This is a genomic window from Rhizobium sp. BK650, from assembly GCF_014195325.1.
Classification (GTDB): Bacteria; Pseudomonadota; Alphaproteobacteria; order Rhizobiales; family Rhizobiaceae; genus Rhizobium.
Genome location: NZ_JACIBK010000005.1, coordinates 56,641 through 419,145, shown reverse-complemented (window position 1 = coordinate 419,145; position 362,505 = coordinate 56,641). Strand labels below are relative to the sequence as shown.

Below are 362,505 nucleotides of genomic sequence, written 5' to 3'. Positions count from 1 at the left end.
GGACATGCACGAGCTGACCGCACCAAGGATGCCACGGATATAAAAGCTCGCGAACCTCCGTCCCGTGGGTGTTCTGCCGTCGTGTTGTATAACGAAATCCATCCCCATTCCGCGCTCAAGATGGCTTCCCCTCGGCAGTTCATCAGGGCTAAATCAATCTAGCCGACCTGTCCGGTGAAACGGGGAGCACTCCAGTTCGGCATCGTAACGCGACAGGGCATTGCCGGCGTCGGAATGCTGATCGCGTTGGTCGACGACGATGATCACGATCTAATCCCGCCGCTTGCGCGGTCCGCGCTTCTTCCGCTGATCGGGCAGTTGCGGGAGGTGCACGAGAAGGTCAGCGAGCTGGATCGCCAAATTCATGCTTGGCATCGCTCGAACGAACTGAGCCGCCGCCTTGAGACGATCCCTGGAATTGGCCCGATCACTGCCAGCGCAATTGCCGCGACGGTGACCGACGCGTCGCTCTTCAAATCCGGCCGACAATTGGCGGCATGGATAGGCCTGGTGCCGCGGCAGAACTCATCGGGTGGCAAGGACCGCCTCGGAAGGATCAGCAAACAAGGCGATCCCTATCTCCGCCGGCTTCTCGTTGTGGGTGCGCACGCGGTGCTTCGTTTCAGCGGCAAAGCTAAAGTTGCACCGACGCGTTGGGGCGCCGAACTTCTGGTGAAGAAGCCGTACAACGTCGTCGCTGTTGCTTTGGCCAACAAGATAGCGCGGATCGTCTGGGCGCTGATGACGACGGGCAGGCGCTTTGAGGCGACCGCCGCCCGTTGAATGCTCACAGAGAATGCAGAAATTGGTGAGGTGCTGATGGCGTGATGGCGAACGGTCGAGCCGGGATCGGACAAACCCGATCAGTGGGTGCCGCTTGAAAGCGCGTTGACCTGTCTGGGATCCGATCAGCGGACTACATCAGGGCCAGCGGCATGAACGCGCCGCAATCAAAGGCCGTATACATGCCTGCACCCGACCAATCTGCCGGAAACACCAAACTGCCCCTTGCCACGCGGAGGCCGTCCATACATGCCACTGAGAATTGCCTCCAGATTGGATTAGAGTCCGGCCTATCAAAGGACGGACCCATGAAGAAGCAGAGATTTACGGAAGAGCAGATTATTGCGGTGCTGAAGGAGCAGGAGGCTGGTGCGAAGGCCGCGAAGGCGCTTGAGGATGAGAATGCCAAGCTGAAGAAGCTTCTGGACTGCAGAGCGAACACCGCCAAAGCGCTGCGCATGCTTCTGGATACGATCACCGCCCTGCAGTCTGCCAACGACCACGCGTTGGATTCTTGACCAAAGAGTCGGCTGGGACCGGCTGCTTCGAATGAAGCCTGAGCTCGAGTCGATGGTCGGCGACAACGAGGCATCGCAGTTCATCGTAGCAGCCGAGCAATATGCGACCGTCCACAAATACGTCGAACACGTGCAGCAGTTTCCGCTCAGCTCAAGGACTTGGAGCGCCGGCTCGGCTTTGATCTGGTACGTCGACACAACGGCCGTATCGCGCTGACCGGCGCTGGCGCGATTTACAATCAGGAGCCTGCGGGCGTAGTGGAAAAAGCGCGCGCGTGAGAGCAGCGTGCGCTCGAAGCTGGCAAGGAAGGAATTCGGATAATCCAAGACGTCTTAGCCCTTGGCTTCCAACGCGGGCTTTTCAAAAGAAGACGCGATCAGCTCGTCCAGAAATTCGAGGTCTGCCGCCAATCGCCGCTCACTGTGCTTGAGAGCCCAGACCTGCATCCCGCTGACGCATTGCATAGCGTCGCTGGCTATCTTCCGGCGCTGCTCAAGCAATTGCGCGGTCGCCTGGCTGTCGATCTTATCAACCGCCGTCGTGTCGATCTGAGGCCATTACTGACCGAGACATTTCCGCTGGAAGATGCCGTCCTTGCTTTTGAGGCGGCGGGGGACTGGAGCCGGTCGATGAAGCTTCAACTCGCCTTCTGACAGGGTGGTGAGCGGGAACTATACCGAAGCAGAGGTCGAAGCGGCGATCGCGTGCTTCGTCCATCGCTCACGCGATCAATCGTGACGAATATGCGGGCAAGAAGTCGACCGAGCGAATGGAGAAGGTGGCAACGATCAGCGCCCCACCTGCTCTGCCCGCCTTTTTTGATAGCCCTTGCTGCCGTCGAGGAGCGTGCGCGTATAGGGATGCTCGACGCCCCCGCTGAGCAAGGCCTCTCTCGTGGCGATCTCCACGAAGGTGCCGCCCTGCATGACGGCGACACGATTGCAGAGGTGGGCGATGACCGACATATCGTGGCTGACGAGAATATAGGTCAGCTTTTCCCGTTCACGCAAATCCTTGAGAAGATTGAGAACTTCGGCCTGAACGGAAACGTCGAGTGCGGATGTCGGTTCATCGAGCAGAAGCACTTGCGGCTTCAGGATTAGCGCACGCGCGATTGCGACACGCTGGCGCTGACCGCCTGAAAGCTGATGCGGAAAGCGATGGTAGAATGAGGCGGGCAGGCCGACGTCACGCAGGGCGTGTTCCACGCGCTCCCGGCGCTGGTCAATGGCGTGGATCTCCAGGGGTTCGAGCAGTGTGCGACCGATTGTATGGCGAGGATGAAGCGAGCCGAAAGGATCTTGGAACACCATCTGCTGCTTGGCAAGCTGCGATTTCGAGCGCCTGGCTGCGATCGCCTCGCCATCGATCGAAAGAGAGCCATCCCATGTCTTGATCCTGCCCGCGAGCGCACCAAGAACAGTGGATTTGCCGCAGCCGCTTTCGCCGACAAGGCCGAAGGTCTCGCCCGGAGCGACGTCGAAAGAGACATCCTTGACCACCTGATTGGCGGAATTTCCGCTGCCGAAGGAAACAGCGAGATTTTTGACTGAAATCATCGTGCTCATGCCTCTGCCCAGCTTGGGTCACGTCTCAGAACCTCAAGGCGATCCCGAGGATGGTCGAGGCTCGGCAACGCCTGAAGGAGACCGCGCGTATAGGGATGCGTGGCTTCCCCGAGTTTTGCGGCTTCGAGCTCTTCGACGATGCGTCCGGCATACATGATGATGACCCGATCGCAGAAACTTTTGACCAGGTTGAGGTCGTGCGAAATGAAGACCATGCCGATGTTGCGCTCGGTGATCAGATCGTCGAGGATCGATAGCACCTGCTGGCGCACGGTCACGTCGAGCGCCGAAGTTGGCTCGTCGGCGATGATCAGCGAGGGCGATGAAATCAGCATCATCGATATCATGATGCGCTGTCCCATCCCTCCAGAGACTTCATGCGGATAAAGGTCGAAAACGCGCTGCGGATCGCGAATGTTGACTCTCTCCAGCATGGCGAGCGTGCGCTCACGTGCCTGACGGCGACCGGCCCGCTCATGCAGGATCGCCGTTTCGGCGATCTGTTCGCCGACCGTCATCACGGGGTTCAGCGAATATTTCGGGTCCTGCAGGATCATCGAAATGCGCCGCCCGCGGATGGTGCGCATATCGGCCTCGCTGGTCCGCAAAAGATCGACATCCTCGAAGCGCATTTCGTCGGCGACGACCTTCGCGGTCGTCGGTTGCAGCCGCATGATGGCGCGTCCGGTCGTACTCTTTCCTGAGCCGGATTCGCCGATAATGCCGACTTTCTCGCGCCCGACGGCGAAGGAGACATTCTTCACGGCCGTGACGACGCCCGAAAGGCTCGGGAACTGGACCGACATGTTCTTGACCGAAAGGATTGGCTGGGATTGATCAGGCATTTCGGGGATCCATGATGTCGCGCAGGCCGTCGCCCAGGAGATTGAAGGCAAGGCTGACCACGAGAATTGCGATACCGGGTACCGTCGTCAGCCACCAGGCGTCGAGCAGATATTGCCGGCCGGAAGCTGCCATCGCGCCCCATTCGGGCATTGGCGGTTGAGCGCCGAGGCCGAGGAAGCCGAGGCCGGCGGCCGTGAGGATGACGCTCGACATGTTGAGGGTCAGGCGAATGATGATCGAAGGGGCACAGAGCGGCACGATGTGATGGAGCAGGATGCGGCTCATACCGGCGCCTTGCAGCTCGGCGGCGACGACAAAGTCGGCGGCGCGAAATGTCAGCGTCTCGGCGCGGGCGAGTCGGGCGATGGGCGGCCAGACGGTCAGCGCAATGGCGATGACGGCATTTTCGATGCCCGGCCCCAGGGCTGCAGAAAAGGCCAATGCCAGAACAAGGCTCGGGAAGGACAGGAAGATATCGGTGATCCGCATCAGCACGACATCGATCCAGCCGCCGAGATAGCCGGCAGTCGCACCGATTACAAAGCCGATCGGCGCAACGATGATGGTCACCAGAATGCTGATATAGAGCGTTGTGCGTGCGCCATAGACGAGACGCGAATAGACGTCGCGGCCGAACTCGTCGGTTCCGAACCAGTTGGTCCCCGACGGCGGTCTCAGCGCCGTCGTCAGATCCTGGGCAATAGGGTCGTGATTGGCAAGGAGCGGCGCGAAGGCAGCGACGAGCACCAGCGCGAGCACGACCAGAAAGCCGGCAAAAGCCAGCGGATTGGCAAGCAGGTTCAGCCACAGGACATAGGCCTTGTGGAAACGCGCCTGCCGGGTCGAGGAAAATTCCTCGTTGATCAGCCAATTGTGGAGATCGTTGAAATAGCGTGTCGCCATGATGTCACCGGGTACGCGGATCGAGGAAGCGGTAGGCAATATCGGACAGCAGATTAATGACGATCGAGATGATGCCGATCAGAAGGACGCTGCCGAGGATCGCATTCATGTCCGCGAAGAAGAGGGCTGAGGTCAGATATTGCCCGAGGCCGGGCCAGGCAAACACGGTCTCGATGAGGACCGTGCCATCCAGCAGGCCACAATAGGCGAGGGCAACGATGGTCAAAAGCTGCACCCGGATGTTGCGGAAGGCATGACGCCAGACGATGGCGCGCTGATCGAGACCCTTTGCCTTCGCCGTCAGCACATATTCTTGCCGAAGCTGTTCCAGCATGAAGCTGCGGCTCATGCGGCTGAGATAGGCCATGGCCGCGTAACCGAGGATCAGGGCAGGGGCTGTGATATGCAGCAAGGCATCCCGGAAAACCTCCCATTCGCCGGCAATGATCGCATCGACAAGGATGGAGTTGGTCGGCCCTTCGACCAGTCCTTCATTATAGACGTCTAGTCGGCCGGCGCCGGGGATGAGCTCGAACTTGGCGTAAAACACCAGGATGACGATGGTGCCGAGCCAGAAAATCGGCGTTGAATGCCCAAGCAGCCCGACGACACGCGCGAGATGATCGACCCATGTTCCCTTGCGAACGGCAGAGATGATGCCGAGCGGAATGCCGAGGCCAGCACCAACGATCGTTGCCAGTGTGGCAAGCTCCAGTGTCGCCGGGAAAACCCGGGCAAGGTCACTTGCCACGGCGTTCTTGGTCACATGGGACTGGCCGAAATTCAGGTGAGCGACATTGCCGAGATAGGTTGCGAACTGGACATAGAGCGGCTCGTCCAGCCCCATCTCCTTGTGGACGCGCTCGTAGGTCGCCTGGTCGGCCTGGTCGCCGATGACAGCAATGACCGGATCGGCCGGGACCATGCGGCCGACGACGAAGGTGATGATCAGCAGGCCGAGCAACGTCGTCAGGATGACGCTGAAGGATGTTGCCACCTTCTTCACCGCATCGAGCACGGCTACTCCGCCGCCCGATGCGGCCCCGGATGTTTGTGAGATGCTCACGTCATTCTCCCTTGGAGGAGGTCATTCGCCCTTGGAAACCGTGTCCCAGCGCGTCAGCCATGTTGAATGGCCGATATAGCCCTTTACTTCCTTGCGAACCGCCTTTGCGTCGGTGCGCAGGAAGGAGGTGATCAGCGGCGAGGAGGATTCCAGATAGGCTTTGTTGATCTTCGCGTAGAGATCGGCTCGCGTCTGCTGGTCGGTCTCGTGAGCCGCCGCAGTCACCATATCCTGAATGTCCTTTGGCACATCCCAGGCGGTGCGCCAGGCATTGAGGCCGGTCAACTTCGCATCGTCGGAATTGTTGGCGTTGGTCGCATAGGACTGGAGGATCGCGTGAGGATCCGGCAGGCGTTCGCCCGAGCGCGCCGAAAAGATCTCGAATTCGCGCGTGCGGAACTTGCCGATATGGTCGCCGCCCTGAAGATCGAGCTTGATGCCGGCCTTGGCGGCGTTGGCCTGCAGCGACTGTGCAACTTCATATTCCGGGGTGACCGGCGTTGCGTAATAGACCTTCGAGAAGCCATTCGGATAGCCGGCTTCGGTCAGCAGCTGTTTGGCCTTTTCAATGTCGAGCTTATAGGGGTTGACCTCGCTTGCACCCGGCAGGCCGGCCGGAATGATGGTCTGCTGCTTGATGCCGTAATATTTCATGACGGTGTTGGTGAGGCCGTCATAGTCGATCAGGTATCGGAAGGCTTCACGAACCTTGGGATTGGACAGAATCTCGTCCTTCTGGTTCAGGGCGAGATAATAGAAGCCGAAACCCGGCGTCTTCTGGATATCGGCCTTACCGCCCGCTTCGATCGCCGCAAGGTCGGTGGAGGAAAGACGCGTCGCGACATCGACGTCGCCAGCCTCGAGCTGCAGGCGCTGACCGGAGGATTCCGGCATGTGGCGCAGAACGACGCGGCGCATCTTCGGGGTGCCTCGCCAGTAATTCTTGTTGGCATCGGCAATCAGCAGGTCGTTGACGCGCCAGGTGCGCAACGCATAGGGGCCGGAGCCGGCATCGTTGGTCTGTAGGAATTCGCGGCCCATGTCACCGCCCTTGTCATGTTCGGCAAGGAGCTTGCTGTCCAAGATCGAAGTCGAGAAGCTCGCCAGCGAATAGAGGATGAGGTTCGGGTTCCAGATTTCGGGCGTCTGCAGCACTATGGTTGTGTCGTCGCCTGCCTTGATTAGCTCATCGACATTCTTGTCAGTAAAGCCCCACTGGCGAAGGTCGACGGAGGGTGCCAGGCCGAGCTTGACGAGGCGACGCAGCGACCACTCGACATCCGTTGCGGTCAGCGCATTGCCGGAGTGGAACTTGATGCCAGAGCGGATCTTGAAGGTGAAAGTCTTGCCGTCGGGCGAAACGGTCCAGCTTTCCGCGACGCCCGGCACTGGCTTGGTGATGCCGTCGGCCGGCAAAACGATCAAGCGCTCATACAGGTTTGCGACGATCTCGGCCGCTTCCAATTGATTGATTTCATTCGGATCCAAACCGCGCATCGACGACATGTTCGTCGCGATAATCAACTGATCCTTCGGGGTGGCAGCATGTGCGGCAAGCGGCGTCATCAGGCTTACAGCAACCAGTGCCGAAGAGATCAGGAGCCCGCGTCTACGGATAGTCATTTCCATTCCTCCCTAAGCGTATCTGCGATCGTGCCGGATCAATTTTTCATATCGACATCGATCTGAAATCTGGTATATCAGATCTCATAAAACAGTTTTGCCGTCAACGGGGGAATTTTCGACCGATGCAAAATAAGAAGGAGAGCGGCGCAGACGACCGCATCGAAAGGATCGATCCCCGGTTTCTTACGACCCTTCGTGATCACGTTCACAAGACGCTGAGAGCGGCTATCCTGTCAGGTCGTTTTCGCGCCGACGAACGCGTCAACGAGCGCCAGCTAGCCGAACAACTTGGTGTCAGCACCACTCCGATTAAAGAGGCGCTCCGGCAACTCGAGACCGAAGGGCTTGTCGAGACCTTGCCGCGCCGTGGCGTGCTCATTCGCTTCAATGCCGGATGGGCTGAGGAAATGATTCTCGCACGCGCTGCGCTGGAATCGATGATTGCCCATCTTGCCGCCAAGCGGATCACTGGGGATGAGGCATCAAAGCTTGGTGAAACGCTTGCATTGATGAATGCCGCCACGGAAAACGGCGGTGCGGACGACCTCATTGCGCTGAATGAGACCTTTCACGAGCGGATCCATGTCGCGTCGCGCTGTCAGTATCTTTCGCGGATGATCGAGCGCCAGCAATTCTACGACGCGAGCATTCGCCGCGTCATTCATTCCGACGACAAGGAGCGCAGCAAGGCTCTCGCCGAGCACACTGCCATCGCCGCCGCCATCGTCTCAAACGACAGCGACAGGGCCGAGCGGGTGATGCGCGATCACGTCGTCCGCTCCGGCGAAACCTACCTCAACATCGTATTCAGAAAGAAAGAGGATATCTGACGTGACCGTGGGAATGGACAAGATTCGTAAGGCCCTGACAGGCATCTCCGGGGTTCCGGTGACGCCCTACAAGGCGGATGGCAGCATCGATCTCGCCAAGCTCTCCGCATTGATCGCGCACCTTGCCAGCGCCCGTGTTCACAATCTGATGGCTGCCGGCAATACGGGCGAATTCTTCACCCTGACGATGGACGAGGTAAAAGCGGTCCATGCCGCCACAATCAAGGCTGCGGATGGTAAGGCTCTTGTCAGCGCGGCCGTCGGACGTTCGCTGGCGGAAGCCAAGGCGCTCGCGCGCCACGCGATTGCCGAGGGCACCGACGCGATTATGGGACACCACCCGATGGACCCCTTTGCGGGGCCGAGCTACCAGGCGAAATATTTCCTCGAACTTGCCGAAGCGTCCACTGTCCCCGTTATCGCCTATGTCCGCAACGACACGTTTTCGGTCGCCGATTTCCGCAAACTTGCGCTGCATCCAAATATCGCCGGCATCAAGTTTGCTTCCGGAAACCTGATGCTGCTTGCCGAGGTCATCCGCTCCACTAAGGATGCGCCGGCAATCTGGGTCTGCGGTCTCGCCGAAGGCTGGGCGCCGGCTTTTTACGCCATGGGAGCTCGGGGCTTTACCTCTGGCCTCGTAAATGTCTTTCCCGAGCGCTCGCATGCCGTTCACCAGGCGCTGGAAGCCGGCGACTACACTGCAGCGCGCGCGCTGATCGATGATATCGCCGGCTTCGAGGCGCTTCGCACCAAATATCTCAACGGCGCCAATGTCACTGTCGTCAAGGAGGCGCTTGGGATACTCGGAACCGATGTGGGTCCGGTGCGTCTGCCCGGCGTCGAAAGCCTGACGGAGGCGGAGCGCTCCGAACTACGCGCCATCGTCGACAATGTCAGCGCCAAGACGCGCGCCGCCTGAGGAAGAATGTCATGCATATCACCGGCTTTAAAACCTACATGCAACGTGTCGACGACCGTCCGCGCCTGCTTTTGAAAATCGAGACGAGTGAGGGCATCTCTGGTTGGGGCGAATGCTACAATCATGGACCCGATTGGGCGCTGCCGCCGCTTTTCGACTATCTCTTCCACCAAATCGCCGGCGAAGATCCGCGCCGCGTGGAATTCCTCGTGCTCAAGCTCAATCAGCAGTGCCGTTTCCCGCCTGGCGCGCTCGGGCTTGCAGCGATTTCCGCGATCGACCACGCTCTCTGGGATATTGCCGGCAAGGCTGCGGGCCTGCCGGTCTACATGCTCCTTGGCGGCAATGTTCGCGATCGCGTGCGCGTCTATTGCGGTGTCTACACTGCACCCGATCCGCAGGCTGCACAGGATGAGACTCTGAAGCTCAACGAACTATACGGCTACACGGCCTTCAAGCTTAGCCCCTATCGCCGCGACCTTCACGCGGGCCGTTGGGGTGAACTTGTGAAGGAAACCGGTGATTGGTTTGCCAGCATCCGCGAGATCACCCCCTCGCATTTCGAATTCGCTTTCGATGCGCATGCAAAGATCTTCGAGCCCTATCAGGCCGCCCAGCTTGCTGCTGCCATCGCACCCAATGATCCGTTCTTCTACGAGGAGCCGATTCGTCCGGAGCATATCCCGGCCTGGGCGGAGCTGAAGTCGAAGGTTACGGTTCCCCTGGCGACAGGGGAATCGCTCTATAACCGCTTCGAATTCCTGTCACTCCTGTCGGCCCGCGGCGCCGATATCATTCAGCCCGATATCTGCGTCGTCGGCGGGGTCTCGGAAATGCGCCGGATCGCGGCAATCGCAGAAGCGCATTGTGTAACGGTCGCGCCGCACAATCCGATGGGCCCGCTGGCGACGGCCGTCAACATCCATTTTTGCGCGGCGCAGCCGAACTTCAAGGTCCTTGAGTTCAAGCCGCACATTCACGCACCCTGGGCTGCCGATCCCTATACGCCAGTCGATGGCTATATGGAGTTGCGGCCAGACCGACCGGGCTGGGGTCTCGAAATCGATGAGAAGGCGCTGCAGACGGAGGACTACATTCACTGGGAGCGGAAAGTCACCAGCAAACCGGATGGATCGACAGCCTATCCCTGACTGTCCAAGGTTTATAAGCCCGGTCCTAAAGATGATGTCCACAGAGGGCTTCCCGATAGCTCGCACCTTCAGGCGATACTCGGATAATGAGGCATGCGACACAAGCAAATCCAGGTTAAGATTATCCTGAGCTTCAGCTATGCGATATGAATACCAGATCGCCGATTGGCTGCCGCCAAGCGTGAATATGTGAGTTCATGCCGAACCGTTGCAGGGGCAGCTTTCAGCCCTTCAGGCCGATGATCTTGGCACAAACCTACCCGGCAGATGAACCATTTCGGCTTCACGCTTGCCGGTTATCATTGCGACCACGATGTCAACTATCTCCTCTTTAGGCTGCTCATAGCTGGTCAAGCCACATGCGGCGGCACTGCCCAAGTGGCATGCCGCTATACGGCCGAGGCAAAATTGCGGCGATCCGTTAAAAGCCGAGGCAGACGAAGTCGTTCTCGGCTTCGCCTTTGCTACTTGTTGCGGCAAGCACGCCAGTCCGCGTAACGCTGCTCGTATTCATCCTTCGTACGCGGATAGAGACCGATGATCTGCTCGCCGCTCTTTACCTGTTCAAGAACAAACTCTTCGTAGCTCTCCATTTCGGAGCATTCGTCCGCGAGCTCGTCGGCGAGATGGGCCGGAATCACCATGACGCCGTCTCGATCACCTACGAGGACGTCCCCGGGAAACACCGCAACGTCGCCGCAGGAAATCGGGACATTGATGTCGAGCGCTTCGTGAAGCGTCAAATTCGTAGGCGCGGAGGGCTTGGCGTAGTAGGCTGGCATGTCCAAAGCCCCGATCCCTTCTGCATCACGGAAGCCGCCATCTGACACGACTCCCGCCGCTCCGCGCAGCGCAAGTCTCGTAATAAGAATGGAACCGGCCGTCGCCGCTCGAGCGTCCTTGCGCGCGTCCATAACAAGCACATGACCCGCCGGGCACGTTTCAATCGCTACCCGTTGCGGGTGATTGGCGTTGCGGAAAACGGTAATCGGATTGCGATCCTCGCGGGCAGGAATATATCGCAGCGTGAATGCCTGGCCCACCATGGTTTCGGCTTTCGGCGAGACTGGCACCACATCCTGGATGAACTGGTTCCGGAGCCCGCGTTTGTAGAGTGCGGTGGCGATGGACGCCGTCGAGATCTTCTTGAACTTCGCGCGAGTAGCGTCTGAGAGTACATAGTCGGTCATGGTCGCCTCAAAAGATGTCTGGTTCGCCCGCCGCGCGGCCGAAATCGGTTTGGAGGAAATCGAAATCGCAGCCCTTGTCGGCCTGCGTCACATGGCGAGAGAACATCCAGCCCCAGCCTCGCTGGAACCTTGGCTCGGGCGCTTGCCAGGCCGATCTACGGCGTGAAAGCTCCTCTTCGTCGACAAGCATGTCGAGGCTGCGGTTCGGCAGGTCAAGACGAACGATGTCCCCTGTCTTCAACAGCGCCAGCGGACCGCCGACGAAGCTCTCGGGCGAGACGTGGAGGACGCAAGCGCCGTAAGAGGTGCCGGACATGCGGGCGTCGGAGATACGAAGCATGTCGCGGTGACCCTGCTTGATCAGCGCTTTCGGAATCGGCAGCATGCCCCATTCCGGGAAGCCGGGGCCGCCCTGCGGGCCTGCATTGCGCAACACCAGCACATGGTCGGGCGTGACATCGAGATTTTCGTCGTCGATAGCCTTTTTCATCTCGGGATAGCTGTCGAATACCAGAGCGGGTCCCTGATGGATATGATACTTCGTGTTGCAAGCCGCCGGCTTGATGACGGCGCCGTCCGGGCAAAGATTGCCACGAAGAACGGCAAGCGAGCCTTCATGGTAGACGGGGTTGTTCAAAGGGCGGATGACGTCGTCGTTGAAGACTTGTGCGCCTTCCAGATTGTCGCCCATCGTCTTTCCGGTCACCGTGAGTGCCGAGAGGTCAAGACGGTCGTCCAACTGCTTCATCAAGGCGCGCAGACCTCCTGCATAGAAGAAGTCCTCCATCAGGTAGTCCTTGCCAGAAGGGCGTACGTTCGCGATAAGCGGCGTCACGCGCCCCAGTTCGTCGAGATGATCGAGTGTCAGGTCGACGCCCGCGCGCCGCGCCATGGCGATGAGGTGCACGACGGCATTTGTCGAGCAGCCGGTGGCCATCGCCACGATCGCGGCGTTCCGGCAAGACGCTTCCGTGACTATCTTGTCCGGCGTGAGATCTTCCCAGACCATTTCCACGATTCGGCGGCCACAAGAGGCGGACATACGCTGATGGTTCGCGTCGACGGCGGGGATGGAGGAAGCGCCGGGCAGGGTGAGACCCATCGCGTCGGCGATGGCTGTCATCGTGCTGGCCGTCCCCATCGTCATGCATGTTCCTGCGGAGCGGGCAATGCCACCCTGGATGCCGAGCCACTCGTCATCGGAAATGTTGCCGGCGCGACGTTCGTCCCAGTATTTCCAAGCGTCGGAACCGGAGCCCAGGATCCTGCCGGCATAATTGCCGCGCAGCATGGGCCCAGCGGGCAGGTAGATCATTGGGACGCCCGCGGAGAGTGCGCCCATGACCAAGCCGGGCGTGGTCTTGTCGCAGCCTCCCATCAGGACGACCCCGTCGAGGGGATGGGAGCGGATCATTTCCTCCGCCTCCATCGCCAGCATGTTCCGATAGAGCATCGAGGTCGGCTTGGTAAAGCTCTCGTCGACGGACAGAGAGGGCATTTCGACAGCGAAGCCACCAGCCTGCCCGACACCGCGCTTGACGTCTTGAACCCGTTCCTTGAAGTGGGAGTGGCAGGAGTTCAATTCTGACCATGTGTTTAGGACGCCGATGATCGGCTTGTCGCGGAAGTCTTCCTCCGCGTAACCAAGCTGCATAAGGCGGGAACGGTGGCCGAAGCTTCGCAAATCGTCCGGCGAGAACCATCGCGCGGATCGCAATTCATCAGGTGTCTTCTTCGTCATGTGCTCATTCCAAAGGTCGTGCTTGCTGAGCATGCGCCGCGAAACCACGCATGCGTTCGGAGGTGTCATGGCCCGCCGCCGGCGGGGCCGCGATTATTCCTTCATTCCCCACTTCTGGATCGTGTGGCGCTCGAGCGTCTGGAAGACGAGGTTTTCAACGATGAGACCAATCACGATGACAGTCAGCAGGCCGGCGAAAACCGCGGGAATGTCGAGGAGGTTGCGGTTCTCGAAGATAAACCAGCCGAGGCCCCCCTGTCCGGAAGAGACGCCGAACACCAGTTCGGCGGCGATCAGTGTTCGCCAGGCGAACGCCCAACCGATTTTCAGGCCGGTTAGAATAGAAGGGAAGGCAGCAGGGATTAGGATTCGGGTCACGTACGAGAAGCCGGTGAGCCCGTAATTCGCGCCCACCATACGCAGTGTGCGGGATACGCCGAGGAAACCAGAATGCGTATTCAGGGCCACGGCCCAGAGCACAGAGTGGATAAGTACGAATACCAGGCTCGACGCGCCGAGGCCGAACCAGATCAGAGCCAGCGGCAGCAGCGAGATAGCCGGAAGCGGGTTGAACATAGCCGTCATCGTCTCGAGAAAATCGGTGCCGATGCGGGTGTTGATTGCGAGAACAGTGAGAATGGCTGCGAGTACCGTACCTGCGCCATAGCCCATCAGCAGGATCTTCAACGTCGTCCAGATGCGCGACGGCAGCGTGCCGTCCGCGAACCGATCGACCAGCGTGTGAAAAGTGTCGGTCAGCGTCGGAAAGAGAAGGGGATTGTCGAGGTGAACGGCGTATGCCTGCCATAGTACCGCCAGCACGATGATGATCAGAGCCTTTCGCAACGCTCCGATTCCCCAGAAGACCTCGAAAGGCGAGAGCTTCTGTTCGACAGCAGCGATGTTGCCATGCGGGACGCCGACGCCAGCATTGCCCTCGGCGAGTACGATGTGCGGCTTGGTCATGTCTTTATTCCCGGTGTCCTGGCTCTGAAAAGAGCAGATTGTGGATTTCCTTCTCCAGCGCGGCGGCGCTGCCATCTTCGGTGGATGCTGCATCGGCGTTGATGACCTCGGCCTTGACGCGCCCCGGGTGCGGGGAGAGGAGAAGAATGCGGTTGGAAATCTTAATCGCCTCAGCGATCGAGTGAGTGACGAAGATCACCGTGAACTTGGTGTCCTCCCAAAGCTGGAGAAGTTCGTCCTGCATCTGACGGCGAGTGAGGGCGTCGAGCGCCGCAAACGGTTCGTCCATCAGCAGGATGTCCGGCTGCATCGCCATGCCGCGGGCGATCGCCACGCGCTGTTTCATGCCGCCGGAGAGGGTGTGCGGGAAGCTGTCGAGCGCGCGGGTGAGCTTGACCTTCTCGATATACGACCTGGCGATCTCTTCCGCTTCTTTCTGCGAAAGCTTCCGCGCCGCAAGCAGGGGGAACATCACGTTCTGGAGAACCGTCTTCCACGGCATCAACTGGTCAAACTCCTGGAAGACCATCATCCGGTCCGGGCCAGGCTTGCTTACCTGCCTACCATTGATCGTAATCGTTCCCGCCGCTGGCTTCATGTAGCCGCCTACGGCCTTGAGAAGCGTGGACTTGCCGCATCCCGACGGTCCGAGCAGGACGAAACGGTCGGACTGACAGACATCGAAGCTGACGGCTTCCGTTGCCGTTACCAGAAGGCTCGGCGTCTTGTATCTTAAGGTGACCTTGTCAACGCTGAGAAGCGGCTGCCGCGCTGCTGTTTCGACGAGGCTTGGCCCGGCCGTGACGGTCGCTTGTAGCATGGGAAAATCCTTATGTCCTTGCGCGGGGCATCAGCGCGACAAGCGCGCCAATGCGTCCCAGCGCCTTAGTTGCCGTTCAGATCAGCCGACTCCGGAAGATAGTAATCCGTCCAGGCGGCGGGCATCGTCTTAAGCGTTCCGATCTTGTGCAGATGGGTTGCGAACTTCATGGTGCCTTGCGGGTCGATGCGATAGTCGTCGATGAAGCCGGGCTCATTGAGGATCGACATCAGATCATCGATCGAGGTTTTGTCCCCCGATACCTTCTTATAGGATTCGAGCGCAGCCTTTGGATCTGCCTTGATGGATTCGATGGCCTTCTTGGTCGCTTCACGGACTGCCTTTACGAGTGTCGGGTTCTTTTCAGCGAACTGTGTCGTCGTGAAGAACGTAGCCTGTGTAAGGCCGCCGCCAAGGATCTCCCGGGAGTCGGTTACGCGGTGAACGCCCTTTTGCTTTAATTCGATGTATTGGAAGGGCGGCGCGGAGAAGTGGTTCTTCACTTCGTGGTTGGGGTTTGCAATCGCAGCGAGCGCGTCGGGATGGCCAAGCTGCACCGTGTTGGTGTCGAATTTCTTGACTTGATTGTCGCCGTATTTTGCGGCCGCGGCGATCTGCAGCAGGATGGCCTGCGTCGAGACTCCGACCGTCGGGACCGCGATCTTGTCTTGGGGGGTGATGTCGTCGAGCGATTTGATGCGAGGATCGTTCGAAACCATGATGACGGGTTGGGCGGAGCTTGTGATAATTCCCTTCACTTTTCCTTTGGTGCGATCCCAAAGAAGCAGCAGATTGCCAGTCCCGGTGTTGACGATGTCGACATTGCCAGCGAGCAGCGCATCGGTCTGGGCGCCGCCACCGCTGAACGTGCGCCATTCGACGGTAACGCCCTTGACGCCGAGAGCATCGGCCTCCTTCTCGATGAGCTCCTGTGTCTCCATGACGTGGCTCGCGAGATAAAGAATTCCAGGCTGCCTGGTGATCGAAATCGAAGTCTTTTCCTGCGCGGCAGCAGGAAGCGCCATCCCTACAACGGCAGCAATCGCGGCAAGACCGCGAGCGAGCTTGAACATGACTGTCCTCCCAACTTGATGAGTTCGAATCCGCGCCTCCTTGCGCGGTCGATGGCTATTAGTACACTAAAACATCAGTGCATCAACAAAAAATATGCGCTATGTAATATGCAGATTGAATCGGAGACGGGTGTATGGCGACGAAAACGGGATTCCTCTTGCTCGACCGATCGAGGCAAGTTGCGGTGCAAGTGCATGAAATTCTTAAGGAGAGGATTCTTACCGTCGCGCTCGAACCGGGAACCGTCCTCTCCCGCGCGTCTCTAATGGAAGAATTTGGGGTGAGCCAGACGCCAGTGCGAGACGCTCTCCTTCGACTACAGGAGGATGGTCTTGTCGACATCTTTCCCCAGTACGCAACGCGTGTTTCCCGCATCGACGTCGACCACGCCCGACAGGCTCAGTTTCTTCGGCTTTCCGTCGAAGTCGAGGCCGTTCGGCGGTTGTCGAGGAGTTCTCCTAAGGAAACCGCTGATGCGATGGATCACGTGCTGCGGCAGCAGCAGGCGGTCGCCGATCCCTCGACCTACGACAAGTTCGACGCTCTGGATCGAGAATTTCATCGGGTGCTCTACGAGCGGAGCGGAAACACTCTTCTATGGAGGGTCATCCGGCAGCAGAGTGTCCATCTCGACCGGCTGCGCCGCCTGAATCTTCCAATGGAAGGTAAGATCCAATCACTTCTGCAGGAACATCGCGCGATCGTCGATGCGATCCGAGAAGGAGACGAGGAGGCCGCTGTGTTGGCTCTTCGTAGCCATTTGTCGGGAACGCTTTCGATCATCGACACAATCCGCGCCAAGTTTCCAACGTATATGTATGACTTAGCAAATGCGGAGATACCTGTAAGCGTCCGGACTGCCTAGATACGGCTTTACCATATAAAGAAAAGGTTGAGACAATCCCTCAGAAAGACAAGTCGAGCAGGTAAGTTCCATAAATTTGATTTACGCCACACACTGAAAATAGCGGGGACAACCGTTCCATTCCCACCAAGGCGATCGTTTAGAGGCAACTCGATCATGGTCAGCAGTGCGAGTGCTCAGTGAGCGATCCTACAGACACGTCAAGCCGATGACCTCGGCACGAGCCGCCCCTGCACGACAACCATTTCGGCGTCGCGCTTGCCCGTTATCATTGCGACCACGATGTCAACCATCTCCCCGGTGGGTTGCTGATAGCTGGTCAGACCATAGGCCGGAACGCCGCCGAGCTCGATATTGTCAAAGCCGACAACAGCGAAATCTTCTGGAACCCGAAGTCCGAATTCACTTCTGGCAACATCCATCGCTCCAAGTGCCAAAATGTCGTTCTCACACATCAATACGTCGATACGCGAGCCCTGCGAGTTTTCACTTAAATAACTCCGCGTTGCCTCTGCGCCTGCCTGGACGCTATATCTTGCCGCGCTCAGTTCCACGATGTTTTCGATGCCCTTCTGTCGCCAGAAACTGGCAAAGTGACGACGCCTGCCTAGTGCTGTCGAAAGAGTCCTCGCTCCCGTCATGAATCCTGGGCGGCGGTACCCTTTATCGAATAAATAGTCGACGATTTCGCGCAGAGCGAGTTCAGTGTCGCTGGCTATTGCAGGGACGCCGGGGATTTGGCTGTCTCTGGCAAGGACAAACGTCGGAGAGAGGCCCGGACCTAGCCGCCGATCACTCAATGTTTCCTCGCGAAATGTTCGGCATTAGTGCCAGCGCGTTTCTATTCGGCGACACATTGGGGCTGATGTTCGCAGGCGTAGGTCTCGTTCTCGCCGGGCTTGGGCTGGCGGCGGCTGGAAAGCGAACTAGCTCGTAGCCGGTTTGAGGTTCGACCTCTTTGAACTCCCCCGCTCGGTTACTCCCCGAGCGATTTGGCCCGCCTTTGGCGGGTCTTTTTTGCAGTGCAGCTCGGACCTCTTTTGGTCAGTAGAAACGCGTCCGACGAACGCTGACCCAAGGTGCGCTCTAATCGGGCCTCGACGTGGCCGATATGTGCAGCTGAAGATTGCGGAGGCGCTGCAAAGCAGGGCGATCGAGCGTGAGGTGACCATAAGTCACAACGGATCATATTCATGCTTATGCTCACCTCCGCATAACCACGAGTTCTCCCCCGTAGGTGGCTCACTCAGCCGCCGATGCCCTCCGGGCTGCCGCGCGGTTCTAGATCTTGGTAAAGGAAAAGGCATTGATAGGCAGGCTTGTCTGCCCATCAATGGCAAGATCGGCCAGGATTTCGCCGACGACGCTTGTGAACTTGAAGCCATGGCCGGAGCAGGGCGAAGCGACAACAATGTTCTTTTCGCCTGGTACATGGTCGAGAAGAAAGTCCTCGCTCGGCAGCATCGTATAGCGGCAGGTCGTTTCCTTCATGCGAAGACCGGCCGCAGCCGGAACACGCTTCCTGATGAACCTATCAAGCAAGTCCCGGTCGGCATCGTTGACGGGTGGGTTTGGCTTGTTAGGATCGATCGGCTCGCGGAAGTGTGCGTGTTTGCCGATCTTCACGCCATCGATGCCGATGGCTGGGAAGCCGAAATAAGAGCCCTCCGCACCCTCGTCCCGCAAAAAGCAAGGCATGCGCTGCGGCTGCGTCGCAAAATCATCCTGCGGCTGATACCAGGCAACCACCTGACGGATTGGCACCGCCGCCTGCTTCAGTTGGGGTATCAGTTCGGCAATCCACGATCCGGTCGCCACAATGATTTTCCCGGCCCGATACCGCCCGGTTTCAGAGATGATCGTCACGCCGGCATCATCGGGCTCGATTGCGGTCACCTTCTCGCCGAAATGGAGGACTGCGCCGCCTCCGACAGCGAGCCTCAGGTAGCCCAGCACAGCCGCCTCGGGACGAAGATAGCCGCCCTGTGGGTCAAACAGCGCCATCTCATGATCGTCGAGCTGGAAGGCCGGAAAGCGGCATGACATCTCTTCCTTATCCAGCGCTTCGCAGGCTAGTCCGTGGAGTTCCGAGGAAGCGCGCGTACCGGCAACGATCTTGCTGTCCGGTGCGCCGATCTGTAACACGCCTGTTATCGTCAGGATTTCGGTGCGCAGGCGTTCCTCCAATGACCTCCAGTTCTGATAGGCGCGCTTGAGCAGCGGCACATAGCACGGGTCTTCGAAATAGCCGAGACGGATGAGGCGGCTGTCACCATGCGAAGAGCCTAACGCATGGGCCGGGAAATATGCATCGAACCCAATCGCCTTTACACCGCGTTCTGCGAGAAAGGCGAGGGCGGCACTGCCCATGGCACCTAGGCCGATAACGGCGACGTCGAAGCTGGCGTTCACGAAGTCTCCTCAGGGAATTGCCGGCGCAGTTGCCTCGCGGACAAGCCCGCGCAGGGCCTCGATGTCACGCGAAAGAGGCCGATTATCAGCATAGGCTGGTACAATGGCGCGCACCGCTTTATAGACCGCATCCGTCCCCGCTGCTCTCGACGCAGTGCCGGCAAGGAATTCGTGTGCCTGTGCAGCCGCCATCAATTCGATCGCCAGTATGTACTCTGCATTGTCGATCAGCGCGAGAAGCTTGTTGGCGGCGGCCGTCGGATGCGCCAAAAAATCCTCCTGAAGGCCAGATGTTATGCCGCCATCAGTGGAGGCCGGTGCTGCAAGCCGCCGGTTCTCGTTGACAAGGGCTGCTGCCGTATACTGCGCGATCATGAGGCCGGAATTGCTGCCGGCGTCGCTTGCAAGGAACGGCGGCAGGCCGCTCACTAGCGGATTGACGAGGCGGTCCATGCGCCGCTCGCTGATGGCGGAAATCTGTGCGAGCGCGCTAGCAAGGCCATCGGCGGCCTGTGCCAGTGCAGGGGCTACGGCATGTGCCTCGGAGGACACGATCGGCTTTTCAGGCGTGCCCGATACGGCGGGATTGTCGGTGACTGAGGCAAGTTCCTGATCGACGACCAGAGCCGAGCCATCGAAAACATCGCGCGCGGCGCCATGGGCATGCGGGATTGAGCGCAGGCTCAGCGCATCCTGTGTCCGTTTGCCGAGCGCAGCTGATATCAGCCCGCTACCGGCGAGCCGAGCGCGCAGGGACGCGCCGACATCGGCGATGCCCTTTGAGGGGCGCAGCGCCAGAACCGCCGCGTCGAAGGCCGCCACCTGGCAACCGGCAGCTTCTAGCGTGAGCGCCGCGATCGCATCGGCCCAATCGAGCAGGCGTTCGGCGCGGGAAAGCGCAATGCTTGCAAGTCCGGTCGCGCAGGCCGTGCCGTTGACGAGGCTCAAGCCCTCCTTGGCGCCAAGCACCAGCGGTTCGAGGCCGATCGCGGCAAGCGCATCCCGGCCGCTCATATGGCTGCCGTTGACGCTGGCGCTACCTTCGCCGATCAGCACCAGCGCGTTGTGGGCGTTATGGGTGAGGTAGCCCGCCGAACCCTTGGAGGGAACATCGGGAATGCAGTTCCTTTCGAGGAAAGCGAGAAGATGGCGGACGAGTTCGGGGCGCACGCCGGAGTGGCCATGGGCAAAATTGGCGATCTGCGCGGCGATGATTGCACGCACCTCGCGTGGCGCCAGCAATTCACCGACGCCAACGGCATGACTGAGGATGATGTTGCGCGACAGCCGGCTTTGAGAGGCTCTATCGACCACTGTATCTGACAGCGCACCGACGCCGGTATTGATGCCATAGGCCCTGACACCAGTCTCGACAATCCGTTCGACGATGCGGCTTGCATTGCTAATGCGGTTCCAAGCTGTCTGCGAAAGCGCAAGGGTTTCTCCCTCGGCCACGCGAGCGATGTCGCGCCAGCCGGCAACCCGATCGATGGTAATGGTCATTGGCCGCTTCCGAAATGACCGATGAACTGGCGGAAAGCCGGCGAGGCGCCGCCACCGAACATCTCGTCCGGCGTACCGCTGCTTTCGACCAGCCCTTCACGCATGAAGACGACGCGGTTGGACACGTTTCGGGCAAAGCTCATTTCGTGGGTGACGACGAGCATCGTCATGCCCTCTTCGGCAAGTCTGCGCATAACCCGCAGTACTTCGCCGACCAGTTCCGGATCGAGCGCTGAGGTCGGTTCGTCGAACAGCATCACCTTCGGCTTCATGGCGAGCGCGCGGGCAATTGCTGCGCGTTGCTGCTGGCCGCCGGAAAGATGCGCGGGATAGGCGTGGCGCTTGTCGGCAATGCCGACCTTTTCGAGCAGTGCTTCGGCTTCGGCAATGCATTCGGCCCGCGGCCGCTTCAAGACATGGACCGGTCCTTCGATGACGTTCTGCAGGATCGTCATATGGGACCATAGATTAAAGGACTGGAAGACCATGCCGAGTTCGGAGCGGATGTGATCGACCTGCTTCTGGCTGGCCGGCCTTGTCTTGCCATTCTTGTGGATCATCTCGATATGTTCGCCATCGACCCAGATTTCACCGTCGCTTGCGACCTCCAGCAGATTGATGCAGCGCAGGAAGGTGGATTTGCCGGAGCCGGAGGCGCCGAGCAGCGAGATCACGTCGCCATCCTCGGCATCGAGCGATATGCCGCGCAGCACCTCATGGGTGCCGAAGCTCTTTCTGATATTGCGGACCGAAAGTCGGGTTACGCCGGGCATGGAAGCTCCAATCACGTTCAGTCGGGTTCAGGCCTTCAGCGCCGGGGGAATGGCGCGGCGATGTAGGGACAGCGAATGTTCCAAAAGGGACATGGCCTGAAGGATGATGAAATTCAACACGAGATAAATAATGGCGGCACAGAGGAAGACCTCCATGGTGCGGTAAGTCTGTGAGATCAGCCGCTGCGCCACACCCGTCACTTCCCAGACCGTTACGAGGCTGGCGAGCGCGGTCGACTTCATCATCAGCACGATCTCGGTCGAATAGGCCGGTAGCGCGTGCCGGAAGGCGATCGGCGCCAGGATGCGACGTACCATCAGAAAGCCTGACATGCCGATGGCGCGCGCTGCCTCGATTTCTTTCGGCGAGACGGCGCGAATGCCGCCGCGGAAGATCTCGGCAGAATAGCCGGCAGTGCAGAGGGCCAGCGAAAGGATCGCGCAGACCATCGGCTCGCGCAGGAAAGGCCAGAGGAAGGAGTAGCGGATGAAGCCGAACTGGCCGAGGCCATAGAAGATCAGGAACATCTGGATCAAGAGCGGCGAACCACGAAAGACGAATATATACCCCTTGGCAAAGCCTGACAGGATCGGATTGCCGCTGACGCGCATGGTGACGATGACAAGCGCAAGAAGTCCGCCGAAGAGGATCGATAGGAAGAACAGGATCAGCGTCGTCGGCACGGCTTTTAAGAGCGTGACCATGGTGCTGGAGAGGAAGGCGATATCCATGTGATCCCTCCTATGCCTGGCCCATGGCCGAAGCCGGCATGCTGCGATTGGCCTTGCGCTCGGCGCCATTAAAGACCCGGTCCGACAGGCTGGTGAGGATCAAATAGAGCGCGCCGCCGACGATAAAGAAGAGGAAATATTGCCGGGTCGAACCGGCGGCGACCTGGCTCGATCGCATCAGCTCGGCAAGGCCGGTAACCGAAATCAGCGCCGAATCCTTGAGGCTCAGCTGCCAGACGTTGCCGAGACCGGGAATGGCAAGGCGGAGAACCTGCGGGATGACAATGCGGCGGAACCTGAGACCGCGATGCATGCCGATTGCCGAGGCGGCCTCAAGCTCGCCCTTTGAAATGGCGAGATAGGCGCCACGGTAGACTTCCGCCTGATAGGCGCCGGAAATGATGCCGACGGCGAGCGCGCCGGCGGCAAAGGACGGCAGGCCGAGGAAACCCTCATAGCCCATCGATCGGCCGATCGCGGTTACCGCCGAAGAGCCGCCGAAATAGATGAGGTAGATGATCAGCAGCTCCGGCACGCCTCGGAAAACCGTGGTATAGATATGGCCGACCGTGGTGAGCACGATATTGCCTGATAGCTTCGCGGCCGCGATGACCGCACCGAGAACGGCGCCGATCGCCAGGGCTGTCGCCGTGACGCAGAGTGTCAGCAGGGCACCGACGAGGAGGAACGCTCCCCATCCGGTTGAACCGAAACCAATGAGTTCGAGTGTCGCCATGGGCCTTCCCAGCGCTGCCTTCGTCGTCATGACGGGCGGTCAGAATAGCACGTGGTCTCCGGTCAGAAAGCGGAGACCACGGAACGCGGCTTTGTGTCGAAAGCTTAGTTCTGCGGGCTGACGTCGACCTTGAACCACTTCATGGAGAGGTTCTTAACGGTGCCGTCGGCAAGTGCAGATTTGATCGCCTCGCTGAGCTTGTCGCGCAGGTCCGTATCGGCCTTGCGGATACCGAGGCCTTCACCTTCGCCCCAGATCGAGCCGACGATTTCAGGGCCGGTGAAGGCGAGCGTGTCATTGGCGGATGCAAAGGCGTTGGCGAAATATACGGCATCGTCGAAGCCGAGGTCGATGCGACCGTTCTGCAGGTCGAGGTCGCGGTCAGCACCGGTCTTATATTCGCGGATCTCGGCGATGCTGCCGAAGTTGTCGTAGACGAACTTGGCATAGACGGTTGCGGCCTGAATGCCGATCGTCTTGCCCTTGAAAGCCTCCTTCAGCGCCTCGATTTCCTTCACGCCGGTCTGTCCGGGCGTCATCTTGATGGTCGCGCCGGTGCCGGCCGCATTGGCAAGCGGGCTGTCCTTGGCGGTAGCGAAGGCGGCCGGTGTCGCGGCATAGGGGACGGTGAAGTCGATGACCTGCTTGCGCTCGTCAGTGATCGACAGCGCATCCATGATGACGTCGAACTTGCCGGCGTTCAGCGCCGGGATCATGCCGTCCCAGTCTGAGGCGACCAGCGTGCACTCAATCTTGGCACGTTCGCAGAGAACCTTGGCGAGTTCCGGTTCAAAGCCGCCGAGCGTGCCGTCGGCATTGGTGAGGTTCCAGGGAGCATAGGCGCCTTCGAGTGTGATGGTCGCCTTCGTCCAGTCTTTGGCAGAGGCCGGGCCCGCAAAGACGGCAGCCGTCATCGCGCAGGAAAGAAGAAATGTGCTGAGCTTCATGAATGTGATCTCCTCTGAGATTGGACAGACCTTGCGGCATGAGTGCCGATCTTCGCCGGCTTGCCCGCCCTGATCTGTTCTATTTTTAGATCGGCAGGTTGTATATGGTACCATATGAGATATTTTGTGATATGCAAGAAGAAAGTCGATTTGGAAGGCAGATTCCATTCGTGCAAAGGGAATAGGCAATGAAGCGTCCCAGCGAGATGAAGCGCGAACTGGCGGAGAACGACGGCGCGCCCCTCTATGCCGGCGTCAAGCAGGTCATTCTCGACCGGATCCGCAGCGGGGAATGGCCCCCGCGTCATCGCGTCCCCTCCGAAAACGAACTGGTGGTGGAGCTCGGCGTTTCCAAGATGACCGCCAACCGGGCGCTGCGGGAGCTGGCAAACGAAGGCGAGCTCGTGCGCATCCAGGGCGTTGGTTCCTTCGTAGCGGAACGCAAGGGCTATTCTGCGCTCTTCGAGGTGCGCAATATCGCAGACGAGATTGCCGAGCGTGGCCATACACATGAGGCGACAGTCATCGTTCTGGCCGAGGAGACGGCCTCTCCGGAGGTTGCCGACGCGCTTGAGCTCGACATTGGCGCGCCGGCCTTCCATTCGCTGATCGTCCACAGCGAGAACGGCGTGCCTGTGCAGATCGAGGACCGCTTCGTCAATCCGGGGGTGGTGCCCGATTATCTGGCGCAGGATTTTTCGACGCTGACGCCCAATGCCTACTTGACGGCCGCCGCCCCGCTCAGCGCATCTGAGCATATCGTCGAGGCGGTGGTGCCGCGCGCCTGGGAATGCAAGCTGCTGACAATTCTGCAGAATGAACCATGCCTTGCTATCCGCAGACGCACCTGGTCGGCCCGCCAGGTGGTTTCGACTGCCCGTCTCGTCTATCCCGGACACCGCTACCGACTGGAAACGCGCAGCGGCAAGATGTTCGAGGACTAGTCCGGTTGTATATGGAACACGCCCCGAAAAGCGCTTTCCCTGGCCCATTGGACGATCCTACGCCTTCTTGATCGAGATGGCGTAGCAGAGCGCCTGGCCGGAAAGATCGAGCCTGCCGCCATCGTTCTCTTCAAGCAGTATTGCATCGCCGGCGTCGAGTTCAATGCTTGCCGCACCTGTTCGTGCCGCCAGAGCTCCGTTGGCGCAAAAGAGCAGGAAAAACCCTTCCGCAAACGTCAGGCTCTTCTCACCATCGATGAAATGCCGCACGACTGCGTGCCACACGGCGCCCCGCCTGGCCATCACGTTCAGGTCGGTGATTGTGCCATCCGGCAGCGTTGCCGCGACGGCGATATCGGCGGCAAAGGCGAGGGGTTCGCTCTCCTGCGTCAGAAGCACCGGCTCACGCCCTTCGATGAAGAGCCGCATACCCTTGCCTTCCAGGATCGACAGCGTGCGATCGATCCCTGGAAAGATGGAGAAGGGCCCGTCGCAGGCAACGGTTGCCGTACTGACCCGCCAATCGAAATCGTCAAGGCCGGCGCCATCGGGGGAAATGGCGATTTCCACCGTTTCGCCGCCGCCGTTCTTCCACGGCATGCGCTTGTGATCGGCAGCACGCAGGACCCGCATCGTTCAGTTTCCGAGGATGCCGGGCAGGCGCAGGCCCTTTTCCTTGGCGCAGTCGATGGCGATGTCATAGCCGGCATCGGCGTGGCGCATGACACCGGTCGCCGGATCGTTCCAGAGAACATTTCCGAGGCGGCGGGCCGCGTCATCAGTGCCGTCGGCGCAGATGACCATGCCCGAATGCTGCGAAAAGCCCATGCCGACGCCGCCGCCATGATGCAGCGACACCCAGGTGGCGCCCGAGGCGGTGTTCAGAAGAGCGTTCAAGAGCGGCCAGTCGGACACGGCATCCGAGCCGTCCTTCATTGCTTCGGTCTCGCGGTTCGGCGAAGCGACGGAACCGGAATCGAGGTGGTCGCGACCAATGACGATAGGCGCCTTGAGTTCGCCGTTCCTGACCATCTCGTTGAAGGCAAGGCCGAGCTTGTGGCGGTCGCCGAGACCAACCCAGCAGATGCGCGCTGGCAGGCCCTGGAAGGCGATGCGCTCCTTGGCCATGTCGAGCCAGTTGTGCAGGTGCTTGTTGTCGGGCAGCAGCTCCTTCACCTTGGCGTCGGTCTTGTAGATATCCTCCGGATCGCCTGACAGTGCCGCCCAGCGGAACGGGCCGATGCCGCGGCAGAAGAGCGGACGGATATAGGCCGGCACGAAACCCGGGAAGGCGAAGGCGTTTTCCAAGCCTTCGTCCTTGGCGACCTGGCGGATATTGTTGCCATAGTCGAGTGTGGGAACGCCGGCATCCCAGAAGGCGACCATGGCTTCGACATGCGCCTTCATCGAGGCGCGGGCGGCCGCTTCAACGGCCTTCGGATCGGTTTCACGCTTGGCCTTGGCTTCGGCGACGCTCCAGCCGACCGGCAGATAGCCGTTGCGCGGGTCATGCGCCGAGGTCTGGTCGGTGACGATGTCCGGGCGCGGTCCGCCGGCCTTCATGCGGGCCACCAGGTCCGGGAAGATTTCGGCGGCATTGCCAACCAGGCCGACGGACTTTGCTTCGCCAGCCTTGGTCCAGCGCGAAATCTTTTCCAGCGCTTCGTCCAGCGTGTGAGCCTTTTCGTCGACATAGCGGGTACGCAGGCGAAAATCGATGCGGGTTTCGTCGCATTCGACGGCGAGGCAGCAGGCGCCGGCCATCACGGCGGCGAGCGGCTGGGCGCCGCCCATTCCGCCAAGACCACCGGTCAGGATCCATCTGCCCCTGAGGTCGCCATTATAGTGCTGGCGCCCAGCCTCGACGAAGGTTTCGTAGGTGCCTTGGACGATGCCCTGCGTGCCGATATAGATCCACGAGCCGGCCGTCATCTGGCCGTACATGGCAAGGCCCTTCTTGTCGAGCTCGTTGAAATGATCCCAGGTCGCCCAGTGCGGCACAAGGTTGGAATTGGCAATCAGCACACGCGGGGCATCCTTGTGAGTGCGAAACACGCCGACCGGCTTGCCGGACTGTACCAGTAGCGTTTCGTCGTCGTTCAGCGTCTTCAGCGTGGCAGCGATGCGGTCGAAATCATCCCAGGTGCGTGCGGCGCGGCCGATGCCGCCATAGACGACGAGCTCATGCGGGTTTTCGGCGACATCGGGGTCGAGATTGTTCATGAGCATGCGCAGTGGCGCTTCGGTCATCCAGCTCTTGGCGTTCAGCTCTGGCCCGCGGGGGGCACGGATTTCGCGGATATTGTGGCGCGGATTTACGGTCATGGTGATGTTCCCTTTTTTAGCGTTTCAGACCAAGCGCGATCTCTTCGATCCGCGTCAGAATGGACTTTAGGTGAATGCGCAGGTTATCGGCTTTCTCGCCGTCATAAGCGAAGGGCGGCGCTTCGCTTGCAAGGTGTGTGGATTGGGCGAGCTCCATCTGGATGGCATGGACACCGGTTGCCGGCTTGCCGTAATGGCGCGTCGTCCAGCCGCCCTTGAAGCGACCGTTTAGGATGCTGTCGTAGCCCGCTGCAGCCGATGCGACGGCGATGGCCGCGTGCTCGATGGCCGGATCGCAAGTCTTGCCCATATCCGTGCCGATATTGAAATCCGGCAATTTGCCCTCGAAGAGGAAAGGAATGTGGGAGCGGATGGAGTGGCAGTCGTAAAGAACGGCGATGCCATGAATGGATTTGACCCGTTCGATCTCGGCCGCCAGAGCGGCATGATAAGGCGCATGAAAATCGCGCAGCCTGACGGCGATATCGGCCTCGATCGGCGCTGCCCCATCCTTCCAGATCGCCTTGCCGTCGAAATCGGTCTCCGGGATCAACCCGGTCGTGTTCTGGCCGGGATAGAGGCTGGTGCCGGAAGGGTCCCTGTTGGCATCGATCACATAGCGATGGAAGGTTGCGCGCACCGTCGTCGGATTGCCGAGCAACCCGTCATAGAGCCGGTGGATGTGCCAGTCGGTATCGGCAAGCAGCCGGCCGTTGTCGTTCAGGCGCTCCCAGATATCGGAAGGGACTTCGGTGCCGGTATGCGGAAAGCCGAGGATGACGGGGGAAGTGCCTTGCTTGACCTCGAAAACGGACATGTCAGGCCTCCAGAGCCGGCAGAATGCCGCTTGAAACGGATGCGTTGAGCGCGCCGCTGGCAATGAGCACTGTGGCCGCCTTCAGGTCGTTCGCCATGTAGCGATCCTCTTCGAGCGACGGTACGACAGCGCGGATGGCGGCGATCGCCTTCTTGAGCTCGGGGCTGGTCGCGAGCGGGGCGCGAAGCTCCACCCCTTGCGCGGCTGTCAGCGCCTCGATGGCGATGATCGCAAAGAGATTTTCGGTCATCGGCAAAAGCCGGCGCGCGCCGTGGCAGGCCATGGAGACATGGTCTTCCTGATTGGCCGATGTCGGCGTCGAATCGACGGAGGCCGGATGCGACATCTGCTTGTTCTCGCTCATCAGTGCGGCAGAGGTAACCTCGGCGATCATCAGGCCGGAATTCAGGCCCGGCTTCTTGGCAAGGAAGGCCGGCAGGCCGTAGGAAAGGGCGGGATCGACGAGCAGCGCGATACGGCGCTGGGCGATCGCGCCGATTTCGCAGACGGCAAGGGCAATCTGATCGGCGGCAAAGGCTACAGGCTCGGCGTGGAAATTGCCGCCTGAGACGACGGAATTGTCCGACAGCACCAGCGGATTGTCGGTCACGGCATTGGCTTCGATCTCCAGCGTGCGGGCAACCGAGCGCAACAGATCGAGGCAGGCGCCGTCGACCTGCGGCTGGCAGCGGATGCAATAGGGATCCTGAACACGCTCGTCACCCTCGATATGGCTCTGGCGGATCGGCGAGTTTTCGAGAAGGGCGCGTAAGGCTGCTGCCGTATCGATCTGGCCGCGGTGGCCGCGCAGCGTGTGGATATCCGGATGGAATGGCGCCGACGAGCCCATGGCCGCGTCGGTGGACATGGCGCCGGTAACCAGCGCCGATTGCGCCGCCCGGTGGGCGCGGAACAGGCCGGCGAGCGCGAGCGCCGTCGACGTCTGCGTGCCATTTATGAGCGCCAGCCCTTCCTTGGCTGCGAGCACGACGGGCTGCAGTCCAGCCCTTAGAAGTGCGGTTGCGCCATGCAGCCTTTCGCCGCTGAAGAAGGCTTCGCCATGGCCCATCATCACGGCCGTCATATGGGCAAGCGGCGCGAGATCGCCAGAAGCGCCGACCGAGCCTTTTTCCGGAATGACCGGGATGACACCGCGCGCCATCATTGCCTCGATCAGCCGCACCAGCTCCAGACGCACGCCGGAGGCGCCGCGGCCAAGCGAAACGAGCTTCAGCGCCATGATCAGGCGCACGACATTTTCCGGCAGCGGTTCGCCGACGCCGCAGCAATGCGACAGGATCAGATTGCGCTGCAGGGTTGCCACATCGGCATTGTCGATCTTGATCGAGGCGAGCTTGCCGAAGCCGGTGTTGATGCCGTAGACCGGCGCATTGCCGGCGGCGATCTCGGCGATGCGGTTGGCCGCCTTGACGATGCCAGCGTCGAAGGACGGGTCGAGCTTAGCCGGAACGCCCGTCCAATAGATGGTTGCAAGGTCCTGAAGCGAAACGGAACCTGGATGGAGGGTGATGGTCATCGGTCGATCCTCTGGCCCTTAAAAACATGTGCATGAAGTGGGTTGAAGCCGATGCGGTAAACCAGCTCGGCAGGGCTCTCGATGTCCCAGATCGCCAGATCGGCCGACTTACCGGCTTCGATCGTGCCGGTTTCTTCAAGCAGGCCGAGGGCGCGGGCGCCTTCGCGGGTAGCACCAGCGATGCATTCTTCCACCGTCAGCCTGAACAGTGTCGCCGCCATGTTCATGGTGAGCAGCAGAGAGGTGAGCGGTGACGTGCCGGGATTGCAGTCGGTGGCAACAGCGATATGGACACCCGCCTGCCGCAGGGCCTCGACCGGCGGCTTCTGCTTTTCGTTGATCGCGTAGAAGGCACCCGGAAGCAGGACGGCAACCGTGCCGGACACCGCCATTGCCCGCGCACCATCTTCGTCCAGATATTCCAGATGGTCCGCCGAAAGGGCGCCGTAGGAGGCGGCGAGTTTCGCGCCGCCAAGATTGGAGAGCTGCTCGGCATGGAGCTTGACGGGAATCCGGAGCGAACGGGCCTTGTCGAAGACGCGTGCAATATCATCGAGCGAGAAGGCAATGCCTTCGCAGAAACCGTCGACGGCATCGATGAGGCCTTCGGCACGTGCCCGCTCAAGCCCCGGCAGGACGACATCGGAAATGTAATCGTAGTTGCGTCCCTTGTATTCGACGGGTGTCGCATGGGCGCCGAGATAGGAGGTGATGACCCGCACCGGCCGGTGATCTGCGAGGGCGCGGGCGACGCGCAGCATCTTCAGCTCGGCCTCGATATTGAGCCCGTAGCCGGACTTGATCTCGATCGTGGTGACGCCTTCCGAGATCAGCGTGTCGAGCCGCGGCAGCGCGGCTTCGATGAGACCTTCGACGGTGAGTGCGTTGGTCGCCTTCACGGAGGAGACGATGCCGCCGCCGGCACGTGCAATCTCTTCATAGGTCGCGCCTTTAAGCCGCATCTCGAATTCCCGGGCGCGGTTGCCGCCATAGACGATATGCGTGTGGCAATCGACGAGGCCGGGCGTGACCCAGCGACCTTCGAGATCGGTAATCTCGGCCGCCTCGATCAGCCAGGACGGCAGCTCGCCTTCCGGCCCGGCAAAAAGAATGCGCCCGCCTTCGTAAACGACGGCGCCTTTTTCGATGATGCCAAGGCCCGGCAGATCCTCCCGCAGGCTCGCCAGGCGCGCGTTGCGCCAAAGCGAGCGGGCGCTGGAACTGTGGCCCGATCCGGAAAATTTGTCCCCACTCATCAGCTTTACGCCTTTCCTTATGGCGGAATATGTATATACATAATCGAAAGCGTGACAAGTGGAAATTTATGGCCTTTCGCATAAAGACAAGCGGACAGGGTCAACTATGAAACGGGAGAGCGATCATGACGAGACTTCATGCAGCGACGGCTTTGCTGGCCGAAGGCTGGCGCAAAAATGTGCGCCTGACGCTTGCAGATGGGCGAATTGCTGCGATCGAGACTGATGTCGTGCCTGCTGCCGGAGACGAGCGCCATGCCGTTCTTTTGCCGGCGATGCCGAACCTTCATAGTCACGCCTTTCAGCGGGCAATGGCGGGGCTTGCCGAAGTCCGCGGCCCGGCCAATGACAGCTTTTGGAGCTGGCGCACCGTCATGTACAAGTTCGCACTTTCGATGACGCCTGACCACGTCGAGGCGGTGGCAGCCAAGCTCTATATGGAAATGCTGGAAGCCGGCTTTTGCCGCGTCGGCGAATTCCACTATCTGCATCACGACAAGGACGGCAGCCCCTATGCCAATATCGCCGAAATGGCGGAACGCATCGGCGCTGCAAGTGCGGAGGCCGGTATAGGATTGACGCTGCTGCCGGTGCTCTACGCCCATTCCGGCTTCGGCGGAGCCGCTCCCATCGAGGGACAGCGCCGCTTCATCAATTCCGCCGATGATTTTGTGCGGCTGATGGATGGCTGCCGGCAAGTCACGGGCAGGCTTGCGGGTGCAGAGATCGGCGTCGCGCCACACAGCTTGCGCGCCGTCACACCGGACGAACTCGCCGTTGCCATTCGGCTTGCCGGCGAGGGTCCGATCCACATTCACGTCGCCGAACAGGTCAAGGAGGTCGAGGATTGCATCGCCTGGTCCGGCGCAAGACCTGTCCAGTGGCTGCTCGATCATGCGCCGGTCGATCAGCGCTGGTGCCTCATCCACGCGACCCATATGAGCGAGGACGAAACGCGGCGGATGGCAAAAAGCGGCGCCATTGCCGGCCTCTGCCCGATCACCGAAGCCAATCTCGGCGATGGCACTTTCTCTGCGCCCCTGTTCCTGTCGGAAGGCGGGCGCTTTGGCATCGGCTCGGATTCCAATATTCTGATTTCCGTTGCCGAGGAGCTTCGCCAACTCGAATATTCCGAGCGACTGGCGCTGCGTGCCCGCAATGTCGTCGCCACCGCCGGCGGCTCCACCGGGCGGGCCCTCTTCGAGCACGCGCTTACCGGCGGCGGTGCGGCATTGAAGTCGCCTTCAGGCCTTGTGGCGGGCAACTATGCCGACATCATATCGCTCGATATCAGTGCCGTTTCCTACCTTTCCGAGGACAGGCTCATCGATCATTGGATCTTTGCCGGTGGCGTGGCGGTCGACAGCCTCTGGGCGCTCGGCCGCAAGCAGGTCGAAAATGGCCGCCACCTGCGGCGCGACCTGATTGACCGCCGGTTTGGGACTGCCATGAACGAGCTCCTGGCGGCATGACAATCTTTCCCCGGCGCTTCCAAGGCGTTAGAGCGGAAGAAGAGCTGGAGCGCGACGATGAATGAACCCAAGGAAACGACCTTACACCAGCGTATCCTCGGCGATATCGAGGGCCGTATCGTCTCGGGCGAATGGCCGCCCGGCTATCGAATCCCGTTCGAGGTAGAGCTGACGAAACAATACGATTGCTCCCGCATGACGGTGAACAAGGCGCTGACCCAGCTGGTGAAGGCGGGACTCATCGAGCGGCGGAAGAAATCCGGCAGCTTCGTCATTCAACCGCAGGCACAATCCGCGGTGCTCGAGATCCACGATATCAAGGCCGAGGTGCAGTCCCTCAATCTCGCCTATTCCTACAAGGTCGCAAAGCGTGTCCGGAGAAAAGCGCAGGCGCAGGATCGGCAGATGCTGGAGCTGCAGCAGAATTCCAACCTGATCGAAATCATCTGCACCCATTATGCCGGATCGCAGCCCTTCTGCCTGGAGAAGCGTCTGATCAATCTCCAGACCGTCCCCGAGGCTGCCGATCAGGGCTTCGAGGACACGGCGCCCGGCCCGTGGCTCTTAAGCCAAGTTCCCTGGAGTGCGGCCGAGCACAAGATCTTCGCAATCGGCGTCGACGAGGAGGAGGGCGCCATGCTTTCCATCCCCGAGACGACCGCATGCCTCGTCGTCGAACGACGCACCTGGAACAAATCCGGCCCCGTCACCCATGTGCGCTTCGTCTATCCTGGCAATCGCCATGCGCTCTATGCTCGCTTCACACCGGAAGCGGTGAAATAATTGATTTCTCGATAAAAAGCGCCCGTCACCTCGACCGGACGACTATTATTGCCGCCGCACTGGGTCGACGCTTTCCTTAGAAAGCGATTTTCCCGCCGTCAACATCCCTCAAACAGGGTATTGCCAAGGTCGGCGCTTACGATCAGGCGGTAGGAATTAAGCGGTTCCCGGCCAGCGCAAGCGTCTAAGCCTCCTGCGCTTGCGGGATGAGCGGCGGCACCTGGATGACAATAGGCTTGCTTGCACCGGATTCGATGAGTTCGAACACTTTCGTCAGCATGCCCGGCACATCCTGACGCACCATCTCGATGCCGTTGCCGAGCAGGGTGACGAAGGGGTCCCAGTCGAAACAACCGAGCACCAGGCTGCGATCGTCCAGGTGGCCGGAGCGGCGGATCCAGCGCATGACGCCCTCAAGGGAGATCGTCGAATTGACGAACATGCCTTTCGGCAGGGCATTGCCATCAAGGGCGCGCTCGTCCAGTGCCTTCTCGGCCTTTTCCGGCGCATAACCGCAGGCCAGGATATTCTCCTCGTAAACGGCAACGCCGAGATCGGCATGCGCCTCACGAAATCCCCTTATACGTTCGGCCGTGTTGTGGTCGCTGCCACGCCCGCCGATGAAGAGCAAGGGCTCCATTTTCCCGAGCCTCTGCTCGCTGTTTTTGAGGATGCGGCGCGTCAACTCGCGGGCGCCGGCAAAATTGTCCGAGATGACCGAGGGGGCAAGCGTGCCGGGCAGGTCGAGATTGAGGCTGCGCACGCCGGCTGCCGCACACATTTCGGTGATTCGGTCGGGATCGGTGGCACCCGTCGCGATCAGGCATTCGACCTGATAGGAAAGCATGGTGCGCGCCGCCTCGACCTCGAGCTGCGGATCACGGCGCGTGCAGGTGATGATCGGGAAGAGACCGCGCGCCCGGGCCATGTCTTCGAATGTTTCGACGATCGAGCCGAAATAGCGGTTGTCGTATTTCGGCACGATCATGCCGATAATGTGGGACTTTTCGCGCCTGAGCAGGCTTGCCTGCATGTTCAGCGCATACCCCTGCTCCTCGGCGATCCGTATGATCTTTTCGGCAAGCTGGGCACTGATCCGACGCTTCTTCCAGTTGCCGTTGAGCACGGCGCTGACAGCACTTGCCGACGTGCCGGCCAGCTCCGCCAGGTCGTAAATCGTCGTCCGCTTCGCCTGCTTCACCTGAGTCAAAATGGCCCTCTCCGTTTGGGCTAACTTGACATCAAACGGCAGAAGTGGCAATTGTTGCTTCATCGATTGAGCAGGCATGCGCAATCGATGATACAGTCCGGCTCGTAATGCCGGTGCAGGGAGGTATTTCTAAGAAGCTGCGGGAAGGCCGTGCTTTTTGCAGGGGCGTTTTGCGCGTCGCTTTTGTGGCGGCGAAGGCGGCGGCGAGCGGGCAAACCGTGGTGACTACCAGCAATGCCTGGGCCTGTCATTCGATCACACCAAGGAGGAGAAAATGAATTATCGCAATTTGCTTATGGCCTCAGCGACCGTTTTCATGGGTCTTGCTGGTGCAGTTTCGGCTCAGGAAGCTGCGACTGTCGCTTTCCTGATGCCCGATCAGGCATCCACCCGTTATGAGCAGCACGACTTCCCCGGCTTCAAGGCCGAGATGGAAAAGCTGTGCCCGAAGTGCACCGTCGTCTACCAAAACGCCAATGCCGATGCGTCTCTGCAGCAGCAGCAGTTCAACTCGGTAATCGCCCAGGGCGCCAAGATCGTCGTCCTCGACCCCGTCGATTCCGCTGCTGCGGCTGGCCTCGTCGAGATCGCTCAGTCACAGGACGTCAAGGTCATTGCGTATGACCGCCCGATCCCGGACAAGCCGGCGGATTACTACGTTTCCTTCGACAATGAAGGCATCGGCTATGCGATTGCCAAGTCGCTCGTCGAGCACCTGAAGGCTTCAGGCGTTGCCGATGGAGCGGGCGTGCTCGAAATCAATGGCTCGCCGACCGATGCGGCAGCCGGCCTGATCCGCGACGGCATCCATCGCGGCCTCAAGGAATCTACCTATAAGACGCTTGCTGAATTCGACACGCCGGAATGGGCGCCGCCGAAGGCACAGGAATGGGCTGCCGGCCAGATCACCCGCTTCGGCGCCGACATCAAGGGTGTCGTTGCCGCCAATGACGGTACGGCCGGTGGCGCGATTGCCGCCTTCAAGGCCGCCGGCGTCAAGCCGGTTCCGCCGGTCACCGGCAATGACGCGACTATCGCAGCCCTCCAGCTGATCATCTCCGGCGACCAGTACAACACGATCTCCAAACCATCCGAAATCGTCGCGGCAGCCGCTGCCAATGTTGCGGTCAAGATGATCAAGGGTGAAAAGCCGGAAGCCAAGACGACGCTCTACAATACACCGTCGCAGCTCTTCATCCCCGCCGTTGTGACGGCGGAGAACATCAAGGCCGAAATCTTCGACAAGAAGATCCAGACGCCCGAGCAGATCTGCACCGGCGAATATGCCGAAGGCTGCAAGAAGCTTGGCATCACCAACTAACCGCGCTTGAGTAAGCTCCGGCTGCGCCCGTTGCAGCCGGATGCCACTATGGCAAGAAGGACTGCCCCCAATGAGCAGGGATGTGAAGGATATGCCGCAGAAGGGTCAAACGATCCTCCGGTTGAGCAATATTTACAAGAATTTCGGTGCGGTGTCGGCACTGAGCGATATCGAGCTCGACGTGAAGGCCGGCGAGGTCGTGGCACTGGTCGGTGATAACGGTGCCGGCAAGTCGACGCTGATCAAGATCCTGGCGGGCGTGCATCAACCCTCGTCCGGAACGATCGAATTTTGCGGCCAGAACGTGACGCTCGACAGTCCCGGCAAGGCCCTGGAACTCGGTATTGCCACTGTCTTCCAGGATCTCGCGCTCTGCGAAAATCTCGATGTCGTCGCCAACCTTTTCCTCGGCCATGAACTTTCTCCCTGGAGCCTCGATGAGGTCGCCATGGAAGTCCGCGCCTGGACCCTTTTGAGAGAGCTTGCCGCCCGCATCCCCTCGGTACGCGAGCCGATCGCCTCGCTTTCGGGTGGCCAGCGGCAGACGGTCGCCATTGCACGCTCGCTGCTGCTCGATCCGAAGATCATCATGCTCGACGAGCCGACCGCGGCTCTCGGCGTCGCCCAGACCGCGGAAGTGCTGAACCTCATAGAGCGGGTGCGCGAACGCGGCCTCGGCGTCATCATCATCAGCCACAATATGGAAGACGTGCGTGCGGTGGCCGACCGCATCGTCGTGCTGCGCCTCGGGCGCAACAACGGTGTCTTCACGCCCGATTCATCCAACCAGGAACTCGTTGCCGCAATTACCGGCGCTACTGAAAACGCGGTCTCCCGGCGGATCGAGCGCAAGACGGGCGCTGCCCACGAAACCAGCGGGAGGCCTGCATGAGCCAGAAGATGTCAGAGACTATCCGCCAGCCGGCCGCGCTTGACCGCAGCGACGAACGGGTGCGCCACGACGACAATGTTACAGGCATGGTCAAGGCCTTCTTCGACCGCGTCCGCTCGGGCGATCTCGGCATGCTGCCGGTTTTCGTCGGCCTAATCGTCATTTCGACGGTCTTTTCGCTGCTCAACCCGGTGTTCCTGGCGCCCAATAACCTCGTCAACCTGCTGTTCGACTGCGCCACTGTTGGCGTCATCTCGCTCGGTATCGTCTGCGTACTGATGCTCGGCGAGATCGATCTATCGGTCGGCTCGATGAGTGGGCTTTCCTCCGCCATTCTCGGCGTGCTCTGGGTCAATATGGGCTGGCCGATCCCGCTGGCGATCCTGGTTGCAATCGTTGCCGGCATTGTCGTCGGCTCGCTCTACGCGGTGCTTTATAACAGGCTCGGCATGCCAAGCTTCGTCGCCACGCTTGCCGGCCTGCTCGCGCTCCTCGGCATGCAGCTCTATATCCTTGGACCGACAGGGAGCATCAATCTACCCTATGCCTCGCCGCTCGTCCGCTTCGGCCAGATCCTCGTCATGCCCGACTGGCTATCCTATCTGCTGGCACTGCTGCCGGGTATCACCCTTGTCGTCAATGAAATGCGCAAGCGCCGCCAGCGCCAGGCGTCCAATCTCTCGTCGCCTCCCGTTGGTGCGCTGGCGATCAAAGCAATCGTGCTGACAGCAGCTCTCGAATTTGCCGTCTATTATCTCAATCTCGGCCGCGGCGTGCCGTGGATGTTCGGTCTCTTCGTCGCCATTGCTATTATCCTGAATTATGGGCTGACCCGTACCAAATGGGGACGCTCGATGTTTGCCGTCGGCGGCAATCGCGAAGCAGCGCGGCGCGCCGGCATCAATGTGCGCCGCATCTACCTCAGCGCCTTCGTGCTCTGCTCGACGCTTGCCACGATCGGCGGCATTCTGTCCGCCTCGCGGCTCGCCTCCTCCAGCCAGCAGGCCGGCACCGGCGACGTAAACCTCAACGCCATTGCGGCGGCGGTTATCGGCGGCACCAGCCTGTTCGGCGGCCGTGGCAGCGCCTATTCGGCCCTGCTTGGTATCATCGTCATCCAGGCGATTTCCAACGGGCTGACGCTTCTCAACCTCAGTTCGTCGCTTCGCTACATGATCACAGGCGCTGTTCTCGCGATCGCCGTCATCGTCGATTCACTTGCCCGCCGATCCCGTGTCAGTCACGGCCGCGCCTGATGACACATTCTCAAGGAGTATTTGCATGACTGACCTCATGAAGGGCAAGGTTGCCGCCATCACCGGTGCGGCATCGGGAATCGGCCTTGAATGCGCCCGCACACTCCATGCCGAGGGCGCAACGGTCGTGCTCGTCGATCGTGCCAAGGACAAGCTTGAGGCGCTCTGCAGGGAGATCGGCGAGGGCGCTCTGCCGCTCGTCGTCGATCTTCTCGACGGTCCTCAGGTCTCCGGCATGCTGCCGCGCATTTTAGAATTGGCCGGCCGTCTCGACATTTTCCACGCCAATGCCGGTGCCTATATCGGCGGCCCCATCGCCGAAGGCGATCCTGATGCCTGGGACCGCATGCTCAACCTTAACATCAACGCCGCCTTCCGCTCGGTCCATGCAGTGCTGCCGCACATGATCGCGCAGAAGTTCGGCGACATTCTCTTCACGAGTTCGATTGCAGGCGTCGTGCCGGTCGTCTGGGAGCCGATCTATACGGCCTCGAAATTCGCCGTTCAGGCCTTCGTCCACTCCACCCGACGCCAGGTCGCCCAGCATGGCGTTCGGGTCGGCGCCGTGCTGCCGGGACCGGTCGTCACCGCTCTGCTCGACGATTGGCCGAAGGCCAAGATGGAAGAGGCGCTCGCCAATGGCAGCTTAATGCAGCCGAAGGAGGTCGCCGATGCCGTGCTCTTCATGCTGTCGCGGCCGCGCAATGTGACGGTCCGCGATCTGGTCATCCTGCCCAACAGCGTCGACCTCTGAGATTGGCAGCAAAGCGCGTAGCGGTTTGCTGCAATTGCGTGAAAACAAAGAGATGGGGCTTGCCTGTCATTTGAAGAAAACGGACATGCTCTAGAACCTGAAACTGCCGATTTGAATCGAGAGATCATGAGCGACACTTCACACACGCCATCAGCGGGTGCCAAGCATGTCATCGGCGTCGATGTCGGCACCGGCAGCGCCCGCGCCGGCCTGTTCGACCTTGATGGCCGGATGCTTGTATCCGCCAAGCGGGATATCACGCTGTTTCACGAGCCGGGCGCCATTGTCGAGCAGTCGAGCAACGAGATCTGGACTGCTGTCTGCGCAGCTGTTCGTGAGGTCGTTCACGAAAGCGGCATCGATCCCGCATCCGTAGCGGGTCTCGGTTTCGACGCCACCTGCTCGCTCGTCGTGCTCGGCGAGGGCGGCAAGCCGCTTGCCGTCGGCCCGTCCGAAGATCCCAACCGCAATATCATCGTCTGGATGGACCACCGTGCCGTCCCCCAGGCAGAACGCATCAATGCGCTTGGTCACGACGTGCTGCACTATGTCGGCGGTCGCATCTCGCCCGAGATGGAAACGCCGAAGCTGCTCTGGCTGAAGGAGAACCGCCCGCAGGTTTTCCAAGCCGCCTGGCAATTCTTCGATTTGGCTGATTTCCTGACCTGGCGGGCGACGGGCGATCTGTCGCGTTCCACCTGCACGGTCACCTGCAAATGGACCTACCTTGCCCATGAGAAGCGCTGGGACGCATCATACTTCCATCAGATCGGTCTTGGCCTACTCGCCGACGACGGCTTTGCGCGCATCGGCCAGGCGATCGTCGAGCCGGGGTTTGCGCTTGGCCAGGGGCTGACGGCGGTTGCGGCAGAGGAACTTGGGCTCGTTGAGGGAACCGCCGTCGCTGCCGGCCTGATCGATGCCCATGCAGGCGGGCTCGGAACCGTCGGCATCGGGTCGGGCCCCCAGGCCAATCTCGGCTACGTCTTCGGCACCTCGTCCTGCACCATGACCTCGACGCTAGAGCCGGCCTTTGTGCCCGGTGTCTGGGGTCCCTATTATTCGGCGATGGTGCCAGGCATGTGGCTGAATGAGGGCGGCCAGAGCGCGGCAGGCGCCGCCATCGACCAGTTGCTGTCCTTCCATCCGGCCGCCGGTGAGGCCAGTGAGCTGTCTAACGCCAATGGCGTTCCACTGCCGGTCTTGCTCGCCGACATGGCAGCACAGAAGGCTGGCCACGCTTCAGAAGCTGTCAAGTTCGTTGCCGGCCTGCATGTGGTTCCAGAATTTCTCGGCAATCGCGCGCCCTTTGCCGATCCGCATGCCCGCGCCGTTATCGCCGGGCTTGATATGGAACGGGATCTCGACAGTCTGGTCTGGCTTTATGTCGCCGGCCTGTGCGGTATCGGATATGGCCTGAGACAAATCATCGACGCGCAAGCCGATGCCGGTGTTATCGTCGACAATGTCGTCATCAGCGGCGGTGCCGGCCAGCACCATTTCGTGCGCCAGATCCTTGCCGATGCGAGCGGAAAGCCAGTGGTCGCGACGACGGCCGAAGAGCCGGTCCTGCTGGGCGCTGCCATCCTGGGCGCTGTTGCCGGTGGGCTGTTTGCCGATGTGCGTGCGGCAATGACGAAACTCTCGACCGCCGCGGAGACTTATCCGCCGACGCAAGGCATGGTCGCCGATCTTCATGCGAAGCGTTATGAAGGTTTCAAGCAACTCCAGACGCTGGCGAGGACATTGCGGCAGGCCTGACGAGCGCATGATCCTGAAGGGCTTTCTTTACCATCTGATGGGATGGCACACGGTCACGATCTCGGTGTGCGGTATGTAGCGATATTCGACAATCATATCGCTGCAATCGAGGCGCCGGTGCTCGACGTAATGGGCCCGAATGACGGGCCTTGAACGATGCTTGACGACCGGCGGCCGCTGATAACCTTGTATCATGTCGGCAGACATGGCCGGGACCACGAGACCCGGCGTTGTTGCCAGGCATAGGAGCGATATCAACAAGGCGCGCATTGAGCCTCCCTCTGTTGCGAAAGAGCGGGCGTGGTCTGCACATCCGCTCGAAAAGGTTCAGTGCTTGGTCAGCTTTGCTTCTTCCGCCGCGGCGAGAAAATCTGCCCTGGCCGTTTCCATGCTCACGCGTCCCTCGACCGCACCTTTGCAGGCATTGCTTGCCTTGACGAATTTGGCTCCCGTTCGCTGCGGCCACATGTCGTGGAGATAGATAAGCGCGTCGAACGGGCCCGTAACGATTCGGGACCCCGCGTGACCGAATACGATTTCGACGGGTTCGTTCCATTGCGTGTTGGGCATTTTTTGCTCCTCCTGTCCCGGGCGCCACAACGTCGCAGATGAGAAATTTGTTCCCGCCCTTCGAGCCATTGGTTGGCGGCGGCGTTTACCGAGCTCGTGCCAGATTGCAGTCGCTCGGACAGGCAGGCTCTTCACAGATTTCGGGGCCCATCCAGGTTAGTAAATCTGTTTTTATGATACAAAACATATTACTTGATTTAAAAAAATTCCAAGCTTAGCTTCTGCAAAAATCAAATTCAATAAACGAGGAACATCCATGCAGGCTAAGGCGACCCTGAACAGGGAATTTACGATTTCGAACGTTGACAAGCGTGTTTACGGCTCCTTCCTGGAGCATATGGGTCGCGCCGTATACACTGGTATCTACGAGCCGGGTCATGAAAACGCTGATAAGGACGGGTTCCGTAGCGACGTTCTTGATATGGTGCGCGATCTCGATATGCCGATCGTGCGTTATCCCGGCGGCAATTTCGTCTCAGCCTACCATTGGGAAGATGGCATCGGGCCGCGAGAACAGCGCCCGACGCGCCTTGACCTCGCCTGGCGCACGCGTGAGACCAACCAGATGGGCGTCAACGAATTCGCCGATTGGTCGAAGCTCGCCAAGACTGAGATGATGCTGGCCATGAACCTCGGTTCGCGCGGCTTGAACGACGCCCGTAATTTCCTCGAATATTGTAATCATCCGGGTGGCACCTATTGGAGCGACCTGCGCGCCAAGCACGGATACAAGGACCCGCACAATGTCCGCATCTGGTGCCTTGGCAATGAGATGGACGGCCCCTGGCAGGTCGGCCATAAGACCGCGACGGAATATGGTCTGCTTGCCAATGAAGTCAGCAAGGCCTTCAAATATTTCGACAAGACGCTCGAAACCGTGGTCTGCGGCTCGTCGAACGATAAGATGAAGACCTATCCCGAATGGGAAGCGCAGGTTCTCGACGCGAGCTACGACAGCGTCGACTACATCTCGCTGCACAAGTATTTCGGCAATGAAGAAAACGATACGCTGAACTACTATGCCAAGGCGATAGAGCTCGATCGCTATATCGTCACGATCGGTGGCGTCATCGACTATATCAAGGCGAAGAAGCGCTCCAAGCGCGACGTGAAAATCTGCTTCGACGAATGGAACGTCTGGTACCACGACCGCAAGGAAGACGATCAGCGCTACAAGAACTGGGATTGGCCGGAAGCCCCACCGCTGCTCGAAGAGCTCTACAATCTCGAGGATGCGATCTTCGTCGCCTCGCTCATCAACGTTTTCATCCGCCGCTCCGACCGCGTCAAGATCGCCTGCATGGCGCAGCTCGTCAACGTCATCGCCCCGATCCTGACCAAGGCGGGTGGTCCGGCCTGGCGCCAGTCGATCTACTACCCGCTGCAGTTCGCCTCGAAATACGGGCGCGGCACTGCGCTGGCGGTATCCTCGTCCGGTCCGACCTATGATTGCGAGGTAGCTCAGGACGTTCCCTATCTCGATCTCTCGGCCGTGCTGCACGACGACGGCAAGAGCATGGCGCTCTTTGCAATCAACCGCAGCCTCGACGAGGCGATCGACCTCGACATCGCCCTGCAGGGCTTCAAGGGCGCGAAGGTCGTCCAGCATCACACGATGGTGGGCGACGATCTCAAGGCCCGCAACTCTGTCGAGGATCAGAACCGCATCGTGCCGAAGGCAGGGTCCGGCCTGCAGGTCACCGACGAGGGCAGGCTCACCGGGTCGCTGCCAGCGAAATCCTATCATTTCATCCTGCTCTCCGTAGCCGCGGCGTGAGCTGATTGCCATCGGGGCAGCGGAGGAGGCTGCCCCGTCTGAAGTGCCAATCGGGAGGATATATGTCTGGGATCAAACTGACTGACGTCAGGAAGTCGTTCGGCTCTTTCGCTGTCATTCACGGCGTCGATATCGAGATCAAGCAGGGCGAGTTTGCCGTTTTCGTCGGCCCTTCCGGCTGCGGAAAATCGACGCTGCTGAGAATGATTGCCGGGCTCGAGGAAACGAGCGGCGGGCAGATCAGGATTGAGAATGAGGATGTGACCCATCGGGAGGCATCGAAGCGCGGCGTCGCCATGGTCTTCCAGTCCTATGCCCTTTATCCACATCTTTCGGTTTTCGAGAATATGGCCTTCAGCCTGTCGATCGCCAAACGGCCGAAGGCGGAGATTCAGGAGAAGGTGAAGGCGGCTGCCGATATCCTGCGTCTGACCGACTATCTCCAACATAAGCCGAGCCAGCTCTCCGGCGGCCAACGCCAACGCGTGGCGATCGGCCGCGCCATCGTGCGTGAGCCGCGGGTTTTCCTGTTCGACGAGCCGCTCTCCAACCTTGACGCGGAACTGCGCGTGAAGATGCGCATGGAAATTGCCCGCCTGCACCGGCAGATCGGGGCGACGATGATCTATGTCACCCATGATCAGGTCGAGGCGATGACGCTCGCCGACAAGATCGTCGTCTTGAAGGAAGGCGTTGTCCAGCAGGTCGGCGCACCGCTGGAACTCTACCGCAATCCGCAGAACATGTTTGTCGCCGGCTTTATCGGTTCGCCGGGGATGAATTTCCTCAAAGGCAAGGTCGTGGCTTCCGGCCAGGGATCGGCACGCATCGAGCTCGATGATGCGCCGGGTCAGGCTTTCGAGCTGCCGACGCGCGCGCCCGTCGCTGAGGGCGCGGCCATCAATGTCGGCGTGCGGCCCGAGCATATCGGGCTTGGCGCGGATAGCGCAGGCCTGATGCTGCCTGTCACGGCCGAGTTTACCGAAGAGCTCGGCGGCACCGGATATCTTCACGTACTGACGGCAACCAATGCGGAGATGACCGTCGAGTGCCGCGAAAGCAGGCCTCAGCCGAAGGAGAAGATCAGCCTCTCGCTGAGAGTGCCTGAAATGCTGGCTTTCGATGCCGAAGGCAGAAGGCTCAGTTGATTGAACGGTGTCCGGAGCGTCCGGAGACCGAAAGAAATGCAGGAGACGTGATCGCGCGCCTTAGGAGGAGGTTCGCGACACGAGATGCCCCGCTCCGCGGGGTGAGCTTAACCCAATGCTTTAGAGGAGGAACAAACGTGAGAAAGCTCTTAAAACTTGCCGTTTCGGCGGCAATCGCATTGCTGCCATCGGCAGCCGCATTCGCCCAGACGGACATTACCTGGTGGGACTTCTTAGGCGGCGGCGACGGTGTGCGGATGAAGGCGCTCATCAAGGAATTCAACGACACGCATCCCGACATCAAGATCAATGCGACGACGCTGGAATGGGGCGTGCCTTTTTATACCAAGGTGCAGACGTCCGCCGCCGTCGGCCAGCAGCCTGACATCATGACCTATCACATGTCGCGCTATCCGCTGGCTGTTCCAACCGGCATCCTGCGGCCCTTTACGGATGAGGAACTGGCATCTGCCGGCATCAAAAAGGAAAACTATGTCGATTCCGCCTGGAAGCAGGCGACCTTTGACAACAAGGTCTACGGCATTCCTTTCGACGTCCATTCGATCGTCCTCTATTACAACAAGACCATCCTGAAGGAAGCCGGGCTGCTCGGCGATGACGGTTTGCCAAAAGGTCTTGACGGTCTCGATAATTTCAATGCCGCGCTCGACAAGATCAAGGCGACGGGCAAGGTCGAATATCCGTTGTCGCTGCACACGGACGAAGGCGGCTCCATGTGGCGTGTCTTCTACACGCTGCTGTCTCAGCAGGGCGCCAAGTTCATCGACGGTGACCAGATCCTGCCCGGCGATGCCGGCGTAAAGGCGCTGAAGACCATGGCGAACTGGGTTTCCTCCGGCTACTCGCCGAAGCTGATCTCCTATCAGGCCTCGATCGCGCTTTTTACCTCAGGCAAGGCTGCGATGCACATCAATGGTGTCTGGGAAGTGCCGACGATGGTCGATCTCGCCAAGAAGGGAGATCTTGGCTTTGAATGGGGTGCTATCGAAATCCCGAACCTTATGGGAACGCAGGCCACGTGGGCGGACTCGCATTCCTTCGCTGTTCCAAACAGCGAGAGTAAGCCGATCACGCCCGAAAAGCTGAAGGCCGTGCTGCAGGTCATCGCCTGGATGAACGAGCACTCGATCTCCTGGGCAAGTGCGGGCCACATCCCTGCCTATAAGCCGGTGACGGACAGCAAGGAATTCAAGGAAATGCAGCCGAACGCCACCTATGCGAAGCTCGCCAATACGGCCGTCTTCGACCCGGTCTCCAAGCTCGCAGGCGTCGCCGGGCCGATCTACGAGGCAACCCAGAACTTCGTGGTTCCCGCACTCAATGGCCAGCTCGATCCGGAAGATGCGATCGACCAGATGCGCGAAGAGCTGGAAAACCAGAAGTAAGGAGATGCTGGCCGGAGCGCACCTCCGGCCAGCCCTTCGCCCAGGGAGATGATCTGTGGTCAATACTGAAAAGCGACGCAAGACGCTGACGGCGATCGCCATGATCGCGCCGTTCCTGATCGCCTATGCGATCGTCTTTGCCTATCCGGTCTACAAGATGTTCGCCTTGAGCTTTACCGACGCCCCGCTCGTCGGTGAAGGCCAATGGGTGGGCTTCGACAATTACGTGAAACTCTTTCACCAAAAGCTTTTCTATACCTCGGTCTGGAATACCGGCTATTTCGTCGTGCTGACTGTCATCCCGAACACGCTGATCGGCCTCGGACTGGCGCTGATGGTCGTGCGCCTGAAAGGCTGGATGCAGAGCCTTGTGCTCGTGCTTTTCTTCATCCCCTATATTCTTCCGGTGTCGGTTGTCACCCAGATCTGGAAATGGGTTCTCGACCAGCAGTTCGGCATTGCCCAGTTCATCATCGAAGCCTTCACCGGCGCGCGCATCAGCGTCTTCCGCGACCCTATCTGGGCCATGCCGATGGTGGCGCTCGTGACGGTCTGGTGGACCAACGGCTTCAATCTGCTGCTCTTCATTGCCGGATTGCGCAATATTCCCCATGACTATTACGAGGCGGCCATGCTCGATGGCGCAACGCGCTGGCAATGTTTCAAGCGCATCACCTGGCCGCTGATCTGGCCGGTAACCGCACTGGTGCTGACACTGCAATTGATCCTGCAGCTCAAGATCTTTGATCAGGTCTATCTGTTGACGGAAGGCGGGCCGTTCAATTCCACCTACGTGCTCCTGCAACTCGTCTATCGCGAGGCTTTCCGATCGAACCATGGCGGCCTCGGCTCGGCGGTCGCTGTTATCCTGTTCCTGATTATCGTCGTCGTTTCGGTGCTGCAATATCAGCTGTTGCGTGTGAGGGAGCGCTGAAATGCCCGGCAAGACAATCGGCAACGCGCTGCTTCTGATCCTCACACTGGTAATCGCCTGCACCTGGGCCTTCCCGATCTATTGGGCGATCGTCACATCCATTAAGCCGGAACAGGATGTCGTCAACAAGGCGACCCTCATCCCCGACGTGCTTAACTTCTCGGCCTACTATTACGCGCTCTTCGAGACGAAGCTCTCGACCTGGTACCTGAACTCGATCGTCACCTCGATAACGGTGACCGTCGTCGTCATTCTGATCAGCGTCATGTGCGCCTATGCGCTGTCGCAGATCGTTTTCCCAGGCCGCAGGCTTCTCTACGGCATCATCCTGGCGAGCTTCATGATACCCTCCCAGGCACTGGTGATTTCGCAATTCGTGTTGATGTATAAGCTCAACCTCATCAATACCTGGGGCGGCATCATCCTGCCGCAGCTGATCGTTCCTGTGGTCGTCATCGTCTACAAGCAGTTCTTTGATTCCGTGCCGAAGGAGCTGCGCGAGGCCGCCAAGCTCGATGGCTGTGGCGAGTTCCAGATTCTCTTCAAACTTTACCTGCCATTGAATTGGGGGATTACCACCGCGCTCGCGATCATCACCTACATAATGGCCTGGAACGCCTTCCTCTGGCCTTTCCTCGTCACCAACTCCGACGACATGATGACGATCACCGTCGGCATTACCCAGACCAGAGATGCGTTCGGCGTCAGATATGCGCGCGACATGGCGGTCGCCATTCTTGCGGCGATGCCGGTCGCACTCGCCTACCTCATGTTCCAGAAACGCGTGACGCAGGCCTTGATGCTGTCATCAGGCATCAAGGGATAATGATGAGAGATTGGGGTCCGGGCCGAGGTGAGAAGGCCCCAGCCGGTCCGCGAAAATTCTCCCGAAGCGCGGACCGGCGCCTACAAAAAGGGCGGCGACATCGGATATGACGCCGTGATATCAGCTGAAACCAACCAGAAAGACTGGAGAGCCAGTATCAAGGCATGGAGATGAAACTTCTAACCGTCGATCCGATGCGGGACGTTGATGTCGTCCAGGCTCTCGGGTCTCCGACGCGTATCGAAATCCTCAATCTGTTGCGCCAGAAAGGGCCGCTGAATGTCAACGACATCGCGGCGCAGATGCGTTTGCCGCAATCGACGACCGCAACCAACCTGAAGTCACTCGAGCAGGCAGGCCTCATCCAGACCCAGACGATGAAGGCGACCAAGGGAAATCAGAAAGTCTGCTCCAGCATCTATGACGAGATCCTGATCCGCTTCGATACGAACGGCACCAAGGCGAGCGAGGACGTCGTCACCGTCAGCATGCCGATCGGTCTGTTCACGGAATTCGACGTTGATGCGCCCTGCGGCCTCTGCTCGGTCAACAACGTTATCGGCATGCTGGATGTACAGGAGGTTTTCCTCGATCCGCAGCGTATGCAGGCAGCGCTTCTTTGGTTCACCCGCGGTTATGTCGAATATAAATTCCCGAACAACGCCAAGGTGTCGGGCAAGAAGATCCGCAAGGTGGAGTTTTCCGCCGAACTGAGTTCCGAAACCCCTGCGACGAACGCCAACTGGCCCTCCGACATTTCCATCTGGGTCAACGGTATCAAGGCGGGGCATTGGACCTCGCCCGGTGATTACGGCGACCGCCGCGGCATGTATTCGCCCTCCTGGTGGAAGCTGTCGGGCTCGCAATATGGCAAGCTCAAAACGTGGACGATCGACGAGACCGGCACCTGGATCGATGGCGCCATGGTCTCGACCCAGACCATCGCCTCGCTCGGTATCGCCGACCATCATTCGATCCGCTTCCGCATAGGCATCGATGAGAAGGCGGACAATCCCGGCGGCATGAACCTCTTCGGCAAGGGTTTTGGCGATTTCGACCAGGATCTGGTCATGTCGATCTACTTCTGACGGATGGCGAATGCACGCTGATTGCCGCAACGGGCTGCGGCTCAATTGACACTCTGTCTAAACCCTCGACAGCTACCTTCAATCTCTTTTAATCCGTCGCACACTTTGTTCGGGGATGCGATGCAGGTTATCTCGTGCCCGCGACACCACTCGTGATTGGGCGCGAAATCCGCCGAGGCTTGTACAGCCATTCTCAGTGGCTGATAGTTCAAAAGAGGAAGTAAATTGAGCATTTCGAGCGACGGAATTACCTGGGAAGAGATGATTGAGGCAAAGGCTTTTATAGATTTGGCCAGGATCACGCCCCAGCCTTTTAAAGACAGCGTCGAGTTTACCTGCATCCCGGTGGGCAAAGGCTGCGCCATCTCGCTGCCCACAGCGCCTGCCATTGGACTCAACCGCATTTTCGCGTTGAATGATAGAGACGAACTCAATCACGCATTCGAATGGATGAAGACCAAAACCGGCAGGCGGCATGTCCAGATCCGTGAAGCCTTTGCCACCAACGAACTGCACGGCTGGATACTGGATCAGGGGTTGGTCGAAAGCGGTGGATGGATGAAACTCACGCGGCCTGCTCCATCCGCTCCGCTTGCAATCGAAGGACCTGTGCGAACGCGCTTGGCAGGAATCGATGACGCATCGACGTTCGGCAGGCTGATGTGCGCAGGCTTTGGTTTCCCGGCCGAGCTTGAGCCGTTGTGGTCATGCCTTGTCGGCAAGAAGGGCTGGGCCTGTTTCGTTGCGGAACTGGAAGGCGTGCCGATCGGAAGCGGGGCGATATTCATGGAAGAGGGATGCGGCTGGCTGGGAGGCGGAACGACACTTGCCGAGTACCGGAACCGCGGCGCGCAAAAAGCGCTGATTGATGCTCGATTGAACAAGGGCCTCGAACAGGGTGTTTTTCGCTTTGCGGTGGAGACGGCCCAACCTCAGGAGGGTCCGCCGAACATTTCCTTCGACAACCTGACGAAGGCAGGCTTCAAGCCATCCTATATCCGCAAGAACTATACCTTACCGAATTAAGACCGCTTATCGGTGCCGATCGCCGCACCGATGCCATATCCCGTTACTAGATCGGGTTAGGCTCGTGGACAGGCCGCACTGGAGAAGGAAGCGAGATGCAGTTGAACGGTGAACTGAACCCGAACGATCCCGAATTCTTTGAGCTCCTCACAGGAAGTTTCCGGCGCCTTGTCGGCAGGGACCTCCTCTCCAGGGACCGTGGACCAGAATGGCTCTATGGTGATGCCCCGTTTGTGGTCCTTGCCCATAATACCGCGCCAGATCCCGTCTTCGTCTATGCCAATGGCGCAGCACAGAGGCGGTTTGGATATAGCTGGGGCGAATTCGTAAAGCTGCAATCGAGGCTCTCGGCTGGCCCGAGCGAACGGGCGGAGCGTCAGGCGTTGCTCGATGCGGTGGCGCAAAAGGGATTTATGGCTGGCTATCGTGGCTTGCGGGTGACGAAGTCGGGGAGCCGTTTCTGGATGGAAGACGGAATAGTCTGGCAGCTCCGGAATGCTGAAGGCCAGGATTTCGGTCAGGCGGCGACTTTTTCAAAATGGGCTGAGGCGCCGGCCGCCTAGCCAATCAATGGCGCGCCTGGCCAGGCCGAGCTTCTTTCCGCTGGCGATCTTTCGAGACGATGGGTGGAGATGAGGAGGGCAGGGCAGGCGAGATCGGTGCTTACTTCGCGTCTTGGGAACATCCACGTCGCACGTCCTGCCATTGCGCGCCGCCTTCCTGCCCTTCATGATACCCTCATACCTCAGCTGACACGGTAAAAGATGCGCATCTTTCTGGTTCGACACGGTGAATCTCTCGGCAATATCAGCGAGAGCGCGTATCGGCAGTTTGGCGATCACAATGTTCCGCTGACGGTATGGGGCTACAGACAGGCACTGGCTGCGGGGCGCAGCATTGCTTCCTATCTGGCGGCGCTGCCGGGCACGATACCTCCGGCAACCATCTGGCATTCGCCATATCTGCGGACGCGCCAGACCAAGGATGCAATCATCGAGGCATTTCCTGGGGACACAATCGGCGACGTTCATGAGGATTACCTGTTGCGGGAGCAGGATTTCGGCTTGTTTACCGAGATCTACGACCGGGCCGAGCAACGACGCAAGTTTCCGGAAGAATTCGAAAAATGGGCGCGTCTTCGCAGCAACAGCGGCAAGTTTTATGCCCGCCCGCCTGATGGCGAAAGCCGGGCGGATGTCGCCCAACGGGTACGGCTGTTTCTGTTGACCGTCATGCATGACATTGGCAGCGGCAATGAGACCGCAATCATTGTCGGTCATGGCGTCACCAACCGTGCTTTCGAAATGAATTTCCTACATCAGAGCGTCGAATGGTTCGAGCGTTCCGACAATCCGGGCAACGCCGATGTGACGCTGATCGAGGGATCACATGCGCACGGCTATCGTTCAACACTCCTGCACAAGGCTGACGATCGTGATCCGGCCGCGGCGACGGAAATGCGCGGCGCTTACGGCTCGGAGCTGACGATCTCGCCGACGACCGGTGACTAAATCCGATCTGCCCGTCGAAGCCCGTGAGATGCTGCTGTCTCCGTTCCAGAGTGTAAGGCCGCCGCAGCCCAAGCGCGCTTGTCCGAACACGTGCCCAAAATCGATACCAGCATATGACCGCAGCTCGCCCAGCCTGCGAGCGAGTAGCGCATTCCCCGCCCATGGCTGCGTGCGCCGGACGAGCTCGTTGCGCGCAAAGACGCCATCATTGCCGAAGAGCACGCTTTCCCGCGTGCCCCGCATGTTGCCGTAACCGCCCATCGAAATCTCATCGGCCCGAAACAGATTGTCCGGCGAATATTGCCCATTGATGATTGTTGCAAGCTGCAGGTGCTGGCCGGCCAACTCGAAGGGGTTGTCACGTTTAGCGTCGCCGAAAACTTCGGGAATTCCCATTCGGCATCACCGGCCACGGGCTCGCTCGCCGTCTGCCGCGTCAGCTATAGCAGATGGAGTAACCAACCCGCGCTTCAGGGAATGACTGTGATCGTTTCCGGGTTCCACCCAGTAGGCAGCGGCTGGGGCCGATGGATCGTCACGCTTTCGAGTTCCAAGCCGGTGACATTCTGTGCAAACACGCCCGGCAATCCTTCCGGATAGGCGAAAAGGCCGACGATGTTGCCGTCTTCCCCGCGAACCCAAGCGTTACCGCGCCCTTCGGCGCCTTTCGCCGGCGCCAGGTCCGCGTTGGTCGGCCGCAAGTCATATTGTCTCGCGGTGCCAAGCGGCCCTTCCTTCATCTGAAGCTCGATCCCGCGCAAAACGATACCGCCGATACCGCCCGGTTCCTCTGCAAAAAGATTGACGGCTCCTTGGCATCGCCCGGAGATATTTTCGACGAGCACCGAGAGGACCGCTCCTGCCGGGCGTTCGGGGCGGCGCGCAAGCTTGGTGATCGTGAGCGGTTCACCAGAGCCCCAGAATCCGTCAGGCGTCTCATTGCAATCGACTTCGATATCGCGGAAGACGACGTGCTCAACCTTGCCGCCATCGCGCGAAAAGATACCAAGACCGCGGTTGGAATCCTCGATCTTGCAGCGCAAGAAGCTAACCTGTCTTATATCGCCGAAACTTTCCGTGCCGATCTTGAGGGCGCAGCTCTTGCTCTCGATCACGCTGTCGGACACCTCGATCCGCTCGCATCGTCCGATTCCCTTGTCGCTCAAGCTGGTCTTGAGGCACACGCCGTCATCGGCGGTGCGAATGATGACGCCGGAAAGTGTGACGTCGCTGCAGCTGTCGATGACGATCCCGTCGGTGTTGGGAAGCTGGCGATTGTTGGAAACGTGAAACCCTCGGGCGACGACATCGCGGCATCGCACGAGATGGATCGTCCACATCGGCGAATCCGTAATCTGGATACCTTCCAGACGAATGTTCGCGCAGTCCTCAAAAACCAGTACTCGAGGACGTTCCGCCATCGGAGTGAATGTGCCGATGCTTGCATCGAAGCCAGTGTGGAACGCATCGCCACCGCCATCGATCGTGCCTTTGCCGACGACCGCAATATTGTTGGCGTCCTGCGCCACCATGTAAGCGCGATTGGAGGCTTCGGCAATTACACTGACGGTATTGGAGCTATATTGCCTGTAGTCTGGGTCGAAAGCGAGAACGGCGTCTTCTTCGATATGCAGGGTGACATTGTCTCTCAATCGGATCGGACCTACTAGATGTCGGCCAGGCCGGAGAAAGACCGTTCCGCCTCCCGCACGCGCTATGGTGTCGAGCGCTGCCTGAATATCGCCACCTGCAGCTTCAACGAACATATCCATCATAGCCTCCGAAAAATATGCGCTCCTGCATAGATCAAGCTAATTTATTCGTCAACAAGACGAACTAAATGCATCCGGGCCGTGCGAGTTCTGTTGACAGTCGGCGAAACTCGTATTTAATTCGTCATGGTTACGAACAAAGGCCTCAGGGAGTCACGATCGCAGGCCGTCCGTATCGGATGTCAGAACGACAAGCCAGAAAAGGGGAGCATGATGAAAACGCTGAAAACACTTATGATGGCCGCAACTGCCACGGCGATGATGACGTCGCTTGCTGCGGCCTCCGAGCTGAAGCTCGTGTGGTATGTCGACAGTGATCAGGAAGAGGCGGATACTCGTGCTCTGCTCGATCAGTATACGAAGCTGCATCCCGAAACGACCTTCGATCTTGAAATTACGCCCTATGACGGGATGATCCAGAAATTCCAGCAATATGCGGCATCCGGCATCATGCCGGATCTGTCGCTGACCTCGTCTATGGAGCCGGTCATTCGGCCGTTCCTTGCAGATCTTGGCAAAGAGATCGGACCTGAATGGATCAACGACTTCGTCAAGGGATGGGGCGATGGCGCCAAGCTTGGCGACAAGGTCATTGCCGCGCCCTTGCGCGTTACCTCGACCGGCATATTCCTCAACGCTGACGCCTTCAAAAAGGCAGGCGTTGCTATCCCCGACGCGGCAACCGGCTGGACCTGGGAAGAGTTCATTCCGAAGATCAAGGAGGTTGCAGAGAAATCCGGCACCCGCTATCCGCTGGTCTGGGACGTTTCGGCGAGCCGCTGGATCGTTCACGAGTATCAATATGGCAATCACATTTATTCCGAGAAGGAACCCGTCAAGGTCGTGATGGACGAAGCGGCCTGGACGAGCACGCTCGACAAGTTCATCGGGATCACCAAGGCTGCCATGCCGCCCGGCCTGTGGAGCGGAGCAAGCTCGGACAATCCAAAGGAACTGTTCACGGCCGGTCAGGCGGTCGCCTACATGTCCGGCAGCTGGCAGATCGCGGGGCTTGCAACCAATGCCAAATTCGGCTGGCAGGCCGGGCCGACGCCACGCGGGACGGTTGCCTCATCGATCTATGGTGGAGATTACATCGTCGCCTTCAACACCAGTCAGCATCTGCCGGAAGCCGTCGAGTTCATCAAATGGGTCACCTCCCCGGAGATCCAGGCTCAATACGCCAAGACCTTCGGTATGATCCCTGCCAACCTCAAGGCGCCGCCGGTCAAGTATGACAATCCGGCTGCGACGGCTGCGATCACCGCAATGCAGAACGAACTGAACGCGAGCCCCGTCTATGCGGCAACGGATCAGGCCTGGCCGCAGATGCAGGCGGTCTGGGGAACGGTCAAGGCCGCCGTAACCCAGGCTGTCGCCGGTCAGATTTCCTCAGCCGAGGCGATCGCGCAGATTAAGAAGGCCGCCGACGACTCGCTCGAGGCGAGCAAGTGACGGTAGCGCTCTCGCAACAAAGCAATTCGGCACTGGGTTCGCATCCGGTGCCGAAAGGCCGGCGTAGCAGCCTCTTCAATTTCAGTTGGCCGTATCTTTTGATGCTGCCGACGATCGCGCTGCTCGTTACTTTTACCCTCTACCCGCTTGTCCAGGGCCTTATGATGGCGTTCTTCAAGCGTGGTGTGGTGGTGGTTCCCCAGGTGCCAAGCACCCTGCCGCAATATGTGGGTTTTGATAATTTTGCGGGCCTTTTGCGCAACGCCGACTTTCAGACGTCCCTCTTCAAGACGGTGCTCTTCGTTATCATTGCGGTGCCGCTCAACATCGTCGTCTCGCTGGCGCTGGCGCTTCTTCTCTCGCCACAGACCAAGTTCTTCGCGATTGTGCGGACGGTCGTCTTCTTCCCGTCGATGATCAGTCTGCTGATCATCGGCGTTTCGTGGCGATGGCTTTTCGGTTTGAACAACGGTCTCGTCAACTACCTGCTGTCATTGGTGAAAATTGCCCCGGTGCCGTGGCTTGAGCAGGACACGATGGCACAGATTGCCATGGTCATCGCCTGGGTCTGGGCCCAGGCCGGCTTCAACATGATGATCTTCATCGCCGGCCTGACTGCGATCTCGGCGGATTACTATGAAGCCGCCTCGATTGATGGCACCAGCAAATGGCGCCAGTTCACCCATATAACGTTGCCACTTCTCAGACCGACAATGGCGGTGGTTCTGGTACTGTCTTCGATCGAGGCCTTCAAGGTCTATGAACTCGTCGTGTCTCTGACGGGGGGAGGGCCAGGAAAGGCGACCGTCTATCTCATTCAGACGATCTACGACACGGCGTTTCAAAAGCCGATGCAGGCCGGCGTTGCGGCTGCGCAGTCGATGGTGCTTTTTGTCATCCTGCTGCTTTTGACGGTCGTCCAGCTGCGCCTGTCGAGGAGTGAGACATGACGCGAATCTATTCTCCCTGGCGCCTGATCTTCGTTGCGCTCACCCTCTTCGTCTTCTTGATGCCGCCTGTGTGGCTCTTCCTGTCGTCGCTGAAGTCGCAACAGGAGATTTTCCAGTGGCCGCCGACAATCTTTCCCGCCCACATAACTCTGCAGAATTTCACCGAAACCGTGGCGCGGGCAAAGTTCCTCGTCTTCTTTCGCAATTCTGCAATCGTGTCCGTGCTTTCGGCGGCGCTTTCCGTCACGATCAGCGTCATGGCCGGCTATGCACTGGCAAAGTTCAGGTTCAAGGGCGACACGCTGTTCTTCCTTCTCATCATGTCGTCGCTGATGGTGCCATTGCAGATCGTCATGATCCCGGTATTCCTCGTCTTGCGCGACCTCAATCTCCTGGACACGCTTGCGGGCATCATCATCGCACCGGCCGCCACCCCGACCGGCGTGTTCCTGATGCGGCAATACATTCGCAATATCCCCGATAGTCTCCTGGAGGCGGCACGGGTCGACGGAACGCCGGAATGGCGCATCCTGTTGCGTATCATCGTGCCGCTCTCGATCCCGGCGATTGGCACGCTTCTCGCCTTCAACCTCGTCTGGCGCTGGAACGACTATCTGTGGCCCTTCCTGATCATCACCGATCAGGACAAATGGACCGTCCAGGTCGCGCTCGCCAATACCGTCGGACGTTTCGGCATCAATTGGCCAAGACTGCTTTCCATGTCGGTGCTTTCGGTACTGCCGGTTCTCGTCATGTTTGTGGCGCTGCAGCGCATGCTCATGAGCGGACTGATGGCGGGAGCGACGAAGGAGTAAGGTCTCCGCCTCACACAAAGGCAAAAGTCGCCTTTTGCATTTGTGTGAGGCGGACGAGGAGCACGACGCCCTGTCGAGACGCTCTCTCCAGCCGGCCTACATCTTAAGCTTGTCCTGATATGCAAGGGCTGCGGCCGCCGGCATGCTGCTCCATCCCTGGAGGAGAGAACCGCGGCCCCATGGCGGCGAGAAATACTCGACAGCCCCCATCCATCCTTCTTCCAGGCAGGTTTCCCACCAGCGCAGCAGCGGATATTCGGCACCATCAAGACCGTAGACGAGACGCTGTTCGGCATAAAGACCCGACAGATAAGGCCAATCCGATCCATTATGGTAGCGGTAGGCGAAGGCCGACTTCGAGCGAGTGTCCTTGGGGCGCTTGAAGGGTGGGAAGGCGCACATGACGCCCCAGTCGCCATAGGGCTGATCCCTGTTGTTGCGGGTTTCCAGCAACGCTTCCACCTTGCCCAGAACGGCTTGTGCCCTTTCTGGAGAAACCGCACGGTAACGAAGCATTGTCAGGCTATCGAGCGTCAGGTGGTCCTCGACGAAGTCATCCTTCATGCCGTAATCGGCGTAGGTTCCGCTTGGCTGAAGCAGGGCCTCGTCGACCGAAGCTCGCGCCTGCGCAACGGTCGCTGCCGCCTTTGCGGCAATTTCGGCATCGATTGCCGCACCATGTTCGGCGATGACGTCGAGTGCGCCAATCCAGAGACCGATATCGTAGGCGACATAACCGTGGCGATAGACGTTGTCTGCCCAGTCGCGGTCGTGGTTTGGCTTGATCGGCAGTCCGTTGCCGGCCGCGTCCAAACCGCAGTAGCGGGTGAAGATTGCAACAACCTTGTCCCAATAGACAGAGATCGGTGATCTGTCTCCGGTCGCGCGGATGTAATCACCGATCGTCAGAATAAAGAATAGCGGACTGTCAAAATGATCGCTCCACCAATCCCCGGGCCGCAGATGCTCCTCCTTGATGCGAGGATGCGTTCGGCGAACCTTTTCCCATTCCTCAGCCTGGCCTGGGCCGGTGAGGATGACGCCGCTTGGCGCCTCTCCATCTGGCTGGATGCCGTGCGCAAGCAAGTCGATCTGGGAGCGCACCGCCTCAGGCGTGCGGTCAAGCAGTGCTTGAAGCGTCCAGTAGCCGTCGCGATAATAGGTTCTTGCCGGCGCGCTATAGGCTTGGCCGGCGGCCAGTCCACCGAACCGGCCATGTTCGTCCTGACGAATGGCTGAAAATGCGGCGTGGAGGCTCTGGGAGATCATGCTGCGCATCAAGGGCGAAGCTTTCGGCATCGCGTCACAGCGGACTACGTAAGCATTTGCTTCCGCAATCACTGTCTCCGGGGTAAGATCAAGGGCTGCGCGCGCTTCATCCATCGATGCGCCGGCAGTCACCAAAACGCCTTCCGGCGTCTGGTCCGCGATAACGATCCCCCAGCCGGTGCGCGCGATGCGCCGGTCACCGATACGCTCGATGGGCTCCCGCTTGAACGCGCCCGCCCACCAGGCGCATCGTTGCGAAGGCACCAGTCTTTGCAATCGCGCACCCTTGAGAAAAAGTGCCGGCGCCGATTGGGCCACATAGAGGCCGCCGCCGAGTGCCTCCACCCGGTTCGGGGCAAAGGTGTACGGCCCGCTCCATCCGCGAAAGGTTAGCGTTGCGAGTTTCCCGGATCCCCAAAGCGAAATGTCGATCTTTCCTTCCGGCTTGCAATCCCCTTGCAGCCGCGGGGCCATAAAGGGGAGAAGCACGGGCTGATCCGAACGAAGTTGGCCATCGGCAAGGGGGGTTAGAACAGGTGACTTCGCACTTGGCAGCGTCATGGAGGAGCTCCAGTTTAGGGGGCTTTTCGGGTTGCAAGCTCGCGCAAGCCGAGCATCAAGGCGCCGCGCATCCCCGCCTCCGGACCAAGCGCCGTTGGCTCGATTTCCACAGGAAATGGCAGCAAGGACGGCATGTACCGCACGACCCTTTCGATGAATTCGGAGCGCGACCCGATACCGCCCCCAAGCACGATCAGCGAGGGGTCGAACACGGCCTGGATGGACGCGATGCCGACGGATGCAGATTTCGCGAGCGTTTCGATAGCGGCAGATGCCTCAGCATCGCCGCGGGCAGCTCTTGCGAAGATTTCACTGACCGGGACCGTCCCGTCTCGATAGAGGCCACGCACCGCCGGTGAATCGACTTGATCTTCGAAAAGACCGGCTCTCGCTTTCGGCGCCTCGCAATGCGGATCGGCGCCAAGCGGCAGAAGCCCAAGTTCACCGGCCCTGCCGTGACGACCACGGAACAGCTTCCCATCGATCACAAGCCCCATGCCGACGCCCGTTCCAAAGGCGATAAATGCCAGCGAATTGTGATCGCGCCCCTTCCCGAGCGTGGCCTCGGCGAAGGCGGCCAGATTGACGTCATTTTCGACAAAGACAGGGCAAGGCAGGTTTCGACCGAGCAGGCCGGCAAGAGGCTGGTCGGCGGGGATAGCGAGATTTGGCGACAGCGACGATAGACCCGTCAAAGGTGACACGGCGGTAGGAACCCCGATCACGGCCGTGTGCAAGGGACCATATTCACGAAACCTCTGAACGAGCGACAAGATCATCCGCGGTATCTGTGCCAGTACCGGAGCCTGTTCTCCGTGCTCGGTCGGCTCCTCGGTCACCGCCAGCACGGTTCCCCGGCGATCGCACAATCCGGCGAGAACCTTGGTGCCCCCAAGGTCTACGCCTGCAACAAGTCCCTGCATTTCCTTTCCACCGGCAACGTGCTCCGTATCTTGCGCAATCATTGAAATATTTGACAAACGCAACTCTTTTCATATATTTGTTCGGCAGGTTGACGAATTTATTATTGTCCAGCTGTTCTTCTGTCAACAACCAGTTTGAAATTGAATGGCATTCGTGGAAGAAGCAGTAGCGACCGACAACGGCTGATCGACCGGAACTATCGAACCCATGTTAATGACTGACAACGCGCCCCCAGTTCTGCGACAGATTTCGGTTCGCGCGGTCATGGATGCTCTGCTACACGTCGGTCCAACGTCTCGCGCGGAGCTCTCGAAGATCACCGGGTTGTCGAAGCAGACGATGTCCGAGGTCATCAGAACTCTGGAAGAGGCGGGCTGGGTTCGCGAAAAAGGCGTCACCAGCGGTCACATTGGCCGCAGCGCCATTACATACGAAGTCAATGGAACGGCTGGTTACGCCGTCGCGATTGACATGGGGGCGACGACCACGCGGATCGTGCTCGGCAATATCGTCGGCAGCGTCATTGACGAGATCGAATATGCATCCGACCGCCGCGGCGGCTACCACCAGCTCGAACAGATCGAATCGGCGCTTGCCCGGATGCTTGCCGAAAACGGCGTTTCGCGTGATTCTGTTCTGGTGGCGTCCATCGCCACGCCAGGCGTGGTCGAGCCTACAACCGGGGCGCTGTCAATGGCGCCGAACCTTGTCGATCTGGCCGGTATCGATATTGTTGCCACGCTTAGCGAAAGGCTCGGCTGTCCGATCGTGCTTGAAAATGACGTCAATGCGGCCGTCATCGGCGAGTCATGGCAGGGACGTGCGGTTGAGATCGATACGCTGGCTTTCATTTCTCTTGGAACCGGCATCGGTCTCGGCGTGCTTCAGGGCGGCAAGTTGATGCGTGGCGCGAGCGGGGCGGCTGGCGAAATTTCCTATCTTCCGTTTGGCGCAGATCCCTATGCCGAGGACAGCCTGGAGCGCGGTGCGCTCGAATGCGCCATCGCAGCGCAGGGAATTACCGATTTCTACCACCGCTCAGGCGGTGCAAAGGACATGTCCGTTCGAGACATTCTGAGGCTTGCCGAAGAGGAAGATCCGATTGCGACAAATGTCATCGGCAAGGTCGGCGATATCGCAGCGCTCTTGATCGTATCCGTGAACGCGATCGTCGATCCGACCATTGTTGTCCTTGGAGGCAGCATCGGCAGCCATCCCTTGATGGTCAAGCGAATCCGTGAAGGCATCGTCAAAGCAAGTCGGCGCAACATTCAGGTGGAAGCGAGCGCGCTTGGCAGCCGCGCAACGCTTGTCGGGGCGCTTGCCATTGCCCTGACCCACCTTCACAATCTTCTCTTCTCGCCGCAGGCGCTTCCCGAGCAACGGCGCTTGCCGCCGCCGCCCCGGTAGTCTCGACGCGCCAAGCGTCTCCTTTCATCGCATCTCTTGCAAATCGAATGCGACAGGTGCTTCCGCTACGTCAGCGGCGGCTATCGTACTTGCCGAGGTTCTTCGTATCGGCCGGCGAAGCGCGGAAGTCTGCAAGCGTCATATTCGAAAGCGATCAGACCTATTCGACCTTCTCATCCGGCGGGTCGAGGACGAAATTGCGCCGACAAGAAGTCGTCCAAAAAGCAGCCGCAGGTGCTAATTTCATGTTCGTCATCTTGACGAACTAATTCATTCCCCTCACAGTAAGGAGCGCAATTCACGAGATTTGTGGCTCTGAGCGACTTTTTTAGGAGGAACTGGCGAATGGCCGGCTTGAGATTGAACGATGTTCGAAAGAGTTTCGGTCATCATGCCATTCTCCACGGTATTGATCTTGATGTCAGTGAGGGCGAATTCGTTGTTCTGGTTGGTCCATCAGGCTGCGGAAAGTCGACGCTTCTGCGCTTGATTGCCGGCCTCGAAGGCGTCACGAGCGGAAGTATCGCTATCGGCGACAAGGACGTAACGCACGCCGCTCCCGGCGAGCGCGAAATTGCCATGGTGTTTCAGTCCTACGCGCTCTACCCGCATATGACCGTCGCCAAAAACCTGTCATTCGGGTTGGAAAACACCAGGCTGACGCGCGCCGAAATCGACGCCCGGGTCCTTGAGGCAGCGCGGATGCTGGCCATCGAACCGCTTCTTGAGCGGCGTCCCAAACAGCTGTCGGGAGGTCAGAGGCAACGCGTGGCAATCGGACGCGCCATCGTTCGGAACCCGAAACTGTTTCTCTTCGATGAGCCGTTGTCCAACCTGGACGCCGCACTTCGGGTGCAGACGAGGGGCGAGATCAGCCGTCTCCATAAGCGCCTTGGCGCGACCATGATTTACGTTACACACGACCAGATCGAGGCGATGACGATGGCGGATCGCATCGTCGTGCTCAATGCCGGCCGTGTCGAACAAATCGGCACGCCTCTCGAGCTTTTCGAGATGCCGGCGAACCGGTTCGTCGCGGGCTTCATAGGCTCTCCACAAATGAATTTTTTCGAAGGCGAGCTACTTTCGAACGGTCCCGGGGGAATAGCTTTGCAGATACCTGGCTTCGGTGCGCTTAATCTGCCGCTGGAGGCTTCGGACGCCAAGATCGGTCAGGCCGTTACGCTCGGCGTCCGTCCGAGCCATTTCGGATTGGCGCGCGATTGCACGCGAGGCGGTTTTCGCGTTCGTTTTCACGTTGACTACGCCGAAAGCATCGGGACGGAAACCTATGTCTATGGGACCGTCGAATCCAGCGAAACCGCAACGGTTGTCCATCTTCCCGACCATGTGTCGATTGCCGATGGGTCAATTCTCGAGCTTGTCGTGGAGCCGCATCGCGTCCACGTATTCGACAGGCATTCGGGTGCAGCGTTTAAAAGACTGAAGGCCGACACCGCGATCGCCACACCGGCTTGACATTCCTCAGCTGCGTTCCATCCATTGCGATGGATCGATGTCGGTACAGCAGGTGAGAGGTTGAAAATGCCCTCCTGCGCTTGGTTTACCGTCATCCTGCGCGATCTATGATGACCCCTGCTGTCACCGTGCGTTGCGAAATTCCGATCTTGGATCTTTGCAATTCTCTGTTAGGTCTGGCGCCGATACGGTGACCGCTGTTGCATGACGCAGCCGCGAATTTTGCGGGTTACGCTGCGCGCCGAAATCGATCGGCCACAGCGGCTTCATCTTTTGCGCGGGGCCTGACTCGAGAGACTTCCAACGTGTCTTGAGGAGGGAATGGCCGCAGATGATCCATAAGGTTGCCAAAAGACCATAATTGCGCCACCTAGATCGCCCATCGACAACAGCTACCGTGAATTGGATCAAAGCTGAATGCGCATACCCTACGTTTTTCTTGGTGCATTTCTTGCAATCGCACAGTCCGCCTATGCTGAAGTCGCATCGCCGCCGGTTTTGGCGCCGCTGAAGCGGCAGGCCCAGGCTGCCGAGCTGAGTGCACAGTTTTTTACGCGCTACAGCTATAAATCCGTTCCGCTTGACGATGCCTTGTCCGCCAGGATCATGGATCGGTTCATCAAATCGCTTGATCCGGATCGCGTTATCTTTCTGCAATCGGATATCGACAGGTTCATGTCCGACCGAAGCGAGATCGACGATGCCATCGAACGGCAGGACCTGAAGATCCCATTTGCAATCTTCAATGTGTATGAACAGCGTGTCGTCGATCGCATGGGCTACGCGCGCAACCTGCTGAAGCAGGGCTTCGATTTCACGGTTCAGGAAAATTATTCCGTGCTGCGCGACAAAGAGCCCTGGCCGAAGTCGCAAGCCGAGAGCAACGAGCTTTGGCGCAAGCGCGTCAAAAGCGACTGGTTGCGGTTGAAACTGGGCGGCAAGAGCGACGCGGATATTCGTGAGACGCTCGACAAGCGCTACGAAAACACTCTTGAGGGCGTCTACAAGTCTAAGAGCGACGACGTTTTCCAGTCGTTCATGGACGCCTATGCGACGTCGATCGACCCTCACACGGACTATTTCGGGGCGGCTGCTTCGGCCGACTTCAATATTTCGATGAAGCTTTCCCTGTTTGGTATCGGCGCGGTGTTGCAGGACCGCGACGATTACACGACGATCCGTGAGCTGGTGCCGGGAGGGCCGGCCCAGTTGTCCGGCAAGCTCGCGGTCGGAGACCGCATTACCGGCGTCGGCCAAGGCAAGAACGGGCCGATCAAAGAAGTCATGGGCACCCGCCTTGATGAAGTCGTGCAACTGATACGAGGGAAGAAAGGCTCCGTTGTGCGCCTGGATATTCTGCCGGCCGATGCCGGAGCGGATGGCCCGCATCGCGTCGTCAGTCTGGTGCGCGACAAAATCAGCCTTGAAAAGCAGGCTGCCAGCAAGACTGTGCTGCCAGTGAAAGTGGGCGACGTCACACGCAAGGTCGGCGTGATTACTCTGCCGGTGTTCTATGAGGATTTTGATGCCCGGCACAAAGGAGATAAGGACTACAAGAGCGCAAGCCGCGATGTCGCAAAGCTTCTCGACGAACTGAAGCAAGAAAAGGTTGACGGCGTCCTCATCGACATCCGCAACAACGGCGGCGGTTCGTTGGACGAGGCGGTTGACCTGACCGGCCTTTTCATCGGAAATGGTCCGGTCGTTCAGCAGCGCAGCAGCGATGGCAAGGTCGAGATCCGAAACGCCGACCTTTCGGCGCCGGTATGGACGGGACCGCTGGGTGTCTTGATCAATCGCGGGTCAGCGTCGGCTTCGGAGATTTTTGCCGCGGCCATCCAGGATTACGGTCGAGGCGTGATTATCGGCGAACCCAGTTTCGGGAAAGGCACTGTCCAGACTGTCGTCGATCTTGACCAGGTGGTTCGCAACAGCAAACCCGAATTCGGGGAACTGAAAGTGACGATTGCCCAGTTTTTCCGGATTAACGGCGGTACGACGCAGCTGCGCGGCGTCACACCCGATATTAGCTTGCCGGGATTTTCCGATCCGGCCAGTTTTGGCGAGACCAGCTATGACAATGCCTTGCCGTGGGCACAGATTAAGCCGGCGAACTACGCGCGCGCCGACACTGTTGCAGCACTCCTGCCGACATTACAAAGTCGGCATGAGGCACGGGTTGAAAGCGATCCGGACTTCCAGCGCCTGATAAAAGACATTGCCGATCTGAAGGTGCAGCGCGAGAAGGGGATTGTCTCTCTCAATGAAGTCGAACGTCGCAAGGAAGCAGCTGCCCGAGCAGAGCGCCTCAAGTCTCGAGCCCAGTCAGGCAATGATGAAGATGCCGGTGGAGATGACGGTCTACAATCCGATGAGCGCAGCCTGAGCGCTGATATTGCCATCGAAAATGCCCGCAAGAATGCAAAGGACGTCCTGCGGAACGAGGCTGCTGCCATTCTTGCCGACGAGGCGGACTTGCAGGAAGGCTCGCTAAAGGCAGCCACAAGGCCATTGGCAAACACAGGCGGAAAATAGTCATAGCCGACCGGCACAACAGCAAGCTTCTGCGCGCGTCAGGATATCCAGGCGGATTTGAGAAGATGATGCTGTGGATATCTGTTTTCGCAGGCGTCGCGCCGGCTATCCGGTTGGCGCACGTCGATCGGAGGTTTCTGCTGCGGTTGGTCTCTTGAGCAGCGCTGCTGATCATCAATCAATGCGCCGCTACCGGCGCTATGGCGGAACACTCTGGGCTCTTGCTCCCGATTTTCTGGACTACGGCGACGTTGCGGAAACGATGCTTGCAATTGATCGGGATGAAAGCGGCGGCCAATTCGCCAGCATTATCACCAGGAATTTCAAGCAAAGGGCAATCGGCGCGTTCTATGCCTTCGCGCATCTGAGAGGCGGTGAACATCGCAGCCATCTTCATTCCGGCCGGATCCTGCCGCCGATGGATTATCTGTAGCTCCCGGGTTGTTGTAGAAGTGGACGGCCATTTCGAGGCCCCTATACAAGGATTCGTACTCGTTTAACGTCAATTGACGAACAACGACCTAGGAATTGGGCGGGGCGAACCTCCTGCGCAACTAGCCTACCGGCTGCGGCCGATACTCGCATACATGCCGGTCGTGCGAAATTCGGTCGGCGTGATCCCGTAGACGCGCCGGAAGACCTTGGCGAAGTAATTGGCATCTTCGAAGCCGCACATGATCGACACTTCCTTGACCGGCAAAAAATCCGCCTTGGTCAGGAGCTTTGCGGCGCGCTGCAGGCGTTGCTGCAGCACATATTCGGCCGGCGGCACGCCCTCACTTTCGGCAAAGCTGCGGGAGAAATGGGCGCGGCTGAGCCCGACGATCGCCGCAAGTTCGCTGACCGGGAGCGATTTTTCCAGATTGGCGTTGATATGGTCGATCACGGGCTGCATCGCGCTCTGCTCGGCCATGAAGGCGGGCGCGCCGAAAATATCGTCGTAAAGCGCCATTGCGGCTTCATAGGCGATCGCCGAGGCGGAGCCCGGCGTGTTTGCGCCCTTGACGAGGCGAAGGCTGCAGTCCGCCAGATGATCGATAGTCGATTGCTGCAGTTTCAGCACCGGACCGGCGAGTGCCAGCACCATCTTGTGAATGCGCAGCGTCTCCTCGCCATTCATCGATATCCAGAAATATTCCCAGCGGTCACCTTTTTCCAGCCAGTAACGGTGATTGTGCGGTACGAGCACCATCATCGTGTCGCCGCCCTGGAGCTTGTAATTGCGATTCTGGTAGCGCAGGCGGCCGGTGCCGCTGATCGTATGCTGCAGCACCGTGAAGGGCGTTAAGCCGCGCTTTCTGCCGTCCCAATCATAGGTCTCGTTTTCACGCACCTCGTAGCCGGCGCTCGTCGGCATCGCATGCAGACGCTGGCGTCCGCGCGGCAGCGAAACGGTTCTCATCGACTGGCCGTTCGCGATCAAATCCTGCAGCACAAAATTACCCTCGAAAGCATAATCCTTCTCTGGCCGCTCCTGCGAATATGCGCATAATCCCGTCTCACAAGAGGAAGAGATCGCGGTCGAAAGAACGGCCGGGAGGAATACAGGCACTATTTCCCGCTGTTTTAGACGATGTGCGAGAGCATGCCGCCTGATCCTCCTTTGGCCTCTTTTTACCTAGCATTTGATCGGATCGAGGTGAAGGATATGAGTTTCAAAATCGCTATTATCGGAGCGGGCAGCGTCGGCTTCACCAAGAAGCTGTTCACGGACATTCTCTGCGTGCCGGAATTCAAGGACATCGAATTCGCGCTGACCGACATCAGCGAACATAACCTCCAGATGATCAAGGCAATCCTCGACAAGATCGTCGAGGCAAACAAGCTGCCGACGAAGGTGACGGCGACGACAGATCGTCGCAAGGCGCTGGAAGGCGCACGTTATGTCATCAGTTGCGTGCGTGTCGGCGGACTGGAAGCCTATGCCGACGACATCAGAATTCCCCTGAAATACGGTATCGACCAGTGCGTCGGCGATACGATCTGTGCCGGCGGCATTCTCTATGGCCAGCGCAATATCCCGGTCATTCTCGATTTCTGCAAGGATATCCGTGAAGTCGCAGCACCGGGCGCGAAGTTCCTGAACTATGCCAACCCGATGGCGATGAACACCTGGGCTGCCATCGAATATGGCAAGGTCGACACCGTCGGTCTCTGCCACGGCGTCCAGCATGGCGCCGAACAGATCGCCGAAGTGCTCGGCGCCAAGTCGCTGAGCGACCTTGATTACATTTGCTCCGGCATCAACCATCAGACCTGGTTCGTAGACCTGCGTCTCAATGGCCGTAAAATCGGCAAGGACGAGTTGGTCGCAGCCTTCGAGGCGCATCCCGTCTATTCGCAGCAGGAGAAGCTGCGCATCGACGTCTTGAAGCGTTTCGGCGTCTATTCGACCGAAAGCAATGGCCATCTCTCCGAATATCTGCCCTGGTATCGCAAACGGCCTGAGGAAATTACCAAATGGATCGACATGTCCGACTGGATCCACGGGGAGACCGGTGGCTACCTGCGTCACTCGACGGAGACCCGCAACTGGTTCGAAACGGAATTCCCGCAGTTCCTCGCCTCGGCCGAAAAGCCGATCGATGCGGCCAAGCGCTCCAACGAGCATGCAAGCCATATTCTTGAAGCGCTGGAGACCGGTCGGATCTATCGCGGTCACTTCAACGTCAAGAACACCGGCGTCATCACCAATCTGCCGTCCGACGCCATCATCGAGTCGCCCGGTTTCGTCGATCGCTTCGGTATCAACATGGTCTCGGGCATCACCATTCCGGAGGCCTGTGCTGCGACCTGCATTTCGTCGATCAACGTCCAGCGCATGTCGGTGCATGCGGCAATCTCCGGCGATATCGATCTCCTGAAGCTCGCCGTCCTGCACGATCCGCTGGTCGGTGCCGTCTCGACACCCGAAGAGGTTTGGCAGATGGTCGACGAAATGGTCGTTGCCCAGGCACGCTGGCTGCCGCAATATGCTGATGCCGTCCCCGCCGCCAAGGAGAGACTGGCAAATTCCAAGGTCAAGACGCGAGAGTGGGAAGGGGCAGCGCGGCGCAATGTCCGCTCGATCGAAGAGCTTCGCGTCGAGAAGGCGGCGCTGAAGCAGGCCGTTTAAGTCAGGGTGAGGGAGGCAGCGGCGGCTCTTCGGGAGGAAGGCCGCCGGCACATAAGCTTCCTTCATCGTCGTTTGAGGAGAAGCGGAGACGCATGCGAGCGCTCCGGAACAAGAGGGAGAGACGATGAGGAATTTCCGTAAGATCGGCATCCTGGCCGGGCTGGCGCTTAGCGTTTCAGTCGCAGCCCTGAATGCCTACGCGTCCGAGCCGACGGTGCCACCGGCTCCGCCGGCCTTCCCGGCGGAAGGCAAGATCAAATATGTGTCGCGCGACTCCATCCTGGAGTTCAAGGCGCTGCCCGAATATCACGAGCCGGACTGGGTGACGAAGAATTTCGTCGACACTGGCAAGTTGCCGGCGGTCAAGGATCGCCTGCCCAAGGAACCGATGGTCTTCAAGACCGAGAACATGCCTGACGGTCCCGGCGTCTATGGCGACGTGATGCGCCATGTCATCGGCGGCCGGCCGGAAGGTTGGAATTATGGCGCAGGCCAGACGCAGGGCTGGGGCGGCATCGATATCGGCCTCTCCGAATGCCTGACGCGCACGGCACCGCTCTTCCAGGTGGAAGCTAAGGACACCGAGCCGCTGCCGAACCTCGCCAAAGGCTGGGAATGGTCGCAAGATGGCCACAAGCTCACAATGCACCTGATCGAAGGGGCAAAGTGGTCCGACGGCGCACCTTTCAATGCCGACGACCTCATGTTCTATTGGGAAGACGAAGTCATCGACCCGAATGTTTCGCCGCTCGGCGGCGGTGCATCGCCGGAAGCCTTCGGCGAGGGAACGACGCTTACGAAGATCGACGATTACACGGTCGAATGGACCTTCAAAGAGGCCTTCCCGAAGCAATATCTCTATACGATGGCCTATCCGAACTTCTGCCCAGGCCCGTCGCATATTCTCAAACCCCAGCATCCGAAATATTCGAAGAATACCTATGACCAGTTCAAGAACGCTTTCCCGCCGGAATTCATGAACATGCCGGTCATGGGCGCCTGGGTGCCGGTTGAATATCGCCCTGACGATATTATCGTCATGCGCCGCAACCCCTACTATTGGAAGGTCGATGAGAAGGGCAATCAGCTGCCTTATCTCAACGAGTTGCACTACAAGCTTTCGACCTGGGCCGATCGTGACGTGCAGGCCGTTGCCGGTTCTGCCGACTTCTCGAACCTCGAGCAGCCGGAGAACTTTGTCGCCTCGCTGAAGCGTGCGGCCGAAAAGACCGCTCCGGCGCGTCTCGCCTTCGGCCCGCGCCTCATCGGCTATAACCTGCGCATGAACCTGTCGGGCAATGGCTGGGGTGACCCCGACGCCCGCAGCCAGGCGATCCGTGACCTCAACCGCAATGAGGACTTCCGCAAGGCCGTGACCATGGCGGTCGACCGCAAGGCGATCGGTGACTCGCTCGTCAAGGGGCCGTTTACGGCCATCTATGCGGGCGGCCTTTCCTCGGGCACGAGCTTCTATGATCGCAATTCGACCGTCTACTATCCCTTCGATCTGAAGGGTGCCAAGGCGCTGCTCGCCAAGGTCGGCCTGAAGGATACCGACGGCGATGGTTTCGTGAACTTCCCGGCCGGGACAGCTGACGGCAAGGACGTCGAGATCGTGCTTCTTGTCAACAACGACTACACTACCGACAAGAGCCTTGCCGAAGGTGTGGTCGGCCAGATGGAAAAGCTTGGCATCAAGGTCATCCTCAATGCGCTCGATGGCCCCAAGCGGGATAATGCGCATTACGCAGGCCAGTTCGATTGGCTGATCCAGCGCAACACAACCGAGCTTGCCTCCGTGGTACAGAATACCGAACAGCTTGCCGCTGTCGGCCCGCGCACCAGTTGGCACCACCGCGCCGGCAAGGACAATCAGCTCGACCTCCTGCCTTACGAAAAGGAGCTCGCCGACATCGTCAACAAGTTCCGCACGAGCCAGGACAATGACGAACGCGTCGCCCTCATGAAGCAGTACCAGAAGACGGCGACCGGACATGTCGATACCGTCGGGCTCACCGAATATCCGGGCGCGCTGATCATCAACAAGCGCTTCTCGAACATTCCCGAGGGTACGCCGATTATGATGTTCAATTGGGCAGAGGATTCCATCATCCGCGAGCGTGTATGGGTGGCTGCCAACAAGCAGGGAAAATACGAACTCTTCCCGCAGCAGCTTCCCGGCAAGCCCGGGGACAAGGGTCCGATAAACTAAGAGCTCCCTCCCGAACGACAAGAGCTTCCGGTCGCGCGTGCTGCGCGCGGCCGGTCAGAATCAACAAGCCGGCCGCGCTGAGACGAGCGACTGGCGGCAAGGAGAAGCGAACCGTCTGATGTTACGATTCCTGCTCATGCGCATCGCCTCGGCGATTCCCGTCCTTTTCATCCTGAGCGTGGTGACCTTCGCCATCATCCAGGCGCCGCCAGGAGATTATGCCGATTACATCCGTTCGCAGTTGATTAATCAGGGTGGAGCTTCCTTCGCGCAAGCCGATGCCCAGGCCCAGGCCTATCGCATCGAACATGGCCTCGATCAGCCGCTGGTCATCCAGTACGTCAACTGGATTACGGGAATCGTGACCAGAGGCGATTTCGGCTACAGCATGTTCTACAACAAGCCGGTTGCTGATGTTGTCGGCGAGCGCCTGCCGCGCACGCTGGCCCTCGCGCTCGTCTGCCATATTTTCGCGTCCATCCTCGGCATTACCTTCGGCATTTGGGCGGCGACCCGCCAATACAGCTGGATCGACAGCCTGCTCTCGGGCATCTCTTTCCTGGGCATGACGGTGCCGCGCTTTCTCATGGCACTGATCATCGTCTATTTGCTCGTCTTCCAGTTCAATGTGACGGAAATCGGCAGCTTCTTCTCCCCACAATATGGCGGAGCGCCATGGTCCTGGGCAAAATTCCTGGATCTTGTCAGCCACGTCTGGCCTGTTGTTGCGATCGCCACGTTCGGCGGGCTCGCCTATAATATGCGCGTCATGCGCGGCAATCTGCTCGACACGCTGAATGCCCAATATGTCGAGACGGCGCGCGCCAAGGGGCTTTCGGGCGGCGCGGTTGTCATGCGCCACGCCGTTCCGAACGCGCTGCATCCGCTCGTCATGTATCAGGGGGTTGTCCTTCCCTACATGCTGACCGGCGAGATCGAGACTGCGATCATCTTCGCTCTGCCGACCGTTGGTCCGGCGATCGTCGGCTCCATGGCGATCGGTGACGTCTACGTCACCGCGACTTTCATGCTGGTGCTGTCGGCGACGCTTATTGTCGGCAATATCATCGCCGACATGCTGCTTGCCATGCTCGATCCGCGGGTCCGTCAATATGGAGGAGCCTGATATGTTTGCCTTCGACTCTTCCCCGCCACCGCCACACCAGGAAACGATCAAGAATACCGGTCATGGCGGCAATGAAAGCTATATGGCACTGGTCTGGCGCCGGCTGCGGCGCTCCTGGACCGGCATGATCGGCCTCATCCTCGTCGGTCTCCTGATCATCATGGCGATCTTTGCCGATTTCTTCGCGCCGATGGACCCGAAGGCGACCGATGTCGGCTTTGCGCCGCCGCAGATGATCAGCATCCACGACAAAGACGGCAGCCTCGTCTGGCCACGCGTCTACGCACTAGCAGATTCCGAAGAGCTCGATCCGGTTACCTTCCAGCCGGTCGTCGGTCTGGATTACGACAATCCGCGTCTGCTCGGCTTCTTCGTCAGGGGGGCGCAGTATAATCTGTTCGGTCTCATCCCGGCCAATCGCCATTTCTTCGGCACGGTCGATGGCGAGCCGGTACATTTCCTCGGCACCGACAAATTCGGCCGTGACGTGCTGTCGCGCGCCATCATCGGCTCGCGCATCTCGCTGATGATCGCGCTGACGGTGGTCTCCATCGTCACGGTCGTCGGCACCACCGTCGGGATGGTGTCGGGCTATTATGGCGGCGCCTTCGATGTCTGGGTGCAGCGCTTCGTCGAGCTCGTGCTCGCCTTCCCACAGTTGCCGCTCTATCTCGCGCTGACCTCGCTGATCCCGATCACAGCACCCACCAATGTCTTCCTTGCCTTCGTGATCTTTGTCATGTCGGCGCTTGGCTGGGCGCAGATGTCGCGCGAGGTGCGCGGCAAAACGCTGGCGCTGGCGCGTATCGAATATGTGCGGGCAGCAATGGCTGTCGGTGCTACCGACCGGCGCATAATCTTTCAGCATATTTTCCCGAACGTGATGAGCCACGTGATCGTTGCCGTCACCATCCATATTCCAAGCGTCGTGCTGCTCGAATCCTTCCTCGGCTTCCTCGGCTTTGCGGTAAAGCCGCCGCTGATCTCCTGGGGCCTCATGCTGCAGGATACGGCCAATTATTCCGTCATCGGAACCTATCCCTGGATTCTCTCCCCCGTCGCTTTCGTGCTGATCACCGTCTTCGCCTTCAATGCGCTGGGTGACGGTCTGCGCGATGCGGTCGATCCCTATTGAGGTGATGAAGATGGCTCTTGCTCTCGTCAGTTCCTTCGCTCCGCCCGTCCGTCACGATCATGACGGGCGCAAGGAAAGCCCTGTTATCGATGCCCGCAATATCGGCGTGAACTTCAAGGTCGAGCACGGCACCGTCGAAGCCGTAAAGGATATTTCCTTCCAGCTCTATCGCGGCGAAACGATCGCCATCGTCGGTGAATCCGGCTCCGGCAAATCTGTAACAGCTCGCACAGTGATGGGGCTACTGTCAAAGCGTGCGATCATCTCGCCGCGCTCGAGTGTCGAATATGACGGCAACAATATCCTGAAATTCTCCGAGAAGGCCCGCCGCAGGCTGCGCGGTGACCGCATCTCGATGATCTTCCAGGAGCCGATGAGTTCGCTGAACCCGATCTACACGATCGGCAGCCAGATCGTCGAAGCGATCCGCGTCCACCGGAAGATGAGCCGCAAACAGGCCAATGCCAAAGCGCTGGAGCTTCTGAAGCAGGTACAGATCCCCGACCCGGAGGCGCGTCTGCTGCAATATCCGCACCAGCTTTCGGGTGGTCAGCGCCAGCGCGTGATGATTGCGATGGCGCTTGCCAATGATCCCGATGTCCTGATCGCTGACGAACCGACGACGGCGCTCGACGTCACCGTCCAGGCGCAGATTCTCAACCTCATCCGCAACTTGCAGACACAATTGCGGATGGCGGTTATCCTGATTACCCACGATCTCACGGTGGTGCGCAAGTTCTCCGACTATGTCTATGTGATGCAGCATGGCGAGATGCGTGAGCACAATGTCACTGAGCAGCTCTTCGCCAATCCGCAGCATCCTTATACCAAGCATCTTCTGGGATCCGAGCCGCGCGGCCAGGCCAACCCGCTGCCGGAAGGATCGGATATCATTCTCGATGCGCGCGGCGTGCGCGTCTCCTTCATGCTGCGCCATGGCGGCTTCTTCAGGCCGGAACTACGCGAACTGGTCGCGGTCGACAGCCTCAATCTGACGCTCAGGCGACACGAAACGCTGGGGCTCGTCGGTGAATCCGGTTCGGGAAAAACTACCTTCGGCCAGGCTATACTCAGGCTCAACGACACCAACAATGGCGAGATCTATTTCGACCGACAGCCGATCCACGGCAAGTCACGGGCCGAAATGCGCCCCTTGCGCTCGCGCATGCAGGTGGTGTTCCAGGATCCGTTCTCCTCGCTCAATCCGCGCATGACGATCGGTCAGATCATCGAGGAGGGGCTGGTCGTCAACAAACTCGGCGCCACCAAGGGCGAACGTCTCGATAGGGTCCGCGAAGCGCTGATCGCCGCCGGCATGCCGGGCAATATTCTCTCCCGCTTCCCGCATGAATTTTCGGGCGGGCAGCGCCAGCGCATCGCCATCGCGCGGGCGATCGCACTGGAGCCCGAATTCATCCTGCTCGACGAGCCGACCTCGGCGCTCGATCTGTCTGTCCAGGCACAGATCATCGAACTCCTGCGCAAGCTGCAGGACGAGCGAGGCCTGAGCTACCTGTTCATTTCGCACGACCTGAAGGTCGTGCGCGCCCTCTGCCACCGTGTCATCGTCATGCAGCACGGCAAGATCATGGAAGAGGGCCCTGTCAACGACGTCCTTTCCAATCCCAAGACGCCCTACACCGAACGGCTTGTCAGAGCCGCTTTCGAGGTAGCGTGATTTCAGAATGCCGGAGGTTCATATGGCAAATCCCAGAATAGCGTTCATCGGAGCTGGCTCCACCGTTTTCATGAAGAACATCGTCGGCGACATCCTGCAGCGTCCGGCGCTGTCGGGGGCCACGATCGCGCTCATGGACATCAATCCGCAGCGGCTTGAAGAAAGCGCCATCGTCGTCAACAAGCTGATTTCGACGCTTGGCGTCAAGGCGAAGGCAGAAACCTATTCCGATCAGCGCAAGGCGCTATCCGGTGCAGATTTCGTCGTCGTCGCCTTCCAGATCGGTGGCTACGAGCCCTGCACCGTGACCGACTTCGAAGTGCCGAAGAAATACGGCCTGCGCCAGACGATTGCCGATACGCTCGGCGTCGGCGGCATCATGCGTGGTCTCAGAACCGTGCCGCACCTCTGGAAAATCTGCGAGGACATGCGCGCCGTCTGCCCGAACGCCATCATGCTGCAATATGTGAACCCGATGGCGATCAACACCTGGGCGATTGCGGAGAAATACCCTGACATCAAGCAGGTCGGCCTCTGCCATTCTGTGCAGGGCACGGCGATGGAGCTCGCCCATGATCTCGATATCCCCTATGACGAAATCCGCTACCGCTCGGCCGGCATCAATCACATGGCCTTTTACCTGAAGTTCGAGCATCGCCAGCCGGATGGCTCTTATAAGAACCTCTATCCGGATCTGGTGCGCGCCTATCGCGAAGGCCGGGCACCGAAGCCCGGCTGGAACCCGCGCTGCCCCAACAAGGTTCGCTACGAGATGCTGACGCGGCTTGGCTATTTCGTCACTGAGAGCTCTGAACATTTTGCCGAATACACGCCTTACTTCATCAAGGAAGGCCGTGAAGATCTGATCGAAAAATTTGGCATTCCGCTCGATGAATATCCGAAGCGCTGCATCGAGCAGATCGCCCGCTGGAAAGGTCAGGCCGAAGCCTATCGTTCGGCCGACAAGATCGAGGTCAATGAATCGAAGGAATATGCTTCCTCGATCATCAATTCGGTCTGGACCGGCGAACCCTCGGTCATCTACGGCAATGTCCGCAACAACGGTTGCATCACCTCGCTGCCTTCCAATTGCGCCGCGGAAGTGCCGTGCCTTGTCGACGCCTCCGGCATCCAGCCGACCTTTATCGGCGACTTGCCGCCGCAGCTAACGGCACTCATCCGCACCAACATCAATGTCCAGGAATTGACGGTGCAGGCGCTGATGACGGAGAATCCGGAGCATATCTACCATGCCGCGATGATGGATCCGCACACGGCGGCAGAACTCGATCTCGACCAGATCTGGTCGCTCGTCGATGAACTGCTCGCCGCCCATGGCGAGTGGCTGCCGGAATGGGCACGGAAGAACAAGGTACGCGCCGCCTGAGAAATGACCAGCGCCGGCGGAATCCCGGCGCTGGTCACGCTTAACGGTCAGGACAATCTGCCTTCGTCATCAATCAGCGTCAGGCGGCAAGGACTTGTGTCGCCCCATCGCCAGAGCACGAGATTGAGATCATCACTTTTGGCGGCAGGTGCAAAACTTCTGACCAGGAGGCCGTGATAGCCATTGGACACAAGCTTGCGCGCAAAGGCCTGTGTTCTTGCTTCTCCGCTCGCCCTCATTTCATCGCGCCAGCTTGCCGCGGCCATTGTTGCGGGCTCCATGCCTTCGGCTGCAAGGGCAGCTTCATCCCTGCTGTCGAAGACGCGCTCGATTTCAGCGTCGTAGGAGACGAGGGTGGTCGGCTGCAGGCTGCCGACCTGGTTGGCTTCTCGAAGTGCGGCCAGAACGGATAGGGACGCATAGAGGGCCGGCATTCCCTTGGGATTGAACCGACCGCCATAAAGTTCAGCTCCCCGGCCCGAGAGAGGCTGGCGCGCATAGATCGGGTTCAGCGCCCGATAGAGCTTGCCTTCATAGCGCATCAGCAAGCACTAGGCGTGAACGCCGGCATCGACCGCATCGATATAATCCATCACCTCGTCGGCCCGACCGTCGCGAACAAGCTGCATGGCTGTCTGGCCCGAAAAACCCGATAGAGGCTCGGAACGATACCAGGCATAGGCCATCAGCGCCGAGCCGAAGCGGGGTTCGACCTTATTGACTACTTCGATCATCTCACGCAGGCGCCGCTGCGTCTTGTCGGAGCGCAGGCGATCCTTGCGCTGGATCGCATCCTTGCCGAGACCCGCGGTGCGGGCGATCTCTTCGCTTGTCGTGCGGAAGGCATCGGCGATCTTGCGCGGTGCAAAGAGACCGTCATCTGCATATTGTGCGAGGCCCATGGTCACCTCCATGCCGTTCGTACTGACGTTATATAGCGTCAATATCCGCGGCATTCAATGGCGGAAGATTTAGCAGCTGCGGAAGCGCAGGTTGCCTGCAGAGAGCTCGCTGACAGAAGCGCAACCCATCAGCTTCATGCCGCGCTCGATTTCCGTGCGAATTTGCAAGAGCGCACGTTCGACGCCGGCTTGACCTGCAGCCGCAAGCGGGAAGAGATAATAGCGCCCTACGCCAACAGCCTTGGCGCCGAGCGATAAGGCCTTGAGTACATGCGTGCCGCGCTGAATGCCGCCATCGACCATCACATCGATCTTGTCACCGACGGCATCGACTATTTCCGCCAACTGATCGAAGCCGCTGCGCGAACCGTCGAGCTGACGGCCGCCGTGATTGGATAGCACGATGCCGGTGCAGCCGACATCGATGGCGCGCTTGGCATCCTCGACCGTCATGATGCCCTTCAGGCAGAACTGCCCGCCCCAGGTCTTCACCATGTCGGCGACATCGTCCCAGTTCATGGCGGGATCGAGCATTTCGGTGAAATAGCGACTGATCGACATCGTGCCGCTGCCCATGTCCACATGGCTATCGAGTTGCGGCAGGCGGAATTTCTCATGGGTGAAGTAATTGATCGCCCAGGCGGGTTTGACCGCAAACTGCGCCATGCCCGAAAGATTGAGCTTGAAGGGGATGGCAAAGCCGGTGCGCTTGTCACGCTCACGATTGCCGCCGGTGATGCTGTCGACAGTCAGCATCATCACCTGCACGCCTGCCTGCTTTGCCCGCGCCATCATTTCACGGTTGAGGCCGCGGTCCCGGTGGAAATAGAACTGGTAGACCTGCGGACCGCTGCTGATCTTTCGTGCCTCTTCCAAGCTGATCGTGCCGAGCGAGGAAACGCCGAACATCGTGCCGAACTTGCCGGCAGCGTGCGCAACCGCCCGTTCGCCCTCGTGATGGAAGAGCCGCTGCAGCGCCGTCGGCGAGCAATAGACCGGCATGGCGAGCTTCTGGCCCATGACGGTGACCGACATATCGACATCGCTCACGCCCCGCAGCACGCTTGGCAGGAGATCGCAGGTTTCGAAGGATGCAGTGTTGCGCCTGTAGGTGATTTCGTCATCCGCTGCACCGTCGATATAGTTGAAGATCGGGCCCGGAAGGCGCTGTTTGGCGAGGCGGCGGAAATCGTGAAAGTTATGGCAGTCTGAAAGGCGCATACCCGTATCCAATCGAGGGCCGCGCGTCATGCCTCCGCATGCGGCTCGGCCGATGAATGGCCGCGAGACCTCCTCGTCGTCGCGATCCATGATCTATGGGATACGATTATTACTGCACCAATCTCAAGCTCTCTTGCGCATGCATCCGTCGCCTTTGCTGATAAAGATGCATTTATTGCCGGGGGTTCGGTCAGCGACCGGGCTTGACTGCGAGCCAGATGACGTGGCGCGCGCCGCCGCGCTTGCCGTTGGCCCGCGTATTGACCGCATCGACGGCAAAGCCGCTATCTTTCAGGCGCCGAGTGAAGGACGGATCCGGCCCGGAAGACCAGACGGCCAACACGCCGCCTGGGCGCAGTGCCTCGCGGGCTGACTTGAGCCCGGCATAATCATAGAGCCGATCATTGGACTTGCGGGTCAGGCCGTCAGGTCCATTGTCGACGTCGAGAAGGATGGCGTCGTAACCGGCTTTTCCGGCGCGGATCGCTTCGCCGACATCGCCGTGGTGGATCGAGACGCGCGGATCGTCAAGGCAGCCTCTGAAGACTTCCGCCATCGGGCCGCGTGCCCAGGCAACAACTTCCGGGATCAGTTCGGCGACGACGACACCGGCATCTGCGGGCACGACCGAAAGCGCGGCCCGCAGGGTAAAACCCATGCCGAGGCCGCCGATCAGGATCTTCGGCTTCGGATGCGATTTGATCCGTTCAAAGGACAGAGTAGCGAGCGCTTCTTCCGAACCGCTGAGGCGGCTGTTCATCAGCTCGTTGGTGCCGAGCATGATGGAAAATTCGGTTCCGCGCTGCTTTAGCCGCAATTGCCCGCCTTCGCCGGGTATGGTCGCGGAATCGAGCTGGATCCAGGGAAGCATAGCGGTTTCATCTCGCTGAAAGGGACCGTCCCCTAGCACAGGACGACGGCCGAAGCCAGCAAGCCTTGCTCAGACCATGCGCACGAAATGATCCGGCTCATGCTGCACAATCTGTTCCTGCGGTGCGGCGGAACGGCGGCGGATATCATCCACCTCCTGCGGCTGCAGACGTGTGCGCGGATCGTCGAAGCGCACATCCGGATCGGGGACAGCCGAGAGCAGAAGACGCGTATAGGGATGCAGCGGATTGTCGATCACCTTGGCCGTATGGCCCCATTCGACGATCTGACCGGAATACATGACGGCGATATCCTCCGCCACATAACGGGCGGTGGCGATATCGTGGGTAATATAGAGCAGGCCTAGGTTCATCTCCTTCTTCATCTCGTTCAGAAGATCGAGAACGCCGAGGCGCACCGAGACATCGAGCATGGAGGTCGGTTCGTCGGCAACGATCACCTCCGGCTGGGCCGCAAGAGCGCGGGCGATATTGACGCGCTGGCGCTGGCCGCCCGAAAGCTCGTGCGGATACCTCGGCGCGACGATATCGGGATCGAGCTTCACGCGCTCGAGCAATTCGCGCATCGTCGTATCGATCTGCTTGCCGCGGATCTCGGGCCGATGCAGCTTCAGCGGTCGCTGCAGATGATGGGCGATCGTATGGGCCGGGTTGAGCGAGGCGAAGGGGTCCTGGAAGATCATCTGCACGGACCGGCGGTAGCGGGCGATTTCGTCCGCCTTGGCGCCTTCCACGGGGTGGCCCTTATAGAAGATCCGGCCTGAAGTCGGCGAATATTCGCGCATCGCCATGCGGGCGCAGGTGGTCTTGCCGCTGCCGGATTCGCCGACAAGTGCCAGCGCGCGGCCGGCATGCAGCGAGAACGAGATGGCGCGGGCAGCGTGAACCATGGAAGCGCCGTGGCCGAAGGTCTTAGTGACCCTGTCGAGGGCGAGGATGGCATCGCTCATTAAAGCACGCCTCCATAAAGCGAGGGAAAGGAGGCCCAGAGTTTCCGGGTATATTCGTGCTGCGGCGTCTTGTAGATCGCTCCGGCATCGTTCTGCTCGACGAGTTTGCCGGCGAGCATGATTCCGATCCGGTCGCAGAACTGCACCATCAGGCCGAGATCGTGAGTGATGAAGAGCACCGAGAAGCCGAATTCTTTGCGCAGTTCGTTGATGCGCTGAAGGATTTCGCGCTGCACAACCACATCGAGCGCCGTCGTCGGCTCGTCCATAACGACGAGCTTCGGATCAAGCGCCATGCAGATAGCAATGACGATACGCTGGCGCATGCCGCCGGAAAACTGGTGCGGATAGTTGCGCATGCGATCCGGCGCAATATCGACGAGCCGCAGCATCTCGGCCGTGCGCTCGCGCGCCTCAGCCTTCGTCATGCGCTTATGGGTGCGCAACACGTCATAGAACTGGTCCTCGATGCGCAAAACCGGGTTCAGCGAGTTCATCGCGCTCTGGAAGACCATAGCGACTTCGCGCCAGCGGAAGGCGGCAAGCGCCTCCGGGTCGAGGTCCAGCACATCACGATCGGCAAGCAGAATTTGGCTGTCCTTGCGGATCAGTGCCGGCGGCTTGTGCAGGCGGCTTATGGCAAAGGCGATCGTGCTCTTGCCGCAGCCGGATTCGCCGGCCAGGCCGAAGACTTCGCCGGGGGCGACGTCGAAGCTGACATTATCGACGGCACGAAAATCCTTTTCCTCGCCGATATAGTCGATCGTGAGGTTTTTAACCGATAGCAGCGGCTGGTTCACAGGCGGCCCTCCCCGGAGCGGATGAGCAGGGACCAGCGCTTCAGGTGATTGCCGGTGCGCAGGCGCGGATTTGCGATCTCATCGACGGCGAAATTGAGAAGCGACATGCCGATGCCAAGGAAGGCGAGCGCAAAGCAGGGTGTGAGGATATCCCACCATGCTCCGACTGAAAGCGCCGAAGCCTTCTGCGCGTTGTAAAGCATGGTGCCCCAGGAGACGACTCTGGGGTCGCCAAGGCCGAGGAATTCCAGCGTCGCTTCGGTGATGATCGCAAAGATGATGCTGCCGATGAAATTGATGCCGACAATGGAAATCACGTTGGGAAAGATTTCAAATGTCATGATGCGCCATTGCGGCTCGCCCATCATCTCCGCCGATTTGACATAGTCCTTTTGCTTGACCGAAAGGGTTTCGGCGCGGGTCACGCGTGCACCCCAGGCCCAGGACGTGGCACCGAGGATCAGGGCGATGACGAGCGGACTTGCCTGGCCGATAAAGGCCGCAAGAACGAGCAGCAGCGGCAGGTTCGGTACGACGAGCACCATGTTCGTAAAGAAGCTGATGACCTCGTCGGTCTTGCCGCCGCGATAGCCTGAGATGATGCCGAGGGCGGTGCCGACGGCGGTGATCAGCAGGCCGGCGCCGAAGCCGACGGCGAGCGAGGTACGCGCACCATAGATTAGCCGCGCAAAGACGTCCTGGCCGATGCGCGTCGTGCCGAGAATATGTTCGGCCGACGGTGGCTGGTGTGGACGCCCCGTGCGGGCGGCCGGGTCGTAGTGCGTCAAAAGCGGTGCGGCGATCGCCACGATGACGATGAAGGCGATGATGGCGAGGCCGATCAGCGCCTTGCGATTGCGGAGCAGGCTTTTCATCTCACGCTCCCTTCAGTCGCGGATCGAGCAGCACATAGCTGACGTCGACGATGAAGTTGGCGATCAGCATGGTTGCGGTCATGATGAGAAGCTGTCCCTGGATGACGGGATAATCACGGGCGAGGATCGCCTGATAGAGGATGTTGCCGAGACCCGGATAATTATAGACGACCTCGGTCACCAGCGAGCCGCCGAGAATGGTGCCGATGGCAATCGCCAGACTGGAGACGGTCGGCAGCAGCGCGTTGCGCGCCGCATACCAGAGCATCACGTGCCGGTCGGACAGGCCCTTGGCGCGGGCCATGACGATATAGTCCTCGCCGAGCAGGTTGATCATGTTGTTGCGCATGGTCACAGTAAAGCCGCCGACCAGCACAGTGCAGAGCGTGATCATTGGCAGGATGCCGTGATAGGCGACACTGCCGATATACTGGAAACTGAAGGCCGGATCGAGCGAGGGATCGGCCGCATAGCCGTTCGGGAACCAGCCAAGCGTGAAGCCGAAGAAGAAAAGCACGATCAGCGAGGTGACGACGGCCGGCACCGATGTCGCGAAGATCGCGCCAATCGAGACGATGACGTCGAATTTGCTGCCGCGCCGCCAGGCAGCGACGATGCCGAGGAAGGTGCCGAGCGCGAAGCTAACGATCGTCGCCGTGCCCATCAGGCCGACAGTCCAGATGAGCGCATGGCCGAGAACTGACGTGACCGGCAGCGGGAAATATTTGATCGACCGGCCGAGATCGCCGGTAAAGATGCTGCCGAGATAGGTGAGATATTGCTGCCAGAGCGGCCCATCGACGAAGCCGAAGGTCAGCTTCAGCGCCTGCAGGCTTTCCGGCGGCAGTTCAGCGCCCGCGCTCGAAAACATGATGCGCACTGGATCGCCCGGCATCAGGCGGGGCAGGAAGAAATTGATTGTCGCTGCAGCAATGAAGGCCGCCAGGTAAAAGGTGAGGCGGCGAAGCAGAAAAGCCATGGGGACTCCGTCAAAACAGGAGCGGCGCTTGCCGCGCCGCTCCCGCCGTATGTAACAATGGCCTACTTGACGGAGATGGATGGATTGACGAACGGATTTTCCTTGGTCGACCAGCCGGTAAAGCGCTTTGTGTTGTACTGATACCAGTTCGGATTGTTGAAGACCGGGATGACAGGCATGTTTTCAGCAACGATGCGCTGAGCCTTGTTCATCACCTGCTTCTGCCTGTCGAGATCGGCCGTGTGGGTGAACTGGGTGACCAGGTCTTCCACGTCAGGGTTGAACCAACGCTGTGCAGTGAAGCGGGTCTTGCCCTTGTCCGATGCGCTGAAGGCGCGTTTGTAGGGATAGTAGGGCGAGGCGGAAGCCGGCAGGCTATTGATTGCCGCATCGAACTTCCCGTCGATGAGGTCGGAGGTCCACACCGCCTCTTCCGGCGTCTCGATCTTGGCATCGATGCCGACTGCCTGCATGCCTTCGATGGCGATGTTGACCGTGTCGATCCAGTCCGTCCAGGAGTTCGGAACGATGATCGAGAAGGAGATCTTCGAACCGTCCGGATTGTCGCGCAGGCCGTCGCCGTCCTTGTCGAGATAGCCGGCTTCGTCGAGCAGTGCCTTGGCGGCATCGGCGTCATAGGCGGCGAACTTGCCGAAGTCGGCCTTGACGGACGGGTCCGCCCAGCTCTTGTAGAGCTCGCCCATCAGGCCGGGGTCTTCGTTCAATGTCGGATAGCCGTAGCCGGCAACATCGATCATCGTCTTGCGGTCAAGCGCCATGGAGACCGCGCGGCGGAACTTCACATCGTTGAAGGCCTTCTTGTTGGCCTCGTTCGACGTCTCGAGATTGAACAGGAAGGCGACCATGCTGCTCGGCGAATACCAGTAGTGATAATGGTCAGGATCCTTCGAGACATAGACATTGTCGATATCGGGGATGAAGGAAACGCCCCAGTCGAGCGTGCCATCGGCGGTCGCCGTCAAGATCTGGTTGTTGTCGGCAAGCTGCGGGAAGCGCATGCAGTCGATCTTCAGGTGCTCGCCATCCCAGTAGTTCGGGTTGCGGCACTGGTCGTAGGTCTGGCCGGTGAAGCGCGGCACTTCCGTCAGCGGGCCGCTGCCGACAGGATTTTCATTGGCATAGGTGACCGGATCGGCAACGTCCTTCCAGACATGTTCGGGCACGATCGGCAGCTGCGACAGCTGCTCGGCGGCAAGCGAGCTCGGATTGGCGAGCGTGAAGCGGACCGTCTGGGCATCGACCGCCTGCACGTCGGTGATGAAGGTCCAGATGCTAACGAAGTCGAGTGCCGGAAACTTCTTCAGATAGTCATAGGTAAACTTGACGTCGGCCGAGGTCAGCGGCTGGCCGTCTGACCACTTCAGGTTCGGGCGCAGCTTGAAATCGATGCTCTTCAGATCGTCGGAAAGCTTGAAGCTTTCGGCCAGGCGATAGACCGGCTTGTTGCTGTCGAAGCGGTTGAAGATGACCAGGGGCTCATAGATGAAGTCGAGGGTCGATTGGCGCGACGAGGTCTGGTTGAACGGATTGAAGTTGCGCACCCAGGTCGTTGCCGGCTCGATGTTGGCCGTCAGGATGGTCTGCGCCATGGCCGCGCCTGACAACATGGTCAGGGCTGCGGCCGCCAGAATATATTGCTTCATGTCAAATTCCCCTTTTCTTATGTCGTGAAAAATCGTTGCGCCGGTCAAGAGACGAGCGTGCTTGCAAACATGGCTTCGACTTCCGCCTGGGCGGCGCGATAGTCGATCTTGAGGGTGCCGAGGCGGGCCTTGCCGGCGGCGATACGCTTCTGTGCAGCGTCGGTCAGCGGGCGCGCAGCCTTGGCGGCAGCTTCGCTGTCCTTGACGTCGCCATGGCTGTGAAGCGCAATGTCGAAACCGGCATCGAGAACCTGTGCGACGCGCTCCGGCAGAGTGCCCCGCAGCGACTCCATGAAGATGCAGTCGGAGATCAGTACGCCGTCGTAACCCATGTCCTTGCGGATCACCTCGTGCATGATCGGCGAAATCGAAGCCGGCAGCTCGGCGTCGTAAGCGGAGTAGACGACATGGGCGACCATCGCCCAAGGCGTCTCCTTCAGCGCCACGAAAGGCTTGAAGTCGGTTGCGGTCAGCGTCTCGCGCGAGGCATCGACGACGGGCCGTTCCTTGTGGGAATCGAGCGTGGCGCGGCCATGGCCCGGAATGTGCTTCATGACCGGCATGTTGCCGGTTTCAAGCAGACCATCGACCACTTCGCGCCCAAGCGTGGCGATGAAATCCGGATCCGGGCCGAAGGAGCGGGCACCGATGACTGCGCTCGTTGTCTCGAAGACGAGATCGAGAACGGGCGAGCAGCCGCTGGAAAGACCGAGTTCGCTCATCATGGCGCCCATGGCCTGGCTGGAGAGGCGCAGCGCCCTCTTGCCGAGATCGAGATCGCGGCGGGCAAGTTCGGCAAATTGGCCGAAGCTGCGGAAGAGCGGCCAGGGGCCGGCATCCATATGCTGCACACGGCCACCTTCCTGGTCGGTGAAGACGGGCGCATCGTCGCGGCCCACGGCCTCGCGGAAGCGCTCGATCAGGATTCTCGCCTGCTCCGGATTGCGCAGGTTGCGGCGGCCGACAAAGAGGCCGAGGGGATTTGTCTCGCGAAAGAGGGAGAATTCGTCGTCCGAAAGCGTCGGATTGGGAAGGCCGACGAAGAGAGCAAGCGGGGTCGAGGACACTATCAAACTCCGGTATCAGATGATCATTTCGGCTGGCTTCGCAGCATGCCTTGGTAAATGCCCTTGTCGGGGGCGGGAATTTCGGCTGCGCCGGCGGTCTTGACGTAGAAATCGACGGGGCCGGCATCGCCGATGAAGGCATAGGCATGACCAAGCGTCTTCATCGTCTGCAGGCAGGCGGAAAAGAGGGCGAGGCCGATGCCTCTGCCACGGACCGTCGGATCAACACCAGTCGGGCCGAAGAAGCCGCGCGCGGTGGTGTCATAGCAAGCAAAGCCGAACAGCTTGCCATCTTCGAGGGCGATCAGGCAGGCAACGGGCTGGCGGGAAAAGGCCACGGTTACTTCGCTCGCCCAGTTCTCGCTGAAATGTTCGCGCACCCAAGCTACGACGATATGAAGTTCCGGCGGCAAGGCTGGCCGGATTGAGATGCCGAGGGAGTCGGCTTTTTCTTTCAGTTCGGCGAGCTTCGTTGAATATAAGCTCACAAGCAGGTCCGACACCCGATTTCTCCAGTTGTTCCGTTATTGCGTAATGTATCCCCTTTTAATGACATAGCTTTCGATATCTGAGCGGTCATGTCAACAGGCTTTTTTGGCAGGCAATTCCGGTTCAACTGGGGGTAGGCAAAACAAAACGGCCCGGTCTGACCGGGCCGTTGCACTATCGGGTTTGTGATCGGGCTTAGAGTAAGGCGTCTTTCCACAGAGTGTTGAAATGATGAACAGGTCCATGGCCAGCGCCGACCGTCAGCTCGCCTGCGGCAGCGACCGCTTGCGCAAGATAGGTTTTCGCAGCCGAAACAGCCGCTTCCGGCGAAGCACCCTTTGCAAGTTCGGCGGCAAGTGCGCTGGAAAGCGTGCAGCCGGTGCCGTGTGTATTCTTCGTGGGAACGCGTTTGGCCTCAAACCAATGCAGGCCGGAGGCGCTTGCCAATATGTCGGGACTTTCATCGCTCTTAAGATGACCGCCCTTGACCAGCACGGCGGCGGGGCCAACGGCCCGCAGGCGCTCAGCTTGCGAGGCCATCTGCTCGCGGCTCTCGGCAACCTCTTCGTGCAGAAGCGCTGCTGCTTCCGGCAGGTTCGGGGTGAGCAGCGTCGCAAGCGGCAGCAGGTGCGTTGTCAGCGCATCGACAGCTTGTGGGTCGAGGAGTGCTGCTCCGCCCTTGGCGATCATGACCGGATCGACGACGACGGGAATGCCGCGATGAGGCGCCAGCGCCTCGGCAACTGCTTCGGCAATGCCGGCATTGGCGATCATACCGATCTTGACCGCATCGACGCGCACGTCGGCAAAGACGCTCGTGATCTGCTGGGCAACGAAGTGCGGCGGCACAAGATGCACGCCCGTCACCCCTTGCGTATTCTGCGCCGTCAGTGCCGTCAGGGCCGCCATGCCATAGACGCCGCGGGCGGAGAAAGCCTTGAGATCGGCCTGGATACCGGCGCCGCCGGAAGGATCGGAGCCGGCGATGGATAAAACATTGCGGATCATCGGCGAGCCTTTCGGATTTCCTCGGCAATGCGAAGCGTCGCGGCCTTCGGGTCGGGCGTACCGCAGATTGCCGAGACCACGGCGAGTCCATCGGCACCTGCCGCAAAGACGGAAGCGACATGCTCGCTCTTCAGGCCGCCAATCGCAACGGTCGGAACGGGGGCCGCTTTGATCAGTCTCGCCAACCCATCAAAGCCGATCGGCTGCTTGTGATCCGTCTTGGTTGAGGTGGCAAAGATCGGGCCGATACCTGCATAATCGACGATACCTGGGTCAATTGCTGCTGCCAGAGCTTCGGTCTCTGCAGATAGGCCGAGGATCATGTCCGCACCGATCATTGCGCGTGCGGCGGCCGGTTCCATATCGTCTTGGCCGATGTGCAATCCATCGGCGCCGATCGCAACTGCCGCTTCGACATCGTCATTGACGATCAGCATTGCATCTGTGCCTAGCAAAACCTCTTTCAGGGCAAGACCAGTTTCTACCAGCCTCGAGGTTCCACCCCGTTTGTCGCGAAGCTGAACCATGGTCGCGCCGCCTGCGACGGCAAGTCGCGCCGTCTCGACCATGCCGGTGCCGGCACAAAGGTCCGGGTCGAGAACGAGATAGAGGGAAAGATCAAAGCGTTTCATGCCCCGCTGATCCTGGCTTTTGCATCGAGTGCCGGACCGTCAAGTGCGGCGAGCGCGTCGAGGAAGCGCCAGGAGAAGGAGCCGGGGCCGGCCGCATCCTTCGCAGCCTCTTCGCCGGCAACCGCGAAAGTGGCGAGCGCTGCAACAGCGGCTGCAAAAGGATCATCGGCAATGGTCGCCGCAAAGGCACCGGTCAGGCAGGTCAGCGAGCAGCCGAGCGCGGTGACCTTCGGCATCAACGGCGAGCCGCCTTCGATGCGCAGCGCCTGTGCGCCGTCAGTCACGAAATCCACCACACCGGTGACGGCGACGACGGCGCCATACCGTTCGGCCAGCAATCGTGCGGAAACCTCGGCCTCATCGACGGTGTCACGGCTGTCGACGCCCTGGCCGCGGCTTTCACCACCGGCAAGCGCGATGATTTCGGACGCGTTGCCACGAATGATCGTCGGGCGAAGTGCCAGCAGATCGGCAACAGCCTTGCGGCGGAAGGAGGTCGCATAATGGGCAACCGGATCGAGAACCCACGGCTTGCCGCCTGCATTCGCGGCTCTTGCCGCCGCCTGCATGCCCTCGACCCACTGGGTGGAGAGCGTGCCGATATTGACGGTCAGAGCGCCGGCGATCGCGGCAAACTCGCCGGCTTCTTCGGCGGCGTGAACCATGGCCGGCGAGGCTCCGGCCGCAAGCACCACATTGGCGGCGATGTTCATGGCCACGTAATTGGTGATGCACTGCACGAGCGGTGGCTTTGCGCGCATAGCCGTCAACAGTGCTCCGGGTGTCTTGTTGTCCATAGTACCCCTTTCAGGCGGGGCAGGCGCGGGAACGATCATGCGATGAAGCAGATGCGGCCCGAGCGACTCCCTCCGCCGGCATTATCCGGTTCAGGTTCGAAGGGTGCTTCTCAGCCCATTCTTTCAAACGGACGCCCCTGTCTCTCAACGGCATCCTTTCTTGCAGAGAATGGCGCCGATGTCACTGGCAAAATGACGATCTTGAAATCGAGGTCCTGCGTGCCACGGCCGCCTGAGCGCCCGTGGAGCAATTTTCAGATGCCGGTTTTGGGTTAGGGTCCGGCTGCTCTCGTCGATCAACGCAGCGGCGCTGGAAGCAGGTTCGTGGTAAAATCCTGATAGGAAACCGGTCGCAGGAACCTGTAGATCGCCAGTGTGCCGACCGAGGTCGATCTGCCGTCGGCGGTTGCCGGGTAGGGGCCGCCGTGCACCATGGCAGGCGATACTTCGACGCCGGTTCCAAAACCGTTCACCAGCAACCGTCCGGCAAGCATTTCAAGCTTGGGAACAAGGCGCTTTGCCTCCGGCTCGTCTTCGCCCGTAATGTGCAAGGCAACGGTCAACTGACCTTCGAGACCATCGAGGACGCGCTCGAGTTCGGCGAGATCGCGGCAGCGAACGATGAGGCCGGCTGCACCGAAGACCTCGTCCTGCAGCTCGTGATGCGCAAGGAATGCCGCAGCCGTCGTCTCGAAGAGAGCGGCCGTGCCTTCGAATTCGTTGCCCGGTTTGCCGTTGGCAACGAGCCGGACTTGCGGATGCTTTTCCAGCCGGGCAACGCCATCACAGAACGCCTTGGCGATGGAGCCCGTCAGCATCGTCTGGGCGCCGACATCGGGCAGAAGCTCCCGCGCCTTGGCAATGAAAGTGTCCAGGCCTTCGCTGTCGACGGCGAGAATGAGGCCGGGATTGGTGCAGAACTGTCCGGCACCGAGGACAAGCGAGCTTACAAAGGCCGTTGCAATCTCCGCGGCCCGGGTTTTCAGCGCGTTGGGAAAGAAGATGACCGGGTTGATGCTGCTCATTTCGGCATAGACCGGGATCGGTTGTTTGCGCTCGGAAGAGATCTTCATCAGCGCCGTGCCGCCGCGGCGCGAGCCGGTGAAGCCGACTGCGCGGATCCTGGCATCGGCCACGAGCTTTTGCCCGACCTCAAAGCCGGTGTCGAAGAGAAGCGCAAACGTGCCGACATGCAGGCCGGCCTTTGCAACCGCGCGCTGAACGGCGCGACCGACCAGTTCGGACGTGCCCGGATGGGCCGAATGCGCCTTGACGATGACGGGGCAGCCTGCTGCGAGCGCAGATGCCGTGTCACCACCAGCGACGGAGAAGGCGAGCGGAAAGTTCGATGCGCCGAAAACCGCGACAGGGCCGAGGGGAACGTTACGCAGGCGCAGATCGGGCTTCGGAACCGGCTTGCGGGAGGGATCCGCGCCGTCAAAACGAAGCTCCTGGAACCGGCCGTCACGAACTTCTTTTGCAAACAATCGAAGCTGTCCCGTCGTGCGGGCGCGCTCACCTTCGAGACGGCCGCGCGGAAGCCCGGTTTCCGCCATTGCGCGAACGATCAGCTCCTCGCCGATGGCCTCGATCTCGCTGGCGATCGTTTCCAGGAAGACCGCACGCGTTTCCAAATCGGTTTCCCGGTAGGAGGTGAAAGCCTCCCATGCGTGCCTGGTCGCCTCTTCGACGTCTTCTGCGGTGGCGCCGCCGAAAGAAACAGGCAAAGCTCTTCCGGTGGCGGCCTCGATGCCGAAAAGCTCGCCGCGAGTACCGCGTTTTTCCGATCCCGCAACGAGCAGGCTTCCATTGATAGTCATGACGGATTTCCTTTCAAAGAGATTCGGCACTGATATAGGCGTTCGCGCTTTCAATTTCACGACGTCTTTCCCGACGCTCTATAAATCGACGCTGATCGAATTTCCACAAACGCTCAACGCGCGCGCATCAACAATGTCGAATGCAAATTTGCACCTTTAAGCGGGATCGCGCGTTCATCGTTATGTCGAGCCGAGGTAGAAAGGCGATGTCCATGACTTCTCGATGGAGCTTGAGATCGACAGCTATTCTGTCATGCGTCACCTTTGGGGGCTTCCTGCTCGCAATGCGCCGTTCCGACACCCGCCGGGCGGCAGGTGAGCGGGTTGACCTATCGACAGAAGGCGACAGTCATGGACGCCAGGCGTCTGTCCCGGAAGCCATTCCTAAGCGGGGATTGAGAGACGTATTCTGGCGTGTCGTGCACGAGGTCTCCGATGACAGGGTGACGCTGGTTGCCGCTGGTGTGACTTTCTATCTCCTTTTGGCGATGTTTCCGGCACTTGCGGCACTGGTCTCTCTTTATGGCCTGTTTGCTGATCCTCTCACCATGGCAGAGCATCTGGGTAAACTGGCAGTCGTGCTTCCTCCAGGTGCCTTCGACCTTGTGTCGGAGCAGATCCATTCGCTCGCCGAGCGACGCGACAGTGCTCTGGGTTTGGCGTTTTTTATTGGTCTGGCCGTTGCGCTTTGGAGCACACATAGCGGGACACTTGCGCTCTTCGACGTCATGAATGTCGCTTATGAAGAGCGCGAGAAACGCAGCCTGATCCGCTTGAACCTGATTGCGCTCTGCTTCACGGTCTGCGCTATCGTCGCCGCGATCCTCATTATCGGCCTCGTTGCGGTGATGCCTATGGTCCTGTCCTTGATCTGGCTGGATCGCTTTCAGGAGCAGGTGGCTCTTCTTGTCAGATGGCCGCTGATCGTGGCCGTTGTGATCGTTGCCGTCATGGCCATCTACCGGTTCGGTCCGAGCCGCGAGCCGGCGCGTCTGCGATGGATGACATGGGGTGCTGTGATGACGGCGTTGGCTTGGTTTCTCATGTCGCTCGGCTTCTCAGCCTATCTCGATCACTTTGCCAACTATAACGCTACCTATGGGACGCTTGGCGCGCTGATCGGCTTTCTGGTCTGGACGTGGCTTTCGGTCACGATCATGATCGTGGGAGCTGAGTTGAACGCCGAGCTCGAACATCAGACCGCAAAAGATACGACGACCGGAAAGCCGATGCCCATGGGAACGCGTGGTGCTTATGTCGCCGATACTCTCGGCGAAACAGCAGATTAGTCAGTGCCTATTGGAATGTGAGTCGGCTGCCGGAAGCAACTTTCGGCATTTGCTTTGGTCAGTCAGGCTGCACGGGCCGGATCGTATCCACCGATATTTCGCCCTCAAGCACACCTCGCACGAGATCGGTGCGATTGCGATCGATCTCGACGACCGTATAAAGCTTGTCGTCGCGAAACGAACTCGCATTCGTTGTGGTCACATCCTCGGCAGGTGCTGCGTCGACCTCCATGAAATCAAGCTCGCGCCCGGCCGCGACAATCCGGGCGTCGCCTGCTGTTCTTGCGGCGACCACCACGACGCCGTGATTTGGCGAATTTGCCCATCTCGGATCATCTGATGCCGCGATCGGCTCAAGTCGATAAACACCAAGCGGCTCGCCTGTAGGACGCGCTGCACTCTCTGCCGCCACGTCTTCCATTTGCGCCTTGCTCTCGAGAGAACGTCCGAACGTATTCGGATTTGTCGCGTTGTTGATTTCGTCGTTTCCCGTTCGTGAGACGTTAGACATGTCGTCCTCCATTCTTTGCGAACATAACGGTAGTGCGGGCCGACTGTTCCGTTGGCGCCTATTGTCGGGTTCGCTTTTAGCTGTTGGACGTATTTCTGGAGTTTTAACCGGGCCAATGAGGCTCTCGGTTTCACCAAATAAAAATGGGATGGTCGCAGTTGCGCAGCCATCCCATTTTACGCAAGCGCCCCTCGTCGACACCTGCACCGGCCCCCGCCAATCGTCAAAATGTTAGCAATGTCTAAAGCATTTCCGCTAGTGCACGGATGCAACACTTCATGAAAGGTTTGGAACCGAAAACCTGATCCGTTGTTGCAATGGCGCTGTGGCCGCGCGCACATACGATAAGCCATTGCCGTGTCCGTTAGTGACGGTCGATCACGAGACGGAGAAACGCGCCTTGATCAGTTCGTGGTCAGAAATTGCTGCGCCATCGACATCGACGGCGGCAACGGTCTCGGCTTGGCTTGCTAGAAGACCGCGGACAAAGAGCCAGTCAAGACGGGCAAAAGGCGGCAAAGGCGTCCCGTCCGGGCGTGTGCGCTGCGTGGGCGCAAAGTCATTGGCTGTCTTCCACTGATACCCTGCCTGCCAGAGGAGGTCGAAGAGTGGCTCATAGGCTTGCGGCTCGCGCGATCCTGCCGGAAGAACATTGGTATTGAAGTCGCCGCCCATCACCACAGGTAAGCCATCGGCCAGCTTATCGACTGAAGCAATCAGCCTTCTCGTCTGAAGCGCTCGATCCTCTATATCCGTCTTACTTTCCAGATGCGCGCTGACGGCGAGGATCGGCCCGAATGCGGTCTTGATCTTCGCCGCAATCGCCATGCGCCCGCCGATCCGGCCCTGGCCGTCCTTTGCATCCGTCCACCAGGTTCCGCCATCATCGAGACGGATTAGGGCTGCATCCAACAATGGCAGGCGCGAGAGCAGCGCGTTGCCGTGGAAGCCAATCGTGTTCGTCTGGCCTTTATGCCATTCACGTTCGCGGGAATCTCCGAGACCAAGTTCCACGAACTCCACGCCAAAAACATATGACATGTCGAGATCTCGGGCGAGATCGGCCACTGTGTGATGGTTGCCGGCTCGTGCCGTGCCAAGATCGGCCTCTGTCAGCAGCAGGATATCGGTACCGCTCTGGCGAACAAGTTCCGCCGACGGGGCATGGTATTTCAGGCGCTCGGCGTTCCAGGCGGCAACCACGAGGCCATTCCCGATGCTGACGGCATTAGCCGTCCTTACGACTTCGATCGTCGAAAGCGCTGGCAGGGTCGCTGCAAGCCGGTCATGCTCGGCTTGTGTCAGTTCGGCAGAACGCGCGTCATTGAAGAACGTGGCTGGGGGTATCGTAAGCGCCTCTACGGCAACCGCAACCAAGTCGCGGTCGCCGCTGGCGAGCTCAAGAAAGCTCTTCATCTGCGTCAGCTCAGGCGTTGACAGTCACGGCGTTGCTTCGTGCCGGCGCGACGAGAACTTTGCCGGTCTCGGCCGAATAGAGATGGATTGAATCCTGATCGATCGCGATGCCGATCCGGTCGCCGGTCTTAAGCGAAACCGAACCGGTCATGGCGACGGCGAAGGGCAGGCCATCGAAATCGGCGTGCACGACGCGGCTCGCACCGAGCTCCTCGATGAAGTCGGCAGTGGCGACGAGCGCGCCGGGCGCATCAGGACCAACCAGGCGGGCAGCTTCGGCCCGCACGCCGAGTACAACGCGCTGGCCGCCAAGCTGCTTGCCGCGTTCGGCCGGAAGCGTGACGGTGCGGCCTTCATCATAGATGAAGACGCCGTTTTCGTTGACACGGCCTTCCAAAAGGTTCATCGCCGGCGTACCGACAAAGCCGGCGACGAAGCGGCTTGCGGGATAGTGATAGACCTCTTCCGGCGTACCGACCTGTTCGACATTGCCGGCATTCATGACGATGATGCGGTCGGCAAGCGTCATAGCTTCGTTCTGGTCGTGGGTGACGAAGATCGAGGTGGCGCCGAGGCGGCGATGCAGGCGGCGGATTTCGGCGCGCATGGCGATACGCAGCTTGGCGTCAAGGTTCGACAGAGGCTCGTCGAAAAGGAAGACCTTCGGCTCGCGGATCATGGCGCGGCCCATAGCGACACGTTGGCGCTGTCCGCCCGAGAGGGCTGCCGGACGGCGTTCGAGGAAGGGTTCGAGGCTGAGTGCCTTGGCGACATCGGCGATGCGGCGGTCACGCTCGGCCTTCGCTACACCGGCGACCTTCAGCGCATAGCCGATGTTTTCGGCAACGCTCATGTGCGGATAGAGCGCATAGTTCTGGAAGACCATGGCGCAGCCGCGTTCGCGCGGCTCGAGCTGGTTGACGACGCGTCCGTCGATTGCAATTTCGCCACCGGTGATTTCCTCGAGACCCGCGACCATGCGCAAGAGCGTAGACTTGCCGCAGCCGGATGGGCCGAGGATAACGATGAATTCCCCCGACTGGATTTCGAGATCGACGCCATGAACAACGGCGTTCTTGCCATAGTTCTTTTTCACGCCACGGATGGAGATCGGTGCCAAGGGTCTGTTCCTTTCACTTCTCGGTGGAGATAAGGCCGCGCACGAACCAACGCTGCATCAGGATGACGAGGATCAGCGGCGGCGACATGATGATCAATGTTCCGGCCATCGCGACATTCCAGTCTGGCAGGCCAAATTCGGAGGGAATGAGTGTCTTGAGCTGGGTGACGGCGATGCCGAAGCTCGGGTCGGTCGTGATTAACAGCGGCCAGAGGTACTGGTTCCAGGCCCAGACGAACATGATGGTGAAAAGCGCAATCATGTTCGGGCGAGACAAGGGCAACAGCACGTCCCAGAAGAAGCGCACCGCACCTGAGCCATCCATCTTCGATGCTTCGGCGAGTTCGTCCGGAACTGTCAGGTAGAACTGGCGGTAGAGGAAGGTACCCGTCGCAGTGGCGACCATCGGCAGTACCAGACCGGGATAGGAGTTCAAAAGACCCCATTCGAGCTTGACCTGGATGCCGGTGATCTGCGCAATCAGCCAGCTGATACCGGTGACATCAAGGATCGCCTGGAAAGGCTGAAGCGCGTTAGCAGCGATCGAGTAAGTCGGCACGATGCGCACTTCGAGCGGCAGCATCAGGGTGATGAAGATGATCCAGAAGATCAGATAGCGACCGCGGAAGCGGAAATAGACGATCGAAAAGGCGGCCATGGCAGAAAGGATGACCTTGCCGGCCCCGACGGTCGCAGCAAAAATGATGCTGTGGAACAGCTTGTTACCGAGATCGGCGCGGACCCAGGCGGTCTGCACGTTCTCCCAGAAATGGCTGCCCGGCACCAGCGGCAGCGGCACGCGGTTGACAGTCTCGAGATCGAGCGTCGAGGCGACGATGACAATCAGGAAAGGCAGAAGTGCAATCACCAGGCCGAGTGCAAGCAGCGTGTAGCAGACGAAATTGAATATGGGCGTGCGTTCGATCATATCCCCGACCTCACTTGTAGTGCACGCGCCGCTCGATGAAGCGGAACTGGAAAATGGTGAGCAGGATGACAAGGCCCATCAGGATCATCGATTGGGCTGCCGCGCCCGAATAATCGAGGCCCCGGAAGCCGTCGAAATAGATCTTGTAGACCATGAGCTCCGTGGCGCGCGCTGGGCCGCCCTGGGTCATGACGTCGACGATGCCGAAGGAATCCTGGAAGCTTTCGGTGATGTTGATGACGAGCAGGAAGAACAGCGTCGGGGTCAGCAGCGGTAGCTGGATATCCCACATGCGGCGCAGCGGCCCGGAGCCGTCCATGGCCGCCGCCTCGATCAGTGAGCGTGGAATGCCCTGCAGGGCCGACAGGAAGAAGATGAAGTTGTAGCCGATATATTTCCAGGAAAAGGCGATGATGACAGCGATCATGGCATCCTTACCGTCGAGCGCCGGATTCCAGAGGCCAGGCCAGACGTGGTTGATGACCGAGAGAAGTCCGGCTTCCGGCGCCAGGATAAAGCGGAAGGCCAGGCCGAGAGCGGGAGCGGCAATCGCATAGGGCCAGATGAAAACCGACCGGTAGATTTTATGGCCGCGAAGTTCACGATCCGTCAGAAGCGCCAGGATCAGCGCCAGCCCCATGGCGATAGCAGTCGAACTGAAGCCGAAGATCATGCTGCGGGTGATGGAGCCCCAATAGATCGGGTCGCTTAGCAATTGTTTGAAATTGTCGAAACCGACCCAGGCATTGCCGCCGCCCCATGGCTGCTCGAGCGTAAACGCCCAATAGAGCGCCTGCGCGCTCGGCCAATAGAAAAAGACGAAGATCAGCAGCAGCATCGGAAATGCGAAGAGAAGGCCGATCGTCGTCGAGGAGAAAGTGACGCGCTTTTCCATGAGTGGTCGTTTTCGCCCTGGTTTGGTTCTGGCGCGCTCGGCGATGTCGCCGCCGCTGCCGCAAGGGGATCTACGAAGACGCACCCGGCACGCGAGAAGCGGGCCGGGTGCGGCTCATATTTGTCGATCAGGGCAGCTGAACGCCCTTGTAAGTCTGCTGGAAGCGACGCAGCAGCTGGTTGCCGCGGTCAGCAGCAGAGTCGAGCGAAGCCTGTACGTCGGCATTGTTGACGAAGATTGCCTGCAGACCGTTTGCGATTTCAGTACGGATCTGGAGGAGGCCGCCGAGACGGATGCCCTTGGCAGCCGTGTCGCCAGCCGGGGAAGCGGTGAGGCTCTTGATGGCGAGTTCGCGACCGGCATAGGGAGCCTTGTCGTAGAAGCCCTGCTTCTTCAGGTATTCGAAGCCCGAGTTACGAACAGGGATGTAGCCGGTAACGGTCGACCAGGTAAGTGCTTCTTCCGGCTTTGCGATGAAGTTGAAGAAGGCAGCGGCAGCCTTGTATTCGCTGTCCGAATGACCCTTCAAAACCCAGAGCGAAGCGCCGCCAACGTAGGAGCTGTGACGGGTTGCATCGCCATATGTCGGAAGCATCGCTACACCCCAGTTCATCCCTGGCTTGGCAGTACGGCCGATGTTGCCATGGTCGCCAACCGAGGTCAGGATGACCTGGCAATCGCCAGCAGCGAAGGCTTCGACGAAGGTCTGGCCGACGGCCTTGTTCTTGATGACGGCTTGCTTGGCGTCGTACCAGCCCTTCAGGTCCTTGACGAAGCTGACGAGCATCGGGTTCTTGTTGAACACCAGCTCGGCGTCGAGGCCTTCAAAGCCGTTCTTCTTGGTAGCGATCGGTTCGCCGTTGACGGCTTCAAACTGCTCGATGTACTGCCAGATTTCATTGTTGGAGATGTCGAAGCCGAGCGGGCAGGAATAGCCTGCGTCCTTCAGAGCCTTGAAGTCTTCGCCTGCTTCCTTCCAGGTTGCGGGAGCATGGTCTTTGCCGATCTTGGCGAAGGCGTCCTTGTTCCAGTAGAAAAGAGCCGTGGAGGAGTTGAAGGGGAAAGAGTACATCTCGCCCTTGGATGTGGCGTAGTAGCCAGCGATACCGGAGAAGTAGTCGTTCCAGTCAACATTATAGCCCATGTCCTTCATGAGCTTGTTGGCGGGGTAGTAGGCACCCGAAAGCATGATGTCGAGCGTGCCGGCGTCGGAGACCTGTGCAATGGTCGGCTGCTTGCCGGCGCGGAAAGCGGCGATCGTGTTCTGCAGCGAGGCGTCGTATGAGCCTTGGCTGGTGCAGACGACCTCGTAGTCACCCTGGGACTGGTTGAAACGGTCGCACTGTTCCTGAACGCGCTTTGCGATGTCGCCCGAGTTACCGAACCAGAAGTCGATCTTGGTCTTTTCGGCAGCAGCGGCGGGACCAGCAGCAACGAAAGCTGAAGCGAGAAGGGCGCCTACGGCGCCGAGAAGCTTGGCTTGCATGAGAACCCTCGAAAAATAGGACGCGCCCCCTCTTGAGCGCACGCCCTCTTAACCGGTTCAAATTGCGCTAACCAATGAAGTTTCTATGACAGGAAGGGAGTAGTATTTTATGTCACAAAATATTCATACTACCGGTTCTATCAGATTTTGAGGGATACTCGATGCATCGATTTCTGAGATTTTCTCGACTTGGCGTTTTATATTGCAAATAATACAAAATATGGCGGGATCATCAAAAACTGAGCGCGGCTATATTCAGTTCGATCAATAGATTATATTATTGAATGTATATCGCAAAACTCATGAGCCTCGATCGGGAACAACATATCTCACGGCGATTTCGACATCGGAAATAGCTTTGCACAGCTTTGCGTTGAGCAGCTGAAATGTGCCACTCAACATCCTTTTCTGGGACATCGGGCTGGATTGCCCATTCATTGGGCGCCTCGGGCGTCCATGAATCGAGACATTCAAGATCTTGCAGTGGCCAGTTCTTGCCTGTCGCCCGCCGCGCCAGGCAGCTTCGGCAGACAAAGTCATCCTTGGCTCGATATCTTTTCCGTCTCCAGAATTCGTCTGGCAAGGATCAGATGCGGCAGGTCGAGCATGCGTCCTTCGAGCTGGACAACGCCAATTTCGGGCGAGCCGGCAAATGCGGCTACCACTTTTTCTGCCCAGGCGATCTCGGCCGCATCAGGTGTGAAGGCGTGGTTGATCGGTTCGACCTGGCTTGGATGGATCGCCATCATGCCTGCGAAACCGTCGCGGCGGGCGCGCGCCGCATAGGCTTTGAGGCCATCGAGGTCGCGAAAATCAGGATAGATGGTTTCGATGGCGGGGACGGCTGCCGCATGAGCGCCGAAGAGAACGAGGGAGCGGGCAAGCTCGTAGGGAGCGGTATAGCGCCCGTCGTCCTCCCGGGCAGTTGCTGCGCCGATCGCGGCAGGCAGATCTTCCGCGCCCCAGGTCAGTCCGCAAAGATACGACGCGACATCGCGGTAGCTGCCGATTTCGAAGATCGCCGCCGGCGTTTCCGTGGCAATCGGCAGGATGGGAAGCGGAGACGAGAGGCGGCGTGCGAGCTGGCGCACCGACGGAGACCCCTCCGCCTTTGGCAACACGACTGCAAAGGGGTTGATATCGGCGAGCGCAGCGAGATCGTCCTCAAAGGCTCGCGAGGCGAGGGGGTTGATGCGGATCATAAGTCTCGCATCAACCGAACGACGCGTGACAAAGTCGTGCACGGCCTCCCGCGCAGGCGGCTTGTTCTGCGTTGATACGGAATCTTCGAGATCGAGGATGACGGCATCGGCACCCGAGGCGAGCGCCTTGTCGAAGCGCTCCGGCCGATCGCCGGGCACGAAAAGCAGCGAACGCAGCCTCATGATGGTTTCACCTGCAGCATGGCCGTGCGCAGGCACTGACAAACAATTTCGGTTCGCTGGTTCAGCGTCACATGTTTGAACGTGACGATCCCGGCATTGGGTCGGGAGTTGGAGCGGCGCAGTTCCGTCACCTCGGTTTCCACCCGCAGCGTATCGCCGATGAAAACGGGCTTCGGCATCGTTACCTTGTCGTAGCCGAGATTGGCGATCAGCGTTCCAAGCGTGGTGTCGACGACCGACAGGCCGACAGTGAGCGCGAAGGTGAACGTGCCATTGACGACGATGCGTCCGAATTCCGTGCCTGCTGCATAATCGGCATCGAGATGCAGCGGCTGCGGGTTATGAGAAAGCGTGGTGAAGAGCAGGTTGTCGGCTTCCGTGACCGTGCGGCGAATCTCGTGGGCAATGCGGTCGCCGACCCTCCATTCGTCGAAGTAACGGCCGGCCATCACTCCTCTCCCTTCATGATATTGGCGACGAGCTGATTTTCCAAAACCCTTGCGCCCGCCGAGATCGGTAGATTGCCGACGATACCGTCGAAGGGTGCACGCAGCGTATGCTCCATCTTCATCGCTTCCACGGTCAGCAGCCGATCGCCCCTGGCGACATGGTCGCCTTCGGCAACATCGACCGAGATGACAAGGCCAGGCATGGGTGAACGGATTGCGCCGTCGCCAGCACCCTGGTGCGCTTCGACTTCGCTTGCGACAGGAAGGCCGATCGGCCAGGCATTTCCAGCATCGAAAAGGACTATGGTTTCGTCGACTTTGACAGCATTGGCGTCGAAGTCGGGCCGGACATTGCCCCAATAAAGATGATCGCCAACGCGCACGCGCGTGCGGCTATCGCTGGGCCCCGATATGCGCAGACCGGCAAGCGCGGACCACGGATCGTTCCCGCCTTTTAGCGCCAGTGTCGTAGCTGCTTTGTCGATCGTCGCGTCGCCGGGCTCTGTTGATATGAGGGTCTCGCCATGACGGTCGAGGAACCCGGTATCGACCTTTGCCGCCCGGAAATCAGCATCGGCAGCGACGCGGGCAAGGAGGCCGGCATTGGATTTGACCGGCCAGACCTCGATAGTTTCGCAGGCTTTGGCGAGTTTGGAGAGGGCGTCTTTACGATTGGAACCGTGAGCGATGATCTTGGCGATCATCGGATCGTAAAATGCGGTGATCTCGTTGCCTTCCTGGACGCCGCTATCGACCCGAACATGTTCCGGCAAACGCAAATGGTCGAGCCGGCCGGTCGAGGGCAGATAGCCGGAGGCAGGATTTTCGGCATATAGGCGAGCCTCGAAGGCCCAGCCGTTCATGACGATATCGTCTTGGCGCTTCGGCAGAGGTTCGCCGGCGGCGACCTTCAATTGCCAGAGCACCAGATCCTCGTCGGTGATGGCCTCGGTGACAGGGTGCTCCACCTGAAGCCTGGTGTTCATTTCCATGAACCAGAAGCGATCCGGGCGTAGGCCCTCCGAGGCATCGGCGATGAATTCGATGGTACCCGCCCCGACATAGTCCACCGCCTTGGCCGCTCTTACGGCTGCCTCGCAGATTACTCTTCGGGTAACGGTGTCGAGGCCGGGGGCCGGCGCTTCCTCGATCACCTTCTGGTGGCGGCGCTGCAGCGAGCAGTCGCGCTCAAAGAGATGGACGCAATTGCCGAAGCGATCGGCAAAGACCTGGACTTCGATATGGCGCGGATTGGCGATGTAGCGCTCGATTAGGACGCGGTCATCGCCGAAGGAAGAAGCTGCTTCACGGCGGCAGGAGGCGAGCAGTTCTGCGAAATCTTTCGGCTGATCGACGCGGCGCATGCCCTTGCCGCCACCGCCGGCAACCGCCTTGATGAGTACGGGATAGCCCATTGCTTCCGCCTCGCCAGCAAGCCTTTCCTCGCTCTGATCCTCGCCCATATAGCCGGGTGTGACCGGGACGCCGGCGGCCTGCATCAGCTGCTTGGCCGCATCCTTCAGCCCCATGGCGCGGATCGCTGCAGGTGGTGCGCCGACCCAGATAAGGCCGGCATTTTCAACCGCTTCGGCGAATTCGGCGTTCTCCGACAGAAACCCATAGCCCGGATGAATGGCCGACGCATCCGTCTTGCGGGCGGCCGTAAGGATGCGCTCTTGCGAGAGATAACTCTCGCGCGCTGCTGCCGGGCCGATGGCGACCGCTTCATCCGCCTCCGCGACAAAGGGCAGCCCGGCATCGGCTTCGGAATAGCAGGCGATGGTACGGATGCGGACGGCTTTCGCCGTGCGAATGATGCGGCGGGCGATCTCGCCCCTGTTGGCTATCAGCAGGCTTTCCATCATCGCGCCACCTCACATCCGGAAAACGCCGAAGCGCGGACCTTTGGGGATCGGCGCATTCAGGCAGGCGGAAAAGGCAAGGCCGAGAACATCGCGCGTCTGGCGTGGATCGATGATGCCGTCGTCCCACAGGCGAGCCGTGGCATAATAGGGACTGCCTTCCGCCTCATAGCCGGCGCGGATCGCCGCCTTGAAGGCTTCTTCCTCTTCCGCAGCCCAGGTCTCGCCGCGTGCTTCCAACCCGTCGCGGCGGATGGTCGCCAGCACCGAGGCTGCCTGTTCACCGCCCATGACGCTGATGCGGCTGTTTGGCCAGGTGAAGAGGAAGCGCGGGCGATAGGCGCGACCGCACATGCCGTAATTGCCGGCGCCGAAACTGCCGCCGATGATGACGGTGACTTTCGGCACCGTCGCCGTCGCAACCGCGGTGACGAGCTTTGCCCCGTCCTTGGCAATGCCGCCCGCCTCGTAGCGGCCACCGACCATGAAACCGGAGATGTTTTGCAGGAAAAGTAGCGGCACGCGCCGCTGACAGGCAAGCTCGATGAAATGCGCGCCCTTGAGCGCACTTTCGGAAAACAGCACGCCATTATTGGCGATGACGGCAACCGGCACGCCCCAGATACGGGCAAAGCCGCAGACCAGGGTCGAGCCGTAGAGAGGCTTGAACTCATGCAGCTCGGAGCCATCGACGATGCGGCCGATGACTTCGCGCACATCGTAGGGCGAACGAACGTCAGCAGGGATGATGCCAACGAGATCTTCAGGGTCGAGTTTCGGAGGGCGCGGCGCCTGAATGTCGATATCGACTGATTTTACGCTGTTGAGGCTGGCGACGATATCGCGAACGAGAAGCAGCGCATGCTCGTCGTTCTCGGCGACGTGATCGACGACGCCGGAGCGCCGGCCATGGGTCTCGGCGCCGCCGAGTTCTTCGGCCGAAATGATCTCTCCGGTCGCAGCCTTTACCAATGGCGGGCCGGCAAGGAAGATCGTGCCCTGATTGCGCACGATGACAGTTTCGTCGCACATGGCAGGCACATAGGCGCCGCCGGCCGTACAGCTTCCCATGACGCAGGCGATCTGCGGAATGCCTTCAGCCGACATCTGTGCCTGATTATAGAAAATCGCCCCGAAATGATCGCGGTCGGGAAAGACTTCGGCCTGGTGTGGAAGATTGGCGCCGCCGCTGTCGACCAGGTAGATGCAGGGCAGCCGATTCTGCACGGCGACCTCTTGTGCCCGCAGGTGCTTTTTCACCGTAAGAGGATAATAGGCGCCGCCTTTGACCGTTGCGTCGTTGGCGACGATCATCACTTCACGGCCGCAAACGCGGCCGATGCCTGTGATGATGCCGGCCCCCGGCGCCTCGTCGCCATACATGCCGTTCGCCGCAAGCGTGCCGATTTCGAGATATGGGCTACCGGCATCGAGCAGCAGCTGAATGCGGTCGCGCGGCAGGAGCTTGCCCTTGCCGGTATGGCGCTCGCGCGCCGTCTTCGATCCGCCATCCCGGGTTTTCGCCGAACGCTCATAGAGTTCGCCGATCAGGCTTGCGTTCTTGCTTGCATTGGCTTTGAAGGTTTCGCTCTCGCGATCGATGGCAGAGGAAATCACCGTCATGTTGCGATGAGCTCCCGCCCGATCAGGTAGCGGCGGATTTCATTGGTGCCGGCGCCGATATCGTACAGCTTGGCGTCACGCAGGAAGCGCTCGACCGGCCATTCCCTGGTATATCCCGCGCCGCCGAGCGCCTGGATTGCCTCCAGCGACACCTTCACGGCATTCTCGCTGGCAAAGAGGATGGCAGCTGCCGCATCCGAGCGGGTCGTGCGGCCGGCATCGCAGGCTCGCGCCACGGAATAGACATAGGCGCGCGACGAATTCAGCGCGACATACATGTCGGCGATCTTGCCCTGCATCAGCTGAAAGTCGCCGATCGCCTTGCCGAACTGTTTGCGCTCCCGCACATAGGGCAGCACCACGTCGAGGCAGGCCTGCATGATGCCGAGCGGGCCGGCGGCAAGCACGGCACGTTCATAATCAAGGCCCGACATCAGGATTTTCACGCCCTGGCCTTCCCGGCCCATCAGCGTTTCCGCCGGTACCTCGCAATCTTGAAAAACCAGCTCGGCCGTGTCGCTGCCGCGCATGCCGAGCTTGGAGAGCTTCTTCGAAACGCTGAATCCGGACATGCCCTTTTCGATGATGAAGGCCGAAATACCTTTCGGCCCGGCCGTCGGATCGGTCTTGGCATAGACGACAAGCACATCGGCATGCGGCGCATTGGTGATCCAGAATTTCGTTCCGTTGAGGATGTAGCGATCACCCTTGCGCTCCGCCTTGAGCCGCATGGAAACGACATCCGAGCCGGCGCCTGCTTCCGACATGGCAAGCGAGCCGACATGCTCGCCAGAAATCAGCTTCGGCAAATAGCGTCGCTTCTGCTCGGATGTCGCCCAGCGGCGGATCTGGTTGATACAGAGATTGGAATGGGCGCCGTAACTCAAACCGACCGAGGCCGACGCGCGCGAGATCTCCTCCATGGCGACGACGTGTTCGAGATAGCCGAGACCTGCGCCACCGAACTCCTCCTCCACAGTAATGCCGTGCAGGCCAAGCGCCCCCATCTGCGGCCAGAGCTGGCGTGGAAACGTGTTGCTCTCATCGATCTCCGCTGCCAGCGGAGCAATGGTGTCGGCGGCAAATCGCGCCGTCGCTTCGCGGATCGCGTCCGCGGTTTCGCCGAGCGAAAAATCAAACATCGCATTCCTCCCGCTAAAATATGTAGCGCGGGTTGCTGCCGGTTCAAAGCTCCCTTGATCGAAGCCTATCCCCAACCGGCTGATTTCGTTTCCTCGCGCCGAAAAAACTCGGGGCTCTTTCCCATCCATTTCCGGAAGGCGCGGAAAAAGGCGCTGGGTTCGGAATAGCCAAGCTGCACGGCGATCTCGCCGATGGTCTTCGACGTGTTCATGAGCATATCGACGGCGAGATCACGGCGGATATCGTCCTTGATGCCGGCATAGCTCTGGCCCTCGTCATGCAGCCGATGCCGCAGCGTCGAGGATGGCATGCGCATATCACCAGCGAGGATCTGGAAGCTTGACCAGGCGGCTGGCGGCGTCTGGGAGAGGCGGCGGCGGACAGCGGCAGCGATGCCCGCATCGTAGCGGTAGCGCACGAGAATATTGGCGGGAGCGCCCCGCAGGAACTGCTTCAAGGCCTGCTCGCTGCGCGAAATCGGCAGATCGAGAAGGGAGCTGTCGAAGCCGAGCCGGCTGATCGGTTGCGAGAAGCGCACCGGCGCGCCAAAGAAGAGCCGGTAATCGGCCCCCTGGCTCGGTTCCGGGCAACGAAAATCGACGAGGCGGATCGGGATGCGACGGCCGACCAGCCAGCAGATAATGCCATGCAGAATGATCCAGTAGGTGCGATAGGCAAAGGCCGAACGCGGCTCGCCGGCGTCTCGAAGCTCGATCTGTGCGAGGCCCTCCCGGATGACGAGCGTGCCACGTGGATCATCCAGAACGACATCAAGGAAGCGTAAGGCGCGCCGCAGGGCGTGGCCGAGTGTCGGAGCATGCAACACGCAATGGCAGAGCAGCGTGAAGCTGCCGCTGCGCATCGGCCGGGCGCCCATGCCGAAGAATTCATCGTCGAGTTCTTGAGCGATTGCCAGCCATAGGGCACCGTAGGTTTCGGCCGAAACCGGCCGGTCGATCACGGGCGACAAACCGAGCTTAGCCAGAAGGCACGCCGTCGGTTTACCAAGGCGGCGCAGGCTGTCGAGCGCCTCTTCGACGAAGCCCGGCGCGATCATGCGTCGCTCGATCTCGGCCATCGCTGCTCCACCTCAACAATCGACTATGGCAAAACTGGCCGAAATAATGGAGCAGTTCTGTCATCGCTTGCAATAGGGCGAGGGAATAGAATCCTTATCGAGGCAGACTCTGGAGGAGACGTCTGCCAGGCAGGAGGAACGATCCGTGCAGATTGCTGGCGCCAGTTTCATCGTCACCGGCGGCGGCTCCGGGCTCGGAGCGGCAACGGTGCGCATGCTCGTTGAAGCCGGCGGACGCGTGACGATCGCCGACCTCAATCTCGATGCAGGCGAGGCGATCGCTCGCGAACTGGGACAGGATACGCGCTTCATCAAGGCCGACGTGACAGATGAACAGGACGGTGCGGCGGTGATCGCTGCTGCAATAAATGCCTTCGGCCCGCTTCGCGGGCTCGTCAATTGCGCCGGTGTGGCGCCAGCCGAGAAGGTGGTCGGTCGTGACGGTCCGCATCGGCTGGAGAGCTTTGCGCGAACCATCAGCATCAATCTCATCGGCACGTTCAACATGATCCGGCTTGCTGCGGCCGCCATCCAGACCGCTGAGCCGGATGCGGAAGGTGAGCGCGGCGTGATCGTCAACACGGCTTCGGCCGCCGCCTTCGATGGACAGATCGGTCAGGCCGCCTACGCTGCCTCCAAGGGCGGTGTCGCGGCAATGACATTGCCGATCGCCCGCGAGCTTGCGCGCTATGGCATCCGCACAGTGTCCATTGCGCCCGGCATCTTCGAAACGCCGATGATGGCTGGCATGCCGGTGGAGGTGCGCGAAGCCCTTGGCAGGAGCGTGCCTTTCCCGCCGCGTCTTGGGCATCCGGCCGAATTTGCAGCACTGGTGCGCCATATCCTGGAAAACAGCATGCTGAACGGCGAGATCATCAGGCTTGACGGTGCGTTGCGCATGGGCGCGCGCTGAGTGCCGGCCCGAAGCAGGAAGTGAAGGAGGAAACATGGCTCTGCAAGATCCCATCGTCATTGTCGGCGCCGCCCGCACGCCGATCGGCAGTTTTCAGGGTGAACTCAAGGATGCTGTTGCGCCAGAACTTGGCGCAGCAGCGATCCGCGCTGCCCTTGAGCGCAGCGGTGTTGCGGCTGGCGCAATCGAGGAGGTCGTTTTCGGCTGTGTATTGCCCGCCGGCCAGGGGCAGGCGCCGGCGCGCCAGGCGGCAATCCATGCCGGACTGCCTTTTTCGACCGGGGCGAGCACGGTCAACAAAATGTGCGGCTCCGGCATGAAGGCGGTCATGATGGCGCATGACTTCATTGCGGCCGGCAGCGCTTCGATTGCAGTCGCCGGTGGCATGGAAAGCATGACGAATGCGCCCTATCTCCTTGATCGTGCCCGTGCGGGTTACCGGCTCGGCCACGGGCGGGTCGTGGATCATATGTTCCTCGACGGGCTGGAGGATGCTTATGACAAGGGGCGCTTGATGGGCAGCTTCGCCGAGGATTGCGCCGAAGCCTATCAGTTTACGCGCGAGGCGCAGGATGCCTATGCCGTGACGTCGCTGACGCGGGCGCAAAAGGCGATTGCTGAGGGATATTTTGACAGAGAAATCGTCCCAGTCGCCGTGAAATCCGGCAAGACCGAGTTGGTGGCAAGCCATGACGAGCAGCCGGGCAAGGCAAGGCCCGAGAAGATCCCGACGTTAAAGCCGGCCTTTCGTGAGGGCGGCACGGTGACGGCCGCCAATTCCAGTTCGATCTCCGATGGAGCCGCTGCGCTCGTCTTGATGCGTCTTTCGGAGGCGGATCGTCGCGGACTGACGCCGCTTGCCACCATTCTTGGCCATGCCACGCATTCGCAAGAACCCAACCTCTTCGCCACCGCGCCGATCGGGGCTTTGCAGAAGCTTTCAGATCGCACCGGCCTGGCGCTATCTGAGGTCGATCTATTCGAGATCAACGAAGCCTTCGCGGTCGTCGCCATGGCGGCGATGCGTGATCTCGATCTGCCGCATGAGAAGGTGAATGTGCATGGCGGCGCCTGTGCGCTCGGCCATCCGATCGGTGCCTCCGGCGCCCGCATTGTGGTGACGCTGCTCTCGGCGCTGGAGCGTTATCACCTGAGGCGCGGCATGGCAGCTCTTTGCATCGGCGGCGGCGAGGCGACTGCCGTTGCGATCGAGCGGCATTAGGGAAAGGGGAGGGTAGATGATCCTTTCCGAGCTTCAGCAGCAAATCCGCGATCTGGCGCGTGATTTCGCTCGGGAACGTTTGGCGCCCGGCGCGGCAAAACGCGATCGGGAATCTCTCTTTCCCCGCGAAGAATTGAAGGAAATGGGTGAACTCGGGCTTCTCGGCATGCTGGTGCCCGAAGCTTACGGCGGATCGGATACTGGTATCATTGCCTATGCCGCAGCACTCGAAGAGATCGCAGCCGGTGACGGGCCTTGCTCCACCATCATGAGCGTGCACAGTTCGGTCGGCTGCGTGCCCATTCTGAAATTCGGCAATGAGGAGCAGCAAGCGCGTTTCCTGCCGAAGCTTGCGAGCGGCGAGTGGATCGGCGGATTTGCGCTGACCGAGCCGCAGGCGGGCTCCGATGCCTCGAACCTCAAGACGCGGGCGCGACGCGACGGCGATCATTATGTGCTTGACGGCGCCAAGCAGTTCATCACCTCGGGCAAGAACGGACAGGTCATCATCGTCTTTGCCGTTACCGATCCGGATGCCGGCGGGAAGGGCATCACCGCCTTCATCGTGCCGACCGAGACGCCGGGGTATGAAGTGATCCGGGTCGAGGAAAAGCTCGGCCTGCATTCGTCGGATACTTGCCAGATCGCCTTTAACGGAATGCGCATTCCGGCCGAACTCAGGCTTGGCGAGGAAGGCGAAGGCTACCGGATCGCACTTGCCAATCTCGAGGGCGGGCGGATCGGCATCGCGGCACAGGCTGTCGGCATGGCGAGGGCTGCTTTCGATGCTGCACGCGCTTATGCGCGGGAGCGCAGCGCCTTCGGCAAGCCGATCGCCGAGCATCAGGCCGTTGCCTTCCGGCTTGCCGATATGGCAACGCGCATCGAGGCCGCCCGACAACTCGTCTTTCACGCGGCCTCGCTTCGGGAAGCCGGATTGCCATGTCTGTCTGAGGCTTCGATGGCCAAGCTCTTTGCTTCCGAAATGGCCGAACGTGTCTGCTCGGATGCAATCCAGATTCATGGCGGCTATGGCTATATGGCGGACTATCCGGTGGAGCGCATCTATCGCGATGTGCGTATCTGCCAGATCTACGAGGGAACAAGTGACGTGCAGCGCATGGTGATTGCCCGGAATTTATAAGAATGAGGCCTGCTTCCGGAGGAGAGAGGCGGAGCCAATAAAGGGAGGAAAAAGACCATATGGTGGAATCTGCTCGTTTGAGCCTGCATGTCCCAGAACCTGCCGTCCGTCCGGGCGGTCAACCCGATTTTTCCAACGTCAAGATTGCAAAGGCCGGAGCCGTGCCGCGCCCGGAGGTGGATGCCGCATCCGAGGATATCCGCGACCTCGCCTTTCCGATCATTCGTGTGCTTAATCGCGACGGCGAGGCCGTTGGCCCTTGGGCAGGGTCGCTGAGCGACGAGGAGCTGCTGACCGGGCTTCGCAACATGATGAAGCTGCGCGCCTTCGATGCCCGCATGCTGATGGCGCAGCGCCAGGGCAAGACCTCCTTCTACATGCAGCATCTCGGCGAAGAGGCCGTCAGTTGCGCTTTCCGCAAAGCCCTGCGGAGGGGCGACATGAACTTCCCCACTTATCGCCAGGCCGGCCTGTTGATTGCTGACGACTATCCGATGGTCGAGATGATGAACCAGATCTATTCGAATGAGAGCGATCCGCTCCGCGGCCGACAATTGCCCATAATGTATTCCTCCAAGGAACACGGCTTCTTTACGATCTCGGGCAATCTTGCCACGCAATATGTGCAGGCGGTCGGCTGGGCTATGGCCTCGGCGATCAAGAACGACAGCCGCATTGCAGCCGCCTGGATCGGTGACGGTTCGACGGCTGAATCCGACTTCCACTCGGCGCTGGTCTTCGCCTCTACCTATAAGGCGCCTGTGATCCTCAACATCGTCAACAATCAATGGGCGATCTCCACCTTCCAGGGCATTGCCCGCGGCGGGTCCGGCACCTTTGCCGCCCGCGGCCTCGGCTTCGGCATTCCGGCGCTGCGTGTGGACGGCAACGACTATCTCGCTGTTCATGCCGTCGCCCGCTGGGCAGCGGAGCGGGCGCGACGTAATCTCGGTCCGACACTGATCGAATATGTCACCTATCGCGTTGGCGCTCACTCGACCTCGGATGATCCGAGCGCCTATCGCCCGAAAACGGAATCCGAAGCCTGGCCGCTCGGGGATCCTGTCCTGCGGCTGAAGAAGCACCTGATCGTCAGGGGCGTCTGGTCGGAGGAGCGCCATATTCAGGCCGAAGCAGAGATCATGGACGAAGTGATCGAGGCCCAGCGCCAGGCCGAGCAACACGGCACGCTGCATGACGGTGGCAAGCCTTCGGTGCGCGATATCTTCGAAGGCGTCTATGCTGAAATGCCGCCGCACATTCGTCGTCAGCGGCAGAAGGCGGGGTACTGATATGGCCCGGATGACGATGATCGAAGCGGTGCGCAGTGCCATGGACGTTTCGATGGCGCGCGACGACAATGTCGTGGTCTTCGGTGAGGATGTCGGGTATTTCGGTGGCGTCTTCCGCTGCACGCAGGGTCTGCAAGCAAAATACGGCAAGACGCGCTGCTTCGATACGCCGATCAGCGAATCCGGCATTGTCGGTACGGCAATCGGCATGGCGGCCTATGGGCTGAAGCCCTGCGTCGAAATCCAGTTTGCCGATTACATGTATCCGGCATACGACCAGCTGACACAGGAAGCGGCGCGCATCCGTTATCGCTCCAATGGCGACTTCACCTGCCCGATCGTCGTGCGCATGCCGACCGGCGGCGGCATTTTCGGCGGCCAGACGCATAGCCAGAGCCCCGAGGCGCTTTTCACCCATGTCTGCGGCCTGAAAGTGGTCGTTCCCTCCAACCCCTATGACGCCAAAGGCCTGCTGATCGCTGCGATCGAGGATCCCGATCCCGTCATGTTCCTGGAGCCGAAACGGCTTTATAACGGCCCCTTTGACGGCCATCACGAACGGCCGGTGACGCCGTGGTCGAAGCATGATCTCGGCGACGTGCCGGAAGGACATTATACGATCCCGATCGGCAAGGCTGACATGCGGCGCGTTGGCTCGGCCGTGACCGTCATCGCCTATGGCACCATGGTGCATGTGGCGCTTGCTGCCGCCGAGGATGCCGGCATCGATGCGGAAGTGATCGATCTCAGAAGCCTCCTGCCGCTGGATCTCGATACGATCGTCAAATCCGTCGCCAAGACCGGGCGCTGCGTCGTCGTCCACGAAGCTACGCTGACTTCGGGCTTCGGCGCCGAGGTCGTGTCGCTGGTGCAGGAACATTGCTTCTATCAGCTCGAAGCCCCTGTCGTGCGCGTTGCCGGCTGGGACACGCCCTATCCGCATGCGCAGGAGTGGGATTACTTCCCTGGACCCGGCCGCGTCGGGCGGGCGCTAGTCGAAGTGATGGAGGCCTGAGGATGGGCGAATTCACCATCAAGATGCCCGACGTCGGCGAAGGTGTCGCCGAGGCCGAACTCGTGGAATGGCATGTTAAGACCGGCGATCCGGTGCGCGAGGACATGGTGATCGCCGCGGTCATGACCGACAAGGCCACTGTGGAAATCCCGTCACCCGTCAGCGGCACCGTGACCTGGCTTGCTGGGGAGATCGGTGAGCGCATCGCGGTCAAGGCGCCGCTTGTGCGCATCGAAACATCGGGAGAGGTCGATGCAACCGAGCCTGCGGCGATTTCCCAGCCTCTGCCCGCCGAGCTGAAGAAAGTGGAGGCACCCGAACCTGCACCTAAGGTCCCGGCGTCCGCAACCCCGCCCCCAACCTCACCTCTCCAAAAGCCGCTTGCAGCGCCGTCCGTCCGCCTCTTTGCGCGTGAGAGCGGCGTGGATCTGCGTCAGGTACAGGGCACGGGCCCGGCCGGACGGATCCTGCGTGAGGATGTGGAACAGTTGCTGAACCAGGGTACAGCCGTCGTTTCGGCACGAACCGGGCCGGCCAAGAAGACGGCAACCGAAGAGATCAAGCTCACCGGCCTTCGCCGCCGCATCGCTGAGAAAATGGTGGTTGCCACGTCCCGTATTCCCCACATCACCTATGTGGAGGAGGTGGATATGACGGCGCTTGAGGAACTGCGCGCCACTATGAATGCCGACCGCAAGCCCGATCATCCCAAGCTGACGGTCCTGCCCTTTCTGATGCGGGCTCTGGTCAAGGCGATCTTCGAACAGCCCAATGTCAACGCCACATTTGACGACGATGCCGGCATCGTCACGCGTTACAGCGCCGTGCATATCGGCATTGCAACTCAGACCCCGGCCGGCCTGACGGTACCCGTCGTGCGGCATGCCGAAGCACGTGGCATCTTCGACTGCGCCATTGAAATGAACCGGTTGGCCGATTCCGCACGCTCGGGCACGGCAACGCGTGACGAACTATCAGGTTCGACGATCACCATCAGCTCGCTCGGGGCGCTCGGCGGCATCGTCTCGACGCCCGTCATCAATCACCCGGAAGTGGCGATCATCGGCGTCAACAAGATCGCCACGCGGCCGGTCTGGGACGGCACGCAATTCGTGCCGCGCAAGATGATGAACCTCTCCTCCAGCTTCGATCACCGCATCATCGACGGCTGGGATGCGGCGACCTTCGTGCAACGTATCCGCACGCTCCTCGAAACGCCGGCGCTCATTTTCATCGAAGGCTGAGCCATGAAAGAGATTGTCTGCAAGCTCCTCGTCATTGGCGCCGGCCCGGGTGGTTATGTCTGCGCCGTCCGTGCCGGTCAGCTCGGTATCGATACCGTCATCGTCGAGGCCGGCAAGCCCGGCGGCACCTGCCTGACGGTCGGCTGCATTCCCTCCAAGGCACTGATCCATGCGGCGGAGGAATTCGATGCTGCCCAAAGGATGCTGGCCGGCAAGAACCCGATGGGGATTCGTGTTGAAGGCGCCTCCATCGACCTTGCCCGCACAGTCGCTTGGAAGGATGGCATCGTCGGCCGGCTAACCAGCGGTGTCTCCGGCCTGCTGCAAAGGGCGCGGGTCAAGATCGTGCACGGTCGCGCGCACTTCCGGGACGGCAAGACCGTGGAAGTGGAAACGGAGACCGGCCAGCAGATCATCCGCGCCGAGACGGTGGTGATTGCGACAGGTTCCCACCCTGTGGAGCTCCCGAACCTGCCTTTTGGCGGCCGCGTCATTTCCTCGACCGAGGCGCTGTCGTTGGCAGAGGTGCCGAAAAACCTTATGGTCGTCGGCGGCGGTTATATCGGGCTGGAGCTCGGCACCGCTTTTGCGAAGATGGGATCGCAGGTAACTTTGCTCGAAGCGATGCAGCAGGTGCTGCCGCAATATGATGCCGACCTGGTGCGGCCCGTCACACGCAAATTGAGCGAGCGCGGCATCCGTGTGCTGACCGGAGCTAAGGCGCTCGGCCTTTCCGATGGAGGTGATGAGTTATCGATAGAAACGGCCGATGGCCGGCAGCAGACACTTGCTGCAGATCGCATTCTTGTCACCGTGGGCCGCCGTCCGAGAACGGCCGGATCAGGTCTCGAGGAGCTCGATCTCGATCGGGCCGGTCCCTATCTCAGAATCGACGATCGTTGTCGCACCTCCATGCGCGGCGTCTACGCCATCGGTGACGTCACCGGCGAGCCGATGCTGGCGCATCGGGCGATCGCCCAAGGGGAGATGGTCGCTGAAATCATTGCGGGCAAGAAACGCGCCTGGGACAAGCGCTGCATTCCAGCGATCTGCTTCACCGATCCGGAAATTGTCAGCGCCGGCCTCTCGCCGGCGGAGGCACGTGCGCAGGGCTACGACATCAGGACGGGCCAATTTCCCTTCAGCGCCAACGGACGCGCGATGACGATGCTTTCGGAGGAGGGGTTTGTGCGGGTGGTGGCGCGCGCCGATACCAATCTCGTTCTCGGCCTGCAGGCGGTGGGTGCGGGTGTGTCCGAGCTTTCGGCCGCCTTTGCGCTTGCCATCGAAATGGGTGCTCGGCTGGAAGATGTTGCCGGCACGATCCACGCTCACCCAACCCGCAGCGAAGCGGTTATGGAAGCGGCACTCAAGGCCCTGGGCAACGCATTGCACATTTAAGCTTGCATGCATATTGTCTCGTTGCCACCTTGGGATGACGCGGCAGCCGCTTTCTCGCTAGCGAACCCATCCTCAGTGCGGCTCGCTCACTCTGTGTGGGGGGCTGGTTCCACCCTTGTCAGGTCTAATGGAATATCGCTGCTTTCGGCCTGCGCCATCGCCTTGACGAGCGAAATTATCGTCTCGCGGATGCGTTGGTCCTCGATCTTCGCAAAGGCTCTGTTGAGGACGAGGCCCTCTTTCGATCGCAGAAATTCCGCGACCGGATCAACGGGGGCTGAAAGATCGAGGCCGGCAAAGCTCGCTGCCTCCGGCCCATCCTGTTCGAAAAAGAAGGCCGGTGAGATGCGCAGCACGTCGGCAATCTTCTGCAGACGGCTTGCGCCGATGCGATTGATTCCCTTTTCGTATTTCTGGACCTGCTGGAAGGTAACACCGATTTGTTCGGCAAGCCGCTCCTGGCTCATGCCGAGAAGCTGCCTGCGTTTGCGCATGCGCATGCCGACATAGGTATCAATCGCGTTCGGTGTTTTGACGTTCATGTCTTACCTTCTGTCTCTTTCGCTTTCAGTCCGATGACGTATAGACGGCATCTTAATGCTTTTCCACGATTCGTCTTATAGCATATTAGCGATCTGAGAACTGCAGCATAGCGCAGCATTTCACCCGAAGCGATCATAAGAGCGCGAGTGGCGTGACCTGCCAAAATGCCAAATCGGAAGCATAAATCGCGGTGATGCGTACCGCTCCGTTTAAAACTGGGCTGTAATCGTTTCTCCTCATACGATAAATGCTTGTTCAGCGACCGCTGCTGACAATTCTCTTCCCAAGCCCCGATCGCCTCAATAACAGCCCACACAAAACCGACGACGGCCCGATGTGGTTCAGGCCGCGCAGGAGGAAGATCCATGGCATCCGTTGCCGAGAGCGCCCCCCGCTTCGAAAAGACCGCAATGTCCATCCTGGTGGCAGTCAGCTTCTGCCATATGCTCAATGATATCATGCAGTCGCTGCTTGCCTCGCTCTATCCGCTCTTCAAGGCAAATTACAACCTCGACTTCGTACAGATCGGCCTTCTCACCATGACCTTCCAGGTTACGGCCTCGCTGCTCCAGCCGCTTGTCGGTATCGTCACCGACCGGTGGCCGATGCCCTATTCGTTGCCGGTCGGTATGGCCAGCACGTTCTGCGGACTGATCCTGCTTGGCAATGCCGGCAGCTTCGAGCTGCTCCTGGTTGCTGCAAGCCTCATTGGCTTCGGCTCGGCCGTCTTTCATCCGGAATCCTCGCGCGTCGCGCGTCTTGCTTCCGGCGGTCGCCACGGTTTTGCGCAGTCCTTCTTCCAGGTAGGCGGTAATGCTGGCCAGGCGATCGGTCCGCTGCTTGCGGCCTTCGTCGTATTGCCGAACGGTCAACACAGCGTCTCCTGGCTCTCAGGCATCGCTATGATCGGCATGCTGGTCCTGAGCTGGGTCGGGACATGGTACATGAGCCACCGCCGCAAAAATGCCAGCAAGCCGGCGCCGAGCCGCACGCTGCCGCTGTCGCAAAGCAGGGTGGTCTGGGCTCTGCTCATTCTCGTGCTGCTGACTGCAACGAAAAACGTCTACATGGCAAGCGTGTCGAGCTATTTCACTTTCTATGTCATCGATCGCTTCCAGCTCGATGTGCAGCAGGCGCAGCTCATGCTCTTCCTGTTCATGGGATCCGTTGCTGCCGGCACCTTCCTCGGCGGACCTATCGGCGATCGTTTCGGTGCCCGGTTCGTCATCTGGTTCTCGATCCTCGGCGTCATCCCCTTCGCACTGCTGCTGCCCTATGCCAATCTCTTCTGGACGGGCGTGCTGAGTGTCGTCATCGGCCTGGTTTTCGCATCGGCCTTCTCCGCCATCGTCGTCTTCGCGCAGGAGCTGGTGCCGGGGCGCGTCGGCCTGATTGCCGGCGTCTTCTTCGGCTTCGCCTTCGGTGCAGGCGGTCTCGGTGCGGCCTTCCTTGGCGAGTTTGCTGACACCCACGGCATCGCCTTTGTATATCGTATCTGCTCTTACTTGCCGTTGCTCGGCTTGTTCACCATCTTTCTGCCGCGCATCCCAAAACATCGAGCGGTTTAAGTTTTGTGCTCTGAAAGAGGCACCGAAAAGCCGTTCGGTGCCTCTTTGGAATCCGGGCAAGCTTGCGGCGCAACCTTGCATCCGAATGAACATTTTTTCTCCGGCCTCCGGCGAAGACGAATAGTCATTTCTTTAATCTACTATTTTGATGGATAATATCCGCTTTATGATGGAGCCGTTGACGGCGCGATAGTGGAAGGAATTCATATGTCTGCACCCAAACTGATCGGTCTTGCCGGCAGCTTCAATCGTCCCTCGAAAACCTTTGCGCTGGTCGAGAACATCGCCGGCCTCGCCGCCGAAAAATATGGTTTCGACAACACGATCTATGATCTGGCGGATGTCGGACCGTCACTTGGTCAGGCGCTGCGTCGCGACGACCTCGACAACCGCGCTCGGGAAATTATCGCAGATATCGCAAACGCCGACATCCTCGTCATTGGCGCGCCGACCTTCAAAGGCAGCTATCCGGGCCTCTTCAAGCATCTGATCGATCTTATCGACCCGCATGAGCTGCGGGCCAAGCCGATCGTCATCACTGCGACCGGCGGCGGCGATCGTCATGCGCTGATGGTGGAGCACCAATTGCGTCCGCTGTTCGGTTTCTTCATGGCCCACACGCTGCCGACGGCCGTCTATGCCTCCGACCGCGATTTCACCGACTATCGCGTTTCCTCCGAACAGCTTTCGAAGCGCATCGGAGAAGTCATCACCGAGCTTTCCGCTTTCTTTCCGGCCATCAGTCCTGCTCTGATTGCCGCGGAATGAATGTGATCCCGCAACCGATCACCGCGGCGCCCATTGGGCGCCGTTTTCGTTTGAGGGTTGTTTTACGCTGACATTAATCCATAAATTTGATAGAAATTTATCCTGCCGACATCGGCGAGGCGGCAAGAGTTTTTCTGGCGCTGGCAGGACATCGGACGTTCGTGCTTCGCTCGCAATGAGCGCATTTGCAATTATCCGCCTGCTCGGGGCGCTCGGCCTCATTCAGTCAGACGGGATATAAAATGACCAAGAACAACAATCTCAGCACAATTTCTCTCTCGCGCCGTGCGGCTCTCGCTGTTGCCGCCTCTGCGGCCGCACTCCTCGCCTTTGCCGCGCCTGCTCCCTCCTTTGCAGAAGACAAGTCGATCAAGGTCGGCATCATGAGCGGCGAGGACGAGGATGTGTGGCGGGTCGTGGCCAGCGAAGCTGCCAAGAAGGGCCTCAAGATTGAGACGGTCACCTTCAACGACTATACTCAGCCGAACGAAGCGCTGGAGCGCGGCGAAATCGACGCCAATGCCTTCCAGCACCAGCCTTATCTCGACAACCAGATCAAGCAGAACGGTTACCACATCGTCCGGGTCGGCTATACCGGCGTATGGCCGATTGGCCTTTACAGCAAGAAGCACAAGTCTGTCGCCGAGCTGCCTGAGGGCGCGGTGATCGGTGTGCCCAACGATCCGTCCAACGAAGGCCGCGCCCTTCGCGTTCTGCAGAACGAGGGCTTGATTAAGCTTAAGGACGGCACAGGTATTCTTGCAACGATTGCCGATGTCGCCGCAAACCCGAAAAATATCGAGATCAAGGAGCTGGATGCCGGAATCGTCGGCCGCTCGATCGATGACCTCGACGCCGGCGTCGTCAACACCGACTGGGCGCTGAAGAGCGGTCTCTCGCCGGCAGAACGCATCGCGCAGGAGCCGATCGCCGACAACCCCTATCGCAACTTCATTGCGGTGAAAGAAGAGAACAAGAATGCCGACTGGGTGAAGACCCTGGTATCCTCCTATCAGAACGATACGGTAAAGGCCGCGTTCGATAAGGTCTACAAGGGCACCGGCCTTAGCGCATATTGATTTAGACGCGCTCTACGGGGCGCGAAAAATGAGGCGGTCCGGGCCTTTGCCGGGGCCGCCTTCAGCGTTTGTGAAGGAACGAGCATGAATTCAATTGTCTCTGCTTCGGGGATCAAGACGCGACCCGCAGACGCCGAAGAGGTGGTGCGGCTGACGAATGTCAGGCGAAGGTTCGGCGCCACACCCGCGCTCGACGGCATTTCACTGAGTGTGAAGAAAGGTGAAATCCTCGGCATTATCGGCCGCAGCGGCGCCGGCAAATCGACGCTGATCCGCTGCCTGAACGGTCTGGAGCGTGCCGATAGCGGCGAGATCGTCATAGAGGGCCGCAACATCGTCGGACTTGCCGAACAGGATCTCCAGCCGTTGCGTCGTCGTATCGGGATGATTTTCCAGCATTTCAATCTTCTGTCGGCCAAGACCGTCGAAGAGAATGTTGCACTGCCGTTGAAAATCGAAGGGGTCGCCAAGGCCGAGCGGTTGAAGCGGGCGCATGAGCTCTTGGAACTTGTCGGCCTTTCCGACAAGGCCAAAGCCTACCCGTCGTCACTCTCAGGCGGTCAGAAGCAGCGTGTCGGGATTGCCCGCGCGCTTGCCGCCCGCCCGGCTCTGCTGCTCTCCGACGAAGCGACATCGGCGCTTGATCCGGAAACCACCCGCTCGATCCTTGCTCTTCTGAAGGACATTAATCGTAAGCTCGGGCTGACGATCCTGCTGATCACTCACGAAATGGAAGTGGTGCGCGGCATAGCCGATCGCGTCGCGGTCATCGATGCAGGCCGTATCGTCGAAGAGGGCCAGGTGTGGTCGGTCTTCGGTAATCCGCAGGCGACGATCACCAAGAGCCTTCTCGGCGGCATCCGTCCGCAGTTGCCAGAGCATATTGCCGCGCGCCTGTCACAGGCCGGCGGTACGGAAGCGATCCTCAGCGTCGATCTTTCCGGTCCGCAGGCGCAGGGCGCACTCTTTGCCGATCTGTCGGCTGCACTGCCACACTCCTTCCGGCTGGTGCATGGCGGCATCGATCATATCCAGAACCAGCCGGTGGCGCGGTTCTTCATTGCCGTTCCGGCACGCGATGCGACCCTTGCCGCAAAGGTCGAACAATTTCTAAAGGCCCGGTCCGCCCGGGTGGAGGTGCTTGGTTATGACACCGATCATGATTAATCTGCTGTTGCGCTCTCTATGGGAGACGGTGCTGATGACGGCGGCCTCCGGCGTCATCTCGCTTGTTGCCGGCTTGCCGCTTGGACTGGCATTGGTGCTGACGAACCGGGGCGGCATTGCCGAAAATTCTTGGATCAACCGCATCCTCGGCTCTGTCATCAACGGCTTTCGCTCGGTGCCGTTCATCATTCTTCTGGTGGCGTTGATCCCGCTGACGCGATTGATCGTCGGCACGGCGATCGGCACCTGGGCAGCCATCGTCCCGCTTGCCATCGCCGCCACGCCCTATTATGCGCGTATCGCCGAAGTCTCCCTGCGCGAGGTCGATCGTGGCCTGATCGATGCGGTCCGCGCCATGGGCGGAAATCGTTGGACGATCATCCGCGAGGTTCTGGTTCCTGAGGCACTGCCAGGCATCGTCGCCGGCTTCACCGTTACGCTGGTAACGCTGATCGGCGCATCCGCCATGGCCGGCGCAATCGGTGCCGGCGGTCTCGGTGACCTTGCCATCCGTTATGGCTATCAGCGTTTCGAGACCAATGTGATGATCGCGGTCGTGGTTGTGCTCATCGTCCTGGTCTGCGGCATCCAGTGGTTGGGCGACCGGCTGGTCGCCCGCGTGGATCATCGCTGAGATCTGAACTGCGCGGCGGGATGGCTGGCGGGTAGCAGGCCGTTGCCGCCGAACAATTTCCGGCGCAGCGGTCCTTCCGCATAATCGGCCTTGAACAGACCGCGTTCTTGGAGCACCGGCACGACGAGATCGATAAAGTCGTTGAGGCTTTCTGGCGCCACGGTGCGCGCCAGATTGAAGCCGTCAATGCCACCCTCTTCGATCCAGCACTGCAGAGTATCGGTGACCTGTTCCGGTGAGCCGATAATCGGCTTCATGCGGCTGCCGAGCACCATCTGATCGATGATCTGCCGCTTGGTGAGCGGCTTTGCCGCCTGCGTGGTGATCGCCGCCAGTGCCGACTGATTGGCGTTGGTCGAGCTCTGATCGATTACATCATCAAGCCCATATTTCGAAAAGTCGACGCCGACGGAGGCGGAATAATGGGCGAGCGAGGCCTCGACACTTGCATGCCGGCGATAGTCCTCAAGCTTCTCGTGTGCCCGGGCTTCGGTTTCTGCGACAACAACGGTGATCAGGCTCAGGATCTTGATCGCGTCAGCGCCGCGGCCATTTGCCTGGGTTTTGGCGCGAAGCGCATCGACGGTCGGGCGCGCCGATTGTGGCGTCGGCCCGGCAATGAAGACGCATTCGGCATGGCGGGCGGCAAAATCCTGCCCGCGCGCGGATGCGCCGGCCTGGAAGAGCAGCGGCGTGCGCTGCGGCGAGGGTTCGGCAAGATGGATGCCCTCCATCTGGTAAAATCGGCCGTTGTGGCTGACGGCACGCACCTTCTTCGCATCGGCAAAGATGCCCCGCTCCCTGTCGCGCAGCACTGCGTCGTCGTCCCAGCTTCCCTCCCAGAGCTTGTAGAGGATCTCAAGATATTCCTCGGCGGCATCATAACGCACATCATGTTCCGGCAGCTTGTCGAAGCCCATGCTGCGGGCGGCACTGTCGAGATAGCCGGTCACGACATTCCAGCCGATGCGTCCCTTGGTCAAATGATCGAGTGTCGACATGCGCCGCGCCAGCAGGAACGGAGGTTCGAAGGTCGTATTGACAGTGACACCAAAGCCGAGATGCTTCGTAACGAAAGCCATGGCCGAAATCGGCATCAGCGGATCATTGACAGGGATCTGCGCGCCCGTCTCGACGACCGGGGCCGGGCTATTCTTATAGACATCGTATACGCCGACAATATCGGCAAGAAATATGCCGTCCAATTTTCCGCGTTCGGCGGTGCGCGCAAATTCCGCCCAGTAATCAAGGTCGGTATAATTGACCGAGCGATCGCGCGGATGCGTCCACATGCCATGGTTTATGTGACCGACGCAGTTCATGTCGAAGGCGTAGATCTGCATTTTCTTCATCCGATACTGTCCTGAAAATTTTTGCCGTTCGTTTGCTGGAATCGTCGGGTGAATCGGGAAACCACCGCTTCTTCCGCACAAATTAGAAGCAATTTATCCCTCATGCCCGATTCCGGAAATTTTCTATCTCTATAAAATCTATGAATTTCACAATGATCTACCAACATTCCCGAGGCGGAATGATGTTGAACATTGCGGGAGAGGGATATGAAAATCAACCGACGCAACCTGTTGGGCACGGCAGCCGCCGCTGTCCTCACCTTCACCACCTATGCTGCCCACGCTGCCGATCTCACCCTCAATATCGGCTACCAGCCGATCGTCGAGCCGTCGCGCGTGCCACAGGCTGATGGGACCTATGAGAAGGAAACCGGTGCCAAGATCCATTGGCAGAAATTCGACAGCGGTGCCGATGTCATCGCTGCCATCGCTTCCGGTTCCATCGATATCGGCTATGTCGGCTCGTCGCCGCTTGCCGCTGCCGCCAGTCGCGAACTGCCGATCGAGACGATCTATGTGGTCGGCCTGATCAGCGATGCCGAAGCGCTTGCTGTCAAGAATATCGCCAAGCCGGAGGATCTGAAGGGCAAGAAGATCGCGACCCCCTTCGTCTCGACCGCGCATTATAGCCTGCTGACGGCGCTGAAACATTGGAAGGTCGATCCGAAGTCGGTGCAGATCCTCAACCTGCGCCCGCCGGAAATTGCCGCTGCCTGGGAGCGTGGTGATATCGACGGCGCCTACGTCTGGGATCCGGTCCTGGCGCAGCTCAAGAAGAGCGGCAGCGTGTTGGCGACGTCCGCCGACGTCGCCAAGTGGGGCGGCCCGACTTTCGACGCCTGGATCGTCAGCAAGAAATTTGCCGAAGCCCATCCGGAAGTCGTCACCGGCTTCGTGAAGGTGACGGGTGCGGCTTACGCCTCCTATCTCGCCAATCCGGATAGCTGGAACGCGACCTCGCCGGAAGCTGAGAAGATCGCCAAGCTGACAGGCGCCAAAGTCGACGAAGTGCCAGCTCTTCTCAAGGGCTACACCTTCCCGAGCCTGAAGGAGCAGGCAAGCGGCGAGCTTCTCGGCGGCGGTACGACAAAGGCAGTTGCCGAAACCTCCGCCTTCCTTCTGGAGCAGGGTAAGATCCCCTCCGTTCTGAAGGACTACAGTCCCTATGTTTCCGACCGCTTTGTCAAGGAAGCCGCCAAAGCAGGTCTCTGATCCTCCCAAGGGTCCCGGCGCAGCTTCGGCTGCGCCGGTTTTCAAACAGGCGACGCTCATGAGCATACTTTCTCTGCAATCCCTATCGCTCGATTACGTCGAGGCGGGCAGCCGTCGCAAAAGGCGGGTGCTCGATAACATCAACCTGCATATCGCCTCGGACGAATTCGTCGTCGTCATCGGCCGTTCGGGCTCCGGCAAGACCAGCCTTCTCAATCTCGCTGCAGGTTTCACTGAGCCCAGCGAAGGCCGTGTGCTGGTCGACGGACGGGAAGTCGACGGCCCGGGCGCGGACCGCGCCGTCGTCTTTCAGGACGACGCGCTCTATCCCTGGCTGACAGCTGCCGGGAACGTTGCCTTCCCTCTGAAGCTCCGGAAGGTTGCCAGGGCCGAAAGACAGCGTCGTGCAGAGGCGCTGCTTGCCAAGGTCGGCCTCGATGGTTCAGCCCATAAGAATATCTGGGAGCTTTCCGGCGGCATGCGTCAGCGTGTCGGTATCGCCCGTGCCCTTGCCTCCGGTCCGCGTTTCCTTCTGCTCGACGAGCCGCTCGGCGCGCTCGATGCGCTGACCCGCAGCCGTATGCAGAAATTTCTGCTCGATGTCTGGGTCGAAAGCAAAACGGGCGCATTGCTAATCACCCACAGCCTCGACGAGGCCCTGTTGCTGGCCACGCGCGTCGTCGTGCTGGCGCCCAATCCCGGTCGCGTGGTGGCCGACATCAGAACCGAGTTCGGCAGGGCGCTTCTCGGCGGCGAAAGCGTGAAAGACATCAAGGCGCTCTCAACCTTCAAGAGCCTGCATGATGAGTTGACGGCGCTCATCCACGCGGATGAAGAGGAGATTGCCGCATGAGCGTCGAAGCCGAAACACTGGCGACTGCAGTATCGGAGCAACAGCCAGAATGGCGATCGAAAGGCCGCGGCACGCTGCTGATCTCGCTTGCGACGATTGCCATTGTCATCGCCGGCTGGAGCCTTGCTTCAGCCTATGGCGCCGTCTCGCCGGTTTTCCTGCCGTCGCCGCTTGTTGTCGCAAAATCGCTTGCCAATGTGGCAGTCAATGGCTTTGTCGATTCCACGCTTGCCGAGCACACCCTGGCAAGCCTGCTGCGTATCTTTGCAGCCCTTGCTGTGTCGCTTCTCATTGGCGTGCCCGCCGGTCTTGCGATTGCCACGAGCCGCATCGGCAAGGGAACGCTCGATCCGATCGTCGAATTCTTGCGTCCTTTGCCCCCACTTGCCTATCTGCCCCTGATCATCATCTGGGTTGGAATTGGAGAGGCCTCGAAGGTTACGGTTATATCGCTCGCCATGCTGCCGCCGATCATCCTGTCGACTGCATCGGGGGTCAAATCCGCACCGGCCGATTTCGTCAACGCCGCCCGCGCCTTCGGCGCAAGCCGGCTGCAGGTACTGCTGCATGTCATCCTTCCAGGCGCCATTCCGTCGATCCTGACGGGCACGCGGATCGCACTCGGCGCCGGGTGGTCAACGCTCGTTGCAGCCGAATTAGTGGCCGCAAGCCAGGGCCTCGGCTTCATGATTCAGTCGGCGGCGCAGTTCCTGGTGACGGATATCGTCATCGGCGGCATCATTGTCATTGCCGCGATCGCTTTCCTGCTGGAACTGCTGGCGCGATTGATCGAGCGGCTCGTCGTGCCCTGGGCTGCTCATCGTTGAAGGCCTATCATCGCCTCACCGATCAAATTATCCTAAGGCTCTATCGCGCTGCGTAACCGCGAGGTGATAGCGTGGTTCGCGGACAATGCCGGAGGATGATATGACGAAGAAGACGCTGTCGGACTGGGAGGCACTGGCAGAAAAGGAGCTGCGTGCGGCGCCGGAAACGCTGACCTGGCACACGCCAGAAGGTATCGACGTCAAACCGCTCTATACGGCAGCCGATCTTAATGGCGTCGATGTCGACGGCTGGCCTGGATTTGCACCCTTCACCCGTGGTCCGCGCGCCACCATGTATGCCGGTCGGCCCTGGACGATCCGACAATATGCGGGCTTCTCGACCGCCGAGGAATCCAACGCCTTCTATCGGCGTAATCTCGCCGCCGGCCAAAAGGGTCTTTCCGTCGCCTTCGACCTTGCAACCCACCGCGGCTACGACAGCGACCATCCGCGGGTCGTCGGCGATGTCGGTAAGGCGGGTGTCGCGATCGACAGTGTCGAGGACATGAAGATCCTCTTCGACGGCATTCCGCTGCAGGACATGTCCGTCTCCATGACGATGAACGGCGCCGTGATCCCGATTCTGGCGAGTTTCATTGTCGCCGGTGAGGAGCAGGGTGTTTCGAAGGCGGAGCTTTCGGGGACCATCCAGAACGACATCCTCAAGGAGTTCATGGTCCGCAACACCTATATCTACCCGCCCGAGCCCTCGATGCGCATCGTTGCCGATATCATCGAATATACGGCAAAGGAGATGCCGAAATTCAATTCGATCTCGATCTCCGGCTACCACATGCAGGAGGCCGGTGCGACGCTTGTCCAGGAACTTGCCTTCACGCTGGCCGATGGGCGCGAATATGTGCGTGCGGCAATCGCCAAGGGCCTGAACGTCGATGATTTCGCCGGCCGGCTTTCTTTTTTCTTTGCGATCGGCATGAACTTCTTCATGGAAGCGGCCAAGCTCCGCGCCGCGCGCTTGCTCTGGACCCGCATCATGGAGGAATTCCAGCCGAAGAAGGCCTCCTCGCTGATGCTGCGAACCCATTGCCAGACATCGGGCGTCTCCCTGCAGGAACAGGATCCCTATAACAACATCATCCGCACCGCCTTCGAGGCGATGTCGGCCGTGCTCGGCGGCACACAATCGCTGCATACCAATTCCTTCGACGAGGCGATCGCCTTGCCGACGGAATTTTCAGCCCGCATCGCCCGCAACACCCAGCTCATCCTGCAGCACGAGACGGGTGTCACCAAGGTCGTCGATCCGCTCGCTGGCTCTTACTATGTGGAGAGCCTGACGAAGGAACTGGCCGACAAGGCCTGGGCATTGATCGAGGAGGTTGAGGCGCTCGGTGGCATGACGAAAGCCGTTAACGAAGGCCTGCCGAAGCGGCTTATCGAGGAGGCTGCCGCTCGCCGTCAGGCTGCCGTCGACAAGGGCGAGGAAATCATCGTCGGCGTCAACAAGTACCGGCTGGAGGCCGAGCAGCCGATCGAGATTCTCGAGATTGACAACAGCGCGGTTCGCGCCGCGCAGATCCGCCGGATCGAGGAGACCAAGCGCCGTCGCGATATCGTGAAGGTTAGGGAGGCGCTTGCGGCGCTTTCTGCCGTTGCCCGCAGCGGCAATGGCAACTTGCTCGCCGCTGCCGTCGAAGCGGCCCGTGTTCGCGCTACCGTCGGTGAAATCTCCGATGCGATGCGCGAAGTCTTCGGCGATCATTTGGCCACACCCAAGGTTATCCGCGGTATTTACGGAAGCGCATATGAGGACGAGCCCGAGCTCGACGTTTTGAGGGGTCGCATGGCGGATGTGACCGAGGCTATGGGCCGCAAGCCGAAGATCATGGTCGCCAAGCTCGGCCAGGACGGACACGATCGCGGCGCCAAGGTGATCGCATCGGCCTTCGGCGATGTCGGCTTTGACGTTCTCACCGGCCCTTTGTTCCAGACGCCCGAAGAGGCGGCCAGCATGGCGCTCAGCGAGAGGGTGAACGTGGTTGGCGTCTCGTCGCTGGCGGCTGGTCATCGCACACTGTTGCCGCAGTTGATAGATCGGCTGAAAGAGCAGGGCGGTGGCGATATTATCGTCGTCTGTGGTGGCGTCATCCCCCGGCAGGACTACGAGTTCCTGCACGAACACGGTGTTGCCGCCGTCTTTGGCCCGGGAACCAACGTATTGGAGGCCGCAAACTCCGTCCTCGACCTCCTGCAGGGCATCAGGCGAAACCAGTAGCTTAAAGCAATCCGCGCTTGGCAAGGTTGCTCATCAGCGCCGAGATCCCGAAGGTCCAGGGCGGGCATTCGGTTGAAAGCCGGACCGTATTGACCAGCGCGCCGAGGCCGGCTGAGGAGATTTCCACGACATCGCCGATCTTGTGGGTAAAGCCCTGGTTCTTGGCATCGCGATCCTGTGTTGGCGCAAAGAGCGTGCCGAGAAATAGCATGAATCCATCCGGATACTGGTGATGGGCGCCGACCGTCTGCCTGACGAGATCGGTCGGGTCGCGGCTGATCTGCGACATGGAGCTCTTGCCGTGCAGCACGAAGCCATCTTCGCCAGTGACCTTAAGGTCGAGCTCGGCCCTGCGCACATCGTCGAGACCGTAGGTCGCGTCGAACAGGCGGATGAAGGGGCCGATGGAGCACGAGGCATTGTTGTCCTTAGCCTTGCCAAGCAGTAGCGCCGAACGTCCCTCGACATCGCGCAAGTTCACGTCATTGCCGAGTGTTGCACCCTTGATCTCGCCGCGGCTGTTGACCGCCAGCACGATCTCCGGCTCCGGATTGTTCCAGGTTGAGATCGGGTGAAGGCCAACATCCGAGCCCCAGCCGACGGATGAGAGAACCGGCGACTTGGTGAAAACCTCTGCATCCGGGCCGATGCCGACCTCAAGATATTGCGACCAGATTCCTTCCTCGATCAGCGCCTGCTTGACCGTGCCGGCCTCGGGCGACCCGGCCTTGATATTGGTCAGACTGCCGCCGATCAGGATGCTGACGCGTTCGCGAATAGCGGCGGCACGGTCGGGATTACCGGCTGCTTTTTCCTCGATGACGCGCTCGATCATCGATTGGGCAAAGGTCACGCCGCAGGCCTTGATCGCCTGCAGATCGGCAGGGGCGAGAAGATAGGTTTTGCTCGCATCCGGCTTGCCAGTGCTATTTGCTGCGATCTCCACCAGCGTACCGAGCGACTTGCCGCTTGCGGCTCGGACAAATTGCGCCGCATCGGCACGCTCGAGCAGCGCGCTTAGGGTCGGTGCCGCCGAAGAGGTGATGTCGATGAGGGCGCCATTGCGCAGCGTCACGATGCTCGGACCGGAGACTTCCGGGTTCCAGACGCGACCGACAAACAGGCCGCCCGCAGCGGCAGCATCGAGAGGGGATTGGGACATGGTGATCTTCCGTCAATGGCGGAGCGGGGAGCGCTCGTGCAGAAAGGGATGGCTGCCGTCCTCCTACCTGACGGCTCCCAGAAATCGAGCACATTCATCTAACAAGGGCAAGTCTCGACAGGTGGAAAGCGGCTCGTGCTCGCGTTGTACCGAGCTGAAGCAACGGAATGCTAAAGCGGCATTTTCTCATAACTTATAACTATTTAGATACAAAATAACCTTTCTGTTTCATATATTTACCAGTATGGCAAAGCTCTTTTGCCATCGATCTCGCCTTGACAGGACCTCTCTTTCGTTATCTGTTTTGCACCATGGAGGAGGGTCGGCAATGCCGACCTTCGAATTTTCCCCGAGAGGACAATAGTGCAATGCTGAGATTTGCCGTCGTCGGGATCGACCATGGGCACACGTTCGATCATGTGAAGGGGCTGCTGGCGGCAGGCGCCGAATTCGTCGGCTACTGCCCGCAGACCACGGTACCTGCGATCCGTGAGATGTTCGAGAAGACTTATCCGGATGCGCCGCAGATCGACCGGGAAAAGATTTTCGCCGATCCCTCGATCGACGTCATCTGCATTGCCGCTATTCCGCGCGACCGCGCAGGCCTTGCCATCCGCGCCATGAAGGCTGGCAAAGATGTCATGACCGACAAGCCGGGTGTGACGACTTTCGCCCAGCTTGAAGAGGTCAAGCATACCGTTGCCGAGACCGGCAAGATCTTCTCCATCTGCTTTTCCGAGCGCCATTGCGTTCGCTCTGCCGTCAAAGCCGGCAAGCTCATCAAGGAAGGCGCGATCGGCAAGGTCATCCAGACGCTCGGCATGGGGCCGCACCGCCTGCAATTGCCGACACGGCCGGACTGGTTCTTCGACCCGGAAGCCTTCGGCGGCATCATCGTCGATATCGCCTCGCATCAGGTCGATCAGTTCCTGTTCTACACCGGCTCGACGACGGGCGAGGTGGTCGCAAGCTCGGTCGGCAATTTCGGCATGCCGGAAAAGCCTGCCTTCCAGGATTTCGGTGAAGTGCTGCTGCGTTCCGAGAAGGCAACAGGTTATATCCGCGTCGACTGGTTCACGCCGGAGGCGCTGCCGACATGGGGCGACGGACGCCTGACCATCCTCGGTACCGAGGGCTACATCGAGCTGCGCAAATATATCGATATCGCCGGCCGGCCGGGCAAGGATCATCTCTTCCTCGTCAACGGCAAGGAGATGACGCATATCGACTGCAGCAGCGAGACGCTCGATTATTTCGACGCCTTTGCCGCCGACGTGCGCGACCGCAGTGAAACTGCGATGACTCAGAACCACGTCTACGAGGTCTGCCGCCTGTCGCTCGAAGCGCAAACGAAGGCCGCCCGCATCGGTACCCGCTGAAGGAAAACATCATGACACGGAAACTGCGCGTCGGCGTTCTCGGCGCAGGCATTGCCGAACGGCATCTGATAGGTTTTCGTTGGAACAGCGATCTCTTCGAGGTTCCCGTTCTCTGCTCTCTCGATGCGGATCGTGGCCAGCCGCTCTGCGAGGAGCACAAGATCCCCGAATATACGCAGGACACAAATTCGCTCTTTGCCCGCGACGATCTCGACATCATCGATATCGCCACGCCGCCGAGCTCGCATTTCGAGCTCTGCAAGAAGGCGATCGAGAGTGGCAAGCATGTAATCTGCGAAAAGCCGCTCTTCGGTTCGATTGCCGAGGTCGACGAGATGGAAAAGATCCTTGCGCGCTCGAACGGGCGCAAGCTGATGCCGATCTTTCAGTATCGCTATGGCACCGGCCTGCAGAAACTGAAGCTGTTGATCGAACGCGGCCTTGCCGGTAAGCCGTTTCTGACAACCATCGAAACGCACTGGTGGCGCGGTTCGGATTATTATGCCGTACCCTGGCGCGGCAAATGGGCGACCGAGCTCGGGGGCGGTCTGCTCGGCCACGCGATTCATGCTCATGACATGCTGAACTATGTGCACGGCCCTTGCGCCGAGGTGTTTTCCTATGGCGCCACACTGGTCAACCCGATCGAGGTCGAAGACACCGCTTCGCTGTCGGTGAAGATGAAGAATGGCTCGCTCGCCACGCTTTCGATGACGCTCGGTTCCCGCAAGGAGATTTCCAGGCTGCGCTTCTGTTTCAGCAATCTGGTCGCTGAAAGCATTCTGGAGCCCTATACGATGGGCCGCGATCCCTGGACTTTCATCGCCGGAACCGAAGAACATCAGGCCCACGTCGATGCCGCACTTGCCGGCTACGAGGTCAAGGAAGACGGCTATACGCGTCAATTCGAGCTCTTTCACCGAGCGATTATCGAGGACCGGGATCCGCCGGTGACCCTGCAGGACGCCCGCAATTCGCTGGAGCTGGTAACCGCTGCCTATCATTCGCAACGAACCGGCCGGCCGACGCCGATGCCGATCACCGCCGATCATTCGCTCTATGCCTCCTGGCTTCCGGAAGAAGCTCGACGGTCTGCCGCCAGCGCGTGAGACGAAAGTGCTGAAATCGTTCGAACATATCGGCATGACAGTCAGCAATATGGACCGCGCGATCGAATTCTATTGCGGTCTGCTCGGGCTGAAACTGCAGCTGCGCAAGCAGATGCCTGACGGCATGCAGGTCGCTTTCCTCGATGCCGGCGGCGGAATGTTGGAGCTTTTCGCGCCGCTCGGTGGTGCCGCAAGAGCGGTCGATGTTCCCGATGGAACCGCCGGCGTCAAGCACATCACCTTCCATTTTGAGAACGTCGGGGAAATCTTTGCACGACTTGAAGCTGTGGGCGTTGAAATCAAAGAACGGCCACGCTTTGCCGTCCATTCCGAGATGCTGAACAGGATCGCCTTTGTCCGAGATCCAGACGGCATCATCGTTGAACTCGCAGAGCGGTCGCAAAGCCGCCTTGGCTGAAAAATCGGCGGCGATGAGACGAAAGAGAAAGGGCGCGGTACAAGCCGCGCCCTCAGACATTTATCGGCGCTCGCCCGACGCCTTTTTCTTGGCCTCGTCATCCACCAGCTCGTACCACATGGCGTTGAGAACGGCGAAGGCGGCTGCCAGCGGCAGGCCGAGAATCCATGCGAAATACCACATCGTTTTGTCCCCTCAATAGGCGTGACTGTTCTTGTCTGTGACGCTCTTCTCATCCACCTTGCCCCACAAGACCTTGTAGACCCAGGCGGTATAGAAAAAGATGATCGGCAGGAAGACGAGCGTGGCCACCAGCATGATGAACAGTGTCAGGTGGCTCGATGACGCGTCCCAGACCGTCAGGCTCGACCTCGGATCGAGTGAAGAGGGCAGGATGAATGGGAACATCGACAGACCCACCGTCGAGATAATCCCTGTGATCGAGAGATCGCTGAAGAGGAGGGCCGCGATCTCGCGACGGGTCTGCATGGCGAGGAGCGTAGCCGTCGCGCCCAGGAAGCCGAGGGCGGGAGCGATGATCATCCAGGGATGGGCACGGTAATTGGCAAGCCATCCACCGGTTTCCAGCGCTACCGTCTTCAATAGCGGGTTCGACGGGCCGCTCGGGCTGATATCGCTGGTGATGCGGAAGCCGCCAACCACGCCCATCCACAGGAACACTCCGCCGAGCGCAAACAGCACGATGACGGCAAGGGCCGCGATGCTGCCAAAGCGGCGTGCGCGCTCGGCAACCTGTCCCGTTGCCTTCAGCACCAGCCAGGCGCTGCCATGCATGATGAGCATTGCAACGGATAACAGGCCGCAGAGCAGGGCATAGGGGTTCAGCAGCGCGAAGAACGAGCCGTCATAGAAGATCCGCATGTCGTCGCCGAAGCGGAAGGGAACACCCTCCAGCACATTGCCGACGGCAACGCCGAAGATCAGTGAGGGAACGAAGCCGCCAACGAAGAGCGCCCAGTCCCAGCCGGCTCTCCAACGGGCGCTGTCGCGCTTTGAGCGGTACTTGAATCCAACAGGGCGCAGGATGAGTGCGAAAAGGATCGCAAACATCGCCAGATAGAAGCCCGAGAAGGAAACCGCATAGAGCGGCGGCCAGGCGGCGAAGATGGCGCCACCGGCGAGTATGAGCCAGACCTGATTGCCTTCCCAGGTAGCGCCGATCGTGTTGATGGCGACACGGCGCTCCGCATCGCTCTTGGCGACGAAGGGTAGCAGCGCTCCGACGCCGAGGTCGAAACCATCTGTGGTGGCGAAGGCGATCAACAGTACGCCGAGCAACACCCACCAGATGATGCGCAGGGTTTCATAGTCGATGAGTTCGTGAAGGATCATGACAGGTCACTCCGCGGCGGGAACGAGGGTTTCGGAAATGAGCTCAGCTTCCTGCTCATGGTCGGGTTCCGGCCCTTGGTGGATCGCCTTGAGCATCAGGCTCATCTCGATGATGATCAGCGTCGTATAGAGCGCGGCAAAGCCGATGATGGTGAGCAGCACGGCTGAGGCGCCGTGGTTGGAAACGGCGACTGCCGTCGGCAGCACCCCTTCGATTACCCAGGGCTGACGGCCGATCTCGGCGACCACCCAGCCGGCCTCGATGGCAATCCAGGGTAGCGGGATGGCGAAGACTGCGATGCGCAGCAATAGCGGATATCTATCCAGATGCCGGCGGGCCGACAGCCAGAAGAAGGTTGCCGTCAGGACAATGAACAACATACCGAGACCGACCATGATTCGGAACGACCAGAAGAGCGTCGGTACATGCGGGATTGTGTCACGCGCGGCCTGGGCGATCTGTTCGCCGGTCGCCTGCCTCGGATCGTCGATATAGCGCTTCAGGAGCAGGGCATAACCAAGGTCGTGGCCGAGGTCCTCGAACGACGTACGGACCTGCTCGGCGACCTGATCCACGGCCGGTGCGGAGCGGATCTGCATCAGCGCGTCATAGGCCTTGATCCCGTCGCGGATCCGAGTTTCAGCCTGCTGTTCCAACTGGTCGATGCCGGGAATTTCCGTCGTCAGCGAACGTGTACCGATGAGGCCCATGACCCAGGGAATACGCACGGCGAAATGCGTCTCGCGTGCTTGCTGGTCCGGAAAGCCAAAGGCAGTGAAGGCAGCCGGGGCCGGTTCCGTCTCCCACATGGCTTCGATCGCGGCGAGCTTCATCTTCTGGTTCTCGGTGGTGAGATAACCGCTCTCGTCACCGAGCACGACTACCGACAGAGCCGAGGCGAGACCGAAGGATGCCGCGACCGTCATCGAGCGCTTGGCGAGCTCGATGTGCCTGCCCTTCAGCATGTACCAGGCCGAAACGCCGAGCACGAAGATCGAGGCGCAGACATAGCCGGCCGAAACCGTATGGACGAACTTCGCCTGGGCGACCGGATTGAAGACAACGTCAAAGAAGCTTGTTATCTCCATGCGCATCGTCTGCGGATTGAGCGCCGAACCGACGGGGTTTTGCATCCAGCCGTTGGCGACCAGAATCCAGAGTGCCGAGAAATTGGAGCCGAGCGCGACGGCCCAGGTGGCGATGAGGTGGCCGACCTTCGACAGCCTGTCCCAACCGAAAAAGAAAAGACCGACGAAAGTCGCTTCGAGAAAGAAGGCCATCAAGCCCTCGATGGCGAGCGGCGCGCCGAAGATATCTCCGACATAATAGCTGTAATAGCTCCAGTTCATGCCGAACTGGAATTCCATGACAATGCCGGTTGCGACGCCCAGCACGAAGTTGATGCCGAAGAGCGTGCCCCAGAATTTCGTCATTTGCCGCCAGATCTGGCGGCCGGTCATGACATAGGTCGTCTCCATGATGGCGAGCAGCACGGAAAGGCCGAGTGTCAAGGGCACGAACAGGAAGTGATAAAGCGCAGTCAGCGCGAATTGGAAGCGCGATAGCGCAACGATGTCTAATTCCATTGTCTTTCTCCCACGGTCCCACGCGGTATCAAGAGTTTCCGCATGGCCGGCCGGCCAAGCGGGGCATGCCTATTGCTCAATCCGGCCGAAGCCGATCGAGCGCCTTTTCGAACGCCGCCTCTCCACGGCGCGAAATTTCTTTAATGCGGCCGTCCGCGATGACGGCGATGCCGTCTGCGAGTGCCGCTTCACGGCGAATATGCGTGGCAATGACAAGTGCGCGGCCCTTGGCTCTCAGCGCGAGGCGATGAAGCACGTCCCGCGCCGTGTCGCCATCAAGCCCCTCGGTTGGCTCGTCGAGCAGCCAGATCGGCGTATCGCGCAGGAAGAGGCGCGCTAGCGCCAGCCGCCGCGATTGGCCGCCTGAAAGCCCCATGCCGCCTTCGCCGAGCCGCGTATTAAGACCTGCTGGCAGTGCCTTAACATCGGCAAGCAAGCCGGCGGCGGCGAGCGCATCGTGCAGACGATCGTCATCGGCATCGGGCGCGGCAAGCATCAGGTTGCCGCGCAGCGTATCCTGGAAAAGCTCGGTGCGCTGCGTGAGCGAAGTTGCGTCCAGCGACGCTACCATGCCGTCGGCGGGCGGCAATTCTCCAGAAAGCAGGGAAAGCAGCGTTGATTTGCCGGCGCCACTGCTGCCGATGACGGCAATGCGCTCGCCGCGGCGAAGTTCGAGCGTCACGTCCTGCAATGCCGGCAGTGCCGCCCCGTCATGAGCGACAGTGACATTCTGAAGTGCGAAGGCAAGTTCATGAGCCGGGGCCTTTGGAGCGAAATCGGCTTCAACGGGCGAAAGGCGTGGACCGATGCGTCTGGCTGCCAGCATCGTCCTGCCGAATTCCATCGAGCCACGGCGCAATGCGGCAAAGGGCTCCGTTGCGGCAAAGACGACGAGCACAGCGAGCGCGGCAACGGGTGCGGTGATCAAGCCGGCCTGCATCAGCCTCGCCGATGTCAGCAATGCCGCGACCAGCATGGCGGTGGAAAAGAGGCCGAAGCTGAAGGTCACTCCGGTCTCAATCCGATTCAACCGATTGTCGGCCCTTGCGGTATAGATATCCGCAACGGCGATTGCCTGCTGTTGCGCGTCAAGGCGGTTGGCCATCAAGAGATCGGTTTGGCCGGCAACGAGATCGATGGTCCGCGACCGGATGGTTTCGATGCCGTAGGCGCGGCGGCGCGCCTCGTTCAGCGCCAGGCGGCTGGCGACGAGCGGCAGACCAAGTCCTACCAGAAGGAGGCAAAGGCCAAAGAGCAGGCCGAACAGCGGATGCATCAAGCCAAGTGTCACGCTGACAACAAGTGCCGTGCCAACTGCTACGGCTGCTGGCACAAGAATGCGAAGATAAAGTGAATCCAGCGCGTCGACATCGGCCGTTAGCCGGAAAAGCAGCCGAGCCGGCCGATTGCGAAGTGTACGCGCCGCACCGGGCAAGGCCCAGCCGCGGAACAGGCGCTCGCGAAGTGCGGCGAGCACGGCGAGCGCCGCATTGTGGGTCGCCAGTCTTTCGCCATAGCGCGCAGCGGTGCGCAGAAGCGCAAGGAAACGGATGCCGGCCGATGGCGCAAAGACGTCAAAGGCGGCTACGGTCGCTGCGGAAAGGCCCGCCAGCGCGGTTGCCGTGATGAACCAGCCCGACAGGCCGAGAAGGGCAATGCCGGCCATGACGGTCGCCGCCGACAATGCTGCGCCGAGCAACAATTCCCTACGGCGCGTTTGCATGAACAGGTGCAGGATCGGCTTGATATCTTTGCGGAAGGAGATCATTACTCAGCAGCCTCCAGAAGACGTTCGGCACCGAGGCGAATGGTGCGGTTCATCCGTGCGGCGAGCAGCGGGTCGTGTGTTGCGACAATCAGCGTGCGGCCCTCCGCGAGAGCAAGCAGGCTCTCGGTGATCTCGAAAGCGGTCTCGGCATCGAGATGGGCGGTCGGCTCATCGGCAAGGATGATGCGGATCTCGCGGTCGCAGGCAGCCCGCGCGATTGCAAGGCGCAACGCCTCACCTCCTGAGAAACCGATTCCGCCCTCTCCAAGGGGGCGATGTCCATAGGCTTTCGCGACATTGCCAAGCTTGGCGAGTTCGAGCGCCTTAGAGATTTCCGTCTCCGTGATACCGGCTCGACCGAGCGCAATATTGCCGACAACGGTACCCGAGAAAATATGCGGCCTTTGGCCGATCCAGCCCAATTTGCTGCGATCTGCCGCTGCGCCGTCAATCAAAACCCGGCCTTCATCGCAGGGTGCGAGACCAGCAATCAGTGACAACAAGGTTGATTTGCCGGTACCGCTGGCGCCAAGCAATGCCACGTGCTCGCCGCCGGCGATGTCGAGATTGAAGCCGTCAATGATTGGCGGATGATCCGAATGGTAACGAAAGCTGATGTTTTCCAGGCGAACAGCGAGGGGCTCGTTCGCGGCAAAAGCTTCTGTCTTTTCCCGTTCGGGAAGCGTCATGCCTTTCGCAGCCAGCACATTCAGCGCCTTGAGCGCGGCCTCGCCCGAGGCGCGGTCATGCCAGACGGCGGAGAGTTCACGCAGCGGCTCGAAAAAGGCGGGTGCCAACAGCAGGACGAACAGGCCCTGCGAAAGGTCAAGGCTGCCCGACCAGGTGCCAAAGCGGATCTCGCCGAGCAGGGTGAAGCCGACATAGACGGCGGTCATCGCCACGCCGAGCGCCGAAAAGAGTTCGAGTACGGCAGACGACAGGAACGCAATCTTCAGCACTGACATGGTGCGCAGGCGCAGTGATTCTGCTTCTACCCGAAGCCTCAGCGCTGTGGCATCGACCGCATCGAGAGAGCGGATCGTTGCAAGACCGCGCAGGCGGTCCAGCAGGAAAGCGTTGAGGCTGCCGGTTGCTATAAGCTGCTTTTCGCTTGCGGCCTGCGCGCGAAAGCCAATCAGCGCCATGAAGATCGGAATGAGCGGCGCTGCAGAAAGCAGCAGGAGCGCCGCGAACCAGGAGATCGGAAAAATGCAGGCGAGGGTGACGAGCGGCACGAAGCTCGCCTTCATCCGCGCCGGCCGGAAACGAGCGAGATAGGGCACGATCATTTCGGCCTGTTCCCCGAGCACGCTGGCAGCCTCGCCGGAAGCAGGGCGGCCGGCCTCGACAGGCGAAAGGCGGGCAAGCAGCCGGATGGCGGTGGCGCGTTTCTCGCTGAGCTCGGTACGTGCCGCGCAAAAGGCAAGGCGTCCGCCCGCCGCATCGAGACTGCTCTTGACGATGCCGAACAACAGGATAAAGACCGCCGGCCAAAGGAGATCGGCAGGGCTTCCACCATCGGCGAGCCGGCCGACGGACCAGGCAAGCAGGCCTGCCTGGGGAATCCAGAACGCGGCAGCAAAGGCTTGTAGCATCGCGGCGCTTCGCAGACGGTTTCGAGTCTTGGACATCTTGCGTGCCGTGGCTTTCCGATCCGGCATCTCGACCACTTGCTGGTCTCTCGCGTCGAAGAAAGCACGGGTCATGGCTCTAGCTCTTGTTCGCTGTATTGGAACGGCGGCGACCAAGCGAAACGACCCTGTCTTTGGTCTCCAGAAATTTGCTCACTTTCGCGCCGAGCGAGAGTAACGTTGCAAGTCTTTCTGTTTCAAGTTGTTTTACGTCCTCGTACCAATGCGTCAGCTGCTCGATGAGCGTATGCATCTCGCTCATACGCTGCTGCGCATGGCGTTCGGCTTCGCTTGCCGGGCGCTGCATGAGGATCTCACGCAGCATCGACAGTGTCGGATCGACCTCGCGCTTCTTGCGCTCTTCGGCAAGTGTCCTGAGGATCGTCCAGACATCATCGGGTGTGGTGAAGAAGTCGCGCCGGTCATCGGGCTTATGGCGCAGAAGCACGAGGTTCCAGGCCTGCAGCTCGCGAAGGCTCATGGAAACGTTCGAGCGCGATATGCCGAGCGCATCGACGATCTCCTCAGCGCAAAGGGGTGAAGGCGAGACATAGAGCAGGGCGTAGATCTGGCCGACCGTCCGGTTGATGCCCCAGCGGGAACCCATTTCGCCGAAGTGCAGGACGAAGGACTGAACGAGAGGCGGGAGATTCATTGTTATTTCCGTTGTGTCTGTGATTTCAGAAATTTCTGAAATCACTATACAGACATTCGTGTTTATGCGGCAATTGCGCAGGCGAGGCTGCGGCAATTTGGATGCATGTTTCGACTGAGCCGCCTCTCTACTAGACGGATGTCGGGCGTCTGGAATTGATCTGAGTCAAGTTTGGTAAAAAATAAAATGCCCGGCAGACGAAGTCGGCCGGGCGTTCGGGACTGAATAAATTGCGGCGCGAGGCCGCGCCTCAGATGAGGCCGGCAATGATGCCGATGCCGGCAACGGCGGCAACACCGCCCGCTGTGCGAACCATGAAGGCGCCCTGGCGCTCGCCGAAGCGGGCAATCAAGAAGCCGAGGCCGAGGCCGGTCATGTGCAGCAAGGCGGTGGCGATCGTGAAACCTGCAGCATAGGCAGCACCCCCGGCATTTTCAGGCATTTCCACGCCGTGCGCATGGCCGTGGAAGATCGCAAAAAGGCCGACAATGCCAATTGCGGCAGCGGTAGAGGCGCGGATGTTCAGCGCAATGAAGGTGCCCAGAACGATGACGGAAAGTGCGATGCCTGTTTCAACGAACGGCACATTGATGCCGGCCATGCCAAGCGAGCCGCCAAGGATCATAACGAGCACGAAAGTGGCCGGCAAAGCCCAGACGGCCCGGCCGCCAAGCTGGGAAGCGAGAACGCCGACCATCACCATGGCGAGGATATGATCAAGGCCGGAAATCGGGTGGCTGAAACCATGGACAAGGCCGGCCGCTTCGCCAACACCTGGATGGGCGTAGGCGGCTGCCGGGAGCGCTGCGGCGGCAAGCGCAAGAGCTCCGCTCTTGAAGACTGATTTCATTGTCGAACTCCCTCTGAGTATTTTGATCCTGCGGCCGCCGACCCTTCAGGCTGGGTTACAAGGCGCGTGAATAAGCTAGTCCAGAGCGATCTGCCGGTCAATGAAAAGCGGCCGAATAGTCAGGGATTTCAGAAGCTTATATCGTGGGCAATTGCCTATTTGAAAGGCGGCTTCACAAGTGCCGTCGAACCGGACTATCAATCATATTGCGGAGGCGCAGGCTGACGCGTCTTAAGGAGGAGCCGATAATGGATACCGAAAGGCCGCTCGCGATCAGCGCGCCGGAGCCGCGCACGCTCGATCTGATCTTCAGCGACAAGGCGCGCGGAGAACTCCACGCGAGATATGAAATCGTCGAGGCCGATCCCGAAAACATTGCTGGCCTTGGCGATGACACTCTCGGCAAGGTACGCTACGTCATTGGCCAACCACCGCTTTCGGCGCAAACACTTGGTCGGATGTCGCAACTGCGTGCGATCCTCAATGTCGAGAGCAATCTCCTCAACAATATGCCCTACGAGATCCTCTTTCAGCGCGGCATCCATGTGGTGACGACCGGGCAAGTTTTTGCCGAACCGGTGGCGGAGATCGGCCTCGGCTTTGCGCTCAGCCTCGCGCGCGGCATCATCGATGCCGACGTGGCTTTCCGGACGGGTCATGAGCTTTGGGGTGGTGAGGGCAATGCCAGCGCGCGGCTGATATCGGGTTCCGAGATCGGCATCGTCGGTTTCGGCGATCTCGGCAAAGCGCTGCGGCGGGTCCTCTCTGGCTTCAAGGCCAGGATCAGGGTGTTCGATCCCTGGATGCCACGTTCGATCCTGGAGGAAAACGGCGTCGAGCCGGCGAGCCTGAAGGAGGTGTTAACGCAGAGCGATTTCGTCTTCGTCGTCGCTTCCGTGACCAGCGAAAACCGGGGCTTCCTTGGCGCGGATGCCTTCGCGAGCATGCGCAAGGGTGCAGCCTTCATCCTGCTCAGCCGAGCAGATGTCGTCGATTTCGATGCGTTGATGGCTGCGGTCGCTTCCGGCCATATCGTTGCAGCAAGCGACGTCTATCCTGAGGAGCCGCTGGCGCCGGATCACCCGGTCCGCCGTCTCAAGGGTTTCATCCGCTCGGCCCATCGCGCCGGCGCGCTCGATGTCGCCTTCAAGAAAATGGGCGACATGGTGCTCGAGGATATGGATCTGATGGATCGCGGTTTGCCGCCGATGCGCTGCAAGCGAGCGGAGCGCGAAACGGTGTCCCGTATGCGCTCCAAGCCCGTATCGGTGAATTAAGCGGCGCGCTGGCCTGTAGCCTGGATGGCGGCAAGCTTCCAGTCAGCGCCTGGCTTGCGCACGAAGGTCCAGACCTCGGTGCTTTCGCTCGGGCGGCGGTCGTCGCCCGAGACGACGCGGCCGGTATTGCGTTCGACCATGGCGTCGATCGAGGAATAGCGCATTGCAAGTGTCGCATATTCCTGACCGTTCTCACGCCAGGCCTCGGCAATATCACCCTGCAGCAGCTTGACGTCGGAAACCTGGTTGCGGACGCCATTGGTGGCGTTCTCGCCAAGTTCTTCGGCAAGGTAGGACATGGCTTCTGGTGTCGTCAGGCGGCGCAGCGCGCCGTAATCTTCCGCGCCATAAGCGGTCTGAACTCTCGTTAGCAACTCCTCGAATTGATCGAGGTCCGCCTGGGTAAGGCCGATCTCGTCCCCCGGGCGCGCATTGCGCTGCTGTTGGCTTCTGGAGCCCGAACCGATCGCTGGTATATGGAAGGACGATCCGCCATTGGCCGGCGACATGTTATAGGGCTGCGGCCCGCCATAGCTTTGGCTGCCTGCGCCGTAAGACGGCTGGCGGCGATTGGCGAAGAAGCGCATCGCAAGCGTGATCGCGCCGAAGATCAGCGCGATCTGCAGCAACATGCCGAGGAAGCCGAAGCCGCCACCGAAACCATGGCCAAGCAGCATGCCGAAGAGGCCGCCGGCGATCAGGCCGCCGATCATGGAACGGCCGAAGCCGCCAAAGAGGCCAGGTCGCTGCGCGGCATAGCCCGGCTGTTGCGTGCTATAGGGCGTGGTCGTCTGCGGGCGAGGCGTCATCGACCTCTCGATCGGCGCAGCCGGAGCGGGCGCAGTCTGCGTCACCGGAGGCGCGCTGAAGGTGCGAGTGCCACGGCTCCCGAAACCGCCGAAGCCGCCGGCGCGGCGCGCATCGGCATCGCTGATCGTGGCAAAGACGGTAGCGCCCGCAAGGACGGCAATTGCCGCGATCCTGGCAAAACGCGAAAAGGCACTGGGCATTCCTTAATCTCCTTCATGCGCTGGCTGGCATGTCGGGACTTATATAGGTATTCTTTCTGCGCTGTGAAGTTTTGCTCTGCTACTGACAGACGTCCACCCATTCAGCCCGGGTGATTTGCGCCAGTCGATCGGTCGGGATGCGCACCGCCGAATTGGTCGAGCCGGCGGCCGGCACGACCTCGTCGAACCGCTTCAGCGACACGTCGCAATAGATCGGCAGCGGCGCCGGCAGACCGAAGGGGCAGACCCCACCGACCGGGTGGCTCGTCACCGCCAATACCTCCTCGGCATCGAGCATGCGCCCCTTGCCCCCAAAGCTAGCCTTGAACTTTCTGTTGTCGAGACGCGCAGTGCCGCTCGCCACAATCAACATCGTGCGCTCGCCAACCCTCAGGCAGATGGTCTTAGCGATTTGCGCCGGCTCGACACCATGCGCTTCGGCCGCAAGTGTGACGGTCGAGGAACTTCCCGCTGTTTCGATGATGGCAATATCGGGAGCATTAGCGGCGAAAAAGGCGCGGACGGATTCAAGGCTCATGGGATGGGCTACTTTTGATAGTCTTGGAGGAACAGCTGATCTGGGGCCGCATGATGATGCGACATGTGATTCATGTACTTGCCGCCCAACTTAATATTTAGATTTCAGAAAGTTCAATCGCTTAGTTCCTGAAGAAGCATTTCTGTGCGCTCTAAAAGGCAATTCGGATTGCTCCTGGCATCTAACTCATAGATATTGCTGCAAAAATTCGCGATCCAGCTTTGGCCCATGGAGGACGGACAGTGAGCAAGCCGAACTATCGGGATATCGCCCGGCAGGCGGGCGTGGGAACCGCAACCGTGGAGCGTGTCCTCAATGGTCGCGGTGGGGTTCGTCCCGAACTGGTCGCAAAGGTCGTCATCGCCGCGCGCAGCCTGAATTACCCACGCATACTTCCGGACGCCCATCGCGGCCTGCTGCGTATCGAGGTGCTGATGGTTCGTCCCGAGACGAGCTTTTATCAACGGCTCTCAAAGGCATTCGAGCGGATCGCGGCGACCCTCGATCCGCTGATCGTTGTCCATCGCAGCTTTACCGAGGAGATGAAGCCGGAGGAGGTTGCCCGCCGTATCCTGTCGACCGATCTGCCACGCGCCGGGTTGATCCTGGCAGTACCAAGCAGTGCAGTGATCCAGGAGGCCGTCGAAAAGGTCGCCGCGCAGGGATTGCCGGTGGTGCACGTTGTTACCCGTGCATCCGACCGTTCGGGCGAATTCGTCGGCATCGACAACTATGCCGCCGGACGGACCGCCGCGCTGTTCATCAGCCGCATGGCCCGCAGGCAAGGACCTGTCGTCGCTATCTGTCATCCGATCTATCAGGTGCATCGCGATCGCATCCGTGGATTTTCCGATTACTTTCTGGAGCATCCGGGCACCACGAGCTTTCAATGGCTGGGGTTTGGCCTTGATGAGGAGCACTTCAGCGCCGAGCTCTTGCTCTCGGCCTTGAAGACCTATCCTGAACTCGCGGGGCTCTACAATGCCGGCGGCGCCAATTCCGCACTGATCGATGTGCTGCGTCGTCACGCGCGCGAACGAAATATCTTCTTCGTCGGCCACGAACTCACGGATTACACCCGCAAAGCCCTGCAGGACGATGTCATGGATGTCGTGCTCGATCAGGCGCCGGAAGCGCAGGCTCGTCGATCGCTCGATCTCGTCTTGCGTCGCATTGGTCTGACCGATCTCGAGCCGGATCGGGCGCCCATTCGTTTCATCACGATCACCAAGGAAGGACTTTGATCTAATTTGATCAAGAATGCTTTCGCGGCCGCAAGGCTCTCCTGTTAATTTCAAACTAAGGAGGAGAGCCGCAGCGCCAAGAGGAGCGACACCGGATCAAGCGCGCCACCGCTCTCTTTCCAAAGTATGCGATGCGGAAACGCCCGCGTCGCCGTGAGGAGAGTGAAATGGACGATCTGACATTCGGCACGCGCAACAAGCGCGGCGACTGGGCGCCCAACAAGCCCGTCGAGACAGCGCCGCTCTTTGCCTTCCCGCCGCGGCTGATGGCCATCCTGAAATGGTTGCCGCATTATTTCTTTCCCTGGAATGCGATCTTTGCTGCGTCTGCCGTCGCCTATTGGGCGTGGGTCATTCCATCGGTCGAGACGATGCGTACCTTCGGCTTCGGCTGGATTGTCTGGCTCTATGCCGTAAACGCAATCTGCGTCCTGCTCTTTTACGGAGCCTTCGAGGTGCATCTCTATGTGCTGAAGCGGCAAGAGAACCGCTTCAAATACAACGGAAAATTCCCCGCCGAACAGAAGAATAAGGCGTTCTGGTTCGAAAGTCAGAACCTCGACAATATGCTGCGCACTTTCCTCTCAGGCGTGGTGATCTGGACGGCGATCGAGGCGGTGGTGCTATGGTCCTATGCCAATGGTTACGCGCCGTGGCTGAGCTTTGCCGAACACCCCTGGACGCTTGCCATCGTCGCGCTGATCGTGCCGATCATCCATGAGTTCCATTTCTTCTGTATCCACCGCCTCATCCACACGCCGTTCCTCTACAAATGGGTGCACTCGGTCCATCACAACTCGGTCAATCCGTCACCCTGGTCGTCGTTGTCGATGCATCCGGTCGAGCATCTGCTCTACCTCGGAACGGCTTTCTACCACCTGATCCTGCCATCCAACCCGGTCTTGATGCTTTATCAGCTCCACTATGCCGGCTTCGGCGCCATTCCTGGACACGTCGGCTTCGACAAGGTCGCGATCGGCGGAGACAAGTTGCTCGATAGCCATGCTTATGCGCACTACCTGCACCACAAATATTTCGAGGTGAACTACGGCGATGCGTTGATCCCGTTGGATCGATGGTTCGGCACCTGGCACGACGGCTCGCCTGAAGGCGAGGTTCGCATGCAGGAGCGCTACCGCCGCCGTAAGGAAAAACTCGCAGCCCGAAAAGCCGGCTCAGGACTCAAGGGAGCAGCCGAATGACCTGGACCACCGCCTGCAAACTCGAGGATATCGAACAGGAAGGCGCCATTCGTTTCGATCACGGCAGCCGCACCTATGCCATCTACCGCGGACCTGACGATAGCGTCTATTGCACCGCCGGTCTCTGCACTCACGAAGCAATCCATCTCGCAGAAGGCCTGGTCATGGATTTCGAAGTGGAATGTCCCAAGCATTCCGGCGCCTTCGACTACCGCACCGGTGAGGCCCTGCGGCTTCCTGCCTGCGAGAACCTAAAAACCTATCCGACCGAAGTGATCGACGGGGTAGTGCGCGTGGCGCTCGACTGATGATCCGACCTGGCCGGCATCTTCTCGAACGCCGGTGCCTTTTTCCATGGAGAACCTCATGAGCGGCATTGTCATCGTCGGTGCAGGGGAATGCGGAACACGCGCTGCTTTCGCCTTGAGGGAGACCGGATATTCCGGCTCCGTAACCCTGGTAGGCGCCGAGCCGCACCTGCCCTATGAACGCCCGCCACTGTCGAAGCCGATGAACGGTACCGTGCAGATGAAGCTGATCTGTGCAGAAGATGTGCTGAGGGCTGCCGGCATCGATTACATCAAAGGAGTGTCTGCGTCGAAACTGGACGTTGATGCTCGTACTGTCCTTTTGACTGACGGTCGCCTCCTGCCCTTTGAAAAGCTGGTGCTTGCCACTGGCGCGCGCCCCAGAAAGCTCGGCTGTCCCGGAGCCGAACGTGCGCTTGATTTACGCACGCATGCCGATGCACAGGCATTATTTGCCAGTGTCGGGCCAGGCCGGAGCGCTGCCATTATCGGCGGCGGCCTGATTGGTATGGAACTCGCATCCGTTCTGCGCGGAAAGGGCGTCGCGGTCAGCGTCATTGAGGCCGCGCCCAAACCGTTGGGCCGCGCTGTTCCGCCGCGCTTTGCCGCGAAGCTCCATGCCAGGCATATCGCCGAAGGCGTCGATTTCCATCTGGACCGGGGCGTTAGCGCCATCAACGACGACGGCGTTCTTCTGACGGATGGCAATATAGTTCGAGCGCAAGTCGTCGTCAGCGCTATCGGTGTGATGCCGGAGATCACCTTGGCGCAAGACGCCGCACTGGCAACGGGCAATGGCATTCTCACGGACACACATTTGCGCACCAGCGCGGCCGATATCTTCGCGGCAGGTGACTGCGCGGCAGTAAGTCAGCCTGGTGGCGGTCACATCCGGTTCGAAAGCTGGCGGAATGCCAGAACTCAAGCCGAAACTGCGGCACGCAATATGATCGGCTCTCCGGAGGCTTTCGCCGCCATCCCCTGGTTCTGGTCTGATCAGTACGATCTCGGCCTCCAGGTGGCGGGGCTACCGCAGCCGGAGCATCAAAGCGTGGTCCGGCGATATGACGATGGTGAGCTTGAATTCTATCTGGACGGAGGACGTCTCGTTGCCGCAGCCGGTCTTGGTTTCGGCAATGCGCTCGCCAAGGATATCAAGCTTTCCGAGATGCTGATCGCTGCAGGCGTCCGGCCTGATCCAGCCGCGCTCGCCGACGCCAACCTGAACCTCAAGGCGCTTTTGAAAAGCGTGCGGGCGGCCTGATGCAGAAGCTCATGATCTTCCAATCGCTCTGGGCCATGGAGCGTCGGCATCCTGACGGGTACGAGCGCAGCCTCGATGAGAACGTGTCGATGATCCTGGAGGCCGGCTTCGACGGCATCAGTGCCCACTATACGAGCCGCGCCGATGTCGTCAGGCTGAACGATGCGATCCAGGGCACCGGATTGAGGGTTGAAGGTGTCTGTTTCCCCCAGACAGTCGAGGACTTGCACCTGACGCTCGAACTCGCCGCCGAATATCCAGTCAGCCATATCTGTCTGCAGCCCGATATCCGTCTGCGCCGCGTCGAGGAATGCCTGCCGATCCTGGATGGTTGGATGCAGCTTGCCGCCGCCGCCGGCATTTCGGTTCTGATCGAAACCCATCGCAACCGGATGACCACGGATCTGTTCTTTACGCTCGATCTGCTGGAGCAACGGCCGAACCTGCCGTTGCTCGCCGATCTCTCGCACTTCACGGTCGCGCGCGAGTTTGCCTACCCCGTCGATGACGAAACTCACGCGATGATCCATCGCATTCTCCGAAATGCGCATGCCTTTCACGGCAGGGTCGCGTCGTGCGAACAGGTGCAGATCGAAATCTCTTTTCCGCAGCATCGGCCGTGGGTCGAGCTCTTCCTTCAATGGTGGGACTACGGCATGCGTGATTGGCGTGCTCGTGCCGCGTCGGACGCCGAACTGGTCTTCACCTGTGAGCTGGGGCCAAGACCCTACGCAATTAGCACTCGTGACGGCAGTGACAGCACTGATCGATGGGGGGAGGCCCTGCAGTTACAGGAGATGCTTCGCAATCTCTGGGCCGCGATTTGATTAGCATGGTTCTGATGCCAGCGGACTGGTCGAGATGATTTCCTCTGGAAACCATCTCGACCGATGTTCCCGGCGACACCGGCAACGGAACCGATTTAGTCATCGGACAAAGCGAGGTCGCGGCGCAGCCATGACGGGTAGGCGTAGCCGCTATTCAATGCGCGACGACGCTGCCACTGGGCAATAATGGTTGCGACGAGGATTTCTCGTAAGCTGAATCGCGAGCAGAGCTCGCTCACAGATGCCGACAAGCTCTCGCCGGCGTTTCGATTGGTCATGAACCTTCGCGGCCGGAATTGCGGACCGCCCTTCTTTCAAGCTGAGAATACGCAGCAGCATGCGCGGGTGTTGCCTGCCCAGACGCTACGCGTGAAACGATGTGCCATCTCTGGATGGTGAAGCTTGGAAGGTCTCGGATATAATCGAGCGTAGGAAGCTTCGGAGAGCCTATGCCAAAGAGGCGTTGGATGAAGAAATATCTGTCATTGCACGCCTCCGTTTCTGATTGGTTCCTGCGCTACTATTAGCTGATTGGGAAAACGGAGGCAAGGGTACCCGTTCGAGCCTTAATCCCGAATCTCTGTGATTGCTGTTCCCAGCACGAACCAGTGAGGTCTTTTGTAGGATCCGGCCAACCCTGACTTAAACCACTATACTTTGGGCATTGATTGCCGCGTTTTCTGGAAGCGAACGGTTCGCGGATGTGAAAAGCAGCCTGTTGAGAAGTGAGGCATCGCAGCCCAGATTGGTGAACTTGCCGTCCAAAACCACATGGCGCACGCGCACCCGTGACATCCCGATCATTGCGATAGCCCGCTGGATCTTATCGTTCTTGATACCGCCGAGACGACGGCACCACCATCATCCTGAACCTCGGCCCGCCCGTCGGCCACATCGTCTTCCACATCAGCCTGCTGCGATACTTTCAAGCCGCGCCTAACTCTCTCCAAGCCAGCAAGTCCCCGATCTTGTTGATTGCCTGGCGAGGGCCGCGCTGTCCGAATGCACAGCAATCTCACCACGTCCTAAGTCGCCAATGCCCGCCGAATGCGCGGGACCAGAGAAACAGCCGGAAAGTCGGAACTTTCCCGCCCAATCGAGGTTTGGTCAAATCCAAAGACAATCATCTAATATGGGAGGAAGCCATGCCGGAAGATGTCTCGAACGCTCCTCAAGATCCATCAAATACCGCGCGTGCGTCGTTAGGGCGAGACGTTGCGGCCGGGCCTGCACACACCTCGCCAACGTTCGATCGTCTCACAGAAAAGGTATCCGAAGATCTCATGCAGGCACGCGACGAAATCGCAAAAGGCTCGGCGACCGTCATGGACGGGGTCGAGGAGACGATCGCCGGACAGAAAAATTTCCTAGCACGACAGATCAGCGGTCTTGCGACCGCCCTGGAAAAGGTAGGCGGTGAACTGGAAGGCAGCGATCAACGTGACATCGGGCAACTTACCAAGCGGATCGGTCAAGAGATTCACGCGATCGCCAAGGATTTGGAAGGACGAGATCTCGGCGAAATCGCAGGCATGGCGGAAGATTTCAGTCGCCGGGAACCTGTCGCCTTTTTGGGAGCGGCAGCTTTAGCCGGCCTCGTGGCAAGCCGGTTTTTGACCGCCTCGGCCAAGCGACCCAAGACGAAGACGGCGATCAATTCCGGAGGAAATCTCAATGGCTAAGCTGGCTGAAAACACACACTTGTCCGAACTAATAGGCGGCCTTCTTTCTGACCTGACCGGACTATTTCGCAAGGAGATCGATCTTGCAAAAACGGAAGCCTCCGAAAAACTGAGCAAAGCCTTGAGCGGCGTGGAGGTTTTGATGGTGGGTCTCGTACTTGCCATAGGCGCTGTCGGGATACTTCTCAGTGCCCTGGTCAGTGGCTTGGCGGCGGTTTTGACGCGCAATGGCATGAGCGAAATCACCGCAAACGCCGTGGCGGCCGTCATCATCGGCCTTATCATCGCGGCAATCGCCTGGCTGCTTATTTCGAGGGGTATTTCTGCGCTGCGGGGCACCCAACTGAAGCTTGACCGGACCACCGCATCGCTTCGGCGCGATTCCGCCATCCTCAAGGAGAAAGTGTGATGCCACATTCTTCGCAAAAATCATCGGCCGAACTGCAGCACGAGATCGACAGTGATCGTGAGAGGATCGAAGCTCGCATCGACGCGATTCAGGAGCGTATGTCGCCCGGACAGCTCGTGGATGAACTCATCGCCTATGCCAAGCGCACCGGTGGTGCAGACTATCTCAGTAATCTCGGAAGGGCGGTCAAAGACAATCCCTTACCCGTCGCGCTGATGGGCGTCAGCCTGGCATGGCTCGTCGCCAAACAGGGAGCGCCGTCGGAACAAACTGCGGCACGCGACGGCAAGAATATGCTGCCGCTCTATCCTGCCCGTGGCGCCATCACGCGGATCGGCCCGCCTGAAGAAAGTGGCGGTGTGCGCTATAGTCATTTCACCGATGAAGCTGGCGAGCGGTTCAGAGCGCTTACAGATGAAACGGGGCGGCGCGCAGGTGATTTTATCGATTCAACCGGGAAAGCCTATCGCGGCTTTTCGGATGCCGCAGGTGAGCGGATTTCTGCGATCCGCGATGAGGCCGGATCGATGCTTGACGCCTCGCTTGGCTGGGCCTCCGAAACGTGGGATGATGTCAAGGGGACGGTAGCAAGTTCTGCACAGACGATCGGCGAGGCCGCGAGTTCCCTTTCCAGTTCAGCAGCATCAACCGGAATGGTACTCAAGGAGCAGTCGAGCCGGTTGAATGACGCCATCGTGTCCCATTTTCGCGATCAGCCGTTCGTCAGTGGCGCTCTTGCCTTCGCAGCGGGTGCGGCCATCGGTGCGGCGCTTCCTCATTCGCAACGGGAAGATGACGTTCTCGGCGAAGCGGCCGATGCTGCCAAGGCTAAAGCCGCGTCGAAAATAAGCGACTCTGTGGATCGCGGCAAAGAGGTCGCTTCCGACCTGGTCGACAAGGTGGTCTCGGTGACTGCGGACATTCATGATGCCGCAAAGGATCGCATCAGCGAAGAGATCGACGAGTTTAAAAGCAAGAACGCTCCCAGCTAGATCAACAAGCGGTCAGCGCACGTACCCATTTGATAATGACCTGAGAGTCGAGCGAGAGCTGGGCGATGAGGAGCGGCTAGCAATCATCGGCAATATGATGAAGATGTGGAGTTCTCGAGTAGACCGGCGGTATATAGGGCTATCGCTTTATCGGGGCGGGAGCGGCTGGTCGGTTTAAAACACGCACGGCAAGAATTGGGATTCTCAAGGGGCCAGGGCAGTCCCAGCTTCGGCCTCAGCTGAGAATGGATCGTGGGGGACTTAGGCCAATTTCAAATACGTCTAGCGGCGGAGGCTGCATGCCTGATTATAGCGGATGGCGTGCGGCGATACTGTTTAATTCGCAGGAGTCCGTAACGACGCTGCGAAATATCCCGTAGCCGCCTGAGTCATCGAAGCTCACATTGGTGAACTCGCCGACGAAAACCATCTGCAACACGTGCACCCGAGACAACCCGATCATCGCGGTAGCCCGGTTGGTCGAAATCATTCCGGGCTTTCGCGAGGTCGCCTGCTTCCGCACTTCCGCCTTCAGATTTTCGATTTCGGAAACAGACACGCTGTCGCTGCTGTGTAGCGGAGCCTCCATCGTTTTACCGATCCGCTCGAGCAGGCCGTGTTTGATCATAGGCCTATAATCCATCGACATCGGATTGGAGGCTCGCAATTCCGTAACTCACGCTACAGCCAATCGAGCGTCCCTATGCCTTTCCCGGCTCATGAGCGATTCTCACGAGCGCTAGCTCCAGCTGGGATCCGCCATGGTAGAGCGCCCGAAAAGCGAGATTCACTGCGCCGGGATCTTCGCTGGCTTCGGCCATTTTGCTCCGACTTTCGCCGACAATGGCGCTGCCGAGGTCCCTTACAGAAGTCCTCCCAGTTCAAGATTGGCCGCCCCCCTGCGGGCCTTTTTGTGTACCATGTGACTTGAGAGCGGTCGTGATCAGGTTCGCCAATCTCACAGCGGCGAGCGCCGCCTGCTTCCGGGCGGTCGTCATCGCGTCGGTCTCATATTTCCGCTCTAGCTGATAGGGTGCGGTTCCGGGCTTCACGGGTTCGCCATACGCGAATTCAATGGCAAGCTTCTGGCTCTCATCGAGCCATTTTGCCGGATCGGTCTCCCCGGCAAGGGCCGCGTCTGGTTTCGGGAGCCTTGTATCGGAATTGGTCAGGCCATCGAAGATCGCGCCATAAGGCGTTGAATGGCCACCGAACAAGCTGTCCCAATAGGCGTGCAGCTTCGACTTGACCCCTTCGAACTGATGACATCTTCAAGGTTGCCGCCTTGGTCTCCGTGCATTGTGGGCCTTTGAAAACCGCGCGGTGCGTGGAGCGGTTGATGGGCATCGCCGACCAGATGAAGGAGCCAAACGAGGTCATAGGATCGCGCGCTGTCCGGGAGCCTCGAAGAGGACGACAGACCGGTAGTCAGGGTCTGCAGCAGTCGGTTGAAGAAAAATCGGATGATTAACGGAAGAGTGTGCGGTCCAATGTCATAGCAAAATCGGATAGAAGACCGAACTTGAAAATGTTGCTCAATTGGGCTACATAAGGATGGGACTTGATAAAGGAGACCAAAAGATGGCTGCAAACGCATACGTGCGCGCCCGCATTGAACCTTCTGTGAAGGATAGCGCTGCCTTGGTACTCGACAGCCTCGGACTGACCACCTCGGACATCATCCGTATTGTATTGACGAGGATCGCCCGAGATAAGGCACTTCCTGTCGAATTGACACGCCCCAACGCCAAAACTATCGCCGCGATGGAGGAAGCTCGGGCCATAAAAGCGGGTCACGGCAGGCATTTTGAGACTGCTGATGAACTGTTTGAATCACTTGAGGGACGCAAGGTTGTCAAGTGACAAGAAACGAGCGAAGTCCGCTTCCAGTAAGCGGGCATCGCTGCCACGGCAATCAAGTCATACCAAAGAATTTCGAAAAGACTGGGAACGCTTTTCCAGGTCCGGTCGATATGACACGGTCGCACTGAAGAAAGTCGTAGGCTTAATCGTCGATAACGATGGACCTCTGCCGGCTGAGCTGAAGGATCATGAGTTGACAGGCGATTGGAAAGACCATCGGGAATGTCACATCGGTGGCGATTTTCTGCTCATCTACACGATCGAGGAAACGAAAAATCTGGTCGTGTTCGTCGCCATCGGTACACACGCCGAACTATTTGAATGAAGCTCTCATTCACTCGTCCGTGTGCCGGTTGCGTGGCGCTCTCACGGACGGTTTCTCAGCTGCCGTAAAGCGCTGGTTAACGTCGATGCCTCAACCATCGCTGCCTGCAAGCGACGCGAGGATCACGCGGACCTCCGGTCTGGCAACGATGTGGACTGCATCCGGCAACGGAATGCAAAGCCGCTCCCGAACTTCGCTTTCGGGACACCGAGCCGCAAGACCTCTTCCCGAAAGAATATGGACGGCAACGTGGTATTGGGTGCGGTTAGTCCCTTTTCATATGCGAAATAACCCACTGGCTTCGCGACCGCCGAGCCAATTATTCCGGCATCTTCGAAAGCTTCGCGCTCGGCGGCCTTCGGCACCCTTGAAAAAGTCTTCCATGGAGACGCCGAGAGCCGGCGACAGATCGTAGAGAACGCTCGCACTGATGATGTCCCAGGGAGTGTCGGGAACAGGCACGTGACTGGCTCCGCGAGGTTGATCGCATCGCCACCGATGACGGCGTGCGCAGGATCCTGTTCTTCAGCACCGAGGTCGCCTTCCACCTGGCCCGCATGAATGCCGCTAAATCGAGCTGATCATAGTCGCTCGGGGTTGCTAGGGAACCGCCGACGGAACGCCTACTCTGATTTCCTTCGAAAAGTCCGGCGAAAGACCGTCGCGACGCGCACGTTCGGCGATATGGGAGGCTGTTTTGAGCACTTCCAGTGGTACTGACGTATTCAATGCACCTTGGTCGTACGCGTAGTCAGGCAGGTAGCCGTTGATGATCAACCGCCAGTCTAAGGGGGCGGCGGAACCGACCACGCGCATCATCCTGAGGACGGTCGTGGTGCAGTTGCTGGTCAGCGAATTATAAAACTGCGGGGTCTCGGCGAGCGCATTCGCGTCTGTCACATACTCCCGAAGCAAAGCGCGCGCCTGATCCGGAGAAGCATTGAGGCGGTAGACCTGCACGTCTTCGCCGCGAAAGTTGGATCGGACGCCGACCACATCCTTCTCTTCGGCGGCGACGATGACCAGCGGGTTGCTCTTGAACAGATCCGCGAGAGGCGAGAATGCACCTTCTTCGGAACGGCGAACCTCCACTGACCACGCAAGTTGCTCGCCGTTGTCGAACCCGAAACTGAAGATCACATGCCCGATTTCCGGTCCAGCCCAGTAGGACATGAACAAGTCGAGTGTCCGGAGCTTACTCATATCATAGCTCCGCGTAATCCACTGCTGCTTGGCTTCGGTGCCACTAGACCACGCAAAGGCTCTAACGTTGGTCAGTGTGAGCACATCTCCGTCGAAGGTTCCCGTGACCTGCCGCGCTACGTCGGCGGCCCATGGTCCATTTCTCGGAGGCTCAATCGTGTTCCACCAGATCACGACTGCTAGGAGGATCGCGACGAACCCGACGACCGCTTTGAAGCGCCAACGCGTGCAAATCGCGCCGATGCTCGAGAGGCCTAGAAGCGCGAAGAGCCCGGCTACGATGAACCTGACGAACTCGGGGGCGGGAAGGCGATACCACAATGCGAGTGTCGCCCATGCTGAGGCCAGGGTGAGGAGGAACGCCAGTACGCTCCAAAGTGCCAGCCGAAGCAACCGATGCAAGCTTCTCTCCCGCGTTTGGCCTCTCGAAGTTCTTGTGTGGGTTCAGCCGTCGCCCCGGCAACATTTAACGCCGCTCCCTCGTTTGCGATCCGCAGACCGTTTGGGGTGGCCTACAATAGCGCCAAGTCCTCCGTAAGAACACCTAAGGGAGAACCCTAATAGGCCCGCACGGTCGAACCCGGTATGCTGCCGTCGAGGTGTGCCATGGACCGCGGATGAACGCAGGAACTTCCGTCGCAGCGTCCGGGGCTGCTATGTCCCCGCCAGACGCGAATTGTCGATTGGAAGGCGCTCGCCGCATTATCCTCGTGCTGAATGGCGCATAGGGTCCTTACGCCGGAAGCGAGAGATGGACACACCGCCAATCATTGTCGATTACGCCAGCGTGATTGAGACATCCCTCGCGCCTGTGCTCCTTCTGGCTAGCACCGCAGCCTTTGTCGGGATCTACAATACGCGGCTGATAAGGCGATCCCCAAAGGAGGCTATTGCCCCAGTATTTGTGCTGCGCAGAAACGCTGACATACCGACCGAGGCCAACCTCCAAGCCCGACCGACAACCGAAGTGACGCTGGCACCTACGTGCACTGAGCATCATCGGTCACGCACGATCGCAGACACAACGTTGCTCTTAGCATCGGCGCGACAATCGCAGTCGCCATAGTCGCGGTTGGCGAGCGTACAAGCTTTCAATGGCGTGAACTCCAAGCTCAAGCCCTATGTGGTCGTTGGGAGCTTCTCCGGAAAACGCGGACTTGTCGCCTGAGATTGCGAATCCGCGGATCGGCATCGACTTCCGCCACGGAGAGCCAGGTCGTCATTCAATAGGACAATACTTCTGCTTTTAAGCTGTGTCATTTTCGCAAAATTTGGGACACTCGCTGAAATCTGCATCTTTCATCAGCAATTGACCCTGCCCAGAACATCGTCATAATAATTTTGCACACGTGCTCAATTTGTCATTCGGCCGTTATGTTCAACCCATAGAGCGGACATCGTCACGTTTTCGTGGGCTTTCGCAACGGCCGTCAAGCCACAGTGCTGACCCGTCAAGAGGCTTCACACTGTTCTTCTAGGGAGACGAAGAAGATGACCATTTTGCCGACGTTGAAATCCCTCACTATCGCGGCCACCATCCTGGCCTCGACCTCCGTATTCGCATTCGCCAAGGACATCACCATCAGCGTCTGGGCCGGCGGCACCGGTCCGAACGACGTCTACCGCCTGGACGCCATCGAGATCGCAGCCCAGCAGCTGCAGCGCCAAGCCGCCCTCAAGGGCGAGGACCTGAAAATCACCGTCGAGAAGAAGGCCTATTCCGGTTGGGACGACTTCAAGCAGGCGCTCACCCTTGCCGCTGAAGCCAAGACCGCCCCTAACATCGTCGTTAGCGGCCATGAAGACATCGCGCCGTGGTCACAGGCAGGCCTCATCGTTCCGATCGAGGATTACGTCGATCTCGATGCCTGGCCGCTCAACGGCATCTATGAGAACCTGCTGAAGATCGCCTCCTACAATGGCGCCGTCTACGGCATTCCGCAGGACGCCGAATCCCGCCCGATGTTCTTCTGGAAGCCGTACATGAAGGCAATCGGCTACAGCGACGCCGATCTCGATGCGCTGCCGCAGAGCGTCCAGGACGGCAAATACACTATGAAGAACCTGCTCGAAGACGCCAAGAAGATGCAGGACAAGGGTCTCGTTCAGCCCGGTTACGGCTTCTATCCACGCGCCAGCAATGGCCCCGACTACTGGCAGTTCTACACCTCGTTCGGCGGCACGATGGAAGAAAACGGCAAGCTTGTTTTTGACAAGGCCGCCATGACCCGAACCTATCAGTTCTTTGCCGACGCCGTTAAGGCAGGCGTCACGAAGAAGAACCACATCGGCATGCCGGGCGATCAGTGGTGGAAGGAAGTCGCCACCGGCAAGGCTGGCATCTGGGACGCCGGCACCTGGCATTATGCCCGTCTCGTCAACCAGGAAGGTCTCAAGGACTTCTTCGGCAATGTGATCTTCACCCTGATCCCGGCCGGCGAAGGCGGCAAGGCCAACACGCTGACCCACCCGCTCGTCTACCTCCTGACTGCAGGTCACGACAAGGAAGATACCGATATCGCCGCACAGCTGATCACGATCGCATCCGAGCCGCGCACCAACGCGCTGCATGCGGTCAAGTCGGCTCATCTCGGCATTTCCGAAGCGGAATCGGAAGTCGATTTCTATTCGGCCGACCGCTGGACCCGCGAAGCTACCGAGCGCCTGCTGCCGCACGCCAATGCCATGCCGAACAATTCCGATTTCGGCAAATATTGGAACATCATGTGGAAGAATCTCCAGGCATCCTGGACCGGCGACAAGACCGTCGATGCCGCCATCGGCGACGCCGAGAGCGAGCTGAAGAGCACGCTCGGCGATAAGATCGTCATCCGCTAAGGGCGAGCACTCTTCCGGGCGGTGGCAATCCCGCCGCTCGGTCGATCCCGCGAGGAGCCGTCCATGAAATCGTCCAGAACGCTCGGACTGGTGATGATCGCGCCTGCGGCGATCATGATCATCCTATTCTTCCTGCTGCCGGTCGTTCTGACGGCGGTCTTCTCGATGACCAGTATGTCAACCGCCACCGGCATTTCCGGCGGTGTCTACCAGATCGCCCCCAATTCGCTGATCACACTAAAATCGGCGATGCCAGATATCGCCGCCGAAATAGCCGAGCCGCGCTATGCGATCGACGAGGCGGGCCTCAAGGCCGTGGAAGGCCTCGGCCTTGCGCCCGGCATCGCCCAGGAATTGCGCGCCAAACATGCCGGTGAGGTCTTCCCGACACGCCGCGAGGCCGAGCGCATGATAAAGGATCTTGCCGAGCGACCTTCGACGCGCGACGTCAAGCAGATTTCCGAACAATTCAACCGCTCCGTCCTCAACACGCGTTTCGACAGCAAGCAACAGCTCTTTTCAGCACTGGATAGCCTGGGGCTGAAGCTGACGCCGGAGCAAAAGGAAACCGTCGCCAAGGCCACTTATACCGGTTGGACCTGGACGAGCGACAATTTCTCACGCCTGGCGAGCTCGCCCGATATGGCGCATGTGCTCTTGAACACAGCGCTCTACGTCGCACTGGTCTTGACGCTCTTCAACGTCGGCTATGCACTGCTGCTGGCGATCTGGACGCATTACATGCCGCCAAGGCCGGCCTCGATCTTCCGCGGCATCTGGCTGCTGCCGCGCATCACCCCGGTCGTCATCTACGTGATGATGTGGAAATGGCTCGCCTGGGATACCGGCTTCATCTCGGCGCTGATGGGTAAGTTCGGCTATCCCCCGAAGAACTATCTGCTGGACACGGCCTATCATGCCTGGTTCTTCGTCGTGCTGATCAATGGCTTCATCGGCGCCTCGATGGGCATGCTGGTCTTCGCTTCGGCAATGAAGGCCATTCCCAAGAGCCAGTTTTATGCAAGCGAAGTCGACGGCGCGTCGCGCTGGCAGCAGATCCGCTACATCATCCTGCCGCAGATGCGCTGGCCGATCCTCTTCGTCACCTGCTACCAGACGCTGTCGCTGCTCGCTTCCTTCAACGAAATCCTGCTTGCCACCAATGGCGGGCCGGGCAACTCGACCGAGGTGTGGGCGCTTGCCGCCTATCACACCGCGCTCCGGAATTATGCCGGCAATCTTGAATACGGGCTGGGCGCGGCCATGGCGCTGGTGCTGGTCGTCATCGGCGTGACGCTGTCGCTTCTTTATTTGCGCGTCTTCAACTACGGCACGCTTGTCGCCAAGCCACTGATCGAGGATTGACCATGGCCGAACAATCGCAGCCATCGGCAAATTATCGCAGCTGGCCCGTCATATCGGCACTGACTATCGTCAGCCTGCCGCTGCTCCTGATGTATGTCTACCTCTTCCTCGACACGGTGACGGTCAAGCAAGCGGATGCGCTGCTGCCCTCCGGCTTCACGCTCGATCATTGGCGCTTCTTATGGCAGACGACGGCGGGCAAGGCCAGCATCTGGCAGGTAACGCTGAATACGCTGCTCTTTTCCGCCTGTACCACCAGTCTCGTGCTCGTCGTTTCATCAATGGCAGGCTACGTGCTGTCGCGGCTCAACGTGCCGGCGCGCGGCTTCTTCCTTGCCGGCGTCATGGTGCTCCACGCCTTCCCGTCGGTAACGCTGATCATCGCCATCTTCATCGTGCTGCAGATGATCGGCCTCTACAATTCACTGATCGGCGTCATCCTGGTGAAGGCCGCGATCGACCTGCCGCTTGGCATCTGGCTGATGAAGGGCTTCTACGACACCGTGCCCTGGGAAATCGAAATGGCCGGCGTCGTCGACGGCGCCTCGCGTTTTCGTGTCTGGCGCAGCCTGGTGTTGCCCCAGGTCCAACCTGGCATCATGGCACTCGGCCTGTTTTCCTTCCTCTCCGGCTGGGGCGAATTCATCCTGCCGCAGGTGCTGGCGCCCGGCAACGAAGTGCAGGTGCTTTCGGTGTATCTCGCGGGCTTTCTCGCCGACGACAACAATTACGATTTCAACATGTTCAAGGCGGTCGGCATTTTTTACTTCGTTCCAGTTCTGATCGCTTACGCACTCTTCAACAAATACCTCATGAATATTTACGGCGGCGGGAGCAAAGGCTGATGCGGATCCTCCTCGACAATTTTTCGAAAAGCTTCGGCTCCACCAAGGTCATTGAGAACATGCAACTCGAAGTCGGCAGCGGCGAGATGCTGGCGCTGCTCGGCCCATCGGGCTGCGGCAAATCGACGACGCTCTTTGCAGTCTGCGGCATTCACCGGCCGACGGGAGGACGCATCCTTTTCGGCGATCGCGACGTCACCGATCTGCCGAGCCAGTCCCGCAATGTCGGCGTCGTCTTCCAGTCCTATGCGCTCTATCCGCACATGACGGTTGCCGAAAATATCGGCTTTCCCTTGAAGGTGAAGGGCGTCGTTGCAGCCGAGATCCGTAAGGAGGTCGACCGCATCGCAGCCCTTGTCCAGATCGGCAAGCTGATGGACCGCAAGCCCGCTCAACTCTCCGGCGGCCAGCAACAACGTGTGGCGCTGGCGCGCGCGCTGATCCGCAAGCCGGACGTGCTGCTGCTCGACGAGCCGCTCGCCAATCTCGACGCCAAGCTGCGCCTGGAAATGCGCTCGGAAATCCGCCGCATCCAGCGCGAGACCGGTATTACTGCCATTCTCGTGACCCACGATCAGGTGGAGGCAATGAGCATGTGCGACCGCATCGCCATCATGAAGGATGGCGAGATCGTGCAGATCGCCACACCGGCCGAGATGTATAATGACCCGCGGACCTCTTTCGTCGCCGGCTTCCTCGGAAATCCGCCGATCACTTTCCTGCGTGGTGTGATGAAGGACGGCGCTTTTGCCATGCCCGAAAGCGAAATTCGTGTTCCGGTATCGGTGGAGGCTGCCGAGGGCACCAAGCTGACGCTTGGCGTGCGTCCCGAACATTTCAATCCCGCCGGTGACGTTGCCGTCGCCGGCAAGGTCACCTTCGCCGAAACACAGGGCCGAGAGAACCTCTATGACGTGCAGCTCAAAGGCGGCTCGCTGCTGCGTTCCATCCAGCCGGTCCGTAACGACATTGCCATCGGCGACGAGGTGAAGTGGGCAATCGACAGCAAGGGCGTGTTCGTCTTTGACGAAGAGGGCCGGAGGCTTTGAGCGATGCGTGATTTCTCATCTTTCTTCGAACGCTATCGTTGGCCTTCAAACAAGGGAACGCTGCCCTTCTGCATCGGTCATCGCGGCGCCAGTGGCCATGAGCGGGAAAACACACTCGACGCCTTTGAGCGTGCCGCCGAGCTCGGCGCCGAAATGTGGGAGCTCGATACGCAGCTCACCAAGGACGGCGTGGTCGTCGTCTCCCACGACGATCATCTTGAGCGCGTCTTCGGCATCAACCGCCGTATTTCCGAGATGACGGCGGCCGAGCTTGCTGTCCTTGAAGGCGTCGATGTTCCGACCTTCGAAGCGGTCGCTGCGCTCGGCCGGCGGACCAAAACAGGCCTCTATATCGAGCTGAAGGCGGCGGGTACGGGCCTTCTGTGCTGGAAGCACTTGAATGAAAAGAACCAGCGCTTTGCCTGCCTCGGTTCTTTCGATACCGCGCAAGTGCGCGAACTGCGCGATGCCGGCTGCGACTACCCGCTCTCAGTCCTGGTCCGCGTCGGACATGATCCGCATGCGGCGGGTGACGAGGCGGGCGCCGATATCCTGCATCTCTGCTGGGAGCGGGCCGGTGAACGGCCGCAGGATCTCGTAAGCGAAGAGCTGATGCAGCGGGCTTTCCGCGAAGGCCGTGAGATCGTGCTGTGGCACGAGGAACGGCCGGCGATCCTTTCCGACATCATGAAGCTTCCGGTGCTCGGTATCTGCACCGATCTACCAGACCTGATGCGCCCGGCCGTTTGGGGTGAAAGACATGGCAGATAAGGAAAACAAGGGACCAAGAAAGGTCACGTCCTTCGACGTGGCGCGCGTAGCGGGTGTCTCACGCGCCGCCGTTTCGCGCGCCTTCACGCCGGATGCCAGCGTTTCCCCCAAGACGCGCGAAAAAGTCTATCAGGCTGCCACGGAGCTCGGCTATCGGGTGAATTATCTCGCCCGCAGCCTCACCAACAAGCGCTCCGATCTCGTCGGCCTTGTCGCCGCCGGTCTCGACAACCCGTTCCGTACGCTGCAGATCGAGCATCTGGCGCGGGTGCTGATTGCCCGTAATTTCCGTCCGATCCTGCTGCCGACCTCGAAGGAAGCCGACACGTCGACGGTCATCGGTCAGTTGCTGCATTACGCCGTCTCCGGCGTCATCGTCACCTCGGACGCACCGCCGACGGAAATCTGCGAGCAATGCGCGGCCGAAGGCGTGCCGATCGTACTGATCAACAAGGGCAACGATATCCCATTCGTCGATCGCATCATTTCCGACGATCGCATGGCCGGCCATCTCGCCGCCACGCATCTGATCGAAAACGGCGCCAAGGCGCCGGCGGTCATGGCGGCACCCGCTATTTCCTTTACTGCAAGGCGGCGCAGTGAGGCCTTCATGGCGGCTTGCCGAGAGCTGGACATCGAGCCGCGCATGATCGAGGTGAAGATCAACGATTATCGCAACGGCTATGATTCGGCCGCCGACCTTGTTTCGCGGGGTATCGACGGTCTTTTCTGCGCCAACGACTATATGGCCTGCGGGGTGATCGACCGCATCATGCAGCGGCTTGGTCGTGAGGATCAGGCGCCGTTGCGCATCATCGGCCATGACGACATTCCCCAGGCAGGCTGGGCGGCCTACGACCTCACCACCATCCGCCAGCCCTGCGACCTACAGGCCGAACAAACGGCCGATCTGCTGATGACCAGGATGGCCAAGCCGGAGATGACGGCCCGCGTGGAATTCACCCCTGTGACGCTGATTAAGAGAAGGACTGCTTGATGAATTCCGTATTCGATGCCTCTGCCCTGACCGCACGGGCGGTGGTCGCAATCGACGTGGCCCGCCAGGTTGGACGCGAAGCCGCACGCTTCAGGCGTGAAGGAAACGCAGGCACCCTGCACGTCGAAAACAAGGGATTGCAGGACTTCGTCACCGTCGCGGATAGGCGGGCAGAACAGGCAATCCGAGAAGGGCTGCTGGCGCGCTTTCCTGATGATACGTTTATGGGCGAGGAAACCGGCGGGCGGTCCGGCTCCGCCGGTACCTGGGTCGTCGATCCCATCGACGGAACGACAAATTACATCAGGGGCTTTCGCCACTGGGGCGTCTCCATCGCCTTCGTCGTCGATGGCAAGGTGGAGATCGGCGTGGTCTATGACGCGGCCAACGATCAGGTCTTTTCCGCAATCCGCGGCAATGGTGCATTTAAGGAGAGCCAGCCGATTCAGGCCGCTCCAACGACCGATCCCGCAAATGCGATCGTCATTCTCGGCCATTCGCGCAAGACGAGTTTTGACGACTATGCGGCACTGTCGAAGCGATTATACGAACGCGGCATGGATTATCGCCGCATGGGGGCAGCGGCAATCGATCTCGTCCGTGTGGCCGAAGGCGTTTCCGACCTCTTCTACGAGCGGCATCTTAACGCCTGGGATATGCTGGCCGGCGCCCTGATCGCCGCCGAGGCGGGTGCCAAGGTCACCATCCCGCCTGTCGACACGCTGCTCGAAGATGGCGGCCCCATCATCGCTCACTCACCGGGCCTTGCCGAGGAATTCGCCTTCCTTATCGAATTCGAGGGTTTGGCAGGCTGATCAGCTCGCCATACGCTTCAACCATGCCCGCTCGGTGGCCGGGGCTTCATCCGTGGTGACTTGATCGGGCTTCAACGCCATCAGAGCTGAGAAATTTCCCCATTCGGCATCGGTAAAACCGCTATCGGGGTCCTTCAGCGTGAAGGTCCAGGCATCGACCCGCTTGCCCTCGCTGTGGCACAGCGCGATCATATCGAGGTCTGCCTTGGCAGCATCGAGCAACATCTGCCAGTTGAGATAGATGGTTTCCGGTTCGGTCGGACCGCGCAGATCGGCCAGCAACTCCTTTTCGGCCGCATTCCAGTCCCCAGCCCTACAGATATCGTCGAGCTTGTCGGTGGGGTCGATGCCGCGCCGCAGATGCGGCAGCTTCTCCTTGACGGCCAGGATCAGCTCCAGGCTTGCGCCACTGACGATGACGGAGGCGGAAATTTGCTGCAGGTGTTCAGCGAGATGGGCAATCCCTTTTTCGCCGATCACACCGTAATCATCCTTCATGTCGAACTGCAGCAGCGCATTCGGATGGGCTGATTGCAGCATCGCGGCCAGATCTTCGCTGGTAAGCAGGGGACGATTGCCCTCCTTCATGCGCAGGTCGCGCAGATCCGAAAGGCTCTTTTCTGCAATTATGCCGTGTCCGGACGTCTCGCCTTCCAGCTCCTTGTCATGCAGCACGACAAAACCGCCGTCGGCGCGGACCCGAAGGTCGAGTTCCATCGAGGCGCCAGCCCTGAAGCCTTCCGCCATCACCTCAGCCGAAAATAGCGGGTCGGCCATGCGTCGACGCAGACGGTGCCATTTCAGTAGGGTCGGATGACCCTCAAACTCTATCCGAAGCCCTCTCGCATCAGCCATTTCGTCTTCCTCGTCATCGTCTTCGGTGCCTTCGTGCATCGGAAAGCCTCGATTCTCAAGGGGCCGGCGATAGATTGGCGCCTCCATAAGAAGAGCGCTTTTTCATCAGCTATTCCCGCCGGGGTATCATCATGCCGGGCAGGTCAGGAAATTAGAATAGTAGTTTTGTAGACAATGTATCGCGACCGGCAGAACCATGCGAAGATCACCACCGAGGTTCTCTAGGAGGTGGCGTATGTTTACGGCATTCAGAACATTCCTTGCGAAGCTTTTCCGAGGCGACGCGCAACGAGCTTTCGAGATACCCACCGCCGCCACGGTGGCAGACGCTGAAAGCCGCTTGCGCAGCCTGCGCGAGGAAGAACTCTTCTTCTGGCAGCCCACCCCGCTCTCCTGGTATTGACGGTCAGTCGCTGTACGCATTCGCGACCGCTTCCGATGCGGTGCCTATATCGGCCGGGAGACCGGCTTGGCGAAGTGCAGCGCCATAGGCCACGATATTTGCGAGCACGGCTTGGAAGGTCGCCCGCGCACCTGTGTGGTTGATACGCACGAGATGAGATGAACCTGTCCCCACACCGGGTGTGAATTCGACGCCCAGCCTTGCTGCAAAGCCAATGATAGGCGTGGCTTCCATTCCCGACGGTAGGGACACCGTCGTCACAAGGTTCGATCCCTGCTCGGCCGGCACCCAAAGATTAGCGCCCAGCGCTGTAAGGCCGGCCCGACTTGCAAAAGCGGCTTTCTCATGGCGAGCGAGGACCTGTCCGAGGCCTTCTGCCTCGACGCGGTCGAGGGCAGCTTCCAGCGCAAAAAGTTCCAGCGGCGCCGGCGTTCCCGGCAAGGCGTCGCGACCGGCATCCGCCCAGGTCTTCAGATCAGCCAGCGCCAGGATGGAATTATGGGGAGCATCGTCATGGAGGATCAGCTCCCAGGCATTCTGGCCGACTGACAGAGCGGAAACGCCGGCCGGTCCGCCGAGCGCTTTCTGTGGGCCGATCACGGCGATGTCGATGCCCAGCGCATCGACTTCGAGCGGATGGCCGCCGACGGAGGCAACGGCGTCGACTATCGTGACAATGCCGCGCGCCTTTGCGAGAGCAATGATCTCGGGCAGCGGATTGAGAATACCGCTTGCCGATTCCGCATGGACGAGCGCCAGCGCGCGGACATTGGGATTGGCATCCAACGCGACGGCGACCGCCACGGCCTCGATCGGCCGGCCTGGCTGAGCGACAATATCGATGACGTTGGCGCCACCGCGCCGCAACCATTGTCCAAACCAGCTGCCATAGGGGCTCGTGACCACGTTCAGCGCCGAAAGGCCTGGTCGTGCAAGGCTGGTCGCAACGGCCTCGAGCGCCACTACGGCCTCCGCCTGCACCAGCAGAACGTCGTTATCCGTGCGCAGGAGCCTGCCGATGCGGTGGGCGAGACTGGCGTAGCGTTCTGCCGGATAGACTGGGACACCATAGAGCGGATTCCAGGCGACTTCGGTCATGGGCAGCTCCTTCAAACGGGTTCGGTTACAAGCCGCGGCACAGCCGCGATGAGCCGGCGCGCCGCATCTGATCGCGGCGCATTGACGACATCCGCCGACGGCCCATCCTCGACGATGCGACCGGCATCCATGACCGCGATGCGATGCGAAATTGCGCGTACCACCGCGAGGTCATGCGATATGAAGAGATAGGCAAGGCCGCGCTCGCGCTGCAACTTGATGAGCAATTCGAGAATGCGGCCTCGAACCGTCACGTCGAGTGCCGAAACGGCTTCGTCCAATACCAGCAGTGAAGGCCGTGTCGCGATGGCGCGGGCAATGGCGACGCGCTGTCTTTGGCCTCCAGATAACGTGCGGACGGGTCGGGAGGCGAAGGCAGAGGGAAGACCGACGCGTTCCAGCAGGGTGGCAATTTCGGCTGGCCGCTGCTTTCGCACAGCAATGGCGTGGATCCGCAGCGGGTCGTCGAGAACTGAGGCGACCGAGGCAAGAGGGTTGAAGGCGGCGAGTGGATCCTGAAACACCATTTGCATGCGCGCGCGCTTGCGCCGCAGCTCGGCTCCGTGAAGTGCCAACCAGTCTTGCCCTTCGAAACGGATGGAGCCGGAATCAGGCTCAAGCAGACGTAGAAGGGCGCGCGACAGTGTCGATTTTCCGCTGCCCGACGCTCCAACCAAGCCCAAGGTTTCGCCGGCTGCGATTGTCAGGGAAACACTGTCGAGAGCCGTGACCTGCCGCCCGGAGCCGGAGTAGGCCTTGGACAATGTATCTACCGTCAGGAGCTCGGTCATGACGCCCTCCCGGTAATCATTGGTGGCGTGGAGAGATCGCGATGGCTGGCGATCAGGGCGGCGGTATAGCTATTGGCTGGCGATGATAGCACCGAGTGAACGGCGCCGGCTTCGACCAACTTTCCGCTGCGGAAGACGGCGAGGCGATCGACGAAGCCGGAGGCGAGCGCGATATCATGGGTAATGAAGAGCAGCGTCATGCCTTCCTCGCGCACTAGGCTGTCGAGAAGTCCGACGATCTCGGCCTGAACCACGACATCGAGCGCACTGGTTGCCTCATCGGCGATGAGCAGGGCGGGTCTGGCCGCAATCGCTGCCGCAATCGCCACGCGCTGCCGCTGGCCACCTGAGAGCTGGTGCGGGAAGGCGTGCATGAGGTTTTTCGGCTGTGGTAAGCCTACGCGCTCCAGCAGTTCCTCAGCGCGGGCAAAGGCCTGTCGCCAGCCGAGGCCCAGGTGTTGGCGGGGGCCCTCCGCGACCTGCTCGCCGATCGTCAGCACTGGATTGAAGCTGGTGCCGGGGTCCTGAAAAACGAAACCGAAATCACGGCCGGGAGCCGGAGCATGGCCAAGCGCCGGCCAGCTTATCTTGCCTTCGATCCTTGCCTCCTCCGGTAGAAGGCCAGCGAGCGCCCGGGCAAGCGTACTTTTGCCGGATCCGCTTTCGCCGATGATTGCCACCCTCTCGCCCACGATGAGATCGAGGTCGATGGAATCTAGCGCTGTTTCCCACCCATAACGGACCGAAAGCCCCTTGATGCTGCAGAAGAGAGCGGTCACCGCACGCCTCCGTTGCCATCGAGCGCCTTGGTCAGTCCTTCGCTGAAAAGGTGAACGCCAAGCACGGTGATGGCCAAGGCCAGACCGGGGAGTACGGAGAGATAGGCGGCCGAGCGCAGCACGCTGCGGCCTTCGGCGATCATCGAGCCCCAGGTGGCGAGATTGGGATTGCCGAGACCGAGGAAGGATAGTGCTGCTTCCGTGAGGATTGCGCCGGCAACGATTGTGGCCGATAGCGCCAGCACGGGCGGCAGGGCATTTGGAAGGATTTCCTTAAAGGCGATCTCGGCCGGATGCATGCCGATCACGCGTGCGGAAGCCACATAATCCCGTTCGCGGATGGACAGGACCTGCGCCCGCGTCAGCCGCGCGGGATCAGCCCAGGCTCCGAGCGCAATGGCAAAGACGATGACGGGTACCGATACTCCGATAATGCTGACAAAGGCGAGCGCCAGCAGAAAGCCCGGGACGATCTGGAAAGCATCGACGATGCGCATCAGAGCTTCGTCGATGATGCCGCCCGCAAAACCGGCAGCCATGCCGACAACAAGCCCAAGCACCATTGCGGAGAAAGCTGCAGCAATGCCGACAGCCAACGACGTCCGCGCACCATAGAGCAGGCCGGCAAGCACATCCCGCCCGAGCCTGTCGGTGCCGAGTGGCAGGTCCGCATCGGTAAACGGCATCAGCATCGCCCGCCCGGCAATCCGCAGCGGATCTCCCGGCGAAAGAACCGGCGCCAGCAAACCGGTGGCAAGAAGGGCTGCAAGGATGATAAGCCCAATCGAACCTTCCGGGGTTGTGAGGAGACGGCGCAGCAGGGTCATACACGGCCCTCCGATGCGCCGATGCGTGGATCAAGGGCAGCGTAGACGAGATCGACGAGGAAATTCACGCAGATGACTAAGATGGCGCTGGTAAGGATGATGCCCATCAGGAGCGGCGCGTCGCGACCGTTGACCGCCTCCTGCGCCAGCCGGCCAAATCCCGGAATGGCAAAGACGCTTTCGATAACCACGCTACCGCCAAGCATCGCGGCGGCCTGCAGGCCGAGCATGGTGACGAGCGGCAGTAGCGCATTGCGCGCCACATGCCGAAGTACGATGCGGCTGCGCGACAGGCCCTTCGATCTCGCAAACAGGACGAAATCAAGCTTCCAGGCTTGCGCCATGCCGGCGCGCATGACACGCAGAAACAGCGCCAGATAGATGCAGGCGAGAGTGCCGACCGGCAGGGCCAGATGCTGTGCAATATCGAGCGTGCGTGACAGGCCTGACTTGCCGGAGGCGATGGTCTCGATGCCCGCGATCGGCAGCCAGCGCAGCTTGACCGAAAAAAGGATGCTGAGCACGAGCCCCAGCCAGAAGCTTGGGATGGCATAGACGATCAGGGAGCCGATCGACAGAAAACGGTCCCGAAGGCTTCGCGGCTTCGCGCCGGCGAGAATGCCGAGCGACGAACCGAGCCCGAAGGAAAGTGCTGCCGCACTTCCCATCAAGAGAAGCGTGTTGGGAAGCCTCTCGGCAATCAGATCGCGCACCGGACGATTGAAGGCCACCGACCAGCCGAGGTCGAGGCGACCGAGTGAGGAGAGGTAGAGCCAGAGGCGGGCAAAGACCGACTGGTCGAGCCCGTAGCTCTCCCGCAGTGACTTGATCAGTGCCGCATCACCGCCACCGATTGAACCGAGATAGGCATCGGCCGCGTCGCCGGAGGCGGATTCCAGCAGGAAAAAACTGAAGATCACGACGATCAGCAGCACCGGAATGCTGGTGATGATCCTGCGTCTCAGGAGGAGAAGTGTACGTTTCACGCCGACGAGGCCCCTGCAGCAATTGCGCGTCGACCCTATCACAATTGCAGCGCGGTATCGCTCCAGTTCGAAACCGCCCAGCGCGGATTGTCGGATACGTTCAGCACTGTATCACGGGCAACCGTGATGAAGCCCCATTCGGCGACATTGATCAAAGGCAGTTCGGCCACCACAAGCTGCTGGAACTTGTAATAGAGGTCGGTGCGCGCGGCGCTATCCACGGTCACTGCTGCCTGTGCGATGATCTTGTCGAGTTCGGCGCTGACGTAGCCGCCCTGGTTAGAGAAGGGCACGCCGTCAGGCGTTCCGGACTGGACGAGAATGGTGGTCGAGATGGCTGGATCGCCACGGAAGACCGGCGGACCGACTGCAATATCGAAGTCGTGGTCGGTATAGACGGCCTTCTGATGGGCAGCCGCATCGGCATTGACAATGACCGCATCGATGCCGACGGCTGCGAGCGCCTGGCGCAGATAATCGCCGAACTGCCGCGTCTCGTTGAAATAGGGTGCCGGTCGCAGCTTGAGCTGGAACCGATTGCCGTCGGGCCCCTTGGTATAGCCGCCTTGGTCCAGCAGCTCGTTTGCCGCCTTCACGTCGAAATTATAGTTGGCGACATCGGCCGTGTAGAATTCTTTCGAATTCTTAGGAACAGGGCCGGTGGATTCCGTCGCATAGCCGAGGAAGATCGTGTCGACGACGAACTTCTTATCGATCGCATGGGCAATCGCCTGACGGACCCGAAGATCGGACAGTTCTTTGCGGCGATGATTGATCTCGATGACGAGCTGATAGGTGAGCGCCTCATAACCCTTGGAGATCACCTTGATACCGTCAACCTTGGAGATGCGGTCGAGATCGGCAAGCGGTACGGCTGAGAAGGCGGCGAGATGGATTTCCTCGGCTTCGAGCGCAGCACCCGCCGATTCACGATCAGGCAGCACGCGGTAGACAATTTCGTTCAGCTTAGGCTCGCCCTTCTGCCAGTAATTCTCGTTACGCGTCAGCCGGTAATATTCGCCGGGCTTGTATTCGGCGAACTTGAAGGGGCCAGTGCCGACCAGCGCGTTATTGGCCGGATTCTTGGCAATATCGCTGCCTTCAAAAATATGCTTGGGAACGACGCTGGTGCAAGCCGGAAGCGCATTTCGGATGAGTTGGAAGGGTGTTGGCTTCGAGAAGCGAAAGATCGCCGTGTGGTCGTCGGGCGTGTCGACCGCCTGCAGATTGGCGAAGACCAGGCGGCCGAGGTTCTGGAGCGGTTTCCAGACGTTGAGGGCCGAGAAGGCGACGTCGGCCGAGGTGAATGGCTTGCCGTCATGCCAGGTGGCGTTGTCGCGCAGCTTGAACGTGACGGAGAGCCCGTCGGCCGAGCCTTCCCAGGACGTGGCAAGACGTGGCGCCAGACCATCAGAGCCTTCGTACGAGGCCTCCGCGAGTGGCTCTATCACTTTGCTCGCGATGAAGAAGACGCCGTTCGAGGCAACGATGGCGGGATTGAGGTTCTTCGGCTCGGAATCAGCTGCAACAATCAGGCGCCCGCCGGCTGGTGCGTCCTGCGCCAGCACAATCCGCGACGAGGCCGTCGTTGCGAGAAGCAGCGCCGTGCCCTTCAGCAGGCCGCGCCGAGAGATACCTGCAATAGTCATGCCCCCTCCTGATAACCAAGAAATTCAACGATCTATATTTGAGTTGAAACGTTAATTGTGACAGGAATTAAATTCGAACAGGCTGGCCAGGCGAGACATTTTTTGTCACCCAGCCATTATTTTTCAGCGGCTGCCGACAACGAGCCGCGGCGCGTCAATGCCGAGGTTGCGATAGGACGCTCCCGGATGCGGTGCAACCAGCCGCGGTCCCGCGCCACCAAGCTTTTCGCGTAGCGTACCCTGCCGGTATTCGGTCTTGTAGACGCCGCGCTTCTGCAGTTCCGGTACCAGCAGGTCGACGGTGTCTTCGAAGCTCTCGGGTGTGACCGCATAGGCAAGGTTGAAACCGTCGACATCGGTATCCTCGACCCATTCCTGCATCAGATCGGCGACTGTCGACGGCGAGCCGACGAAAACAGGGCCGAAACCGCCGACGCCCACCCAATCGGCCATTTCCCGCACGGTCCATTCCTTATCCGGATCGATGGTGGTGAAGGTTTCGACAGCCGATTGCACGGCATTCGTATAGCGGTGGCGCAGAACCTCGTCCGGGCCGAACTGGCCGAAATCGATACCGGTCCAGCCTGATATCAGCGTCAGCGCACCCTCGAAGGAAGCGTATCGGCGATATTCGTTGAACTTGCGCTGCGCCTCGGCATCGGTCTCGCCGAGGACGACGGTCTGCAGGTTGAAGGCGAGGATTTCGCGCGGATTGCGACCGAGCCGCTCGGCCGCCTGACGGACATTGGCGACATAGCGCTTCAATACCGCCTTGGAGGGGGCTGCGACGAAGATGCATTCGGCATGTGCGCCGGCAAAATCCTTGCCGCGGCTGGAGGCGCCTGCCTGATAGAGCACCGGGGTGCGCTGCGGCGAGGGCTCGCTCAAGTGAATGCCGGGAACGGTGAAATATTTGCCGGAATGATTGATCGGATGGACCTTATCTGGATGGGTGAAGATGCCGCTTTCGCGGTCGCGCACGACGGCATCGTCCTCCCAGCTTCCCTCCCAGAGCTTGTAGCAGACCTCGAGATATTCGTCGGCGAGGTCGTAGCGGTCGTCGTGGTTGGTCTGCGCGGCCTGGCCGATATTGAGCGCGCCGCTGTTGAGATAGGAGGTGACGATGTTCCAGCCGACGCGCCCCTTAGTCAGGTGGTCGAGCGTCGAGATGCGCCGGGCAAAAGTATAAGGGTGTTCGAAGGAGAGCGAGGCTGTCAGCCCGAAGCCAAGATGTTCGGTCTCATAGGCCATGGTTGGGATCAACTGCAGCGGATCATTGACCGGCACCTGCGCCGAATGGCGAAGCGCTGCATCGACATTGCCGTTCAGCACGTCGTAGACGCCGAGCACGTCGGCGATGAAGAGACCGTCGAACTTGCCGCGCTCCAACGTCTTTGCCAGATGCACCCAGTAATCCAGATCCTTGTACGTCCAGGATTTGTCGCGCGGATGCCGCCATAGCCCCGGCGACTGATGTCCGACGCAATTCATATCGAAGGCGTTAAGCCTGATTTCACGGGTCATGTCATTCTTCCTGCGTTGTCGGCGAGTGCGGTTCAAGCGCCGACGGTTTTCCTGTTGATGAAGCTGAAGGCGAGGACGGCGAAGATGAGCGTGCCGGTGCCGACCTGTTGCCAGTAAAAGTTCAGGCCTGTCAGCAACAGGCCGTTGGCAACAATGCTAAGCAGCAGCACGCCGACAACAGTGCCAAGCACATTCGGCCGACCGAGCCGTGACAGCGTGGTGCCGATGAAGGTTGCGCCGATTGCGTTCAGCAGGAACGCATTGCCGGAGGAGGGGATGTAGACGGTCACCGTCGCCGTCAGGATGAGACCGGCAATCGCGGCAATCACCCCGGCGAGAATGAAGGTGGCGGCAACAGGCGCGCCGAGGCCAACGCCGGAATAGCGCACGACGCTCGGCTGGATGCCGATCGAGACCACTACGCGCCCGAACCGGGTCCAGGCGAAGACTGCGGTTGCGCCCGCGATGACGATGGCGGCGATCACCAGCGGCACCGGCACGTTGGCAATCGTGCCATGACCGAGAAAGCGAAAGGCCTCCGGTACGCCCGAGGGCGGAAGATAAACCGGGTTGCCGCCATTGGTCAGCAATTGCTGGACGCTTCGGCCGATAAACAGGGTGCCGAGTGTTGCCAGGAACGGTGCGACGCCGATTACCGACACGAGAAAAGCGTTGAAGGCGCCGACCAGCGCACCGGCCGCGAGCCCGCCTATCAGCGCGAGCGACACCGGCTGGCCTGCCAGCACGAGGGAGACGAAGGCAAAGCTTGCAAAATCGACGGCTGTGCCGACTGAAAGATCGATGCCGCCTGCGGAAACCGCGAAGGTCATGGCGATCGAGACGATGGCAAGCAGCGTGAAATTGTTGACGAGAATGCTTTGCAGGTTCCCCGCTGTCAGGAATGTCGGCGCCAGGATGGAGAAGACAGAGAAAACCACGATGAGCGCTATGATCAGTCCAAAGCGTGCGAACCCGGCAAACGAACGTTCGGCTGAACTCGAGGCGGACATGTCAGATCTCCCGCTTGCGCAGCAATGTCGTGGCCGATACGACGATCAGAATGAGGAGGCCCTGCACGCCGCTGACGAGCGTGCTCGGCAGGTTCAGGAGCTGGAAGCCGTTGGTGAGAAAGCCGACGAACAGCGCCGATATCAGCGTCCCTGGAACGGTCGGAACCAGTCGCCGCGAAAAAACCGAGCCGAGCAACGCTATGACGACGACCGGCAGGAGTGCTTCGCCCGAGCCGGTCGTGCTGCCGCTCAGATAGGAGACCGAGAGGATCCCGGCAAAACCGCCGCAAAGGCCGCTGGCGATGAAGGCGCTGGCAAGCAGTCGCTTGAGCGGCAGGCCGGCAGCGCGGGCCGCGTCGGGAAACTCACCGACGGCATAGAGCCTGAGCCCGACCGGCGTATATTGCACGATCGCGCTGGCAGCTGCCGTAAAGCCGATCAGTATATAGGCGAGAGTGGGAATGCCAAAACGATCGGAGGCTGAAACAGCCGTCAGAAAATCGGTGGAGGCTGGTACGACCGTATTTTGCGTCAGGACCAGTTCCAGGCCGGCGACCACATTCATGACGGCAAGCGTAGCAAGCAGCGGCACGATCCCCGCGAGCACCACGGCGACAGCGTTGACGGCACCGATCGCAAGGCCGGTCAGCAATGCTGCAGCCGCCGCTGTCGCGTCGCTATAGCCGAGCTGGATGAGCGTGGCATAGGCTGCAGCACTCAGGCCCATATTGGCAGCCAGAGACAGATCTATGCCGCCGGCGACGACATTCGATCCACCGGCGATGAGCACGACCGTCAGGCCGATCGCCAATACACCCGAGATGGCCGACTGGCCGAGAACATTGCCGATATTGCCGACCGACAGGAAATAAGGCGCCGTGAGCGAGAACACGACCAAAATGGCCGCGAAAGCAAGCAGGGAGCCAAAGCGCAGTAGCGCGACTGCCGCTGCGCTCTTCGTTTGCGGCAGAGGATCCGAGGAGGCGGGGGGAAGAGGCGCGAAATCAACGTCAGCCGACATGGCGCAGTCCTTCCGAAGCGCCGGTCGAGATCGACAGGACTTCATCTGTTGTGGTTTTCGAGGAAACGAGCTCTCGGATCAGCCGGCCGCGGAAAAATACCAGAATCCTGTCCGTGATGCCGACGAGCTCCGGCAGATCGGAGGAGAGGACGATAACACCCGCTCCACGCGCGGCTATTTCGCCGATCAGCGCATAGATCTCGACCTTCGAGCCGATATCAACGCCGACGGTTGGCTCATCCAGCAGGTAGATTTCCGACTGACGGCCCAGCCACTTGGCGATTGCCACCTTCTGTTGATTTCCGCCCGAGAGCGTGCGGACGAGCGCATCACGCCCGGCCGTCTTGATCTGCAGGCGTTTGATCAGGTCCTCGGTATCGGAGCGCTCACGCCTGCGTTTGAGGAAACCGAAACGGCTGTAACGGGCAAGGCTCGGGAGCGTGACGTTCTCGGTCACGTCAAGATCAAGGCCGACACCGTGTCCGCGGCGATCCTCCGGAATAAGTGCAAGCCCGCGGTCGACCGCATTTGCGGGGTTGCCGGGCCGGGCTGCTCGTCCCTCGATCTCAATCGCGCCACTGGCAGCCTGATCCAGTCCGAAGAGGGTGCGGATAAGGTCTTTGGCGCCGGAGCCGAGCAGACCGGTGATGCCGAGCACCTCGCCACGCCGCAGGCTGAAACTGACATCGTCAAACCGGTTGGGCGCTGAAAGCCCGCGGATGTTCAGGATCGCTTCGCCGAGATCGACCTGGCGCTTGGGGAACATTTCGGCGATGTCACGCTCGATCATCAGGTGGGCGATTGCCTTGGCTGAGGTTTCACCAATCGGCAGCGACGCCACATCCCGGCCGTTGCGCAGCACGGTGACGTGATCGCAGAGTTCCTCGATCTCGTTGAGATAATGCGAGATGTAGATGATGGTGACACCTTCGTCCCGCAGGCGACGTATCAGGCGGAAGAGAGTTTCCGCCTCGCGCCGGACCAGAGCCGCGGTCGGCTCATCGAAGACGAGGACTTTCGGCTGGTGGAGCAATGCCCGGGTGATCTGGACGAGCTGCCTTTCGGCGGTCGAGAGTTCGCCGATAAGGGCGTGCTTCGGCAGATTGATCCCAAAATAGTTGGCAAGGAGGTCGCTTGCACGCTTCTGCATCGCCCGGCGATCGAGGAACGGCGTTTTCGCAAACCGGGTTTCGCGGCCGAGGAACAGGGCCTCACCGACGGTGAAAGTCGGTACCAGCAGCCTGTCCTGATGGATGAAATGGATGCCGAGTTCTTCATTGAGATGCGGCGTCAGCCGATCATAGGCCTTGCCTTCGATTTCAATCGTGCCCTCGTCTGCGACATGCAATCCGGCGAGCAGCTTGATCAGCGTCGATTTGCCGGCCCCGTTCTGTCCAACGAGGCCGTGGACGGTGCCGCGGCGTATGGCAAGCGATGCGTCGATGAGCGCCTGGGCACCGCCGAAGCGTTTGACGATGTGATCGAAACGAATGATCACATCGTTATCCTCGGTCGCTTGTGTCGGGACGGGTGCAGTCATGATGCCGCCTTCGAGAGAGATGCAGACCCTGCGTCGCGAGCCACGAGGTCCGCCGTGATATCAACCGATGCCGAGCTTCTTGATAATCTCGGAGACGTTTTCCTTGTTGGCGAGCAGCGCCGGAACATAGGTCTCGCGCGGCAGAGTCTCGCCGGCGAGCAGCTTGGCGACGTTGCGGACTGCGACGCGGCCGATTTCGGCGGGCTGCTGGGCAGCATCCGCGCCTGCCGGCGAGCTCTTGTCCGCAACGAGCTGGAGAACCTCCGGGCTACCATCGACGCCATAGGTGCGGATCTCGTTGCGGCCGGCAGCGGCGATCGCCTGCGTCGCGCCGAGCTGGGGAATATCCCAGGCCGACCAGACGGCCTTGATCGAACCTTTCTCGGGATATTTGTTGAGGATTGCGGTGATCTGCGTGAAGGCATCCTGAACCGTGTTCGGGATGACGTCACGCAGTTCAGGCTGAAGGATCTTCACCTTCGGGAAATACTTGATGACGTTGACGAGCTGATCGTAGCGGATGGCGCAGGGTGTAACACCGTAAAAGCCGTTGAAGACGACGATATTCCCCTCACCACCGATATCGGAAACAAGCTGCAGGGCGAGATCTTTGCCGATACCCCAATTGTCTGACGTCGTGTTGTTGATCGAATTAGTCGAGCCGACATCTACGGTCAGAACCGGGATGCCGGCGTCACGCGCCTTCTTGAGCCAGGGATCAATGACGCTGAGCGTGCCGAGGATCTGGACGAGCGCATCAGGCTTTTGGGCGACAAGTGTCTGAAGTTGGGCGATCAGCTTGCCGTCGTTGCGGCCGGCATCGACCGCGATCGGCTCGCCGCCGAGCCGCTTTACCTCTTCGATCTGGGCATTGTAGACCTGTAGATCGAAATAATGGTCCGTGCCGGTAGCGCTGATGGCGATACGCTTGCCTTTCAAGGAAAGCCCTTCGCCGTCCGCCCTAGCGGCGGGAGCGGTCAGCATGCTGGCACCTGCAAAGGTCGCACCGGCGACGGCGGCAAGTTTCAAAATTTCGCGGCGTCCGAAGCCGCCTCCAAATCCTTCATTCATAACAATTCCCTCTCAACTTTGTAGTCTGTAAATTATATAGATTTTGAGGGCATAAGAGGTACGTTTTTCCAAAAGAACGCGGCCGCATGAAATTTCTAAGACCCGATCGTAATCAGCGATCGATATTACGACCGAGGCCATAAGTCAGAGCCAGCGCTCCGACGAGCACAACGCCCTTGACGAAATCCTGGGTGTAATAGGGGGCGTTCAGCATGGTGAGGCCGTTCAGCAGAACGCCGACGAAGACGGCGCCGGCGACGGTACCGAGCACGTTGGGGCGGCGCAGGTTGAAAACGGCAAAACCGATCAGGGCGGCCGCAACCGAGTCCATCAGCAGCGAACCTCCAGATGAAACATCGCCGCGGCCGACCCGGGCGGCAATCACGATGCCGCCAAGGGCGGCCAATGTTCCCGAGATGACATAGGCGAGCGTCTTCAGCCGCGTCGTGGACGCACCGGCAAGTCGCGTCGCTACCTCATTGCCGCCGGTCGCAAAGAGCAGGCGGCCGATGCGGGTACGTTCGGTCAGCACGAAAAGGACGATTGCAACGACCGCCATCAGCACCACGGAGACGGGCAGGGTGGCAAACAGGCTGTAGCGGCCGATCAGCAGGAAAGCCGGATCATAGGTGCCGGTCGCCTTGGAGCCGTCGGGCAGCACCAGACCCGCCGAAATCGAGCGCCCGGCCGTTGGAATAAGCTGCAGGCCTGACAACAGGAACATCATGGCAAGCGTGGCAAGCAGATCGGGCACGCGCAGACGCACGATGAGGAAGGCATTAACGAGCCCGACCGCCGCGCCGAAGGCAAGGACGAGCGGCACGGTGGCCAAAACATCCAGATGCCAGACAATCATCGCATAGCTCGCGGCCATGACGCTGGAGGCGGCGACCGCACCGATCGACAGATCAAAGCCGCCGACGGCAAGTGTCACCGTCACGCCGGCGCCGAGGATCGCAACGACCGAGACGGCCTGCAGGATGCTCATCAGATTGCCGATATTGATGAAGGCCGGTTCGGCGATGGCGAAGCCGATCATCATCACCCCGAGCAGGATGAATACCGCGCCGGCGCGCAGAAAGCTGCCGAGCGTTGGAACGCGGGTATCCTGGCTGTGGTTTTGTGCGGCGGAGCCTGCTGTTGGCAAGGCTTCCTCATCGAGGGTTGTCATGCGGAAAGTTCCTGTTGGGATAAAGAAGAGGCGGCACCGATAAGATCGGGTATCAAGGTATGGTGGTCGATCGTAAGAATGCGGTCGGCGACCTCGTAGGCCTCTTCGGGATCGGATGTGGCGATCAGCGTCGCGCGGTCGGTGCGCGCCCGGATTGCCTGGATGATATCGTGGCGCGCGCCGACATCGACCCCCTGGAACGGCTCGTCGAGCAGCAGCAACCGGCTTGGCTCCGCCTCCCACCGCGCAATCACGGTCTTCTGCTGATTGCCGCCTGACAATGTCCAAATCGAAGCAAGCGGACCGGCGGCCTTGATGCCGAGCCGGGAAATGGCCTCTTCGGCCTCGCGCCGCTCGCGGCCGCCGAACAGCAGGCCGCTCCGATACCATTTGGCAAGATGCGGCAGGCTGATTGTGGCGGCAAGTGAATTTCCGGGCCAGGCGGCGGGCATCAGCGAGGAGCGATGGCGATCCTCTGCCGCCATGGCGACGCCGGCGGCAATCGCCTCGGCCGGCGATGTCGGTCTGTAGTGCTTGCCGTCGAGTTGCATCCTACCGTCAGCCCAGTCGTGAATGCCGAAGATCGCCGACAGCAGACGGCTTTTGCCGGCGCCGAGCGCGCCGGTGATGGCAACGACCTCGCCTTCGTGCAGGGACAGGTCAAAGGGCTTGCTCGACGGCAAGAGGCGGATGCCGTGCATTTCGAAAACGGCTGAGCCCGACGTCGAGCGGGCGTCCGGCCGTGCTGCTTCAAGCCTGCGGCCGATCATCGTCTCAATGGCGCTGGAAAAGTCGATCGGCCGGTTATAGCTGCCGACGATGCGGCCGCCGCGCATGATGAGTGCCCGGTCGGCAATGGCGTCGAGATCGGCGGTCCTGTGCGAGATATAGAGGATCGCAAGGCCCTGCCCCCGAAGGCGCAGCAGGATGTCGAACAGGCGCCTGCTCTCGTCCGCCGAAAGGCTTGCGGTCGGCTCGTCGAGGATCAGCAACTCCGCCTTATTGGCAAGCGCGCGCGCGATAGCGACGAGCTGCCGGTCTGCGGCGCTCAGATCGCCGAAATCCCTGTCGAGCGGCAGCGAAAAGCCGGCGGCATCCAGCATGGCAAGCGCTTGACGGCGCACGCTTGCACGGGAGAGAAAAAAGGGCGTGCTACCCTCCGCAAAGCGATGCAGCAGCAGGGCGTCGGCAACGGTCAGACCTGCCGCCCCGACAAGATCTGTCGACTGATGTACGGTGACGACGCCGGCCTTTGCAGCCTCGGAGGGTGTTTTCGGCGAGAAGGGGCGGCCGTTCAGGCTGATCGTGCCGCTGTCAGCTGCAAACACGCCGGACACAATCTTCACCAGCGTCGATTTGCCGGCACCATTGGCGCCCATCAGTGCGACGATTTCGCCTCGCTCGAGAGCGAAGTGGGCGCCGGCAAGCGCGCGGGTGGACCCGAAACTGCGAGTAATATTGTCAACGCGAAGGAGCGGCATCGGGCATATCCGGGTCTGCTTTTTGAGCCGCAATAGTGGCCTGACGGATGCCTGAACTGCGAGGCAAGCCTTTGCCGCGGTCGCCCAGCGACGGGAACAAAGAATCTCCTGAACCGGCAAAAATCGGATCATTAAATCTACTAAAAATATAGAGACTATATCTAATAATTTCATGCGTCGCGGGGAGCTGCCAACCTGTCAGACGACGCTCCCAATCGACCGGAAGGACCCCGACGATGAAATCCCTTGCCAGGCTGGCGCTCTCTGCAGCCGCAATTTCTTTCACCCTCTATCAGACCTCGTTTGCGGGCGGCCTCTACGGCGCTCCGGCCCCCTTCGACAAGGGCGGCGTCAAGGTGGCGCTCATCAGCTACATCTCGGCCGGCGACTTCTTCCAGGCCTATCAGGCTGGTGCTGAAGCCCAAGCCAAGGCGCTTGATATCGACCTGCGCGTGTTCCCCGGCCGGCAGGATGCCGCCGAGCAGCGTGAGCAGATCCTGCAGGCGATCAACCTCGGCGTTGCCGGTATCGTCGTCGATCACGGCCTGCCGGAATCGCTCGGCGATGTCGTCCAGCAGGCGCTGGACAAGGGCATCAAGGTCGTCGCCTTCGATGTCAACCTCAACAATCCCAAGGTGCCGCAGGTGGAGCAGAGCGATCACGAGCTTGCTCAGCTCGGGCTCGCGCAGGTGGTGAAGGATAACGGCAAGAGCTTTAATGCCGGATACGTCTATGTCGCTGGCTTCGCGCCGCTCGACCGCCGCAACGAGGTTTGGGAAAAATTCAAGTCGGAGAATTCCGGCGTTGTTGAAAAGGCACGTTTCGGCAATGTCAGCGATACGACCGCGACCTCGACCGCCGACCAGGCCAAGGCAGCGCTGACCGCCAATCCCGATATCAGCGTCGTCTTCGCTCCCTACGACGAATTTGCCCGCGGCGTAAAGCTTGCCGCCAACGATCTCGGCATCGCGAGCAAGCTGAAAATCTATTCGGCCGACGTCTCGACCGCCGACATTCAGGAGATCACCGAAGAGGGCAGCCCCTGGGTTGCAACCGTTGCGACCAATCCGGCTGTCGTCGGCGCGGTTTCCGTCCGCTCCGCCGCCCTGCAGATCGCCGGGCAGGACGTTCCCCATCAGATCACAGTGAAGCCGACGCTGCTGACGCAGGAAAGCCTGCGAGCCGCCGGCGTCAAGACGATCGAGGACCTGGCGCAGAAAATCCCGGCCTTCAGCACAAGCGACGCGGCAACCGCAAGCTGGATCCCGGACAAGCTTTTCTAAACTGCCTGCCTTGATCTTCCGGCGGGGGTTGTGCGGCCCCCGCCGGCCCATTTTTCCAGGAAATCGGAGTTTCGACCCATGAGCCAGTCCAATGTCGTCTTCGCGACCAATCGCAGTACGACGCGAGAGGAACTCTTTGCCGACGCCGAGAATATCTCAGCCGATCTCTCCAGGCGCGCCGCTGAACTCGACCGCGAAGGCCGCCCCCCTCTTGCCGAGATTATCAAGCTGAAGAATGCCGGGCTGCTGAATGCTCTGCATGATCAAAAGATCGGCGGCGGTGGCCTTGATTGGGTGGATGGCCTGCGGCTGGTGCGTATCCTTGCGCGCGGCGAAAGCTCGATCGGCCAGTTGCTTGGCTATCACTTCGTCAACAGCCAGTATATTTACTGGGCGCTCGAGGCAGCCCGCGCTCACGCGCTTGGATCAGAGACCGTTGCTAAAAACCTCTATTGGGGTGCCGCCGTCAATCCGCGCGATCCGGGCCTCGTACTTACCCGTCGCGGCAATGGCTATGTGCTGAATGGACGCAAATCCTTCTCCACCGCCGCCCATGTATCTGACTATATCAATGCCAACGCGACGCTTGACGATAAGATCGTCGGCTTTGCGGTGCCGACCAACCGAGCCGGCTACCAGGCAAATGACGACTGGGACAATTTCGGCCAGCGTCTTTCAGACAGCGGCAGCGTAGAGTTCCACGATTTCCCCGTCTATGAAGAGGATTTCGTGGGCGCCCCTGCTGCTCCCGATGCTGCTCCGCCGGTGCTTTCGACTTTCAACACACCGCTCATCCAGCTCGTCTTCGTCAATTTCTATCTCGGCAGCGCCGAAGGCGCGCTCCAGGCTGCCGTCGACTATGTGCGCACGACGACACGAGCGTGGGTCACCTCGGGCGTCGAGCGCGCGGCGGACGATCCGTATATCCTCGAGCGGGTCGGTGAGTTCACCGCCGCGCTGAAAGCCTCTGCTGCCTTGGCCGATGCGGCAGCCGCCGCCGTCCAGGCGGGGCTTGCAAAAGGACATAGTGTCACCGCTCGTGAGCGGGGTGAGGCGGCGGCGGAAGCCTATGCCGCCAAGGTGCATGCCACCCATGTCTCGCTCGAGATTACATCTCGCGTCTTCGAACTCACCGGTGCGCGCTCGACGGCCGACAAATATCGTTTCGATCGGTTCTGGCGCAATGTGCGCACCCACACGTTACACGATCCGGTCTTCTACAAGGCCAAGGAAGTCGGGGAGTTTGTGCTCAACGACAAGATTCCCGACGTCAGCCTCTATAGCTGAGCGCGGGAACATAGGCAAAAAGATCCCCATTTCCGGTGTCGGAAATGGGGTTTCTAGGTGAGGAGAGGGTGGGTTCAGAGTGCGCCGTTCTTCGGCGGGATCACGCCGTTCAGGTGATAATTGCCGACGACATGGTACTTCCAGCGCACGGGATCGTGCAGCGTGTGGGTGCGTGCATTGCGCCAATGCCGGTCAAGATTGAGCTCGCTCTTGACCGCAGAAGTTCCCGCAAGCTCGAAGAGCGTGTTGGTCGCCTCGATGGCGATCTCGGTCGTGAGCACCTTGGCAGCGGCCACCGCAAGCGTAGCTTCGACGACGGTCTTTTCCGTCGTCTCGATCTGCGCCGCATCGACCTTGCGCCCGGCACGTTCGACGAGTGCTGCCGCCGCTTCGAGCCGGATGGCGATCTGGCCGACCTTCGAGATCGTCAGCGGATCCTCGGCGGCGCGTTCGACGCCGCTATCCATCCAGGGCCGCGACCTGGTACGTACGAATTCGATCGCGTCCGCAAAAGCGGCACGCGCGATACCGAGATCAATCCCGGCATGGATGATCTGACCCACCGAGCCGATCGTGGTCGGGCGCTCGAAGCCTTTGTGGTGTAGAACGACAGAATCGGCATGAACATAGACATTGTTGAGAATTGTCGTGCCGCTTCCGGTGGTGCGCTGGCCGAAGCCATCCCAGTCGTCGATAATCTCGATACCCTCGGTTCCCCTTGGCACGAAGGCCATGACAAGCCGGTCCTCCTCATCGAGCGCGAAGACCGTGACCCAGTCGGCAAACAGCACGCCGGTCGAGTAATATTTCTGGCCGTTGATACGATAGCCAGGACCGTCCCTGACGATGCGAGTGTTATAATGGCCGACCGTTTTCGTACCGCGCTCCGAAAGCGCATTGCCGAAACGATCGCCAGCAAGAGCCCGGCCAAAGAAAAACCGCTTTTGCTCTTCGCCTCCATCCACCCGCAAAGCTTCCAGAATGTAGAAATGGTTCTGCGGGATCTGCCCGATCGAGCCATCTGCCTCGGCCAGGATGGCGGTCACTTCAGCCAATATCGCGTTCGAGACATCAAGCCCGCCATATTGGGCAGGAACGGCAATTGCCAGCAGGCCGGATTGCGCCACAGCGTCCATTTCGGCGAAAGGCAATCGGCGTTCCGCGTCTCGTGCAGCGGCCGTGGCGGCAAACTGAGTAGCAAGCCTGCGGGCCGTCTCAAGTGCTTCCTCGTCGCTTGCAATACGGGCGGCCGCGGGCCGGATCTGATCTTGCTGCCTGAGCATGGTCGTCATCAATTTCTCCAAATTCTGACGAGGTTATGGGTGAAAGAAATCGAGGCGAGAGGTAAGATCATAAATTCTATAGATGCGATGGAAAATGAAAAGTGCTTGCTTATCTGGAACCCAGCCTAGCCGCTAACGTCATGCTCCATTGAGCCCACCTTGATGTAACCCGTTCAGTGGTGGAATTGTCGCTGGAAATTGCTGTGGTCCATCTCGAATTGCCGCTCGTCAGCCCCTACGTAATCGCAGACGGATACGTCATTCCGGTATCAGCATCCAGCAAAGGGCAGGGGACCGCTTCGCCCGATCCATGAGGAAAACATGACCCGTTCACGGCAGTTGCGCCTCGGCGCCTTCATGCGTCCGGTCAGCCTGCATACCGGCGCGTGGCGGTATCCCGGCTCCTATCCGGATGCGAATTTCAACTTCGCTCATCTCAAATCCTTCGCGCAAAAACTCGAGGCCGCGAAGTTCGACGCCTTCTTCATGGCGGATCACCTGGCAGTGCTCAACATGCCGGTCGAGGCGCTAAAGCGCAGCCACACCGTCACGTCCTTCGAGCCCTTCACCCTGCTGTCGGCACTGGCTGCGGTCACGGAGCGGATTGGCCTGGCCGCGACGGCGTCGACCACTTTCGACGAACCTTACCACGTTGCTCGCCGCTTCGCTTCCCTCGATCACATCAGCAACGGCCGCGCCGCCTGGAATATCGTCACCACATCCAACCCCGATGCGGCCTTGAATTTCGGCCTCGACGAGCATGTGGAACACGGCGAGCGCTATAAAAGGGCGCGCGAATTCTACGATGTCGTCACCGGTCTCTGGGACAGCTTTGCCGACGATGCCTTCATCCGTGATCGCGAGAGCGGGATTTATTTCGATCCCGAAAAAATGCATGTGCTCAACCACAGGGGCGAGGAACTGAGTGTGCGCGGTCCGTTGAATATCGCGCGCCCGGTTCAGGGCTGGCCGGTCATCGTGCAGGCAGGCCAGTCGGATCCCGGGCGGCAGCTGGCGGCCGAAACCGCTGAAGTGGTCTTCTGTTCGCCGCGCGATCTCGACGGTGGCAAGGCGCTCTATGCTGATATCAAGGGGCGGATGCAGGCTATGGGTCGCAGCCGCGATCACCTGAAGATGCTGCCCGCCGCTTTTGTCGTCATCGGCGACAGTATCGAAGAGGCGCGCGCCAAACGTCTCGCCCTCGACAGCTTCGTCCACTACGACAGCGCCATCGCGTCGCTGTCGATCGCGCTCGGCCACGATGCCTCCCGCTTCGATCCCGATGCGCCGCTGCCCAAGGATATTCCTGAGACCAATGCCAGCAAGACAGGCCGCGCACAGGTCATCAAGCTGGCGCAGGAGGAGAACCTGACCGTCCGCCAGCTTGCCCAGCGTTATGGTGGCTATTCGGGCCTCGCATTCGTCGGTACGCCCAAGAGCATCGCCGACGAGATGGAGCGTTGGCTGGACGAGGAAGGATCCGACGGTTTCAACGTCGTCTTTCCCTACCTGCCGCAGGGGCTCGACGACGTCACGACACGCCTCGTGCCCGAGTTGCAGCGCCGTGGCCTGTTTCGAAGGGAATACGACGGCACGACGTTGCGCGAACATCTCGGTCTGCCGCGACCGAAAAACCGCTTCTTCTCCGGTTAAGACCTCTTCTGCGAATGCAAGCCGGCCATCTGCCGACCGGCACCATTGGGCCGCACAGACCGGCTGTGTGCTGCTACTTTCTGATAATGCCGACCCGCGCCAGCACCTCGCCAGGGATGCCGTAGCGCTGGATAATATCCTTATTGTTGCGCAGGCCGCAGATCTCACGCTGCACAAACAGTCCCCAGACGGCGTCGGATGCTTCGTTGATGAGCGTTTCCCGCTGCGCAACGCTCTGGCGATCAGGATTCCACGCCTTCAATGCAGCGAGCGCCGATTCAACTTTCAACCCGTTGCGTCCAAGCGAGCTCGCGCGCTCCGACATCATCTCGTACTCGAGCACATTCACCCCGCCTTCGGTCGAAAAAGACTGCCTGAAGGATTGCGGTGGGCGAAGGCTCATCGGACTGTCCCTGCTGGTCACGGCGCCGGCGCGCCCGTGACCTGGAAATAGGCCCAGGCTGCGGCAAAGACGATGATCACGACTGCGATAATCATCAGCTTGCGAAGTATGGGATTGGGTGCTTTGCGCGGGGGCTTCGGCTTGCGAAACTTGATAACGTTGTCGCTCATCGTCTTGCTGCTCGGTTCGTTCTTCCCACAGCAGTAACGCATATCGGCGGGCTTTGGCACCCGTATTCCGTTTGAAAAATGCGCTTTTATGGGAGAGCTGTCGGCGGAGACCGGCAGCTCCAACCGCGATTAGCGGGCAGCCCAGTTGGCGCCGCGGCGGAAGATCGTCTTCATCTGCGGCACGTCGAATTCCTTGGCGACATGGCCGAGGGATGAATAGAAGACGCGACCCTTGCCGTATTTGCGCTTCCAGACGACCGGCATGGTCACGCCGTCGATCCAGTAGGCATGTTCGCCGGTAAAGGTCGTCGTCGCCAGCACCTCGTTCGACGGGTCGACGTGCATGTAATACTGCTCGGAATGATAGGGGAAGTCGGTGATCCCCTCCATAAGCGGGTCATCCGGCCGGGTAATGTTGACGGTATAGTCGATGATGTTGCCGGGATGAGCAACCCACTGGCCGCCGATGATGAACTGATATTCCGTCGATTCGCGAAAGCTGTCGCCGGCGCCGCCGTGATAACCGGCAATGCCGACGCCGCTTTCGATCGCAGCGGCAAGGTTCTTCACCTCTTCCTTTTCTATCTTCGACATGGTGACCACGGGAACGATGAGGCTCAAATCATGGATCGACGGATCGGCGAAGGCCTCCGTGCTGTGCTCTACATAGACTTTGAAGTCGTCTTCTTCGAGCATGTCCTTGATGATCGCGGCGCATTGTTCCGGTTCGTGGCCTGCCCAGCCACCCCAGACGATCAGTGCTTCACGCATAGCGTATTCCTCCTGAATGTTACTTGCCGAGCATGCCGTCGACGAGGGATTGAGAAAGCGGAGCAGGGCGCTCCGTTGTCGTGGTGAGTGTCACAGTACTGCCCGTGTCGGACGCCTTCTGGAAGGCTTCCATCACTTCGAGCACGTGCAGCGCCAGATCGCCACTTGCGCGGTGCGGCCGGTTCGACCGGACGGCGTGGGCGAGATCGGCGACGCCGAGTGAACGATAGTTGCCGTCGGCATAGGGCAGGGTCACGGGCTGGTCCTCGAACTGACCGCCCTTCTTCAGATATTCGACCGCCCCGCCGAAATGGTTCGGGTCGGGCACGATCAGCGTGCCTTCGGTACCATAGACCTCGAGCGGCACATGCTTATGGCCGGCGACATCGAAGCTCATGCCGATCTGGACGACGGCGCCATTGGCGAAAGCCATGACACCGGCAACATGGGTCGGGATATGAACCGGAATACGCTCGCCGTTGCGCGGTTCGCTGGTGATGATACGTTCATTGCGCGGGGTGATCGCAAAACCGGCGACCTTGGCGACCGGTCCGAGCAGGTTGACGAGATCGGTAATATAGTAGGGACCCATGTCGAGCATCGGGCCGCCGCCGACTTCGTAGTAGAAGGCCGGATTGGGGTGCCAGCGCTCATGGCCGGGGCACATGAAGGTCGCGGTGCCGCCGACCGGAATGCCGATGACGCCGTCGTCGATCAGGGTGCGGGCCGTCTGATGGCCGCCGCCGAGGAACGTGTCAGGAGCCGCACCAATGCGCAGACCCCTTGCTTTAGCGGTATCCGCCAATTTTTTCCCTTCTGCGAAATTAATCCCGAGCGGCTTTTCCGAATAGGTGTGCTTACCGGCTTCGAGAGCTTGCAGGCCGACGGCGACATGGGCCTTCGGGATGGTCAGGTTGACGATGATCTCGACCCTCGGATCGGCAAGGAGCTCTTCGACCGACCTGGCCTGAAGATTGAATTCCTTGGCTTTTGCCTCTGCAAGCTCGCGATTGAGGTCGGCCAGTCCGCGGATGTCGAGGATCGGAAATGCCGATGTCATCGCCTTCAGATAGGCGCCCGAAATATTGCCGCATCCAATGATGCCGATACCGACTCTTTCCATCATGTCCTCCAATAATAATGGTCTTTCGCCTCAGAGCGCCGGCCCCGTGGTGCTCCACGGCGATTCATAGAGTTCGTAGAGCGCAACGGCAGCAGCACCCTGTGCCCAAAAATCATCGCTGGAATCGTCGAAGACGAGCTCGCTGACACCTTGCAGGGATGGCGGAACGGCCAGCGCATAGGCATCCCGCAGGCTGTTGAGGAACGGCTCGCCCAGTGCCAGCGACGAGCCGACGAGAATGACGCGTGGCGGCGCAAACAGCGTGACGATATTGGCGATTGTCAGCCCCACAGCCTCACCGGCCCGGGCTGCTGCACCGATCAGTTGGTCATCATCGGCCTTAATCATTGCCTGGACATGCGTCATGCCGCGGCCAAGGCGCACCGCTTCGGCAAATCGCCCGTCGGCCTGCCGCTCGCCGAGAATAGCGCTTTCCCCAGCCCGACTGGAAAGGCGAACCACGCCCTGTTGGCCCATGCCGAGGACGAGATCGCCGAGATTGTGGCTGAGGCCGCCGGCACCGCGGAAAAGCTGGTTGTCATGCAGCACGCCGAGACCAAGCGTCTGTTCCAGCGAGATCAGCACCATGTCTTCCAGATCGCGAGCCTTGCCAAACCAGTGGTGGCCAAGTGTGATGGCATGTGCATCGCTTTCAATGATCGTGGGCGTCGATAGGCGGGCAGACATTTCCTTGGCAAAATCAACGTTGGCTTCGCGGAATATCGGGCTCGAGCGGATATAGCCCGTGCGATGCTCGATGACCCCTGGAAGCGCCAGGCAGATGCTGTCTATATCGTCGAGCGACAGGCCAATATCGACAACACAACGTCGAACGCCATCTTCGACAAGATCGGCAATGACGGCGATCGGCTGGCGATCGATGCGGATCGGCAGCGTCAGCCTTGAGAGCACGTCCCCGCAGAAATTGGTGACGACGAAGACCATGCGACTGGCGGCAATCTTGGCGCCGACCACACGGGCGGCATCAGGATTGAGCTCCAGCATGACGCGGGGTCTTCCGCGCACGGCCTCATTGCGGATATCGCCCTCATGGCGCGGCAGGATCAGCCCATCGTCGAGCAGCGAAGCGGTGATAGCGGAAACCGTGGTAGTCGACAGTTCCGTCCGCTCGCTGATTTGGATACGCGAGATCGGACCATGACGCCTGATCGTGTCGAGCACGTTCAAGCGGTTGATCGCACGCATTAATTCGGGATCCGCAGTCTTCATGAAAATCAGCCAGGCAATCGTCCGTTGTGCGATCCGTCTAATATTTTTAACGGGTTACGAAATAAATAGCAGGCAAATCCGGAGCTCTGTCAAGCGCATTTGGCGGAAAAATAGAGCGATTGGCTTGACATTGAGCAAAAGCTCCGTTGAATTAATCCGCATAGGGGAAAAATTGTGAGGATAGGTCCCCTGGGAGGAAAATCATGAGTTTTATGTCCAAGAGCGCCGCTTTTGGCGGCAGGCGCATCGTGTCCATGGCCGCGGCGGCCGGTATGTTACTGGCCGGAACCGGGGCTGCCTCCGCGGCGACGGTGGTCAAGTGGCTGCATCTCGAAACAGATCCGAAAAACGTCGCGGCCTGGGAAGATATCGTCAAGAAATACGAGGCCCAGCATCCCGACGTCGACATCCAGATGCAGTTCCTCGAAAACGAGGCGTTCAAAGCCAAGCTTCCGACATTGCTGCAGTCCGACGACGTTCCGGATTTCTTTTTCAGCTGGGGCGGCGGTGTTTTGAAGCAGCAGTCGGAGACGGGGGCGCTGCAGGATGTGACGCCAGCTCTCGACGCCGACGGCGGTAAGCTGCGTAAGGCCTATACCCCCGCCTCGGTCGATGGCCTGACCTTTGACGGCAAGACTTGGGCGATCCCATACAAGGTAGGCTTGGTCAGCTTCTTCTATAACAAGGCGCTGTTTGCCAAGGCCGGCGTCAAAGCTGACGACATCAAGACCTGGACCGATTTTCTCGAAGCGGTGAAGAAGATCAAGGCGGCCGGCATCGTGCCGATTGCAGGCGGTGGCGGCGAGAAATGGCCTATCCACTTCTACTGGAGCTATCTCGTCATGCGCGAAGGCGGCCAGAAGGTCTTCGAAGCCGCCAAGAACGGCGAGGGCGAAGGTTTCCTCGATCCCGCGATCATTAAGGCCGGCGACGATCTCGCCGAACTCGGCAAGCTTGAACCTTTCCAGCCCGGTTATCTTGGCGCGACCTGGCCGCAGACGCTCGGCGTCTTCGGTGACGGCAAGGCGGCGATGATCCTCGGCTTCGAAGCGACTGAGGCCAACCAGCGCAAGAATGCCGGCGACGGCAAGGGTCTGGCACCCGACAATATCGGCCGTTTCGTTTTTCCGACGGTCGAAGGTGGCGCCGGCAAGGCGACGGATACGCTCGGCGGCCTGAACGGCTGGGCGCTCACCAAGAAGGCCTCCAAGGAAGCGATCGATTTCCTTGCTTTCCTGACGAATGCGGATAACGAGCGCACGATGGCAAAGGCCGGTATGCTGCTGCCTGTTGCGGTCGGTGCCGATGATGGCGTCGTCAATCCACTGCTTGCCGAATCGGCAAAACAGCTTGCGGGTTCGACCTGGCATCAGAATTTCTTCGACCAGGATCTCGGTGCAGCCGTCGGCCGTGTCGTCAACGACGTGTCGGTGGAAATCGTATCCGGACAGATGAATTCCAAGGACGGCGCCCAAATGATCCAGGACGCTTTCGAACTGGAGCAATAGTCAGCGCCCGCAGAACCTTCCGGCGCTCCTGCCAAGGCGGAGCGCCGGCATCGCAGCTCAGATGCGAAAGCAGAAACCATGGCCAATGTATCAGTGCTATCAACACCGAGGCCCGCAAGGCTCGCAGGACGAATGGCAAATAAGAAGAGTTCGGTCGCCCACGACCGGCTGACGGTGCTGTTGCTTTTCCTGCCACCGGCGCTGCTCCTCTTCACGCTGTTCGTCATCATGCCTATGGGCGAGGCGGCCTGGTACAGCCTCTACAAGTGGAACGGCTACGGAACGCCGACCGAATTCATCGCGCTCCGCAATTTCCAAGTCCTGTTCCGCAATGCGGCTTTCACTCAGGCGCTGATCAATAACGGCCTGATCATCGTCATCTCGATCTGCATCCAGGTGCCGCTCGCCATCTGGCTGGCGACGATGCTTGCCCATCGCATTCCAGGCGTCGTCGCTTTCCGTCTGATCTTCTTCCTGCCCTATGTGCTGGCCGATGTTGCAGCGGGCCTCATCTGGCGCTTCGTCTATGACGGCGATTACGGCCTGTTTGCTGCCGTTTCAAATTTCTTCGGTTTCGCTAATCCTTATGTGCTCGCCGACAAGGACATCGCAATCTATGCGATACTCGGGGTCATCGTCTGGAAATATTTCGGTTTTCACATGATGCTGTTCATCGCCGGCCTGCAGTCCGTCGACAAGAACGTGCTGGAGGCGGCCGAAATCGATGGTGCCACCGGCTGGCAGAAGTTTCGTTACGTCACGCTGCCGCTGCTCGGCTCAACCTTGCGTCTTTCGATTTTCTTCGCCGTCGTTGGCTCGCTACAGCTCTTCGACATGATCATGCCGCTGACGGGCGGCGGGCCGTCAAACTCCACGCAGACGATGGTCACCTTCCTCTACACCTACGGCGTCATGCGCATGCAGGTGGGCTTGGGCAGCGCCGTCGGCGTGGTGCTCTTTATCATCTGCGTTACGCTCGCCTTCGGTTACAAAAGGATCTTCATGCGTCATGACTGATATGAGCTCTTCCATCCGCATGAGCGTGTCTACGCGCATCTATCTCTATGTGTCGCTGAGCCTGATTGCCGCAATCGTGCTCGTGCCGCTGGTGACGACGGCGCTCGGTGGCTTCAAGACGCTCGGCGACTTGCGCACCAATCCTTTCGGTCTGCCAACGGAATGGCAATGGGCAAACTATACAAACATTCTCTTTGGCGAACGTTACTGGTTGCAGATCGGCAATTCGCTTGTCATCGCAGCTCTCACCGTGCTCCTGACGTTGATCGTGTCGTCCATGGCCGCTTTTGCCTTTGCCCATGTCCGCTTCTTCGGCTCGTCCTTCCTGCTCAATTATTTCCTTCTCGGCCTGATGTTTCCGGCGGCAACTGCGATCCTGCCGCTCTTCATCCGAATCCGCGATCTTGGGCTCTTGAACACCTATTGGGGGGTGGTGCTGCCGCAGGTGGCCTTCGGTCTCGGCATGAGCATCCTCTTGTTTCGAAACTATTTCCGTAATCTTCCGGAAGAATTGTTCCAGGCAGCGTTTGTCGATGGCTGCGGTTATCTGCGATTTTTCTGGCATATATCGCTGCCGCTTTCCCGCCCGATCGTCGCCACCGTCAGCATCATCTCGTTCGTCGGCAGCTGGAACAGCTACATCCTGCCGCTGATCATGCTGAACTCGGAATCCAAATATCCCTGGCCGCTCGGCATCATGGTCTATCGCGGCGAATATGGCACGGAATGGCAGCTGGTGCTGGCCTTCATCACGCTGACGATCCTGCCGACCATTGTCGTCTTTTTCATCGCCCAAAGGCACATCATCGCCGGATTGACCGCCGGCGCCGTGAAGTCCTGAGCCCGAGCCATTGGAGGTGCAATCATGGCATCCGTTTCACTGAACGATATTCGCAAGGCCTATGGTGCTGTCGACGTCATTCACGGCATCTCGCTCGATATTGACGACGGGGAATTCGTCGCCCTCGTCGGCCCGTCCGGCTGCGGGAAATCGACGCTGCTGAGGATGATCGCCGGTCTTGAGGAAATCACGGACGGCGAGATTGCGATCGGCGGGTCGGTCGTCAACACCATGACGCCGCGCGAGCGCAATATCGCCATGGTCTTCCAGTCCTACGCGCTCTATCCGCATATGACTGTCGCTGAAAACATGGGCTTCAATCTGAAGCTCGCCGGTGTCGCAAAGCCGCAAATCGAGGCGCGCGTTGCCGAGGCCGCCCGAATGCTGGATCTCGCCCAGCTGCTCGACCGCAAGCCGGCCCAGCTTTCCGGCGGCCAGCGCCAGCGTGTCGCCATGGGCCGCGCTATCGTGCGAAATCCAGCCGTCTTCCTGTTCGACGAGCCGCTGTCAAACCTCGATGCCAAGCTACGAGTGCAGATGCGTTCTGAAATAAAGACGTTGCACCAGAAGGTCAGAACCACCTCGATCTATGTCACCCATGATCAGATCGAAGCGATGACGCTTGCCGACCGCATCGTCGTGCTCAATCATGGCAGGGTGGAGCAGCAGGGTACGCCGCTCGAACTCTATAAGAAACCTGCCAATCTCTTCGTCGCCGCGTTCATCGGGTCGCCGGCAATGAATATGCTCGACGGTACGGTGGATGGCGAGGACGGTAAGCCGGCCGCGCGGCTTTCGGATGGCACTGCGATCCGCATTGCGCCGGACTGTATGGTTCGCCCTGGTCAGGCGGTGACGATCGGCCTGCGTCCCGAGCATCTGACGCCGGCTGGCAAAGATGGCAGCGCGCTTTCAGGGCAGACCCTGCTCGTCGAGCCGACCGGTGCTCAGACGCATGTCGTCTTCGATCTTGCCGGTCAGCCGGTAACGGCTGTGGTAGACGGGGATTATGCTGCCCGTTACGGCGCCCGCTTCGAAGCCAATATCGCCAGCGAGCAGGTCCATATTTTCGACCGGGGTACGGGTCTCGCACTTTAGTTTGGGTCGCCGACAGGCTGGCGTCGCTGACCCCAAAGACAATCCCCCGCCAATCGCGTGACCGGCGGGGGAATTGTTTATCATCAGCTTATTCCGCGGGCTGCGCCGCCGGAAGAAGCAGATCACTATCATCGCGTATGGTGCCGGCCATCGCTGCGGCAAAACGGGTCTGGTCGAGTTCGTTTTCCCAGCGAGCGACGACGATAGTGGCAACGGCATTGCCAATGAGGTTGGTCAGCGCGCGGCATTCCGACATGAAGCGGTCGATGCCGAGGATGAGCGCCATGCCTGCGATCGGAACCGAGGGAACGACCGAGAGCGTGGCGGCAAGCGTGATGAAGCCGGCGCCGGTGATCCCAGCTGCGCCCTTGGAGCTCAGCATTGCCACGAGCAACAGCAGGATTTGGTCGCCGAAGCTCAGATGCGTATCGGTCGCCTGGGCGATGAAGAGGGCTGCCAGCGTCATATAGATATTGGTGCCGTCGAGATTGAAGGAATAACCGGTCGGAATGACAAGGCCGACGACCGAGCGTTTGCAGCCGGCGCGTTCCATCTTGTTCATCAGGCCAGGCAGGGCGGCTTCCGACGATGACGTGCCGAGCACCAGCAGCAGCTCTTCCTTGATGTAGCGTAGCAGCGCCAGGATGGAAAAGCCATTGTAGCGAGCGACGGCACCGAGCACGATCAGCACGAAAAGCAACGACGTCAGGTAGAACGTCCCGATCAGGAAGGCTAGATTGGCGATCGCGCCAATGCCGTATTTACCGATAGTGAACGCCATGGCGCCGAAGGCGCCAATCGGAGCGAACTTCATCAGGATCGCGACAAGGCGGAAGACCGGCGCGGTCAGAACCTGGAAGAAATCGAGCACCGGCTTGCCGCGGTCGCCGACGGAGCCGAGCGCAATGCCGAAGACGACGGAGAAGAACAGCACCTGCAGGATGTCGCCCTTGGCAAAAGCGCCGACGATCGTATCCGGGATGATGTTCATCAGGAAGCCGACGATTGTCGCGTCGTGGGCCTGCGCGGCATAGTTGTTGACCGCTTTCGTATCGAGCGTTGCCGGATCGATATGCATGCCCGCACCAGGCTGCAGCACGTTTGAAACCACGAGGCCGACGACGAGCGCCAGCGTCGAGAAGACGAGGAAGTAGCCGAGTGCCTTGCCGACGACGCGACCGAACTTCTTGAGGTCGGCCATGCCGGCAATGCCGGTCGTGACCGTCAGGAAGATGACGGGCGCGATCACCATGCGCACGAGTTTGATGAAGGCATCTCCGAGCGGCTGCAGCGAAGCGCCGAGAGAAGGGTAGAAATGGCCAAGCAGAATGCCGGCGGCGATGGCTGCGAGAACCTGCATGTAGAGGTGCCGGTAAAGGGGCGTTTTGCCGCGCTGCGGAGCGGCGTTCATTGCAATATCCATGGTGTCCTCCACTGTGCCGGACGCCAATATGGCGGCGGGCAAGTCATGATGATTAAACAGCCTCCCGACTGATGAGATTTGTTTTGCAATGCGCGTGCCACTTTCCCCGATTGGCTAACCTGTTGAAATTTTTCAACGTGTAGAGCTACGACAATTGCGATGGTGCGATTTTCCGCACAAAGTGATTTGCCGGTCGTGCGAAAAAATGCACAATGCAGTCATGCTCCAGAAAACAGCAAACGAAGCTTTCCTGACGCCTGAACAGCTTGGCCGGCGCGCCCGATCGGTCTGGCTGATCTTTGCCGCGCTCGCCGCAACCCTCATCGCAACGGCCCTTTACGGCGCAGGCATCTATGGCCGCCTTCAGGCGATCGCAGCTTTGGAAGATGAAGGGCAGACTGACGCCAATCTCAAGGTAGCGCTGCTGCGTGCAGTGCTCGAAGGGCCGCGGGCTCTGCCGCTGCTCCTGGCCGATGACCGGCAGGTGCGAGATGCTTTGGCCTCGGGGCAGGCAGAGGCCGTCGTGGGGCTTGACCGCAAGCTCCAGAGCCTCGTCGCCGGTACCCGCGCCTCGGTTCTCTACGTGACCGGTAAGGATGGCATCGCGATCGCCTCCAGCAATTGGCAGGAGCCTCTAAGTTTCGTCGGCAACAACTATTCCTTCCGCGACTATTTTCGCCGGGCAATGGAAACAGGTACGGCAGAACATTTCGCACTCGGTAATGTCAGCAACCGGCCGGGCCTTTATATTTCCCGGCGGGTCGGAGATGCCGCCGCTCCGCTCGGTGTCGTCGTCATCAAGATGGAATTCGATGAGCTAGAATCCGACTGGCGCGAAACAGCGCGGCCGGCCTATGTCGTCGACGAACATGGCGTCGTGCTCATCACCAGCCTGCCGTCATGGCGGTTCATGACGACCAAACCTCTGCCACAGGAAAATCTTGCAGCGATCAGAAGCAGCCTGCAATTCGGCGAGGCGCCATTGGTCCCCTTGCCGATCGACGAAAGGCAGGCGCTGAGGCCAGGAGCCGCAATCGTCGATGCCGTCATGCCGGGCGGTGGGAAGGGCGAATTCCTGCGACTGCGCACGGATGTGCCGTCGACATCCTGGCAACTCGAATATCTCGTGCCGACCGAAGCGCCGATTGCCTCCTCCGTCCGCGAATGGCGGCTGCTGACATTGGCCGCTCTCGTTCCTGTGCTCGCGGTCATCACCTTTCTTTTGCGCCGCCGCCAGATCGCCGTCATGCGTATCGCCACCGAGCGTGCCGCCCGTGAGGAGCTGGAGCGCCGGGTGTTGGAGCGCACGCAGGATCTCAGCCGCGCCCGTGACCGCCTGCAGGAGGAGATATCGGACCACCGCGCGACCGAGGCGCGGCTGCAAGTGGTGCAGCAGGAACTCGTGCAGGCGAACCGCCTGGCAATCTTAGGGCAGGTCGCCGCCGGCGTGGCGCACGAGATCAATCAGCCCCTCGCAACCATTCGTGCCTATGCCGATAATGCCCGCACCTTCCTCAAACGTCAGCAGCCGCAATCGGCCGACGATAATCTCGATGCAATTGCCGGCCTGACGGAGCGTATCGGCACCATCACCGAGGAGCTGAAGACCTTTGCCCGCAAGGGCCGTACCGCTGCCGAGCCAATAGAGCTGCGCGCCGTGATCGAGGGCGCGGTCGTGCTGCTGAAAAGCCGCTTTGCCGGTCGGTTGGATGCGCTCGATATCAGGCTGCCGTCTACCGATCTGAAGGTAATCGGTAACCGCATCCGGCTGGAACAGGTGCTGATTAACCTCTTTCAGAATGCGCTGGAAGCGCTGGAGAGCCGGGAGAGGGCAAAGGTCGATGTCTTCTGCGAGGAGTCCGACGGCGAGGTAGCCGTGACGGTCGTCGACAATGGTCCCGGCATATCGGAGGATATCCTCGGGTCGCTCTTTTCACCCTTCAACACCTCGAAGGAAAAAGGCCTGGGGCTTGGGCTCGTCATCTCCAAGGATATCGTTGCCGATTATGGCGGCCGTATCGAAGTCGAAAGCAACGACAGCGGCACCCGCTTTACCGTTTATCTGCAGAAAGCACAGGCATGAGCGAAGCAATCCCGGTCTTCCTTATCGATGACGACAAGGATCTCCTAAAGGCGACGAAACAGACGCTGGAGCTTGCCGGCTTTTCCGTCTCGACCTTTTCTTCCGCTACGGAAGCGCTGAAGGATCTGACCTCGGAGTTTTCGGGTGTCGTGGTGTCCGATATCCGGATGCCGCACATCGACGGGCTGCAGCTCTTCGACCGAATCCGGCGGCTCGATGGAGACTTGCCGGTCATCCTGATTACCGGACACGGGGATATCCCGATGGCCGTAAAGGCGATTCAGGACGGAGCATACGACTTCATCACCAAGCCTTTCGCGGCTGACAGGCTGGTGCAGAGCGTGCGTCGTGCGGCAGAAAAGCGCCGGCTCGTGCTCGATAACAGGTCGCTGCGCGAGGCTGCGGAGCAGGCGCAGGGCGACCTGCCGCTGATCGGCCAGACGCCGGCCATGCAGCGCCTGCGGCGAACGCTGCGTCAGATCGCTGACACGGATGTGGACGTACTTGTGACCGGTGAAACCGGCAGTGGCAAGGAAGTGGTGGCAAACTTGCTGCATCGTTGGAGCCGGCGCGCGAGGGGAAATTTCGTGGCCTTGAATTGCGGCGCGTTGCCGGAAACGATTATCGAAAGCGAACTTTTCGGTCATGAGGCCGGTGCCTTCACCGGAGCCCAGAAGAGGCGCATCGGCCGCATCGAACATTCGAGCGGCGGAACACTTTTTCTCGACGAGATCGAAAGCATGCCGGCGTCGGCCCAGGTGCAGATGCTCCGCGTCCTGGAAATGCGGGAAGTCATGCCGCTTGGCACCAACGAGGTGCGGCCGGTCGACCTGCGTGTCGTGGCAGCGGCCAAGATCGATCTCGGCAATCCGCGCGAGCGCGGCGATTTCCGCGAGGACCTCTATTATCGCCTGAATGTCGTGACGATCAGCATCCCGCCGTTGCGCGACCGACGCGACGATATCCCGCTCCTCTTCGCCCATTTCACCCACCGGGCCGCCGAACGTTTCAAACGCTCGGTTCCTTCGGCTTCGCCTGACCTGCACCACCATTTGAAAACCCGCGACTGGCCGGGGAATGTGCGCGAGCTCTCGCATTTCGCGGAGCGCTTCGTCCTCGGACTTGAAGCGGCGCCGGTGCAAACGCGGCAAAACGGCATCGAGAACAATGAAACCGCACTGCCGTTACCGGCAAGGGTTGATCGCTACGAAGCCGATATTATCCGCGAAACGCTGATGCGGAACGATGGCGATGTGCGCCGGACGATCGAAACGCTCGGTATTCCGCGCAAGACCTTCTATGACAAGCTGCAGCGTCACGGCATCGAGCGGGCCGCATTCAGCTCTTCAAAGCCCGAGAGTTGACTGTCGGTTATCGGCCGAAGCCGGTCAGCATATAGGTGCCTCGGCCGAAAGTCTGGGGCAGTGACAAGTCGTCGAACTGCGCTAGATGATCAATGCCTCATGCGGCCAATCATGGAACAAGCGCTTGATTTATGATGTAGTGGTTGTCGGCTCCGGCTTTTCTGCGATCGCGGTCGTCTGCAATCTTGTGCGGAAACTTCCGCAGACGGCGTCCGTCGCGGTGATCGGCGACGATCCAGGCTTCGGCAGAGGCACGGCCTATCGCACCGAAATGCATCTTCACCGTCTGAATGTCCCAGCAGCGCGCATGAGCCTCTTCATGGACAGACCGGCCGATTTCATAGAGTGGCTGAGCCGTAAAGATCGTCCGTCACGGGATGCCGATTTCGCGTCGCGCAGCGATTATGGCCTTTATGTCAGGGACACGCTTGCAAATCTGCTGAGACGCAATAATGAGCGGTGCCGTGTCGATTTCATCAAAGCCAAGGCCGCCGGCTGCGTCGAGCGCTATTCAGGCACCCTTGGTTTTCTTCTGGAGCATGGCGGCGAAATCGCCGGTCGCCATGTCGTTCTTTGCCTTGGCCTCGGAAATGCGAAATTGCCGGTCGATATCGAAGGTCTTGGAGCCACGATGCGCTCGCATGTGATCGAAAATCCCTGGCGCCTTTCCTGGCTCACACGCGTCGGGCCGCTCGATCGGGTTTGCATCCTGGGCTCGGGCCTTACCATGATCGACCAGGTTCTCGCGCTTCGATCGCATGGACATCGTGGCCGCATCGACGTTCTCTCGCGGCGCGGGCTTGTGCCTCACGGACATGCCCGCGATCCTAAACCACCTGCAGCCATCGAGATCGATGCAAGGGGAATTACACTCAGCCGAATGCTTCACGGTTTCAGACAGCAGATTCGGTCAGGAACCAACTGGCGAAGCCTCATGGACGCCCTGCGGCCCAAGACTCAAGTCCTCTGGCAGGACCTCGCCCCGTCGGAGCGATCGCGTTTCCTGAGGCATGCCCTGCCGTGGTGGAACATCCATCGACATCGCCTGGCGCCTGCCATCCATGACGAATTCGATAAATTGCGGCAGCAGGGCGTCGTCAATTTCCACTCAGGCTATCTCAAAACGCTCAGTGATGCCGGCGACGAATTCTGCATCGAATATCGCAGGCGAGGGAGCCAGGAGACGATCGCCCTTTCAGTCGACTGGATCGTCAATTGCACGGGCATGGAACGCGCAGGGCTGGTGCATTCACCGCTTCTCCAGGAGATGAGACGGCAGGGCCTCGTCGTTGCAGATCCCCTTGGGCTCGGCATCTCGGTCGACCGGGCCTCTCGCACCTTGAATTCAACAGGCACGGTGCAATCGAACCTCTATGCAGTCGGAGCGCTGACCGCCGGTCAATTCTGGGAAATAACCGCGGTTCCCGATATCAGGGCTCAGGCAGAACAGGTTGCAGCGCAAATAGCAATGTAAGAGGATTTAGAACCAACAATCGCGTGGGTTGTTCTACCGTCAGCTTCTCGATCAAGCCCTGCATTTCTGGGCGTATGCCCCGTACTCGGACAGCGAGAAAATTCTCGCTCCAACGAATCAGGCAGCCGTCAATCGGGATCGGCACATGTTCACGTCATTGGCGTGAAGGTGCGCGGCGTTCTCTTTTATGCCGCGCGCGAATGATACTCCGAGCGCTGCTACAAAGCTATAGAGGTGGTCAACTTTCGGGGATCAAATTGATGAGTTGCGCGCACTTTTTTGTGTTGCGGTGCTGGAATGCCAGCCATGTCTTATTTCCGTCTAGGAAGACCTTGATCTTTCGAAACATTGGCGCACCATCTTACTTAGCGAAGGCGAAAATCGCTGAGGCAGACCTTTATAGGAGGGCCTATGCTGAACAACTCCCTATTTGATGCGTTCACCCGTAACTACGAGTCTCGACGCGAGACGGACATGTCTATATCAGACTATCTTGCGCTGTGTAAAACGGACCCGATGGCTTATGCCAATGCTACCGAGCGGCTGCTTTCGGCAATTGGCGAGCCCGAGATCGTCGACACGGCGAAGGATTCGCGGCTTGGCCGGGTTTTCATGAACAGGACCATTCGGACCTATCCCGCCTTTGAGGGATTTTTCGGCATGGAAGAGACGATCGAGCGGATCGTTTCCTTCTTCCGACATGCTGCCCAGGGACTGGAGGAGCGTAAGCAGATCCTTTACCTGCTCGGTCCCGTTGGCGGCGGTAAATCTTCGCTTGCTGAGCGCCTGAAGCAGCTGATGGAGGTCATCCCCATCTATGTGCTGAAAGCCGGTGACGAATTGAGTCCGGTCTTCGAAAGCCCCCTCAATCTTTTTGATCCCCTGACCATGGGACCGCTCCTGCATAAGGAATACGGCATCCCAACTCGCCGTCTCAGCGGTTTGATGAGCCCATGGTGTGTGAAGCGGCTCGATGAGTTCGATGGCGACATCTCCCGCTTCCGAGTCGTCAGGGTCCAGCCGTCGAGGTTGCGGCAGATCGCAATTGCCAAGACGGAACCGGGCGATGAGAACAATCAGGACGTCTCGTCGCTGGTCGGCAAGGTCGATATTCGCAAGCTCGAGCATTATTCGCAGAACGACCCCGACGCCTACAGCTATTCCGGTGGTCTCAACCGCGCCAATCAGGGCGTGCTCGAATTTGTGGAAATGTTCAAGGCGCCGATCAAGATGCTGCATCCGCTCCTGACGGCGACGCAGGAAGGCAACTATATGGGCACCGAAAATATCGGTGCGATCCCCTTCTCTGGCATTATCCTTGCGCATTCGAACGAAGCCGAATGGCAAAGCTTCAAGGCCAACAAAAACAACGAAGCTTTCATCGATCGCATCTGCGTTATCAAAGTTCCCTATTGCCTGCGGGTGACGGAGGAACAGAAGATCTATGAAAAACTGATAGAAGGATCGGAGCTTGCGGATGCGGCGTGCGCGCCTGCAACACTGGAGATGCTGGCTCGTTTCTCCGTCCTGTCGCGGCTTCGCAAACACGAGAATTCCAATCTCTTCTCCAAGATGCGTGCCTATGACGGCGAGAGCTTGAAGGAAACCGATCCGCGCGCCAGGAGCGTGCAGGAATATCGCGATGCCGCTGGTGTTGATGAAGGCATGGACGGAATATCGACACGTTTTGCGTTCAAGGTTCTCGCGTCGACCTTCAATCACGACGCGACGGATATCGGGGCCGATCCCGTTCATCTGATGTATGACTTGGAACAGGCCATCCGCCGCGAGCAGTTTTCCGAGGAGACGGAAAAGCGCTACATGGAGTTCATCAAGGCAGAATTGGCGCCGCGTTATGCGGAATTCATTGGCAACGAGATCCAGAAGGCCTATCTGGAATCTTATTCCGACTACGGTCAGAACCTGTTCGACCGTTATGTCGATTATGCCGATGCCTGGATCGAGGATATCGATTTCAAGGACCCGGACACCGGTCAGCTGCTCGACCGCGAACTGCTGAATCAGGAACTGACGAAGATCGAAAAGCCTGCGGGTATCGCCAATCCAAAGGATTTCCGCAACGAGATCGTCAAGTTTTCGCTGAGGTCACGTGCTGCCAATGGCGGCAAGAACCCTTCCTGGACGAGCTATGAAAAGATCCGGGAAGTTATCGAAAAGCGGATGTTCTCGCAGGTCGAGGATTTGCTGCCGGTCATCTCGTTCGGATCGAAGAAGGATAGTGAAACAGAAAAGAAGCACAGCGAATTCGTCTCGCGCATGGTGGCGCGGGGCTACACGGAACGGCAGGTTCGCCGGCTGGTGGAATGGTACATGCGCGTCAAGCAGGCGAGTTAGGTAGGCCGTCCGAGCAAGTACCCATGTAGGAGCAAACATGCACATCATAGACCGGCGGCTAAATCCGCGCGGTAAAAGTTTGGAAAATCGACAACGGTTTCTACGGCGCGCCAAGGACGCCGTGGAGCAGGCGGTAAAACAATCTTTGCAGAACCGCTCCATCCGCGATGTGCTGGATGGCGGCGAAGTCACTCTTCCGATCGGCGGTATGGCCGAACCCGGCTTTCACCGGGGTGGGGGCGGAATTCAGGACCGCATCCTTCCGGGTAATCAGAAATTCGTCGAAGGCGATCTTATCAAGCGGCCACCGGCATCCGGGGGTGGCCGGTCGAAGGAGGCAGGAGAGGGCGATGGCGAGGATGGCTTTCGTTTTGTGCTCACTCGGAAGGAATTTCTCAACATCTTCCTCGATGATCTGGAACTGCCTGATCTCGCCAAACGTAAGTTGAGCGAAACCGAGGAGGTGACGCCGCAACGGGCCGGTTTCTCCGTCTCCGGTTCCCCTTCCAATATCGCCGTTGGTCGTACGACTCGCCTTGCCATGATGCGACGCCTTGCGCTTCACCGCCCGAAGGCAGAGGAAATCGAGGCGCTTCAGAAGCAGATCGAAGACTGTGACAACGCAGAAGAGCGCCTCGTCTTGGAGGAGCGCCTTAAGGCGCTGATCCTCAAGAGCAAGCGCATTCCCTATATCGATCCGCTGGACGTGCGCTACCGGCGCTTTGAAAACGTTCCGAAGCCTGTCGTCAAGGCGGTGATGTTCTGCCTGATGGACGTTTCCGGCTCCATGAGCGAACATATGAAGGATCTCGCCAAGCGCTTTTACCTGCTCCTTTATCTCTTCCTGTCCCAGCGCTATGAAAAGGTCGAGATCGTCTTCATCAGGCATACGGAAAAGGCCGAGGAGGTCGATGAGGAGACCTTCTTCTACAGCCCCGCGACGGGCGGCACGCTGGTATCCAGCGCACTGGCCGCCATGCGTTCGATCGTTGCCGCGCGCTTCGATCCGACGGAGTGGAACATCTATGCGGCCCAGGCTTCGGATGGCGACAATTCCTACTCCGATGGCGCCTTGACCGGGCAGTTGCTGGAGCATGAAATCCTCCCGGTCTGCCAGTACTTCGCCTATATCGAAGTCGGTGAGGAAGACGGCGATTCTTCGGTTTCAAGGTCACCGCTGTGGACGCTCTATCAGGAGATCCGCTCCACAGCACTTCCGCTCGCCATACGCAAGGTCTGCCGTAAGAACGAGATATTCCCTGTTTTTCACGATTTGTTTCAGAAGAAGACCGCTGCGGCGGGGCCGACCACATGAAGACCATCACCGGGTATAAGCAAAAGCTGCTTTTTGAAGGCGCTGACTGGGATTTCCCGACCCTGCAGCGCATTCACGATGCCTGTGAGGATATCGCTCTTGGAGAGCTGGGACTAGATGTCTATCCGAACCAGATCGAGGTCATCACCTCGGAGCAGATGCTGGACGCCTATTCTTCGACCGGAATGCCGCTCTTTTACCGCCACTGGTCCTTTGGCAAGCACTTTGCCCATCACGAAGCATTCTACCGGCGAGGGATGCGCGATCTCGCCTATGAGATCGTCATCAACAGCTCGCCGTGCATCTCCTATCTCATGGAGGAGAACTCGGCGACCATGCAGACGCTGGTCATAGCGCATGCTGCCTTCGGCCATAACCATTTCTTCAAGAACAACTATCTTTTCAGGCTCTGGACCGACGCAGAAGGCATTCTCGACTATCTCGATTTTGCCAAGGGTTATATTTCCCGCTGCGAGGAACGTTACGGTGAGGTGGCCGTCGAGCGAACGCTGGATGCCGCCCATGCGCTGATGTCGCACGGCGTACACCGCTATGCCGGCAAGACGCAGGTTGACCTGAGGCAGGAAGAAAAGCGGCTGCAGGAGCGCCGCGCCCACGAGGAGAAGATTTTCAACGATCTCTGGCGGACAGTACCTGTCGGTCAGAAGCGCAACAAGTCCGACCGCGATCTGGAACGCAGGCGGGCCGCACTGGGTTTACCGCAGGACAATATTCTCTACTTTCTTGAAAAATCCGCACCTCGGCTGCATTCCTGGCAGCGCGAGATATTGCGCATCGTCCGCCACGTCGCCCAGTATTTTCACCCCCAGCGCCAGACCAAGGTGATGAACGAGGGGACCGCCACCTACGTCCATTACAACATTATGCAGCGCCTGCATGAACGCGGGCAGATCAGTGACGGCAGCTATTTCGAGTTTCTGAAATCCCACACGAATGTCGTTTTCCAGCCGATGTTCGACGACCGGCGCTTCTCCGGCTTCAATCCCTACGCCCTCGGTTTTGCGATGATGCAGGATATTGAGCGTATCGTGAAGGATCCGACAGCCGAAGACCGCGAGTGGTTTCCCGATATTGCCGGACGAGGCGATGCTATGGCGGTATTGCGTGATATCTGGGCCAATTACCGCGACGAGAGCTTCGTCAGCCAGTTCCTCAGCCCACGCCTCATGCGGCAATGGCGCATGTTTCAGCTTCATGACGATCCTGAGATCGAGGAGGGCATCCTGGTTTCGGCGATCCATGACGAGCGCGGCTACAGGCGTATCCGCCGGCAGCTCTCTCGCGACTACGACATAGGCCATACCGACCCAGCAATCGAAATCGTCGATGTCGATCTCGCCGGCGACCGCAGATTGCTGCTGCAACATCGGGCGGCCAATGACGAGTTCCTGGAAGAGGACGACTTGAAGCTCGTTCTGCAGCATCTTGCCGATTTATGGAGCTATGACGTTCTGCTGGAAGAACTCGACAGCAAGGAAAATATCGTGCGCAAGCACGTCGCCCATCCGCGAACGTTTTCGCGACAAAGCGAATTTGCTTGAGCGGGTGAGATTGCGCCCATTCAGGAGGAACGTTCTTCAAACGTGATTGGACAGTCAGCGCAGTTCAGGTCAACCTTCCAATGGGGGCGTGCAGTCTATTTATCCGAATAGGAGGCCGCTATGGAACAATACGCAGTCGACCAGCTCAAGGCTAAAGCCAGAGTCAGCCGCACAACACCACAACTGTCTCGAGCCGAGCGCTTGAACCGGTGGGCGGAGCTTCTGGAAAGCGATCCTACGCGTTCGCTCGTTACCCTTCGGGAAACCGAATATCTGCCTCGCGACCAGCGCGGGATGATGAGGATTGCCGGATCGCCCATCTCCGTGGCCTATGCCGATCCGGTGCTGCGTGCTTCAGGTCTCGAGGGCGATACTTATGGGGATGCCCAGAGCTTCTTCGATCTTAGCGATCGGCAACTGCATGGTCTCGTCTGCTCCTGCCATTTCGGAGCACAGGTCGATGCAGGTGTTGTTGCCCGCCATCTGAGGGCAGCCTCCGTGACAGGTGTGAAGGGTATCCTGGCACGCATGCGGCTGCTTTTCACGCGATAGTTGCGGCCAAGCCATTTTGAGATTAGAGACGGCAGCCGAACCGGAATGGTGAAGTGCGGCACTTCGTAGCCACACTTCACCTGTTGTCGGTGGCGATCTGCAGATACCAGCGGCGGACATCCGGGAAGTCGTTGAGGTCGCCTTTGCGGCGTCTGAAGCGAAGAACCATGGGCCAGACGGCCGTGTCAGCGATGGAAACTATAACCGACAAGATGCTCCAGCCCCTGAAGCGGCGCATCGAGCGTCTCATAAAGCCTGGTGGTATCGCTGCGAAAAGACGCCTCGGCAAAGGGCGCATGGTCTTCATTATAAGTCATAAAGTAATGCGCATCGCCGAGTGTCGGCCCTAATCGCCCATCTGCCACATCTGCCATAGATGATGGCGACGAGCGCCGTCGCTCCGCCCCCAATCAACGCTTAAGTCGTCCGCAGCGATTCTGTCGGTGACCGCGCATGGCGGCGCTTGCATGCAGGCCTGAAGCTGGCTGCCCCGCATGATCTCAACGTCGTCCCCAACCCTCTCGGCAAGCATCGGCCTCGTGCGGCCTGATCCCGATTTCGCCCGAGACAGGGCTGCGCACGCTTGAGGCCTATCAGAAAGCGGGCGTCGAAACCTTCATTTTCCGGCATGGCGCTGCTTGAGGAAGCCGATCGTTTCGGCGAAAAGGTTCTGGCGCCTCAGCAGGGACGAGTCGAAGGCGCGCAACGCACCTGGTCGACGCTCATTCATTGCGACCTCTCCATAATTGAGAGCGCCTGACATACGGCAAGGAAGCAAGTGCAGTGGCAGCCAGCGAATTTCATCCGGGTCAACAGGAGACAACGGGACGCGGGCTCGCAGCCCGCATTCTGAAGGCAAGCGAAGCGGTCCTCGGCGTGGCTGCCGCGTCGGTGCTCGCCGTACTGCTCTGCACGGTACTGGCTACGGTCTGCATGCGCTATTTCTTCGCGGCCGGCTTCATCGGTGCGGAAGACCTCGGCATCTGGCTGCATGTGTTGCTGATCGCGCTCGGCGCGCCACTCAGCCTCAACAGTGCGCTCGCCATGCGTCTGGATGTCTTCGTGAAGATGATGCCGGAGCGGGTGCACCCCGCAATAGAGGTCGCTGCCGATGTCTTCACGGTGCTCTCAGGCCTTATCCTCAGTTTCGGTGGCAGCGAGATCATGGCGATGCTCGGCGGTATCTCGCCGACGCTTGGCGTGCCGGAATGGATCCGCTTCGGATTTTTGGGTGCCGGCGGCGCGCTGATCCTCGTCGTTCTTCTGTTGCAACGCATCGCGGAAGGTAAGATACGGCCGGTTCTTTCTTCCCTTGCGATGGGAGCCGCGCTTTATGCAAGCATTCCGCTTGTCTCGACCGAAATCGACTGGCCGCCCAGTATCTTTCTTGGCCTGATTGCGGCGATCGGCCTGGTTCTTGCCGCTCCGCTGCCTCATGCCTTTCTGGCTGCTGCCTATGTCGTAATCGCCTTTGGCAGCAGCCTGCCGGAGCCGGCGATCGTCTCCTCGACAGTGACCGGCATCTCTAAATTTCTTCTGCTCGCCATCCCTTTCTTCCTGCTTGCAGGCGGTCTGCTGACAGCATCAGGTGTTGCCAACCAACTCGTCCGGTTTGCCGCGGCCATGGTCGGTCATCGCCGCGCCGGTCTCGCCCAGACGACGCTGCTGACCAGCGTGCTCTTTTCCGGTGCCTCCGGTTCCTCGGTTGCCAATGCGGCGTTCGGTGCATCGACCTTCCAGCCGGAACTCGTTCGCCACGGCTATCCGCCCGCCAAGGCTGCGGCGATCATCGCGGCGACTTCGGTGCTCGATAACGTCATTCCACCGTCGATCGCCTTTCTGATCCTGGCAACCGCCACCAATCTTTCGGTTGGGTCCTTGCTGGTCGGAGGTTTCTTCGCTGGTGGTCTAATGGCCATTTGCCTTGCTGTCGCGATCCATCTGACGGTTCGCGACCAGTCACCTTTGCCATTGGCCACGTCGGCGCAACGCTGGCAGTCGGCCGTTCAGGCGATCCCCGCCTTCGGTCTCGGTGTCATCGTCGTCGTCGGTATACGCATCGGCATCGTTACGACGACGGAGGCCGCGGCCCTTGCCGCCTTTTATACTTTCCTGCTCGCCATTGGGGCGCGGCTTGGAGTGTGCTCGCTTTATGCGGCCTTCCGGCAGGCGGCGGTCGAAGCTGCTGCGATCGGTCTGCTGATTGGCACGGCCGGCCCCTTTGCCTTCCTGTTGGCCGTAGACGATGTTTCGGGCCTGATTTCCGGCCTGACGACGGCTCTCGGCGGCAGCGCACTTGCCGTGATCCTGCTGTCGAACATCATCCTGCTCGTCGTCGGGCTCGTTCTCGATATCGGCGCTGCCATCCTGCTTTTTGGGCCGATCCTTCTGCCCGCAGCCGTCGCCGCCGGCATCGATCCCATCCATTTTGGTGTCATCATCGTCGTCAATCTGATGGTCCACGGCCTGACGCCGCCGCTCGGCATGCTGATCTTCGTCGTCAGCGGCGTGACGCGCATTCCGGCCTCCGCGCTTTTCAAAGCGGTCGTTCCCTATCTGCTTGCGCTTCTCGTCTCACTCGCAATCCTCTGCGTTTGGGCGATCATCTTCTAATAGACAGGACCCGATCAATGGACAAACGACGCACCTTCCTGAAAGCCGCCGCGATCGCTGGGATAGCGCTTGCCGCACCAGCCTTGGTCCGTAAGGCTGCCGCTCGAACGACGACGATTACCATTGCTTCGCTGCTCGGCGACGACAAACCGGAGACCAAGATCTGGCTTAAGATCGGCGAGCTGGTTGAAGCCAAGCTGCCTGGCCAGTTCAAGTTCAACATCGTCAAGAGCGGTGCGCTCGGAGGCGAAAAGGAAGTGGCCGAAGGTGTTCGCCTCGGCTCCATCCATGCCAGCCTTTCGACAGTCTCGTCGCTCTCTGGCTGGGTGCCGGAACTGCAGATCCTCGATCTTCCCTTCCTGTTTCGCGACGCCGATCATGTCCGTCGCACCGTCAGCGGAGATATTGGTGCGGATCTTAAAGGCAAGCTGCAGGCGCAGAATTTCGTCGTCGGCGATTTCATCAATTATGGCGCCCGTCATCTCCTAACCAAGGAGCCGGTCACGCGCCCTGAACAGCTTAAGGGCAAGCGCATCCGTGTCATCCAAAGTCCGCTGCACTCCAAGCTCTGGAGCGCCTTCGGCATGACGCCGATCGGCATTCCCATCACCGAGACCTATAATTCGCTGGCAACGGGCGTTGCCGACGCGATGGATCTCACGAAGTCGGCCTATGCTGGCTTCAAGCTCTACGAAGTCGTGCCCTACATGACTGAGACCGGCCATATCTGGGCATCTGGCATCATCTATTATTCGTCAACCTTCTGGAATGGACTGAATGGCGAGCAAAAGGCTGTCTTGCAGCAGGCGTCCGCCGAGGGTGCAGCCTACTTCAACCAACTCATCGTCGATGATGAGGCGGCGTCGGTGGAAATCTCGCTGAAGAACGGCGGCAAGCTGTTGAAGCCGGAAGCATTCGAGGCGTGGCAGAGGGGCGCCCAGGGGGTCTGGGATGATTTCGCTCCCATCGTTGGCGGGCTGGATCGCATCAAGGCCATCCAGTCGGCTTAAGGTCCCAGAATGACGAGTTGGCACCTTGTTGTTGCTCTCGCGGGCGCGGGCTCTGCAACTGTTGGCTACGCGGATGCTGTCGGATTGACAGCATCCAAGCGACCTCATAAGCCATGTCGTGACCAGTAATGGGAGGAGCACTATGTCTATCTGGATTGGGCGAATTTTGTCTGCAGTGGTCGTCGTTCTGCTTGTTGCCGACGCAGCCACTAATCTCTTTGCGCCTAATTTCATACGCGGTGAGATGGAAGCAACTGGTTTTTCCGCGAATCTCGCCCCGACGCTCGGCGTTATCATTGCGATCTGCGCAGTCCTTTATGCGGTTCCAAGGACGGCCTTCCTCGGCGCGATACTTGTGACTGGTTTTTTGGGTGGCGCGATCTGCACACATTTCCGTCTTGGAGAATTTTTTACTCCTCCGCAAATCGTTTGCCTGCTTCTTGGCCTTGCCGCCTGGGGCGGCCTTTATCTGCGTGAGCCGAGGCTGCGTCAGCTGCTGCCGTTGGATATCGGTTAAGCTCAAGTTCCGGACTTGAAATCGCCAAGGCCGACCGCCGGTCTTCCTGCTTTGACCCGTGCGGAATCTGCTACCTTGGTTTGAAGTGGAGGCATGGGCGAGGTGCCTTTTTGCGAAAGCGTATCCTGGCCCACGGCATCGGCTCGAAAATCGGCGTCCATTTTCGGAAAGCCTGACGCGTAGATTCAAATGGTTAGAGCATCCTTGCGCGTCCGAACGGGTGCGCGGCGCTCTGAGGTCTGGCGTCGACAACTTCGAAATCGCGCAATGAAAAAGCCCGTCCTCTGGTGAGGACGGGCCGTAGCCATCTACAGGAGTGGAGCTCTGTATCGATGGGTGAGGCCGATCCGGCAGGGAACCGGATCGACCTCTGTCTTCTGAATTGGAGGTCACCAAACCAGAAGCTCGTGATGAAAAGCCCCGAGATGCAATCCCGGGGCCTTCAGTATTCAGCTTAGAACGAGCGCTGCAGACGGAAGTAACCCGTCCAGTCGTCGTCCTGATGTTCCGGCTTCAGGTACTGAACGGAAGCCTTGGCGTAGAAGTTGTCGACGATCTGGTAGTCGAGCGTCAGACCGGCCTTCCAGGCATCGTCGAGACCGTCGAAGGAGTCCGGAACTGCCTTGCCGCCGCCGACGTAGTTGCCGTAGTACTGGACACCGGGGGTGATCTTCAGCTTGTCGGTAGCCTTGATGGCGTATTCGGCAGCAACTGCCCATTCAGCTGCCGAGTAGTAGGAGTTCGGGCCGCTGGAGTAAACGCCAGCGAGGCCGAGCGTGCCCGGGCCGATATCAACCGTACCCATTGCGCGGATTGCACCGTCTTCGTTGTCGAAGTCCCAGCCGCCGGTGACCTGGTAGCTGAAGGCGCCAGCCTTGCCGCCGATGCCGAAGGCAACGCCGACGTTGTTCGGACGATCGTCCGCAATGAAGTCGCCGGTGACGGGATCGATGCTGCCCTGGTAGACGCCGTCTTCCAGTTCGTCGACGCTGATGCCAGCGTAGAAGGAACCGGTTTCGTACTGATAACGGATCGAGTTATGCAGGGTTTCGACCGAACCGATGTCGTCCGTTTCGCCGGAGAGACCATCGTCCCACCAGGAGTAGAACAGACCGGCGCGGAAGCCGGCGATGTCGAGGTAAGCCGAGTCGAGCTTCGTGTTCTGGATGGAAGAGGCGTCGGCATTGGCCTGCAGAACGATCACGCCGGTGAGCGGGCCGTATTCGGTGTCGCTCTTGGCCGTAAACTGAACCTGACCGCGGGTGAATGCATCCCAGTCAGAGTCGTTGCCGGCTTCGCCGTGATCGGCATTCTGGCCGACGTCAACCTGGAAACGGATGTAGCCTTCGATCTTCAGGCAGGTTTCCGTGCCCGGGATGTAGAAGTAGCCGGTGCCGTAAGCGTCGCAGACGCGAACGTATTCAACCGGTTCCGGCTCGGCAGCAACGATTGCGTCAGCTGCAAATGCCGGTGCAGCGATGAGGGCTGCTGCAGAACCAAGCAACATCATACGAATGTTCATGGAAAGCCAATCTCCTAAGTTCGAGTGCGTTCCACGAAAGAACGTCCCCTCAGATAAAACCGATCAATTCGGTGAGGCCTAAAATAGCTGAAAGGAGAGAGGGCTCAACAATGAATGCTCTCATTTTATAGCGAATTCTAACTAAACCGTGATGTGTGTGACAGAACTACAACAGTCCTTACGCGGGCGTTAACAAGAGGTAAATCGAAACTTCAAAATATCGCTATATTGGCACGACTTAGCTGGGATTGGTGGGGAGCAAATAGGCGCGGGGATCGTTGCTGAGTCCCCGAATTTCTCAAATACTGATCACGGTGCGGCCTGTATTTGCACGCGTGGGCAGCGCTGCCGACGGAAGATGCGGCTGCCCGCGGCTGTCGGCCGGAGGCGCGAGCGACACGCAATGGCGCCGCGATTCGATCGCAGTGATGATTCGACTGAGGCCGAGGAACGAACCTCGTAAAAGGCACACGGGGCTCCTTGAGGACACGCTTCTGCTACTCATCTCAATTTGCGTCTCAGACTTATGCACGCCGCGCTTGCGGATCGGGGATCGGAACGGCAGCCATCAGCGCTTTCGTGTAATCCTCTGCCGGGTATTCGAATATCTGCCGGCGAGTGCCGCTTTCGACGATCCGGCCGCTACGCATGACCGCGACCTTATGGGACATGCGTTCGACGACGGCCATGTCATGCGAGATGAAGAGATAGGAGAGCCCCATGCTTTCCTGCAGTTCCAGCATCAGGTCGAGCACGCGGGCGCGTACCGATACATCGAGTGCCGCAACGCTTTCATCCGCCACGATCAGCTTCGGCTCCAGTGCAAGGGCGCGGGCAATGCAGATGCGCTGCCGCTGCCCGCCGGAGAATTCATGCGGATAGCGCGTGGCGGCATCCGCCGTGAGGCCGACGCGGCGCAGAAGTTCTGCGACCCTATCCTGTCGCTCGGACTTGCTGGCGATACCGTGGATCACCAGCGGTTCGGCGATCGCAGCACCCACCGCCATGCGAGGATCAAGCGACGCGTAGGGATCCTGAAAGATCATCTGTGCCGTGCGGCGTATCGGCTGCATCTCTCGATGGCTGAAGCCTGCAATGTTGCGGCCGTCGATCACCACATCGCCCGTGAAAGGGATGAGGCCGAGCACGGCCTTGCCTGTCGTCGATTTTCCCGAACCGCTTTCGCCGACGAGGCCGAGGGTTTCGCCGGGCAGAATATCGAAGGAGACGTCCCTGACTGCCGCGGGCGGCTCCTTGCCTTTGAAGAGAAAGCTCGCAGCACCGCCATAGGTGACATTGAGACCACGCACATTCAGAACTGGTGAGCGGTCGGCCCGGAGGGTCTCGACGCTGCGTGACGTGATGCGCGGCGGGCCGTCTGTACCGGCAAAGGCACCAAGGCGGGGAACGGCTGAGAGCAGTTGCTGTGTATACGTCTGCCGCGGGGTGCGAAAAATGCCGATGGCCGGACCCTCTTCGACGATCCCGCCATTCTGCATGATGATGACACGGTCGGCCATTTCGGCGACGACGCCCATATCATGGGTGATCAGGATGATTGAGGTGCCGAATTCCGACTTCAGCTCGCGCATCAGCTTGAGGATCTGCGCCTGTACGGTCACGTCGAGCGCGGTCGTCGGCTCGTCGGCGATCAGCACCTGGGGACGGCAGGAGAGCGCCATGGCGATCATGACGCGCTGGCGCATGCCGCCTGAAAGTTCATGCGGATATTGTTTCAGGCGCCTTGCTGGATCCGTAATGTGCACGGCATCGAGCATTTGAAGGGCAATCGCCTCGGCATTCTCGCTGCCCTGATGTTCGCGGATCGCCTCAGTCAGCTGCCCTCCGATTGACATCACCGGGTTAAGAGAGGTCATCGGTTCCTGAAAGACCATGGCGACGTCGCCGCCGCGCACGCGACGCATAGCCCGGTCGGAAAGTTTCAGCAGGTTACGTTCGCCGAGCAGGATGCTGCCGGAGGCGACCTGAAGCGAGGCCTTCGGCAACAAGCCCATGATCGACAGCGAGGTCACAGATTTACCCGATCCGGATTCCCCGGCCAGGCAGAGGGTTTCGCCGCTTGCAAGATCGAAACTGATATCGTTCAGAACCGGTTTGCGGCCCTCCGGTGTTCGCGCATCGACACTAAGATTGCGAACGCTGAGAATGGGTGCGGCGGGCATGGCTTCAATCACGCGAATACGATCCTCGGGAAGTAGAAGGAGACGACCCAGTTCGGCATATCGACGATTTCGCTGATACGCAGATCGCCGCAGACCGAGCAGAGCAGATAGGCATCGACAGCGCTCATCCCATGTTCGGCAGTCAGAAGATCGATCATGCGCATGACGCTTTCGCGTGCGCTAGTCATCAAGTCAGGGCCGATGCCTGTCGTGACTTCGTAACCGGCACCGTCGAGATGGCGGGTGACGGGCTCAGTCGTCGTGAAGCGCGGCGTCTGCAGACGACCATCCTTGATGAGTTCAATCGTCGCCTCGACATTCATCTGGCTTTCGATCGCCGTGCCGCAGACTTCGCCGTCACCCTGGGCGGCGTGCGTGTCGCCGATAGAAAAGAGCGCGCCTTCAACTTCGATCGGCAGATAGAGCGTGACGCCGGCCGTCAGGTCACGGATATCCATATTGCCTCCGACACGTCGTGGCGGCACGACGGAATGCGTACCCGGTTCGGCGGGGGCAACGCCGATCGTGCCGGCAAAGGGCTTCAGTGGCACGCGGCCGCCTGGGCCGTAAAGGGCTGGTGTCATGCTGTTGGCGTCATAGGACCAGACATGTAGCGCCGGTTCCTTGAACTGGTCGGCAAGAAGACCGAAGCCGGGAATATTGGCCGTCCAGCCGGTGCCCGAGGGAATGAATTTGCGCAATGTCACCTTCAGCGCGTCCCCGGGGTTGGCGCCTTCAACGTAGACCGGGCCTGAAACCGGATTGATCTTGCCGAAGTCCAGATTGTTGAGCGTGTCCAGCGTCGCATCGGCGCCAAGCTGACCGCCGGAGGAGTCAAGGCATTCGAAATGGATGGTCTCGCCGGGCTTGGCAACGACAGCCGGTGCGAAATCCTTGTTCCAGCCGAAATTATGCTTCGCGCGGTGAATCGTGTGGGTGCAGGCAATGCACATAAGATGTCTCCCTCGATGTTATGAAGCCTTCCCGTGCCGAGCCGGGAAGGCATTGTTCCCCACGCTTATTGCTTCACGTAGATCGCGTCGTAATTGATGACGCGGGTCGGGTCGATGTAGATGTTGTCAGCACCTCCCATGCGCAGCGACTTCGCCACGACGCGGCGTTCGTTGATGATCGGAACCCACGGCGCATCGGTCATGATGTCGGTGAAGATCTTGCCCCAGGCAGCGGTGCGCTCGGCAGATTTTGCCGGGTCGGACATGGAGTCAGCGGCAACCGCACGCTTGTCGAGATCAGCGTTGCAGTACCAGGACCAGTTCCAGCCGCCCGAAACAGCGCCGGCGCAGCCGAGGATCGGGCCATAGAAGTTGGACGGATCCGGGAAGTCGGCAATCCAGGCCATGCCGCCCGACCAGATCATCGGCGCTTCGCCTTCCGTGCCGCCGGCCGAAATGACGTTGGCCTGCGCAAGCGCGCGGACTTCAGCCTTGATGCCAACAGCTGCGAGATCCTGCTGGATCGCCTGGGCGATACGCGGCTGCGGATCGGTATTGGTGGAATAGAGCACTGTTTCAAAGCCATCCGGAAAGCCAGCTTCAGCAAGCAGCGCCTTGGCCTTTGCCGCGTCGTAGGCGTAACCGGTGAAGGACTTGTCGTAGCCAGGCATCAGTGGCGGCAGCGGCTGGTTGGCGGGCGTCGCGCGGCCATTTAGGATGCGTGTAATACGCTCCTTATTAACGGCCATGTTGACGGCCTGGCGCACCTTGACGTTGTCGAACGGCTTCACCTTGGTGTTCAGCGTGATGTAGCCGGTATGCAGCTGCTCGCCATCGACGATCATCTGCGCGCCGTCAGCGGAGTTCTTGATCTCGAGGAACTTGGCCGGCGGAATGCCGTCGCCGGCAATATCGACTTCACCCTTCTGCAGGCGCAGCAGTGCCACCAGCGGTTCCTGGCCGACTTCGACCTTGAAACTATCGATATAGGGCACGCCCTTGACGAAATAATCCTTGTTACGCTCGAAAACGAGCTGCTGGCCGATCGTCCAGTCCTTCAGGATGAAGGTGCCGGAACCGACGGGCTTCTTGCCGAAATCGCCACCGGCAGCTTCGACAGCCTCCTTCGGCACGACAGAAGCAAAGTTGATGGCGAGTACATGCAGGAAGGTCGCGTCGGGACGCGACAGGTGGAAGATGACGGTGCTATCGTCAGGCGCCTCGATGCCTGAGAGCGTCTCGGCCTTGCCGCCGGTCTCATCCTCGAAGCCCTGGATGGCGCCGAAGAAGCCGGCGCCCGGGCCTTGCGTCTTCGGGTTGACGGCGCGTTCGATCGAATATTTCACGTCGGAAGCGACGACTTCACGGCCGTTGGAGAACTTCACGCCCTTATGCAGCTTGAACGTATAGGTGAGGCCATCCGGCGACACAGTGAAGCTTTCGGCGAGCGACGGGATCGGGTTCGGCGTTCCCGGCGCATAGTCCATCAGGCGCGAATAGAGACTCTTGATCATTGACCAGTTGACCCAGTCGTAGCCGATGGCCGGATCGAGCGTCGTGATGTCGTCTTTATAGGTGACGACGATATCGCCGCCCTGCTTGGGCGTTTCCTGTGCTTTGGCAGCGATCGGGGCGAGTGCCACCATCGTTGCCATTGTGGTGTGTCGAAGCCAGCGTTTGTACATTCGGGTTCCCCTTCTTGGTTGCTGTCAACGTGTGCGGATGCGTGGATCGATGAGCGGCGCAACGAGGTCGGCGAGCAGGTTGCCGATGACGATGGCAAGCGCTGATGTCAGCGTGACGCCCATGATGATCGGTATGTCGACCTGCTGGATCGCCTGCCAGGCAAGCTGGCCGATACCCGGCCAGCCGTAGACCGCCTCGACGACCACCACGCCGCTCATGAACTGGCCGATATCGATGCCGATCATGGCGATGATCGGCAGGATGGCGTTCGGCAAGGCGTGGCGGAAGATGATGCGGCGCGAGGACAGGCCCTTGGATCGAGCCGTGCGGACATAATCCTGATTGAGCACATCGATCATGGCCGATCGCACCATGCGTGCATACCAGCCGGCACCAAGGACGCCGAGTGTGGAGGCCGGCAATACAATATGGGCCGGTGTGCCGTAGCCGCTCATGGGCAGCCAGCCGAGCGTTACGGCAAAGACATAAAGCAGCAGCAGAGCGACAACGAATTGCGGCGCCGAGACCCCAACGAAAGACGCCGTCATCACGAGCCGGTCGCCGAAACCGCCGCGGCGCATGGCGGCGATCGTGCCAAGCGTCAATCCAAGCACGGCTTCCACGAGGATGCCGGCCGCCATGAGGACGAGCGTTGCCGGCAGGCGGGCGGCAATCAGCGTCCAGACTTCGGTCTTCTGCGCGTAGGATCGGCCGAGATCGCCACGCAGGAGATTGGTAAGATAGGTGCTGAACTGTACGAGGAGCGGCTGATCCAGGCCGAGTTCATGGCGGATATTGGCGACCGTCTGCGCGGTCGCACTACGGCCCGCGATCATGCGCGCCGGGTCGGCCGGCAGGGCATAGAGCAGCACGAAGGTAATGGCGGCCACACCGAGAAGAATGAGGGCAGCCTGTATCAGCCGGCGAAGGACGAGAAAGACCATCAGCCTCTCCCGCGCTGGGTCGGGTCAAGAATGTCGCGCAGAGCATCGCCGACGAGATTGAAGGAGAGCGCCGTCAGCATGATGATCGCGCCGGGGAAGAAGATGAGCCACGGAGCCGCCTGAAAATAGCTCTGGCTTTCGAAAATGATGTTGCCCCAGGAGGGTTGTGGTGGCTGCACGCCGATCCCGAGGAAGGAAAGGGTTGCTTCGAGCAACACAGTCGTTGCGATGCCGAGCGTGCCCCAGACGATTGCGGTTGGCACGAGATGCGGCAGAATATGCAGGAAGAGCACACGCAAATGACCGGCGCCGAGCGAGCGTTCGGCCATGATGAAGTCGCGCTCCACCAGCCCGCGGGTTTCGGTATAAACGATGCGGGCGACCTGCACCCAGTTGACGAGCGCAATCACCATAGCGACGATCCAGAGGCTCGGCCGCAGCAATGCAGCAAGCACGATTGCCAGCAGCAAAGCCGGGAAGGCCATCATCAGATCCGTAAACCGCATCAGAATGTTGCCGACGATGCCGCGCATATAACCGGCAAGAATGCCGATGAAGAGGCCGATCGCCACTGCAATGCCGTTGGCGACGAGGCCGATGACGAGTGAAGTCCGCGCGCCGAAGAGCATGCGCGAGAAAAGATCGCGTCCCAGCGTATCGGTGCCGAACAGATAGGGGCCGCCGGGCGGCAGCGGCGCACCTTCCAGCGAGAGGCCATCAAACATTTGCTCATCGGGATTGAAGGGCGCTATCCAGGGAGCGGCCACGGCAAGGCCGATGACGACAAGCACGATGACAAGGCCGAAGAGCGCAGCCGGCTGCCGCAACATCGCTTTGAATACATGCATCAGCCGGCCTCCGGCAGGGGCTCTATGCCGCCGATAATGAAGGCGGCGATCTGTTCCATCGGCAGGCGGCGGCGCATGGCGCAGTTGCGCAGGATCGAATAGGCACGTTCCTCATCGACCGCATGCGCCTTCATGAGCTTTTCCACGGCTGCATGTACGAGCGGGCGCAGTCGCACGCGCTCTTCGAGATATTGCAGACGCTCGGCAATGCCCTTGCGCTCCTGGTGAATGGAGAGGGCCATGACGAGGGCCGGATAGACGGCGGAAGCGGCGATCGGCTTGGGGATGATCGCCCCTGTACCCTGGCTGAGCGCCCAGGCAATACGGCCTGGCGCTTCCGAACCAAGCAGCGCGATGACCGGGCGTGTCGCGGCGCCGCCGCTCCAGGGCAGAAGATCGTCAAAGCCCTGATCGGCATCGACGATGACGAGATCGGGCAGGCTTGCAGCTGAAAGCGGCGCCCATTGCAACGTCGCGGATAGGCCGAGAAGACGCAGCTGACGGATCAGCCTTTCGGTATTGCCGTCCTCGCGGTGCAAGACGACGGCATGCCAGCCGGTGAAATTCGGTGTTTCTCTCATGAGACCACCCGTAATCTCGGCGAAGCCACCTTCTTGCGGCCGGTCAGATAGGGATCGGCGGCAACGGGCGGGCGGGAGGCAATTACATCAAAGCCGTTCCTGGCGTTGATGCGGCCGAGATGGAAGGGCAGGGCGGCATGGTTCGTTTCACTGTCAATACTGAGTGCGCCGAACGGGGTTGCCCAGTCCTTGCTGTATAACTGCCGGCGCACCGCTGATGGTTCGTCTCCACCGGCTGCCACGATCGCATGGACGCAGAGCCGCATGGCCGTATAAGAGCTGGCAAAAACGCTGGAGATGCGGCGTGCCGTGCCAAAATGCGCAGCGACCCTCTGTTTGAAATCGGCATTTTCGGGGGTTGAGACACTGTCGAAATAGGAGGCTGCGCAGAGCTGGCCAATGGCTGCGCCCGGTGCGATATCGTCGAGTTCACATTCCATCAGATCACAGCTGACGACAGGGCAGGCCTCGGGCCGGAAGCGGCCGTCGCGATCGGCAAGTCGGCGGATCGCCTCGTGGAAGGCATAGCTTGAAGGGCCGATCAGGTTATTCAGGATGAAGCTCGGACGACGCTGCTCGATATCGGCAATGATGCGCTCGACCGCGGTTTCCTCGAGCGGCAGGTAGCGCTCACCGAGTATCTCGCCGCCGGCGTTGATGGTCAGCTCGCGTGCAAGCCGGTTCATTTCCCAGCCCCAGACATAATTGGCACCGACGAGATAGGGCCGTTTGCCGTAGCGTGGCGTCAGATGTTGGAAGAGCGGCAAGAGGTGCTGGTTCGGGCAGCCGCCCACATAGATGACATTCTCGTTCGCCTCAAAACCCTCGTAGGGGCACATATACCAGAGCAGCCCGTCGTGCTTTTCGATGAGCGGGATGACCTCCTTGCGAGCGGCCGAAGTGATGGTGCCGACGATGTGGCGGCAGCCGGCGCGCAGCAGATGGCGCGCACCTTCGAGATAGGCGGCAAGGTCGGCTTGCGGGTCGAAAAAAACTGGTTCGACCGGCTGCCTGCTCTCGGTTGCGAATTCAGCGATTGCGAATTCAGCGCCCGCGCGCGCGTCGCGCCCCATGGAGCCGTAGGGGCCCGTGGTGGAGTAAAGAATGCCGATTTTCAAAATATCATTCATCTGCAAGCCAAAAAACCAAAAACCCCATGAGGCGTCCCGTCCGAGACGGAGGCCATCATGGGGCGAAACTGCCCAGCGACAATCAAAGTCATCTATAGGATGCGGAGCACTTTGCCTAATCCGCAAGCATGAATAAAATACAGGCAACCTGGCTTTGTCAACCGCATTCCAGGCAAATTGCGGCGACTTCGGTAAGCTCGCTTGCCGAAGGTCCGCAGCCGGGGAAACTCTCCGCTCATATCCTGACGCGCGCTTGGCGCATGGCGGGACCCATGCGTTCGATCATGGGATGACCGAGCCAATAAATGACTGGTGGCAGTCTGTGCTGCCCCTTCCGCATCATGCGCTTTGATAGAGCTAGTCGGTCCGCCGTGTTCACCCAACCCATTCGATCGACGGCATGCCTTTGTCCCAGCCCGGGCAAACTTTACGAGTGACCATCATGACCTGTGCGAACGCAATGAATTTTCCTGAACCACACGTATAAAGAGAACGCTCTTTCTTATAATTCATATTGTCCATGGTTTTTATAGATTATGCGACGCAAACGCGAAGCTGATCTGGATGAAGCAATATGTCTTATCTTCTGAGCCTGCTCGACAAGAGCCCGATCGAACAGGGAAAAAGCGCCGCCGAAGCCTTGCAGGCAAGCGTGCGGCTGGCAATCCGGGCCGAAGAACTCGGCTATCACAGGTTCTGGGTCGCCGAACATCACAACATGTCCAATCTGGCGAGTTCTGCGCCGGAAACATTGATCGCCTATCTTCTCGCGCGGACCTCGACGATCCGCATTGGTTCCGGCGGAGTGATGCTGCAGCATTACAGCGCCTACAAGGTCGCCGAAACCTTCAATCTTCTTGCCTCGTTAGCGCCCGGCCGAGTCGATCTCGGTGTCGGTAAGGCGCCTGGCGGTTTTCCGCTTTCGACACGAGCCTTGCAGGCGGCCTTCGATCCGGAAAGGAAGCCCAATTTCGCCGCCCAGCTTTCCGACATCAACACCTATCTTACGGCCGATCCCAGCTATGAAGGCGCGCAGGCGAGGCCCTTTCCGCCTGTCGCACCTGAGCGCTACCTTCTTGGTGCAAGCGTCGAGAGCGCATTGCTTGCTGCGGAAAAGAGGTGGGAACTGGTATTCGCCGGCCATCTCAATGGCGATCCGGAAAACCTGCGAAAGACCTTCGAGGCCTATGAGCGTGCCTCTGCTGGCAAGCGGCCGATCCTGGCACTGGCCGCCTTCGCGGCCGACAATGAAGAGCAGGCACGCGAGCGCGTCGGCAACCTGCGCATCGTCAAGGTCTTCCTGCCGAACGGCCAGACCGTGAACGTCGGCAGTGAAGAACAGGCGGCCGAATTCGCCCACCAGGCTGGCGTTACCGATTATCGCATTGAGGAAAAGGTGCCGAGCGTGCTGCACGGCACTGCAGCGCAGATCCACAAGGAGCTGGATGAATTGCATCGCCGTTACGGGGTGAAGGAATTCATACTCGATACGCCGGCGCTTGCGGCATCCGAGCGGCTTTCTTCCATCGAATTGCTCGCCAAGGAACGACTTTCCCTCGCAGCCTGACCATCCCCAGGAGGATTGAACCATGGCCCAGAAGAAAATCACTTTCGGTATCATGTTGCAGGGGCCTGGCGGCCACATGAACGCCTGGAAGCATCCGAGCAGCCCGGCAGATGCCAGCACCAACTTCGAATTTTTCGTCAACACCGCCCGCAAGGCAGAAGAGGCCGGTATTGCCTTCGCTTTCGTCGCCGATGGCCTCTACATCAACGAGCAGTCGATCCCGCACTTCCTCAACCGCTTCGAGCCGTTGACGATCCTTGCGGCACTGGCTGCCTCGACCTCGAAGATCGGCTTGGTGGGCACAGTTTCCACCTCCTATAGCGATCCCTTCACGATCGCCCGCCAGTTCGCCTCGCTCGATCTCATCAGCGGCGGCCGCGCCGGCTGGAACGCGGTAACCTCGCCGCTTGAAGGATCGGGCCGAAATTACGGCCGTGAACATCCGGAACACGAGCTTCGGTATGAGATCGCCGAGGACTATATCGATGCGATCAAGGGTCTTTGGGATTCCTGGGACGATGACGCCTTCGTGCGGGACCGGGAAACCGGTGTCTATGCCGACAAGAGCAAAATGCATCGCCTGAATCATAAGGGCCGCTTTTTCCGCATCGAGGGACCACTCAATATCAGCCGCTCGAAGCAGGGCCAGCCGGTGGTCTTCCAGGCCGGTGCCTCCGATTCCGGCATACGACTTGCAGGCAAACATGCCGATGCCGTCTTCACCAATGGCGGCCCGTTCGAGGACGCCCAGGCTTTCTATAAACAGCTCAAGCAGAGCGTGATCGCGCAGGGGCGGCGGGGTGCCGAGGTCGGCGTCTATCCCGGCATCGGCCCGATCGTCGGTGTGACGGCGGACGACGCGGAAGCCAAATATCAGGCGATCCGCAGCCTCGTGACTGTCGAAGAGGCACTCCTTTATCTCGGCCGCTTCTTCGACCATCATGATTTCAGTACCTACCCGCTCGATGAGCCGTTCCCCGACATCGGCGAGATCGGCCGCAACAATTTCCGCGCCACAACGGACCGGATCAAGAAGACGGCGCATGAAAAGGGCTTGACGCTCAGGGAGGTCGCACTCGATGCGGCAACGCCGCGCACGGCTTTCATCGGCACGGCCGAGCATATCGCTGACGAGATCATCCGCTGGATCGACGGTGAGGCCGCCGATGGTTTCATTCTCGGCTTCCCGGTTATTGCCGAAGGTTTTGACGATTTTTCACGTCATGTTCTGCCGATCCTCGAAGAGCGCGGCTATTTCGATCCGGTCCTCAAAGGCGAGACGCTGCGCGATCATTTAGGGCTGCCGTTCCGTCAAAGCCGTTATGCGGCCGACGTCAGCAAGGTCGAGCACGGAAAGGCTGCCAGCGCCTGAGGCGTGGCGGAAAATCCCATGAATCTCCTAGCCCAGCCTTCGCGCAGCCACGATCGGATCGAGACCGGCATTGCTGCTCATCTCAACGAATTCATCGCGCTTCGCCGCGACCTTCACCAATATCCCGAACTTGCTTTCCAGGAACGTCGCACGAGCAAGCTCGTGGCATCACACCTTTCCTCCTGGGGCTATGAGGTGGCGACGGGCATTGCCGGCACCGGCATAGTCGCAACCCTCGCCCGAGGCAATGGAAAGCGGGCCGTCGCCATCCGTGCCGATATGGATGGCCTGCCGATCGAGGAGGCGACGGGCCTTGCCTATGCAAGCAGTAATCCGGGCGTCATGCATGCCTGTGGCCACGACGGCCACACCACGATATTGCTGGCCGCGGCGCGCTATCTCGCTGAAAACGGCAACTTCAGCGGGACCTTGCGGCTGATCTTCCAGCCGGCCGAGGAGATCGGCGCCGGCGCTCGCAAAATGCTCTCGGAGGGAGTGTTCGAGCGGTTTCCGGTCGATGCCGTCTTCGGCCTGCACAATTGGCCTGGGGAGCCCGCCGGCGTTTTCGGCTTTGTCGCCGATGCCGCCATGGCCTCGGTCGATCAGGCGCTCATTCGGATCGTCGGCAGGGGCGGGCATGGTGCCGAACCGCATCGCGCCGTCGATCCCGTGCTTGCCTCGGCCTCGTTCATCACCGCACTGCAAAGCATCGTCTCGCGCAATGTCGATCCGCAGGATATGGCGGTCGTTACTGTCGGCTCGATCCACGCGGGTTCAGCCTCAAACGTGATCCCAGAAAGCGTCGAGTTGAAGCTCACCATGCGCGCCTTCAGCCAGGCCGTGCGCGACAAGCTTCAAAACCGTGTGCCGGCGCTCGCTCGCGCGCAGGCCGAAAGCTTCGGCGCAACGGCGGAGGTCGACTACCGGCTTGGATTTCCGGCCCTCATCAACGACAGGGCAAAAACGGCCTTTGCCCGTGATGTCGCGCTTTCCTCGTTCGAACCGGAAAGCATCGCGGCGGAGTTTCGGCCGCGCACGGCAAGCGAGGATTTCGCCTTCATGCTGCAGGAAAAGCCCGGCAGCTACCTTTTCGTCGGCAATGGCGACAGCGCGCCGCTCCATAGCGCCCACTACGATTTCAACGACGCGATCATTGCGCCTGCCGCCCGTTACTGGGTGCGGCTCGCCGAGACCTTCCTCACTGACGACAATAGGTGATGAACGACATGAGCGACACGTTCCTCTATACCACGCCTCTCGATCCCCGTGCCAAGCCGCTGATCGACGAATTGATCTACGAATATGACAGTCGCTATGGAAACTACTTCAGCGACGAAGGAGCCGCAGCCGAGCTAAACCGCTATCCGCCTGAGGCTTTCGCGCCACCGGTTGGTAATTTCGTGCTGCTCATCCGCGATGGCGAGGCCATCGGCGGCGGTGCGTTCAAGTTCTACGACGAGCGGACCGCCGAGTTCAAACGCATCTGGACACGCTCGGATCTGCGCCGCCAGGGCCTTGCCCGCCAGGTTCTCGTCGAGCTGGAAGCGCAAGCCGCCCGCCAGGGCTATTCCCGGATCTACCTGACCACCGGCTTTCGCCAGCCGGAGGCTGTCGGCCTCTATCTCAAGTATGGCTATACGGCGCTTTTCGACACCAAGATCGATCCCGAAATCTACAAGACGCTGCCGTTTGAAAAAGACATTCGCCACCTCGCGCCGCGCCCGCCTGCCGACGCCGATCATCAGCCATTGCCGGCAGTCGCAAATCTCTGAATTCCGATAAAACCCAAAAGTAGGGGGACACGATGGCAGTCACCAGTGATTACGCCGATATCGAGCCCGGTGGCAGGGCAGCGGATCGCGCGGTCCAGGATTACTCCCGACTGAGAATCGTCCCGTCGCGCCATCCAGGCCGGATCGCCGGCAGTGTCTTTGCCGCTGCCGTCATCGCAGCCGTTCTCTATTCGACCTTCACCAATCCGCGCTGGGGCTGGGGCGTTTTTGCCGAGTGGTTCTTCGCAGCCCCCGTTCTTGCCGGTTTAGGGCGCACGCTGCTTTTAACCCTGCTTGCGACGATCTCCGGTTCGATCCTTGGCACGGCGCTGGCGCTTGCCCGCGTATCCAGGTCGCCGCTTCTGTCGGGTCTTTCTTGGGGCTACATCTGGCTCTTGCGTTCGATCCCGGTCATCGTCCTGCTATTGGTGCTGAACAATCTCGGCTATCTCTACGAGACGATCACCGTCAGTGTGCCATTCACCGGTCCCATCCTCTTCGAATATCCGACGACGCAATTGCTGACGCCGTTTGCGGCGGCTTTTCTGGGGCTTACGCTTAATCAGTCGGCCTTCTTCGCCGAGATCGTCCGCGGCGGCATCCTTTCGGTCGATCAAGGCCAGTTGGAAGCGGCCGCTGCACTTGGCCTTTCGCGCCATCGGCAGGCGTTCCGCATCGTGCTGCCGCAGGCCATGCGGTCGATCCTGCCGACCGGTTTCAACGAGATCATCGGTCTCGCCAAGTCCACATCCATGGTCTACGTGCTCGCGCTGCCCGAATTGTTTTACACGGTGCAGGTCATTTACCGTCGCAACCTCGAAGTCATCCCGTTGCTGATGGTAGCAACCGTCTGGTACCTCGTCATCATGACGGTGCTGTCGATCGTCCAGCACTATATCGAGCGCCATTTTTCCAAGGGCGCGCTACGAAACCCGAAGCCCTTGCCCTTCCAATCCGTCTTCCGGCGGTTCAGCCGTCCGCTGCCCACTGCGGAGATTGCAGGCGACTTCGCTTCGACATCCGGTTTCCGTGGTACGACGGCGCTGCGTGCTGGAGGCGCGGTCCGCATCCATGGGATAACCAAGAGCTTCGGTCCGCTGAAGGTACTCGACCGCATCGATCTCAACCTGCCCGCCGGCAGTGTCACCGCGATCCTTGGCCCTTCAGGCTCCGGCAAATCCACGCTGCTGCGCGCCATCAATCATCTGGAGCGCGTCGATAGCGGTTTCATCTCGGTCGATGGCGATCTCGTCGGCTATGAGCAGAAAGGCGACACGCTCTACGAATTGAAGGAAAAGGATATCCTGAAGCGCCGGGCCGATATCGGCATGGTGTTCCAGAATTTCAATCTTTTCCCGCATCTGAGCGTGCTCGAAAACCTCATCGAAGCGCCGATCGAGGTGCGCGGCGAAAGCCGGGAGGCGGCGATCCGCTTCGCGCAGGAACTGCTCGCCCGCATTGGGCTCAGCGACAAGATCAACGCCTATCCGCGCCAGCTTTCCGGTGGCCAGCAGCAGCGCGTGGCAATTGCGCGCGCGCTCGCGCTGCGGCCAAAGGTGCTGTTGTTTGATGAGCCGACATCGGCGCTCGATCCGGAGCTTGTCGGCGAAGTGCTCGACGTCATCAACGAGCTGGCACGCACCGGCACGACCCTTGTGATCGTCACGCATGAGATCGGCTTTGCCCGTGAAGTCGCTGATACCGTCGTCTTCATGGAGGGCGGCCATATCCTCGAGGCCGGTCCACCGGCCCGCATCTTTAACGAGGCGGAACATCCCCGCACACGTGAATTCCTCGCCAAGGTTCTTTGAACTCTGGGCACGAGGCGTAAGCATCCCGGTCGCGACGGGCGTCCGGAGGGCATGAAGACAACAACAACCCTAAGATCAGATGGAGAAGGGCAATGGCATTCAAGAATAGAGCCACCTACCTGCTTGCCGGCATTGTCGTCCTTGCGACGCTAGGCTTCAACAGCGCGCAGGCGGAAGAGAAATTCAACTTGAGCCCCGATACTTCGAACCGTGTGCGCGCCGAAAAGAATGACGCTGCCGTCAAGGCGATTGCGCCGAATTTCAAGTTCGTTGAGCCCGGAAAATTCACCGTTGCCATCAACGCTTGGGATCCACCGATCGCCACTTATGCCTCCGACGCCCGCACCGTCGTCGGCGCCGATCCGGATCTGGCGCAGTTGCTGGCCGATTCCTTTGGTCTTGAATTGAACCTCGTGTCCGTCGCCTGGGCGGATTGGCCGCTTGGCGTTTCCTCGGGAAAATATGATGCGGTCATTTCCAATGTAACGGTCACCGAGGAGCGCAAGGAAAAGTTCGATTTCTCGACCTATCGCAAGGATGTGCTCGGCTTCTACGTGAAGTCCGACAGCAAGATCACCGAGATCAAGGAACCAAAGGACGTGGCCGGTCTCAAGGTGATCACCGGGGCAGGTACCAATCAGGAAAAGATCATCCTCGAATGGGATCGCCAGAATGTGGCCGCCGGCCTGAAGCCGATCGAGGTGCAATATTATGACGATCGTGCCGCTGCTGATCTGGCGCTCCAGTCCGGCCGTGCGGACGTCGAGTTCAATCCGAATGCGACGCAAGCCTATGGTGCTTCCATCAAGAAGCAGACGAAGCTCGTCGGCGTCGTCTCCGGCGGCTGGCCTTTGACGGCGGAAATCGCTGTCACCACGAAGAAGGGCGCCGGCCTTGCCGATGCTGTGACCGTCGCGCTCAATAATCTCATCAAAAGCGGCAAGTACGGCGAAGTGCTGAAGCACTGGAGCTTGAGCGCCGAAGCCATCGATACAGCCAAGACCAACCCGCCGGGGCTGCCGAAGAGCGGTTCGTAAGGAACAGTCTGACCGACCGGCGTTGGAGGTCGCGCGGGTCCGTCCTCGTTTGCAGATATATCTATGGAGAATTCTGTCGTGACAAAATTTTCAAGGCTGCGCATCCAGTGGATTGCCGCCATCGCCTGCATGACGACCTGCTACGCAGGCATTGCAGTAGCGGACGAATTCGATCTAAGCCCGGAGCAACCCAACCGCGTGCACGCCCAGCGAAACGAGGCGGCCATCTCTTCCATCCCGAAGGATTTCAAATTCGTCACGCCGGGTAAATTCACGATTGCCGTAAGCCCTAGCGGGCCGCCGCTGGCTACCTATGCGACGGACGCCAAGACGGTCGTCGGTGCGGACCCGGAATACGCCAATGCCGTTGCCGAGAGCCTTGGACTGCAGCTCGAGATCGTGCCGGTCGCCTGGATCGACTGGCCGCTCGGCCTGGCATCAGGCAAATATGACGCCGTCATTTCGAACGTCGGGGTAACCGAACAGCGCAAGGAGAAATTTGATTTCTCTACCTATCGAAAGGGGCTGCACGGGTTCTTCGTCAAGGCCGACAGCACGATCACCTCGATCAGAGAGCCGAAGGATGCGGCAGGACTGCGCATCATCGTCGGCGCGGGAACCAATCAGGAGCGCATTCTGCTGAAGTGGAGCGATGAGGATGTCAAAGCGGGTCTGAAGCCACTTGAATTGCAATATTATGACGATGAGGCGGCAAGCCTGCTGGCGCTGCGCTCCGGCCGCGCCGATGTGATCGTTCAACCACATGCTCAGCTCGTCTTCATTGCCGCCCGCGACAAGAACATCAAGCGGGTCGGAACATTGAGCGCCGGCTGGCCCGATCGCTCCGATGTTGCCATCACGACACGCAAGGGAAGCCGGATTGCCGATACGCTGACGCTCGCGACCAACGGGCTCATCAAGGATGGCACCTATGCGAAGATCCTCGAGCACTGGCATTTGTCGGAAGAAGCGTTGCCCATCTCCGAAACGAACCCGCCCGGCTTGCCGAAATTCTGAAAGACAACGTGATGAGCGGTAATACGCCTTCGATCAGCCATATCGGCTTCCTGACACCTGGTAACTATGCCGAGCAGGATCCGCTCTTCGGTCTCGAGCAGACATTGCAGCTGCTTACCTACGGCGAGGAGTTGGGTTTCGACAGTGCCTGGGCTCGCCAGCGGCATCTGGAGCCCGGCATCTCCTCGGCGACTGCTTTCCTGGCGGCCGCCACGCAGCGCACCAGCCGCATCGAGCTTGGCACCGCCGTCATCCCGATCGGTTATGAAAGTCCCTTCAGGCTTGCCGAAGATCTTTCGACGGTCGATGTCTTGTCCCGGGGACGGCTTAATGTGGGCTTGAGTGCCGGTCGTCCGCTGCATGCCGATCTCATCGGTCCGCTCGCTTTTGACGGCGACTGGCAAAACCATGATTTCTCGCATGAGCGTGTCCTGCGTTTCACCGATAATCTCAAGGGCACTTATCTCGGCGATGAAAACACAATCATCAAGACGCCTTTCGGACCGCAGCGTCCGCGCCTTCAACCCTATGCGAATGGTCTGATCGACCGCATCTGGTATGGCGGCGGCTCGCTTCGCTCCGCCAGTTGGGCCGGGAAGAACGGGTTTAATCTGCTGATTGGCAATGTCACCAGCGGAGAGGAAACCGACGACTTCTTCACCGCCCAAAGCCGCCAGCTTTCAGCTTACCGGGCCGCGGGAGGTGCAGAACGCCGGGTAGCGCTCGGACGGGTCATCGTGCCCTTCGACAGTGCGGATGCGGCCACCCGCCGGCGCTACAGCGATTACGCTGCCGGGCGACATGAGCGTACGCTGTCCCCCCAGGGCGATCGGCGAACCCTCTTTGCCCGCGATCTCGTCGGCACATCGCAGGAGATTATCGAGCGTCTCCGCGCCGATCCCATTCTGCCGCAGGTTCGCGAGCTCAGGCTGGAATTGCCCTATGAATTCGAGCACGACGACTATCGTCAAATCCTTCATGACTTCGTGACCCGCATTGCGCCCGCGCTTGGCTGGAAAATAAAGGCCGCCCTTCGTGCGGCATCATGATCGACATCCTCCTCTTGAAAGCTTCAAACACGCGTATGCATCAATAAGGGCAGCGTGAACAGGCATCCTCACGTCTCGAATGAGGCGCTTGTCCGTCCAGAGCAAACCATCTTCAACAGTACCGCTGCCAACGTGCGGCAATTGCAGGAATAATGGTGACAAAGCTAGTAGAATATTTCATTTCGATCAGCTCTCCCTGGTCCTATATCGGTCTCGATGCCTTTGCCGAGATCGCTGCAAAAAATGATGTCACCATAAAGCCTTATCTGACCACGGTCGTTGAAGAAAATGGCGGCATCTTTTCGCGCAATCGCCCTGAAATTCGCCGTGCGTACTGGATCCGCGATCTCAAGCGCTGGGCCGGTGTGCGCGGCAAGAGCCTCATCCTCGAAAACCGGCCAGAACTCAGCGATCCGACGCCGGCTTCCTTTTTTGTCATAGCCGCCTATCTCGACGGCCAGGATTGGATCGGCGTGACGCGCGCCCTCCAGCATGCGTTCTGGAGCGAGGCGAAAGATATCGGCAGACCTGACATCCGTGAGGCAATCGTCAATGCTGCCGGTTTCGATGGGTCGGCCCTGCTACGGCGGCAGGCCGATGGCGATGTCCAGCAGAAATGGACGGGGGATCGCGTTCACGCACGCGAAACAGGCGTCTTCGGGTTCCCCAGTTTTGTCTACGAGGACGAGCTATATTGGGGCCAGGATAACTTGCCCTTTCTTGAGCGGCATCTGCGCGGTGACAAGCCGTGAGATTCTCATTCGAATAGGCGTCCGCCGCCGACAAAACTCTCTCCGGCGGCGATATCGATCCGGTGCCTTGTTTCGCCAAAACGCAGGATCGTGCTTGCGTCGCGCGATGCTGCTAGCCACATTTTTGTCGGTCTGCCATCTTCCCAATCAAGGTCGAGCAGCATGCCGCCGCGCACGCGCAAGCCGCGCAATGTGCCCTGTGGCCAAGCGCTTGGCAGGGCCGGAAGCAGGTGAATTTCACCGGGGCGCGATTGTACGAGCATTTCCAGGATGCCGGCCGCCCCGCCGAAATTGCCGTCGATCTGGAAGGGCGGGTGGGCGTCGAAGAGATTGGTGTAGGTTCTCTCGGGGCTGATCAGAAGCCTGACGACGTCAAGGGCATGATCGCCGTCGCGAAGCCGGGCCCAGAGATTGATGCGCCAGCCGATGCCCCAGCCGGTCGCGTCGTCGCCGCGGATGTCGAGCGAACGGCGGGCAGCCGCCGCAAGCTCAGGCGTTCTGTCCATGTCGATCTGCCAGCTCGGATAAAGGCCGTAGAGATGGGAGACATGGCGGTGGTGCCTTTCCGGGGATTGCAGGTCCCAGTCTTCGAGCCATTCCTGCAGCTGACCGGCAGATCCGATCCTGTCGGGCGGCAGGCGCGACAGCACGTGGTCAATCTCCGAGACGTGTGCGTCCTCGGTGCCGCGCGAGGTAGCAAGTGGCCGAAGCAGAGTGAGGAAATCCCGGATTATCTGGCTGTCCATGGCAGGCCCGGCGCAGAGCGAGGCGCCGTGCGGATGGACATTCTCGGGCGAGAGAGAGGGATTCGTCACCAGGTAGTTCGTGCCTGGAAGCGGCACGAGAACATCGAAGATGAATTCTGCCGCAGCTTTGGCGACCGGGAAAAGCCGCCGGCGCAGACCGTTCGCATCATCGAGATAGTCGGCAAGATCAAGCAGTTGCGTCATAAGCCAGGCGCCGCCAGTTGGCCACAGACCCCATTTGGCGCCGTCGATCGGTCCGGTCGCGCGCCAGAGGTCGGTATTGTGATGCATCACCCAGCCGCGAGCGCGGTAATGAACCTCAGCCGTCCCGCGGCCCGTTTCGGCAAGCTCTTCCGCCATTTCGACGAGCGGCAGGATGCAATCCGGCAGGTTTGCAGGCGCCGGCAGCCAGTAGTTCATCTGCAGATTGATGTTGGCAGTATATTTGCTGCCCCAGGGCGGATCGGTCTGGTCGTTCCAGATGCCCTGCAGGTTGGCAGGCTGCGTGCCGGGACGGGAAGAGGCGATCATCAGATAGCGGCCGAACTGTACATAGAGCGCGGCCAGTGCAGGATCATGCCCGCCGTCAAAACCTGCGATGCGGCGATCGGTGGGCTCGTTGGCTGCCGGTGTCCTGCCGAGATCAATGGCAAAGCCGCGAAACAGCTTTTGATGTTCCGCCATATGGTCCCCGCGCATAGTCTCCGGGTTGCGGCTGCAGGCCTTTGAAAGACGCGTAGAGACGGCCCTGTCCGGGTCGCCAGAGGTATCGTCGTAACGCTTGAAGCTCGTCGCTGCGTCTAGCAGGATTACGAGTTCGTCGGCATCGTTGATCGATATGATGCCGTCGCAGTGGCGCAACGTTCCTTCCTTGTTGATCACCCGGATGCCAAAGGCAAAGCGCAAGGCTGCGGCAATGCCCCATTCGGCTTTGCCGGTGCCTGAGAAGGTCAGATGCGAGGCCTCGTCCGCAACCAGGTGACCCTGCTGCGGGCTACTGAGCGATATCCGGCAGTTCATGGAGCGGGTTCGATCTGCCGAAAGGCGCAGCAGGAGCACGCCATCGACAGCCGAGATGAAAACTTCACGAAAGAAGGTAACGCCATCGGCGACGTAGGAAGTCGTAGCGATAGCGCTATCGAGGTCGAGTGTGCGACGATAGTTCGTCACGATCTGCGCATGCAGAAAATCGATATGAAGGTCGCCGATCGGCTGGTAGGACATCTGTTTGATCGGCCGGGCCATCAGATATTCTTCCGCCAGTGCTTCTGCTTCCGCATAGCGTCCGGCGAAGATCAGCGCGCGCACGCTCTCCAGATGGCCATATGCATCGGGATTGACCGGCTGATAGGGGCCTCCGGCCCAGAAGGTGGATTCGTTGATCTGCAGTCTTTCAGAGACCGGATCGCCGAAGACCATCGCGCCCAGCCGGCCATTACCAAGCGGCAGCGCATCCGTCCAGAATCGAGCCGGAGCATCATACCAGAGAAGATTGTCCGTCATGGTTATTCCGCCGGAAAGCTGTTTGCCGGTGGGGTATCGCGGATGCGCAGACCGTCGACGCTGAAGAGCAGCGCCCTTCTCGCGGAAAAACCGGCGCTGACCGTCTCGCCCGGGCGCAGTGTCCTTTCCGAGCGCTCCTCGACGATCACGGATTGTCCCGAGGCGAGGGTTCCGTAAATGAAGCGGGTTCCACCAAGGTTTTCCACGACATCGACCTTGACGTCGAGCGCGCCGCCGCCTTCGTCCTGTCCGGTGAAATGTTCCGGGCGGATGCCGACCTTGACCGGAATGTCCTTGCCCGGCCCGACGATATGGGCTCTGAAAACGGTGCCGCAATTGAGCTTGATCACCCCATCCGCGCCGAGCGTGCCATCGAGGAAATTCATCCTTGGCGACCCGATAAAGCCGGCGACGAAGAAATTGTCCGGATCGGCATAGAGCGTATCCGGCGTGCCCGTCTGCTCGATTTTGCCGGCGCGCATGACGACGATCTTGTCGGCGAGCGTCATCGCCTCGGTCTGGTCATGGGTGACATAGATCATCGTCGCACCGATGCGCCGGTGGAGCTTGGCGATCTCGACACGCATGGAGACACGAAGCTCCGCATCGAGGTTCGAGAGTGGCTCATCAAACAGGAAAACAGCAGGGTTGCGCACGATCGCCCGACCGATTGCGACACGCTGGCGTTGGCCGCCCGAGAGCTGGGCAGGCTTGCGCTTCAGGAGCGACTCGATCTGCAACGTCGCGGCTGCGGCAGCAACGCTCCTGTCGATATCGGCCTTGCCCATGCCGGCCATGCGCAGCGAGAAGCCGATATTCTGCTCGACCGTCATATGCGGGTAGAGCGCGTAGTTCTGGAAAACCATGGCGACGCCGCGTTCGATCGGATCGGCCTCGTTCATGCGCCGCCCGCCGATCGTCAGGTCGCCGGCGGTAATCTTCTCGAGCCCGGCGATCATCCGCAGCAGCGTCGATTTTCCGCATCCTGAGGGACCAACAAAGACTGTGAACGAGCCGTCATCGACGCTCAGATTGAGGCCGTCGATCGCCTGGAAGCTGCCATAGGACTTATCGATATCGTGCAATTCTACGCTGGCCAAAGCTTCCTCCCTTTAACCACTGGGCGAATAGAACGCGTCAGATGATCCGTCGCGTCGAGCCTCGCAGGATGATGTCGCAATCAAGGACGACGCTGCGCGTTGCCCCTCCTGACGGTTCCGTCAGGCGTTCCACGAGAATGTCTGTGATGGTTTCGGCAATGCTTGCCACCGGTTGGGCGACGGCGGTGATGCCGGCTTCGTAGAGCCGAAAGATCGCCACGTCGTCGAAGCTCGCAAGCGAGACGTCCTCTGGCACATGCCGGCCGTTTTCCTTCAGCCAGCTCAGTGCGCCAACCGCCATGCCGTAATTGGCTGAAAAGATCGCCGTCGGCGGATTTTCCAGCGACATCAGCCGCTTGGTCGCCTCATAGCCGCCATCCATGCGCCAGTTTCCACGCGCTGCAAGCGTCGGGTCGATCATAATGCCGCGGTCGCGCAGCGCCTGTTCATAACCCGTCAACCGTTCGATGCCGGAGGAGTTGCGGGGGTCGCCCGTCAGGATGCCGATGCGGGTGTGGCCGAGATCGATCAGGTGGCTGACGATGCGGTGGCTTGCGCGGTGGTTTTCCACCATCACCCGGTCGGCAGCCAATCCGCGGACGTCATTATTGTAGAAAATGATCGGAATATCGTGATGGATCAGGTCGTCGACGCGATCGTAGACCTCCGCCGTGCCGTCCATGACCAGCGCATCAACGCGCTGTGCCGCAAAGAAATCCAGCGCCTCGGCCACCACACGCGGATCGCCGCCATGGCAGTAGGTCAGAAGGGCCCGTCCGGTTGGGCGCACCGAATGGGCGAGATGCTCCAGCATGCGGGCATGAAACTCGTCGAAGGTCGGCACCAGGAAGCCGATCATATGGGTGAGGTCGGTGCGGATCGAGGCGGCTGCGGCATTGCGCCGATAGCCGAGATCCTGGATCGCCCGCTCAATCTGTTCGCGGTTCGACCGGCGGATCGTCTGGCCGTTGAGATAGCGGGACACGGTGCCGACTGCGACGTTTGCCACCTTGGCGACGTCGATGATTGTCGCTCCGCGCCTTCTGCCGGCCGTCTGGTCCGTCTGTTGCATTTCAAGCGGGCTCCTGCATTCATCCATGGGAAATGACGCCTGGCCAGGCGCCTTTCCGTCGTATAGCCCAGCGCTCCGCCGCCCACCAGTATTGCGGGTGGCAGGAGCAAAGTCCGACGGTTCCCTTGTCCCAACCTGCATCAGGAGCCTTCGAACACCACGGCGCTATGGATGCGCAGGCGTGGCACCGTAATGCTGATGGCGCCGTCGTCGCTGGAATCCCAGGCAAGATCCTCTCCAGTCATCGCGTCGAAAACGCGCTTCGGTCTTGCGGGCAGGCGCACTGTGGCGTTGACAGGGCCGATCGCCGGAATATCCTCGATCATCTCCATGACCCGGGTCGAACCGTCATCGCCACGTACGTCCTTGCCGCGGATCTGCGGCGGACCGTAGAGGAGATGCAGGATATGGCGGTCGTGCTCGATCTGGCGCGTCAGCGTCGCCCGTCCGGACGAGGGCAGATCGGTGACCATGGCCGGATCGGGGACAAGCCGGTCGAGAAGGCCGCGAACCAGGTATTTGTAGAGCGGCTGGCCCATCGCCCGGTAGAGCCGGAAGATCGGATAGGCGATGTAGGCCGCGCCCTTGTGTTCGGTCACTGCTGCTCCCAGCATATCGGCATCAGGATCGTCGGGCGCATGCTGATGCGAGCAGAAATGCTTGTAGGAACGATTGAAATACGAGGGATAGATGCCGGCCAGCACCGTTGCACCGACCGAGCGGACGGTTTCGGCATCGTCGTAGAAAACGAAGGCCGTTTCCGGCATGGACGGATCGAGATCCTTTCCGGCTTTCACATAGCTTGGCTTGAACGCGACAGGCGCAGATCCCCTTTCGATGCCGAAGTCGATGGCAAGTCCTCCGCTTCCATCAAGGCCCGAATGCCATGAGGCGAGGATCTTTCCGCCGCCGGCAAGATAGGATTTCAGACGTGCGGCGAGTGCGGCATCGACAGGGATTTCATCCGGCAGGATCAGCAGCCGGTACTGCTCGAAGCGGCCCGACCTATCGATTACGTCAAAAGGCCGTTTCAGCTCCTGCAGCATTTGGGCGGCGCCGTCATCGCTTGGATGGTTGCGCGCGCCTTTCGGGTTCATGTGTTCCGCCGAGAGGATTGCGATTTCGGAAATCTGCTTTGCACCCTCCAGGAAGGGTTCGAGTTTCTCGACACGACGATAGGCCGGCGCAATCGAGGCATAGGTATCGGGATTGATCGCTCCGTTCGGATGAAGCTGGTCGCCGACCAGGCATTTGGAGCCGAGCGCGATCATTTGCGCACACTCATATTCCAGCGCGTCGGGGTGCTTGAAGCCGCCGAACTCTCCCCAAGATGTATGGAACTTGCCGGTATGAGCGAGGAAATCCATGCCGAGTGTGGCGGCATAACGGGCGCTCGATGGGAAATGGTCGTAGCCCCAACCGCCGGTCGGCAGACTCTCGAGCTCGAGATGCGAATAGGTCGAGAAGCGTTCCGGCCCCTGCTTGTGGATGTGGCCGCAATTGTAAAAGACCCGTAGGCCCGGAAATTCCGCAAACAGCGCCTCGCTGGTCTCGCGGCGAAACTGCTCGTTCACGGCTTCGTCGTTCTTCAGGCGATCTGCCGGGTTTTCAGGGTCGAGGCCTTCGCACAGCATGCGTTCGACGCAGGCGGGGCAGACGCAGTCGGGCGTCAGGATGATATCGAAGAAGAGCCCCTGCGTCGGATAGTTCCTGGCGACTTCTCGTGCCTGTTCGAGGATGTAGTGCCTGAGACCCGCATGATTGAGGCAGAGCGTGTGCCAGGCAGGGCTGAGTTGCTTGCCAGCGGAAGGGTCGGCCGGCCGGTCGTGATGATAGCGGTTCGAGGCGCTCATCGCCCGCCACTCGGGATGTTCGCGTGCCGTCAGTTCATCCCACTGCACCGAGATATAGATCGGGCTTTCGATGTCGGCTGCTGCCAACGCCTTTACCATGTCGCCGAGCAGATCAGGGCGGGCAAGCTGCGGATGTGGCTTGCCGACCTTGGTCGGATAATAGGACCAGCCATGGTGGCACTTGGCGAAGATGGTGATGGAATCGACATGGGCTGCTTTCAGTGTCGAGACGAAGGCGTCCGGATCGAAATCGGCGCCGACGCGCGGAATATGTTCCGATGTATGGAAATCGAGATGGATCTGGCGGTAGCGCAGCGGCTTGTTCGTGGTCTTGGGCATGGGTCCTATTCCTTTGCGCCGGAGCGGGTTTGCGAGCCGGCGGCGAACTGACGTTGGAAAACGAGGAAGACGAGCAGGGGGACGATGGTGGTGAGGATGGCCGCCACCGATCTCAGGTCCCAGTTGATCTCGTAGCTGCCGGAAATGCGGGCAAGCAGTACGGGAAGGGGGACATCGCTGCGCAGGAAGAGCATGGGCAGCAGGAGCGCATTCCATGTCCAGAGGAACTGCAGGATGCCAACGGCGAAGATCGGCGACAGGCTGTTCGGCAGAACCACATGGCGGAAGGTCGCGAGCGGCCCGCAGCCGTCGATCTTGGCCGCCTCCACGAGCTCGCGCGGAAAATCCTCGAAGAAGTTTTTAACGAGGAAGATAGACCAGGCGAAGGACAGCCCAACATAGGGGATGAGCACAGAGATGATGCTGTCGATCAGCCCCATGTCGCGCCAGAGCGTGAAGAGCGGAATGATGACGACCTGCTGCGGCAGCACGAAAGCGTTGATGATGATGATCAGGAGCACCCGGCGGAAGGGGAATGTCAGGAAATGGAAGGCATAGGCGGCGGCCGGTGTGAGCAGCATGGTGAGTGCCGTCGCGATACCCGCCGTCTTCATCGTCACCCACATGGAATCGGCGAGCGGGTATTTGTCCCAGACGCGGCGCCAGGCATCGATCGTGAGATCGAAATGGTCGAAGCGCCACCAGCCGAGCGATACGCCCTCGGGCGGGCGCAAGGAGGTGACGACGATGCCGATGATCGGGATCACCCAGATGAAGGCGACGATGCCGACGACGACGATAATCCAGCGAGGTGCCTTGCCGATCATTTCGCACCTGCCGTTCGCTGGATGATGGCGGGGATGGAGACGATGAGCACTGCAAGGAGCAGGATGACCGTAGCAGCAGCACCATAGCCCAGTTTGAACTGGGTCATGGACTCGCGATACATGAAGTAGCCGACAGTTTCCGTCGAGCGCACCGGTCCGCCACCAGTCAGGATATAGATGATGTCAAAGGCGCGCAGAGCCGACAGAAGGTTGATGAAGACGGCGACGCGCACACCTGGCATCGACAGCGGCATCATGATGTGCCGCATGGTCGAGACTGGCTTGGCGCCATCCATGTAGGCGGCTTCGAGCACGGATTTAGGGATCGCCTGGATGGCGGCGAAAATCAGCATCAGGGGCAAACCGACACCGCTCCAGGAAGCTGCAATGATCAGCGCCCAGAGTGCCGTGTTGGCGTCACCCAGCCAGGCATGGGCAAAACCGGGAAACCCCAGGAGCTGGATCAGCGAATTGAGCAGCCCGCCGGCATCCGGCCTGTAGATGCCGATCCACATATAGCCTGATACCGCTTCCGAAATGCCGAAGGCCGCAAAGATCATCACGCGGAAGGGCAGGGTCTGCTGTGGCGCGAAGGCGCACAGCATCGCCAGAACCCAGCCGATCGCCACCGAAATCACGGTCGTGCCGACGGTGAAGATCAAGGTGGTCAGCAGCGTATTGCGGAAAGCCGCATCGGCGAAGAGCCGCGCATAATTGCCAAAGCCGATGAAGGTCGGCTTTCTGAGCCCCTGAATATCCCAGAAGCTCAGCCGGATCGTCTCAGCCAGCGGATAGATCACAGCGATTGCAAACAACACAATAACCGGTGCAATCAGGATCAGTGCGGCGGGCGTGTCCCTAAGCAGACGCCGACGACCTTTGATGCCGGCCGCCAGCGCAGTACCCTGCATCACGCCCGCCGCTTCCCGCATCGGGGAAGCGGAGGTATTCGCCATCAATAGAAACCTTTAGCCTTGGTTTCGATAGCCGCAAGAACCGTATCGATATTGGCGCTCGATGGATCCTGCAGAAATTTCTGAAGCTGCACGCGATACTCGTCGACGAGATCGCCGGGCAACAGATCGCCGAGCACGAATTGCAGCTTCGAATTTGCTACTGCCTGCGTCGCCACTTTCTGTACTTCACCATAGAGAGAAGCATCGACAATGCTGCTTGGAGAGGCATAACCGGCCTTGGCGAGAATGTTGGCGGCCTCGGCACTCGTCCAGAAATCGAGGAAGGCATCTGCCGCCTTCGGATTGGGGCCATTCGTCGTCACCAATAGCTCCTTGGCGTCGACGCTCGATGTATCGTCATGGCCCATGCCGAGAGATGGAAACTGGAAGAAACCGTAATCCTTGCCTTCGACCAGCTTGTAGTCGTTCTTGGCGCGGTTGTTCATCCACATGCCGATCAGCAGATAATTCTTCGCATTGGCCTGGAAGACCTGGTCGGCCTCACCGTCCCAGTCATTGGCGAGCATGACATTTGGTGCGCCGCAGCAGCCGGAGGTCAGCATCTCGGCGTATTTTGTCAGCGCCGCCTTCACCGCTGGATCGGTCCACGGAATTTCATGGGCGGCGAGCTTCGCAGCCGTCTCGACGCCTGCGGTTCTGAGCAACAAGGTTTCGAACCATTCTGCATGCGCCCAGTATTTGCCGGGGATCGCGACCGGAGCGGCATAGCCGGCCTTTGTAAGCTTTTCGAAGGAGGCGACAAACTCGTTCCAGGTTTTCGGCGGTTCGCCAATGCCGGCCTTGGCGAGGTGCTCCTTCTTGTACCAGATGCCCGAGCGGTCGCCGAACGTATAGGTCAGGCCGTAAGTCTTGCCGTCGATGGCGCCGAGATCCTTCCAGGACTGGCTGACAAGCTTGTCCCAGCCGAAGGATTTCCACTGGTCGTCGATGGGTCGCAGCATGCCGGCATCGGCAAGTTCCTTGCGGAAAGCCGGCCATGTGTTGAACAGCACGTCGACAACCTCACCGCCCATCAGTGCGGTGCGGATGCCGCCGCGCATGTCACCCTGGCCGGTGATGGCGACTTCGCGGATCGTCACATTCGGATATTTCGCCAGAAAGGCTTTCTGTATCGAGTGCATCATCTCGAGTTCAGAGCCGCCAATCCAGTTCAAAACAACGAGTTCGCCGCTGACTGGATCCTGAGCTCGTGCCGCACCGGTAACGGCCAAAAGAGCAGTGCTTCCTGCGCCGGCAAGAAGGGTACGGCGACGGATTTCGGGCATAAATCTACTGCTGCTGGTCATGTCATGTCCTCCCAAACATTGACTGTTGCCGTCATGCATTCAATTTACTTGAAACGTTATCATCTATTTTGTTCGAAACAAGTGTTTTTATCGATAAACAAACGACTTACGAGCTAAGCGGCTGATATCGCATTTAAATATGAAATAGAATGATGATTGATATGTGCGTTCCATGCTCTGAAAAAAGGAGCACGTCTCTTCGGCGCGGAGGTGGAGAGGGTGTCCAACTTGATGGCGCCAATTACAGCGGATTGGGTTCTGACTGCATAGGATGCATGGGCTCTCCCTCCCTTTACGTGAGAGATGTCAGCCACGCGATCAGTTGGAGCCTTTTCGACGGCACGAAGCTGTCTTCTAGAGCGCTTCCGGGTCAAAGCGGAATCGGAGGAAGCGCTCTATCCCATTGTTTTTTCGCAATTCCGGACGGAAAACCGGTTCCCACTTTCCTGGAATTGCTTCAGCCCTTTCGCTTCGGCGTCGTCGACGGGGCATTCAACCGCCGCCACGGCGCATGATCCGTCTTGATCGTGATCGAGGCGGACGACGGCAGCAGTGGTTCACGCTTGCGCCGTCCGAAGCGGCGTTTGAAGCCGAGGATGTTTTCGATGAAGCTGCGGGCGTAGAGGCCGGGGCCGCTGGAATAGATACGCCAGCCGCCGTCGACATCGATTTCGCCCCTCTTGACCTGATCCCAGTTGCTCATCGCCTGATAGCGATCGGTGAAAGCGGCATCGCTGCTGCTGAAATAGGTATTGCGCTGGCGCAGCGACGCGTGCGGCAGGGCGTCAGTGACGGCGATCGGGTTGGCGAGGCCGATCGTCTTCCAAAGCACCTTTGCATCACCCGCTATGGCAAGTGTCTCGCAATAGCGCAGATGCGCATGGATATACATGAGGCCGATCTCGCGGCCGAAGAAGGACGAGGATTCCGCGCGCCGGAACAGCGTTTCCAGGCCACCGGCATAGGTCGCGGGCTTTTCCATCAGCCGCACGCCATCAGGGAAGAGCAGATGTTCTTCGATCAGCTTCATATGCGCCTGCCGCTGTTCTGGCGTGAAAAGCTTGCCAAGCATGGCCTGTGTCATCGAGATCAGCGAGTAATGCAAGCCTGTGCGCTTATCATCAGGATGCAGCAGCAGCTCGACGCCATCGTGGGACGGATCGAAGATACCATAGCCGGCGACAACGCCATCACGGATCAGGTGCTTGTTGAAGTCCCGCCGTATGGCGGTGGCGATCTTGCGCAGTTTGGCGGCGTCACCCCCCCTGCCGATACGGCGCAGGATGGCGGAGTAACGCACGATCTGTTCGTAGAGCAGGGAAACCGTCCAGCTGCTTACCATCCAGTCGCGCAGATGCGAATCGGCAGGCTGCAGAGAGTCGTTCCAATCACCTTCGCCGTAGCGGATCAGATATGTGCCAGGAATGAAGCGCTCGCGCACGGTAGCGAGAAGCTTGTCGACATGGACCGCAAGCGTATCGGCCGCCGCTTTACCCATGGTCTTGTCGTCGCGCCACGTGACCTCCTCATCGAGGATTTCAAGGTCACCGGTCGCTTCGATATAATCGCATAGCGCCTTCAGCGGCCAGACGACGATATCGCCATGGGCGTCGCCGGAGCGGATGTTGGAATAAGGCTCCAGCATGAACCATTGCGGCCAGTCGCCTTTTTCCAGGTACTGCTCACTAAAAACCGTCTTTACGACTTCCTTGGCTTCGCGATCATGCTCATAGGCGAGCAGGAATTCGACTGGTCCCTGGCATGCATCGCGCGTACCCCAGGCAGCACCCGTATATTGTTCGAGCCCATGCGGCACGCTCAGATGCACGATCGCATCATGCGCGAGCCAGGGCAGGATTGCCGCATATGCCTGAGCGTCGGCTTTGGGCTTGTCGAATGTTAGGCCGCGGATGGCATGCTGCCAGAAGCGCAACGCCGGTGCCAACATCGCGTCCTGCGTTACGCCGCCTGCATAGCGATCTGCCAGACGTTTGGCCTCTGCCTTATCTGTCATCGAGCCGACGACGGCAAAGGAGAGCGACTGTGTCTCGGCGGAGCGGAGGGCAATGAAGGCGCCGTTGCGGGCCACGCCGTCCTCGTAGAGAAGCTCGTCGCCGCCAATCGCCTCGATGGCATCGGGCGTGGAGCTCACCAGCCAGTAGCTGGCGTCAGGGAAACGTTCGCCCCAGAGCCAGTGCGGATCCGGGCGGAAGAGAATGCGCTTGGCATTGTCGTCGAATTCGGCGTAGCCGCTCGTATCATATTCCCGCTCGCCGAGAACGAGATGGCCGAAGACCAGGAAGCGGCAGGGTTTGCCTTCGACAGAGACCGCCCATTGCATGGCGGGATCCTCACCTGAGGCCGTGGCCGTCACGGTGATGGTGCGGTCGGCAAGCCGATAGATCCAGCGGCAGTCGCTGAGGCCTATGTCGAAGACTGAGGGCACGCCGAGAAGCTGCCAACCACGGCCGGTATCGATAAGGATGCGCAACCCGCTGGTGCGCGTCAGATTGTAGGGATCGCGGGAGACAGAAAACAGCTTATGAAAGGACGTATTGCCGATCGTCAGCTGTGCAGCAAAGATGCCTTGCATCCAGCAGGTCGATGCCAGGGTGACATCGTCAAGCAGCATGTTCTGACCGCTTCGCACAATCGCGCCATGGCGACGTGCGACCTGCAGTTCCTTTTCCCGCAGGACCACATGGCGATTGAGGGCACCCTCCGGCACGAAGAACGAGATGAGTTTTCCGTCTCTGCGTTCTTCCAGCATCCGATCGGGATAGATGAGCGCGAGCGCCTTGTCGTCCAGCGCCTCCCCTGTCAGCAACCCCGCCTCCTGCAGGATGCTGTGCGGCGGCACCTGCTCGGCCGGTTCGGTTGCCGTCTCTTCGGGGGCCTTCAGATGATCGAGGCGGGACAGATCGGCATCGTCGGATGCCGCTTGATGATCGCTAAGGAACAGGCCGAAGAAAGTGGCGCTCACGCCTTCGGCAGAAACGGAAACCGGCTTCGACTGAAGGGCGGGGCAGGCCATTTCATGCTGCCGACGCTGGCTCGGCAGGTCGCTGCCGAACGGGCCGACGAGATGGCCATCGCTGACAGCAGCTGATTTTACCAGCTGGATCGCATCGGTGGCGTAAGCGGCAACGCCTCCCAGGCAACCCTGCGCAAGCCAGGGATTGCGCCCGCCTCCCTGCTTGAGGTTCTGCCGGTTCATCACAACAGGTCCGAAGGCCGGATGCTCAGCGATATGATGGTCGATATATTGCGAGGCATAGGCTTCGCTATTCATCAGGAAGCCGCGATCACCAAGGCCGATATCCTGGACCAGTACCAGGTCGGCCGGTAGCTTCTCCCCACCTGGATGCGTCAGCGTGATGTGCCAGAACCATGTCGTCTCGGAGGGCGCAAGGACGAGGCTCACTTGGTAGCGGACGTCTGCAACGTCACCGCTCCAGGAAAAGCCCGTCTCACCATGGCCAAAGCGACCTCGCGCCTGGGGGCCGACGATCTCTGCGACGGCCGGCTTCTTGCCGCCGATCCGCAGATAGAGACGCCCCACGCCGCCGGAAAGCGGCGATCCCTGGATCTGGTTGATCTGTACCGATCCGAGGCTATCGACATAGTCGATGGAAAAGAGCGTGCCATTCGGCAATGCGGATATGGAGAGGCCGGAGCCATTGGCGATTGTCAGAAGGCCAAGGTCGTCTCGGCGGGGCATTTGCAATTTGCGATTCAGTCTCGAAGACATGTGAGATCTCGTGTCGCCTAACAGGGAATCGGACAATGACGCGAAAATGTTTGGGCCAAATAAGATCCGTTGTCACTGAGTTAGATCAGTGACGTGTGACGAACCCGCTCTAAAGCGTAACAGACACTAGCCTGGAGTGTAACAAAACCACCCATTTCGCTGCGACGTCACAAAGCCTCACGAGGTTATCACTGGTAGTGGGACCTCAGCCGACGCCCTTCCAGCACTGAAGTCCACTGAACGAAAGATCACTGTCGTTCCGATGACCGTTGAAAGCTGAGAAGGTTGGATTGGAGAAGCGCCATTCAAGGCGGTTGCGATAGATGGACGCCGGTCGGGGCGGTTTGGCCGAATGGTCCTTTCAACGTTGTTGTTGGGAGGGCTGGGCCAGTTGCCCCGCTTCTAATCCCTGATGGACGACAGCTAGAGCAGCAATACCAGCCTCATTGGCCGCGCGTAGGAGAATTTTCCGAAAATGTTCCGGCGAGATTTTTCCCGTGATTGCGTCAACGCAGGCTTTCACGGCAGCTACATATTCCTCGCCGTCATCGGATGGCCACTCCTTCATCAGGAGATGTGCTGCATCACCTAGCGTCCGTACGACTCTGCGTGTTGCTGTACCGCGTAGAACAATCCCGACCGGCGTGAATGCCGATGACGTATTCCAGCACATTTGCTCAACCCCAACGTAGGAATACTGCAAGCCCCGCATTCAACATACGCGAGTATCTTAGAATTTGGAATTGAAATCTCGCCGGGAAGCGATCTCGCTAAAAAGCCGTCGAGTGTAAAAAGAAAGGGCGCTCTATGGCTATGTGGCGGAGCGCCCCGAGCTGCTCCGCCACGCGAGATGATCGGGAAAGTCCGGGCTAAAGCGACGGTCGCCCGTCAGCCCTCAATGTCTAAGCTGGCGAACAATGGCATCGTGCGTCTTCAGAGCGATGCATCTTGCATGGTCGCTGACCGGGACCTCATCCCAAGCCGACATCTGAACGATCACGACATTCTCCTTCGGATAGATGTGAATAAATTGTCCGAAACGACCGAACGCAAAATAATCAGCGCGGTTCTTTCTCAGCCACCAAAAATATCCGTAGCCCAAGGTGCAGCTATCGTCCGCTGGCTCGCTTTCATCTTGAAGGCCCGCGAAGCGGCCCTCCGTTCGTGCGGTTGCCAGGTCGAACCATGCTGCTGGGATACCTTTCCCTTGTCCCTTGTGGAGGATGAAATCACCGAAACGAGCAAGATCATCGATCCGCGCTTTGAAGCAGCAGGACCCGATAGGATCGCCGTCAATGTCGACGTTCCATTTGGCAGAGTGTGCCGCTCCAATCATCGTCCAAACGCCCTTCTCAAATGCTTTCAGCGGTCGGATGGACGAGATGTCCCGCACCACTGCCATTGCCATGGCTGCATCCAACGCCGAGTAGTTGAACCTTTCATCTCGATGCCGGGTGAGCCTGTAGCGGGATGCGAAGCCGATTAGAGTCTGTTTTCGCGGAGGCGTTCGAACTTCCTTGTCGAACGCAATGGAGTCCGAAACCAATGCTGGCCAATAGGCCTCCCGCCACTGGATATCCGACCGCATCGATAGCAGCTGGTCGAGACGCACGGTTGAATAGCTTTCAGCCAGCGTCATGCGGTTAGGAAGCCTAAGAAAGCTGCCAACTTGCCTTTGCATGACGGCCTTGAATTGAGTCTTCGTTTGAAGGTGATATTTATCGGCAAGCACCTGACCGAGCAAGGTAGACGTCAGTGATTTTGCCATCGAGGCAACACCGTACTTCTTATCGATACGGTTCTTACCTCCTTCACAAATGTCCTTGGGATGAAAAAGCTCGACCCGAACCATGCGGTTCTTGATGACATAGAGAGCGCAGACACCCGTCTGCTGTACATATCGCTGAATATCGCAACGCGTCTTCAAAGAACACCAGACGTCGATGTCGTGCAGGTGGTGCCCGAAGTCGTTTATTTGGGAGGCCAGAGGAGGTGCAGCAATCGGGAGTGTCTTGATTGGCTCGTTCGCGTTCGACAGCGAATGAACGGCTAGTGACGCAATCGCGACCAAGATTAGGAACTTGAGGAGTCTCACGAGACCTCGCTGTCTGCTTGACGGCCTGGCCAGTACGACCAAAACACGGGTTCTTCCAACACAATGCGCTTCGAACCTTGCCACGCTCCGACCTGATGCGTGTTGTCCTGGACTGCGGGCTCTTCGCCGCCATCCGGCAGCAACACTGTCAGGGCGACGGCTTTGTGCGGAGTGTGGGTCTTAAGACCTTCCGGGCGGCCGGGCGTCTTATCCTCAAAGTCAGGAGAAAGGTTGCTTGCTGCGAACCCAACCGGATACCCGGCAGCTCGCACTTGGTCAGGGAAGGATGGATGGTGGATTACGTCCCCATCAAATTTGATCCCAAGGAGCTGCCACGCCTTCGTGAAATGCTCGCTCTCAAAATTGAGGGTTTCTTGTTGCTGCGATCCTGGCGGGGCGAGATCGGCGAAGTTCTTGCCGAATGGTGCTGTCGCTGCCGGGTCGCTTTCGTAGTAGTCGATGGCATTGTTAACGTGGACGAAATTTGCGAAACGTGCCTTTTTCGCCAACGGCGCTCGCAGCATCCAGCTGTTGTTAAAGGTGTAGTGTGGGCCGTCCGCTACGTGCTCGGACGGGAATTTGAAAAACTGGCCCCGTGTGTGTTGGTCGTTATCGGGACCTGGTTTTCGGAGGTTCCATCCGAGATTCCCGTAGATATAGAAGTAGCCGGAACGCGCCATCTGAAGTGAAAACGGCATATAGCAGTCGACGATCATGTTGTATCTGACCGTCCAGTTCCAAGCGAAGTTCTCCGGTTCAACCGCGTTGTCTCGGATGCGGATGAACCAGTTGCCTTCGATAAGGACGTTGCGCGAACAACTGTCGACAATCGATTCCGCCACCTGGTTGAAGAAATGAACCCCGTTGAAGGCGTCGACGATGACGTTGTTTCTGATGACGACGTAGCCCGCGATGCTCCATGCGCGGAAGAAGTCGCCGTCGTAGGCTCGCGCATCTTTTTTGATGTCCACTAGCCTTCCAGTTTCAGAACGCTCGCCGTGCACCTGTTCCCAATCGACCTCTCGCCACAGAGCGGAAGGTTTGCCTTCCAACTCCTTGTCAATCGGTTCCCCGTTGCGGATCGCGGCGCATAAGTCCCAGCCGTTGCCGCTGGGGTCCTGGACCCAGTCGCAGTCTTCAACGAGGATATGTCTTGTGGTGATGCCGGTGGCACCGATTGCGAATGTGCCGCCACTGATCTTAAGCCTGCGAAGTGTAATGTGCTGGCAGTTTTCCAGATAAATCGCGGTGGGCCAGCAGCCATCAAAGGATAGGTTCTCGATTGTGATCCACTGGCAGTTCTTGAGGACAAGGACCCCATTGTCGGCGAGGTAATAGAGACCAGGGAAACTGCCTCCCGCCTCTTGAGCAGCGGCGAGCTTGTTACCGGTCTCCTTGAAGGCTTCGAAGCTCACTTTTGGCCCCAGCACCGACTGGCTACCGTGAACGATGATTGGCTCTTTTTCCGTTCCCGCAAGCGAGGACAGGACGATGGGCTTCTCGTAGTCTCCTTTGGTCAGGTGGAGCCGATCGCCTGCAACTAGCTTTCGCACCCATTTGTGAACGTCATCTGGCCCTGCATCGCGCGATCTTCCCACAGAATTGTCTCCCTTCATGTGATTGATTAGGGAGCAGCCCAGACGGTCAAGATTGGGAAATGATCTGAGCCGAATGTATCCGGACCGACCTTGGGGGCGGCGAACGCCTGGGCCGCGGCATCTGGCACCGCCATGTGGTCAATCGCCTTGTCTGCGAACTCCATTTCATCGAAAGTCCGGCCCAGGTCTTTCGTCAACATGGTCCACTTCTGGCTGCCAGCCAGCGGCACCGTCAGTATTGTGAAAGTGTCGTCGTAGCCGTCACCACTACAAGCACTGGCCGGGAAAGGCGCCTTCGCGCATGAGAAAGCCGCCAGTTGGCAATCGTCGAACGATTGGCCGAACTTGCCGGGTTCGAAGGACGTGTTCCAATCTCCGGCGATCAAGACGGTTCGCCCCTCCGCGACGGCTAGATCAGCTACTGTTTTGGTTGCAGCGATCACCCGCTCGCGTTTGAACGCGTTATCCTTGTCCGCCTTGGCCTTTACGTCGGACCCATTGTCCAGGACGGCTTGCAGAGCAGGGACCGGAGTCAAGCCAAGCTTCTTCAGGTCCTTGATCGCATCATCCGCAGCGAAACAGGCGTCGTTCGAATTCGATTTCAGATGGACTGGGAAGACAGTCAGGCCATTTGCCAGATCGACACGAAGTGTTCCGCGATCAGTCGCCGCCAATCCCATCATGTCGATGCCCTTTAATGGCGCTTCCTTCACCGGTATCGAGCTGTCGCCGTCCGGTTTGGCATTTGTGAAAACCTGGTGGACGTGCCCCTCCGGTTTGGGGTCGAACTCGATCACCGACGTGATCGGTAGCTTTGAAAGGACGCCGACCTCCAGGCCTGCGTGGATTTCGTCGCCCTGCACCTGTCCGTCGGACACCGTTGCATAATAGGTCTGCCAATCGATGGCATCGGCGATGGCCTTGATATCGGGTCGTCCAGTCAGTTCGATGAGAACGATCACATCAGGCGACAGAGTGTCGGCCATCTTCTTGTAGTCGGGCGCTCGGGCCAGAACCTTTTCGTAAGGCGAAGCAGCGACGTTCCAGGAAATAACCTTGACATCGGCGGCGCAGGAGTTGGTTGCAAGCAACGCCGCAGAATAAAGGAGAAGAGCACGCAAATGGTTCATTTCGATAACCCCCTTAAGTTGGCGAAATGGAGATGCGATGCAATTTGAGCTAACAAGAATACTACGCACGTTAAGCGCGAAGTTGCAACATCGCGGTCCTTAATACAGGGAATTGTTTGGAGATGTTATATACTCGTCAGCAGGCTGCGGCTTCAATTGCTGCTGCGGACGTCCTATATTTATTGGGGATCTGCGGAATAATTCTGCCACTCGAAAATTACTCGCCATCCGATACTTAGAAGATATGTGTGGCGGCCCTGGCTCACAGCCTTAAAGCCGAAGCTCTACATCCCCCGAATTCGTGAAATATCGCGACGAGGCTTATGGCGACGTAGCCATTGCCCCAGCCACTCTAAATCCTTCATGAGGTAAAAAGGGTTGATCCAAGATTTTCGGTTCTGTGGCGACTCTAGGCGCTGACAGCGGCACGTAAATTGCTTTCCATCATCAGGCGGCAAGCAGCAAAAACGTCTCCAACACCGATCAGCACGGGCCTGTCGAAGCCGATATCCGTCATCGCGGTCGCCAGATCTTCCAGATTGCCGCTCCAGCGCCGTTCGTCGGCATTGGCAACAGAGCTGACGATCACGACCGGCGTTTCTGCAGCAAGCCCAGCGGCGATCAGCCTCGTCTGTATGCCGCCGGCGGTTCGCCCACCCATGTAAAAGACCGTCGTCTTGTTCCGGTCTGCAAGCGCCTGCCAGTCGACCGTCTCCGGCAGCTCGCCGTGGCGCGAATGGCCGGTGACGAACTGGACGGTCTGCGCATGATCGCGATGTGTCAACGAAATGCCGAGCCGCGACGCCATGGCGCTCGCAGCCGTGATGCCGGGTACGACGTCGACCGGAATATCATGCTGTTTCAGATAGGCAATCTCCTCGCCGGCGCGGCCGAAGATCATCGGGTCGCCGGATTTTAGCCGGGCGACATTCTTGCCGGCTTTGGCGAAAGTCAGCATCATCTCGTTGATGTCTTCCTGGCGGCAGCTTTCGCGCCCGCCGCGTTTGCCGACGAGCAGGCGCTTGGCCTCGCGCCGCGCCAGTTCCAGAACCTCGTCCGACACCAGATCATCGAACAGGATGACATCGGCGGCCTGCAATGCCCGCACGGCCTTCAGGGTCAGATACTCGGCATCACCCGGACCGGCGCCGACAAGCGTTACCCGTCCGACGTCGCGTGCCTGAGTTGGCTTTTCCATATTGGCGAGCAGATCACGCTTGTTTGCTTCCGTCGGCTCAGCTGCGAAAGCGCGATCGACAAAACGCTCCCAGAAGGCGCGCCGTTCTGCGCCAGGCTTCAGACGAAGGGCAATCTCTTCGCGCAGCGACTGGGCAAGGGACGCCCAGGCCTTCAGGGATGTCGGCAACAGCGTTTCGATGCGGCGGCGAATGGCCTGCGCAAGGATGGGGGCGGCGCCATCCGTCGAAATTGATACCACGACGGGCGAGCGATTGACGATGGAGCCGAACTGGAACTGGCAGAAGGCCGGCTTGTCGATCACGTTGACGGGAACGCCGGCTCGCCCTGCTGCTTCGAAAAACGTTCGAGCCTCGGCCTCATCCTCGCAGTCTGCTACTGCAAGCGCCGCACCTGCAAGAATGTCTTCGCGCCATGCCACCGGATGGTGGGCGAGCCCACCTTCTGGATGTGGTGAGCCTCGTTCAATGAGAGTGGCACAGGCTTCGCCAAGCATTTCCGCATGGATCTCGACCTTCGCGCCGCAGGCGGCGAACAGCTCCGCCTTCCAGGCGCAGGCATCCGAGCCACCGGCGACGACCACCCGTTGTCCGGCAAGCGACCAGAAGATCGGCAGCTTGGCGAGCGGCGCCATCCGGGCCGATGCTCGCGCGGCAACTTCATTCGGCAGCGTCTGCAACACAGGCATTGATGATCCCCCTGATTTCGGCGCGGCAAGAGCCGCAATTGGTGCCGGCCTTGAGCGCGCTGCCGATCGCCTCGACGCTACGGCAGCCGGAACGAACGGCAGCGACGATCTGGTTGACGCCGACGCTGAAGCATGAACAGACCGTTGCACCTGGATCCGGTCTGTCGGCGCCCGGGCGCCCGGCGATGATGGCAAAGCGGCGGCGCAGATTGCTGTGATCCGCAGCCAATTGTGATACGGCCCAGTTTCGCGCGACGGCAACCGGCTCCCTTGCAACGAACAGGGCGGCAAGCAATCTCTCTCCGTCAAAGAAGGCGATACGCCGATCACCGGATTGCTGGTCGGTGTACCCCAATGGCTCGATATGGTCTGCAATGCCGAAGCTTTTCCGGCACCAGGCGGTCCAGTCTTCGATGCCGTCACGGAACGCAATCTCCAGCCGCCAGCCGCCATCGGCTTTGGCGAGTGCCCAGTAATCCGCTCCGAGCGCATCCGGCTTTGTTACGCTGACGGCGAAGCCGTAGGCGGAAGCGTGATAGCGGCTGACGGCAACCGCAACATTCTTCGAGGCGGGCTGCCCCGAAATGGGGTCCGTTGCAGGCTTGACGACAGCGCCGATCCGCGCTTTGGCTGAATTCTGGTCGTTCCAGTGCATGGGCACGAAAACGCTGCCGCGTGCCTGCCGGTCGGTCACCAGCGCGCGGATGATCGCCCTGCCATAGGCGCTTTCGACCTGAACGAGGTCAGCATCGGCAACACCGAGGTCCATCGCGTCGCGCGGATGGATTTCCGCGAAAGGTTCCGCGATATGGGATGACAGCCGCGCGCTTTTTCCGGTGCGTGTCATAGTGTGCCACTGGTCGCGGACGCGGCCGGTATTCAGCGTAAACGGATAGGCTGGTTCCGTTCTGTCGGTTGCCGGCGGCTCGACGGCAACGAAACGCGCCTTGCGATCGGAATGAAAGAAACCGCCCTCAGCGAAGAACCGCGTTTCGCGTGTCCCCGTTCCGAACGGCTGCGGCCACTGGAACGGCGTCAATGCATCATAGGCAGGCTGCTCTATGTCGGCATAGGCGCCGATATCGAAGTCGCGGCTACCGTTGTTCTCGAAGGCGGACAGGGCGGCATGTTCGGCAAAAATATCGGACGGCGACGTATAGTCGAAGGCGTCAAAGCCCATTCTGCGGCCGACCTCCGCTATCTGCCACCAGTCGGGGCGGGCTTCTCCGGGCGGATCGAGAAAGGGACGTTGCCGGGATACGCGGCGTTCCGAATTGGTGACCGTTCCGTCTTTCTCGCCCCAGCCGAGCGACGGCAGGAGCACATGGGCGTGCCGTGTCGTGTCGGTTTCGCGCAACATGTCGGACACGACCACGAATGGACAGGCGGCGATCGCCGCTTCGACGCGGCGCGCATCCGGCAGGGAGACAACCGGATTGGTCGCCATGATCCAGAGCGCCTTGACGCGGCCGTCCTCGACGGCGCCGAAGAGGTCGACGGCTTTTAGACCGGGCTTGGCTGCAATCTCGGGTGCATTCCAGAAACGCTGAACCCGGTCGCGATCGTCGGCGCTTTCGATCGCCATATGGGCGGCCAGCATGTTGGCAAGGCCGCCGACCTCGCGGCCACCCATCGCATTCGGCTGCCCGGTCAGCGAAAATGGCCCCATGCCAGGCCGGCCTATGCGTCCCGTCGCCAGATGGCAATTGATGATGGCATTGACCTTGTCGGTGCCTGAAGCGGACTGGTTGACGCCCTGGCTGTAGCAGGTGACGACCCTCTCAGTGGTTTCAAACAGTCGGAAGAACTCTCTCACCTGCATAGCCGGCAGGCCGGTGCGATCAAGCAGTTCGACCGATGTCAGCGCAGCCGCAGCGGCAAAGGCCGCGCCGAAACCTTCGGTATGGGCACCGATGTAGTTTTGATTGATGGCGGGGCTTGCCGCGAGATGCGCGAACAGTCCCATGAAGAGCGACACATCGCCGTCAGGCCGGATAGCAAGATGCAGATCGGCAATATCGCAGGTCATCGTCCGGCGCGGATCGATGACGACGATCTTCACGCCCGGCCGGGCGGCCTTGGCGGCCACCAGCCGCTGGTAGATAACGGGATGACACCAGGCGAGGTTCGAACCGGTCAGTACGACGAGATCGGCGAGCTCCAGATCCTCATAGAGGCCGGGCACGGTATCCGAACCGAAAGCACGGCGATGGCCGGCGACCGACGAGGACATGCAGAGGCGTGAATTGGTGTCGATATTGGCCGAGCCGATAAAACCCTTCATGAGCTTGTTGGCGACGTAATAGTCTTCGGTCAGCAGCTGGCCCGAAACATAGAAGGCGACCGAGTCCGGCCCGTGTGCCGCAACGGTTTCTGAGAAACGCTTCGCGACAAGATCGAGAGCCTCGTCCCATCCGGCCTGCCTGCCGTCGATTTCGGGGTGGAGCAAGCGACCGTCGAGATCGATCGTTTCGGCGAGTGCGGAACCTTTGGAGCAGAGCCGGCCGAAATTGGCCGGATGCTCCGGGTCGCCTTTCACCGTGACGGTGCCGGTCTCGTCCACCTTGGCGACTACGCCGCAGCCGACGCCGCAATAGGGACAGGTGGTCTTGACCTCCCTTTCCATCATTCGGCCGCCATCATGAGGCTTTCGAGTGCGATATAGAGCGTGCCGGCCTCTTTTCTGAGCGGGATCGTGCGCACCGCGCCGTCATCGGCGCCGAGTGCCTTGCCGGTTTCCAATGAAATCACCCAATTATGCAGTGGGCAGGTAACGGCATTGCCGTGCACGATCCCCTCCGAAAGTGGCCCGCCTTTATGCGGGCAGCGGTTTTCGATCGCATAGACCTCGTCCTCTCCGGTGCGGAAGACCGAGATGTTCATATGCGGAGTTTTTACGCAGCGAGAGCCACGCAGCGGGATATCGGAAATGTCGCCGATCGGATGCCAGTTCATCATTTAAGTCCTTCTTTTTTGGGTGGCCTAGCCCTTCGCTCGCGCTCCGGGCGTTCGTCCTTCGAAACGATTGACTGGATCGTTTCGTCGGCTGCGCCGACCAGTCCTCACTCGGCTGCCTGACTGAAACCGATAGTCGCCATCGGCCGGAATTCGTGCTTGTCCTTGCCGGAGACGCGTTCCGACCAGGGATCGACCTGAGCGAATTGCTGGGAAAAGACGAAGCGCTCGTAATAGGCCTTGCGCTTGTCGTGATCCTCCATGATCTGCCGGCGGATCTCATCGAGGCCGATGCGTTTGGCCCATTTGTAGATGCGTTCGAGATAGCGGCCCTGCTCGCGGTACATCTGCGTCAGCGCCACGATATGTTCGAGCGCCTCATCCTCCGTCCTCACCAGGCCGAGCACCTCCGTGCCCTTGATGTCGAGGCCTGCAGCGCCGGCGAAATGGATCTCAAAGCCGGAATCCACGCAGATGACGCCGATATCCTTGCAGGTCGCCTCCGCGCAGTTTCGCGGACATCCGGAAACGGCCATCTTCAATTTGGCCGGCGTCCAGGATCCCCACATGAATTTCTCGATGCGAATGCCGAGGCCGGTGGAATCCTGCGTGCCGAAGCGGCACCAGTCGGAGCCGACACAGGTCTTTACCGTGCGCAGCCCCTTGGCATAGGCCTGGCCAGAGACGAAACCGGCCTTGCCGAGATCGGCCCAGACGGCAGGAAGGTCTTCCTTTTCGACGCCGAGCAAGTCGATGCGCTGGCCGCCAGTTACTTTGACCATCGGAATTGCGAACTTGTCGACGACATCGGCAATGGCGCGCAATTCCTGCGAACTGGTGACGCCGCCCCACATGCGCGGTACGACAGAATAGGTGCCGTCCTTCTGGATGTTGGCGTGGACTCGTTCGTTGATGAAGCGCGACTGATAGTCGTCGGCATATTCATCCGGCCAGTCGCAGACGAGGTAGTAATTGAGTGCCGGGCGACATTTGGCGCAACCGCCCGACGTTTTCCACTCCAGTTCCTGCATGATGGCGGGGATGGTCTTCAGCTTCTTCGCCCTGATGAGACGGCGCACATCGTCATGGCCGAGCTCGGTGCAGGTGCACATCGGCTGCACGGCTGTCGGATTGTAGGCATCGCCGAGCGTCAGCGCCATCAGCTGCTCGACAAGGCCGGTGCAGGAGCCACAGGAGGCGGATGCCTTCGTATGGGCGCGCACGTCATCCAGCGATGTCAGCCCCTTGGCTGTAATTGTCGACGTGATTTTGCCTTTACAGACGCCGTTGCAGCCGCAGATTTCCGCATCATCCGGCAAGGCTGCAACGGCCGCCATAGGGTCCAGCGGAGACCCTCCCTGATAGGCTTGGCCAAAGATCAGCGTGTCGCGCATATCGGAGATGTCGACCGCCTTTTTCTTGAGATCATTGAACCAGGCGCCGTCGGTGGTTTCGCCATAAAGCACCGTGCCGATAATGCGATTGTCCTTGAGCACGAGACGCTTGTAGACGCCAGCGCTCGCATCACGCAGCACGATTTCCTGCCGGTCATCGCCATCGGCGAAATCACCCAGAGAATAAAGCTCGATGCCGGTGACCTTGAGCTTTGTCGGCGTGTCGGAATGTACGAAACCTGGCTTCGTGTCGCCGGAGAGATGGGCGGCAGCGACGCGAGCCATTTCATAAAGCGGTGCAACAAGGCCGTAGACCGTGCCGCCCACTTCGGCGCATTCGCCGAGCGCGTAGATATCGGTATCCGACGTCTGCATGCCGGCATCGACGACGATGCCGCGGTTGACGGCAAGCCCGGCATCCTTGGCGAGATTGACGTTCGGACGAATTCCGACCGCCATGACGACCAGCGTCGCCGGAATGATTGTGCCGTTATCGAGCTCGACGCCTTCCACCTTGCCGTTGCCGATTATCGCCTTGGTATTGGCCTTGCAGATGACTTTGATGCCGCGCTCTTCGACCGCTTTCTGCAAGAGGTAGCCGGCGGCAGGATCGAGCTGGCGCTCCATCAGCGTTGGCATGACGTGCAGCACGGTCACATCCATGCCGCGCTGAGCAAGGCCGGCAGCCGCTTCAAGTCCGAGCAGTCCGCCGCCGATGACGATTGCCTTCTCACGCGACTGGGCTGCCAGCAGCATGGCCTGCACGTCGTCAAGATCGCGATAGGTGATGACGCCTGGCAGATCTTTGCCGGGAACGGGAATGATGAAGGGTACCGAGCCGGTGGCAATCACCAGCTTGTCGTAGCTTTCAGTAACACCGTGATCCGACGTGACGGTCTTTGCCACACGATCGATACTGACGATCTTGTGGCCCTTGTAGAGCGTGATGCCGTGCTTGATGTACCAGCCGTCACCGTGAATGATGATCTGTTCGTAGTCCTTTTCTCCCGACAGGACTGGCGACAGCATGATGCGGTCGTAATTGACGCGGGGCTCGGCGTTGAAGATTGTTACGTCGTAACGGCCGGGTGCCTGTTCGAAGAGATGCTCCAGCATGCGCCCGGGCGCCATGCCATTGCCGATGATGACGAGTTTTTCGGTCATTATTGTGAGGTCCTTGGATCAGGCTGCAGCCACGGGCGCGGAGTACTCCCGGCGCGACAGTTGTTTGACGGACAGGTGCATCCAGATGAGTGAGATCGCGACGATCGCGAAAAGCAGCAGAAAACAACTCGACCAAAGGCCGGTCATGTCCTTGAGGAGGCCGAAAGCAATCGGAAGGATAAATCCTCCAAGACCGCCCATCATCCCGACGACGCCGCCAACGGCGCCGACACTTTCCGGGTAGTAGGCCGGAATGTGCTTATAGACGGCGGCCTTGCCGAGGCTCATGAAGAAGCCGAGAACGAAGATGATGACGATAAAGATGGCAGGCGTGATGGTAGCAGCAGGCAGTGAGAGGATGAGGGTGGCCATGGCCGACACGGCAAACATCGCATACATCACGCTGCGCGCGCCCTTCTTGTCAGACAACACGCCGCCGAAGGCGCGAAAGATGCTGCCTGGAATGGAATAGGCGGCTGCGATCATGCCGGCAGTTTCCAGATTGAAGCCGTAGACGCCGACCAGATAGCGCGGCAGCCACAAGGACAAGGCGACGAAGCCGCCGAAGGCGAAGAAATAGTAGAGGGAGAAGCGCCAGACCCGAATGTTTCGCAGCGGCGCGAATTCCTGGGCAAGGCTCTTTGAGGCAATGCCATGTTCGCGGCGGAGGCGGTAAGCCGGATCATCTGTCGTCGTAAACCAGAAGACGATTGCCATCAGCGCCAAGCCGACCGCCCAAATCTCTGCAACTGCCTGCCAGCCCCACGCGATGAGCACGAACGGGGCTGCAAATTTTGTCACCGCCGCGCCAACATTGCCCGCGCCGAAAATGCCAAGCGCCGTTCCCTGCTTCTTCGCCGGGAAGAAGGGAGAGACATAGGCAACGCCGACCGCAAACGAGCCGCCGGCAAGCCCGACGCCAAGGCCGGCGATCAGCATTTGGGTGTAAGTGTGAGCGTAAGAAAGCAGAAAGGTCGCCAGTGCAGCGGCCAGCATCGTGAGCGTGTAGACGAGACGACCGCCGTAGCGTCCTGTCCAAATGCCGAGGACGATGCGCACGAGCGAACCGGTGAACACAGGCGTGCCGACCAGCAATCCGAACTCGGCTTCGTTCAGCCCAAGTTCCTGTTTGATGCGAATGCCGATGATCGCAAAGATCGTCCAGACGGCAAAACAGAGAGTGAAGGCGACCGTGGAGATCCACAGTGCTTTAGCCGGTTCGCCGGCGGATATGGGCTGCGCTTTCTCGATGACAGACATGGCTTCTCCGTGGCCCGACAAGGTCGTGCCGATCCATCGCTGGAGGTTAAAAACGAAAAAGCCGCTGATCAGGAGGCGCGCACGGACTGCGCGAAATATCCTGATCAGCGGCTTTGCTGGTCACGTCCGCCATTGGACGCCGAATTGTGGCCTTCAGGCCTCTGCCTCAAGCATCCGCACATCGGACTGCTCAAGATGTATTCCAGTGTTCTATGGCGCTGTTGCGCTCATCCCGCTCCGATCGCCTTTGATCAGGGCAGTATTATACAAGCAAGCTGCGTGCCAATTTTTGGGCGTTAAGATAAGTCATTGAATCCAAATGATTTGTTGATCGCGCGTCGTCTGCACGTTTTTTGGGCCGCTGCCGCTCATGCAAATCGTTTGTGCGCTTTCGTGCCTAGAGGGCCAATCCCTGATAGCATTTTGTGCAGGCTCAGCGTGCCATCAGATTTCATCACTGCCGGCAACGAAAGGCAGGGCGCTCTTGACCGCAAAGCCGGCAATGTAGTCCGGCAGCTTCGATGGATCGAAAACATGGCCGTCCACGAAGCGGTCATCTTCGTCGGCTCCTTCGATGCGCACATCGGCATCATCAGGGGCGCTCCCCTCTCCGAGAGCGGCGCGATAGAGATCGGGGCGATAGGCGGAGGCGGCCGCGCGAGCGGGGTTAAGGCCAAGTTCGGCCTGGCCCCAGCGGATCATCTGGCTATAGATCCAGAGCGCGTGGCTTGTGCGCGGATAATTGGCAAAGCCTGCATGGAACATGAAATATTTGTCGATGACGCGCCGGTTCCCTTTTGCATCCAGGCTGAACTCACCTGCCAGTACATGGCGGATAATTTTCACCGAGGCGGCAAGATAGCGGCTATCTGCCAGCACTTCGGCAAGCGCATCGTGATTTTCCGGCTGGTCGCACCAGCGTGCCGCCGCGTCAAGCGCTACGATCAGGCGAGAAACCGTTTCCGGATGAGTTTCGGCCCATTCCGGCCGCATGCCAATGACTTTTTCTGGCGCAGAGGGCCATATGTCCTGTTTGGCGGCGACGATGCGGCCGACGCCGCGCTCGGAGGCTACCATGTTCCATGGTGCCCCCACGCAGAACCCGTCGATCGCCCCCGCCGCCAGCGCATCCGATGTCAGCGGCGGCGGCACGACGACGAGCTTGACGTCCTTGTCCGGATCGATGCCGCCGGCGGCAAGCCAGTAGCGGAACTCATAGTTATGCGAGGAGAAAGGATAGGTGACGCCGAAGGTCGGCACAGGCTCGTGGCGAGCCTTCATATCGGCCAGAACCTTGGCAAGTGCTCGGGCGTTTTCGAGTGCACCGGCGCCCCCGGAAAGGCCAGTATCCCGCATCCTGTCGAAAAGACGGGTCGAAAGCGTGATCGCGTTGCCGCCGCGCCCGAGCGAGAAGGGCGTGATCGTCGGCGAGGGATTGGAACCGAGACCGAGCATCGAAGCCACGGGCATCGGCGAGAGCATGTGGGCGATATCGAATTGCCTGAAGGCCAGGCGATCACGGACATTGGCCCAGGAGACATCCTTGACGAGATCAAGCGTGAGGCCTTCCTTCCGGGCAAAACCGAATTCTGCAGCAGCAATCAGCACGGAGGCATCGACAAGCGGGATGAAGCCGGCTCGCAGCGTCCTGTCGCCTTCACCGTGAAGTCGTGCGGGGGCGGGTAGACCGGCGCCGGGATCAAGATTTGTCACCATCATATTCACTCCGGCTTCCTCCGGACATCAGCACATGAAGCCGCCATCACATCAAAAGCCCCGCCGCGGTGACGATGCTCTGAGCGATATCGGACATCTTCTTCTTTTCGTTCATCGCCGTCTGGCGCAGCAGCGCGAATGCCTCTTCCTCCGACAGTCCCCGCATCTTCATCAATATGCCCTTGGCGCGCTCAACCACTTTGCGTTCCTCGAGCGCTGATTTGGCGTCGGCAAGTTCGCGCTGCAGTCTGCTAAAGGCATTGAAGCGGCTGACCGCCATGTCAAGAATAGGTTTGACACGTTCCTTCTTTAACCCGTCGACGATGTAAGCCGAAACGCCAGCATCCACTGCAGCCTCGATGGAAGCGGTATCTGAGCGGTCGACGAACATGGCGATCGGCCTGCCGACGGTGCGGGTCAGCTGGAACAGATGCTCCATCATGTCGCGGTTGGGATTTTCGATATCGATGATGATGACATCGGGCCTCAGCGTATCAATGATGCGAGCCACGCCGTGAACTTCGTGGATGACGGTTACGCGCGCGTGGCCTGCCTCTCGCAGCCCCTCTTCGATGATAGAGGCGCGAATGGTGTTTTCATCGATGACAAGGATGGTCAGATCGAGCCGGCTCATGCATCATTTATGGCGCAATGCAGCATCGCGGACAAGTCACAAGGGCAAATTTTTAGGCAAATTGATGGAGAGATTAAAAATTCACCAGTTTGCTCTATATCTGTGCAAGGCGGGGCGCCGCGTCAAGCAAGCCCCGACATCCGTCGCCTTGACCGCCGCTATCCTACCTATGCGTCGGTATACTAAACCGCCCGGTCCATCGGTGTTATCGTCGGTGCGATTGAAAACGGAGAGTGAAGATGAGCGAAGAGCGGCCGGAAGGCGTTGAGCAATATGGACATCCCGCAGGTGGATGGGATGCGCTAAAGGCGGTTGCGAAGACGCTGAAGCATCAGCAGATCATCAGCCAAGGTGGTGCCACCCTGCTCAAGGCAAATCAGCCGGAAGGCTTCGACTGTCCCGGCTGCGCCTGGCCCGATCCAAAGCATACCTCTTCCTTCGAGTTCTGCGAAAACGGCGCGAAGGCCATTACCTGGGAATCGACTGCCCGGCGCGTTTCACCTGAGTTCTTTGCCGAACACACGGTTTCTGAGCTTTGGAGTTGGATCGATCACAAGCTCGAGGACCAGGGGCGCCTGACCCATCCGCTGAAATACAACGGCGTCACCGACAAATATGAGGCCATCGATTGGGACGATGCATTCAGCCTGATCGGCGCCGAGCTCAATAAGCTTGCAAGCCCAGACGAGGCCGAATTCTACACCTCCGGTCGCGCCTCCAATGAGGCGGCCTTTCTCTATCAGCTTTTTGTACGCGCCTATGGCACGAACAATTTCCCCGATTGCTCGAACATGTGCCATGAGGCGACCAGCGTCGGCCTGCCGCTATCGATCGGCGTCGGCAAAGGGACCGTAACCCTTGAGGATTTCGACCATGCTGATGCGATCTTCAGTTTTGGCCACAATCCCGGAACCAACCATCCTCGCATGATGACCACCTTGCACGAGGCGTCGCGCCGCGGCGTGCCGATTATCGTCTTCAACCCGCTGAAGGAGCGGGCGCTCGAGCGTTTCGCTGCGCCGCAGAATCCGGTGGAGATGATAACTTTCTCCTCGACGCGCATCGCATCTGCCTATCATCAGGTCCGTACCGGCGGCGACCTTGCGGCCCTCAAAGGGCTGATGAAGCTAATCTTCGAGCGCGATGAGGCCGATCTCGCCGATGGCGGTCAGGGAGTTCTCGACCGGGCTTTCATTGCCGAACACACCCTCGGTATCGATGCCCTGAAGGAGGATGTCGCCAATACCAGCTGGGCCGATATCTTGAGCGTTTCCGGTCTCACGATGGAGGCGCTGGAAAGCGCCGTCGATGTCTATCTCAACGCCCGCAATGTCATTCTCTGCTACGGCATGGGCATCACACAGCACGCCAACGGAACGGCCAATGTCCAGCAGCTTGCCAATTTCCTGATGCTGCGCGGCAATATCGGCCGTCCCGGCGCCGGCCTCTGCCCACTGCGTGGCCACTCCAACGTGCAGGGAGACAGGACCGTCGGCATTACCGAGATCCCGAACAAAGCGCTGATCGACGGCATGGAGCGCGCTTTCGGTTTCCGCCCTTCCGAGAAGAAGGGCCATAATGCGATCGAGTCCATCGAGGCGATTGCAGCCGGCAAGTCCAAGGCGCTGATCTGCCTCGGCGGCAATCTGGCTGTCGCCATGTCCGATCCGGACGTGACGTTCGAGGCCATGCGCAAGCTCGATCTTGCCGTCCACATCGCCACAAAGCTCAATCGCTCGCATTTGTTGACAGCGAAGACATCGATCATCCTTCCCTGCCTCGGGCGAACCGACCTCGATAGCCAGGCCTCCGGTCCGCAGTCGGTCACCGTTGAAGATTCCATGTCTATGGTGCACGCCTCGCGCGGTTTTCTAAACCCGCCGAGCCAATTGCTGAAGTCCGAACCAGCTATCATCGCCGGGATTGCAACGGCCACGCTCGGTACAAAATTCGGCATCGACTGGACCGGCCTGATCGCCAACTACGACCGCATCCGCGACAAGATTGAAGTGGCCTTCCCGGATTTTCACGAGTTCAACAGCCGTGTGCGTGTCCGCGGAGGCTTCCGCCTGGATGTGCCAGCTTCCTATCGCGTCTGGAAGACGGCGAGCGGGAAGGCAAATTTTCTCGTTGCCCCAGGTCTCGATGAGGATCCTCGCTTAAAGGACCCGACGACACTGGTGCTGACGACGCTGCGCAGCCACGACCAATATAACACGACGGTTTATGGTCTCGACGACCGTTATCGTGGCATCTTTGGCCGGCGTGATGTGATTTTCATGAGCAGCCAGGATCTTGCCGAACGGGGTTTGCGCGACGGAGACCGGATCGATATCCGCTCCGCCGCGGCCAACGGCGGCGGAAAAACCGTCAGAGGTTTCACGGCTGTCGAGTATAATATCCCCGTCGGTTCGGTGGCCGGCTATTATCCGGAAATGAACGCGGTGATCGCCCTCGATCACCATGATCAAAAATCGGGTACGCCAAGCTATAAGGGTGTTCCTGTCATGATCGCCAAGAGCGAGGAGCAGGTTGCGGCTTAGCTTAAAACGGCAATAGTCTCGCCCGTACTCTCGCGGGCGATGACCTCGAAGCCAAGATCGATCTGGATTGGTGGTTGGCGGCTGGTGGAATCGAGGGCCGCCAACACCGTTTCGGCTGCAAGTTTGCCCGTCTCGAAGCGCCTGGTCATGATCGAGGAAAGAGACGGCGACGCGCAGGCGGAAAATTCGAGATCGTGAAAACCGATGATGGCGATATCGTCAGGCACACGAATGCCGCGCTTGCGACACTCCTGCATGGCTCCGAGCGCCACGTTGTCATCGGTGCAAAAGATTGCTTCCGGATGGTTGCCTCGTTCGTGCATAAGGGCCAGGAGGTCGGCGCCGAGCGCGACGGAGCTGTGCCGTGGCCTCTGGGTGACGATCTCGAGGTTCTCGAGGCCAGCCTCCTGCATCGCCAGACGATAACCGTCGAAGCGGGACTGAGAGCGATGGTCAAGATTTCCCGCCAAAAAGGCAATGCGGGTGAAGCCCCGGTCGATGAGATGCTTTGTTGCAGCCTGTCCGGCGCGATCCTGCAACATGCCAATATTAATGTCGATTGGATCGGATGACAGCTCGAACGTCTCCACAACAGGCAGATGTGCCCGCGTCAGAAGCTGATGAGCAAGGGGCGTATGATGAATGCCCGCGATAATGATCGCCTCAACGCGCTGGCCGAGCAGTACTTTGATGGCATTTTCTTCCTCCTGCTCTGAATAGCGGCTGTTGACGACAATCACCTGGAAGCCCGCACCGACAAGCACTTCGTGCAGCGCAAAAAGATATTCGGCAAAGATGACGTTATAGAGCGTCGGTACAATGACGCCGATTGCATGCGTTCGCGATGAGGCAAGCCGGCTGGCCGCGATATTCGGCACATAGCCGAGCTCATGAACGGCCGCATTGACACGCCGTCGCAGGGCCTCCGACACGGCGTCGGGCTTGCGAAGCGCGCGGGAAACTGTGATCGGACTGACGCCGGCGAGGCTCGCAACATCATCCAAAGTTATTCTTCGCATGTCCGTCTCACTCTATACATTAAGACCATGAATATTCGTAATCTCTCTCGCAATTGCGAAATACTTTCCTGTGACCATTGTAGTTGACAGCGCTAGCAAAACCGATTTGACAGCGCTGTCAACTGTGTTACGTTGAAATTGCGCCGGAAAGGTTGGGATGGAGCCTTCCGGAATCAACATGCCAAGAAAATTTTAAAGAGGGGCGGCCTTAGTCCGCCTGAGGAGGAGATATTCAATGCTCAAGGTGAAGAAAGCGAAGATGACCCGTGTCGGCGCGTTTTCGGCGTCGGCGTTTGTTCTGCTCTGCGGTACGGCCATGGCGGCGCCAAAGGTCGTGTCCGGCCCCGCCGCCGATCCGAATTGTATGGTTCCGTGGTCGGCCGAAACCCAGTTCCTTCAATATCCGAAGAAGGAAGGTCCTTACCGCATCGCGCTTGCCAACGGTTATATCGCCAATACCTGGCGTATCCAGATGGTGCAGACGGCAAAGGCCTATGCTGCGCAGCCGGATGTTGCCGCCAAGCTGAAAGAATTCAAGGTCGTATCGACCGGCGAGGACGTGCCGGCACAGATTTCTGCGATCAATAACTTCATTGACGCCGGCTATGATGCCATCGTCGTCAACGCCCAGAACCCGACGGCCTTCGGTCCGGTCATCAAGCGCGCAAAGGAAGCCGGCGTCGTTCTCGTCGCCTTCGACAATATCCTCGACACCAAGGATGCGATCAACGTCAACGTCGACCAGAAAGGCCTTGGCGTCATCTGGGCCAATTGGCTGGTGAAACACCTGCCGCAGGGTGGCAAAATCCTGGAAGTGCGCGGCGTTGCCGGCACCTCCGTCGATACCGATCGTCATACGGGGATTCATGAGGCTCTGGATGCTTCCGGCAAGAAGTTCACCGTCACCGAAGTCGTCGGAAAGTGGGATGATGGTGTAGCGCAGAAGGCAACGGCCGATGCAATCGCCACCAACGGGCCGTTTGACGGCATCACCGCGCAGGGCGGTGACACCGGCGTCGTGCAGGCGATGATCGATGCGAAGCATCCCTTCGTGCCCTTCGGCGGTGAGACGGAGAACGGCTTCCGCAAATTCTGCGCCGCCCATGCGGCCGACGGTCTGAAATGCGCGTCGGCCGGCACCGGCCCGGCGCAGGTTGCTGTTGCCATCAAGACTGCCATCGCAGCTCTCGAAGGTCAGGTCGTTCCTCAGGCCGTCAAGCTGCCGACGGCACTCGTTACCGATCCCGATTTCAAGGAAGGCGAGGACTACTACCCCAAGGAATCCGATAACTTTTTCGTCGGCAATTCCTTCCCGACCTGCGGCATCAACTTCTCCGCACAGGAAATCATGGGGCAGACAAAGGAAAACCAGTAAGAGCCACCATCCGGACCCGATTGCGGGCGTTCGCGCCCGCAGTCTCGATCTCGACGCGACCGAATGGAGGCTGGATGCATGATCCTTTCCGAACCGCTTCTGCGCCTGGAAGGCATATCGAAACGCTATGGCGGCGCGATCGCGCTGAAGGAAGCCAATATCGCCGTGCGCGCCGGCGCGATCCACGCCGTGCTTGGCGAAAACGGCGCTGGCAAATCGACGCTCATCAAGATCATGGCCGGTGTTGTGGCGCCTGATGAGGGACGCATGCTGCTCGACGGCAAGGAAGTCTCCTTTGCCTCGCCGGCTGCCGCTAATGCCGCTGGTATAGTCTGTGTTTTCCAGGAATTGTCGCTCATTCCGGATCTTTCGGTGGCCGACAACATCGTCATCAGCAATCCGCCGCTGCGTTTTGGCATGATCGACCGTCACAGGCAGCGCACGATCGCTGAGGAGGCACTTGCCCGCGCCGGTGCTGCCGATATTCATCCCTCTTCTCTCGTGAAGGATCTGCCGCTTTCGCGCCGCCAAATGGTGGAGATCGCCAAGGCGCTTGCCCGCAAGCCGCGGCTGATGATCCTCGATGAGGCGACCTCAGCCCTGACCCAGTCCGATGTCGAGAAGGTCTTCGGCGTGCTAAAGCAGCTTCGGGCCGAGGGCATGGCGCTGATTTATATTTCGCATCGCATGCATGAGATTGCAGAACTCGCCGATGACTGCACGGTCTTCAGAAACGGCCGCAGCATCGAATCCTATCCCGCCGGCACCAAGTCCGACCAGCAGGTGGTAGAGCTGATGATCGGCCGCGAATATTCCAACGTCTTTCCGCCAAAGCCGCGGCGGCCGACGGCAGACGTACCGGTTCTGTCCTGCCGCGGCCTCTCCTGGGGAGATCGGCTTTCCGGGATCAATTTCGATGTACGCCCCGGCGAGATCATCGGTTTTGGCGGGCTGGACGGGCAGGGGCAGCGTGAATTGCTGCTGGCGCTGTTCGGCGTGCTGCGCGACCTGAAAGGCGAGGTGGCGGTCGATGGCAAACCGGTAAGATTGAAGAGCCCGGGCGCGGCGAAATCGGGTAATATCTCCATGGCGCTGATCCCGGAAGATCGCAAGACGGAAGGGCTCATGCTGCCGATGACTGTGCGCGAGAACCTGTCGATCGCAGCGCTTGATCGCGTTTCGCGCAACGGCGTGATCGACCGCGCTGCCGAGATCAGGGAGATCGACGAGCTCCTGAATCTCCTGGCGATCAAGGCCGCGACGATCGACATGCCGGTCGCGTCTCTGTCCGGCGGCAACCAGCAAAAGGTAGTGATCGCCAAATGGCTGATGAACAGGCCGCGCATCATCCTTCTTAATGATCCGACCCGTGGCATCGATGTCGGCACCAAGCAGGAAATATATGCCCTGTTGCGCAAGCTCGCCGATGCGGGTGCAGCCATCATCTTCTATTCGACCGACTATGACGAACTGGTCGGTTGCTGTGACCGTGTGCTCGTCATGTATGATGGCAGCATTATCCGCGTCCTAGAGGGCGACGAGATCAACGAACGCGAATTGGTGAGTGCCGCGCTTAATATCAACGCGGGCGAGGCGCAGAAAAGGATGGCCCAATGAGCAGGCAGCCGACCGGCGAATGGCGCTACTGGTACGTTCAGCAGAAGGGCACGCTTTTCGCAGCGCTGCTCTTTATTCTCATGTTTATCATCTATGTTTCGAACCATCCCGCCGGCTTCACGCCCAACGTGGTGCAGACTGCCGCCAACAAGGCAACGCTGCTGGCTTTCGTGGCAATGGCGCAATGTTTCGTCGTCATCACGGCTGGCATCGATCTTTCTGTCGGCATGATCCTCATCCTGTGCAACTGCCTGGCATCATGGCTCGTGGTCGGCACGCCGCTACAGACAGCGCTGGGTGTCGCAGCCGTGCTCCTGACGGGGCTTGCCTGCGGCCTGCTCAATGGGCTGGTCATCATCTTCGGGCGGTTGCAGCCGATCGTCACCACAATCGCGACCAGCGCGGTCTTTTACGGACTGGCGCTACTGTTGCGGCCCACACCCGGCGGCTCGGTCAATGAAGACCTTGCCGATGCCTTTACCTCAAAGCTCTTTGGCGTCATCCCTGCAAGCCTTGTCGTTCTCGCGCTTGTCATTCTCCTGATCTGGATGCCCTTTAGCCGTTCGGTGTTCGGGCGCGCTGCCTATGCGATCGGATCGGCGGAAAACGCCGCCTATATGTCGGCGATGCCGGTGAAGCGGGCAAAGCTTGCGGCTTACGCGCTGGCAGGCCTACTTTCTTCGATCGGCGGGCTCTATCTGACCTTTTTCTCGTATACGGGCGAAGCGGCCCTTGCGAGCGGCAACGCCTATACGCTCTATTCGATCGCAGCAGTCGTGCTCGGCGGTGTCTCGCTTGCGGGCGGGAAAGGAAGCGCCGTCGGTGCCGTCTTCGGCGCTCTGGCCTTTCGCACCATCGGCGACTTATTGTTCGTCTTCGATCTCGACCCGCTCTGGCAGCCGCTCTTTCAGGGCGTGGTGCTGATGCTTGCAGTCAGTATCGGCTGCATCGGCCTGTCGCGTGTTCGTAATCGTCTGGAGTGGTTCCAATGAGCGAGGGTGCTTCCGCAATGCGGCAAATTCCTATGCCCGCCCGGCTGCGCGGCGTCGATCCGGCTGTGGCAATTGCCTTTGGCTGTATCGTCCTGCTGCTCCTCGGTGGCTCGCTCTATTCCTCCAATTTCCTGTCGCCCGACTATCTGCTGCAGCAGTTGAAAGTGGCCTCCTTCCTTGGCGTCATCGCAACCGGCATGATGGCGGTCATCCTGCTTGGTCAGATCGACCTGTCGGTGCCCTGGGTTGTGACGACAGGGGCGATGATGGCTTGCGCCGCCACTGCTTACGGAACGACGGGCGCGGTTCTGGCAATTCCCTTCGGCATTTTCTGCGGGGCTGCGATCGGTCTCGTCAACGGCATCGCTGTCGCCTATCTGCGCATTCCCTCGATGATCATCACGCTTGCAACCAATGCCGTCGCGCAAGGGTTGATGGTCGTCTATACCGGTGGTTTCTCGCCGCAGGATTCGGCTTCTGCCGCCATGCGCTTCCTGGCAACCGGTTATGCCATTCCCGGACTTCCGAACGGTGTTCTCGTCTGGCTCGCCGTCGGCTTGCTCGCCGTCTTCCTGCTGACACGCACGACCTTCGGCCGGTCGCTCTATGCGATCGGCAACCGCGAACGTGCCGCCTACATGTCCGGCATCAATACGCGCAGGATTACGCTTGTCGCCTTCATTATTTCGGGCGGCCTCAGCGCACTCGGCGGCGTGCTTCTCGCCGGTTATGCTTCGAAAGCGTCCCAGTCCATGGGTGACGCCTATCTTCTGCCGTCGATTGCTGCCGTGGTGCTTGGCGGTACGCACGTGCTCGGTGGCAAGGGCTCCTATCTCGGAACTGTCGCCGGCGTCATCCTGATCACCCTGCTGCAATCGATCCTCTCGGTCATGCAGATCGAAGAGGCCGGTCGCCAGCTCATTTACGGCGCCGTCATCATCGGCATGCTGCTGCTTTACGGGCGGCAGAAGGTCTTGTGACGAAACTCAGTATTTCGGCTCATGCAGGCGATGACGGTACGTTGAAGGGAAATGAGCCGGCGGAATAATCCACCGGCTCCGGTTGGTGCTTTTGATCCGATTATCTGCCGGCTGCCGCGGCAGCCTTCGCGATCACGTCGGCAACCTTCTCCGGTTGAGAGGCGAAGACGGCGTGGCTTGCCTTGATCTCCGTCACGGTGCTTCCGGCTCGCTTTGCCATGTCCCGCTCGAGGTCGGGATTGATCGAGCGGTCTTCGGTGGCGACAACCGTCCAGCTCTTCTTGGTCTTCCAGGCTGGATCGCCAACCTTGGCCGAGAAAGCCTCCTTGGAGGCGAAGACCTGTGATTTTGCGAGGAATGCGGCCTCGTCCTTCGGCAGATCGGCGGCGAAGTCGTTCGCAAATGCGGCCGGATCGAGATAGAGATATTTTCCGTCCTTCGTCTCGCGGATGTTCATGCCGCCGGCCGGTTTTGAACTCGCCAGGCTGATGAGGCTTTCGCCTTTGTCTGGCTGAAAGGCCGCGACATAGACCAGGCCCGCGACATTGGGGCTGTTGCCGGCTTCGGTGATGACCATGCCGCCATAGCTGTGGCCGACGAGCAGGGTTGGGCCGTCCTGCAGGTCCAGCACCCGCCTTGTGGCGGCAACATCGTCTGCAAGCGAGGTGATCGGCTCCTGGACAATAGTGACATTGAAGCCGCGCTTTTCGAGAATTTCGGTTGCCTGGCGCCAGCCGGAGCCATCGGCGAGAGCGCCGTGAACGATGACGATATTTTTGACCTCTGCTGCCTGGGCTGCGAAGGCGATGACGCTGGTGGCGAAGGCAAGCGCGAGAGTAGAAAGATAGCTGCGTTTCATGGTGGTTGCTCCTGTCGTTTGGGTTGGATGAGAGAGGAAGTTCAGCCGAAGGTGAAGGCGTAGGCCTGGACGCCGGGATCGAGGAAGCGAATCTCGAACGTGCGTGCCTCCACCGCGCCGGACTGGCGCACCAGCTGGTAGAGCTTCGTCGAAGCCACCGTGCCGTTTCCATCAGCGTCGACGTCGCTGCCGTGGTCAGCACCCGGCGCCTTGCCGTCGATCGTCACCTGGAAGCGAACGGGCTTGCCGTCAGTGTCGGTGCCGAGCACGAGATGCAGGTCACGGGCGCTGAAGCGGTAGGCGATGCTGCCGCCCGGTTGATCGAGTGTCGCCTCTTCAGCGCCGACGGTCCATTTGCCTGAAAGACCCCATTGGTTGAGACCGGGCTGTCTGACCGAATAGTCGCTGGAGGCATCGGCGCGCATGCTTTCGTTGGAGGCGAAACTGGTGGCCTGCTGATAGCCGATATAGGTTTCACCAGAGCGGATGTCTTTCAGGTCGGGGCTTGCTTCCGCGCCCTTTGCATCCGGTGTCACCGGTGCGCTGTCAGCCATCTCGCTGCCGGCTTCGTGCAACAGGTCCTGGATTGCCTGTTCGGTCTGGCGATAGTTGCCTTCGCCGAATTGATGCTCGCGGATCTGGCCCTTGGCATCGATCAGATAATGGGCCGGCCAGTAGCTGTTATCGAAGGCACGCCAGATCTTGTAATCGTTGTCGATTGCAACCGGATAGTCGATCTTGAAATCGCCAATGGCCTTTTTGACATTATCGATCTTCTTTTCGAAGGCGAATTCCGGGGCATGCACGCCAATCACAACCAGACCCTGGTCCTTGTATTTGTCAGCCCAGGCGCGGACGTAGGGGATAGTGCGAATGCAGTTGATGCAGGAATAGGTCCAGAAATCAACGAGCACGACCTTACCGCGGAGCTGTTCCATGGTCAGTGGCGGCGAGTTCAGCCATTCGACCGCGCCGTCGAGCGGCGGCGCACGGCCTTCGACGGGTAGATCACTACGGAAAGGCTTCTTGGTATCGGCAAGGCCGATCGTCTTGTCGTTGCTTGCAACCACAGACGATGCGCCATCGGCCGGCTGCACTTTCAGTTTGTCGAGTACGGCCTGTTCGAAGGAAGACGTGCTGGCATAGGAAAGTTGCGAGAGCAGGCCGGTGTCGAGACCAAATGCAATGACGGCGACACCGGCAATCACCGCAATCCCCAGCCCCTGGCGAATGCGCTCGCTGATGCCCAGCGACTTCTTCATGCCGGCAAAGATCTTTCCCCCGACGGAAAGCGCTACTGCGAGCGAGGTGGCGGTGCCCGCAGCATAGGCAAGCAGCAGAAGGGTCGTCTGCAGGCTGGCGCCCTGGAGAGCTGCACCGGTCAGGACCAGACCCAGGATCGGCCCGGCGCAGGGTGCCCAGAGCAGGCCTGTCGCCACCCCCAAAATGAGCGCGCTAGCCGCTGTCGGCGCAGAACCGGTCTTGCCGGAAGCGTTCAGCAGTCGATTGCCGAAATCGACAACAGGCTGGGTGATGAAGCTTGCGATATGCGGCGAAATCAGGCTGACGCCGAAGACGGCAAGCAGGGTGAGAGCTGCAAGGCGGCCGTATTCATTGGCGTTGATCGCCCAGCTGCCGCCAATGGCCGCAAGTGTGGCCACCAACGCGAATGTGGCGGCCATGCCGATCAGCATCGGCAGCGTGCTGCGCACGAAGGGTTGTCCGGCGCGGGCGAAGACGAAAGGGAGGATGGGAAGGATACAGGGACTGAAAATGGTCAGCGCCCCTCCGAGATAGGCAATGATAAGAAGCGTCATCATCGTTTCCTCTGAAACCTGTTGGGTTCTGGACGGCGATGCGGCTCGACCAGCAACGGCGCTAATCTGTTGCGGCCATGTATCTCCTATGTGTCGGGGTTCGCGGCAATATGTACCGAAGTGTAGGAAGATGTACCGAAGTCATAGGAAGCGCGCTCATCGTGGCTGCGCTATCTTCTCTCCGTCGCTCTACCTGGCGTCGGTCAGCCACGAAGGAAGTAAAAATGGTCAAAGCGGGAGCCATAAAGCTAAAGCGTGCCTATGCAGCCAAGGCAGATACGGACGGTATCCGCCTACTGGTCGATCGGATCTGGCCGCGTGGCCTGAGCAAGGAACGCGCGGCCGTCGATGCCTGGTTGAAGGATGTCGCGCCGAGCACCGAGCTGCGCCACTGGTTCAATCATGAACCGGGGCGTTGGGAAGAGTTCCGCAAGCGCTACAGGGCCGAGCTTCAGCAGAAAGAGGAAGAGATAAATCAGGTGCTCGATTTCACAAAGAAAGGCACCGTCACCCTGCTTTATGCCGCCCGCGATGATGAGCGCAACAATGCCGTCGTGCTGCGCGATTTCCTCATCCCGCGAATTTCCGATTAAGAAGGCAGCCAATTGTATCCGAATGTATCCGGAAGGCCGGATGCTACATCCGCATGCAATAGAAGCGGATGGCCGAAACATCGGGGATACATGCCGGCTGTTTTCTCCCTGCCATCAACTCGAAACGGAGAGAACGAATGTCCAGCGAAATCAATCTTCAGCGTCGCCGCTTTTTTGGTGTAGCGGCTATGACCATGGCGGCGGTCGAATTCGGCCTGACGAGCGCCGCAGCTGCCCAATCGACACAGGCTGTGCCTGCGGTCAGGGCCGGTTCGCACACGTCCTTTGCCGCCCTAAAGCAGATCAGGGCCGGCGTGCTTGATGTCGGCTACGCTGAAGCCGGTCCTGCAAATGGTCCGGTCGTGCTGCTTCTCCATGGCTGGCCTTACGATATCTACAGCTTCGTCGATGTGGCGCCTGCGCTTGCTGATGCCGGCTACCGGGTGCTGATCCCCTACTTGCGCGGCTATGGTACAACTAAATTCCTCTCCTCCGACACGCTACGCAACGGTCAGCAGGCCGCTATCGCCACTGACATCATCGCCTTCATGGATGCACTTGACATTAAGCGCGCCGTCATCGGCGGCTACGATTGGGGCGGCCGCACCGCAGACATTCTGGCGGCTGTCTGGCCAGAACGCTGCAAGGGCCTGGTCTCCGTCAGCGGCTATCTGATCGGCAGTCAAGAGGCGAACAAAAAGCCGCTGCCGCCACAGGCTGAGCTTTCCTGGTGGTATCAATTTTATTTCGCCACCGAGCGCGGCCGCGAGGGCTATGAGGCGAACCGCCATGACTTCGCAAAACTGATCTGGAAGCTTGCTTCGCCGCAATGGAATTTCGACGACGCTACCTTCGATCGTACTGCGAAGGCCTTTGAAAATCCCGACCATGTCGCCATCACCATTCACAATTACCGCTGGCGGCTTGGCCTTGCGGACGGCGAACGAAAATATGACGAGCTTGAAAAGAAGCTTGCCGCCTTTCCGGTTATCACCGTGCCGACCATCACCATGGAAGGCGATGCCAATGGCGCACCGCATCCGGAGCCTTCGGCCTATGCCAAGAAGTTCACCGGCAGGTATGAGCATCGCACCATCACTGGCGGCATCGGCCACAACCTGCCGCAAGAAGCACCGCAGGCCTTTGCCCAGGCCATCCTGGATGTCGATCGCTTCTGAAACCTGCCATGGCTGCCGCGAACGGAATTCCTGTTTCGCGGCAGCCGATTCGGAGTCAAAAAAGAGAGTGGCGAGTTTTTTTGCGCCGACCGATAGAGGATCAGAAAGTCCGAGATGGAGCATGTCGACCATATCCTGATCGTCGATGACGATCGTGAAATCCGAGAGCTGGTTTCAAGCTATCTGAAGAAGAACGGACTTCGTACCAGCGTCGCTGCAGACGGCCGCCAGATGCGCAGCTTTCTCGAGGCCAATACGGTCGACCTCATCGTGCTCGATGTCATGATGCCCGGCGATGACGGGCTGGTGCTGACCCGCGAGCTGCGCGCCGGAAAGCACAAAGCGACGCCGATCCTGATGCTGACCGCCCGCAGCGACGAGATGGATCGCATCATCGGGCTCGAAATGGGTGCGGACGACTATCTGCCGAAGCCTTTTGCCGCGCGTGAACTTCTGGCTCGCATCAAGGCCGTCCTGCGGCGCACCCGCGCCCTGCCGCCCAACCTGCAGATATCGGAGGCCGGACAGTGGCTCCGCTTCGGCGACTGGCGCCTCGATACGGTCGGCCGCCACCTCCTCGACAGGCAAGGAACGGAGATTGCACTCAGCGGCGCCGAATACCGGCTGCTGCGCGTTTTCATCGACCATCCGCAACGCGTGCTCAACCGCGACCAACTTCTGAACCTGACGCAGGGGCGTGATGCGGAGCTTTTCGACCGCTCGATCGACCTTCTTGTCAGTCGTGTGCGCCAGCGACTAGGAGATGATGCCCGCGAGCCGATCTATATCAAGACGGTGCGCAGCGAAGGTTACGTCTTTTCCGTTCCTGTGGAGATTGAAGAGGCCCGGTCATGAGTGCGGGTGCTGCTCTTCGATCCGGGTTCTGGCCGAGCACCCTGCGGGCTCGGCTTTTCCTTATTCTGCTGGCGGGTCTGGCGATTGCCTATGGCTTGTCGTTCACCGTGCTCTTCGTCGAGCGATCCATGTCGGCTAAGGCCGTCATGCTCGGTACGTTGGAGAGCGACGTAGCAACCTCGATCGCCGTTCTCGACCGGTTGCCGGCAGATCAGCGAGCTGACCTGCTCGACCGCTTGAGCCGCGGCAATTATCGTTTCGTGCTCGGGCCGGGCCTTCCCGGCGTGCCGGACAATTCCAGCAAGGGCAAGGAAATCGGCGGCAGGATCGAAGAGGCGATCGGCGGCCGCTATCCGATCCGCATGGAATCCATTCCGGGCGATATCAGCCGGCTGCAGGCGCATCTGACGTTGAGCGACGGAAGCCCGCTGACGATCGATATCACGCCGCGGCCCCCGATGCCCATGGCGGCATGGCTGCCCTATGTGCTTGCGGTCCAGATGGTGCTGCTTCTGCTTTGCACCTGGTTTGCCGTGCGTCAGGCGATCCGCCCGCTCGGTGCGCTTGCCGCCGCGGCCGATGCGCTCGATCCCAACACGAAAGGGCCGCCGCTCAGCGAGCGCGGGCCAAGCGAGGTTGCGCATGCGGCGCGGGCCTTTAATGCCATGCGGGAACGAATTGCACATTATCTTGAGGAGCGCGTGCAGATCTTAGCGGCAATCTCCCATGATCTGCAGACGCCGATCACCCGCATGCGACTGCGCGCCGACATGGCCGACGATTCGCCAGAGAAGGACAAGCTGGTGCGCGATCTCGGCGAGATCGAGCGGCTGGTGCAGGATGGGATTGCCTATGCCCGCAGCGCCCATGGCAATGGCGAGAAGTTTTCGCGCATCGACCTCTCGTCCTTCATCGACAGCATCGCCTATGACTATCAGGACATGGACAAGGCCGTCAGCGTCGTTGGCCTCGTACAAGGCGTCGCCTCCACAAAGCCGCATGCGCTTCGGCGCATTCTCACGAACTTCGTCGACAATGCCTTGAAATTTGCCGGTGCCGCCGAAATTAGCGTCGAGCGAAAAGGTGAGGAGGCGATTGCCATCACCGTGATGGACCGTGGCCCAGGCATTCCGGACGCCATGCTTGAAGCCGCCATGCAGCCCTTCTTCCGGCTGGAGCAGTCGCGCAATCGCGAGACCGGCGGTACCGGCCTCGGGCTTGCCATTGCTCAGCAGCTGGCCACCGCAATCGGTGGTTCGGTGCGGCTCTATAATCGCGAGGGCGGCGGGCTGGCAGCCGAGGTCACCATCCGCGCCAACTGAATTTTCTCGGCTGATTTGTATGCGAAAATGTGCAGATGGACCGCCGCTACACTTTGATACGGTTTGGCCGATTTTAGAAACATCCGGGATACCTCGAGCCGTCAAAAACCACTCCGTCACCAGATGTCGCAGACAGCGATAGGAAAACAAGGAGTGCTCTCATGACGACGATTGAAAAGGTTCTCTATACCGGCAAGACCCATACGACGGGCGGCCGCGACGGCGCCGCACGCAGCAGCGATGCGCAGCTCGACGTCAAGCTCTCGCCTCCGGGCAGCCCCCATGACGGCACCAATCCCGAACAACTCTTTGCAGCCGGCTGGTCTGCCTGCTTCATCGGTGCGATGGGCCTGGCTGCCGGTAAGCGCAAGCTGAGGCTTCCCGCCGATACGGCTGTTGATGCCGAAGTCGACCTCGGCATGACCGGCGACGCATATTTCCTGCAGGCCCGTCTCAACATCAGCCTGCCTGGCCTGGAGCCGGAGGTCGCCCGCGCGCTGGTCGAGGAAGCCCACCAGACCTGCCCGTATTCGAAGGCTACCCGCGGCAACATCAATGTCGAACTGAACCTTGTCTAACATTCCGGATACGGCTGGGCGCAGCCTGGCTGCGCTCACGGAGGTTTCGATGAAGAGGATCATCATCTGCATTTTGGGAGCGGCCGTCTTTGCAGCGCCCTGCATTTACGACGTCTTCTCTACGGAGCCGTCGGCTCTCCAAGGGTTGCTTGCTGCGACCTTGACCGTGCCCGGATCTCCGTAACAGATCTTGGCCTGATACTGTGGAAGACAACAAACAAAGACACCCGCCGATGGACGGGTGCCTTTGTTTCTATGTGGTTTTTCTGGTGTGCCTTGGCTTTGCTGTCACTGTTCGTTTGTTCGTTCTCTCAAGCTCATTGTGAGTGCCGTTTTTACTTAGACAATGCACATAGATTTGTTTTCGCGCCTCTGCGCCGCTTGTTTTTCTCTGCGGAATCTCGCCTGGGGGCTTGGAAGGTCAAGCGCCTGCGCGCTGCTCGCGCACTGATGTGTGATAGCCACTTCCCTAACGAGAGCCGCCGCCGGCCTTGCGAGCGCGGCTGCTGAACTAGCTACGATGGCAGTTTGTACCGGCCATGCGAAAGACCTGCGTGGGCCTGCGGCGTTCGAGTTGTAGCTGGGGGCGGGGGAGGGAGGCGCTTGCGCCGCGGCGTCTGGAGTCATCTCCGGCGCGGCCGGTAGCGCGGTGGAACATCGCAACGATTGCGGCTGCCTGAAACAGACCTGACTTCATCTCAGTTTATTGTGATGGGATCCTTGCAGCCTATCTGCCGCAATCGATGTCCCTGTAGAGCAGGTATTCGGCTTCGCCGAACCGGATCCCCGAATTGTCGAAGCAGAAGCGCTCGGGCACGATCCTGAAAAGGTACCGCTTCCCGCATGCCGCCGGAACATCAACCGAATATGACCGAGCCATGTGGGAAGGCACGGGATCCGTCCATTTTTTATGCCCCGCGAAGGAAACGTCCTTCAGGAGTGTCGCCGATCCCGAGTGGCCGACGCCTCCTGCCGCCGCGACGAAGTCCGTTCCCTTCGCCTCGTCAGGTGTTGGATATTCCTGAGGCTTTGGTGAGCCTCCGCCCGGCGGCATGTTCGTCTGCCTGAAGGCCACGTTGAAGCGGACGTCGTCGCGCTCCGGGACGTCGCCGTAAGCGTTCAGGTACTTCCAAGATACGCGCAGCTTCTTCGCTTGAGTCTCGTCGGCGGTGGGGTCGGAGAGCACCTGCGCAGAAAAGTCGTTTGGCACGAAGGTGTCGCCTCCGCTCCCCGGCGCCGGACAGGCGGTGAAAAGCGGCCTGTATCCACACTCGCTTCCGCCAACGCCCCAGGCACACCGGCTGAGACGCGACCAGTCGTCATCGTCGAGCTTTCGGGAGTTCTCTGACAGGTTGCCTCCGTGATCTGGCGTCATCCACGGACTGATCCTGCCTGCACCCGACGCTGAGGCCCATTCGGTCTTGTGGTTGTTTATAAGACCAAGGGCGACGTTCTGTGCGAACAGGACCGAGTTTAGCGGAACCGTTGGGTTCTGGACGAACGGCTTTCGGCCAACGGCGTCGGCGGCGAGGCGTCGGCCAGACTCCAACGTCGTTAGGCTGTGGCAGCCCGAGCATGAATGGTCCTTAATCATAAACGCCCTTGCCTCGGCCAGCGTGCCGCCATGGGCGTCCGTGAACCCTGATCCAACCACGCGGAACGGCGCGTCCGGCCTAGCTATGCGGCCAGGAAGGAAATTGCCGAGCCCGAACGCTGCCCGTTGATCGTTCCTGCCCCCGAAATATCCCACGCGCGCTTGCTGCATGTGGGGATCAACGACGGCGGGCTTCTTATTGTCATGGCAGAGCGCGCAATTGACCGCGAAGCCGCCGTCATAGAGATCCTCCGCCGCGCGCCGCCCCGTGTCGTCACTATAAGAGCTTCCACCCGGGGGCGGGAAGCGCTCCGTCCAGTCGAAGACGGAACGGTCCTTCCTGCCATCGAGAAACGCGATCTCACCCGTCAGGTCGTTGAATCCGATGGCGCTGTAGCGAGAGAACCGCGGATCCGTCGCCGTCCAGTAGGGATCCGATTTGATTTCCGGGCTTTCGGTCGACTTGCGGCAGAGGAACAGCCACTGCACGTGATTGCGCCTGACGAGTCCGATCCGCGAGTTCATCGCGCAAAAGGTAACGCCTCCCGCAAGCGACGGCTTGTCGCATCGATTGATTTCGGTTGTCCATTTCACAAGCCGACCGTTGATGTCACGGTGGGCGAACTCCAGCGGAGAACCTGTCTTGGAGGGGTTTGGCTCAAGCTCAACGACATTGCCTTCGACCTCTAGGCCGAGCTGCCTGGATGCGGGTCCCGTGCAGACGCCGTCCGGCATGGGGCCGAACACCGATCTCGCCTCGTCACCGAACTTCGTCACTGGATCGGTGCTCGCTGTCGCCGGAGCCCACAGCACTTCACCGTTCCAACGGAGAAGGAGCTCGTACAGCGACGTCGGGCGCGCCACTTCAGCGGCTTCTGCCGAGCGGTCGAAGGTCAGTACTGGCTGAACGCGATATCCCGCAGGCGGATCCCTGTCGCCTGGCATCAGCGTCGTAGCCCACAGTCCGGCGGCCAATGCAAAGGCACCTGATGAAATTGCGAGGTGGACAACGTGCCTCACTAAAGCTTCTCCCGGTTATTCACCGGGTCTCCGGTTTCCGTCAACGCGCGCTAGCGACGATCCCGGCCTGGTCCGGGGCGACCCTGAGCGCCTTGAACTTCAACAGGTCATCAGCCTTGTCTCTCGAGACGGTCGCGTAAATGTTAGCCATGTAGTCGACGTGCGCTGTGGTCACCCCCAGAACCTGAAGGAAGATGACGGTGGAGATCGCGACCTCGAAGTCGCCGGTGGCCTTGTCCTTCCCGATCAGTATGCCGCCGAAAGTGCGGCGCGCGCGCGCGTCCGCATTCTGGAGATTTTGAAAGTCCCCTTGGAACTGAGCCGCGAGTTCTTTCGGTGTCAACGACTTAATTGCGTCCTTATTCTTCATCTCGCAGAAGTGATAGCGGCCATCCGACAGAAATAGATCTGGAAGCGTCACGAAATCGCGGTTGTCCATCACCCACGCGTACTCGGCGATCAGATCCTGCACTTCGCCCCGCTCTTCAGGAGTGGGCTTCGCGTAAGTCCCATCTCTGAATTTCTTCCATGTCAGCTCGCCGACGCCCGGACATTCGCCGGCGGCGAATGCAGATGAGGCTGCCAACGCGGCGAAAAGCGCCGCGACGCCGAGAAGCTTGCACATTTTCATCTTGATCCCCTCCGTGCTGCCCACCGAGGATCGGACCCGCCCTACGCACGCATTACCGACGGACCGCACCAGACGTTCTCGCAGCGCTGCAATGCTCGTGACTCGCACCATGCGAACACGCGAAGATTAAAATCGAGTTTATTGAATGACCTCGGGTGGTATATTAGCTTAAACCTAAGAAATGCGCAAGTTGAGGTCTGGCTCGATACAACTGGGTAACGCGGCAATGAGCGACGTCACGAGATGGTTGGCTGAGATCGGACTTCAACATCTCGCGGATATATTCGCCGATGCGCAAATCGACTTTGAGACGCTCGCGCTGCTATCCGATCAGGACCTGCGCGAACTGGGCATCCCCGTGGGGCCGAGACGAAAGCTGCTCGCCGCGATAGCGGCGTTGGCGCTGCCCGCCTCCAGCTATCGGAAACCGGTGGAGCGCAGGCAGCTCACAATTCTCATAGGCGACATGATCGGTTCGACCGAATACGCATTAAGCCTGGATCCAGAAGACTACAGCCAACTCACGCAAACTTTTCTCTCGAGATGCAGCGCGCTTGCGCGCTCGCATGATGGCTTCGTGGCAAACTACGTCGGCGACGCGCTACAGGTCCTGTTCGGCTATCCGGGAGCGGAGGAGAACGATGCCGAGCGCGCAGTCAACCTTGCATTCGACATTGTTGCAGCGGTGCCGCAGATCGAGACGCTCGACGGGTCACGGCTGGGGGTGCGGATCGGCATTGCGAGCGGCCTCGTTGTCGTCGGCGACATCGAGGGCGCTCCGGCCGGCGTTTCTACGGTCGCCTTCGGCCATGTCCCAAATCTCGCGCACCGGCTCCAGGCGATGGCCGACCAAAATTGCATCCTCGTCGACGACAATACCTACCTGGCGACGTCGGGGGCGTTCGAATATCTCGATCTTGGCGGCAGGATCGCGAAAGGATTTGCCGATCCCGTTCACGTCCGCCGTCCCCTCAGGCCGATAGCCAGGGCGTACCGTTTTACGGGCGAGCTCCGAACTACGCCGCTCGTGGGCAGGCGAAGCGAGCTGCACGCGATCGGGGCCCTCTGGGACGCGGTGAAAGCGGAAAGCAGTGGGCGCGCCGCGCTGATCAGCGGCGAGCCCGGCATCGGCAAGTCCCGGCTACTCTTCGAAGTCAGGCGCAACTTTCCGGACGCGAAGGCGCTCGTCGCGCAATGCTCTCCCGCCTTCGCCGACAGCGCCCTCTACCCGTTCCTGAGACTGCTCAAGCAGGAAGCCGGCATTTCGGCGGATGAGCCGTCGCTATCGGCCTCAGAGCGACTGCGGTCGGTTCTGTCGGTCAGCACAGTGCCGACGTCGGACTCCTATCCGATTTTCGCACGGCTGCTCGCGATCGACCAGGACTGCGAGCCGTCAGCACTCGCGTCGATACAGCAGGAGACCGCGATAAGGCGGGTGTTCTCGGATTGGCTGCGGGAAATAACGAGCGCAGGACCTTTGATGCTGTTTGTCGAGGACGAGCAATGGATCGACCCGTCGTCCAGCAAGCTCCTCCAGATGCTCCTGGATGACATTGCAGAGTTTCCAGTGCTCCTTCTCGTGACCTCGCGCGATAGCCGGACTCGATCCTTGTCCGATGCTGCCCTCTCCACGCACTTCGCCCTCAAACGGTTCTCCCGAGAGGAGGCGGGCGAGCTCGTGCAGAATGTTGTCGAGGCGGGTCACCTGTCTAATAGCGTCGTCTCCATGCTCCTCATCAAGGCCGAAGGTGTGCCGCTTTTCTTGGAGGAGCTCGTCCGCTCCGCCCTCATGGTCGACCAAAACACGTCAGGCAAGTCCAAGGCGACGACCGAAAGCCATGTCGATGTTCCCATCTCGCTTCGGTCGGCGCTCATGTCTCGCCTGGACAAGCTCGGCGCTGCAAAGACGGTAGCACAGACGGCGGCGGTGATCGGTCGCGAATTCGACCTGAAGACGCTCGCCCACGTCGTCGGTCTCCCGACTGAGACGCTCCGACCACAGGTAGAACGTTTGGTCGACGTCGGCCTTGTCGCACCGCAACCTTTCAGCGACTGGCCCCGCTACTCCTTCGCGCACAGCCTGCTGCAGGAGGCGGCCCGCGGGGCGCTGCTGAGGGATAGGCGGCGGGAGCTCCATGCCCTCGTCGCCAAGGCCATCGAGGTGGTCGAGCCGAGAACGGTCCTCGAACATCCCGAAGTCCTCGCGCAGCACTACGACGAGGCGACGCTCTTCGAGCGCGCCGCCGACTACTGGTTGACCGCCGGCAGGAAGCTTGGGGCGACGTGGGCTAAGGTGGAAGCCGCAAACATGTTTGCGAAAGGCGTAGAATGTATCCGCCGGATGCCGCCTTCGAGGCTGCGAGACAGCAAGGAACTGACGCTCGAACTCGAGAGGGGCGATGTGCTCTACGCTGCATACGGATACATGACCAAGGACGGCAGCGACGCATATCGGAACGTCATGCGTCTCAGCCAAACGGCCGGCGACCGGGACGGCGTCCTCCAAGCGCTCGACGGTCTCTATGGGACGGCCTTCAACTCAGGCCGTATAGAGGACGCAGAGTGGGCCAGCGATCAGCTCCTGGAGATCGGCCGCCGCGACGACGATATCAAGGCGCTGGTGCTGGGGCTGCAGTTTCGGGGCATGTGCGCATTTGACCGGGGAAGGTTCGCCGAGGCGCGAAGGGCGCTGGAGGAAGCCCTCGAGCACCGGGAGCAAGCGAACAGGATTGGCAGCGACTTCCCGAGCATGGCGATGATCTATCTGTCGTGGACGCTGCACATGCTCGGCGAGGACGAGGAAGCTATGCGCTTCTTCGAGACCGCCGAAGCGGATTCGCGCCGCCAGACCGATTACCGGATTGCTGCGTGCCTCGGCAACGGCTGCATCCTGATGTCGCTGCGGCAGGACGCGCCGGCCCTCCAGCGCCTCGTCGACGAACTCGTACCGCTCGCGACTCGCAACGGCTTCCAGCTTTGGCTCAATATGGCGACTTTCTTTTCGGGATGGATCAAGGCGGCCACCGGCCACGACCCGTCCGGCCTCGCACAGATGCAGCACATCTGCGACAACATGGGCGAACAGGAGGTCGACAAGACTTGTTTTTTAGGTGTCCTCGGGGACAGCTACCTGCGGGTGGGGCGCATTTCGGAAGCGGCTTCGGCTATCGATCAAGCGCTGAAGCTCTCCGAACGGACGGGTGAGCAATATTACAAGGCCGAACTGCTGCGCCTGAATGGAGAGCTGCTGAAGGCGACCGGTCACGCCGCCGACGCCGAGAAAACTTTGCTGAAAGCCATGGAATTCGCAGCCGACCAAGGAGCGAAGGGATGGGAGGCGAGAGCGAAGCAGTCGCTTCACTCGCTCTCATCTGGTCGGCTTCCTGGATAACGAGAAACACAGTCTTGCTACGTAGGTGGTCGCACCCGCGGTGACCGACATTGCGTCCACCCCATGCCGTTCCAGAAATGTGGAGTTGCGGGGAAGTCCTGGGCGGCGCGCTGTCGGGGACACCCAACAGCCCTTCCGGTTTAGTCGCCCGTGAGCCTGAGGATCCGAGGAGTTGCGACCAGAAGCACGGCTAGGAGGCACTGAAGCGCACCCGTTTAACGATCGGTAGTCCCTCCGGGGTCGTGCCGATGATAACATGCGTCGCCCCCGGCGGAAGCTTCCCGTCGGGGGGAAGGACGACCGCCTGGCCTCGCTCAACGAGTGCGCGGACGAAGGCCTTCGAGCTTTCGTCCGTCGGGACGATGGCTTGCGGGTCGGGCTGCTTTTTCGCCAAGCCGCTGACCTCCTGTTTCAATGGCCAAGCCCGTAGGCGCAGAGGCCGCAGTCGAATAGCCGCCGCTGAAGACGCGCACCGCCGTCGACCTTGACCAGCGCGTGCGTCTTGAGACGCCCGCCGTCGCCGAGGCGATATTTCTCGGGAACCACTTCGCCGTAGTCGATACGACCTCGTGTGAAGAGGTCGTCGACGAACGCCATGGCCGCCGCCGATCCGCTCGGAGCGGTGGCGGGGGTCGCGTCGGTGGCGGCGGATGTGACGAGATATTGACGCGGCTGCACCGCTGCCTCGACGAACAGCATGCCGTCAAGGCCGTAGTGAGGCGCGGAGAGCCCTATTGTTGGCAGGCTCTCCAACGCCGGCGTCGCCTTCTGCACCGCGGCGAGCGCCGCGACCTGCGCAACGTCCGGCAGGGAAGCGGCAGAGTGAAGTGATAGGATCCCGCGCCTAACGAAAACACCCTTGATGCACGATGTATAGATCGCGTCCGAGCCTGCTGCGACGACCATGGCAGCTGCCACCTGCGCATACCAGTTCGCGACGACCGATGAACTCTTCACGGCTTCCACCAAGAACCCCGCCAGATCGTTGGCTACGGAAAGGAGTTCCTGCTCGTTCGGCTGCTTGGGTTTGGCCGCCTTGGCGGCGAGAGAGGCTCCGAGGATTTCGAAAAAGGCGCCGGTGAAGAGCCGCGAAAACGAATGCGGCTCCGACGAGAGCTGGACAGCGGGCGCGCGGCTAGGCAGCGTCGCCGGATCCTGATAGGTGAACGAGTTTACGGCGTTACGCAGGCAGTCCGGGTCGACCGAGCCGGGCTCGCTTGCCCGGATGGCGTTTCCAAGCTGCTCAGCCAGACGCGAGAGCCGCGAGTTCTGGTAGAACCTGCCGCCCGTCGCGGTGAGGATCGCGTTCCGAAGCGAAGGAAGCTGGATCGCCGACATAATGGCGCTGATGTCGCCAAACGACTCGTGGAATGCCGCGACTTCCTGGCTTGCAGCGCCCCACAACTCGGGCTTAAAGGCGTCAAGCACAGCGTGTCCCAACTCGTGGCATGCGACGTCGGGACTTTCCCCGGAATAAATCGTGCCTGTCGGGGAGGGCCCGTGGAAGAAGACTAGCGCGGTGCGGTTGTAGTAGGCATTGAGGTCCTCACCGAGATCGAGAATTACCTTGAGGCTCGATCCGGCCTGCCACCTCTTGAGCGGCACGCGCCTTGCCCAGTAATCGGCACCGCGCCGAAGAGCGACGGCTGCAGTCCAGTAGCGGAACTGCGACGTACCGGGCGGGTAGGTGTCCGGCTTTGGGGCTGGGTTCGGGAAAGTAAAGGCGAGTGGTGTCTTGGCGAGATCCGGGGCCGGGGCAGTGAGCGGGACACCCGATTCTGGATCGTCCTCCCACGAGTTGACCGTCAAGGACGCCTGAGGAAACGGCTTATTTTTTTCGGAGGTCTTGGTCTTTCCGGCGGTACTTGCCGGCTTCGTCGGAGCTTTCCTGGATTTTACGAGGGCTTGAACCATGGCGGATATCCTCTCCAAAAGTTACATTCTCGCACCTTATTCAGAATAAAAACCGCAGGTTTTACTGCCCAATATAAGAATAGCAATAATACCATACGCCTCAACAATTTCAACGAGTAATTCCGAAAGAAATACAACGCTCGTTCAGCGCATCCGCTGTGTTGCCAGATAAAATTGAAATCCGTATTTGACCGATAGCAGGCATTGGAATGTCTAGCCTGCGTTCAAACGAAAAGATTAGTTTTATCTGCTAAGACCGTCGTCGCCCATACATATGGCTCTACTAGATACTTTTATTGAGCTTGTGAAATAACGGACTACTTTTTAGCAAGTGCGCCTTATACGGATCCTCCAGCCGGACGCTATTTTTGCGGCGGGCGTGGTCTCAAACTTTACCACGTGAATTCAACATAGAACCAATTGTTGATGATCGCGCAATAGGGTCGGGGCATCCAGCACCGATGGCCTGTATTTCACAATGACGTTCTCACCTATTTTCGCAGCGTAGCATTTCTGACGTTGGCGGACGGCTCCTCGATAAGGCGGGTGGTGAATGGGTGAAAGCGAAAGAGGTTGCCGCGAGGTTTCCTGGTTCGCGCACTCGCGCGATATTCATTAAAGCGGCGCCTACGGCTTCGGCGATGATCCCTGTCGAGCCAAAAATTCTGCTCGGCCTATTTTCTGCAGCTGGAGCCGAAGCGGCGGGGGCCTTTTCCGGCTCGCGGCGCGCCAGTTCGCTCTGGATCGCCATCGCGCATTCGACCGCACCCGTAGCGGAATCGAAAACCGGGGTTTCACTCTCATTCCTGTATTGACAATAATACGGTCGTACGTATTCCATCGATATGGCAAAACACTCGCACCGAAACACAATTCTCGAAGCCGGCCGAAAGGTCATGTTCCGCAAGGGCTATATTGGCGCGGGTGTCCGCGACATCGTCGCCGAAGCGGGCGTACCGCAGGGCTCCTTCACAAACCACTTCCGCTCGAAAGAAGAGTTCGCGCGACAGGTGCTGGATCTCTACTTTCAGGATCTTCAGTGCGCCATCGAGAAGGCATTGGGCGATAGGGGGCTGACGCCCCGCCAGCGCATCGAAAAATACCTCGATATCATCATTGGCCGTCTTGCGGCCGATGGCTTCAGCCGCGGCTGCCTCATCGGCGATCTTAGCCTCGAGGCAGCGCCGCAAAGCGAGCTGCTGCGCACGCGGCTCTCAGAAATTTTTGGCGAATGGAGTGCGCCATTTACGGCTTGTATTGCCGAAGGACAGGCTTCCGGAGAGATCGACGATGCGATCGCTCCACAAGACCTGGCCGAATTCCTCCTTGCTTCATGGGAAGGCGCGATCCTGCGCATGAAAGTGTCGCGGGACGCCCAGCCTCTGGAGCGGTTCAAGAAGATCGTTTTTGCCACCGTGTTCAAGGATCACACTCATGATGCATGATGTCAGTCTGCCGCGCGTACCGGTGCTCGATTCTGAAATGGCCTATCGAGAGGCAGGCAGAGCGGATGGCCCCGTCGCCCTCTTTCTGCATGGCAATCCCACCTCGTCCTATATCTGGCGCAACATCATTCCGCTTGTTGCGGATGTGGCCCATTGCGTTGCTCCCGATCTGGTCGGTTTCGGGCAATCCGGCAAGCCCGACATCGCCTACCGCTTCGAAGACCATGTGCGTTATCTCGATGCTTTCATCGAAAAGATGGGGATCAAGTCCGCCTATCTCGTTGCCCAGGATTGGGGGAGCGGACTTGCCCTCCATCTTGCCGCCCGCCGCCCCGATTTCGTTCGGGGGCTCGCATTCATGGAGTTCATCAGGCCGATACCGACCTGGGAGGAATTCCTGCAGAACAGTGCCGATCGCGAAATCTTCCGCAAATTCCGCACTCCGGGAGAAGGCGAGCGACTCATCCTCGAAGGCAATGTCTTCGTCGAAAGCGTGCTGCCGGGAGCGGTGCATCGAAAGCTTAGCGACGGGGAAATGGCCGTCTATCGCGCGCCGTTCGCGACCCCGGCGTCACGCAGGCCGACCTGGCGCTTCCCAAATGAGCTTCCGATTGCAGGCGAGCCTGCAGATGTCTATGCAACTATCCAAAAGGCGCATGAGGCTTTATCGCTCTCGAATTATCCGAAGCTTCTCTTTGCCGGGGATCCCGGCGCTCTTGTCCCGCCGGCCGTTGCCGAGGACTTTGCAAAGCGTCTTCACAATTGCCGGCTGATCAAGCTGGGAACCGGCCTGCACTATCTGCAGGAGGACCACCCCGAAATCATCGGCGAGACCGTTGCCGAGTTCATCGCCGAGATCGAGGCGGGGAGTGTCGTCGTATAGGCAGTTGGTAATTGCCGCGACCGAAGAACGAAGGCAAGCACCACTTCGTTCTCTTCTCTATCTGGCGACGGCTGATGCTAATGTAGTCTTTTCGCGGGGCGAACGGTGCGTTGTTCGATCCGGCCCGCGACAGAGAAGATCAGCACGTCGACGTCGACATCGATCGTAGACCCGTCCAGGAGCCGGACGACATCGTCAATTCCCGACACCGGTTGACCGCCGATAGCGAGCAGATAATCGCCCTCGCGAAGACCGGCTTTCGCGGCAGGACCGGCGTCTTCGACGCGGCGCAGGCGCACCGTCGTCCGCTGCGGAACGCCGGCCTCGAGGGCAATGCGTCGATGCAGGTCGACCGTATCGGCGGCAATGCCGATATATCCGCGGCGGACTTCGCCAAAACGCAGGATTTCCGAGACGACATGTTTGGCGGTATTTGAGGCGACCGCAAAGGCAATGCTCTGAGCACCCTGGATGACGGCGGTATTGACGCCGATGACCTCGCCGGTCGAAGAGACGAGCGGACCGCCCGAATTGCCGGGATTAAGTGCTGCATCCGTCTGGATGATGTCTTCCATCAGCCGTCCGCTGGCAGCGCGCATCGAGCGTCCGAGTGCGGAAACCACGCCGGCCGTGACAGTCCATTCGAAGCCCAGCGGGTTGCCGATCGCAACAGCGATATGCCCGCGCTTCAACTTCTTGGAGTCGGCAAGCTGAGCCCAGGCGCCGGACCAGTCATTGGCCCGGATCAGGGCAAGGTCGGTGTCTTCATCGCGGCCAAGCACCCGGCCTTCGACGACAGCTCCATCTGGCGTTTTGATGGTGACGGCTCTTGCCTCGCCGACGACATGATTGTTGGTAACGACGAGGCCATCGGGCGAGATGGCAAAGCCGGAGCCGTGCCCCGTCCGTCCGCCGATGCGTTCGATGCGGCTGACCGCCGGGCCGACCATATCGACGGCGCCAGACACCGTTTCGGAATAGGCATCCAGCAGCTCGGTCTCCGACGACGGCTGAATGTTACGATCAATGAATCCCATGAAATCTCCTCCGACGCGTGAAGCGTCGACGTTGAGGAACGGCAGCGACTGCTGATGGCAAAGGGCTGTCAGTTCGACAGGTGAACAATGGAGATATCAGGTGAGGCTTGCGGGCTTATCTTTCAAGAGACGCGACGCAATGCTGCGCGAATGCGATGAGGGCTTTCAGCATGAGATCGCGTATGGTGCCAACAATCCCGGAACCGTTCCATCCGAGTAGACCAGTTTTCCGCGGCAGAAGGTTGCCCTCAGTCGTGGCAGACGACCGCGTTCCGCGATGACAAGATCGGCACGCAGGCCAACGTCGATCGCGCCACGATCTGTAAGCCCGAGCGCCGTCGCTGGGTTGGCGCTGACGAGCGCCACAGATGCCGGCAGCCCGCCCGATCCGGCTTCTGCAAGCGCGATTGCGGCCGGCAGCATGGCGGCGGGGTGGTAGTCGCTCGCGAGAATGTCGAGGACACCGAACTCATAGGCCTGTCGGGCAGAAAGATTTCCCGAATAGGACAGGCCGCGAAGCGCGTTCGGCGCCCCCATTGCCGTTGCCAGTCCGAGCTTGCGAGCTTCCTGCGCCGCCGCCATCGTCACTGGAAATTCGCTGATGCGGGCACCCAGTCCCTCGACGATCGCGACTTTCTCGATGCTGTCATCATCGTGGGAGGCGATGATGACGCCATGATTGCGCGCGGTGGCGGCAATTGCCTCCAGATTGTCGACCGCATCGTTGTTTTTGGCCCGATATTCGATGCGCTCTCGAACGCGACGGGCGGCCTGTTCAAGCGTGATTTTGTTGTTGCGGGCAATCGTCTCGATGTGGCGCTCGACATCGCGATACTGGCCCTGTCCTGGCGTGTGGTCCATCAGCGACACGAGGTCGAGGGCGCCGGCCCGCAGAAGATCTTCGATCACCGCGCGGGCATGGGTGAAGGTGATTTCGAAGCGCGCATGGATCCTGTGGTCGACAAGAAGATCATTTTTGCGGAGATGAATCAGGGTCTCGATAATCGAACGCGAATGCTCTTCCGAGCGGACGTTGCCGTAGCCGGTGTTACCGTGGAAGGAAAGCGCCGCAAAGGCGGTGGTGATGCCATTGCCGGCGAGTTTCTTGTCGAGTTCGAAGAGGCCGAGTTCGAAGGGAAAGCGCACATTCAGCCTCGGTTCGATCTCGCGCTCGATCATGTCTCCATGAATGTCGATAAAACCGGGCAGCAGCAGCCTACCGTCGCCGTTGATGTCGGCGTAGGCCACCGGCTGTTCGCTGATTTCTGCGATTATGCTGTCTTCGATCCTAACTGCGCCGCGAGGGATGACCCTATCGCGCAGCACGACCTCGAAATCACTCAGCCACATTCTCTGCTCCATCGTAGATCCGTCTGGTCTGCCGATGCGACGGCCTTATCTTCTGCCCGCGCATGTGGCCGCCCCGCAGTGTCGGAAGCTCTTAGCCTCCATCCGCGACAATTCGTCCGCAAGTTAGCCTGTTACGCTGCAGCGATGACAAAATGTGTCAGCAAGATTTTCAATCGGCAGAGGCCTTATCAAAAACGAGCGGCTCGACCTGATGGCTGCAAATCAGGGCGATCCGGCCGGTATGGATAGGCTTTTCGCCTGTGTGCGGAATGGGACTTAGACTGCGCACGGGTTCGCAGCCGGCGTCGTAAACCAGCGCGGGCCGTCTTCGGCCATGTAGATATGATCTTCAAGGCGAACGCCGAATGTGCCGGGGAAAACGATCATCGGTTCGTTCGAGAAGCACATGCCCGGTGCCAGGGGAGTGGTGTTGCCGCGCACGATATAGGGCGCCTCGTGGATTTCGAGGCCGAGACCGTGGCCGGCGCGATGTGGTAGGCCGGGCAGGCGGTAGTCCGGGCCGAGGCCGTGCCGTGCAAAACTGTTTCGGGCTGCAGCATCAAGGCTTTCGCAGGGCGCACCGAGTCTTGCCGCATCGAAAACGGCCTGCTGACCCTCGCGCTCGATCGTCCATGCCCGTTCAAATTCGGCGTTGCCCCCGTCCAGCATGTAGGTACGCGTCAGGTCGGAATGGTAGCCATCGAGACGGCAGCCCGTATCGACGAGGATGACATCGCCTGCCTGCAGGATCTGCTCGCCATCGGCGCCATGCGGCAGAGCGGTCGCGCCACCGAAGGACACGATGCAGAAGGTCGAGCCGCCATCGGCGCCGGCCGCCCGATGCTGCTCGTCGATGAAGCGAACCACATCCGAAGCGGCCGTGCCTGATGTCAGCGTGGCGCGAACCTTGCGGTGAATATCCAGCGTGATACCCATCGCATATTGGATCAGCGCGACTTCCGCTGGCGATTTGATGGCGCGCAACGCTCGAATGACAGGTCCAGCGTCGACGAGGCGTGCCGCATCCACTTGCGCGGCAAAGGCATGGTAGAAGGCAAGCGGCAGTGCGTCGTCGATGGCAAGTTTGCCTGTCGGCCCGATCAGTCGCGAGACCAGTGCTGTCGGGCTTTCCTCTTCTTCCCAGATGGCAATCTCACCCGGCAGCCGCGGCAGGGTCTCGACTCGACTGCGTTCGAAACCGGGTACGATATAGGTCAGCCGATCGTCAGTCACGATCGCCCCGAGCAGACGTTCGCTCAGATGCCAGACGAGGCCCGTGAAATAGCGTAAGCTCTCGGTCGGGCCGAGCAGGACAGCCGCGATGCCTTGCGACTGCATACGTTCGCGCAGGCGCGACAGGCGGCCAAGTCGTTCTTCATCTGTGATGGCTGCGACGGGATGGGACCAGGCTTGGAGAGACACGCTCTATATCCGTAGTTCTTTGTCGAGATTGAATCCTTGATTTCACCATGGGGCAATTGTAGGCACTGTGTCGACAAACAATCCACAGGATGTGACCATGCTCGTGAGCCAATACACGATACCCGGCGTCCATGTCCGGGATCACCTTGTCGACGTGCCGCTCGACTGGAGACAGCCCGATAGTGCAGCGATCAAGGTTTTTGTGCGCGAAGTTTGCGATCCTGCTCGCAAAATCGAAAACCTGCCTGTCCTGCTGTTCCTGCAGGGTGGTCCCGGCGGCAAATCGCCTCGTCCACTGGGGGCGGGCCGTCTTGGCTGAGTGAGGCTTTGAAAAACTACCGGATCGTGCTGCTTGATCAGCGCGGCACCGGCCGAAGCACCCGCATTGAGAGCGCTACCATGGCGTTGTTTGCGGATGGCCAAGCGGGCGCCGACTACCTCAGCCATTTCCGCGCCGACAGCATCGTTGCCGATTGCGAGCATATCCGCAAGACTGTATTCGGCGGTGTGCGTTGGGAGACGCTCGGCCAAAGTTATGGCGGTTTCCTGACGCTAACCTATCTGTCGCAGGCGCCCGAGGGGCTCGCCGCCTGTTATGTCACCGGCGGACTGGCTGGACTTTCGGCAACGGCCGACGACGTCTATCGCCGCACCTATCCCCGTGTTGCCGCCAAGAACCGGGAATATTACCAGCGCTATCCGGCTGATCGCGACAGGATCGCGCGGATTGCCGAGCGCATTGGCGCCGGTGACGTCCTCCTTCCGGATGGCGACCGCCTGACGGTGCGCCGATTGCAGACGATCGGCATCGACTTCGGCATGGCGCCTGGATACGATAATGTGCACTGGCTGGTCGATGAGGCTTTTCCGATCCGAAGCGCGCTTGTCCGATGCTTTCCTGGCCTCGGTCACGTCGCTGACCTCCTATGACGGCAACCCGATGTTTGTCGTCCTGCAGGAGAGCATTTACGGGCAGGGCAAGGGCGCGACCGGCTGGTCGGCGGAACGCATCCGGTCGGAATTTACCGAATTCGGAGAGGCGAACCGGCCGCTCTATCTGACCGGCGAAATGATGTATCCGTGGATGTTTGAGGAAATCCGTTCGCTGCGGCCGTTCCGCAATGCGGTCGAGGCGCTGGCACGCTATGACGGGTTCGAGCCGCTCTATAATCCTGCCCGGCTGGCATCGAACGAGATTCCGGTCGCTGCGGCGATCTATTTCGACGACATGTATGTCGACGCCGAGCTGTCGCTCGCGACCGCCCGAGACCTTGGAAATGTCCGAACCTGGGTGACGAATGAATTCGAGCACGACGGCGTGCGACAATCGCCGGCCGTCTTCACACGTCTGAGACAAATGGTGCGTGAGCAAGGCGGTCCCCTCGGTTAACGATGGGCTTTTGCCTTTAGACCCCGCGGACGTCAGGTCGAAAGCGATCTGCCGCCGACTGGATCGAAGAGATGCATGCGGCTCATGTTGAAGGAGAGCGGCATTTTCGTGCGCGGACGCGGATCGCTCTCCGGGTCGACATTGGCGCAGACACTGACCGAGCCGATGTCGAAATAAATCATCGTTTCCGGGCCCAGCGGCTCAACCAGGTCGATCTCAGCGTGGAAGGTTTCAAAGCCGGGTTTCGGCGTCAGGCTTGATATCGATTCCGGCCTGATGCCGAAAATGACCGGCCTGCCGGCAGCGGCCCGATATTCCGCGACCCGTGATTGCGGAACGGCAAGACGGTTGCCATCCTCGAGCACGATGACCAGTCCGTCACCCGTGGCTTCGAGCGTTGCAGCGAGGAAGTTCATTGCCGGCGAGCCGATGAAGCCGGCAACAAACTGGCTGATCGGGCGATGATATAGTTCCTGCGGCGGTCCGGCCTGCTCGATGAGACCGCCGTTCATCACGACGACGCGGTCAGCCATGGTCATTGCCTCGACCTGGTCGTGAGTGACGTAAACCGTCGTCGTCGGCAACAACTGATGCAGGCGCTTAATCTCGGTGCGCATCTGTACGCGCAGCTTGGCATCGAGATTGGAGAGCGGCTCGTCGAACAGGAAGACCTTGGGATTGCGCACGATGGCACGACCCATGGCGACGCGCTGGCGCTGCCCGCCCGAGAGCTGGCCAGGGCGACGCGACAGGAGCTCGCTAATATGCAGCGTCTCGGCCGCACGACTGATGCGCTCGTCGATCTCCGCTTTCGGCAGCTTCTGCTGTTCCAGGCAGAAGGAGATGTTTTCTCTCACACTCATATGCGGATAGAGCGCGTAGTTCTGGAACACCATGGCGATATCGCGTTTGCCAGGACCAAGCCGATTGACGACCTGATCGCCGATGACGATATCGCCGCCGGTAATGTGCTCCAGGCCGGCGATCATGCGCAGCGTCGTTGATTTACCGCAGCCTGATGGGCCGACGAAGACCACGAATTCATTGTCTTCGATATTAAGGTCGATGCCGCGAACGGCTTCGTAAATGCCGTAGGATTTGACCACATTGCGCAGTTCAAGGCGTGCCATTGCGATCCCCTTACTTCTCGTGCAGCCAGACGGCCATTGCGCCCGGCTCGCGGTTTGCCCAGAGGTGATAGGGGATCGCCCTAAATCGCCTCGCCTTCAGTGCCGGCGGCTCAGTGCGATAGAGCGTCTCCTGCCAGTCGCAGGCATCGGCTTCAAGTGCATCGCCTTCGAGCACGGTGGCGCCACCGAGGAATGCTGCGTCGTAATTCGCCACAATCGCGCCGTGTGAGGGCAGTCTGAGGCGTTGCGGCTGCGTGCCGAGATCGGCCTCCTCGACGCAATAGATAACCGGCCCGCGTCGCAGCGCACAGCGGCCATTGTCTTCCGTCGCGGCAGGGTGCGCGTAGAGACGATCAACCGGCATATCGAAGCCGAGGCGAACCTCGTCGCCATCCTTCCACTCGCGTTCGATGGCTGCATATCCTTTCGTAACGTCGAGCTTGATCGCTTCGCCATTGACGAAGGCCCTGACATCGCGGCACCAGCCGGGAATGCGCAGACGCAGAGTGATGCGGTACGGCTGTTCTAATCCGAGTGCAATTCTGACGTCGCCATTCCACGGATATTCGGTCGTCTGCTTCAGGCGCAGGAAAGTACTGCCAGCTGAGAGCTCAGTGGTATTTTCGCCATAGAGATGAACGGCAACCTCACCGGCCTTCGTCGAATAAAAATACTGGCCGAGCGAAGTGATGAAACGGGCGATGTTGGTCGGGCAGCAAGGGCAATAGTGCCATTTCCAGCGGCGGTTTTGGCCATGGCTCTCGAGCACATTTTCATAGAAATAATGCTCGCCGTCGCGGGAAATGCCAGACAGTGCTCCATTATAAAGCACGGTTTCAAGTCTGTCAGTGAACTTGCTGTCGAGCTCGATCTGGGCCATGCGGTGCGTGAAGAAGCCGAGCGCCACGGCTGCACAGGTCTCGGCATAGGCCGTCTCGTTCGGCAGGTCATATTCACGAGTGAAACCTTCGTTCGATGCCGAAGGGCCGAGGCCGCCGGTCACATAGAGCTGACGCCCGACCAGATTGTCGAACAGCCGATCGCAGGCGCTTTTCAGGGTCTCGTCGTCATTCTCGAAGGCGAGGTCGGCCATGGCCGAGAACAAGTACATGGCGCGCACCGCATGGCCGACGACCTGCGTCTGGTCGCGCACCGGCATATGGGCCTGGCTATAGGCATAGGTTTGGAAGACGTAGCTTCCCGGGTCCTCGCCGCGCCTGCGCGCCTCTTCGTCGTAATAGGAGGGCATCTGGCCGCGTTCGTCGACGAAATAGGTGGCGAGTTTGAGGTGGCGGGGATCCTTGGTGACGCGATAGAGCTTGACCAATGCCAGCTCTATCTCCTCATGCGCATCGTAGCCGCGCAGCTTGCCGGGTTCGCGGCCGAACGTGTCGATCATGTGGTCGACAGCGCGGATCATCACGTCGAGGAAGCGGCGCTTGCCCGTCGCCTCATAATAGGCAACTGCTCCTTCCAGGAGATGGCCCATCGAATACATTTCATGCAGGTCGCGCAGGTTGGTCCAGCGCTTTTCCGGCTCACGGCGGATGAACCAGCTATTGAGATAGCCATCGGCCATCTGGCCATGCTCGAGCTTTTCGATGATCGCGTCGATCTTGGCCTCGATATCGGGATTCGGATTGCTCTTTAGCGTATAACTTGCCGCCTCTATCCATTTGCCGAAATCGGAATCGAAGAAATGCTGCATCGACAGGCCGCTCGGCTGGATGGGCCGCACCAGCGGACCCGCCGGCTTGTCGAACTCGAGCACCTCGAGGAAGCCCTCCTCATCGAGCCGCATATGCTGCGTCGGGATCGTCACGTCGCGGACAGTCTCCGTCCAGCTTTTCCAGAAGCCGCCCGTGAAGGCGACGCGGGAGTGGTCGGCCGGCACGTAACGCTCGATCGGGGTTCGTGACGGGGATTTCTGGGCATTGGGCATGAAAACTCCTTGAGCGAACGGGTCGCGTCTCATTTCACGGCGCCGGCCGTCAGGCCGCGCACATAGTAGCGTTGCAGAAGAAGGAAGAGGATGATGCAGGGGATCATGGTGACCGCAATACCGGCCTGCAACGCGCCCCAATCGATGATGCCGTAGAGCCCAGAAGACACGTTCACCAGCATGATCGGCAGCGTGAATTTGTTCTGGTCAGACAGGAAGATCAGGGCGGCGAGAAACTCGTTCCACGAGTTGAGGAAGGCAAACATCGCCACCGTCGCGACACCGGGCAATGCAATCGGCAGCATGATACGGCGCAGGATCGTCGCCTGCGAAGCGCCGTCGATGCGCGCCGCCTCGATCAGTGCCTTCGGCACCGCGTCGAAGGCATTGCGCATCATGAAGACGGAGAAGGGCAGTTGGAAGGTGACGTAGATCAGCACTAGGCCGACCAGGCTGTTCTGCAATCCGAGCAGCTTCAGGATCAGGAAGAGCGGTGTGAGGATCGACTGGAACGGGATCATCATGGTCGCCATGATCAGCACGAAGAGGATCGATTGGCCGGGAAACTTGAACTTCGAGAAGCCGTAACCCGCCGGCACCGAGACGACGACCGTCAGCACGACTGTGCCGATCGCGATCATCACGGAATTTGCGGCGTAGACATACCAGCCGGCGCCGACATTCTCGAGCCGTCGGTAATTCTCCAGCGAGAATGTCTTGGAAAACAATGCGGCGGGATTGGCGAGGGCTTCGGCCGCCGGCTTGAACGAGTTCGCGAGCGACCAGACGATCGGCATGATGAAGAAGATCGAAAACAGGATCGATGCGAGCAGGAACAGCAGGTAGCTCGTCTGGCCACCGCACGGGTTGGGACTTGTTCTTAGCTGGGTCATCAGCCTTCCTCCGGACGCTCACGCAGCAGCACGAACTGAATGGCGCTGACGGCGACCAGGACGATCAACAGGGCGAAGGAGAGCGCCGAACCATAGCCGAGCCGGTAGGACGAGAAGGACGCAAGGTAGATGGAAAACACCGCCGAGATCGTGCTGTTTTCCGGGCCGCCCTGGGTGATGATGAAGAACTGGTCGAAGGCGAGCATAGAGGAGGTAATATTGAGCACCAGCGCAAGCACCAGCGAATTGCGCATCAGCGGCAGGGTAATGCGGCGAAAGCGGCTGAAGACGCTTGCGCCGTCGATCTTGGCGGCTTCGATGACATCGTTGGAGATCCCTTGCAGGCCGGTCAGTAGAATAACCATGGTAAAACCCGAAGTCTTCCAGACAACCATGAGAATGATGACCGCGAGCGCCGGCCAGAAACTCTCGAGCGGGCGCGGCGCAGAATCGATCAGGCCGATGCCCCGCAAAACCTGTGCGAAGACGCCGCTATCCGGATTGAGCAGCCACATCCAGAGCGTGGAAGCGGCACCAAAGCCGATGACCACAGGCATGAAGAAAATTGTTCGGAAGAAGCCGGCCGAGCGCAGCGGGCGATCGACGAGCAGTGCCAGCGGGAAGGCCACCGCGAAGATCGCCGCCGTTACCAGCACGGTATAGAGCATCGTAAAGCCCAGCGAATGCCAAAGCTGCATGTCGCCAAAAAGTTCGCTGTAATTGGCAAAGCCGATGAACTTTTTCCGGCCGAGCAGTGGCCAGTTGTAGAAACTCATCCAAATGGTCATGGCGAGCGGGACGAGAAACAGCACCAGGATGAAGAGGAAGCCGGGCAGGATGAAGGCCAATCCCAGCCAGCCCTTCGGCTCCGGCTCTCCCGAAAACGGCTGTTTGAGATGCGTTGTCTGCGTGTCGACCACTAGTTTTCCTCGAAGATTTCAAGACCGCGCGTTGGCAACCCGGAGGAAACGGGGCAGAAGACCGCCCCGGTTCGCGTGTGGTTACGGATTGGTACGGTCGAGGATCTTGGTGAAGTCGTCCTGCGCCTTCTTGATCGAACCATCGACGTCGTCGCCGAAGATCGCCCCCTGAATCAGGTTGAGGAACGGACCGGTGCGGCTGACGAAGAGCTCGTCGGAGGAAAAAGTGTAGGGGGTGCGCGCCTTAGCGAGAATGTCATAGGCGACGAGATTGCGCGGGTCGAACTTGGCATAGGCTTCCTTAGCAAGGTCCGTGCGCGAGGGCATTCCCGATTCCTGTGTGATATAGACCTGCTGCTCGGGCTCCATGTAGAATTTCACGAAGTCGAGCGCGACCTTCTTCTTTTCCTCGCTGATCCCCTTGATCAGCGCCATGGTGTCGCCACCCGCAAAGCTCGATGCGCCGCCCTTGGTTCCCGGAATCGGGGCAACTGCGAACTTCACGTCGGGATATTTGCTGGTCAGCAGGTTGACGATGTAGGAGCCAGTCATGAGGATGCCGACCTTGCCGGAGGCGAAAGCTTCCACAGCATTGTTGCCGTTGCCCGATCGCGAGGTTGGATGGATGGCGCCTTCCTTCCACATATCTCGATAGGCGGTGATGGTGTCGCGTAGCGCTGGCGCGTCGACAGTGGCGGTGCGGCCGTCATCGGAGAGCACATCGGCATTGGCAGCCCAGAGGTGCGGCAGGAAGTCGTAAATCAACCAGCTGCCGGAATTGGCAACGAAGTAGAAGCCGTAGGTTTCCTTTCCGAGCGAATGGATTTTCTTCGCATCGGCGGCGATCTCTTCAAGCGATGCCGGTGCCTTGTTCGGGTCGAGGCCGGCTTTCTTGAAGAGGTCGGTATTGTAGGCGATGATCGAGGCATCAGGCAGGGCCGGCACCCCGTAGATCTTGCCGTCATAGGTGGCAAGGCGGATATGCGACGGGCTCAATGCTGCGGAGTATGGCAGGTCCTTGACGAAATCGCTGATGTCCTCAAGACTGTCATTGGCCGCAAAGGTCGGCAGGTAGATCAGGTCGAGGACCGCGCCATCAGGGGCCGCACCGCCGGCAATCGCGGCACCGAGCTTCGGAACCATCTGCTCGGCTGTGATCTGGGTCACGTTAACCTTGTCGGAATGCGAAGCATTGTACTTTTCGGCCAGGCCCTGAAGCACGGCGCCCGAAGACGTCCGCACCCATAGCGTGATCTCCTCGGCGCTGGCGAGAGAAGAGCTCGCCAGCAGCGCGACAGCGGCAATGGTGGTTTTCAGATCTAGCATGCGGGTTCCCCTTCTCTTATGTGAGGCTCCTCTGCCTCGCGACAGGAACGGACGTTAAATGAGAAAATTTTTCGTGTCGACAGGCTGTATCCACTAAGCGGTGATCTTTTTGTTAAAACCTTTTAGCAGCTGAATTATTTCTGCTAAAAGGTTTTAACAAACCAGTTGAAAAGGTGTGATTTGAAAGAATTCGGTAGCGGGCGGTATACGATACGAGACGTGGCGAAAGCTGCAGGGGTGAGTATTTCGACGGCTTCGAACGCGTTGAATGGTACCGGCCGCACCAATGCTGAGACGCGCGAAAAAGTAAGACGGGTGGCAGAAGAGATCGGATTTCGTCCGAACGCTCTCGCGCGTGGGTTGTTAACCAAGCGCAGCCATGCGATCGGCATGCTGACCAACGATACTTATGGACGCCTGACGCTGCCGATGGCGGCGGGTGTATCGGAAGTGCTGGTCGATCATGGCGTCTCGCTCTTTCTCTGCGCCACCAACAATGATCCGAGGCTGGCGAGACTTCATCTTGAAGCTTTACGGGACCGGCAGGTCGACGGTATTATCTTCACCGCAACGCGTATCGATATGGAGCCGCCGCCGGAACTGACCGAGCTCGGTATTCCGGTTGTCTATGTCTTCGCGCAGGGGCCAGCCGATAGCGTGAGCTTTCATCCCGACGACGCTCAGGGAGCGCGGTTGGCGGTCCAACATCTTCAGCGCTTCGGCCGGTCACGCATCCTCCACGTTACCGGTGAGGTAAACTATCGTGCCGCCTGTATTCGCGCCGAGGCCTATCGGGAGCTCGTGGGGCCGATGGCCGAGGTCATGTTCGGCGACTGGTCCGAAGAGTGGGGCCATGCTGCGATTGAAATGGTTTACTCACGACCCGGACCGAGACCGGATGGAATATTTTGCGGCAGCGACGAGATAGCGCGTGGCGTCATCGATGCATTGCGTGACAGAGATATTTCGATCCCTGGCGACGTGGCTGTCGTCGGTTTCGACAATTGGGAGGTCGTCTCACGGCAGACGCGTCCGCCGCTCACGACCGTCGATATGGAGCTGAAGGAGCTCGGCCACCGGGCGGGACTTGCAATCCTCGGCCTGTCGAAAGGCGAGATGGTCGCGCCCGGTATTGAGCGATTGCCCTGTAGGCTTGTGGTTCGCCGCTCTGCTGGCTAATCCGACCGGGGCTGAGATCAACCGCTAGCCGATCATTTATACCCGGGCTGCCTGATTGCCTTCGCTCCCGATCCCAACTTTGGCGTCAGCGCCACGCGGCTTCAGCGCTTTTATGAGGCACAAAGCTGCAATGATAATTGGCAAGCAGACGAGATAAGCAACCCTGATGCCGGCATGCTCGGCAACAAAGCCGAGCAGCGGCGGCGCCAGGAAGAAGACGACGAAGGACATCTGCCCGAGCGCTGCAACATTCAGATGGGCTGGGCGATCTGTCCGCTGCGCCGCTGCGGAGACAGCGAGCGGATAGACCGCACTGCAGCCGGCGCCCATCAGTGCGAAGCCGAACAGTGCGACATAGGGGTAGGGCGCGAGCCAGACGGCGCAGAGGCCTGCAATGGAGAGAACCAGCAGAAAGGTCGCGACCGCACGCGCACCAAATCGGTCGACCAGAGGATCGACGAATAGGCGGGCGAGAGCCATGAAGAACGTAAAAAGAGTTAGTCCGAGGCCGCCGACGAAAGGCTCGACCGCGAAGGCGTCGCGCATGTAAATGGCTGACCAGTCGATGCCGGCACCCTCCACCAGAAAGGCGGCAATGCCGATGATGCAAAGTGGCATCAGTCCCCATGTCGGCAATGCTACGCTTGGACCTCCTACATGCTCAACTCCGGGACGGGACGGCGCATTCTTAATACCCGAGATGACGGCCGTACCGACGATCAAGACGAAGGTGAATGTCAGCGCCAGATGGAGCTGCATGGGCATGCCGGCCTGACGAACGGCCGAGCCAACGAGCGCGGTCAGAAAGAAACCAAGGCTCCAGAAGCCATGCGCCCTGTTCATCACCCCCCGACCGAGCTGAGCTTCAATGCGGTCGATCTCGACATTGAGATTGATCTCCAGCGCACCCGCCAGCAGGCCCTCACAGGAAAGGATGAAGAAAACCAACCAGGCGGCGTTGACCGAGGGGATCGTTGCCAGCAGCGCCGACGTGCCAAGCACCGTTAGAAATGCCGTCCTGCGCGCGCCGAACTTTGCAATCAGCGGGGACGCGAAGGTCAGGGAAATCAGTGCCCCGATCGCCGCGCCGATCAGCGTCAGGCCGAGTTCGGATTTGTTGACGCCCAAAGTGTCCTGAAGGTCGGGCAGGCGCGAAAGCAGCGCTCCCATGGAAATGGCGAAGAGAAAGAAGCAGACATAGATCCGGTGTTGCGGCTGGAGATGCATTCGATCGCTCCGGGAGGTGATCGGTTGGGAGTATGGCTTCAATGATGGTGAGAGAGACAATTTCGAGTAGCATTTCCGAGATATATCTTGTTGACGACAACCGCAACAGCAACCTTGACTAGGTTCAGACACGTGCTCGTCTTTTAAAGACGACCACAAGCCGCGACGTTGAACTATCGTATGATATCACCTTTCATTGCGCTCGGACTTAGCCTGCTGGGTTTCGCCGATAGTCGGTAGCGCAAGCGGCTGCTAGTCGATCGGCAGGCGCTTTTCCGTCCGGGCGTCGAAAAGATGCAATTTGCTGAGATCCGGTGCCACCTGGACGGCATCGCCGGCCTGAAGCGAAAGCCGCTCCCGCACCGTGGCAACAAGCGCATCCGAGCCGAGCCTGGCATTGATCTGGGTTTCGGCTCCGGTGGGCTCGACCACGACCACCTCGGCGCTCACACCATCCTGACTGACAATCAGATGCTCTGGACGGATGCCGTAGATCACCTCCGCGCCTCGCGCCGGCGCGGCATTTTCGGGCAGCGGCAGCCTGGCTCCGCCGTTGGCGATGAATTCAAGTGGTCCGGTAGCGCTGATCCGGCCCTTGATGACATTCATGCCTGGTGAACCGATAAAGCCGGCGACGAAGAGATTGGCCGGGCGGTCGTAAAGATCGAGCGGTGAGCCGATCTGCTCGACATAGCCGTCGCGCATGACGACAATACGGTCCGCCATGGTCATGGCTTCGATCTGATCGTGCGTGACATAGATGGTCGTCGTCTTCAGCCGCTGGTGAAGTTGCTTGATCTCAGAGCGCATCTGCACGCGAAGTTTGGCATCGAGATTGGAGAGCGGTTCGTCGAAGAGGAAGACCTGCGGCTGGCGGACGATGGCGCGACCCATGGCGACACGCTGGCGCTGGCCGCCGGAGAGATTCCTCGGGTACCGGTCGAGGAGATGTTGAAGGCCGAGGGTCTGCGCAGCATCGTGCACGCGCGTCTTGATCTGGTCTTTCGGGGCTTTCGCAAGCCGCAGCGAAAATCCCATATTCGCCTCGACCGTCATATGCGGGTAAAGCGCATAGGACTGAAAGACCATGGCAATATCGCGCTCTTTCGGCGCGACATTGTTGACCACCTTACTGCCGATGGAGACATTGCCGCCGGAGATCTCTTCCAACCCCGCGATCATGCGCAACAAGGTCGACTTTCCGCAGCCGGAGGGGCCTACGAGGATGACGAATTCCCCATCGCGGATGTCGATGTCGACCCCGTGCAGCACCTCGAAGTGACCATAGTTCTTGCGGACATTTGCCACGCTAACGGACGCCATCATTGTCTCCGGCTGAAAATCTGGTTTCGGATCTGCGGTCGCCCAATGGGAGCGACATGCGACATGCCTTCTACCGAGGCGCTGTCGCGGCGGCGTAAGGTGCAAGTGCCGCATCGATGGCGGCAAGGCAAAGATCGCGGGGCTTTGGTGCCAGGCGTTTCTCCACCACATCGGGATAGAGACGGGCAAGATGCTGACTGATCAGCGTTTCCGGGATCTCGTCGGGCAGCTGCGCGAACAATTTGTCGACCGCCGTGGCAGAGCGCGCGTCCGGCCAGTAATAGCGGATGCGGTCGCTATAACTGAAGTGTCGCTGCAGGCGCTGCTCGTTTTCCGTGCCGCCATAGTGACCGGCCCAATGTCCAGGTTCGGCAACCATGATCTCTTCCATCGTCGTCACTAGCCCGCCGGCTTCCTTGCCGCCGGCGAGCGTGGCGGCGATTGCATCGAGACCATAGAGCGCCTCGCGCAATGCAAAGGTCAGGCCAGGCCCGACCTTGAGGATCGAAAACCCGCCGTCGACCAGAGATGCCAGCGAGTTGGCCGGCTGGTAATCGGTGGAATGGGCTTCGAAGAGCAGACCGTTCATCTCGTCGAGCGCGGATATCAGCGTCTGCGCGCGCTCGGGCTTGTAGAGCGCGACGTTAGCATTGCCGAACTCCACACCCGGCTGCACGACGATGGCGATTACTCGTTCCAGGGCGGAACCGACCCCACCCTCGGTAAAAGCCTGACGATGGATGTCAAACGTCCTCAACGCTGCGTCCCGCCGCGTGATCTCCAGCTCTTCCAGTGCGTGGCTCGCTCCGCCGGGGGGCGGCACTTCGGTACCGATAATATAGACCGGCAGACGACGGCCGCTGCGACGGGCAGCGACTTCGGCGGCCCGTGCCAGACGTGCCGCCCTTTCCGCGGTCAACTCGTCGGCAAGGGCCACAGGCTCGCCGGCGCAGCCCATCGACGTGTCGAGATGCAGCTTTTCGAAGCCGGCTTCCACATATGCCGTCACCATAGTTTCGGCGCGTGCCAACGCGTCCTCGGCAGCGAGCTTTCGCCACGGGTTGGGGCCGAGGTGGTCGCCGCCGAGAATGATGTGGTCGACGGGAAAACCGACGTTCGCCGCGATACGCTCGATGAAGGCCCGGAAGTCTGCAGGCGTCATGCCGGTATAGCCGCCGTCCTGATTGACCTGATTGCAGGTTGCCTCGATCAGGACGACGTCATTGTGCAGGGCGGCCCGACGCAACGTCGCCTCGATGACCAGCGGATGGGCGCAACAGACCGACGTAATGCCGCGCGGCAGAGGCAGACCTCTTTCGCCGAAAAGCTTCGCCAGGGCGATCTTGCGGTTGCGATCGAGTGACGCGCTCATACCAGTGTCACGACCTTGGTGAGATGACGTGGCGAGACGGTATCAATTTGTCGCAATTGTGCCGCGCGTTCGCCGAGAATCTGCAGCGCCGGCAGAACGATAAGGCCGGCGAGCGACAGATCGGCATCAACGGGAAGCTCCAGATCGCCTGGGCCACCGAAGCCGATGACCACGGCGCCTTTTTCGCGCAACTCGCCGACCAGCTTGGCTTCGGCAGCCTTCTGATCGGAGCTGTAGAGCATGATAGCGACTGTCTTCTGGTCGACGAGGCTGATCGGTCCATGGCGGTATTCGAGTGGATGAAACGCCTGCGTCATCAACTGGCTCATTTCCATCAGCTTGAGCGCACCTTCGAGCGCGATGCCGAAAAGCGGGCCGCCGCCGAGAAAGACGAAGTGCGAGCGGTCGGCAATGATATCGGGCAGGGCGGCATCGAGCGCATTTGCAAGCTGACGTGCCGATGTCACGACTGAGAGCGGCACCGCCTGACCGATCATCTGAAGGCTGAGCAAGACCATGAGGCTTGCCGACACCGTCATGACGATGCCTTCCTCCGGATGGGTTGGCGAGCAGATCAGCTGGTCACAGTTCTTTGCAAGCGCGCTTTCGGCCTCGACCGTCACGGCAGTGACGAACGCGCCGGCAGCGCGGCTTGCCTTGGCCGCAGCGACCGTTTCCGTCGTTTCGCCGGAGCGTGAGAGCGCGACCACATGGGTCTTCTGCCATTCCGGCCAGAAATAGGAGGGGCGGTTGAGCCATTCTGCGCCAGGCACCGCAATCGCCTTGCGCTTCAAGCTGTTGGCATAGGCGGCAAGAGACAGAGCAAGGTTGAAGGAGGTGCCGCAGCCGACGAAGACGAGGAGATCGTCTGCCCTGCCGCTTGCCGGATTCGAGCCGATAGCCTTTTCCCAGTAAGGGAACTGCTCGAAGATTACCTTTTCGGTCGTGTTCATGATGTCTCCGATTATTTGACCGAACCAGCCAGCAGTCCGCTGACGAGGTACCGGTTGAGGAAGATGACGACGAGGGCAGGGATGACGATTGCGATCGATCCGCTTGCCGTGATCAGCCCGTAGTCGATGAAATTTTTGGTGACGAATTCGGGGATGAGAACCGTCAGGGGTTTCGTCGCTTGCGGCGAGAAGATGAGTGGCACGAGGTACTGGCCCCAGGCACCCAGGAAGGTGAGGATGGCGGCCGCCGTCAGGCCGGGGCCGGCGAGCGGCAGCACGATGAAGAAGAAGATGAACAGGCGGCCGGCGCCATCGAGCTGTGCGGCCTCCTCGAGCGCAATTGGAAGCTGCTCGAAAACACTGCGCAGCAGCCAAAGTGAGAGTGGCAGAAAGGCCGAGACATAGATCAGCGAGACGCCAACATAGGTATCGACCAGATGCATCTTGATCATGATCTGATAGAGCGGGATCAGCACTGCATAGGCAGGGATGGCCAGGGTTGCAACGACAGCGCCAAATAGAAGGTGACGCCCAGGAAAGCGCATCCTGGTGAAGGCATAGGCGCCGAGCGCCGAGATCGCGACGCAGAAAGCCGTGGCAGCCGCAGACGTGATCACGCTGTTGAGCAGCGCTGCGCGGAACTGCTTCCACACCTCCACCCCGCCGATCCGCGAGAGATTGAGGCCGAGCAGGCGCGAATAATGGTCGAGCGTGAAATGCTGCGGGAAGAAACGGATCGGCCGCGTGGAGAAATCATCCGTCGGCGTCACGGAACTTGCGAGCGTCCAATAGATAGGGCCAAGCGACCAGATCAACAGCGCGGCGAGACCCGCCCAGATCATCAGGCGATAGAAGATGGTTGGTTTCATCAGTCGAACCGTGTGTTGCGATAGACGCGGAGAACGTAGACAAGCGAGACGAGCAGCGAGACCAGCGTGATGACGACAGACAGTGCCATTCCGTAGGAGAAACGGAGGTTCTGGAACGTCTCGAGATAGATCTGCACGAGGATCGGTCGTGTTTCGAGGCTCGATCCGGCAAGCACCCAAGCCTCGTCGAAGAGGTTGAAGGCGTTAACGGTCGCATTCGTCATCGCAACTGCAATGGCGCTGCGCACAAGCGGAAGCGTGACCAGGCTGAACATCTGTACGCGCGTCGCGCCGTCGATACGGGCAGCCTCATAGAGATGCGCGGGAATGCTCTGCATGGCGGCTAACACGATCACGATCGTCAGCGGCATCATCCGCCAGACATGCACCACGGTCACCGCGATGATCGCGCTCGTCCGGTCATTGAACCAGACATGGTTTTCGAAGGGCAGGCCGAGTGCAACGAGAATGCCGTTCAACAGGCCGGCACCGGGTTGATAGATCCACAGCCAGATGACGGAATTGACGACACCGGGAAGCGCCCAGGGTAGAATGACGGCCGCCAGCACCCATTGCCGCCCGACCTTCACCTGATTGATAAGGGCTGCGGCAAGCACGCCGAAGACGGTTTCGGCAATGACGGCAAGGATGACGTAGATGAGCGTATTCGTCCAGGTCGTCGCCAGCTGTCCGTCCGACAGCATACGCGCGTAATTTTCCAATCCGACAAAGGGGGTGCCCGCCTGCATCGGATTGACCCGGTGCAGCGAGTCCCAGACAGTCCGGCCCATCGGATAAAAGACCAGCGCTGCCATCGTCACAAGGATCGGCAGCACCAGCAGCAGACCGAGCATGGTGTCGGCGTTGAGGCCGACACTCCGCTTGGCTGCGACACCTTCGGCGGTGACTGTCGTCATTGCGCCATCGCCTGCTTGGCGGCATCGGCGATGGCCTGCATGGCCTGATCAACGCTGATCTGGTCTTTCGCCGCGCTGTTGATCGCCGTGTTCACCGCGCTCGAAAACTGCGGGTACCACGGCGGCGTTCCCTGCTGAAACAGCGGCTCGACGGTCTTGGACTGCGCCACAAGTGCGTCGCCGCTCGTCAGCTTGCCTTCCGTGTTAAGCTCGGAGAGAGCGGAAGTGCGCGTGGGCAGAAAACCGTTTGCCGCATTCTTCTTCTGGAACTCCTTGCTGGTGAACCATTTGACGAAGGCGACCGCGGCTTCCTTGTTCTGCGACACGTTCGGAATAGCAAGCGCTTCCGGAAGGCCGAAGCTGCGGGTCTGGCCGCTTTCGGTCGGCACGAGGATCGCTTCCACTTGGCCAGCGACCTTGGACTGCTTCGGGTCGTTCATCTGACCCAGGCGGCCGGGTTCGCCCGAGATCATGATGCTGGTCAGCCCCTGAGAGAACATGCTCTCGTTGATCTGACTATCCTTGAGGCCGGTCGAGGCAGGATCGACAAGGCCGTCTTTCAGCAGCTTGAGTTCGAAGGCGAGCGCCTTATAGCCGGCTGAATCGGGGGTGAGGAAAAGCGGCTTGAAGTCCTTGTCGAAGAGTTCGCCGCCAAAAGCCTTGGTCAGCAGATACCAGCTGGTTGAGGCACCTTCCGTCGCCGAGAGCGGCAGGCCGATCGGATAGGTGGAGATGCCCTTTTCCTTGATCTTCTTTGCCGCAGCGACCAACGCGTCAAGCGTCTTCGGTGTCTCGGTAACGCCTGCGTCCGTGAAATGCTTCTTGTTGACGAGCATGACGCGGAAGTCGTTCGTGTAAGGCACGCCGAGCAACTGGCCGTCGACGGTGAAGATCTTGGCGACGCCGATGTCAGCGACAGTATCCTTGTCGATCACGTCGTTCAGCGGCATGTACCAGCCTGCGGCACTGAATTGTCCCGTCCACGACCAGTCGAATTCGGTAACATCGGCCGGCGCCGTGCCGGCGACCAGCGCCGTTACCAGCTTCGGACGGATGTCATCCCAGGAGAGCGTCTGGAGATCGACATGAATACCGGTCTCGGCTTCGAAATCTGCCGCCACCGTGGCGCCCTGCGGCGACGGCATGAGCACCGTGATCGACTGGCCGGCAAGCGGCTTGGCGTCGTCCGCCAAAGCAGGCAGGGCAATCACAAGGGCGGCTGAGGCAAGCAAAGGCAATATGAATTTACGCATGTTCCCATCCTTCTTTATCGTTGACAGTCATTGTCTTGATCGTGCGATCACGGCTTCTGCCTCGACCGCGATTTGCCCGAACCAGCCCTCGTCCAGCGGCCAGTCGAGAAGTTGGGCAGCAGCCAGAAGCGCGCCGCCAATGGGAGGAAGTACGGGTGCGATCGCTCGCCGACCGATCCGCCGCTCGACTGCCTCGAGCAGGAGACGGCTGGAAAAGGTGCCGCCCGCATAGGTCCAGTCGGTGCCGGTCTCGCAATGGCCTGATATCGCTTGGTGATGCTTGGCAAGCTCGTCGGCTGCCTCTTCAATCAGACCGATTGCGGCTTCGTCACCCTGTTGGGCAATTCGGTTGACGAGGCTCGAGAGCGCAGCAATACCGGCGCGCGGCCGTGCGAGCTCATCGATCCAGCTGCCGAGCGCGTTGATCGGATCGGACATGTCGAGCTCGAGGTGATCATAGATCGCTTTCGTCAGCGCGGTCGATTTGGCGCGTCCATCAAGGCTCTGGCTGATAAGGTGCAATGCTGCGCGACCAATCCAGTAGCTGCTGCCCTCGTCGCCGATCACATCGCCCCAACCGCCGACGCGCGCGGCCGCACCTGCGCTGTTACGTGCCCAGGACATGGAACCGGTTCCCGACAGGACGAGAATACCAGGCCGGCCGGTAAAGGCGCCGAGATGAGCGGCATCGACGTCATTCAGGACGACCCTGCGGATAGCGGGGAAGGCATCATCGACACATTGCTTCTGAAGTGTGGAGAGATGGGTGACTTCGCCATACGCTGGCAAGCCAGCGCCGATGGCGGCCAGTCCCGGCTCATTGCGGAACGGTTCGATATGCCGCTCCAGCTCCTGGCGCCAGTCGGGATTGTCCATTGGATTGACGCCGCCGCCGAGCGCGGTGCGCAAAATGCGGCCCCTTTTGTCCGCCAATGCGATGAGCACTTTGCTGCCGCCACCATCGATGCCAAGGATCAGCTCGTCGCTCATTCTTTTGCTCCGAGCTCGGCATAGGTCGCATCGACTCCGAAATTGATAAGCTCTGTGCGCCATTGCGCTGTCAGGCCCTTGTCCGTGATGAGCTTTGCAGCATTGAGCGGCGCAACCCTATAGGTCGCCATGGTCCCGAATTTCGAGGAGTCGGCGAGCACATAGCCATTGGCCGAGCGGGCAAGCATGCGCCGGTTGAGGCTGGCTTCAGCGCTATCCACGCTATAAATCGCGCCGTCGGGGCTGATGGCGCTGGCACCCAGAAAGAGCTGATCGAACCAGATCGTTTCCAGCATCGCTTCAGCCTGCGGACCGACGAGTGAGGCGTTTTCGCTGCGCAGATGACCGCCGAGAAGCACCACTTCGAGGTGCGGAATGTTGAGAAACTCCTGAGCGACAATTAGGCCGTTGGTGAAGATGCGCAACGGCATCGGATTGATGCGGATCAGCTTTGCGAGCTGAAGGACCGTCGTGCCGGCATCGAGAAAAATCGCCGTTCGCGGCAGAAGCTTTTCATAGGCGGCGTTGGCGATCGCGCGCTTGGCCGAAAGATGGCGCTTTTCACGCTCCTGAAAGGCCAGTTCGACTGAAGAACCTTCGGCGATGCGGGCCCCGCCATGCACCCTGTCGATCGCGCCGTCTTGCTCAAGAACCTGCAGGTCGCGCCGGACTGTCGCGAGCGAAGCGCCGACGGCATCGGCCAGATCCTGAATGGTCGAAAAGCCGTTCGCGTAAAGATGGCTGCGGATGGCATCGAGCCGGTCAGTTTTCACCCCGCCAGTCTGATTCACGGATTGCCCCTGCTGCTTATCATCTATTTCCGTCAAGGTTCCCACTCAATCCGATCAATGTCAATCAAGATTCTGATCGTTTATGATTTTCTTGAAGACCTCAAAGGCCCTTGAAAACAAAAGCACGCCTCCCTGAGGGATGGCGTGCTTCTTGGAGAGTAGGGTTCTGGCGGTCCGGGCTCCGACAGCTTCAGTGGTATTTCTGCAGCAGATCGCCGTGGGCTTCGATCAGGTCGTCGACCAAGCCCCAGATCTCATCGGGCGAGAGTTCTGCCGATGTATGCGGATCAAGCAGTGCGGCCTGATAGATGCGATCGCGCTTGCCTGTCAGCGCCGCTTCCACGGTCAGTTCTTGGACCGAGACACTGAGCTTCATGACCGCGGCAAGCTGCGAGGGAATTCTGCCGATGCGGGTCGGCTGGATGCCGTTGCGGTCCACATGGCAGGGCACTTCGACGATACATTCGGGTGGCAAATTCTCGATCAGGCCATTGTTGGGAACGTTGCCGTAGATCAATGCGCAATTACCTGTGACAGCAGCGTTGATAATGCCTGCGGCATATTCATTGCTGCGGCAGACCTCGATCGGCTTGTCGCCTTCGAGATCGCGGCGCAGCGCGTGCCATTCGGAAATTTGCCGCTCACAGCGGCTGATATATTCGTCGAGGGGGATGTTGAGCTTGTCGATGAGTTCGGGACGGCGGTCCTTGATGTACCAGGAGGTATATTCGGAGAAATGCTCGCTCGATTCCGTCACGAAATGGCCGAGCCGCTTCAACACATCGAAGCGCACCCGGTCGTCGTCCGGCACGCGCCCCTCGCCGGCGAGAGCCTTCAGGCGGGGATAGAGATCTTCGCGCCGGCCATCGGCATGCAGCTTCTCGTATTTCAGGAAGAAGGCAACATGATTGATGCCAGCCGAAATGTAGTTGATGTCTGCAACGTCTTCGCCAAGGCAGGAGGCAAGATGGGCGGCGGTATGCTGTACGCTATGGCAAAGGCCGACCGTACGGATAGTCGGTGCCAGCTCCTTGATCGCCCAGCAATTGATCGCCATCGGATTGACATATTGCATCAGCAGTGCGTCGGGGCAGACTTCTTCCATGTCGCGGCAGATCGCCTCCAGCACCGGAATGGTGCGAAGCCCGCGGAAGATCCCGCCGATGCCGAGCGTATCGGCGATGGTCTGCCGCAGCCCGTATCGCTTCGGCACGTCGAAATCTATTACCGTCGCAGGCTTGTAGCCGCCGACCTGCATCATCAGAATGACGAAATCCGATGCGCGCAGTGCCGCACGGCGATCGAGGGTTGCCTCGACCCTGACTTTCTTCAGGTCGAGCGCCTCGCAGATGCGGCGTGCGACGATTTCCGATGTCTTCAACCGCTCCGGGTCGATGTCAAACAGGCTGATCACATAATCGCTGCCAGAGGGTGTGGAGAGCACATCCCCCAGAATGTTCTGCGCAAAAACGGTGCTGCCCGCGCCCACGAGGCAAATCTTCGGCATTTCGGTCTCCCACAAACTAAAAGTGTCATACTGGTGCCTCTTCCAAATCAGATTTTCTTCCTGCTATTGAAGCGAATATTCCCGGATCGAAGCGTTGGATGCATGAGGGACGATCATTTCAGCAAGAGCGCCGAGTGGGCCGGATCGCCGCGGAGCTTCCTGATCGAATGCCACACGGCCGATGCCATGAGTGCAGCGCACTGGCACGATCATGTCGAGATCAATCTGCTTCTCGATGGGGCGATGACCTACCTCTTCAATGGTCGGCAGGAGCGGGTCGAAGCCGGGCGTCTTGTCCTCTTCTGGGCGGCTATCCCCCACCAGACAATCGTGGTAACGCCGCAGGCGCCGCTCATCTGCATCTACCTTCCGCTCGTCGACTTTCTTGCGCTTTCCATCGACAAGAAGGCGAGACAGGCGATCATGCAGGGCGCCTTCGTGGTCGAACCGCGCTGCCGGGAGGAGACGCCGCTCACCGTTTCTGCCTGGGCCGAGGAATGGGTTAGGGGTGATCCCGTCCGGTGTCAGCTGGTCGCCGAAGAGGTTAAGCTTAAGGTGCGCAGGCTCATCCTCGATCACGCCGACAATCGGGGCTCGTCCGTTGCAGCCGCTGCGACGCCGGTAAGTCCCGCCATCCGCCACTCAGAGGTGCTGACCGACCTGATCAACCGGCATTTTTGCGAACCGCTCAGCCTTGCGGATCTTGGAAGGCGCGCCAATGTCCATCCAACCACTGCCAACCGGGCGTTTCGCGATGTGCTTGGCATTTCGGTAATGGAATATCTGACACGCTATCGCCTCGCGCGAGCGATGCAGCGGCTGGCGGAAACGGAGGATTCGATCCTGCAGATTGCCCTCGACTGCGGCTTCGGCTCCAGCAGCCGGTTCTACGACATCTTCAAGCAGCGGACCGGCACGACACCCCGGCAGTTCCGCTTGTCGCTCGGCAGGCTGTGACATTTTACGTTTGGATGAAGTGTGGCTCGAGCGCGATCCGGCCATCGAATCTTCTCGTCGTCGCGCTAGAATCTGCAGACGATCCCCATCAACGGATTTAAAGTCTGTGACGAGCGACGGCAAAAACCACAGTGGTTGCCTGGCACCTCTGGCATCGATTGAGGATTTCTGCCGACGAGCCTTCCTCGCCGACGGCACAGACCAGGAGACGGCGGATGCAGCGACACGGGGAATGCCGCATGGAACCGCTGTAGGATCTATAGCCATGGTACTCTGTCCTGACTATGTGAACGGATTGATCCTCATCAGCTCCGTTCCTACAGATCGCAAGTAGGAGGATATGATGCAGACCCGTTTGGCACGGCTTTATGCAAAGAAAGATCTGCGGATCGAGACGGCTCCGGTTGCAGCTCCCGGTCCGGGCGAGGTGCTTTTGAAAATGGCGGCCGCAGGCATCTGCGGCTCCGACCTGCACTATTATCAGGATGGCGGCTTCGGTCCGGTTAGGGTCCGTGAGCCGATGATACCAGGCCACGAAGCATCAGGAACGGTGGAACTGGCAGGTGAAGGTGTCACGCTGAAAACCGGCACCCTGGTTGCCGTCAATCCGAGCCAGCCTTGCGGCGCGTGCGAATATTGCAAGATCGGCATGCCGATCCACTGCCTGGAGATGCGCTTCATGGGCAGCGCTATGCGCCTGCCGCATGAGCAGGGCATGTTCCGCGAATGGCTGTTGGTGCCGGAAAGGCAATGCGTTGAAGTCGGAGTTGCGACGACGCCTGCAGAAGCGGCGTGCAGCGAGCCTCTGTCCGTCTGTCTGCATGCCGCATCGCGTGCGCCTGGAATTGCCGGCAAGAAAGTTCTTGTGACCGGCGCCGGACCGATCGGCTCGCTGATGGTCGCAGTCGCCAGCCATTTCGCGGCAAGCGAAATCGTCGTCACTGACCTCGCCGATGCAGCGCTTGCCCGAGCGAAGGCGATGGGTGCGAGCCGAATGATCAATGTGGCGAGGGGCGCAGCGTCGCTTAGCGAATTCCAGGCCGGGAAGGGTTATTTCGATCTTGTGTTTGAATGTTCTGCGGCGGCTCCGGCTATCCATGGCGCGATTGCCTCCATCCGGCCGCGTGGCACCATCGTCCAGGTCGGCGTCTCCGGGGATGTGCCGATACCTCTCAACGCGATCGTCGGCAAGGAGTTGCACCTCCATGGAACGCAGCGCTTCCACGAGGAATTCGCTGTTGCTGTCGACCTGATCTCGCGCCGGAAGATCGACGTGCGGCCGATCATCAGCCACAATCTTCCACTTGACGAGGCCGTAACAGCCTTTGAAATTGCCGGTGATCGTTCACTAGCCTGCAAGGTGCAACTGACGTTTCCGTCAGCCTAGACGACGGTCTCACCGCCGTCGACGACGAGGATCTGCCCCGTCATGTAGGACGAGCGGTCCGAAACCAGGAACAGGATCGGCTCGGCAATCTCCGATACGTCAGCCCAGCGGCGGAGGGGCACTTTCTCGGCGATATAGGATTCGATCGCGTCCCGCCCGCCCATCTGGGCGATGAACGGTTCGTTGAACGGCGTATCGACCCATCCTGGGCAAAGCGCATTCACGCGGACGCCGAATTTTGCATAGTCGCCGGCCATCTGCCGGGTCATGGCGATGACCGCATGTTTGGTCGTCGTATAGGCGATCATTTCGCGGTCGTAGAGCACACCTGACGATGAGGACGTGTTCAGGATGACGCCTTTGCCGGCTTCCTTCATGATCGGCATGACGAAACGCGCCGCCATGAAATGCGCCCGCACATTCAGGCTCCAGGACTTGTCGAAGCCATCGATGGCGACCTGCTCGAGATTTCCGGAGACCTGCGCGCCTGCGTGATTGTGCAGAATGTCGATGCGGCCGAGGCGTGCGGCAGTGTCGGCTATGCCGGTTTGGAGCGCCCTGTCGTCGGTGACGTCGACCACCAGGCTTTCGGCACTTCCGCCGGCCTCGGCAATCAGCTCGACCGTCTCTTCGGCATTCGCCAAGTTGATATCGGCAACGACGACATGGGCGCCTTCGCGCGCCATGGTCTGCGCGCCGGCCCGACCGATGCCAGAGCCTGCGCCCGTAACGATAGCAACGCGATCTCTCAATATCATGGCATTTCCCCGGTTAGTTTGTCGTTGTCTTTTCACGCATCAGGAAACGCGCGATGAAAATAAGGACGAGCGAGGCGACGAGCACCATCGTCGCGATCGCATTGATTTCAGGCGTCACGCCGCGGCGAATGGAGGCGAAGACATAGATCGGCAGCGTCGTGTTCGAGCCGGCCACGAAGAAGGCGATGATGAAATCGTCAAAGGAAAAGGTGAAGGCGAGCAGAAACCCCGCCAGGATCGACGGCATGATCTGCGGCAGTACGATTTGCCGGAATGTTGTGAATGGCGTCGCATAGAGATCGCTGGAGGCCTCGACGATATCACGTCCGAGGCTCGCGATACGTGCTTTCACGATCATTGTCACCAGCGCCATGGTGAAGAGCCCGTGCGCGGCAATGATCGAGCCGTAACCGAGCGCGAGCTTCGGAGGCTGATCGCCCGGCCAGAGGGCGGCGATGACGGGGTTGATGAAGCCGAAGACCTCGACGAGGGCAACAAGCGTCGCGATGCCGATGACAACACCCGGCACGACGATCGCCGCCGCAAAGAGCCCGTCGAAGACCGCGCGCGTGCGGGCGCCGAGCCGTTCCATACCGATGGCAGCCATGGTGCCGAAGATCGCTGCCAGCGCGGCGCTGGTGAGCGCGATGATCAGGCTGTTGCGCAGCGCTTCCATCAGGAACGTATTCGACAGCGCCCGGCCATACCATTGCGTCGAAAAGCCGGTGAACTCGCTGGCATTGCGGCCCGCATTGAAGGAGAAAAGCACGACGAGCGCAATCGGCGTATAGAGGAACAGATAGACGGACGTGACGAGCGCGCGCATCAGATGAGATCCACCTGCCGGGTACCGGCAACGCGCCAGGCAATGCGCATGGCAACAAGCAACACGATGACAACGACCGCAACCAGTGTGACGGCAATCGCTGATCCGAAAGGCCAGTTGCGCGACTGCAGGAAGAGATCGACAAGCGCATTGCCGATGAAGAAGACCTTGCCGCCGCCGAGTAGCTGCGGGATCAGATATTCCCCGAGAAGCAGGATCGTGACCAGCGCAACGCCTGTCATCACGCCCGGAAGCGATAGCGGCAGAGTGATGCCGAAAAACGTCGAGATCGGCTTAGCACCGAGATCGGCCGAGGCTTCGAGCAATCGGCGATCCAGTTTTTCGAGACTCACATAGATCGGCATGATCATCAGCGGCAGATAGCCGTAGACGATGCCAAGCAGCACGGCGCCGGGTGTATTGATCAGCCTGACATTTTCAATGCCGGCGAATTCGAGCAGGTGCGGAATACCGCGCGCACCAAGCAGATACATCCAGGCATAGGTGCGCACCAAAAGGCTGGTCCAAAAGGGCACGACGACAAGAGAGACGAGCAGCAGCCGGCGCTGCGGGCTCGCCTTGACCGCAAGATAATAGGCGACCGGGTAGGCAACGATGAGGCAGGCTGCCGCACCGATCGGCGCCAGGATCAGCGTATTGACGAAGGCCGCCGAGCGCGCGCCGAGATTGGCGAACTGTTCGAAGGTAAAAGCCGCCTGATAGCCGCCTTCCGGCGCCCGTTCGCCAAAGGCGAAGATGATGATCGCGATAAAGGGCAGCACCAGGAAGACGAAAAGCCAGACACTGGCCGGGCCGACGAGGGCCGCGGTGATCAGGCGCCGTTTGGTGGCGTGGGGCAGGGGCATGGCTTGGTCTTCATCCACCGGATCAGGAAGCTGAACCGGCTTCCCCGCTGCAGGGCGGGGGGAAGCCGGGATGCAGGATAGACTTACGCCGACTTGAAGCGCGCCATCAGTTCGGCGCGGCCCGGATCGGTAAGTGTCACGGCGGCGCCGAATTCCAGCGGTGTCAGCGCCGCCTCGTCCGGATAGACGATCTTGTTCGACGTGACCTCCTTGGGCAGCAGCGCGATGACGCGGCTGTCGGTGGTCGGTGCGCCGTTGGCGATATGCTCCTTCACCGCATTCTGTGGGTCCATCAGGTAGTTGAGCAACGCGTAACCTGCGGCCTTGTTGGGCGCATCCTTCGGGATCGCATAATAATCGGTCCAGATTTCACCGCCGTCGGTGCCGAGGACATAGGCAAGTTCCGGCATGTCGCGGTTGAGCTGCGCCCCGTCATTGGTCCAGCACATAGTGAGCCATGCATCGGTCGAGCGCATGGACGGCTGATAGTCGGAATTGATGGCGAAGAGATGCGGCTTGACCTTGATCAGCAGCTCTTCTGCCTTGGCAAGCTCGTCAGCTTTGATCGAATTGAAGTCGTAGCCGAGCGCGACAAGCGCGCTGCCGATCGTCGTCAGCTGATAGTCATGCACCATGGCGCGGCCATCCGCTTCGGTCTGGGCGATCTCGAAGAAGTCCTTCCAGCTGGAAAGCTTGGTCTTGATCTTGGACGTATTGACGGAGAAACCGGTCGTGCCCCAGTTCTTCGGCACGGCATAGGTCTTGCCGTCGATCTGGCCTTCCTTGGTGAAGCGCGGGCTTTCGGTTGCCTGGCTGAAATTCGGGATCTTCGAGAGATCGAGTTCGTCGATCAGGCCGAGTTTGTGATGGGTCGAAATCGTATAGTTGGTCGGCACGAAGAGCGACCAGCCGGAAGCGCCGGCCTGCAGCTTGGCAAGCATTTCCTCGTTCGAGCCGAAGACGTTGACTTCGACAGCGACGCCGGTTGCTGCCTTGAAGTTTTCGAATGTTGCCGGGTCGTGATAGTTCGGCCATGTGGCGATCGACATCTGCGTTCCCAGATCTTCGGCCGCATAGGCCGGCGTCGACAGCGCGCCCGGGAAGCGCGACAGCACGGCGGTCGCAAGACCGAGGCCAGTAATGCCGAGGAAGTGTCGGCGGCTGACGGACCCCCGCTTCAGGCGCATGAATTCGTCCATGAAACCTTCGGCGGAAATGGGTAGATTGTCCTTATAATCCTTGCTCATGATGCTGTTCCCTTGTTTTGGTTTATGCATTCGATGCTGGAAAGACATGGATGGCGGCGGGGTCGAAACCGAGGAAAACTTCCTCGCCTGGCTCCACGAGATCGCTCTCGTTCATGCTGCGCCGGTCGGCCGTGATCAGGAAATCGCCGAGCCCCGGTACGCTGACGGCATATTCGGCAGACGAGCCGAGGAAAATCCGATGCGTCACGGTTCCCTTGAACGACGTGCCTGATGGCGCAGCCTTGCGCGTCAGATGGATTGCCTCGGGGCGCAAAGCAGCGATGACTTCGCCCGACGCGAGCTGCTTGCCGGAGGCGATCGCTGAGCCATCCGCCAGCCTGAGGGTCGTACCGTCGGCTTCCATTGCCGCGGCGATACGGTTCGTCTTGCCGACGAAATCGGCGACGAAAAGATCTGCCGGGCGGTCATAGACTTCCTGCGGGCTGCCGAGTTGACGGATACGGCCGGCACTCATGACACAGACGACATCGGCCATCGAAAGCGCCTCTTCCTGGTCGTGGGTGACGAGGACGAAGGTGATGCCGAGTTCACGCTGCAGGGTCTGCAGCTCGATCTGCATGGCTGAGCGCAGCTTCTTGTCGAGTGCCGCCAGAGGTTCGTCGAGCAGCAATACGGAAGGGCGGTTGACGATGGCTCGGGCAAGCGCCACACGCTGCTGTTGCCCACCCGACATTTCATGGATGCGCCGCTTGGCAAAGCCGCCGAGCCGGACCATTTCGAGCGCCTCGGCGACGCGCCGGTCGATCTCCTTCGCCGCGATTTTTGGGCGCATCTGCTTGAGCCCATAGGCGACGTTCTGCTCGACGTTGAAGTGCGGGAACAGCGCGTAGTGCTGGAAGACCATGTTGACCGGGCGGCGATAGGCCGGAACTCCGTTCATCTCGCGCCCGTCGATCAGCACCGTGCCTTCGCTCGGCTGTTCGAAGCCGCCGATCATGCGCAGGCAGGTCGTCTTGCCGCAGCCGGACGGCCCGAGCAATGCCAGAAAGGCACCCTTCGGCACAGTAAGATTAATGTCCGTCACGGCGGTCACGGCGCCATAGTTCTTTGTGACCGAACGGAATTCGATATCGTTCGTCGAAGCGGATGCCACGTCTGTTCCCTGCGGTTGGTTTGGAATGGCAGTCTATCGCTGCCTTATTGCCACCGTCGTTAAGGAAAGAGTAGGCCTGAGCTTCCTCCACGGTATATACCCCGAGAGAGGTATTTAGGCGCACATTGTTTCGTGGAAGGTGTATATCCGGTTTCGGCGAATTTGGCGCAACGGCGGGGAGGAAGGGCTAGTGAGTATCGACCTGGAGACGCTGTTTGCCGCCTTCAATGCCACCGTTGGCAAGCCCGCCATGACGGATACGGGGTTCGGCGATACGTTCCGCCAGATGATGACAGCACTCGTGCGCTTCGACTATGTCGTCGTCTTTGCCTATCGGGCAAAAGAGCGGCCGATCGATCTCTACAGCACCTTCGACCGCGACGAGCACGTTGTTTTCGTGACCCTTTACCAGGCAGGCCCCTACCTACTCGATCCCTTCTATCACACGGCTCGGGAACGTCGTGAAGGCGTCTTCCGGATGCGCGAGCTGGCGCCGGACCGTTTCTTCTCCAGTGAATATTATCGCACCTATTACGTCCAGACCGGCCTTGCCGAGGAAATCGGCTTCTTCGTGCCTGTGGATGGCGACATCACCGTTGTCCTGTCGTTGATGCGGCGGGAGAAGACCGGCGCTTTCCCGCCTGCCGAATTCGCCACGGTGAAGAAGGTCGAACCGCTGGTGGCGAACATGGTGAAACACTATTGGGCTGGACTTGCGCCGCGCTTCGACGCGCAGCTTGCCGCAAGAGGCAAGCGCCGCCGCAAAAGCGAGACCATCGCGCGCGCCGATACGGTCTGGCGCGACCTCAACCTCACGGGCAGGGAAACGGCCATCGTCGAGCTGGTGCTGCAGGGCCATTCGTCGGAATCGATCGGTTTGAAGCTTAATATTTCGACGGGGACGGTGAAGGTTCACCGCCGCAACGTCTATCGCAAGCTCGGCATCTCCTCGCAAACACAGCTGCTTTCGCTTTACCTCAAGAATCTCAGCTGACGGGTGGCGCGCCCCGGGGCTGCGTGCTGTTAGAGGCGCGCCTGCGCTTCACGCAGCGAGATCAGCCGTCGTGCCGTCTCGTCCCAGAGGATCAGTTTTACGCAGCCGAGGCTGTCACGAATGTTGATGCGCCCAAGCTTCGCCAGCTCCGGATAGTCACGCAGCACTTCCGGCAACCTGTAAAACGGCACTCGGCTCGACAGGTGGTGGACATGGTGCATGCCGATATTGGCGGTGATCCATCGCAGTGCGCGCGGCAGATCATAATGCGAGGCGCCGTGCATGGCGGAATGGGGGAACGTCCATTCGGGAGGCTTGGACCAGTAGGTATCTTCGAATTGGTGCTGAACATAGAAGAGCCAGACACCAGCCGATCCCGCAAGCAGAACGATTGGCAGGTGAATCATCAGAAAGGGAACGATCCCGACCGCCCAAATCAGAAGAGCGACCAGTGCAGCAACGCCGGCATTGGTCCCCATCGTCGAAATCCAGGGTAGGGCGCCGGAACGCATCATTCCGATCGGCAGTCGCTGCTTGAAAATAAAAAGATAGGCCGGGCCAATACCGAACATGACCAGCGGATGCCTGTATAGGCGATAGGCAAGTTTTCCTCGACCCGTCAGGGCGCGATATTCCTCGACCGTCAGCGTGGTGATATCACCGACACCCCTCTCATCCAGATTGCCGGCTGAGGCATGGTGTTCGGCGTGTGCACGGCGCCAATAATCGTAGGGTGTCAGCGTGAGGATGCCGATCACGCGCCCCGTCCAGTCATCCCACTGACGCCGTCCGAAGAACGAGCCGTGCCCGCAATCATGTTGCAGCATGAAAAGCCGGAGCAGGAAGCCGGCGGCAGGGACGACGAGGATTAGGCCGAGCCAATTGCCGAAGTGGATCGCAACCGATGCTGCCGCCCAAAGAAGGATAAACGGAATCAGCGTCACGGCCAGTTCGTACAGGCTTCGGCCTGTATTGGGTTTTCGGTAATTCGAGAGAATCTTGAGCCAGGCTTTTTCGGCACCGGCGTCTTGGCCAGCCGTCATCGTTGCGTTCATAGTCGGTCGGCGTCTTTCTGTTGGGCAGCGCTGCGGAAGAAGTGTTCGGCATGCTGGTAGTCATTTTCTGCGCCGACCCGGTCGCCGGCCAAAGATTTCAGCTCGGCAGACTGAAGGTACTGCTTGTATCGATCCAGCAGGCGCTGCCTCGATGGTGTAGCACTTCTATTACGGTGGGCGAAATGGTGATTATTCATGATAGATCCGAACCGCGAGGGTTCGCTCCTGATTGTCTGAAAACGATTGCTGGGCGCTTTGCTCGGCGAGGTTCGCTGTCGCAGCTTGCAACTGATGCCTTGTCCTAGGAGACTGCGGCAGGGTGCGTTAGCGATCGGCGAGACGGTGTTTCCGTCGTCAGATTCGGTCGTTCTGATCTGGTCAGTGTGAGATCCACGCGCAGAAGCAATACTCTACTGCGGCTGCTAAAATCGCTGATGGGAAGGTCGCAAGCGCGTCGGCAATCGGGCAACGGAGCCTGCATCATCGAGGATACAATATCCTCGGATGTTTGGGGTATTACTGCAGCATTGTGGCTGCATCACGTCGGGGATGTCTCCAAGCTATCCGGATCGAAAGAATTAAATCGCTTCCCCGCCCGCTGTTGAGCTGGCGACCGACGCAGGCTATCAGAACAGGCAACAAGTCCCGTTCCGAAAGACGCATCTGACAATGACCCCTTCATACCTGGTTACCCATTCCGGCGGCTTCCACGCCGATGAGCTGCTTTCAAGTGTCATCTTGACCCGGCTGTTTCCTGAGGCCAGGATCATTCGCAGCCGAAATGTTGAATGGACCACACCGGCCACCGGTCGCATCATCTATGATGTCGGCGGGCAATATGATCCTGCTGCGGGCATTTTCGACCACCATCAGCGTGGTGCGCCCGTGCGAGAGGACGGAAGGCCCTACAGTTCCTTCGGCCTCATCTGGAAACATTATGGGGCCGATTATCTTGCGGCCCTTGGGGTGCCCGAAGCGCATATCGCAGCGGTGCATGCGTCCTTCGACGTCAAATTCGTGCTGCCGGTCGATCTGACCGATAATGGCGCGCTTGATCTTTCGATTGCAGGCGAGCTGGCTGGCCTGACGCTGCCAGCGCTTCTCGAAACCCTGAAGCCGGTTTTCGATGCAAAGGATCCGGATGCCGATGACCGGGCGTTCCATGCCGCCCTTTCGATCGCGCGGAGCTTCGTGGAGGCGGGGATTGCGACACAGGATGCCAAGCTGCGTGCCGAAGGCCTTGTTCTCACGGCGATCGATGAAACAGGCGAGGGCAGGGTCCTCGAACTGCCGATGGGCATGCCTTTCCGCGCCGCGATCGTAAAGGCCAAGGCCGATCGGCTGCTCTTCGTCGTTCACCCGCGCGAAAACGATTGGTGCCTGACCGGCATTCGGCGTTCCGACGAAAGCTTTGAACTGCGCGCGGATTTGCCGTCGTCCTGGGCGGGGTTAACTGGCCACGATCTGGAAACGGCATGCGGCGTCGAAGGAGCAACTTTCTGCCACAAGGGCCTTTTCGTCGCGGCCGCAAAGACCCGAGAGGCTGCCCTTGCGATGGCGCAGATCGCTGTAGAACAGGCGCTGGCATGACGATCATCGGGCCTAAGATCAGCGCAGGCCTGTTGCTTCTTAGCCTTTCTGGCGCGTGTTGCGGAGCAAGCCTGGCTGCCGATCGGAAGTCCGATAAGTTCAAATTGCCTGAAAATGTGCGCGCCTTTATGGAGCGCCGCGACGGATGCGACCACTTTCGGGGCGAGGATTCGCCCTATGCCGAACGGCGCGCGCAGATCGATGAGGAGCTGAAGCGGCTCTGCACTGGGACCGACGCCGAGCTTGCCAGCCTCAAACGCCTTTACGCCGAAAACGAAGCCATACAGCGTTTGCTTGCCGAATATGAAGTCACCGTCGAGCCGGGAAATTAATCCGGCGGCGGAAACCCGCGATGAACGCTCCTGTCAGACTTCCATAATGTCTTCGAACGATTCCGGAAAATTCTGACGCGCCACCTTCTCGTTGATGACGAGCATCGCCGCATAGGACTTCGGGTCGAAATCCTTGTCCACGGCGACCACTTCTCGTCCAAACAGCAGGTTGAGCCGTGCGGCGTCAAGATTGCCGCGCTCGAAGGGCTCTGCCCCGAAATGATGCCAAAGCGCATGCAGGAAGGCTGCATCGACCCGGTGTTCGGCCGTACCGGGCCGCGCGCGACGAGGCAGTGCCTTGATCGGCGTCACGCCCTTGGGATTGGCGCGGCGGATGGTGAATTGGATGCCACTGCCCGGCATGCCGGATGGAAAGCCGCGGTGCTTCGTCATATCGGGAAGATTGGCCATCGCTGCCCCTCCTTCGTTTCGCGATCGTGTCATGTTTCTTTTCAATGCAGGTGCGCCATGAGGACATCCACGATCACACGAATAGCGATCTCGTCGACACTTTGCGAGCCCAGAATATGCGCGTCGGCCGGCGGGTCCCTTCGCGAGCACAATGGAAGCATTTGATTTCTAAAGCAGCGTGGCTTGATCGGCCCGCAATACCCGGCGAGCATCACTTGCCGGGTATCATTTTGAATTAGCTCACTTCGGAGTCACGTCGAAGCCGAACCACTTATCCGACAGTCTCTTGATGGTGCCATCCGCCTTTGCGGCGGCGATCGCATCATTGAACATGGCCTTCAGCTCAGTGTCGCTCTTGCGCAGACCAACGGAGCTGCCGCGGCCGAGGAAACCGCCCTGGAAGCGCGGGCCTGTTGTCGTCATGTCTTCATTGCCGGGCTTCTGGGAGGCCGTCGTCAGATAGGCCATGGACGCCATGACGATGTCCACGCGGCCTGCCTTGAGATCGAGGTCGTGTTCTTCCGTCGTCTTGTATTCTCTGACATCGGCGACGTCCTTCAGATATTTGTCGACGAAAGCGGCCGCGGTGGAGGCGGTCTGAACACCAATCGTCTTGCCGTGAAGAGCCGGCTTGATCTTTTCGATCTCGGCAGCAGCGCCTGCCTCATCGCTGGCAAGCGAAAAGACTTCGCCCTTATCCGGCAGGTTTGCGAGGTCGCCCGTCTTCGAAGTCGCGAAGGCCTGGCCGGTGGAACCGTAGGAATCGCTGAAGGCGATGACTTCTTCGCGCTTGGCGGTCGCCGACATTCCGGAGATGATGGCGTCGAACTTGCCGGCGTTCAGCGCCGGGATCATGCCGTCGAAGTTCTGGACGACGATCTTGCATTCGACCTTCATGTGATCGCAGAAATATTTGGTCAGCTCGATCTCATATCCATCGAGCGAGCCGTCCGGCCTGGTGAAATTATAGGGCTTGAAGGCGCCTTCGGTGGCGATCGTTACCGTCGTCCATTTCTTGTCTTCCGCCTGCACCACGCCTGCCGTTGCAATGATTGCCGCGGTTGATGTCGCCATCAATATCTTTGAAAAGAATGTCATATTTTGCTCCCCTTTTCTTTGTTTGGGCCGAGAAACTATTTGCTGATGAATTGCCGGAAGCGGTCCGAGCGGGAGTTGGCGAAGACATCCTGTGGCTTGCCGTCTTCCTCGACGACGCCTTTATGCAGGAAGACGACGCGGCTGGAGACGTCCCGGGCAAAACCCATTTCGTGGGTAACGATCAGCATCGTGCGGCCTTCTTCCGCGAGCGCGCGCATGACGCGCAGCACTTCGCCGACGAGTTCGGGATCGAGCGCCGAAGTCGGTTCATCGAAGAGCATCACCTTCGGGCGCATGGCAAGCGCGCGTGCGATCGCTGCGCGCTGCTGCTGGCCTCCGGACAGATGAGAGGGATAGAAATTGCGCTTCTCGGCAATGCCCACCTTGGCGAGCAGCGCCTCGGCCTCCTCGATAGATTCCGCCTTCGGCCGGCCGAGCACATGCACCGGCGCCTCGATGACGTTTTCGAGCACCGTCTTATGGGACCAGAGATTGAAGCTCTGAAAGACCATGGCGAGCTGCGAGCGGATACAGTCGACCTGCCTGCGCTCCGCCGGTCGGCTGCCACCCTTGCCGTCAGCAACCATACGGATCGTCTCGCCAGCTACGGTCACCTCACCGGAATTGGGGGTCTCCAGAAGATTGATGCAGCGCAGGAAAGTGGATTTCCCCGAACCGGAAGAGCCGAGGATCGAGACGACATCGCCCTCATGCGCATCAAGCGAGATGCCCTTGAGGACCTCGACGGGTCCAAAGCTCTTGTGCAGTTCCTTCACGCTGAGGGCGATCGGAGAAAGGGGGACGTTGGCCGCCATCATCGGGCGTCTCCTTTAAGGGCAGATGCCGGAGCGACCGCCGGATGGTGGGGAACAGGCTGACGCAGGTGCGGGCTCAGCCAATATTCAACGAGGTACACGAGCCGCGTCAGCAGGAAGTTGATCGCCAGATAGATGGCGCCTGCGACGATGAACACCTCGATTGCCCGATAGGTCTCGGAAATGATCCTGGCGGCAACGCCGGTCACTTCCATCAAGGTGATGATCGAGGCGAGCGATGTCGCCTTCACCATGGAGATCATTTCGTTCGAGTACGCCGGCAGAGCCTGTCTTATCGCAAGAGGCAGAACGATACGGCGGAACTGCATGAAACGCGGCATGCCGCAGGCACGTGCCGCTTCGATCTGGCCGAAAGGCACCGACAGAAGTCCGCCGCGAATAATCTCACTGGCATAGGCAGCCGTATTCATGGTGAGCGCCAGAACGGCACACCAATAGGATTGGCGCAGGAGTGGCCAGAAAATAGAGTGCCTGATCTCGGGGAACTGGCCGAGCCCGTAATAGATCAGAAAGATTTGGACGAGCAGCGGAGTGCCGCGGAAGACGAAGACATAGCTACGCGCAAACCACTCAAGGATCACAAGACCGGAAAGCCGGCACAGCGCGATCGCGAGCGCCAGAATGGCGCCGAGCGCGATCGAGGTTGCTGCAAGCTGAAGTGTCAGAGGAATGGCGCGAACGAGACTGACGAAGGTCCCGGCGAGAAATTGCCAATCCATCAGCTTCTCCTCAACCCGCGAGAAAAGTGCTTCTCAGCTCGTCTCAGGAAAAGGCCGGAGCCCGTTGAGATAATGAGATAAATTGCGCCTGCAACGACGTAGAAATCAAAGGGCAGGCCGGTCGAACCTGCCGCCACCTGCGTCTGGCGAAGCAGTTCTGCGACGCCGGTGATGGATACAAGCGCGGATTCTTTCAAAACGACCTGCCAGACATTGCCGAGACCCGGCAGCGCATGGCGAAGCGTCAACGGCGCGACGATACGGCGAAACCTGAGTGTGCGGCCCATGCCGCAAGCAATGGCCGCCTCGATCTCACCGGGATGGACCGCCTTGAATGCCCCACGGAAGACTTCGGTAAATTGTGCGCCCGAGGTGACGCCGACAGCGAGCGATCCGGCAAGGAATCCTGGAAAGCCGAGGAAACCCTCGGCGCCGAACAGCCGGCCGACAGCCGTGACGGCGGCACTTCCTCCAAAGTAGAAGAGATAGATAACCAGAAGGTCGGGTATGCCGCGAAGCACTGTCGTATAGGTATCGGCTGCGATCTTCAGGCCGCGCCCGCCCGATATCTTTGCCCAGGCCCCGAAAGTGCCGATGACGGCGCCAATCGCATAACCGGCAGATGCCACCAGAATCGTCATCGACGCGCCGGCCATGAGCGCCTTGCCCCAACCGTCGGGGCCGAAGCTTATAAGCTCGAGGATGCCGGGCTGGTTCATGATGCGTCTTTCTCCGGCAGCGGCGGCTGAACGTCATCCGGGATCGGATTGACGAATGGCGTCCCATCGAGGCGGCCCTTCAGGTCCGCCTTGGCCGCCTCGATGAGAGCAGGATTGCGGATCAGGTCGATGGCAGTACTCGCCATGACTTTTGCCGCATGCTCCATGCCTTTATGGGCGGCGGGAAGCTTGCCCTGAGCAACCAGCTGCCAGGAATGACCGGGCGTGCCGATCGCGTAGGTGGCACCGCGCATCTGCACCGTCGGTACGACCCAGCTGACGCTACCGACATCGGTGGAGCCGACGATCGTGCTGTCGCCGGCATAAAGCGGAAAGATTTCCTCGCAAAGCGGCTGATCCTTCTTCGGTTTCAGGCCGAACCGCGCATAGCAAGAGGCGATGTCCTCGGCGCTCATCGTTGCCTGAAACTTTCGTGCGGTCGCGCGGTCATCTTCATCGAAGACGGGCGGTCCGAGACGCTCCAGGTTGGCGAACATCAGTTCTTCGAGTGGTGCGTTACCGACGAGATTGGCGTCACCGCTAATCACCTCGCTGCGCACTGAAGTCTCGGTCATGAGAGCGGCGCCTTCGGCGACTTTCTTCACGCGGGCGACGAGCGACAGGAGTTCGGGGAGGTTCCGGGCACGGATGAGATAGCGCACTGTCGCACGGGCCTGCACTACATTCGGGGCCGAGCCGCCGGTATCGGTGACGGCATAATGGATGCGCGCCGTCGAAGGCATATGCTCGCGCATATAGTTGACGCCAACATTCATCAGTTCGACGGCATCGAGCGCGCTGCGGCCGAGATGCGGCGTCGCCGATGCATGGGAGGAGCGTCCGGTGAAGTGAAAATTGATCTCGTTGCAGGCGAGCGAGACGGGGTTGTTGACGCCGGCAAAAGCAGCCGGATGCCAGGAAATGGCAATGTCAACGTCATCGAATACCCCGGCACGAACCATGAAGCCCTTCGACGAGCCGCCTTCCTCGGCGGGGCAACCGTAATAACGTACACGGCCTTTCAAGCCGTTCGCAGCAATGAAATCCTTCACCGCGGCGGCGGCCAGCATCGAACCGGCACCAAGCATATTGTGACCGCATCCGTGGCCGTTGCCATTGGCGGTCGCTTCACGTTTCTCGGCAAGGCCGGCTTGCTGACTAAGGCCGGGCAGGGCATCGAATTCGCCGAGGATGGCAATGACGGGACCATCTTCGCCGGCTTCGCCCATCACGGCCGTTGGCAATCCCGCAATCCCGCGTTCAACACGGAAGCCTTCTGCTTCCAGTTGGCGCGCATGCTCTTCAGAGGAGCGGTATTCCTCATAATTCGTCTCCGGCATATCCCAGATGCGGTCGCTGAGCGCAAAGAACGCTTCGCGCCTGGCTTCGACGATATCCCACACGGTTTCCGAGTTTTTCATGGCGCCCAAACCAGCTTCGTCATATATAGTATCCAAAATTGGCGCCAATTTAGGATACAAAAAATCTGTGCGCAATCCGAGTGCACGAATAAATTTTCATCACGCACCCTGTGCCGTCCGACTTACCGAAATACTTCAGCCCGTGATATTGCTAATGAGAGTCAGGGGAAGTTCGGATGGCAGATGTCGTGATGGAGTCGGGGCAGGGAGTGTCAAATGGACGCGACGTGACTGATCTCGTGCTGCAAGACATTCTGGCTGGCGTTCTCCTGCCCGGAACGTGGCTGAAGCAGATTGATCTCGAACGACGCTATAAATGCACCCGGCCGGAAGTACGCCGGGCCCTCGATCGGCTGGCCCAGAAGAGGCTCGTCGAACATGTACCGAACCGCGGCTATCACGTCTACGAGCCGGATGGCAGGCGTGCGCGCGAGGTCAGCGAAATCCGCATCATCCTGGAAACGGCGATCGCCGAAACGATTGTCCAGAACGCGTCTCCAGGCGATATCGCCACTCTGCGCGGGCTTGCCGAGCACTTCGACTTCATGGTGCTGAACGGCACCATGCTGGAGCTCTATGAAGCCAATCTGGCGTTCCATCGCCAATTGCTCGTCCTTGGCGGCAATCAGGAAATGGTCGATCTCATCACCGAAATTCGCCAGCGAACTTCATCGGCACCCGTTTCGCAGTGGCGAACCCGCGCCCGCGTGGAGCAGTCGAGCCGGGAGCATCACCTGATGATCGACGCCATCGAAGCCGCTGATGCGAAGCGGCTGAAGGAGCTGGTAAGGCAGCACATTCTCCAGGGGTAGGCGTGCCGAACCTATCCCTGCCAGGTCGTGTCTCCTTCGCTCTGGTGTGCGGCCGCGATCACTTCCATAAGGAGAACGCACGATTACGCTTCAGCCTTCGAATTGTAGCCGATTCATTTTCAAACCCGTAAGATCTATCTGCTAGTTTTGATCTCAACCGGTCGAACAGGTTCGAGGCCATTCGAGCGAAAGGCGAAATGGCGAGGCCGGACATGCGGGGACAGCTTCAGCAAGAAATTTTGGATATGCTGGCACGGGGGGCTTCGCTCGAAAAAGCCTGCGATCGCATTTGCGAGCATGCTGAAGGTCTTGCAGCTGGGGGTATCTGCTCGATCGTGACCGTCGACCGCGACGGGCTCCTGCATCCCCTCGCGGGACCAACGATCTCCACAACCTATTCAAACGCGCTCGATGGAATAGCGATTGGGCCAAATGTCGGCTCGTGCGGCACGGCTGCCCATTTTCGCAGGCCCGTCGCCGTCACCGATATCTTTGCAGACCCGCTCTGGAAACCCTATGGGTCGCTTGCCGACATCCTCGCGAAAGAACATGGCGTCAAGGCATGTTGGTCCAGTCCGATCCTGCGCAGTGACGGCCGCGTGCTCGGGGCATTTGGGTTTTATTACAAGGACAACCGCGGCCCTACGCCCGAAGAACGAATGATCGTAGCAGAGTGCCTCGACCTTTGCTCGCTGGTGCTCGAGCGCGAAGAGGTGAAAGCCGATAATCAAAGGCTCGCCTTTTTCGACAATCTTACCGGCTTTGGCAATCGCGCCAATTTTCTCAAAGCGCTGGAGGCATCGCTCGACGGTGCAACCACTCCTCTTTCGGTTCTGCTCATCGACATCGATCATCTCGGCCGGGTCAATGACGCCTTCGGGCATGCCACCGGCGACAGGGTAATCCTAGAGGTTGGCCAGACGGTCGCACGGATCGCAGCGCCGGCTGCGACCTTCAGGGTGGACGCCGATGAGTTCGCGGTATTGATCGAAAATCACGCTGCAATGGATTTGTCTTCGATTTCGACAGAAATTCTGCAGGCCATGGAGAACTGGGCACGGCGATGGGACAAACATAGTCTGCCGGTCTCGGTCACCTGCGGGGGCGCGATCTTCGAGCCGTCCGGGCCACGTGACGTCCCGACCTTTCTGCAGCATGCAAATCTCGCGCTCCATCATGCCAAGCAGACAGGGAGGGGCGGCTTTGCGCTCTATAGCGACGACCTTGCAGGGGCGATCGCAAACCGATTTCGAGCGCTGCAGACCGTGACGGGCGCCTTGGCTGAAGATCGGGTCGAGGCGCATTACCAACCGATCGTCAGCCTCCCAACGCAGGAAATAGTTGGCTTCGAGGCTCTTTGTCGCATTCGTATGGACGACGGCCAGATCCTTTCGGCCGGCGCCTTTGCCGATGCGCTCCAGGATCTGTCTATGGGCCACCTCCTGACGGACCGAATGCTGGAACGGGTCGCCCGCGATATCAGACACTGGCTCGATTTGGGGCTTTCGTTTCAATACGTCAGCGTCAACGTATCGATGGCTGATTTCAATCAGGGAAATCTCTGCGAGCGTATTAAATCCGTTTTTGCCCGCCACCGCACGCCCCTCAAATACGTTGTGCTCGAGGTGACCGAAACGGTCTATATGGACGAAAGGGATGGAAGGGTTGCAAAGGCGATCGAGGAGCTTCGAAAGGAAGGGCTGCTTGTGGCGCTCGACGATTTTGGCACGGGGTATGCCTCGCTTACGCATCTGCTGAATTTCCCCGTCGATATCATCAAGATTGACAAGACCTTCATTGACAGGATGTCCGACGGACCCGGCGCAGTCATCGTCAAAGCCCTTCTCGACATGTCTGCTGGTCTCGGTACCCGCATCGTGGCCGAAGGTGTGGAAACGCAAGATCAGGCCGAGCGTCTGCGGCGGCTTGGATGTCCCTATGTACAGGGATATTTGTTCGGCCGTCCCGTTGACCGCGACAGGACAACGCAAGTGCTGCGGCCGGAAGCTTCCAGTTCAAGACACAAGGCGAAACGGAAGCTTAAGCAGTCCGCCACCTTGATGCGCTGACGATCAGGCGTGACAACAGCCGGCTGCTCACTCTGCAGCCTCATTGTGGCGCTCAAGATAATGCCCCTTCAGGAAGGAGCAATAAGCATCGGCTATACCCTCCTTCAAACCTATCGTCGGCGACCAGCCGAGGGAGCGGAGTTTGTCGGTGCTCATAAGTTTGCGTGGTGTGCCATCCGGCTTACCAAGATCCCGTGAGATCTCGCCTTCGAAACCGACAATGTCCGCGACAAGCTGCGCCAATTCTAAAATGGCAATGTCTTCGCCAGAGCCGACGTTCACGTGACTTTCGGCGGAATAGGTTTTCATGAGATGGACGCAGGCGTCGGCGCAATCATCGACATGCAGGAATTCGCGCCGCGGCGTTCCGGTGCCCCAGATGCGAATTTCCTTTTGGCCGCTTATCTTGGCCTCATGCGCCTTGCGGATCAGCGCCGGCATGACATGGCTTGAAGAGAGGTCGAAATTATCGCCCGGCCCATAAAGATTGGTGGGCATGGCCGAAATGAAATCGTCGCCATACTGCTTTCGATAGGCAGCACAAAGCTTCAATCCGGCGATTTTGGCAATCGCATACCACTCATTGGTCGGTTCGAGCGATCCGCTTAGAAGTGACTCCTCGGCGATCGGCTGATCGGCAAATTTGGGGTAGATACAAGAAGACCCCAGGAACATCAGCTTTTCGACGCTAAACTGATGAGCTGCATGGATGATGTTCGCCTCGAGGATCAGGTTTTCATAGAGGAAGTCGGCCGGGTAGGTATCATTGGCGAGAATACCGCCGACTTTCGCTGCGGCAAGGAAGACGGCATCGGGGCGGTTCTTGTCCATCCAGTCTTCGACCCGATCCTGCCGTCTCAAGTCGACCTCGGCGCGCGTGGCCGTCAAAATCTCGCAGCCCTCGGAGGCGAGACGTCGCACGATCGCCGAGCCCACCATGCCGCGGTGGCCAGCGACATAGACCCTCTTCCCGGCAAGGCTGTAGATCGTCTCAGGCATAGGCAAGGCCTCTATTCGCACCGACCGTCGGAACATTGCGTGCCATAACCTTCAGGTCCTCGCGAACCATTTCTGACACCAGTTGATCCAGACTGGTCTCATGTTTCCAGCCGAGCTTCGTGTGCGCCTTCGTCGGATCGCCAAGCAGGAGGTCGACTTCGGTAGGGCGGAAGTAGGCCGGATCGATCTCTATCACGCACCGGCCGGATATTTGGTCGTAACCTTTTTCCTCGACACCCTCCCCACGCCAATCGATCGGCATGCCGACGCGGGCAAAGGCCTTCTCGACAAAGGAGCGAACCGAGTGGGTTTCGCCTGTAGCAAGAACATAATCATCCGGTTGCTCCTGCTGCAGCATCAGCCACATGCCGCGAACATATTCGCGCGCATGTCCCCAGTCCCGCTTGGCATCCAGATTGCCGAGATAAAGCCGATCCTGAAGGCCGAGATGGATCGCAGCGGCTGCCCGGGTGATCTTGCGGGTCACGAATGTTTCGCCGCGGATCGGGCTTTCGTGGTTGAACAGGATGCCGTTGGAGGCATGCATGCCATAGGCCTCGCGATAATTGACCACGATCCAATAGGCATAAAGCTTGGCAGCCGCATAGGGGGATCGGGGATAGAAAGGCGTCGTCTCGCTCTGGGGAACCTCCTGAACCTTGCCGTAGAGTTCGGAAGTGGATGCCTGGTAAAAGCGGGTCTTCTTGGTCAGGCCCAGAAGGCGAATTGCCTCAAGCAGCCGCAGCGTTCCGGTGCCATCTGCGTTCGCAGTATATTCGGGGGTCTCGAAAGAAACCTGGACATGGCTTTGTGCGGCCAGATTATAGATCTCGTCCGGCTGTGTCTCCTGAACCACCCGGATGAGATTGGTGGAATCAGTCATATCTCCGAAATGCAGGATGAAGCGCGGGTTCTCGACATGCGGATCCTCGTAGAGATGCTCGATACGATTTGTATTGAAGGACGATGAGCGCCGTTTGATGCCGTGAACGATGTAGCCCTTGTCCAGGAGCAATTCGGCAAGGTATGCACCGTCCTGTCCGGTCACACCGGTAATCAGCGCAACTTTCCTGTTATTTCTCATTCCGGTATCCATGGTCGCTCTCCAACTCTAATACTAACGCTATCTTTGGATGCTGGTTGTGTAGGAAAGGCGCGAATGCCAACAAATTCCTCCGGCCGTCTGGTGTTCGTTCGCGCTCAAATCGGGGTGTTGTAGTATTTTATCAACGATCTCGAGTACAATTCGGAATCGCCGAATGTATAAAGGGCGTGCTTTCGTGGCTTTACACCGTTTATCGCTATGGAAATCTCCGGGTTGCGCGAAGAAGCCCTTAGCTTCTGAAGGCAAAAGTCGACGGCGCGGTGGCTGGTTTTTGCCCATCTGACGACCATGAGCGTCCTCTCGACGATCGCCGTCAGATGCATCGTATCGGTGGAGGCTAGCACGGGCGCACTGTCGAAGATCACAACCTGGCCATTTGCCTGGGCCATTTCGATGAGCTGCGCAAGATCGGCCAGACGCGTCTGCCTGACGTTGCTGGGCTTGCCGGCGGGAATGAAGTCGATACCGCTTGGGTGACGATAGATGATGTCGCGGATTTCCGCCTGTCCGCTCATGAAGTCGTTCAGTCCGCGCTTGAGTCCCGACTTGAACAGCGATTCGAGTCTTCCGCGCCGAAGGTCGCAATCGACGAGCAGCACCGGGGTTCCGTTGGCTGCCAGTTCGATGGCCAGAGATCCGGCGACAAGCGATTTGCCTTCGCCGCTATGGGCGGACGTGACGACAATGCTGGCCGGGAGCTTCCCGCCATTGGTCTGTTTGAGTGAAATCATGAGGGTGCGGATTGCTTCGTCAAACATGCCGCCTTGAATGTGTCTGAAGAGGACCGACGGATTTCGCCGGGTTGCCCGTTTCAGGCGCGGTATGAAACCAGCAGGTATGAAACGTCCCATGCCGACCAGCTGGTCGAAGCTGCGGACAGACTTGTCCATCATCTCGATCGCGAATGCGGCCGTTGCGGCGATCGAGGCCGAAGCCACGAGAGCACCGATCAGATAGAAAAGCCGGCCTCTTCCTTGTGGCATCAGCGGTACCGCAGCCGGGGACAGAACTTCGACTTCCGCCCCGGGCAGCATGGCTTGCGCTGCAAATACCCGGCGCTGTTCCTCCAGCTTATCAAGGGCCGTCTGTTCCCTGTCGGCGACGCGCTCCAGTCGCGCCAACTCGATTTTATCAAGCGTGGAGCGAGAGCGCAGACTGTAGGCGGTCGCCAGGGCGGATCGGACCGTGCCGTCTTCACGATCAAGCGCAGCAAGCTTGGCGCGCAGCGATTGAACATAGCGATCGACGGCAGTGCCGAGCTCGGCTCGCGATTTGACAATCTTTGCACGCAGGTCGACGACTGGCTGGGCGTCGCTACCATATATGTCGAGAAGACGATCGAGATCCTGCTGCTGTGCCCGAAGGTCAAGTTCCATCGCGTTGATACTATCTGGAATGGAGTCATTCTTCGTGGCGAGCGAGGCGTCGTCGGCCGCCTCCAGGGTGGCGATCATTGCTTTTATATCGACGCGGTCCTGTTCGATTTTTGCCTGCCGGTCGCTCAATTCCATGATGGATTTGATCTGTTCGCTTTGAGCATCATCATTCGGGACGATGCCCATGGCTTTCTGATATTCGTCGGCGGCATTGCGCGCCGCATCGGTGCGACCCTGTTGCTCCGCAATGCGCTGTCGAAGCCATCCTTCTGCGGCGTCGAGACGATGACGAGCGCTTCCTTCCCGCTCTTTGAGGTAAATCTCGATCAGGCGATTGGGCACGGCGGCCGCCAATTCAGGGTCGTAAGTGTCGAATCCGATCCGAATAACACCGCCCGGGCCGTCCCGGATCACCTGGAGCGCCTTGTAATATTCCTCGATAACCGGCTCCAGCCTGTCCTGTGGCCGCACGGGCGGATTGCCACTGTCAATCAACTGCCGCAGACTCGCCTTGATCTCGGCGATGAGAGACGGTTGACGCAGTTCCGGATTGAATTCCGACCGCTCATCGAGCTGCAGATCGCGAATGACGCGTTCCGCCACGCTCCTGGACCGCAGCCGCTCCGCTTCCGATGCGACATTCAAGGGGTCATTGCCGCTGTCGTCGCTGCTCACCGACTTTGCCAGCGGCGCGTGGATCATAAGCCGCGACTCCGCATGATAGCTCGGCTGCATTCCCAGGATCATCACCGTGGCAACCGTCATCATCAACGCCACCAGGCATATGATCATCACAATCCGGCGGCGCAGCAGGCGCAAACCAGATGCCAGATCGAATTCATCCGATCTCGTATCTGCCTGAAACCGGGGTTCATAGTGCATCGTTCTCATAGGGACATTCCGATCTGGCGGAAAAGTTGAGATCGTCATGATGCGCTAACCCTTGCTTGAGGTTGCGTGGAGATCGCCTCGTAAAGTTTTTCGATCGATCGCATGTATGCTTCCATGCTGAATTGGTTGATGTAGTGGAGACGGCCTTTGACGGAGAGCTGGGCTCGCAGTTCGGGGTCCGTGACCAATTTCGCCAGGGCCGCAGCCAGAGCATCCTGGTCCCCGACAGGGACGAAGACACCCGTTTTGCCGTCGCAGATGACCTCCTCATGGGCTCCAACCCGCGTGGTAACGACGGCAAGGCCGTGGGCTAATCCTTCAATGACGGCCATCGCCAGGCCTTCGGCATGCGAGGGCAGAACGAGAATATCGGCGCGGGCGCACAAGTCTTTAATCTCGTCGCCCCCAAGCCAACCTGGCATCTCCACCCGATCCGACAGTCCCATCTCAGCAGCTTGGCGACGGTAGTCTTCAACCGGTCCATCACCGGCCAGCACGGCTCGCCATTGCAGCCCTCTCATCGTCGGATGACTGAGCGCCAGCAATAGCTCTGGCACGCCCTTGCGCTCGCTTAAACGACCGAGAAAGACAATAAGTGGCGTTTGGCCAGCAGCAAGCCTGCGCGGTGCGCCGGGATCCGGGACGCAATTATGAATGATGACGGCGCGGTGACTGTCTACGCCGAGAAGCGTCGTCAGCGTCACGTGATCACGTCGGCCAAGTGCCAATACGCAATCTGCATTTTGAAACATCCGGCGGATGAGCGCTTGCTGGCGTGGGGAGCGGGCAGCAAAATCGCTGGCGTAATCATAGTCGTGCAAGTGCAATATGTGAGAGCAGCCGAGCACACGGGCGACCTCCGTCAGGATCAGCTTTCGTGACGTGCTGCCGCGGCCTGCGACATGGATATGGTGAATACGTGCGGGAGCAAGAACCCGATCCCCAGCCATCGTCAGGATGGCGCCAAGCAGGTGTAGTAACGACATCGCCACGGACCATCGAGGCCCTCTGGTGTCGGTGATGAAATGCGTTGCGCCGGCTTGCCTTGCAGAGCTGGTTATATAACCGACCAGCCTGCCGATTCCGCCGCCGTTTTCGCAGCCGCCCGGGACATAGTGGCGTACACTTGCCATTTGAGCTCTTTCTGCCGGTGACTTCATCAGCATGATTGGACGACCTCGCGATAGACGGCCGCAGCCTGGGCTCCCACCTGCTCGGGGGAATTCGGTCCCCTGGCCCAGGCAAGCGCATTGGCGCCGAGATTGTTTCTGAGTTCGCCGTTCTCTGCCAATGTGCGGATAGCTTCTGCGAGGTCCTCCGCATCTCCGGGAGAGACCACCATTCCAAGCCCATTCGGCTGCACTGTCGTGCGCAATTCACCGACGTCGGTCACGATGACAGGTTTGCCGAAGGCAGCGGCGAGATTGAGTACCCCGCTTTGAGAGGCTTCCGTATAGGGAAGCACAACAATATCGGTATCGAGGAAAAGCTGCGCAACCTCAGCATCCTCGATATAGCGGTTGCGGATATCATAGCGACCGACGTCCCCCATCAGTGCCTGGAACATCCAGGGGTTGTCGCCACGGCCGGCGACCGTAATGCACAGGTTCGGAATCACATCCTTGAGCATCGCTTCGGCGCGGATCAGATGTTCCAGGCCCTTATAAGCAAAGATCCGTCCGAAGAGCAGGACGCGCAGAGTTCCATCGGCCTGGCGCCGTGCCAGATTCTGCTGCCGGGCGAGTTGCGCGTAACGCTGTATGGCGGGGTGTGACAGGACATGGACGCAGTCGGGAGATTTCGAGTAACGCTCAAGAGCCATCCGCTTCAGCCCTTCACCGTGGACGACGAGATGTCCGGATTGTCTTGCCATCAATTCCGGCGCCCAGGCGGGCAGGGTACGGGTATCGGAATCTCCCGGATGTACATCGACGTCATGGACGGTGGTGATGAGCGGGATCGGCCGCCAGAACGGAGCGGCAAAGTTCAGCCACAGCGTACTATTACTGAGAAGATGAATAAGATTCGGCTTTTCACGCCGGATGAGCTGGGTCAACTGGTGCAGGAACCAGGGATTGGCGAGTGAGCGGTGCCGCGGCCAGTCCATGAGGTGCAAATCCACGGCCGGATCGAACCAGGACGCAAGATGCGCGTAGCGTCGACGCGGGACGCCGAGGACGACGTCAAGATGCCGCGCAGCGCCGCTCGCAAAGGCGATCGTGTAGTCTTCCAATTCGGAAACAAGCAACAGCGCTTTCATTTCGCTGCCTCCGATAAGCGGACGTCGCGGCCGAAGCGGGGAAGATTGCGCACTGAACGTAACGCGTCGCGTGTGCGTCGCAGCACGTTTGGTTCGCCGGCAAAAAGCAGCCCCTCGATCGCAAGCTTGATGCGGGTACGCGCATCAGCGCCGGCCAGTCCCGCTGAAGCCACCCAATAGGGGTAATGATCCGTCAGGCTTAGCCGTGCCGGTATGTCGTGGATTGCCAGAAACCTGTTTGTCGCTTCGACAGTGCGCTGCCAATGCGCCATTCTCCGACGCAGCATCGCGGCATCATCGACTGGCCGATACCAGTTGTTGTTGTGGATCCGGTAGAAGCCGTATGAATCCGGCAAGGAAGCAACGTCACCGAGAAACGGATAGATCGACGTCAGCCAGGCATCGGCCGAAATACGGAACTGGTCCGGGATAGGCCCGGCAGCTTCCCACGCGCTGCGCCGAACGGAGATGGCTGACGTCAACGGGAAAGGCCACCAGCCGGCCGATCTGGTCAGTCGCATCGAGAGGTCTCCAGAACAGAGCGTCCGGGGGATCGGCTTGAGAGTTGGCGAGCCATCGATCGAAACCGGCTGAAGTCGGTGATAGACAAGCGAAACCGCGGGGTCTGACTCGAAGGCAGCGCGCGTCGCCGACAGTTTGCCCGGAGCCCACCAATCGTCTGCGTCGAGAAAACATAGGATACCGCCACTGCTGAGCTTTACCGCGGCATTGATCGCGGCTGCCTGTCCCGCATTCTCCTGGAACAGGACCTTCACCCTATTGTCATAGGCCTCCAGTACGGAGCGGGACTCGTCGCTCGATCCATCATCGACGACGACAATCTCTACGTCGGGGAGATCCTGGTTCAGGACGCTGTCAATCGCGCGTCCGACGAAGCGGCCATAGTTGTAATTGTTGATGAGAACGCTGATGCCTGATTGCTTCATGACGCCCTCACGCGGCTTGCGGCACGGCGAGGCGGTGCGGCAGCATGGTCGTGATATCGTCCGAGAAGGTGGCCTCGCCATCGCCCCCAGTACCTGGAGCCTCGCCGATGGCTAGATCAGGAACGCTGACGCGCCCGATCCGGTTTTTGGGTAGAAACGATGAGGCAGGCTTTGACGCCGCCGCGACCGGTGAAGCTCTCGTCGTGGAGCATGCCGAACTAGGATCATAACGCGAAACCATAGCAATCCCAAATTTTCCAAGCATCGCTTGCAGACAGCAACTCCGTCGGACCGCTCGATTCGCGAGAAACCGCGGCGCAATGTGGAGTGCTTTGCTGTCGGCACCTTTGCAAGCTACCGGCGAATGGTGATGGGTAACATCTGCTAATATGGGCGATCCCGTAGGCTTAGGGCCCATCCTTTGGGGTAGGCTCAAGTAGCCCGCTTAAGCACGACCACGTCTTTGGGTGGTGGGTGGCTGCATTAGACGTAGCCGCGCCATCATTTGCGCGAGTTGACTGCGCGGATGTTTGGATGGTTGTTCTTGAGTGTCACGGCGTAGCTGCGAGAGGAGATAGAAGTCTTTGCAGACTGACGCGATCGCAGCCGCTCCTTTGACCAACTCGATAAGGACCGACAATGAGCTTATACGGTCCTAGAATTACAAGCGGGCCGGCTGTCACCTGGCGAAGCATAGAATGCTGGGGAGCCGGCATATGCCTGTTCCTGCAGACGGGCGCGCTTTTTCCGCTTTTATTATCGGATCCGGACGGAGGGTTGAGCGATCACTCCAAGTCGCTGCTGCGCCTTGTAAGCTTACCCGTCTATGCATTTACAATTCTGATCCTGACAAGGAATTTGTCGCTCTTCCTCACGGCGCTGAGACGCAATCTACTGCTCCCCCTGATGATCGCGCTCCCGTTTTTGTCCATCTTATGGTCGATCAGCCCATCGCTGAGCTTGCGGCGCGCTGTTGGCCTCTTCTTTACCGTGCTTCTTGCCTACGTCCTGGCAATGCGCTTCACACCAAGACAGCTGCTTTTCCTGGTCTTCGCGACTTTGGGAACCTGTATCGTGCTGAGCCTGGCGATGTTCGCGGTGGCGCCTCATCTTGCCCGCATGCCCATGGACAGCGAGATGAGAGGCATCTTTATCAACAAGAACAGCCTCGGCTGGTATTCTAGTATTATGATCCTGGCTTCGACCATCGTGCTAATCGACGGCACTCTCGGTTTGCGGCGAACCGCATTTGTTCTGCTGGCGGCGAGCGGGATTTGTCTTGTTGCTTCTGGATCGATGACTGCGACGATTGCGGCAGCCTCGGCATTTTGCCTGATCGCATTCTATTCGGCCCTGCAGAAAAGCAGCGGCATCGGCCGCATCGTCCTCATCCTGCTGTTCATTCAGCTGGCGGCTGGCCTTCTGATCTCGCTTCACGAGTTCCTGGTTCCGTTCCTCGAAGCGCTCGGAAAGGACGCGACTTTGACGGGCCGCGTGCCGTTGTGGGAGCTGGTCGACCGCCAGATTGCCAGCCACTTGATGTTCGGCTTCGGCTATCAGGCATTTTGGACGGAAGCAAACCCCGGAGCCTGGTCCATCTGGTCGGAAATCCTATGGATGGCGCCGCACGCCCACAATGGCTACCGCGACTCGATGCTCAATTTCGGCATCATCGGCACGATCTTCTTCGTCCTGCTGCTTTTGCGCGCAGTACAACAGGGAGCGATTCTTCAATGTCGAGATCCGCAATATGGCTGGCTCTGGCTCAATGTCTTCACCGTGATGGTCTTGGTGATGAACCTGACCGAGAGCATTTTTTGGGTGCAGAATGATGCCATTTTCATTCTGTTCAGCACAGCTATCATCATGTTCTCGCTGCATGTGCCCGTCGTTTCGGTTGAGGCCGACCAAGGGTGGCGGATGGTCATGACAGCGCCGGATGCTTCGATCCTATGAAACCTCGTTTGTCACTGTCGTGTTGCCTACTGCTTGCAGTCCTCTCACCGCGCCTGGGCAATGCTGCGCCAGCGAGTTCGGATGCGGATGCGCCCGACATCATGCACAAGGCAATCCAGGCAGCGACCTGCGCCGAGGCCGCCCCAGACCTCTTATCGGACGAAGTTAAGGGAATTCTTCCTGCCGATGCTGTGGCCGGCACGGCCGCGGAACGCGCGATATTCTATGTGTCGCCTGCCGGCAAAGACACCTGGAGCGGCCGTCATCCGGATCCAAATACCACAGACGGGCCTTTTGCCAGTATCGAGCGGGCACGCGACGCTGCGCGGGAAGCAGGCGGTCAGAGCATGATTGCGATGGAGGGTGGAGATTACTATCTCGCCCGCCCCGTTGTCTTCGATGCCAGAGACAAAGGCCTGGTCATTGCAGCGAGATGCAACCAGACACCTGTCTTGCACGGCGGTCGGCTTGTAAAGAGCTGGGCGTCACGGACTGGCGCACGCTGGACGGCGCCACTGCGCTTGTCACCGGACGAGGCCGTCGGTGATCTCTTCGTCAACGGCGTTCGACAGACCCTCGCCCGCTTTCCAAACGCGCCTCCTGATGGAGATCCTCGTAAGGGATGGCTATTTGCCGCCACATGCCACCCGGCGATTGACCAATGGGAAGGAAATACGCGCTTTTGCTATCGCGCTGGCGACGTCCCGGCGGTTGAAAGCGCATCAGGGCTCGTCGTCAACATCGTCGGTGGCTTCAAGCCTGGAAGCCAATGGGGCAGTGATACGTTGCCGATCGTTTCGATCGATGCTTCGACACGGACCGTTCAAACCAAGGGCACCAGCTATTTCTTCACCGCAGAAGGTAGCCGTTATTTTCTGACGGGAGCGGCTTTTCTCGATGCGCCCGGAGAATGGAGCTACAATGATGCAGCAGGCCAACTCGACTATATCCCGGCCGAGGGGTTACCACCTAATTCCACCGTTGTGGCGGGTGTGCTGCCGACATTCTTCCGACTGGAGGGTGCTAGCGACATGATCGTGTCAGGGCTCCAGTTTCGTGACGGAGCGCCTGCAGGCAGTGGCAAGTTCTATACCGACACGAGAGGATTCGGCGCCATACGGCTCGAACATGCCAATGGTGTCAGGCTGCTCGGCAATATCATCGAAAACGTCGGCGTCGGCATTCATGTGACTGAGAGCAGCGATGTTGTGATTGCCGGCAACGTGATCGGAGATATCGCCGGCAATGGCGTCTATGTCGGAACCACCTATGGCAGTTTTGGTAAGTCGAACGGGGTCAAAATTCTAGCCAACCATATCCATGACACCGGAAAGGTCTATTTCGAGACGGCAGGCATATGGTTTCAGGCAGGCGAGGGTATGCGGATCGGCAACAACCTGATCGAAAATAGCGCACAATTCGGGATCGCCGGCGGCTCCCTTTGGGGTGCCCAGGACGCCGTTCACGACGCGACCATCGAACATAATGTCGTGCGCAACGCCAATCAGCAGACAGCCGACGGCGGCGCCATCAAGATCATGGGCGAGCAAGCCGACCTCCTGAACAGCACCATCCGCGACAACCTCATCACCGGCACAGGACATCTGATGAACAGGGCCGACGGCACTTTCTGGCCTCCCGGATACGAGAATATCAATGAATGGCCGTCCCCAATCAGCTGGGCGATATATACTGACGGTAAGGCGAGTGGTGTGCGCATCGAAGGAAACACTCTTTCCGGCAACGTCTGTGCGATCGGCATCAACGGCGGCTGGAATAACCTGGTGACAGGAAACACCATCTCGAACGGCTCGGGTGCGGCCTTCCGCGTGGACGACGGCACCGGTTGGGGATGGCATCCGCCGTGGGCCGTCCCGAACCGGATCGAGGACAATATCGTCTCGATTGATGACAGCAAGGCAGTAGCAGCCTTCGTCTACGCGCCTAGTCACGGGACTGGATCCGTGCAGTTCGCGCGCAACCGCTACAGTGGCAATCTGGGCAACAAGAGCTTTCGGATCGATCCGGCGATCATGCGGTGGGGTGATTTTGGCAGCCTGGCCGATCTCCAGAAAGCCGGTGCGGACACGGACAGCGTTTTCACCCGCTCCAATGATTGATAGCCCCGAGATGACCGGCAACGGAGCCGCATGATCTGTGGTTCGCACCGTCACACGGCAACGGGTGACGATGCGCTCGTTCCTGATCCTCGAATACCGTGGCCCGCGGTTCAGTGCGATAGGGGCATCCCGATAATGGGCGGGACAATGTTGTTGGCCGCGAGCTGCCTCAGTACATCAGCGCTAAGCGCGCCTCGAACGCCGGGATGGCGATGACGGCCTTCCTCGGCATAGGAGTAGGTCTCTGCATCCGACGGGCCGAAGGTCATGAAAACCGCGACACGGTCAGGCGTTCTGCTGAGCCGGCGAATGATTGATCTGGCCGAGGTAAATGCCTTCTGAACGTCGAGGCGGAGCAGTGGCCCGACCCGCTCGAAGAATTTGCGCAGGCTCCGGTCAACCAGTGTCGGCATCTGGCCGGCATGTTCGATACGCACGTCGAAGATGATCGCATCGCCCGCCCGTATTGCAAGCCCCTTCGGCGGCAGGCTCTGGACGAGGCCTTTGAGATGGGATCTTGGCCGCACTTTCAAGGTGGCATCCGAGTTCTCGCCTTGGTCCTGCAGATAGAATGCAATCTTGTAGACCCTGAAACTCTCGTCAGAGAAAATACTTCCATCGGTGCAGCGCCGATGATGAGGGACGTCATGATGCCACGACGACGTCGTGTTGATCATCAGGTCGCATTCGCCCGTAAGAACGACGTCGAGTGGTCGCGTAATTTCCTTGAGGCGATTGAGCACCGTGTCGGAAGTCAGAAATTTTGCGACTTCCTCTGCGACATACATGGCATGAAGCTGGAATTTTCCGCCGTATAGATACGTGCCGCCGGATCGCAGATAGTGTTTGGCAACTCGCCGTAAACTCTCCACGTGCTCAGGCGTCAGCACATCCTTGATGATGATATAGCCGTCAGAGTTCAAATCCTTCTGCAGCTGGTTGATAGTGCCGGGTACATTTGAAGGCCGGCTGGCCGGGACCTGTAATCCACCTGCTGAATTCACTCCAGTTGAATTCACCATTGTCTCTCTCCGGTTTAGTCGCGCTCCAACCTCCCCAGCTTTGGTTGCGCTAAAGGGACTGTCTTCCGCGGCTTCGTGAAGGTCAAACCGCTCTTTTCGGGGTAACGCTTATCAAAAAGAGCAATGTCGCCTACCCCGTGGCTACTGCCGTACTTCAAATATTGTAGTTCATTTCGATAATGAGCGCAGAAATGTGAAGTCTTTCTACGTCCAATAGCTGGAGGTGAAAGTATGGAGGCGCGCGGTTTGCTAGCATATTCTAGCGACAGTTTCAGTTTGCAAAAGCGTAGATCATGAGAAATTCAATAGTAACCAGAGACCAGACTTCAGTCTTTGATCCAAAGGGCTCCCTGGAATGGACGAATGTCCTTGGTGTTCGAGTTTCGGCAGTCAATCTCAAAAGCGCGACCGGACTTATTGAAAAGGCGATTGAAGACGGCAAGAAAGAATATGTGTGTGTGCGTGACGCGCACGGTGTCGTGCGGTGTCAAAAAGATCCCGAGCTTCGGTCGATCCATAACCGCGCATTCCTCGTAACCCCCGACGGCATGCCGCTGGTATGGGCGTTGAGGCATGCTGGCCACGTGGAGAGCGACAGGGTCTACGGGCCGGATCTGATGCTATCTGTTTTCGAGGCCGGCAGATCCAAAGGCTTGCGTCACTTCCTCTATGGCGCAACGGTCCAGACGCTGGAGCAACTGCAGGCTCGACTTGTCGCAAAATTCCCGGACGCGCGGATAGTCGGCTCTTATGCGCCGCCTTTTTGCGAACTCTCGCCGCAGGAGGAAACGGATATTGCTGAGCGGATCAATCGATCAGGGGCGGATATCATCTGGGTCGGACTGAGCAGTCCCAAGCAGGAACTCTGGATGGCGCGTATGCGCGAGCGTCTGAACGCTTCTGTTCTGATTGGAGTCGGAGCGGCCTTCGACTTTCACGCCGGCCTCAAGCGGCAGGCTCCAAGGTTCATTCAAAGAAGCGGCTTTGAATGGGCGTTTCGTCTCCTATGCGAGCCGCGACGGCTCTGGCGGCGCTATGCGCTCGTCGTGCCGACTTTCATCTCACTAACTGCCGTCCAGAGGCTGGGGCTTCGAGAGTTCCCGATCGAAGACACTGTTTCCGGATCGGGTGCGTCGGGACAAAGGCCGTAGAGGAGTAAGCCATCATGTCCTTACTTGCGCCGTCAGCAATGACACCGGGTCCGTCAAAGATTGCCGCCGCCAATGACACCGCCTCGCGGGTGGCGCCGGCAGGATCTGTTCCACCTGTAACAGCTACCCGGACCGCAGATCCCTCAATGCCGTTGGCGTTCAATATGCCGGCAGAGCTAAGGCGCCGGTCTCCCCGGCTGGTAACATCGTCATTCCTGGTTGCAGGCGACATTGCAGGTTATCTGATCGCCTATTTTGCTCTCCTTTCCTTTCTTCCAAACGGTTCGCAGGATGCGGTTGCCGAGCGCGTCTTCGCCTTTGCCGCATTGGCGACGATCGTTCTTTATACATCGGCCGGGCTCTATCCTGGCTATCGACTCCATGACCACGAGCATCTGCGTCGCCGCACGATAGCCGCCTTCAAGGTGGCCGTCCTCGCGGCAATCGGAGTAATCCTCCTTTCGGACGGGGAACAGCTACTGCTCGCTGTCACCGGTTTCCTCGGCCTCGGGCTGATTGTTCAGCCCATCGTGCACTGGTTTGCACGAGGCCTGTGCTGGAGACTTGGAATTTGGGGAGAGCGGGCAGTGATTATAGGCGGCCGCAATCTCGTCCCCGCGCTCACAGCGCATTTCAAGAACCACTGGCAATATGGCATCAGGCCGGAACCCCTTTCCGCCGATGCGCCGGAAGTGTTGTCCGATCGTGGGCCATCCATTGCCCTGATTGCCGGCGACGCCGGCTCGCTTGTTGCCGATCTGGCGGCGATGCGTCGAAACTTCTCCGAAGTCATACTTCTCTCCGATACGCCGAGCCTCAAGATAAGCGGGTTGCGACCTGCCGATGTCGGCGGAGAGATCGGTGTTCGTCTCACCAGCGGTGGACGTTCGGTCAATTCGGACCTCGTTCGCCGCATTCTCGATCTCGCGATCGCCATTCCTGCAACCATCGTGGTTGCACCCTTCATTGCGATCGCTGCCGCGGCGATCTACGCCATCGATCCAGGTCCTGTCTTCTTCCGTCATGCCAGGGAAGGCCTGTCCGGCAAACCGGTGCACGTCCTGAAATTGAGGACGATGTACCAAGATGCGGAAGCGCGCCTCGAAGCATTGTTCCGGGAAAACCCCGCTATGCGGGCCGAGTGGTTGGCCCACTTCAAGCTCAAGAACGATCCCCGCGTTCTTCCGGTTATTGGACATCTCTTGCGCTCTTCGAGCTTCGACGAGCTCCCGCAATTGGCGAACATCATCGCGGGCGAGATGGCGATCGTCGGACCGCGTCCGTTTCCGGAGTATCACCTTCTGGCGATGGACGGGGAGTTTCGAGACAAGCGCCGTTCCGTAACGCCGGGGCTCACGGGCCTTTGGCAGATATCCGAACGAAGCAATGCGGATATCGAGCTGCAGCAGCAACTCGACGAGTTCTACATCGACAACCGGTCCCTGTGGTTCGACTGCCAGATTCTTCTCAGCACAATCCCTGCAGTCTTCAGACGCAGGGGAGCTTACTGACCATCCTCGTTTTGCGAGGCAACCATCAACAACGGAGCACACCAATGCACGGACAAAAGCGAATTATGGTAACCGGCGGTACCGGGTTTCTCGGATCGTTCCTGTGCGAAAGACTCTTGCGAGAAGGCAATGATGTTCTCGCAGTCGACAATTACTACACCGGCTCGCGAGACAACGTGCTGCATCTTCTCGACGACCCACGCTTCGAGATTCTTCGCCACGACATCACCTTCCCGCTTTATGTGGAGGTCGACGAGATTTATAATCTCGCCTGTCCGGCATCGCCGGTCCACTATCAGGTCGATCCGGTTCAAACGGTCAAGACCAATGTGCATGGGGCCATCAATATGCTCGGCCTCGCCAAACGCACCAAGGCAAAGATCTTCCAAGCCTCCACGAGCGAAGTTTATGGCGATCCGGCAGTGCACCCTCAGCCCGAGGAGTATCGAGGCAGCGTCAATCCTATAGGCCCGCGGGCATGTTATGACGAAGGCAAGCGCTGCGCTGAAACGCTGTTCTTCGACTACCACCGGCAATATGGCGTGGAGATCCGAGTAGCGCGGATCTTCAATACCTACGGGCCGCGCATGCAGACTAATGATGGCCGGGTCGTATCCAACTTCATCGTCCAGGCGCTTCGAAACGAGCCAATCACCATCTTTGGAAGTGGCACGCAAACACGTTCGTTCTGCTATGTCGACGATCTGATCGAAGGCTTCATCCGTCTGATGGGCGCGCCGGCCAGCGTTACGGGCCCCATCAATCTCGGCAATCCGGGCGAATTCCAGGTTCGGGAACTGGCCGAAATGGTGGTCGAAATGACGGGGTCGAAGTCCGACATCGTCTTCAAGCCCCTGCCAATCGACGACCCAACGCAACGCAAGCCGGACATCAGCCGCGCAAAGCAGGAACTCGGCTGGCAGCCGACGGTGAGCCTGCGTGAAGGGCTCGAGAGAACGATCGCTTACTTCGAGTGGAAGCTCTCTGGCGGATCGCGAAACATGCCTGGCGTCAGATCTCGTCAACCGGCTTATGCGCATCTGGCCGTATCGGCGGTCGGCCTTCCTGTTTCGGAAGCCACACGATAGGGACATGAATAGCATCGGCAATCATCACAAACCCAGGCTCGTTTTCTTTCAATGGGATCATCAGCCCAACGCGAACGCAGCCGGTTACCTGCTGCTGCACATGCAGCAGCAGGTCAAATGCCTCAGCACACATTTTGATGTCGTCGTCGTAAACCGCGACTGCGACTATGCAGAGATGTGCGAAAGGTACGAACCGGATTTGACGTTGTTTGAAAGCGGCTACCGGTCACACGGTTCACGGCGGATAAGAATCACAAATACCAGTGCTCACAGCGCCATTCCGAAGCTTGGTCTTCATAACGCCGATCCATGGTGCGACCGGCGCAGCGGCTTCCTTTCCGATATGGAGCAATGGGGAATCGAGACATATTTCTCGATTGCGACTCTGGCTCCGGAATATATGGCGGAGGTAAAGGATAATCTGTTTGTCTGGCCGAACTTCATCGATTCGGAAGTCTATCAGGACTATCATCAGCAGAAGGTCATACCGGTCACGCTCACAGGTCAGGTCAACGGCCTTTACCCTTGGCGGCAGAAGATCTTTCCAATCATCCGCGATCGATATCCCTGCCTGGTTTCGCCGCAACATACCTATGAGAGCAAGCTTGCCTCCCAGCTGCTGTCAGGAGAGGCTTATGCTCGCGCGCTCAACGCGAGCCTCGTCGTTCCCACATGTGGAACCATGGCCGGCGAGGTCGTACGAAAACATTTCGAGATCCCTGCGGCGAACTCCTGTCTCGTGACAGAACGGACGGCAGCACTGCAGGCAGCCGGCTTTGCCGACATGGAAAATTGTGTCTTCACCGACCACCACGACGTGGTTGAACGACTGGAATACCTTTTTGCTCACCCGGCCGAAATAAGCCGTATTTCGGCGGCCGGCTACAGTTTGGTCCACTCTCGTCATACGCTGAAGCATAGGCCGCAAATATATCAGTGGTTTACACTGAACAAAGGCCTGCGATCCGACGAAAAAATCATTCAGCCCGAGCCTTTCGGCGACCTTGTAACGGTTGAGCGCATTTCCCAGCAAGGGAGCATTCGCGTTGCCGCGGGGGCCACCGATCGCGCGCTATTGAAGCAGGGTGATCTGCTTCTCGAGCAGGGCAAAGTGGAGGACGCCAAGGACTGCTACGCGCGCTGCCTGGATTATGTGTCCTACCTTCCCGAAGCCAAATTGCGTCTTGCCCTTTGTGCGTTGCATGAGGGTAAAGCCGACCGCGCCTACGAGCTTTTGATGAACTTGGTCAAGGTGACGATGATCGACTATGGGGCGGCCGATCCGGATCCGGTCGAATGGGCGTATTTCCTTCTCGCCTTGGTCTGTAAAGGCCGGCTTGCGCAAGCGCGAAGATTGCAAGATTTTTATCCGGCCCTGTCCCATGACGAACTCAGGCGCACGCATCTCGTCCTTGCTCTGGCTGGTCGGCAAGGCAATCGGCTGGTCTCGGAGCGCTCCGGCACGGGCCGAAAGAGCATTCACCAGCTTCCGAGACAAAGCGATCCGGAATGGCTTGCATGCTTCGCCAATATTCTTGATCGCTGTCAGCAGCCGGATATTGCGAACCTTCTTCGTCATGATCTCCTCGATCAAGGCGGATCGGATGAGCGTCTAGCTCCTCGACATGTCAAGCTTGATATCGGATGGCGCCAACGGCTGTACTCAGGCGTCGATGACCTGATCGTCGCAGTGGGTTTGAACCGGCTGCGGCCGAACGTGCCCCCGCTGCCGGAGTTTCAGTATTTTTGGCATCTTGCAAAGGGTCTGGTCCCCCGTTCGCGGAGAGACCCGCTACGCAGGATCAGAACGGCGCTGCTGTCCAGACGTCCTTCATGAGCCCGGCGATTGCTTGGTGCCTTTCACTGAGAGTCGGTAAGGACGAGTTCAGCGCTCGCCAATCTCGGGGACGGCCGCGCCCCGTGTCCACGTCCGGCTCGAGCTACGGGAGCTGGAGAATCTGAGGGTATCAATGTTTGATACCTGCGCATCGGGCAGAACCGGAGAAGGTGCATATGGCGGCCTTCTCAAGCTGAACGGATCACGTCGGGGTCGGATGCCCCGGCGCCAAATTCTGACCTCGGTGGTGCAATTCCTTGCAGCCACCGAGGATAGATTAGGCCAATATGGCATTAATGATGTGACGCGGCGGGCGGGCGCCCGACAGTATCTATCCTGTCTCTGCTTGTTTCTCGAGAAGTAATACTTTCGAAGAGATCGTTGATCTTAAATACGACCTCTGTTCTGTTCGTTGCTTTAACCTTTTTCATGATGTTGCGAACGTGTACTTTGACAGTGCTTTCTCGCAGATTGAGCTCATAGGCAATGATCTTGTTTGCCTTTCCACGCCGGAGTGCCTCTACGACCTCGGCCTGACGATCCGTGAATATGCCGGCCAGGGGGCGCGCCGTCGAATTGCTGGACTCCAGCAAGTGACGCATGGCAAACAGGGTGCTTGCAGGCACAAAAACGCCCCCCGCGACCGACAGCGCGATCAGTTCCATGCAGACGCTGACGCTGACCGAGGCAGGTATGTAGCCTTTGGCCCCATATTCCAGCGCTCTTACGATTTGAGTGAAATCGTCGCTGTCAGCCAGCACGATGACGGGTATCGCCCCGAATTCGGAAGAAAGGCTCCTGATTTGTGCCGAAACTGAAGGTTCGTCGATTTTTTTGCCGCCAATATTCAAAAGGATGGCGGAAAGCGGTGGGTACTCATTGCGTTTCTGCTTCCACTCTTCAATCGTTTCGAAAGCCAGGATGAGCAAATCCGTCCTGTAGGCCGCCATGCATTGCGCAAGGCATTGCCTGTCAAGTTCACGATTGTCGAGGATCACGAGAGAGTGCTTTGGCTTCGACGACAGAACCGACGCCGTCGAAGTATTTTCTATTTTAAGTGGAAGTGCCACACTTTCCTGTCTAAGGTCTAAATTTGGTATAAGCGGTGAATTCACTGCTTCATCCTCCCCAGCCGAGTTTCTCTACGCCCCAACAACAACCGAACACTCAAGCCCTTCAGATATGAGGGTTTGGCAGCACTAAAGTACGAATCAAATATCATAGTTTCTTTTATCTTAAACTAGCTAATATAGGTTAAGAGAGCAGATTAGCTCCAACGTAAGATGTAAATAGCGCATAATTCTTGGTATAAACTTATGCGATAGTAGTCCATTCGCGGATTGGTTGATTGCGTTGCTCGTTGTTTACGGACGAGGCCGCTAAACGCATGAAATAGTGTGTACGTCCGGCGTATGATCGGGATGAGGCCGCCGCGTCTTCCACCACCAAGGTCGATCGTTGGCTATGAACTTCGGCTTACATCCTCATAGGTAGATACGCCTTTAGGAGAGTAAGCTTAGACGTTTTGTTTCTTTACTCCGAAGACGAAAACAATTCTTCTTGAAATGAAAGAAATAGTTTCTTCTCGAAATGAAATATTGGGCGCGATCACCTGATTGACGGTTTCATCTAGAGATTAGGTTTGCGTGAAGAGTAAGGGGTGCATGCGTATGATTGCATCAAACGTAAAGCTGGATGATAGCTGCATCATCCATCATCGAGATCTTGTGAATCTCTATGGCTGCTCGATTGGCGCGAGAACGCGCATCGGCACTTTCGTTGAAATCCAGAAAAACGTCGTTGTTGGAGATGACTGCAAAATCTCCAGTCATTCCTTCATCTGCGAAGGCGTGACGCTGGAGGACGGCGTTTTCATTGGCCACGGGGTCATGTTCACCAATGACACGTACCCGCGCGCCGTCAATGCGGATGGCAGCCTGCAGACGGAGGCGGATTGGATTGTCATCCCCACGCTGGTCAAGCGCCACGCGTCGATCGGCAGCAATGCGACTATTCTACCCGGCATAACGATCGGAGAGGCCGCGCAGGTCGGCGCCGGGGCCGTCGTAACGAAAGACGTGCCGGACGGCGCCATCGTCGCCGGTGTTCCGGCAAGGATTACCGGTCGCGTTCATGACCGGTCAGTGAACATGCAAGCGTTGGGAGGAATGCGATGATCGGTATCGCCGTTGTTGGATATGGGTATTGGGGTCCGAACCTGGTTCGTAATATATCGGAAGCAGCCGGTGCGCAGCTCGTTTCAGTTTGTGATCTGAATATCGAGCGGCTGGCGGCCGTTAAAAGCCGGTATCCGGGAATAACGATCACCGATAATTTCGAGGAAGTCCTGCGCGATCCGAGGGTGGATGCCATCGCCATCGCAACACCGGTCTTTACCCATTTCAAGCTCGCCATGCAGGCCATGATGGCCGGAAAGCACGTCTTCGTCGAAAAACCGATGGCGTCGACCGCAGATGAGGCTTCGCGGATGGTCGAAGAGGCTGCGCGTCGACGCCTCGTCCTGGCTGTGGATCATACCTTCGTCCACACCGGCGCCGTCCGCAAGATGCGCGAACTGGTCGAAAGCGGCTTGGGCGACATGTATTACTACGACTCGGTTCGGGTCAATCTCGGGCTCTTTCAGCATGATGTGAGCGTCATTTGGGACCTTGCGGTGCACGACCTGTCCATCCTGGACCATGTCCTGCAGGAAAGGCCGGTGGCCGTTTCGGCGACCGGAATGAGCCATGTCCTCGGCGAGCCGGAGAACATTGCCTATCTGACGCTCTTCTTCGAGAGCAAGCTCATCGCGCATATCCATGTCAATTGGCTGGCACCCGTCAAAGTGCGCCGCACGCTGATCGGCGGCAGCAATAAGATGATCGTTTATGACGATCTGGAGCCCAGCGAAAAGATCAAAGTCTACGACAAAGGCATCACGATGAACCCCAATTCTCAGGCTTATGGCGAGAAGGTGCATCAGATGCTGGTAGGCTACCGCAGCGGCGACATGTGGGCGCCCAAGCTCGATATGACCGAGGCATTGAAGCGTGAACTGGATCAGTTCGTTGACTGCATCGAGCAAAATTCACGCCCCGTTACAGACGGTCTCGCCGGCCTGCGCGTCGTTCGCATTCTTGAAGCCGCAAGCCGGTCGCTCGCCCAGCGCGGTCGTATCGTCGAACTCGAAGAGGCAAGGCGCATCGCATGATCCCCTTTCTAGACCTCAAAGCACACTATCAATCCATCAAGGGTGAAATCGATGGCGCGGTGCTCAGTGTTCTCGCCTCGGGGCAATACATATTGGGCGAGGAAGTGGCCCGTCTCGAGCAGGAGTTTGCAGATTATTGTGACGTCAAGCATGCGATAGCCGTCAATACGGGGACGAGCGCCCTGCATCTGTCCCTGCTTGCAGCCGGCGTCGGCCCTGGCGATGAAGTCATCACCGTGCCATTCACCTTCGTCGCGACGGTGTCGGCGATCTGCTATACAGGCGCAAGACCGGTCTTCGTTGATGTCGAGCCGGTGACCCTTACAATGGATGCGGCTCAGATCGAGGCAAAAATTACGCCCCGGACCAAGGCCATTATTCCTGTTCACATCTACGGCCAGATGGCTGATATGGATGCAGTAAAGGCGGTCGCCGACCATTACCGCATACCGGTCATCGAGGATGCCTGCCAGGCGCATGGAGCCCGCTATAAGGGGGCGCGTGCCGGCAGTATTGGCACATCAGGCTGCTTCAGCTTCTATCCGGGGAAAAACCTCGGTGCTTGCGGCGAGGGAGGTATCGTCGTGACGAACAACGACGATCAGGCCAAGACGATGCGTATGCTGCGCGACTGGGGTCAGGAGCAGCGCTATCATCATCTGCTGAAGGGCTTCAACTACCGCATGGATGCCATCCAAGGCGCGATCCTGCGCATCAAGCTCCGGCATCTCGAAGGCTGGACTGAAGCACGTCGGACCCATGGCCGGCGCTACACCTCGCTGCTAGCCGGATCCGGCCATCTGAGGACGCCTGTCGAGGCCGCTGAGCGGCGCCACGTCTATCACGTCTATGCCATCAGAAGCCGCGACCGCGATGGGCTTCAGCGCGTGCTCACTGCAGAAGGCATTCAGTCCGGACTGCATTATCCGATCCCCGTCCATCTGCAGAAGGCCCATGCCGACCTTGGTCACCAAGCCGGCGACTTTCCGGTTTCGGAAGCCGCAGCCGGGGAGGTTCTCTCGCTGCCGATCTATCCCGAGATGCCCGCATGGCACGTCGATCAGGTGGCCGCAGCGCTGGAGTACGCCTATGTCAGCTAGTCGGGTAGGGGAGGCTAGGGTCGTCCAGGCGATCCACGGCCGCCATGAAAGGCCTGCGGATCCTGCCTACCAGGCTGGGTTGGCCGAAGAACTCAAGCAATCCTACGGGCGCGCCGGGCTCATTGATCTATATGGCCGCTTTGCGAGCGGCGACGGTGTTGTCGACAGCCTGATGCGAAAAGCCATCTGGCAAGCCGTGGTGCGTCGTTGCGGTGCAGGGTTGCAGGTCGCAGGCGGTGCCGGTTTCAAGCATCCAGAAACATTCGAAATCGGCCATGGCGTGTTTATCGGCGCCCAGGCCTATATCCAGGGGCGCTTCGACGGCACTTGCGTGATCGGGGACAATGTCTGGATTGGCCCGATGGCCTATTTCGATGCACGAGACCTGGTGATTGAGGATTCCGTCGGCTGGGGGCCCGGCGCCAAGGTGCTTGGCTCGACCCATACGGCACTGCCCGTGGACGTTCCCATCATTCGTACCGATCTCGAAATCAAGCCGGTCCGCATCGGCGCATGGGCAGATATCGGTACGAATGCGACAATTCTTCCCGGTGTCAGCATCGGGAAGGGGGCGATCGTTGGCGCCGGGGCAGTCGTCGTCTCCGATGTCGAGCCATTTTCAGTCGTCGCTGGGGTGCCGGCGAAGTTCATACGCTGGCGCACGGAAACCGATCCGGTGCTGGATATATCGCGTGGAGGAAGATCGTGAGAAATCAACGGGTGCTCATAACCGGTGGGGCCGGCCTGATCGGATCGCATATTGCCGATCTCGTCGCGTTGGAAAAACCACGTGAGATCATCGTTCTCGACAATTTCGTCCGTGGACGCCGGGACAATCTCAGCACAGCAATATCAAGCGGGTGCGTTAACATCATCGAGGGCGATATCCGCGATAGGGCACTTCTTGCCAAAACCTTCGAAGGCGTCGACATCGTTTTTCACCAGGCAGCGATCCGCATTACGCAATGCGCGGAAGACCCACGGCTCGCTTTCGATGTGCTGGCCGAGGGCACTTTCAATGTCCTTGAAGCTGCAGTGAAGGCAGGCGTGTCCAAGGTTGTCGCTGCCTCTTCGGCTTCCGTGCTGGGTTTGGCCGAGAATTTCCCGACGACCGAGCAGCATCATCCCTATAATAACCGGACGATCTACGGAGCAGCCAAGACGTTCAACGAGGGGCTGCTGCGCAGCTTCGCGGAGATGTATGGCCTGCGTTACGTGGCGTTGCGCTATTTCAACGTCTACGGGCCACGAATGGACGTTTACGGCGCCTATACGGAAGTCCTGATCCGCTGGATGGAGCGGCTCGCGGCAGGAATGCCGCCCCTCATCTATGGGGACGGCAGCCAGACGATGGACTTCGTCGATGCACGCGACATCGCCCGGGCAAACATTCTCGCGGCAAAGAGCGACGTCACGGACGAAGTCTTCAATGTCGCGAGCGGCAGGGAAATAAGCCTCCTGGAACTTGCTCAGATGCTGAGCCGCGTCATGGGCGTTTCACTCAAGCCAGAACACAAAGAGGCCCGGACCGTCAATGGCGTAACCCGTCGTCTGGCCGATATCAGTAAGGCCGAACGGCTCCTCGGGTTCAAGGCGGAAATATCCATGGAGGAGGGGCTTCGCGATCTCGTCGCCTGGTGGCAGCAGCAGACCACAGCGGGAGGGGCGGCCGCATGAGCTCACCTCAATCCACAATTCCTGTCGCCAAGCCCGTCCTCGGAGAGGAAGAGGCTGAAGCCGCGCGCCGCGTCATTCTGTCAGGATGGGTGACGCAGGGGCCGGAAGTCGCCGCTTTTGAAAAGGAATTCGCGGCTTTCGTCGGCACCGTGCATGCTTGCGCGGTTTCCAACTGCACAACGGCGCTCCATCTCGCCTTGATGGCGGTCGACGTAGGTTCGGGTGACGAGGTCATCACGGTCAGCCATTCGTTCATCGCCACCGCAAACGCTGTTCGATATTGCGGTGCGGTGCCGGTCTTCGTCGACATCGAACCTGACGGTTACAATATCGACCCCAGCTTGATCGAAGCGGCAATCACGCCGCGCACCAAGGCAATCCTGTGCGTGCATCAGCTCGGCATGCCTTGCAATCTCCGTTCGATTGTGGAGATCGGCAAGCGCCATTCGTTACCGGTTATCGAGGATGCGGCCTGTGCATCGGGAAGCGAAATCCTGTGGGAAGGGTGTTGGGAAAAGATCGGCAAGCCGCATGGCGATATTGCCTGTTTCTCCTTCCATCCCCGAAAGGTCGTCACCACGGGTGATGGCGGTATGCTGACGACGGCGAACCCGGAATATGACCGGAAATTTCGGCTGTGGCGCCAGCATGGCATGAGCGTCACCGACGCAGTCCGCCATGGCTCAAAGCAGGTGATCTTCGAGGACTATGACGAACTCGGCTTCAACTACCGTATGACTGATCTTCAAGCCGCGGTCGGACGGGTACAGTTGCGGCGCCTGCCGGAGCTGATTGCACAGCGACGGAGATTTGCCTCGCAATATTGCGAGCGCCTGTCCACCATCCCGGGCCTGTCGATTCCAGCCGAGCCCCGTTGGGCGCGCAGCAACTGGCAGAGTTTCTGCGTGCGATTGTCTGACGAAATCGACCAGCGGGCAGTCATGCAGGCGCTGCTCGATCAGGGGATATCGACGCGGCGCGGTGTGATGAACATTCATCTGGAAGGCGCCTATGTCGATAAAGGCAGCCATCGCGTCGCCACCAGCCTGACGCGAAGCGTATCGGCGCAGCAGCAGACGGTCATTCTGCCACTTTATGCCCAAATGACGGAGCTCGACATCATCAGGGTCTGCGAGGCCTTGCGCCCGACACTTGCGGACGCCAGCATCGGGCGCGTTATCCGCCACCCCGAAAAGGACGTCGTGCCTGCCTGAAGGGTTACCTGCATAGCGCGGAATATGGATATAGGATGAGGAAAGCGCGCATTATCTGAGCGCGCTTTCTCTTATGCGGATTTCGTGATCCATCCTCTGACGATTGCGGGCATCGATTCCGGCGGAAGCAGCTCGACCAGCATGCGCAGCGAATAAAGCCCGCTCGCGATCACGGCGAGGCAGCCAATCACCATCGCCGACCACGGCGGCAAGAGCAAGAAGGCTGCGAATACCAATCCCGATGCCGGCAGGAAAAGAAGCGCGTGCCTGCGATTGGCTGCCGACCAGCGAAAGCCGGTAGTCCGACGCACGATCACGTAAATCAGGATGCTGTGCCAGACGTAGAGGCCGAAGAACGCCATGCCGGCCCCGGGCGTGCCGAAGTTTGGCACCAGGAGCCATGCCAGCCCAACATGCACCAGGGTTGCTGCGACCTCCGTCCAGAAGAAGATCGTTTGCGCACCTTTTGCCAAGACGATGTAGCCCATCGGCCAGGCGACGATCCTGAGCATCATTCCAAGGCAGATCCAGCGCAGAAGCTCAACGGCGCCATGAAATTCTGCGGAATAGAACAGGCTCATCACGAGCGGTGCGAGGGTCAAGGTGGCGATCAGACCAGGTCCGGCCAAAAGCAGGCTGATTTCCGCCTGCTCATTGACCAGACGGTTGCACTCGGCATTATTGTCTGCGGTTGCAGTCAGGCGCGGATAGAAGTCCGTGCTCATCGCCTGCAGGATGAATCCGGCATAGAGACCCCCAAGCGCCCAAGCCGCCTGATATAGACCGGCCGCGGCGACGCCGCCGTCCTTCAATACGATGATGCGGATAGCATAGGCGGCGCCGAAGGTCAGAAGTCCGCTTGCCATGAACGCAAAACCGAGCCTGAGCAGAGCGGTTGCCTCCTGGCCGAACTGGCGCGCCGACATTGCCGGGCGGTGCGTAGAGATGTCTCGGCTGTACCACCAGGTCGGAAGGATTAAAGCAGCCGTGACCACGACGAGAGACGGCGCGATCGCCTTTGCTCCGAACAGATAGATCAGCGGGATGCTGACCACCGTTCCGAAAAGCCCCGAAAGCACGTTGATCAGGGCGAGGTTTGCGATGTTCCGTACGCCCTGGATCAACGCGGTTTGTCCAGCGGAGACCACACGGAAAAATACGGCCAGAGAGAGCAGTGCTATTGCGCCTGCATGCTGGTAGTCGCCAAAGGTGAAACTCGATACCGGAAGCGCCAGTGCGGCAAGCAAGAGCGCACCAAGGAGCCCGAGCACCATCGATATGCGCCTGAGCGCTGTCGCCGATCGTGCGATCCTGTCTTCGTCGCCGGTGCCGGCAGCTTCGGCGATCTGGCGCACGCCGCTGCTGCTCACGCCAAGACCAGCGATTGCTTGCGCCATATCGATGATCGAGCCGTAAAGGCCGATCAGTCCCACGCCTTCCGGCCCAAGCAGAACAGCGAGCGCCTTGTTCCTGATAATGCTGAGCGCGACGTTCACGAGCGAAGAGCCGCCCATCAGCATCGTCGATTTCAGGATCTGGGTATAGGTATGGCCACGGGGCGGTATCATGCGCAAGGTCATCAGATACCCCTCGCCTGGCAGCAAACTTGGTCGTAAGACATGCTTTCGCCGGTCACTGGCTGGCCCGATCTGCAAGCGCCTGGGTTTCTTCAGAAGGCTCGGCGGAGTCGGAATCGGCGGAGCCTTCCAGACTGTGAGGTTGAACCACTCTCACCACATCGCCGGGCTCCAACGCGGTCGTTTCTGAGGCCGGAAATTGATTGATCTGTCCGTCATTCCGCCGGCTGACGGTAAAGGTAAGCGGGAGTGCAATGCCAAGGTTTTTAGCGTCGTCGCTCGCGGCGAGCCCCTCGACCAGCAGCTTCTGCGTCAACTCCCGTTTCATCTTGAGCTGATCGAGATTTGCCCGTTCGGCCTGCGCTTCGGATGCGATCTCGCTTCGTCGCGTATCGGCAAGTCCCTCGAGATTTCGCGTCGTCTCGCTGATGGCCTGACGGCCCCGCATGATCGCGGTGACGAGGTCGAGCTTGTCGGCGCGGTAGGTCGTCAGCAGCCGTTGCAAGTCCATTTGCCGCGATGAGACCGTAAGACCCTTCTCGACCAAAGTTTTGACACTGACCAATTGGTCCTCGACTGATTTAATATTGTCGTCGGCCCCCGCCACCTTTTCTTCCAGTGTCGAAATTTCGGTATTCAGAAGATCGCGCAGCTCCACGAGTGCCTTTGACTGCCTCTCCAGCGCACTTGCGCGAGCCTGAAAAATCACCCGTTCCTCGTTATAGATCCCGGCCGCATATTGCTGGTCATTTCCATCCGTTCGGTCGAATGCTATTTCCTTCGCTCCATCCATCTCCGCCTGGAGCCGAGACAGTTTCGCGGTGCTGCGCAGGATCGCGTGATCGGTTTCGCGCAATTCGCCTGCGAGCCTGATCGACTGCGTTTGTTGCTCGCTTTTGGCGCGGACGGGGCCGCCGCCGATTGCGAGCGATTGCAGCACGGTAAGACCCGGGCGGAACTTATACTCTCCCGGCTTGGCGACGTCTCCAACGACATAGATTGGCGAATATTCGAGAATTTCGATCATCACCACAGGTGGCTGCATCAACCCGATCTTTTCTTGCAGGCGCATGGCAATCTGGTTTGTGAGGCCGGCATTATCGAGCTTGCCGACGGGAAGGGACCCAAGGAAGGGCAAAAAGACTGCCCCTTCATCCGAGACGGTGTATTCGCCACCGATCGCATCCCATCGTTCATACTGGCCCTTAGATGGCATCCACTGCGCGATCGTCAGACGGATTTTCGTTTGAGGAGCGAAGGGAGTGTCGTTGGCAAGAGCCGGCAACACAGGTCCGGCTAGAAAGACGAGCGCACTGATGGCAAACGTCGCACGAAAGAAGATGTGAGGAACGCGGTACGATAACTTCATCTACGTGTCCAGCCTGCAAGCATCCTCAAGCGGATACATGGTTCAAATGCCTTGGGCGTTGCGCGGATGGCGAACGCGGGGTTCACCGCCGCTAGACCAGTGTGCCGTCTGACGGAGCCTTGAGGAAGATGGAGGTCAGCTACTTCGCTTCATCAATATTGATGAAGCGAAGTAGGGTGCTTCACCCGGAAAACAGGAGAAGAGCCGCGATCAGGTCGCATCGCGCTCCGTGCGTAGATTGGCGACGACGCGCCGGTTTTGCACCTTGCAGGAACGCTCCGTGCAGTCGCGGACTTCTCGGTCCTCGCCGTAACCCTTGGCCCACATTCGATGGGGGTCCACGCCCTTCGAAGCCAGATAGGCCATTGCTGCATCGGCGCGCTGTTGCGACAGCGTCTTCATCTTCGACATGGAACCGTTATCGTCAGCAAAGCCCTGCAGCTTGATCAGCCAGGTCGGATTCCTGTTGAGCCAGGCAGCCTGGTTGTCCAGTGTCGTCATGGCAACCGAATCGAGCTTGGCGGAGTCCTGCGCAAAGTAGATCCGTCGACCGACGTTGAGGATGAAGTCCTCTTCGCTGCCAGTCTTGACGGTATCAAAACCGGGCGCCGGGTCATTGGTTTGGCCGGTCAACGGCGCCGCGGGAGGTTCTTCCACAGAGGCGATATCTGTGGTGGTGCAGGCTGTGAGTGCCAAAAGCATGGCCGCCGCGGCGCAAAGGTGCCTCGTATATCCGATCCTAGCAGACATCAGGTTATATTCCTCATTCGGCCGGAATTGCCTGGCTGACCTCGGCGGCTGGCGCCTGATCGGCAATATGGGGCAGGACCTGTACCGCGGTGCCGATTGGGCAACGCTGGTAAAGATCGATGGCATCTTCGTTGAACATCCTGATGCAGCCGCTGGAGGCGTCCTTGCCGATGCTCCACGGCTCGAGTGTGCCGTGGAAACGATAGCCTGTATCGACCCCGTCGCGGTGCAGATACATGGCACGAGGCCCGAGTGGGTTCTTGGGCGAGCCTCCGGCCACGAATTCGGGCAGTTCGGGATGGCGCTTGCGCATCTCCGGCGGCGGTGTCCAGCGCGGCCAGAGCGACTTGCTATCGATCGTGGCGCGTCCGAACCATTTGAAGCCTTCCTTGCCGACACCGACGCCGTAGCGGATCGCCGTCTTGTTCTCCATGATCAAATAGAGAAAATGGTGCCTGGTGTCGACGACAACGGTACCGATAGGTTCGCTGCTGAAATATTTCACCACCTGACGGTGCCATTGTCTGTCGATTTTGGCGAAGTTGGTTGCCCGGAACGTGACGCCGTTATCGACGGCTGTGCCCGTAAAGTAAGAAGCGGCCTGGGCAAGCGCCGGTTTCTGTACCGCGCCTGTACCAAGTAACGCCAATCCACCAGCCAGAATATCCCTGCGGGTCCACACCATTGGCCATATCCCCCTTTAAAGCCAAGCAGCATGGCGCCAGTAAATCAGATTTTTGATTTACGACAATATAAAACTCTTCTCATTCTCTAAAAGATCGAGGCTGAGTTGCCCTATGGGCCTTACAGTCTGCGGCTCCGGCTGTTACTCGGGTGGGTGGGAACTATAGCCGATAAGCAGGTTTTGATCAGGTGATCAGACCCTTTGTCTGCAGGCTGTGAAAGCTTCGCACCCGTCCCACTTGAGGAAAATGTCGAGGCCGGCTTTCGATCGCTACCATGCCGTCCGCGCAGTGCTGAGCGCGAAGGTGTGAGAAGAGGTGACGAGGGCGACATGAGCCTTGAGCGAAACGGCACAGTTTCCCGGATAAGACAGATTGTGCTGAATCAGGTGCTTCAGAAGTTGGTCCGCATTACGCTTTTCAGTTAGCGGAAATGTTACAGTCATATGCATTCCTCCAAAGAGCAAATTTATCTTCAAAGCGATTTAGGTTCGGATACTTTTGCACTGCAACAAGAAAATTTTAATCATAAAATTAAAATCGATTAGTTTTCTCGGGCGCTATTTTAAAAATCGTTTAAATCCGAGGCCGCCAATTTCAGCGGCCCCTGCGACAAAAGCACACGCGGTCGGATAAGAGGTTGTTAACCATCCGAGCGCCAGATGGAGGTTAAAAGTTCTGCCAAAGGCGTGAGCGCGCTCCTCTGCGTTGAGCTTTAAATCCGCATATGTCCCTCTCGATAGAAGGTGCAGACGAGTGGGATATGCGCCTGGTGCGTTTTGTTCTTGGTGTGGGCAATGTCGATCATTCACAGTATCAGCGTAAGAAGCGGTCGGCTGGTGAAGCTCACCTTCGAATCTGCCCCCTTCGCGCGGTCCGCTCGCAGGACCGCCGGAACGGCACGGCAGGCAAGAAGCCGTATCGTCACGCTCGCAAGCGTCCTCGGCATCGCCTACCTCGGAATGTTTGGCAAGCTCATCTACTATGGCCTTGCGGTCGACATCACGACATCGAATATCCCGCCAAATCCGATCATGGCCTCTCGGCCGGATATCCTTGACCGCAACGGCGAGCTACTGGCGACCGATATCCGCACGGTCTCGATGTTTGCCGAGCCGAGCCATATGGTCGATGTCGATGAAGCGGTCGAGAAGCTCACGCAGCTTTTCCCGGAGCTTGACCGGAAGACGCTCTATCAGAAGCTATCGGACAGGCGTTCGCAATTCACGTGGCTGCGTCGCCAGTTAACGCCGAAGCAGCAAAACGACGTTCTGGCTCTCGGTCTTCCCGCCATCGGCTTTCGTCCCGAGGTGAAGCGTTTCTATCCTGGCGGACGGACGGCTGCCCACATTCTCGGCTACGTCGATATCGACAACAAGGGTATGGCCGGGATGGAGAAGTATCTCGACATGCAGGGCCTTTCCGATCTGGAATCCACTGGCCTTGCGGTGCGCGAAAATTTGGAGCCCGTGAAACTGTCGATCGACATCCGGGCACAGAATGTCGTTCATGACGTCGTCACAGACGCGATCACCACTTACAAGGGCAAGGCCGCCGGCGCTGTCATCCTCGACGTCCATACCGGCGAGGTGCTCGCCATGGCGTCCGCGCCCGATTTCGATCCGAACGACCCGCAGGCGACCGGCAGCGAAGGCTGGCTGAACCGCATGTCGAACGGCACGTTCGAAATGGGCTCGACTTTCAAGACCTTCTCGATGGCACTGGCGCTCGACAGCGGCATGGTGAAGCTTTCCGACAGCTTCGATGCCACCGGGCCGCTGCATTACGGGGGCTTCACGATCCATGACGACCGCGACGTGCCGCGCCGCTGGCTGACCATTCCGGAAATCTTCCGTTACTCCTCCAATATCGGTACGGCCAGGATGATGGACCTCGTCGGCATGGAGCGACAGAAAGAGTATCTGACGCGCTTTGGCCTTTTGAGCAAAATGCAGACCGAACTGCCGGAGGTGAAGACGCCGACGCAGCCCAAGGTCTGGAAGAAGATCAACTCGATCACGATCTCCTTCGGCCATGGTGTGGCGACCACACCACTGCAGACGGCTGTCGCCGGTGCCGCTCTTGTTGACGGCGGCGAGCTCATAGAGCCGACCTTCCTGCCGCGCTCGGCCGAAGAGGCAGCGAAAACCGAACAGCAGATCGTCAAGAAAAGCACCAGCGATACGATCCGTTACCTCTTCAAGCTCAACGGCGAACAGGGTTCCGGCCGCACCGCCGACGTGCCCGGTTTTCATGTCGGCGGCAAGACCGGCACGGCCAACAAGGTCGTCAACGGCCACTATTCACACACGCTGAGCTTCAACGCCTATCTGGCAGCCTTCCCCATCGATGCGCCGAAATATGTGGTGTTGTCCTTCATCGACGAGCCGCTGACCGGCCAGCACGGGCTGACGTTCGCGACGAATACAGCCGCCCCGATGGTGCATGACATCATCAGCCGGGTCGCGCCGATCCTGGGTGTCGAACCGGATTTCGGGCAGAACCTGCTCGCATCATACTGAGCCTGTTACCGGCATCCCCGAAGGTTTCGCAGTGCGTCATGCTAGAAGTTGCAGTGGCGGCAGCCGGGTCGGAAGTCAGGGCAGCGTGTGCCCTGCAGCTTTGAATAGCCGATACCATTGCTCACGGGTCAGCGAGACCGAAGACCCGGCCGCGGCTTCGATGACACGCTCTGGCTTCGTGGTGCCGAGGACGACCTGGATTTTCGCCGGATGACGGGTAATCCAGGCGACGGCAATACCCGTCGGGGTTACGCCATAGGCCTTTGCGAGCTCGTCGATGGCATCGTTCAGATCGGCGAAATTCTCGCGGTCTCCCAGGAATACGCCGTCGAAAAAACCCTTCTGAAAAGGTGACCACGCCTGCAGCATCATGCCGTTGATGCGAGAATAGTCGAGGAGGCCGTTGTCGCGGTCGACCGACTGATCGAGCCCTGCCATATTGGCGGCAATGCCTGATGCAATCAGCGGCGCATGGGTGATGCTGAGCTGCACCTGATTGACGAGGAGCGGCTGCTTAACCGCAGTCTTGAGCAGTTCGATCTGTCCGGGCGTGTGGTTGGAGACGCCGAAATGCCGGACCTTGCCGGCAGATTTGAGCGTGTCGAAGGCGGCCGCGACCTCTTCGGGTTCGACGAGCGTATCCGGCCGATGCAGCAGAAGCACGTCGAGATAGTCGGTTTTCAGTGCTGCAAGCGATTGATCGACCGAGGCCAGAATATGCTCGGCAGAAAAATCGAAAAATCCTTTGCGGATACCGACCTTGCTCTGGATGAGGAGTTTTTCGCGCTCCGCGGCCGTGAGCGAGATAGCCTCGCCAAAGCGGGCCTCGCAGCGATGAGGCACGCCCCCATAAATGTCGGCATGGTCGAAGAATGTCACGCCCGCATCGCGAGCGGCGCCGACCAGTTGCTGGATTTCGTCGTTGGCCATATTGGCAATGCGCATCATTCCAAGGACGATGCTCGACACATCGAGGTCGGTCCGCGGAAATCTATAGAATTTCATGATGAATACCTCAGTGGTTGTGAAACCCGCCTGTAGCGGGAAGAGCGGCTGCGTGCCTAGCGAGCTTTCGTCATCGAGCGCGATAGTCCGATCTGATTTTCGTCTATCGCTGCTTGGATTTCGACGCCTTCCGATCGGTGCGCTTAGGGTCGGCGGTCGACGTCGTCGAGAGCATGTCGAAGCTTTCGGATCGAATGTCGTTCGTTATCGATTGCGCCGTCGCGATCACGGCCCGCCTGATATCCGCCACGCGCTTTTCGTCCACGCCGGCGACGAAGGGAACGCTCACGGCTGCGATGACTGTGTCCTGATGATCCCTCACGGGGGCTGCAACCGCGTGAACGCCAGACATTTGCTCGCCCCTGTCCCGCGCCCAATTCTGTCTGCGGATCAGCGCGAGTTCATCGAGCATTACCTTGGGGTCAACAATCGTCTGGTTGGTAAAGCGTTCGAGCTTGGTCAGGCGCCGCTCGATGTCCTCCTGCAAGGAGAAGGCAAGCAGGACCTTCCCGGCTGCACCCGCGTGAAACGGCAGCCTCTGGCCGGCAGTTGCCGACAACGCATATTGGCCGTGTCCCTGCGCCGATGCAACGACCAGAATATTGTCGCCCGATGGTACCGTTAGCTTGCTGCCTTCGCCCAGAAGTTCGGAGATCTTGTTCAGGTGCGGCTGTGCGATCGCGAGCAGATCATAACTCGCGACGGTCGGAGCGACATGGGCCGCAAGCGTTAGAAGACGTCGCCCGAGCGTATAGCTTCCCGCTGGTGAACGATGAACGAGATCGTGGGCGCTCAACGTGTTGAGCATGCGGTAAACCGTTGTCCGCGACAGCTTCACCGCCTTGACCACGTCACGGATCGTCGCGCCCTGCGGCGTGCGTTCCAGCAGCGCAAAAACCTCCACCATCTGCTCGATGACGGGGATGCGGTACTTCTGCGCGGCATCTTCACTAATGTCGGTCATTCAAATCCTGCCAAGCCTATCAGGCAACGCTTCGACTTCCATAAGCAATGCGCGGAGTTCACGCAATCGCGGCGCCTTCCGATTGACTCCGGCACCAGATTGTCGATAAATTCATAAATGAACTTATATCAGTTCAAATAGGAAACGTCACGTCGATTTATCGCGGGGCGACGTTCCGGAAACAGTGCCGGGGCGGAGGTTCCGTGAGCGCTGCGTTGCGCGGCCGCCAACGGAAATACGGAGGAGGATGCAATGAAGAGTGTGAAATCGATCGGGCATGTGGCCGTCAGTGTGAAGGACATCGACCGCTCCCTCGACTTCTATGTCAACAAGCTCGGCTTCGACGAAATGTTCCGGCTCGAGCGCGACGACCGCTTGTGGATCGTCTATCTCAGGATCACGGACACGCAGTTCATCGAACTTTTTCCGGATGGTGTGGGCGATAGCGCGCCGCCGTTTGCCAATGTCGGCTACAATCATCTCTGTCTGGAAGTCGAAAACATCGATGAGGCGATCGCCGATATCACCAGTCGCGGCGTTGTCCTGACGGCCGAGAAGAAACTAGGCGTCGACAACAATTACCAGGCCTGGATCGCAGATCCGGAAGGCAATCGCATCGAGCTGATGCAGCTTGGGGCCGATGCCATGCAGACGGTCGCCGTCCGTCGCATCAAGGGACTGGTCTGAGCCATGGATCTTTTTAAGCATCTCGGTCATATCGCATTGCGCGTCAACGACCTCGACAAGTCCCTTGCTTTCTATCAGAAACTCGGCTTTCGCGAGATGACGCGACTGCTCAATGATCAGGGTGAGGCGTGGATCGTCTATCTGCGCATCAACGACGACCAGTATTTGGAGCTTTTCCCGAAGGGGGTAAAGCGGCCGGAAATTGGCCCTGACATGATCGGCATCTTCCATATCTGCCTCACGGTCGAAGACATCGACAAGACATTCGAGGAGCTTGCCAAGGTCGGCATTGAGCCGAGCAAGCCAAGGCCGACCCAGATCGGCATCGACGGCAATCGTGGCGCATGGATCGAAGACCCCGACGGCACCCAGATCGAGGTCATGGAGATGGCGCCGGATTGCATTCAGCTGCAAGCCATCAAAAGACTTCACGCACAATCCGTCTGATCGGACTGTATCTGCATTGAAGGCTCTGTAGCCAAAGGAACCCGGCAACAATTTGCCGGGTTATTATTTGTCGATTTCAGAAGATCTGGTCGTAGGCGTCCTGCATCGCCTTCACGAAGTCGTCTTCCGTCCGCTTCGGATCGCTCCAATACTTGTCGGCTTCCTGCCAGATCGTGCGATACCAGTCGGCGTCGGCCGTATTGAAGGGGTTTGAAACCTGCTTTGCCGGGTCCTTCAGCGTCTCGAGAACGAGTTTGTTGCAGGCATCGAGGTTTGTGGTATCGGCATCGGTACGAACAGGGCTTGCGCCCTTCTTCAACACGAAGTCGGCATTGAGTTTCGGATCGACGTCGAGCTTTGCGAAGTCCTCCTGCGCCTTGGCCGTATCGGAATTGTTGGTGTTGAGGAAGCCCCAGGCATCGACAGTCACCACGACCGCCTTGGTGCCCGGAATATTCATGCAATCGAAATCGGTACCAAGCTTCTTTTGAGCCGCCAGGAATTCGCCCTTCATCCAGTCGCCATGGATCTGCAGCAGGGCCTTGCCGGTGATGACGAGATTGGTCGTATCGTTCCACTGGCGGTTGGGCGAACCTTGATCCGTGTGCTCGGCGATCTGGCGGAAGCGCTTCAGCGCGGCGCGCATTTGTGGGGTGTCGATGACATCGCGATCGGGCTTTTCTCCATAGAAGCGATTGTAGATATCGGGGCCTTCTTCAGAGGCGATCACGGCTTGCAGGAGATAGGCCTTCTGGAACTGATCGCCGCCCTGGGCGATCGGGATATAACCGGCAGCCTTGACCTTGTCGAAGGCGGCAAAGAGGTCATCGAGAGATTTCCAGGATTTCGGATCGACGCCTGCGGCCTCGGCGACATGCTTGTTGTAATAGACCATGCCGTCAATATGCACTGTCGCTGGGGCCTTCATGATCTCGCCGTCGACGGTGATGTTCTTCAAGACCGAGGGCGGGAAATTCTTCGTTGCGCCGATGCTGTCGAACAATTTGGTCAGCGGCACGCCGAGGCCCTGCTTGTTCAAATCCCGATAGATGCCGGGATCGGAATTCATGAAGATCGCAGGCGGATTGCCGCCGGTGATCATGTTCATCAGGCTGACATTTGCGCCGGAATCGTGGGCAATCGAAAGGTCTTTCCACTGGTGTCCGTCCTTAGCCCATGCCTCCCGCAGAACGGTGAGTGCTGCGATCTCGGACGGTTTGGACCAGGTGTGGTAAACGACGACTTCATCTGCCCAGGCGTTTGCGGCAAGCGTCGTCGCGGCAAGCAAGAGCGGCAGCCTTTTCAGGGATTTCCATTTGGTCATGCAACATTCCTCCCTTTTTGAATCTGATTACATTAGTCTGATCACAGGCGCTGGCCGGTCGGGGCGTCAAAGACGTTCAGCTTGGTGAGCGGCAGATAGACGGGCAGAGCCGGTTTGCCCCGGTAGCGGTTCGCGTCGCGGCCGTCGATGCGTACGGCGATGCTCTTTCCCGACATGGTCAGGAAGGCGAAAGCGTCGGGTCCGGACTTCTCGAAATATTCGACCGGGCAGTCGAAGCGGACGGTGTTTCCCGCATCCGCCCGTTCCTCGATCAGCAGCTCCTCCGCCCGGAACCCGATCTTGACAGGCTTGCCTTCGGCGGCCTTGGCCTTCCATTTATATTCGCCAAGGCCGATGCTGACGCCGTCCTTCTCATCCACGGCCACGAGATCAGTGCCTTCTTTTCGGACGACGCAGTCGAGCAGGTTCATGGCCGGGGAGCCGACGAAGTCGGCCACAAAGAGATTGGCCGGCTCGTTATAGATTTCGTCCGGCGTGCCGAATTGCTGGATGACGCCCTTGTTCATCACGGCAATCTTTGTTGCCATGGTCATCGCTTCGACCTGGTCGTGGGTCACATAGACCACCGTATTTCTGAGCTGATTGTGGAGCTTCTTGATCTCCATGCGCATCTCGTTGCGCAGCTTTGCATCAAGGTTGGAAAGCGGCTCGTCGAACAGGCAGACGCCATATTGCTTGACGAGCGCCCGGCCGATCGCAACGCGCTGGCGCTGACCACCGGAAAGCTGGGAGGGCTTGCGGTCGAGAAGGTGTTCGATCTGTAGGAGTTTGGCAGCCCAGGCAATGCGCTTGTCCGCCTCCTGACGTGAAATACCGCGGGAGGAAAGCCCAAAATTCATGTTGCCGCGGACCGTCTTGGTAGGATAGAGCGCGTAGGACTGGAAGACCATCGCAAGGCCCCGGTCCTTGGGATCGAGGTAACTGACATCCCGTTCGTCGATGAGGATTTCACCCTCGTCGATTTCGAGCAGGCCAGCCAGAAGATTGAGAAGCGTTGTCTTGCCGCAGCCTGACGGCCCGAGCAGCACCAGAAATTCACCGTCGCCGATGCTGAGGTTCAGGTTCTCGATAACCGTCAGCGCACCGAATTTCTTGACGATATTGTTGAATGCGATGGATGGCATGCCTCTATCCCTTGATGGCGCCGGCAGTAATGCCCTGAACGAAGAACCTGCCGAGGATGAAATAGATGACGAGCGGCGGCAGAGCGGTCAGCAGTGCCGAGGCCATGTCGACGGCGTAATTCTTGGCGCCCGTCGTCGTCACAGTGATGTTGTTGAGCACGACCGTCATCGGCTGCGTGTCCTGCGCACCGAAGGTCAGGCCGACAAGAAAATCGTTCCAGATGCCGGTGATCATCAGGATCAGCACAACGATCATGATATTGCCAGACATCGGCAGGACGATCTCGACGAAGATCCGCCAGAAGGAACCGGAATCGATCATGGCCGCTGCGATGATCTGCGGCGGCATGCCGCGGAAGTAATTCCGAAAGATCAATGTCAGGAAGGGCAGTGACAGGACGCTGTGGATGACGG

Annotated in this window: 313 protein-coding genes, 6 pseudogenes and 1 riboswitch (1 of these 320 only partly in view); of the genes and pseudogenes, 141 read left to right on the top strand and 178 right to left on the bottom strand. The window is 59.6% G+C overall.

Annotated elements, in window-relative coordinates:
• Positions 1–180: 180 nt before the first annotated feature.
• From FHX15_RS15740 to FHX15_RS31780, 4 genes and pseudogenes are all read left to right on the top strand, one after another.
• A pseudogene (locus FHX15_RS15740) lies at positions 181–783 on the top strand (IS110 family transposase); the annotation flags it as partial.
• 308 nt (positions 784–1,091) lie between these two features.
• Positions 1,092–1,250: pseudogene (locus tag FHX15_RS15735) on the top strand (IS3 family transposase); the annotation flags it as partial.
• An 82-nt stretch (positions 1,251–1,332) separates the two neighbouring features.
• Entirely contained in the window at positions 1,333–1,518 is a 186-nt protein-coding gene (locus FHX15_RS31010) for a hypothetical protein (RefSeq protein ID WP_246778964.1), read from the top strand.
• Positions 1,461–1,580, top strand: a complete 120-nt coding sequence (locus tag FHX15_RS31780; protein WP_184398606.1) for a hypothetical protein — start codon at positions 1,461–1,463, stop codon at positions 1,578–1,580. The genes FHX15_RS31010 and FHX15_RS31780 overlap by 58 nt, the downstream gene beginning before the upstream one ends.
• 54 nt (positions 1,581–1,634) lie before the next feature.
• On the opposite strand, the gene FHX15_RS15720 is transcribed toward FHX15_RS31780, so the two are convergent.
• Positions 1,635–1,802, bottom strand: a complete 168-nt coding sequence (locus tag FHX15_RS15720) for a hypothetical protein (RefSeq protein WP_184398604.1) — start codon at positions 1,800–1,802, stop codon at positions 1,635–1,637.
• A 12-nt stretch (positions 1,803–1,814) separates the two neighbouring features.
• On the opposite strand from FHX15_RS15720, the pseudogene FHX15_RS31005 reads away from it, so the two are divergent.
• Positions 1,815–1,955, top strand: a pseudogene (locus tag FHX15_RS31005) (L-idonate 5-dehydrogenase); the annotation flags it as partial.
• Positions 1,956–2,090: 135 nt separating this feature from the next.
• On the opposite strand, the gene FHX15_RS15715 reads toward FHX15_RS31005, so the two are convergent.
• Genes FHX15_RS15715 through FHX15_RS15695 form a run of 5 tightly spaced genes read right to left on the bottom strand, consistent with a single transcriptional unit; the run spans position 2,091 to position 7,308 of the window.
• Positions 2,091–2,861: an ABC transporter ATP-binding protein gene (locus FHX15_RS15715; protein ID WP_210290721.1), complete on the bottom strand. Its 771-nt coding sequence runs from the start codon at positions 2,859–2,861 to the stop codon at positions 2,091–2,093.
• 5 nt (positions 2,862–2,866) lie between these two features.
• The gene (locus FHX15_RS15710; protein WP_184398600.1) at positions 2,867–3,715 is read right to left on the bottom strand and encodes an ABC transporter ATP-binding protein; all 849 of its coding nucleotides are present in this window, start codon (positions 3,713–3,715) and stop codon (positions 2,867–2,869) included.
• Positions 3,708–4,619, bottom strand: coding sequence for an ABC transporter permease (locus FHX15_RS15705; protein ID WP_184398598.1), 912 nt, complete (start codon positions 4,617–4,619; stop codon positions 3,708–3,710). The genes FHX15_RS15710 and FHX15_RS15705 overlap by 8 nt, the downstream gene beginning before the upstream one ends.
• A gap of 4 nt (positions 4,620–4,623) precedes the next feature.
• On the bottom strand, positions 4,624–5,685 hold the full coding sequence (locus FHX15_RS15700) for an ABC transporter permease (RefSeq protein WP_184398596.1): 1,062 nt from the start codon (positions 5,683–5,685) through the stop codon (positions 4,624–4,626).
• Positions 5,686–5,706: 21 nt separating this feature from the next.
• Positions 5,707–7,308, bottom strand: coding sequence for an ABC transporter substrate-binding protein (locus tag FHX15_RS15695; RefSeq protein WP_184398594.1), 1,602 nt, complete (start codon positions 7,306–7,308; stop codon positions 5,707–5,709).
• A gap of 125 nt (positions 7,309–7,433) precedes the next feature.
• Between FHX15_RS15695 and FHX15_RS15690 the strand changes: the two genes are divergently transcribed.
• From FHX15_RS15690 to FHX15_RS15680, 3 genes are read left to right on the top strand one after another with little or no spacing between them, the layout of a single operon-like run.
• Positions 7,434–8,141 carry a GntR family transcriptional regulator gene (locus tag FHX15_RS15690; protein ID WP_184398592.1) on the top strand — a complete coding sequence of 236 codons (708 nt, stop codon included), beginning with the start codon at positions 7,434–7,436 and terminating at the stop codon, positions 8,139–8,141.
• A 13-nt stretch (positions 8,142–8,154) separates the two neighbouring features.
• Positions 8,155–9,063: a dihydrodipicolinate synthase family protein gene (locus tag FHX15_RS15685; protein ID WP_184398654.1), complete on the top strand. Its 909-nt coding sequence runs from the start codon at positions 8,155–8,157 to the stop codon at positions 9,061–9,063.
• An 11-nt stretch (positions 9,064–9,074) separates the two neighbouring features.
• Positions 9,075–10,214: a mandelate racemase/muconate lactonizing enzyme family protein gene (locus FHX15_RS15680; RefSeq protein WP_184398589.1), complete on the top strand. Its 1,140-nt coding sequence runs from the start codon at positions 9,075–9,077 to the stop codon at positions 10,212–10,214.
• Between the two features lie 464 nt (positions 10,215–10,678).
• On the opposite strand, the gene FHX15_RS15675 is transcribed toward FHX15_RS15680, so the two are convergent.
• From FHX15_RS15675 to FHX15_RS15655, 5 genes are all read right to left on the bottom strand, one after another.
• A complete protein-coding gene (locus FHX15_RS15675; protein ID WP_184398587.1) occupies positions 10,679–11,404 on the bottom strand; it encodes a ribonuclease activity regulator RraA in 726 nt (241 codons plus the stop codon).
• Positions 11,405–11,411: 7 nt separating this feature from the next.
• Entirely contained in the window at positions 11,412–13,145 is a 1,734-nt protein-coding gene (gene araD / locus FHX15_RS15670) for an L-arabinonate dehydratase (protein WP_184398585.1), read from the bottom strand.
• A gap of 93 nt (positions 13,146–13,238) precedes the next feature.
• Positions 13,239–14,111: an ABC transporter permease gene (locus tag FHX15_RS15665; protein ID WP_184398583.1), complete on the bottom strand. Its 873-nt coding sequence runs from the start codon at positions 14,109–14,111 to the stop codon at positions 13,239–13,241.
• A 4-nt stretch (positions 14,112–14,115) separates the two neighbouring features.
• Entirely contained in the window at positions 14,116–14,931 is an 816-nt protein-coding gene (locus FHX15_RS15660; protein ID WP_184398580.1) for an ABC transporter ATP-binding protein, read from the bottom strand.
• A 65-nt stretch (positions 14,932–14,996) separates the two neighbouring features.
• On the bottom strand, positions 14,997–16,004 hold the full coding sequence (locus FHX15_RS15655) for an ABC transporter substrate-binding protein (RefSeq protein WP_184398578.1): 1,008 nt from the start codon (positions 16,002–16,004) through the stop codon (positions 14,997–14,999).
• Positions 16,005–16,138: 134 nt separating this feature from the next.
• On the opposite strand from FHX15_RS15655, the gene FHX15_RS15650 reads away from it, so the two are divergent.
• On the top strand, positions 16,139–16,870 hold the full coding sequence (locus FHX15_RS15650) for a GntR family transcriptional regulator (RefSeq protein WP_184398576.1): 732 nt from the start codon (positions 16,139–16,141) through the stop codon (positions 16,868–16,870).
• A gap of 200 nt (positions 16,871–17,070) precedes the next feature.
• On the opposite strand, the pseudogene FHX15_RS15645 reads toward FHX15_RS15650, so the two are convergent.
• The 7 genes and pseudogenes from FHX15_RS15645 to FHX15_RS15615 form a co-directional block, all read right to left on the bottom strand.
• Positions 17,071–17,685, bottom strand: a pseudogene (locus tag FHX15_RS15645) (substrate-binding domain-containing protein); the annotation flags it as partial.
• A 466-nt stretch (positions 17,686–18,151) separates the two neighbouring features.
• Positions 18,152–19,282 carry an N-methyl-L-tryptophan oxidase gene (solA, locus tag FHX15_RS15640; protein WP_184398574.1) on the bottom strand — a complete coding sequence of 377 codons (1,131 nt, stop codon included), beginning with the start codon at positions 19,280–19,282 and terminating at the stop codon, positions 18,152–18,154.
• Positions 19,283–19,291: 9 nt separating this feature from the next.
• Positions 19,292–20,785, bottom strand: a complete 1,494-nt coding sequence (hutH, locus tag FHX15_RS15635) for a histidine ammonia-lyase (RefSeq protein WP_184398572.1) — start codon at positions 20,783–20,785, stop codon at positions 19,292–19,294.
• Positions 20,782–21,558, bottom strand: a complete 777-nt coding sequence (locus tag FHX15_RS15630) for an ABC transporter ATP-binding protein (RefSeq protein WP_184398569.1) — start codon at positions 21,556–21,558, stop codon at positions 20,782–20,784. Before FHX15_RS15630 ends, hutH (FHX15_RS15635) begins: the two co-directional genes overlap by 4 nt.
• Before the next feature lie 27 nt (positions 21,559–21,585).
• Positions 21,586–22,290 (bottom strand): ABC transporter permease, encoded by a 705-nt coding sequence (locus FHX15_RS15625; protein ID WP_184398568.1) that lies wholly within the window; start codon positions 22,288–22,290, stop codon positions 21,586–21,588.
• A gap of 10 nt (positions 22,291–22,300) precedes the next feature.
• Complete coding sequence (locus tag FHX15_RS15620) at positions 22,301–23,026, bottom strand: ABC transporter permease (RefSeq protein ID WP_184398566.1); 726 nt, start codon at positions 23,024–23,026, stop codon at positions 22,301–22,303.
• 104 nt (positions 23,027–23,130) lie between these two features.
• On the bottom strand, positions 23,131–23,973 hold the full coding sequence (locus tag FHX15_RS15615; RefSeq protein WP_184398563.1) for a transporter substrate-binding domain-containing protein: 843 nt from the start codon (positions 23,971–23,973) through the stop codon (positions 23,131–23,133).
• A 188-nt stretch (positions 23,974–24,161) separates the two neighbouring features.
• On the opposite strand from FHX15_RS15615, the gene hutC (FHX15_RS15610) reads away from it, so the two are divergent.
• Positions 24,162–24,917, top strand: coding sequence for a histidine utilization repressor (gene hutC / locus FHX15_RS15610; RefSeq protein ID WP_184398560.1), 756 nt, complete (start codon positions 24,162–24,164; stop codon positions 24,915–24,917).
• 57 nt (positions 24,918–24,974) lie between these two features.
• On the opposite strand, the gene FHX15_RS15605 is transcribed toward hutC (FHX15_RS15610), so the two are convergent.
• From FHX15_RS15605 to hutI, 5 genes are read right to left on the bottom strand one after another with little or no spacing between them, the layout of a single operon-like run.
• The gene (locus FHX15_RS15605; RefSeq protein ID WP_184398558.1) at positions 24,975–25,550 is read right to left on the bottom strand and encodes a HutD family protein; all 576 of its coding nucleotides are present in this window, start codon (positions 25,548–25,550) and stop codon (positions 24,975–24,977) included.
• Between the two features lie 3 nt (positions 25,551–25,553).
• Positions 25,554–27,242 carry a urocanate hydratase gene (gene hutU / locus FHX15_RS15600; protein WP_184398555.1) on the bottom strand — a complete coding sequence of 563 codons (1,689 nt, stop codon included), beginning with the start codon at positions 27,240–27,242 and terminating at the stop codon, positions 25,554–25,556.
• A 16-nt stretch (positions 27,243–27,258) separates the two neighbouring features.
• Positions 27,259–28,059 carry an N-formylglutamate deformylase gene (gene hutG, locus FHX15_RS15595; RefSeq protein WP_184398553.1) on the bottom strand — a complete coding sequence of 267 codons (801 nt, stop codon included), beginning with the start codon at positions 28,057–28,059 and terminating at the stop codon, positions 27,259–27,261.
• A gap of 1 nt (position 28,060) precedes the next feature.
• Positions 28,061–29,596, bottom strand: coding sequence for a histidine ammonia-lyase (gene hutH / locus FHX15_RS15590; RefSeq protein WP_184398551.1), 1,536 nt, complete (start codon positions 29,594–29,596; stop codon positions 28,061–28,063).
• Positions 29,593–30,852, bottom strand: a complete 1,260-nt coding sequence (gene hutI, locus FHX15_RS15585) for an imidazolonepropionase (RefSeq protein WP_184398548.1) — start codon at positions 30,850–30,852, stop codon at positions 29,593–29,595. Before hutI ends, hutH (FHX15_RS15590) begins: the two co-directional genes overlap by 4 nt.
• 125 nt (positions 30,853–30,977) lie before the next feature.
• On the opposite strand from hutI, the gene FHX15_RS15580 reads away from it, so the two are divergent.
• Positions 30,978–32,324 (top strand): formimidoylglutamate deiminase, encoded by a 1,347-nt coding sequence (locus FHX15_RS15580; protein ID WP_184398545.1) that lies wholly within the window; start codon positions 30,978–30,980, stop codon positions 32,322–32,324.
• Positions 32,325–32,381: 57 nt separating this feature from the next.
• Positions 32,382–33,107 carry a histidine utilization repressor gene (gene hutC / locus FHX15_RS15575; RefSeq protein WP_184398543.1) on the top strand — a complete coding sequence of 242 codons (726 nt, stop codon included), beginning with the start codon at positions 32,382–32,384 and terminating at the stop codon, positions 33,105–33,107.
• Positions 33,108–33,291: 184 nt separating this feature from the next.
• Here hutC (FHX15_RS15575) and FHX15_RS15570 read toward each other — a convergent pair whose 3' ends face one another.
• Positions 33,292–34,317, bottom strand: coding sequence for a substrate-binding domain-containing protein (locus FHX15_RS15570; RefSeq protein ID WP_184398541.1), 1,026 nt, complete (start codon positions 34,315–34,317; stop codon positions 33,292–33,294).
• Positions 34,318–34,591: 274 nt separating this feature from the next.
• On the opposite strand from FHX15_RS15570, the gene FHX15_RS15565 reads away from it, so the two are divergent.
• From FHX15_RS15565 to FHX15_RS15545, 5 genes are all read left to right on the top strand, one after another.
• Positions 34,592–35,638, top strand: a complete 1,047-nt coding sequence (locus FHX15_RS15565; protein WP_184398539.1) for a sugar ABC transporter substrate-binding protein — start codon at positions 34,592–34,594, stop codon at positions 35,636–35,638.
• Positions 35,639–35,708: 70 nt separating this feature from the next.
• The gene (locus FHX15_RS15560) at positions 35,709–36,530 is read left to right on the top strand and encodes an ATP-binding cassette domain-containing protein (protein ID WP_210290720.1); all 822 of its coding nucleotides are present in this window, start codon (positions 35,709–35,711) and stop codon (positions 36,528–36,530) included.
• Entirely contained in the window at positions 36,527–37,786 is a 1,260-nt protein-coding gene (locus FHX15_RS15555; RefSeq protein ID WP_184398537.1) for a sugar ABC transporter permease, read from the top strand. The genes FHX15_RS15560 and FHX15_RS15555 overlap by 4 nt, the downstream gene beginning before the upstream one ends.
• Before the next feature lie 25 nt (positions 37,787–37,811).
• Positions 37,812–38,540: an SDR family oxidoreductase gene (locus FHX15_RS15550; RefSeq protein WP_184398535.1), complete on the top strand. Its 729-nt coding sequence runs from the start codon at positions 37,812–37,814 to the stop codon at positions 38,538–38,540.
• A gap of 126 nt (positions 38,541–38,666) precedes the next feature.
• Complete coding sequence (locus tag FHX15_RS15545; RefSeq protein WP_184398533.1) at positions 38,667–40,301, top strand: FGGY-family carbohydrate kinase; 1,635 nt, start codon at positions 38,667–38,669, stop codon at positions 40,299–40,301.
• 327 nt (positions 40,302–40,628) lie between these two features.
• Here FHX15_RS15545 and FHX15_RS15540 read toward each other — a convergent pair whose 3' ends face one another.
• Positions 40,629–40,871 (bottom strand): DUF982 domain-containing protein, encoded by a 243-nt coding sequence (locus FHX15_RS15540; RefSeq protein WP_184398531.1) that lies wholly within the window; start codon positions 40,869–40,871, stop codon positions 40,629–40,631.
• Positions 40,872–41,127: 256 nt separating this feature from the next.
• Here FHX15_RS15540 and FHX15_RS15535 point away from each other — a divergent pair, with 256 nt between their 5' ends.
• The 9 genes from FHX15_RS15535 to FHX15_RS15495 all read left to right on the top strand — a co-directional run bounded on the left by FHX15_RS15535 (position 41,128) and on the right by FHX15_RS15495 (position 50,587).
• On the top strand, positions 41,128–42,648 hold the full coding sequence (locus FHX15_RS15535; protein ID WP_184398529.1) for an alpha-N-arabinofuranosidase: 1,521 nt from the start codon (positions 41,128–41,130) through the stop codon (positions 42,646–42,648).
• A gap of 62 nt (positions 42,649–42,710) precedes the next feature.
• Positions 42,711–43,796, top strand: coding sequence for an ABC transporter ATP-binding protein (locus tag FHX15_RS15530; protein WP_184398527.1), 1,086 nt, complete (start codon positions 42,711–42,713; stop codon positions 43,794–43,796).
• Positions 43,797–43,933: 137 nt separating this feature from the next.
• Complete coding sequence (locus tag FHX15_RS15525) at positions 43,934–45,202, top strand: ABC transporter substrate-binding protein (protein WP_184398525.1); 1,269 nt, start codon at positions 43,934–43,936, stop codon at positions 45,200–45,202.
• A gap of 100 nt (positions 45,203–45,302) precedes the next feature.
• Entirely contained in the window at positions 45,303–46,136 is an 834-nt protein-coding gene (locus FHX15_RS15520; protein WP_184398651.1) for a carbohydrate ABC transporter permease, read from the top strand.
• A gap of 1 nt (position 46,137) precedes the next feature.
• Positions 46,138–46,962, top strand: a complete 825-nt coding sequence (locus tag FHX15_RS15515) for a carbohydrate ABC transporter permease (RefSeq protein WP_184398523.1) — start codon at positions 46,138–46,140, stop codon at positions 46,960–46,962.
• A gap of 164 nt (positions 46,963–47,126) precedes the next feature.
• Entirely contained in the window at positions 47,127–48,050 is a 924-nt protein-coding gene (locus FHX15_RS15510) for an ArsR/SmtB family transcription factor (protein ID WP_184398521.1), read from the top strand.
• A gap of 225 nt (positions 48,051–48,275) precedes the next feature.
• On the top strand, positions 48,276–49,076 hold the full coding sequence (locus FHX15_RS15505) for a GNAT family N-acetyltransferase (protein ID WP_184398519.1): 801 nt from the start codon (positions 48,276–48,278) through the stop codon (positions 49,074–49,076).
• Positions 49,077–49,171: 95 nt separating this feature from the next.
• A complete protein-coding gene (locus FHX15_RS15500) occupies positions 49,172–49,639 on the top strand; it encodes an MEKHLA domain-containing protein (protein ID WP_184398517.1) in 468 nt (155 codons plus the stop codon).
• A 201-nt stretch (positions 49,640–49,840) separates the two neighbouring features.
• Complete coding sequence (locus tag FHX15_RS15495) at positions 49,841–50,587, top strand: histidine phosphatase family protein (protein ID WP_184398515.1); 747 nt, start codon at positions 49,841–49,843, stop codon at positions 50,585–50,587.
• On the opposite strand, the gene FHX15_RS15490 is transcribed toward FHX15_RS15495, so the two are convergent.
• Positions 50,483–50,983 (bottom strand): ShlB/FhaC/HecB family hemolysin secretion/activation protein, encoded by a 501-nt coding sequence (locus FHX15_RS15490; RefSeq protein ID WP_184398513.1) that lies wholly within the window; start codon positions 50,981–50,983, stop codon positions 50,483–50,485. The two genes, FHX15_RS15495 and FHX15_RS15490, sit on opposite strands and share 105 nt — an antisense overlap.
• 74 nt (positions 50,984–51,057) lie before the next feature.
• Positions 51,058–52,359: a glycoside hydrolase family 28 protein gene (locus FHX15_RS15485; RefSeq protein WP_184398511.1), complete on the bottom strand. Its 1,302-nt coding sequence runs from the start codon at positions 52,357–52,359 to the stop codon at positions 51,058–51,060.
• Between the two features lie 210 nt (positions 52,360–52,569).
• Here FHX15_RS15485 and FHX15_RS15480 point away from each other — a divergent pair, with 210 nt between their 5' ends.
• Genes FHX15_RS15480 through FHX15_RS15470 form a run of 3 tightly spaced genes read left to right on the top strand, consistent with a single transcriptional unit; the run spans position 52,570 to position 55,579 of the window.
• Positions 52,570–53,814, top strand: a complete 1,245-nt coding sequence (locus tag FHX15_RS15480; protein ID WP_246778963.1) for an ABC transporter substrate-binding protein — start codon at positions 52,570–52,572, stop codon at positions 53,812–53,814.
• Positions 53,811–54,764 (top strand): carbohydrate ABC transporter permease, encoded by a 954-nt coding sequence (locus FHX15_RS15475; RefSeq protein WP_184398509.1) that lies wholly within the window; start codon positions 53,811–53,813, stop codon positions 54,762–54,764. Before FHX15_RS15480 ends, FHX15_RS15475 begins: the two co-directional genes overlap by 4 nt.
• The gene (locus FHX15_RS15470; protein WP_184398507.1) at positions 54,761–55,579 is read left to right on the top strand and encodes a carbohydrate ABC transporter permease; all 819 of its coding nucleotides are present in this window, start codon (positions 54,761–54,763) and stop codon (positions 55,577–55,579) included. The genes FHX15_RS15475 and FHX15_RS15470 overlap by 4 nt, the downstream gene beginning before the upstream one ends.
• 96 nt (positions 55,580–55,675) lie before the next feature.
• Here the strand turns inward: FHX15_RS15470 and FHX15_RS15465 are convergent, their stop codons facing one another.
• A complete protein-coding gene (locus FHX15_RS15465) occupies positions 55,676–57,409 on the bottom strand; it encodes a GH116 family glycosyl hydrolase (protein ID WP_184398505.1) in 1,734 nt (577 codons plus the stop codon).
• Positions 57,410–57,423: 14 nt separating this feature from the next.
• Complete coding sequence (locus FHX15_RS15460) at positions 57,424–58,332, bottom strand: ROK family protein (protein WP_184398503.1); 909 nt, start codon at positions 58,330–58,332, stop codon at positions 57,424–57,426.
• Between the two features lie 208 nt (positions 58,333–58,540).
• On the opposite strand from FHX15_RS15460, the gene FHX15_RS15455 reads away from it, so the two are divergent.
• The 4 genes and pseudogenes from FHX15_RS15455 to FHX15_RS15440 form a co-directional block, all read left to right on the top strand.
• Complete coding sequence (locus tag FHX15_RS15455; RefSeq protein ID WP_184398501.1) at positions 58,541–59,743, top strand: ROK family transcriptional regulator; 1,203 nt, start codon at positions 58,541–58,543, stop codon at positions 59,741–59,743.
• 345 nt (positions 59,744–60,088) lie between these two features.
• Positions 60,089–61,222, top strand: coding sequence for an ABC transporter ATP-binding protein (locus tag FHX15_RS15450; RefSeq protein WP_184398499.1), 1,134 nt, complete (start codon positions 60,089–60,091; stop codon positions 61,220–61,222).
• 417 nt (positions 61,223–61,639) lie between these two features.
• Positions 61,640–63,757 carry a carboxy terminal-processing peptidase gene (locus tag FHX15_RS15445; RefSeq protein ID WP_184398497.1) on the top strand — a complete coding sequence of 706 codons (2,118 nt, stop codon included), beginning with the start codon at positions 61,640–61,642 and terminating at the stop codon, positions 63,755–63,757.
• 208 nt (positions 63,758–63,965) lie between these two features.
• Positions 63,966–64,190, top strand: a pseudogene (locus FHX15_RS15440) (hypothetical protein); the annotation flags it as partial.
• Positions 64,191–64,316: 126 nt separating this feature from the next.
• Here FHX15_RS15440 and FHX15_RS15435 read toward each other — a convergent pair.
• A complete protein-coding gene (locus FHX15_RS15435) occupies positions 64,317–65,192 on the bottom strand; it encodes an AraC family transcriptional regulator (protein ID WP_312861834.1) in 876 nt (291 codons plus the stop codon).
• A gap of 213 nt (positions 65,193–65,405) precedes the next feature.
• Between FHX15_RS15435 and FHX15_RS15430 the strand changes: the two genes are divergently transcribed.
• From FHX15_RS15430 to FHX15_RS15405, 6 genes are all read left to right on the top strand, one after another.
• The gene (locus FHX15_RS15430) at positions 65,406–66,872 is read left to right on the top strand and encodes an alpha-glucosidase/alpha-galactosidase (protein WP_184398496.1); all 1,467 of its coding nucleotides are present in this window, start codon (positions 65,406–65,408) and stop codon (positions 66,870–66,872) included.
• 124 nt (positions 66,873–66,996) lie between these two features.
• Positions 66,997–69,084: an ABC transporter substrate-binding protein gene (locus FHX15_RS15425; RefSeq protein ID WP_184398494.1), complete on the top strand. Its 2,088-nt coding sequence runs from the start codon at positions 66,997–66,999 to the stop codon at positions 69,082–69,084.
• A 118-nt stretch (positions 69,085–69,202) separates the two neighbouring features.
• The gene (locus FHX15_RS15420; RefSeq protein WP_184398492.1) at positions 69,203–70,210 is read left to right on the top strand and encodes an ABC transporter permease; all 1,008 of its coding nucleotides are present in this window, start codon (positions 69,203–69,205) and stop codon (positions 70,208–70,210) included.
• A gap of 1 nt (position 70,211) precedes the next feature.
• Positions 70,212–71,345 carry an ABC transporter permease gene (locus FHX15_RS15415; protein WP_184398490.1) on the top strand — a complete coding sequence of 378 codons (1,134 nt, stop codon included), beginning with the start codon at positions 70,212–70,214 and terminating at the stop codon, positions 71,343–71,345.
• A 10-nt stretch (positions 71,346–71,355) separates the two neighbouring features.
• The gene (locus tag FHX15_RS15410; RefSeq protein ID WP_184398488.1) at positions 71,356–73,023 is read left to right on the top strand and encodes an ABC transporter ATP-binding protein; all 1,668 of its coding nucleotides are present in this window, start codon (positions 71,356–71,358) and stop codon (positions 73,021–73,023) included.
• A 22-nt stretch (positions 73,024–73,045) separates the two neighbouring features.
• On the top strand, positions 73,046–74,410 hold the full coding sequence (locus FHX15_RS15405) for an alpha-glucosidase/alpha-galactosidase (protein WP_184398487.1): 1,365 nt from the start codon (positions 73,046–73,048) through the stop codon (positions 74,408–74,410).
• A 47-nt stretch (positions 74,411–74,457) separates the two neighbouring features.
• Here the strand turns inward: FHX15_RS15405 and FHX15_RS15400 are convergent, their stop codons facing one another.
• The 15 genes from FHX15_RS15400 to FHX15_RS15330 all read right to left on the bottom strand — a co-directional run bounded on the left by FHX15_RS15400 (position 74,458) and on the right by FHX15_RS15330 (position 88,504).
• Positions 74,458–74,952, bottom strand: coding sequence for an RES family NAD+ phosphorylase (locus FHX15_RS15400; protein ID WP_184398485.1), 495 nt, complete (start codon positions 74,950–74,952; stop codon positions 74,458–74,460).
• 9 nt (positions 74,953–74,961) lie between these two features.
• Positions 74,962–75,312: an antitoxin Xre/MbcA/ParS toxin-binding domain-containing protein gene (locus tag FHX15_RS15395; protein WP_184398483.1), complete on the bottom strand. Its 351-nt coding sequence runs from the start codon at positions 75,310–75,312 to the stop codon at positions 74,962–74,964.
• 69 nt (positions 75,313–75,381) lie between these two features.
• Entirely contained in the window at positions 75,382–76,533 is a 1,152-nt protein-coding gene (locus FHX15_RS15390) for an alpha-hydroxy acid oxidase (protein ID WP_184398481.1), read from the bottom strand.
• Positions 76,534–76,723: 190 nt separating this feature from the next.
• Positions 76,724–77,404 carry a spermidine synthase gene (locus tag FHX15_RS15385; protein ID WP_184398479.1) on the bottom strand — a complete coding sequence of 227 codons (681 nt, stop codon included), beginning with the start codon at positions 77,402–77,404 and terminating at the stop codon, positions 76,724–76,726.
• A gap of 69 nt (positions 77,405–77,473) precedes the next feature.
• Complete coding sequence (locus FHX15_RS15380) at positions 77,474–78,373, bottom strand: ABC transporter ATP-binding protein (protein ID WP_184398477.1); 900 nt, start codon at positions 78,371–78,373, stop codon at positions 77,474–77,476.
• Positions 78,373–79,173, bottom strand: a complete 801-nt coding sequence (locus tag FHX15_RS15375; protein ID WP_184398475.1) for an ABC transporter ATP-binding protein — start codon at positions 79,171–79,173, stop codon at positions 78,373–78,375. Before FHX15_RS15375 ends, FHX15_RS15380 begins: the two co-directional genes overlap by 1 nt.
• A complete protein-coding gene (locus tag FHX15_RS15370) occupies positions 79,170–80,048 on the bottom strand; it encodes an ABC transporter permease (protein ID WP_184398473.1) in 879 nt (292 codons plus the stop codon). Before FHX15_RS15370 ends, FHX15_RS15375 begins: the two co-directional genes overlap by 4 nt.
• Position 80,049: 1 nt before the next feature.
• The gene (locus tag FHX15_RS15365; protein ID WP_184398471.1) at positions 80,050–81,027 is read right to left on the bottom strand and encodes an ABC transporter permease; all 978 of its coding nucleotides are present in this window, start codon (positions 81,025–81,027) and stop codon (positions 80,050–80,052) included.
• Positions 81,028–81,089: 62 nt separating this feature from the next.
• Positions 81,090–82,691: an ABC transporter substrate-binding protein gene (locus tag FHX15_RS15360; protein WP_184398469.1), complete on the bottom strand. Its 1,602-nt coding sequence runs from the start codon at positions 82,689–82,691 to the stop codon at positions 81,090–81,092.
• Positions 82,692–82,735: 44 nt separating this feature from the next.
• Complete coding sequence (locus FHX15_RS15355) at positions 82,736–83,758, bottom strand: glycoside hydrolase family 3 protein (RefSeq protein WP_184398467.1); 1,023 nt, start codon at positions 83,756–83,758, stop codon at positions 82,736–82,738.
• A 23-nt stretch (positions 83,759–83,781) separates the two neighbouring features.
• Positions 83,782–84,261 carry a GNAT family N-acetyltransferase gene (locus tag FHX15_RS15350; protein WP_184398465.1) on the bottom strand — a complete coding sequence of 160 codons (480 nt, stop codon included), beginning with the start codon at positions 84,259–84,261 and terminating at the stop codon, positions 83,782–83,784.
• A gap of 181 nt (positions 84,262–84,442) precedes the next feature.
• Positions 84,443–85,255 carry a bifunctional hydroxymethylpyrimidine kinase/phosphomethylpyrimidine kinase gene (thiD, locus tag FHX15_RS15345; protein ID WP_184398463.1) on the bottom strand — a complete coding sequence of 271 codons (813 nt, stop codon included), beginning with the start codon at positions 85,253–85,255 and terminating at the stop codon, positions 84,443–84,445.
• Positions 85,252–85,887, bottom strand: coding sequence for a thiamine phosphate synthase (gene thiE, locus FHX15_RS15340; protein ID WP_184398460.1), 636 nt, complete (start codon positions 85,885–85,887; stop codon positions 85,252–85,254). Before thiE ends, thiD begins: the two co-directional genes overlap by 4 nt.
• The gene (thiM, locus tag FHX15_RS15335; protein ID WP_184398458.1) at positions 85,884–86,684 is read right to left on the bottom strand and encodes a hydroxyethylthiazole kinase; all 801 of its coding nucleotides are present in this window, start codon (positions 86,682–86,684) and stop codon (positions 85,884–85,886) included. The genes thiE and thiM overlap by 4 nt, the downstream gene beginning before the upstream one ends.
• A 50-nt stretch (positions 86,685–86,734) precedes the next feature.
• A riboswitch (TPP riboswitch) is annotated at positions 86,735–86,833 on the bottom strand.
• A 147-nt stretch (positions 86,834–86,980) separates the two neighbouring features.
• Positions 86,981–88,504, bottom strand: coding sequence for an aldehyde dehydrogenase (NADP(+)) (locus FHX15_RS15330; protein ID WP_184398456.1), 1,524 nt, complete (start codon positions 88,502–88,504; stop codon positions 86,981–86,983).
• A 212-nt stretch (positions 88,505–88,716) separates the two neighbouring features.
• Between FHX15_RS15330 and FHX15_RS15325 the strand changes: the two genes are divergently transcribed.
• On the top strand, positions 88,717–89,793 hold the full coding sequence (locus FHX15_RS15325; protein ID WP_184398454.1) for a YihY/virulence factor BrkB family protein: 1,077 nt from the start codon (positions 88,717–88,719) through the stop codon (positions 89,791–89,793).
• Between the two features lie 58 nt (positions 89,794–89,851).
• On the opposite strand, the gene FHX15_RS15320 is transcribed toward FHX15_RS15325, so the two are convergent.
• The 12 genes from FHX15_RS15320 to FHX15_RS15265 all read right to left on the bottom strand — a co-directional run bounded on the left by FHX15_RS15320 (position 89,852) and on the right by FHX15_RS15265 (position 103,689).
• On the bottom strand, positions 89,852–90,304 hold the full coding sequence (locus FHX15_RS15320) for a hypothetical protein (protein ID WP_246778962.1): 453 nt from the start codon (positions 90,302–90,304) through the stop codon (positions 89,852–89,854).
• A 378-nt stretch (positions 90,305–90,682) separates the two neighbouring features.
• Positions 90,683–91,720: an endonuclease/exonuclease/phosphatase family protein gene (locus tag FHX15_RS15315; protein WP_184398452.1), complete on the bottom strand. Its 1,038-nt coding sequence runs from the start codon at positions 91,718–91,720 to the stop codon at positions 90,683–90,685.
• A 10-nt stretch (positions 91,721–91,730) separates the two neighbouring features.
• A complete protein-coding gene (gene ugpC, locus FHX15_RS15310) occupies positions 91,731–92,840 on the bottom strand; it encodes a sn-glycerol-3-phosphate ABC transporter ATP-binding protein UgpC (RefSeq protein ID WP_184398450.1) in 1,110 nt (369 codons plus the stop codon).
• A 13-nt stretch (positions 92,841–92,853) separates the two neighbouring features.
• On the bottom strand, positions 92,854–93,768 hold the full coding sequence (locus FHX15_RS15305) for an ABC transporter permease subunit (protein WP_184398448.1): 915 nt from the start codon (positions 93,766–93,768) through the stop codon (positions 92,854–92,856).
• Positions 93,769–93,778: 10 nt separating this feature from the next.
• Positions 93,779–94,663, bottom strand: coding sequence for a carbohydrate ABC transporter permease (locus FHX15_RS15300; protein WP_184398447.1), 885 nt, complete (start codon positions 94,661–94,663; stop codon positions 93,779–93,781).
• 127 nt (positions 94,664–94,790) lie between these two features.
• On the bottom strand, positions 94,791–96,149 hold the full coding sequence (locus FHX15_RS15295; protein ID WP_184398445.1) for an extracellular solute-binding protein: 1,359 nt from the start codon (positions 96,147–96,149) through the stop codon (positions 94,791–94,793).
• A 536-nt stretch (positions 96,150–96,685) separates the two neighbouring features.
• On the bottom strand, positions 96,686–97,534 hold the full coding sequence (locus tag FHX15_RS15290; RefSeq protein ID WP_184398443.1) for a CoA ester lyase: 849 nt from the start codon (positions 97,532–97,534) through the stop codon (positions 96,686–96,688).
• On the bottom strand, positions 97,531–97,983 hold the full coding sequence (locus FHX15_RS15285; RefSeq protein ID WP_184398441.1) for a MaoC family dehydratase: 453 nt from the start codon (positions 97,981–97,983) through the stop codon (positions 97,531–97,533). Before FHX15_RS15285 ends, FHX15_RS15290 begins: the two co-directional genes overlap by 4 nt.
• Positions 97,983–99,848, bottom strand: coding sequence for an acetyl/propionyl/methylcrotonyl-CoA carboxylase subunit alpha (locus FHX15_RS15280; RefSeq protein WP_184398440.1), 1,866 nt, complete (start codon positions 99,846–99,848; stop codon positions 97,983–97,985). Before FHX15_RS15280 ends, FHX15_RS15285 begins: the two co-directional genes overlap by 1 nt.
• A gap of 9 nt (positions 99,849–99,857) precedes the next feature.
• Complete coding sequence (locus FHX15_RS15275) at positions 99,858–101,468, bottom strand: carboxyl transferase domain-containing protein (RefSeq protein ID WP_184398437.1); 1,611 nt, start codon at positions 101,466–101,468, stop codon at positions 99,858–99,860.
• Entirely contained in the window at positions 101,465–102,610 is a 1,146-nt protein-coding gene (locus FHX15_RS15270) for an isovaleryl-CoA dehydrogenase (protein ID WP_184398435.1), read from the bottom strand. Before FHX15_RS15270 ends, FHX15_RS15275 begins: the two co-directional genes overlap by 4 nt.
• A 65-nt stretch (positions 102,611–102,675) precedes the next feature.
• Entirely contained in the window at positions 102,676–103,689 is a 1,014-nt protein-coding gene (locus FHX15_RS15265; RefSeq protein WP_184398433.1) for an AraC family transcriptional regulator, read from the bottom strand.
• A 145-nt stretch (positions 103,690–103,834) separates the two neighbouring features.
• Between FHX15_RS15265 and FHX15_RS15260 the strand changes: the two genes are divergently transcribed.
• Genes FHX15_RS15260 through lpdA form a run of 7 tightly spaced genes read left to right on the top strand, consistent with a single transcriptional unit; the run spans position 103,835 to position 111,920 of the window.
• A complete protein-coding gene (locus tag FHX15_RS15260; RefSeq protein WP_184398431.1) occupies positions 103,835–104,602 on the top strand; it encodes a 3-hydroxyacyl-CoA dehydrogenase in 768 nt (255 codons plus the stop codon).
• A 34-nt stretch (positions 104,603–104,636) separates the two neighbouring features.
• Positions 104,637–105,824, top strand: a complete 1,188-nt coding sequence (locus FHX15_RS15255) for an acetyl-CoA C-acyltransferase (protein ID WP_184398429.1) — start codon at positions 104,637–104,639, stop codon at positions 105,822–105,824.
• Between the two features lie 16 nt (positions 105,825–105,840).
• On the top strand, positions 105,841–106,968 hold the full coding sequence (locus FHX15_RS15250; protein WP_184398426.1) for an acyl-CoA dehydrogenase family protein: 1,128 nt from the start codon (positions 105,841–105,843) through the stop codon (positions 106,966–106,968).
• A gap of 59 nt (positions 106,969–107,027) precedes the next feature.
• Positions 107,028–108,260 (top strand): 3-methyl-2-oxobutanoate dehydrogenase (2-methylpropanoyl-transferring) subunit alpha, encoded by a 1,233-nt coding sequence (locus tag FHX15_RS15245; RefSeq protein ID WP_184398424.1) that lies wholly within the window; start codon positions 107,028–107,030, stop codon positions 108,258–108,260.
• A 1-nt stretch (position 108,261) separates the two neighbouring features.
• Positions 108,262–109,275 (top strand): alpha-ketoacid dehydrogenase subunit beta, encoded by a 1,014-nt coding sequence (locus tag FHX15_RS15240; protein WP_184398422.1) that lies wholly within the window; start codon positions 108,262–108,264, stop codon positions 109,273–109,275.
• 2 nt (positions 109,276–109,277) lie between these two features.
• Positions 109,278–110,519 (top strand): dihydrolipoamide acetyltransferase family protein, encoded by a 1,242-nt coding sequence (locus FHX15_RS15235; protein ID WP_184398421.1) that lies wholly within the window; start codon positions 109,278–109,280, stop codon positions 110,517–110,519.
• Positions 110,520–110,522: 3 nt separating this feature from the next.
• A complete protein-coding gene (gene lpdA / locus FHX15_RS15230) occupies positions 110,523–111,920 on the top strand; it encodes a dihydrolipoyl dehydrogenase (protein ID WP_184398419.1) in 1,398 nt (465 codons plus the stop codon).
• 86 nt (positions 111,921–112,006) lie between these two features.
• On the opposite strand, the gene FHX15_RS15225 is transcribed toward lpdA, so the two are convergent.
• Positions 112,007–112,462 carry a helix-turn-helix domain-containing protein gene (locus tag FHX15_RS15225; RefSeq protein ID WP_184398417.1) on the bottom strand — a complete coding sequence of 152 codons (456 nt, stop codon included), beginning with the start codon at positions 112,460–112,462 and terminating at the stop codon, positions 112,007–112,009.
• A gap of 366 nt (positions 112,463–112,828) precedes the next feature.
• Between FHX15_RS15225 and FHX15_RS15220 the strand changes: the two genes are divergently transcribed.
• From FHX15_RS15220 to FHX15_RS15200, 5 genes are all read left to right on the top strand, one after another.
• On the top strand, positions 112,829–114,031 hold the full coding sequence (locus tag FHX15_RS15220; protein WP_184398415.1) for an MFS transporter: 1,203 nt from the start codon (positions 112,829–112,831) through the stop codon (positions 114,029–114,031).
• 207 nt (positions 114,032–114,238) lie between these two features.
• Entirely contained in the window at positions 114,239–114,799 is a 561-nt protein-coding gene (msuE, locus tag FHX15_RS15215; protein ID WP_184398413.1) for an FMN reductase, read from the top strand.
• A 242-nt stretch (positions 114,800–115,041) separates the two neighbouring features.
• Complete coding sequence (locus FHX15_RS15210; RefSeq protein ID WP_184398411.1) at positions 115,042–115,878, top strand: MetQ/NlpA family lipoprotein; 837 nt, start codon at positions 115,042–115,044, stop codon at positions 115,876–115,878.
• A gap of 84 nt (positions 115,879–115,962) precedes the next feature.
• Positions 115,963–117,045 carry a methionine ABC transporter ATP-binding protein gene (locus FHX15_RS15205; protein ID WP_184398409.1) on the top strand — a complete coding sequence of 361 codons (1,083 nt, stop codon included), beginning with the start codon at positions 115,963–115,965 and terminating at the stop codon, positions 117,043–117,045.
• On the top strand, positions 117,026–117,679 hold the full coding sequence (locus tag FHX15_RS15200; protein WP_184398407.1) for a methionine ABC transporter permease: 654 nt from the start codon (positions 117,026–117,028) through the stop codon (positions 117,677–117,679). The genes FHX15_RS15205 and FHX15_RS15200 overlap by 20 nt, the downstream gene beginning before the upstream one ends.
• Here FHX15_RS15200 and FHX15_RS15195 read toward each other — a convergent pair.
• Positions 117,670–119,031: an LLM class flavin-dependent oxidoreductase gene (locus tag FHX15_RS15195; protein ID WP_184398405.1), complete on the bottom strand. Its 1,362-nt coding sequence runs from the start codon at positions 119,029–119,031 to the stop codon at positions 117,670–117,672. The genes FHX15_RS15200 and FHX15_RS15195 overlap by 10 nt on opposite strands.
• Positions 119,032–119,238: 207 nt before the next feature.
• Between FHX15_RS15195 and tauA the strand changes: the two genes are divergently transcribed.
• The 4 genes from tauA (at position 119,239) to scpA (ending at position 124,159) form a co-directional block, all read left to right on the top strand.
• On the top strand, positions 119,239–120,243 hold the full coding sequence (tauA, locus tag FHX15_RS15190; protein WP_184398403.1) for a taurine ABC transporter substrate-binding protein: 1,005 nt from the start codon (positions 119,239–119,241) through the stop codon (positions 120,241–120,243).
• Between the two features lie 58 nt (positions 120,244–120,301).
• Positions 120,302–121,096: a taurine ABC transporter ATP-binding protein gene (locus tag FHX15_RS15185; RefSeq protein WP_184398401.1), complete on the top strand. Its 795-nt coding sequence runs from the start codon at positions 120,302–120,304 to the stop codon at positions 121,094–121,096.
• Positions 121,093–121,923 (top strand): ABC transporter permease subunit, encoded by an 831-nt coding sequence (locus FHX15_RS15180; protein ID WP_184398399.1) that lies wholly within the window; start codon positions 121,093–121,095, stop codon positions 121,921–121,923. The genes FHX15_RS15185 and FHX15_RS15180 overlap by 4 nt, the downstream gene beginning before the upstream one ends.
• Before the next feature lie 100 nt (positions 121,924–122,023).
• The gene (scpA, locus tag FHX15_RS15175; protein ID WP_184398397.1) at positions 122,024–124,159 is read left to right on the top strand and encodes a methylmalonyl-CoA mutase; all 2,136 of its coding nucleotides are present in this window, start codon (positions 122,024–122,026) and stop codon (positions 124,157–124,159) included.
• Between the two features lies 1 nt (position 124,160).
• Here the strand turns inward: scpA and FHX15_RS15170 are convergent, their stop codons facing one another.
• Positions 124,161–125,321: a fumarylacetoacetate hydrolase family protein gene (locus FHX15_RS15170; protein WP_184398395.1), complete on the bottom strand. Its 1,161-nt coding sequence runs from the start codon at positions 125,319–125,321 to the stop codon at positions 124,161–124,163.
• A gap of 368 nt (positions 125,322–125,689) precedes the next feature.
• On the opposite strand from FHX15_RS15170, the gene FHX15_RS15165 reads away from it, so the two are divergent.
• The 3 genes from FHX15_RS15165 to FHX15_RS15155 are packed head-to-tail and all read left to right on the top strand — an operon-like array spanning position 125,690 to position 128,227.
• Positions 125,690–126,700 carry a Gfo/Idh/MocA family protein gene (locus tag FHX15_RS15165; protein WP_184398393.1) on the top strand — a complete coding sequence of 337 codons (1,011 nt, stop codon included), beginning with the start codon at positions 125,690–125,692 and terminating at the stop codon, positions 126,698–126,700.
• A gap of 11 nt (positions 126,701–126,711) precedes the next feature.
• Positions 126,712–127,809, top strand: coding sequence for a Gfo/Idh/MocA family protein (locus FHX15_RS15160; RefSeq protein WP_184398391.1), 1,098 nt, complete (start codon positions 126,712–126,714; stop codon positions 127,807–127,809).
• A 7-nt stretch (positions 127,810–127,816) separates the two neighbouring features.
• Complete coding sequence (locus FHX15_RS15155) at positions 127,817–128,227, top strand: VOC family protein (RefSeq protein WP_184398389.1); 411 nt, start codon at positions 127,817–127,819, stop codon at positions 128,225–128,227.
• 60 nt (positions 128,228–128,287) lie between these two features.
• Here the strand turns inward: FHX15_RS15155 and cydX are convergent, their stop codons facing one another.
• From cydX to FHX15_RS15120, 7 genes are all read right to left on the bottom strand, one after another.
• Positions 128,288–128,410: a cytochrome bd-I oxidase subunit CydX gene (gene cydX, locus FHX15_RS15150; protein WP_183748231.1), complete on the bottom strand. Its 123-nt coding sequence runs from the start codon at positions 128,408–128,410 to the stop codon at positions 128,288–128,290.
• 12 nt (positions 128,411–128,422) lie between these two features.
• Positions 128,423–129,580, bottom strand: a complete 1,158-nt coding sequence (gene cydB / locus FHX15_RS15145) for a cytochrome d ubiquinol oxidase subunit II (RefSeq protein ID WP_184398387.1) — start codon at positions 129,578–129,580, stop codon at positions 128,423–128,425.
• 6 nt (positions 129,581–129,586) lie between these two features.
• On the bottom strand, positions 129,587–131,167 hold the full coding sequence (locus FHX15_RS15140; protein WP_184398385.1) for a cytochrome ubiquinol oxidase subunit I: 1,581 nt from the start codon (positions 131,165–131,167) through the stop codon (positions 129,587–129,589).
• 76 nt (positions 131,168–131,243) lie between these two features.
• Positions 131,244–132,935 (bottom strand): amino acid ABC transporter ATP-binding/permease protein, encoded by a 1,692-nt coding sequence (locus tag FHX15_RS15135; protein WP_184398383.1) that lies wholly within the window; start codon positions 132,933–132,935, stop codon positions 131,244–131,246.
• Complete coding sequence (gene cydD, locus FHX15_RS15130) at positions 132,935–134,641, bottom strand: thiol reductant ABC exporter subunit CydD (protein WP_184398381.1); 1,707 nt, start codon at positions 134,639–134,641, stop codon at positions 132,935–132,937. Before cydD ends, FHX15_RS15135 begins: the two co-directional genes overlap by 1 nt.
• A 4-nt stretch (positions 134,642–134,645) precedes the next feature.
• Positions 134,646–135,221 carry a GbsR/MarR family transcriptional regulator gene (locus FHX15_RS15125; protein WP_184398379.1) on the bottom strand — a complete coding sequence of 192 codons (576 nt, stop codon included), beginning with the start codon at positions 135,219–135,221 and terminating at the stop codon, positions 134,646–134,648.
• Positions 135,222–135,471: 250 nt separating this feature from the next.
• Positions 135,472–136,071, bottom strand: a complete 600-nt coding sequence (locus tag FHX15_RS15120) for a HupE/UreJ family protein (protein WP_184398378.1) — start codon at positions 136,069–136,071, stop codon at positions 135,472–135,474.
• 245 nt (positions 136,072–136,316) lie between these two features.
• Here FHX15_RS15120 and FHX15_RS15115 point away from each other — a divergent pair, with 245 nt between their 5' ends.
• Positions 136,317–137,348 (top strand): hydroxyacid dehydrogenase, encoded by a 1,032-nt coding sequence (locus FHX15_RS15115; protein WP_184398643.1) that lies wholly within the window; start codon positions 136,317–136,319, stop codon positions 137,346–137,348.
• On the opposite strand, the gene FHX15_RS15110 is transcribed toward FHX15_RS15115, so the two are convergent.
• Positions 137,345–138,358 (bottom strand): Tim44 domain-containing protein, encoded by a 1,014-nt coding sequence (locus FHX15_RS15110; RefSeq protein ID WP_184398376.1) that lies wholly within the window; start codon positions 138,356–138,358, stop codon positions 137,345–137,347. The genes FHX15_RS15115 and FHX15_RS15110 overlap by 4 nt on opposite strands.
• Positions 138,359–138,437: 79 nt before the next feature.
• Positions 138,438–138,896 (bottom strand): YbaK/EbsC family protein, encoded by a 459-nt coding sequence (locus FHX15_RS15105; RefSeq protein WP_184398374.1) that lies wholly within the window; start codon positions 138,894–138,896, stop codon positions 138,438–138,440.
• A 242-nt stretch (positions 138,897–139,138) separates the two neighbouring features.
• Here FHX15_RS15105 and FHX15_RS15100 point away from each other — a divergent pair, with 242 nt between their 5' ends.
• From FHX15_RS15100 to FHX15_RS15080, 5 genes are all read left to right on the top strand, one after another.
• Positions 139,139–140,140, top strand: a complete 1,002-nt coding sequence (locus FHX15_RS15100; protein ID WP_184398372.1) for a LacI family DNA-binding transcriptional regulator — start codon at positions 139,139–139,141, stop codon at positions 140,138–140,140.
• Between the two features lie 167 nt (positions 140,141–140,307).
• Complete coding sequence (locus FHX15_RS15095; RefSeq protein WP_184398370.1) at positions 140,308–141,342, top strand: sterol desaturase family protein; 1,035 nt, start codon at positions 140,308–140,310, stop codon at positions 141,340–141,342.
• A complete protein-coding gene (locus FHX15_RS15090; RefSeq protein WP_184398369.1) occupies positions 141,339–141,650 on the top strand; it encodes a MocE family 2Fe-2S type ferredoxin in 312 nt (103 codons plus the stop codon). Before FHX15_RS15095 ends, FHX15_RS15090 begins: the two co-directional genes overlap by 4 nt.
• A 58-nt stretch (positions 141,651–141,708) precedes the next feature.
• Positions 141,709–142,914: an NAD(P)/FAD-dependent oxidoreductase gene (locus FHX15_RS15085; RefSeq protein ID WP_184398367.1), complete on the top strand. Its 1,206-nt coding sequence runs from the start codon at positions 141,709–141,711 to the stop codon at positions 142,912–142,914.
• On the top strand, positions 142,914–143,741 hold the full coding sequence (locus tag FHX15_RS15080) for a sugar phosphate isomerase/epimerase (RefSeq protein WP_184398365.1): 828 nt from the start codon (positions 142,914–142,916) through the stop codon (positions 143,739–143,741). The genes FHX15_RS15085 and FHX15_RS15080 overlap by 1 nt, the downstream gene beginning before the upstream one ends.
• A 95-nt stretch (positions 143,742–143,836) precedes the next feature.
• Here the strand turns inward: FHX15_RS15080 and FHX15_RS15075 are convergent, their stop codons facing one another.
• Entirely contained in the window at positions 143,837–144,019 is a 183-nt protein-coding gene (locus tag FHX15_RS15075) for a hypothetical protein (RefSeq protein ID WP_184398363.1), read from the bottom strand.
• Between the two features lie 867 nt (positions 144,020–144,886).
• Here FHX15_RS15075 and FHX15_RS15070 point away from each other — a divergent pair.
• From FHX15_RS15070 to FHX15_RS15060, 3 genes are read left to right on the top strand one after another with little or no spacing between them, the layout of a single operon-like run.
• Positions 144,887–145,423, top strand: coding sequence for a nutrient deprivation-induced protein (locus tag FHX15_RS15070; RefSeq protein ID WP_184398361.1), 537 nt, complete (start codon positions 144,887–144,889; stop codon positions 145,421–145,423).
• Positions 145,416–145,832, top strand: a complete 417-nt coding sequence (locus tag FHX15_RS15065; protein ID WP_184398359.1) for a phage holin family protein — start codon at positions 145,416–145,418, stop codon at positions 145,830–145,832. The genes FHX15_RS15070 and FHX15_RS15065 overlap by 8 nt, the downstream gene beginning before the upstream one ends.
• Positions 145,832–146,824 carry a DUF3618 domain-containing protein gene (locus FHX15_RS15060; RefSeq protein ID WP_184398357.1) on the top strand — a complete coding sequence of 331 codons (993 nt, stop codon included), beginning with the start codon at positions 145,832–145,834 and terminating at the stop codon, positions 146,822–146,824. Before FHX15_RS15065 ends, FHX15_RS15060 begins: the two co-directional genes overlap by 1 nt.
• A 307-nt stretch (positions 146,825–147,131) precedes the next feature.
• Here the strand turns inward: FHX15_RS15060 and FHX15_RS15055 are convergent, their stop codons facing one another.
• The 3 genes from FHX15_RS15055 to FHX15_RS31775 all read right to left on the bottom strand — a co-directional run bounded on the left by FHX15_RS15055 (position 147,132) and on the right by FHX15_RS31775 (position 148,421).
• Positions 147,132–147,452: a hypothetical protein gene (locus FHX15_RS15055; protein WP_184398356.1), complete on the bottom strand. Its 321-nt coding sequence runs from the start codon at positions 147,450–147,452 to the stop codon at positions 147,132–147,134.
• Positions 147,453–147,705: 253 nt separating this feature from the next.
• Complete coding sequence (locus FHX15_RS31470; RefSeq protein WP_409527016.1) at positions 147,706–148,041, bottom strand: S1/P1 nuclease; 336 nt, start codon at positions 148,039–148,041, stop codon at positions 147,706–147,708.
• Positions 147,993–148,421: a S1/P1 nuclease gene (locus tag FHX15_RS31775; RefSeq protein WP_184398354.1), complete on the bottom strand. Its 429-nt coding sequence runs from the start codon at positions 148,419–148,421 to the stop codon at positions 147,993–147,995. The genes FHX15_RS31470 and FHX15_RS31775 overlap by 49 nt, the downstream gene beginning before the upstream one ends.
• On the opposite strand from FHX15_RS31775, the gene FHX15_RS15040 reads away from it, so the two are divergent.
• Entirely contained in the window at positions 148,406–148,687 is a 282-nt protein-coding gene (locus tag FHX15_RS15040; protein ID WP_184398352.1) for a type II toxin-antitoxin system RelB/DinJ family antitoxin, read from the top strand. The genes FHX15_RS31775 and FHX15_RS15040 overlap by 16 nt on opposite strands.
• Positions 148,677–149,012, top strand: a complete 336-nt coding sequence (locus FHX15_RS15035; RefSeq protein WP_210290716.1) for a type II toxin-antitoxin system YafQ family toxin — start codon at positions 148,677–148,679, stop codon at positions 149,010–149,012. Before FHX15_RS15040 ends, FHX15_RS15035 begins: the two co-directional genes overlap by 11 nt.
• A 600-nt stretch (positions 149,013–149,612) precedes the next feature.
• Here FHX15_RS15035 and FHX15_RS15030 read toward each other — a convergent pair.
• The gene (locus tag FHX15_RS15030) at positions 149,613–150,617 is read right to left on the bottom strand and encodes a DUF4105 domain-containing protein (protein ID WP_184398348.1); all 1,005 of its coding nucleotides are present in this window, start codon (positions 150,615–150,617) and stop codon (positions 149,613–149,615) included.
• Positions 150,618–151,706: 1,089 nt separating this feature from the next.
• Here FHX15_RS15030 and FHX15_RS15025 point away from each other — a divergent pair.
• The 7 genes from FHX15_RS15025 to FHX15_RS14995 all read left to right on the top strand — a co-directional run bounded on the left by FHX15_RS15025 (position 151,707) and on the right by FHX15_RS14995 (position 158,895).
• Positions 151,707–153,053, top strand: coding sequence for an extracellular solute-binding protein (locus tag FHX15_RS15025; protein WP_184398346.1), 1,347 nt, complete (start codon positions 151,707–151,709; stop codon positions 153,051–153,053).
• A gap of 63 nt (positions 153,054–153,116) precedes the next feature.
• On the top strand, positions 153,117–154,418 hold the full coding sequence (locus FHX15_RS15020) for a carbohydrate ABC transporter permease (protein WP_184398344.1): 1,302 nt from the start codon (positions 153,117–153,119) through the stop codon (positions 154,416–154,418).
• Between the two features lie 2 nt (positions 154,419–154,420).
• Positions 154,421–155,263, top strand: coding sequence for a carbohydrate ABC transporter permease (locus tag FHX15_RS15015; RefSeq protein ID WP_184398342.1), 843 nt, complete (start codon positions 154,421–154,423; stop codon positions 155,261–155,263).
• Entirely contained in the window at positions 155,263–156,312 is a 1,050-nt protein-coding gene (locus FHX15_RS15010) for an ABC transporter ATP-binding protein (RefSeq protein WP_184398340.1), read from the top strand. Before FHX15_RS15015 ends, FHX15_RS15010 begins: the two co-directional genes overlap by 1 nt.
• A gap of 3 nt (positions 156,313–156,315) precedes the next feature.
• The gene (locus FHX15_RS15005) at positions 156,316–157,083 is read left to right on the top strand and encodes a glycerophosphodiester phosphodiesterase (RefSeq protein ID WP_184398338.1); all 768 of its coding nucleotides are present in this window, start codon (positions 156,316–156,318) and stop codon (positions 157,081–157,083) included.
• A complete protein-coding gene (locus tag FHX15_RS15000; RefSeq protein ID WP_184398336.1) occupies positions 157,073–158,080 on the top strand; it encodes a LacI family DNA-binding transcriptional regulator in 1,008 nt (335 codons plus the stop codon). Before FHX15_RS15005 ends, FHX15_RS15000 begins: the two co-directional genes overlap by 11 nt.
• Positions 158,080–158,895 (top strand): inositol monophosphatase family protein, encoded by an 816-nt coding sequence (locus FHX15_RS14995; protein ID WP_184398334.1) that lies wholly within the window; start codon positions 158,080–158,082, stop codon positions 158,893–158,895. The genes FHX15_RS15000 and FHX15_RS14995 overlap by 1 nt, the downstream gene beginning before the upstream one ends.
• On the opposite strand, the gene FHX15_RS14990 is transcribed toward FHX15_RS14995, so the two are convergent.
• The gene (locus FHX15_RS14990) at positions 158,896–159,789 is read right to left on the bottom strand and encodes a glycerophosphodiester phosphodiesterase family protein (protein WP_246778961.1); all 894 of its coding nucleotides are present in this window, start codon (positions 159,787–159,789) and stop codon (positions 158,896–158,898) included. It lies immediately after the preceding gene.
• Positions 159,790–159,985: 196 nt separating this feature from the next.
• On the opposite strand from FHX15_RS14990, the gene FHX15_RS14985 reads away from it, so the two are divergent.
• Positions 159,986–160,153, top strand: a complete 168-nt coding sequence (locus tag FHX15_RS14985) for a hypothetical protein (protein ID WP_184398332.1) — start codon at positions 159,986–159,988, stop codon at positions 160,151–160,153.
• Positions 160,154–160,156: 3 nt separating this feature from the next.
• Here the strand turns inward: FHX15_RS14985 and FHX15_RS14980 are convergent, their stop codons facing one another.
• From FHX15_RS14980 to FHX15_RS14920, 13 genes are all read right to left on the bottom strand, one after another.
• Positions 160,157–161,251, bottom strand: coding sequence for an alanine--glyoxylate aminotransferase family protein (locus FHX15_RS14980; RefSeq protein WP_184398331.1), 1,095 nt, complete (start codon positions 161,249–161,251; stop codon positions 160,157–160,159).
• An 11-nt stretch (positions 161,252–161,262) separates the two neighbouring features.
• Complete coding sequence (locus FHX15_RS14975) at positions 161,263–162,042, bottom strand: ABC transporter ATP-binding protein (RefSeq protein WP_184398329.1); 780 nt, start codon at positions 162,040–162,042, stop codon at positions 161,263–161,265.
• Positions 162,039–162,821, bottom strand: coding sequence for an ABC transporter ATP-binding protein (locus tag FHX15_RS14970; protein WP_184398327.1), 783 nt, complete (start codon positions 162,819–162,821; stop codon positions 162,039–162,041). The genes FHX15_RS14975 and FHX15_RS14970 overlap by 4 nt, the downstream gene beginning before the upstream one ends.
• Positions 162,818–163,648 (bottom strand): ABC transporter permease, encoded by an 831-nt coding sequence (locus tag FHX15_RS14965; protein ID WP_184398326.1) that lies wholly within the window; start codon positions 163,646–163,648, stop codon positions 162,818–162,820. Before FHX15_RS14965 ends, FHX15_RS14970 begins: the two co-directional genes overlap by 4 nt.
• The gene (locus tag FHX15_RS14960; RefSeq protein ID WP_184398323.1) at positions 163,645–164,634 is read right to left on the bottom strand and encodes an ABC transporter permease; all 990 of its coding nucleotides are present in this window, start codon (positions 164,632–164,634) and stop codon (positions 163,645–163,647) included. Before FHX15_RS14960 ends, FHX15_RS14965 begins: the two co-directional genes overlap by 4 nt.
• 38 nt (positions 164,635–164,672) lie before the next feature.
• Positions 164,673–166,283 carry an ABC transporter substrate-binding protein gene (locus tag FHX15_RS14955; RefSeq protein WP_184398321.1) on the bottom strand — a complete coding sequence of 537 codons (1,611 nt, stop codon included), beginning with the start codon at positions 166,281–166,283 and terminating at the stop codon, positions 164,673–164,675.
• Between the two features lie 123 nt (positions 166,284–166,406).
• The gene (locus FHX15_RS14950; RefSeq protein WP_184398319.1) at positions 166,407–167,807 is read right to left on the bottom strand and encodes an LLM class flavin-dependent oxidoreductase; all 1,401 of its coding nucleotides are present in this window, start codon (positions 167,805–167,807) and stop codon (positions 166,407–166,409) included.
• A gap of 32 nt (positions 167,808–167,839) precedes the next feature.
• Entirely contained in the window at positions 167,840–168,817 is a 978-nt protein-coding gene (locus FHX15_RS14945; protein WP_184398317.1) for an ABC transporter permease, read from the bottom strand.
• Position 168,818: 1 nt separating this feature from the next.
• On the bottom strand, positions 168,819–169,838 hold the full coding sequence (locus tag FHX15_RS14940; RefSeq protein WP_184398315.1) for an ABC transporter permease: 1,020 nt from the start codon (positions 169,836–169,838) through the stop codon (positions 168,819–168,821).
• On the bottom strand, positions 169,828–171,378 hold the full coding sequence (locus FHX15_RS14935) for a sugar ABC transporter ATP-binding protein (protein ID WP_184398313.1): 1,551 nt from the start codon (positions 171,376–171,378) through the stop codon (positions 169,828–169,830). The genes FHX15_RS14940 and FHX15_RS14935 overlap by 11 nt, the downstream gene beginning before the upstream one ends.
• Positions 171,379–171,438: 60 nt before the next feature.
• A complete protein-coding gene (locus FHX15_RS14930) occupies positions 171,439–172,449 on the bottom strand; it encodes a sugar ABC transporter substrate-binding protein (RefSeq protein WP_184398311.1) in 1,011 nt (336 codons plus the stop codon).
• A gap of 112 nt (positions 172,450–172,561) precedes the next feature.
• Positions 172,562–173,620, bottom strand: coding sequence for an ABC transporter permease (locus FHX15_RS14925; protein ID WP_184398309.1), 1,059 nt, complete (start codon positions 173,618–173,620; stop codon positions 172,562–172,564).
• A complete protein-coding gene (locus tag FHX15_RS14920; RefSeq protein ID WP_184398307.1) occupies positions 173,617–175,101 on the bottom strand; it encodes a sugar ABC transporter ATP-binding protein in 1,485 nt (494 codons plus the stop codon). Before FHX15_RS14920 ends, FHX15_RS14925 begins: the two co-directional genes overlap by 4 nt.
• 236 nt (positions 175,102–175,337) lie before the next feature.
• Between FHX15_RS14920 and FHX15_RS14915 the strand changes: the two genes are divergently transcribed.
• Complete coding sequence (locus tag FHX15_RS14915) at positions 175,338–176,384, top strand: substrate-binding domain-containing protein (RefSeq protein WP_184398304.1); 1,047 nt, start codon at positions 175,338–175,340, stop codon at positions 176,382–176,384.
• A gap of 78 nt (positions 176,385–176,462) precedes the next feature.
• A complete protein-coding gene (locus FHX15_RS14910) occupies positions 176,463–177,671 on the top strand; it encodes an acyl-CoA dehydrogenase family protein (protein ID WP_184398302.1) in 1,209 nt (402 codons plus the stop codon).
• 74 nt (positions 177,672–177,745) lie between these two features.
• On the opposite strand, the gene FHX15_RS14905 is transcribed toward FHX15_RS14910, so the two are convergent.
• The gene (locus FHX15_RS14905) at positions 177,746–178,963 is read right to left on the bottom strand and encodes an SfnB family sulfur acquisition oxidoreductase (protein WP_184398299.1); all 1,218 of its coding nucleotides are present in this window, start codon (positions 178,961–178,963) and stop codon (positions 177,746–177,748) included.
• Positions 178,964–179,275: 312 nt separating this feature from the next.
• Here FHX15_RS14905 and FHX15_RS14900 point away from each other — a divergent pair, with 312 nt between their 5' ends.
• The gene (locus tag FHX15_RS14900) at positions 179,276–180,607 is read left to right on the top strand and encodes an LLM class flavin-dependent oxidoreductase (protein ID WP_184398296.1); all 1,332 of its coding nucleotides are present in this window, start codon (positions 179,276–179,278) and stop codon (positions 180,605–180,607) included.
• 73 nt (positions 180,608–180,680) lie between these two features.
• On the opposite strand, the gene FHX15_RS14895 is transcribed toward FHX15_RS14900, so the two are convergent.
• The 5 genes from FHX15_RS14895 to FHX15_RS14875 all read right to left on the bottom strand — a co-directional run bounded on the left by FHX15_RS14895 (position 180,681) and on the right by FHX15_RS14875 (position 184,304).
• Complete coding sequence (locus FHX15_RS14895; RefSeq protein ID WP_184398293.1) at positions 180,681–181,010, bottom strand: DUF6665 family protein; 330 nt, start codon at positions 181,008–181,010, stop codon at positions 180,681–180,683.
• Positions 181,011–181,027: 17 nt separating this feature from the next.
• A complete protein-coding gene (locus tag FHX15_RS14890; protein ID WP_184398291.1) occupies positions 181,028–181,180 on the bottom strand; it encodes a hypothetical protein in 153 nt (50 codons plus the stop codon).
• A 129-nt stretch (positions 181,181–181,309) separates the two neighbouring features.
• On the bottom strand, positions 181,310–181,951 hold the full coding sequence (locus tag FHX15_RS14885) for a ThuA domain-containing protein (protein WP_184398289.1): 642 nt from the start codon (positions 181,949–181,951) through the stop codon (positions 181,310–181,312).
• A gap of 19 nt (positions 181,952–181,970) precedes the next feature.
• Positions 181,971–183,074 (bottom strand): Gfo/Idh/MocA family protein, encoded by a 1,104-nt coding sequence (locus tag FHX15_RS14880; RefSeq protein ID WP_184398638.1) that lies wholly within the window; start codon positions 183,072–183,074, stop codon positions 181,971–181,973.
• Positions 183,075–183,104: 30 nt separating this feature from the next.
• A complete protein-coding gene (locus FHX15_RS14875; RefSeq protein ID WP_184398285.1) occupies positions 183,105–184,304 on the bottom strand; it encodes an ROK family transcriptional regulator in 1,200 nt (399 codons plus the stop codon).
• A 203-nt stretch (positions 184,305–184,507) separates the two neighbouring features.
• Between FHX15_RS14875 and FHX15_RS14870 the strand changes: the two genes are divergently transcribed.
• From FHX15_RS14870 to FHX15_RS14855, 4 genes are all read left to right on the top strand, one after another.
• Positions 184,508–185,812 (top strand): extracellular solute-binding protein, encoded by a 1,305-nt coding sequence (locus FHX15_RS14870; protein WP_184398282.1) that lies wholly within the window; start codon positions 184,508–184,510, stop codon positions 185,810–185,812.
• 78 nt (positions 185,813–185,890) lie between these two features.
• Positions 185,891–186,829: a carbohydrate ABC transporter permease gene (locus FHX15_RS14865; RefSeq protein WP_184398280.1), complete on the top strand. Its 939-nt coding sequence runs from the start codon at positions 185,891–185,893 to the stop codon at positions 186,827–186,829.
• A complete protein-coding gene (locus FHX15_RS14860; RefSeq protein WP_184398278.1) occupies positions 186,822–187,670 on the top strand; it encodes a carbohydrate ABC transporter permease in 849 nt (282 codons plus the stop codon). The genes FHX15_RS14865 and FHX15_RS14860 overlap by 8 nt, the downstream gene beginning before the upstream one ends.
• A gap of 24 nt (positions 187,671–187,694) precedes the next feature.
• A complete protein-coding gene (locus tag FHX15_RS14855; RefSeq protein ID WP_184398276.1) occupies positions 187,695–188,768 on the top strand; it encodes an ABC transporter ATP-binding protein in 1,074 nt (357 codons plus the stop codon).
• An 88-nt stretch (positions 188,769–188,856) separates the two neighbouring features.
• Here the strand turns inward: FHX15_RS14855 and FHX15_RS14850 are convergent, their stop codons facing one another.
• Positions 188,857–190,191 (bottom strand): dicarboxylate/amino acid:cation symporter, encoded by a 1,335-nt coding sequence (locus FHX15_RS14850; RefSeq protein ID WP_184398274.1) that lies wholly within the window; start codon positions 190,189–190,191, stop codon positions 188,857–188,859.
• Positions 190,192–190,396: 205 nt separating this feature from the next.
• Here FHX15_RS14850 and FHX15_RS14845 point away from each other — a divergent pair, with 205 nt between their 5' ends.
• The 7 genes from FHX15_RS14845 to FHX15_RS14815 all read left to right on the top strand — a co-directional run bounded on the left by FHX15_RS14845 (position 190,397) and on the right by FHX15_RS14815 (position 200,896).
• Positions 190,397–192,274 carry a sensor histidine kinase gene (locus FHX15_RS14845; protein WP_184398273.1) on the top strand — a complete coding sequence of 626 codons (1,878 nt, stop codon included), beginning with the start codon at positions 190,397–190,399 and terminating at the stop codon, positions 192,272–192,274.
• The gene (locus FHX15_RS14840) at positions 192,271–193,638 is read left to right on the top strand and encodes a sigma-54 dependent transcriptional regulator (RefSeq protein ID WP_184398271.1); all 1,368 of its coding nucleotides are present in this window, start codon (positions 192,271–192,273) and stop codon (positions 193,636–193,638) included. Before FHX15_RS14845 ends, FHX15_RS14840 begins: the two co-directional genes overlap by 4 nt.
• 124 nt (positions 193,639–193,762) lie before the next feature.
• Positions 193,763–195,112 carry an FAD/NAD(P)-binding protein gene (locus tag FHX15_RS14835; protein ID WP_184398269.1) on the top strand — a complete coding sequence of 450 codons (1,350 nt, stop codon included), beginning with the start codon at positions 193,763–193,765 and terminating at the stop codon, positions 195,110–195,112.
• Positions 195,113–195,523: 411 nt separating this feature from the next.
• Complete coding sequence (locus FHX15_RS14830) at positions 195,524–197,467, top strand: PrkA family serine protein kinase (RefSeq protein ID WP_184398267.1); 1,944 nt, start codon at positions 195,524–195,526, stop codon at positions 197,465–197,467.
• Positions 197,468–197,504: 37 nt separating this feature from the next.
• Positions 197,505–198,782 carry a YeaH/YhbH family protein gene (locus FHX15_RS14825; RefSeq protein WP_184398265.1) on the top strand — a complete coding sequence of 426 codons (1,278 nt, stop codon included), beginning with the start codon at positions 197,505–197,507 and terminating at the stop codon, positions 198,780–198,782.
• Positions 198,779–200,344: a SpoVR family protein gene (locus FHX15_RS14820; protein WP_184398263.1), complete on the top strand. Its 1,566-nt coding sequence runs from the start codon at positions 198,779–198,781 to the stop codon at positions 200,342–200,344. Before FHX15_RS14825 ends, FHX15_RS14820 begins: the two co-directional genes overlap by 4 nt.
• Before the next feature lie 120 nt (positions 200,345–200,464).
• Positions 200,465–200,896, top strand: coding sequence for a hypothetical protein (locus tag FHX15_RS14815; RefSeq protein ID WP_184398261.1), 432 nt, complete (start codon positions 200,465–200,467; stop codon positions 200,894–200,896).
• A 76-nt stretch (positions 200,897–200,972) separates the two neighbouring features.
• On the opposite strand, the gene FHX15_RS14810 is transcribed toward FHX15_RS14815, so the two are convergent.
• On the bottom strand, positions 200,973–201,134 hold the full coding sequence (locus FHX15_RS14810; RefSeq protein ID WP_184398259.1) for a hypothetical protein: 162 nt from the start codon (positions 201,132–201,134) through the stop codon (positions 200,973–200,975).
• 545 nt (positions 201,135–201,679) lie between these two features.
• Here FHX15_RS14810 and FHX15_RS14805 point away from each other — a divergent pair.
• The 3 genes from FHX15_RS14805 to FHX15_RS14795 all read left to right on the top strand — a co-directional run bounded on the left by FHX15_RS14805 (position 201,680) and on the right by FHX15_RS14795 (position 205,036).
• Positions 201,680–203,509 carry a TRAP transporter large permease subunit gene (locus tag FHX15_RS14805; protein WP_184398258.1) on the top strand — a complete coding sequence of 610 codons (1,830 nt, stop codon included), beginning with the start codon at positions 201,680–201,682 and terminating at the stop codon, positions 203,507–203,509.
• Positions 203,510–203,526: 17 nt separating this feature from the next.
• The gene (locus FHX15_RS14800) at positions 203,527–204,519 is read left to right on the top strand and encodes a TRAP transporter substrate-binding protein (protein ID WP_184398256.1); all 993 of its coding nucleotides are present in this window, start codon (positions 203,527–203,529) and stop codon (positions 204,517–204,519) included.
• A 175-nt stretch (positions 204,520–204,694) separates the two neighbouring features.
• Complete coding sequence (locus FHX15_RS14795) at positions 204,695–205,036, top strand: DoxX family protein (RefSeq protein WP_409527015.1); 342 nt, start codon at positions 204,695–204,697, stop codon at positions 205,034–205,036.
• 454 nt (positions 205,037–205,490) lie between these two features.
• Here the strand turns inward: FHX15_RS14795 and FHX15_RS14790 are convergent, their stop codons facing one another.
• The 8 genes from FHX15_RS14790 to FHX15_RS14755 all read right to left on the bottom strand — a co-directional run bounded on the left by FHX15_RS14790 (position 205,491) and on the right by FHX15_RS14755 (position 214,883).
• Entirely contained in the window at positions 205,491–206,558 is a 1,068-nt protein-coding gene (locus FHX15_RS14790) for a porin (RefSeq protein WP_184398254.1), read from the bottom strand.
• A 524-nt stretch (positions 206,559–207,082) separates the two neighbouring features.
• Positions 207,083–208,753, bottom strand: a complete 1,671-nt coding sequence (locus FHX15_RS14785) for an ABC transporter ATP-binding protein (RefSeq protein WP_184398252.1) — start codon at positions 208,751–208,753, stop codon at positions 207,083–207,085.
• Positions 208,750–209,694 (bottom strand): acetamidase/formamidase family protein, encoded by a 945-nt coding sequence (locus FHX15_RS14780; protein WP_184398250.1) that lies wholly within the window; start codon positions 209,692–209,694, stop codon positions 208,750–208,752. Before FHX15_RS14780 ends, FHX15_RS14785 begins: the two co-directional genes overlap by 4 nt.
• A 65-nt stretch (positions 209,695–209,759) precedes the next feature.
• The gene (locus FHX15_RS14775; RefSeq protein ID WP_184398248.1) at positions 209,760–211,379 is read right to left on the bottom strand and encodes an ABC transporter substrate-binding protein; all 1,620 of its coding nucleotides are present in this window, start codon (positions 211,377–211,379) and stop codon (positions 209,760–209,762) included.
• 24 nt (positions 211,380–211,403) lie between these two features.
• Positions 211,404–212,324 (bottom strand): ABC transporter permease, encoded by a 921-nt coding sequence (locus tag FHX15_RS14770; RefSeq protein WP_184398246.1) that lies wholly within the window; start codon positions 212,322–212,324, stop codon positions 211,404–211,406.
• Positions 212,324–213,172: an ABC transporter permease gene (locus FHX15_RS14765; protein WP_184398244.1), complete on the bottom strand. Its 849-nt coding sequence runs from the start codon at positions 213,170–213,172 to the stop codon at positions 212,324–212,326. Before FHX15_RS14765 ends, FHX15_RS14770 begins: the two co-directional genes overlap by 1 nt.
• Complete coding sequence (locus FHX15_RS14760; protein ID WP_184398242.1) at positions 213,172–213,753, bottom strand: ANTAR domain-containing response regulator; 582 nt, start codon at positions 213,751–213,753, stop codon at positions 213,172–213,174. Before FHX15_RS14760 ends, FHX15_RS14765 begins: the two co-directional genes overlap by 1 nt.
• On the bottom strand, positions 213,750–214,883 hold the full coding sequence (locus FHX15_RS14755) for a transporter substrate-binding protein (protein ID WP_184398240.1): 1,134 nt from the start codon (positions 214,881–214,883) through the stop codon (positions 213,750–213,752). The genes FHX15_RS14760 and FHX15_RS14755 overlap by 4 nt, the downstream gene beginning before the upstream one ends.
• A gap of 574 nt (positions 214,884–215,457) precedes the next feature.
• Here FHX15_RS14755 and FHX15_RS14750 point away from each other — a divergent pair.
• The 9 genes from FHX15_RS14750 to FHX15_RS14710 all read left to right on the top strand — a co-directional run bounded on the left by FHX15_RS14750 (position 215,458) and on the right by FHX15_RS14710 (position 225,260).
• Positions 215,458–216,450: an LLM class flavin-dependent oxidoreductase gene (locus FHX15_RS14750; protein WP_184398238.1), complete on the top strand. Its 993-nt coding sequence runs from the start codon at positions 215,458–215,460 to the stop codon at positions 216,448–216,450.
• Between the two features lie 22 nt (positions 216,451–216,472).
• On the top strand, positions 216,473–217,822 hold the full coding sequence (locus FHX15_RS14745) for an LLM class flavin-dependent oxidoreductase (RefSeq protein ID WP_184398237.1): 1,350 nt from the start codon (positions 216,473–216,475) through the stop codon (positions 217,820–217,822).
• Between the two features lie 18 nt (positions 217,823–217,840).
• Positions 217,841–219,040, top strand: coding sequence for a M20 aminoacylase family protein (locus FHX15_RS14740; protein WP_184398235.1), 1,200 nt, complete (start codon positions 217,841–217,843; stop codon positions 219,038–219,040).
• Positions 219,037–219,594: a GNAT family N-acetyltransferase gene (locus tag FHX15_RS14735; RefSeq protein ID WP_184398233.1), complete on the top strand. Its 558-nt coding sequence runs from the start codon at positions 219,037–219,039 to the stop codon at positions 219,592–219,594. The genes FHX15_RS14740 and FHX15_RS14735 overlap by 4 nt, the downstream gene beginning before the upstream one ends.
• A 32-nt stretch (positions 219,595–219,626) precedes the next feature.
• On the top strand, positions 219,627–221,405 hold the full coding sequence (locus tag FHX15_RS31465; protein WP_184398231.1) for an amino acid ABC transporter permease/ATP-binding protein: 1,779 nt from the start codon (positions 219,627–219,629) through the stop codon (positions 221,403–221,405).
• Positions 221,406–221,497: 92 nt separating this feature from the next.
• Positions 221,498–222,442: an ABC transporter substrate-binding protein gene (locus FHX15_RS14725; RefSeq protein WP_184398229.1), complete on the top strand. Its 945-nt coding sequence runs from the start codon at positions 221,498–221,500 to the stop codon at positions 222,440–222,442.
• A 129-nt stretch (positions 222,443–222,571) separates the two neighbouring features.
• Positions 222,572–223,459, top strand: a complete 888-nt coding sequence (locus FHX15_RS14720; RefSeq protein ID WP_246778972.1) for an ABC transporter substrate-binding protein — start codon at positions 222,572–222,574, stop codon at positions 223,457–223,459.
• An 11-nt stretch (positions 223,460–223,470) separates the two neighbouring features.
• Positions 223,471–224,508 carry an LLM class flavin-dependent oxidoreductase gene (locus tag FHX15_RS14715; RefSeq protein ID WP_184398226.1) on the top strand — a complete coding sequence of 346 codons (1,038 nt, stop codon included), beginning with the start codon at positions 223,471–223,473 and terminating at the stop codon, positions 224,506–224,508.
• Positions 224,509–224,663: 155 nt separating this feature from the next.
• Positions 224,664–225,260, top strand: coding sequence for a 2-hydroxychromene-2-carboxylate isomerase (locus FHX15_RS14710; protein WP_184398224.1), 597 nt, complete (start codon positions 224,664–224,666; stop codon positions 225,258–225,260).
• Between the two features lie 5 nt (positions 225,261–225,265).
• Here the strand turns inward: FHX15_RS14710 and FHX15_RS14705 are convergent, their stop codons facing one another.
• The 19 genes from FHX15_RS14705 to FHX15_RS14615 form a co-directional block, all read right to left on the bottom strand.
• Entirely contained in the window at positions 225,266–227,509 is a 2,244-nt protein-coding gene (locus tag FHX15_RS14705) for a glycosyl hydrolase family 95 catalytic domain-containing protein (RefSeq protein WP_184398222.1), read from the bottom strand.
• A gap of 2 nt (positions 227,510–227,511) precedes the next feature.
• Positions 227,512–228,609 carry an ABC transporter ATP-binding protein gene (locus tag FHX15_RS14700; protein ID WP_184398220.1) on the bottom strand — a complete coding sequence of 366 codons (1,098 nt, stop codon included), beginning with the start codon at positions 228,607–228,609 and terminating at the stop codon, positions 227,512–227,514.
• A 37-nt stretch (positions 228,610–228,646) separates the two neighbouring features.
• Positions 228,647–229,681, bottom strand: a complete 1,035-nt coding sequence (locus FHX15_RS14695; RefSeq protein WP_184398219.1) for a LacI family DNA-binding transcriptional regulator — start codon at positions 229,679–229,681, stop codon at positions 228,647–228,649.
• 140 nt (positions 229,682–229,821) lie between these two features.
• The gene (locus FHX15_RS14690) at positions 229,822–231,873 is read right to left on the bottom strand and encodes an alpha-L-fucosidase (protein ID WP_184398217.1); all 2,052 of its coding nucleotides are present in this window, start codon (positions 231,871–231,873) and stop codon (positions 229,822–229,824) included.
• A gap of 5 nt (positions 231,874–231,878) precedes the next feature.
• Complete coding sequence (locus FHX15_RS14685; protein ID WP_184398215.1) at positions 231,879–232,700, bottom strand: carbohydrate ABC transporter permease; 822 nt, start codon at positions 232,698–232,700, stop codon at positions 231,879–231,881.
• Entirely contained in the window at positions 232,697–233,656 is a 960-nt protein-coding gene (locus FHX15_RS14680) for a carbohydrate ABC transporter permease (RefSeq protein ID WP_184398213.1), read from the bottom strand. The genes FHX15_RS14685 and FHX15_RS14680 overlap by 4 nt, the downstream gene beginning before the upstream one ends.
• Entirely contained in the window at positions 233,656–234,963 is a 1,308-nt protein-coding gene (locus tag FHX15_RS14675; RefSeq protein WP_184398211.1) for an ABC transporter substrate-binding protein, read from the bottom strand. The genes FHX15_RS14680 and FHX15_RS14675 overlap by 1 nt, the downstream gene beginning before the upstream one ends.
• A 457-nt stretch (positions 234,964–235,420) precedes the next feature.
• Positions 235,421–238,714, bottom strand: a complete 3,294-nt coding sequence (locus tag FHX15_RS14670) for a GH36-type glycosyl hydrolase domain-containing protein (protein ID WP_184398210.1) — start codon at positions 238,712–238,714, stop codon at positions 235,421–235,423.
• A 361-nt stretch (positions 238,715–239,075) separates the two neighbouring features.
• The gene (locus FHX15_RS14665; RefSeq protein WP_184398634.1) at positions 239,076–239,387 is read right to left on the bottom strand and encodes a DUF982 domain-containing protein; all 312 of its coding nucleotides are present in this window, start codon (positions 239,385–239,387) and stop codon (positions 239,076–239,078) included.
• A gap of 222 nt (positions 239,388–239,609) precedes the next feature.
• On the bottom strand, positions 239,610–240,809 hold the full coding sequence (locus tag FHX15_RS14660; RefSeq protein WP_184398208.1) for a serine hydrolase domain-containing protein: 1,200 nt from the start codon (positions 240,807–240,809) through the stop codon (positions 239,610–239,612).
• Complete coding sequence (locus FHX15_RS14655) at positions 240,806–242,407, bottom strand: right-handed parallel beta-helix repeat-containing protein (protein ID WP_312861830.1); 1,602 nt, start codon at positions 242,405–242,407, stop codon at positions 240,806–240,808. Before FHX15_RS14655 ends, FHX15_RS14660 begins: the two co-directional genes overlap by 4 nt.
• A 26-nt stretch (positions 242,408–242,433) precedes the next feature.
• Positions 242,434–243,606 (bottom strand): hypothetical protein, encoded by a 1,173-nt coding sequence (locus FHX15_RS14650; RefSeq protein ID WP_184398204.1) that lies wholly within the window; start codon positions 243,604–243,606, stop codon positions 242,434–242,436.
• A gap of 340 nt (positions 243,607–243,946) precedes the next feature.
• Positions 243,947–245,422: a siroheme synthase CysG gene (gene cysG, locus FHX15_RS14645; protein WP_184398202.1), complete on the bottom strand. Its 1,476-nt coding sequence runs from the start codon at positions 245,420–245,422 to the stop codon at positions 243,947–243,949.
• The gene (locus tag FHX15_RS14640) at positions 245,394–248,048 is read right to left on the bottom strand and encodes a nitrate reductase (protein WP_184398632.1); all 2,655 of its coding nucleotides are present in this window, start codon (positions 248,046–248,048) and stop codon (positions 245,394–245,396) included. The genes cysG and FHX15_RS14640 overlap by 29 nt, the downstream gene beginning before the upstream one ends.
• Positions 248,048–248,377: a nitrite reductase small subunit NirD gene (nirD, locus tag FHX15_RS14635; protein ID WP_184398631.1), complete on the bottom strand. Its 330-nt coding sequence runs from the start codon at positions 248,375–248,377 to the stop codon at positions 248,048–248,050. The genes FHX15_RS14640 and nirD overlap by 1 nt, the downstream gene beginning before the upstream one ends.
• A 107-nt stretch (positions 248,378–248,484) precedes the next feature.
• The gene (gene nirB, locus FHX15_RS14630; RefSeq protein ID WP_184398200.1) at positions 248,485–250,935 is read right to left on the bottom strand and encodes a nitrite reductase large subunit NirB; all 2,451 of its coding nucleotides are present in this window, start codon (positions 250,933–250,935) and stop codon (positions 248,485–248,487) included.
• A gap of 18 nt (positions 250,936–250,953) precedes the next feature.
• Positions 250,954–252,195 (bottom strand): nitrate/nitrite transporter, encoded by a 1,242-nt coding sequence (locus FHX15_RS14625; RefSeq protein WP_184398197.1) that lies wholly within the window; start codon positions 252,193–252,195, stop codon positions 250,954–250,956.
• Between the two features lie 444 nt (positions 252,196–252,639).
• Positions 252,640–253,920 carry a CmpA/NrtA family ABC transporter substrate-binding protein gene (locus FHX15_RS14620; RefSeq protein WP_409527014.1) on the bottom strand — a complete coding sequence of 427 codons (1,281 nt, stop codon included), beginning with the start codon at positions 253,918–253,920 and terminating at the stop codon, positions 252,640–252,642.
• A 37-nt stretch (positions 253,921–253,957) separates the two neighbouring features.
• Entirely contained in the window at positions 253,958–254,545 is a 588-nt protein-coding gene (locus FHX15_RS14615; RefSeq protein WP_184398195.1) for an ANTAR domain-containing response regulator, read from the bottom strand.
• Between the two features lie 239 nt (positions 254,546–254,784).
• Here FHX15_RS14615 and FHX15_RS14610 point away from each other — a divergent pair, with 239 nt between their 5' ends.
• A complete protein-coding gene (locus tag FHX15_RS14610) occupies positions 254,785–257,088 on the top strand; it encodes an FdhF/YdeP family oxidoreductase (protein WP_184398193.1) in 2,304 nt (767 codons plus the stop codon).
• Here the strand turns inward: FHX15_RS14610 and FHX15_RS14605 are convergent.
• Complete coding sequence (locus FHX15_RS14605) at positions 257,085–258,107, bottom strand: LacI family DNA-binding transcriptional regulator (RefSeq protein ID WP_184398190.1); 1,023 nt, start codon at positions 258,105–258,107, stop codon at positions 257,085–257,087. The genes FHX15_RS14610 and FHX15_RS14605 overlap by 4 nt on opposite strands.
• 235 nt (positions 258,108–258,342) lie before the next feature.
• Here FHX15_RS14605 and FHX15_RS14600 point away from each other — a divergent pair, with 235 nt between their 5' ends.
• From FHX15_RS14600 to FHX15_RS14585, 4 genes are all read left to right on the top strand, one after another.
• Complete coding sequence (locus FHX15_RS14600; RefSeq protein ID WP_184398188.1) at positions 258,343–259,482, top strand: sugar ABC transporter substrate-binding protein; 1,140 nt, start codon at positions 258,343–258,345, stop codon at positions 259,480–259,482.
• A gap of 78 nt (positions 259,483–259,560) precedes the next feature.
• Positions 259,561–261,099 (top strand): sugar ABC transporter ATP-binding protein, encoded by a 1,539-nt coding sequence (locus FHX15_RS14595; RefSeq protein WP_184398186.1) that lies wholly within the window; start codon positions 259,561–259,563, stop codon positions 261,097–261,099.
• Complete coding sequence (locus tag FHX15_RS14590) at positions 261,096–262,091, top strand: ABC transporter permease (protein WP_184398184.1); 996 nt, start codon at positions 261,096–261,098, stop codon at positions 262,089–262,091. The genes FHX15_RS14595 and FHX15_RS14590 overlap by 4 nt, the downstream gene beginning before the upstream one ends.
• Positions 262,088–263,071 carry an ABC transporter permease gene (locus FHX15_RS14585; RefSeq protein WP_184398183.1) on the top strand — a complete coding sequence of 328 codons (984 nt, stop codon included), beginning with the start codon at positions 262,088–262,090 and terminating at the stop codon, positions 263,069–263,071. Before FHX15_RS14590 ends, FHX15_RS14585 begins: the two co-directional genes overlap by 4 nt.
• 100 nt (positions 263,072–263,171) lie before the next feature.
• Here FHX15_RS14585 and FHX15_RS14580 read toward each other — a convergent pair whose 3' ends face one another.
• Both FHX15_RS14580 and FHX15_RS14575 read right to left on the bottom strand, forming a co-directional pair.
• Positions 263,172–263,930: an alpha/beta hydrolase gene (locus FHX15_RS14580; RefSeq protein WP_184398181.1), complete on the bottom strand. Its 759-nt coding sequence runs from the start codon at positions 263,928–263,930 to the stop codon at positions 263,172–263,174.
• A gap of 41 nt (positions 263,931–263,971) precedes the next feature.
• Positions 263,972–265,747: a cytochrome c biogenesis protein DipZ gene (locus FHX15_RS14575; RefSeq protein ID WP_184398627.1), complete on the bottom strand. Its 1,776-nt coding sequence runs from the start codon at positions 265,745–265,747 to the stop codon at positions 263,972–263,974.
• A 224-nt stretch (positions 265,748–265,971) separates the two neighbouring features.
• Here FHX15_RS14575 and FHX15_RS14570 point away from each other — a divergent pair, with 224 nt between their 5' ends.
• From FHX15_RS14570 to FHX15_RS14550, 5 genes are all read left to right on the top strand, one after another.
• Positions 265,972–266,340, top strand: coding sequence for a DUF488 domain-containing protein (locus FHX15_RS14570; protein WP_184398179.1), 369 nt, complete (start codon positions 265,972–265,974; stop codon positions 266,338–266,340).
• A 137-nt stretch (positions 266,341–266,477) separates the two neighbouring features.
• The gene (locus FHX15_RS14565; RefSeq protein ID WP_184398178.1) at positions 266,478–267,518 is read left to right on the top strand and encodes an alpha/beta fold hydrolase; all 1,041 of its coding nucleotides are present in this window, start codon (positions 266,478–266,480) and stop codon (positions 267,516–267,518) included.
• Between the two features lie 114 nt (positions 267,519–267,632).
• Positions 267,633–268,373: a response regulator gene (locus tag FHX15_RS14560; RefSeq protein WP_184398176.1), complete on the top strand. Its 741-nt coding sequence runs from the start codon at positions 267,633–267,635 to the stop codon at positions 268,371–268,373.
• On the top strand, positions 268,370–269,695 hold the full coding sequence (locus FHX15_RS14555) for a HAMP domain-containing sensor histidine kinase (RefSeq protein ID WP_184398174.1): 1,326 nt from the start codon (positions 268,370–268,372) through the stop codon (positions 269,693–269,695). Before FHX15_RS14560 ends, FHX15_RS14555 begins: the two co-directional genes overlap by 4 nt.
• Positions 269,696–269,856: 161 nt before the next feature.
• Positions 269,857–270,273 carry an organic hydroperoxide resistance protein gene (locus tag FHX15_RS14550; RefSeq protein WP_184398172.1) on the top strand — a complete coding sequence of 139 codons (417 nt, stop codon included), beginning with the start codon at positions 269,857–269,859 and terminating at the stop codon, positions 270,271–270,273.
• Between the two features lie 727 nt (positions 270,274–271,000).
• On the opposite strand, the gene FHX15_RS14545 is transcribed toward FHX15_RS14550, so the two are convergent.
• A complete protein-coding gene (locus FHX15_RS14545) occupies positions 271,001–272,731 on the bottom strand; it encodes a hypothetical protein (RefSeq protein ID WP_312861828.1) in 1,731 nt (576 codons plus the stop codon).
• 196 nt (positions 272,732–272,927) lie between these two features.
• Complete coding sequence (locus tag FHX15_RS14540; RefSeq protein WP_184398171.1) at positions 272,928–273,518, bottom strand: nuclear transport factor 2 family protein; 591 nt, start codon at positions 273,516–273,518, stop codon at positions 272,928–272,930.
• 226 nt (positions 273,519–273,744) lie between these two features.
• Between FHX15_RS14540 and FHX15_RS14535 the strand changes: the two genes are divergently transcribed.
• A complete protein-coding gene (locus tag FHX15_RS14535) occupies positions 273,745–276,909 on the top strand; it encodes an AAA family ATPase (RefSeq protein ID WP_184398169.1) in 3,165 nt (1,054 codons plus the stop codon).
• A 190-nt stretch (positions 276,910–277,099) separates the two neighbouring features.
• On the opposite strand, the gene FHX15_RS14530 is transcribed toward FHX15_RS14535, so the two are convergent.
• Complete coding sequence (locus FHX15_RS14530) at positions 277,100–277,303, bottom strand: hypothetical protein (protein WP_184398167.1); 204 nt, start codon at positions 277,301–277,303, stop codon at positions 277,100–277,102.
• A 17-nt stretch (positions 277,304–277,320) separates the two neighbouring features.
• Positions 277,321–278,718, bottom strand: a complete 1,398-nt coding sequence (locus FHX15_RS14525; protein WP_246778960.1) for a hypothetical protein — start codon at positions 278,716–278,718, stop codon at positions 277,321–277,323.
• A 950-nt stretch (positions 278,719–279,668) separates the two neighbouring features.
• On the opposite strand from FHX15_RS14525, the gene FHX15_RS14520 reads away from it, so the two are divergent.
• Positions 279,669–280,268 carry a TetR/AcrR family transcriptional regulator gene (locus tag FHX15_RS14520; RefSeq protein WP_184398163.1) on the top strand — a complete coding sequence of 200 codons (600 nt, stop codon included), beginning with the start codon at positions 279,669–279,671 and terminating at the stop codon, positions 280,266–280,268.
• Positions 280,258–281,151 (top strand): haloalkane dehalogenase, encoded by an 894-nt coding sequence (locus FHX15_RS14515; protein ID WP_184398161.1) that lies wholly within the window; start codon positions 280,258–280,260, stop codon positions 281,149–281,151. The genes FHX15_RS14520 and FHX15_RS14515 overlap by 11 nt, the downstream gene beginning before the upstream one ends.
• A 77-nt stretch (positions 281,152–281,228) precedes the next feature.
• On the opposite strand, the gene FHX15_RS14510 is transcribed toward FHX15_RS14515, so the two are convergent.
• The 3 genes from FHX15_RS14510 to FHX15_RS14500 all read right to left on the bottom strand — a co-directional run bounded on the left by FHX15_RS14510 (position 281,229) and on the right by FHX15_RS14500 (position 284,960).
• Positions 281,229–282,188 (bottom strand): S1C family serine protease, encoded by a 960-nt coding sequence (locus FHX15_RS14510; RefSeq protein WP_184398160.1) that lies wholly within the window; start codon positions 282,186–282,188, stop codon positions 281,229–281,231.
• A 165-nt stretch (positions 282,189–282,353) separates the two neighbouring features.
• A complete protein-coding gene (locus FHX15_RS14505) occupies positions 282,354–283,538 on the bottom strand; it encodes an alpha-D-ribose 1-methylphosphonate 5-triphosphate diphosphatase (protein ID WP_184398158.1) in 1,185 nt (394 codons plus the stop codon).
• 276 nt (positions 283,539–283,814) lie between these two features.
• On the bottom strand, positions 283,815–284,960 hold the full coding sequence (locus FHX15_RS14500; protein ID WP_184398156.1) for a Xaa-Pro peptidase family protein: 1,146 nt from the start codon (positions 284,958–284,960) through the stop codon (positions 283,815–283,817).
• A 97-nt stretch (positions 284,961–285,057) separates the two neighbouring features.
• On the opposite strand from FHX15_RS14500, the pseudogene FHX15_RS31555 reads away from it, so the two are divergent.
• Positions 285,058–286,350, top strand: a pseudogene (locus FHX15_RS31555) (alpha/beta hydrolase family protein).
• A 32-nt stretch (positions 286,351–286,382) separates the two neighbouring features.
• Here FHX15_RS31555 and FHX15_RS14490 read toward each other — a convergent pair.
• From FHX15_RS14490 to FHX15_RS14470, 5 genes are all read right to left on the bottom strand, one after another.
• Positions 286,383–287,480, bottom strand: a complete 1,098-nt coding sequence (locus FHX15_RS14490) for an ABC transporter ATP-binding protein (protein ID WP_184398154.1) — start codon at positions 287,478–287,480, stop codon at positions 286,383–286,385.
• Positions 287,481–287,490: 10 nt separating this feature from the next.
• Positions 287,491–289,422: a glycoside hydrolase family 127 protein gene (locus FHX15_RS14485; RefSeq protein WP_184398152.1), complete on the bottom strand. Its 1,932-nt coding sequence runs from the start codon at positions 289,420–289,422 to the stop codon at positions 287,491–287,493.
• A gap of 29 nt (positions 289,423–289,451) precedes the next feature.
• Positions 289,452–290,315, bottom strand: coding sequence for a carbohydrate ABC transporter permease (locus FHX15_RS14480; protein ID WP_184398150.1), 864 nt, complete (start codon positions 290,313–290,315; stop codon positions 289,452–289,454).
• Entirely contained in the window at positions 290,315–291,235 is a 921-nt protein-coding gene (locus FHX15_RS14475) for a carbohydrate ABC transporter permease (protein ID WP_184398148.1), read from the bottom strand. Before FHX15_RS14475 ends, FHX15_RS14480 begins: the two co-directional genes overlap by 1 nt.
• An 81-nt stretch (positions 291,236–291,316) precedes the next feature.
• A complete protein-coding gene (locus FHX15_RS14470) occupies positions 291,317–292,561 on the bottom strand; it encodes a sugar ABC transporter substrate-binding protein (protein ID WP_184398146.1) in 1,245 nt (414 codons plus the stop codon).
• Between the two features lie 180 nt (positions 292,562–292,741).
• Here FHX15_RS14470 and FHX15_RS14465 point away from each other — a divergent pair, with 180 nt between their 5' ends.
• Complete coding sequence (locus FHX15_RS14465; protein ID WP_184398144.1) at positions 292,742–293,740, top strand: LacI family DNA-binding transcriptional regulator; 999 nt, start codon at positions 292,742–292,744, stop codon at positions 293,738–293,740.
• A gap of 36 nt (positions 293,741–293,776) precedes the next feature.
• On the opposite strand, the gene FHX15_RS14460 is transcribed toward FHX15_RS14465, so the two are convergent.
• From FHX15_RS14460 to FHX15_RS14415, 10 genes are all read right to left on the bottom strand, one after another.
• The gene (locus FHX15_RS14460; RefSeq protein WP_184398142.1) at positions 293,777–294,967 is read right to left on the bottom strand and encodes an MFS transporter; all 1,191 of its coding nucleotides are present in this window, start codon (positions 294,965–294,967) and stop codon (positions 293,777–293,779) included.
• A 252-nt stretch (positions 294,968–295,219) separates the two neighbouring features.
• A complete protein-coding gene (locus FHX15_RS14455) occupies positions 295,220–296,290 on the bottom strand; it encodes an ABC transporter ATP-binding protein (protein WP_184398626.1) in 1,071 nt (356 codons plus the stop codon).
• A 70-nt stretch (positions 296,291–296,360) separates the two neighbouring features.
• Positions 296,361–297,662, bottom strand: coding sequence for a D-tagatose-bisphosphate aldolase, class II, non-catalytic subunit (locus tag FHX15_RS14450; protein ID WP_184398140.1), 1,302 nt, complete (start codon positions 297,660–297,662; stop codon positions 296,361–296,363).
• Positions 297,659–298,615: an SIS domain-containing protein gene (locus tag FHX15_RS14445; RefSeq protein ID WP_184398138.1), complete on the bottom strand. Its 957-nt coding sequence runs from the start codon at positions 298,613–298,615 to the stop codon at positions 297,659–297,661. The genes FHX15_RS14450 and FHX15_RS14445 overlap by 4 nt, the downstream gene beginning before the upstream one ends.
• Positions 298,616–298,626: 11 nt before the next feature.
• Complete coding sequence (locus FHX15_RS14440; protein ID WP_184398136.1) at positions 298,627–299,484, bottom strand: carbohydrate ABC transporter permease; 858 nt, start codon at positions 299,482–299,484, stop codon at positions 298,627–298,629.
• Positions 299,484–300,401, bottom strand: coding sequence for a carbohydrate ABC transporter permease (locus FHX15_RS14435; RefSeq protein WP_184398134.1), 918 nt, complete (start codon positions 300,399–300,401; stop codon positions 299,484–299,486). The genes FHX15_RS14440 and FHX15_RS14435 overlap by 1 nt, the downstream gene beginning before the upstream one ends.
• Complete coding sequence (locus FHX15_RS14430) at positions 300,398–301,654, bottom strand: sugar ABC transporter substrate-binding protein (RefSeq protein WP_184398128.1); 1,257 nt, start codon at positions 301,652–301,654, stop codon at positions 300,398–300,400. Before FHX15_RS14430 ends, FHX15_RS14435 begins: the two co-directional genes overlap by 4 nt.
• Positions 301,655–301,681: 27 nt before the next feature.
• Complete coding sequence (locus tag FHX15_RS14425; RefSeq protein ID WP_184398126.1) at positions 301,682–302,644, bottom strand: N-acetylglucosamine kinase; 963 nt, start codon at positions 302,642–302,644, stop codon at positions 301,682–301,684.
• On the bottom strand, positions 302,641–303,435 hold the full coding sequence (locus FHX15_RS14420; protein ID WP_184398125.1) for a DeoR/GlpR family DNA-binding transcription regulator: 795 nt from the start codon (positions 303,433–303,435) through the stop codon (positions 302,641–302,643). Before FHX15_RS14420 ends, FHX15_RS14425 begins: the two co-directional genes overlap by 4 nt.
• A gap of 190 nt (positions 303,436–303,625) precedes the next feature.
• Positions 303,626–304,942: an alpha-glucosidase/alpha-galactosidase gene (locus tag FHX15_RS14415; protein WP_184398123.1), complete on the bottom strand. Its 1,317-nt coding sequence runs from the start codon at positions 304,940–304,942 to the stop codon at positions 303,626–303,628.
• A 102-nt stretch (positions 304,943–305,044) separates the two neighbouring features.
• On the opposite strand from FHX15_RS14415, the gene FHX15_RS14410 reads away from it, so the two are divergent.
• The gene (locus FHX15_RS14410; protein WP_184398122.1) at positions 305,045–305,899 is read left to right on the top strand and encodes a helix-turn-helix domain-containing protein; all 855 of its coding nucleotides are present in this window, start codon (positions 305,045–305,047) and stop codon (positions 305,897–305,899) included.
• A 343-nt stretch (positions 305,900–306,242) separates the two neighbouring features.
• Positions 306,243–307,286 carry an L-idonate 5-dehydrogenase gene (locus tag FHX15_RS14405; RefSeq protein ID WP_184398623.1) on the top strand — a complete coding sequence of 348 codons (1,044 nt, stop codon included), beginning with the start codon at positions 306,243–306,245 and terminating at the stop codon, positions 307,284–307,286.
• On the opposite strand, the gene FHX15_RS14400 is transcribed toward FHX15_RS14405, so the two are convergent.
• From FHX15_RS14400 to FHX15_RS14380, 5 genes are all read right to left on the bottom strand, one after another.
• The gene (locus FHX15_RS14400; RefSeq protein WP_184398120.1) at positions 307,283–308,044 is read right to left on the bottom strand and encodes an SDR family NAD(P)-dependent oxidoreductase; all 762 of its coding nucleotides are present in this window, start codon (positions 308,042–308,044) and stop codon (positions 307,283–307,285) included. The genes FHX15_RS14405 and FHX15_RS14400 overlap by 4 nt on opposite strands.
• Before the next feature lie 13 nt (positions 308,045–308,057).
• Positions 308,058–308,870 carry an ABC transporter permease gene (locus FHX15_RS14395; protein WP_184398118.1) on the bottom strand — a complete coding sequence of 271 codons (813 nt, stop codon included), beginning with the start codon at positions 308,868–308,870 and terminating at the stop codon, positions 308,058–308,060.
• Positions 308,870–309,736, bottom strand: a complete 867-nt coding sequence (locus tag FHX15_RS14390; protein WP_184398116.1) for an ABC transporter permease — start codon at positions 309,734–309,736, stop codon at positions 308,870–308,872. Before FHX15_RS14390 ends, FHX15_RS14395 begins: the two co-directional genes overlap by 1 nt.
• Positions 309,737–309,819: 83 nt before the next feature.
• Positions 309,820–310,983 carry a spermidine/putrescine ABC transporter substrate-binding protein gene (locus FHX15_RS14385; RefSeq protein ID WP_184398114.1) on the bottom strand — a complete coding sequence of 388 codons (1,164 nt, stop codon included), beginning with the start codon at positions 310,981–310,983 and terminating at the stop codon, positions 309,820–309,822.
• A gap of 22 nt (positions 310,984–311,005) precedes the next feature.
• The gene (locus FHX15_RS14380) at positions 311,006–312,097 is read right to left on the bottom strand and encodes an ABC transporter ATP-binding protein (protein WP_113212999.1); all 1,092 of its coding nucleotides are present in this window, start codon (positions 312,095–312,097) and stop codon (positions 311,006–311,008) included.
• A gap of 190 nt (positions 312,098–312,287) precedes the next feature.
• Between FHX15_RS14380 and FHX15_RS14375 the strand changes: the two genes are divergently transcribed.
• Complete coding sequence (locus FHX15_RS14375) at positions 312,288–313,091, top strand: helix-turn-helix transcriptional regulator (RefSeq protein ID WP_184398112.1); 804 nt, start codon at positions 312,288–312,290, stop codon at positions 313,089–313,091.
• 29 nt (positions 313,092–313,120) lie between these two features.
• On the opposite strand, the gene FHX15_RS14370 is transcribed toward FHX15_RS14375, so the two are convergent.
• Together FHX15_RS14370 and FHX15_RS14365 are read right to left on the bottom strand one after the other, a co-directional pair.
• Complete coding sequence (locus FHX15_RS14370; protein WP_184398110.1) at positions 313,121–314,146, bottom strand: fatty acid desaturase; 1,026 nt, start codon at positions 314,144–314,146, stop codon at positions 313,121–313,123.
• Complete coding sequence (locus tag FHX15_RS14365) at positions 314,143–314,343, bottom strand: DUF4167 domain-containing protein (protein ID WP_184398108.1); 201 nt, start codon at positions 314,341–314,343, stop codon at positions 314,143–314,145. Before FHX15_RS14365 ends, FHX15_RS14370 begins: the two co-directional genes overlap by 4 nt.
• Positions 314,344–314,815: 472 nt before the next feature.
• Between FHX15_RS14365 and FHX15_RS14360 the strand changes: the two genes are divergently transcribed.
• Both FHX15_RS14360 and FHX15_RS14355 read left to right on the top strand, forming a co-directional pair.
• A complete protein-coding gene (locus FHX15_RS14360; protein WP_184398106.1) occupies positions 314,816–315,736 on the top strand; it encodes an MYG1 family protein in 921 nt (306 codons plus the stop codon).
• Positions 315,733–316,068 carry a hypothetical protein gene (locus tag FHX15_RS14355; protein ID WP_184398105.1) on the top strand — a complete coding sequence of 112 codons (336 nt, stop codon included), beginning with the start codon at positions 315,733–315,735 and terminating at the stop codon, positions 316,066–316,068. The genes FHX15_RS14360 and FHX15_RS14355 overlap by 4 nt, the downstream gene beginning before the upstream one ends.
• Positions 316,069–316,101: 33 nt before the next feature.
• Here the strand turns inward: FHX15_RS14355 and FHX15_RS14350 are convergent, their stop codons facing one another.
• From FHX15_RS14350 to FHX15_RS14325, 6 genes are all read right to left on the bottom strand, one after another.
• Complete coding sequence (locus FHX15_RS14350; RefSeq protein ID WP_184398103.1) at positions 316,102–316,479, bottom strand: hypothetical protein; 378 nt, start codon at positions 316,477–316,479, stop codon at positions 316,102–316,104.
• Between the two features lie 240 nt (positions 316,480–316,719).
• Positions 316,720–317,577, bottom strand: coding sequence for a transporter substrate-binding domain-containing protein (locus FHX15_RS14345; RefSeq protein ID WP_184398101.1), 858 nt, complete (start codon positions 317,575–317,577; stop codon positions 316,720–316,722).
• A 35-nt stretch (positions 317,578–317,612) separates the two neighbouring features.
• Positions 317,613–318,395 carry an ABC transporter ATP-binding protein gene (locus FHX15_RS14340; RefSeq protein WP_184398099.1) on the bottom strand — a complete coding sequence of 261 codons (783 nt, stop codon included), beginning with the start codon at positions 318,393–318,395 and terminating at the stop codon, positions 317,613–317,615.
• Positions 318,392–319,132: an ABC transporter permease gene (locus tag FHX15_RS14335; protein WP_184398097.1), complete on the bottom strand. Its 741-nt coding sequence runs from the start codon at positions 319,130–319,132 to the stop codon at positions 318,392–318,394. The genes FHX15_RS14340 and FHX15_RS14335 overlap by 4 nt, the downstream gene beginning before the upstream one ends.
• Positions 319,132–319,851 (bottom strand): ABC transporter permease, encoded by a 720-nt coding sequence (locus tag FHX15_RS14330; protein WP_184398095.1) that lies wholly within the window; start codon positions 319,849–319,851, stop codon positions 319,132–319,134. The genes FHX15_RS14335 and FHX15_RS14330 overlap by 1 nt, the downstream gene beginning before the upstream one ends.
• A complete protein-coding gene (locus tag FHX15_RS14325) occupies positions 319,848–321,272 on the bottom strand; it encodes a M20 family metallopeptidase (RefSeq protein WP_184398093.1) in 1,425 nt (474 codons plus the stop codon). The genes FHX15_RS14330 and FHX15_RS14325 overlap by 4 nt, the downstream gene beginning before the upstream one ends.
• Positions 321,273–321,448: 176 nt before the next feature.
• Here FHX15_RS14325 and FHX15_RS14320 point away from each other — a divergent pair, with 176 nt between their 5' ends.
• Positions 321,449–322,084 carry a GntR family transcriptional regulator gene (locus tag FHX15_RS14320; protein WP_184398091.1) on the top strand — a complete coding sequence of 212 codons (636 nt, stop codon included), beginning with the start codon at positions 321,449–321,451 and terminating at the stop codon, positions 322,082–322,084.
• 245 nt (positions 322,085–322,329) lie between these two features.
• Positions 322,330–324,153: a GGDEF domain-containing protein gene (locus tag FHX15_RS14315; RefSeq protein ID WP_184398089.1), complete on the top strand. Its 1,824-nt coding sequence runs from the start codon at positions 322,330–322,332 to the stop codon at positions 324,151–324,153.
• A gap of 27 nt (positions 324,154–324,180) precedes the next feature.
• Here the strand turns inward: FHX15_RS14315 and FHX15_RS14310 are convergent, their stop codons facing one another.
• The 6 genes from FHX15_RS14310 to FHX15_RS14285 all read right to left on the bottom strand — a co-directional run bounded on the left by FHX15_RS14310 (position 324,181) and on the right by FHX15_RS14285 (position 331,731).
• Positions 324,181–325,152 carry a GDP-L-fucose synthase gene (locus tag FHX15_RS14310; protein WP_184398087.1) on the bottom strand — a complete coding sequence of 324 codons (972 nt, stop codon included), beginning with the start codon at positions 325,150–325,152 and terminating at the stop codon, positions 324,181–324,183.
• Positions 325,145–326,248, bottom strand: a complete 1,104-nt coding sequence (gmd, locus tag FHX15_RS14305) for a GDP-mannose 4,6-dehydratase (RefSeq protein WP_184398085.1) — start codon at positions 326,246–326,248, stop codon at positions 325,145–325,147. The genes FHX15_RS14310 and gmd overlap by 8 nt, the downstream gene beginning before the upstream one ends.
• A 104-nt stretch (positions 326,249–326,352) precedes the next feature.
• Entirely contained in the window at positions 326,353–328,563 is a 2,211-nt protein-coding gene (locus FHX15_RS14300) for a GumC family protein (RefSeq protein ID WP_184398083.1), read from the bottom strand.
• Positions 328,560–329,690: a glycosyltransferase family 4 protein gene (locus FHX15_RS14295; RefSeq protein ID WP_184398081.1), complete on the bottom strand. Its 1,131-nt coding sequence runs from the start codon at positions 329,688–329,690 to the stop codon at positions 328,560–328,562. The genes FHX15_RS14300 and FHX15_RS14295 overlap by 4 nt, the downstream gene beginning before the upstream one ends.
• Positions 329,684–330,784 (bottom strand): glycosyltransferase family 4 protein, encoded by a 1,101-nt coding sequence (locus FHX15_RS14290; RefSeq protein ID WP_184398079.1) that lies wholly within the window; start codon positions 330,782–330,784, stop codon positions 329,684–329,686. Before FHX15_RS14290 ends, FHX15_RS14295 begins: the two co-directional genes overlap by 7 nt.
• Positions 330,781–331,731 (bottom strand): glycosyltransferase, encoded by a 951-nt coding sequence (locus FHX15_RS14285; RefSeq protein ID WP_184398077.1) that lies wholly within the window; start codon positions 331,729–331,731, stop codon positions 330,781–330,783. Before FHX15_RS14285 ends, FHX15_RS14290 begins: the two co-directional genes overlap by 4 nt.
• A gap of 639 nt (positions 331,732–332,370) precedes the next feature.
• Here FHX15_RS14285 and FHX15_RS14280 point away from each other — a divergent pair.
• Both FHX15_RS14280 and FHX15_RS14275 read left to right on the top strand, forming a co-directional pair.
• Positions 332,371–333,687, top strand: coding sequence for an O-antigen ligase family protein (locus tag FHX15_RS14280; RefSeq protein WP_184398075.1), 1,317 nt, complete (start codon positions 332,371–332,373; stop codon positions 333,685–333,687).
• Positions 333,684–335,807 carry a nitrous oxide reductase family maturation protein NosD gene (locus tag FHX15_RS14275; RefSeq protein ID WP_184398073.1) on the top strand — a complete coding sequence of 708 codons (2,124 nt, stop codon included), beginning with the start codon at positions 333,684–333,686 and terminating at the stop codon, positions 335,805–335,807. Before FHX15_RS14280 ends, FHX15_RS14275 begins: the two co-directional genes overlap by 4 nt.
• A 110-nt stretch (positions 335,808–335,917) precedes the next feature.
• On the opposite strand, the gene FHX15_RS14270 is transcribed toward FHX15_RS14275, so the two are convergent.
• Entirely contained in the window at positions 335,918–336,829 is a 912-nt protein-coding gene (locus tag FHX15_RS14270; RefSeq protein WP_184398071.1) for a phytanoyl-CoA dioxygenase, read from the bottom strand.
• A gap of 293 nt (positions 336,830–337,122) precedes the next feature.
• Here FHX15_RS14270 and FHX15_RS14265 point away from each other — a divergent pair, with 293 nt between their 5' ends.
• From FHX15_RS14265 to FHX15_RS14250, 4 genes are read left to right on the top strand one after another with little or no spacing between them, the layout of a single operon-like run.
• Positions 337,123–337,980 (top strand): WecB/TagA/CpsF family glycosyltransferase, encoded by an 858-nt coding sequence (locus tag FHX15_RS14265; protein ID WP_184398069.1) that lies wholly within the window; start codon positions 337,123–337,125, stop codon positions 337,978–337,980.
• A 14-nt stretch (positions 337,981–337,994) separates the two neighbouring features.
• Positions 337,995–339,491, top strand: coding sequence for a sugar transferase (locus tag FHX15_RS14260; protein ID WP_184398068.1), 1,497 nt, complete (start codon positions 337,995–337,997; stop codon positions 339,489–339,491).
• A 44-nt stretch (positions 339,492–339,535) separates the two neighbouring features.
• Positions 339,536–340,579, top strand: a complete 1,044-nt coding sequence (locus FHX15_RS14255; protein WP_184398065.1) for a UDP-glucuronic acid decarboxylase family protein — start codon at positions 339,536–339,538, stop codon at positions 340,577–340,579.
• A gap of 4 nt (positions 340,580–340,583) precedes the next feature.
• The gene (locus FHX15_RS14250; RefSeq protein ID WP_184398063.1) at positions 340,584–342,416 is read left to right on the top strand and encodes a glycosyltransferase; all 1,833 of its coding nucleotides are present in this window, start codon (positions 340,584–340,586) and stop codon (positions 342,414–342,416) included.
• Between the two features lie 293 nt (positions 342,417–342,709).
• Here FHX15_RS14250 and FHX15_RS14245 read toward each other — a convergent pair whose 3' ends face one another.
• Positions 342,710–343,531: a response regulator transcription factor gene (locus FHX15_RS14245; RefSeq protein ID WP_184398061.1), complete on the bottom strand. Its 822-nt coding sequence runs from the start codon at positions 343,529–343,531 to the stop codon at positions 342,710–342,712.
• 555 nt (positions 343,532–344,086) lie between these two features.
• Between FHX15_RS14245 and FHX15_RS14240 the strand changes: the two genes are divergently transcribed.
• Genes FHX15_RS14240 through FHX15_RS14215 form a run of 6 tightly spaced genes read left to right on the top strand, consistent with a single transcriptional unit; the run spans position 344,087 to position 349,618 of the window.
• Positions 344,087–344,593, top strand: a complete 507-nt coding sequence (locus tag FHX15_RS14240) for an acyltransferase (protein WP_184398622.1) — start codon at positions 344,087–344,089, stop codon at positions 344,591–344,593.
• Entirely contained in the window at positions 344,590–345,627 is a 1,038-nt protein-coding gene (locus tag FHX15_RS14235; RefSeq protein ID WP_184398059.1) for a Gfo/Idh/MocA family protein, read from the top strand. The genes FHX15_RS14240 and FHX15_RS14235 overlap by 4 nt, the downstream gene beginning before the upstream one ends.
• Entirely contained in the window at positions 345,624–346,727 is a 1,104-nt protein-coding gene (locus FHX15_RS14230) for a DegT/DnrJ/EryC1/StrS aminotransferase family protein (RefSeq protein WP_184398057.1), read from the top strand. The genes FHX15_RS14235 and FHX15_RS14230 overlap by 4 nt, the downstream gene beginning before the upstream one ends.
• On the top strand, positions 346,717–347,436 hold the full coding sequence (locus tag FHX15_RS14225) for a DapH/DapD/GlmU-related protein (RefSeq protein WP_184398055.1): 720 nt from the start codon (positions 346,717–346,719) through the stop codon (positions 347,434–347,436). Before FHX15_RS14230 ends, FHX15_RS14225 begins: the two co-directional genes overlap by 11 nt.
• Positions 347,433–348,404, top strand: a complete 972-nt coding sequence (locus tag FHX15_RS14220) for an NAD-dependent epimerase/dehydratase family protein (protein ID WP_184398053.1) — start codon at positions 347,433–347,435, stop codon at positions 348,402–348,404. The genes FHX15_RS14225 and FHX15_RS14220 overlap by 4 nt, the downstream gene beginning before the upstream one ends.
• On the top strand, positions 348,401–349,618 hold the full coding sequence (locus FHX15_RS14215; RefSeq protein ID WP_184398051.1) for a DegT/DnrJ/EryC1/StrS family aminotransferase: 1,218 nt from the start codon (positions 348,401–348,403) through the stop codon (positions 349,616–349,618). Before FHX15_RS14220 ends, FHX15_RS14215 begins: the two co-directional genes overlap by 4 nt.
• A 71-nt stretch (positions 349,619–349,689) precedes the next feature.
• Here the strand turns inward: FHX15_RS14215 and FHX15_RS14210 are convergent, their stop codons facing one another.
• The 4 genes from FHX15_RS14210 to FHX15_RS14195 form a co-directional block, all read right to left on the bottom strand.
• Positions 349,690–351,198, bottom strand: coding sequence for an O-antigen translocase (locus FHX15_RS14210; RefSeq protein WP_184398049.1), 1,509 nt, complete (start codon positions 351,196–351,198; stop codon positions 349,690–349,692).
• Between the two features lie 52 nt (positions 351,199–351,250).
• On the bottom strand, positions 351,251–352,564 hold the full coding sequence (locus tag FHX15_RS14205; protein ID WP_184398047.1) for an exopolysaccharide biosynthesis protein: 1,314 nt from the start codon (positions 352,562–352,564) through the stop codon (positions 351,251–351,253).
• A gap of 210 nt (positions 352,565–352,774) precedes the next feature.
• Positions 352,775–353,314 carry an OmpA family protein gene (locus tag FHX15_RS14200; protein WP_184398045.1) on the bottom strand — a complete coding sequence of 180 codons (540 nt, stop codon included), beginning with the start codon at positions 353,312–353,314 and terminating at the stop codon, positions 352,775–352,777.
• Between the two features lie 13 nt (positions 353,315–353,327).
• Positions 353,328–353,999, bottom strand: coding sequence for a L,D-transpeptidase (locus FHX15_RS14195; protein ID WP_184398043.1), 672 nt, complete (start codon positions 353,997–353,999; stop codon positions 353,328–353,330).
• Positions 354,000–354,794: 795 nt separating this feature from the next.
• Between FHX15_RS14195 and FHX15_RS14190 the strand changes: the two genes are divergently transcribed.
• Entirely contained in the window at positions 354,795–356,519 is a 1,725-nt protein-coding gene (locus FHX15_RS14190) for a penicillin-binding protein 2 (protein WP_184398041.1), read from the top strand.
• A 75-nt stretch (positions 356,520–356,594) separates the two neighbouring features.
• On the opposite strand, the gene FHX15_RS14185 is transcribed toward FHX15_RS14190, so the two are convergent.
• Positions 356,595–357,524 carry an aldo/keto reductase family oxidoreductase gene (locus FHX15_RS14185; protein WP_184398039.1) on the bottom strand — a complete coding sequence of 310 codons (930 nt, stop codon included), beginning with the start codon at positions 357,522–357,524 and terminating at the stop codon, positions 356,595–356,597.
• Positions 357,525–357,627: 103 nt separating this feature from the next.
• Positions 357,628–358,488 carry an IclR family transcriptional regulator gene (locus FHX15_RS14180; protein ID WP_210290711.1) on the bottom strand — a complete coding sequence of 287 codons (861 nt, stop codon included), beginning with the start codon at positions 358,486–358,488 and terminating at the stop codon, positions 357,628–357,630.
• A gap of 252 nt (positions 358,489–358,740) precedes the next feature.
• Here FHX15_RS14180 and FHX15_RS14175 point away from each other — a divergent pair, with 252 nt between their 5' ends.
• Both FHX15_RS14175 and FHX15_RS14170 read left to right on the top strand, forming a co-directional pair.
• Positions 358,741–359,175: a VOC family protein gene (locus FHX15_RS14175; protein WP_184398037.1), complete on the top strand. Its 435-nt coding sequence runs from the start codon at positions 358,741–358,743 to the stop codon at positions 359,173–359,175.
• Positions 359,176–359,178: 3 nt separating this feature from the next.
• A complete protein-coding gene (locus FHX15_RS14170; protein ID WP_184398035.1) occupies positions 359,179–359,622 on the top strand; it encodes a VOC family protein in 444 nt (147 codons plus the stop codon).
• Positions 359,623–359,698: 76 nt separating this feature from the next.
• Here the strand turns inward: FHX15_RS14170 and FHX15_RS14165 are convergent, their stop codons facing one another.
• The 3 genes in view from FHX15_RS14165 to FHX15_RS14155 are tightly spaced (at most 41 nt apart) and all read right to left on the bottom strand, a layout consistent with a single transcriptional unit that may run on beyond the window.
• Positions 359,699–360,946 carry an ABC transporter substrate-binding protein gene (locus FHX15_RS14165; RefSeq protein ID WP_184398033.1) on the bottom strand — a complete coding sequence of 416 codons (1,248 nt, stop codon included), beginning with the start codon at positions 360,944–360,946 and terminating at the stop codon, positions 359,699–359,701.
• Positions 360,947–360,987: 41 nt separating this feature from the next.
• Positions 360,988–362,091, bottom strand: coding sequence for an ABC transporter ATP-binding protein (locus tag FHX15_RS14160; RefSeq protein WP_184398031.1), 1,104 nt, complete (start codon positions 362,089–362,091; stop codon positions 360,988–360,990).
• A gap of 4 nt (positions 362,092–362,095) precedes the next feature.
• Positions 362,096–362,505 carry the final stretch of a carbohydrate ABC transporter permease gene (locus FHX15_RS14155; RefSeq protein WP_184398029.1) on the bottom strand. Its footprint extends 496 nt past the window's final position, so the window shows 410 of its 906 coding nt (coding positions 497–906); its start codon lies off the right edge, out of view — the gene reads right to left on this strand; its stop codon occupies positions 362,096–362,098.

Bases quoted from the DNA above. Each gene is read 5' to 3' on its own strand.
- FHX15_RS15180 (WP_184398399.1), top strand. From the start codon at position 121,093: ATGAGCGTCGAAGCCGAAACACTGGCGACTGCAGTATCGGAGCAACAG.
- FHX15_RS14370 (WP_184398110.1), bottom strand. From the start codon at position 314,146: ATGAACGCAACGATGACGGCTGGCCAAGACGCCGGTGCCGAAAAAGCC.
- FHX15_RS15220 (WP_184398415.1), top strand. From the start codon at position 112,829: ATGGCATCCGTTGCCGAGAGCGCCCCCCGCTTCGAAAAGACCGCAATG.
- FHX15_RS31010 (WP_246778964.1), top strand. From the start codon at position 1,333: ATGAAGCCTGAGCTCGAGTCGATGGTCGGCGACAACGAGGCATCGCAG.
- thiD (WP_184398463.1), bottom strand. From the start codon at position 85,255: ATGATCCGCAATGTTTTATCCATCGCCGGCTCCGATCCTTCCGGCGGC.
- FHX15_RS14840 (WP_184398271.1), top strand. From the start codon at position 192,271: ATGAGCGAAGCAATCCCGGTCTTCCTTATCGATGACGACAAGGATCTC.
- FHX15_RS14695 (WP_184398219.1), bottom strand. From the start codon at position 229,681: ATGCAACAGACGGACCAGACGGCCGGCAGAAGGCGCGGAGCGACAATC.
- FHX15_RS31465 (WP_184398231.1), top strand. From the start codon at position 219,627: ATGGCAGTCACCAGTGATTACGCCGATATCGAGCCCGGTGGCAGGGCA.
- FHX15_RS14360 (WP_184398106.1), top strand. From the start codon at position 314,816: ATGACCCCTTCATACCTGGTTACCCATTCCGGCGGCTTCCACGCCGAT.
- FHX15_RS15660 (WP_184398580.1), bottom strand. From the start codon at position 14,931: ATGCTACAAGCGACCGTCACGGCCGGGCCAAGCCTCGTCGAAACAGCA.
- FHX15_RS14520 (WP_184398163.1), top strand. From the start codon at position 279,669: ATGGCAAAACACTCGCACCGAAACACAATTCTCGAAGCCGGCCGAAAG.
- nirD (WP_184398631.1), bottom strand. From the start codon at position 248,377: ATGAACTGGCATCCGATCGGCGACATTTCCGATATCCCGCTGCGTGGC.
- FHX15_RS15405 (WP_184398487.1), top strand. From the start codon at position 73,046: ATGGCAAATCCCAGAATAGCGTTCATCGGAGCTGGCTCCACCGTTTTC.
- FHX15_RS15200 (WP_184398407.1), top strand. From the start codon at position 117,026: ATGACACCGATCATGATTAATCTGCTGTTGCGCTCTCTATGGGAGACG.
- FHX15_RS14350 (WP_184398103.1), bottom strand. From the start codon at position 316,479: ATGGCCAATCTTCCCGATATGACGAAGCACCGCGGCTTTCCATCCGGC.
- FHX15_RS14195 (WP_184398043.1), bottom strand. From the start codon at position 353,999: ATGGTGTGGACCCGCAGGGATATTCTGGCTGGTGGATTGGCGTTACTT.
- FHX15_RS14925 (WP_184398309.1), bottom strand. From the start codon at position 173,620: ATGACAACCCTCGATGAGGAAGCCTTGCCAACAGCAGGCTCCGCCGCA.
- FHX15_RS15480 (WP_246778963.1), top strand. From the start codon at position 52,570: ATGATGAAAACGCTGAAAACACTTATGATGGCCGCAACTGCCACGGCG.
- FHX15_RS15320 (WP_246778962.1), bottom strand. From the start codon at position 90,304: ATGTCTAACGTCTCACGAACGGGAAACGACGAAATCAACAACGCGACA.
- FHX15_RS15675 (WP_184398587.1), bottom strand. From the start codon at position 11,404: ATGACCGACTATGTACTCTCAGACGCTACTCGCGCGAAGTTCAAGAAG.
- FHX15_RS14160 (WP_184398031.1), bottom strand. From the start codon at position 362,091: ATGCCATCCATCGCATTCAACAATATCGTCAAGAAATTCGGTGCGCTG.
- FHX15_RS15535 (WP_184398529.1), top strand. From the start codon at position 41,128: ATGCAGGCTAAGGCGACCCTGAACAGGGAATTTACGATTTCGAACGTT.
- FHX15_RS15450 (WP_184398499.1), top strand. From the start codon at position 60,089: ATGGCCGGCTTGAGATTGAACGATGTTCGAAAGAGTTTCGGTCATCAT.
- FHX15_RS14915 (WP_184398304.1), top strand. From the start codon at position 175,338: ATGAAATCCCTTGCCAGGCTGGCGCTCTCTGCAGCCGCAATTTCTTTC.
- FHX15_RS15135 (WP_184398383.1), bottom strand. From the start codon at position 132,935: ATGATCTCCTTCCGCAAAGATATCAAGCCGATCCTGCACCTGTTCATG.
- FHX15_RS14185 (WP_184398039.1), bottom strand. From the start codon at position 357,524: ATGAAATTCTATAGATTTCCGCGGACCGACCTCGATGTGTCGAGCATC.
- FHX15_RS14880 (WP_184398638.1), bottom strand. From the start codon at position 183,074: ATGGAAAGAGTCGGTATCGGCATCATTGGATGCGGCAATATTTCGGGC.
- FHX15_RS14295 (WP_184398081.1), bottom strand. From the start codon at position 329,690: ATGCTGATGAAGTCACCGGCAGAAAGAGCTCAAATGGCAAGTGTACGC.
- FHX15_RS14415 (WP_184398123.1), bottom strand. From the start codon at position 304,942: ATGCCGAAGATTTGCCTCGTGGGCGCGGGCAGCACCGTTTTTGCGCAG.
- FHX15_RS15285 (WP_184398441.1), bottom strand. From the start codon at position 97,983: ATGGCCGGCCGTTACTTCGACGAATGGAGGGTCGGCGACCGCATTGCC.
- FHX15_RS14400 (WP_184398120.1), bottom strand. From the start codon at position 308,044: ATGATATTGAGAGATCGCGTTGCTATCGTTACGGGCGCAGGCTCTGGC.
- FHX15_RS14865 (WP_184398280.1), top strand. From the start codon at position 185,891: ATGGCCAATGTATCAGTGCTATCAACACCGAGGCCCGCAAGGCTCGCA.
- FHX15_RS14675 (WP_184398211.1), bottom strand. From the start codon at position 234,963: ATGACCAGCAGCAGTAGATTTATGCCCGAAATCCGTCGCCGTACCCTT.
- FHX15_RS15390 (WP_184398481.1), bottom strand. From the start codon at position 76,533: ATGCGCCTTTCAGACTGCCATAACTTTCACGATTTCCGCCGCCTCGCC.
- FHX15_RS15330 (WP_184398456.1), bottom strand. From the start codon at position 88,504: ATGACTATCAATGGAAGCCTGCTCGTTGCGGGATCGGAAAAACGCGGT.
- FHX15_RS15380 (WP_184398477.1), bottom strand. From the start codon at position 78,373: ATGAGCGATGCCATCCTCGCCCTCGACAGGGTCACTAAGACCTTCGGC.
- FHX15_RS15445 (WP_184398497.1), top strand. From the start codon at position 61,640: ATGCGCATACCCTACGTTTTTCTTGGTGCATTTCTTGCAATCGCACAG.
- FHX15_RS15065 (WP_184398359.1), top strand. From the start codon at position 145,416: ATGGCTAAGCTGGCTGAAAACACACACTTGTCCGAACTAATAGGCGGC.
- FHX15_RS14580 (WP_184398181.1), bottom strand. From the start codon at position 263,930: ATGAAACGCAGCTATCTTTCTACTCTCGCGCTTGCCTTCGCCACCAGC.
- FHX15_RS14190 (WP_184398041.1), top strand. From the start codon at position 354,795: ATGTCGATCATTCACAGTATCAGCGTAAGAAGCGGTCGGCTGGTGAAG.
- FHX15_RS14490 (WP_184398154.1), bottom strand. From the start codon at position 287,480: ATGGCACGCCTTGAACTGCGCAATGTGGTCAAATCCTACGGCATTTAC.
- FHX15_RS15545 (WP_184398533.1), top strand. From the start codon at position 38,667: ATGAGCGACACTTCACACACGCCATCAGCGGGTGCCAAGCATGTCATC.
- FHX15_RS14430 (WP_184398128.1), bottom strand. From the start codon at position 301,654: ATGCGTAAATTCATATTGCCTTTGCTTGCCTCAGCCGCCCTTGTGATT.
- FHX15_RS14885 (WP_184398289.1), bottom strand. From the start codon at position 181,951: ATGCGTGAAGCACTGATCGTCTGGGGTGGCTGGGCAGGCCACGAACCG.
- FHX15_RS15280 (WP_184398440.1), bottom strand. From the start codon at position 99,848: ATGATGGAAAGCCTGCTGATAGCCAACAGGGGCGAGATCGCCCGCCGC.
- FHX15_RS15295 (WP_184398445.1), bottom strand. From the start codon at position 96,149: ATGCAAGCCAAGCTTCTCGGCGCCGTAGGCGCCCTTCTCGCTTCAGCT.
- FHX15_RS14625 (WP_184398197.1), bottom strand. From the start codon at position 252,195: ATGTCTGTCATCGAGAAAGCGCAGCCCATATCCGCCGGCGAACCGGCT.
- FHX15_RS15020 (WP_184398344.1), top strand. From the start codon at position 153,117: ATGAAATCGTCCAGAACGCTCGGACTGGTGATGATCGCGCCTGCGGCG.
- FHX15_RS15080 (WP_184398365.1), top strand. From the start codon at position 142,914: ATGCAGAAGCTCATGATCTTCCAATCGCTCTGGGCCATGGAGCGTCGG.
- FHX15_RS15250 (WP_184398426.1), top strand. From the start codon at position 105,841: ATGATCCTTTCCGAGCTTCAGCAGCAAATCCGCGATCTGGCGCGTGAT.
- FHX15_RS15400 (WP_184398485.1), bottom strand. From the start codon at position 74,952: ATGCGCTATGAAGGCAAGCTCTATCGGGCGCTGAACCCGATCTATGCG.
- FHX15_RS15290 (WP_184398443.1), bottom strand. From the start codon at position 97,534: ATGAGGCTGCGTTCGCTGCTTTTCGTGCCCGGCGATCGGCCGGAGCGC.
- FHX15_RS15580 (WP_184398545.1), top strand. From the start codon at position 30,978: ATGACGAGACTTCATGCAGCGACGGCTTTGCTGGCCGAAGGCTGGCGC.
- FHX15_RS14505 (WP_184398158.1), bottom strand. From the start codon at position 283,538: ATGTGGCTGAGTGATTTCGAGGTCGTGCTGCGCGATAGGGTCATCCCT.
- FHX15_RS15425 (WP_184398494.1), top strand. From the start codon at position 66,997: ATGAGGAATTTCCGTAAGATCGGCATCCTGGCCGGGCTGGCGCTTAGC.
- FHX15_RS15620 (WP_184398566.1), bottom strand. From the start codon at position 23,026: ATGGCGACACTCGAACTCATTGGTTTCGGTTCAACCGGATGGGGAGCG.
- FHX15_RS14340 (WP_184398099.1), bottom strand. From the start codon at position 318,395: ATGATGGCGGCCAACGTCCCCCTTTCTCCGATCGCCCTCAGCGTGAAG.
- FHX15_RS14395 (WP_184398118.1), bottom strand. From the start codon at position 308,870: ATGCGCGCGCTCGTCACGTCCGTCTATCTGTTCCTCTATACGCCGATT.
- hutH (WP_184398551.1), bottom strand. From the start codon at position 29,596: ATGACCATCACCCTCCATCCAGGTTCCGTTTCGCTTCAGGACCTTGCA.
- FHX15_RS14935 (WP_184398313.1), bottom strand. From the start codon at position 171,378: ATGACTGCACCCGTCCCGACACAAGCGACCGAGGATAACGATGTGATC.
- FHX15_RS14585 (WP_184398183.1), top strand. From the start codon at position 262,088: ATGAGCGAGGGTGCTTCCGCAATGCGGCAAATTCCTATGCCCGCCCGG.
- FHX15_RS14450 (WP_184398140.1), bottom strand. From the start codon at position 297,662: ATGAGCGCGTCACTCGATCGCAACCGCAAGATCGCCCTGGCGAAGCTT.
- FHX15_RS14285 (WP_184398077.1), bottom strand. From the start codon at position 331,731: ATGAAGCAATCAGGCATCAGCGTTCTCATCAACAATTACAACTATGGC.
- FHX15_RS15105 (WP_184398374.1), bottom strand. From the start codon at position 138,896: ATGAGCCTTGAATCCGTCCGCGCCTTTTTCGCCGCTAATGCTCCCGAT.
- FHX15_RS14410 (WP_184398122.1), top strand. From the start codon at position 305,045: ATGAGGGACGATCATTTCAGCAAGAGCGCCGAGTGGGCCGGATCGCCG.
- FHX15_RS14740 (WP_184398235.1), top strand. From the start codon at position 217,841: ATGAATCTCCTAGCCCAGCCTTCGCGCAGCCACGATCGGATCGAGACC.
- FHX15_RS14780 (WP_184398250.1), bottom strand. From the start codon at position 209,694: ATGTGCATTGCCTGCACCCACACGATTCACCGCGCGAAGCATAATTTC.
- FHX15_RS15560 (WP_210290720.1), top strand. From the start codon at position 35,709: ATGAGCAGGGATGTGAAGGATATGCCGCAGAAGGGTCAAACGATCCTC.
- FHX15_RS15615 (WP_184398563.1), bottom strand. From the start codon at position 23,973: ATGAAGCTCAGCACATTTCTTCTTTCCTGCGCGATGACGGCTGCCGTC.
- FHX15_RS14435 (WP_184398134.1), bottom strand. From the start codon at position 300,401: ATGACGACAGTCACCGCCGAAGGTGTCGCAGCCAAGCGGAGTGTCGGC.
- FHX15_RS15410 (WP_184398488.1), top strand. From the start codon at position 71,356: ATGGCTCTTGCTCTCGTCAGTTCCTTCGCTCCGCCCGTCCGTCACGAT.
- FHX15_RS14860 (WP_184398278.1), top strand. From the start codon at position 186,822: ATGACTGATATGAGCTCTTCCATCCGCATGAGCGTGTCTACGCGCATC.
- FHX15_RS15650 (WP_184398576.1), top strand. From the start codon at position 16,139: ATGGCGACGAAAACGGGATTCCTCTTGCTCGACCGATCGAGGCAAGTT.
- FHX15_RS15485 (WP_184398511.1), bottom strand. From the start codon at position 52,359: ATGGATATGTTCGTTGAAGCTGCAGGTGGCGATATTCAGGCAGCGCTC.
- FHX15_RS14845 (WP_184398273.1), top strand. From the start codon at position 190,397: ATGCACAATGCAGTCATGCTCCAGAAAACAGCAAACGAAGCTTTCCTG.
- FHX15_RS14690 (WP_184398217.1), bottom strand. From the start codon at position 231,873: ATGCCCAAGACCACGAACAAGCCGCTGCGCTACCGCCAGATCCATCTC.
- FHX15_RS14595 (WP_184398186.1), top strand. From the start codon at position 259,561: ATGATCCTTTCCGAACCGCTTCTGCGCCTGGAAGGCATATCGAAACGC.
- FHX15_RS15240 (WP_184398422.1), top strand. From the start codon at position 108,262: ATGGCCCGGATGACGATGATCGAAGCGGTGCGCAGTGCCATGGACGTT.
- FHX15_RS14170 (WP_184398035.1), top strand. From the start codon at position 359,179: ATGGATCTTTTTAAGCATCTCGGTCATATCGCATTGCGCGTCAACGAC.
- FHX15_RS14945 (WP_184398317.1), bottom strand. From the start codon at position 168,817: ATGTCCGCCTCGAGTTCAGCCGAACGTTCGTTTGCCGGGTTCGCACGC.
- FHX15_RS14940 (WP_184398315.1), bottom strand. From the start codon at position 169,838: ATGTCGGCTGACGTTGATTTCGCGCCTCTTCCCCCCGCCTCCTCGGAT.
- FHX15_RS14325 (WP_184398093.1), bottom strand. From the start codon at position 321,272: ATGAAAAACTCGGAAACCGTGTGGGATATCGTCGAAGCCAGGCGCGAA.
- FHX15_RS14560 (WP_184398176.1), top strand. From the start codon at position 267,633: ATGGAGCATGTCGACCATATCCTGATCGTCGATGACGATCGTGAAATC.
- FHX15_RS14930 (WP_184398311.1), bottom strand. From the start codon at position 172,449: ATGAATGAAGGATTTGGAGGCGGCTTCGGACGCCGCGAAATTTTGAAA.
- tauA (WP_184398403.1), top strand. From the start codon at position 119,239: ATGAAAATCAACCGACGCAACCTGTTGGGCACGGCAGCCGCCGCTGTC.
- hutU (WP_184398555.1), bottom strand. From the start codon at position 27,242: ATGACCGTAAATCCGCGCCACAATATCCGCGAAATCCGTGCCCCCCGC.
- FHX15_RS14790 (WP_184398254.1), bottom strand. From the start codon at position 206,558: ATGAACATTCGTATGATGTTGCTTGGTTCTGCAGCAGCCCTCATCGCT.
- FHX15_RS15510 (WP_184398521.1), top strand. From the start codon at position 47,127: ATGGAGATGAAACTTCTAACCGTCGATCCGATGCGGGACGTTGATGTC.
- FHX15_RS15085 (WP_184398367.1), top strand. From the start codon at position 141,709: ATGAGCGGCATTGTCATCGTCGGTGCAGGGGAATGCGGAACACGCGCT.
- FHX15_RS15270 (WP_184398435.1), bottom strand. From the start codon at position 102,610: ATGTTTGATTTTTCGCTCGGCGAAACCGCGGACGCGATCCGCGAAGCG.
- FHX15_RS14385 (WP_184398114.1), bottom strand. From the start codon at position 310,983: ATGAGCAAGGATTATAAGGACAATCTACCCATTTCCGCCGAAGGTTTC.
- FHX15_RS14260 (WP_184398068.1), top strand. From the start codon at position 337,995: ATGTCCTTACTTGCGCCGTCAGCAATGACACCGGGTCCGTCAAAGATT.
- FHX15_RS14745 (WP_184398237.1), top strand. From the start codon at position 216,473: ATGGCCCAGAAGAAAATCACTTTCGGTATCATGTTGCAGGGGCCTGGC.
- FHX15_RS15125 (WP_184398379.1), bottom strand. From the start codon at position 135,221: ATGAATCTCCCGCCTCTCGTTCAGTCCTTCGTCCTGCACTTCGGCGAA.
- FHX15_RS14570 (WP_184398179.1), top strand. From the start codon at position 265,972: ATGGTCAAAGCGGGAGCCATAAAGCTAAAGCGTGCCTATGCAGCCAAG.
- FHX15_RS15690 (WP_184398592.1), top strand. From the start codon at position 7,434: ATGCAAAATAAGAAGGAGAGCGGCGCAGACGACCGCATCGAAAGGATC.
- thiE (WP_184398460.1), bottom strand. From the start codon at position 85,887: ATGAAACGCTTTGATCTTTCCCTCTATCTCGTTCTCGACCCGGACCTT.
- FHX15_RS15265 (WP_184398433.1), bottom strand. From the start codon at position 103,689: ATGGCCGAGATCGAGCGACGCATGATCGCGCCGGGCTTCGTCGAAGAG.
- FHX15_RS14460 (WP_184398142.1), bottom strand. From the start codon at position 294,967: ATGCATCTCCAGCCGCAACACCGGATCTATGTCTGCTTCTTTCTCTTC.
- FHX15_RS14330 (WP_184398095.1), bottom strand. From the start codon at position 319,851: ATGAACCAGCCCGGCATCCTCGAGCTTATAAGCTTCGGCCCCGACGGT.
- FHX15_RS15015 (WP_184398342.1), top strand. From the start codon at position 154,421: ATGGCCGAACAATCGCAGCCATCGGCAAATTATCGCAGCTGGCCCGTC.
- FHX15_RS15500 (WP_184398517.1), top strand. From the start codon at position 49,172: ATGCAGTTGAACGGTGAACTGAACCCGAACGATCCCGAATTCTTTGAG.
- FHX15_RS14640 (WP_184398632.1), bottom strand. From the start codon at position 248,048: ATGGAAAGGGAGGTCAAGACCACCTGTCCCTATTGCGGCGTCGGCTGC.
- FHX15_RS15630 (WP_184398569.1), bottom strand. From the start codon at position 21,558: ATGCCCGGCGTAACCCGACTTTCGGTCCGCAATATCAGAAAGAGCTTC.
- FHX15_RS14320 (WP_184398091.1), top strand. From the start codon at position 321,449: ATGGCAGATGTCGTGATGGAGTCGGGGCAGGGAGTGTCAAATGGACGC.
- FHX15_RS15710 (WP_184398600.1), bottom strand. From the start codon at position 3,715: ATGCCTGATCAATCCCAGCCAATCCTTTCGGTCAAGAACATGTCGGTC.
- FHX15_RS14830 (WP_184398267.1), top strand. From the start codon at position 195,524: ATGCTGAACAACTCCCTATTTGATGCGTTCACCCGTAACTACGAGTCT.
- FHX15_RS14995 (WP_184398334.1), top strand. From the start codon at position 158,080: ATGAATTCCGTATTCGATGCCTCTGCCCTGACCGCACGGGCGGTGGTC.
- FHX15_RS15530 (WP_184398527.1), top strand. From the start codon at position 42,711: ATGTCTGGGATCAAACTGACTGACGTCAGGAAGTCGTTCGGCTCTTTC.
- FHX15_RS14685 (WP_184398215.1), bottom strand. From the start codon at position 232,700: ATGATCGGCAAGGCACCTCGCTGGATTATCGTCGTCGTCGGCATCGTC.
- FHX15_RS14850 (WP_184398274.1), bottom strand. From the start codon at position 190,191: ATGGATATTGCAATGAACGCCGCTCCGCAGCGCGGCAAAACGCCCCTT.
- FHX15_RS14235 (WP_184398059.1), top strand. From the start codon at position 344,590: ATGATCGGTATCGCCGTTGTTGGATATGGGTATTGGGGTCCGAACCTG.
- FHX15_RS15465 (WP_184398505.1), bottom strand. From the start codon at position 57,409: ATGACGCTGCCAAGTGCGAAGTCACCTGTTCTAACCCCCCTTGCCGAT.
- FHX15_RS14240 (WP_184398622.1), top strand. From the start codon at position 344,087: ATGATTGCATCAAACGTAAAGCTGGATGATAGCTGCATCATCCATCAT.
- FHX15_RS15005 (WP_184398338.1), top strand. From the start codon at position 156,316: ATGCGTGATTTCTCATCTTTCTTCGAACGCTATCGTTGGCCTTCAAAC.
- FHX15_RS14825 (WP_184398265.1), top strand. From the start codon at position 197,505: ATGCACATCATAGACCGGCGGCTAAATCCGCGCGGTAAAAGTTTGGAA.
- FHX15_RS15550 (WP_184398535.1), top strand. From the start codon at position 37,812: ATGACTGACCTCATGAAGGGCAAGGTTGCCGCCATCACCGGTGCGGCA.
- FHX15_RS15165 (WP_184398393.1), top strand. From the start codon at position 125,690: ATGCTGAGATTTGCCGTCGTCGGGATCGACCATGGGCACACGTTCGAT.
- FHX15_RS14300 (WP_184398083.1), bottom strand. From the start codon at position 328,563: ATGACGATCTCAACTTTTCCGCCAGATCGGAATGTCCCTATGAGAACG.
- FHX15_RS14770 (WP_184398246.1), bottom strand. From the start codon at position 212,324: ATGGTCTTTCTCGTCCTTCGCCGGCTGATACAGGCTGCCCTCATTCTT.
- FHX15_RS14180 (WP_210290711.1), bottom strand. From the start codon at position 358,488: ATGACCGACATTAGTGAAGATGCCGCGCAGAAGTACCGCATCCCCGTC.
- hutI (WP_184398548.1), bottom strand. From the start codon at position 30,852: ATGAGTGGGGACAAATTTTCCGGATCGGGCCACAGTTCCAGCGCCCGC.
- gmd (WP_184398085.1), bottom strand. From the start codon at position 326,248: ATGGATACCGGAATGAGAAATAACAGGAAAGTTGCGCTGATTACCGGT.
- FHX15_RS14715 (WP_184398226.1), top strand. From the start codon at position 223,471: ATGAGCGGTAATACGCCTTCGATCAGCCATATCGGCTTCCTGACACCT.
- araD (WP_184398585.1), bottom strand. From the start codon at position 13,145: ATGACGAAGAAGACACCTGATGAATTGCGATCCGCGCGATGGTTCTCG.
- cydB (WP_184398387.1), bottom strand. From the start codon at position 129,580: ATGATCCTTCACGAACTCATCGACTATGAAACCCTGCGCATCATCTGG.
- FHX15_RS15565 (WP_184398539.1), top strand. From the start codon at position 34,592: ATGAATTATCGCAATTTGCTTATGGCCTCAGCGACCGTTTTCATGGGT.
- FHX15_RS14610 (WP_184398193.1), top strand. From the start codon at position 254,785: ATGAGCGAAGAGCGGCCGGAAGGCGTTGAGCAATATGGACATCCCGCA.
- FHX15_RS14225 (WP_184398055.1), top strand. From the start codon at position 346,717: ATGTCAGCTAGTCGGGTAGGGGAGGCTAGGGTCGTCCAGGCGATCCAC.
- FHX15_RS15090 (WP_184398369.1), top strand. From the start codon at position 141,339: ATGACCTGGACCACCGCCTGCAAACTCGAGGATATCGAACAGGAAGGC.
- FHX15_RS14800 (WP_184398256.1), top strand. From the start codon at position 203,527: ATGGACAAACGACGCACCTTCCTGAAAGCCGCCGCGATCGCTGGGATA.
- nirB (WP_184398200.1), bottom strand. From the start codon at position 250,935: ATGACCGAAAAACTCGTCATCATCGGCAATGGCATGGCGCCCGGGCGC.
- FHX15_RS14445 (WP_184398138.1), bottom strand. From the start codon at position 298,615: ATGAACACGACCGAAAAGGTAATCTTCGAGCAGTTCCCTTACTGGGAA.
- FHX15_RS14515 (WP_184398161.1), top strand. From the start codon at position 280,258: ATGATGCATGATGTCAGTCTGCCGCGCGTACCGGTGCTCGATTCTGAA.
- FHX15_RS14540 (WP_184398171.1), bottom strand. From the start codon at position 273,518: ATGAAAATGTGCAAGCTTCTCGGCGTCGCGGCGCTTTTCGCCGCGTTG.
- FHX15_RS15075 (WP_184398363.1), bottom strand. From the start codon at position 144,019: ATGACCAATCGAAACGCCGGCGAGAGCTTGTCGGCATCTGTGAGCGAG.
- FHX15_RS14470 (WP_184398146.1), bottom strand. From the start codon at position 292,561: ATGCTAGATCTGAAAACCACCATTGCCGCTGTCGCGCTGCTGGCGAGC.
- FHX15_RS15490 (WP_184398513.1), bottom strand. From the start codon at position 50,983: ATGGGAATTCCCGAAGTTTTCGGCGACGCTAAACGTGACAACCCCTTC.
- FHX15_RS14875 (WP_184398285.1), bottom strand. From the start codon at position 184,304: ATGAAGACTGCGGATCCCGAATTAATGCGTGCGATCAACCGCTTGAAC.
- FHX15_RS15605 (WP_184398558.1), bottom strand. From the start codon at position 25,550: ATGCGGGTCCTGCGTGCTGCCGATCACAAGCGCATGCCGTGGAAGAAC.
- FHX15_RS14590 (WP_184398184.1), top strand. From the start codon at position 261,096: ATGAGCAGGCAGCCGACCGGCGAATGGCGCTACTGGTACGTTCAGCAG.
- cydX (WP_183748231.1), bottom strand. From the start codon at position 128,410: ATGTGGTATTTCGCATGGATTCTCGGCCTGCCGCTGGCAGCCGCCTTC.
- FHX15_RS14480 (WP_184398150.1), bottom strand. From the start codon at position 290,315: ATGACCCAGCTAAGAACAAGTCCCAACCCGTGCGGTGGCCAGACGAGC.
- FHX15_RS15655 (WP_184398578.1), bottom strand. From the start codon at position 16,004: ATGTTCAAGCTCGCTCGCGGTCTTGCCGCGATTGCTGCCGTTGTAGGG.
- FHX15_RS14275 (WP_184398073.1), top strand. From the start codon at position 333,684: ATGAAACCTCGTTTGTCACTGTCGTGTTGCCTACTGCTTGCAGTCCTC.
- scpA (WP_184398397.1), top strand. From the start codon at position 122,024: ATGACGAAGAAGACGCTGTCGGACTGGGAGGCACTGGCAGAAAAGGAG.
- FHX15_RS14665 (WP_184398634.1), bottom strand. From the start codon at position 239,387: ATGTGCTGGAATACGTCATCGGCATTCACGCCGGTCGGGATTGTTCTA.
- FHX15_RS14605 (WP_184398190.1), bottom strand. From the start codon at position 258,107: ATGCGAAGAATAACTTTGGATGATGTTGCGAGCCTCGCCGGCGTCAGT.
- FHX15_RS14345 (WP_184398101.1), bottom strand. From the start codon at position 317,577: ATGACATTCTTTTCAAAGATATTGATGGCGACATCAACCGCGGCAATC.
- FHX15_RS14315 (WP_184398089.1), top strand. From the start codon at position 322,330: ATGCTGGCACGGGGGGCTTCGCTCGAAAAAGCCTGCGATCGCATTTGC.
- FHX15_RS14990 (WP_246778961.1), bottom strand. From the start codon at position 159,789: ATGCACGAAGGCACCGAAGACGATGACGAGGAAGACGAAATGGCTGAT.
- FHX15_RS14965 (WP_184398326.1), bottom strand. From the start codon at position 163,648: ATGACCCTGCTGCGCCGTCTCCTCACAACCCCGGAAGGTTCGATTGGG.
- FHX15_RS15495 (WP_184398515.1), top strand. From the start codon at position 49,841: ATGCGCATCTTTCTGGTTCGACACGGTGAATCTCTCGGCAATATCAGC.
- FHX15_RS14975 (WP_184398329.1), bottom strand. From the start codon at position 162,042: ATGACCGAGCTCCTGACGGTAGATACATTGTCCAAGGCCTACTCCGGC.
- FHX15_RS14815 (WP_184398261.1), top strand. From the start codon at position 200,465: ATGGAACAATACGCAGTCGACCAGCTCAAGGCTAAAGCCAGAGTCAGC.
- FHX15_RS14510 (WP_184398160.1), bottom strand. From the start codon at position 282,188: ATGGGATTCATTGATCGTAACATTCAGCCGTCGTCGGAGACCGAGCTG.
- FHX15_RS31775 (WP_184398354.1), bottom strand. From the start codon at position 148,421: ATGCGTTTGCAGCCATCTTTTGGTCTCCTTTATCAAGTCCCATCCTTA.
- FHX15_RS14810 (WP_184398259.1), bottom strand. From the start codon at position 201,134: ATGCGCCGCTTCAGGGGCTGGAGCATCTTGTCGGTTATAGTTTCCATC.
- FHX15_RS15385 (WP_184398479.1), bottom strand. From the start codon at position 77,404: ATGCTTCCCTGGATCCAGCTCGATTCCGCGACCATACCCGGCGAAGGC.
- FHX15_RS15705 (WP_184398598.1), bottom strand. From the start codon at position 4,619: ATGGCGACACGCTATTTCAACGATCTCCACAATTGGCTGATCAACGAG.
- FHX15_RS14365 (WP_184398108.1), bottom strand. From the start codon at position 314,343: ATGAATAATCACCATTTCGCCCACCGTAATAGAAGTGCTACACCATCG.
- FHX15_RS15685 (WP_184398654.1), top strand. From the start codon at position 8,155: ATGGACAAGATTCGTAAGGCCCTGACAGGCATCTCCGGGGTTCCGGTG.
- FHX15_RS14980 (WP_184398331.1), bottom strand. From the start codon at position 161,251: ATGACCGAAGTCGCCTGGAATCCGCTCTATGGTGTCCCAGTCTATCCG.
- FHX15_RS15120 (WP_184398378.1), bottom strand. From the start codon at position 136,071: ATGAAATCAGTCTTCAAGAGCGGAGCTCTTGCGCTTGCCGCCGCAGCG.
- FHX15_RS15315 (WP_184398452.1), bottom strand. From the start codon at position 91,720: ATGAAGAGCTTTCTTGAGCTCGCCAGCGGCGACCGCGACTTGGTTGCG.
- FHX15_RS15110 (WP_184398376.1), bottom strand. From the start codon at position 138,358: ATGCCCAGTGCCTTTTCGCGTTTTGCCAGGATCGCGGCAATTGCCGTC.
- FHX15_RS14565 (WP_184398178.1), top strand. From the start codon at position 266,478: ATGTCCAGCGAAATCAATCTTCAGCGTCGCCGCTTTTTTGGTGTAGCG.
- FHX15_RS15360 (WP_184398469.1), bottom strand. From the start codon at position 82,691: ATGAAGCAATATATTCTGGCGGCCGCAGCCCTGACCATGTTGTCAGGC.
- hutG (WP_184398553.1), bottom strand. From the start codon at position 28,059: ATGTCCGTTTTCGAGGTCAAGCAAGGCACTTCCCCCGTCATCCTCGGC.
- FHX15_RS15245 (WP_184398424.1), top strand. From the start codon at position 107,028: ATGGTGGAATCTGCTCGTTTGAGCCTGCATGTCCCAGAACCTGCCGTC.
- FHX15_RS15520 (WP_184398651.1), top strand. From the start codon at position 45,303: ATGATCGCGCCGTTCCTGATCGCCTATGCGATCGTCTTTGCCTATCCG.
- FHX15_RS14955 (WP_184398321.1), bottom strand. From the start codon at position 166,283: ATGACTATTGCAGGTATCTCTCGGCGCGGCCTGCTGAAGGGCACGGCG.
- FHX15_RS15255 (WP_184398429.1), top strand. From the start codon at position 104,637: ATGGCTCTGCAAGATCCCATCGTCATTGTCGGCGCCGCCCGCACGCCG.
- FHX15_RS14250 (WP_184398063.1), top strand. From the start codon at position 340,584: ATGAATAGCATCGGCAATCATCACAAACCCAGGCTCGTTTTCTTTCAA.
- FHX15_RS15540 (WP_184398531.1), bottom strand. From the start codon at position 40,871: ATGCCCAACACGCAATGGAACGAACCCGTCGAAATCGTATTCGGTCAC.
- FHX15_RS15460 (WP_184398503.1), bottom strand. From the start codon at position 58,332: ATGCAGGGACTTGTTGCAGGCGTAGACCTTGGGGGCACCAAGGTTCTC.
- FHX15_RS14165 (WP_184398033.1), bottom strand. From the start codon at position 360,946: ATGACCAAATGGAAATCCCTGAAAAGGCTGCCGCTCTTGCTTGCCGCG.
- FHX15_RS14335 (WP_184398097.1), bottom strand. From the start codon at position 319,132: ATGGATTGGCAATTTCTCGCCGGGACCTTCGTCAGTCTCGTTCGCGCC.
- FHX15_RS14890 (WP_184398291.1), bottom strand. From the start codon at position 181,180: ATGAGCGACAACGTTATCAAGTTTCGCAAGCCGAAGCCCCCGCGCAAA.
- FHX15_RS15185 (WP_184398401.1), top strand. From the start codon at position 120,302: ATGAGCATACTTTCTCTGCAATCCCTATCGCTCGATTACGTCGAGGCG.
- FHX15_RS15040 (WP_184398352.1), top strand. From the start codon at position 148,406: ATGGCTGCAAACGCATACGTGCGCGCCCGCATTGAACCTTCTGTGAAG.
- FHX15_RS14390 (WP_184398116.1), bottom strand. From the start codon at position 309,736: ATGCCCCTGCCCCACGCCACCAAACGGCGCCTGATCACCGCGGCCCTC.
- FHX15_RS15665 (WP_184398583.1), bottom strand. From the start codon at position 14,111: ATGACCAAGCCGCACATCGTACTCGCCGAGGGCAATGCTGGCGTCGGC.
- FHX15_RS15680 (WP_184398589.1), top strand. From the start codon at position 9,075: ATGCATATCACCGGCTTTAAAACCTACATGCAACGTGTCGACGACCGT.
- FHX15_RS15305 (WP_184398448.1), bottom strand. From the start codon at position 93,768: ATGATCGAACGCACGCCCATATTCAATTTCGTCTGCTACACGCTGCTT.
- FHX15_RS14920 (WP_184398307.1), bottom strand. From the start codon at position 175,101: ATGCCGCTCCTTCGCGTTGACAATATTACTCGCAGTTTCGGGTCCACC.
- lpdA (WP_184398419.1), top strand. From the start codon at position 110,523: ATGAAAGAGATTGTCTGCAAGCTCCTCGTCATTGGCGCCGGCCCGGGT.
- FHX15_RS14310 (WP_184398087.1), bottom strand. From the start codon at position 325,152: ATGCCTGAGACGATCTACAGCCTTGCCGGGAAGAGGGTCTATGTCGCT.
- FHX15_RS14440 (WP_184398136.1), bottom strand. From the start codon at position 299,484: ATGAAACCAACCATCTTCTATCGCCTGATGATCTGGGCGGGTCTCGCC.
- FHX15_RS15715 (WP_210290721.1), bottom strand. From the start codon at position 2,861: ATGATTTCAGTCAAAAATCTCGCTGTTTCCTTCGGCAGCGGAAATTCC.
- FHX15_RS14670 (WP_184398210.1), bottom strand. From the start codon at position 238,714: ATGTCTTCGAGACTGAATCGCAAATTGCAAATGCCCCGCCGAGACGAC.
- FHX15_RS14555 (WP_184398174.1), top strand. From the start codon at position 268,370: ATGAGTGCGGGTGCTGCTCTTCGATCCGGGTTCTGGCCGAGCACCCTG.
- FHX15_RS14905 (WP_184398299.1), bottom strand. From the start codon at position 178,963: ATGACGACCATGCTCAGGCAGCAAGATCAGATCCGGCCCGCGGCCGCC.
- FHX15_RS14900 (WP_184398296.1), top strand. From the start codon at position 179,276: ATGACCCGTTCACGGCAGTTGCGCCTCGGCGCCTTCATGCGTCCGGTC.
- FHX15_RS14775 (WP_184398248.1), bottom strand. From the start codon at position 211,379: ATGTACAAACGCTGGCTTCGACACACCACAATGGCAACGATGGTGGCA.
- hutC (WP_184398543.1), top strand. From the start codon at position 32,382: ATGAATGAACCCAAGGAAACGACCTTACACCAGCGTATCCTCGGCGAT.
- FHX15_RS15515 (WP_184398523.1), top strand. From the start codon at position 46,138: ATGCCCGGCAAGACAATCGGCAACGCGCTGCTTCTGATCCTCACACTG.
- FHX15_RS15325 (WP_184398454.1), top strand. From the start codon at position 88,717: ATGACTTCTCGATGGAGCTTGAGATCGACAGCTATTCTGTCATGCGTC.
- FHX15_RS15235 (WP_184398421.1), top strand. From the start codon at position 109,278: ATGGGCGAATTCACCATCAAGATGCCCGACGTCGGCGAAGGTGTCGCC.
- FHX15_RS15010 (WP_184398340.1), top strand. From the start codon at position 155,263: ATGCGGATCCTCCTCGACAATTTTTCGAAAAGCTTCGGCTCCACCAAG.
- FHX15_RS14290 (WP_184398079.1), bottom strand. From the start codon at position 330,784: ATGAAAGCGCTGTTGCTTGTTTCCGAATTGGAAGACTACACGATCGCC.
- FHX15_RS14750 (WP_184398238.1), top strand. From the start codon at position 215,458: ATGTCTTATCTTCTGAGCCTGCTCGACAAGAGCCCGATCGAACAGGGA.
- FHX15_RS15555 (WP_184398537.1), top strand. From the start codon at position 36,527: ATGAGCCAGAAGATGTCAGAGACTATCCGCCAGCCGGCCGCGCTTGAC.
- FHX15_RS14215 (WP_184398051.1), top strand. From the start codon at position 348,401: ATGAGCTCACCTCAATCCACAATTCCTGTCGCCAAGCCCGTCCTCGGA.
- FHX15_RS15370 (WP_184398473.1), bottom strand. From the start codon at position 80,048: ATGAAAAGCCTGCTCCGCAATCGCAAGGCGCTGATCGGCCTCGCCATC.
- hutH (WP_184398572.1), bottom strand. From the start codon at position 20,785: ATGACCATTACCATCGATCGGGTTGCCGGCTGGCGCGACATCGCTCGC.
- FHX15_RS14755 (WP_184398240.1), bottom strand. From the start codon at position 214,883: ATGAATGATATTTTGAAAATCGGCATTCTTTACTCCACCACGGGCCCC.
- FHX15_RS15070 (WP_184398361.1), top strand. From the start codon at position 144,887: ATGCCGGAAGATGTCTCGAACGCTCCTCAAGATCCATCAAATACCGCG.
- FHX15_RS14725 (WP_184398229.1), top strand. From the start codon at position 221,498: ATGGCATTCAAGAATAGAGCCACCTACCTGCTTGCCGGCATTGTCGTC.
- FHX15_RS15195 (WP_184398405.1), bottom strand. From the start codon at position 119,031: ATGAAGAAAATGCAGATCTACGCCTTCGACATGAACTGCGTCGGTCAC.
- FHX15_RS14455 (WP_184398626.1), bottom strand. From the start codon at position 296,290: ATGGCGTCCGTTAGCGTGGCAAATGTCCGCAAGAACTATGGTCACTTC.
- FHX15_RS15430 (WP_184398496.1), top strand. From the start codon at position 65,406: ATGAGTTTCAAAATCGCTATTATCGGAGCGGGCAGCGTCGGCTTCACC.
- FHX15_RS15140 (WP_184398385.1), bottom strand. From the start codon at position 131,167: ATGGAATTAGACATCGTTGCGCTATCGCGCTTCCAATTCGCGCTGACT.
- FHX15_RS14485 (WP_184398152.1), bottom strand. From the start codon at position 289,422: ATGCCCAATGCCCAGAAATCCCCGTCACGAACCCCGATCGAGCGTTAC.
- FHX15_RS14205 (WP_184398047.1), bottom strand. From the start codon at position 352,564: ATGAAGTTATCGTACCGCGTTCCTCACATCTTCTTTCGTGCGACGTTT.
- FHX15_RS14765 (WP_184398244.1), bottom strand. From the start codon at position 213,172: ATGCATGTATTCAAAGCGATGTTGCGGCAGCCGGCTGCGCTCTTCGGC.
- FHX15_RS14200 (WP_184398045.1), bottom strand. From the start codon at position 353,314: ATGTCTGCTAGGATCGGATATACGAGGCACCTTTGCGCCGCGGCGGCC.
- FHX15_RS15275 (WP_184398437.1), bottom strand. From the start codon at position 101,468: ATGACGGTGATTTCCTCTGCCATCGATCGCGAGAGCGAAACCTTCAAA.
- FHX15_RS14405 (WP_184398623.1), top strand. From the start codon at position 306,243: ATGCAGACCCGTTTGGCACGGCTTTATGCAAAGAAAGATCTGCGGATC.
- FHX15_RS14855 (WP_184398276.1), top strand. From the start codon at position 187,695: ATGGCATCCGTTTCACTGAACGATATTCGCAAGGCCTATGGTGCTGTC.
- FHX15_RS14270 (WP_184398071.1), bottom strand. From the start codon at position 336,829: ATGGTGAATTCAACTGGAGTGAATTCAGCAGGTGGATTACAGGTCCCG.
- FHX15_RS14550 (WP_184398172.1), top strand. From the start codon at position 269,857: ATGACGACGATTGAAAAGGTTCTCTATACCGGCAAGACCCATACGACG.
- FHX15_RS14575 (WP_184398627.1), bottom strand. From the start codon at position 265,747: ATGACGCTTCTTATCATTGCCTATCTCGGAGGGGCGCTGACCATTTTC.
- FHX15_RS14870 (WP_184398282.1), top strand. From the start codon at position 184,508: ATGAGTTTTATGTCCAAGAGCGCCGCTTTTGGCGGCAGGCGCATCGTG.
- FHX15_RS15300 (WP_184398447.1), bottom strand. From the start codon at position 94,663: ATGGAAAAGCGCGTCACTTTCTCCTCGACGACGATCGGCCTTCTCTTC.
- FHX15_RS15095 (WP_184398370.1), top strand. From the start codon at position 140,308: ATGGACGATCTGACATTCGGCACGCGCAACAAGCGCGGCGACTGGGCG.
- FHX15_RS14255 (WP_184398065.1), top strand. From the start codon at position 339,536: ATGCACGGACAAAAGCGAATTATGGTAACCGGCGGTACCGGGTTTCTC.
- FHX15_RS14355 (WP_184398105.1), top strand. From the start codon at position 315,733: ATGACGATCATCGGGCCTAAGATCAGCGCAGGCCTGTTGCTTCTTAGC.
- FHX15_RS14600 (WP_184398188.1), top strand. From the start codon at position 258,343: ATGCTCAAGGTGAAGAAAGCGAAGATGACCCGTGTCGGCGCGTTTTCG.
- FHX15_RS14230 (WP_184398057.1), top strand. From the start codon at position 345,624: ATGATCCCCTTTCTAGACCTCAAAGCACACTATCAATCCATCAAGGGT.
- FHX15_RS14895 (WP_184398293.1), bottom strand. From the start codon at position 181,010: ATGAGCCTTCGCCCACCGCAATCCTTCAGGCAGTCTTTTTCGACCGAA.
- FHX15_RS15055 (WP_184398356.1), bottom strand. From the start codon at position 147,452: ATGATCAAACACGGCCTGCTCGAGCGGATCGGTAAAACGATGGAGGCT.
- FHX15_RS15395 (WP_184398483.1), bottom strand. From the start codon at position 75,312: ATGGGCCTCGCACAATATGCAGATGACGGTCTCTTTGCACCGCGCAAG.
- cysG (WP_184398202.1), bottom strand. From the start codon at position 245,422: ATGCCTGTGTTGCAGACGCTGCCGAATGAAGTTGCCGCGCGAGCATCG.
- FHX15_RS15625 (WP_184398568.1), bottom strand. From the start codon at position 22,290: ATGGATATCGCCTTCCTCTCCAGCACCATGGTCACGCTCTTAAAAGCC.
- FHX15_RS15365 (WP_184398471.1), bottom strand. From the start codon at position 81,027: ATGGCTTTTCTGCTTCGCCGCCTCACCTTTTACCTGGCGGCCTTCATT.
- FHX15_RS15025 (WP_184398346.1), top strand. From the start codon at position 151,707: ATGACCATTTTGCCGACGTTGAAATCCCTCACTATCGCGGCCACCATC.
- FHX15_RS15225 (WP_184398417.1), bottom strand. From the start codon at position 112,462: ATGAACGTCAAAACACCGAACGCGATTGATACCTATGTCGGCATGCGC.
- FHX15_RS14680 (WP_184398213.1), bottom strand. From the start codon at position 233,656: ATGGCGAATACCTCCGCTTCCCCGATGCGGGAAGCGGCGGGCGTGATG.
- FHX15_RS14425 (WP_184398126.1), bottom strand. From the start codon at position 302,644: ATGAGCGACGAGCTGATCCTTGGCATCGATGGTGGCGGCAGCAAAGTG.
- FHX15_RS15205 (WP_184398409.1), top strand. From the start codon at position 115,963: ATGAATTCAATTGTCTCTGCTTCGGGGATCAAGACGCGACCCGCAGAC.
- FHX15_RS15420 (WP_184398492.1), top strand. From the start codon at position 69,203: ATGTTACGATTCCTGCTCATGCGCATCGCCTCGGCGATTCCCGTCCTT.
- FHX15_RS15455 (WP_184398501.1), top strand. From the start codon at position 58,541: ATGTTAATGACTGACAACGCGCCCCCAGTTCTGCGACAGATTTCGGTT.
- FHX15_RS14265 (WP_184398069.1), top strand. From the start codon at position 337,123: ATGAGAAATTCAATAGTAACCAGAGACCAGACTTCAGTCTTTGATCCA.
- FHX15_RS15415 (WP_184398490.1), top strand. From the start codon at position 70,212: ATGTTTGCCTTCGACTCTTCCCCGCCACCGCCACACCAGGAAACGATC.
- FHX15_RS14985 (WP_184398332.1), top strand. From the start codon at position 159,986: ATGTTTACGGCATTCAGAACATTCCTTGCGAAGCTTTTCCGAGGCGAC.
- FHX15_RS14280 (WP_184398075.1), top strand. From the start codon at position 332,371: ATGAGCTTATACGGTCCTAGAATTACAAGCGGGCCGGCTGTCACCTGG.
- FHX15_RS15000 (WP_184398336.1), top strand. From the start codon at position 157,073: ATGGCAGATAAGGAAAACAAGGGACCAAGAAAGGTCACGTCCTTCGAC.
- FHX15_RS15470 (WP_184398507.1), top strand. From the start codon at position 54,761: ATGACGCGAATCTATTCTCCCTGGCGCCTGATCTTCGTTGCGCTCACC.
- FHX15_RS14210 (WP_184398049.1), bottom strand. From the start codon at position 351,198: ATGACCTTGCGCATGATACCGCCCCGTGGCCATACCTATACCCAGATC.
- FHX15_RS14820 (WP_184398263.1), top strand. From the start codon at position 198,779: ATGAAGACCATCACCGGGTATAAGCAAAAGCTGCTTTTTGAAGGCGCT.
- FHX15_RS14950 (WP_184398319.1), bottom strand. From the start codon at position 167,807: ATGACCCGTGAAATCAGGCTTAACGCCTTCGATATGAATTGCGTCGGA.
- FHX15_RS14760 (WP_184398242.1), bottom strand. From the start codon at position 213,753: ATGAGAGAAACACCGAATTTCACCGGCTGGCATGCCGTCGTCTTGCAC.
- FHX15_RS14705 (WP_184398222.1), bottom strand. From the start codon at position 227,509: ATGACGGACAATCTTCTCTGGTATGATGCTCCGGCTCGATTCTGGACG.
- FHX15_RS15695 (WP_184398594.1), bottom strand. From the start codon at position 7,308: ATGACTATCCGTAGACGCGGGCTCCTGATCTCTTCGGCACTGGTTGCT.
- thiM (WP_184398458.1), bottom strand. From the start codon at position 86,684: ATGGACAACAAGACACCCGGAGCACTGTTGACGGCTATGCGCGCAAAG.
- FHX15_RS14175 (WP_184398037.1), top strand. From the start codon at position 358,741: ATGAAGAGTGTGAAATCGATCGGGCATGTGGCCGTCAGTGTGAAGGAC.
- hutC (WP_184398560.1), top strand. From the start codon at position 24,162: ATGAAGCGTCCCAGCGAGATGAAGCGCGAACTGGCGGAGAACGACGGC.
- msuE (WP_184398413.1), top strand. From the start codon at position 114,239: ATGTCTGCACCCAAACTGATCGGTCTTGCCGGCAGCTTCAATCGTCCC.
- FHX15_RS14910 (WP_184398302.1), top strand. From the start codon at position 176,463: ATGAGCCAGTCCAATGTCGTCTTCGCGACCAATCGCAGTACGACGCGA.
- FHX15_RS14720 (WP_246778972.1), top strand. From the start codon at position 222,572: ATGACGACCTGCTACGCAGGCATTGCAGTAGCGGACGAATTCGATCTA.
- FHX15_RS14615 (WP_184398195.1), bottom strand. From the start codon at position 254,545: ATGAGCCGGCTCGATCTGACCATCCTTGTCATCGATGAAAACACCATT.
- FHX15_RS15060 (WP_184398357.1), top strand. From the start codon at position 145,832: ATGCCACATTCTTCGCAAAAATCATCGGCCGAACTGCAGCACGAGATC.
- cydD (WP_184398381.1), bottom strand. From the start codon at position 134,641: ATGACCCGTGCTTTCTTCGACGCGAGAGACCAGCAAGTGGTCGAGATG.
- FHX15_RS15170 (WP_184398395.1), bottom strand. From the start codon at position 125,321: ATGTCCCAATCCCCTCTCGATGCTGCCGCTGCGGGCGGCCTGTTTGTC.
- FHX15_RS15210 (WP_184398411.1), top strand. From the start codon at position 115,042: ATGACCAAGAACAACAATCTCAGCACAATTTCTCTCTCGCGCCGTGCG.
- FHX15_RS15160 (WP_184398391.1), top strand. From the start codon at position 126,712: ATGACACGGAAACTGCGCGTCGGCGTTCTCGGCGCAGGCATTGCCGAA.
- FHX15_RS14535 (WP_184398169.1), top strand. From the start codon at position 273,745: ATGAGCGACGTCACGAGATGGTTGGCTGAGATCGGACTTCAACATCTC.